The organism is Chryseobacterium rhizoplanae (assembly GCF_900182655.1).
In the GTDB taxonomy this organism is placed as follows: Bacteria; Bacteroidota; Bacteroidia; order Flavobacteriales; family Weeksellaceae; genus Chryseobacterium; species Chryseobacterium rhizoplanae.
Window position 1 is genome coordinate 1 of the sequence record NZ_FXTC01000001.1, and the last position, 461,373, is coordinate 461,373.

Here is a 461,373-nt window from a genome sequence, read left to right on the forward strand (position 1 = left end):
AAGACTTAATCTAAAAGGAAAGAGTCCGGTACAGTACCGAACTCTTTCATATAATAATATTGTTTAATTTTGTCTAAACTTTTGGGTGCAGTCTACACCCAGCGGAGTTTTTTATATTTTCAAAAAAATTATTCACCATCCCTTTCTCCCAAAGACTCTTTCAGCTTAATAAGCTCAGCTTTTACAAACTCAAGTCGGTCAATAAGGGTGATGGTTTCGGAGATTTTACTGTTTGTGGTCAGAGCAATACGGGCTCCGTCCAGCGTGTATCCTTTTTCTTTTACCAGATGGTAGATCATCTGAAGGTTTTTGATATCTTCAGGAGTGAAATATCGGTTGCCTTTTCTGTTTTTTTTAGGCTTGATAATAGGAAATTCCTGTTCCCAGTAGCGTATTAATGAAGTGTTTACATCGAATGCTTTTGCTACTTCTCCTATAGAATAATACAGTTTATCAGCTAAATTTATTTTCATTTTTCAACTCCTAAACTTCAAAGATAAAAATTTTTTAAAGTTTCATCCAAAATATATTACAAAAAGTGCGGTCAGACTTTATATAAAGGGAAAATATAAAGATAAAGCGGTCATGAAATAACTCTGTTTATTATAACAGATAGGAAGGGCTGCAGTATGCCAGTTCTTTTTTGTTTAAATTTGTGAATCCTTACCATACATATAAAATAAGTGATGAATCCTATCTCTGTTCTTCATATTGATCTTTTCCAGGCAGGTAAAAATACGTCAGATTTTTATTTTAATACGATGAAAGATCATTTGGTGGTAGGGCATCGTCACATAGAAAAGCCTCACAGACATGATTTCTATGCTGCTGTTCTTTTCACCAAAGGAGCAGGGGTACATGAAATTGATTTTCAGAAGTATGATGTTTCTGAGGGAAGTCTTTTCTTTCTGTCACCCGGGCAGATTCATAGTTGGGAGCTTTCAGAAGATATTGATGGTTATATTTTCTTTTGCTCTCAGGAATTTTATGAAATGCATTATGTAAATCAGAAACTGAGGAATTTTCCTTTTTTTGGATCTGTGTCTTTTCCTAGAAAACTTCAGCTGGATAGTTTGGAACTGAAGAAAAATATAACCTTATTTCAGGAACTCGGAGAAGAACATCATGCTAAAAATATAATGAAAGAAGGTCTTATTCTGTCATTGATGTCTCAGATCTTTATTAATTCCACCAGATTATTTTCAAAAGATTTTGATACACAGGCTTCTGCCGCCGGACTTTCCTATTTTAAGCATTATCAGGATTTTGAAAATTTGATTGAACAGCATTTTGCAGAACATAAATCGATTGCCCATTATGCCTCTTTATTGGGTATTTCATCAAAACATCTGAATAGAATTGTACAGACGGTTGTTCAAAAAACTGCTACAGATGTGATTACAGAAAGAGTGGTACTGGAAGCCAAAAGAATGTTGATGTATCTGGATGAAAGCCTGGTTGAAATTGCTTTCAGGTTGGGATACGAAGAATATTCCTACTTTGTAAGAGTATTCCGGAAAAGCTCCGGAATGACTCCCACGCAGTTTATGAGGAAATATAAGGCGTAATGAGTTCAAAGTTCAAGGCTTAAAGTTCAAAGTTGCTGGTTGTCATTTATTTGAAACATTTATCCATATTTCACAGCGTATTTTCCCTAATCCCTATTACCTGCAACCTAAAGAGCTAACTTAAAAGGTCCTTCAAAAGTTGTTTCAAATGAATCTACCAGTTTTCCTTTCTCATCAAACACTCCGATGACCATATTTTGTTTTGAAAACTTAATCTCATCTTCAGGGAAAGAAATGTTGATGTTTCCTTTCAGGATCTGGTCTCCTTTCAAGATGATTGTTTCAGAACCGAAATAAGTGATTTCTGCATTCGATGGAGTGATAACTTTGATGCTTAAAGTCTTTTTTTTATTAGATTTATTCAGAAGCGTATAAATAAAGGTATTGGTGATTTTACCATTTTTAACGAAAAATGTAGAGCCCGCTGGTTTGATGAACTTAGCCTCCATAGAACCCCGGTCATACATCAAGAATCCAAGGAACCCGATCAGCAATGCCAAAATGACGGTCGTTGCTTTCATTCTCGGAGTAAACCTGAACTTCTCGCTGTTTTCAATTTCTGATTCTGTAGCATAACGAACCAATCCTTTAGGTAAACCCACCTTTTCCATTACTTCATCACAGGCATCAATACAGGCTGTGCAATTCACGCACTCCAACTGCTGTCCGTTTCTGATGTCAATTCCCGTAGGACAGACAACAACGCATTGGTTACAATCTATACAATCTCCTTTGCCAGCCGCTTTTCTGTCTTCATTATTTCTCCATTTTGAACGGCCTTCCCCTCTTTTAAAATCGTAATATACGTTGATTGTCTGTTTATCAATTAAAACTCCTTGAAGCCTTCCGTAAGGACAAACCAGAGTACATACCTGCTCACGAAGCCATGCAAAAACAAAATAGAAAGTCATCGTGAAAAAGATCATCGTAATGAACTTTAAAGGATGTTCCGAAGGTCCTTCCTGCATAATCAGGAAAACCTGTTCATAGCCTACAATATACATAAACATGAAAGTAGAGCAGAGCAGGGAAATCAATATAAATACGGACCATTTTGTAAGTCTCTTTCTTATTTTTTCAGCATCCCATTCCTGTCTGTCGAGTTTCATCTGCTTATTTCGGTCTCCTTCTATCCAATATTCTATTTTACGGAAAACCATTTCCATAAAAAGAGTTTGGGGACAAAGCCAGCCGCAGAATATCCTTCCGAAAACTACGGTAAATAGCATTACAAAAATGACAGAGGTTACTGCGCCTAATGCAAGGATAAAAAAGTCCTGCAGGTAGAAAGGCTGTCCAAGGATAAAGAACTTCCTGTCGATGACATTGATGAGCAAAAAAGGATTATTGTTGATCTTTACAAAAGGCAGTCCAAAAAACAGGGCAAGAAGAAAATAGCTGGTATAATTCCTGTAGTTGGTGTATTTTCCTTTAGGCTTTCTGGGGAATATCCACTTCCTTTTTCCGGTTTCATCCATTGTTCCTACTGAATTTCTGAAATCTTCATTTTCAATTTCCAAAGACTTGATATTGTTGGACTCTGCGCTCATTGTTGTATGCTATAAAAGTATTTTAGTACTATTTTAAGCAGGATTCACCTTCTTTTTTGCATTGATTTTTTCATTGAAAAAAGCGATCGATCCTGTTACTGCAAAGCTCCGGATTATATCCTTTTACTACTAATATGATCTACTTCAAAAATAGGACAATTGGGACATTTTGTATTTATGATTTTTATTGTATCAAAACGGGAATATATTTTGAAACCTGAAGGCCATATTGTAAATTGCAGGTTTAAAAATGAAGCATGAAGAATATCTTTAAAATAAGCATGATTGGTTTGGTTTTCGCATTGGTAAACTGTCAATCAGTAAATTATAGTAAAATGTTTTATGAAGGAGTAAAGCCGGAAAGGGTTTCCGATACGTTCAGTTTCACAGAAGGACCATCAGCAGATAAAGAAGGGAATGTTTATTTTACCGATCAACCCAATGATAAGATCTATTATTGGGACTGGAAAAGTAATACAGTAACAGAATTCTTAGATAAGACGGGAAGGGCAAACGGAACGCACTTTGACAAAGATGGATATTTGATTACCTGCTCAGATGATCAGGGAGAAATCTGGAAAATTTCCAAAGACAAAAAAGTAGAAGTTCTGCTTAAAGGTTTTGAAGGGAAAAGGTTCAACGGTCCCAATGATGTATGGAATGATGAAGCTGGAGGAATGTACTTTACCGATCCATTATATGAAAGGGATTACTGGGTAGGATTTAAGCAGGAATTACCACACAAAAGTCTTTACTACAGGGATAAATCAGGGAAAGTAACCAAGCTGGATACATTTACCCAGCCGAATGGAATTGTAGGTAGTGAAAAACTGAAAAAATTATACCTTTCGGATATTGATGCCGGAAAAACCTATGTATATGACATATTGGGTGAAGGAAAACTGTCTGAAAAAAGACTTTTCTGCGAAATGGGCTCAGACGGAATGGAGCTGGATAAACATGGGAACCTTTACCTTACAGGAGATGGAGTACATATTTTTAACCGTTCAGGAAAGAAAATTTACCATATTCCTATCCCTGAAAAATGGACTTCCAATGTAACTTTTGGCGGAGAAAATAATGACATTCTTTTCATTACCGCTTCAAAATCTGTGTATACTTTTCCTACCAAAGTAAGGGGGATTAAATAATTTTTTTGTCATTGCGAGGAGCACAGCGACGAAGCAATCTCCTTTTCATTAAATATGAGATTGCTCACTTCGTTCGCAATGACAATAGAGTATCGAGTGGAGGGTTTAGTAGGCAACCTCCATTTTTACTTTCTTTCCTTTCAGTTTTTCGTTTTGCAGCTTTCTTAAAACAGCATTGACTTTACTTCTGGAAACAGCAACATAGGACGTGGTATCCTTTACTTCAATCAAACCGATATCTTCTTTCTGAAGTTCTCCTTTTTTGATAAGATATCCCACAACATCCACTTTGTTCACCTTATCTTTTTTTCCGGCACTGATATAAATAGTCTGAAAAGGTGTTTTTTCCGGAACTTTAGTAAATCCGGCAACATTTTCTTCAGGAGTATTATTTTTAATGAATGGGAAATTTTCGTCCTCTGTCATGATCAGATATACAAAACCTTTGGCATTCATCCTTGCAGTACGTCCGTTTCTGTGGATGAAAGCATCTTCTTTGGGAGGAAGCTGGTAATGTACAATAGATTCTACCTCCGGAACATCAAGTCCACGGGCAGCAAGATCCGTAGTAATAAGAATTCTTGCAGAATCATTCCTGAATTTCAGCAATGCACGTTCTCTTTCGTCTTGTTCCATACCGCCATGGAAGGTTTCTCTGTCGATTCCCATCTGATGAAGAAGTTCAGAAATTCTGTCAACAGCTTCACGGTGGTTACAGAAAATAAGAGTCCTTTTATTTCCTATTTTACAGATTAAATTAAACAAAGTATCCAGTTTTTCCTCAGAGATTGTCATTACTTTTCGCAATTGAATATCTGGTTTTACTTCACTTAGTTTTAAAAAGTCAATTGTTTTTTCATTTTTGAGACCAGTAAACGATGGAATTTCATCCATTGCAGTGGCTGATGTTAAAATTCTTTGCGAAAGCCCTTTTAATGAACCTGCAATAAACTCCATATCTTCATGGAAACCCAGCTCCAGCGCTTTATCGAATTCATCAAGAACGAGGGTTTTAATCGTTTTCGGATCGAAATTATTATTTCTCACATGGTAAGCAACCCTTCCCGGAGTTCCTATCAAAACTGCAGGAGCTTCAATTAAATTGTTAACCTCAATTTTTTTGTCATGACCACCGTAACATACAGATACTTTATAATCTGTTCCCATGGCTTTGAAAACCTGTTCAATCTGTAGAGCCAATTCTCTGGCCGGAACCAATATCAATGCCTGAACCCCCTGAGCATTTTTTTTCAGATTCCGAAGAACCGGGAATAAAAAAGCAAGAGTCTTTCCAGATCCTGTAGGGGAGAGTAAAACAATGTCTGTATTGTTTTCAGACGCATTATAAGTAGATTTCTGCATCTGATTCATATCCTGAATCTGCAGCTTCTGATAGATTGATTGTAGTTCCATGGTGCAAAGGTAGTGAATTTAAGCGGGTGCTGCGTGGGAGAGTTTGAGGGGTTGAGAGGGATAGGGGAAGTGCTGCTCTTCTTTAATTGTTATTGTTTTATTCTGGGGTACTGTCATTCTGAATGAAGCGTAGCGAAATGAAGAATCTCATTTTGTCCACCATTAGTTATAGGTGCTTCGTAACTACGTTTGTAAACTTTAAGCTTATGCTCAGCATGACAGCGAATATTGCTTCATTCTAAATTTAAAACAGTTAGTATTAGATATGTCTGCTGAGTGAAGCCGAAGCATTATTTAATCAAAATATTGATTTTTAAATATATAAGTTAAATATTAACGCGCTGAAACCTGTTGTTTATCTCAAATAAAATCCCTATCTTTGCACCCACTTTTGTGGCGAAAAGGTTTGATGGGTAAATTACTTACAATTAATTACTTCCGTATTTTTTAATCCGCATTTATTCAAACCATTAAAAAAGAAGGAATACAAATTTTTATTAGAAAATGTCAAAAGAGACAAATTCAGCAGAGGTTTTATTAAACCAAAACGTAGCACCAGAACAATTTGATTGGGATTCTTTCGAATCAGGTCTTGATGCAGATGCGAGAAAAGAAAAAAGCGATTTAGAAGAAATCTATAACGGATCTCTTAACAGCCTAAACGATAATGACGTTTTAGTTGGTAGAGTTGTAAGATTAACTGACAAAGAAGCTATCGTAGACATCAACTTCAAATCTGAAGGTGTTATTTCTCTTAACGAATTCCGTTACAACCAAGGCCTGAAAGTAGGTGACGAGGTAGAAGTAATGGTTGACAAGAGAGAAGACAAAACTGGTCAGTTACAATTATCTCACAGAAAAGCTAGAACGCTTAAAGCTTGGGATAAAGTAAACGAACTTCACGAAACTGGAGAAATCGTTAACGGTTTTGTTAAATCAAGAACTAAAGGTGGTATGATCGTTGACGTTCACGGAATCGAAGCATTCTTACCTGGTTCTCAAATTGACGTTAAGCCAATTAAAGATTACGATCAGTTCGTAGGAAAAACTATGGAGTTCAAAGTTGTGAAAATCAACCCTGAGTTCAAAAACGTAGTTGTATCTCACAAAGCATTGATCGAAGCAGATATCGAAGGTCAGAAAAAAGAAATCATCGCTCAGCTTGAAAAAGGTCAGGTTCTTGAAGGTACTGTTAAGAATATTACTTCTTACGGTGTATTCATTGACTTAGGAGGTGTTGATGGATTGATCCACATTACAGACCTTTCTTGGTCTAGAGTGAACCACCCATCTGAAATCCTAGAGGACGGACAGACTGTGAAAGTTGTAATCCTTGATTTCGATGATGAGAAAACAAGAATCCAGTTAGGTATGAAGCAATTAGAAGCTCATCCTTGGGATGCTCTTTCTGCTGACTTGAAAGTAGGTGATAAAGTAAAAGGAAAAGTAGTAGTTCTTGCTGACTATGGTGCATTCGTAGAAATCGCTCCAGGTGTAGAAGGATTAATCCACGTTTCTGAAATGTCTTGGTCTACTCACTTAAGATCTGCTGGAGATTTCGTAAAAGTAGGTGATGAAGTAGAAGCTGAAGTATTAACTTTAGATAGAGAAGAAAGAAAAATTTCTCTTGGTATCAAGCAATTGTCTAAAGATCCATGGGAAAACATCGAAGCTAAGTATCCGGTAGGATCTCAGCATGTAGGAACTGTAAGAAACTTCACTAACTTTGGTGTATTCGTAGAGTTAGAAGAAGGTATCGACGGATTAATCTACATCTCTGATCTTTCTTGGACTAAGAAAATCAAGCACCCATCTGAGTTCTGTGCAGTAGGTGATAAATTAGACGTTGTAGTTCTTGAATTAGATATCCAGGCTAGAAGATTATCTCTAGGTCACAAGCAATTGACTGAAAACCCATGGGATAAATTCGAAACTAAATATGCTGAAGGAACTATCCACGCTGGTAAAGCTGTAGAAGTTCACGATAAAGGAGCTTCTGTTCAATTCGAAGATGCTGAAGTAGAAGCATTCTGCCCTTCAAGATTATTAGAGAAAGAAGATGGATCTAAAATCAAAAAAGGTGAAGATGCTCAATTCAAAGTAATCGAATTCAACAAAGAATTCAAGAGAGTAGTAGTATCTCACACAGGTATCTTCAGAGACGAAGAAAAGAAAAACGTTAAAGAATCTTCTTCTAGAAACGTATCTTCTTCTTCAAACAACGAAGAAAGATCTACTCTTGGAGACATCGATGCATTAGCAGAGTTGAAAAGAAAAATGGAAGAAGGTAAATAATCTTTGAACCATTCATACATAAGGAGCCGCTCGTTTGAGCGGCTTTTTTTATCTCTATACCCTATTAAAAGTAAAAATATAATAATAGAAAAAATCAGATAATATAGCTTTTTCAAAAAATAATAATATAAGGTAAAATTAGATCATCATTGAAATATTACAATGATGTGTGATTTGGTTAATGAAATAATTACATCGTAAAGATCTAAAAATAGGTTAAATATAATGTGGTAGGCATAAATTTATGATGAGGTTCTCCTTATTGAGAAATATGTAAAGTAATATTAATCTGACAATTTTCAATGTATTCGTTTATATTTTTGTTTTTAATAAAAAAAATATTAAAGTTATGTGAATTATTTGTAGATTAGCGGCTTTAATAATGGATATGAAAAATAGAGCTTTACCCCTTTTATTTGCAGTATTTTCTGCATTTCCGACTGTATTGTTCGGACAGGATAATGAAAAACTGATTAAAGATTATATTTCTCAAAATAAAATAAGAGAATATAAAAAGTCTGATCTTAATAATATCATTGTTGATATTGTAGATCCTTCAAAATCCTTAAATGGTAATGTTGTGAAATTTTTACAGACTTATAATGGTTTACCAATTTACAGTTCTGTGGGAACAGCATTGATCAAGGACAATAAAATTGTTTATTATACGGACAATTTTGTAAAAGATTATACTGCATCTACTTCTGGTACAGCTGCTATTAATAAAAGCACAGCGCTTCAAAAAATTGCTGAAGACCTGAAAAATCCTGATATTGCAAATTTTACAATTCTTGAATATCTTGAAAAGACTCAAAAAAAAGCTACATCTGCCAATCAAAGACTTGTATATACCAACGACGAGAGCGGAAACTTACGCTTGGCTTATGAATATACCTTAACGGAACCAAAGACTCCGAATTACTGGAATATTTTAGTAGATGCCAACAATGGAAATATCCTGCTAAAAAATAACCTGACTTTATCTTGTAATTTCCATCATGATGCTTATAGCTCAGATGCTGAGTACGGCCATGCTGATCATTTTGAAAATACCCTAATGGGGCCTCAAAATAATGTAGCACAGAATAACATTCCGTTACTTTTACCGGATAATGCATCATATAACGTATTTCCATTGCCAATTGAAGCACCTACTTTTGGTTCAAGATCAATCATTACTAATCCTTGGATCCTGAGTGCTTCTCCTGAAGGATGGCATTCTGACGGAACCAATCATTATACGGTTACAAGAGGAAATAATGTTTTTGCCTATGAAGATGCTTCAGGAACAGCTTTAACAGCACCTGATTATCTTACAGGAGCTCCGGCAGATGGTGGGGCTACAAGAAATTTTGATTTCCCTTTTAATATCAATGAAACTCCTTTAAATAACAGGAATGCTGCCATTACGAATTTATTTTATCTGAATAATAGAATTCATGATGTTTTCTATAAGTTTGGATTTACAGAATCTGCCAGAAACTTCCAGCAGAACAATTTTGGTAATGGACCTGTAGGAGGAGATGATGATTCTGTATATGCAGAGGCGCAGGATGGCAGCGGATTAAATAATGCAAATTTCTCTTCAGGACAGGATGGCTACAATGGTAAAATGCAGATGTACCTTTGGTCTCCGGTAGGAAGAGTATTTTATTATAATGCACCAAGTACTGCTATTTCCCGTACACCGGGGGCAGGAACTGCACAATTTGGTAATCCATTACCTATGAGCGGTATTACAGGAGATGTAGCACTTTCATCAGTTTTGGATGGTTGTACAGCTTTGCCTGCAAGTTCATTGACTAATAAAATAGGACTGGTTGAAAGAGGAACATGTTCTTTTGCTGTTAAAGTGAAAAACCTTCAGGATGCCGGGGCTAAAGCAGCGATTGTTTATAACAACGCAGTGAATGGGGCTACTATAGGTAATATGGCAGGTAACGATCCGACAATTATAATTCCTTCGGTGCTTATTACCAATGCAGAAGGAGAATATATCAAAACTCAGATGGCAGCAAGTACAACAGTAAATGTTACCTTGAAAGGAAATATGACTCCTGATGGAAGTTTTGATAACGGAATCGTAACTCATGAATATGGTCACGGAATATCCAACAGAATGACAGGGACAGGATATAACTGTCTGAATGCAGGGGTAAGTAAAGAACAAATGGGAGAAGGATGGTCTGATTTCTTTGCTTTAATGTTGACTAATAAAGCTGGAGACAATGCTACTGTGGCAAGAGGTACAGGTACTTATGCATTAGGTCAGGCGATAACAGGTGCTGGTATCAGACCTGCCAAATATTCAACAAGTCTTGCAGTTAACGGATTTACATATGGAGATACCAATGGAATGGAATATAATAACGGATCAGCAGTTGTTCCGGATGTACACTCTATTGGTTTCGTTTGGGCTACTATGTTATGGGATCTTCATTGGAAATATGTTGAAAAATATGGGTATTCTTCGGATGTCTTATCTACAACGCCTAACGGAAGTACAAAAGTATTACAGCTGGTAACAGATGCTTTGAAACTTCAGGGATGTAACCCTAGCTTTATTGATGGAAGAAATGCAATATTAGCAGCAGAGTTAGCAACTACCGGAGGTGTTGATAAATGTATGATCTGGGGCGTTTTCGCAAGAAGAGGTTTAGGAGTGAGTGCATCTGCGGGAGTGAAGAATAATATTAATGATCAGGTGCAGGACTTTAATGTACCGGAACAGTGTTTATTAGCGACCAATGAAGTGAATGGTGATAAAAATAAAAATATTTCTATCTATCCAAACCCTGCTAAAGACGAGTTTTATATCAACTTCCCAAGCAATACTCTTGGAAAAGTAAGTGTAGAACTTTATGATATGTCTGGTAAACTGGTTTCTTCTGAAGATAAAATTTCACCGGACGCTAAGAAAGCAATTTCTACAAGCAACCTGGTAAATGGAACTTATATGGTGAAAATCAAAGGACTTGGTTTTGAAGCCGCTTCAAAAGTAATGGTTAAAAAATAATTTACTTATATTTAATTTCAAAATCGCCACAAGCTTTGCTTGTGGCGATTTTGTTTATCTATCATTATAACACTTAAGATAGGTTTAATTTATATGTCGTAACTTTGCAGGCTGTAAAAAAAATTATGAAGAAGAAAAATATACTAAAAGGTGTTTTATTTGTAGGGATTGGAGCTAGTATATACGGTATGTTGGCCACTTTTGTGAAAATGGCTTACCATGATGGTTTCACAACTTCGGAAGTAACTACTTCCCAGTTTGTATTAGGTTTGACAGGACTTTTGATCCTCAATTTTATTCAGACTCTAACCTCAAAACAAAAATTATCGCTGCCAAATTCTAAAGAAGTCAGAATGTTACTGCTTGCAGGAACTTCTTTAGGAGGAACAAGCTTATTCTATTATATTGCTGTACAGTATATCAATGTTTCAATTGCTATAGTACTTTTGATGCAGTCGGTATGGTTCAGTGTGGTGGTGGAAAGTATTCTTACAAAAAAACTACCCAATGCAAGAAAAGTAATTTCTGTAGTTATCGTATTGTTGGGAACAGTTTTAGCCACGAATCTTATCAATATGGAAATTGAGCTGGACTGGCATGGAGTCTTCTGGGGATTGATGGCCGCTGCTTCCTATACTTTGACAATGTTCACATCCAATACGCTGGCAACCCATCTTCCGGTTTTCAGGAAAAGTATTATTATGCTGGCGGGTGGTTCTGTAGTGGTTTTTGCATTTTTATTCTTTGCACAGATCGGGCCTATGTATTTTGATGGTTTAAAATCATTATACTTGAATTTTACAGATAATACAGAACATATCCATTCATTCAATTATTCAATATTCCTGACATACGGATTTATCCTGGCTCTTTTTGGAACCATTATTCCGCCAATTTTATTCAATATCGGATTTCCAAATGCGGGGTTAGGTCTGGGAAGTATTGTTTCCTCACTGGAACTTCCGGTTTCCGTGACAATGGCCTTTGTTTTATTAGGGGAGAAAGTATTTCTGATTCAATGGATAGGAATTGCTTTGATCCTTTTTGCTATTGTTCTGATGAATTTACCTTCAAAAAAAGTGAAAGAAGTTTCGGTAGCAGAATTATCTTAGAAAAATATTTAAATAAAAATAACAGTTGAAACCGTTCCTTTTGGAGCGGTTTTTTTTAATTTTAATCTTTAAATAAAAGTTTGATGAAACATTTCAGAAATATAACGGCTGCTTTTGCGTTGATCGTGTCCGGTTTTATGTTTTCACAGGTAAAACCTCTGGATGCAATGCTTTCCGACTATAAATATCCTTATGAAGTTCATTTTCTCAATTTTAAGTCTCAGGGAGAGGATTTGAAAATGGCTTATATGGATGTAAAGCCACAAAAATCCAATGGAAAAACAATAATGCTTCTTCATGGAAAGAATTTCAACGGAGCATATTGGGAGAGAACAGCAAAGGATTTGTCTGCGAAAGGATTCAGAGTAGTAATTCCTGATCAGATCGGGTTTGGTAAATCATCTAAACCTCATTCTTATCAGTTTTCTTTTTCACAATTAGCAGAGAATACGAAAGGAATTTTGGATGAACTGAAAATTGATAAAGCAATCGTTCTGGGACATTCAATGGGGGGAATGGTAGCAACCAGATTTACACTATTGTATCCTGAAAAAGTACAGAAGCTAATTCTTGAAAACCCAATCGGGTTGGAGGATTATAAGACTTTTGCAGCATATCAGACAATCGACCAGGCGTATCAGTCCGAACTGAAAAATACTGCGGAAACCTATAAAAATTATCAGCTCAAATTTTATTATGATAACAAATGGAAAGAAGAATATCAGCCCTGGCTTGATCTGATTGCAGGATGGACGCTTCATAAAGATTACCCTCAGGTAGCCTGGGATGCAGCACTCACCTCGGATATGATCTATAATCAGCCGGTATGTTATGAGTTTAAAAATATTAAAGTTCCCACGCTGCTTATTATTGGAACAAGAGACAGAACGGCAATAGGGAAAGATAGAGCGCCTAAAGAACTTCAGTCAAAAATGGGACAGTATCAGGAATTAGGAAAGAAAACCCAGCGTGAAATTGCAGGCTCAAAACTTATAGAGATTGAGAACGTAGGGCATCTTCCACATATTGAAGTATACCCTCAGTTCTTTGAAGCTCTGTATAACTTTATACAATAAAATACTTGAAACATTAAGTTTTTATATGAAACTGGGCCTTCTTCTTCTTCATTTTCATCTTTGATGAAGCTTAACGATTCTTATTTTCTTTATTAAACTTAATGTTTCAAAATTAATTTTTCCTGTATTCAAAGAATACTAAAGTGCAAACTCCAATTCCAGAAAACAAGACACAGGAAATTCCTAAATTCTGTATAAAACCAATGCTTATCAATCCTAAACCTATCAGGATATAATAAATAAGTCCCAGCAAAGCTCCTGCACTTCCGGTTTCGTTTTTATAATGGATAAGTGCGGTACTCAGAATATTCGGGATTGCAATGCTGAATGCCATCACAATGAAGAAGTATGGAATTAAAAAGTATATCCCTTTACTCACCAGAATCCATACGAAAATTGAGGCGATACATGCGGTAAATGTGCTTGCTTCAACTAAATATTTAGGTTGTATGTTTCTCAATAACAGAAATCTGTTAAGTTTTGCTCCGGCAAATGTTCCGCCAGCTAATATAACACTGCTGTATCCGAAAATATAAGAAGAATAATGGTGCTCTTTGAAGATAAACGGAGCCAGTGAGTAGTAAGAAAACAGCAAGACATTAAAACTCATAATCAGTAAACAACACTTTATAATCGCTGGGTCACAAAGCATCCTCTTTAATAAGTCAGTTAAAATACTTATGTTGATTTCTTTTACTGAATGTTGAGTTTCTGAAATTCTCTTACGGGAAAGAATATAAAACAGTCCTGCAAGCAAACATAGTGTTATAAAAACGCCTTGATGTCCAGCAGAAGAAGCTAACAGTGATCCTGTAATCATTCCTATGACAGGGCTTATGGACAAACCAATTCCGATCCATGAAAATACTTTGCTGATATTGTTTTGATCATAAGTATCCCTTAGAATTGTTTGTGTAACAATAGAGCCCACAGATATTCCAAATGCAGAAATAATTCTGGCACTAAGCAGAATCATGAAATTGGGTGCAAAAACAGCTGTCAGTGTTCCAATTCCATAGGTAATAAGTCCGTATTCAAGGGATTTTTTCCTTCCTATTCTATCACATTGTACTCCCCAAAATGCCACTCCAAGAGCGAATGCTATAAAATATAAGCTGATCGTCAGGGCAGTAGATTCTTCTTTCACTCCGAATCGCTCCTGAATCATTGGTAAAACCGGGCTGTAAATGGTTTCCACAAACTGAGGAAGCATTATAAGTACAGTCAGCAGCCAAATGGGATTTGTCTTTTTCATTTTTTTCTACAAAGTTTCCAAAATTTCAATGTATATTTATAATGATATAAAAACAAAAAATATCAAAAATAAGACATGGCTGTATTGAAACAGAATGAAGAGTTTGATGCGGATTCTATCCGGGAAAAAGTAATTGGAATAGCTTCTGATATGGTGATGCATGATTCCGGCTTTCATTTTCATACAACAAAGGCTCAGTTGTTATATGCGCCATCTGGCTGTATGACCGTTACTACTTCTGACAGACAACTTGTTCTGCCTCCATTCAGAATGCTCTGGATTCCTGTCAATGAGACTCATAGGGTGAATTTCAGAAATATTGTTGCTTACAGGTCAATTTATTTTGATGAATGTTATGCAGAAAAATATATGAGCACCAGTCTTAGAGTTTTGCACGTCAATCCATTATTAAAAGAAATTATTGAAAGGATTTGCTTTTGGGAATGGTCAGAGCTCAGAAATGATCAGGTCAATCTGCTTAATGTGTTCTGGGATGAAATAAACGGGGCTCCGGAAGAAAAGCTGGAACTTAAAATACCGCAAGATAGACGTTTTAAGAAGTTTTCAGAAGAGTGGACTCTGCGTTATGCTATGCCGCCGATGTTGAAAGATCTTGCTGAAAAAACCGGAGCAGTGGAGAAAACAATCAGCCGTATTTTTAAAAAAGAAACAGGGTTGTCTTACCAGGAATGGAGGCAGCAGTGGCGGTTGCAGCGATCCATTGAACTTTTGGTGGAAGGTAATTCAATAGGAGAGGTGTCTCATATTCTAGACTTCTCTTCAGACAGTGCTTTTATAGATTTTTTCAAAAAGCAGACAGGCTCGACTCCTTTGCAATATCTCATAAAACATAGTAATATCTTTACAGGTGATAAAAGAGATTGGATAGATGAACCCTTCCAAACCCTGTCAAGGTTCTAAACATTGACAGGGTTGAATAATATGGATAATCTAGAAACAGGAAAAGGAACTTCAAATAGAGAATTAAAAAGAGTTTTAAACAAAAAAAGAGACTGTTTACGTGTAAACAGCCTCTTTTTGTATGTATTGTTGTCTGAATTATTTCTTCTTGTAAGCAGCGTCTTTGATTCTTGCTTTTTTACCTCTAAGGTCTCTGAAGTAGTAAATTCTAGCTCTTCTAACTCTACCTTTTCTATCAAGCTCGATTTTTTGAAGCGCAGGCAGGTTAATAGGGAATACTCTTTCTACACCTACATCACCACTCATTTTTCTGATAGTGAAAGTTTTTGTAGAACCAGTACCTCTTAATTGGATAACTGTTCCTTTGAAGAACTGAGTTCTTGTCTTTTGTCCTTCTTTAATTTCGTAATACACAGTAATTGTATCACCTGCTTTGAATTCAGGGAATTCTTTTTTAGCAATGTACTTGTCTTGTACGTACTTTAATAAATCCATTATTAATAAAATAAAATGTTAAAGCTAAGCAACTTACACGTTCTTCGTCAGAGGTTGAATAACAGGTTGCAAATGTACAAAATAGTTTTTGAATATGCCAAATAATTAATGTACTAAAAACTATAATTTTTTCATTCGGTTTTTGCTAAAAAATTAACGGTTTCTTTAAAATACCATCAGACAGAGTTTATATGGGAATTCTACTTTTGCCCAAAATAAAAAATCTTAACACCGATTTTTAAATTCCTGATTCACAACTTAAAACTATATGTTTTTTTAAACTAAAGCTATTATGAAACATTATTTCTTCTTTTTTTGTTTCGCGGTCCAGATGGCTTTCGGGCAGGTTTTGTTTCCCTATTTACAAAATCCAACCCCGAATTCTATGATCGTCAATTGGAAAACTGCTTCCAATAATGAAACAACCGTTATCTACGGAGATTCCCCAACGAATTTGAACGTAACAGTAACAGGAACTACCAATATCTTTTCAGATACAGGGTACAACAACAACTATTATTATCATACGGCAAAGGTTACCAATCTGCAGCCGAATACGAAATACTATTATAAGATAAAAACAGGTACCAGCGAGTCTGCCGTCTACAATTTCAGAACGCTTCCTCTGCCGGGACAGGCTGTAACGGCTAATGGAAAGATCCGTTTCCTTATTATGGGGGACAACCAGATTAAAGCTGAGCCCAGATATGATACGCTTACTTTGAATGCCTATAAAAAATTAAAAGAAAAATTCGGAGCCACTTCAGATCCGTCTGATAATGTTGCTCTTACTTTTATGGTGGGAGATCAGGTGGATGTAGGAACATTGGACCATTATGAAAATGTTCACTTTAAAAAGAATATCAAATTATCACCGTATTTGCCAATCCAGACAACTGTAGGAAATCATGAAACCTATGGAACGATGGGAATGAATTCTTACTATGCCCATTTTTATATTGATGAGATTAGTTATAAAGGGATAAGCTCAGGAAATGAGAATTATTATGCTCAGCAGGCTGGTAACGTTTTGTTTGTGAGCTTAAGCTCAGAACATACAGGATCAGCACAGCAAACATGGCTTCAGCAGATCTTAACAGCGGCTAACAATGATACTACAGTAGACTGGATCATTTCTTTAAGCCACAGACCTTATCAGGCTGAACAATATGTGGGAGATATCTCTACATGGGTAAGAGAAAATGCCGTACCGCTTCTGGTAACTTCTGATAAATATTTAATGCACGTGGGGGCCCACCATCATTTATACCACAGAGGACAGCTTAAGAATACACCGAACTATCAGATTATTTCCGGTGGAACGGCTTGGGATCAGTATTGGGGAATGTCTAATGAAAAGGATTTTGATGATGTTCAGAAAACCTTGACAGACTGGACATACCAAATTGTGGAAGTAGATGTTCCAACCGGAAAAGTGGATATTGAATGTTATTCTATCGGTGGAGTTTACAACAAGAAAAATAATGTACTGGTAGATTCTTTCCACAGGTATAAAAATCAGCCTAAACCGGCAAAACCATCCATTACAAACAATTTTTCAGGGGCTATTACTTTACCTTTGACATTGAATGGAAGTGCATTTGCCTCTTCAAATAATGAACTTCTGAACACAACGCAGTTCCTGATCAGTAAGACATCCACTTTTTCTGTGATTGAAAAAGAATTTTACCGCGATTTTGAAAACTGGTTCGGAAAAGACGGAAACGGAACTCCGGATAAAACCAAAAACCTGAATGATGGAGTAGACATTACAAAAGCAACATTGGCTGCTAACTCTATTCCAAACGGAATCTATTACGTGAAAACGCGTTACAGAGACAGAAACCTGGAGTGGAGTGACTGGAGTGATGTAAAGCAATTTGAAATCACCGGAAGTGTTGTTTCAAATCCTACATTTACTTTAAATAAAACAGAATACGCCCAAAATGAAGCCATTACTGCTACTTTCACCGGAGGTCCGGGGAATCAGCAGGATTGGGTAGGAATTTATAAAAAAGGGCAAACGCCGGCCACTACTACTTCACAGGTATACAGTTATACTAACGGACAGGTAGCAGGAACAGTTACTTTTAATAATGGTATGGCTAATAAAGGTCAGTATTTTGCAGGATTTTTTGCAAATGGTGGTTATACAGAAATTACTCCAAGAAAAAATTTCTATGTAGGACCGAAAGTTCAGTTGCAGACAACTTCTGATACGTATCCGGTAGGAGGAACAGTTGTTCTTAATTTTACAGACGGACCCAACTTACAGAAAGACTGGATCGGGATTTATAAAATGGGACAGACTCCGGGAACTACAGCTTCTATCAAATGGAGCTATGTAACGACTGCATCAGGAACGCTTAATTTCACAGGACTTCCGAAAGGATATTATTACGCTCAGTATCTGCTGGAAGACGGATATAATGGAATCGGGGAGAAGGTATTCTTTAAAGTAGGGGATATCGTGACCGATCTTTGGATCAATAAACCGGTATATACTTTAGGTGAAAATATTACGGCTTCATGGACAGATTCTCCGGGAATTATCAAAGACTGGTTAGGAATTTATCCTCAAAGTGTTCAGACACCGGATGATAACTTCGTTTCTTATACCTATTTTGACGGAGTAACTCAGGGAACAAAAACCATCCAGGGAACAGCAGTTCCTGCCACACCAGGAAACTATTATATGGTCATGTTTACCAATGATTCTTATACGGAAGTTTCAAACAGAGTACAGTTCCAGGTAACTTCACCAACATTAGGAACTGAAGAAACCAGAAGTACAGAGAAAAATGTAGTGTTGTACCCAAATCCGACCAAACCGGGACAGCCTACTTTTATTAAGAGTGATTACCCGATTGAGAAAATCGAATTGGTTTCAGCTTCAGGAGAACTGCTTTATGTATCGAAAAATATCAATAACCAGCGTTTCTCTTTGGTGAATGAAAACCTTCCGGCAGGCGTTTATTTTGTAAAAGTACACGGAAGAAAACTATTTACTTTAAAGCTGATCATTCAGTAAGGTAAACTAAACACAATTATAACGGAGAGGCTGTCAGCAATGATAGCCTCTTTTTATTAATGCAAATAATCATAAAATTACCCATAATTATCTGTAAAAATCTTCCATCTGTGGTTAAATAAAAAAGCGATTCCAAAAAAATGAAACCGCTTTTGATATATAGTTGTGGTAATTAGTCAAATAGATGGTACAGGTTATCCTCGCTGATCAGTGTCTGGTTTTCAGCAGAAGCATTTTCCTCCTGAGCGTCGGCCAGCGTTTTAGTTTCCTGAATGAGCTTTCCATCCATATTATAAAGTTTTAACAAGATCCATTTCCCGCTGCGTTCAAGTTCTTTAGCCCCATCCCATGTTTTTATTCTGATTTTTCCGCTTTGAATAACACCTGCTTTTACAGAAGACTTATTGGCGGGCTTTCCTTTTACATACTGTGTGATTTGTGCTGTGAAGGAATAATCTTCCCCGTCTTCACTGATAGGTTGTGTAAATGTATATAAAATAGTGCCTTTTGGGTCATAAACAGTTGCATCATAGCCTGTTTGTTTAGCATTCAGCTTTTTTTCAAAACTCAGCTTTGTATTAGCACCTTCAAAAAAGTTTTTGATATTTACAATAATACCTTCCTTATAGATTGTTTCATTAAAGCCTTCATAAGTAGTACCATTATAAGGGATACCATCTTTATATGTCAATGTAGATTTCAGCTTTCCATCCGGTGAATAATATTTAATTTCCTGAATGACATCATCTTTTAAAAATTGCTCGGAGGATAACTTTTTGTCTTCATCAAAGTATTTACTGATTACCTTTGAGCCTTTTTCATAAGTATCAATTGAAGAAATCTGTGAATATTCATAGGCCAGATGATAATCATCCCCATCCATTGGATTATAAATATCATTTTCCTTATCATATTGGTATACCAGATGACCTATTTTTTTACCCGACTCATCATAAGTGGTTTTATAGCCATCTTTTTTATTCATTTTCTGTTCCTGTAAGATCTTTCCGCTTTTGCTATAGATAACGCCTTCCTTTACACTGCCGTCCTTTCTGTATTTTTCTATTTTAGAAATCCTCATTGGGCTGGAATAATAATCCACCACCATATTTTCACCCGATCCGGAGGTCGTATTGCTGCCAAGATATCTTCCTTTTTCACCGTAATATTTTGTTTCAGTGCTGCTGTCCTTATCAGTGATGGTTTCATTTCTGATCCCTTTAATGTCACCATCATAAACGGTTGTTTTTACAGGCGCTGAGTTTTCATATTCAATCAGAATATTAAAATCCATTCCATCCTCAGCGTCTTTATAGCTGAACATCTTTCCTGAAAAATTTCCATCAGCTTTATAGACCAAATCTTCTGTCAGCCTGCCATTCATATCATAAGTCTGGGCAGGGCCAACCTGCTGTCCGTTGGAATAGGTGGCGAAATTCAAAACCTTTCCTTCAGGAGTGTACCAGGTTACTTTTCCGTCAAAAACTTCACTGTTTGGAGTTGTGTCAGAAGCCAGACCTTCCATCTGTAGTTTGCCGTCTTTATAGTAATCCTTGATAAGGGTGAGCTTGCCTTTAGGAGTTGTTTCACGGTAATATTCCATGTTGTCCTGAGTGGTCTTTTCCCAGTTTTCATCGAAATAAGTTTTTTCCTGTGCATACACATTGATGCTGAGTACCAGGGCAAGTAATGCTGAGGTAAATAATTTTTTCATGTTTTTATTTAAAGTTTGATTTTGATATAATTAATGTGATGATACATATTGAAATGTTTCTCTGAAGAGATCAGAAGAAGTAAAGGGCAATCATGCTCTGCCGTAAAATAATTTTTATATTAAAGTTGTGTTTAAAATCAATGATATCCGAAATAAAATAGACTGTATTTCTGGATTTGAAGCCTCAAATATAAATCAATTAGATGAGAAATACCATAAAAAATGAACAGATCTGTTCATTTTTATTGATAAAATTCTGACTTTTAAAGTTTTAAATATTGAAAAAAAGGATTCAATTCAGGACTATTTCCGGTCGCAGGATATACCGGAAAATTTATTAAATTTAGCCAACAGAAAAATCTAATATTTCATGATAGATAAAAGAGTAAAAAATGCAAAGGAGGCCATCGAAGGAATTCAGGATGGAATGACATTGATGCTTGGCGGATTCGGACTTTGCGGAATTCCTGAAAACTCAATCAATGCTTTGGTAGAAAGTGATGTGAAAGATCTTACCTGTATTTCAAACAATGCAGGAGTAGATGATTTCGGATTAGGATTACTGCTTCACAAAAGACAGATCAAGAAGATGATTTCCTCTTATGTAGGAGAAAATGCTGAATTCGAAAGACAGATGCTTTCAGGTGAACTGGATGTAGAACTTACTCCACAAGGCACATTAGCTGAAAAATGCAGAGCTGCCCAGGCGGGAATTCCGGCTTTTTATACCCCTGCAGGATACGGAACTGAAGTAGCAGAAGGGAAAGAGGTAAAAGAATTCAAAGGAAAGCCTCACATTCTGGAGCATGCTTACGAAGCAGATTATTCTATCGTAAAAGCATGGAAAGGAGATCATGCCGGAAACCTTATCTTCAAAGGATCTGCAAGAAACTTCAACCATCCTATGGCGGGTGCTGCGAAGATCACCATTGCTGAAGTAGAAGAATTGGTAGAACCGGGACAATTGGATCCAAACGAAATTCATATTCCGGGAATCATGATTCAAAGAATTTTCCAGGGAGAAAAATTTGAAAAAAGAATTGAGCAGAGAACAGTAAGAACTAAAGAATAAGCTCAGATAATAAATAAAAAGCGCTGAAAATATTTTCAGCGCTTTTTTTATGCTTGAGGAACTTGTGTTTTCCTTTCTCCAATTTGTTGTCGCCACATAGCATAGTAAAGTCCTTTTTCGGCAATCAGATTACTGTGGGAGCCTGTTTCTACTACCTGCCCGCGTTCAAGAACATAGATCTTATCAGCATGCATAATCGTACTTAAACGGTGTGCAATAAGTACTGTAATCTGCTCTCTTTCTTTTGATATGTCTTTGATAGTCGTAGTAATTTCTTCTTCAGTAATACTGTCCAATGCAGAAGTAGCCTCGTCAAATATCAGAAGATGAGGCTTTCTTAAAAGAGCCCTTGCGATCGCTATTCTTTGTTTCTCACCACCACTCAGCTTCAGACCACCTTCACCAATAACCGTTTCAATTCCTTTCTCTGCCCTTTCCAGCAATGCAGTACAGCTCGATTTCTGTAAAGCAACAGCCAGTTCCTCTTCAGTAGCTGAAGGATTTACGAAAAGAAGGTTTTCTTTAATCGTTCCTGCAAATAATTGGGTATCCTGTGTTACAAAACCAATCTGATTTCTCAGTTCATCAAAATCAAATTCCTTTCCATTAATTCCATTGTAAAAAATATTCCCTTCCTGAGGCCTGTACAATCCAACCAGCAGTTTTACCAATGTACTTTTCCCGGAACCACTCGGTCCAACGAAAGCAATGGTTTCTCCATTTTTAAGATCAAAAGAGATGTTATTTAAAGCTTTATACTGGGCAGACTGATGTTTAAAAGAAACGTGTTTGAATTCCAGTTCTTCAATAGCACCAATTTGTTTCGGATGAAGAGGTTTTTCTTCTACTTCTTTTTTCATTAAACGGTCAAAATTCTGAAGAGATGCTTCAGCTTCACGGTAAGAAATAATAATATTTCCAATCTCCTGCATTGGTCCAAAAATAAAGAAACCATAAAACATCAGAGAAAGGTACTGCCCCGGAGTTACAATATTTTTAAAAATCAAATACAATAAAGTCAGGGTAATCATCTGCTGGAGAAAATTCACCATCGTTCCCTGGATAAAACTTAAAGAACGGATACTTTTCACCTTTCTTAATTCAAGACCAAGGATTTTATAAGTATTGTTATTCAAACGGATCACTTCCTGATTGGTTAATCCTAAACTTTTGACAATCTCAATATTTCTTAAACTTTCTGTAGTACTTCCCGCCAAAGCTGTGGTCTCGGTAACAATGTTTTTCTGAATTACTTTTATTCTTTTACTCAATAAATTTGTAACAATAGCAATAAAGAAAATTCCACAGATATACACCGGCATAATAGACCAGTGTAAACGGATCGCATATACTGAAACGAAGATAATGCTCACCAGGATCCCGAAAAATATATTGATAAAATTAGTAATGAATTTCACCGTATCTTCTCTTACTTTTGTTAAAATAGACAAGGTTTCACCACTTCTCTGATCTTCAAATTCCTGAAAAGGCAACGCCATAGAATGCTTTAACCCGTCTGTAAATATTTTCGCTCCAAATTTTTGGGTAATCACACTTACTACATAATCCTGAAAAGCTTTTGCAATTCTACTTATCATGGCCGTTCCGATAAGGAGTCCCAGAAAATAAAAGGCACCATGATATACAGAGCTTCCGTATAGGTATTCGTTAAGGTTTCTGGGCAGTAGTTTTTCTTTATCAAAAAAATTAGGATGAGTAACCAGCTGATCAAGGATGTTTCCTGTAATAGCCGGTGCAAATAAAGAGAAAACCTGGTTAATAGTAGCCAAAAATAATGAAATGAGAATCAGCCACTGATAAGGTTTAAGATATTTAAAAAGTATTTTCATTCTGTTAAAATAATGAGGCAAAATTACAGATATTATTTTAACTAACAGTGTTAATTATTGAATACAACAAAGCCCTTTTGTATTCAAGTGAAAATAATTAAATTGCAGTCTAAGTTTTTATTATGCTTACAAAAGAACAAATTGCCAAAAGAATTTCAAAAGAACTCAAAGATCGTTATTATGTAAACCTGGGAATTGGGATTCCTACTTTGGTTGCCAACTATGTTCCGGAAGGTATTTCCGTAGAATTTCAGAGTGAGAATGGAGTTTTGGGAATGGGGCCTTTCCCTTTTGAAGGAGAAGAAGATGCTGATATCATCAATGCCGGAAAACAGACTATTACTATTTTAGAAGGAGGTTCATTCTTCGATTCAGCATTCAGTTTCGGGATGATCCGTGGTCAGAAAGTAGACCTTACCATCCTTGGAGCAATGGAAGTTTCTGAAAACGGAGATATTGCCAACTGGAAAATTCCCGGAAAAATGGTGAAAGGAATGGGTGGTGCAATGGACCTTGTAGCTTCTGCTGAAAATATTATTGTTGCAATGATGCACGTAAACAAAGCGGGAGAAAGTAAAATCCTTAAGAAATGTACACTTCCTTTAACAGGAGTTAACTGTGTGAAAAAAGTAGTTACTGAATTAGCTGTTCTGGATGTAACTCCGGCTGGTTTCAAACTGGTGGAAAGAGCACCGGGAGTTTCAGTAGAAGATATTATTAAAGCTACAGAAGCAGATCTGATCATTGAAGGTGAAATTCCTGAAATGCAGTTCTAATATGTTTACAATTACAATATAAAAAAGTTTCGGCCTCACTTTGTGAGGCCGAAACTTTTTTTAATGACATAGGAGATCGTAGCGTCAAAAAAATAACTCCTGTGAACGTTAAGAAAATTCTCCTGTCCGAAGCGCGAGACAAATTTAGAACCGATTAAGAAATAATGAATTCGCGCAAGTTTAGAATTTTTAGAGAACAGGATTTATTTTTAGCGGAGAGATCCAGGTCTTGAATTTTTGTTTCTTTTGTTTCAAGACAAAAGAAATTAAAGCCAACAAAAAAATGTTTTGTCAATGAAACAACTTTTCATATTTAAAATTCTGAAAAGGGAAATATTTCTAATAATGATATTAAAGCGACATCGGAACTCGTAGCGTCAAAAAAATAACTCCTGTAAACGTTAAGAAAATTCTCCTGTCCGAAGCGCGAGACAAACTTGGAACCGATTAAGAAATACAGATTTCGCGCAAGTTTAGAATTTTTAGAGAACAGGATTTATTTTTAGCGAAGGGGTCCAGGTCTTGAATTTTTGTTTCTTTTGTTTCAAGACAAAAGAAATTAAAGCAATAAAAAAACGGTGCGTTTGTCATTTAGAATTAGGCAGATAGTTCTATGAATGACTTTAAAAACGACATCGGAACTCGTAGCGTTAAGAAAATAACTCCTGTGAACGTTAAAAAAATTCTCCTGTCCGAAGCGCGAGACGAATTCAGTACTGATTAAGAAATACAGATTTCGCGCAAGTTTAGAATTTTTTAGAGAACAGGATTTATTTTTAGCGGAGAGATCCAGGTCTTGAATTTTTGTTTCTTTTGTTTTAAGACAAAAGAAATTAAAGCAATAAAAAACGGTGCGTTTGTCATTTAGAATTAGGCAGATAGTTCTATGAATGACTTTAAAAACGACATAGGAGATCGTAGCGTCAAAAAAATAACTCTTGTGAACGTTAAGAAAATTCTACTGTCCGAAGCGCGAGCCAAACTTAGAACTGATTAAGAAATAATGAATTCGCGTAAGTTTAGAATTTTTAGAGAACAGGAATTATTTTTAGCGAAGAGGTCCAGGTCTTGAATTTTTGTTTCTTTTGTTTCAAGACAAAAGAAATTTAAAAACAAGAAAGCTGCTTCATCATGAAACAGCTTCTATATATTTAGTCTAATCTTATTTATTTCCCATCCTGCGCCCCAAACACCTTCTGCAAAATGCTTGTCGTTCTCATTGCCGGAGTATTTCTGATTCCGCTTTCTTTATCGGCAACCATTTTGAATACACCGTTGATGGTTTCTGTAGTAACATATTCGTTAAGATCTGTGGTTACAGATTGTCCTGTAAAAGTATTGTATTTTGAAATCAGGTTTTTCCAAAGCGTATCAGCACCAACTTTTCCTAATGATGCCTTTACTTTAGGCTGGAAAGCACTGAAGAGCTGGCTCTGGGTTTTCCCCTGAAGATAACTTGTTGCTGCATTATTACTGCCCAATAAAATATTTTTGGCATCTGTAATGGTCATAGAAGTAATAGCATTGGTGAAAATAGGAGCAGCTTCTGTTACGGCATCTTCAGCAGCTCTGTTTAATAATTTTACGCCTTCATCAGCAAGACTTCCCATACCGATGGAACGTAAAGTGGTATCAATCTTTCTTAATTTTTCAGGCATTAAAATTTTTACCGCTTCATTTTTGAAAAAACCATCTGTAATTGCCAGTTTTTTGACTCCGTCCGTTACTCCCAAGCTTAAGGCTTCTTTTAATCCTGAAGAAATCTGGGTAGAGGTAAGGTTTCCAAGATTGGCAGATGAATTATTAGTCTGACTGGAAGTGGTGGTTGTGGTAATGGTTTTAGTACCGTTATTTTTTACCGGAGCGTTCAGATCTACGCCTGTTTTATCTTTAACGGTAGATTTTATGATATCGAAAATCTGTGCCTGTGTTGACATTGAGAATAATAATCCGGCTGCCAGAAAAATATTTTTTTTCATCTTATTTTTTTACAAATTTAAATCTTTTAATTTTTTTAAGTCGTCAAAGTTGATCAAAAAGCAAACCATAATATGCGGAATAGATATAGAAGAATATCTAAGAAATATTTTAAACGGTAAATTGTCCACTCATAAGAATCTAAACAATTGAAAGATGCCTAAATTTTGTTTTTAAAAAGCCTCAAAGAGTTTTGAAAAATAATTATCTTAGCTCAAACCTTAACCACTTCCAATGATACGTACTTTTTTAGTGTTTTTTGTATTGATTTCAAATGTGATTTTAGCCCAAAATAAATTGAATCTAATTCCTTATCCTCAAAAAGTTGAATTTTCACAGGGTGAATTTATAATCCCTGAAACTCTGTTATTAAGCAGCAATTTACCTAAAGAAGAAACAGGGTTTTTCAAAAAAAGGTTAGGCTCTGGGTTTAAATTTCAAAACATTCAAAAAGATGGTGGAAGCCATTTGACCTATTCTATAATTCCTGTAGCTCCAACAGATGCAGAACAGAAAAAAGAACATTATTCAATAGAAATTTCTCCTAAGCAGATTCATATAAAATCTTATACTAAACAAGGTTATTTTCTGGCACTGCAAACATTGATTCAGGTTTTTGAGCAGTATAAAGAGGGTAAGAAAATTCCGGCTTTAAAAATTGAAGATCAGCCAAAATTTGCGTGGAGAGGAATGCACCTGGATGTCTGCCGCCATTTTTTCACGGAGGAAGAGGTGAAGCAGTATATAGACTATCTGGCGATGTATAAGCTGAATACTTTTCACTGGCATTTAACAGATGATCAGGGATGGAGAATTGAAATTAAGAAATATCCAAAACTGACTCAGATAGGTTCAAAACGTAAAGAATCCATGATCGGGGCTTATGTTGATAATACTTTTGACGGGAAACCTTACGGACCTTATTTTTATACTCAGGAACAAATAAAAGAGGTGGTAAAATATGCTCAGGACAGACACATCACAGTGGTTCCGGAGATAGAAATGCCGGGGCATGCTTTGGCTGCGTTATCTGCATATCCTGAACTGGCCTGCACAAAAGGCCCTTTTGAGCCTGCTACAAAATGGGGTGTTTTTGATGATGTTTTCTGCCCGAAGGATGAAACATTTACATTTTTGGAGAACGTTTTAGATGAAGTGATCAAAATATTCCCATCCCAATACATTCACATAGGCGGTGACGAATGTCCGAAAACACGATGGAAAGAATGTGCACACTGTCAGGAATTGATTAAGAAAAACAGCTTAAAAGATGAGCATGGCTTGCAAAGCTATTTTATTCAGAGAATTGAAAAATATGTCAACAGTAAAGGACGAAAAATCATTGGCTGGGACGAAATTTTAGAAGGAGGACTGGCGCCCAATGCTGCTGTGATGAGCTGGACTGGTGTAAACGGAGGTATTGAAGCTGCAAAATCAAAACATTTTGCCGTAATGACCCCTGGAGCATATTGTTATTTTGATCATTATCAGGGGGATCCGCAGTCAGAGCCTAATGCTTTTGGTGGTTTTACTCCTTTAGACAAAGTATATTCTTACAATCCTGTTCCTTCCGAACTGAATGCAGAACAGGCGAAATATATTATGGGAGTTCAGGCTAACTTATGGACAGAATATATTTTAGACTTTAAACAGGTTCAATATATGATCTTCCCAAGATTAATGGCACTTTCCGAAGTGGGCTGGGGAACATCAGACCCTAAAAATTATAAAGAGTTTGAAAACAGGGTGATCAACCAGTTTAAAGTTCTGGATAAAATGAAAGTGAACTATGCAAAAAGCATTTATAACATCACCGGAAAAGTAATTCCTTCAAATAACGGAATTGCTTATGAACTTTCTACTTCACAGAACTCAAACGGAATCAGATATACTTTGGACGGAACAGATCCTTCGATCAACTCTAAAACTTATGAGAAAGCGGTTCAGATTCCTAATTCTTTAACGATAAAATCAGCTTATTTTGAAGATGGCCAGCTGAAAAGTGCTGTTTCTACCCAACATTTTACCATTTCAAAAACTACTGGGAAAAGCATAAGTCTTGAACAGCAGCCCAGTGAAAATTATTCTTTCGGAGGTGCTTTTACTTTGGTAGATGGTATTATCGGAAATGTAAAACAGCTTGGTAAAACATGGCTTGGCTTCCAGGGTAAAGATGTTGTGGCAACCATAGATTTTGGTCAGAAAACAGTTTTTTCAGAAGTTTATTTCAATACCCTAGAAAATAAAGGAAGCTGGATCCACCTTGCAAAATCTGCAAAAATTTTCGTTTCTGATGATAATAAGAATTTTAAAATGATCAAGGAAATTGCGGCTGCAGAAATTCAAAATGCCAAAGGAAAAATCAGATTAAATGTAGGAACACAGAATGTAAAATACCTGAAAGTGAGTATAGAAAATGCAGGCATTATTCCAGCAGGAAATCCTGGAGCAGATTCAAAAGCATGGCTGTTTGTAGATGAAATTGGTGTAAATTAGCCTTATTAGAATTAAATTATGCAGAACGATACCATACTTTCTTCCGAATTTTCATCACCGGATCTGGTGGAAAAGCTGTATCAATATGGTACAACCAAAAACTACCAAGAAGGAGATATCATATTAGATGAAAATGCTTCCATCCGTTCCATTCCCATTGTAATGAAAGGAATGCTGAAAGTGGTCAGGACTGAAGAAGACGGACGTGAAATTTTACTGTACTACATCAAAGCGGGAGAAAGCTGTATTATGTCTTTTCTTGGCGGAATGCATAACGAAAAAAGCATCGTGAAAGCCGAAATCGAAGAAGATGCGGAAATCCTTTTTTTACCGGTAGACAAAGTCTCCTTATTCATTAAAGAGCATCCGGAATGGTTAGACTATATTTTCAGATTGTATCATAAAAGGTTTGAAGAACTACTGGATATCATCAATGCAATTGCTTTCAAAAAAGTAGATCAAAGACTGTTGAATCTGTTGCAGAAAAAATCAGAACTTACCCACTCTGAAACCATCAATACCACTCATGAACAGCTTGCAAATGAGCTGGGAACCGCAAGGGTAGTTGTTTCCAGACTCCTGAAACAGCTTGAAGAAGACGGAAAACTAAAGCTGGGCAGAAACAAAATCACCCTTCTGAAAACCCTCAATTCATAAACTAACCCTCATTTTAATAAAGGATACTCACATTCCTCTCCTTTGGGAGGGGTGGCAAAAATTCAGAGAATTTTTGACGGGGTGGTCAATGATCATCACAAACCAAAAGTAAAGCAATCTCAAAGTTGAAAGATTACCCTATCTCCCAACATAATCTCTTGTGCCCTTTGTAAACATATGAATGTTCATTCGTGTTAAATCTTCCTTATGTAACAAAAGTAGCTGTAGACCTCCTTTCACTTTCCCATTTTTGCATCAGAATATTTGAATAGTACAATGGAAATTATAGGATATGCAGCAGCAGTTTTAATCGGGGTTTCTCTTGGTCTGATCGGAGGTGGGGGAAGTATTCTCACCGTTCCGGTTCTTGTTTATCTCTTTGGTGTTGATGCTTTTCTGGCAACGGAATATTCCCTTTTTATAGTGGGAATAAGCAGTCTTGTTGGATCTGTTTCGTATTTTAAAAAAGGATGGGTCAATTTTAAGATGGCATTGATATTCGGAATTCCTTCTGTGATTTCTATTTTTCTGACCAGAGTATATCTTCTTCCTTTCATTCCGGAAGAGGTACTTAGAATACAAAACTTTATCATTACCAGAGACATTTTTTTATTATTGTTGTTTGCAGCACTGATGATTCTGGCTTCTTATAAAATGATAAAGGGCAATGTTTCAGAAAAATTGCCAGAAAGAGCCACAGATAAAAACAATACTTTTCTGGCAGCAGCGCAGGGTTCTGTTGTAGGTGTTCTCACCGGCCTGGTGGGAGCAGGAGGTGGTTTTATGATCATTCCGGCGTTAGTTAATCTTTTGAAAATTCCCATGAAGATTGCAATAGGAACGTCTTTAGTCATTATCTCCTTCAATTCTTTGATAGGCTTTTTTTCTTCTGTAAATCACGTAAAAATAGAGTGGGAACTATTGATTTCTGTCGCGACAATTGCTGTTGCAGGAATTATAATAGGTTCACAGCTATCAAAAAAGATAGACGGAAAAAAACTGAAACCGGCATTCGGATGGTTTATCCTGATCATGGGTATTTACATTATTACCAAAGAAATATTCCTTTAAATCTCTTATGTAACAAAAGTAGCTGTAGAGGAAAAAAGAAAGCAGGAGATTTGTATCAGATAACAACATCAAAAAATAGAGACAATGAAAATAGAACAGATTTATACAGGATGCCTGGCACAGGGAGCTTATTATATTACTTCAGCAGGAGAGGCGGCAATTATTGATCCTTTAAGAGAAACACAACCTTATATCAACAGATTGAAAGAAGATGGAGTAGAATTGAAATACATTTTTGAAACCCACTTTCACGCTGATTTTGTCAGTGGACATCTCGATTTAAGCAATAAAACCGGAGCTTCGATTGTGTATGGTCCGACCGCAAATCCTGAATTTGAGGCCATCATTGCAGAAGATCATCAGATATTTGAAATAGGAAATGTTAAAATAAAAGTCATTCATACACCAGGACATACCCTTGAGAGTTCATGCTATCTCTTGATAGATGAGAATGGAGATGAAAAAGCACTTTTCAGCGGTGACACTTTATTCCTGGGAGATGTAGGCCGTCCGGATCTTGCACAGAAAGGTGCGAATATGACCCAGGAGGAACTGGCAGGACTTTTATATGACAGTTTGTACCACAAAATTTTGCCTTTGGATGACGATATTACGGTATATCCTGCTCATGGAGCTGGCTCAGCCTGTGGTAAAAATATGCAGAAAGAAACGGTAGATACACTGGGAAACCAGAAAAAGACCAATTATGCTTTGAATCAAAAGGACAGACAGAGTTTTATAAAAGAAGTAACAGATGGACTTTTGCCTCCTCCTGCTTATTTTGGAATGAATGTTATGATGAATAAAAAAGGATACAACAGTTTTGATGAAGTTCTTTCACAAGGATTGCATGCACTGGCTCCGGAACAGTTTGAGGAAATTGCTGAAGCTTCAGGAGCTCTGATTTTAGACGTGAGAGACAATCATGAATTTGCCAAAGGTTTTATCCCGCAGTCGGTCAATATAGGACTGGACGGTGATTTTGCCCCTTGGGCAGGAGCTTTAATTGCTGATGTAAACCAACCTATTCTTCTGGTTACAGAAAAAGGAACTGAAGAAGAAGCGGTAACAAGATTAAGCAGAGTAGGATTCGATCATATTTTAGGATTTTTGGAAGGTGGTTTTAAAGCCTGGGAAATGAGTGGTAAAGAAACAGACTTTGTCAACCGAATTTCTGCAGAGCAGTTTGAAATCGAAATAAAAGAAAAAGAAGAAAAAATCATTGATATAAGAAGAGAAAGTGAATACAATGCGGAACATATTCATGAAGCCTACAGCATGCCTTTAGCGTATATTAATGAATGGATTAATAAAGTACGGACGGAAGAACATTTTTATATGCATTGTGGAAGCGGATACAGAAGTACAATGGCTGCAAGCATCCTTCAGGCAAGAGGATATAGGAATTTTACAGAAATTGAAGGAGGTTTTAAAGCCATTTCATTGACAAGTATTCCTAAAAGCGATTTTGTGTGTCAGACTAAAATTTTAAATACATTAGATTAAAAAAAATGTTGGAGATTATAAAAGAACCGTGGCCATGGTATATTGCAGGTCCATTGATTGGGCTTACCGTTCCTGCCTTATTATTGATGGGAAATAAATCCTTTGGAATCAGCTCTTCGCTGAGGCATATCTGCGCAGCTTGCATACCTGCCAATGTGAATTTTTTCAAATACGACTGGAAAAAAGAAGCCTGGAATTTATTTTTTGTAGCTGGAATTTTCTTCGGAGGAATAATAGCTGCCAATTTTTTGGTTAACCCCAATGAAATAACAGTAAATCCCAGCCTGAAAACGGAATTGGCAGGTTATGGAATTACAGATTACAGCAATCTGGTTCCGGGACAGCTCATGAACTTTGAAAGTTTGTTAACCTTGAGAGGATTTATCACAATGGTTGTTGGAGGTTTTTTAGTAGGTTTCGGAACAAGATACGCAGGAGGATGTACCAGCGGACATGCCATCATGGGACTTTCCAATTTGCAATGGCCATCTTTGGTGGCAACAGTCTGTTTTATGATCGGTGGTTTCTTAATGGCCAATTTTATTCTGCCAGTGATCCTTTCCCTGTAGGTATAATTTAAAAAAGAATTTAAGATGATAAAAGAAAAAGAACAGGATATACGTCATCAGGATGCTGTTTGTATAAACGAAAGTACACTTACTCACCGATGGTATCACAACCTGAAGTACCTTGCTGCGGGAATTATTTTTGGGATTATATTTGTGAAAGCAGAAGTGATCAGCTGGTTCAGAATACAGGAAATGTTCCGCCTGCAGTCTTTCCATATGTACGGAATCATTGGGAGTGCCGTATTGGTGGGAATGATTTCTGTGTGGCTGATCAAAAAATTCAAGATCAAGACAATATACGGTGAACCCATTACACTGGCTCCCAAGAAGTTCAATAAAGGTCAGGTTTATGGAGGATTGATATTCGGTTTTGGCTGGGCCATTACCGGAGCCTGCCCGGGACCTCTTTTTGCTCAGATCGGAACAGGAGCTTTGGCAGTATCTGTTACTTTGTTGAGTGCTGTTGCGGGAACATGGGTATATGGATATTTCAGAGATAAATTACCGCATTAAGAGGAAAATGATACTTTTTAAAACAAAATAATATGATCATTTTTTTTGGAGTAAAAATATAAAAGACTACGGATCATTTTTCTGTAGTCTTTTTGCTTTTCTACCAGCGGGAAAATTGTTAATTTGTAGGCCTAATAAACCTGATATGCAAAGCAGACGAAATTTTATAAAAAAAACCGCAGCCGCTTCTCTTGTACTCGCTGTAAATCCTTTAGATTTAATTGCTAAAGACTTCCCTGATAAAACTATAAACGTAAACAAACCGATTGTCCTTTCCACCTGGAATTTCGGATTAAAAGCCAATGAAGAAGCATGGACGGTTCTTGGTAAAGGAGGAAAGGCTTTGGATGCGGTTGAAAAAGGAGTTCGTCTTGTAGAATTAGATCCTAAAGAAAGAAGTGTTGGGTATGGAGGGCGTCCGGACAGAGATGGAAGAGTAACGCTGGATGCCTGCATCATGGATGAAAATTATAATATTGGTTCTGTTGCATGTCTGGAACATGTGAAAAACCCGATTTCTGTTGCCAGAGCGGTAATGGAAAAAACACCTCACGTAATGCTGGTAGGCGACGGAGCATTGCAGTTTGCCCTTTCACAGGGATTTAAAAAAGAAAATCTTCTTACTCCTGAATCCGAAAAAGAATGGAAAGAATGGTTAAAAACCAGTCAGTATAAACCCATTGCCAATATTGAAAACCACGATACCATTGGAATGATTGCATTGGATGCTCAGGGAAACCTTTCCGGTGCATGTACAACCAGTGGAATGGCTTTTAAAATGCACGGCAGAGTAGGAGATTCCCCGATTATCGGAGCAGGTCTGTTCGTAGATAATGAAGTAGGAGCAGCTACAGCAACAGGCCATGGCGAAGAAGTCATAAGAACGGTAGGAACCCATCTTGTAGTGGAACTGATGAGACAAGGCAGAAATCCGCAGGAAGCGTGCAAAGAAGCAGTGGAAAGAATTGTGAAAATCAATCAGAGGAGAAACAAAAACCTTAAAGATATTCAGGTAGGTTTTATCGCCATCAATAAAAAAGGAGAATATGGTTCTTACTGTATTCAGGACGGATTCAACTTTGCTGTGCATGATCAGAAAGGTAACCGCCTTGAAACTCCTGAATTTGCTTTGAAGTAATGAAAACTCAATAGGAATGGGCTTTAGCCCATTTGAACAAATCAAAGTCAATTATTGGCTTTAGCCAAAACATACAACAAATATGAAAAGAACGATTATCGCTTCTTTATGTCTGATTATTGCATGCAAAGAAGAAAAGAAGGAGATGAAAACAGCCATAGAACCACAGCAGACAGAAGAGAAAACAGGCTTGGAAAATGAGTCCAATGAAGCAGAAGATGCAAAAAAATGGTTGGAAAAAAGCATTGTCGATTATTTTAAAGCTGATATAGGAAGTGAAGAAAAGAGTATGCAGAAGATCACAACCAAAGACTATTTCGGGTATAAAACAGATGCAACAAATGTAGATATGGACGTAGATAGAAGTCTGACTGAAAAAGAATTTCAGGATAAATGGAAATCGAAATTTGATACCAATAAAGCAGGTGTCGGAGTTGGTTTCCTGATTACAGCACAGGACTGGGATAAAATTGAAGTGGAGAGCTGTGATTTAAAATCTACCTCAAAAGATGAATATATCTTTAATGTAGTGTTGACTGATAATAGTTTTAAAGCTAAATATCCGTCAGTAATAAAAGTAGTAAAACAAAACGGTTCCTTTCTGATTGCAGATGTATTGCAGGATGAACCAAAGTAGAATTAAAAAGATATATACAATGTCAAAAATAGAAATAGCGTGCTTTAATCCTGAATCAGCAATGATTGCTTTTGAAAATGGGGCTGACAGATTAGAATTATGTGACGGTCTCAGTGAAGGAGGAACCACTCCGGACTTCGAAACCATGAAAAAGCTTCGCGAAAAAATTAATATCCCGATTTTTGTGATGATCCGTCCCAGAGGAGGTGATTTTACCTATTCGGATTCAGAATTTGAACAGATGAAAAATGATCTGGTTCAGTTAAAATCTTTACAGGCAGACGGTTTCGTATTCGGTATTCTGAATGAAAATGATGAGGTTAATGTTGAACAGAATAAAGCTTTGGTTGAATTAGCTGCACCGTTTCCATGTACGTTTCACCGTGCCTTTGACCGTGCGGCAAATCTGGAAGAGTCCTTAGAAAAAGTAATTGAATGTGGTTTTACAACCATCCTTACTTCCGGCCAGAAACCCAATGTATCAGAAGGAAAAGAAAATTTGAAAAAATTGGTTGAACTCTCCGATGGAAGAATAGAAATCCTTGTTGGAGGCGGGCTTCGTTCATCCAATATTGAAGAAATAAGAGCTGTTACCAATGCAGGGTATTTCCATTCCTCAGCCATTACGGATGGTGGTGTTTTTGCGAACCCGGCTGAAGTGGTTGCGTTGAAGAGTAAGTAATGCATTATATACACTTATTTTGTTATTCCAGGCGCAGCAGGAATCTAAATTCTTATGGTAGAGATTCCTTCGTACCTCGGAATGACAAAATCAGTGGTATGGTAACAATACAAAACAAATTTATTGATGAATAGAACGATCCTTTTTGCTTTCCTTTTTATGCAGAATATCCTTTGTGCCCAGTTTTTCCAAAGAAATTTGTCTTCTGAGAACTGGCAGTTTAAAAATTCAAAAGATCAGAACTGGCTTCCTGCGAAAGTACCGGGAACCGTTCATTTGGATTTAATGGATAACAAGGTCATTCCTGATCCTTTTAAAGATGAAAATGAAAAGAAAGTACAATGGGTAGAAAATGAAGATTGGGAGTATCAGACTCAATTTTCGGTTTCATCTCAGGAATTGAAAAATGATAATATTGATTTGGTCTTTAATGGCCTGGATACATTTTCAGAAATTTATCTTAATGGTAAGCTTTTAAAGAAAACGGATAATATGTTCAGGAAATGGAATATTCCTGTGAAACAATATCTGAAACCGGGTAATAATGCATTGCAGATTAAGTTTCAATCTGCTGTTAATACCGGAAAAGATCTGGCTAAAAAAGTTCCGTTTACCATGCCGGAATCGCCAAGAAGTTTTGTAAGAAAAGCACAGTATCAGTTCGGATGGGACTGGGGACCAAGACTGGTTACTGCGGGAATCTGGAAAGATGTTACCTTAGAATTCTGGAATAATGCCAAAATTATTACCGTTAAAGATATTCAGAATAACTCTGAAAAAGCCTCTGATTTACATTTTGAAGTAGAAATTTATGCTCAAAATGCAGGGGACTACACCTTAGACCTTAATAAAATCCACCAAAAAATAGCTTTAAAAAAAGGGACTAATACAATATCAGTTCCTTATGACACAAAAGGAATGATGTTTTGGCAGCCTAACGGACGTGGTGAAGCTAATCTTTATGATTTTAAAATAAAACTTTCAAAAGACCTTAAAAATATTGATGTTAAAGACATCAGGATAGGATTAAGAACCGTAGAATTAATTCAGGAAAAAGACGAAAAAGGAAAGTCGTTCTATTTCAAAGTGAATGGAAATCCGTTGTATATCAAAGGAACCAACTGGATTCCGGGAGACAGTTTTTCACCCAGAATGAGCAAAGAAAAATATCAGAAACTGATCAAAGATACCAAAGACGCCAATATGAATATGATCCGTATCTGGGGTGGCGGTATTTATGAAGATGACGAATTTTACAAAGCCTGCGATGAAAACGGAATTTTAGTCTGGCAGGATTTTATGTTTGCAGGAAGTTTTTACCCTGCGGACGAAGCATTTTTAAACAATGTAAAAGAAGAAGTAAAAGATCAGGTCAACAGACTTCAGAATCACCCATCTATTGCTTTGTGGTGTGGGAATAATGAAATTGATGAAGCTATTGTCAACTGGGGATATCAGAAACAGTTCAACTATTCAAAAAATGATTCACTGCAGGTTTGGAAAGACTATAAAAAGTTATTTCATGATGTCATTCCCAATGCATTGGCAGAAAACCTGAAGTCAGATAAAAATATATATTGGCCAAGTTCGCCATCTATCGGCTGGGGACATAAAGAAAGCCTTACAGAAGGAGATTCTCACTATTGGGGCGTTTGGTGGGGAGAGCAGCCATTTGAAATTTACAATGAAAAAGTAGGACGTTTCATGTCTGAATACGGTTTTCAGGGAACACCAACCCTTGAAACTACCAAATCTATGTTTTCAGGTACTCCGGATTTAAATCTGCAAAATTCAACTATCAAAGCACATGAAAAACACGCCCGAGGCTGGGATATCATTAATGAATACCTGAAACGTGATTATAAAATTCCAACAGATTTTGTACAGTACAATTACGTTTCACAGCTGCTGCAGGCGAAAGGGATGCAGATTGCCATTGAAGCTCACCGCCGTGCAAAACCTTACAACATGGGAACGCTGTATTGGCAGCTCAACGACTGCTGGCCGGTAGTTTCATGGTCTTCCATTGATTATCTCGGAAACTGGAAAGCCTTCCATTATCAGGCAAAAAGAAGCTTTGAACCTGTTTTGGTATCAATCGCAGAAACCGATAAAAGCTATGACGTTTACCTGATAAGCGATCTCATGAAAGAATTGAAAGTGGATACGAAGTTTGAACTCATTGATTTTAAAGGAAAAACACTTTGGAAAGCCAATCAGTCAGATGTTGTAAATGCCGATGTAAGCAAGAAAATCAGAAGTATAAATAAATCAGAATTGGCACAGTTCAATCTATCTGAAGTCGTTTTAAAGATCAGCTCCGAAAAGGATGCAACATTTCAAAAACTGTTCTTTTTTAATAAACCTAAAGATATAAAACTCCTGAAGCCTGAGATTAAAATCAAAAAAATATCAGCCACGGAAATTGAAATAGCGACAGATATCCTGGCAAAAGACGTTTATCTGATCGGCGATACTCATTTTAGTGATAATTTCTTTGATCTGTTACCTGGAACTTCAAAAAGAATTACCCTTTCAAAACCTTTGGAAAAAATTGAAGTAATGAGTCTTTGGGATGTGATGAAGAATTAAAATTTTTCTAACGTTCTCAAGTAGTCAAACCATGTCAAGGTTCTAAACCTTGACATGGTTTATACCTAAAAAAATATAAATTTTACCCTTCCAACTCAAAAATCAGCCGTAAATTTGCATCATATTTCTTTACAGTTATGGTAAATTTTGTTCTCATTGCAGTGTGCATTATTGCAGGAATGATATTCAAAGCAACAAAATCTATCCACCCCGATGCTCACAAGGGTATCAATACCTGGATTCTTTATCTTGCTCTTCCGGCAGTTTCGTTTAAATATCTGCCTAAAGTAAAATGGACAACAGAAATGCTGTTTCCGATAGCGGCCACATTTTTAATTTCTGTGTTCTGCTTCTTCTTTATGATGTTTTATAGCAAGAGCAGGGGATATTCAAGGCGTTCCAGAAGTACTTTAGAACTGGCAAGTGGTTACAGCAATACATCATTCATAGGATTTCCCTTAATCAGTGCTTTTTATGGTGAAGGGCTTCTGAGTATTGCCATTATTTGTGATCAAACGATGTTCTTTGCCCTTTCTACCCTTGGAATTATTGCTGCTGTAAAAGGAGGAAGCAGATCAGGAAAAGTAAGCGCAGTATTTATTTTAAAAAGACTCATTACATTTCCTCCATTAATCGGTTGTATTTCTGCTCTGATATTATCGCAGTTCATTGATTTTACCGTTGCAGAACCATTTTTTGATAAGCTGGCGGCTACAGTAAGCCCGTTAGCTCTGTTTTCAGTTGGACTGCAGCTGAAATTTAACGGATGGAAAAAACTGATTCCACAGATGTCAATGTCAATGCTTTACAAGCTTATTCTGGCACCGGCAATTGTTTTGGGAATGGCTTTATTATTGGGAATAAAAGGAGATGTGGCTAAAATTACCGTATTTGAAGCCGCAATGCCTACACTGGTTACCTCCAGTATTATCGCAGAGCAGTTCAGACTCAATACAAAACTGACCAATCTGATCATCGGGGTCAGTATCATTGTAGGGTTTTTTACTTCCGCATTTTGGTATGAGATGACCGAATACTTTTTTTAACGATAAGATGGCTCTTTCTCAATACTGTCAATTGATATCGGTTTTATACGTGTTATTTGTCATTCCGTAGGAATATCTTAGCTAAGTGAAACGCCTTTGCGAACGAATTAAACCAATTAATAATACCTTTGCGAATATTGCGTTGTAATCTAGGTTTTGGCTAAAGCCAATTGAAATTTTAATTTTTATCAAACGGACTAAAGTCCGTTCCTATTGAATTATTATTGATTTTTTTTGCAAATTTCGTTGATTGGGTAGATTGTATTCCTAAAGTATATCTAATCTATTGTATTCGATAATTATTTTTAATAATACGGTTTTTACATACTGAAATCTTGAAATTCCTGTGGACATCTGAGAATGTAGGGTTAAATGTCTATTAAACGAACACGAAAGAATTTCTGTAAAGTTGCAGTTCTCTGAAGAAAAATCTAATTTTACACTTTAAATATTTCTCTTGCAATACGCTCAAATTGTTTTACCACTGAACCTCAAAGGATCTTTTACCTATAAAGTTCCCGAAGAAATGATGTCCGAAATTCAAGCCGGAATGCGTGTTCTGGTACCCTTTGGCGGGAAAAAAATCTATACCGGAATCGTATTTGAGCTTCACGACAATGCGCCGGAAAATTTTACTGCTAAAGAAATTATCAGCATGTTGGATGATAAGCCGATTGTTCCTGAAGAACAGATCCGTTTCTGGAACTGGCTTTCGGAGTATTATCTGTGCAGTCTTGGTGAAATTTACAGGTTTTCATTCCCTTCTTCTTTGAAGCTGGAAAGTGAAACTTATTTAAAATTAAAACCAGGAATAGTAGTTGATTTTGAAAACCTGGATGTCAATGAAATGTACCTGATTCAGGCACTTGAAGTCCGACAGCTGATCAACCTGACGGATATTGAGGCATTTATTCCTAAAAAAGATATTATCAAGACCATCAATTCATTGATCGATCTTCAGTATATTGAGATTGATGAAAAAATTGCTGAAAAATATAAAGCTAAAGAAGTAGCTTATGTGAGAATTAAAGATGAGGTTTTGGCCAATCAGAATCTTACGGAAATTCTTTTAAAACTAAACAGAGCCCAAAAACAGAAAGACCTGTTCCTTCTTATTTTGGAAAAACAGACAGAAAATCCTGATGCGCATATCAAAAAATCTGAGTTGTTTGAGGATGGTTATTTCGGAAGTTCTCATTTCAAACCTTTAGCAGATAAAGGTCTTGTGGAGGAGTACTACATGCAGAAAGACAGAATTGAAAGCTATGAAGGAGAAATTGAAGAGCTGGAAGAACTTTCTGAACAGCAGAAAATTGCTAAATCTGAAATTGATCAAGCTTTTGAAGAAGGAAAAAATGTGCTGCTTCATGGGGTAACTTCATCAGGAAAAACACATATTTATTTAGAAAAAATTGAGGAATGTATCAAAGAAGGGAAAAATGTTCTGTTTTTGCTTCCTGAAATTTCCCTTACCAAGCAAATTACGCAGAGATTAGAAAAAAAATATGGCAGGCAGTTAGGTTTTTACCATCAAAAGCTGACAGATTTTGAAAGAGTAGAAGTCTGGAGAAGAATCAGGCAGAATGATATCCGTATTCTGATAGGAACCCGTAATGCATTGTTTTTACCTTATCAGAACCTGGGACTTATTGTGGTGGATGAAGAGCATGATTCTGCTTACAGACCAAGGGAAGTGACGCCTTATTTCAATGCTAAAGATGCCTCATTGGTTTTAGGTGGATTTTATAATGCGGGAGTAATCCTGGGATCTGCAACACCTTCTGTTGAAAGTTACTACAGAGCTAGAAAAGATAAAATGAGGTATATTTTCCTGAATGAAAGATTTGGGAATGTGAATCTGCCGGAATATGAACTGATCAATTTCAAAGAAGCCCTGGATTCTAAAAAAGTTTCCGGAAATTTCTCTTTGAAACTTGTTGAAGAGATTAAAAAGACGGTGGATGAAAAGAATCAGGCGATTGTCCTGCACAACCGCCGCGGCTATTCCAATGTCATAGAATGTGAGAGTTGTGGCTATGTCAATTACTGCTCCAATTGTGATGTGGTGATGACTTATCACAAGGCAGCGAATGAAATGAAATGCCATTACTGCGGACAAAGAGCTTCAAAACCGAAGACCTGTCCGAAATGCAATTCTGAAAAGCTGAACGAAAGAGGTGTAGGTGTAGAGCAGATTCATGAAGAAGTTTCCAAGCTGTTTCCGGAAAATGAGGTAGACAGAATGGATGTGGATTCTATGCGTAAGAAATTTGCCTACGAAAAGCTGTATGAAAAGATTGAAGACGGAGAAACAGACATTATCGTAGGAACTCAGATGATTTCCAAAGGACTGGATTTTAATCATATTGAACTCGTTACTATTCCCAAAGCAGATTCCTTATTATATGTACAGGATTTCAGAGCAGAAGAAAGAGCTTATCAGCTGATCACTCAGGTTTCAGGAAGAGCCGGAAGGGTTTCCGGAAAAGGAAGAATTCTTATTCAGACCTTTAATCCTGATCATTCTGTATTCCAGCTGATCAAGATGAATAATCCTGCGAAGATCTATAAATATATCCTTACCGAACGCCAGAAATTCCATTATCCGCCCTTTACGAAGCTGATTATGATTGAAATGAAGCACAGAAAGGAAGATAAAGTGGACCGGGCGTCTCAGTTTTTAGGTTCCATTTTAAGAAAATATCTTCCGGAAGATTGCGTTTTAGGTCCTGAAAGAGCTCAGATTGCAAGGCTGAATAATCTGTACCAATTCCAGATTATGCTTAAGCTTCCCCGGGGGAAAAACTATGAGAAATTCAAAAACCTGGTTTTAATAAGTTTGAAAGAATTTGATGAAATCACTGCATATCAAAGCATTAAAAAAGATGTTTTTGTTGATTTTTAACAATTTTTAACAAACTTTACACTCTTTTATAACGGGTCAGTGGTCTGTTATATGACAATAATTTCTACTTTTGGACGTTGATTAAGTGTTTGGCTCTTTAATTGAATGATTTAACCTGTCATTTTTTATAGCGTCAAAACTATAGAACAAAAAGAAGATAGATGGTAAATTTCAGAAAATATATTTCAAGTGCGGCGGTGTTGGCTTCTGGTCTTTTCCTGGCTCAATCTACCGTTTCTACCGTTCTTTATTCTCAGAATTATGACAGTCAGAAAAGCAGTTTAAACCTGCCTTCACCCGTTAGTACGATGGTGGAGAAAACTGTTTTGTCAGCAAAAGAACTTGTAGATATTAATGTGAACACAATGATGGCGGATCCTGTGCTGAAAAATGCAAGCTGGGGATTCGTAGTGTACGATCCGAAAACGAAGAAAGTAATCTCTTCGTACAATGAAAATACTCCCCTGGTACCTGCTTCTACTACAAAGCTGCTTACAACAGAAACGGCATTAAACCTGCTGGGTGAAAACTACCGTTGGATGACTCAGCTGGAGTATTCAGGAACTATAGATGAAAATGGAGTTTTAAATGGAAATCTTTATGTCATAGGAAGCGGTGACCCTTCTCTGGGAACAAACAAAGCGGGTGCATCATCTTACAGAGACATTATTTCAGATTTCGTGGGTGGAGTTTCAAGAGAGGGAATCAAAAAGGTAAATGGTGATATTATCATTCAGACAGCGCTTTTCAAAGGCAATATTTCAGTGCTTCCGGAAAATGTTGTATGGCTGGAAAACAATAATTATTATCTGCCTGCAGGAAGTACCCGTGATATCAACCCGGCTAACGAAAAACTGATTGTTAAAAAAGGAAGTTTCTCTACGGATAAGAAATTTTTCTATGTTTCTCCTTACAATCATCAGATGGTATATGCTGATAAATATGAAGGAAACGGAGCTTTAACAACCAAAATTCCTGATGCTCCTGCATATCTTGCCAACTCGTTCAGAACAACATTGGTGAAAAGCGGAATCCCTGTTACCGGAAAAGTAAGTCCTAAAATGACAGATTCAGCTCCGGAAGGCAGAAAAATGCTTTCAGCTTATAAATCTCCAACTTTAAGTGACATTATTTATTATACCAATCAGCACAGTGATAATTCATTGGCAGAAGCTTTATTAAGAACCGTTGGTTATCAGAAAATGGGTGACCAGACTTCAGAATCAGGAAGAATTGTGGTGACAAATCACCTGAAGGATGCAGGTTTTGATATGAATGGTCTTAATTATATGGATGGAAGCGGGCTTTCAAGAAGCAATAATGTAACGCCTATTTCCCAGGCGAAATTTCTAACCTCTTTGATGGATCAGAAATATTACAGATCTTATTTAACTTCTCTTCCTATAGGAGGACAATCCGGAACTTTAAAAAGAATGTTCATTGGTGGAGGTAACGGACAGGTTTTTGCAAAAACAGGAACTTTGAATAAAGTAAAAACATTAGCAGGTTATCTGAAGACAAATTCCGGGAAGACATTAGTGTTTTCTTTAATGGTAAATAACTATTCCGGGTCGGTAGATATGGTGAAAAAGAGAATGGAAAAAATTCTTGAACCTGCACTGGATCTTTAAAAATTTTTTATTTTATATATTATAACAGCCTTTTAATCATTGATTAAAAGGTTTTTTTTATATTTGGTTAAATTTTTCTAAACATGACAAAATTGTACCTTTTGGTGTTGGGATTTTTATTTTCTCAGCAGTTCTATGGCCAGAAGCATGAGCAAAACATCGATATGAAAGGATTGATCGAAAAAGAGAAAAAATCCTTTACGCAAAAAATGAATATCGGGAATACGAATCCTAATACTTTGAATTACGATTTACAGTATCAAAGAATGGATGTTACGCTCAATCCGGCTTCCAATACTATTTCCGGATCGGTAACTTCTCATTTTAAGCCTACTCAGAGTATGGGAAGCATTTATTTTGATCTGACAACTTCTTTAACGGTTTCTCAGGTTAAATATCATGGTAACAACCTTGTTTTCCAGCAGCTTCCTTCCAACGAAGTGAAAATTGATTTTCAGACTCCGATAGCTGCGAATACGCTGGATTCTCTGACGATTCACTATTCAGGAATGCCGCCTAGTGCCAATGGTGCCTTTACAACAGCTACGCAGAGCGGAGTTCCGGTACTTTCTACTTTAAATGAACCTTATGGCGCACAGGACTGGTTTCCCACAAAACAAAGTCTGAATGATAAAATTGAAAGATTCGATTTCAAAATTACAACGCCATCCAATTACAGTGTTGCTGCCAATGGAAAACTAATGTCCGAAACTTTCCCTACAGGATCAACCAAGCTTACTTTCTGGAGAACGATGTATCCTACGCCGGCTTATCTTATTGCGCTGTCAATTACCAATTTTGTCAAGCTTACTGATACCATCGGAAACCCTCCGTTTCCTTTTGTCAACTATATTTATCCGTCTACGAATTCAAATGCAACCAGTATAGCCAATATTAACTGGACAAAGCAGGTGATGGATACTTTTGAAACCTATTTTGGTTCGTATCCTTTCCGTAATGAAAAATATGGCCACATGGAATTTATGTATGGTGGAGGAATGGAACATCAGACCATGTCTTCTATGGGAGGATGGAGCAAACAGTTGATTGCCCATGAGCTTACTCACCAGTGGTTTGGAGATAAAGTAACCTGCGGTGCATGGAATGATATCTGGCTGAATGAAGGTTTTGCCACTTTCGGGGAACACGTTGCCAATGAAAAGTTACTGATGACCAATACTGAGTTCCTTAATTATCTGCAAGGTCAATCCAATTATATTACAGCAAGTACAACAGGAACGGTATATGTACCAGACAGCGGACTTTCCAGCATCAATAGAATATTTGACAGCAGACTGTCTTATTCTAAAGGTGGATATGTACTGAGAATGCTGAAGTGGATTTTAGGGGATGCTGCATTTTATCAAGCCCTTAAAGATTATCATGCCAGACCGAATTTAGCCTACAGCTATGCGCGTACCGCAGATTTTAATGCTTCTCTGCTTCAGTCTACCGGAATAGATTTTACAGGATTTTTTAATGACTGGGTGTATGGGGAAGGATATCCTACCTATACTATAAAATGGATGCAGGGCGGTAATCAGGCTTTATTTAAGGTTTCTCAGACACAAAGCAGTTCTAACGTAAGCTTTTTCGAAATGCCTTTGCCTATAAAAGTAACCGGAACTTCAGGGCAGACTGCTTATCTGGTCCTTAACAATACTTCCAATAACCAAAGTTTTTTAGAATCTGTGACATTCCCTATTGCAAGTGTTCAGTTCAATTATGAGTATCAGATTCTGGAAAAAAACTCTACTGTTACTCAGGATAATACTTTAAGTGTTTCCTCTGTTGAAAAAGAAAGCTTTGGACTTTATCCAAATCCTGCTAAAAATGAAATTCATCTGAAAGGAATAACCAGATCCACAGACTTTACGATTCATGCTGTAGATGGGAAACTGGTAGGAAAAGGAACGTATCAGCCGGGTAAAGCGATCGGAATTTCAGAATTGGTTCCGGGAACTTATTTCATTACGATTGATGAAAAAAGCATCAAGTTCATCAAACATTAAAATTTAAGATTGTAAAATATCAATACATATTTTACTTATCATTAACGATAAAATAACAGGAAGCTTTCAGATCTGAAAGCTTCTTTGTTTTCTGGCAGCTTTAGCCCCTCTCTTCCGGGCTATTTTTACTTTATATCCAAACCATCTTTCTTTAAACAGTTTGCGCATGAGGTTGTCAAAATGTCTTGTGATGACCAGGTTCTTGAATCCTCTCCATTTTTCAAGAGGACTTGAAGGTAAGGCTCTCACCGAGATGGAATAACCTTCCGTATCATACTGAATATAGTGCCACCATCCTGAAGGAATATAAAGGGTTTCACCGGGATGAATCACTGCTTCATAGCCGTTTAAATAGAGTAGTGCAGGATATTTTCTGTAGTCTGGGTTTTTAATTTGGGCAAGATTGTGGAAGTTATATGGCAGCTTATACATAAAATCAGACTGTTCCCAGGGAAAAAGCCAGATTCTTTTGATTCCCTGAAACTGGGTAATGAAAACGTGTGACATATCAATGTCAATATGATTTCTGGTCACGGAACCTTCCCCTCCAAAAAACATAAAAGGAAGCCATTTTATTATTTTACCATCCGTAACATCATTGTAGATAAGATCATTTTTAAGTTCAGGTTTTATTTTTAATAAATTAAACAAAAAAAGGCGGTGTTCAGTAGGGGTGGACTGTATAAGATCGAGATATTCTGAAAATGTACTTTGTGCTATAGGATCACTTGCGACTCTGTCAAGGGAATCAAGCTCACTGCCGTAAATATTTACTTTATGATCTCCCGCAATTTCTTTGAAATATTCATAATTCCATTTTTTGAAGGCTGGGCTTTCCGGATGTATAAAATCTTCAATAATAATTGGAATTCTCGGCTTCATATGGTCCTTAATAAAGGTTTCTGAATGGATGGTCTTTATTTTTTGTACCGGCTTTAATCTCATGCTCTCAAATTTTAAACAAATATAAATATTATCCTACTAAATTTGTAGACTAATAATGTTAAAAGTGAAACCTGAATTGATTTTTTAGAATTAAACATATAAAAGGTTTTATTTTACTGCCTTTTTAGTAAATTAGCACATCTAAAAAATTACTAAAAATGATCTCTGAAAAATACCTTCAGCATTTACAGAACGAACTTCAGAATATTGAGAATGACGGACTTTACAAAAGAGAAAGAATCATCACTTCTCAGCAAAGTGCAGAAATAGAAGCCAACGGAAAAAAGCTTTTGAACTTCTGTGCGAATAATTATCTGGGATTATCCAACCACCCGGAAGTAATGAAAGCGTCTCAGGAAATGATTCAATCTCACGGATACGGGATGTCATCGGTACGTTTTATCTGTGGAACACAGGATATTCACAAGGATTTGGAGAAAAAAATCGCTGACTTTTTAGGTCTTGAAGATACCATTCTTTATGCAGCAGCATTTGATGCAAACGGTGGCGTTTTTGAACCATTGTTTACTGAAGAGGATGCTATTATTTCAGATGAACTGAATCATGCTTCTATTATTGACGGTGTTCGTCTTTGTAAAGCAGCGAGATACAGATATAAAAACAATAATATGGCGGATCTGGAAGCTCAATTGATTGCAGCTTCTGAAAAGAACCACCGTTTCAAAATTATCGTAACAGACGGAGTATTCTCAATGGACGGTATTGTTGCAGACCTGAAAGGAGTATGTGACCTTGCTGATAAATATGATGCTTTGGTAATGGTTGACGATTCCCACGCAACAGGTTTCATCGGGAAAACAGGACGTGGAACTCACGAAGCCAATGAAGTAATGGGTAGAGTAGATATCATCACTTCTACTTTAGGAAAAGCATTAGGAGGTGCTTTAGGAGGTTTTACTTCCGGTAAAAAAGAGATCATTGATATGCTGAGACAGCGTTCAAGACCTTATTTGTTCTCGAACTCTCTGGCGCCTGGAATTGTAGGAGCTGCTTTGAAAGTATTGGATATGATTTCTGATAATACTTCTCTTCGTGATCAGGTAATGGAAAATGCAGAATACTTCAGAACAGAAATGAAAGCGAAAGGTTTTGATATTCCTGACGGAGATGCTGCCATTGTTCCGGTAATGCTTTACGATGCGCCTCTTTCTCAGAAAATGGCTGAAAAGCTTATGGATGAAGGAATCTATGTAATCGGATTCTTCTATCCTGTAGTACCGAAAGGAAAAGCGAGAATCAGAGTACAGTTATCTGCTGCTCATACTAAAGAACATTTGGATAAAGCGATTGCTGCTTTTGAAAAAGTTGGAAAAGAATTAGGAGTGATTTCTTAATCATTGCGTTGATTAAAACAATAGAAATATAATGTTCGGCTCGGGCAGCTTTGCTGCCCCGAGCCGAACTATTTTTATATGAACCCGTTTTATCTATATTTTCCAAATCAAGGAAATTTATTCTTAAAAAATTATATAAAAACTTATCTTTGCGCATAATTTTCAATGAAATGTTTTTTAAATCCAAGTATATAGTTGAATTTTCAAAACCAAAAGAGGAAATTTTAAATGATATAGATAAAAATTTATCTAAAAAGTTCTTTGATTGGAACAAATTTTTCGTAGGAAGGGTATCTGAGAATAGTTTTGATATTAAGTTTAATTATGATAAAATATCTCCTTATTTTAAGGGAAAGTTTGTTGCAAAAGATGATAAACCGGAAACTATTGAATTAACCGTATACAATGGTGTTCTTTCCATTTTTGGAAATATTTTAGGAATAATAATTATGTTGATGTTTGCAATCGTATTTTTTCAGCAGGAAAATTATTTATGGATTGCTTTGATCTTCATTTCTATTTTAATTGTTTTATTTGAACATGTTCGGATTAATAACGCAAAAGATAATTTTTTTGAATATTTGAAAAAACTAGATACTTTTAGTAAGATTGTTCCTGTTAAAAAATAGAATTAAAAAATGCTTTACACAATAATAAAAGCACTACACATTATCTTTATGGTGAGCTACTTTGCGGGAATTTTTTATCTCGTGAGGATTTTCGTTTACTATAAAGATACCGATGAATTTCCTGAAGAGAAAAAGAAAATTCTGAGAGAGCAGTACACTTTTATGGCCAGAAGACTGTGGAATATTATTACCGTTCCAGCGGGAGTAATTATGGCAGTATGTGGATTGGTCATGATCTTTTTAAATCCGGGGCTGATGAAAATGCCGTGGTTTCATTTGAAATTGACCTTCCTTATCGGACTTGCCATTTACCATTACTGGTGCTGGAAAAAAGTCCTTCATTTAAAAGAATTACATGGAGATACACTGCCGATTGCCAATATCAAACTGAGACAGGCCAATGAAATTGCAACATTCATTCTGTTTCTGGTAGTATTTACCGTTATTTTAAAATCAATGGTGATTGAATACTGGTGGCAATTAATCACAGGATTTTTCGTTCTTGTATTTCTGATCATGATGACAGTGAAACTGGTTAATAAAAATAAAAAAAACAAATAATTGTAGAGTAGGACCTATGTCTTAAACATTCATCCTTTTTACATCTTACAAAAAAACTATGATTGCAATTTTAAAGAAAGAACTTTGGAGTTACTTTGGAAACTGGAGTGCATGGGTGATCATTGCCGCTTTCAGTTTGATCGCAACTCTTTTCCTGTTCTTTTTCGACAACGATTCTAATATTTTTGAGATCGGAATGGCCTCGCTTCAGAGTTATTTCGTATTGGTTCCATGGCTGCTGATGTTTATCATTCCGGCCCTTTCTATGAAAACTTTTGCGGAAGAACAGCAGACAGGAACGTTAAACTGGCTTTTTTCACAACCGTTAAAGGTTTCTGATCTCGTAACCGGAAAATTCCTTTCTGTATGGATTGTTGGGGTTTTATGCCTTATTCCTTCACTCATTTACCTTTATACAGTGTATGTGCTGGGAGTTCCTGCAGGAAATATCGATCTTGGAATGACCTTTGGGAGCTACTTTGGGCTGATTATTTTAATTGCGGCATTTGCTGCAGTAGGAATTTTGGCTTCTTCATTGTCACAGAATCAGATTATGGCTTATCTGTTGGGCGTTTTCATGTGCTTTATTATGTATTTCGGAATCGAGCAATTAGCAAGCTATAAACTTTTGGGAGGTGCAGATTTTATCCTTCAGAATATAGGTTTCTATCAGCATTTCTTAGGCTTTACAAGAGGGCTTATTGATTTTAAAGATGTAGCGTATTTTGTTCTTGTCATTGGGGCTTCATTAGTATTGTCCAATCATTTTATAAACAAAAAGAAGTAGAATTATGAAGAAGATCAATGCTAAATCTCCACTGGGAATTTTCTTAATTGCAATTGTTCCTTTGGTTATTATCCTGACGTATTCAGGAATCAGATTAGACTTAACAAAAGAAAAAAGATATACACTTTCAGATAACACCATCAAAGTACTGGAGTCCGTTAAAAAGCCTCTGACTGTTGATGTATATCTGGAAGGAGATTTTCCGGCAAGTTTCAAACAGCTTCAGAGCGAGACGAAATTCATGCTGGAAGAATTCAGAAAAATAAATCCAAAGATTGATTTTAAATTCATCGATCCGATTAAAACAAAAATGTCTCAGGACACGCTGATGGCCTTGGGAATGCAGCCGTCTATTCTTCCGGATGTAAAAGATGGAAAAATTTCACAGATCACCCTTTTCCCATATGCTGTAATCAAGCATGGAAATGACGGCGTTTCTATACCTTTGGTAGTACAACAGGCAGGAATTGATGCGGACCAGCAGTTAACAAGATCCATTGAAGGACTGGAGTATAATCTTATTTCCAACATTAAAAATATTGCAGCTGCAAAGAGAAAGAAAATCGGGATTCTGGTCAATCATGATGAATTGAACCCGGATGAATTCCAGGGATTTGTACAGCTGGCTATGGAAAACTATGATGCTGGACCTATTATTCCTAAAAACCAGACTGAACTTTCATTAGAAGATGTTCCTTTATTAAAGCAAATGAGTGCTTTGGTGATTGCAAAACCAAGAAAAGCTTTCACAGATAATGAAAAAGTAATTCTTGACCAATACATCATGAACGGTGGGAAAACCCTTTGGATGATTGATGCGGTAAATGCTGAGATGGATACCTTAACGAGATCTAAAAAAGTAATGCCTTTCCCTGTAGATATCAATATGACAGACTTTTTTTTCAATTATGGGTTAAGAATTAATCCGGCTTTGGTAAAAGACGTTAAAAAGTTTGCCCTGTTAAGATTGGTTACAGGAGAAGTAAGCGGAAATCCTCAGTACACAAGCTTACCATGGCCATATTATCCGCTTGGAATTGCTGAAAATAATAATCCGGTCACAAAGAATATTAACCCGGTAAAATTTGAATTCCCGACTTCTATTGATACTTTAGGGGGAAGAAAGAATATCAAAACAAAAGTTCTTTTTGAATCCAGTGAAAGAACATTACTGAAACAGGTTCCGAACTATGTGGACCTGAAAGAAATTGCAAGCGTAGACAGTCTTGGACAAATGGAAAAACCAAGTACACCGAAGATCTTCGCTGTAGCCTTGGAAGGAAAATTTAATTCTGCCTATGCATCCAGAATTGAAAGACAATCTTACCCCGGATTCAAAACTTCAAGCCCGGAAAACAAAATGATCGTTATTGCAGACGGTGATGTAGGAAGAAATAAGGTGATCAAAGGAAAACCGCTTCCACTAGGTGTAGACCTGCTGACCAACGAGCAATTTGGTAACGAACAGTTCCTTAGAAATGCTTTAGACTATCTGTTAGACGACAGCAACCTGATGGAACTGAGAAACAGAAACATTGAAGAAAGACTTCTGGACAGACAAAGAATCACTGAAGAGAAATCCACATGGCAGTGGCTGAACTTACTGCTTCCATTGGCCATTATCGGCCTTATCGGAGGACTGTTCTTCTGGCTGAGGAAAAAGAAATTTGGATAAAATATAAAAGTCCGGAAGATATTTTCTTCCGGACTTTTTATTGTAATATGGCTCAATCTTGCTTTAAAAAAAAGTTGAGTTCACATCTATATCAATAATTTTTGAGATTAGTACTAATACACTATAGATTATTGCTGAAAGGCTCCTTTTGGAAGTAAAGCGGCAGTTCTGTAATAACTGATATCAGTAGAGATCTGTGCCTGAAGATCCTGGAAGGTATCATAATCATAATGAACCCAGTTTTCTTCATTGTCCGGGTCTGGAGTCTTATCTACAGCCAGTTCAAGCTTTCCGTCTTCCTGGTAGCTGCATTCTATGGCAGCATATTTTTCACCGTTTTCGTCGTTGCTATACCAGCATTTTATGGTTCTTTCAAGCTGTGGTTCATGGGTTTCGTTATCGATCACCTGTGAACAGATAAAATTTTCTGGATCTTCTGTTTTGAAAACAGTTTTGGAAATTAAGGGCAGATCGTCTACGGATAAGGAATATAGTTTATTGGTAGAAATAATAAAACCGTCAGCAGTTTCTTTTTTTTCAATATCAAAAAAATCTGATTTTTCCTTAAGATACTCTACTACCTGTGCTTCGTCCTCTTCGTCACTTAAAAAATAATTGATGTTGTAAACACTGTCTTCGTTGATGAATTCAATTTCTTTTAGAAAATCAGAACCTTCCTCATAATAATACAGATGATATTCGCTTAGCTTCACAGCTTTACTTTTAGAGATAATTTCTCCAAAAATGTTTTTGTACACTTTTCTCATTTTTAATCACGTTATTTAGTTTCATCTATTAGTTTAAGTGGTATCACAAAGATAAGTTTTCTTTTTTATCTAAGCCTGAAGTGTAAAATAGTATTTATTTCGTAAGTATTTTATATATCCTTTATAAAATCCTCATATTCATAGTAAAACCTTTCGAAACCGTCCATTTTGTCCACAAAAAATTCAAAAATTTCTTGCCAGGTATTTTTATTGAAAATGGAAACCCCATGTTTTTCTATCCATATCCTGCTGATAATCTTTCCGTTCTCAAGGGTAAAGTGTTCTTCTTTATGAAAGTCTCCGGTGTAATCTTTTAAGATATCTTCCAGTGACCAGATCTTTTCGTAATAGGCGTTTCGAAAAATTTCGTCTTTCATTTCGATATCCAGAGAAACTTCTGCTTTTTTATTGTCGGCAGAAAATTTAAATGCCATATCCTTGATTTTGGTATCATAAAGAATCCATTTTCTGGGAAATGATCTTCCGAAAGCGGTCCAAAATTCCTTTTTTAACTGCTGTGCCTCTTGTTTACTGAACATATGGCAAACATAATGATTTAATAGGAGAAAGGCAAAAATGTGGTACTAAAAACCGTGAAATTACGGATAAGCCGGATGAGCAAAAATACCTAAAGGCAGAGCTGGAATTGAAGATTTATCTTTCTGCTTGCAGCTCTTTTTCAAATGTTAAACAATTTTCTTATTTTTGCTGTAATGCTTTCAAAAAAATCTCAATATGCGTTCAAGGCGCTTTCATATCTTGTAGAAAAAAGAAATGAAGGCCCGATTCTTATTTCCGAAATTGCGGAACACAAAAAGATTCCTTTAAAGTTTTTGGAAAATATTCTGCTTGAACTAAAAAAAGCGGAAATTCTTGACAGTAAAAAAGGAAAGGGTGGAGGATATTTTCTGAAGGAAAAACCTGAAAATGTGAAACTGGCGAAAATTATTCGTCTGGTAAACGGTCCTATTGCCATGCTTCCCTGCGTAAGTCTAAATTTTTACGAAAAATGTGATGACTGCAATGAAGATCACTGTGGACTGCATGATGTACTGATAGAAGTGCGGGATGCTTCGCTGAACATTCTGGAGAAAAAAACTTTAATGGATCTGGTCGACTGACCTGATCCTTTTTTTTGAATTAATAGTCTACTTTTTTTGTAGGATAAATATTTTATCAGATATTTGCAGTACTTCAAATGAATAAACTATGATTTCAAAAGAAGAGGCAAACCGATTACAAAAGCTTACACTCTCCATGACTGCCGTGCATTCTGCTGCAGTATATAGTATATCTGCAAATATTTCCTTACACAGAAGTGCAGAAAACATACGATCGTTAAATGTTTTTATTTTCGATGTGACGGATAATCAAAAACTACAGATTAAAACGATTTTTTAATATGGTGATTTCAAGAAAAATTCAGGTAAGGCTTAATGTCCTTTTTGTGACGGCTGTCATTATATCTATTGTTGTTTTTTCAATGTATGAACTGGGATATCTGGAAGAGCTGCAGACCATTCTGGCAAAAAATAATTATATTTTTTACTGGATGCTTCTGGTAGGGGTTTTTGCAGAAATTGTGGCGGGATCAATGGGAATGGGATATGGAGTCATTTGTACCACTACACTTATGATTCTGAATATTCCCCCTCATATTGTAAGTGCAAGTATCCATTCAGCAGAAAGTTTTACAACGGCAGCGGGAAGTATCAGCCATATCAGATTGAAAAATGTCAGTAAGAGTTTAGTAAAAAAACTTGCAGTGCCAGCAGTTATCGGGGCTGTTATTGGTGCGGTAAGTCTTACTTATCTTGGAGAGTATTATGCAAAAATTACAAAAACACTGATCGCTTTTTATACTTTATATCTCGGGATTCAGATTTTATCAAATGCTTTCAAAGAAAAACAAAGTAAAGCATTGAAAAGAAAAACCAATCTTACCAGACTGGGAGTGATAGGTGGTTTTATAGACTCTTTTGCCGGTGGAGGATGGGGACCTCTGGTAACCGGAACTCTGATTAAAAATGCATTTACCCCAAGATTTGCCGTAGGAAGTTCTACCGTAGCTAAATTTATCCTTACCCTAACGGCCGCCGTTACCTTTTTCTTTACCCTGGGAATTCAGCACTGGAATATCATTCTCGGGCTTTTAATCGGCGGAATTATTACCGCTCCTTTTTCAGCTATGCTTACTGCAAGGCTTCCTGTGAAGAAAATGTTTGTGATTATCGGAACATTGGTGATTGTGATGAGTTCTATAACTATTTATAAATCAGTTTTTAATTAAAAATTATGCTTTGTATTGAAAAATAAAGAGCTTAAAAAGATATTCGGTTTTGAAAATATTTTACTTTTACATCACTAAATATTAGAACATGAATTTACATATCATTGCACTTTTTAAGTTTAATGAAAATTATCTGATGGATGCGGTAGAGCTATTTCAGAACCTTGTGAAAGAAACAAGAAAAGAAGAAGGCTGCCTGCAGTATGACCTTATTGAGGATAAAGATAATAAAGGAACTTTCTTCCTGATCGAGCTTTGGGAAAGCGTAGAGCATCACAACAGACATAATGGACAGGATCACCTTTTGGATTTCCGTAAAGATGCTTCCAAAATCATGGAGAGCTCAGCAGAAGTTTATAAAGGATTTAAGATATATTAATTTTGAGGATGTAAAGAATTTCTCAATTACTTTACAGAATAAAAGGCGGTCTCAAACTATTGAAACCGCCTTTTTATTAGAAAAAATAGAAAGTATTAAAATAAAAAGTTTATTTCACGATAAGCTTTTTCGTCTCCGAATGGCCTCCGTAAGTTATTTTTACAAGGTAATTTCCTGATGTAAGTGTAGAAAGGTTCAGATCCTGCTTGTAGAATCCTGCCTGATTGGAAAGCTCAGCAGAATATACCTTTGTACCGGTAAGATCATACACCTCCACATTTCCTTTGTTGCTTGCTTTTTCTTTAACATCAAAAAGAACCGTTACTTTTTTATCTGCTGGTGCAGGGTTAGGATAAATACCAAAAGAAGCCTTTTTTCCAACTTCGGTAATTCCTAATGTTTCAGTAATTTTTTTGTATTTGAAATACATATTTCCTGTACTTGCCCCGCCATTAGTCGTGAAGTACATTCTGTAGTAGTCATTTCCTTTTTTAACATAGTATACCACATCACTTTTTACCGTTCCGATGCCTTTCCATGAGTGTCCCACAGTTGTAATAGCTGATGAGAAACTTGCATTGGCAGGGATTGTATAAGCTGTTGTAGCCTGTGTTTCCGGCTGTGTCATTGCTACTTTGATATTAGGGCTTTGGATGGCTCCGGAAAGCGGATACATCTGCACGCCCATATAGAATGTGTAATATTTTGTGAATACGAAATCCCATGCAGTTCTTGACGGTTCAAGACCAGGAACTTTTGCACCGGTATCAAATGAGAAATAGTTAAAATAAGAATCATCCGTTCCGTTAGCGATGGTTCTTGTTTCTGTAGCGCTCCATGAAGTGCCGTTCCATTTTGAATATTTAAAAGTGTACCCTGCAAAGGCATCTTCAATAGCAAATTTGATGTATGTTCCTGAAGGATATTTTAAAACAAAAATAGCTTTCCCCTGGATGTGGTGATTCATAGGATTGTAAACTCCCCATCCTGTTGAAGGAATATTGGGGTTTGGAGAAGTCACAGGCCCCTGTTCAAAAGCTCCCTGGCTCCAGTCAGTGGTCTGATCCGGGTTATAAAGAGGGGCTCCCCATGAAGCTTCATTGCTGATACTGATGTTATCCCAGTCTGCTAAATTGGTTGAAGCAGTGAATACTTCAATATCTTTTGCATCATTTATTCTTGATCCAAATGCATAGTTTGAATTTCTATAAAAAGCAACATCCCACGTATTGGCAGGCTGAGAAACCATATTACCATCTGCAAGGTTTACAAATACTCTGTTTTGATATCCGCTCCCCATTGTCATATTTACCTGTGAGTATCCCAATGCATCAGTTTGCGCAAAAACAGTCTGCTGAACAGACATTGCCAATACTGAAGCCAATAATAGTTTTGTTTTCATAATTTATTTTTTAAATCCTTATTTAGAATGATTCAACAAAAGTATATAATTATTTTTAATGAGTCTAAATAAAAACATGATTTTTATCGTGTTTTACTTTAATTATATATTGTTTATATAAAAATAAGAGCACAGAAAAGCCGGAAGGAATGATCCCGCCGGCTTTAAAAAGGCCAATAATAGTCTAATAAACCTTATTTTTTGATGAATTTTGTCTGAATCGTTTTTCCTTCAGCAGTTTCAATATTCATATAATAAACTCCGGTCTGAAGAGTGCTGATATCAAAATTTTGTCCGTTTGGTTTCCCTTCTGTTGCTTTTTGTCCGGCAGCAGAATAAATACTGATATTTTTAAGATCTTTTTTTGATTTAAACTCCAATGCCGTTTGATCAGAATTTAAGGCAAATCTGAAATTTTCTGTTACTTTATTATTGTCATTTACTCCTAAAGAAGCTGTCGTGTTATACACTACATTATCCACCTGGATTGCAACGTGCGTTGCTGTAGGAGTGAATTTAAATACAATATATGAACCTGTAGATGCCGGAATATTTACGCTGATATTCTGAACTGTACCAATAACCGATACATTGATAGGGATTCCGACAGGAACGAATGTTGACATATCCGCAGGATTGGATGCTACCCCAATCTGGATGCTTCCCGGACCGGGAGATGGGGATACTAAAGTCGTATCAAAAGTTAATGTCTTATTTCCGGTTGGAGTTTCAATTTGTGGAGCAATCAGATATGAAGACCCTGTCGCATTATTTCCTGCATAGGATTGAACGAACCTGTTAGAATCACCTGCTACAATCATTCTCGGAGGTACAGGAGGAAACTCTCCGGTAATTGGTGCAACAATGGCAGACCACCCAAATTGAGGGAAAGTGGTATTCCCGGCTGTAAAATTATTGAAATTTTCATTGATGTTAGATACCTGAGCATTCGCTGTTAAGGCTGTAAACATCAGAGTTCCTAAAAGTAATTTTAATTTCATGAGATTATTTTTATTTAGAATTATTCCACAAAAATATATATTTATTTTTAATGAGTCTAAATAAAGTTTTATATTTGTCGAAAATTTGTACCCTTATGAAGAAGAAAGTGCTTTCCGTTCTATCATTATCCGTGGCCTTATGGGTGAATGCACAAGAAAAGGATTCTCTTAATCAAAAGAAAATTGAAGAAGTTGTTATTACAGGACAGTACATGCAGCAGTCCATTAACAAATCGATATATAAGGTTGATGTAATTGATGCAGAACAGATTAAAAATATGGCAGCCACTAATGTTGCCGAGGTTTTAAATCAAAGTCTTAACATACAGATCACTCCGGATACCCGTTTAGGAAATTCCACCGCCAATATTATGGGGCTTAATGGTGATTATGTAAAAATCCTTATAGACAATATTCCGGTAGTAGGGGATACAGGATTGGGAAGTAATATTGACCTTACCAAAATTACCTTAAGCAATATTGAAAGAATTGAAATTGTAAAAGGAAGCATGGGTGTTGAATATGGAAATGGAGCTGTTGCCGGGGTAATCAACATTATTACAAAGAAAACCAGTACAAAAAAAGTAAGTGTAAGAGGTTCGGTACAGGAAGAAACCGTAAGAGATAATTACGATCTTAAGAAAAGAGGGAACGGAAGACATATTCAAAACCTGAATATAGATTATAACATCAGCAAAGAATGGTTTGCAAGTATCAATTTCAACCATAACCAGTTTATGGGATATGAAGGAGAAAGCAAAGGTTACAAATATTTCGGACAGGACAATCAAAGAGGCTATGAATGGAACCCGAAAGACCAGTACGATGCCTCTGCATTGTTAAGATATACCAAAAACAAAACAACATTTTTCTACAAACTGTCCTATCTTAATGAGAATTTTAACTTCTACAACCCTGAAGTAAGCAGGAATCCGCTTAATGATGGAGTAGGTGGAGTATCTTATGAGAGTAGAGACAGAAAGTACAATACTGACCGCTGGATTCACCAGTTTAATATTCAAACCAATCTGGGACATATCCGGTACATGGGGGATTTTTCTTATCAGAATCAGGACAGAAAATATTACGACTACAATTACGATATTCCAAACAGAGCAATAAAGAGCCGTCAGGACGAAAAATCATATTATAAAACAGATGTTATCTACTCAAGAGGGATGTTCAGTAACTTCCTGGATAGCAAAGTTTTTGATTTCCAGCTGGGTTATGAGTTAGATTATACCAACGGATATGCTGCATTAATTGCCGGAGATTTCTTTGGAGAAGCGGTAAAAAGAAAAATATTTACCTATTCCAATTTCCTTTCTGCAGAATGGAATGTTTCAGACAAACTTTCATTAAGACCGGGAGTAAGGCTTTCCCTTAGTGAGAACTTCAATGATCAATACAACTATTCCTTATCAGCAAGATATAAAACTTCTGAGAATTCAAATCTTAGAGCAATCTTAGGATCTGCAAACCGTTTCCCTAAATATGATGAACTGTACACGTATTTTGTAAATCTTAATCATGATGTACAGGGAAATCCGGATTTAAATCCTGAAAAAGGATTCTCTGCAGGGCTTTTCTGGAATCAGAACTTTTCAGTGGATAATGGCTGGAAAATCGCTTATGGAGTAGATGCATTATATCTGGATGTTCGTGACAGGATTGAAATGGTTGTGGTAAAACAACCTTCTACCTATAAATACATGAATCTGAACAGGTATAAAAATCTATTATTCTCAGCCAATGTAGATTTCAGAAAAGATCAGTTTGCCCTGTCTTTAAGGGGATCTGTAAACGGAACATCCGTATCAATGAATGAATTAACATCCTCTTCTCCTACAGATTTCCAGTATTTGGTACAGGCAGGCGCATCTGCAACGTACAAACTGAAAAATACCGATACCAATTTTGCCCTTTACTATAAATTCACAGGTCCTGACAGAATTTATGTGTCTGACGGAGCAAGTGGTTTCCGCCTTGGAAAAGTGGACAGTTTCCATATGATGGATTTTATCGTAAGCCAGCCTTTCTGGAATAAGCATTTTGAAATTTCTGCGGGGGTGAAAAATATATTTGATGTGACGAGATTAAACTCTACTGCAGTTGCTGGTTCAGCGCATACAGCAGCGAATGGTTTTGTTAATTTATACTATGGCAGAAGCTATTTTGCCAGATTAATGTTTCAATTTTAAATAATAAGTTACTGTTATGAAGTATTTAAAAATATTTTCTGTTCTTTCCATCATGGTGGCCACACAGTCTTGTCTCTCTGCAGATGAAGATCCGGTTCCGGTTCCTCCCATGACTGGATCAGAAGTTAATGTAAAAGTTGGTGGTCCTACAGAACCTAATCAGGTTTGGATTGATCTGAGTGATTACACCAATCCGGCTGTCAACAGCAGAACAGACTGGGATCTTGGTTTTTATACAGGAGATGAATTTCGTGTGATTATGAACGGATCTCTTGCTATGACAGTTATTAAAATACCTGATGCTACAGATATCAGTAAAATAAAAGATGCTGATGTTGAAAGTTTGAAAGAAATTGCTCAGGTGGGAACATTTGATGCTGCCAATATGAAATATATCGACAATCCTGATGGTAATTTTCTGACTCAGACTTCCGGGATTGATGCCATCAAAGAAAATGATTCTGATAATCCTGTTTATCTGATCAATCTGGGAAGAGAAATACCTTCCGCAGCCAATATCGGGGCAGGTTCCGTCTCATTGTCCGGTGATCCGAGAGGATGGAAAAAAATTCAGATCCTTAGAGCTCAGAATGGATATAAAATCCGCTATGCCGATCTGAATGCAACAGGAACAGATATCAAAGAATATATCATTACCAAAGATACAGAATACAACTTTTCGTTTTTCAACCTGAAAACAGGTACACCTGTAAAAATTCAGCCTAAGAAAAAAAGCTGGGATTTGGTATTCACAACGTTTACCAATGAGGTATTCATGGGACCTGCAACCAGTGCAGGAAGCTATTTCTATGCAGATTTTGTAACGACCAATACCTTGAATGGAGTAGGTGCCTATCAGGTAAGTGTTACAGGAAGTCTGGACCAGGCTTATACTGCATTTAAACTGAAAGATGTTGAACCTGCCAAATTTGTTTTTAATGATCATAGAGCCATCGGTGATAAGTGGAGAACAACAACGGGCACGGCATCGAATCCGGTTCCTTTTGTCTACTCAGATCGTTTCTTTGTGCTGAAAGATGCTGAAGGCTTCTACTTTAAACTGAGATTCAACAAAATGAAAGACGAAAACGGAAACCGCGGGTACACCAATTTTGAATTTGAACCTTTATAAATAATCAAATAATAGTATATCATGAAAAAATTCATCCTTGCAGCTTCTGTACTTGTAGCAGTGTATTCTTGCAAAAAGGCAGAAGCATCAACGAAAGAAAATACAACAGAAGCCACTTCTGAAGCACCAAAAACCAACAATAAAATAGTAACGTTAAACGGTGGAATTACTGAAATCGTGGCTGCTTTGGGCTACGAAAAAGAAATCGTAGGAACAGACGTTACAAGTACTTACCCGGCATCTTTAAAAGCTACAGCTAAAGATTTAGGGCATATGAGATCAATGACCATTGAGCCGATCATGGCAGTCTCTCCGACATTAATTTTAGCTTCCGATAAAGATATCAACCCTGAATTAATGAGGAAAATCAAATCTTCCGGGATTCAAACTGAAGTATTCAAACAGGAATATACAGTAGATGGAACTAAAAAGTTAATCGAATCTGTAGCAAAAGCGATTGGAAATACAGATTACCAGAAATTAAATGACAAGATTGACGCAGATCTTAAACAGGTACAGCCTATTGCTAAAAAGCCAAAAGTATTGTTCATCTACGCCAGAGGAAATATGCTGATGGTGAGTGGTAAAAATACACCAATGGCTTCATTGATCACTCTGGCAGGAGGTGAAAATGCTGTAACTGATTTTGAAGACTTCAAACCATTGACCCCTGAAGCCGTTGTAAAAGCTAATCCTGATGTTCTGTTCTTCTTTGAAACAGGTTTACAGGGAGCAGGAGGAAATGAAGGTGCTCTTAAAATGCCGGGTGTTTCCCAAACCAATGCAGGAAAGAATAAGAAGATCATCGCAATGGATGGAGGTTTAGTATCAGGTTTCGGACCGAGACTAGGAGAAGCAGCAGTAGGATTAAACAAACTTTTAATTGAAAACACAAAGTAAACTATACTTTTATCTTATTATAAGTGCAGTACTGCTGGTCATTATAGCAGTGCTGTCACTTAATACAGGAGTTTATGATTTCGGAGAGAATTCTCCGTTCAGGGCACTGTGGCAATTTATAAAAGGTGATCCGTCATTATCCTTAAGTGATAAATATGTGATTTGGGATGTAAGAGCAGCCAGAATTGTTATGGCAATTTTAATAGGAGGAATGCTTTCCGTCTCAGGAACCAGCCTTCAGGGACTTTTTAAAAATCCGCTGGCAACAGGTGATTTGATTGGCCTTACATCGGGAGCAACCCTGCTGGCAGCAATTGCGATTGTTTTAGGAGGACATTTCAAAGAATACCTTCCTGAGGCTGTACAGTTTTCATTGGTAGGAATCGCAGCTTTTGTAGGATCATTCTTATCTATGATGCTGGTATACAGGATTTCAACAAGCGGAGGGAAGACAAATGTAGTGATGATGCTGCTTACCGGCGTTGCAATAACCGCAATAGGTTTTTCAATTACCGGGTTCCTGATCTATATTTCAAAGGATGAACAGCTTAGAGATCTTACCTTTTGGAATCTGGGAAGTTTGGCAGCTGCTACATGGACAAAGAATATCATTCTGGCCGTTGTAATGACGATAGCTTACATCATTTTATTGCCTAAAGGAAAAGCTTTGAATGCCATGATGTTGGGAGAAAAAGATGCACAGCACCTGGGAATCAATGTGGAAAAACTGAAAAAACAGATCATCATCACCGTTGCTTTAATGGTGGGAACCTGTGTAGCATTTTCAGGGACAATTGGTTTTGTAGGTCTTATTGTACCTTATATTTTAAGACTTTTATTCAAATCCAACAATACCTTTATCCTGCCTTTATCAGCCATGTGCGGAAGTATTTTGCTGTTGACGGCAGATACATTCAGCAGAAGTATTGTAGCGCCGTCTGAACTTCCGATCGGAATTCTGACTGCACTGATGGGAGGACCTATCTTTATTGCTATTTTGGTTAAATTTAAAAAATCACTGTAATGATCAAGGCACACCAGATTAATTATAAACATAAAGAATTCCGTATTCTGGATGGGGTAGATGTCTCTCTGGAATATGGTGAATTTTTAGCCATTGTAGGTCCGAACGGAGCAGGAAAATCAAGCCTTATGAGTGTTTTGGCAGATGAAGTGAAATCCGGAAAACAAAAAGTATTATTTAAAGATAAGCTTATTCAGCATTGGAATGTAAAGGAGCTTTCCAGGCATAAAGCAAAATTTTCGCAGCATAACAGTAATGATATCCCGCTTGAAGTAAAAGATGTGGTCATGATGGGAAGGTATCCTTATTTTGATGCCCAGCCCGGTAAAGAAGATCTGGAAGCCATGAATACTATGATGTATGAAACCGATATTTTTCATCTGAAGGACAGAGATTACAATACCTTGTCCGGAGGAGAAAAGCAAAGGGTACATCTGTCAAGAGTAATGGCACAATTACAGAACGACATTACCCATAAACTGGTTTTTCTGGACGAACCTTTGAATAATTTGGATATAAAACATCAGTATAAGGCGTTGGAAATTATCAAAAACTTTACGAATAAAGCCAACAGTGCCATTGTTGTTTTACATGATCTGAACCTTGCTGCACAATTTGCAGACAAGATTTTATTGATGAAATCAGGAAAAGTTTCCGCCTATGGAACTCCACAGGAAGTTTTTACAGCAGAAAACATCAGCAAAGCCTATAATTTTCCCTGTACCATCTGCGGACACCCTATTACGAATAACCCAATGATCATTTTTGGATAACCATGGAAAAAGAAGAACTCAAAATCCTCGCACATAATCTTGCCAACCCTCAGGGAGAAAAAGGCATCGAGATTGGTGAAATGATGAATGCCACTAACATCAGTATGACGTTAGAAAGTATCAAAACACTGGTGATAGATGACAGTCAGCATATCCTAGAAATAGGGCACGGCAATGCCGGACACCTGAAAAGTATCATGAGCCTTGCCAAAAACCTCAGATATACAGGAATCGATATTTCTGAAACCATGCACAATGAAGCCAGAAAACTCAATAAAGAATTTGAAAACCAGGCAGACTTTGTTTTGTATGAAGGAAAGAAGCTTCCTTTTCAGGACAGAACTTTTGATAAAATATTTACAGTCAATACTGTGTACTTCTGGGAAAATCCGGTAGAATTTTTAAATGAGATCTACAGGGTCTTGAAAGATGACGGAACATTCGTTCTTACATTCGGGCAAAGAGATTTCATGGAAAAACTGCCGTTTACGGAATATGATTTCACACTCTACAACAACAATGAAATGGAAGAACTGGTTTCCAAAAGCCATTTTAAAAGAATGAAAACTTCCGAAAAAGAAGAGCAGATAAAAAGTAAAACAGGAAACGAAACAATACAAAGAATTTATACAATTTTAACCATAAAAAAGTAAAGTAATGAGCACATTAGTTAATGATTTAAAGGAAAAATGGGAAGCTCTGAAAGCAGAAAATCCACATATCAGAATAAGAAATGCCGCTGCACAGTTAGAAGTAAGTGAAGCAAAATTATTGGTAACAAGCATTGGAGAAGGAGTTACTGTCCTGAACCCGGATTTCCCGGAAATTCTTACAGAAGCTGAGAAGTTAGGAAAAGTAATGGCTCTTACCCGTAATGATGAGTGTGTTCACGAAAGAAAAGGAATCTATCAGAACGGGGATTTCAGCAGCCCGCACGCACAGCTTTTTGTGGGTGAAGATATTGACCTTAGAATTTTCCTTAATCACTGGAAGTTTGCTTTTGCCGTAGTAGAAGGAGATAAGAAAAGTCTTCAGTTTTTCGGAAAAGATGGTCTGGCATTGCACAAGATCTATCTGACAAAAGATAGTAACGAAGAAGCTTTCGATGCTATCGTTGAAAAATTCAAAGCAGAAGATCAGAATCAGGCTTTTGTATTTGAGGCAGTAGCTCCAAAACAGGCTGAAAAAGCAGATGCAGAAATTGATGTAGAAGGTTTCAAAAAAGCATGGACAGAATTGAAAGACACTCATGATTTCTTCATGATGACCAGAAAATATGGGGTAAGCAGAACACAGGCATTAAGATTGGCACCGGAAGGATTTGCTAAAAAAATCGATAATGCGAAAGTGGTCAACATCCTTGAAGATGCTTCTGAAAAGAATACTCCGATCATGGTTTTCGTTGGAAACAGAGGAATTATCCAGATTCACACCGGAAATGTGAAGAAAACACTTTGGCACCAGCAGTGGTTCAACGTGATGGACCCCGATTTTAATTTGCACCTTGATGTAACTAAAATTGCTGAAGCGTGGATCGTTAAAAAACCAACGGAAGACGGAGAAGTAACAGCTATTGAAGTATTCAACAAAGAAGGAGACTTTATCGTTCAGTTCTTTGGAAAAAGGAAGCCTGGAATTCCTGAGCTTCAGGAGTGGAAGGATCTTGTAGCAGCATTAGAAAAGTAATAATTAGATAATTTGAATGAGACCGTTTTGTTTGTAAACTTCAAAGCGGTCTTTTTATTTCAGGTTTTGGCGAAAATAATTTGAGATTTAAATAAAAAAGATGTGCTGTTACGGTGCAATAGCTGCCAAAATATTGTGTAATTTGTAGTTAAATATAAAATAAAATGAAAAATATTTTCATAGCGATATTGCTTGCGGGTTTCTGTTCTTTGAAGGCACAGGAGCTTAAAGCTTATCAGTTTTATGATAAAAAAGGAAAAGAAGTAAAGACTGAAAAACTGGTGAAAGAATTGGCGGATTATGATGTGGTCTTTTTTGGTGAAAACCATAACAGTTCCATCAATCACTGGCTTCAGCTTAAAATTACAGAAGCTTTGTTTGCTAAAAAGAAAGGACAGCTTATTTTAGGAGCTGAAATGTTTGAAAGAGACAATCAGCCTCAGCTGAACCAATATCTGAACGGAAAATTTGATGCCAAAATATTCAAAGACTCCGCACGTTTATGGAACAACTATGCAACGGATTACAAACCTTTGGTAGATTTTGCTAAAAATAAAAAACTGAATTTTATTGCCACCAATATCCCAAGGAAATATGCCTCTCAAACTGCTAAGGAAGGTCTGGAATCCCTGAACAAATTAAGTGAAAAAGAGAAAACATATATTGCTCAGTTACCGATAAAAGTTACATTAGATACTCCGGGATATCCTGAAATGAAAGCAATGATGGGAGATCATGCGGAAGGAACCAAAGTGATGAATTTTATTTCAGCCCAGGCAACGAAAGATGCTACAATGGCAGAATCTATCCTGAAAAACTTACAGGCCGGAAAAACATTTATCCATTACAACGGAAACTATCACAGCAAAGAATTTGGCGGAATCTATTGGTATATCAAACAGAAAAATCCCCACCTGAAAATGGCCGTCATTTCTGTTTTTGAATCAGAAGATCCTGAATTGAAAGTGCCGGCCAAAGACTATATCCCGACAGACTTCAATCTGATTATTCCGGGAGATATGACGAAGACTTTTTAATTTTTTTTACAAAAGTGTTATTGGCTACGCCGAATCTTCGATTTCTGACGAAGGAAGAATGTTACTATTAATTATGAGATTCTTCACTGCATTGCATTCCTTTCAGAATGACAAAAATCAAACTTACATTGAATTCAATAGGGTCGGGCTTTAGCCCGGCCATTTTATCAAAGCTTCAACGGCTTTAGCCAAAACATAAAAATCAGCGTTCCATAATCATTTTTATTCTACAATATTTACCTTTGTATCACATTTCAAAAAACATGAAGAAACTACCCATCCTGCTGATTTTTTTTATCGGGCTGTTGAACGCTCAAAAACTTACTTCCAATGAGATTTCAATTATTAATCAGGGAGATATAAATACGGCAATGCCAATCTATCAGACTACAGATTCCAATCAGCACAAAACATTGCTGAGCATTTCTTCAGAAGCAGATCCTCTTGATCCAAATACAGCTGTTTTGGTAAAAAGAATGAAAGAATCTCTTCTTTCTACAGATGGTGGAGTAGGAATTGCAGCGCCTCAGGTGGGAATTAACAGAAAGATCATCTGGGTACAGCGTTTTGATAAAGAAGGAACTCCTCTGGAATATTTTATCAATCCTGTCATTGTTTGGCATTCCGATCTGCAGAATCTTGGTCCTGAAGGAGATTTGTCAATTCCGGACTTCAGGGATCAGTTTTACAGAAGCAAAGTAATTCAACTGGAATATGTGGATTTGAAAGGACAGAAATATTCAGAAATTGTAGAAGGTTTTACAGCCGTAATTTTCCAGCATGAGATCGACCATCTTTTCGGCATTCTGATTTCCGATAAAAAAGAAAAAGAGAAAAATGATTCTTATAAAAAAGTAGATGCCTATCAGAAAAGTGATGTAATGAAAGACAGGAGGTAATGATGAGTTATAAATGATGAATGATGACACGCTGGTACTAAAATATCTTCAATCATCTGTGCTCATCTGCGAAATCTGTGGTTAAAAATAACATAAAAGGAGCTGTTTCCATGGAAACAGCTCCTTTCGTTATAACTATGCTTAAAAAAATTGGATTAATCGTTGTTGGTTACTGATAGTTTCACCTCCATATTATTTCTGGTTGCATTAGAATAAGGGCAGATTTGGTGTGCCTTTTCTGTCAGGGCCTGTGCTTCCTCAATAGAAACTCCGGGGATGTTGACATCAAGTTCTGCTGCCAAACCGAAACCTCCGTTCTCAAGTTGGCCAATGCTCACTTGTGCAGTAACAGTTGTTTCTCCGGTTTTCACTTTAGACAGACTGATTACTCTGTTCAGAGCACTGTCGAAACATGCAGAATATCCGGCTGCAAAAAGCATTTCAGGGTTGGCAAAATCATCATTGGCTCCTCCTAATGCTTTCGGCATTCTTACATCAAGATCCAATACTCCGTTTTCACTTTTTACATGTCCGTTTCTGCCTCCTTGAGCAGTTACTTTGGTGGTATATAATGTTTTCATTTATTTTCTATTTTATTTAATATTTTTAGAACTGTGTCTTTAAGGTGCAGCAGTTCTTCCGGCTGTATACCCAGTCTTTCCTGAATTTTTCCCGGAATTTCACATGCTTTTTTCTGAAGCTGTTGTCCGGCTTCGTCTAAAAATACTTCAACCACTCTTTCGTCTTCTTTTTTCCTTTTTCTGATGATAAATCCTTTGGCCTCCAGTCTTTTAAGAAGGGGTGTTAAAGTACCGCTGTCCAGGAACAGCTTTTCTCCGATGTGGGTTACGGTAAGTCCGTCACCTTCCCATAATACCATCATAACAAGGTACTGCGGATACGTTATGTCCAGCTCATCGAGGAAAGGACGGTAAAGTCCTGTGATCTCTTTGGCTATAACATATAACGGGAAGCAAATCTGGTTTTCTAGTTTGGGAGTTTTCGGATTTTCCATAAGTTTTGGTACGAAAGATTTGATGAAGGTATTACTTTTTTATGATAAATTCATCCATTGGAATTCTGACTTTTTTCATAGAAGACAGCCAGTCATTGGCTTCGTCACGGTATCCAAGGTATAAAAGGCTTACACTTTTTAATCCTAATTCTTTTAATCCCAATACTTCATCTACCACTTCATTACTGAATCCTTCTGCCGGAGTACTGTCGATTTTAAGTTCTGCAGCCTGAGCCAGGGCAATTCCTAACGCAATATAAGTCTGGCGGGCCGTGTGTGCAAAATGCTCTTCAGGAGTCTGTGCACCATAGATTTCTTTAATTTTATCGGTATAGCTTCCGAAACGTCCTCTTGGAAGGTCTCTTACATCCGTATGATAATCGTAAACTTTGTCAATTTTTTCATTAGAATAACTGTCCCATGCTGCAAAGACCAAAACGTGAGAAGAATCTCTCATTACTTCAGGGTTTAAAGCACCTGCTACCATTTTTTCTTTCAGTTCCTGATTTTCTACCACGATGATTCTGAATGGTTGTAATCCGGATGAAGTAGGAGCCAGCCTTGCTGATTCTAAAATAGTATTAAGGTCTTCCTGTGAAATTTTTTTGTTCGGGTCATAAGCTTTTACAGCATGTCTCCAGTTTAGGTTTTCTATTAATGACATTTTTTTTCTTTTGTTTTAAATTAAACTACTTGGTGGTTGTTGAACTTCCTGTTTTTTTAATTGAAGTAAAACAACAGCACAAATGTATAAACAATTTAATTGTGTGCAATTTAATTTTGAAAGATTTTATTGATGACGATTATTGATGAATTAAAATAAATAGTAATACAGTTTGCTTTTAACTCATTTTTCACATGATTCGGATTTTTTCAAAGCCTTTGTATTCCAATCTTTGCAGGAGAATTTTAAACTAAAAACAATGCAGAGATTTAAAAACAAAACGGCTTTAATTACCGGCGGAACAAATGGAATGGGGCTGGCTACCGCCCAGAAATTCATTGAAGAAGGAGGAGCAGTCATTATTACAGGAAGAAGTGAAGATACTGTGAATATAGCCCTGGAAAAACTGGGAGAAAAGGCTTTTGGAATTGTATCCGATGCCGGAAATATAAAAGACCTGTTGAACCTTCAGCAGGAAGTCAGAAAATATACAGAACAGATTGATCTGGTCTTTGCGAATGCTGGATACGGAAGATTTGCTCCCGTAGAATTTGTGGATGAAAATCAGTTTGACGAACTTTTTAATCTTCTGGTAAAAGGTCCTTTTTTTACAGTACAGCAGCTGTTGCCGTTGATGAATAGCGGAAGCTCCGTTATTTTTAATACTTCAGTAGCTACCGATATTGCGATGCATAATTTTTCCGTGTATTCTGCTGCTAAATCTGCTGTGCAGTCTTTCATTAAAACCTTTGCGGTAGAGCTTACAGAACGCGGGATTCGTGTCAACGGGGTGAGTCCCGGACATATTAAGACCAATATTTTTAATAATACAGGCTTAACCGGAGAACAGATTGAAAGTGCGATTGAAGATATTATTCCTACCATACCATTTAAAAGACAGGGGGAACCGTCAGAAATAGCCAATGTAGTTCTGTTTCTTGCTTCAGAAGAAGCTTCCTATATCCATGCGGCTGAAGTAAAAGTAGATGCCGGGATTTCTGTGATCAGATAATGGCAGACTATTTCAAAGCAATTAAAAGGTTATTTGACCTCTTTAATTTCTTTGATGATATTGGTTTTATTTTCAATACCAATATCATAGGTTTTACTTTTCTTAAGGCTCTGGGTTGCTTTTTCCATCAGAGTTTTGTACTCCGGTGATTTTTTTGAAATATAAAAAACCTGGGCACTGATTCCAATGGCAACACGTACTACTTCATTGGGTTTATCCGGATCTTCGGTGATATCTGAAATAGTAGCATTATTATACCAGGTTAAGTTCTGTGAACTGGAATTACCGGAACAGGATGTAATCATAATAAAAAATAATAGTAAATAGGACCAGGCTTTCATAGCAAAAAGTATTAAGTAAAAAGCTCCTGCAATGTATCAAAATAAATGCAGGAGCTCTATATAAATGAGTTAAAATCCACAACTTCCTACGCTAGGTGCAGGAGAAGGAGAACATCCTGAAAGGGATGAGAAGATATTCAGTACACAATTGGTATTTACATAATTGTTATCATACAGTAAGGATCCTGCCGGGCTTCTGTAATATACATTTCCAGCAGTATTGGCATAAGAAGATACAGAAGCAGATCCACAGCTTGTATTGGTACATGCCGCTCTCCATGCAGAATCAGTTACAGGTCCGCTGGAGAATAATGATGGATCAATGATTCTTTTCTCAACAATTCCTGAAGCATTTTTAAAGCTTATCAATATTGCTACGTGATATACCCATGATACGCAGCATGTTCCTGTAGAAGCTCTCAGGTTACCGTACACGAATTGTTTTTCACAATCGTATCCTGCATTCAATAGTATTTGTCTCATTTTATGGGCTCTTGCATAGCATCCGTCAACAGGATATCTGAAGGTGATGCATGGAGAAGAAGCTGTAGAAGTTCCGCAGGCCTGATTTTTTATCTGAGCAAACAGACTGTTTAAAGTGGCAAGATCAGGAATAACACTTACTGCTTTTCTGCTCTCTTCTTTTACTTCTTTAGTAAGGATAGATTTGAAATAACGGATATCTTCAGCGGTAGCTTTGTCTACTTTTGCGATTTCGCTGGTATTGGCCTTAAGGAAAATCTGAACAGGAGTTTCGTTTTCAACAGCCTGTCTGATCATGGAAATATAACCTGCATTTTCTTTAGTGTCCCTGATGTAATAGGGCTGGGCAGTAACCATAAATGAGATTTTAAATTTCCCATCTTCTTTATCAATCCCTACCGGGACAGTTTTGCCGAAATCTTTCATTGCAATTTCGTTTGACTCTTTGGCAACAAGATTGGGATCCTGATTGGCACCTGAATCTGAACAGGAATTAAATGACAGTACCGACACAAATACCATCATGGATAACAGAAATTTTTTCATAGTTTTTATATTTTGGTAGTTAATTTTAAGTGAACATTTTAATTTGTAATAGTTCACTTATTTGTGATATTAAAAGTAATAAAATTTAAAATATATGCAAGAGTTTTTTTTAATAAAATATATTAATTCTTTCATTTTATTGATTTTATGGTATTGAAAATGGTTAAAAAGTAATGATTATGATGGTAAATTGATAAAACTAAATTTTTTGATTTTATAGATTCTTACAGAATGGACAAAGTGAATAAAGATATGTACTGAAACACTAGTGTTTTAAGGATATATTATCCATCCATATTGTCTATTCCGCAGGAATCCAAACAATACAAAAATTACAATGGTATATTAAACTAAAAACCCAGTTTCAATAGGTGAAACTGGGTTTGTTATATTTTAAGTCAATTGACTATTTGTAAACGAGTTCTGCCTGAAAAACGTCAGCAAAATGTTTTCTGATCTTTGCTTTCAGTTCTTCCATTTCTTCGGGAGTAAGCTCTCTTTCAAGTTCTCTTTTCAGAGAAGTCACCTGCTTATCTTTGATCCCACATGGAATGATATATTCAAAATAACGCATATCCGTATTCACATTCAATGCAAAGCCATGAAGAGTAACCCATCTTGAAGCTTTCACACCCATTGCACACATTTTTCTGGCGTAAGGTTTCCCTACATCCAGCCATACTCCTGTTTCTCCCGGAGAACGTTCCCCCTTAATGCCATATTCTGCAATCGTTCTGATGATCACTTCTTCCAGATTTCTCATATATAAATGAATGTCTGTAAAAAAGTTCTCAAGATCCAGGATAGGGTAGCCTACAACCTGTCCGTAACCGTGATAAGTAATGTCTCCGCCACGGTTTACCTTTACGAAAGTAGCATCAATCTCTTTCAGTTTATCAATGCCGGCAAGCATATTTTCTTCGTGTCCGCTTTTTCCTAAAGTATACACATGAGGATGCTCTACAAAAAGAAGATGGTTGGAAGTAGTAGTATGCTGTTCTGCAGGAAGATCTCTGTTTTTTATCTTGGTATCAATGATGTTTTTCATCAGCTGCTCCTGATAATCCCAGGCTGGCTGATATTCTTTGACCCCTAAATCTTCAAATTCTACTGATTTATTTTGATTTGTATTCATTTCAATTTTTGATATACAAATTTAGTGAATTTTACCCTTTTATGGAATGGATAAAATCTATGGCACTTTTCTTCCAGTCTTTATCCTGGAGCAAAATATTCACAAAGGCTGTTCCTATGATGCCGCCATCTGCTTTTTCCGTTACATTTTCAAAATCCTCTTTCGATTTAATTCCGAATCCGATCATCACAGGATTTTTGAGTGGGAGGGAAGCTACCCTGGAAAGGTAATTTTCATTTTTTAAAACCGCATTTTCATTTCCCGTTGTAGAGGAAGAGCTTACTGCATACAGAAAACCTGAACTTAGAGAATCAAGATACATCATTCTTTCATCAGAAGTTTCCGGAGTCACCAGAAAGGTAAAATTAAGATTGTACTGCTTTAAAACAGATTGATAATTTTTCTCAAACTCAATAGGAGGAAGATCCGGAAGAATCAACCCTGAAACACCGCTTTCCGAACATGCTGCACAGAATCTCTCAAATCCAAAACTCAAAACCGGATTGATATATCCCATCAGGATAATGGGAATTCTGATTTCGTCTTTGATGGCTTTTAACTGAGATAATAACTTTTCAATCGTCATTCCGTTTTGTAAAGCCAGTTCATGAGCCTTTTGAATCACCGGGCCGTCTGCCACAGGATCAGAATAGGGCATTCCGATCTCGATCATATCTGCTCCGGAATCCTGAATCAGTTTTATAATATCAGCGGTATCTTCCAGTTGTGGAATTCCTGCGGTGAAGTATATATTTAGTTTTTTCATTTCTTTCTTTTTTTTGTATTGATGTAAAATGTATTTATGATCAGGTTTTATCTGTTAAAGTCATTTTACGTGAATACCTTTACCTTTTACAAATTCTTCAGATACGTTTCCATATCCTTATCTCCACGGCCGCTCAGACAAATAACAACAACATCATTTTCATTAAATTTCTTTTTGTCTAAAACAGCCAGCGCATGGGAACTTTCCAATGCCGGGATAATTCCTTCCAGTCTGGTCAGTTCGAAAGCACATTTCAAAGCTTCATTATCATTAATGCTAAAGAATTCAGCACGTTTTTCTTTAAATAAATGGGCATGAAAAGGTCCGATTCCAGGATAATCCAAGCCTGCGGATATAGAATGAGGTTCTATGACCTGGCCGTCTTCCGTCTGCATCACAAGGCTTTTACTTCCGTGAAGAACACCAAGGGTTCCAAGGAAAGTAGTAGCTGCAGATTTCCCGGAATTTACTCCCAGTCCTCCTGCTTCTGCAGCGATGATTTTTACTTCTTTTTCTTCTACAAAATGATAAAAAGTCCCTGCCGCATTACTTCCACCTCCTACACAGGCAATCACGTAATCTGGATTTTCTCTTCCAATTTTCTCTTTAAGTTGTTCTTTGATTTCTTTTGAAATAATACTTTGAAATCTTGCCACAAGATCCGGAAATGGGTGAGGACCTACCACGCTTCCAATCACATAATGAGTTGTCTGAGGATTGTTGATCCAGTCTCTTAATGCTTCATTCACTGCATCCTTAAGTGTTTTTGATCCTGAAGTGGCTGGCACAACTTCCGCACCCAGCATTTTCATTCTTGCAACATTCGGGGCCTGTCTCTGGATATCAATTTCTCCCATGTAAACAATGCATTCCAAACCAAGCAAAGCACACGCTGTAGCGGTGGCAACACCATGCTGTCCGGCTCCGGTTTCAGCAATAATTCTGTTTTTTCCAAGACGTTTTGCCAACAGAACCTGTCCCAGAGCATTATTGATCTTATGAGCTCCGGTATGGTTGAGGTCTTCCCGTTTTAAATAAATCTGAGTCTGGTATTTCTGACTTAGGTTTTTAGCAAAATATAAAGGGGTGGCGCGGCCTACATAATTTTTCAGCAAATCCTGATACTCAGCCTGAAAATCTTCAGATTCTATAATTTCAAGATAGTTTTTTTGTAATTCTTCTACATTAGGATAGAGCATTTCGGGGATAAAAGCACCTCCAAACTCTCCATAATATCCGTTTTCATCGGGGTTTTTATAATTCATTTTTTTATTCTTTAGTAATTAAATAAGCATTATTCTGGGCGCTTAGCTGATTAAGCAGTTCTTTGGTTTCCTTTGATGCATTAAAAATCAAAATATCATCGTCTTCAGAGTTAACCCATTCCGACCCGATACTTTCTTTGATCATTTTAGCTTTGTCATGAAGAATTTCAATTGAACACTTTTCATAAAAAGGACGGAGATCCGAATGGCAGAAACCAATAGTATCCAAATTTCTCTGAATGACATTTTCTTTGAAATGACGAACTAAAGCCGCTCCATACCCTTTCTTTTTATGAGCAGAAACAAGTCCTACAGCTTCCGCAAAGGAATAATCAGTACCGGCTATTTGTAATGTAAAATCAAAATTGACACGCATCAATGCCAGAATATTTTCATAAGTATCCATTATAAAATGAAATTCAGAATCTTTGAAAAAAGTCCGGAAATAAGCAGACTTCATGCTGTTCCAGGCAGAAATATCCCAAAGCTGTAGGATATGTTCTATCTCATTTTCCGTTAAATCTTTCGTTTCCTTTACTTGATATTTCATGAGTTTAAGCTATTAATAAATGTAAGATGATAATCGTATTGTTGTTTGGTAATCAGTTTTTTATAATGTAATAATTCTATTTTATGCATTAAATCAATTAACGTTGCTTTATCTATTTTAGATTGATACATGGTAATGGCAATTTCCAGATTGTCAATCATATAATAAGAATCAGAGTCTTCATACAGCAGAAATATTTTAGCATAAATCAATCCTAAGTCATATTTTATAACTGATCTTACATGGTTTTCCAGAAACTTATCTGAAATAATAACAAGATAATAGCTGTTCCACAAGCTGATTCTTTCAAAAAAATACTGGATATCGGTTTCCTGAAAATCTTTAATAATATCAATGAACTCAGACAATAATCCGCCAACTTCCCAATGCTCTATATTACTGTCGTTCTCAGCAACAAAATGGTACAGAGACTGTATTTTTTCATTCCCGAACTTGGGGGGAAATAAAGTTTTATAAAATGTCTTTTTTAGCAAATGTATGTTCATCATTGTGTTTTTTTAGTTGTTATATCTTTTACTGATATAGGTTTTTAAATTTGTTGATACGGCCAATATCTTTATATCCTGGTTCTGTTTCAAACTTTGAATTAATATCTAAAGCATATGGTTTTTGTTGTAATACTTCAATATTTCCAATGTTTTCTTCTGAAATACCTCCACTTAAAAAATAAGGCAAAGGAATAATAAGGTCATTCAATAAAGGCCAGTCAAACTGTTTTCCTGTTCCTCCGAATGCTTTTCCATCTGTATCGAAAAGGTAATAGGAGATAGGTTGTCGATTTGAGGTTGTTGATTGCAGGCTAAAAGTCTGCAGTATTTTATTTTTGGTTTCTGAATCATTTTCTCCTATCCTTATCACTTTAATGATTTTAACTTCAGGATCCAGTTTTTGTCCTAATTCAGCAATAAAACTATTACTTTCGTCGCCGTGAAGCTGAATAAAATTTAATCCTGCTTTTTGAACAATTTCCAAAATGGTTTCTGCGTCTTCATTCACAAAAACACCTGTTTTCCCGTGATGACCAATAGTAGAGATCTCTTCCAGGGTCAGATGATTCAAAACATATCTCGGTGATTTTGCATAGAAGATAAAGCCAAGGAAATCTACATTCATAGCGATCAGCTCCTGAATCTGGTTTAATTGCGTTAAACCACATACTTTGAGTTTTGGAGTGCTGGTAGGTTGCAGGTTCATGATAGGGTATGTTTTATCTATTAAATTTGTACTGAGAAATCTTCAAATGCTTTAGCCGGATTTGTATTTTTCATAAAATATTCTCCCATCAGGAAGCCGTCAAATCCTTTTTCTTTTAAAAACTGAAAATCTTCAAGATTGTAAATACCGCTTTCTGCCACAGATAAAACTTCTTTGGGAAGCTGGTTTTTCAACTGAACAGAATGTTGAAGATCTACTTTGAAATCCTTAAGATTTCTGTTGTTGATGCCCACAAGATCAATTTTTGAATTACAATGTTTCAGCTCATCTTCGGTATGAATTTCCAACAAAACTTCCATGTTCAGTTCATGAGAAAGATCTGTAAATTCTTCTACCTGAGCGGGTGAAAGACAGGATGCAATGAGTAAAATAACATCAGCTCCAATACTTTTAGCTTCATAGAACTGGTATTCATCAATCATAAAATCTTTTCTCAGAATCGGAATGTTAATATCATTTCTTACACTTACAATATCATTTAAATTTCCTCCAAAAAAATCATGATCAGTCAGGATAGAAATTCCGCTGGCTCCAAAATTTTCGTATGCTGAAACCACTTCTAACGGTTCCACGCTATTGTTGATGATTCCTTTTGAAGGCGATTGTCTTTTAAATTCAGCGATAATTCCGCTTTTATTTTTGATGGATTCTTTCAGAGAATGGGTTTTCCTTCCAAAAAAGGCTGTGTGTTTTAACCGGTCAAGAGATATGCGTGATTTTGCTCCGGCAACTTCCTCTTTTTTTCGTTCAATAATTTTATCCAGTATAGTCATTTGATACAGAATTTAATAAGATGATAAAAATGATAAACCATTAAGGGATATTAAGGTGATAAGATAAATTAAGTTCCATCAAAGATGGAGAATAAAGGATGTCGCTGAATAAATAGCTTTAGCTATGATCTTAACTATTCTTCATCACTTAAAAGTTCTTAACGGTTGAAAAAAATAATAACACTAATTAATTAAAAGATTAAAACTGTTCAGTGCTTTTCCGCTTTGCAGACTTTCTTTAGCCAGTAGAAGACAATCATCATATGTTCCGAAGCGGTGCGTGTTGTACAGCGCTACTGAAGCATTGGCCAGAATCACAGAATTTTGTTGTTCCGTACCGTTTCCTTCCAGGATATTCATAAATATTTTTGCCGTTTCCTTAACAGTGCTGCCAGCTTTAATATTTTCCAGCGTTACCGGATTAAACCCTAAATCTTCTGCAGAATAAATTTCTTCCCCGTTTTTTGTAATAATTTTGCTGTCGTCGGTAAGACTTATTTCATCGTATCCGTCAAGGCCATGTACCAGAATAAACTCACGTTCCTCTTTTTGAAGAAGGTACTGGTAAATTCTTGCAATTTCCAGGTTGTACACTCCAATCATTGAATACTTGGGTTTTGCAGGGTTAACTAATGGCCCCAAAAGGTTAAAAAATGTTCTTAATCCCAAAGATTTTCTCAATAATCCAACAGATTGAAGCGCGGGATGAAAATAAGGAGCATGTAAAAAACAGATATTGGCTCTTTCAAGGTCTTCATTCAATTGTTCCGAACTGTTTTTAAACTGATAGCCCAGTTCTTCAAGTACATTGGATGAGCCTGTGATAGTGGAGGCTCCGTAATTTCCATGTTTGGTTACCTTCTGTCCGGCTCCGGCCACCACAAAGCTGGCTAATGTTGAGATATTAATGGTGTCTTTTCCATCACCTCCCGTTCCCACAATGTCAATGGCGTCACTGGCATCTATGTCTGCTGGAACAGCCATCTGTAGCAAAGCCTCTCTGAAGCCTTCCACTTCCTTCAGAGTAATATTTCTCATCAGGAAAACACTGATAAATGCGGTAACTTCTGCGGCATTGAACTTATTCTGTGCAATCTCAATCATGGTAGCCTTAGCTTCTGATTTTGAAAGCGTATTATGGTTGAACAGGTATTGCAGTATTTCTTTCATTTGTGGCGTTTTTATTGTTGTTGATGGGATTCCTAGTGTTTTCACGATAAAAGAAAGTTTTTAATGATTACTTCTCCTTCGGGAGTTAAAATACTCTCAGGGTGAAACTGTACTCCGTGTACATCATAGGTTTTGTGCTGCAAAGCCATGATCATTCCGTCTTTGTCTACAGCTGTGATCTCCAGATCTTCCGGGAAACCTTCAGGATTTACTGCCCAGCTGTGGTATCTGCCTACTTCCAATCCGGAATGTAGATCTTTGAATAATTTAGTATTTTCTTTTACCAGTTCCGTAGTGGTTGCTACTCCGTGGAAAATTTCAGTCAGGTTAATAAGATTTCCTCCGAAAGCTTCAGCAATAGCCTGCTGTCCGAGGCATACACCCAGAATACTTTTCGTAGGGGCATATTCTTTAATAAGGTCTAATAAAATGCCTGCTTCTTCAGGAATTCCAGGACCTGGAGAAAGAATGATCTTGTCATACTTTCCGATTTCTTCCAGGGTAATCTCATCATTTCTTACCACATCCACTCTTTGATTCAGAATTCTTTCAATAATCTGGACCAGGTTATAAGTGAAGCTGTCATAGTTATCAAAAACAAGAACTTTAAGGGGCTGCTGAGTGTTTATACTGTTGTTCATTTCTTTTTTGTTAGGTTGGTTGTTGCTGTTTTTTTGCTAGTTGCTAGTTGCTAGTTGTTAGTTGATGAGGCTTATTTTATTTTTCAACTATTTTTTCTGCTTTTTCCACTGCTTTTTTCAGTGCATTCAGCTTGTTGTTGACTTCCTGCAGTTCATTTTCCGGAACCGATTTTGCCACAATACCCGCACCAGCCTGGTAAAAGAGTGTATTGTTTTTACTTAAGAAAGTTCTGATCATGATGGCCTGGTTGCAGGTTCCGTTCAATCCGATCATTCCTATACAACCTCCATAATATCCGCGGGAATCTTTTTCGTATTGATTAATAAGTTGAAGAGCTTTATGCTTCGGAGCGCCGCTCAGTGTTCCCTGAGGGAAAGTTGCAGATACCATTTCAAGAGGGTTGATATCAGCGGAAACATCGGCTGTTACTTCACTTACCATATGGATAACGTGAGAGAACAGCTGAATTTCTTTAAGCTTGGTCACTGTTACATTTTTTCCGAGTTTTCCAAGATCATTTCTTGCCAGGTCCACCAGCATGGTGTGTTCTGCATTTTCTTTAGGATCAGCTTTTAATTCTTCAATAGCCTGAAGATCAGTTTCAAAATTTCCCGTTCTTTTAGAGGTTCCGGCAATCGGGTGAATGATTGCTTTATTGTCTTTTATAATTAACTGGCTTTCAGGACTAGATCCGAATAATTTGTAATTTCCGTAATCAAAATAGAAAAGATATGGAGAAGGGTTGATGTTTCTTAAAGCACGGTATACATTGAATTCATCTCCCTTGAATTTCTGTTCAAATCTTCTGCTCAGAACCAGTTGGAAGACATCGCCACGCATACAGTGCTTCTGGGCTGTTTTTACCAGTTCTCTATAATCTTCATCAGTAATATTAGACGTTTCCTCATCTGTTTTTTCGAAAGGATAGACCGGAGTATTCTGATTTTTAATAAGGTTTTCCAACAGATGAAATTCAGATTTTACCCCGTCAATAGAATTTTCAATGATATACATTTCATCGTTGAAATGGTTGATCGCAATTACATATTGATATAATCTGTATCTCAGAACAGGAATTTCAACTTCCTTACTTTGTGCTTTAAGATTGATCTTTTCAAAAAATTGTACGGCTTCAAAGCTTGTATATCCAAAAAGGCTCTGAGCGGTTTGTTCTATAGGATCGTTGGTTTCTTCACATTTAAAAATTTTCCTGAATTCTTCAAATATATCTGTGATATTGCGTTCCATCATGAATTGTTTTACAGGAGCAGAAGCAGGAAGCTTGATTTCATATTCGTTGAGGTTTTTTACTTCAATTCCTGCAATGGCATTTACTGCGATGAAAGAAAAGTTATTATCAATGCTTTTTGAATCCGAGCTTTCCAGAAGAATAGTATCGCGGAATTTATCTCTTATTTTAAGATAAATATTCATGGGCGTGTGAAGATCTCCCAGCGTTTTTTTCGAAACAGTTTTTATTTTAATTGTGTCAGTATGCATTTTGTTTTTTTGTAAGATTAAAGAATAAAAAAAGGCTTCAACGGTATCCGTCAAAGCCTATATATTGTTTTTTGATTATTTCTGCTGTATGATTAGCAACATGACAATACCTTCAGACCCGACGAAGAGTTTGAAAGCCACCACCAAATATTGTTGCTCATTTTAAACATGGGACAAATGTAGAAAATTTTTTAATACAAAAACTAAAAAATAGTAAAAATTAAAAAAACTTAATATAAGAATCTCCTATTTAAGCTGTTTAAGCTCAAGTTGTAATTCTTTGATTTTCTCTTTGTAAGCTTCATCATCATAGTATTTTACATACTCTTCCAATGCTGCAATGTATTCTTCAATGAATTCCTTATTGGTTCTGTCTGCTTCATATTTGATTTTTGCTGAATTGACAGGGGCCAATTTTGAATACCTAAGATTTGCCTGTCCTTCATCAGACTTATTGTAGAGAATCACTATGTTTTTTTCATAGCCCGGAATGTATTTTACAGGAAAAGAAACCTCCGTTTGCGGGATTCTGATTGCATTTTCAATCGGATAAATAGAAGCTGTTGTTGTTGAGAAAAATGTTGAAATATATTTCCCGTCCTGTTTCTTTACAATAGCTTCATAGTCATGAATATACATATCGTTCAGGGTAGAATTGGTTTCTACATCAGAAGTGATGATGGCGGTGCTCTCCACTCCGTATTTGTTTAAAAACCATGCATTTAAAAACTGTCCTCCAAATCCGTTTAATATAGCAAGAGGAATAATGGGGATCAAAAACCATGCTTTTTTGGTCAGGTACGACAGTCCTCCAAAGAATACCAGCAACAGAATCACAGTATAAAAACCATGATGACTGGTAAAAAACAGAATTTTTGAAATTAAAACCATGGATTAAATATAACGATAATAATCTTTTATTAAACGTTGGGATTGCAAAAATGTTATTAAATTGACTGTTAAAACGGTCGCAAAGGCGTTTCACTTAGCAAAGTTCATTGTCATTAGCTAAACGGAGTGCCCTTGCGAACGAAAAAATAGAGTTACATAATTACTTTGTGAACGTAGCGGTTAAACTAGTCATTGTGCCCGGTTCATATAAAGGAATAGTTAAACGCTACGATCGCAAATATGCTATTAAATCACAGTTAAAGCGGTCGCAAAGGCGTTTCACTTAGCAAAGTCCGTTGTCATTAGCTAAACGAAGTGCCCTTGCGAACAAAAATAGTTTTATCGTAATTACTTTGCGAACGTAGCGGTTAAACTAGTTATTGTGCCGGTTCAGATAAAGGAATAGTTAAACGCTACGATCGCAAATATGCTATTAAATCACAGTTAAAGCGGTCGCAAAGGCGTTTCACTTAGCAAGGTCCGTTGTCATTAGCTAAACGAAGTGCCCTTGCGAACAAAAATAGTTTTATCGTAATTACTTTGCGAACGTAGCGGTTAAACTAGTTATTGTGCCGGTTCAGATAAAGGAATAGTTAAACGCTACGATCGCAAAGATGCTATTAAATCACAGTTAAAACGGTCGCAAAGGCGTTTCACTTAGCAAAGTTTACTGTCATTAGCTAAACGAAGTGCCCTTGCGAACGAAAAAATAGAGTTACATAATTACTTTGTGAACATAGCGTTTAAAACAACTATTTTACGGGTTCAGACAAAGGAATATCAGGAGTTCCGCTGTAGAAAACAATCAGCGTTGCTCCTTTATCTCCGGTTTTTCCTCTGTGGCCGGTATTAATCATTTCAGGAAGAACCTGGCCCTTTCTTATCCATTGTGTTTTGCCGTCTTCTTTTCTCTCGATCTGGATTTCTCCTTTTTCTACATACGCTGCATTAATGACAGGGTGCTTATGCCAGTCCAGAGCTTTGTTGGGAGGAACAGCAATTTTCAGAACCGAGATTTCAGGCTGTGTTGCGGGATAAGCCGGATACACAGTTCCATCCCAGGACTTTGTAGTTTTTAAAAGCGTTACAGATTCAATTTTATCAGAATATTCTGATTGTGGCTCGTTCGATGAATTATCACAGGAAAGAAGCAGGGAAGAGAGTAGAGCAAAGAAAGCTGTACCCGATTTACTTTTTTTAATCATAAACTTTTCAATTAATAGATTGATTTGGTTCGGATGATCCGTGATACAAAAATAGCAAGCTTGTTTAAATCTCCCTAATGTTTGAATTATTTTTTATTGATCTGATTACAATTCAGCCCTTAAAAAATATTTATCAAAGAAAACATTTGTCATAAGTTTAAAACTTTATTTTTTATATTTTTGCTACCAAATTAGAAAAAAATGAAAAAAGTATTAGCAATCGCATTTATCGGAGGTTTACTATTAGCAAGCTGCAAAAAAAAGCCAGATCATTCTTTACAGGATACTAACACAATGCTTGAAGAACCAGAAACAACTACTGTTGTAGATTCTACAGCTAAAACTGCTGCTCCTGCTGCTGCAACTCCTGCTACAACTGCTCCTGAAGCTGCTAAAACAGATTCTACAGCGAAGAAATAATGAAAAAAATACTTTTGGCAGGAACACTCAGTCTTCTGATCATTTCCTGTTCTAAAAAAGAAAATACAGCAGAAGTGGCTCCTTCCTCTGAGACAGCAGCTGTTTCAGAACCGGCTAAATCTAATCTTTCAGGTGATCAGATCATGGAAACATTGGATTGCTCAGGATGTCACTCTGTGAATGAGAGAATGATAGGACCTTCTTATAAGGAAATCGCAGGGAAGTACTCTGAAAAGGATACAGAATTGCTGGCTTCCAAAATTATAGAAGGCGGAAGTGGAGTATGGGGAAGTGTGCCTATGGCTGCCCATCCACAGGTATCTAAAGAAGATGCCAAAAAAATGGTGGAATATATTTTAAGTCAGAAGAAATAAAATATGTCCGCTGAAAAATCCAGTCTGCACACAAGAAATCTGCATCGTAATCCTTATGATTTTGATGCGCTTATTTCTTGTGTGCCGGAACTGAAACACTTCGTTTTCGTTAATGCTTATCAGACGGTAACCATTAATTTCAGCATTCCAAAGGCGGTGAAACTGCTCAATAAAGCCTTACTCTTACATTTTTACCATATTAAAGGCTGGGATATTCCCGACACCAATCTTTGTCCTCCCATTCCCGGAAGGGCAGATTATATACACTATATTGCTGATCTTTTAGCTGAACAGCTGGATGGAATTCCTACAGGAAATTCTATCAAAGGATTGGACATAGGAACAGGAGCCAATCTTGTGTATCCTTTAATCAGTCACAAATCTTATGGCTGGACGATGCTGGGAACAGATATCAATCAGGATTCTTTGACAAATGCTCAGTCTATTTTGGATCAAAACCCGGATCTTTCATCCGTAATTCAATTGAAAAGTCAGCCTGATGCTGATCATATCTTTACCAATATCATTAATCCTGATGACAGGTTTACCTTCACCATGTGTAATCCTCCTTTTCATGATTCCGAAGAATCTGCAATGAAAGGAAATATCAGGAAAACAAAAAATCTTAATAAATCAAAGAAAACCAAACCTGTTCTTAACTTTAGCGGCCAGCAGTCTGAGCTTTGGTGTGAAGGAGGTGAACTGGCTTTTATTACAAAGATGATTTATGAAAGTGCATTATTTTCATCACAGGTTCTTTGGTTCACGTGTCTGGTTTCTAAAAAAGACAACCTCAATAAGCTTAACAATCTTTTAAAGAAAGTAAACGCTGCAGAGGTGAAAACCATTGATATGGCTCAGGGACAAAAGGTAAGCAGAATGCTGGCCTGGACGTTTATTCCTCAAAAAGACAGAAAAACCTGGTTTATTTAAAAGTTCAAGATTCAAAGTTTAAGGTTTCTGGTTTCTGGTTTCTGGTTTTTTTGTTGCAAGTTTATTTCGTTGATGCTTAAAATTAAGGATAGACGTTCTAACTCTATTAAAAAATTCACCATTCACTTGCGAAGCAAAATTCACTATTGGCAGCATCCCGAATCTTATATCCCATTATCCCGAATCTCGTATCTCAACACCATTCCTCAACACATTTTAAAATTTCTGAAAAAAGCCATTGATGGTCATGTCAAAAATGCCTAAATTTGTACGCTTTTAGAAAAATAAGAAATGCAATTATCAGAACAAGAAATCATTAGAAGAGAAAAGCTGAATAAGCTTACTGAAATGGGGATTAATGCGTTCCCTGCGGATGAGTATACCATTACAGATACTACAGAATCTATAAAACAGGACTTTTCTGAAAGTAAACAGGTGAAGATCGCTGGTAGATTGATGTCCCGCAGAATTCAGGGGAAGGCTTCTTTCGCAGAATTGCAGGATTCTAAAGGAAAAATCCAGGTTTACTTCAACAGAGACGAGATCTGTCCGGGTGAAGATAAAGAACTATATAATGAAGTATACAAACATCTTTTGGATATCGGTGATATTATCGGTATCGAAGGAGAGTTGTTTACTACACAGGTAGGAGAGATGACGGTTTTAGTAAAGAATTTTACACTCCTTACAAAGGCTTTGCGCCCTCTTCCTCAGGCTAAAACTGACGAAAACGGTGTTGTACACGACGGCTTTACAGATCCGGAATTAAGATACAGACAACGTTATGTAGATTTGACGGTAAACCCACAGGTTAAAGAAATTTTCGTGAAGAGAACAAAACTGTTCAATGCCATGAGAACATTCTTCAACGATGCGGGATACTTTGAGGTAGAAACTCCTATCTTACAGTCAATTCCTGGTGGAGCAGCAGCAAAACCGTTTATCACGCATCACAATGCATTAGATATTCCATTATATTTAAGAATTGCCAACGAATTGTATCTGAAAAGATTGATCGTAGGTGGTTTTGACGGAGTATATGAGTTCTCTAAAAACTTCAGAAATGAAGGGATGGACAGAACGCATAACCCTGAGTTTACCGCTATGGAGATCTATGTAGCATACAAAGACTACAACTGGATGATGGATTTCACTGAGAAATTATTGGAATTCTGTGCCACTCAGGTGAATGGAAATGCAGAATCTACTTTCGGTGAACACACGATCAACTGGAAAGCTCCTTACCCAAGAGTTTCCATGACAGAAGCGATCCTGAAATATACAGGATTTGATATTACAGGAAAAACGGAGAAGGAATTATACGATTTTGCCAAGTCTATCGGTATTGAAGTAAACGAGACGATGGGGAAAGGAAAATTAATTGATGAGATCTTTGGCGAGAAATGTGAAGGAAACTTTATTCAGCCGACATTCATTACAGATTATCCGATCGAAATGTCTCCACTGACAAAGAAACACAGAAGCAAAGAAGGCTTAACAGAGCGTTTTGAATTAATGGTATGTGGTAAAGAAATTGCCAATGCGTATTCAGAGCTTAATGATCCTATCGATCAGAGAGAACGTTTTGAAGCACAGATGACTTTATCTGAAAGAGGAGACGACGAGGCAATGTTCATCGATCAGGACTTCTTAAGAGCATTGGAATATGGAATGCCGCCAACTTCAGGGTTAGGAATCGGTATGGACAGATTAATCATGTTTTTAACGAATAATGCATCCATCCAGGAAGTATTATTCTTCCCTCAAATGAGACCTGAAAAAGCAGTTCCACAGATTGAATTGGGAGAAGATGAAAAGGTAATCCTTGAAATCCTTAATTCTCAGGAAGAAGCAATGTCCTTAGCTGAAGTAAAAGAAAGAAGCCAGTTATCCGGTAAAAAATGGGATAAAGCTTCTAAAACTCTGACCAAGAACAATATTGTGAAAGTAGAGAAAATTGATGAAAATCTTTTGATGACATTGGTTTAGTCGAAATCATTTCTATAATATTATATAAAAGCGAGCATTTTGTTCGCTTTTGTATTTTTTCATTAATTTGCACCAGATAAAAACACATTTTAATGAGAAAATTAATTACTACAAGTATTGTATTGATCAGTTCTCTGATCAATGCACAAATTAACTTAATCCCAGATTCTAATTTTGGGAATAATAGTACAGTTGATTTAGGATCAGATGTTACTGCATTTCTTTCTTACCATTTTTTAAATGACAAAATAATGGTCCAAAATTATGATCTTGTAGATCCGGATCTTACTTACTCCAGAGTTACAATGCTCAATAATAATGGTAGCGTAGATGGTAGTTTTGGTACAGGTGGTTCTTTTCTTTTCCCAAAAAACTATAATGCTAACGAAGATGCAGATTTTGTGTATCATCTTACTTCATCGCATCTATTCATGTTTTCTGGTAGAAAATATTTGTATAATGGAACTTTAGATCAAACTTATGGAACGAACGGACAATCGCTAAGCTATCATCCGTCAGAAATTTATCGAAAAGTACTTCCTGATGGCAAATTAATTATCAGAACCATAAATAATTTTTATCAATACACACAGTCAGGGAATTTAGATACAACTTTTGGTACCAATGGAAGTCTTGCGAGTAATAATCTTTTAACAAATTATGGCTATCCAACTTTTGATTATCATCAGGAATTCGTTCCATTATTTTCGGACAATTCTGTTTTAGAATACGATGGTAATTATTCTCATTTTAGAAAGATGAATTACACAACCGGTTATTATGACACTAATTTCGGGGTGAACGGAGATGCGCAATTTTCTACAGGAACTTCTGGTACGATTATGAAATTTCGTGTTTTAAATGACAATTCTTTCATTAATTATTTATTTGATAATAATACTAACTTTTTAACAAAAACATTATCAACGGGAATGTTAGATAATTCTTTTGGAAATAATGGTAGAATTGATTTACCAAGTAACATAAGTGCTACAAATTTATTGTACAACCAGGATTTTGCTGTTGTCAATGATAATAATTATATTATTCCTGTTTTCGATGATAACTATCCGAAAAAGATGTATCTCGCCAATTTCAATAATAATGGATTAAGTACGATAAACAGTCAGAATCTTTTAGATACAGGAATTACCACTGCTATGGTAAATCCTGATGACAAAGTATTTATTTCTGTAAAAGATGGTTATCTCTATCTCTTTGTAAATCCTAGATTTATCAAAAGATATTTAATTTCAGAAAGTACTTTGAATACACGTGAAAATATAAACAAGACTGACGAAATTAGTTTTAACAATCCTTTCAGAGATGAATTACATTTTAAAACCACAGAAAAAATAAAATTTACAGAAATTTATGATCAAGCTGGGCAATTGGTCTTGAAAAATTCAGGACAAAAAGACAACAATACTTCTGCGCTTCCAAAAGGGATTTATATTATTAAAATAACCAAGGAAAATGGACAGATAATTTCTAAAAAAGCAATTAAGAATTAATAGTATCTATCTGCTGAAAGTAGAGAATATTGATGAAAATCTTTTGATGAAATTGGCTTAAGATTTTTCAGAAGATATAAATATAAAAGGTACAGAGCTATTCTGTACCTTTCTTTTTTCTATTTCCGAAGCTGTATCCTAAAATTTTTAAAAGGAGCTACGGTATTGATATGAATCCATTTCCAAACAGACCACTGAGCAGGTGTAGAAGCCTATTTTCTAAGTTTACTGAACGATGCCATCAGATAAAATAAAAAGGGAAGAATAAATAATGAACCCAGCATTAAAGCCCATCCCAATGCGGCAATGGTTTTTTCGGGAGCCATATGTTCCAGTAGGGAAAGATGCTGTCCGTTTCCTAATAAAATTATATTAGGATTATGCTGATAGGTTGCAGCTACTAAGATCATGACCATCTGAAATCCTGCCAACGCACGTACCGGAAGCAGTTTTTGTCGGTTCAGCGCTCTTAAAATAAGCAATAAAGCAATCGTTGCAAAGGCAATAGCCATAATCCCCAAAGGTTTGGAAAATACCCACATCAAAAGCGGAATATCTGAAATATAAGCTGTTAAAAATACCAGTATTCCGGTAATGACCACAAAAATCATCGTTTGCTTGGACTTTCTTATCATCAGCAAAAGATCTGCCTTATCACGGGTCTCCCTTAATGAAAAGATAGAAGCAAGATAAGCGCACAATGCAACAGTGAATAGACCTACCGAAACTCCAAACCAGTTCAGCCAGCTAAAAATATATAAATCCACAAAACTTACCGCGTCAGGATTGATAGAGTGAGAAACCGTTGCAGCAGCTATTAACCCTAAAAAGAAAGGTGTTAAAAGACTCGCGTAATAGAAAATCTGGGTATATAAAACCTGCCAGTTGTCTTTCACAGCATCATAGTGTCGGAAAGTAAATGCCGTTCCTCTTGCAATAATGCCTACCAGCATCAATACCAAAGGAATATGAAGATAGGTAGACATGGTGGTGTAGATTTCGGGAAACCCTACAAAAAGAATTACAATTGCGATGATCAGCCACATATGATTGGCTTCCCATACAGGAGCAATAGACTCATACATGATTTCCTGAGTCTTATGTCTGGCTTTTTTATTGGTGAAAAGCTCTACAATACCAGCTCCGAAATCGGCCCCTCCCAGGATAATATAAAGACAGATGGAAAGCCAGAGAAAACCTATAACAACGTAGATCATGATTTTTTGTTTTTATCGTTAAACTGAGGGTCGGTAGGATCGTAAAGTTTCGGTACCATTTGAATCTGTCTTCTTAAAAGGAAGATAAGAATCATCGATAATGATATGAAAATTGCAGTAAAGAAGTAGAAGGAATACTGTATTCCAGGCATTGGGGTAACAGCGTCTACTGTTCTCATAATTCCGTAAATAATCCAGGGTTGTCTTCCCACTTCCGTCACAGTCCATCCCGCTTCCAGTGCAATATATCCAAAAGGGGTTGCTATTAAAAAAGTTTTTAACAGCCAGTTTTTATTCAGCCATTCCTTTCTGAAGAAAAAAGAATATAAATAAATAACTCCAATACCAATCATGACCACTCCGAAAAAGATCATAATCTGAAAAGCATAATGAACAACTGCAACCGGAGGCCATTCATCTCTCGGAAAATCTTTAAGACCTTTTACTTCAGCATTGAAATCATTACTCACCAGAAAGCTTAATACCTTTGGAATCTTAACAGCATACTTCACCTCTTCTTTGTCTTCGTCAGGAATTCCCCCAACGATAAATGAAGCTCCTTTTTCAGTTTCAAAATGAGCTTCCATAGCAGCCAGTTTTATCGGTTGTCGTTCTGCTACCGATTTTGCAGCAACATCACCGCTTAAAGGCGCTCCGAATGCGCCAATAAGAGCAAAACCTACCGCAATTCTAAACGCTTTGGTGTGAAATTCGATATTTCTTTTTCGCATGATCATAAAAGCATGAACTCCGGCTACCGCAAATCCTGTGGCACAAAATGCAGCAACAGTCATGTGAAGAGCCTGTGGAAACCATGCATCATTGAACATCGCTTTAATAGGGTCTATGTTAAGGTATTGTCCATTTATATAATCAAAACCCGTTGGAGAATTCATCCATGAGTTGGCTGCTACTACCAGAATACCGGAAGCAAGCCCGCTTACCCCAACAAGAAATCCGCAGAACCAGTGAAACCATTTGTTGAATCTTTCCCAGCCATATAAAAAGAACCCGATGGCAATAGCCTCAATGAAAAAGGCTGTTCCCTCAAGAGAGAAAGGCATTCCGAAAATAGGACCGGCATGTTTCATAAAACCGGGCCATAAAAGTCCCAGCTCAAAAGAAAGCATTGTTCCCGAAACAGCTCCGGTAGCAAAAAGAATAGCTACTCCTTTGCTCCAAGCTTTTGTAAGCCCTTTATATACTTCATTATTGGTCTTTAGGTATTTCCAATGGGCAAAAGCCATGAGAAAAGGCATCACCATACCCACACAGGAGAATATAATATGAAAGCCCAGTGAAAGCGCCATCTGGGCACGGGCAGCTATAAAATCATCCATAATATCAACTTTTCAGTAAATAAATTTACGCATAAATTATTGATGTTGAATATGATTTACAACAGTTGGTATTTCACCAATACCTTTTAATTTTGAATCTTTTATTATCTTCTTGCTCCTTATGTTTTCAATAAGAAAACTCTACATTTTTTTGACACTTTTTAACTTTCATACCTCGAAAAAAATCACGATATTTGTGAGTCTTTGCATAGAGCAAGAATTTTAATATTTAATATGAGTCAAAAACAATATACAGCTAGTAGTATTCAGGCATTGGAAGGAATGGAGCACGTTCGTATGCGTCCTTCAATGTACATTGGTGATGTAGGAACAAGAGGTCTTCACCATTTGGTTTATGAAGTAGTAGATAACTCTATTGACGAGGCATTGGCAGGATACTGCGACACGATCTTCGTTAGCATCAAGGAAGGGAACGGAATTGAAGTAAGTGATAACGGTAGAGGTATCCCGGTTGATTTCCACGAAAAAGAGCAGAAATCAGCTCTTGAAGTTGTAATGACAAAAATTGGAGCCGGTGGTAAGTTTGATAAAGACTCTTACAAAGTTTCAGGAGGTCTTCACGGAGTTGGGGTATCGTGTGTGAATGCACTTTCCAACGAAATGGTAACTACTGTTTACAGAGACGGAAATGTTTATCAGCAGATTTATTCTAAAGGAAAAGCACAGACTCAGGTTGAAGAGATCGGACATAGTGATAAAAGAGGAACAAAGCAGTTTTTCCAGCCGGATGATACCATTTTTACGGAACTGATTTACAACTATGATACATTAGCAAGCCGTTTAAGAGAACTTTCTTACCTTAATAAAGGAATTACAATTACGCTTACCGATGAAAGAGAAAAATTGGAAGACGGTTCTTTCCGTTCTGAAATTTTTCATTCTGAAGGAGGGTTGAAAGAATTTGTTGCTTATATCGATGGTAACCGTGAATCTATTATGGAGCACGTGATTTTCATGGAAGGCGAAAGAGATGATATTCCTGTTGAGGTGGCGATGCGTTATAACACGTCATTCAACGAAAACCTTCACTCTTATGTTAATAATATTAATACCCATGAAGGAGGTACCCACCTTGCTGGTTTCAGAAGAGCTTTAACAAGAACTTTAAAGAAATATGCAGATGAATTGGGGCTTCCGGCAAAAGAAAAAGTAGAAATTACCGGTGATGACTTCCGTGAGGGATTAACAGCTGTGATTTCTGTAAAAGTAATGGAACCTCAGTTTGAAGGACAGACCAAAACAAAATTAGGAAACTCTGAAGTTTCTGGTGCTGTTGATAAAATTGTAGGGGAGATGCTTACAAACTTCCTGGAAGAGAATCCTAATGAAGCTAAGATAATCGTTCAAAAAGTTGTTTTAGCTGCTAAGGCAAGACAGGCTGCGAAAAAGGCCCGTGAAATGGTTCAGAGAAAATCTCCGATGGGAGGTTCTGGTCTTCCCGGGAAACTTTCTGACTGTTCATCCAAAGACCCGGCTGAATCTGAACTATTCCTTGTAGAGGGAGATTCCGCAGGTGGAACGGCTAAACAGGGAAGAGACAGACACTTCCAGGCTATTCTTCCGTTAAGAGGTAAAATTTTGAACGTAGAGAAATCTATGCTTCATAAAGTATATGACAACGAGGAAATCAGAAATATCTATACTGCCCTTGGAGTATCTGTAGGTACTGAAGAAGACAGCAAAGCGTTGAATATGGCCAAGCTTAGATATCATAAAATTGTGATTATGACCGATGCTGATATCGATGGTTCTCACATTTCTACTCTGATTCTTACTTTCTTTTTCAGATATATGAAGGAACTTATTGAGAACGGATATATCTATATTGCTCAACCGCCTTTATATCTATTAAAGAGAGGTAACAAAAAAGTATATGCGTACAATGAAAAAGAACGTGAAGAGTTTACTTTAGAAATGTCTCCGGACGGAAAAGGGGTAGAAGTACAACGTTACAAAGGTCTTGGGGAAATGAACCCTGAACAGCTTTGGGAAACAACCCTGAATCCTGAACACAGAATTCTGAAACAGGTAACCATTGATAATGCAGTGGAAGCAGACAGTGTTTTCTCAATGTTGATGGGAGATGAAGTTCCGCCAAGAAGAGAGTTTATCGAGAAAAATGCGAAATATGCAAAAATTGATGCATAAACCTTTTTAAAAATATAATAAAAAAAGCTTCTAATTATTTAGAAGCTTTTTTTATATTTGGATAAACCAAAAAAACAATAATATGTTAACTCTTTTACAAACAGACCCTTACAATGGGACAGATGCAGTGTCTGGAGCAGCCGCTGCAGGATTAGGGATCGGAACAATGTTCTTCGGCTTACTATGCTATATCTTCTATGGATACTGCATGTACAAGATCTTTCAGAAAGCAGGAAGACAAGATGCCTGGGCCGCTTTTATCCCGATTTATAATTCAATAGTATTGCTGGAAATCGTGAAGAAGCCCATATGGTGGATCATTCTGTTCTTTATCCCGTTGGTAAACATCTATGCGTGCTGGGTTGTATATGACAGACTGGCCAAAGGTTTTGCCAAAGAAACTCCTCTTTACACCATTCTGATTCTCCTTTTTGGATTTATCTTTATTCCTGTGTTGGGGCTTGGCAGTGATCGTTATGATAGTAAACTGGTTCCAAATGATTAAAAAGAAAATGAAAAACTTAAAGACTTCAGAAATGAGGTCTTTTTTTATGAATGGTTGTTAGGTTGTAGAATTAATTGTACTGCTGGTTATTATTAATTCTACAGATTTTGAATTATATGAATCATAATTTATTTTAAATTTGAAACGCAGACAATATGAAGTTTTATTACTTCATGCACAGAATAAATATTTGGAATGAGTATAAATATTCTGTTTTAACTTTTCAGAATTTTGATAATGAAAAGTTGATAATGTGTTCATATCCTTATAAGTACATCCAAAAAGTACTTTTTAAGTATTAGGTTTAAGGCTTCACTGTGTTGAAGCCTTTTATATTTTTTTTAACAGTTATTAAGATTTTCTTATTTTTGCTTAATTTTAATAACTATGATGAAAATATTAGTTCTTGGGGCGTTCTCTGTTGCCTCATTATATTTTGCACAAAGCTATCCTGCTTCTGCAATTCCTGAGAATTTAAAGAAAAATGCGAATGTTGTTATACGGAAAGATTTTACAACAGCTCAGATAAACAAAGTTGATCAGATAAAATATCAGTATAATACGGTTACTACCGTTTTAAACAAAGATGGTAATGATCAGGCTACAGCTTATATTCCTTATGATAAAGCAAGACGTATTTCAAATGTAAAAGTTACCATTTACGATGAAGCCGGAAAAAAGATTAAAAGTGTTTCAAAATCTGATTTTCAGGATGTAGCAAACAATCCCCAGGGAATTTTTTATTCTGATAACAGAGTCTTGGTATATTCTTATACACCGGCTCAATATCCTTATACCGTTGACTTTTTTTATGAAACTGATGATGAAAATACAGTTTTTATTCCTGACTTTGTACCCTTTACTTCTATCAAAACATCTCTGGAAGAAGCACAGTTTAAAGTCATTAATACTTCAGGAATTGAACTTCGTACTAAGATATATCCGTCAAAATACAACTATGCTTCTGTTATAGAAAGTGGCGGAGTAAATGATAAAACTTATTCATATAAAAACGTACCTGCAATTGATGATGCTTTTATGATACCGCAGCCCGTTAAAATTTTGCCTTCAGTAAACTTTGCACTGGCAAAATTCAGCTTAGCGGGAAAGCAGGGAACTTTAAATAGCTGGACAGATTTCGGAACCTGGATTTATAATGATCTTCTGATACCTGTTTCAGCTTCTACTCCTGCGATCAAGGCGGAAGTGGCATCTTTACAACTGAAGGGATCTGTGGAGGATAAGGTGAAGAAAATTTATCAGTACATGCAGAACAAAAGCCGATATATTGCTGTGGCCTTAGGAATAGGAGGCTGGCAGCCTATGATGCCGGATGAGGTTCAGAAAAAAGGCTATGGAGACTGCAAGGGACTTACGAATTATATGAAAGTTCTTCTGAATGAAGCAGGGATTCCTTCCAATTATTGTATCATCACCTCCGGCCGTTCGCAGGTTTCTTTTGACCCTGAATTTCCTTCTATGGGTGGAAACCACGTTATCCTGATGGTTCCGACTGAAAAGGGGAATATCTGGCTTGAAAATACTTCTCAGCAAATGGCTTTTAATCATTTAAGTTACAGTACAACCGATAGAAATGTACTGGCAGTGACCCCAAAGGGAATCGAACTTATCAATACACCGGTGTATAAAGCAGAACAAAATAAAGAGAAGCAGGTGTTGAAAATTAATCTTAACGAGGATAACAGTATCGCCGGAACAGGAAACTTTTACTATACAGGAAATCAGTATGATTATAATTTAAGGTTCGTAAATCTCAATCCAAAAGAGAAAAATGATGCGGTAAAAGCCAATTTTGACATTTTGAACTTTGAAAAAGTGGAAATGAAAAACTTTAACAATGACAGAGACAATGCTGTTATTACGTATGACCTTGATTTTAAAACCAATAATTTCTCTAAAAAAGCAGGAAACAGCCTTTTATTCAGATCTGTACCCATTTTTTCTGATGTTGTTTATAAGACAGATGAAAACCGTGAACTTCCTTTTGAAGTCAATATGTCTTTCGAAGATGAATACGAAATTGCTTTTATCCTTCCTTTGGGCTATAAAATTGATGAAACCCCGGATAATTCAAACATCACTTCTGAATTTGGATCATATAAGCTAAGCTTTGTTAAAAATGATAATCAGGTAAAAGTGATCAGAAAAATGCAGATCAATAAAGGATTGTATCCAAAAGAAAAATATAATGATTACATAAGCTTCAGAAAAAAAATTCTGAACATGGATAATTCAAAAATTTTAATAACAAAAATATAACCATGAAAAAACTAATAGTATTGGTCCTTTGCTCTGCCAATGCAATAATGATTAATGCTCAGAAGAAATATGAATTTCTGAATCCTCCGAAGTTCAACGATGCAGATTTATCAAAAGCAAAATCTTTATTGGATGAGAATGCCCCTGCTGAAATTTTGTATAAATCGGCTTATTTTATGGTGGATGCAAACACAGGGAATCTGCACAAAAGATATTATTACAGAGTTAAGATTTATGATAAGGATAAGGCGGAAGACTGGCTGAATCTTGAAATCCCTATTTATAATGTTGGAACCAACAGAGAATCGCTGGGTAAGTTCAAGGCTTTTACATACAATCTTGAAAACGGAATCACGGTTCCGGTAAAAGTGGAAAAAAGTTCACAATATAAAAGTAAGGAGAATAAATATGTTACGCTGACAAAATTTGCTTTTCCGAGCGTGAAAAACGGATCAGTTTTAGAATATCAGTATGAAATTATCTCTCCGTTCCGTTTTATGATTCCAGAAGTATTGATAGAATCTGATACTCCTTCACTGAACACAGAATATGTTTTTGATACGCCTATCAATATGTCATACAATGTGAACTATACTGGCGGACTTACACCTAAATACAGAGAAATGGAGGAAAGGAACCTGTATGGTGCCCAATACAAAACCTTCAGATTTGCTTATGAAAACCTAAAAGGCTTTAAAACTGAAAAGTTTGTAAGGAATGACAGAAATTTCAGAACGAAAATCAGTGCAGAGTTGAACTCTACTAACTTTGGTGAGCTTAAACTGTATTCATCCTCATGGGATCAGATCGGGAAAAGACTTTATGAAAGTGACGATTTTGGAGGAGAACTGAAAAGAACAAAGCTGGCAAAAGAAAACATGCCGGCAGGAGTTTCAGAAATGAAAACCGATCTTGAAAAGGCAAATGCTATTTTTTCATATGTTCAGAAGACTTTTACCTGGAATAAAGATAAAGGAATTTATACAGAAGACGGTATCAAAAAACTGTTGGAAACTAAAGTTGGAAATGCAGCAGAAATCAATCTTTTCCTTGTAATGATGCTTCGCGAAGCAGGTCTTAAAGCTGATCCGTTGGTGATTTCTACCGTGGAAAATGGGTTAATTAACCTGGTATCACCTAATATTTCCAACATGAATTTTGTATTGGCTTCTATCAATATTGATAATCAATTGCATATCTATGATGCTACCTCAAAGCAATCCTCTCTGGATGAAATACCTCTTAAAAACTGGAATCAATATGGGATTTTGGTCACTAAAGAAAAGACTCTGCAGATTCAAATGGCCAATATAAAATCAAGCAACACTTTCCTTACAGTCAATGGTAAGATCAATGATGACGGAAGTATTTCCGGAACCTATTCGGACAGAGATACAGGTGCCTATGCCATGTATGTGAAAGACAGCTATGATGACAACGCTGAGAAATATAAAAAGCAGTATAAGGAAAACTTTTCTATGGACTTTACGGATATCAATTCAAGAGTTTTGGAAAACGGAGATTTTGAAAGCAGCATGAAATTCTCTTCCATGAACCTTATTGATAGAGTAGGAAAGAAAATGATCATCAATCCGATGCTCTTTTTAAACAAAAGTTCCAACGAGTTTGATCAGACAGAAGTAAGACAATATCCCATCGATTTTGGTTCACCGATCACCAAAGTGAAAAAGGTTGTTCTTGAAATCCCTGAAGGATATGTTATTGAAGAAATGCCTAAAGAAAAAAGAATCGTTACTGAAGATAAAGAAATAGCCTATACCTATTCTGTGGAACAAAAAGGAAATAAACTGGAAGTGACTACCACCACGAAAGTGAGCAGTTCAGATTATCCGAAAGAATATTATCCTGCATTTAAACAAATCTGGGGAGTAGCATCTAAGTTTGAAAACCAGGTAATAAGCCTTGTTAAAAAGTAATATGTAAGAAAACTTAAGCAAGATTTATAAAAAAAATAAAGTTTTTTCAAAAACCATTCATCTTTTGAATGGTTTTTGTATTTGATATCAAAAATCAGAATTATGAAAAATACGATTGCTGTTATAGCATTATCTTCTTTCTTAGCAGTGACTGCCTGTAAAAAAAATGAAAAGGCAGAGCCAGTAGAAAAAACCGAAAATAAAACCACAGAAGGATTTGTGGTAGACTCTGTCAAAGTAAATGATTCTACAAAGATCACAGATTCTTTAAAAGTAAACTACACTTCAAAGCTATTGGTTTTTCCTTCATTAAAAGATAAAAAGTTATTAGACAGCATCTATTTCCAGAATGAAAAAATCAAAGACTTTTCCAAAGCAGGTCTTCAGGCTTACCTTGATAAAGAAAAGAATGATTATTTCAATTCTATAAAAAATGATAATAAAGATTGGGTTTCAGATGTTACCTATGCTCAGAATTGGTATTCAAGCTCACATATGAATTTGATGTCCAATACAAATGATTATATGCATATTCAGTATGTAGGAAGCGGGTATGAAGGGGGAGCTCATGATAATTATGGTTTTTCAGAAAGAGTTTTTGATCTTAAAAACAGTAAAAAATTAGAGCTGAAAGACATTACTTCAATGCCTAAAAATAAAATTGAAGCAATTCTGATGAAAAATATTGATAAAATCAACAGTGGAACGATGGATGGTGACGGAGAAGTGAAAAACTCAGAAATGCTGTTGGTTGAGAAAATTCCAGCATCCGATAACTTTTATTTTGATGATAAAAACCTGTATTTCCATTACAGCCCTTATGAAATTGCCGCTTTTGCAGCAGGTGATATCACAATTCCTGTTTCCTGGGAAGACCTGAAAGGCACATTAAATGCAGAATTTAAAGAAAGAATGAAAATTAAGTAAATTAATGCTTCCAGATCAGGAAGCATTTTTTAATTTTGCGTCAATGGAAAAAGTAGCTTTTATTATCAACCCTTTTTCGGCCAAAAAAAACTATCAGCCGTTTTTGAATGAACTTAAAACAAAGGTTAACAACCCGTTGTATTATGTATCAGAATCTATTCCCGGAACCGATGAGTTTATCCAGTCTCATTTTGAAGAAGTGGATATTTTTGTGGCCATAGGAGGGGACGGTACCATTTCTACCGTAGCCAAAAATCTGATTAATACAGAAAAGATTCTGGCTATTTTCCCGGCTGGTTCAGGAAACGGATTTTCCAATGAAACCCAGTTCAGTAAAAATCTGGATGAACTTTTAGAAAAAATAAAGGTCAAAAACTCCAGAAAGATTGATACTTTTACGGTGAACGACAGGCTTTCTATCAATGTTTCAGGAACAGGATTTGACGGTAAAGTTGTCAAAGAATTTGAAAAAACAACCCGCGGATTCAAAAACTATATCAAAGTTTCCTTAAAAACCTTCTTCAACTACAAGCCTATCAAGGTGAAGTTTTTTGATGAAGAATATCAACAGTACAACGGAAGGTATCTGATGATGAATATTGCCAATACCCGTCAGTTTGGTAACAACGCTTACATAGCTCCGAAAGCCAGCAAAAGTGATGGTTTGGTGGATATGGTTTTGGTGAAAAAGTTTCCTTTGACCTATTCTGCGCTGTTTGCTTTCAGAATGTTTACCAAAAGACTGAAAGATGATGACTATGTTACCTATCTTCCAGTCTCTGAAATATCATTTAAAGTCAATACCAAAAACTGGCACCTGGACGGTGAATTCAATAAAATCAAATCACCGATTCATGTTAAAGTACAGCCGTCAAGCTTAAGTATTTTGATTTAAAGTTGCTGGTTGCTTGTTGTTTTTTGTTGCTGGTTTATAGCTTGTGGTAATTAAAAAATTCACCATTCATTTGCGAAGCAAAATTCACTATTGAGCTTAATAAACCTCTGTCTCTACTTCACAGCTGTTTTCCTAAAACCTGCAACCTACGATCTGCCACCTGCTTATACTTCCAGCTTTTTCTCAACTGCAGCCGGATGATCCAGGCAAAATTGAAGCTGTTTTTTATCAAGCTGTTTTTCCCAGTTGGCAACCACTACCGTAGCTACAGAATTCCCGATTACATTCGTCAGTGCCCGGCATTCACTCATAAATTTATCGATCCCAAGGATTAATGTCATTCCGGCAATTGGAATTTCAGGAACTACTGCCAGGGTTGCTGCCAGGGTTACAAATCCGGCACCGGTAACACCTGCGGCTCCCTTTGAACTTAACATGGCCACCAGAAGAAGCATCAGTTGTTTTTCAATAGGAAGATGAATGTTTAATGCCTGTGCGATAAACAGAGAGGCCAGTGTCATATAAATATTGGTTCCGTCGAGATTGAAGGAATATCCTGTAGGCACTACAAGCCCTACAATAGCCCTGGAGCAGCCCGCTTTTTCAAGTTTTTCCATGATTCCCGGAAGGGCAGATTCTGAAGAGCTTGTTCCCAAGACAAGAAGGAGTTCTTCTTTAAGGTAAAAAAGAAGCTTGAAAATGTTAAATCCGTTATACCATGCCACGGCTCCTAATACCAACACCACAAAAAGAGCAGAAGTGATGTAAAATGTGCCGACCAAAAAAATAAGATTTATAACCGAGTGAAGCCCATATTTCCCGATAGTAAACGCCATAGCTCCAAAAGCTCCTATCGGGGCCAGTTTCATAAGCATGTGAACAATTTTAAATACCGGAGTTGACAGATCCTGTAAGAAATCAGTTACTTTCTGGCTTTTTTCTTTTGTTAAAACCAAAGCAACTCCCATTAAAATAGCTACCAAAAGAACCTGAAGAATATTATCACCCACCAAAGGACTGAATAAAGTCTCCGGAATAATATTCATAATAAATCCTGTAAGCGTTGATTCATGGGCTTTTGCCTGATATTGAGAAACATCGCCTGAAAGAGTAGCAGGATCAATATTTAAACCATGACCCGGCTGTAAAATATTTCCTACTATTAATCCGATGATAAGCGCAAGAGTTGAAAATGTGAAAAAATAGATCATTGCTTTTATGGCAATTCTGCCTACTTTTTTCAAATCGGTCATGTGGGCGATTCCCAGCGTGAGGGTAATAAAGATCACCGGGGCGATGATCATTTTTACTAATTTGATGAATCCATCTCCCAGAGGTTTCATTTTTTCTCCCAGTTCAGGATAAAATTTTCCAAGAAGAATACCGGCAACGATGGCAATAATCACCTGGAAATAAAGCTGATTGTATATTTTTTTTGCTTTCAAAGAACAGTCGTTTTGTTTTTTTAAGGGCGAAAATTAAGAAAATTTATCTGAAAACATGACAAAAGTCATTAAAAGATCTGGATAGAGGACTGATCAATAAAAAACTCCGGCTTCATTCGTAAAAAGGCAAAAGCCTTTTAGAATGAAGCCGGAGCTGTATTTAATTTTTTGAAAGATATTATTATTCCACTGCAACAGAGTCATCTCCACGGCCGTCTGCCACTGCATGGATGCTTCCGTTTTCATCAAGAACAATCATTTCTGTTTTTCCAATGTATTTGGTCTTTTCAATAACATAGTTTTTGCTTTTCAGATCCGAAATTGTGCTTTCAGGGAAGTTATTTTCTACCGTAATCGTTTCCGGAAGCCATTGGTGATGGAATTTTGGTGCATTCACTGACATATTGGCGTTCAGTTTAAAATCCACAACATTCACAATAGACTGGTATACTGAAGTAGGGATGGTAGTTCCTCCGGGAGTTCCCACCACCATATAAGGTTTTCCATTCTTAAGGAGGATAGTTGGGGTCATGGAAGACAGCATTCTCTTATTCGGCTGGATAGAATTGGCTTCTCCACCCACTGCACCGAACATGTTGGGTACACCTGGTTTGATAGAGAAATCATCCATTTCATTATTTAAGAAGAATCCGGCTCCTGAAACCAATACCTTACTTCCGTAATAACCGTTAAGAGTTGTGGTTACAGAAGCTGCATTTCCATCCTTATCCAAAACGGAAATATGAGTAGTCTGCATAGATTCTTTAGGTTGTTCTATGATTTTACCTACTTCTGCACTTGGTGTAGCTTTATCAAAACTGAAACTCTTCCATCTTCCTTTCAGATAATCGTCAGAGATGAGGTAAGAAGTTTTATCCTGAATAAAATCCGGATCACCCATATATTCTGCCCTGTCTGCAAAGGCTCTTCTTTCTGCTTCAGCCATGATCTGAACTGCTTTTGTAGAATTTTGCTGGTATTTTTCAAGGTTTTCAAAACTTGCCATTCTGAGCATCTGTGCCAGGAGAACTCCGCCGCTTGAAGGTAAAGGCATGGTTACTACATTGCTTCCTTTGTATTCAAATTCCAGGGCTTTTCTCTCTGCAACCTTATAATTCTTAAGATCTTCAAGGGTGATAATTCCGTTGCCTCTTTTCATTTCAGCAACTAAAAGATCAGCTGTTTTTCCCTCATAAAAACCTTTTGCTCCTAATTTTTGGATCAGTTTCAAGGTTTCAGCAAGGTCTTTTTGAATTAATAAATCTCCGGCTTTCCATGGAGTGTCCTTTACAAAAATGATAGAAGATTTGTTATGTTTCTGAAATTTTTCCCTTTGGTTATTCAGCATTTCTGCTTCTTTATCTGTAATGGCAAATCCTTTCTCCGCAAGATCAATGGCGGGTTGAATAATCTTTTCCATAGGGAGTTTGCAGTATTTAAGGGTAGCAAAAAAGCCGGCCACACTTCCGGGAATACCTACTGCCAGTCTTCCGTTTTGAGAAAGATCCGTATCTGCTTTTCCTTTTTTATCAATGTACATATCGCGGGAAGCTTTTTTCGGAGCCGTTTCCCTGTAATCCAATGTGAATTTTTCTCCATTGTTTTTTACGCCTACCAGAAATCCACCGCCTCCGATATTTCCTGCCTGTGGATAAACAACAGCAAGGGCATATTGCGTTGCAGTAACAGCGTCGTAGGCATTTCCGCCCATCTTTAAGATTTTGGCACCCGCTTCACTGGCTAATGGATGTGCAGAGACTACTACACCTTTCTTTTTTACCTGTACTTCCTTGACAATATTGATATCTGTGAACTGAGCCCAGCTGAGTTGAGCAGCTAACAGCATCGAAGCAATTAAAATCTTCTTCATATGATTGTTTTTTCTTGAAACAAAATTATTGAATTTTCACCGAACAGCAACCTGATGATCATTGCATTTGATTTTTTCTTTTATTGAAATTATCTGATTGAAAATACAGAGCATTATCGCGATACTATTTTAAATACACCTTTTTTATTATGGTTGGCATGTTTTTTTTACTTTTGTACAATTCTAAAAAAATCTGAAAAATGGAATCCTATACGGAAAGAATACTGATTACAGGTGCCTTGGGACAAATTGGTACCGAACTTACGAACAGACTTGTTGAAATCCACGGAGCGGAGAATGTGGTTGCTTCAGGATTAGACAGATGGCAGGAAGGAATTACTTCTGCCGGGCACTATGAAAGAATGGATGTTACCAATACCCAATTGGTAAGACAGGTGATTCATGATTATGAGATTACTACAGTATATCACTTGGCATCGCTTTTATCCGGAACTTCGGAAAAGCAGCCTATTTTCGCCTGGAAACTGAATCTTGAGCCACTGCTTCATTTTTGTGAAATGGCGAAGGAAGGGCTTCTTAAAAAGATCTTCTGGCCTAGTTCTATCGCTGTATTTGGAAAAGGAATTCCAAAGCATGATGTGGGACAGGATGTAGTGTTGAATCCGACAACCGTTTATGGAATCTCCAAAATGGCAGGGGAGAAGTGGTGTGAGTACTATTTCGATAAATATGGTGTAGATGTAAGAAGTATCAGATATCCTGGATTGATCTCATGGAAGACTCCGGCAGGAGGTGGAACTACTGACTATGCGGTTGAGATTTTCTATAAGGCCATTGAAGATGGAAAATATACAAGTTTCATTTCCGAAGATACAGGAATGCCGATGTTGTATATGGATGATGCCATCAATGCAACCCTGAAATTAATGGACGCTCCGAAAGAAAGTTTATCCGTTCGCTCTTCTTATAATTTAGGAGGAATGTCATTTACTCCAAAAGAACTGGCAGCAGAAATCAAGAAAGAAATTCCGGATTTTGCTATTGATTATAACCCGGATTTCAGACAGGCAATTGCAGATTCATGGCCGGCTTCTATTGATGATTCAGTCGCTAAAAAAGACTGGGGTCTGACTTATGATTTCGGAATTTCTGAAATGACAAAGGACATGATCAAGAATCTTAAAGTTAAATTAAGCAAGGATTAATAATGTAAAGTAATACTTTAATTAATTATCTTTTTAACGTCTGATTTTTAATATTTTATAGAATTTGTATAAACTTTAATTTAAATGGTATTATTGACTTTTAACATCACCTGTATTGAAGCTGAAGTAAAAAACGGCTCCCAAATTACTGATAATGAGCGATTGAAAATTATAGAAAATAATACCAGAGCAATTCTTAGAATTTTAGATATTCATGATGTCAAATCAAGTTTTTTCGTAGAGATTTCTCTTGTCGGAAAACTTCAAAATTTAATAAAAGCAATTTCATCCAAAGGGCATGAAATTGCTTTTTATAATAAAGACTCCAATCCTGAAGAAATTGAGAATGCCAAAAAAAATATTCAGGATCTTTTGGAAAAACAAATCAGAGGAATTCGTCAAAAAGATGTAAAGGTTTCACAGGAAATTTTGAAACTGATGGAATTTAATTATGTTTCCAATATTGACAATGCCAATATTCTTTTTCCTTTCAAAAGGCTTAAAAGAGATACGGAAATTACAGAAGAGGACGGACTGAGTATTGTCCCTGAAAGTATCTCTCCTTACAGCCAGCTTCCTTATAATGATTTCGTGTTTCAGATCCTGCCGATGAAATATTACCAGAATATGGTGCTGGAAACATTACAGAATGAAGAATTTGTACTGATTTACCTGAACACATGGCAGTTTACAGATTTTAAGAAATACCGTTTTGATATTCCTTTTTACAGAAGCTTATTTTCGGGCAAAAAAATGGAGGACAAACTAGATGCCCTCCTTACTTTTCTCAATGACAGGGAAATGGCTACTTCCCGTATGAAAGATTATGTATTTTAGATGGTAGGTTGCAGGGATTAGGGAGGATTCAAGGTTTAAGGTTTAAAGTTTAAGGTTGTGTGTAACTAGCAACTAGTAAACTCGCATCCCGAACCCCGCATCTCTAACTCAGCTCAAAAAGCGTAATCTCCGGCAATACTCCAACTCTTCCCGGATATCCCAATACTCCGAATCCTCTGTTTACATATAATAGTTTTCCTTCGCTTTCATATAAATCAGCCCATTTTGGATATTTATATTGCACCGGTGACCATTTTACATTTTTAAGATCCAGCCCAAACTGCATCCCATGCGTATGTCCTGAAAGGGTCAGGTGGATATTTGCGGGGTGTTTTTTCACCACATAATCGAAATGGGTAGGGTCATGGCTCATCAGGATCTTTGTAGCAGATTCCGGTACGTTTTTTAAAGCATCATCTATTTTTCCAAATTGAGGGAATGGTTTTAATCCCCAGTTTTCAACACCAAGAATGTAAAGTTGTTCTCCGTTTCTTTCGATGACTCTGTGCTCGTTTCTCAACATATCAAAACCAGCCTGCTTTTCATAACTAATCAGGGTGTCAAGGTTTTCTTTTTTGGCTGCAGGTGATTCCCAGGATACGTAATCGCCGTAATCATGGTTTCCTAATATTGCAAGCTTACCATCTTTAGCCTGGATTTTTGAAAACAATGGAATGAAAGGCTTGAACTCATCTGCAACGTTATTGACCATATCTCCGGTGAATAACACCAGGTCAGGTTTTTGCTCATTAATCAGATCTATAGCATGTTGTAATTTGCTGGGGTCAGAGAAACTTCCACTGTGAACATCAGAAATCTGGACGATTTTATATCCTTTGAAGCTTTTCGGAAGATTGTTGAACTTCACCCTTACTCTTCTTACGGTGTGGCGGTATTTACCAAAAGTAATCCCGTCTATGAAAAGCGCGGAAAGAATACCTCCCATTCCCAAGCCTACAATGCTCAAAAATTTCCTTCTTTCCGGGAAGAAATTTTCTGAAGATTGGGTAAAGCCGATCAGGTATCCTCCGGTTCTGAAGATATCATCAATTAGTAAAAACAGAACGACAAAAATTTTTGGTAGAATGAAAATTAAAAATAACGAGATCATAATCTGAGCTCTTACCGTACTTCTGTCTGATCTTTGGAAGTGAGTGACTTCATAAGCGAAAATTCCATACACGGCTAAAGAGAGTACCCAATATCCGGTTTTTATCCATGAGTTATCAGTAAGTGTTCTGATAGCCTGATAAATATAAACTTCCAAAAACAGGAAGATTCCAGCGATGATTAAAAAATTTTTTTGCATGTTCTGATCAAAAAAAGCACAAAGAATAACTTCCCTGTGCTTTATATTTTTTTGTTTATTAAATATTTTAAGGAAATCTGTAAACGAGCGCATTGATGTTCATTCCGGCACCTACCGAAGTCATCACAACGTTCCCTTTTTCTTTAAACGTTTGACCCTCCATTTTTCCTTTAATTATTAAATCATACATGGTAGGAATTGTTGCTACAGAAGTATTTCCAAGATCCTGAATCGTCATAGGAGAGATCGAGTGATCATATTCTTTAATGTCATACAGCCTGTGAAGTCTTTCAATCATCGCGTAATCCATTTTAGCATTTGCCTGGTGAATTAAGATTTTATCTATATCTTCAATAGAAAGACCTGCATCTGTAATGGTGTCTTTAATGGCAACGGGTACGTTTTTAAGCGCGTATTCGTATATTTTTCTTCCCAGCATTCTTACATAAAGGCGTTTTTGATCTACTTCTTTATTGATAGAAGGGGCGTTTTCAAGATAATTTAATTCCGGACCATTGTCACAGATTGTATTGTGAGAGATAATTCCAACATTTTCTTCGTCAGTTGCTTTTACTACTACTGCTCCGGCACCGTCAGCAAAAATCATTCTATTTCTGTCGTGTGGATCTGTTACTCTGCTTAAAGTTTCAGCTCCGATGACAAGAATTGTTTTGGCCACTTTGGCTTTAATCAAATTATCAGATAAAATCATTGCTTCTACCCATCCAGGACATCCGAAAATCATGTCATAGGTTACACATTTTCTGTTTTTAATGCCCAGCTTATTCTTCACTCTTGCTGCCATTGTTGGCATAAAATCAGCATATCCGTTTTCAGTCACTTCCCCGAAATTGCTTGCATAGATAATATAATCCAATTCTTCCCCATCTACTTTTGCATCCTCAAGAGCAATTTTTGCAGCTTCATAACCGATTTGAGAGTTGGAAAGATCATCCTCAATGAATCTCCTGTTTTCGATTTCTGTAATCTCTACAAATTTCGCAATGGTCTCTTCCACAGGCTTTTCAATCTTTACTCCGTCTTCAGTGTAGAACTCGGAATTCATGAAGTAATCTCTACCAATAACTCTGTTCGGAATATAAGATCCAGAGCCAATAATGATCGTATTCGGCATTCGTTTATATGATTTTTTTAAAGATGCAAAGTTAATAATTAATATTAATAACGGAGAATTAAAAATATTATTAAATTTGCAAAAATTGTACTTTACAATCTATGAAAAACAACTCGTCCTTAAAAGGCTTACTTATTGCAGCTGTGGCGTTTATCGTTGCCTTTGGGATCTACTTCCTTTTTTTAGCCAAGAAGAATTATTATGTTGTAGATAATCCTACCCCGAATACGTATTACTTTAAGATCAATAACGGATCTGAAGGAATCATCTCTGCCGGGCAGTATGTGCATGTGGATTTGAATAAAGGGAAAAACTCTATTCAGGTTTTTGATCAGAACAAAAAAATGCTTTATGATTCGGCATTTGAAGTGAATAAGCTTCGTGGTCTGATTAATATTACCCATCAGGATTACTATGTGAATGACCAGTATTACGGATACAATCTTAAAAAAGATTCGTTGCTGGCCAACCTTGATAAAACGGTCATTGACGGAAAGGATTATTACGGAGGAGCCAGACGCTTCAATAAGCTTTACACAGAAGATTTTTATTACAATGTGGATGAAGATTATGATAAAGTGATCAAGAATATCCAGAAAGTGGAATCCCGATCTAAAATCTTCAGAAAGCAGGATTACCTAAATTATTACAAAGAATATTACAAGTTTTAAGTTTTGACAAAAGATATCACCAAAGTTACTCCCTACAATTCAGAGGCTACAAAAAAAAGCCAGGTAGAGGATATGTTCGACAATATTGCACCGAAGTATGACCTTCTGAACCATGTTTTATCCATGAAAATTGATGTTTTGTGGAGGAATAAACTGGTAAGATGGATGAAAAATGATAATCCGCAGGAAGTGCTGGATGTGGCTACAGGAACGGGAGATCTGGCAATTACCATTGAAAAAGGAACCGGTTCTAAAGTAGTTGGATTAGATTTATCACAACAAATGCTGAATGTTGGCGTTATTAAAATAAAAAAACTTAAATTAGACGGCAAAATTTCCATGCAAAAAGGGGATGCAGAAAATTTACCTTTCGAGGACAATAGATTTGATGCTGTTTCCGTTGCATTTGGAGTAAGGAATTTTGAAAACCTTCCCAAAGGTTTAGCAGAGTTAAGAAGAGTAGTTAAAGATAACAAAAGTGTTTATATACTGGAGTTTTCAAAGGTTGAGGGTTTCATGGGGCCATTTTATATGTTTTATTTCAAAAATATATTGCCTGCCATCGGCAGATTGGTTTCTAAGGATAATAGGGCGTATACATACCTTCCGGATTCTGTAAATGCTTTTCCTTTCGGGGAGAAGATGAAGCAAATTCTTTTAGATACGGGATTTAAGAAAGTAGAATATAAAAAATTAAGTTTAGGTATAGCCACAATTTATAAAGCAACAAAGTAACCTATGAATAAATTTCTATTAAAAGCACTGGTTTTAGCCTCAGTAAATGTTGCCGTTTTTGCAAACGCGCAATTCAGAACCCGAAACAGAATGGATAAGTTGGAAGATTTCGACGAGCAGAAATTCAGTTGGGGGTTTTATTTGAACGGGAACAGACTGGATTACCGCATTGTTTTGCATCCGAAATACGGGATGAATGATAATGAAAACCTTGTTACCTCCAAGGAAAGTTATAGCTTCGGTGCCGGGCTTATTGCAAAATGGAGACTGAACGATTATCTTGATGTAAGGATAGAACCAGGTTTACAGTTTGCACAAAGACAGTTGACTTTTAATACTCAATCCAATGACATTTATGCAGGCGGTTCTTTGACCAATCCTCCTTTTATGCCATTCCCTTTACAGGAAAAGGATAAAGTAAGAGAAATTAAATCTACATTAATTGACGTTCCTGTAATGTTGGAACTTCACGGACAAAGATGGTACAATTCAAGACCTTACATTGCTGCGGGGGTGAACTATGTGGTAAACCTTCAGTCTAACTCAACTTCCACAGATGATAACATGCAGGGAATCTACAGATCAACTACCCACAACTTTGCGTGGTCTGCAGAAATGGGAATCCAGTTTTATTTCAACAAATTTAAACTGACTCCTGCCGTAAGAGGAACATTCTTCATGAACAATGAGAAAGTAGCTGATAACGCTACTACACCTCCTTACTGGGCTTCTGCAATTTCAACATTACAGACAAGAGCCGTAATGTTTGTTCTGAAATTTGAATAAAAAATATTCCATTGAAAATACATAGGAGGCGCATTTGCACCTCCTTTTTTATTGGTATATCAAAATATAGAGCGTTTTATTTTTGTTAGTGTTATTATTTTTTTATTTTTGCTTCTAGTTAGAATATACAAACCTGAAATGCTTCAAGATTTAGAAAACAATTTTTCAGAATTAGAGAGAAAGATTTCGACTCTGCAAAAGAACTATAAAAATCTTACGGAAAATTTAAAAGAATTAAATATTGAGCATGAAGAGTTGAAGAAGAAGTATGATGAGGAGAGAAGAAAGAATCAGGTATTAGCAGAAGAACAAAAAAATATAAAACTTTATTCAGCAATATCAGGAAATCCTGAACACAATAGATTAATGAAAAACCATATCAACAGATTGGTGAAAGAAATTGATTTCTGTATTGCTCAGCTTCAAAACAGTGGATTATAATGGAGATAAGGAGAATAACCGTCAACATTGCAGGAAGAGTGTATCCGCTGAACGTACCGGCAGCAGAGGAAGAAACTTTGCGTAAAGTAGGGAAGCAGATCGAGAATATGATTAAAGATTTTGAACAGAACTTCGATGTAAGAGATAAACAGGATGCTTTGGCTATGTGTGCCCTTAAACTGGGAACCAATGCAGAAGTAGTTTCTCTTAACTACGAAAAAAATATTAATTCTACCAACGAGAGATTAGCTCAGATTAATCAATCGTTGAATGAAATCGGGAAATAGATTTTTTTTCCTGAAAAATTACTGCCTACAATAATTCTAACACATTAAAGGTAAACTCAACGCTAAACAATTACCGAACAAATGTCCATCGAATGGCGTGCCGGATTTCCGGATTACAGACAATGGAAATCAGTTCAAATCGTGTTGATTAGGAGTTTACTCTCAATCTCTGGATTATTGTAGGCTTTTTTATTTGGATATGAAGACAATTAAAACTCAATATATATTATGACAACAGCCATTATAGCCGGCGTTATTTGCTTAGTTATTGGGGCAATCATAGGGATGTTTTTCTCTAAAAGCTCATTGAATACTAAGGCAAAATTTATCATAGATGATGCAACAAAAAATGCCGAAAACCTTATAGAAAAAGCTACCGTACAAGCTGAATCCATAAAGAAAGAAAAAAACCTTCAGGCAAAAGAAAAATTCCTGGAACTGAAATCTCAGCATGACGCAGACATTCAGTCCCGTGAAAAGAAAATGCAGGAAGTTGAAAAGAGAACGAAAGACAAAGAGCATAAGCTGAATGATGAACTTAGCAAGACCGGAAAACTTGAAAAAGATTTAGACAAGCAGATTGCAGACTACGCTAAGAAGAACGAAATCCTTGAAAGAAAACAGCAGGAATTAGATATAGCTACGGCTAAGAAAGTAGAAATACTTGAAAAAATATCTAATTATACGGCAGAGGAGGCTAAAGCAGAACTGGTAGAAACCATGAGAGCTGAAGCTAAAACAAGAGCACAGGCACACGTTCAGAGCATCATGGAAGAAGCTCAGCTGAATGCGAAAAACGAAGCAAGAAAAATTGTTATTCAGACTATTCAGAGAATTGGAACTGAGCAGGCTATTGAAAATTCAGTATCCGTTTTCAACATCGAGTCTGATGAAGTAAAAGGTAGAATTATCGGTAGAGAAGGTAGAAATATCCGTGCTTTGGAAGCTGTAACAGGAGTTGAGATCATCGTTGATGATACTCCGGAAGCGATTCTTCTTTCATGCTTTGATCCTGTGAGAAGAGAAATTGCAAGACTATCCCTTCACAGATTGGTTACCGATGGTAGAATTCACCCGGCAAGAATTGAAGAAGTCGTTGAAAAAACGAGAAAACAAATTGAGGAGGAAATCATTGAAGTAGGTAAAAGAACCATCATTGATTTAGGAATCCACGGATTACACCCTGAATTGATTAAAATCGTAGGTAGAATGAAATACCGTTCTTCTTACGGACAAAACTTACTACAGCACTCAAGAGAAGTAGCCAACATCGCTGCAACTATGGCTGCAGAATTAGGATTAAACGTAAAATTAGCCAAAAGAGCAGGTCTTTTACACGATATCGGTAAAGTTCCAGAACAGGAATCAGAATTACCACACGCCCTTTTAGGAATGCAGTGGGCTGAGAAATATGGTGAAAACCCTGAAGTAGTGAACGCTATCGGAGCTCACCACGACGAGATTGAAATGAAATCATTACTATCCCCGATCATTCAGGTTGCCGATGCAATCTCAGGAGCAAGACCGGGAGCAAGAAGACAGGTATTAGAATCGTATATCCAGAGATTGAAAGACCTTGAATCTGCAGCATTAAGCTTCGACGGAGTATCCAGCGCTTATGCAATCCAGGCTGGTAGAGAATTAAGAGTAATGGTAGAGAGCGGAAAAGTGAACGATGAAGTAGCTTCTCAACTTTCTTACGATATCTCTGAGAAAATTCAGAACGAACTTACTTATCCGGGACAGGTAAAAGTAACAGTAATCAGAGAAACGAGAGCTGTGAATATTGCCAGATAATAATCAGAAAAAGATATTTAATAAAAACCTTTCAAGAAATTGAGAGGTTTTTTATTTTTATCAAAACTTAAAAATGCAAGAACTGTCCATGTCTTCAAAACTGAAGTACATTTTTTCAATTCCCGTTATTATTTCCGCCTTAGGCTATTTTGTAGATATTTATGACCTTCTTTTATTCGGGATCGTCAGAATACCAAGTTTAAAAGCACTGGGGCTCAATCCTGATGCTGACGGAACCTTTATTCTGAACTGTCAGATGGTGGGCCTTCTTATCGGAGGCGTTTTCTGGGGGATTTTCGGAGATAAAAAAGGAAGGCTTTCCGTACTCTTCGGATCTATTTTAGTGTATTCCCTGGCTAATATTGCCTGCGGGTTTCTTCCTTACTTTCCAAAAGAGCATTTATTGTACCAATATGCCGGTTTAAGGTTTATTGCAGGTATTGGGCTTGCCGGAGAGCTTGGAGCGGGAATTACGCTGGTTTCTGAAAGCCTGCCGAAGAGTCTGAGGGCAATCGGAACCTCAGTGGTAGCAGGTTTTGGATTAATGGGAGCTGTGGTGGCTCAGCTTACCGTAGAACTGGCCGGTGGGTGGAATATCTCTTATATCATTGGCGGGATCATGGGAATTATGCTACTGGTACTGAGAATAAGTGTATCCGAATCCGGAATTTATAAGAATATTGAGCATAAAAATGTTTCAAAAGGTAATTTTCTATCCTTTTTTACCAATAAAGACAGATTGACAAGGTATTTAAAATGTATTGCTGTAGGATTGCCTACATGGTATTGTATAGGGATTCTTGCCGTTTTAGCCAACCAGTTTGCCCCTGAATTAGGGATAAAGGAGATTAACCCCGGAAAAGCAATTATGTGGGCTTATGTGGGGATTTCTGTCGGTGACTTATTAAGCGGTTTTATTTCTCATGCTTTAAAATCCCGTAAAATGGCCATTTTTTATATGCTGATCTTTACCCTGATTGGAGTAGCTATTATGTTATTTGGGAATACCAACACGGAAACAAAATATTACCTGTTTTGTGTATGGTTGGGCTTCGGGACAGGTTATTGGGCTATGTTTGTGACGTTGGCTGCGGAACAGTTTGGAACCAATATCAGAAATACGGCAACAACAACGGTTCCCAATATGGTAAGAGGACTTGTACCAGTGATGATATTTGCTTTTGATTCTCTGAAAGGACATTTCCCCGTTGTGGAAAGCGCCGCTATAGTGGGAGTGGTAGTATTTGGACTTGCGTTTTATTCCTCGCTTACCATTTCCGAAACTCATGACAGAGACCTTGAATTTACAGAATAATCTGAACTGTTTAATAAATAAGCCTGTGCTATTCCTTGTTTTCAATATAATAATTAGTTTAAAATCAATAATTTATTAATTTTATTCTGATTATTGTTGCGTGTAATTAATATTTGTTTAACTTTGGAAAGTAACTAAAACTATATTGTTTAATCAAACTAAATCTCATGAACATTATGAAAAACGCTAAAAAATTAAAAAAACAAGACCTTAAGAATATCGTAGGAGGAGTAAGCGGAAACCCGGATTTATCTCTTTGCGGATGCAGCTGCTCTGGTTCTGTAACAGGACCTTGGTATTGTGTACAATATATTGGTTGTCCACAGGTCTATACTTGTGGTGAAGCCGCAATCTAAAGAAAATTATTTCAATACGAAATAAACATTTCCACATTTAATATGCAGAACCCTTTTGATATCAAAAGGGTTCTGCTCATTTTAATGGATAATATACAGAAGGCTGCCCACACTTATGGTAATCCATAGAAGTACAGCGGTGAGTAAAGGCTTTAATCCTATTGATTTCAGCGTCTGAAGAGAAAGGGTAGAACCAATGAAAAACAAGGTCAGATTCAGTCCGGATTTTGCTAAAACAGTTATGGAAGTACTGAAGCGGTCAAGAAACGGGAAATACGTATTCAAAAGAATGGCTATAATAAAATAACCGATGAACCACGGGATTTTTATTTTTGAATCTTTACTTTTAAAAATGAACATTGTAATCAATGAAACCGGAATGATCCAAAGGGCACGTGCTAATTTAACAGTCGTTGCTATTTTCAGGGCTTCATCGCCATATTTGCTGGCTGCACCTACAACAGAACTTGTATCATGAATTCCCACTGCACACCAAAGCCCAAACTGTTCCTGTGAAAGATTCAGCAGATGTCCTATGGCAGGATAGACAAACAAAGCAATAGAATTTAAGGTAAAAACAATCGCTAAAGCAAGAGAAATCTGTTTGGTGTTAGGCTTAATGATCGGGGATACTGCGGCAATGGCACTCCCTCCACAAATAGCTGTTCCTGCGGAAATAAGGTAAGACAGAGGTCTTTCCAGCTTAAATATTTTTCCCAGAAAATAACCTAATACCATTACTGTAACAATACTCACAACCGTTAACATCAAGCCTGTTTTTCCGGCATGTAAAGCTTCATCCAGTTTCATCCCGAACCCAAGGCCCACAATTGAGATCTGTAAGAGTAAATGAATATAATGATGAAGATGTTTCTCAAAAGGATTTCCGATAAAAACAGCCAGTCCAAAACCTAAAACAAGGGCAATTGGCGAAGATACAAGCGGAGTAAGACACAGAACTGCCAATACAATAAAAAATACTTTTCGGGTCATTTCATTCTGGATGAAATCTTTCATAATGCGAACTTTTAAAATCTGCATCAAAATTCCGGAAAATAGTATTACGAAATAAATTGTATTTTGTTATATTGGATAACCAAAAGTTATATCTTTGCTTATTGCTTATTGCTTATTGCTTATTGCTTATTGCTTATTGCTTATTGCTTATTGCTTATTGCTTATTGCCTGTCATTCTGCAAACCTCAGAAAAAGCTTAATCAGTTCAGATTGCTCTCCTTTAGGCAGAATAAAATGGAAGTCTCTTTCAATGCTGAAGTTTTTAATATCAATGACAGTCAGGATATTATTTTTCAGTTCGTTCAGGATGGTACTGATCGAAAGAAATGCCATACATTCAGAATGGAGAAGATAGTTCTTGATACTTTCACTGCTTCCAAGCTGCATGACGGTATTCAGTTCATGGATATTAATTTCTTTTTCTTTAAGTCTGTTTTGTATAAACTCAAGAGTTCCGGAACCTTGTTCTCTGAAGATCAGATCCAGATGATAGAGATCTTTTAAGTTTAAGGTTTTATGAGCAAGAGGGTGATCTGATTTCGCTGCCAGAACAATTTCATCAGGTTTAAAAGTTTTATATTCAAAATAAGAAGACTGTGATTCTCCTTCAATAATACCCAGATCTATTTTTTCTTCTTTTAAAAGTGTTGAGATCGTTTCTGTATTGCCCGTAAGAAGCTCAATCTTAATATCTTTATAATACGTATTGAATTTCGCTAAAATTTCAGGTAAAATATATTGCGCAACAGTTGTACTGGCCCCGATAATCAACTTTCCCTTATGCTGCTGATTGATCTGGCTGATCTCAAATTCCATGTCGCGGTAGATATTTCTGATCTTTTCTGCATGCTCATACAGAATCTTTCCACTTTGAGTCAGCTGGATAGAAGTTCCTTTGCGGTCAAATAATTTGGCACCTATTTGGGTTTCAATTTCTTTAATGTGCTTGGTGACAGCAGGTTGTGAGATATGAAGCTCTTCTGAAGCCTTAGTGAAACTTAATCGGGAAGCTACGGTATGGAAAACTTTTAATCTGTAATCGAACATGGGGTAAAATTACGAATTATTGTTGGAAGTAGTGGTGGGGTGCGGGATGCGGGTTTTGAGGTTCGAGGTTTAACGTTTAAAGTTTTGGGTAACTAGGACAACCAAAAAACAATTTATAAAAAATCCGAAATTGAACGATCCTGCTGACTTTCAAATCTTCTGTTTTTCGCTTCTCCGATTTTCTGTTGGGTATAAATGCTGTTGTGCCCTGAAAGAAGATAAGATATCACACAGGCAATAGCGACATAAACTCCACATTCTGCTCCGAATAATTCAATTCCCATCAGCATACAGGCTAGAGGAGTATTCGTTGCTCCGGCAAATACTGCTACAAATCCCATTCCTGCCAATAATCCGAACGGTAAAGGAATAAAAAGAGACAAAGCACTGCCTAAAGTAGCTCCGATAAAGAACAACGGGGTAACTTCTCCACCTTTAAATCCGGCTGAAAGTGTAACAATGGTAAAAATCATTTTTAACGCAAAATCATATAAAGGAAGCTGTTTCTCAAAAGATTCCACAATCACAGGAACACCTAATCCGATATATCGGGTGGTACCCATTGCAAAAACTGCCAGGGCAATAATAACTCCACCGGCTACAGGACGAAGGGGTGGATATTTAATTTTTGATTTGAAAACAGAGCCTACCCAATGAATAATCTTACTGAAAGCTGCAGCACAGATCCCGAAGGCTATTCCTGCCAGAATGCTGTATAGAATGGGTAAAAACTCCAGCTTAGGAATAAAATCAATATGATAATGGGTATGTTTTACATTCCATAGATTGGTAGTCCAGTCTGCCAGAATAGCTGAAGCAAAAGCAGGGAATATCACATTATATCGTATTCTCCCGATCAGAAAAACTTCAAGACCAAATACTGCTCCCGCCAGTGGAGTGCCGAAAACAGAACCGAAACCGGCAGCAATAGCAGCAATAATCAATATTTTTCTTTCATTTCTGTCAAGCTTAAAAGGTCTTGTAAGCTGATCAGCAATAGCACCAGCCATCTGAAGAGCTGTTCCTTCACGGCCTGCAGATCCTCCGAAAAAATGGGTTGCCATCGTTCCGAGATACACAAGAGGAGCCATTTTAAACGGAATGATTCCTTTGGGCTCATGAATAGTGTCAATCAACAAGTTGTTTCCTGCCTCAACATCTTTTCCAAAATAATAATAAAGAAGTCCTATCAGAAATCCTGCCACGGGAAGCAAAGCAATCAGCCAGAGATGATTTTCCCTGAAATTCGTTGCCCATTCCAATGATTGCAGAAACCCAGCAGAAGCGGTTCCTACTAAAGCTCCAATAATGATACTGATGCACAGCCACTTTAAAATATAGGGCAGAGCCGGAAATTTTCTGAAGAAAAAATTTGTGTGGAAAATTGCTTTTTTGCCTAATGTTCTTTGACTTTTTGACATAATAATCCTGATTAGTTATTTGTTAATAATCTTTTAATCAGGCGTCATCAGCTTTTGTAAAGCGGTTGGGTAAGGAAGAACACCATTTCCTTTTGAGGGTACAAATATATGAATTATGGTAAAAAGATAAAAGATAAAAGATAAAAGATAAAAGATAAAAGATAAAAGATAAAAGATAAAAGATAAAAGATAAAAGATCTTGTCGTTAAAATTCAATAGAGGTGGACTTTAGTCCGCCCACATCTATTTAACATTTTGAACCGGCTTTAGCCCAAACTTAAAGATAAATCAGTGTTTTAATAGATTGGATAATGTATAGCCTTATCGATTTCGAGCGGGTTGTTGTATTTTCTTATCACTTCCTGCATACTTTTGGTCTGGGTATTCAGTTCATCCACATTATGGATTTCTTTTCCATTGATGTTAATTCTCAGATCGCTATTGGATTTGCTGAAATTATTTCTCTCGAAAGCAAATGGATCATTGTAAAACTCCATGACCAGCTTATGTTTCTGTTTTTCATTGATGGGGATAGCTTTATTTCCGAAATTGGATTCAAGAAAGTCATCAGTCGGGTATACTTCCGGCAGTTTCTGACTTTTGATAAGATGATAAATGAAATTTTTCTTTGTGTCAGATAGTTCAAATATTAAACCGGGAAGTCCTGAAAATTTAAAAGGACCTTCATTAAACGGAATATCTTTACAGAACCAGGCTGTCCAGTTTCTTCCGCCAAACTTAGTCGTTGCTTTTTGTAATGTATATTGCTGAATCTGTTTGGTTTCGTTGGAAATGTTCCACGCTATTTTATCATTAGTTTTAAAAGAGTAATATCCAAATTTTATATTGATGAAATTTTCATTTTCAGTAGTGTTTATCTTTCTTTTTACCACCTGTCCGGTCATGTCAACGTGTTTGTTGTCCATATTTCCGAATTTTTTATTCAAAGAATCCGCAATGAAAAGATTTCTTCCGTAAAATTTTGCCTCTTTCGGATTAATATCTAAATTCATATTGAATTTCTGATATTCAGATTCAGTAGAATCCATTTTTAATTGAAGCTCATAAATAAATCGGTGGGTTTGTGAGCTCAATGAAATAATAATCAATAAACAAAAGAGTTGTAAAATTTTTTTCATGATTAAATATTTTTAGATTCAGGTTCCTCTAAAAGTAGGAATGTTCAAGAATATACTTTTTACTGATCTTTATACTGTCAAAAATATCTTTATCACTGGAATCCTGTTCCAGAAACCAATGTTTCAATCCTGCTTTTTCTCTGGCTTCAAAAATTCTTTTAAAATCAATAGTTCCATTTCCGATTTCTGCAAAATCTTTTGTTCCTGCTTTCATATCTTTCACATGCCACAATGGGAATCTTTTCGGATATTTTTCAAAATAAGTTAATGGATCTAAACCTGCTTTTGAAATCCAATATAAATCCAGCTCCATTTTAACCGTATCTGATGAAGTATTTTCTAAGATGAAATCATAAAAAGTATTCTTTTCATCCATTTTTAGAAACTCAAAATCGTGATTATGATAAGCCAGCTGAATGCCGTTTTGTTTGGAGAGATTTCCTGCATTTTCAAGAATATCAGGAAGTTTTTTATAATTTTCAAGTGTTCTTTCCGCTTCAGGAAGGTAAGAGCAAACTGCATATGTTGAACCAATAATGCTTAGATCTTCCAACGTTGTATCCCAGTTTTTCAAAAGAGTTCCATCTTTAAGGTCTGTAATTCCGGTTTGGTGATGTGAACTGATCACTTTTAAACCATGAGCAGATAAAATCTGCTTAAATTCTTTTGCCGTTTTTCCGAAAAATTTTCCGTCATAACCATAGATTTCAAATGAGGTAAAACCAAGTTCTGCCAGTTTCTCAAAAGTCTTCTCGAGATTGTTGGAAATGGAATCACGAACAGTGTAGAGTTGAATAGCTAATGTTTTTTTATTCATATTGAAATTTGAAACTCCACAAGAATATAACCCCAAAAAGCCCAATGATGAAAGTCTAATGAAATCTTTTCTTTCCATTATAAAAACGGTTTCATTTCATCCTCAATCTGCGTTCTCAGCTCCATCAGACGTTTAGCATAAATTTCCTGTTGTTTTTCTTCCTCTGTTTCCGGAATCCATTTCGGTACAGGAAGTTTTTTACCATTTTCATCTACAGCAACAAAAACGATGATACAGTGGGTTTTTTTCTCAAAATTCGGCTGCTTCAGGTTTCTTGAAAAAACATTGATGGCGATATGCATGCTTGAGGTTCCGGTATAGATCACCTGGGCATCCACTTTTACCACTTCGCCAATTTTAATAGGGTCATAAAAACGGATTCCGCCTACATATACGGTGACGGAATAATTACCGCTCCAGGTTGTCGCACATGCATAACCGGCCTGGTCAATCCATTTCATAACACTTCCTCCATGTACATTTCCTCCGTAATTCACATCTGAAGGCTCCGAAATAAACTGAAAAGTAATAGGCTTGTTCTGCATCTTTATAAAATTTGAATAAAGTTATTTAATAATTTTCAAAGTTTTAGATTAAATCCTACTTTTGAATGACGAAATCCTAATGAAGAGATTTTTAATACATAATAGAAACTATAATGAAGAAAGTATTTCACCTTAATACATGTGATACCTGCAGAAAAATTTTAGCACAATTTGATCTTACCGGCTGGGAGCTTCGTGAGATTAAAAAAGAGCCGATTACTAAAGAAGAACTGGCGGAAATGTACAAGAAAACAAAGTCATACGAAGCATTGTTCAGTAAAAAATCTACTCAGATCAAATTGAGAGGGTTAGAGGTAAAGTCTTTAACTGAAAAGGATTTTAAAGAATTGATATTAGATCATTATACCTTTTTGAAAAGACCTGTCTTTCTTACTGATAAAGAAATTTTTGTAGGAAATGACAAGAATAATGTAGCTGCATTACAAGAGTTTTTCAGAGGGAATTAAATTAAAGTTCTAAATCAGTGTAATGTCTTGTGTGGCTCCGGAGGTGGAGTTATTTCTACAAGGCCGGGAATAGGCGATGCTTGTAATTCCGACAGGTCCGTCTGTTGTATTGCTATTAAATATAAAAAAGGTTGTAGAGATACAGCTTTTTTTTATACAATAAATGTAAAGATAATATAAGCTCCTTTGAACTCTGTTTAAAAAATTATCTATTTTTGATTTTTACATTGCTTTTTTATTTGTGTTTTATTAATTTATTAATGTTTATTTTATTTATTTCATTTATTTAATTGATAGAAGGGTGGTTTTTTATTGTTATTTGAATATTTTATTATAAAGTTTGTAAATTAGTGAGCGTGGGATATTTAAATTTATCTTCACTTTAAAAAACACATTTCATTCTTTTAAAATAGATATAATTAAAACAATTATGATGGAAAAGCAATTTAATCCTGTGATTAAAGCGGTACAAAGCTTAAGAAAACTTTCTTTGGATATCAAGACAACAAATAAGGAAATTCAATCAAGTGATACTGAAATAAGACAGAAAATTGAAGATTGTGGAAAGCTGATTGCTACTACAAATGACAGTACGATCATGAGTTTATGGATAAGAGAAAAAGCTAAGCTTATAGAAAACTCCAATGCATTACTTAAGGTCTTAGAAAAAATTGAAGAGAAGTTTAAAGAAAAAGATGCTTCAAATTTAGTAGGAATCTGGGAGACCCATGAAGAAGATAAAAATTTAGTATTAGATAATTTTGCTACAATGGAAAGAATGGGGACTGCCATTTTTATTGACAGCAATCTTGAAAAATGGGAAAATCTCTGGGAAGATATAAAGAACTCATTAAGCAAAATACTATCAATATCTGAAACCTATCATCTCAAACTAAAAATAATGGAGACACTGGAACCTGATGAGATTGATAGCCTAACAGAAGATATTCTTAATCATATTCCCTGGAACTATTCTGATGATGAAGCATTTCAATACGAACAGGAATACTTGGTTGCTTATAATGAAATAAAAGAATCCCAGTCTAAGAAAAAAAATCTTTGGGATAGAATTTTGAATGCATTAGCTGGAGGAATAGAAGAGACACCGGCACATAGAGTTCAGATGAGAAGGTGGATGGAAGGTTACGGAGATAATATATGATTTACTTATCTGAGAAATAGTAAAAATAAAAAACCGCAGATCAACTCTGCGGTTTTTATGTATTTTATACAAAAGGAGCTTTTACCACTTTTGCAGGAATGTTTTTGTTTCTTACCTGAATAAAGATCTCAGATCCTAATTTGAAATGAGGCTTGTCTACATATGCAAGACCTAACCCGATTTTCTTCATAGGAGACTGTGTTCCGGAAGTTACTTTCCCGATTACATTTCCTTCAGCATCTACTACAGGATAATCGTGTCTTGGAACTCCTTTGTCTGTAAGTTCGAAACCAACTAGTTTTCTTGTAACTCCTTCCTCTTTTTGTTTTGCAAAAACATCTTTAGAAACGAAGTCTTTGTCAAACTTAGTGATCCATCCTAAACCAGCTTCGATAGGAGAAGTCGTATCATCAATATCATTTCCGTATAGACAGAATCCTTTTTCTAATCTTAAAGTATCTCTGGCAGCCAATCCGCAAGGAATAATTCCTTCTTCTTTACCAGCTTCCATCACCGCGTCCCAAAGTTTTTCAGCACTTGCATTGTTGAAATAAATCTCAAAGCCACCGCTTCCAGTGTATCCTGTGTTTGAAATGATCACATTGTTTTCTCCGGCAACAGTTCCTACTGTGAAGTGGTAGTAAGGAATTTCTGAAAGGTTTACTTCAGTAAGTTTCTGAAGGATTTCAGTAGCTTTAGGTCCCTGAACTGCCAATAATGACATCTCATCAGAAGCATTGGTCATTTTGGCCCCGAAAGTATTGTATTTTGAAATATGATTCCAGTCTTTGTCAATGTTAGAAGCGTTCACAACCACGAAATATTTGTCATCTTCCATTTTGTAAACGATAAGGTCATCTACAATTCCGCCGTTTTCGTTAGGAAGACATGAGTATTGAGCTTTTCCGTTTTCAAGAGTATCTACATTATTGGTCGTTACATACTGCAAAAGGTCTTTTGAACCCGGCCCTTCGATGAAAAACTGTCCCATGTGGGAAACATCAAATAATCCTGCTTTTTCTCTTACTGCAAAGTGCTCTTCTGTAACCCCTGAATATTGAACAGGCATTTCAAAACCTGCGAAAGGTACGATCTTAGCTCCCAAAGAAACATGTTTGTCGTACAAGGCTGTTTTCTTCATATTTAATTTTTATTTCTTTATTTTAAAACTGTTAAAAGTCTCATTGAATTGGGTCATATAGTTTCCGTTCCAGAATTTCTGGCCACAGTTGATGGAAACTAAATATAAGTTTTTGTCTTTCTGAAAAACTTTTGTTATCCAGAACAGCTTCTCTTTTTCATCAAAGTGTTCATACAGATATTCTGTGTATCCTTTCTGTCCCTTTTTATCTTTCACTTTATTCTCTTGATCTTGTGACTGATAAAGTGCCAGGATGAATTTTTTTACTTCTTCTTTAGGAAGTGTCAGATCATGATATTCTGAAATTGTAATAGCTCCTATCTGGCTGGTAGGAAAAATATTGATGATCTCGCTGTCATTCGTAGATTTCCAGCCGTCAGGAACATTAATAGAGTAGTTGGGACTTTCATATACTTTTGCTTTTTGGGCAAAAAACAGACTTCCCGTTAACATTGCAGAAAAAAACAATATTTTCTTCATCATTTAAAAATGGTGTTTATATTCTTCGAGGATAATTTTGAACCATTCTGTAAAGTTTTCAGGATGTTCAGAGATTTCTTTGTCCAGATTTTCAGGGGAGATGAATCTGACATCTTCCACTTCTTCTTTATTCAGATTGAAATCAGCTTCATAGTTTCCCACAAATACGTGATCAAGCTCGTGCTCCCAAAGGCCGCTGCCAACATCTGCTTTATAAATAAAATTGAATTTTTCTGAAAGTTCTGTCTCTATTCCAAGCTCTTCCTTTAGTCTGCGCAGGGCTCCTTCCTTATAAGTTTCCCCATCTCTTGGGTGTGAGCACACGGCATTGGTCCATTGATTGGGAGAATGGTATTTTCCTGAAGCCCTTTTCTGAAGAAGCATTTCTCCTTTACTGTTAAACAGAAATACAGAAAAAGCACGGTGCAACAGGCCATTGATGTGAGCCTGCTGTTTTTCCATCAGCCCTAAAACCTCATCTTCAGGATTTACTAAAACGACAAATTCTTCCATTCCTACAAATGTAAGAGTAATAAATGTATTTTGGAAATTTTTAGATAAACATCATGCTTTTTGTAATAATCCTGAGAGAGTAGAGAATGCTTATATATAAATCTGCAAATTTACTTTTGCTTTTCTGGCTGCTCTTATATATTAATCATAAAAAGAAATATCAAAACGAAAAATTTTAACTATTTGAGATGAAATGGTTGATAAAATATTGATATTATTCTTTAAATACTACTTTTTGTAGTATATTTTTAACTTAAACTAAGATTAACGTGCCTGATAGTTGTAAAAACGCTAACTTTGTTACTTAATATTTAGTAATGGAATTAGAATACATTGAACACATTAGTCCTATTCTAAAGGATGGCGTAAAAAATTACTTAATAGATATCGACGGAACCATTACAGATGACGTTCCCAACGAAGAACCGGAAAGAATGGTTACCTGCGAACCTTATCCTGATGCACTGGAAACTGTCAACAGATGGTATGATGAAGGGCACCAGATCTGCTTTTTTACTTCAAGAACCGAAAATCTGAAACAAATCACTATTGACTGGCTGGATAAGCATGGTTTCAAATACCACAGCGTACTTTGCGGAAAACCAAGAGGAGGAAATTATCACTGGATAGACAATCACCTGGTAAGAGCTACAAGATACAAAGGAAGATTTACGGATTTGGTAGAAAAGCAAGTGACCATTGAAGTATTCAAAGAAGACGGCGAATAAAAATATAATTCAAAGATTTAAAGATTAAATGTGAACCCGGTTCCTTTAATTTTTAAATCTTTCATTTTTTAATATACTCGATATTTTATGAAAGTTTTAGCAAACGACGGCCTGGATCAATCTGGAATAGATGCATTGACAGAAAAAGGCTTTGAAGTGATTACTACAAAAGTTCCACAGGAGTTTTTGGTAGATTATATTAACGAGCACAAAATCCGTACTTTATTGGTGAGAAGTGCTACGCAGGTAAGAAAAGATATTATTGACGGATGCCCATCTATCGACATTATTGGAAGAGGTGGAGTAGGTATGGATAATATTGATGTAGACTATGCAAGAGAAAAAGGAATCCACGTGATCAATACTCCTTCTGCTTCTTCAGAATCGGTGGCTGAGCTTGTTTTTGCTCATTTATTTTCCGGAGCAAGATTTCTTCAGGATTCTAACAGAAAAATGCCTTTGGTAGGCGATACTGAATTTTCAGGTCTTAAAAAAGCATATGCTGCCGGTATTGAACTGAGAGGAAAGACAATTGGTATTGTTGGGATGGGAAGAATCGGGCAGGAAGTGGCAAGAATTGCTTTAGGGCTTGGGATGAGAGTGGTTGCTGCTGATAATAATGTAGGAAAAGCGAGTATCAAAGTAAAGTTTTATAACAACCAGTTTATCAATGTTGATATCGAAACTGAGCCATTGCAGGAGGTTTTAAAGCATTCAGACTTTATCACGCTGCATGTTCCGGCTCAGAAAGACGGCTATATGATTGGTCAGAATGAATTTGAGATCATGAAAGACGGAGTAGCTGTTGTGAACTGTTCCAGAGGAGGAGTTATTGATGAAGCAGCTTTAATTCAGGCGTTAGATTCCGGAAAAGTAAGATTTGCCGGATTGGATGTTTTCATTAACGAACCAACACCTTCTAAAGAAATTCTTAATCATTCTAAAATCTCTCTTACCCCTCACACAGGAGCTTCTACTCTTGAAGCACAGGATAGAATAGGACTTTCCCTGGCTGAGCAGATTTCAAGTATTTTACAGATTCAATAATTGAATGATATTATACAACAAAAGCACCTCAACTTGAGGTGCTTATTTATTTTGAATTATTGTTATCAGATTATATATTCTTGCTTTTCAATAAATCTCTGATCTCCATCAGTAATTTTTGATCTTCAGTAGGTCCTGCAGGTGCCGGAACCTCTTTTTTGTTGACTTTATTAGCAAATTTAATGATCCAGAAAAGAACCATGGCAATACAAAGGAAGCTGATTACGGCAGAAATAAAATTCCCATAAGCAACCCCGTTCCATGTAAGTTTTGCAATATTTTCTGCACCGGCTGCTTTTAATGCAGGATTCAGTATCAGAGGAGTGATTACATCTTCTACCAAAGACGAAACAATTTTACCAAATGCTGCACCAATGATCACACCGACAGCCAGATCGAGAACATTCCCCTTAAAGGCAAATTCTTTAAATTCTTTTACAAATCCCATAATTTATATTTTTTTAATTAGTATATACACAAAAATATAATTAAAAAATGTAAAAAACATTACTTTTTATAGTTTTTTATTCTCAAAACATTGAGTTTTATGATAAATTCATAGAATTGGATTTAATGAATATTTTAGCTTTATACAGATCCTTTATTTCATTCATGAGGTCTCCTTATTTTTATTATTGACGTGATACCATAATGAAAAATCTTTTGTAATTTGCTTAAAAGTTTGTTTCACCTATGAAGATTTTTACCGCAGAACAGATTCGCAGCTGGGATCATTTTACAATTTCCCATGAACCGGTTTCATCCATTCAGTTGATGGAAAGAGCTTCAATGGCAGCAGCCCACTGGATTTCGGAACATTGTAAAAATCATAAAAAGCTGGCCGTATTCTGTGGCAACGGAAACAATGGAGGAGATGGGTTGGCGGTAGCAAGAATACTGTACCTCAAAGGATTTGATGTTGATGTATTTGTAGGCGATTCCAAACGTAAATTTTCAGACGATGCTTTGGTTAATCTGAAAAGGCTCCGCGATTTATCAGGAATTTCAGTCAGAAAATTTGATCAGAGCGAACACTATAATTTTGATGATAAAACTATTATTATTGATGCTCTTTTCGGAACAGGTTTATCCAGACCTTTGGAAGGGGAGTTGAAAGGACTTGTGGAGCAGCTGAACTCCAAAAAGAATATTAAGATATCCATTGATGTTCCTTCCGGATTATCTTCAGATGAAATATTTGATAATGATCCCGTTATTCTGAAGTCTGATTACACACTGACTTTTCAATGCTGGAAAAGGACTTTCCTTCATCCCGAAACCGGAAAATATACCGGAAAAGTAGAAGTGTTGGATATTGATTTAAACAAAACCTATGCTGGTACCACGAATGCGGAATATTTTATCATTGATGATCTCTTGATAGAATCTATATTCAGGCCCAGACAGGAATTTTCCCATAAAGGAAGCTATGGTAAAGCTGCAATCATAGGAGGAAGCTATGGGAAAATAGGAGCTGCCGTTCTGGCCACACAATCCGCCTTAAAAACAGGAGCAGGCTTGACCTTTACGCTGGCACCGGAATGTGGTTATGAAATACTGCAGACTTCTTGTCCGGAAGCTATGTTTATAGCAGGAGGGGAACAGTTTGTAACAAAATTTGAGATAGACAAAGAGTTTACCTGTGGCATAGGACCTGGACTGGGAACTCATCCGGATACTGAGAAAAGTTTTCTGAGCTTTCTGAAAAACTGTACCAGCCCGCTGATTCTGGATGCCGATGCATTGAACATCATTTCTAAAAAAACAGGAAATCTGAAATTAATCCCCAAAAAATCAATCATTACGCCTCATCCAAAAGAGTTTGAAAGGCTTTTCGGAGGGACAGAAAATTCTTTTAAGAGACTTGAGCTGGCCAGAGAAAAGGCTAAGGAATATCATATTTATATTGTTTTGAAAGATCATCATACCCAAGTTATTACTCCGGAGGGAAATGTATTTTACAATATAACGGGAAATGCCGGACTTGCGAAAGGAGGTAGTGGGGATATCCTTACCGGAATTCTGACTTCACTTTTAGCACAAGGATATTCTGAAGAAGAAACCTGTATTTTAGGGATATGGCTTCACGGAAGATCCGCTGATCTTGCTTCGGAAAGACATTCAAAAGAATCTATGCTTCCTACGGATGTTATCGGTGAATTTGGAAGCGTTTTTGAGGAGCTGAACAGGAAAGTTGCCAGAAGTTTGTAACAGAAAATGAACTGAACGGCTTTTTAAATAGACTTGAAAAGAAAAAGGCAAATCTGTAGTAGTACAAATTTGCCTTTTTTATCTTAAACCCGGAGTCCTTTAAACTCCAGTAGTATTCTTGCCTTTTTCTATGTATTCAGGTTTCTCATTTTCTTCCGGAGTAATCTTAAATTTCTTAGATACGATCATGATAACAACTCCTGCAATCATAAACGGAATAGAAAGTACCTGACCTGTATTCAGACCTCCGATCTGGATGAATTCGTCACCTTGTGGCTCTTTAAGGAACTCAACAAAGAACCTGATAGCCCAGAGAATAATAAAGAACAGTCCGAATAACCATCCCTGCTGATATTTTTTATCGGTTTTTCTGTACAGTATCCATAACAAAATGAAAAGAAGAACGTATCCTACGGCTTCAAATAACTGGCTTGGATAACGAGGTACGGTAAGACCATATTCACTGCTTTGCTGTGGGAAAAGTAAGGCAAACGGAGAGTTGGGATCAGCTGGTTTACCAACGATTTCAGAATTGAAAAAGTTCCCCATTCTTACAAACGCTCCTCCTAAAGCTACTACAATACCTAATCTGTCATATACCCAGAACGGATTTTTTCTGATGATTTTAAAGGAATAATAAAGAGTTGTGAAGATCAAAGCGATAGTAGCGCCGTGACTTGCCAGTCCTGAAAATCCTGTGAATTTTAAACCATTTTTTGTACTTATGGGTAAAAATACACTCCAGAAATCCTCTTTAAACAATTCCGGCTGATAGAAAATAACATGTCCTAATCTTGCCCCAAGGATTGTTCCAATTAAAGTCCATGTGAAAAGGGGTTCAAGGTATCTTTGGTTAATATTGTCAATCTTAAAGATTCTCGTCATTAAAACATATCCGAAACCAAATGCAAATACAAACATCAAACTATAAAAGTGAAGGGTAAATGATCCGATATGAATTCCTTTCGATGGATCCCATATTTTGAATGGAGTTTTAAGTTCTACGGTATCAGAATCTGTAATAGGTTTTGCCGTTTTTACCGCATATTTAAACGTTGTAACATTTTCCTGAGTAGCAGCGGTATTGATCAGCTTAAAGTTTTTATCAAAAAACTGATAGTTGGCATCTTTGAATCTTGCTAATGCTGAAGCTGCATAATTATAATAAGAAGGTTCAAGGCTGGATCCGTTAAGGATCACAACAAAAGACTGACTCTTATCTGATTCTCTGTCCGGAAAAGCGGTAAGGTCTCCCATTTCTGTGGTAGAATAGATTTTTACCGGAACATTGCTTCCGTTGATATCTAAAGTTCCGTCAGATAAACCTCCAGGGTATTCCTGCGCAAAAAAAAGCTGCGTGGTGAACGCAAACAGCACAAGATAAATTCTGAAAAAAATAGTATTCATTTTCTATTGATTTAATAGTTTGATTATTGACATTTATGTTTGGGCGGAACGGGATCATAACCGCTGCCTCCCCACGGATGGCATCTCAAAATTCTTTTAAATCCCAGCCAGAATCCTTTAAAGATCCCATGAACCCGAAGAGACTCAATCATATAATGAGAACAGGTAGGTTCGTAACGGCAGTTTTTGGGAAGTAAGGGCGAGATGAACCATTGGTAAAATTTTATCAAAATTACCAGCGGAAATGTAATGATTTTATTGAATGTAAGTTTCAAAACAATGCAAAAATAGGGTAAAAAAATGAAAATTAGTTTAATTTTGTTATAAGTTTCGGTGATCAAAAATCCGGAACATTGATCTTAAAATAGAATTACTTTGAATCAAAATATTCCATTAGCTGAAAAATTAAGACCCAAAACCCTGAACGATGTATTGGGGCAGGAACACCTTACCGGCGATAAAGGAACAATCAGAAAAATGATTGAAAATAACGCGCTGAATTCGCTGATCCTTTGGGGGCCTCCCGGAACCGGAAAGACGACGCTGGCTGAAATCATTTCAGAACAGTCGGGAAGGAAGTTTTATAAACTTTCTGCTGTTTCTTCAGGTGTGAAGGATGTTCGTGATGTCATTGATGATGCTAAAAAACAGAATTTGTTTTCCGGGAAATCACCCATCTTATTTATTGATGAAATTCACCGTTTCAACAAATCTCAGCAGGATTCATTGCTTCATGCCGTAGAGAAAGGCTGGATTGTCCTGATAGGAGCGACTACTGAAAATCCAAGTTTTGAAGTGGTTTCAGCGTTGCTTTCGAGAAGCCAGGTTTATATTTTAAAAGCTTTGAGTTATGAAAAACTTGAAGAATTGATTGATATTGCTTCTGAAAGATATAATAAAGATGAAGGAACCGATTTTAAAATCCTTGAAAAAGAAGCTTTCATTCAATACTCGGGCGGTGATGCCAGAAAGTTGATCAATTCTGTAGAATTGGTTTTGAATCAATATAAAAATTCAGCCACAACAGAAATCATTAATACGGATGTCCTTGAAGTTCTTCAGGAAACAATGGCGCTGTATGATAAAAACGGCGAACAGCATTATGATATTATTTCCGCCTTTATCAAGTCAATGCGTGGTGGTGATCCAAATGGAGCCGTGTATTGGCTGGCAAGAATGATTGCCGGAGGTGAAGATATTAAGTTTATTGCCCGCAGAATGCTTATTCTGGCCGCTGAAGATGTAGGGCTGGCTAATCCCAATGCGCTGGTGGTTGCCAACAATTGCTTTCAGGCGATCAATGTGATTGGAAATCCTGAAGCAAGAATCATATTAAGCGAAACGGCTGTCTATCTTGCGGTTTCTCCTAAGAGTAATTCCGCTTATATGGCCATCAATGAAGCATTGGCTTTAGTAAAACGAACCGGGAATTTACCGGTACCACTTCATTTGAGAAATGCTCCTACAAAACTGATGAAAGATCTGGACTATGGAAAAGAATATAAATATGCACATTCCTATGAAGGAAATTTTGTGGAACAGGACTTTCTTCCTGAAGAAATAAGGGATGTGAAATTATATGAGCCCGGTAATAATTCTACCGAGAAGAAGATTTATGAAGAGCTTAAGAAAAAATGGAACAATAAATATTAAAACAAAAAAGGATGCTGAAACGGCATCCTTTTATATTATTCAAGTTATTCGGTAGTGTAGATAAACAATGCTTTCTTACCGTTGTGATCTTTTGTTTCAGCTCTTTTCTTGATCTCAGGATAGATCATTGTGCTGGTATCCGTAAATTCATAACCTTCAATAAATACCGGATTGTCTGCCGGAATATTATATTGTGCGTTGATGTTGGATAATGACATTCTGTCTAATGTATTTTCCCCGTTTTTGAATTTGTATTCAGTTACCCCTTTTGTAAAAACAGAACTGTATTTTTTTAAACCTTGGGGAAGACTTGCCGGAGTATTGTATACTTTAGAAACCTGTAATATGTTCTTTTTCGCATTGAACAATTCTACTGTTCCGATAGCGTTGTCAGCAACTGCAAACTTCACAGCAGGATTTTTTTGCTGTGCAAATAAAGTAGCCGAAGAGAGTATTAAAAAAGAATAGAGTAATTTTTTCATAATCAGAATATGTAACTGTTAAAAACGTGATAAATATAGTTATTTTTTATAAAATGTGAATGAAATCTCAGATTGTTTTACATTTTATTTATAATAAAAACTTTTATTTTGATTATCAGTCTGTAGTTTCTTCATTTTTATCTTTTTTGTCAACCATATTTCTGATGATATTTTTCAGCCGCTGAAAAGCGAAAGAACTTAATAATAAGATAATTCCGAGAGCAATAAAGGCGCTGATTCTTGAAATATTATCCATTTGCCATACATCATAACCATAGAGTTTTAAAACCATGAGCCCTATCAATGCAAAACCAACCTTGTTGTATTCCTGAATATCTTTTTTTAAGCCCATATAAATAAAAATGCTGGCAAGAATAGTCCATACAATAGGAAGATAAAGAATATTGAAGTGTGCACTTGCTTCATAAGAATGAGGAAGGTCATTAGAAGCCATTAAAACATAAGAATGATGAAGCTCACAGCTTAAGGAAATGATAAGTGTCAATGACAGGATCCAGTAAGAAATCCTGACTTTATGAAATTCTGATGATGGAATTATCCGGGAACATACATATATAAAAGGAATCCACTGAAGCAGATGCAGTAAATAGAAACTTAAATGGAGTTTTTTTGTTAATACAGCCGTTACGATTGGTAGTGTGGAAACTGAAGTATTAAGGATGATCAGAAATAAAAACAGATAAATCAGAGCGGTCTGAACATCACTTCTGATATTCAGCGGTTTTCTGAAAAGTAATAATATAAACAGATAATAAATGCTGAATAACAATCCTATGCCCACAATTGCGGACCAAGGCATCTCTGAAACATGATAGGTAAGCTCAAGAAGAAAACTGATATAAATAACTCCGTAGCTAATCACAGTCACAAGATCTTCAAAAAAGGTGTTGACTTTCTCCTGTGACTCTTTTCCGGTATCCCTTAATAAATATAAATTGATCACTAGGGAAAGGATCGTAAATGAACTGGTAATAAACGGAGGATTGAATATGATATTAAAATCTGTTGTTCCCAGATACTCTGTCCAGGTTACAACCTGAGCGATCATGACCAATGGAAAAAGGATGTAAAAGAAAATCCTGAAAATCTTATGACCAGTTTTTTTCCAGATGAAAAGCAGCAGGGTGGTTTCTATTGTCCAGATACTGGTGATAAGGTGGGTTTTAAACTGAATAGCTATGGCAATAGTGATAAGGCTGGTAACGAGTCCTGCAAATACAGAATAAGCAACTCCGAAATTTTTTCGACTATATTCTCTAAGGAGCAGAATAGAATTGACTGCAGCAAAAGCAAGTGGGAAAATAATGGGAGGTTCATATGCTAAAGTATCAAAAATATAAAGCAGTCCCAGAACACTCGAAAAATTAGCAAAAGCAAGTATTAAAATATCTGAAGTTGAAAGTATATTTTTTTTGATGTAGTCATGCAGAGCAAAAAGGTAGAAAATCACATAACTGATCATGTAAAAAGTAATGCTTAAAAGCTCCGTGCTCTCATTCGTCCAATAAAAAAGATAAGCGGTTGTAAAAATATAGGCAGTCCATCCCACGCTTTTCCAGTGTTGAAGAAAAGAGACTACCAGCATTCCAATATTTAAAAGAGTAAGATAAATAAAAAGGAAAGGGTAGTTGCTTTGCCCGGTACTGATCATCAAAGGAGCACTGAAACCTCCAATTAATGAAAAAATAATCAGGACTTCACTTTTATAATAATAGGATAAGATAATAGATGCTGCTGTAATCAGAGCGGTAATCACAAAAGCTGTATTCTGTGTAAAGAGATGATATTCCCGGAAAGCGATGGTGGCGGTGAAGTACAATACGGCAATTCCGCCTCCGGTTATAATAGAAGCAAATGCTGTATAGTTTTTTCTGAGGAAATGTCCTATAATGATGATTCCTGCTCCGGTACAAAAACCGATACCCGCTCGTGTACTTTCTCCGATCCAGTTTTTGTCAATAGCATACTTTACAAAGTAACCGATTCCGAGAACAAGAGTAAAAATACCAATGATGGTGAGGGCGTTTTGTTTTAAAAAATCAAAAACAGGAGTCAGCCAGTCTTTTTGAACCGGTATTGGAATTTCTTCATTTTCTTCCCTGTTTTTTATTTCATCAGGAACAATTTGATGAGACTGTACTTGCTGAGGAATAATAGTGTCTTCCGCTGAAACTTTTTTTTGGATCACTTCAGACTGAGCCGGGGCCTTACTGATTTTATGATTAAGGTCAGTGATTTCCTTTTCAAGCCTTCTGATTTTGGTATTCAGATTGTTGAAAATGATGAAGATTACTATAAGTATGATGACAGCAATAAGTTCATTCATTTCATTAGTTTTATCAAATATAAAGAAATGTTTGAAAAGCGATTTAAAAAATTAACCCATCACAGTATAAGTGATGGGTTAAATGGTATAGATAACTAACAATATGTTTTACTAGTTTGATACTTTGTAAATAGAGAATGATGCTGCACTGCTTGATAATAGTGCTAAGTTAATACCCGGATCCAAAAAGCCAAAGGCAACTCTGTCACCTGCTTGGAAAGAATATAAGGTACTAATAGAAGTATCTGCTATAGTCAAACTTGCCACTACAAGATTGACACCGCTGAACGTACGGGAGTCAATGAGTGTAGTAACTCCGGCTCCTGCTCCTCTTGTTCTGGTGATTCCAATACCAGTACCACTACTTAATAAAGAAGCTTGTAATCCGGTTCCAAAACGGAATGAATAGGATACCGCATACACACCGTCTGATGGTATCGTGTAAGCTGAAGTACTATCATCAAACAAAGCCGCACTTCCTATACTTCTGTCGGTTGCTACAAAATTAACAGGCTTGAAACTTCCAAAAACACCCACAGAAAGAAGGCTGATGCCAGAGGTTTTTTTGGCTGCATAAACAGTGGAGTTTGTTCCAGATGCTGCGATTAATAATGCCGGGTCCACGGTGTAAACCTGAGTACTTCCCTGATTAATTGCTAAAACCTGATAGCCAGGTAATGCTGTAGCTGCAGGTGTGTCTCTAACTTTCAGTGTCCCATTAACATCTAGAGTTGCGGATGGAGTAGCTGTATTGATACCTACTTGTGAAAACAAAGGTAAGGTTGCGCATGCTAATATTAAGCTGTAAAGTTTGGTTTTCATGATCAAGATTTTTAATTAGTTGCTTAGCAAATATACAAATAAAATTATACCCTTCATTGTGAAATTTGCAATTTTAATATTAATATGATGTAATGTATTTAAACATATGTTTATATTTTAGTTAAAATTATCTCATAATTAAATTACGAGTTATTATATTTATTTTTAAAATAATTGCCTGTTTATGAGGTTTTTAAATAAATTTATTTCTCCCTATTGTGTGGGTTATTTTTTTGGTGAAGGTAAGGTGTTAAAGGCCGGAAATTTTTTTGTAAAAATTATTTTTTTTTCCGTTTTTAATCGTTTTAAAAGCAAAAACACTGCTCAAATGGCAGTGTTTTTAATGTATTTATTTGCTTTTTTCTAGCTTTCCAGCAGGAATTCTTTATAGTTTCCAAGAAAATCAACATTAGCATTGATAGATTCTAGTTCTTTGAGTGCATTTCCATGTAAGACTTCTTCCCAAGGTCCTTCCACGTTGATGAAGAAAAAATAATTGCCCAGCCCGGTCTTTAATGTTCTGGATTCAATTTTGCTGAGGTTCATCTTTCGCCATGCAAAAACAGATAAAACCTGATGTAATCCACCGGGGTGATCTTCAGGAAGAGTGATCAGCATTCCCGCTTTTTCTCCCAAAGTTTCCAGCTTGTTATTTTGGTATGTACCCTGCTGCTTAGAGATGATGATGAAGCGGGTATGATTCTGTTCAAAATCCTGAATATTACGGTTGATAATTTTCAGCCCATACAAATTGGCAGCAAACTGGTTGGCAACAGCGGCAATGGCGGTTTCCTTGTTCTCTGAAACAAATTTTGCGGCAGCGGCTGTAGAGGAAAAATCCTGCTTTGGGATCTCTTTATAATGAGTGTCCAGAAAATGGAAACTCTGTGCGAGTGCCTGTGGATGTGAATATATTCTTTCAATATTCTCAATAGAATTGTCCGGGTGAATCATAAGGTGATGTGCAATAGGCATTACCGCTTCTGCTTCAATCTTAACAGACGGGGTCTTATATAAATAATCCAGCGTCATAGAAACTGTTCCCTCAATAGAGTTCTCCAAAGGTACAACGGCCTTTACTACTTCTCCGCTTTCAATAGCCTTAAAACAATCCAGAATACTGGCTTGTGGTAATAACTCTTCATCAGGAAAAAGCTGCGCCGCAGCAAGCTGGGTGAAACTGGCATGAGGTCCCAAAAATGCAATCTTCATAATATAATATATAAGGGATGATTAAAATAAAGGTACAAAGGTGCGAATTAATTCATAAATAGAGTTCAATGTTTGGAGGTAAAGTTGCGGGTTACGGGATGCAAGTTATGTGATGCGGGATGCTGGTTATTTTGGTGCTGTTTACTCATAACATTAAACTTGGGTCATTAACTTTAAAACTTCTAATCCCTGCGACTTGCTACCTAACTCCTGTCATCTGGTTACTTCTTCCAATTTTTTTCAATCATTTCCATTAGAAAATCCGGGCATTTAATAATCTTATTGGTTTTTGCATCCAGAAAAAAAAGAGTAGTGGAAGCTTCTGTTATTTTAATACGCTCTTCATTGTAAATTTCATATTCAAATTCGATCCTTACTCCCGGAATTTTTTTAACATAAGTATGAATTTCTAATTTTTGATCATACAAAGCTGGTCGGATATACTTAATTTTATAGTCAGAAACAGGCAGCCAAATTCCTTGGTTTTCAATTTCATCGTATGAAATTCCTATGCTTCTGAAGAGCTCAACTCTCCCCACTTCGAAGTATGTTGCATAGTTGCCGTAGTATACGTATTTCATTGGATCTGTTTCTGCGTAACGTACTCGTATTGAGTGTGTTGTGTGTATCATTTTAGGTGCTAAATTATACATACAAATATATTTTTAAATAATCAATACCTGCAATATTTTTTTTTGAAAAGAAAAAATTGGACCTTTGTCTTCCTTCTAAACACAGTACAAACAAAGAATAATCGGGGCATAAAAAATGGATGACAATTTAATGATGATTTGGCAGAAATGCCTTCAGTTTATGCGTGATAACCTGAACGCAGCTGAAGACAATTCTGACCTGAAAAAACTTGAAAAATCTTTCGATATGTTATTTGATAAGGTTCAGCCGCTTTCATTAGTAGCTAATAACCTTACACTTATCGTACCGAGCGATTTTTACAAGGAATATATAGAGGACAACTACCTGTCCTTACTTTCTGCTGCCCTGAAGAAAAATATTGGAAAAGGAGTGAAATTATGGTATTCTGTGATGGAAAACAGACCAAAAGGTGAAGAAAAACCAGTTACCATGAACATCAAGGGACAAAGTGTTCCTACTCCAAAAACACAGGAAACAATGCCACAAGGATTCTCTGCTAATATTGTAAATCCTTTTGTAGTTCCTGGAATTAGAAAAGTAAACATAGATTCTAACCTTAAGCCTGACTATTCTTTTGATAGTTATGTAGAAGGAGAAAGCAATAAATTTGCAGCTACTGTAGCCAGATCCATCGCAAAAAGACCTGGTGCAACTGCCTTCAACCCGTTATTCTTATATGGAGGTTACGGAGTTGGAAAAACCCACCTGGGACAAGCAGTGGGACTTGAAGTAAAAAACCAGTTTCCTGATAAAGTAGTTCTTTATCTGTCTTCTGAAAAATTTATCCAGCAATTTATCTCTGCTGCCAAAGCACACAAGCAGACTGAATTTGCGAATTTCTATCAAATGGTAGATGTACTGATTATTGATGATATTCAGTTCTTATCAGGAAAATCAGCTACCCAGGATAGCTTCTTCCATATTTTTGATCATTTGCATCAGAACGGAAAACAGATTATCCTTACTTCAGATAAAGCTCCTGCTGATATTATGGATATTCAGGACAGAATTGTTTCCCGTTTCAAATGGGGGCTTTCTGCAGAAATCAAATCTCCGGATCTGTCTACAAGAAGACAAATCATTGAAGATAAACTAAGCAGAGACGGAATTGTTCTTCCGGGAGATATGCTTGACTTCCTTGCTGTGGAAACGAAAACCAATGTAAGAGAACTTATTGGAGTAATCAACTCTGTGATCGCTTACTCTACAGTATATAAGAGAGACCTGAGTCTTGAATTGTTAAAAGAAACGATCAACAGAATTGCTGCTAATCAGAAAAAGATCATCAACATTCCTTACATCCAGGAAGTTGTATGTGATTATTTCGGAATCAAAAAAGAACAATTACTGTCAAAAACAAGAAAAAGAGAGATTGCATTACCAAGACAGCTTGCCATGTACTTCTCTAAAGAATTCACCAATTCTACATTTACTAAAATAGGTGAAGAAATGGGAGGGAAAGACCACTCTACAGTAATGTATGCTTGTGATACCATCAAGGATGTATCAAAAATTGATAAAGAAATCAAGAAGTACGTAAAAGACCTTACAGAAAGAATCAAACAATAACATTGTTGACCAGAAATAAATAAGAAATGAAGGATAGTTTTATTCTTCATTTTTTATTTAGTTTTGTTGTGACAAAAGACTCTTTTTAAATTAGATAGAATATGAAAATATTAATGGTTTGTCTGGGAAATATATGCAGAAGTCCTCTGGCAGAAGGAATTATGAAAACAAAGGTGCCGGAAAATTTTGTAGTAGACTCAGCCGGAACTATTTCAATGCATGAAGGAGAACATCCCGACAAAAGAGCCATTAAAACCGCCGCGAATCATAATATTGATATCTCAAAACAGAGATCAAGACCTATCACCAGAAAAGATTTTGAAACCTTTGATAAGATCTACTGCATGGATATTGATGTATTTGAAGATGTGGTTTCCAAAACCAGAAACGAAGAAGAACGTCAGAAAGTATCTTTGTTTTTAGAAGTATTGGGAGATCATGAAAATGCTGAGGTTCCGGACCCCTACTGGGGAGATATGAGTGATTTTGAAAAGGTCTTTCAGCTTTTGGATAGGGGATGTGACGCTATTAAAAACCAAATACTAAAATCATAATCATGAAAAAACTACTGTTACTGCTCTTGGTAAGTTTTAATTTCTCTTTTGCCCAGACTAAAGATGAAACAGAGATCCGTAAAGTAATGGATGACTTTATGGGATGTATTAAAACCAGAGATGAAGCCAGATATCTCTCTTTATTTCAGGAGCCTGTGCTTTGGACCGGAATTTACAAAGACAGGACACAGGCTAAACGTCTTGAGAAAAACCCTAAGGCAGATTATTACTTTGCAGATGACTATAAAGCTTTTATCAAAAGTTTTAAAGATGATAAATCTGAAGAGAAATTTGACAATATTAAGATCGTGGAAGATGGAGCAGTAGCTTCTGCCAATTTCGATTACAGTTTTTGGTACAACGGTAAAATGGAAAACTGGGGAAAGGAGATCTGGACACTGATGAAGATCAACGGAACCTGGAAGATCACTTCGGTTACCTTTTCTATGGACCTTACAAAATATTTCCCGCAACCTTCATTAAACGAAAGAACTAAAAAATAATACAATGCTTTTTTTACTCCCTGCTTACTTATCAGAAAATACTTCTATCAACCACTTTTCGCCTGTTCTGAAGGACTATATCATGCAGACAGACTATTTCTTCGTGGAAAATGAAAAAACGGCCCGAAAGGTTGTTAAATTTTTTGCTCCGGAAAAGAAGCAGGCTGATCTGAAGCTGTTTTTATTGGACAAATACACGGAAAATGCGGACATCAAAGAAGCTCAGGAGCTGATGCTGAAAGGGCAGGACTTCGGATTGTTATCAGAAGCGGGATTGCCTTGTATTGCTGACCCTGGAAACCTGATTGTTAAATGGTGTCATGAGAAAAACATTCGGGTGATCCCTGTTTCAGGACCTTCATCCATTATTTTAGCCTTGATTTCCAGTGGATTCAACGGACAGGAGTTCACCTTTAATGGTTATCTTCCGATCGATAAAGGAGAGAAAAAGAAACACATCCTGAACCTTGAAAGCCTTGTTCAGAAAACCGGATATTCACAGATTTTCATGGAAACACCTTACAGAAACAATCAGCTTTTTGAAGATCTGTGTAAGTTTTTATCACCCAATACCAAGCTGTGTATTGCGGCTAATATCAACGACCCGGAACATGAATTCATCAAGACCAAATCTATAAAAGACTGGCAGAAACAGAAGCCTGAACTTCATAAAATTCCTGCGGTATTTGTACTTGGAAAATAGTAACATATGGCAGAATTGCCGTGATATAGCTATTTCACTTAAAAATATTTAACAGCTCTTAACAAGACTATTGCATTATTCTTGTTTTTAAAACTATACTGGAAACAGTTTAAATGTTGATAATGCAGTGAAAACCCGGGCATCAAAGATGCCCGGGTTTTCATATTAATTCTTATTTTTCTTGCCAGATTTCCATTTCCTCCAAAAGAAAATAATAAACGGAATGAGTAAAAAGAACGGCCAAAGAGAAACTATTCCGAGCATAAAGCTTACAAAACTGTTCCAGCCTTCCGTTACCGAATCTACAAACCGGCTTCCAAATCCTATTTTAGAGGTTGCCGAACTTCTCACTTTTTCTTTATATAAATTTAAACTTAAGGTGCTGTAATTCACACGGTCATCTATAAAACGAAGCCGGCCTTCTGCCACATCAATTTCATCCTCAAGCTCGCGGATTTTTTCCTGAATTTCAAGCATGTCCTTTGTGGTAGCAGCACTTTTAAGCATATCCCGATACTTTTCGAGGTAGATTTTTTTGTTGGCCAGCTTTATCGATACATCAGTATACTCTTCCGTGACATCATTGGATGAAATATTTTTGGATAAAACAGAACCTATTCCATCAGAAAAAGAACTGATAAGAACATCGAAATTTTTATGAGGGACTCTGATGATCAAATTAAGATTATCATCCAGATCCGTATTTTGAAAATCCTCTTTCTGAATATAAGCATTGTTTTTCTTTAAGATATCATTCACTTGGCGCTGAGCTTTTTTAATATCACCTACCTGGATCTTCATATCACCGTTTTTGATGATTTTTCTGGAAATAGTGTCGGTTTTCTTTGGAGTATAAACATCTTTGTTGGTTCCGTTCTCATCAGAAGCCATTTTTTCGGAAATATAAGATGGTGGAGGTATAGGTGCCGCTGCAGAAGAAGGCGCTTTATCCTCGCTTATAACTTCCATCAGGTCTGCTTTCACTTCCTGTTTTTCACCATTTGATTTGCTGCAGTTGATCAGGATAAGACCTGATAATAGGAAAATAATTTTTTTCATGGGTTAATTAGTTTTTTATGGTTATGATCAAAAAGTGTGCTCAAAAATGAGCATTTGTAAAATTGATTACTATTTTAAAATATGAAAATGTTTAAAATAACTCAATCAATAAAAGAAATAGCTGTAAAACCTACCTTGAAAATTGCCGAGACTGGTAAATTATTTCTATTTTTAATTCATGAAAAAAAGTCTTTTAGCATTTGTGTTTTCTCCATTTCTGATGTATGCCCAGGAAGTTCCGAAACTTACAGACGAAATGGCGATGAAATTATCCGACAAACCACTTCATTGTATCAATCAGGAATATCCGAATAAAACAGCGCATATCATCAATAATGCAGGCGAAGTTCCTTTAACTCCAAAAGATCTTCACCCTAGTTTTTATGGATGTTTCGACTGGCATAGCTCTGTTCATGGACACTGGATGCTTACAAGGCTTTTAAAAACAAAACCCAATCTCTCCAATGCCAAAGAGATTGAAAAGATTCTGGATGAATCTTTTCAGAAAGATAAATTGAAGACAGAAGCCGACTATTTTACAAAATATCAGCTGACAGGAACTTTTGAGAGAACCTACGGCTGGGCATGGATCTTAAAACTGGATGAAGAACTTACCAAATGGGACCATCCGAAAGCTAAAATATGGCACGAAAATCTGAAACCGTTAACCGATCAGATTCTGAAGTCCTGGAAAACGTATCTTCCAAAGCAAACCTATCCAAACAGAACCGGAGTTCACCCTAATACTGCATTTGCAATGTCTTTTGCTATCGATTGGGCAAGGGCTAATAAAGATAAGGAGTTTGAAGACCAGCTTACAGAAAAGGCTAAATATTTCTTTTTAAAAGAACAGAAAACACCTGCTTATCTGGAACCGGACGGATCTGATTTCTTTTCACCAAGTCTTGAAATTGCTGATCTGATGCGCAGAGTTCTTCCTCAAAAAGAATTTGTGCAATGGCTGAATGCTTTCTACGAAAAAAGAAGTCTGGAAAATGTTGAAAAAATTCCGGTGGTAAGTGATCTTAGCGATTATCAGACCGTTCACCTTGTAGGATTATCATTTTCAAAAGCATGGTGTATGAAAGGAATCTCCAATGCACTTCCTGCCAATCATCCGCTGAAAAAGGACTTCAGGAAAACAGCAGATGTATTTCTTGCCAATGGACTGCCATTACTTTTCCAGGGGAATTACGGCGGGGATCACTGGCTGGCAAGTTTTGCAGTCTACGCTTTGGAAGATTAATATCTGATTCCTGTTTTTTTAAGAATAAAACCTAACAGCCAGATTGGGCCTATCAGCAGAAACTGAAGATCTTTGAGGAAAGACGGCTTTTGCCCTTCTATTTTATGACCTATCAACTGAAAAATCCAGGTAATAACGAATACAGAAAGGTAAACGATCCATGATTGCTTACCGAAACTGATATTGGTCAGATAAATAAAATGCTCCATAATGAGTATAATGACAGCCATTACAATAGCGATCAAAAGAGAAAGTCTGATATAGAAAAAAGTAATAAAAGCAATCACAATAAGGCTGATAATACTGACGCATCTGAAATAGGAAGCGCAGAAATGAGGCGAGGGAATGAGGGATGCAAAACCCAGAATTGTCCAAAAGATTAAAGGCACACAAATCCAGTGAATCAACTTATTGGTAGCGTTTCTATGGCTTTTACTGTATTCTGCAAATAATAGATCAACCTTTCTCATACTGACAGGAAATTGGATTGATGCTAAAATAATAAAATTTTGTAATCACTGGTAAGATTGCTTACATTTGTCTTATGTCTGCCTTAGAAAAGTTCGGAGTTGATATTTTTACGGAACATAATATTTTCGAGCGAATAGCTGTGGGTAAGCCTTTTCGTCCAGATAATCCTGCTTTTATCTTTATTAAATCTGGAACGATAAAACTCCGGCAGCACTTCAGTGATCTGGAAGTTTCTGCCAATATGTTTATGGTAACCGATCCCCAAACCATTTATGAAGTGGTGGGAGTAACCGATGATTTTCAGTCAAGAATGGTTTCCTATAAAAGAGAATTTATTTCTGCTTTATCCTTGAAATTTAACCGCTTGATTACCTATCGTTATTTCAGGCAACAGATGAATAAAGGAGTTCCTTTTCCGGAAGATGAAATGGAAGTTGTCTGGAAAAGTGTCAATTTTCTGAAATATATTCTGGATTCTGATACGGAAATGCTGTACAAGAAAGAAATGGTAGAGCATCTTTTCTCCGTTTTCTGCTATCAGATGGCCGGGATTATTTCCAAGGAAGACAATAGCTCTATGAATCAGATGTCAAGACAGGAAGAGATTGTATTTGTCTTTCTTACCGATCTTGCAGAGCATCACCTTACAGAAAAAACCGTTGAGTTTTATGCCGAGCGGCAGTCGATTACAACCAGACATCTTTCTTCTGTGGTGAAGACTATCACAGGTAAATCTGCGAGTCAGATTATTGCTTTAATTGTCATCAATGAGGCAAAAGTACTCTTAAACTCTTCCAATAAACCGGTTTCAGAGGTTTCTTCTATTCTCGGTTTCAGTGATCAATACTCGTTTTCTCACTTTTTCAAGAAACATCTGGAAGTAAGTCCCACACAGTACAGACATCAGTTCGAAAGTTAAAATCTTACATTTGAACATCTTTTTCCAAAAATCAAACATTTGATTGATTTTGTTGTTGCCCTAACTTTGCATCTGTAAAACAAGGTAAAATGACAAAGAAAATAAAAACAGCACTATCTGTACTGATAGCAGCTTTTCCTGCGCTGTTTTTTTCCCAACAGATCAAACAGATGACCGCAGGTGAGGTGGCGGAACTCGCTGTTCAGAATCATCAGCAACTTAAAGTGTCTGCTCAGAATATTGATATTGCAAAACAAAACACGAATGTTGTTAAACTTCAAAAACTTCCCACTATTACAGCTTCTACAAGCCAGTTCTATTTAGGGGATGCACTAGCAATTGATAAAGATTTTTCAAATTCTACAAATATTCCGATGCCGCATTACGGAAGTTCATACGCTGTACAGGCTACACAGCTGATCTTCAAAGGAGGGTTGGTGAATAAGTCTGTTGAAATGGCAGGACTTCGTGAGCAGCTTTCTGAACTGGATTTAGAGAAAAATAAGCAGGATGTAAAATTTTTGGTAATTTCCAATTATCTGGATATCTATAAAACGATGAACCAGGAAGAGGTATTTCAGAATAATAAAAAACTGGCACAGGAACGTCTTAAAAATATCCAGAAGTTCTATCAGCAAGGGATGGTAACACGAAATGAAGTGATTCGTGGAGAACTGGCCATTAAAAATCTGGATCAGGGAATTCTGACACTTTCCAACAATAAGAAAATCCTTAATTATAATTTAAATATTGCTTTAGGTTTATCCTCGGATACAGAAATTGTTCCTACAGAAAACTTGGAAAATAAAGAATCGGGGATAGGCATGGATTATTATACAGACCTTGCTCATGAGAAAAACCCATTGCTTAAATCTGCTCAAAAAAACATTGATGTTGCAGATAAAAACATTGAGATCATAAAAACCGATAATGCGCCTACCGTAGCCGGATTTGGAGGCTATACCCTGCAAAGACCTATTACCACCAGAAATCCTGTTTTGGATATGTATTCCGGAGGCTGGCAGACAGGAGTTTCTTTGAGCTATAATATCGATACACTCTTTAAAACGAAAGAAAAAGTAAAATTAGGTGAACTGCAAAAGAACCAGGCGAATGATGCCATGACTCTGGTGCAGCAGAATGTAGATATGGGAGTGAATGCAGCCTATACAAAATATCAGGAAGCAATCCAGCAGGCAGATATTCTGAATGATTCCAAAAGACTGGCAGAAGAAAACTACAAGATTACGGAAGCCAAATATCTGAACCAACTGGCTGTACAGGCAGAAATGATTGATGCCCAGAACCAGAAACTGCAGTCAGAGCTGGATTATGCCAATGCAGAAATTAATGTTTTGTATCAGTATTATAACCTTTTGAAATCTACAGGAACACTTTAATTTTTAAAACTGAAAATCAACAATGGAAAACAAGGAACAAACTTCTCAAAATACGACACCAACTCCTGCTGCACCAAGCGCAGAGAATAAAAAAAAGAAAAATAAAACCAATAAAATAAGAGCCATCATTTCCAATATCATCGTCTTTATGGTGATCGGTTTCGGATTATTCTGGTTAATTCGTGAATATTTCCACATCGGAAACAAAACCTATACGGAAGCAGCACAGGTAGAAGAATTTATCAATCCTGTTAATACAAGGGTTTCAGCATATATCAAAGAAATTAAGTTCATTGAACATCAGCATGTAAAAAAAGGAGATACACTGGTAGTCCTTGACGAACGTGAAATTCTTACACAATTGGGACAGGCAGAAGCCGCTTATCAGAATGCAATGGCTCAAAAGACAGCCACAAGCTCTTCTGTAAATACTGTTTCCAACAATGTCAACGTGATGCAGTCCAATATTGCAGGCGCAAAAGCTAGATTATGGAATGCGGAGCAGAATTTAAACCGATATAAAAATCTTTTATCAGCAGAAGCGGTTACAAGACAACAATATGATCAGGTAAAAACAGAATACGATGCACAAAAAGCAGCTTATGAAACTTTAGTGAATCAAAAACAATCAGCGAATCTTTCCACTACAGAAGTGAAAAGCAGACTGGGAATTAATGATGCTGAAATTAAAAGAACGAAATCTGCCTTGGATATGGCGAAAATCAATCTTTCATATACCGTTATTACGGCGCCATACGATGGAGTAATGGGAAGAAGAACCATCTCTGAAGGTCAATTGATTCAGCCGGGACAGCAGGTTGCAACCATCGTTCTGAATGGTCAGAAATGGGTAACAGCCAACTTCCTGGAAAGCCAGATGCCAAATATTAAAATTGGTGAGAAAATTTCCATGACAGCTGATGCTTTGGGAGGGAAAAAATTTGAAGGAGTGGTCACGGCTGTTTCAGCGGCTACCGGATCACGATATTCAAGTGTGCCTACAGATAACTCTACCGGAAACTTTATTAAAGTACAGCAGAGAATTCCTGTAAGAATAGAGTTTACAGCTTCCAACAAAAAAGAAGATCTGGATAAACTGAGTGCCGGAATGAATATGAATGTGAATATTGGCAGTAAGTAAAAGATTTAATAATCGAAAGATTAAAAGATTAGAAAATACAGAAGTTAAGCTGAAAACTTCCAGTCTCTATCTTCTAGTTTCTAACCTCTAATTTCTAATTTTATCATGTACAACAAAGGATTATATAGCGACTGGGTGCCGAAACCCGTACAGCTGCTGCTGATTGTATTACTGCTTGCCGTGGTAATGCCTATCGGTGGAGTGTATACGGGGAATATCAGTTCTCTGGTAGGCGGTACAGGTGCCATGACAGAATATTTTATGTGGGCCAACTATGCAACTACCATTGGCATGGGAGCCTGTATGCCTGTTGTTCTCAGAATTAAAATGAGATTCAAAGTAAGGGATAAGATGGTTTTACTTCTTGTTCTTTTAGGATTGCTCAGCTACGTGAACGGGACTACCTTACAGCCAATGATTTTTATATTTACTTCTTTACTCATTGGTTTTATGAAGATGATGGTAACCATAGAACTCTTTCTGCCACTCATGGTTATGATTGGAAACCGCGGAATATTTTATGGAGCTTTCTATACATTCGTTCTGGTAATGAATCAAGTGGCTACTTATTATGCGGCAGAGTTTACCCTTCTCTATAACTGGCAGCAATTTTATCTGTTTACGGCTGTTTTATGCTTTATTTTAGCTTTAATACACTGGATTTTTATGCATAATAAATATTTTGCGTTAAAAGTTCCCTTGCATTATATTGATTGGTTAAGTATTTTACTTTTCATCTCGACTTTTATGTTTTCGGCGTATGTTTATTCGTTTGGAAGACAGCAGGACTGGTTTAATTCGAAGAATATTATGAATGCAAGTATTGCCGCTTTTGTGAGCTTTGCGCTGCTTTCTATCCGTCAGTTAACTTTAAAACGGCCCTACCTTTCATTCAAGATTTTCACAAAAAATAATGTACAACACGGGTTGTTCATGCTTTTCTGGCTGGGAATGTTTTTAGGAACAGCTTCCATTCAGAATACTTTTGCGGTGGGTGTATTAGGGTATGATCAATTGACCAATACCGGACTGAGTTTATTGATGATTCCCGGAATTATTCTTGCAGGAGCAATTGCCATTTTCTGGTTCAAAAAAGAAAAGCCTTTGAAAATGTATATTTTTTCCGGTTTTTCAGCAATGGTTGGATACGCCATCATTATGTACTTTTCTATGGTATTGGAATTCAGTTATGACAACTGGTATCTGCCCATGTTTTTAAAAGGTTACGGAATGTGTTCACTGTTTATTTCCGTATGGTTTTATACGCTGGATAAGCTTGAAATGGATGAAATGCTGGCAGCCATCGGACTTGTATTGGTTTGGAGAACTTTCCTGGCGGTAGGGATTTTTTCAACACTCTATGCCTGGTTTCAATACCGTTTCCAGATTATGGCGATAGGGGATCTTGCCGTTTATATGGACGGAATGACTGTCACACCTCAGAATGTAGCAGCCAATATGAAACCGATTCAGCTTAACGCTATTATCATTGCCACCAAAAAGATATTCGGATATATTATCTTAGTCGGATTTGGAGTATTGATTTATGTTGCTACCCATCATTTTGGAGCAAAACGTTTTCAGTATTTCAGATTTGTGAGAGTGCTTGGTGGTAAATCAGTTATCGCAAGAAGAAGACTTCATGAAAGAAAAAAATTATTAGAAGAAATAAAAGATGCTGCAGGACCTGCGGTATAAAAGAAACCTTGTTTTTCACTAGTAGAATCCCGGTCCTTGGTTGGCTGGGATTTTACGTTTTTAAGAAGATGTCAAATTTTAAACTTTTTGAAACATTAATAAGGATTAAGGTGTTTAGAATATTAAGATGAGCTTCGCTTTAAGCTTAAAAATCAGAATGATTTATCTTAACTATACTTTATTCCTTAATCCTTCTTAATGGTTTTTATATATATCCAGATTTAAAAAACTTTTCTGTAAAAAGATATTTACCATCATAAAATAAGGGAAAATTTCATGTTTTGTTATTTTTATTCTTTCTAAATAAGAATTATATTTGTGAGATTATAAAACTTTGAAGTAGAAAGAATGAAAAAGCAGTATGCATTCATAGGTCTTTTGGTTTCGGGAGTGATGATTTCCCAGACAGTTAAAGATTCTATTGCCTCTAAAGGTATTGAAGACGTGGTAATCGTAGCCTCCAGAAAGCCTACAAAAATCTCTGAAGTTCCGGGAACCGTTTGGGTAGTACAGAAAGAAAAGATCCAGGAACAAGCTAAAAGCGGAGTTCCGATCAAAGAAATGTTATCGATTCTGATTCCTTCTATGGATATCGGGCCACAGGGAAGGACTAATTATGGACAAAATATGAGAGGACGTTCTGCGCTTGTAATGATCGACGGGGTTTCTCTGAACAGCATCCGTGCAATAAGCCGTCAGTTGGATGCCATTGATCCATTTAATATTGAAAGAATTGAGGTTCTCTCTGGAGCAAGCTCAATTTATGGGGGAAATGCTACCGGAGGGATTATCAATATCATTACAAAAACACCTTCCAAAAAAGGAATCAGTGGAGAAACAGAACTGGGAGTACGTACAGGTTTTATGGGGAAAGACGACCATGATTTCCGTGCCGCTCAATCCATTGCTGCCAAGGGTGATAAGTTCTTCGGAAGGCTTGGAGTTGCTTATCAGCAGAACGGAGGTGTGTATGGGGCAGATCAGAAACAGCTTTTTACAGATATTACACAAACCGACCTTCAATACAACCAGTCGATTGACATTTTGGCTACAGGAGGATACCAGTTTAACAATAAACATAAAATAACAGCTTCCCTTCAGTATTACAATTCTAAATTTAATGGAGACAGAAGCTTATTTTTAGGTGAAAATTTAAGTGCTTTCACCACCAAAAATGCTTCATTACTTGAAATGAGAGATGGTTTCTCTTCCGATAAAAACGTAGGTACAGAGCGTTATATGGCAACGGTAGCTTATAACGCAAACGGAATTTTGGGAGGGCAGGACCTTTATGTACAGCTGGCAACCCGTGGCGAAAAATTAGGATTCTATCCATTCCCTGGAAATGTTATGTTACAGACAGGAAGAATACCTTATATGTCCTCTTCACAGCAGGATACTTATTATTCCGGGATTAAAGCTTTGCTATCCAAATCATGGCGTGGATTAAACGTTACGTATGGAGCAGACTTCGATTTTGAAAAGTTTGAAGGAACCCAATCTGTTTATGATATTTCTAAAACAATGTCCAGCGGAGGTCTGATCAATGAGACAAAATACAGCCTGGGAAGATATCCTACCAACAACTCACAAAGCTATGCAGGATATGTTCAGGCAAAATATAATATTCTTCCAAAACTACAACTGAACGCAGGAATCCGTTATCAGCATATCAACGTAAAAATGGATGATTTTGTCGGTTCCGAACAACAGACACAGGTTGCAATGGGATACGGAAGTTCAGCATCTGTAATTCCGGGTGGTGAAAGTTCTTATAATGTGACCTTAGCCAATGCAGGATTGTTATATAAATTCAATGAGCAGCACCAGGTTTGGGGGACTTTTTCTCAAGGAGCAAGTTTAGCTGATCCTGCCAAATTTTATGGAATCGGGCAATATAAACTTGTGGGAACCAACTGGGATGTTGTATCCAGTATCAATGTAAAAGAACAGCCGCTGCAGGCGATCAAAACCAATCAGTTTGAAGTAGGATACCGAATAAACAGAGGAGGTTTAAGAGCTCAGATTGCCGGATTCCTCAGTACTTCTGATAAAACGGTTGCCGTAGATAAAAAGACCTTCCAGATTCTCGTGAATGATTTGAAATTAAGAAACATGGGAATTGAAGCTGAGGTTTCTTATTCCTTAAGCAATGGCGTTTATTTCGGAGCAAGCGGGCTGTTGATCAAATCTGAAGTAGATAATAAAGGAGAATGGCAGAAACAGGAGATTTACAATGCTTCTCCTTCAAAATTGGTGACCTATATCGGGTATAATATTAAAAACTGGTCATTCAGATTCCAGTCGTTACAGAATTTCAAGCAGAAAGACGAGCTTAATAATGTTGTGGAAGGCTACAATACTTCAGACCTGATGATGGCATACCGATTTAACTGGGGTAAATTCAATGTAGGAATCCAGAATTTATTTAATACAGATTATCAGACCATCTGGAGCAAGCGTTCCCAGGTTTTATATTCTACTTACGGACTTCCGGAACTGTTTAATTATAAAGGAAGAGGAAGAACATTCAACCTTTCCTACACTTTTGAGTTTTAAGAAATGATCGGATTTAAAATGCCCTGATCTGGAAATATATTGTATTTCAAATCCGGTTTCTGATACTATCGGAAACCGGATTTTAATTAAAAAAATCAGTTATGGCTAAAATTTCAACAAGGTAGGAATCAATGGTATAACGTAAATTTCTTTTAACGCTGGGAACGCAAAGTTTTTTAATCCGACCTGAAAATAATTTCGTTCGCAAAGGCATTTCATTTAGCTAAGATATTACTGTTTCATTGCTGAGTGAAATGCCTTTGCGATCTTAAAGAGTACGCGCATCTTTAAAAAAAGTGATCTATTGCGTTATAATAATGTGCCCAAATGCTATCATGAAAATTCTTTTAACGCTGGGACCGCAAAGTTTTTTAATCCGACCTGAAAATAATTTCGTTCGCAAAGACATTTCATTTAGCTAAGATATTTACTGTTTTATTGCTGAGTGAAACGCCTTAGCGATCTTAAAGAATACGTGCATCCTTAAAAAATCGCGATCTATTGCGTTATAATAATGTGCCCAAATGCTATCATGAAAATTCTTTTAACGCTGGGACCGCAAAATTTTTTAATCCGACCTGAAAATAATTTCGTTCGCAAAGGTATTTCATTTAGCTAAGATATTTACTGTTTTATTGCTGAGTGAAACGCCTTAGCGATCTTAAAGAATACGCGCATCTTTAAAAAAAGTGATCTATTGAGTTATAATAATGTGCCCAAATGCTATCATGAAAATTCTTTTAACGCTGAGACCGCAAAGTTTTTTAATCCGACCTGAAAATAATTTCGTTCGCAAAGGCATTTCATTTAGCTAAGATATTACTGTTTCATTGCTGAGTGAAACGCCTTTGCGATCTTAAAGAGTACGCGCATCTTAAAAAAAAAGTGATCTATTGAGTTGTAATAATGTGCCCAAATGCTATCATGAAAATTCTTTTAACGCTGGGACCGCAAAGTTTTTTTAATCCGACCTGAAAATAATTTCGTTTGCAAAGGCATTTCATTTAGCTAAGATATTTACTGTTTTATTGCTGAGTGAAACGCCTTTGCGATCTTAAAGAGTACGCGCATCCTTAAAAAATCGCGATCTATTGCGTTATAATTATGGCACCCAACCGCTATTATGAAAAACAACAAGAACCCGTAACTCGAAAACCTGAATCACAAACTTTGAACTTTAGTTTCTGAAGCTGTATCTTTGCACTTATGAAAGATTTAATGGGCAGAGCGATCTGGGATTATTACCACAATGAAAATCCGGAGGATCTGCAGACTGAAACATCAATTTCTGAGCTGGATGAACTTCCGGTAGAATATTTATTCAGAGATTTTGAAGACATGAATGATATTGAGCAGAAAGCACTGGAATTATCCGAAGGAAAAGTTCTGGATATCGGAGCTGGGGCAGGTTCTCATTCTTTGTATCTTCAGAATGAAAGAAATCTTGAGGTAACCGCATTGGATATTTCACCAAAATCTATTGAAGTCTGCCAGCTGAGAGGCATTAAAAAAGCAGTTTGTAAAAATATGCTTGATTTTTCAGATGAGACTTTTGATACGGTTTTATTACTGATGAACGGTACCGGTGTTTTTGAAAGCCTTGCAAAAATTGATACCTATCTTCAGAAATTATATTCTCTATTAAATAAAGGAGGACAAGTTCTGATCGACAGTACAGACATCCTTTATATGTTTGACCGCGATAAAGATGGAGGAGTGTATATTCCTGCGGGAGGATATTACGGAGAACTGGATTACGTAGTTCATTATAAAGGTGAATCTGAAGAACCGATTACGTGGCTGTATCTTGATTTCAACACGTTGAAAAATGCAGCTAAAAATAACGGCTTTAAAATAGAAAAAGTCCTGAAAGACGAAGATTCTTACTTAGCAAAACTGACTAAGAAATAATTAACGACCAGTCATTGCGAGCTGAAAGCGAAGCAATCTCAACAAATAATATATTGTCATTCTGTGAACAGGATGGCAATTTTGTTTTTTGTACTTCTCTCTAGCCCCGATAGGAACGGTTACCCCACAGCATGTAGTTGTAGCTCCCGGGTCAGGCGCGAGGAGTAAAAGTGGATAGCGGGAAACAGCTCCTTATTATTGTCTGAAAAGATGGATGGCTCTTGCCAATGGATAGAAAGAAAACCACTCCGGGGAATAGAAATACATCAGAACAGTAGTCCCGGCACATAAAATAACAGGAAGAATATAAGATTCTGCACGGTAAGGAAGTTTTTTTGGAGTTGCTAAAACACTGATGACAAGTAAACCCAAAGCTCCTACTGCAATGACTCCAATTTCGGGACTGTATCTGGAAGTGGTACCAAAGTCAAAATGGGAAAGCAGAACGTATCTTTGAAATATAAAAAACAGAAAGCCAAATGCCAGTGCTAAGAAGCTTGCAAGGTATTTTTTTAGTTTAACTAAATTAAGGAACAGTAAAATAGACCCCGGAATCGGAGAGAAAAAAACGGAGCTGACTAAAATAGTCATTCGAGAATAAAGTTTAACAGCCTCCGTATCTTCTGTGATATGGTCTTTCCAGACTTCTGCCTCTTCTGTACGTTTTGCTTCCTCTTCTTCTTTTTTATGCTGAATCAATTGCTGAACGGCTGTTTTTTCTATTTCACTGAAAACACGACCTCTTTCTTCCAGAATTTCAAAAGCTGCCTGAACGGCTTCCGGAACAAAGCGGTTGCCTTCTTTTAAATATCCCTCTAATTCCTGATTGGAAAGCTTTCTTAAAACATTTTTACTGACCATACGCTGTATATAAAAGAAAGGCTGCTTCTAGTGAAACAGCCTGTGATCTTTATAATTATAATAAGGTTAATTATCCGATCTCAATCCCGTTTTCAACATTGCTGTCGTCCGGTGTTACGAAAGATAATTTTCCGTCTGGTTTTGTTGTTAATAATAACATTCCCTGAGATTCAATTCCTCTGATTTTTCTTGGAGCAAGGTTCAGAAGAATCATTACCTGCTTACCGATTACTTCTTCAGGAGTAAAGCTCTCTGCAATCCCGGAAACAACAGTTCTTACATCTACTCCTGTATCTACAGTCAGTTTTAATAATTTATCTGCTTTTTCTACTTTTTCAGCTTCTGTAATGGTTGCTGTTCTAAGGTCTATTTTAGTAAAGTCATCAAACGTGATCTCTTCTTTCATAGGATTTGCGTTAGGGTTTGTTTTTTTATTGTTTTGTTTTGTGTTTTCTAATTTCTGGATCTGAGCTTCGATAACGTCATCCTCAATTTTTGAGAAAAGAAGGGATGATTCATTGATTTTATGACCTGTTTCAATTAATACTGATTGGTTTTCAATTGCATTCCAGTCTTTTTTCTCAACATTGAACATGTTCAATAGCTTTTCAGAACTGAAAGGCATGAAAGGCTCGCATAACTGAGCTAATGCAACAGCTATTTGAGCTCCAACGAATAACGATTGAGCCGCTTTTTCAGGATTATCTTTAATCGTTTTCCATGGCTCTTCAGTCTGAAGATACTGGTTTCCAAAACGGGCAAGATTCATTAATGCTGTTAATGAATTTCTGAACTCATAATTTTCAAGGAATCCGGAAATTTCTTTTGCAGACTTACTTATTTCCTGCAGTTCAGGGCTGTTCACATCTCCTTGTGGAACAACTCCATCGTAATATTTATGAATAAGAACCGCAACTCTGTTGATGAAGTTTCCGAAGATACCTACCAATTCAGAATTATTCTTAGTCTGGAAATCCTTCCATGTAAAGTTATTATCTTTTGTTTCCGGAGCAGATGAAAGAAGAGCATATCTTAATACATCCTGTTGTCCCGGGAAGTCTTCCACATATTCATGAGCCCATACCGCCCAGTTTCTTGAAGTGGAGATCTTATCGTTCTCAAGGTTCAAAAATTCAAAAGCAGGAACATTTTTAGGCATGATATAATCTCCGTGAGCCTTCATCATGGCAGGAAAAATAATACAGTGGAATACAATATTATCCTTTCCGATAAAGTGTACAAGGTCACTGTTTTCGCTCTGCCAGTAATCTTTCCAGTCTTTTCCGTTTTTCTCAGCCCATTCTTTAGTGAAAGAAATATAACCGATTGGAGCATCAAACCAAACATATAAAACTTTTCCTTCTGCATTCGGAAGGGGAACCGGAACACCCCAGTTCAGGTCTCTGGTCATCGCACGAGGCTTAAGGCCGTCATTCAGCCATGATTTTACCTGTCCGTATACGTTAGGTTTCCAGTCATCTTTATGGCCTTCAATGATCCACTCGTTTAAAAAGTCTTCATATTCGTTTAATGGCAGATACCAGTTTTTTGTTTCTTTAAGGATAGGAACATTTCCGCTAAGCATTGATTTCGGATTGATCAGCTCGGAAGGAGAAAGGGTAGAACCACATTTCTCACACTGGTCTCCGTAAGCATTTTCGTTACCACAATTAGGACATGTACCTACAATATAACGGTCAGCAAGGAATTCTCCTGCCTGCTCATCAAAATACTGCTCAGAAATTTCTTCTGTGAATTTTCCTTTCTCGTATAATACCTTAAAGAAATCCTGGCTGGTTTCATAATGCTTTTTAGACGTTGTTCTTGAATATTCATCAAATGAAATTCCCAAATCAGCAAAAGATTTTTTAATGATCCCGTGATATTTGTCAACGATATCCTGAGGAGTAACTCCTTCTTTTTTAGCTCTTATGGTAATAGGAATTCCGTGCTCATCTGAACCACAGATAAACGCTACATCTTTTCCTAATCTTCTCTGAAATCTTGCGTAAACATCCGCAGGAATATAAACACCTGCCAAATGTCCTATATGAACCGGCCCGTTTGCATAAGGCAAAGCTGCCGTAATCATCTTTCTGTTTGACATTTATAGTAAAGTTTTAACTGCAAAGATAAGGAATATCTGTTGAATACCGCTATTGATGGTGTTATTATGACGCAGAATGCAGTTTTTTCAGGATTGAATATGAATTTAAGTTAAACGTTTGTTTAACTAAATTTTAAATTAATATAAATATTATGCAATGCATAAGACGGTGCAAATTATTGAAATCTAAAAAACTAACTAAAATAGGTTTCGTAATATACATAATTTTAACTAAAATTATATTAAAATTATGATAATTCTATTTTTTTTTTAAATTGCAAGTCTGGCTACAAGCCAAATTAAGACTGAAAAAACGAAACTATAAAAAAATATGATTGTGAATAATTTTACAACAGTATTGAAAATTGCGCCTGCTTTTTTATTGGCCAGCACAATAATGCATGCGCAGACTAGAGACACTCTTTCTAAAGAAAAAAAAATAGATGAGGTGGTCTTGATTGGATACGGTAAGCAGAAGAAGACAGACCTTACAGGATCTATTTCTTCTATAACATCCAAAGATTTTAATGGGGGAGCAGCCACTGCTGATCAACTAATTGTTGGTAAAACTCCTGGGGTACAAATCACCGGCAACAGTGGTGCCCCTGGTTCAGGTTCTACAATTAGAGTAAGAGGTGGTTCTTCATTCATTAATAATGATCCGTTAATTGTTATCGATGGTGTACCTATTGATTTTAACAGTTTAAGTGGAGCAACGAATCCGTTATCATTGATTAATCCAAATGATATCGAAACATTTGATATCTTAAAGGATGCATCTTCTGCCGCTATTTACGGTAATAGAGCTTCGAACGGGGTTATATTAATTACAACGAAAAAAGGTACCGCAGGTAAATTTAAAGTTAATTTCAATACTAATTTTTCTGTCTCTACTAAAATGGGTAATGCGGATGTTTTGGATGCTGATCAGTTTAGAAGTTTTGTAAATACTTTTGGAACGAGTGCACAAAAATCTTATCTCGGCACTTCAAATACAAACTGGCAGGATAAAATTTATCAACAAGCTTGGGGAACAGACAATAATGTTGCGTTTTCAGGCGGTGTAAAAGGTTTGCCATATAGAGTATCTTTAGGATACAATGAGCAAAACGGAATTGTAAGGACAAATGAATTCAGAAGAACTTCATTAGGGTTAAATTTTTCCCCTAAATTTTTTGATAGCCATTTAACTGTTAATGGTAATTTTAAAGGAACTTTTTCTGAGAACAGATTTCCAGATGCTGGAGCTATTGGAGCTTCTATTTATTTTGATCCAACACAATCTGTATATTCAGGGAATTCTAAGTATGGAGGATATTACGAATGGTTAGATCCTGCCAACACTGCTACAGGTTTAAATGTAAATGGAACAAGAAACCCATTAGGTTTATTATATGGTAAAAGAGATATTTCATCTGTCTTTAGGATTATTCCAAGTTTACAACTAGATTATAAGTTTCATTTTTTACCTGAATTAAGGCTGAACATAACAGGATCTTATGATTATGCAAAAAGTGATGGTTCTGTTAATACATATAAAGAATACGCTCAGGGAATTGGAACTTTAGGATCTTATCGTTCATATTCTCAGGAGATTAAAAGTAAATTATTTGAGTCTTATCTGAATTATGTAAAAAAGATTAATGCGATTAATACAACTGTAGACATTATTGGTGGTTATTCTTACCAAGATACACGATCGATTACTCCAGAAGCTCCTACCTATTATGGAAATGGTCAAAAAACCGATTTTTCAACTGCAGGAGATACACAGAGAACTTTATTATCTTTTTATGCTAGAGGTATTTTTACTATAGCAGATAAGTATATTATCAATGGTTCTATCAGAAGAGACGGTTCTTCAACATTCTGGAATGGAGCAGATAAAAACCAGTTATGGGGTAATTTCCCAGCAGTATCAGTTGCATGGAAAATTAATGAAGAAAGTTTCTTAAAAAGCATTTCAGCGATTAGTTCATTAAAAATAAGAGCAGGTTGGGGTAAAACTGGTCAGCAAGAAACAGGTAATTTCTATCCTGCATTTGGTTCTTATTCTTATAGTAATAGCAGTACGGCGCAATATCAGTTTGGTAATAGTTTCTATACTTTACTTCGTCCAGATGTTTACAATCCAAATCTGGTTTGGGAAACAACAACTACTAAAAACTTAGGTTTAGACTTTGCAATTTTAAATAATAGAATTAGTGGTTCAATAGATTATTTTGATAAGAAATCTGAAAACCTTATTGCAAAAGTACCTACCTGGGCAGGTGATTTAAGTAACTTTAATATTAAAAATGTTGGAATTATTGCCAATAAAGGTTTTGAAGCTAACTTGAATTTGGTTCCTGTGAAAAATGGAATCGTAACTTGGGATGTAAATCTTAATGCTACTAGATTTAATCCTAGGGTTACAAGTTTATCCCAATATGTAGATTCATCATATAAAATTCAAGTGGGGACGCTTACTGGTATTAATAACTATATTCAGGCAATTACAGTCGGTCAGCCTCTTAATGCATTTTATGTGTATCAGCAAGTCTATGATAGCAATGGAAAACCTTTAGAAGGAGCTTATGTTGACAGAAATGGTGATGGAAAATCAACTGAAGATGATAAATATTTCTATAAATCGCCAAATCCTGATGTAATCTTAGGCTTTTCTACAAAGGTAAGTGTAAAAAAATGGGAATTTAGCACATCGCTTAGAGCTGTTTTAGGGAATTACGTTTATAATAATTCTGCTTCTAATAGCTCAATTGCAAATATTCAGGCAAATAATTTCTTGAGTAATACAAATTCAAGTGTTTTAACAACACAGTTTGCTGCAACACAACTTTTCTCGGATATGTTCATTGAAGATGCATCATTTCTTAGAATGGATAATTTCTCGATTGCTTATAACGCAGGAGAATTTATGGGAAAAGGAACAAATTTAAGAGTAAATGCAATGGCACAAAATGTTTTTGTAATTACAAAATATAAAGGTATAGATCCCGAGGTGTTTGGAGGAATTGACAATGGTTTCTATCAAAGACCGAAAGTGTATTCAGTAGGGTTTAACTTCCAATTTTAATCAACATGAAAAATAAATATTTATATAAAAAATTAATTATAGGGTCTATTACTCTAGGGACTCTATTTTTTGTAGGTTCTTGTACACAAGATCTTGAGAGAGAACCAAGTTTAGGATTGACAGCTACTGTTTTATACAAAGATTTTAATAATTATAAACCTGCTTTAGCTAAAATTTATGCTGGACTAGCAATTGGTGGGCAAGGAGATCAAAATAATGCAGACGGAAATACGGATATAGGTGGAATTGACGGAGGTTTCTCAAACTACCTTCGTCAAATGTACAGTATGCAGGTTTTAACAACAGATGAAGCTGTTATTGCTTGGGCTGATTCAGGTCTTCCAGATATGCATAATATGACTTGGAATGCTTCCAATCCTTTTGTTGCAGCAATATACTATAGAATATTCAATGTAATTGCTGTAAGTAATGAATTTATTAAAAATACAACTGACGAAAAACTTTCTACAAACGGAATTACTGGAAATAATCTTACAGAAGCAAAATACATGCGTGCAGAAGCTCGTTTTCTAAGAGCTCAATCGTATTATCATGCAATGGATTTATTTGGAAATGTACCAATGGTGACTGAGACTACTGATATTATTAATACACCTCCTCCAAGAATTGCCAGAGCAGAACTATTCAAATATATAGAGTCTGAGCTTTTAGCTTGTGCAAATGATCTTAAAGATGCAAGAAGTAATGAATATGGCAGAGCAGATAAAGCTGCTGCTTGGTCTCTATTAGCAAGATTATATTTAAATGCACAAGTTTATACAGGTACAGCAAGATATACGGATTGTATTACATACTGTAATAAAGTAATAAGCGCAGGATATTCATTAAAGTCAAACTATTCGTCATTATTTATGGCAGATAATAATGTAAATAATCCTGAAGTTATTTTATCTGTAAACTACGACGGTACAAGTACAAAAACTTACGGAGGTTCAACTTTTATGGTACATGCTGCAGTTGGAGGTTCGATGCCTGCTTCTCAATTCGGAATCAATGGAGGTTGGGGTGGTATAAGAACTACAAAATCTTTTGTTAATCTATTTGCTGGTTCCCCAAGTGACAAAAGAGGAAATTTCTATACAAATGGTCAAAATTTAGAAATAAATAATATATCAACATTTACAGATGGTTATGCATTTATTAAATATAAAAATATAAAGTTTTCTAATGGGGCCCCTGGATCAGATGTATCAGGTAATTTTGTTGACGCAGATATTCCTTTATACCGTTTAGCGGACATTTATCTTATGTATGGTGAAGCAGTTTCAAGAGGTGGATCAGGAGGAGATGCAACCACTGCATTAGGATATGTAAATGCCTTAAGGACAAGAGCAGGAGGAACTACTGTTGCCTCAATTAATACCGATTTTTTCTTAGACGAAAGATCTAGAGAAATGTCTTGGGAAGCAACGAGAAGAACAGACCTGATTCGTTATGGCAAATTTACGTCAGGCTCATATCTATGGCCTTGGAAAGGTGGTGTAAAGGAAGGTAAAGGTGTAGATGAGTATAGAAATCTTTTCCCGATACCAGCAAATGATATAGTAGCTAATCCTAATTTGGTTCAAAACCCTGGATATTAACTTTTAAACACAATCTAAAAATGAAAAGCTTTTTTAAAATTTTAGCAATAGCATTTATTGGAATTTTTGTTATTTCATGTGAAAAAGATGAAGACCAGGTAGTGATTACAGAAACTGTAAAAAGTAAGATTACACCAGATAAAACAGCTATTGTTTTAGATAAGGTTAATCCTGACAATGTAGCCTTAAATATCACTTGGAACAAATCAACCTTTAACATACCTGTAGTGTATACACAGCAGCTGCAATTTGCAATCAAAGGGAAGAATTTTAAGGATGCCTCTACTATGGAAGTGACAACTTCACCTCTAACCTTTACTAATAAACAGCTTAATAATATAGCATTAGGCTTAGGAGCTGCTACTAATGTAGCTGCTGAGATTGAAGTTCGGCTAAGAACGTTGGTGGGTGCTGCACCTTTCTATTCTGATGTGAATACTTTAACAGTAACGCCCTATCTTTTAGGGCCTATTTACAATTATAATGATTTCTATCTGATTGGAGATGCTACAGCTGCAGGATGGGATAATACTGATACAAATACGAAGTTTCTTCCATTACAAAAAACAGCTGCAGCAGGAATTTATTCTTATACGGGATATTTTGCACAAGGCGGTTTTAAAATGATTAAAACTCCAGGGTCCTGGAATACTCAATATGGAATGGGTAGTACTGCAGGTACACTAAGTACAGGTGGTTCTTCAGGAAATATTTCCGTGTCTGCTGCTGGATATTATAAATTGACAGTTGATACCAATACTTTAACATATACCTTTACTTCAATCGGAAGTCCAACGGTTACCTATAATACAATTTCAATGATTGGAACTGCATCAGGAGATTGGAGTACAGATTTGGATTTACAGAAGTCAGCTTTTGATGCTCACATTTGGGTTAAGAAAAATGTCACCCTGAATTCAGGTGAATTCAAATTCAGAGCAAATCATGATTGGGGAACAAACTGGGGTAAAGCTCAGGAATTTTTTGGTGTAGCTGAGCTCGGCGGAGGGAATATTCCGGTAAGTGAAACCTTTAAGTATGATGTATATTTCAATGATATTACTGCGGAATATTCGGCAATTCCAATATTTTAAAAACAATTAGAAATCAAACTCAACTAAAATAAAGCAAAGTGCTGCTTTCCCGCAGCACTTTATCTATTTTTAAAGTTAATAAATAGTCATTATGAAGAAAATTACAGTTGGAGCGCTTTTGCTCTCAATGATGTTTACAGGTGTGAAAGCCCAATCTTTAAAATCTCCGGATGGAAAATTTGAAATGAATTTCCAGTTGAAAGAAGGAGTACCTTACTATAACCTGAAGTACAATGGTCAAGTAGTAGTTGAAGATTCTAAATTGGGATTGCGATTATTTAAAGACACAGCTATAAAATTCGCTTCTGAGATAGCCAAACCAGAAGATGCAAAATACGACCTGAACAACGGTTTTGCAAAGACAGATGAAAAAAGAGACTCTAAAAATGAAACCTGGAAGCCGGTTTTAGGAGAAAAGAAAAACTATATCAATCATTACAACGAACTGGCAGTTACCCTGAATCAGGCTTCTACAGACAGAAGTATTGTGGTAAAATTCAGATTATTTAATGATGGTTTAGGATTCCGATATGAATTTCCTCAGCAGAAGAATCTGAATTATTTCGTGATCAGAGAAGAAGACTCTGAAATTGATTTCCCTACCGATATGAAGGCATGGTGGATGGTTGCAGATTATGACTCTCAGGAATATCAGTACCAGGAAACAAAAGTTTCTGAGATTCCGGCAAAATGGGATAAAGCATACGATGCAAACGCTTCCCAGTCATTGGTGAAAAATGCAGTTCAGTCTCCTTTAATGCTTAAAAAAGAAGGAAAAGAGCCATTGTATATCAACGTTGCTGAAGCTGCCGTATTAGATTATCCGGCTTCCCATCTGGAAGTAGATGCTCAGAACTATAAGTTCAAAACGCATTTGACAGCTGACAGACAAGGAGCGAAAGGATATATTCAGACACCGTCAGTAACGCCCTGGAGAACAATTATTGTAGCTCCGAAAGCAGAGCAGGTAATGGATTCTAAAATGATCTTTAACCTTAATGAACCTACAAAATATACTGATACTTCTTACATTCACCCTACAAAATATATGGGAGTCTGGTGGGAAATGATCATCGGGAAATCACAATGGGCGTATTCCACAGCGGAAAATGTACATTTAGGTAAAACCGATTTTGCCAAATTAACTCCAAACGGAAAACATGCAGCGAATAATACAAAAGTTAAAGAATATATTGACTTTGCTGCAGAAAACGGTTTCCAGGGATTATTGATTGAAGGCTGGAATATTGGTTGGGAAGACTGGTTCGGACACTCTAAAGAATTCGTTTTCGATTTCATCACACCTTATCCGGATTTTGATATCAAAATGTTGAATGAATATGCACATTCAAAAGGAATTAAACTGATCATGCACCATGAAACTTCAGGCTCTGCAACAAACTATGAAAGATGGGCGGATAAAGCATTCCAGACGATGAACAAATATGGATATGATGCTGTGAAAACCGGATATGTGGGAGATATCATACCTAGAGGAGAACACCATTATTCTCAATGGACAATTAACCACTTCTATAGAATTGCAGAAAAAGCAAATGACTATAAAATCATGGTTAATTCTCATGAATCTGTACGTCCTACAGGAGAAAGTCGTACTTATCCGAACTACATCTCTGCAGAAGCAGCCCGTGGAACAGAATACGAAGCATTCGGAGGAAATAAGCCTGATCACCAGACGGTTCTTCCGTTCACAAGATGGATGGGAGGTTCTATGGACTACACGCCGGGAATTTTCCAGACGAAGCTGGACTATTATTTCCCTGGAGATAATCGTTTTGTAAAAACTACGCTCGTGAAGCAGCTTGCCCTTTATGTGACGATGTACATGCCGCTTCAGATGGCAGCAGACCTTCCTGAAAACTACAAAAAACATATGGATGCATTCCAGTTTATAAAAGATGTAGCTGCAGATTGGGATGATACAAAGATTTTATCCGCTGAACCTGGTGATTATGTGATCACAGCAAGAAAAGCGAAAGGTACTGAAAACTGGTTTGTAGGTGGTATTACCGATGAAAACAAACGTGAGTATACCGTAGATTTCTCGTTCCTGGATAAAGGAAAAAAATATGAAGCAACGATCTATGAAGATGGAAAAGATGCTGATTATATTGATAATCCTCAAAGCTATAATATCTATAAGAAAGAGATCACAGGAAAATCAAAAATTAATTTTAAGATGGCAAGAAGCGGCGGTTTCGCAATTTCTATAAAGCCCGTAAAATAATTTAAAGATACACTAAGGTGCCCCGGTTCATTGATTTTTTAATGTTCCGGGGTATTTTTTTTAACAGATTATTTATCTCCTGCCTGTTGATTCAGTTGTGGATATTGATATTCAGTATTGGGAGTTTGTTCCTTTAAAGGTGTACTTTCATTTTTTAGCTTTTCCTTATGCTTGTACTCCTTTTGATACTGCTTTACCGTTTTTCCGGTACCGTCATGTCTCCAACCCGGTGAATAGAAAAGATACTTTATACGGTCTTTGAAAGAAAGTCCCGGCTGTCTGATATCTTTTCCTATTCTTCGCCATTCATAGAATAAAGTAGTTGCCGGATCTTTAGACTCCATCTTAGGATAGATTCCATATTTCACAGGAACCTCAGGATCTTCTTTTTCAAAAGTTCCAAAAATCTTATCCCAGATAATCAGTCCCATTCCCATGTTACGGTCCAGGTATTTGATGTTGCACGCATGATGTACTCTGTGGTGAGAAGGAGTAACCAGGATATATTCTAAAAATCCCATGCTTTTAATAGATTGTGTATGAACAAAAGTGCCATAAATCTGTATCGCAGAATACGCAACCAGAATATGCCATGGATGAAAGCCCATGAAAGCTAATGGAGAGAAAAACAAATACCTGTATAAAGGCTGAAATACAGGACTTCTGAATCCTGTACTGATGTTGAAATAATCAGAATTGTGATGCGTAATATGTACAGCCCAGAAGACACGTGAGTGATGATCTACATAATGATGAACATAATAAGCGAAATCCTGGGCAAGGAATACAGCAATCCAATACCAGATTCCCTCTTGCCAGTCGAAAATACGGTGATGATAAAAAAACATCATGACAAACAAAGAGAAACCTTTCATGATGATGTCTAACCCATAGTTGAGCAAAGCAAAAAGAACATTGGTTGCTACATCTTTAGTCTCATAAATCTTCTCTTTATTGAAGTGGCTGTAGGCCATTTCTGCAAAAATAATTACAGCAAACACAGGAATGGTCCATGTGTACACAACATCTGGCCCCTCAGCGTGGAACATACTACTGAAATCAAACATTTTTTCTGTAAAACTAAAGATAAAAAGGGGTATAAATTAACTTTTAGGATGAATTTTTTATGAAAAATTTAAGTTTTTTTATAAAAGTTAAAAAAATGAGTGCTACTTTTTGGAAAAGTATAAGGATCAGGATGGAAAAAAAGGGATATTCTACTATATTTTGAATGTCTATATGAAAATTAAATGCTAAATTGAACACTAATATGAAGACAATATTTGCAGCATTAGCCCTTTCAATAGCTTCTGCAGCCTTTTCCCAAAAAGTGTTGGAAAGGATAGAGCCGGCTTTCTGGTGGAAAGGTATGAAAAACCCCGAACTTCAGATTCTTGTGTACGGAAAAAACGTTGCCCATAACGAGATTGCACTTTCGGACGGAATACAGATCAAAGACATCCGGAAAGTTGATAATCCGAATTACGTTTTTATTACCGTAAATACCAATGAAATAAATGTTCCGAAGTTTACAATTACCATTAAAAAAGGAAACAAAAACCTGGGCTCCTATGCCTATGAACTGAAGCAAAGGAATCCCGGATCAGCCGACCGCGAATCTTTTACCTCGAAAGATGTCATATATCTGATCATGCCGGACCGCTTTGCCAATGGCAACGAAAAGAATGATTCAACACCTGAACTTACAGAAAAAGCAAATCGAAGTCTGCCTAATGGAAGGCATGGCGGAGATCTCAGCGGTATCATCAATAAACTTGACTATATTCAGGATCTGGGAGCTACGGCAGTCTGGCTGACCCCGGTAAATGAAGATAATGAAAAAGTATATTCTTATCACGGATATGCCCAGACTGATCTGTATAAAATTGATGGCCGATACGGAACGAACGAGGATTATAAAACTTTATCCAAAGAGCTGAACAAACGAAATATGATGCTGGTGATGGATTATGTCACCAATCATTGGGGCGGATCCCACTGGATGATCAAAGACCTTCCTTCAAAAGACTGGATACATTGGTTTGACGAAGGAGAGAAAGGATTTAAACGTTCCAATTATAAAACAACAACACAATTTGATACCAATGCTTCCGATATTGATAAAAAATATGCATTGGACGGATGGTTTGATACTACCATGCCGGATATTAACCAAAAAAATCCACTGGTTCTGAAATATCTGATTCAAAATGCGATCTGGTGGATAGAATATGCAGAATTAGGAGGATTCCGGGTGGATACTTATCCTTATAACGATAAAGATGCCATGGCAAAATGGGCGAAAGCCATTACCGATGAATATCCGAAATTCAATATCGTAGGAGAAACATGGCTTTATACGGCAGCACAGATTGCAGCGTGGCAGAAAAACTCCAGAATAGGAGCGATAGAAGGATACAATTCCCATTTACCCTCGGTGATGGATTTCATGCTGTTTGAAAATATGCCTAAAGCTCTTAAAGAAAAAGAAGGCTGGGATAAGGGTATGATCCGTATTTACGATTCCTTTACCAGTGATTTCCTTTATCCGGATATCAATAATCTTCTGGTTTTCTTTGAAAATCACGATACAGAAAGATGGAATGAAATCTTTAATGCAAATCCTGACGCTTACAAAATGGGACTTGCCCTGATCTCAACAGTAAGAGGAATTCCGCAGATCTATTACGGATCAGAAATAGGAATGAGAGGAGATAAGGCAAAAGGAGGTGATGCAGATATCCGAAGAGATTTTCCGGGAGGCTGGAAGTCTGATTCTCAGAATGCCTTCAATCCATCTGCTCAGACTCAGGAACAGAAAGAATTTTTCCGGTTTACTCAAAAATTATTAAACTGGAGAAAAGGCAAAGACGTGATTCATAATGGGAAAACTAAAAATTTCGTTCCTCAGGACGGTGTTTTTGTTTATTTCCGATATAATGAAAAAGAAAGTGTAATGGTCATCCTCAACAATAATGAAAAAGATCAGACGTTAGACCTGAAACGATTTGCCGAATCACTTAATGGATTTACAAAAGGAAAAGAAGTAATTTCAGGGAAAGAAATTTCATTACAAAACAGTATGAATATCCCTGCAAAAACGCCATTCATCATTGAACTTGAAAAATAATTAATACATATGAAAAAACTAACCACTGCTTATACCTTAATCCTTTTTGTACTGGGATTTTCTTTATTCAGCGCTCAGTCAAAAACTCCATTTGAAAAAGAAAAAACGGAAATCAGCGCGATGCTTGATGCATTCAATGTAGCAGCTGCAAAAGCGGATTACACTGGATATTTTAACTTCTTTGCGGATGAATCTACCTTCATTGGAACAGATGCTACCGAAATATGGAATAAAAAAGAATTCATGGTATGGGCAAAACCTTATTTTGACAAAAAGAAAACCTGGAACTTTAAAGCGCTTAAAAGAAATATTTACTTCAGTAAAGATGGAAAACTGGCGTGGTTTGATGAACTATTGGATACCCAGATGAAAATATGCAGAGGTTCCGGAGTGGTAGAAAAAATCAACGGAAGCTGGAAGGTAAAACAATACGTTCTTTCTGTAACAGTTCCCAATGAGGTGGTAGATAAAGTGGTGGTAGAAAAAGCACCTATTGAAGATGTATTAATTCAAAAACTGAAATCATAATGGCAGAAATGTTGGGGAGATATAATTCGGGACCATTTGGAAAAAGAAAAAAGCCAAATTTATCCATGCTCCAGATTATTAACATGAGTATGGGATTCCTTGGAATTCAAATGGCATTCGGATTACAAAATGGAAATGCAAGCCGTATTCTGGGTAATTTAGGAGCCGATGTTCACGAATTATCCTGGTTCTGGCTCGTTGCTCCCGTTACAGGGCTCATTGTTCAGCCTATCATCGGCCATATGGGAGACAATACCTGGAGCCCGTTGGGAAGAAGAAAACCTTACTTTTTAATTGGAGCCGTTTTGTGCGCTATAGGACTGGTCCTTCTTCCGAATGCTGCATCCGTTACCCAGATGTTTGCCGCCAATGCTCTTCTGTTAGCGGTAATATTTCTCGCGATGATGGATGCTTCGGTGAATATCGCAATGGAACCTTTTCGGGCTTTGGTAGGAGATATGCTTCCCAAACATCAGGGGACAATAGGATTTTCGGTGCAGACCATCCTGATTGGAATTGGAGCTGTATTGGGCTCTTATCTGCCGGATTGGTTAACGAAAATGGGAATCTCCAACGAAGCGCCGGCGGGTTTTGTAGCAGATAATGTGATTTACTCTTTTTATATAGGTGCTGGATTGCTTATCATCTCAATTTTGTATACCATAATGACAACCAGAGAATATTCTCCGAAGGAGTTCGCTGATTTTGAAGATGGAAAGGAAGTAGAAGAACAGGAATCTAGGTTTTCAGATATTTTCAAAGACTTTGCAGCAATTCCTACACAGATGAAGAAGCTGGGAATTGTTCAGTTCTTTTCATGGTTTGCCTTATTTACCATGTGGGTATTTACCACCAGTGCGCTGGCAACCCATCATTTTGGGCTTTCCCCGGAGGATACGCACTCCAAAGCTTTTAATGATGCGGGTGACCTTACCGGAAAACTTTTCGGAATGTACAATTTGTGGGCAATTCCGTTTGCCTTTCTGTTGACACCCATTGCTAAACTTATTGGTAAAAAACAAACTCATGCATTAGCTTTGCTGTGCGGAGGTTTGGGTCTTGTTTCAATGTATTTTATTAAAGATGTCAACAATTTATGGATCTCAATGATCGGCTTAGGATTTGCCTGGGCAAGTATCCTGGCAATGCCTTATGCTATGCTTATTGAGGTGATTCCACAGAGAAAAATGGGGGTCTATATGGGAATTTTCAATTTCTTTATTGTCATTCCGCAGATCATTAATGGTTTATTCGGAGGCCCTGTCGTGAGTGGTATTTTCGGAAAACAGGCTATGGATTATGTTGTTGTTGGAGGTGTTTGTATGCTGATAGGAGCTGTAGTAACCATGATTTTTGTTAAATCTGAAGATGAAACTCCTAAAGAAATTGAAGAGGAGATCAAACAGGTACACTTTTAAAAAATAAATAGTTTTATTGACCTATCTCTTTTAGTAATACTAGCTTTGACAAGCTCAGCCTGACACAGCTTAAAAATTTCGGTTGGTATTCGGGTTGTCACCCTGAGCCTGTCGAAGGGTTATCAATAAGAAAAACCTTTGTTATAATTAATCTCGAGTATTAATTAAAAGAGGTAAGTAAGGGTTTAATTCAAAATATCAATAGGAGCGGGCTTTAGCCCGTTTTCTTAGTGTTCATCAATGGGCTTTATCCGAAATTTATTATTTGTTAATAAGGGAAAATTAAAATTATTTATCATGAAGCTTAATTTTTTTAATAAGTTTTTTTCGACTGCAAAACAAAAGGATAAGCCTGAAAATAAAACCATTATTGAAAATTTAGAAGATATCGGCTTTACTGAAGAAGAATTACTTGAATACGATAAACATGTAGATTTTTATTATACAAATATCATCAACTCATTGATTCTTTATAGCTATAATGTAGATCAATTGGATGAAATGGCACCCATTTTAATAGATCCATTAGCGGAATTGTACGAAGAGCTTGATTATGCATTCATTCCTGTTTTATTTGAAACTATTTTTAGAAATAAACGGATTAATGAATCATTCAAAGAGGATTTACTACAATTTAAAAAGAATGTAGATGATATTCCTGTAGAAATATGGGATTGGGATTTCTTAGACCAGCATGAAACATGGAAAAATATAAGACTTGAAGCCGAAATGCTTTTAAATAAACTCAATATAGAAACAAGAACTTATAATACAGACTATACTACATTTCTTTTTAAAAAATAAGAAGTAATAAATAATTCAATAGGGAGCGGGCTTTAGCCCGTTTTTCCTTTGAGTATTCATCAATTGGCTTTAGCCAAAACTTAAAATCTTCATATACGACATTCAGAATGTAATAGGCTCTCACGGATTTTCACAGGTAACAAAGATGTTTACGCTTATTCATAGAATTGATTTAATCCGTCAATATTTGGAAGAAAATTCAGCATAAATTTTATCGCAGATAAAATCGCCGCGCCTTAAAACATATAGAATAAAACCCCTTGCGCCTTAGCGTTTTCCAACCTCTTTTGACCATAAATTTGCTTTCTTACCCTACATCAACTTTTTTAATCAACCTATCCCGTACATTTGTACCATAAATAATCACAGAAATGAAAACAGTATATCATAAAGCAGATTCAAGAGGCCATGCCAATCACGGATGGTTAAATTCTTACCATACATTCAGTTTTGCCAACTATCAAAACAGAGACAGAACAAACTTCGGTGTTCTTAGAGTGTTGAACGATGATACAGTTTCTCAGGGAATGGGCTTCGGAACACACCCACACAGGGATATGGAAATTATATCTATTCCTCTTGAAGGGGATCTGGAACACAAAGATTCAATGGGAACCACAGCGATAATCAAAAAAGGAGAAATCCAGGTGATGAGTGCAGGAACCGGCGTAATGCACAGTGAATACAATAAAAATAAAGACGAAGAAGTAAAATTCCTTCAGATCTGGATTTTTCCAAAAGAGCAGAATGTTGAACCAAGATACGATCAGAAAAGTATCAAAGAAGGTGAAAAAATCAATGGATTTCAACAGATTTTATCTCCTGATAAAAATGATGACGGAGTTTGGATCCACCAGGATGCATGGTTTAATTTGGCCAACTTTACAAAAGGAAACGGCAAAAATTATATGCTTAACAAAAAAGGAAACGGAGTCTATGCATTTGTTTTAAAAGGTAGTGCAAAAATTGGAGACCGTGTTTTGAATGAAAGAGACGGATTGGGAATCTGGGATACTCAGAGCTTTAATATAGAAGCTGTAGAAGACACTGAAATATTATTAATGGAAGTCCCAATGGAATTACCATCTTATCTTAAATAAAAAACTAAATTTGTAATCTTAAAAGATAAATCTCACCTATGAAAATTTTAGCAATAGCAGGAAGTAACTCAGAAGTTTCAATGAACAAACAGTTGGTTGCCTATGCATCAACATTATTTGAAAATGCAGAAGTAGAAGTAGTAGACCTGAATCCTTTCGAAATGCCAATCTATAAGCATGAAAGAGAATTGGCTGGTGGTGTTCCTCAGGAAGCCCATGATTTTGCTGCCAAAATTGACGGTGCCAATGTATTATTGGTGGCGTTGGCAGAACACAACGGAACCTATTCTACAGCATTCAAAAATGTGTTTGACTGGGTATCAAGAATCAAAGACAGAACAGTTTGGAACGAAGTACCAATGCTATTGATGTCTACATCTCCGGGAGGTAGAGGTGGAGCAGGTGTTTTAGAAGCTGCATCAAAGCGTTTTCCTTTCCATGGAGGAAATGTGGTGGAAACCTTTTCACTGCCTTTCTTTAATGATAATTTTGATAAAGGAACTCAAAAAATCTCTAATGAAGAGAAAAACAGTGAGTTAAAGGAGAAAATAAACAAGATTGCGGCTATTGAAAACATCCTTGAAAAATAGAATTTGAATTAGTTTTACATAAAAAACCACTCATATTGAGTGGTTTTTATTTATATAGTTATTTAATAATAAATTAAAATATATTAATTGTTCATTAGTCCAGCATCTCTTAATTTTTTTAAAAGATCATTAAAATTCGACACTAAAGTTGTTGTATCTATAGCTATTGAATCCACTTGGTTTTCCATTTTTTTATTGATTTTATCTACTTTAATTGGACGAACATTACCGTTTGTGACAATCCAACTTTGTCCAGTTTCTGAATATAAAATATCTCCTGTCATAGCTCCTGTTGTTCTGTTTTCTATAGGATTTTCTGGTGGTGTGGTTGTTATTTTATATCTGCCATTAGGAAGGTTCCTTGATATATAACTTGAAATACTCTCGCCCTTTTCAAAACTTAATATTTCGTTCAATGATATAAATTTAAAGTCAAATTCATTTTGATTTACATTATATTTACCTAATTCAATTTTTACATATTTTGTCTGAGGAGCATATTGTTCAAACTCCAAAATTGCAATTTGATTTGTGAAGCCTGTTGAGCCCTCAACAGATAAAGGAAAACGAAATGCACTGCCTACTATATTTTGAAACTGAGTGTCTACACCTGCTACTGGCTTTGTTATTGTAATTAATTGTTGGTTAGAATCATATAGTTCTATTCTGAAACATCTGGCGATGTTGCTTATTGTACCAAAGTAATTAGCATTGCCATTAAGCATAAACAGGTATTTAGAGGTGGCATTTACAGGTATCAATTTAGATTTTATAGTAGTAGAATGATTAGCAATATTCCTATTACCTATTTTTGTGTAATCTTTATTAACTCTATCTATCACAAGTGAAGTTGCTGTACCAAAAATCCATGACCGTACTGACTGGGAGTAATCAAAATCTATCAAATAGGGGTCAGGAATTAAATTAGGTCCAAATCTCAGATTCAGGTCTAAATTTCCCATAGGTATATTGACTACTTCCTGATTGGTTATTTTCTTTATCTGTGATCCAATTATTTCGCAATCTGCCCCATCATACATAAGCCAATCTATTTGACAGCCAATTATAGTCATATTTTGGACAGGATTTGCAGATAATGTATTTACTAATAAATTAATTCTTCGATAGGCACCACCTTGTAATTGAATATTTTGATTTATTTCTATCGAATTGGGTTCAATATTCAAATACATCCCATTATCAATACTATTTACAGGATTAACAATTTTGATATTATTACAGTTATCTACAATTGAAAAATCGGATTGACCATTATTACCGAAATAACAATTGTCAACTGTCAGATCATTTGTGTTTTTTGCATACAATCCCCATGAATTACCATTGGTTTGATTTTTAAAATTAAAAAAACCGCACCTTCTTAGATAAATACGATTTCTAGATTCTGTAGTGGCACGTTGAGAATCTAGCTCTGTTTCTAAAGAATAAAAGTTGATATTTTCAACGTAAGCGTCATCCCAGAACTGAACCATTGTAGGAGTACTATTCTTTTTAAGATAAAAATTAACAGTTCCTTTTCCTATAATATTGATTTTCATTTTATTAACAGCGTATCCGGTTCTGAAAATATTAACTGAATAGTTACCATTGTCAAAAACTAGATTTAAATTATGATCTATAGCATAATTTCTTACCTTGTCAAATAAAGCTTGTTGTGAATTAAAATTATTATAGTTTGGAGTTGTTGAGATTGGAAACAAAGAAAAATCCTTTGAATTGAATTGTTGATTTTCAAAAATAGCAATCCAACTTCCGCCTGTACCATTGATAATACTTCCACCATCATCAATTGCTGTACTAAATGTCCATTTATATATCAAATGTCCCTTATCGCCTGGAATATAGTAGCCTAGTAATAAAATAGATTCACCTTCAAATTGCCCATTAGTATTTCTCAATTCGGAAATATTGTCAACTGTTTTTAACATATACATATTTTGATAATTTAAGTTATTCAAAAATAAGATTTAGCTTATATAATCAGCTATTTTTATGTGCATATCTTAGTATGGCAGCTAGGATATAGTACAGTTGTGTTTGTTATCAGGTACTTAATTTTCTAAGAATGATTCTACGGTTCAACTTAATCCTAACCTTTCATTTTGAATATTTAATTTTCTTTAATGATAATTTTGATAAAGCAACTCAAAATATTTCTAATGAAGAGAAAGACAGTGAGTTAAGAGAAAAAATAAACAAGATTGCGGCTATTGAAAACATCCTTGAAAAATAGAATTTGAATATTCATTTAAAATTACTATTTTTGCAAAAAGAAAAGAGATGAAAATTCAGACCTCCTATAAACAATGTTTTTCTCATAAAGGGAAAGTTGTGGACTCTGAAATTCTGAGATAAAATAACGGCCGATAATCTGAAAAGATTGTCGGCTTTTTTGTTTTCTAAAATCGAGTATAAAAGTAATTGAAATATTAAAAGATAATAAGACTCCAGAAGCAGTTACTAAATAGTATGAAATCTGAAATCTGATATCTAAAAATCTAAGCAGACATGAGCAACACTTACAAATCAGCAGGAGTAGACAAAGAAGAAGGATACAAAACGGTTGACAAGATCAAAAAAGCGGTCGGTGAAACCCACAATTCCAATGTACTGAATCACTTGGGAAGTTTTGGAGCTTTCTATGAGATCGGTGGATACAAAAATCCGGTTCTTGTATCAGGAACAGATGGAGTAGGAACAAAGCTGAAAGTAGCTTTAGATACTAAAAAATATGATTCCATTGGTGTAGATTGTTTCGCAATGTGTGCCAATGATATCCTTTGCCACGGAGCAAAACCTTTATTTTTCCTTGATTATCTGGCTTGCGGAAAGCTTGATTCAGAAATCGCAGCAGAAATTGTTTTAGGAATGGTGGCTGCCTGTAAAGATAACAACTGTGCATTGATTGGTGGAGAGACTGCTGAAATGCCGGGAATGTACCAGCCTGGAGATTATGATGTTGCAGGATTCTGCGTAGGAATCGTAGAAAAAGATCAGATCATTGATGGTTCTACGATCAAAGCAGGTAACAAAATTATTGCATTACCAAGCTCAGGATTCCACTCAAACGGATTCTCTTTAGTAAGAAAAGTATTCCCGAATTTTGAAGAAGAGTTTGAAGGAAAACCATTATATGAAACCCTTTTAGTACCTACAAGACTATATTATAAAGATATTCATAAAGTACTGGAAGAAGTAAAAGTAAGCGGAATTGCTCACATTACAGGAGGCGGTCTTTACGAAAACGTTCCAAGAATCATTCCTGAAGGACTTTGTGCTTCTATTGACGAATCAAAAATCAGGATTCCTAGTGTGATGCTTGAGCTTGAAAAGAGAGGTGAGGTTGCCCGTGAGGAAATGTACGGAACATTCAATATGGGTGTTGGGATGGTAATCGTAGTAGATGCTGAACATGCTGAAAAAGTATTGCACCTTTTAGATGATGCTTACGAAATCGGAGAAATCACTGAAGGAGCAGAAAAAATCAATTTAAAATTTTAGAAGCTTAATCCCGCTTTCCGCTATATCTTTTTTCGCCAATGCTTTTTTACAAGGCCATTTCAAAAAAGGATGCCGCTTCAATCGGGGCTAGTTAATAACATTCAAAGCCTTGTCAAGGTTTAAAATCTTGACAAGGCTAACAAAATAAAAATGAAGAACATCGTTGTACTCGTATCCGGTTCAGGAACCAATCTGCAGAGAATCATTGATACCATTGACACTGGAGAAATCCAGAATGCAAAAGTATCTTTGGTAGTGGCAGACAGAGAATGTTTCGGATTGGAAAGAGCAAAGAATCACAGTATAGAAAACATACTTATTCCAAGAGGAAAGAATTTCAGCAGTGAATTGGCTAAAGTAATCCCGGAAAATACTGATCTTATCGTATTGGCAGGATTTTTATCCATTTTAAAATCTGAATTCTGTGAAAACTGGAATGGTAAAATAATCAATATTCATCCTGCTTTGCTTCCGAAATTCGGAGGAAAAGGAATGTGGGGAATGAACGTTCATAATGCAGTAATAGAAGCTAAAGAAGTAGAGAGTGGGGCCACTGTACATTTTGTAACGCCGGGCATTGATGAAGGAGAAGCCATACTTCAGAAATCTTTTGAAGTAACCGCTGAAGATACTCCGGAAACATTGGCTCAGAAAGTTCACCAGATTGAATATGAAATATTCCCGATAGCGATCAATAAGGTCCTGGGAAATAAATAATGTAACAATCTAACAATTTACCAGTTTACCAATGTTAAAGGTATTCTTACATTGCTAGACTGATACATTGTTACATTAATAAAAAGAAATCTAAGTAAATAAAAGTAAATCCGGAGGTGAAAGACCCGGATACAGTTTGAAATAGCTGTAAAAAGTAAAAAATTGAAAGTAAAATGAGTAAAAAGAGAGTTTTAATCAGTGTTTCTGACAAAAGTGGATTAGTAGAATTCGCACAGTTTTTGGAAGCTCAGAATTATGAGTTGATCTCCACAGGAGGAACGTTCAAACATTTGAAAGACGCTGGTTTAAATCCTATTCAGATTGATGAGGTAACCAATTTCCCTGAAATGCTGGACGGAAGAGTGAAAACTTTACACCCGAAAGTTCACGGAGGACTGCTGGCTGTTCGTAACAACGAAGAGCACATGAAAACCGTTCAGGAACACGGAATTGGTCTGATTGACATGGTAATCGTAAACCTTTACCCTTTCTTTGAAAATGTGAACAAAGACATTTCTTTACATGAAAAGGTAGAGTTTATCGATATCGGTGGTCCGTCAATGCTTCGTTCTGCAGCGAAAAACTTTGATTCTGTAACGGTAATCACTGATGTAGAAGATTATGCAGCAGTGAAAATTGAAATGGAGCAAAACGGAGACACGTACATTGAAACCCGTAAAAAGCTTGCAGGAAAGGTATTCAACCTTACCTCTGCTTATGATGCGGCTATTTCAAGAATGCTTTTAGATGAAGAATATCCTACCTACTTAAATGCTTCTTACAAAAAAGTTGCTGATTTAAGATACGGAGAAAACCCTCACCAGACAGCTGCTTACTATGTTTCTACTTTCGAGAATGGAGCAATGAAAGACTTTGAACAGCTTGGTGGTAAAGAACTTTCTTTCAACAATCTTCGTGATATGGACCTTTGCTGGAAAGTTGTTACTGAATTCAAAGAAGAAATGGCTTGTTGTGCTGTAAAACACTCTACCCCTTGTGGAGTTGCTATCGGAACTTCAGCATTGGAGACTTATCAGAAAACATTCGAATGTGACCCGGTTTCTATCTTTGGCGGAATTGTTGCAATGAACTATAAAATTGATGCAGCAACAGCGGAAGAATTAAACAAAACTTTCCTTGAGATCGTGATGGCTCCTGCATTCGATGAGGAAGCTCTTGAAATTTTAAGAAAAAAGAAGAACTTAAGAATCATCAAAATTGTAAACCCTGTTTCTGACAAACAGACCTGGGTGAAGGTAGACGGTGGTATTCTGGTTCAGGACAATGATACTTACTTCTCTGACGATATCAAAGTGGTTACAGAAGTACAGCCTACAGAAGAGCAGAAAAAAGCATTGCTTTTCTCTCAGAGAGTGGTAAAATATGTGAAATCAAATGCTATTGTAGTTTCTAACGGAATTCAGGCATTCGGTATCGGTGGCGGACAGGTAAACAGAATCTGGGCAACACAGCAGGCGATCGAAAGAGCAAAAGAAAAATTCTCCGGAGATTTAGTATTGGCTTCAGATGCGTTTTTCCCTTTCCGTGATGTGGTAGATTTCTGCGCTCAGGAAGGCATCAAGGCGATTATTCAGCCAGGTGGAAGTGTAAAAGACCAGGATAGCGTAGAAGCTGCAAATGAGCACGGTATTCCAATGATGTTTACAGGGGTTAGACACTTTTTCCACTAATTAAAATAGAATTAAAAAATAATTAGGGATTGTATTTTTAGCATTCAAAATTATATATTTGTAAATTAAGACTAGATAATAAATAAAGTATGAGAATATTAATCATAGGTGAAGGCGGTAGAGAATCTGCTTTAGCGGCAAAGCTTCAGAATGACTCAAGAATTTCTAAAATGTTTTTTGCCAACGGGAATGCTACTACCGATGTAATAGGGAAAAATGTTCATTTATCAGAAATCAAAGAACTTAGAGATTTCGCTATTAAAGAAAAGATTGATCTTACGATCGTAGGTCCGGAAGCTCCTCTTGTAGCGGGTATCAAGGACGAATTTAAAAAACACGATCTTAAAGTTTTCGGTCCAACTCAAAAGGTAGCAAGCCTTGAAGGAAGTAAAGCTTTCTCTAAGAAATTTATGCAGACCTATGATATCAAAACAGCTAAGGCGGTAGTATTTGATTCATACAATGATGCTAAAGAATATGTGCAGACACAGCAGTATCCTTTGGTAATTAAAGCCAGTGGTTTGGCAGGTGGAAAAGGGGTTGTTATTTGTGACAACATTGAAGAAGCTGAAGCTACCATCCACGACTTTATGATCAGAAGAATCTATGGAGATGCTGGTATCCGTTTAGTTATTGAAGAATTTTTACAAGGTTTTGAAGCGTCTATCATTGCTTTCTCTAATGGTGAAAAACTATTCCCATGCGTAGCGGCAAAAGACTATAAAAAAGCCGGAAACGGTGATACAGGACCTAATACAGGAGGTATGGGATCAGTAGCGCCAAGTCCGGAATTTACTCAGGAGCATTATGCGGATTTCGAGAAAAATATCTTAGAACCTACTGTTACAGGGCTTAAAGCTGAAGGTTTCGGATTCAAAGGAATCATTTTCTTCGGATTAATGGTTACGAAAAACGGAGCTTACCTTCTTGAATACAATATGAGATTCGGAGATCCTGAAACTCAGGTGTTAATGGCACTTATGGAAAACAATCTTTTAGATGTGATCCAGGACTGTATGGAAGGAAAAGACATTGAACTTAAATTTAAAGACGAAAAAGCTGTTTGTCTGGTAATGTGCTCAGGAGGTTATCCAAGAAACATCGAAACAGGTTTCGAAATTACAGGAGAAGATAAGCTGAAACATAGTAAACTTTTATATGCAGGAGCTGTCAGCAAAGGAGACAAAGTGGTTTCCAACGGTGGTAGAGTTCTGAACATTGTAGCTACAGGTGCTACTTTCGAAGATGCCCGCAAAAAGGTTTATGAAGACGCAAGTCATGTACATTTCGATTACGGTTTCTACAGAGACGACATCGGAAAGTTTTAATAAAAATCACGAGAAAAGATTTGGAGCTATTCCAAGTCTTTTTTTGTAAAGCAGTTAATAATTAGAAGTTAGAAGCTAGAGGTTAGAAATTAGTCGGCTTATGTATTGGGAAATAATTTCCAGGCCAAAAGCCATTAGCAAGAAGCCATTAGCTCTATCATTTATCAATCATCATTTATCAATTTCAACAATGAACAACGGTATTATTATTTTAGATTTCGGATCCCAGTACAACCAGCTTATCGGAAGAAGAATCCGTGAGATGGGAGTGTACTCTGAAATCTTACCTTACAATACACCATTACAAGATATTTTAGCAAAACAGCCAAAAGGAATCATCCTTTCCGGTGGACCAAGTTCTGTGAATGCAGAAAATGCCCACCTGGTTGAAAAAGAATTGTACGAGCAGGGAGTTCCTGTATTGGGAATCTGCTACGGAATGCAGATGACGGCTCACCTTTTAGGAGGAAAAGTAAACAAAGGAGAAAAAGGAGAGTATGGTAAAGCAAACCTTGAGATCGTTAAAGAAAGCTCTTTATTAAAAGGAGTTACTCAGAACTCTGTAGTTTGGATGAGCCACTTTGACGAAGTAGGAGAATTGCCTGCAGGTTTTGAATTAAATGCAAAATCAGGAGTAATTGCTTCTATCTCTAACGAAGAAAGTAAAATCTACTGTGTTCAGTTCCACCCGGAAGTATCTCATACGGAAGAAGGAGGAAAAATGCTTGAAAATTTCGTTTTCGGAATCTGTAACTCAGAGAAAAACTGGAAACTGACAAACTATATCGAGAAAACAGTTGAGGAAATCCGTGAGAAAGTAGGAGACAACAAAGTGATCCTTGGACTTTCAGGAGGAGTAGACTCTTCTGTGGCGGCTGTTTTGATCCATAAAGCAATCGGTGATCAGTTAACTTGTATCTTCGTAGATACGGGATTATTGAGAAAGGATGAAGGCAAAAAAGTAATGGATCAGTATGGAGAGCATTTCCATATGAACATTAAAATGGTGGATGCTCAGGAAAGATTCCTTTCAAAACTAGCTGGTGTTGACGATCCTGAAGCAAAAAGAAAAATCATCGGAAACGAATTTATCCATGTATTTGACGAAGAATCTCACAAAATTGAAGGCGCTAAATTCTTAGCTCAGGGAACTATTTACCCTGATGTTATCGAGAGCCAGTCTGTTAACGGACCATCTGCAGTGATCAAGTCTCACCACAATGTTGGAGGACTTCCTGAAGATATGGAATTCGAGTTGCTAGAACCACTAAGAGAGCTTTTCAAAGACGAAGTAAGAAGAGTAGGAGAAGAATTGGGAATTCCTCACCACATGGTATACAGACACCCTTTCCCAGGACCTGGATTAGGAATCAGAGTATTGGGAGCGGTAGATGCTGAAAAAGTAAGAATCCTTCAGGAAGCTGACGATATCTTCATCGAGGAATTATATAAAAATGACCTTTACGAAAAAGTATCTCAGGCATTCGTCGTACTTCTTCCGGTAAAATCTGTAGGAGTAATGGGAGATGAGAGAACTTACGAATATACTGCTGTAGTTCGTTCTGCCAACACCATCGACTTCATGACGGCAACTTGGAGCAGGCTTCCTTACGAGTTCTTAGATACTGTTTCCAGCAGAATTATCAACGAAGTAAGAGGAATCAACAGAGTAGCTTACGATATTTCAAGCAAACCACCTGCAACCATTGAGTGGGAATAATCTTTGACTTGAATTAATAATATAAATCCTGCCCGCTTTGGGTGGGATTTTTTTGTTAAAACTTTTTTAATGAAAAAATGATAAGTAATATATTCATGCTAATTAATAAACAATACACTAACTTGAAAAGTATATGCTTATGGAAAATAAGATAATTTACTATCATTGTGATCATTAAATAAAAGTAAATAAAACTTTTTGCTTCCTGAGTTTTTATTTCAGATACTGAAAACAAATTTAAATTATGGGAAACATTGATTGATGAGTCTGCGTAAAAAATTCTTAAAATAAAAATAATTGAGACACTTATGAGTAAGGTTACTGCGTATGGCTTCATCAGCTAATAAAAATTTAATATAATCATTACTCTCCGATAAAAAGTATAAATACATTGAGAATATCAATATTTACAGCATGAATTAACAGGCCGCTCCTCCGGAGCTATAATTTTAAAACAAATATGTCCTATTAACAGCTTAGCTCCCAGTGGAGCTGGATTTGATCCCGTTGGGATCTGCTGTTAGTAGAAAAAAAGAAGTTCCCAAAAATAAAGCTCCAGAGGAGCGGCCTGCTAATTATGCTTTAATTTAATCGGACAAGAATGATTTTTAATTTACATTGTAAAAGTAAAAATCTTCAGCGGAAAAAGCATTCAAGTTTTCCATAAAATCAAAATAAGCATTATAAATATCAGGATTTACAGACAGATATGGATTAGATAGAGTATTGACGATAATGTATTCTATATCATGAAATGAATGAAGAAGATTTTTTACTTGTAAAGCATATTGATTTTCTATAAAAATCAGAGGATAATTCAAACAGATATATCCGATGGTTTTATTTCCTAAGTACAGAGCCGTAATTTTTTCTGTATCCATTTCTATATTGATCTCATAATGAAATGAAAGTACCTCCATTACAGAGCTGAAATCAGAATGTTTCCAGTAATTATTTGAATGAACTGCTGTTCGTAAAGTTTCGGTAATATCCACTGTTAAATTTTATATAAATGGTTGGAAAGTACTTTTCTATAAGGATTTAAGTAAAATATTTTCACTAAATTTAAGTAAAATTACATCAAATGCAAATAGAAACAAGAAACCTGACCCTTCAGGATTATGATGAACTGGCGGAAACGATGAAAAGGGCCTACCCGCAAATGTCGGAATCCATTTGGTCCAAAAAAAGTATTGACAAGCTTACGAAAATGTTCCCCAATGGACAGATTTGTATTACGGTCGACGGTAAACTGGCTGCTGTAGCGCTTTCAATCATTGTCAATTATGATGAGTTTGGAGATGATCATACCTATAGTGATATTACAGGAAATTATACATTCAATACCCATACTTCCACGGGAAATGTTCTCTATGGAATTGAAGTTTTCGTAGATCCTGAATTTCGTGAGCTGCGTTTGGGAAGAAGACTATACGATGCCCGAAAAGAGCTTTGTGAATTATTAAATTTAAAATCTATTGTTCTGGGTGGTAGAATCCCCAATTATCACAAATACAGTCATGAGTTTTCTCCAAGAGAATATATCCGAAAAGTAAGAGATAAAGAGATCTATGATCCGGTATTGTCTTTCCAGCTTTCTAACAATTTTCTTCCGATAAGAATCCTGAAAAAATATCTTCCTGAAGATGAAGCTTCCAGAGAAAATGCGGTTCTTTTACAATGGAACAATATCTATTACAGCAGAAAACCAAATACCATGCAGGACAGCATTATCCGTCTTGGATTAGTGCAATGGCAGATGAGGCACTTCAAAGATATTGACGCTTTTTATGAACAGGTGGAATTTTTTGTGAATGTAATGGGAGATTATAAATCAGACTTTGTTCTTTTCCCCGAACTCTTTAACACTCCTTTGCTTGCTCCTTTCAACAATCTTTCCGAAAGGGACAGTATGATAGAGCTGGCAAAACTTACTGAGGAGATTAAAAATAAGATTTCAGAACTGGCAATCAGCTACAACGTAAATATTATTTCCGGAAGTATGCCTGTTTTTGAAAATAATGATCTATACAACGTCAGTTACCTTCTTCACCGTGACGGCCGCGTGGACGAATACCGGAAAATTCATATCACCCCGAACGAAAAGAGATATTACGGAATGAAAGGAGGAAATGAAATCAAAGTTTTTGATACCGACTGCGGAAAAATAGGTCTTGTGATCTGCTATGACGTAGAATTCCCGGAACTACCAAGGATTTTAGCTGATCAGGGCATGAAAATCCTGTTTGTCCCTTATCTGACAGATACCCAAAATGCCTACATGAGAGTACGTCACTGTGCTGCAGCCAGGGCTATAGAAAACGAATGCTATGTAGCGATTGCCGGTTGTGTGGGGAATCTTCCGAAGGTTAACAATATGGATATCCAGTTTGGGCAGGCTGCCGTATTTACCCCTTCAGATTTTGCCTTTCCGTCCAATGCGGTAAAAGGTGAAGCTACTCCCAACACAGAAATGACCCTGATTGTAGACGTAGACTTGAATTTATTGAAAGATCTTCATCATAACGGCTCTGTTCAGGTGATGAAAGACCGCAGGAAAGACCTGTATGAAACCTATCTTAAATAAAGATGAACTATCTCAAAAGGTAACTCAGATAGATTTTTATATCAATAGAAGCGGGCTTTAGCCCGCTTATTATGTATTTATCTGTAATAAAGGCTTTAGCCAAAGCTTATGGTCTCTTGCCGTTTGATATTGTTTAAAGTTGTAGCCATGCTATAAAAAAGACTGCCTGGAAAGACAGTCTCTTTTTATTTTACCTAAAATTTTCTTTGAGTGGCAGATTACATGTACTGAGGACATACTACAGCAGGGCAGATCAGTTTTGGACATCTTGGTCTACCGTCTGTAGGACAGCATTGGTTGGAACATCCGATAATGATTCCGTTTCCTGCAATCCCTTTTAATTGCTCTCTTGAAAGTTTGTTGTTACGTAAATTTTTCATGTTGTAATACTTTTGGTTTGTTTTATTTGTACGTTGTAAATATATTAATTTTTATGATAAATGAATGTTTTTGTAATTATTGATGTATTTATTTCTTTAAAACATTGATTATATGTTACAATTTTAATTCTTAGTCTCTGAACATTTGGCTTTAGAAATAACATCATCAATACCATTATTTCCCAACTGCTTGCTTTTTAAAAAACTTTTGCAGGCTTTTTCCTGCTGTCCTGCAGATAATAGAACTTCTCCTTGATAATAAAGAACAAGAGGATTATTTGGGTTGTACTCCAGTGCCTTTTCAAAATCCTGTAATGCTGCATCATTTTTTCTTAATAATGCATAGGCTGTCCCTCTGTGCTCATAACCCTTTTCTGATTTTTGTATACTTAATGAAACATTGAAGTCCTCAACCGCTTCTACATATTTGTCCATACGCATTTTGACATAGCCCCGGTTCAGATAGCCTCTGTAGTTATTGGGTTGTTTTTGTACAGAGATATCAGCATCCGCAAGAGCCTCACTATACATTCCCAGTTCAGCTTTGGCAGCTCCTCTTTCACCATACAGTCTATAATCATCAGGCATTCTTTCCAATGCAATGGTATAACTTTCTACCGCTTTGGCAAACTGGTTGGTTAGTGCATAATATTTACCATAAAAAGTATAAACCATCTTGTTTTTAGGGTCTAATTCAAGAACTTTATCAAAATCTGTTCTACATTTTTCAGCATCATATAAGTAGAGATAGGACATTCCTCTATACAGATAAGAATCAAGAATATTTTCCTTAGCACTGATCGCTTTATCAAAATAAAAAATAGCCTTTTTGAAATTTTGACTGTCGTACTCTTTGTGCGCCTGGTTGTAGCTTGATTGTCCTAAAACAATATGAAAAGCGAGAAGTGAGAATGATAGCAGTAAAGTTTTTTTCATAAGTATGGTATTATAGTTTCAACTTCCGAATTTAATAAAAAAATAGGAACAATTTTTGGAGTAAATTGCAACTACTATTATACACTATGTTTGATAAGCAGCAAAGAAAACTGAAAAGATCCGCAAGACTGATTTCCGTATTGAGTAAATATGGATTCAAAGATATGCTGGCAAGGATGAATGGAGGAAATAAGCAGGAAGAAATTCCCAGCTCAGACGAGATTATTTCAAAAGGAACCGTTTACGAAAGAATAAGACTGGCTCTTGAAGAGCTAGGGCCTACTTTTGTAAAATTGGGTCAGACATTCAGTAACAGAGAAGACTTATTACCGCCGGAATTAATTCAGGAGCTGCAGAAACTTCAGGACAAAGTGGAAACAGTAGATATGGACGTAGAAGAAGCGTTGGAAAGCGAATTCAATATTTCCGTAAAGGACTATTTCCGTGAAATCCAGAAACAACCTCTGGCTACAGCTTCTATAGCACAGGTGTATAAAGCAATTTTGCTGGATGGCAATCCCGTGATTTTAAAATTGAGAAAACCTGATGTACAGTCGGTTATTGAGGATGATTTATTGTTGATCAAAGATATTGAAAAGCTGATCTCTGCCTATTCTGAAATAGGAGAAAAACTGAATCTGAAACAAGCGATTTCTACCTTTGAAAAATCATTGCTTGAAGAGGTTTCTCTGACTAATGAAAGAAATAATATCCTGCAGTTCCGTCTGAACTTTAAGAATAATAAAGAAACCTATGTTCCTAAAGTCTACGAAGAATTTTCCAACAACAATATTCTTTGTATGGAATTTATCGATGGGATAAAGGTTACCGATAAATCAGTGCTGCTGGCAAATGATATTGACCCTGTAAAAGTTTCCGAAGCAGGATTAAGACTGTTTGTCTCACAGATTTTAGACTATGGATTCTTCCATGCAGATCCTCACGCTGGTAATATTTTAGTGAAAAAAGACGGTAAAATAGTCTTCATAGACTTTGGAGCTGTAGGAAAAATTCAACCTAATGATAAAGAAATTCTTGAAAACCTTATCGTAAGTTTTGTCGCCAAAAACTCCCATAAAATAGTCCGGTCACTCAAAAAAATGGCGATAAGCTATGAAATACCGGACGAAAGGAGGTTTGAAAATGATGTAGAAGATATTTTGAATTTTGTTCACAGCTCATCACTGCAGGATATTAATGTACAAGTGATCATCAACAAGATGAAGGATATTCTAAAGGATAACAGGCTTTATATGCCGGATTATTTCTATCTTTTATTCAAAGGAATCAGCTTGATAGAAGGTGTTGGAAGAAGCATTAACCCTGATCTGGATATCGTTAAAAGCCTTCATCCTTACACCAAAAAGATTTTCACCAAAAAAATAAATCCCAAGAACCTTTTAAAAACAGGGATGGATAGAATGATGAATTTCACGGATAATGTAGATGAAATCCCGAAAGAGCTCCGTTCTGTTCTTCAAAAACTGGATGAAAATAAATTCACCGTTTCCAGTGAAATCAAAAATATAGACAAAACCAACCAATTGATCAAATCCAGTGTGGTTAATCTGATTCTGGCCATGGTCTTAGGCGCAAATATCATTGCAACAGCCATCGTTTTTAGTTCAGAATCCGGTCCGAGAATAGGAGAGCTGTCGTTAGTAGCAGTCCTAGGTTTTGTATTTTCAATTATTCTGGTCCTGATACTTTTACTGAGAGTGACAAGAAAATGATAGGCGAATTAAAAATGAAACAATTCCAATAATTTTTCCATTCTGCACTATAACCCCGAATCCCGAATCTCGCAATCCGCAACCCCGCAACCCACATCTAAAAAACCAAAAATCCACCATGAAAACACTTATTATAACCACAATCACCTTATTCAGCTCATATGGTATGGCTCAGGAAACCAATGCAAAAAATATCCAGGGAGATTTTGACGGAAACGGAACCAAAGAATATGCCTATACAAAAGTCAGTGATTGTGGTGACGAATGTGAAGGAAAATGCGAAACAACGATTTACTTCAGTGATAAAAGCATAAAGCCTATTACGATTTCACCAGCCAATCAGGGAAGCCTGTATAATCTCGGAGATCTTAATGGCGACGGGAAAGAGGAGATCGGGTTTTATCCGAATTGGTGTACCAGCTGCTGGCATCCTTTTTATGTATATACTTTAAGTAAAACCGGCTGGAAGCCATTATTGCCATCTATTTCAACCCATTGCAACCAGTGGGAAGAAGATAAGTTTCCGATCAAAAAAGATCCCAAAAAGAAAGGATACGTTATCGTTACCTCCAGCAAATGGGAAGACGACGATATTAAAATTAAAAGCAGCAGTGTAAAGGTGAATTAGGAAATACTTTGTTGCTGGTTGGTTTTTTGTTACTGGTTTAATGTATTGTTATAAATGTTCCTTGGGTTAATTAAATATAATCAGTAAATCACTCTTAATTACGAGTTCCTGCAACCTGTTGCCTAATATCTGCAACCCCTAATTTTTAACTTGTAATTAAATACCTATCTTTGCAAAATGGAAAAACTCACTTTTGCAGATTTTGACCTGCCGGTTAAAATTCTTGATGTTTTAGCGGATTTGGAATTATTTGAACCTACACCCATTCAGGAGAAGAGCTTAAAACCTATTCTTTCAGGAAGAGATGTAATGGGAATTGCACAGACCGGAACCGGAAAAACATTGGCTTACCTTTTACCCGTTCTGAAAACATGGAAATACAGCAAGACAGGAAATCCAACTGTTTTGGTGCTTGTTCCTACAAGAGAATTGGTGGTACAGGTAACTGAAATCATTGAGAAACTGACAGAAAATATTACTGCAAGAGTAATCGGAATATACGGAGGAAAGAATATCAATACCCAAAAACTATTGTTTAACGATGGTTGCGATATTTTGGTAGGAACACCGGGAAGAGTGATGGATCTTTCCATAGACAATGCTATTTCTCTTAAAGAAGTTCAGAAATTAGTCATTGATGAATTTGATGAGATGCTTAACTTAGGTTTCAGGCCGCAGCTTACTCACATTTTTGAAATGATGAAACCAAAGAGACAGAACATCCTTTTCTCTGCAACCATGACGGAAGCGGTAGATGAAATGCTGGATGTGTACTTTGCAAGCCCGATTGAAATTTCATTGGCAAAATCCGGAACACCGCTTGAAAAAATTGAACAGACTGCTTATAAAGTAGAAAACTTCAATACCAAGATCAACTTACTTGAGTATTTGCTGAAGAACGAAACAGATATGTCTAAGGTATTGATTTTTAACAATAATAAAAGACATGCTGATCTGCTCTTTACTAAAATTGATGAGCTTTTCCCTGGACAGTTTGATGTGATTCACTCAAATAAATCTCAGAATTACAGACTTAAGGCGATGAAAAGCTTTGAGAATGAAGAGGTAAGAGGTTTGATTACCACGGATGTAATGGCAAGAGGTCTTGATATCTCAAATGTTACCCATGTTATCAACTTTGAAACACCGGATATTCCTGAGCAGTACATTCACAGAATCGGTAGAACAGGTAGAGCAGACAAAGAAGGAAAGGCGGTTACGTTTGTCACCAAAAAAGAAGAACCTTTGATTCTTGATATTGAGCTATTGATGGATAAAGAATTGAAATTTAATGAATTCCCGGAAGGCGTTAAAATCAATCCTAAGAAGATCGCAGCTGAAGAAGATCAGGTGGTGATGAAAAATCCTGCACAGGTAAAACTGAATGATGGAGGAGGAGCATTCCACGATAAGAAAGCTAAAAATACAAAAGAAAACTGGGGAGGTCCTTCCAAAAGAAAAGCACCTAAGAAGTTTGGAGCCAACAGAGCTCAACAGAAAGCAATATCAAAATCGAAAAGAAAGAAATAAAATAGAAAACGATTCCAGTATCAGGAATCGTTTTTTATTTTTAATCGAATTGAATGTTGTTGCTTTTTAAAATTTCTTTAAACTTATCTGCTTTGCCTTCATCTTTCATACTTTTGTAAATATATCCTATCATTTTTTCAGCATCAGATCGGTACGGTGATTTTTGCTCAGAATAAATTCTGTATGCTTTACAAATATTATCAAGACCTTTCTCATTATTCTTCAGATGGGTAAAGTAGACTTGTCCCATTCCATAATAAACTTCCGGATCACCTGGATATACTTTGTCAAAATCGTTGTATGCATCAATAGCTTTCTGATACTCCTTTTTATAAACGTACGTTATGGCTATATTCTGCAAAGGCATTTTACCTGTTGGATCAGCAGCCAGTGAGTGTTTATAAGCATTGAGAGCTTTATCATATTCTCCGACTCTTCTGTAACAGATTCCCAGATTGTCCCATGCATAAATAAATTTTGGATCAGCTTTTACAGCCTGTTCATAATTTTGAATAGCTTCTTTCCAGTTTTCCTGTTTGGATGCGTCAATGGCATTTTGATACAAATCAAGAGCAGTTTTATTTTTGGAGAACTTGTCATGATTGGTTTCTGAAGTTGTGGTAGCTCTTTTTACGCTTTCGCAGTTTTGCATCAGATAACGTTCAAGTTCATTATAGCTGTCTTTGTACTGCTGTGAATTTTTATTCGTATTAAAAGTCAGGTTAATCTCTTTTTTTTCATTTCCCTTAGATGCTTTTTCTGCTCCTTGCAAAAGAGTAGATATTTGAAGCGCTCCGGTGTATTTGTCAATACATTCATGAACATCTTTGATGATATCTTCCTTTTTTCTGTTTGATAGAGCAATAGAATCAGTACATTTACAAGCATTATCTGAAAGCTCCTGAAGAACTTTTTCATTAGGCTTCTCCTGAGAAAAAGAAAGAGAATACAATAAAACGGAAAATAGAATGGTTATTGTTTTTTTTATCATGGGTTGTAGTTTATTTCAGGTAAGGTGTGATCACTTTGGTCCAGATTTTATATCCCTCCGGCTTAAAATGAAGCATGTCTTCCACAAAAATATCTTTTCTTACATTTCCATTAGCATCTTCCATTGCTTTAGTCACATCAATGAATTCTGCATTGGGTTCCTTTTTCATAAATGCGGCGATCTTTTTGTTGGCAATTTTCATCTGCGGCCAGATCACTTCTCTGCTTGGCGAGTATTTGATAGAGATATAATCCACTTCAATATTGGGAAATCTTTCACGTATTTTTTTATAAAAAGCTTTATATCTGTCAACAACTACTTTTGCTTTTAGCTGATGATTGTCTGCAAAATCATTTTCACCACAGTAAATAATAATCTGTTTAGGCTGATAAGGCGCTAAAAGATCCTCCGAAAAATCATTAAGGTCTGTAAGTCTGGATCCTCCGAATCCTCTGTTAATGATTTTTTTATCAGGAAAATAATCTGCGATATCAGTCCATTTTGTGAATGATGAACTTCCCAGAAATAAAATAGCATCCTTTGGCGGCGGGTTTTGCTGATCCTTTTTTTTGAATTCCTGGATGTCCTGCCAGAACATCGGTTTTTTTTCCTGAGAAAAGGCAATAGCAAAATACAGCAATAGAAATGCTGATAGAATCTTCTTCATTATATTCAGTTTTAAATTTAGCTATAAAAGTAATAAAAAACTCCCGATTAGCGGGAGTTTTATGATTTATCTTTTGTAAGTAACATAAGTAACTTCAGGGATTTTGTCTCCATCCAGATCAAAATTTCCGAACTGTTGAGCTAGCCTAAGTTCTTTGTTTGTCAGGACATCTACTCTGTAGTTTGCCGATGCTTCTTCGTCACCAAGCTTGATTCCCAAAACTTTTGAGTCAGCATCATACGTATACCTTCCCTCACTTTTTTGATCCATTTGACAGTCAGCACCTGTTCCTGTAAATGCTGTATAACTCACGTAATAATCTGTTCTGAAGAAAAGAGTATTTTTAGCTGCACATCCGGTGTTTGGATAAGATTGAAGCACTGTTTTATTATCTTTTCCGGAAATTATTTCCCTTTTAACTTCCTTCCAATCTCCCTTCATGATATCCATTTCGTAAGCTTCAAGATTGTCATCTTTACAAGAAGTAAGCGCCAGGGCAGAAAAGGTAAATAAAAGTAGCTGTTTTTTCATTTTCACAAAATTTAAGAATATGCTAAAATATAAATAAATTTGAAATATCTATAATGAAATAATGATTTTTTAAACGAATGTTTGTAAATTGAATAATTTCGGTAGTGTAATCAGTATTTCAAGGGTATAAAGCCGTTAAACATAAAAATTGCTTTAAAAAGTTTATAACAGATTGGTTGATACTATGTAAAATCAAAAGAAGCGGGCCAAAACCCGCTTCCGTATAAATAAATTGCCACTCTTGCCTCAGCCAAAACTTAGAAGGTTCAGCATACTCTTAAACCTTAAATTTTGAACTCTGAATGATTAGTAGCTCATCTCTACAATCTTATAAGCATCCTGCGGAGTTAGCTTTTTATACTCACCGAGGCCTAGCCATTTTCTGTCTGTAAAGGCTTTTTCAACCTTTTCAGCAGTTCCTTTAAAGTCTTCTGTATACTCAGAAAGTTTCGTTTTGATGTGAAGACTGTGGAAGAATTCTTCCATTTTTCTGATACCCAGTTCTGCTTTTTCTTCTACACTTCCGTCTTTTATTCCCCAGACTCTTTCTGCATATTGTGCCAGTTTTCCTTTTTTATCATCAAAGTTATAACGGTAGTGGGATGGAGCGATAATAGCCAGCGTTCTTGCGTGATCAATACCGAAATAAGCCGTCAGCTCATGCCCCATAGCATGTACTGCCCAGTCTGTAATCACTCCTTTCTGGATCAGTCCGTTCAGAGCCATTGTACAGCACCACATAAAGTTTCCGGCGGCATCATAGTTGAAATCATCGGCCAATACTTTAGGAGCGGTTTCCTGAAGACTGATCAGGATGCTTTCTGCAATTCTTTCCTGAAGATCAGCAGAAGAAGGAGCCGTCATGTATTGTTCCAGCACGTGAGTGTAGGCATCTGTAATTCCGTTCACAATCTGGTTTTTTGGAATTGATCTGACTACTTCCGGATCCAAAACAGAAAACTGTGGGAAAAGTCCGGGTCCTCCTGAAGATAACTTCTCATTGGTTTCCCTTCTTGAAATAACATAGCCTGAATTCATTTCAGAACCGGTTGCTGGAAGCGTTAAAATACTTCCGAACGGCATTCCCTGTCCTTCAAAAGTTCTTACCGAATTTCTAAGGATATCCCATGGCTCACCATCATAATTAGCTGCTGCAGAGATAAATTTTGTTCCGTCAATTACAGATCCGCCACCAACAGCAAGAAGAAAAGTGATGTTTTTTTCTTTAATAAAGCTTAAGGCATTGATCAAGACCTCATATTCAGGATTGGCTGGAACTCCGCCAAATTCGTATACTTCATGATCTTTTAAAGCCTCTTTTACCTGATCGTAAACACCATTGTTTTTGATGCTTCCGCCTCCGTAAATCATTAATATCTTGGCGTCTTTAGGAATTTCTTTGGAAATTTTAGCAATTTCACCTTTCCCGAAAAGTATTTTTGTTGGATTTTTAAACTCGAAATTAAGCATTGTTCTAAATTTATTTTACCCAAATTTACGGAATGGAAAAGGAAAATTGAGTTAACGAAATTTTAAAATTGCTATTATTATATTTTATGAAAGCTATGGCTTTATGTAGCGTGTTAAACTTCAGATGAAAGATAGGCCTTAGCTTTTCTGATAAAACCTTCTTTATCCTTTTTAATCTCTTCCAGTAGTTTTTTCCGGTCATCGGGAATCGTGAGGTATTGGTCTCCCCAAAGATTGATTTCAACGATTACCGGAATAAGATCAATGCCTTTCTGAGTCAGGAAATAGAGAATTTTCAACTTGCTGTCCGGATGGTCTTTTTTATCAATAATTCCATTGTCCAGAAGATTTTGAAGTCTGGAAGCCAGAATGTTGGTAGCTATTTTTTCATCAGCCTTCAGAAAGTCTCCATAAGTACATTCCTTTTTCAGCATAAGGTCTCTTATGATGAGCAGGGACCATTTATCACCCCACATTTCCAGTGAACAGCTGATCGGACAGTCTGATCTTTTTTTGTTCATATTGTTAATTTTAAAATAATACTTGCGAAATGAAAGTGTTTGTTTTAATTTTGCTTTTGTTTTGCAAGTAAATTTAATCATAAAAAATTAATAAATCAAATGGATTATTATGACATTGCCGTAATCGGCTCAGGACCCGGCGGATATGTAGCTGCAATAAGAAGTGCACAGCTGGGGTATAAAACTGTAATTATAGAAAAGTATGATACGTTAGGAGGTACATGCACCAATGTAGGATGTATCCCAACTAAAGCTTTACTGGACAGTACCCATCATTATGCAGAGGCCCATCATCAATTCAGTGAACACGGAATAAAACTGGACAAGATTGAGCTTGATTTCCCGCAAATGTACAGGAGAAAAGCTGAGGTTGTCTCCAAAAATACCGGTGGCCTCGATTTTTTAATGAATAAAAATAAAATTACCCGCCTGAAAGGAACAGCAGGTTTTGTTAATAATTCTACGGTGAAAATTGTAAACGGATCTGAGACAAAAGAAATTACAGCACAGCATTATATTATCGCGACAGGATCAAAACCATCAAGTATTCCGGGAGTGGAAATTGATAAGAAGAGGATTATTACTTCTACGGAAGCATTGTCTTTACAGGAAAAACCGGAATCCATGGTGATTATTGGCGGTGGGGTAATTGGGGTAGAAATGGCTTCTATTTTTAACCGTATCGGAACAAAAGTCACCATTCTGGAATATGCTGATCATCTGATTGCCGCGATGGATCACGAACTGGGAAAAACTCTTCAGAAAATCCTGAAAAAAGAAGGAATTGATATCCGTCTTAGCCAGGCTGTTTATAGAACTGAGAATTCGGGCTCTGGAGCTAAAGTGTTTTTTAAAGATAAAAACGGGGCAGAAGGAGAGTTGGATGCTGACTATATTTTGGTTGCGGTAGGAAGAAGTCCTTATGTAAAAGGTCTCGGTCTTGAAAATACAGATGTACAGCTTGATGAGAGAGGATTTATTAAAGTGGATGAAAATAACCGGACATCAGCTTCCAATATCTATGCGATTGGCGATGTTATCGGTGGGGCAATGCTGGCTCATAAAGCGGAAGAAGAAGGTGTCTTTGTAGCAGAAACCATTAACGGGCAAAAACGCCACATTCATTATAACCGAATTCCTTCTGTGGTGTATACGTGGCCTGAAGTAGCTTCAGTAGGCTATACCGAAGAATATCTGAAAAAAAATAACATCGCTTACAACGTTGGAAAATTTCCGTTTTCTGCCAGCGCAAGGGCCCGGGCTTCAATGGATATGGAAGGTTTCGCAAAAGTCTTAGTAGATCCGAAATACGGAGAAGTGCTGGGAGTGCACATCATTGGGGCCAGGGCTGCAGATTTGATCGCTCAGGGTGTTATCGCTCAGGAATATGAAGTAACGGCTGAAGATATGTTCCGGATTTCCTATGCCCATCCAACGTATTCCGAAACTCTGAAGGAAGCTTACCTGATTGCATCCGGACAGGGAGCTATTAATATATAAGAAGTTAAACCATTAAGATTAATGAAGACAATAAGAATAATTAAGACCATCTGTGATGGAAAAATGAAGTACATCGCTAAAAAATAGCTTCAGCTATTTCCCTTAACTACTCTTATCAGCTTTAAAAATCTTAATGGTTTAAAATATGAGATTATCAATTTTATCGCAGATGAAATCCCTGCGCCTTAAACATGAAGTATATAAAGCTGTTTTGCGCCTTAGCGTTTTCCAAAAAAAATTACGAAGAAGTGCAGTTTTCATCCTTTGCATAGATTCCATTGCTTTTCGCTTCCAACTTCCCGGTTTTTCTGTTGATTTTAACCAAAAAAGACTCTTTCACAACCGGACAGCCCTTAGACTGCATCAGGTACATAGAGATATGGCGGTCCTCAATTTTATAAGCGCCGGTAAAACGGTTACTCGTATCCACTGAATACCCATATGTTTTTGCCAGCAGAATAGCTTCCGGAAGATTGTCCACAGTTCCGATAAAATCTCTTAACTGCTGTTCATTGGAAAAATAAACAGACCTTTCATTTTTGCATGCAAGGATATATGAAAAGCAGCTATTGCCCATGCATTTCTGGAAAAAACCTCTTTCCGGAACAGGCTCATTGATCGTCATAAAATCGGGAGCCTGGCTTTCATAGATTACTGCTTTTTCGTAATCGGTATCATTGCTGAGCACACGCCAGTAGGCATAGTCTTTATCAGGAACAATGAAAGGATAGAGATAATCTACCGTATCAAGAATATCAGGAATTTTTTTATAATCATCAGGAACCTTGATCTGGCCAAAAAGCAGATTGGAAAAGATCAGGGAAAAAGTGATGATGAGTTTCATAGAGAAAGTGTTTTCGTACAAATGTAAAGAGAATTATTCCAATACAATTTTATAATATCCTTTTTCATCAGTTACATCAATATCTATTCCTGTAAAAGTCAGTTTATTGATTTGATACCCATCACAAGCTCCTTTAAACTCCGATGACTGTATTGCAAAATCAAGGTTTTTAATATTAGAATAAAATTTATACTTTTTTGTTCCGTTATAGGCCCCTACATTTTCTACAATAACCTTGTTGTCTGATGTTTTGGTTAATTGTACATTAGCATTGTTTTCATCCTGAACCGAATAGGTGGTCAATGTTCCATTGGCAATAAGATTTTCATTATTGGAATTTACGAACTCAAAAATGATGGGTAACGGTGGATTGTAACAATCTTTTTCACAAGACATGAACAGAATTGCTATGAGTAAGAAAGTAAATATTTTTTTCATGGATTATGGATGTTGTACGAGTAAAATTAATGAAAATTATATTAAGCATGAATTTAAGTAGATTAGTTTATCAAATATTTTATGAAAGGTATGGCCGGATTATAAAGGAAGCGAAAACTAATCAAATTTTCTGAACGAAAATTAATATAAATTTCATTTTTATGACTGCATTTTTTGTCATTTGTCAACCCAACTCATTCCAAAATCACTTACATTTGTTATTATGATACACGACCAACGCGCAGAAAAATTCAGGCAGATCGTGGAAAATAAATTCCAGATCTACAATTCATTATTTATGAGCCTGCCCTATGATAAAATGACGAATATCGGAATGCTGCTTCCGTTTCTTTATGAGGAAAGCAGAACCGGCTATGAAGCAGGAAAAACCCCCGAAAATATCGTCGAAGAATTTTTTAAAAACCATACCGATCTTCAGACCGAGGAGCAGAAACTCGAACTGCTTTTTAAGATCATTCAGTATATAGAAAGACAGGTAGTTTTGTTTGACAGTATTGAAGATGCTGCTTTTCCCAATCTTCACTCTGAGAGTGACAGCGGGACCGTAACCAATCTCTTTGAACGTTCTTTTCAGGATCATAAAATTGAAAAAGTACGCGAAAAATTAAAAGATTTTAGTGTAAAAGTCGTGTTTACGGCGCATCCCACTCAGTTTTATCCAAGCTCAGTACAAAGGATTATCCAGGACTTAAGAGGAGCTATTACCAGTGATTCCATTACTCAGATTGATATGCTTCTGCAGCAGCTGGGAAAAACACCTTTTGTCAACAAAGAAAAGCCTACTCCTATAGATGAAGCTTTGAGTATCATTTCATACCTGAGATACGTATATTACGATACCATTGGCGAATTGTTTACGAAGATCAAAAAGACATTCGGAAACGGGCATTTTCATCTTCATGAAGATATTATCCAGCTTGGATTCTGGCCTGGAGGAGACAGGGATGGGAATCCGTTTGTAACAGCAGAGGTAACGAAAAGAGTAGCAGAAGAACTTCGTTCAGCCATTCTGAAGTCCTATTACAGCCATTTGAAATTCATCAGAAGAAGATTGAGTTTCAGAGGAGTTTCTGAAGTTTTAACCCAATTAAGTGAAGCGTTGTACGCTGCCATTTTTGATGGAAAAACTATTACAGCTGAAGATATTTTAAAGAAAGCTGCGGAAGCGGAAAAAATATTGGTCAATGAACATAACGCTCTGTTTTTAGATCTTCTGGCCAATTTCATAGATCGCGTGATGATCTTCGGGACTCACTTTGCAACGTTGGATATCCGCCAGGACAGCAGGATTCATCAGAAAGTGATTGATGAGGTTTTTGCAAAAGTATCCGGGAATGAAGATGCTGATTACGAACAAAAATTCAATACACTGATTCAGATTTCGGAAACGGTAAATGCCGAAGATTTTGAAGATATTGTAAAAGATACATTGTTAACCGTTTCACAGGTTACAGATATTCAGAATCTGAACGGGCTGAGAGGAATGAACCGTTATATCATTTCCAATTCCGATGCAGTGAAAGATGTGATGAATGTCTATGCATTCTTTAAGATTTGCGGGTACAAAGACGAAGATATCAATATGGATATCGTTCCGCTTTTTGAAACGATGGAAGGTCTTGCCAACGCAGAAAATGTGATGAATGAACTGTATCATAATCCTGTCTACAAAAAACATCTGGAAAAAAGAGGAAACCAGCAGACCATTATGCTTGGATTTTCTGATGGAACCAAAGATGGTGGATATTTAAAAGCCAACTGGGAAATTTATAAAGCAAAAGAAGAATTGACCAAGCTTTCCGAGCAGAACAATATCAAAGTTGTATTCTTCGATGGAAGAGGAGGACCGCCAGCCAGAGGAGGAGGAAAAACCCACGATTTCTACGCTTCTCAGGGAAAAACTATTGCCAATAATAAGATTGAACTTACCATTCAGGGGCAGACCATAACCAGTATTTTCGGAAATAAAGAACAGGCAAAATACAATTTCGAACAGCTTCTGACCGCAGGTGTGGAAAATGATGTATTCAAAAATGCCAAAAAAGAACTTACGGAAAAAGAAAGAGCCTTGATCATCGAATTGGCGGATATCAGCTATGGAAAATATTCAGATTTAAAGGCTCATCCAATGTTTGTTCCATACCTTCAGGAGATGAGTACCCTTGAATATTACGGAAAAACAAATATCGGAAGCCGTCCTTCAAAAAGAGGAAACGGAAGCGAATTGAAATTTGAAGATCTGAGAGCGATTCCGTTTGTAGGTTCATGGTCACAACTGAAACAGAATGTTCCAGGGTTCTTTGGTTTTGGATATGCCATGCAAAAGATGAAAGAACAGGGAAGATTTGAAGAAGTAAGAGAACTGTATAAGGGTTCGGATTTCTTTAAAACGTTAGTATTGAACTCCATGATGAGTATGAACAAATCCTATTTCCCACTAACTTATTATATTAAAAATAACCCTAAGTTTGGTGCATTCTGGAATGTTCTTTTTGAGGAATACGAACTTTCAAGAGATATTATGCTGGAACTGACCGGTTTCAAAATGCTTCAGGAAGAAGATCCTTTGTCAAGAAAATCTGTGAAGATCCGTGAAAAGATCGTACTTCCGTTATTGAGCATTCAACAATATGCATTGATGAAAATACAGAAAGGAGAGGGCAATAAAGAAGCTTATGAAAAGCTGGTAACACGTTCTTTATTCGGGAATATTAATGCGAGTAGAAATTCAGCGTAAGTTATTTTAAATAAATATTTTGTATACATTGTACAATGGTATATCAATAGAAACGGGCTTAAGCCCGTTTTTTTATTATCAACAATCCATGAGCTTTAGCTCAAACTTATATTTTAAGTTATAAGATCATTTATCTCCCGCAGATTATCCGGACCAAGCAGATAGCTGAATTAAATCTGTTGAGCCTGTATAAACTGCGGGAAAATAAAAATTATTCCTTTAAGAATTTCTCATAGTAAACTTTATCCTTCATCTGAATTTTCAGATAATAAGTTCCTTTTGCAAAATCCTCCACTTGTATAGATTTCTGATGACTGCTTTTTCGGATCAGCCTTCCCAGATTGTCATAGATTTCTAAGGATTGAACTTCTTGTTCCGATGCTATATTCAGAATGTTTTTAGCAGGATTCGGGAATAGAGAAAACTTTTCCTTTTTTACCATTTCAGAAGTGTTGAGAACCATATTGTACAGACTTCCGAAGTTGAGAATACCATATCCAATCTGATCTGAATGGCCGGGATAAAGCGAAGCTGTTTGTCTTAGTTTTGTTCTCATCTGCTCCCTGTTCATCGTTGGAAATGCCTGGATAAGACATGCCACACCTCCGGCAGCAATAGGAGTTGCAATGGATGTTCCGTTCACAACTGTAGTCGCATTGTCATACACTGTAGTGGTAGCAGTTCCTTGAGTACTTCCATCAGGTTTTACGACTCCAAGAGAGTTCGGTCCGAAAGAAGAAAATCCGGAGGCATTCCCGGCCGAATCTACAGATCCGATGGAGAATACTTTAGCATTGTCAGACGGTGTCATCAGATAATGCCATGGCTGCAGCCCGGAATTTCCGGCAGCAGCAAGAACAAAGATTCCTTTTTCAGCAGCAATACCTGCTCCACGGGCAATGAAAGAAGTACTTCCGTTCATATCTGCATAGGTGTAATTGTAACGGCTCTCATCAAAAACATTGTATCCCAGTGATGAGGTGATGATTTCTACCCCTTTTCTGTCTGCTTCCTCAGCAGCTTCAATCCAGTATAGCTCTTCTTCAGGAACTTCTACATTGGCATTTTCACTCCTGTAGAGATAGAAATCAGCATCAGGAGCCGCGCCGACAAATATGTTTTCAATATATCCGCCGATAGCACCTAACACAACAGAACCATGCGGACTGAGTGCTGTATTGTAAATGTTTCCGGTTTTAGTGACAAAATCATAGGCCGCTTTTATATGATTACCGCTCCATAATCTGGAAAAAGCAGTTCCCGTATTCACTGTTGGGAATCCGGCATCAATGACTGCTATAGAAATTCCTGTTCCGGTATAACCCGCCAGGTGAAGAGGGCGGATATTGACCTGATCAATTTGGCCGGCACCGGAACCATAATTAAAGGTGGTGAGTATTTTATTGAGACTTGCATCATCTTTCCATTTAGCGGGTGCAGTTTTTACAGTGGTTGAGCTGTTTCTGGCAAAACTTTCAACAGATAAAACAAAAGACTGAGCCTGCAGCAGTGTTTTCTGGGCAGGAGTAGCATTCACTGCCGCTCCGTTAAGCCATTTTGAATAATCGGTAACGGTAAATCCTAAATTTTGAAGATTCTGAAGGTAAGACTGTTCAATAGGCGCATCCTGATCGTTAAGAGGAATTCCCAGCATCGTACGTCTGCTGAGCGATTTCTGACTGAGTTCAGAAAGAGGATTTGCATAAAATGCAGCTTTATTGGGCTTATCTGTAAAGAAAACAAAAACAAGTTCTGTTTGGGCAGATACATGAAGATAACCCGTTAGGAAACAAAAGAGTAAAAGTTTTTTCATAACATTATTTTGTATAAAGATAAAAACAAAATCAATAAAATTTTTGATAGGATATTAAATTCCTTATTTTTACAGAAATATTTATTATATGAAAAAAATTCAGATGGTTGACTTGCAAAGTCAGTATTACAAAATAAAGAATGATGTAGACAATGCTGTTTTGAATGTAATGGACTCTGCAGCGTTTATTAACGGACCTGAAGTAAAGTCTTTCCAGAATGAATTGGAGTCTTATTTAGAAGTAAAACATGTGATTCCATGTGCCAATGGTACAGATGCATTACAGATTGCCTTAATGGCCCTGGATCTGAAAGAAGGAGATGAGATCATTACCGCTGATTTTACTTTTGCTGCAACGGTAGAAGTAATTCACCTGCTTAAGCTAAAATCTGTATTGGTAGATGTAGATTATGATACATTCACCATTTCTACAGAACAGATTAAAAAAGCCATTACGCCAAGAACAAAAGCGATTATTCCGGTACACATTTTCGGACAGTGTGCGAATATGGAAGAAATTTTGAAAATTGCTGAAGAGCACAATCTATATGTTATTGAAGACAATGCTCAGGCAATTGGTTCAGAATATACATTCTCTGACGGAACTGTAAAACAGGCAGGAACAATGTCTACAGTAGGGACAACTTCTTTCTTCCCTTCAAAAAACCTTGGATGCTACGGAGATGGTGGCGCGATTTTTACCAACAACGATGAATTAGCACACCGTTTAAGAGGGATTGTAAACCACGGAATGTACGAAAGATACTATCATGATGAGGTAGGAGTAAACTCCCGTCTGGACAGTATTCAGGCTGCAGTTTTAAGAAAAAAACTTCCTCACCTTGATTCTTACAACGAAGCAAGAAAAAGAGCCGCAGATTTTTATGATGAAGCATTTGAAGCAAACCCGAATATCCTGACTCCCAAAAGAGCTGAAAATTCTACTCACGTATTCCACCAGTATACTTTAAGAATCCTGAATGGAAAGCGTAATGAACTTCAGAAGTTTTTAACGGAAAAAGAAATCCCTGCAATGATCTATTATCCGGTAGCCTTAAGAAAGCAGAAAGCATACTTCCAGGAAAGTAATGATGCAGACTTTGTGAATACAGATAAGCTGTTGGATCAGGTAATTTCTTTACCAATGCATACAGAATTAGATGAAGAGCAACTGAAGTATATTACAGATGCTGTTCTTGAGTTTATGGGATAAAAACAACTATGACGGAATTTTTTTTAAAAGGAAGGAAATATAAATTCTTTTTAGGGTTTCATCTTTTTATCGTAGGATTATATTCAATCTATGTAATAAATACATTGAATTCCTATAATTCCTCATCTTACTCAGAATACTATAAAGAGAGTATTTTTGAAAATATTTTGAAATACTCTTTTTACATTATTGTAAATTTAATTTCAGGAGGGATTATTTATTTTAAAATTAAGTATACAAAGATTATTCTCAATTTTATTGCAGTAATGATCTTTATTTTAGTTTGTTATGCGGAATATACCCTCATTAAAACTTATATCAATAATTCATATTACAACTTTGTAATTGCTTTTAATACAATAGTTATAGGTTTTATTATTTTTTATCTTCTTTATCTGAACAATATCGATAAAGAGGTAAAGAAAAACGAAATAGAAAATATAGGAAAACACAAAGATTAAAAAATAAAAATGGCAATACTTGTTACGGGAGGACTTGGATATATTGGTTCTCATACGGTGGTAGAACTTATCAATAGCGGCTTTGAAGTAGTTATTGTAGACGATTTGTCCAATACGGAAAGGTTTATTTTAAAAAATATAGAAGAAATTACAGGTAAAAAGCCGGCTTTTTATCCATTTGATCTAAGAAGGAAAGAACTTCTTACTCAGGTTTTTGATGCCCATCAGATTGATGGCTGTATCAATTTTGCCGCTTCTAAAGCAGTAGGAGAGAGCCAGATAAAACCTGTGGACTATTATGAGAATAATTTATTCTCACTGATAAATATTCTTCAGGAATTTAAAGCAAGAGAAATTTCCAACTTTATTTTCAGTTCATCCTGTACAGTATACGGGCAGGCAGATGTAATGCCGATTGATGAAAATACTCCATTAAAAGTACCGGAAAGTGTGTATGGGAAAACAAAACAAATGGGCGAACAGATCCTGATTGATTTTGCAAATGCCTATCAACGTAAAATTTCGTTATTGAGATATTTCAACCCAATCGGAGCTCATCCTTCTGCAAAACTTGGAGAACTGCCGATAGGAGTTCCTAATAATCTTGTACCTTATGTGATGCAGACCGCTTCAGGAGTACGCGAGAAACTGAATGTTTGGGGAGATGATTATGCTACAGAGGACGGGACAGCCGTTCGTGATTATATTTATGTTGTTGACCTGGCGAAAGCACACGTTGCAGCATTAAAAAAACTTATGGAAGACTCTTCACCTGAAGCTGTGATTGATACCTACAACTTAGGAACAGGAAAAGGCTCATCTGTGCTGGAAGTAGTAAAAGCGTTTGAAAAGGCCAATAATGTAGAGGTGCCGTATCAGATCTGTGCCAGAAGAGAAGGAGATATTACTATTGCGTATGCCAATGCTGAAAAGGCCGAAAAAGAGCTCAACTGGAAGTCTGAAACCTCTCTGGAAGAAGCTTTAAGAACGGTTTGGGAATGGCAGAAATATTTGAATACAAGGAATGTATAGTTTCAATGGTTATGAAATTTTCCTGACCATATGAAGAACAATTAAAGAACGAATTATATAAACAAATTACAAAACACCTTCCCTGAATCTTTTGTTTTATCTTTTTATAAGAACATTTCATTCAGTGAAGTTTTTAATTCAAAATTAATATGAAGACACAGAGAATAGGGATTACATTTTCCTCATTTGACTTATTACACGCTGGCCACATCAAAATGCTTGAAGAAGCTAAAACGGTATGTGACTATTTAATCGTTGGACTTCAGATCGATCCTTCCCACGATCGTCCCAACAAAAATAAGCCAAGCCAGACTATCGTTGAAAGATATATCCAGCTGAAAGCAGTAAATGCTGTGGATGAGATCATTCCTTATTATACAGAAGAAGATCTGTTGGATATTTTAAAATCATTTGTGATTGATGTAAGAATCATTGGGGATGATTATATGGACAAAGACTTTACAGGTAAGAAATACTGTGAAGAAAAAGGAATTGAGATCTTTTATAACAAAAGAGACCATAGGTTTTCCACCAGTGATCTGAGAAGAAGAATCTATGAAGCTGAAAAAGAAAAAGATTCCAAAGCTGAACCTGTAAAATAAATTTTCAGCAAAACATATCAGAAATTATAAATAACAAACAGTTGTAAACAAGAGCTTTACAGCTGTTTTTTTATTTTACCGGAAGCAGCTGGAAATTACGTTTTAAGAATATGAAATTACTTCTTTAAGCATATTTTCTATTTAAAGTCCTTGTCAATGAGATCCAGGAAGTCAAAAAACATTTCTTTCCAATGGCTTATTTTGGTTCCGTTTTCTTTTATTTCTTCAAAATTATGATTGCAGTTCAGATACACTTTGCTTTTCAGATTCGTTTTTCTGTGACGGATAAATTCTGCGGTAATTAAGTCACTGGCTTCTATAGGTACTTTATCATCATGGCTTCCAATAGTGACAAATATGGGAATTTTTATCTTCAGAAGATTTTCTATAGGAGGTTCGTTTATTGCAACATTCCATTTGTAGGTATCGCCATTAAAATAATCTTTTACCGAGTCAGGATCTTGATAAACCTGATTATACCCTTTCATCAATTCATCAATTTTATCCTGAGCCTGGATGGCACTTAATTTTCCTTCCTGCATTTGTCTTCTGGTAAAAAGTATATCATTAAATATCTGAGGTGTTGCATTCCCTGCTGAAAAGCAAATATGGGTGATATTTTTGTTGAGAGTGGCTAATTTTGCGACCACGTCACTACCTTCAGAATGTCCAAGCACAGCGATTGTTTTAGCATTGGGGTAGATTCTTTTCTTTATGAAATTAACAACTTTATCGGCAACTTCAGCCCTGTCTAGCACATTATTCCTTCGTGTGAATGTTGGTGAAGGCGTATAGTTATTTAATGTTTTTAAGTAATAGGGCAGTCCAACTTTCTGTATATAAACGAATGCATAATCTTTTGGAAACTCTGCCATTAATTTTTTGGGATAGTTATTGTAACAGCAAGGTTCTGTATCATCACCATTTACCATAGGTAAATCACCGCTTCCATGCAGATAGATGAACACTTTTTCCTTTGGTAAATTATCTGCAGTATAGATATAAAAACGTACTGTGTCACCTTTATCAGGAATGATGTATTCTTTTAATTTTTGTTTTTCAGGAGTCTGTGCCAATAGAAAGATTGGAAAAAAGAGTAGGATCAACAGGATTTTTTGAAATAGATTCATAGGTTATTTTTGTTTTAGAAAATAGATCTGTATTTTTCTTGAGTACTCTCTTTTTATTTTTATGGGATAAATATAAATCTTTTAACTTTATTGTCAGATGTTTATCTTCATATTTCACAAATTTATAATTAAACAAACAAGTAAGCATTCATAAAAAATCCCGAAAGTACTTTTCGGGATTTTATTTTTGTTGTATTACATCGGGCCGCCTTGTTGGTCGTCTCCGGCTGCATTGGAATTGATATCCTTTTTCTTTTTAGGCTGATCTACTTTTTCACCCTGTTTGAATCTATAGGTTAAAGAAATAGAAAACTGTCTTGGCTGCCACTGCATATAGTTTCTTCTTGTGTAATCCTCATTGAAACTAAGTACTTCTCTGCTTCTCGTATTGAAGATATCCTGAATATTAAAGGAAATTGTTCCGTCTCCTTTCCAGATCGTTTTGGAAGCACCAAGGTTCAGCGCATACATATCCTGAGTATTCTGGTTGGCAGATTTCTGCGCACCTCTATAGAATCCCTGCAACTGTACACTTAGCGTTTTATCAAGTTTAAAGGTTGTATTAAGACGTGCTCTGGTAGAAAAACCATTTCCTGTAAAATCCATATTTCGGGTTTGCTGCAACTTATTTTTATCAAGAGCATCATAATAAGCAATTCCGGTGGTTTTATATCCGAACATGTCTAAGCTACCCATTATTTTTAACCACGCAAATGGGTCGTAAGTAAAGTTCAGATCTAAACCATAACGTTCGTCATTTCCAAGGTTGATAGGTTTTGTATAGAATACTCCCAGACTTTCATCAGGTCTGTACACTAGCATTTTAGTATCATCAGTGGCGTGTCTGTAGTATAAGGTAGGATTAATCGTAAACTTTTTTCTTGTAATATTATATCCTACTTCAAATGAATCTACATATGACGGGTTAAGATCTATGTTTCCTTCAAAAATATTCTGGCTGTTGCTGTAATTCGGGAAAGGAACCATGAAGAAAGATCTTGGTCTGTCTATTCTACGGGAGTAATTAACCAAAATCTGATTGTTCTTAGATACATCATAGCTTAAGAATACACTCGGAAATAAATTGTTGTAGTTCTTTGTTTTATTTAATTGCGGATCATTAGGATTTTGATTGATGTAATTGATCTTTACATTGGAAAGTTCATCTCTTAAACCAAGCTGATAAGCAAATTTTTCTCCGATTTTACTTTTAAACTGTAAATAAAAAGCATTGAAGATTTCTCTGTAATCCGTATCGTTATTATAGTTCGGGATATAAGGATTATTGGACGTACTGCTTACAAAATTATTATAAGTATTATCATTCACATCTAATCTGTATCCTGCCTCAATTTTAGACTGTTCTCCTATTGGTAATTCGTAGTCTGCTTTCCCGATAATTGTTTTGCTTACAGAATGTCTTCTGGTAATATCCTGTGTATCCGGAAGCAGGTCATTGGTTTCAAGAATATCTGCATTATTATTGCTTCTGTTTCTCTGTAAACTTAATGATACTGATAAATTCTGACCGTTATCATCAAATTTGTGATCTACCCCTACATCTCCCTGGAAAGCAAGGTTATTAAATATCGTTTTAGATTCTCTTTGTCCGTAAGGGTTTAATAATTGCCATGTTCCCGCAGTTCCATTCGGATCTGACGGATCTTTGAAAAATCTGTGGAAACTGTCATACGTCTGAAGAAGCTCATTTCCGTCTCCTTCAAAAGTTCTTACCAATCCTGTTACATTGATCGATGTTTTCTCAGAAAGATCATACACAAAACCCGCACTTACATTATAATTTTTGTTATATGTTTTACTGGTCGAGTTTTGCAATTGATGTACAAGAACATCATTAGGCTGCTGATTAGGAAGGATCTTAGGAAAAGTAATATTGTGATATGTAGTTTCCGAATTATTTTTCGTTTTGTTTTCTGTGTAGCCGCCGCCGCCGTTTACAAACCATGTCCAGTTATTTTTTCTCCAGCTCAGGTTGGTATTAAGCGAGGTTCTCGGGAAATATCCTAAAGATCCCACAACACTACCATTAAACCCGATTTTCTTGTTCTTTTTAAGGATAATGTTCAGAATACCGGAAGTTCCGCTTGCTTCAAATTTAGAAGAAGGGTTGGTAATAACTTCAATTCTTTCAATCTGATCAGCCGGGATACTTTGCAGAGCATTGGCACCATCATCTATTCCCAGAAGGGCAGAAGGCTTTCCGTTGATCAGAAATTTTACGTTGGTACTTCCTCTCATAGAAACCGTTCCGTCTGTATCTACAGAAACTGAAGGAACATTGGTCAGAACATCCTGAAGATTTCCTCCTTTACTCACGATATCCTGTGAAGGATCATATGTTTTCTTGTCAAGTTCTACTTTATAGGGTTTCGCTGCTGAAGCGGTGATCACAACACCCTGGATTTCTTTTGTTTTTCCATCAACAGTAGAAGAAGGCTCTGCTTCAATAGATAATGCACCAATATTACCTGCTGCTGTAATATTTTTGCTGATTACGCTTTTTTTGTAATCAATAGCCTCTACTGTGATATCATAATCTCCTGGTATAAGCTCAAGTTTATACTGTCCCTTTTCATCTGTCAGTACAGCATCACTTAAAGTTTTGTTGGTCTTATTGCTGAAAGTTACGGAAGCGTAGGGAACCGGTTGATTTTTTTTGTTGACAATGATTCCTGAAACTCCAGCCTTCTCCTGTGCAAAAGCCATCGCCGCCGCTGAAAGTACTAACGTAAGTCCTAAAGTTTTTCTGGTGAAAATATTGACAATTTCTGTCTTATTCTTCATAGGTTATTTTTTTGTATAAAATCGTGAAAGGATAACCCATAACATTTTGAATACCGATATTGGTTTGATTTTCAAAACATTATGATTGTTTATTGTTTTTCTAACTGTATAAATTTTAGGTGCTTTCTAAACTTATTTTATATTTTTTGAGTTGAGCCAGTCCTGGTAAGCCTTTGCATTTACAGCATGTTCTTCAGCACTTGCCGTAAACTTATGGTATCCAAACCTTGCCGGATCAGCACACATAAATATATAATTGTTGTTTTCAGCATTTAAAACAGCATCAATTGAATTCTTATCCACTACACAGATCGGTCCCGGAGGAATACCTGCATTTGCATAAGTGTTGTAAGGTGATGGTGTAGACAAATGCTTATATAATACTCTTTTAATAGATTCTTTAAAATTCGTCTGCTTATTGATCGCATAGATCACCGTAGGGTCAGACTGAAGTTTCATCCCTTTTCTGTAACGGTTTAAATACAATCCGGCAATCGTTTTCATTTCATCTTTTTTTCCTCCGGATTCCTTATAAACAATAGAAGCCAGTGCATAGATCTGATCTCTTGTAAGGCCAGACTGCTGTTCTTTGTTTTTTCTTTCACTCGTCCAGAAATCATTGTACTGATTTTCAAACTTTGAAAAAAATTCTCTTGGGCTTACAGTCCAGAAGAAATTATAAGTATCAATGAAGAAATATTTTTTTAGATCTTCAACATTTTTATAGCCTTTCTCCTGTGCCACAGCATCCAGATCATTTATAAAATGTAACGAATCAATTTCCGTTTTTTTGGTCACCTTACCAATCATCTGATACATATCTCCAAAATCCCCGATTCTGTAAGAGTTTGCTGTCTGGTTCCCTGCTTTGATCATATTAACAAGGTTCTTGTTTCCTGTTCCGCTCTGGATATGATAACGTCCTGCTTTGAAATTGGTATCAAGACCTTTTTCTTTAGCCACAGCTTCAAAAGATTCCCTGTCTTTAATATAAGGAGCAATAGAATCGAGGATCTGTTTAAAACCTGCTCTGTGAGGAATCAGAACATATCCGTCTTTTTCTACGTTATTTCCTAAATATTTATTATAAAATCTCAAACCAAAAAATCCTGCGGCTGCAAAAACCAGCAGAATGATAATGAGAATAGCTTTTTTCATTCTTATAAATGTTGATTAAAAGTTTTTGTTTTTAAAGAAGATCTGTTTTACCTCTAAAAACTTGCTTTGCAGGACCTTCCAGCCAAATATTCTGGAATGTATCTCCGCTTTTTTCAGCATATACTTTAAGGTTTCCGCCTAAAGTTTTAACTTTTACAGAGGTTAGATTATGTTTTTGAAGAAAAGTTAAAGCAGAAGCTGTAACTCCTGTTCCACAACTGTAAGTTTCGTCCTCAACGCCTCGTTCATAGGTTCTTACAAAAATTTCATCATCAGAAATTTTTTCTACAAAGTTTACATTGATACCCTTTTCTTTATAATTTTCAGAATTTCTGATACCATATCCTTCGTCATAAACGTGGTAATCTTTCAGATTTTCTACGTATTTTACATAGTGGGGAGATCCTGTATTCAGAACAAAGTCATTTCCGTCCTGTGAAATAGAGTCTACATTAATCATTTTCAATTTGATGATCCCGTTATGGATTTCTGCTTCATGTTCGCCATCTGTTGCAATGAATTTGCATTTATCTTCAAAGATGTCAAGGAAAAAAGCAAAAGCTACAAGACATCTTCCTCCGTTTCCGCACATAGTACTTTCTCCTCCGTCAGAATTGTAATAAACCATTTTGAAATCATAGTTAGAATCGTTTTCCAAGAGAATAAGGCCGTCAGCACCTATTCCGAAACGTCTGTCACATAATTTTTCAATACTGTTTTTATCTTTGGTGAATTGCAGATCACGGTTGTCTACCATTACGAAATCATTTCCTGTTCCCTGATATTTATAAAATTCCATATTTTTTTGTCTAAATGAAGAAGCAAAATTAATATATTTAAAATGAAAAACGAACAGTGTTAGCTGTTCGTTTTCTTATTTATAATCGTTTTATCTAAAGCCGCCTCCGCCGCTCTGTTGTCTGCCTGAACTAGTGCTTTGGCCGCTGGAGCTGTTTCTGAATCCACCGCCGGAAGATTCTGATCTGCCACTGTTTTGGCTGCCGCTGTTCTGGTTTCTGAATCCACTGTTATTTTGGTTCCCCTGATTATTCTGGTTACCGCTGTTTTGGTTTCTGAACCCGCCATTAGAATTTCTGAATCCGCTGTTGTTTTGGTTCCCCTGATTGTTCTGATTACCATTATTCTGGTTTCTGAACCCACTGTTACTATTGGAATTTCTATTATTATTGAATCCTCCGTTATTATTGTATGAACCGTTACCGTTCGTTGTACGTGTGTTCTGGAATCCGTTTTGAGGTCTTGATGAAGAATTAGATCTTCTTTCTACATAGACTTTTCTTCTGGAATTGTTATAACTGTCATAGTAATAAGGAATTCCATTATCATAGTAGTAATTAACGTTGTTTCTGTAATAATAGCCGTCATTGCCCCAATATCCGCCGCTTCCGTAATATCCGGAAGGTGCATAGTAATACCCGTTGTTATAATAAGGATCTCCATATCCATAATTTCCGTTACTTCCGTATCCGTCGGTATATGCTAAACAAGAGGTTAAACTGGTAATAGCAAAAATACTGAATGCTATTTTAAATAAATTTTTCATGACTTTATTGTACTTTTTTTTCTTTAAAACTTTTTTTCCAATTGACATATCCTAAGATAGCCATTATAGTAAATACCAAATATTGAACCGAAGTGATTCCAAGTCCCTTAAAAATCATCATAGGGATGCAGATAATATCTCCGATAATCCAGAAAATCCAGTTATCAATGCGCTGTTTGGCCATCAACCACATTCCTACTAAAAATATTGAAGTGGTGAAAACATCCATCCAATTTGCCCAGTCCAGATGATACAATCCTAAACTGGTTCCTTCCATAGAAAACTGATTGTCAATATAAGGTTTATAATAATAAATAAAAGTCACCAGTGCCAGACTCAGTATAAAAAGCAGGGCTGCATAGATCCATTCTTTTTGGGTAGCCCACGTAACTTCTACATGAACATGATCTTCAGAATTTTTTGCCCATAGAATCCAGCCGTAAATACTCATGACAGTATAATAGACGTTAATCATGCAGTCTCCCAACAGCCCGGCATTGAAAAGAAGGTATACGTAGATCAGGGTTGAAATAATGCCGGTAGGGTACACCCATATATTTTTCTTAATGGAAAAAAATACGCTCAGTATTCCGAAAATTGCACCTGATGCTTCCAGCATAATCTGTAAAGAATCATAGCTTTCATAAGGCTTTACAAAAAGATCATATAAATTCATGCAATCAAAAATAAGCAAAAATATGGACTTTTTAAAATGGATTTTATAATGTGTTGTTCAGGTTTTAAATACTTTAATGTAAAATAATTAAGGAAAGTTTAACGATAAACGTGGGAGTTCCTAAATTTTTTATATTTTCGTAAATCCTTAATAAATAAAAAAACATGTCGAAAATTTGGGTTAAAAAGCCACTAAGTGCCTATGAGGCAGATATGAAGAAAAGTGAGCTGAAAAAAGTCCTTGGAAAATGGAGTTTAACAGCAATTGGAGTGGGTGCTATCATTGGAGGTGGAATCTTTGTTCTTACCGGAACAGGAGCCTATTATCACGCAGGACCAGCGCTTGCCATTTCCTTTATCATAGCAGGTATTGCCTGCGTTTTTGCTGCATTGTGCTATGCAGAGTTTGCATCCATTATTCCTGTAGAGGGTTCAGCTTATGCTTATGCCTATGGAACGGTGGGAGAAATTTTTGCATGGGCCATGGGGTGGTGCCTCATCCTCGAATATGCCATGGCGAGTATGGCTGTTTCCGTGAGTTGGTCCGGATACTTTAACAAATTTTTGAAAATCTTTAATATTCATTTACCGGCTTATCTTACATCAGATCCCGCCAGTTATACAGGAGAGGGCTTTTCAATGAACCTGCCGGCATTCATTCTTGTTCTTTTAATTACTGCATTATTGGTAAAAGGAACTAAAGAAGCAGCTGGAGCTAATAACCTGATTGTTTTGATGAAAACTTCTGCCGTTATCTTTGTAATTATTGCAGGAGTCTATATTATTTTTTCTAATACTGATCTTTACAACGCTGTAGATGGTGTTAAAAACTGGAAACCTTTTATTCCGGATCAGGTACAGATCAAGAATTCTGAAGGAGATCTGGTCTCTGCCTATGGTATTAAAGGAATTATTTCCGGAGCAGCCGCTATTTTCTTTGCATATATTGGTTTTGATGCCGTTTCTACACAGGCAGGAGAGGCCATTAATCCTAAAAAAGATGTTCCTTTCGCTATTATTGCATCACTATTGGTGTGTACAGCGCTTTACATTTGCGTATCGCTTGTACTGACAGGAATGATGCATTATACAGACTTTAACCCGGAAGGAAAATATCCTGATGCTATTAAAGCACCTGTAGCCTATGCATTTGAAATTGCAGGAAAGCACTGGGCAAGTAATATAGTAACTATCGCTGCAACAGTAGGATTGATCTCTGTAGTAATGGTAATGATGATGGGACAGTCAAGAATTTTCATTGGTATGGCAAAAGACGGGTTGATTCCCGGATTCTTCGGTCAGCTTCATCCAAAAACAAAAACACCTTACAAAGGAATCATTTTGTTAGGCGTTGTAGTGGCATTGATCGCAGCATTTACTCCAATTTCAACATTGGCAGATATGACGAGTTTCGGAACCCTGTTTGCATTTACACTGGTTTGTATTGCCGTTTGGGTGATGAGAAAAAAAGAACCTAATCTGATCAGACCATTCAAAGTTCCGGCTTATAAAATAGTTGTAGCATTAGGAGTGTTTATCAATATTTATTTGATATTTAACTTAAGTGCTCATGCATTGGAACTTTCTGCTGTATGGTTGTTCTTAGGAGGTTTGGTATATTTCCTTTACGGAAAATCAAACAGTAAATTGAACAATCCTGAAAAATATCAGAACCAAGAGTAATCATAATATAAACCGCTTCGGCGGTTTTTTTTGTCCCAAAATTATATATATGAAAAAGATTTTTTCCATTTTACTTCTGTCCGCAGGACTTATGGCATTTTCCCAACAGGTAGAAAGCCTTGAAACTATTCTCAACGATAAAATCAGCATCAGAGCGCTGGAATTATATGACAACAAGGTCTGGTATAGCGGTACGGATTCCAAGTTTGGGTTTGTAGATCTTAAAGATTATAAAAATCAGAAGCAGATTGAGCTGTCTGAAGAAAAACTTCAATTCAGAACATTAGCACAGAATAAAACTGCTTTCTACGCAATCAATATTGAGAGTCCCGGCCGTTTCTTTGCCATCGATAAAAAAACGCTGAAATCACAGGTTGTTTTTAAAGATACCGCAAAAACTGCTTTTTATGATGCTTTACACTTTGTGAATGATAAGCTTGCCTTTACCTTCAGCGATGCAGATAAAGATCTCCTTTTGAAACTGGCTGTCTATAAAAATGGAAGATGGAGCATGTTTAAGAATAATGTAAAATTAAACGAGGGCGAGGCCGCATTTGCCGCCAGTAATACCAATATTTCATCATCTGAAAAATACCTTTGGATTGCGACGGGAGGAAAAGCTTCAAGAATCTTAAGAATGAATTTTAAAGATGAAAAATTTGAAATCTTCAACACACCAGTTGTACAGGGAGAATCCTCACAAGGTATCTATTCCATTGATTTTTTTGAAGACCGTTTCGGGATTGCAGCAGGAGGTGATTATACAAAACAGGATGCTAATGTCAATAATATTGCAACCACTTATGATGGTGGGGAAACCTGGCAGATTCAGGCTTCCGGACAGAATGCAGGATATACAACCTGTGTGAAAATTAAGCCCGGATCAAAAGGAAAAGAAGTCATTGCAGTTGGAGACAAACACATCAGCTATTCCTCAGATTTCGGAAAGACCTGGAAGAAAATTTCTGATGAAAAAGGCTTTTTCGTCTGCCAATGGATAGATGGTGATCATGTAGCTCTTGCAGGAAATAGCAGAATTGCAGTGATGAAATTAAAATTTTAAATATAAGGTATAGAATTTATCACTATTTGCCAAAAGCCTGACCATACGTATTTAGACTCATTATAAAATACAACCTAATATAATTCATAGGTTAAAATTCATAACTAATGGTTAATTTTGTAAGATGAAATTTTAATGATGTTAAATTTCATGCCCTTATAAATTTTAAATTTCAAAATGAACTCTTTAATAGATAAGTATAATATTCCCGGACCGCGTTACACTTCTTATCCTACCGTTCCATATTGGGATGAATCAACATTTTCACCGGAAAAATGGAAGGAAACGGTAATCAGGTCTTTTCATGAAAGTAATGCAGAGGAGGGGATTTCTATTTATATCCATTTGCCTTTCTGTGAGGCTTTGTGTACGTTCTGTGCATGTCATAAGCGTATTACCAAGCAACACAGTGTTGAAGTGCCTTATCTGGAAAGCGTTTTGAAAGAGTGGAAACTTTATCTTGACCTTTTCAACGAAAAACCTAAACTGAAAGAATTACACTTAGGGGGAGGAACTCCTACGTTTTTCTCTCCTGAGAATTTAAAGACATTGCTGGAAGGGATTTTTTCAACCGTAGATATTGCAGAACATCCGGAATTCTCTTTTGAAGGGCATCCTAACAATACCACGAAAGAACATCTTCAGACTTTATATGATCTTGGTTTCAGAAGAGTGAGCTTTGGAGTTCAGGATTATGATCCTAAAGTTCAGAAAGCGATCAATAGAATCCAGCCTTTTGAAAATGTAAAAAATGTTACAGAATGGGCGAAGGAAATTGGTTACAGGGGAATCAGCCATGATCTTGTATTCGGACTTCCGCATCAGAATTGGGAGGCGATGGAACACACGATCAGAAAAACAATGGAGCTGAAGCCGGACAGACTTGCCTTCTACTCTTATGCACACGTTCCATGGGTAAAAGGAGTGGGACAGAGAGGTTTTGATGAAAATGACCTGCCAAGCGGAGAAGAAAAACGCCGTTTGTATGAAGATGGTAAAAGACTGCTTCAGGATTTAGGATATATTGAAGTAGGGATGGATCACTTTTCTCTTGAACATGATGATCTGTATCAGTCTTTGATTCATAAAAAACTTCACAGAAATTTCATGGGGTATACTTCAAGCAAAACCCAGCTGATGGTAGGGCTTGGTATGTCTGCCATTTCAGATTCATGGTATGCTTTTGCCCAGAATGTAAAAACGGTTGAGGAATATCAGAAAATGGTTGAAGAAGGTGAGATTCCTGTTGTAAAAGGACATGTTCTTAGCGAAGAAGATCTGATTGTAAGAAGACATATTCTGAACCTGATGTGCCAGCTTGAAACTACTTTTGATGTCAACAATTCTTTCCCGGAGCTTGAAAACGCCTTGGAAATGTTGAAAGAAATGGAAAATGACGGATTGGTTGAGATTAATGGAACTGAAGTTAAAATTACAGAAGCCGGACGAGCTTTCACAAGAAATGTAGCCATGGTTTTTGACCTGAGAATGATGAGAAATAAGCCTGAAACAAGGATTTTCTCAATGACAATATAAAGAAAAGCGGTTCAGATCTGAACCGCTTTTTTATTGCGTTAAAATTGATCTTATCATTAAGCGCTATGTTCACAAAGATTTTACAATACTTATCTGTCTTTTTTGTTCGCAAGGCCACTGCGTTTAGCAAACTTCTTCTGCTTAGTGAAACGCCTTTGCGACCCTCTTCTTAGAATTTAAAAAATCTTAGCGTTTCGTCTGCGTTTATAACAAAATAGTATTATTTGATAATCAACTTCTGACTGTAAGACTTCAATTCTCCGGATTTCAGGTTAATGTAATAAACTCCGGCGGGTATTCCTGAAATATTGATTCCTTTTCCATTAGAGATTTTACCTGCTTCCAACACTTTTCTACCTTCTGCACTGATGATTTCCAGGGTTGCTTTCTTATCTTTCACCCCATCAATAAAAATTTCTTTGGAAGCAGGATTAGGATACACTTTTACGGTAGCTAAAGTATTTTCCTGAGTTCCTAAAGTCCCTGTGGATATTTTAAAAATTTTCCCACTGTTCACAGCGGCTACGTACAGCCCTTTCTGATAATCTTCTCCGAAAGTAGAAAAATTATTTCCGGAATAAGGAGTCGTCCATGTGATAGTGTTATTGCTATCCAGAATTCCGATTTGGGTAGAGCAGTAATCTGCAAAAAAATATTTCCCCTGAAGTGACGGATATTGAGCTCCTCTGTAAACATAACCACCGGTGATAGAGCATTTTCCACCTGAATGGTCATATACGGCAACAGGGAAGGTCATTGTAGACTGTGCAGCACATCCTGCTGTATTATAGGCATTATTTCCTTCATAACAGCGCCAGCCATAGTTTAAAACGGCTTGTGTTATAGGCATTTTATTGATTTCTTCTATAGCTCCCTGGCCCACATCTGCAATCATCGCATTTCCTGTAGTCAGGTCAAAGGAAAACTTCCAGGCATTTCTGAGGCCATAAGCCCATATTTCATCAGCACCAGCTACGGTTCCTGCGAAAGGATTATCCGGAGGGATATTATAAGGACCTGTAGCATCCACGTCTATTCTCAGCATTTTTCCAAGCAATACATTTTTATTTTGGGCATTATTATTCGGATCCCCGCCGCTTCCTCCATCTCCGGTGATGATCCAGAGTTTTCCGTCTGGAGCAAAATGAATGCTTCCTCCATTGTGATTGTCGAATGGTTTGGGAATGTTGAGCAGGATTTTTTCAGAAGCAGGATCAGCCACGTTAGGATCAGTTGAACTGACGCTGTATCTTGCAACGATGATATTGCCTGCGGGGTTGTTATAATATACAAAAAAATACCCGTTGGTGGCGTATTGTGGGTGAAAAGCAAGTCCCAGAAGACCTCTTTCACCACCAAAAATTATTTTTGAACTGATATTCAAAAAATTAGTGGTATTAATTGTCCCGTTGGGTTGAATAATTTTAATAATTCCGTTCTGCTGAACAACAAAAAGCCGGCTGTCATTGGCGTTTGTAATCTCTACCGGGCTGGTAAGTCCCGTGGCAAATTCTTCCAAATTAATGCTTTGAGAATTAGCAATTAAAGAAGAAAAAATACTAATGGTAAAAAGTAGTTTTTTCATAATATTTTGAGAGTTAGTGTGTTGGGGAAGTGAATGAAAATTTTGTACCAATCAAATTTTGAAGACTTCATTATGATAGCATGAAAAAATTGTTAAATCTTAAATAGAACTCAGAATACCAATATATCTGAAAATAAACCATTTCTGTTGTTAAAAATTCATAAAATACAAGAAAATCATTATATTTGCCGACTTAATTTAACGTAGTTATAACAAAATGCAAGGAAAAGGACTTATTACAATTGTCGCTATTGTACTAGGGTTGATTTGCTTAAACGAGCTATTACCAACATGGTACGCCAGCAAAATTGAAAAGCAGGCGACTGCTATTGCAGGAGACAATCCGGAGAAGTATCAGAAAGAAATTGCTAGACTTTCTAAGGATACTTTGAATCTAGGATTCACAAAACTTTATTACACTAAAGCCAAAGACAAGGAAATGAAACTTGGTCTTGACTTGAAAGGAGGGATCAACGTTCTTTTGGAGATCAACCAGAGAGACCTTGTGAATGATTTAACAAATTATTCTACAAACCCTGTTCTTATTGAGGCTTTAAACAAAACTGATGAAGCACAGAAGAATTCTACAAAAGCTTACATCGATAACTTTTTCGAGCAATTCGATCTGGTTAACAAAGCTAAAGGAACAAACCTTAAGTTGGCAGATCCGGAAATTTTCGGAAATACGACACTTACTGAAGTGAAGTACAACACTCCTGATGAGCAGGTAAAAAGCATTGTTAAAAGAAAAATTGATGCATCTGTAGGAACAGCTTTTGAGGTAATCAGAACGAGAATTGATAAAATGGGTGCGGTGCAGCCAAACGTTCAGAGAGTACCTGGAACAGCTAGAATTTCTGTGGAAATGCCTGGTATGAAGGACATCGATAAAGTGAAGAAAATGCTTCAGACTTCTGCAAAACTTCAGTTCTGGGAAGTACAGCAGGTTCCTGAAATTGCACCTTATTTCCAGACTTTGACAACTATGGTTGCTGCAAAAGGAGATTCTATGGGAGTGGCAAAGAATGTGAACTTCATGAAACTTTTACAGCTTGACAAATTAAGAACGAACGGTGTTGCCAACGTAAAATTATCCGATACAGCTGTTGTAAATAAAATTTTAAACAGTAAAGTAGGTCAGTCTTTACGTCCGGCTAACATTAAATATACACAGTTCATGTGGGGTTACAAACCTGAAGCTACAGATACTGAAAGCTTGGTATTGTATGCAATCAGAGGTAACATCAACCAAAAAGCTCCTGTAGATGGTGCTGTTGAAACTGCAAACATCAGCTATGATGAGCTGAGCAGAGTAGTAGTAGACATGCAGATGGATTCCAAAGGAGCAAAAGACTGGAAAACATTAACTGAGAAAAACGTTGGTAAGCCGGTTGCTGTAACGCTTGACGGTAGAGTGTATACTGCACCAAACGTTGTCAATGCAATTCCGAACGGTAGAACCCAGATTTCTGGTAACTTCTCTCAGGAAGAAGCTAAAGAACTGGTAGACGTCTTAGGAGCAGGTAAATTACCAGCGGGTGCAAAAGTAGTTCAGGCTACAGTTGTAGGTCCTTCATTAGGGCAAGAATCTATTGATGCGGGTGTTTTATCATTTGGTATCGCATTCTTATTAATTATTGCTTATATCATTTTCTACTACGGTGGAGCTGGGGTTTATGCAGTAATTGCAATGATCATCAACCTATTCTACATTTTCGGAATTATGGATTCCGTAGATGCTACCCTTACGCTTCCTGGTATCGCAGGTATTGTACTTACAATGGCCATGGCGGTAGATACGAACGTAATTATCTATGAAAGAACCAAAGAAGAACTTTTCGCAGGAAAAAGTATTCTTGAAGCATATAAGGACGGTTTCAAACATGCATTAAGTGCAATTGTTGACGGTCACTTAACGACATTATTAACGGCAGGTGTACTATTCCTTTTCGGAACAGGACCTATCAAAGGTTTTGCATTAACATTAGGAATCGGTATCCTGATGACATTCTTTACTTCGGTATTGATTTCAAGAGTAATGATCTTCTCCAGATTGAATAAAGGAAAACACCTTTCAGTTTGGACAGGTGCTACAAAAAATCTTTTCAGAAATACCTGGATCGATTTTATTGGAAAAAGAAAATACGCTTACATCATTTCCGGTGTTTTAACTATTGTTTGTATCGCATCTATTGCCATCCACGGATTCAAATATGGTATTGACTTTACAGGAGGTAGAAACTATGTGGTAAGATTTGATAAGGCTGTAAATGCTGAAGATGTTGAAGCTAATTTAGTGAAGATGTTCCAGACTGAGGATGGTAAAAACTCATCCGTAGAAGCTAAAACTTTCGGTAATGACAAGCAGTTGAAAATTTCTACAGATTACCTTATCGAAGATGAATCTTTGAAAGCTGACCAGACTGTTGAGCAGAAATTATATGAAGGATTAAAATCCAGCTTACCTGCAAACATGACGTTAAAAGATTTCAAATCTGCAGATAAAGATCATTCAGGAATCATTTCTTCTGAGAAAGTAGGACCTACGGTTGCAGATGATATCAAGACTCACGGTATTCTTGCTGTAGTTGCAGCATTAGCAGGTATTTTCATTTATATCTTGGTGAGATTCAGAAAATGGCAGTTCTCTCTTGGTGCTGTTGCAGCGTTATTCCACGATGCGGTGATCATTTTGGGAGCTTATTCATTGCTTCATAAGTTTATGCCATTCAACATGGAGATCAATCAGGATTTCGTTGCTGCAATTCTTACTGTATTGGGTTACTCAATCAATGATACAGTAATTATCTTCGACAGAATTAGAGAATACTTGAGAGAGAAAAAATCTTTAACATTAGCGGGTCTGTTTGATGACTCTATCTCAAGTACATTGGGTAGAACATTCAACACCTCATTTACTACGATTCTGGTTATCCTTGCGATCTTCATTTTCGGTGGTGATAACCTGAGAGGATTCATGTTTGCTATGTTAATTGGTATTGGATTCGGCACGTATTCATCTATCTTTATTGCGTCTGCAATTGCTTATGACTTCCTTAAAACAGGAAAAGAAGAAGAGGTACATGGAAAAACCACTTCTACAAAAGAAGAGATTGCTTCAAAGTAATACAAACTACAATAAATTAATAAAGACCGTTTCGAAAGAAGCGGTCTTTTTTTATATGCTTTACGGTTTTATAAGTTTATATTCAGTTTAATAGCTGGTAACATATATTTTCAGAGAGGTTAATATCTTTTCATAATTAACAGTTGAATTTTCAAGCAATTATTGATTATTTTATTCATTTTTTATAGGTAATTATTTATTAATTGTTTTCATTCTTATTTTACTGTTTATTTTTCAATAAATTTTATTTTTTGAAATTGTGTTAAAGTAGACTTATGTTTAATAACTCAAATTTTATAGAGTAAAATTTTTTTGTATAATTGTTGAATAACAAAGGGTTTTTGCGAGTTTATATTGAAATAGTTGTTTTGTTTTAAAATTATTAAAAAATAAGAGTTTTATGTAATTAATTATTTTATATTTACTGTAAACAAAACAAAAATGAAAGTCGAAAAATTATTCGTTGCTGCGGCATTATGTGCTGCCAGTTTCCTTTACGCACAGGTTGGGATTAGTACTCCAAACCCTGACAAAAGTTCTGCATTAGATGTTACCGGCACCAATAAAGGCGTATTGATTCCCAGAATTTCCGATCTCACAACAATAGCTGCTCCAGCTAATGGTTTATTGGTTTATGATCTCAAAAGACAGGCACTGGCTCAGAATATCGGAACACCTTCCAGTCCAAACTGGATCCCGATCAGTGGGAATGTCGTCAAGTTCTTCTATATGCCTTCTATCAGTATTGATACTTCTACGTTAGGTACAGGAAGGACAAAAGACTTATTCCAGCTTTATAAAACTCAGTTTTCTACCCCAAAAGTTTCAAGTACCGGAGCTCCGGGAGCGATTCCTTTTTTTGTCAATGCAACAGATCTGTATTATTATGTGACTGATTTTGACACTGCAGTTTTAAGTAATGTAAGTATTGATGCTAATGGAATTCTTCGCTATGATGTGATAGGATCGGCTACTGCCTGCTCTTTCGTGAATATTGTATTTGTAATCAAATAATTTTAAGAGGCATACAGTCATTATGATCATCCTTGTTCAGGGGTGAGTTTCCCGTGTATAAATAACTTTAAAATTATTGATGATGAAAACAAATTCAATATTACGATATATGCTTATAACAGTTTGTCTTTTGGTATCAGGCAAAATGACATCTCAGGAGATGGTAACACTTCCCAATGGCGGATGTGGGAGATTATTGGATACTAATACATCAAGTTCAAGTGATGGTGGGTTTCTTTGTTTCAGATTGGGAAAAGAAGCTGTTAATCCGGGGAATATGACTGATACGGATGTTAATTCATACGCCTCTTTAAAGCCGGGTACAGGTGCCGGCCTTTTCTGCAGTATGTATGTAGGAATAGGAACCAACGGAGCTGATTTTCTGGCTAATAAACCTGTGTATATTGACTTTGCTTCAGATGGTTTTAATTTTAATCCCAGTTTTAATGGGGGAAATTTTGTTTTCTACAACAACGGGCAGGAAGTCTACCGTACAGGTGTTAACGGACATTTCTTCTTTGATTTTGGTGATAATCAAGGGCGCAGGATCATTAAAGTAATTCCCACAGCAGCATGGGATGAAGTACGGCTGGATTTTGGAGAAGCTATAGGGATTGGTTTCTCATTCAGTCAGATGAGAGTGTATAACATTCTTTCAGAGTATTATCTGGCTCCTATGACTTATCTGTCTCAGCCTTCTGATAAAACTGTGGCTGCAGGCGGATCAACAACAATGACTGCTGTGATCAATAATACGCCTACAGATGAAACTCCGGATAATATTACTTACCAATGGCAGGTTCTCAATGGAGGTACATGGACTAATTTGGCGAATGGTACCAACTACAGCAATGTTACTTCATCCACTCTTGCGATCAGCAATGTACCTGCAGGGTTTAATAATAATCAATACCGTGTAGTGGCCAACTCCAGCTTTCACACCTGTTCCTTCCAGGCAATTTCTACTGTAGGCAGACTTTTTGTAAACTCTGTAAATAACCCCGGAACCATTTCGGCAGACCAGACGTTATGTATGGATATCAGTAATGATCCGGCTGCCTTTAATCAGACTACAGCAGCACAGGTAAGCGGTTCTGCGGAGTATCAATGGCAAAGTTCAGCAGATAATGTAACATTTGTGAATATTGTCAATGCAACATCTGTTACTTATGATGCCCCACCAGTTACCCAGACTACTTATTATCGCAGGGGTGTGAGGTCTGTACTCAATGGAAATACTACCGGCTATCAATACAGTAATGTGGTAAAAGTGACTTTAAAACAAAGCTGCCTGATCAAATGTATCATAACGAACAGAATGATATATACAAAGTTGAATTCCAATTAAATAGAATGATTTCTGATTGATTATACAAGCCTGTTTCAAATTTTTCTTTTGAAACAGGCTTTTTTCTTGTTGAATAGCTTATTCTTTTATTCCTTATAAATACTGAATGAAATTGAGTGTATTATTAATATTATACTTCTTTAATACAATGAAATTTAGAACCATTATTTTTAAGATTTGATTAATTTTGCACCATCATGGAAAATTCAAAGAAAAAAGCGGCTATAGGCTTCATATTTATTACTTTACTGATAGATATTACGGGATGGGGAATCATCATTCCTGTTGTTCCCAAATTAATTGAGGAACTTATTCACGCAGATATTAGTGAAGCCGCGAAATATGGTGGCTGGCTTGGATTTGCCTATGCATTTACCCAATTTATATTTTCTCCGCTTGTCGGAAACCTGAGTGATAAATATGGACGCAGACCTGTGATCCTGATTTCTCTTTTCGGATTTGCCGTGGATTATATTTTCCTTGCCCTGGCACCCACAATCTGGTGGCTGTTCCTGGGAAGAATTATTGCCGGAATAACGGGCGCAAGTGTTACTACTGCCAGCGCCTACATTGCAGATATTTCCACTGATGAAGACAGAGCCAAGAATTTTGGACTGATAGGGGCAGCTTTTGGGCTCGGATTTATTATAGGTCCGGTTCTGGGTGGAGTGCTTGGTCATTATGGAGCCAGAGTTCCTTTCTATGCTGCTGCAGGCCTATGTCTGCTTAACTTCCTGTATGGGTATTTCATCCTTCCTGAAAGTTTGGATAAAGATAAAAGAAGAGAGTTTGACTGGAAACGTGCCAACCCTATAGGTTCATTTAAATTTTTAGGTAAACATCCTGAAATTTCAGGGCTTATTCTTTCTTTAATATTGATTTATATTGCAGGTCATGCTGTACAGAGCAACTGGAGCTTCTTTACGATGTATAAATTCAACTGGACAGAAAGAATGGTGGGAATTTCATTAGGAGTCGTAGGTTTATTGGTCGGTCTTGTACAGGGCGGGCTTATCAGATGGACTACTCCAAGGCTTGGAGAGCAGAAAAGTATTTACTACGGATTGGCTTTTTACGCTGTAGGAATGCTGCTGTTTGCTTTTGCTTCTGAAGGATGGATGATGTTTGTCTTTTTGGTTCCTTACTGCTTAGGAGGAATCTGTGGACCGGCTTTACAGTCTGTCATCACAAAAAGCGTTCCTTCCAATGAGCAGGGTGAACTTCAGGGAGCATTGACGAGTTTAATGAGTGCAACTTCTATTATCGGGCCTCCGATGATGACCAATCTGTTTTACTTTTTCACGCATGATGAAGCACCCTTCAAATTTTCCGGTGCGCCTTTCTTTTTAGCATTTATTTTAATGGCGATCAGCGTTGTGATCACTTATTCTGCATTTCAGAAAAAAGGAAAAGAAAAAATAAAGGATTTTTAGAAAACAATAGATTTGTTCTATTCCGAGCATATATATGGCTCCGGGTTCAATCTATTCAATAATTTTACAGGAGTAGTTTTTCTGCTTTTTTAAACACAAAATAAATTATGGATACATTAAACCTGGAAAAGTATTTCGAAAGAATTCATTTCTCAGGAACTCCGGAAACGAGTATGGAGGTCTTGAAAACAATACACCAGCTTCATCCTAAACACATTCCCTTTGAGAATATTGACCCTTACACAGGAACAGTTCCTTCTCTGGATATGGATGATATTTTCAAAAAACTGGTTACAGAATCGAGAGGCGGATATTGCTATGAACAAAACCTGCTTTTAAGCGAAGTTTTAAAACATTTAGGCTTCAATGTAAAATTACAATTGGGAAGAGTAGTATGGGGTAGACAGGAAGACAGCGTTGCGGCACAGACTCATTTATTACTGATCGTTGATTTTGGAGGTAAAAAATATATTGTAGACTGTGGATTTGGGACAGCTACCCTTACATCACCGATCCTTTTAAATGAAGAAGAACCACAGCAAACACCCAACGGAATATTTAAAGTTTCCCATAAAGAAGAAACCTATACCCTCTGGATGCTGAAAGAACAATGGTCCCCGGTGTACCGCTTCATACCTGAACATGTAGAGCCTATTGATCTTACTATCTCAAATTGGTATTTGTCTACTCATCCGGATTCTCATTTTAAAAACAAACTGATCCTTTCAAAAGTAGATGAGAATGCCCGTTATACCTATACAGACCATGTCCTGAATATCCGGTCTGATCATGGTGAAAAAGAATCTATATCTATAGAAAATGATATGCAGTTGTATGAAATACTGATGAATACTTTTGGACTCAAAGAAAATGCAGTAGAAGCGTTAAAATCAAAAACCGAAGTTTGACGGGAGATAAAAATGCAATCTTTGTATATAACAAAAACGGGAAGCTATCCAGCTTCCCGTTTCTTTGAAATCTGATTTTTATGAAAATTATGGATAAAGGGATTTTGTCCCGTTACTTACAATATTACTGCCCAATCCTGAGAATGACACAGAAAAGTTAGTGGTATTAAAGCTTAAAGAACCTGTAGGTGTACAAAGTCCCAATGCATAACGGCACTGTCCGTAAGCACCTGTTCTCTTTATAATCTTACTCTCACTTTTTGCTTTTCCTAAACTGATATATCCCCAGTCGCTTACATCTGCATTGGAAACTGTAGAACCAGAATAATAAATCGTAATCTGATATCCGGTTTCACCTCTTTTTGAACCCCACAGCCAGCTTGCTGTCCACCATTGTTTATACCAGGTAGAAACTACTTTTGCTGCCTGATTGTTGTCGGAAGCTTCCGAATTTCCACGCGGATCCATCATGATAAGACCTCCGAAAATGTTGTCCCAGATAATCCCTGAATCTTTGTAAAAACATAGGGTGGTAAACTTTCCGTTTTTTCCATTCCATGTTATCTCCATAACGTTGGTGCCGGCTTTTACTTCTTCAGTGACAGCTTCTTTCAACCCCTGCTGAGCTGTTGTCAGATCATCTCCATTGTATAGATCTCCAATTTTTCCAATCTTTACTGAAGAGGGATCCATAATGTTTCCCGATGCAATAAACTGGTCTTTGTCTGTGATCAGGCTATTGGAAAGATCAATGCCTTTTTGAGTTGAAATTTTTCCCAATACTTTCACTTCTGCAATCTGCAGATCATTTTTCAGATAAGTTTCAAGGTTTTTTCCGGATTCATTCAGTTGAAGCTGTACCGTTTCAGGAACAATTTGAGAGGAAAGAGGGGTGATCTCTTTTTTCAGGTCTGCGACGGTTGTTTTGGCCTGAACTGTTTCCTGTTGATTGATTTCGTTGTTTTCATTCTGGCAGCTATTGAATGCCAATGCCGATAATACGGCGAAAACTTTAAAAGTAGTCACTAGTTTTTTCATACTATATATTTGTTTGGTTGTGCATTATAAATATACAGAATTGTTGCGTAATTCTCATTGTTTTGAATTAAATGTTTGCTAATTTATAATTTTTAGGGATTAGGTAGCAGGTGGTAGGTGGTAGGTAGCAGGGAATGGGAGTTAGAGAATAGAGGAGGGAGAAGAGTTTCAGATAATGACCCATATTCAATTTTTTAACTTGAACCTAGAACTTAAGACTCTGAACTCTGAAATTTTACAAAATCTTAAAATTTGTTTAAATTTTTAGTTTACCATTCATAAATGCAATAATCTTTCGTAATTTTACCGGATGGAATTAAGCATTGGAGAAATGGCACTCATTGCCATTGCAATCGTTGTGTTATTCGGACCGGATAAACTGCCTCAGATTGCGCGTGACTTAGGTGCAGGCGTTAGAAAAATGCGTGGAGCAGTAGAAGATATCAAGACTGAAATCATGAAAGAAACAGATAATCCTGTTTCTGAAATAAAGCGTGAGATTGAAAAGGTGAAAGATGCTGCCAAAGATTTCAACCCGATGAAGGATATCGAAAAAGATATTCTGACGGAACCTGGTACTCTTGCTTCTAACGAACCTCCAAAGCCGAAGCCGGCTGATGATGAGACTTATGAAGGACCTGTAAGCAGATAATCATGGAGGAAATCATTCAGGAAGATAAAAAGGTATTTCTTTACCTCAATAATCTGGGAGATTCATCTTTCGACCAGTTTTGGATGCTGATTTCAAGTACCTGGATTTGGGTACCTCTTTATATTATTTTTCTTTATTTTTTATACAAAAATTATCAACTAAGAACTTTAGTTTTTATTCTTATATTTATTGGGCTTGGAGCTGTAGTTTCTGATCAGCTGGCCAATGTTTTCAAATATGGGGTAGCGAGGTTGAGACCATGCCATGACCCTACTTTGGAGCATCATATGAGGATTGTGAAATGTGGCGGACAGTTTGGGTTTTATTCAGCTCATGCTTCCAATACCTTCTTTTTGGCAACTTATTTAGGTATTTTACTGAAAAAGAAGATTAAATGGTTTCCTTATGCTATATTTGTATGGGCTCTGGTTGTTTCGTACAGCCGGATCTATTTAGGAGTGCATTTCCCAATTGATATTTTGGTGGGGGCGTTTGTTGGATCTTTATTGGGAGTGATATTTGGTGCACTCGCCAAAAAAGTGATCAATAAACAAACTATAACCTCATGAAAAAAACTTTATTATTAGTAACTTCCCTTTGTTTTTCCCTTAATTTCTATGCCCAGGATAAAAAACTGGCCGCAGACTGTTTTAATAAAGCTGATTATAAGTGTGCTGAAGAGCAATACTTAAAACTGGCTGAGAAAGAGCAGATTCAAAAATTTCAGTCAGAATATTATGATTATCTCGGGACAGCTCAGAGAAGGCTTGGGAAGACCACTCAGGCTTTTAAATCTTATGATTCTGCCTTAAAAGCAAATCCTATGTCGGTTTCCGTGTATGTTAACCTTTCATCGCTTTACAGCCAGAAAGGAAACAAGGTAAAAGCACTGGAATATGTAGAAAAAGGACTGAAAGTGAATCCTGAAACTCCGGATTTATATCTTACCCGTTCCAAAATCTACGACAGCCAGGGAAAAAAGGAGCTTGCCATCAAAGATCTTAATCAGATTCTGACGTTTGCACCCGATAATATTTTTGCAAAAACAGGGCTGGCCAATCTGAAAAAAAATAGTGGTGACCTGGATGGCGCTTTAAAAGATTACAATACACTTATTTCTGAAAAACCCGAATCATTATTGTACAATGGCCGCGCTGATGTGTATTTTAAAATGAAAAAATATAAAGAAGCACTTACTGATGTGAATAAAGCTATTTCCATAGATCCGAAATTCGCGCAATCTTATGTGAGCAAAGCTATGATTCTGATGGATAGTTCCAAACTTAAGGAAGCATGTACAAATCTGGATAAAGCGGTTGCTTTGGGTTATGAAAAAGCGATGCTGACGGATTCCTATGCTAAATGTGGGAAGAAATAAACTGACCTGATTATTTAATTAAATCCAAATTAAAATACCAAAATCTGGTTTAACTGTTTTAAAAACGAATAAAGAAAAAGAGAGATGCTGAATATTGTTCTTGTAGAACCTGAAATACCGAATAACACAGGAAATATCGGAAGATTATGTGTGGGAACCGAAAGCAGATTACACCTGGTTCATCCATTTGGATTTGTAATTAATGACAAAAATCTGAAACGTTCCGGACTGGATTATTGGGTACATCTCGATGTTTCTGAATATGAAAATATTGAAGAATGGATTCAGCAGATCCCTGATCAGTCCCGCGTTTTTTTAATGAGTTCACATGCTGAAAAATCATATCTGGAAACCGATTTTCAGGATGGAGATTGGCTGGTGTTTGGAAAAGAGAGTGTGGGCCTTAGTGAAGAGGTTCTGGACCGCTTTGAAAATCATCTGACCATTCCTATGTCTAAACTGATCAGAAGTTTTAATATCGCCAATTCCGTTGCTTTTGTAGTGGGTGAGGCGAAAAGACAGATCGGACTGAAATAAATTCAATACATAAAATGAGGCTGTCTCAAAAGTGTCATTCTGAACACAGACTAAAAGTCTGCGAACGCAGTTCAGAAATGTAGTGAAGAATCTCATGTGTAAAATCTCAAGAAGATTCTTCCTTCGTCAGAATGACAAAAGTCAAAGCTATTTGATTTTTGAGACAGTTTTTTGTATTAATCGTTATGATAGGGCTTGCCCTGTAAAATCTGATCAGCACGGTAAAGCTGTTCAACAATAAACAGGCGGATCATCTGGTGGGTAAAGGTCATTTTAGATAAAGACATTTTTTCATTCGCTCTGCTGTACATTTCTTCAGAAAAGCCATAAGCGCCTCCAATCAGGATGTGTACTTTTTTCACAGAAGAATTCATCCAGGTATCAATTTTCTGTGAAAATTCACGGCTGGTAAACTGTTTTCCTTTTTCATCAAGAATTACTACCAGATCGTTTTTGTCAATATGATTTAAAAACAATTTGGCTTCTTCCTTTTTAAGAAGGTCGGGAGAGAGGTTTTTGGCATTTTTAACATCCGGAATTTCAGTGATTTCAAAATTCCAGTGTTTAGGTAAACGGTTAAGATAATAATTGATTAAAGACGTAATTTCCTTATCGTCTGTTTTACCGATACAAAGTAAACTGATTCGCATTATAAGAAGTTTCAGAGGGCAAAGATAGGGCTTCGGGGAGAAAAGTTCAAAGTTTTGGGTTGAATGTTTCTGGTTGAAGGATGTTGGTTATTAGTTGCTGGTTTCTAGTTATTTGTTCTCGGTTCTTGAATCTCATTCAAAAAATTCACTTGCGAAGCAAAATTCACTATTGACTTGAATAAACCTTCATTACTATTTCACAGAATATTTTTCCCTAATCCCTGCTGCCTTCTATCTAACACCTGCCACCTAATTCCTGCCACCTATCACCTCTATCTCTTCCCTATTTAATTTAATTCCCCTACATTTGTATAAAGACAAACAGATCGATGAGTGTAAAGGTTCCCAGATTTATTTTGAAGATTCAAGAGTTTTTTGACAGCATCCATATTCCTGTTTTGGGAATATCGCTTTGGCAGATGTTTCAGATCTATATCTCGGGAATTTTCAAAGGAAAAATTGGTAGAAAAGCAGCGGCTATTTCCTGGAGCTTTACCATAAGTCTTTTTCCATTTATTCTGTTTCTGCTTTCTGTTTTACCTTATATGCCGCATTATGATAAACTGCAGTTCTATATTTTTGATGTACTGATGCATAATGTGTTCCCTTCGAATATGGAAGGTGACGTAAGAGGATATATAGAAAGCAATATCATCCCAAATATGAGAGGAATCAGTAACCTGACCATTGTTCTTGCGCTTGTTTTTGCTACAAATGGTACATTTTCTCTGATTAATGGTTTTAATGAAAATACGGATGAAAAACTGAGTGATGTAAAGGAGTTTATTCTTTCATTCTTTATCACAATAGGCTTTATTACCATTGTTTTTTTAGCTCTTTTCGGGGTGTATTATGTAGAGGTCGTAATGAAGCTGTTTACCCCTGCTTATGATATTACCTGGCTTGTAGATAATCTCTCCAGTATTATTGGATTCGTTTCTTTTCCTCTTTTTTACTTTATTCTTCTGACCTTATTTTATTGGTTGGGAACCGTAAAAATTACAAGATTCAGACAGGCGGTTCCTGGTGCTATTTTAACCACAATACTATTCGTTGTTACTACTTATATTTTTGCGATTTATGTAAAGGATATTGCGAGGTACAACGTTCTTTACGGATCCATCGGAAGTATGATCCTGCTGATGGTTTGGGTGAATGTGAATGTATACCTGCTTTTATTCGGAAATGAGCTGAATATGGCGATCAGAAAACTTAGAATAGAAAAGCTGCTGTCTGATGAAATTCAGAGAGAAACCATACACTATCACAGCCAGATTACAGAACCTGACTTTGATGGTGACGAAGAACATAAGAGAAAACTGGAAACCCGAAAAAAAGATTAATTCTCTTCCAGTTCGGGATTTTCTTTTGAACTTATACTTAGTATGGTAAATCCTGCAATAGCAGCTATAAATGACGCAATCAAAATAGCAAATTTCGCTTCATCCTGAATGGGGATCTCTCCTTTAAAAGAAAGCAATGCAATAAAGATGGACATGGTAAATCCAATTCCGGCCAACAGACCTACACCAATCATCTGAAGCCAGTTGCTGTTTTGAGGCAGAGAACTAAGCTTTAATTTGATCGCAATGAGTGAAAACAGATTGATACCGATCAGCTTACCCAATACCAAACCGCAAATAATTCCCAATCCTAATGTACTTGTAACACCGGCAACCATTTCACTGGAAAAAGTGATATTGGTGTTCGTTAAAGCGAATATGGGCATGATCAGAAAGCTTACCGGAATGTGAAGCTGATGCTCCAGTTTTTCCAATGGCGATATTTCTACATGGGAAGCGTTGGTAGGTATTGAAAAGGCAAGTAAAACACCTGCTATAGTGGCGTGAATTCCGGAGTGATGAAGGAAATACCATAAAAACAGTCCGGGAATAATATAAAATATAGTTTTGGTTACTTTTAAGAAATTTAAAATAAACAGCAGGGCAGTCACTCCAAAAGATAACAGGAGATAACTCCAGTGGATTTGTTCAGTATAGAAAATTGCAATCACAAGAATCGCTCCCAGGTCATCTACAATAGCCAATGCTGCTAAAAATATCTTGATAGAATTGGGAATCTTTTTACCCAGCATTGAAATAATCGCCAGAGAAAAAGCAATATCTGTGGCCATAGGAATTCCCCAGCCATTGCTGTATTCCGTTCCGGTATTGAAAATGCTGTAGATTACAGCAGGAACAAGCATTCCGCCTACCGCTGCAAAAATGGGAAGCGAAGCATTTTTAAAAGATGAAAGTTCACCTTCTACCAGTTCCCGCTTTATTTCAAGGCCTACCAGAAGGAAGAATACGGCCATCAATCCGTCATTGATCCAGATGCTGACAGGATATTCCAATCCAAAAAGATGGGTGCCCACTTCTTTGTCTAAAAAATGCTGAAAGTTCTCTGCAGCAGATGAATTGGCAATAAGCAATGAAACAAGTACACAGAAAATAAGAATAATTCCTGAAGACTGACTGTTGTTGAAAAATTTTTTAAAATATAGAGATAAATTCATGTTTATGATTGTAGTCGTCTCACTCTTGAAACACCATTAATATTTTTAAGCTTTTTGAAAGTTTCTTCCAGCTGGCCTTTGTTTTTAACTTCGAGAATGATATTTCCAGTGAAAACCCCATTGTTGGATTCAATAGAAAGACTTTTCATATCCATTCCCATACTTGCACTGATGACCGTGGTGATATCATTGATCATCCCCATTCTGTCAAGTCCCTCAATTTCAATTTTTACTCTGTTTTTGAAGCTTTCTGCATTGACCCATTTGGCAGGAATGACACGGTAGTCATACTGCGCTCTGAGGTTGATGGCATTCGGGCAGCTGTCACTGTGAACTTTAATTCCGTCTGAAATGGTGATGAATCCGAAAATTTTGTCCCCTGGAATTACCGTACAACATTTTGCATAGGTATAGTTAAGCTTCTCTTCGTCTTTCCCAAAGACAATCATGTCAAGGTTTTCCTCTTTCGGCTCCTCGAAATGCTGACTTTTATTAGGTGATTTTCTGAATCTTGAAAGTAAGTTGTTGAATACGTTTTTACTTTCAATGTATTTTCTCAAGCTACTGACATCCAGTTCATTGCTTTGGAATTTAAGAAACAGTTCCTGAGAAGATTTTAAATTAAAGAACTTTTGAAGTTTATTAATTTCTTCATCATTGAAATTGATTTTCGCATGACGAAGTTTTCTTTGCAGGATTTCTTTTCCTTCCTCTACCAGTTGGTTTTTCTGAGAGTTCAGATAACTTTTGATCTTTGATTTGGCCTTAGAAGTCACTACGAATTCCAGCCAGTCAGATTTTGGTTTCTGATTTTGTGATGAAAGAATATCCACCTGATCCCCGTTTTGAAGGATATAGGAAATAGGAACCAGCTTTCCATTGATTTTAGCTCCCAGACATTTCATTCCTAAGTCAGAATGGACTGAAAAGGCAAAATCCAGAGCAGTAGCATTGGTAGGAAGAATTTTAATTTCTCCTTTCGGGGTAAATACAAATACCTCTTTGGAGTATAAATTAAGCTTAATATTATCCAAAAGCTCCGAAGTAGAAAGGTTCTGCTGCTGTTCCAGAACTTCACGGATTTCGGTTACCCATTTTTCAAAGTTTCTGTCATCAGAACTCTGTTTGTAGCCTTCTTTGTATTTGTAGTGAGCGGCAACACCTTTTTCAGCAATTTCATCCATTCGCTCAGAGCGGATCTGAACTTCAATCCATTTTCTGTCCGGACCTAAAACGGTTAAGTGTAAACTTTCATATCCCGTAGAACGAGGCTGGGTAATCCAGTCACGCATTCTTGATGGGTTACTGTGGTAGACATCCGTAACGATAGAATAGATCTTCCAGGCAAGAAATTTTTCATTTTTAGCATCCGATTTGTAAATAATCCTGATGGCGTAGTTATCAAAAACTTCCTCAAAGGAAACTCCCTGCTTCAGCATCTTTCTGTAAATAGAGGAAATTGCTTTTGCACGGCCTTTAATTTTAAAGTTTAAGCCTTCTTCACGAAGTCTTTCAGATACTTCTTTGGTAAATTCTTCTATATACCTTTCACGGCTTTCTTTGGCAAGCTCCAATTTCTCCGTGATCTCGTTGTATACTTCGGGGCTGTTATATTTTAGTGAAAGGTCTTCCAGCTCAGATTTGATGTTGTACAATCCAAGACGGTGGGCCATAGGAGCATAGATATAAACCGTTTCTGAAGCGATTTTTTTCTGCTTATCCGGAGCCATACTTTCCAGTGTCCTCATGTTATGAAGACGGTCTGCAATTTTAATCAGAATAACTCTGAAATCCTCAGATAAAGTCAACAACAGCTTTCTGTAATTTTCAGATTGTACAGAGATATTCTGGTGGTTCATGATGGAGATCTTAGTCAGTCCATTCACGATACTGGCGATTTTTTCTCCAAAGATTTTTTTCAGATCTTCGTAAGTATAATCAGAATCTTCAATCACATCATGCAAAAGTGCACAGGCAATGGAAGTAGCTCCCAAGCCAATCTCTGTTGCTACAATTTTAGCAACAGCAATAGGGTGGTAGATGTAAGGCTCTCCGGTTTTTCTCCTTTGGTCCTTGTGGGCATCCAAAGCGATATCGAATGCCTTACGGATGAGTTTATTATTTTCCTCATCCAACGTTCTGTATGTGTTAGAAATCAGGTCCTTATATCTCGCAAGGATCTCTTTATTCTCTTGTTCTAAATCGTAACTCATTTGTGCACATGCCTATAATAAGACGAAAATACGAAATTTTTTAGTTTTTTCAAACATAAAAGATCCGCAGCATACACTACGGATCTCCGGCTATTAGATTTTATATCGTTTAGAATTTTACTTCAGAATTCATACCGTCACTTGACGTTTTGATTTTAATATCAGGGCTGTTGTGGATTTCAGCTCTGTTTCTTGCGTCAATATACTTTTTAATGGTATCATAATTCGCTTCATTGATATTCATGTTTTCAAATAAGTATGATTTCAATGCTGCATTCTGAATAAATGCATTCCGTGCAAGGTCAATCTGATTGATATCATTTACGGTAACACTTGCCAGATATTGGGAATTATGAGAACCATTGTTAAGGTACACAATGTAATCTGAGTTTTCAAATCCTGAATTTTCAAGATCACTTTCCAGTTTTTTGTAGTCGCTGTGATGATCAAATAGTCCAGCTAATATATGTGACATAGTTAATTGGTTTTAAAGTTATGACTAAAGTTAGTAATAATTTTCTGATTTTCATTGTGTTTAAGGCAATATAATTTGTTAATTAACATTCTGTTTTCAATAGACTGGAGCAATATTTGAGAATAATTGTTGAACGGATGTTTAATTTTAGTAATTGGATAATGTAGGTTTTTGAAAAATAAATTCTTCCTGTGTTTAGGAAAGATGTACACATTGATTAAATATTAAAACAAAATAAAAAAAAGCCCCTAAAATAACTTCCAGGGCTTTCATTGGTTAAAAAATTGAATACATTTAGATTCTTTCGTTTTTGATTTCTTCTACAATTTCAGGATTTAAAAGCGTGCTGATGTCTCCGAAATTACTGAAGTCACCTTCAGCAATTTTTCTCAGGATTCTACGCATAATCTTTCCGGAACGCGTTTTTGGAAGTCCGGAAACAAACTGTATTTTATCCAGCTTGGCAATAGGTCCGATCTGATCTGAAATCAACTGGTTGATCTCCTTTTTCAGGTTTTCCTTATCACGTCCTTCTCCGGATTCTTTAAGCATTACATAGCCGTATAGTGCATTTCCTTTGATGTCATGAGGATAGCCTACAATAGCAGATTCTGCAACGGCCGGGTGCTGGTTGATACTGTCTTCAATAGGAGCGGTTCCAAGATTGTGTCCGGAAACGATGATCACATCATCTACACGTCCTGTAATTCTATAATAACCCACTTCATCCCTCAATGCACCGTCACCTGTAAAGTATTTCCCAGGGAAAGCGGTGAAATACGTTTCTTTATACCTTTGATGGTCACCCCAGATCGTTCTGGCGATTCCCGGCCATGGAAAACGGATACAAAGATTTCCGGTCACCTGATTCCCCGTAATTTCATTTCGTTTATCGTCCATCAAAACAGGCTGTACACCTGGAAGTGGGAGAGTAGCGTAAGTAGGTTTCGTTGGGGTAACAAAAGGAAGCGGTGAAATCATGATTCCTCCTGTTTCGGTTTGCCACCACGTATCTACGATCGGACATTTTTTCTTTCCAACATGGTCATTGAACCAATGCCACGCCTCGTCATTAATAGGTTCACCTACAGAACCGATGACTTTCAGAGAGCTCAGGTCATGTTTATCTACCCATTCCGCACTTTCTTTCGCTAAAGAACGGATTGCCGTAGGAGCGGTATAAAACTGAGTGATCTTATGTTTTTCAATCACTTCCCAGAAGCGGTCCGGTTCAGGATAGGTAGGAACGCCTTCAAAAATAACAGTGGTAGCTCCATTTAATAAAGGTCCGTAAAGGATATAAGAATGTCCCGTGATCCATCCGATATCTGCAGTACACCAATAAATATCATTTTCTTTATAATTGAATACATTTTTGAATGTATAAGCCGTATACACCATATATCCGGCACAGGTATGAAGCATTCCTTTTGGTTTTCCGGTAGATCCTGAAGTATATAAAATGAAAAGAGGATCTTCAGAATCCATAATTACCGTAACGAAATCAGCAGAAGCTTTCTCATAAAGATCGGCCATCCAGTGATCTCTTCCTTCTTTCATTTTAATCTCATTGTGGGTTCTCTTAACAACAAGAACGTTTTCAACCGTTGGTGTTTTTTCCAAAGCATCATCAACAATACTTTTCAGGTCAAGAACTTTATTTCCTCTGTAACTTCCATCTGAGGTGATCACCATTTTTGCTTCACAATCATTTACCCTTGAAGCAACTGCCGAAGCTGAGAATCCTGCAAAGATCACAGAATGTACTGCTCCCAGCTTTGCACAGGCAAGCATGGTAATAGCCAATTCAGGAATCATGGGAAGATAAATACACACCCTGTCTCCCTTTTTAATGCCCATATCATGTAAAACATTAGCTGTTTTATTCACACGGGTATATAATTCCTGGTAGGAAATATGCTGTGCTTCTTCCTTTGGATCATTGGGTTCCCAGATGATGGCTGTTTTATCTCCTCTTACGGCAAGATGTCTGTCGATACAGTTTTTGGTAATATTCAGTTTCGCGTTTTTAAACCAGGTGATTTTAGCTTCATTCATATCGTACTTAACAACCTTGCTCCATCTTTGGTACCACACGAAATTTTGATCTGCTACCTTATCCCAGAATTTTTTAGGATTTTTGATAGACTTTTTATAATCTTCAAAATACTGTGGTAAATCTTCTATTAAGTAATTTCTCATATCCCTTTCGTTTTTTTGATTATTTATTGATAAATATTTTTATGTTTTAAATTTTTGAACAATAAACCATTAAGTTTCTTTAAGTAGTTTAGAATAATTAAGAGTATAGCTGAAGCTATTTATTTAGGTATTTCTTATCCATCTTTGATGGAACTTAATTTTTCTTAATACCTTTATTTCTCTTAATGGTTCAAATATTTTTTAATAGTTTAAATAAGTATTTAAATTTATGTTTAATTTCTGGCTTAAGCCCTGTATTCCTTGATTTTTTCCTGAATTTCATCAATGATTTTCTCATCATCAATCGTTGAAGGAATCTGAAAATCTTTTCCGTCAAGTAAAGTCCGGATCAGTTTCCTTAAAATCTTTCCGGATCGTGTTTTGGGTAAACGTTTGACAACCATGGTGTTTTTCAGAAAAGCCACAGCTCCGATTTTATTGCGGACCATCTGAATGATATCCTTTTCAACATCTTCTTCAGAAATGGTTGAGCCATTCTTTAAAACTACTGTAGCAAAAGGAACCTGTCCTTTTAAATCATCATCAATACCTACCACAGCGCATTCTGCAACATCCGGATGTGAAGAAACAATTTCCTCCATTTCAGAAGTCGAAAGCCTGTGTCCCGCAACATTGATCACATCATCCACTCTTCCTGTGATGAAAATATAACCGTCTTCATCTTGTATTGCACCATCTCCTGAAAAATAGTAGCCTTTGTACTGAGACAGATAGCTGTTTTCAAAACGTGTATAATCTTTCCATATTCCAAGCATAGCACCGGGGGGAAGGGGAAGTTTGATCACCAGATAGCCTTCATGATGAGGATCGAGTTCCAGTCCGTTTTCATCAAAAATTTTAATGTCATATCCCGGAACAGGTTTTCCTGCCGAAGCTCTTTTGATCTGATAACTTTCATCATAAGTCAGCAATCCAAGCATAGGCCATCCGGATTCTGTCTGCCACCAATGGTCTATAGCCGGAACTCCGATATGTTCTGCAAACCAATCCAGAGTAGCCACATCACATCTTTCACCTGCCAGAAACTGCTTTTTGAAATGGGTTAAATCATATTTTTTTACCAGCTCTCCGTTCGGATCTTCTTTTTTGATTGCTCTGATAGCAGTAGGGGCAGTAAACATTACTGAAACTTTATATTCTGAAATGATTCTCCAAAATGTTCCTGCATCCGGAGTCACGATAGGTTTTCCTTCAAAAATAATCGTTGTATTTTTGTTGATGAGTGGTCCATACACTGAAAAACTATGGCCAACTGCCCATCCGAAATCTGAAGCAGCCCAATAAGTTTCTCCCGGTTCCACTCCGTAGACATACGTCATGGAAAATTTTAAGGCAGTCGCATAACCTCCGGTATCACGAACAATACCTTTGGGTTTGCCTGTGGTTCCTGATGTGTAAAGAAGATAAAGAGGATGGGTAGATTCCACAGAAATGCAGTCTGCCGGAGCTGATTTTTCAACCAGTTCTTCATAATCAATCAGTCCTTCGAACATTTCATCCTGATTATCTACTAATCTTCTGTTGTACACAACAATATGATCTACTTTATCCTGTGCCAGTTCAATTGCTTTTTCAACCAGCGGGAGGTAAGGAATTCTTTTGGCAATTTCTACTCCTGCAGTTGCCGTGATTAAAACTTTAGGTTTGCAGTCGTCAATCCTTACCACAAGTTCGTGGGGGGCAAAACCTCCGAAAACCACATTATGAATAACCCCAATTCTCGCGCATGCCAGCATCGCAAAAAGAGTTTGCGGAATCATTGGCATATAAATAACCGCTGTATCTCCTTTTTTTAATCCTAAAGAAGCCAGCCCTCCTGCAAATTTTGAAATTTCTTCTTTTGCCTGATGGAAAGTGTAGGTTTTCTTCTGATTGGTGACAGGAGAATCATAAATTATTGCCATCTGATTCCCGAATCCGTCTTCAATATGTTTGTCGATACATAAGTAACACATATTGAGCTTTCCATCAGAAAACCACTGCGGGTAGTCATTTTCGTCTTTAGAGAGAATTTGTGAGGGAAAATCAAACCATTTGATTTCTTCTGCCTGTTTTTTCCAGAAGTCTTCTTTATGTTCTATGCTTTGTTTAAATAATGTATCAGTATCCATGTCAATAGTCGTGTGTTTGTTTTTTTTTATGTATTTTGTTATCCTTGTCAAGGTTTTAAACCTTGACAAGGATATGAACTGCAAGCCGGGGCGAAGCAATTTTTTAATACTCTTAATCCCTTTATGATATGAATCTTAATGGTTTAATTTTACACGTTAAAACATCTCTTCAATCTGCTGCATCAGCTTCTTGATTGAATAGGGTTTTGTAACGTAAGCATCAGCACCCATTTCCAGGCCTTTCTCAATATCTCTGGGATTATTTTTGGCACTCAGAAAGATGACTTTGGTGTCTTTCAGTTTTTCGTCCTGTTTGATGAGGTCCAAAGTGCTGTATCCGTCAAGATTCGGCATCATAATGTCGAGAAGAATCACATCCGGGACCATTGTTTTCAAAAAGTCGAGGACTTCCGTACCGTCACGGGCAATATAAACGTCATAGCCATTTTTCTTGAAGCTGTATTCCAGCGACATTAGTATTTTGTGTTCGTCATCCGCAATAATTATCTTTTTCATACAAGGGTTTTAATGGTATTCAACTTCATTTGTAATCTCTTTTTTAGTTTTTTCGGGAATGTTTATGGTGAAAGTTACACCCAGTCCACTGTTTTCAGCTTTTATACTTCCTCCGTGTGCCTGGACTATTTTTTTTGAAATGGCGAGTCCCAGTCCGCTTCCTGTCGGCTTTATAATGTTTTGGTTTTTAGATTGATAAAACTTGTCAAAAATCATTTCAAGATCTTCTTCCGGAATATGTTTGCCGGTATTGAAAATACTGATGGTAAGCTGTTGGTCTTTTTCAAATAATTTGGTCTGGATGGTTCCCTGTTCATCTGTAAATTTTAAAGCATTGCCCCATATATTCTGAAACAGCTGAATCATTCTCGCTTCGTCATATTCAAATATAAACTGATTCAGAAGATTAACTTCACTTAAATGAATATTTTTTTGTTGTATCAGATGAAGAAGCGGATTTAATGCTTTTTTATACGTTTCAATAATATTATTTTCCTGAATGTGTAGAGAGATTTCGCCATGCTGTAGTTTGTCCAGATACAAAATATCATTGATGATTTCACTTAATCTGTCAGATTCTGTAATGATGTTGTTTAAAAATTCCTGTTTGATATCGAGAGGAATATCATCATCGTCAGCCAGGATTTCTCCTGCAGAACGGATAGCGGTGATTGGAGTTCTCAGTTCATGGGCAACAGAGTCCAGGAAGTCATCTTTTTGGCGGTCTTTGATAATCAGGCTTTCATTGGCGGTTCGCAGATCATCAGAAAGTTTTTGCAGTTCTTCAGACTGTTCGGTAAGCTTTTTATTTAAGCTGATGTTTTCTTTGGATTCTTCGAGGATATTTAAAACCTCTTTTAAAGATATTTTATCTTCTTTGGTAACGCCTTCAATTAATATTTTTGCCGAAGCCGTACCAATTCTTCCAGCCAAAAGATTTTCTGAAAATTTTATAAATCTTGAGTCGGCGGTTTCCGTGTTGGAATCAATATTATATTTTAAATTAAAAATACGGAGTGCCTGCTCTGTCTTATTTTTACCTAAAAAACGTTCAAGAATATTCTGAATATCCGAAATATAAGCTGTTCCACGCCAGATAAAAGCATTTTCATGATTTTGAATGTATTTGTCAATATCTACATACAATTCAGCAAAGTTTCTTTCACGGTAATTCCCTTTGGAACTTACGGAAACAATGGTAAACAGGCTTGTATTGACCAGTATTGACCAGAAGAAAATCTGTGGAATTCTTCCAAGATAAGGAATGGTGAAAAATCCGAAAGCATCATATAGGTCTCTCAGTGCCCCTTTGAACTCCTGGTTATATGAAAAATAGTATTGTGGAATAATCAATCCGAAATAACAGATCACCAATCCTGCTATAAGCCCTGTAACAGCGCCTTTGTAACTTCCTCTTCTCCAGAATAAAGCTCCGAAAAAGGCAGGTGCCAGCTGTGCAATAATAACAAATGAGATCAATCCTACAGAATCCAGGGATGTTTTCAGAATGAAATATTTATAAAAGACAAAAGCCATAATGATCAGTCCGAAAATGCTGATTTTCCTGATATTGGTAATGATTCTTGTGTTTTGTTCCTCACTTTCGGATTTTAGTTTTCCAAGCAGTCCATAGGGAATGATGAGGTTATTGGAAAGCATAATGGATAAGGTTATGGCGGAAATAATGATCATGGAAATACATGAGCTCAATCCTCCCAGAAAAACAAGTACAGTGATCAAAGTATTATCAAAATTCTGCGGAATCAGAATAGAATAGAACTCCGGGTTTACATTCTGGCCATCAAAAATCAGCCTTCCACCCCAGGCAATCGGGAAAATAAATACAGTGAAGATTAAAAGATAAAGAGGGAAGAACCAGATCGCTGTTTTAATATGTTTTTCCTGTCTGTTTTCGACAATAGCGGTGTGGAACTGCCTTGGCAAAATACAGATTGCTGTTGCGGAAATCATACATAAAATCATCCAGTTCATAGCGCCTTCAATGCCATTGAATGTATTTTTTTCTTTAAAATCTTTAAACTTACTGGCTTTCTCATAAATATCCGAAAATCCGTCAAAGGCAAAATAAATAACGAAAAGCCCGAGAATGATAATGAAGAATAGTTTTAAAAAGCTTTCCAGAGCAATAGCTGAGATAATTCCCAGACGTTTTTCCGAAGCATCCACATATCGTGTTCCGTAATAAGATGAAAATAAGGCGATTAAAACTACTACAAAAGTAGCGTTATCAGTCATAATATCTTTCGACATCGGCGTTTCAGTTACCAAATGAAAGGTTTCAGAAATGGCTTTGATCTGCAACCCGATGTAAGGTACAACTGCCAGAAGACAGACTACCGTGATAATGGCACTCAGACTTCTGCTGTTCCCATATCTCAGTGAAATAAAATCGGCAAGACTGCTTATCTTATTGACTCTTGAAATTCTTACAATCCGTGTGTTGATGTAGATCCAGGCCGGAATAATCATAATAGGACCAATGTAAATCGGGAGATAGTTTAATCCGCTTGTAGCTGCAACGCCAATGCTTCCATAATACGTCCAGGCAGTACAGTATACCGCAAGAGACAGTGCATAGATGTAAGGATTGTTGATCCACAGCTTACTCTTTTTCTTCTCTGCCAGGTGGGCAACTAAGAAAAGAAGTGCCAGGTAGAACAGGACTACAAAAAATAATGCGAAACTACTCATCATGTCTTTTTACAATTACAAAAGAAATCACAATGGAAATCATCCAGACCACGAACAGGTAGATAAGGATCATTGGATAGCCTAAAACCTCCCTTTCACTGTTGAAAAGCAATGAAATAGGAATGCTGAAAGCGATCATAAGCCCCACGCTCAGTATGATAAGTTTTTGCTCGTGTCTCTTTTTCATAAATGATTATTGATAAAAGATAATTGATGGATAGCACATCCATCAATTATCAGTTTTGTTTTTAAATTTTATCGTCAGAATATTCTCCTTTCAGGGCGTAATAGCCGAAAATTGCCATTCCGCCTGAAATAATCGGCATCAGTACAAAAAGGATAATGATGCCGAAAACCAGATCTTCCTGCTTCCCGGATGTAATTTTTGGGATTCCCAATACCGTAATTCCGAAATACCCCACAATCACCGCGATTGCGATCCAGAGAATACCTAATATTTTTTTTAGTCCGCTCATTTTAGTAGTTTTAAAATTAATAAAAATTTGAATGATTCAGTACTTAATCGTGAAGATTATTGTTCTTATTTTTAAGATAAAACAATCCGATGATCAGACATACTGTAGCGACTCCAATCGGGTACCAGAGTCCCTCAAGATACCATGTCGCATGTCCTGCTTCTTTCCCGGTAGTGACCAGATAAGTTGCTACTGCAGGAAGAAGTCCTCCAAAGACCCCGTTTCCGATGTGATAAGGCAGAGACATTGATGTATAACGGATTCTCACAGGGAACATTTCTACAAGAAAGGCGGCAATAGGTCCGTACACCATGGTTACAAATATTACCTGGATAAATACAAGGAAGACCAGGTACCATTTGGTGTCATCACTCAGTTTTACAGAAGTGGAGATTTTTGGTTCTTCCGCTTTTCCGTCTTTTATAACAGGTCCTGCAGGCGACCAGTGAATAATGCTGTCTTTTTTGATCAGAGTGCCGTCTGTGTAAAGAGTTTCTTTATGGAAAGTAACCAGGCTGTCTGTAGCAATATCACTGTGGATTTTGGCCGTTCTTTTTTCTGTGATTCCATTGGCGGCAATGGTTTTACTTTCAAGATTTACACTCTTGAACATACTGTCGTAAATGGGTCTGTAAGCTAAAATAGCGACCAGCATTCCGGTCATCATTACTGCTTTTCTTCCGATTTTATCAGACAGCCATCCGAAGAAAACAAAGAAGGGTGTTCCTAAAAATAATGCAGTAGCCATGAGTGAATCCACCTGTGCGGATTCTACATTCATTACCTTTTGAAGGAAACTCATCGCATAGAACTGGCCTGTATACCAAATTACGCCTTGTCCCATTGCCGCTCCGAATAAAGCCAATAATACAAACTTGAAATTGTATCTGTTCCCGAAACTCTCTTTCAAAGGGTTTTTAGACGTTTTTCCCTCACTTTTAGCCTTAGCAAAAAGCGGAGATTCTTTCATGTTCTTTCTGATGACATAAGAAACGGCAACCATCAGAATCGAGATCCAGAAAGGAACTCTCCATCCCCAGTTGTCAAACTCTTCTGCCGAAAGGGTTGATTTTGTAATGAGAATAACAATCAGTGAAATGAAAAGTCCAGCCGTTGCAGTAGTCTGAATCCATGAAGTCCAGTAACCTCTTCGGTGAGGCTGGGCATATTCTGCAACATAAGTAGCGGCACCTCCGTATTCACCACCAAGGGCAAGTCCCTGAAGCAATCTTAAAATTAAAACTAAAACCGGCGCCATAAATCCAATCGTTTTATAACTTGGAATACAGCCGATCAGGAAAGTTGAAAATCCCATGATCAGTAAAGTAACAAGAAAAGTATATTTTCTTCCGATGATATCACCCAGTCTTCCGAAAAATAAAGCTCCGAAAGGTCTTACTACAAATCCGGCAGCAAAAGTTGCCAGGGTAGATAAAAATGCAGCGGTAGGGTTATCTGCGGGGAAAAATTTAGTAGCTAAAACAATGGCTAAACTTCCGAAGATATAGAAGTCATACCATTCTATCAAGGTACCGAGTGAAGAGGCAGTGATCACACTCCATATCGTGCGGTTTTTCTGCCTGTCGGTCATATTTTCGTAGCTTTCGTGATGATTTTCGCTCATATTGATTAGTTTTTGATGTTAATGGAATAGGATTTTACATTGAATTTTTTTAAACCATTAAGGACTTTTAAGGGGGTAAGAATAATTAAGATTATATCTAAGACTATTTTATTCAGCGGTATTCCTTTTATCCATCTTTGATGGAGCTTAACTTATCTTAGATACTTTACTGTTCTTAATGGTTCAAATTTTAAAGATAGATTTGAAATTGCACAATAAATTCCCCTTTTGAAGAAGGGCTTTCGGTAGGACTTGTATAAACAGGTCGTGTTGAATATTGTGTTGTAATTTTTGCATGATGTCCGTCTATGAACCAATTGGCTCCCACATCAAACTGAGAGGAAGATTTATCGAAAGCCTCAAAGCTTTTATGAGTATACGCTGCAAAAGGCTGTATTCTGATTTTGGGTTTTTCTGCCTGGCTTGGTAATAGTAAGCCAGCCTGTGCGTAGATAATATTACCTGTCCCGATGGTCGGTTGCAGGTTTCCTGGTCCTGCGATGGCTTTATTTCCGATAAAATTAGGATCTGAAGCCGCAATATTCATGGTTCCCAGATTTCTTACATAGTTAGGACCAAAATTGTAGTTATAATATCCGGCATACGCGGAAACGGCCATTTTGTTTTTCGCTTCTCCCAAAGGAATATCTGCAAAAGCATCCACGGCAAAAAGAGTAATGTCGTGCTTTTCAATGTTGGAGTTTACGGAAGTTCTTGTTCCATCTGCCTGATGATAGAACCCGGCTCCTACATTGAAGACTTTCTTTGTTCCCAGATAAGATCCCACTTTGTATGGAAGTGTATTCGACTCCTCATCAAGGAACTGATATTCCACATACCCTGCTTTTGAAAAACTGGGATTTCCGTTGTTGTCTACCGCAACAGCTTTTGATGGATCTGTTACATTTACTGGAACAAGATCTGTGGCGAAAGGTTTATTTAAACTGAAACGGTATTCCAGTTTTCCGTATTTACCTTTTGCAAACATTCCCAGCTGTCTTGCGAATTGGTCAGAGTTGTCAATTAGTGGCCATGAAAAAACGGGAGAATCTAAGGTGAGGAAATTGAGTGTAGAAGCCATCGTCATACGGGAAAGTCCCATGTAGTAATGAAGACCTGCGCCTAAAGATAAACTGAATTTTCCCGCTTCTCCAGGTAAAATAACTGCATATTCGTTCCAGGCATCATGGAAAAATAACTGGGTTTTCTTTCCGTTTCCATAACCTCCTGTGCCTGATGTGCCTGTAGCTCCTCCATTGATGAAGGTCTGATTGTTGATCCCAAAATGAAGGAGAATCATGTATCTTTTAGAGACCTGTGCATATGCTAAAGCACGTAATCGTCTGTTTCCTATGCTCCAGGAGTTGTCTGTAGGCTCGCCACCTACCATACTTCCGGGATTCATAGAGGTATTTCTCAGCCAAAGCTGGTCCCATAAAATAAAACGGACGAATTTATCCCCATCCGGGTTGAGGTTTATTTTTAGGCCATTGCCGTAATCAGGAGAACCTTGAGAGTACACAGAACCGCTGATTAAAGCTACTCCAATAAATGTAAGTAATTTCTTCATAAATTATCAATTTTTGGCGTTGTTTTTTGTGAATGCCAAATTGTAATTAATAATTTGTTTATGAAAATTTAATATATATTAGTGGTAATAGTATAGTCATGGAGTGTTTAATGTCATACGTTTCGGGTTTCGAGATCCGGGGTTTTAATCTAATCGGTTTTTAAGTATTTGATATTTAGAGATATAATTAAATGTGGTGGCTTGTACCTCGTAACTCGCATCCCGTAACTCGAATCTCGTAACTCGCACCTCGCATCCCGCACTATTTCTTAAACCTTTCCCACTTGATCAGCATATACTTGTCAGCAAACTGAGTAATGATAATTCCTGAGTTTTTAATGTTTTCTTCCTGTGCAATATAATCAATCAATTCATTTTGTTTCAGTATCCTATAAACAGGATGAAATTCAGAATGTGGAGGTCTTGTGATGTTGTATTTTTTAATCCAGGAACTTATGGTAACATGTGAAACTCCGATAATTCTTTCGATTTCACGGTAGCTTAAGCCTTCCAGATACAGTTGAAGCGCTTTGGTGACATAATAATCATCAATCTGTTTTCCCAGTTTTTTAACGGTGAAATAATAGTTGCAGTCTTTGCAGTGGAAGCGTTGCTTTTCATTGATAATGCCACTTTTTACTACCTTGGTACTGTTGCATTTAGGACAGATATTTTCCATAGCTATATTATTTTAGCAAATATATAATAAATTAGCAAATGTATATTTTCTAATAAAGATAATTTTACCTGTTTAAAATTTTAAAACAAAAAAAATATCTTTTTTATTTGGATTTAAAAGAAAATATATTTTAAATTTGCCAAAAAAATTAGATAAATAAATGGAAATAGAAATTTCCTCATGCGAACATCTCATGTATGTGAGTGAAATACAGCAGGAAATGTATGATTCTGCACAGCGCAGAGGAACGGGGATCGCAAAACGTTCCATAGAATATTTGAGTAAGAAGATTTCAGAAGGCAATGCTGTGGTTGCTACTGAAAACGGTGAGTGGGTAGGTTTCTGTTATATAGAGACCTGGTCGCACGGAAAGTTTGTGGCCAATTCGGGATTGATTGTATCACCGAAGTTCAGGAACGGGGGCGTAGCAACTCAAATCAAACAGAAGGTTTTCCAATTATCTAGAGATAAATATCCGGATGCGAAAGTATTCGGATTGACAACAGGTTTGGCAGTAATGAAAATCAACAGTGATTTAGGATATAAACCAGTGATCTATTCTGAACTGACTCAGGATGAGGAATTCTGGAACGGCTGCAAGAACTGTGTGAACTATGAAATTTTAATGATGAAGGAACGTAAGAACTGTCTGTGTACAGCCATGTTATTTGTTCCTGAAAATATAGAAAAAAAAGAGGTTGCAAATGATCAGCCTGAAAATAAATATAATGGAGCGAGCCAAAATGATTTTGTGTATTCTGCACAAAACTCTGCAAGCGAATTCCATGTGACCATTAATAAAAATAAAAAAAGTCCAGATGAAAAAGAAAGTCATCTTAGCGTTTAGCGGAGGTTTAGATACTTCCTACTGTGCAAAATATCTTAGTGAAACACTAAGGTATGATGTGTATGCAGTTACTGTAAATACCGGAGGTTTTTCAAAAGAAGAGGAAAAAGAATTGGAGAGAAAAGCTTTAAACCTTGGAGTAAAAGAATACAGGTGCGTAGACGCTCAGGAAGATTACTATAATTCATGTGTGAAATATTTGATTTTCGGGAATGTGTTGAAAAACAATACGTATCCTCTTTCTGTAAGTGCTGAGCGTACCATTCAGGCTCAGGAAATTGCAAAATATGCCATTGAAGTAAATGCAGATGCCATTGCTCACGGAAGTACAGGAGCTGGAAATGATCAGGTTCGTTTTGACCTAATCTTTCAAGTAATGTGCCCGAATATTGAGATTATTACGCCCATCCGTGATATGGCATTATCCCGTGAAGAAGAGATTGAATTTTTGAAGGAGCATGGCTATGAAATGGAATTCCATAAAGCACAATATTCTGTGAATAAAGGACTTTGGGGAACTTCTGTGGGAGGAAAAGAAACTTTGACTTCCAGAAATTATCTTCCGGAAGAAGCTTTTCCATCTCAAATCAAAGAAACTCAGCCTTCAGAACTTGAAATTGAGTTTAAAAACGGAGAGGTTATAGGAGTGAATGGAGAAAACTTTGAACATTCTGTATATGCGATTCAAAAAATAGAAGAATTGGCTTCAGCGTACGGAATTGGCCGCGATATTCACGTAGGGGATACCATTGTAGGGATTAAAGGACGAGTAGGATTTGAAGCGGCAGCAGCATCGGTGATTATCAAAGCGCATCATTTATTAGAGAAACATACGCTTTCAAAATACCAGCAAATGATGAAGTCTCAGTTATCCGACTGGTACGGAAACTGGCTTCATGAAGCACTGTTCTTAGATCCTGTCATGAGAAATATTGAATCTTTCCTGACTGATTCTCAGAAAACAGTGACTGGAAAAGTATTTGTAACTCTTCATCCTTACAGATTTATTCTTAACGGAATTGAATCTGATCATGACCTGATGTCTGATAAATTCGGAAGCTATGGCGAAGCAAACAGAGCATGGACAGGTGATGATGTGAAAGGTTATACAAAAATTGTAAGCAATTCCTTAAATATATACCACCAGATTAACCAAAATATCAATTAGTTCCGAAGGGACGGTTTAATGAAAGACAGAACAAAATGCTGTCAGAATCAAAATGAAGAAAACAGTAGGAATCATTGGTGCCAACGGTTATACAGGAAGTGAGCTGATACGCTTACTGGCTTTTCATCCCCATGTGACATTGAGTTTTTTATATAGTCGTTCGAATTCGGGAACACGAATTTCAGATCTGTACCCGGATTTAACGACGGTTTGTGAAATGGTTTTGACGGACAAACCTGAAGACGTAGATATTCTTTTTCTGTGTCTTCCTCATAAAGAAAGTCAAAACTGGTTAACTCAAAACCCTGTTAAAGATGAAACGCTGGTGATTGATCTCGGAAACGATTTCCGTTTAGAAGGAAACTTTGGAAACAGAGATTTTATCTACGGATTACCTGAAATTAATAAAAAACAACTGTCAGGGGCAAAAAGTATTGCCAACCCGGGGTGTTTTGCTACGGCTATTCAATTGGCTTTGCTGCCATTGGCAGAAAAAGGAGTGTTGAATGAAGTTTTTACTACAGGGATTACTGGTTCTACAGGAGCCGGACAATCTCTGCAGGCAACTACTCATTTTACCTGGAGAAATGATAATGTTTCAGCCTATAAAACTCTAACGCATCAGCATGCGGATGAGATTTTACAGCAGCTGATTGCATTCAATAATAAAGAAGTAACCCTGAATTTTGTTCCCTGGAGAGGAGATTTTGCAAGAGGAATTTTTACAAGTTCCACGATGAAGACGGATTTGGAGCTGGAGAAGATAGAACAATTATATCAGGATTTTTATGCGGAGGAGCCTTTCGTTACGGTAAGTAGAAAGGCAGTGGATTTAAAGCAGGTTGTCAATACCAATCGCTGTGTGATTCAGATCGAAAAGAGTGGAAATGTTGTCGTTATTCACTCAGCGATTGACAATTTGTTAAAAGGTGCGTCGGGACAGGCAGTCCAGAATATGAATCTGGCCATGAACTGGGAAGAAAATGCAGGCCTGAATTTGAAACCAATAGCATTTTAAATCGACAATAAATAATTGAGAACTTTAAACAAAAAGTAAATCCGACTTAGGAAAATGGAGCGTTAAGAAAATTAATTCTATGAACGTTAAGAAAATTCTACTGTTTGAAGTGCGAGGCAAATATTTAGCCGAAGAACTAATCTCGGATTCGCACAAGTTTTAGAATTTTTAGAGAATAGAACTAATTTTTAGCGGAAGTTTCCAGGTCTTGAACTTTTGTTTCTTTTGTTTTAAGACAAAAGAAAAATAAAAAATAAAAAAATGAATTTATTCAACGTATATCCATTATTCAACATAAATCCGGTTAAAGCTCAGGGATCTTTTCTTTGGGATGACAAAGGCGAAAAATACCTTGATTTCTACGGAGGTCATGCTGTAATTTCTATTGGCCATAATCATCCGCATTATCAGAATAAGCTGAAAGATCAACTGGGAAAAATTTCTTTTTATTCCAATTCCGTTCAGAATGAATTGCAGACTGAGCTGGCAGAAAAACTAGGGGAACTTTCCGGATATGAAGAGTATAACCTTTTTTTATGCAATTCGGGAGCAGAAGCCAATGAAAATGCATTGAAGCTGGCTTCATTTCATAATGGAAAAAGCAAAGTGCTCTATTTTTCAGGTTCATTCCACGGAAGAACTTCAGCAGCGGTTTCAGTGACTGATAATCCGAAGATTGTTGCTCCTGTTAACTTTTCAGAAAGATTTATCAAATCCGAATGGAATGATGTGCAGCAGCTTGAAGAGACTTTTGAGAAGTTTGGAAATGAAATTTCTTCTGTGATCATCGAGGGAATTCAGGGTGTAGGAGGTATTATGATTCCGACGCCGGAATTTTTATCTAAAATTAAAGAACTGTGTGAAAAATATAATGCTGTTCTTATTTTGGATGAAGTGCAATCCGGATACGGAAGAAGCGGATATTTCTTTGCGCATCAGGAGTTTGGACTTGAAGCAGATATTATTACAACGGCAAAAGGAATGGGAAATGGTTTTCCTGTGGGCGGAGTTTTAATCCATCCTAAATTCCAGGCAAGCAACGGTTTGCTGGGAACGACATTCGGAGGAAATCATCTTGCCTGCGCCGCTTCAATTGCTGTGCTGGATGTGATGAAAGATGAAAATCTTATCGAAAACGCTCAGAAAATGGGCGAATATATTGAAAATGAAATTAAAGATTTACCACATATTAAATCAATCCGAAGGAAAGGATTGATGATCGGAATAGAACTCGACAGAGACTGTTCAGAAATAAGGAAAAGCTTATTGTTCGATCATCATATTTTCACAGGAAACTCTAATGATAAAAGTGTCTTAAGGATTCTTCCGGCACTGAATATCAAAAAAGAGGAAACAGATCTTTTCATCAATGCTTTGAAAGCAGTATTGGGAAGTATTTAAGATGTAAAAGACAAATAGTAAAAAGGTATTGCGTTTGTCATTCTGAATGTAACGAAGTGGAGTGAAGAATCTCGTAAAATATAACAATGCAAGATTCTTTCTTCGTCATAATGTCAAAAACAATTGTCAATTGCTGAGTGAAACGCCTTTGCGAACGAAAAAAGCATCAGTGAAAAGCTTTGCGTCCTTGCGTTAAAATTCTCAAAATATGTAAATACAATCTTTAAAATTAATTCAAAATGAAAAAATTCACCTCTGTAAGTGATGTAGAAAACTTACAGGAAATCATAAAAAAAGCTTTAGAAATAAAAGCAGACCCCCTTACCGAAACAGAAAAAGGAAAAGGAAAAACAATAGGACTTGTATTTTTAAATTCAAGCCTGAGAACCCGTTTGAGCAGCCAGATTGCAGCACAAAACCTTGGTTTAAATGTATTGACGTTAAATGCCGCACAGGAAGCCTGGAATCTTGAATTTGCAGATGGAGCGGTAATGAATGGAGATACGGTAGAACATATCAAAGATGCTATTGAAGTTTTAAACCAATATTGTGATATCATCGCAGTACGTTGTTTTGCAGGAATGAAGAGCAAGGAAGATGATGTGAATGAAAGCATCTTAAGCCAGTTTGAAAAACATGCAAAAGTTCCTGTGATCTCTCTGGAATCGGCTACCCGTCATCCCTTACAAAGTCTTGCAGACTGTATTACCATTACAGAAAACTGGAAAAAAGACCACAAACCGAAAGTAGTGTTGACATGGGCACCACACATCAAGCCTATTGCACATGCGGTTGGAAACTCTTTCGCAGAATGGATGCAGGAAATGGATGTGGAATTGGTAATTGCCAATCCTGAAGGATATGATCTGGATAAAAACTTTACAAAAGATATAAAAGTAATTCATGATCAGGACGAAGCTTTAAAAGATGCAGATTTTATCTATGTGAAAAACTGGTCTTCTTTTGATGATTATGCAGCAATGCCTGAAGTAAAAGGTGACTGGATGCTTACCAATGAAAAATTAGCCCATACCAATGATGCAAAAGTAATGCATTGTCTTCCGGTTCGCCGTAATGTAGAATTGAGCGATGAGGTAATGGATGGAGATCATTCTATCATCTATCAGCAGGCAAAAAACCGGATTTTCTCTGCGCAGGCCGTGTTCAGTGAAATTTTAGATGAATTAAAAGCCGAATAATGATCCTTGTCAAGGTTTTAAACCTTGACAAGGATCAAGGATAAAAAAGAAAGGATCACAAAACGTTTACAAATGAAAGAAAAGTTATACATCATAAAAATTGGCGGAGCTTTAATTGATGATGAGGAATTGTTAGTTCAATTCTTAGAACAGTTTTCTGAAATTCAGGAAAAGAAGATCCTTGTTCATGGCGGAGGAAAATTAGCCACCACATTGGCTGATAAACTTGGCATAGAACAGAAAATGATCAACGGAAGGAGGATTACAGATAAAGAGACATTGGATATTGTAACGATGGTATATGCAGGGGGAATCAATAAAAATATTGTTGAAAAGCTGCAGCAGAAAAAATGCAATGCGATAGGATTTTCCGGGGCAGACGGAAATTTAATTAAAGCGAAGAAAAGAGAACATCCTGAAATTGACTTTGGATTTGTGGGGGATATTACCAAGAAAAGTGTGAACAGGAAGCTGGTTTCAAAACTCATGAAGCTGAATCTTGTTCCTGTATTTTCAGCAATTACTCACGATAGAAAAGGAAATCTTTTCAATACCAATGCAGATACCATTGCTTCTGTAATGGCACAGGCTCTTTCAGAGAAATATGAAGTTGAATTGCTGTATTGCTTTGATAAAGAAGGTGTTTTAGAAGATGTAAACAATCCTGAATCTGTGATCAAAAGTGTAAATGAAGAAGAATTTGAAGCATTAAAAGAAGAAGGGAAACTTCACAAAGGGATTTTACCCAAGCTTGAAAATGCTCTTGGAGCTATAAAAAATAATGTAGACAAAGTGTTTCTGATCAAAGAGACAGAATTGAAAAACCATATAGAAAATCATCATGCAGGAACTGAAATCTGTTTATAATAAAGAAGAGCTGTTAAATAATGCGATCGGATTGCTTAAAAATTTGATTGAGATTCCTTCATTCAGCAAAGATGAGTTTAATACGTCGGTAGAAATTGAGAATTTTTTCGAAAAGCATCAGATTCCTACGAAACGTTTTAAAAATAACATCTGGGCAGTGAATAAACATTTTGATGTTTTTAAACCTTCCGTTTTGCTGAATACGCATCATGATACCGTAAAGCCTAATAAAGCGTACACGCTGGATCCGTTTGTTCCTGTTGAAAAAGACGGCAAACTGTTCGGGTTGGGAAGCAATGATGCCGGAGCTTCTTTGGTTTCTATGGCGCAGGTTTTTTTACATTTTTATGATAAAGAAGATTTAAAATATAATTTAGTTATTGCTTTGACGGCAGAGGAGGAGATTTCAGGATTTGATGGAATCGAAGCCTTATTTCCGCAGCTACCCAACGTAGAACTCGCCATTGTAGGAGAACCCACGCAGATGAATCTGGCGATTGCAGAAAAAGGACTTCTTGTGATTGATGGTGAAATGAAAGGTACTCCTTCTCATGCCGCTCATCCTAATGATGATAACTCAATTGTTAAATGCATGCAGGATCTGCAGAATATTTTAGCCTTTAAATTTCCAAAAGTTTCAGAATATCTTGGAGAAGTTAAAGTGACTTTATCAGGAATTCATGCAGGAGTACAGCACAATGTCGTTCCTGAATCGTGCAATTTCACACTGGATGTAAGGGTGACAGATGAATATTCTAATCAGGAAGCGTTTGATATCATTCAATCTCAGATGGAATCTACATTAACAGCAAGATCATTCAGACTGAATTCTTCAAAGATCGAAATGGATCATCCGTTTGTAAAAGCAGGAATTGAAATCGGAAGGACCACTTATGGTTCACCTACTTCCTCAGATCAGGCGATTATTCCATGTACATCAGTGAAAATGGGTCCTGGAGACAGTAGGCGCTCTCACACCGCAGATGAATTTATCTATATCCGGGAAATAGAAGAAGGAATAGAAATCTACATCAGTATTTTAGAAAAAGTGTTATAATAATGGGAGAGTGAAGCGGAAAGATGGAAGTGGTTATAGTTTGTAATTTCACTTCCGGCAGCAGGCTTCCGGCTCAATATATGTTTTGACTCCGTCCGGCAGGCATGAAGTTTAGTTTTTAAAAAGATTTATGCAAAAAGAAAATTAGAAATGAAAGCTTCAGATAAGGAAATGTTTTTTTATAGTTAATAGTAATAAGGATTGCCTTGCCGGGCATGTCAAAACCAATCAGTATTTTAAATCAGATATTATGAAAAAAATATGGCAGAAGGATAACCTTGCCACCAATATATTAGTCAATAATTTTACCGTTGGGAAAGATCTTGACTTCGATGAGCGTTTGGCAAAATATGATGTCAAAGGGTCTATGGCACATTGCAAAATGTTAGCAGAAACCGGGATTATTTCCCAGGAAGAATCAGAGCAGATGTTATCTGTTTTGAATGCTATTTTAAATCAAATTGAGGATGGGACTTTTGAAATTGATAAAGAAGCTGAGGATATCCATTCTCAGGTAGAAGCAATCCTGATTGAAGAATTAGGAGATACAGGAAAGAAAATTCATACCGCAAGATCAAGAAATGATCAGGTTTTATTGGATATTAAGCTGTATTTATTGGATGAGATCCGTGAGATCACTGCCCTTACAGATGAGTTTTTCCAGATTTTAATTCAGTTGGCAGATCAGCATAAAAATGTTCTGCTTCCGGGATATACTCACTTGCAGATTGCAATGCCTTCCTCATTCGGATTGTGGTTTGGAGCGTATGCGGAAGCGCTTTTGGATGACGTGGAAATGCTGTTTTCAGTGAAGAATATCATTAATAAAAATCCATTGGGATCAGCGGCAGGGTATGGTTCATCTTTCCCGATTAACCGTGAAAGTACAACCTATAACTTAGGATTTCAGTCGATGAATTACAATTCGGTGTACGCTCAGATGACCCGTGGAAAGTCAGAAAAACTACTGGCGATGTCTATGGCAACTTTAGCGGGAACACTCGGAAAATTCGCTTATGATGTATGCTTGTATTTGAACCAAAACTTTGATTTTATCAGTTTCCCAAAGGAATTCACCACAGGAAGCAGTATTATGCCTCATAAAAAGAATCCGGATATCTTTGAACTGGTTCGTGCACGATGCAATAGAATTCAATCACTTCCGAATGAACTTATTTTATTGACCAATAATCTTCCTTCAGGATATCACAGAGATGTACAGCTGACCAAAGAAATTCTTTTCCCGGCTATTGATTCGCTGAAAGAGTGTCTGGAAATCCTAAGCTATACTTTGCCCAATATTAAGGTAAAAGACGGGATTCTGGAGGATGAGAAATACAAATACCTTTTCAGTGTAGAGAAGATCAATGAAGAAGTGAAAAACGGCAGCTCTTTCCGTGATGCTTATGTGAAAGTAGGGCAGGAGATTGAAAACAATGCATTTGAATTTGAACCTGGAAACCTTGAACATACCCATCAGGGAAGTATCGGGAATCTTTGTCTGGATAAAATAGAATATCAGTTCAATAAACTGAAAAATAAATTATTGGGTTAGAATCTAAGCCATTAAGGTCATCAGAAACTTAAGCAAAAATCAGTGGAATTTCTAAATTATTTTAGCCTGCTGTCTTTTCGTTGTGGAAGCCTTAATCTTATAAATCTTATCTGCTTAAGTGATCTTAATGGTTAGATTTTACTCCGCTCTTTGAATTTGATGATTGATAACTTGAACCATTAAGATAGATGAAGGGTTTAAGATAAGTTAAGAAAATCTGCGATTTTTTAGCCGTATTGTTTTAAAATTCGCTTGCGAATTTCTTAATAATTCTTTACCTCTTAAAAGCTCTTAATGGTTTAAAAAGAGAAGATTTATTCCAGATCAATTTTAAACTTGGTAGACTTTTTCACCTCGTGAAGCACAATGGAGCTGTGGTATTGCCCGATATTAGGAATGTTTGAGATCACATTCACAGCAAATTCATTATACGAATTGATGTCCTTGGCAATGATCTTCAACATATAGTCATACTCTCCGGAAAGACTGATGATTTCCTGTACTTCATCATATTTACCGATATGGTTCTCAAAAGTTTCCAATACTTTCTTGGATTGTTCTTTGAGACGGACATTACAATAGACTACAATATTTAAACCCAATTTTTCACGGTTTAAAAGACCCACATACTTCTGAATGATCCCTTGTTTCTCCAGTTGTTTGATTCGCTCATACGTAGGAGTGAAGGTAAGACCAATCTTTTCGGAAATTTCTTTAACCGATAATGTGGAGTCTTCCTGAATAATGCTGAGAATCATTTTGTCTTTTAAATCCATAAAATAATTTGAATTGTAACAAAAATATTAATTTTAAATGAGAATAAGGAAATACTGAGGTTTTTAATTTATTTTAAACTTTGTTTTTGTAGGTTCATAAAATTGTTGTATCTTTGCACCTAATGAATAAAAAAGCATTTATATCATTAGATTTACCGGGCGAAAGCGCCCTTTACGATATTTATTGTTATTAGCGAAGATTGTTGTCTTCGCTTTTTTTATGCCCAAAAATAAGAATTATGTTTACGATTACAGAACTAAGCACCGAGAGAATCAACAGTATACTGACAGAAGCGCTGGCTTTTGCAAACGGTAAAACTGCTAAAATTGAAGGAGAAGTTTTTTGCTCAAACCTTTTCTTCGAAGACAGTACAAGAACGAAAACAAGTTTTGATCTTGCAGAAAGAAAACTGGGACTTCAGGTAGTTCCGTTTGATGCATCACACAGTTCGGTAAACAAAGGCGAAAGTCTTTATGATACAGTAAAGACCATTGAAAGTATAGGAGTAAACCTGGTGGTAATCCGCGATAAGAAAGACAGATACTTCGAGGAATTAAAGAATATCAGCATTCCTGTGATCAACGGCGGAGACGGAACAGGAAATCACCCTTCACAATGTATGCTGGATTTACTGACCATTTATCAGGAATTCGGAAAGTTTGAAGGATTGAAAGTAGGAATTGTAGGCGATGTAAAACACAGCCGTGTTGCCAATTCAAATGCAGAGGCATTAAGAAGATTAGGGGCTAAAGTATACTTCTCAGGACCGGAACAATGGTTTGATGAAGGAGCTTTAATCAACGGAACTTATATGTCAGTAGATGAGTTGATCGGAGAAGTGGATGTTTTAATGCTGTTAAGAATCCAACACGAAAGACACGATTCTGCCATGAGTTTTACTGCTTCAGAATACCATAAAAGATATGGTTTGACTAAAGAAAGAGAACAGTCGATGAAAAAAGAAGCAATTATCATGCACCCGGCTCCCATCAACAGAGGAGTGGAAATAGATTCAGACCTTGTAGAATGCAAGAGATCAAGAATCTTTAAACAAATGCAAAACGGAGTGTTCGCAAGAATGGCCATTTTGAAAGAAGCGTTGGAAAGTAAAGGGTATACCTTTAAATAAGAGCCAAGTTAAAGAGCCAGGGTAAAAGTAAGAAGTTAAAAGTAAGTTAAGCCCCGTAGGGGCGGCCTGTTAATAGCAATGGGAGAAGCCCATGGAAATAAAAAGGATTTAGATAATCCAAGCCCTGTAGGGGCGACCTGTTAATGACATATAAATAAATAATAAGAGATAAAAGTTTAAAATGAAGAAAAAATTAATACTGGAGTCCGGTGAAGTGTTTCATGGAGAAGGTTTCGGAGCAGAATTGGAAACTGCAGGAGAAGTAGTTTTCAATACCGGAATGACAGGGTATCAGGAATTGATTTCTGACCCGTCGTATTGCGGTCAGATTGTTTGTATGACCTATCCGCTTATCGGAAATTATGGTATTAACCGTGATGATTATGAAAGTATTGAGCCGGCAATCAAAGGGCTTATCGTAAAAGAATTATGCGATCTTCCTTCCAATTTCCGTACTCAGATTACTTTAGATGAACTATTTAAAAAGAAAAACCTTTCAGGAATTTCAGGAATTGATACAAGAAGACTGACAAGAATTCTTCGTAACTCCGGAGTAGTAAAAGGAAAAATTGTAAATGCTGAGGCTGATGAAGCTGCTGTAGCTTCTGAATTGAAATCAACAAACTTCCCAACCAATCAGGTAGAAGAGGTTTCAACAAAAACACCTTATGCTAACCCGAACAGAGGTTTCAAAGTAGTATTAGTAGACTTCGGAGCAAAACTGGGAATTATCAGAGAGCTGTCTCAAAGAAACTGTGATATCATCGTAGTTTCTCAGGATACGACAGCAGAAGAAATCTTATTGATGGATCCGGACGGAATCATGCTTTCAAACGGTCCTGGTGACCCTGAAGATGTACCACATGCTTTAGATATGATCAGAGGATTATTAGGAAAGGTTCCCATCTTCGGAATCTGTTTAGGACACCAATTGATCGGTCTTGCCTGCGGAGCAAAAACTTTCAAACTGAAATTCGGACACAGAGGAGGAAACCACCCGGTATTGGATTTAGAGAAAAATACAGTAGCCATTACTTCTCAAAACCACGGATATGCGGTAGATCAGGAAAGTTTAAAAGGAACAGACCTTATCGAAACGCACATCGCATTGAACGACAGGACCAACGAAGGATTAAAACACAAAATCCACCCTTGCTTCTCAGTTCAGTATCACCCTGAAGCAAGCCCGGGCCCTGAAGATGCAAACTACCTGTTTGATGAGTTCATTGATTTAATGTACCAATTTAAAAATGTACCAGTTTAACAATAATTAAAATGATCAATTTCGAAAACAATCCTTTAATTGAAAAGACCGTTAAGTTCTCATTAGATATTATAGAGTTCTGTGAATTATTGGAAAGTAAAAAGAAATTTGTTATTGCTAAACAGTTATTGCGTTCGGGAACAAGTATTGGAGCAAATTCTTTTGAAGCACAAAACCCATACAGTAAAAAAGATTTTGTGAATAAAATTAAAATTGCTGCTAAAGAGCTTGAAGAAACAAAATATTGGTTATATCTGTGTAAACATTCTCAAAGTTATCCATTTGATGAAAAATTGGAAGCACAGATTATAGAAATTGGAAAGATTATTTATAAAATTTTAAGCACGAGTTTATCAAATGAAAACGGTTAGTAACATTGTTACACTGTTAGACTGATAAATTGTTACATTTTAAACCCCTATGAAAAGAAACGATATAAAAACAATTTTAGTAATCGGTTCAGGACCTATCATCATTGGTCAGGCAGCTGAATTTGATTACGCAGGAACGCAGGCTTGTCTGTCTCTGAAAGAAGAAGGCTACAAGGTAATTTTGATCAACTCAAACCCTGCAACAATTATGACGGATGTAGAAATCGCAGATAAAGTATATATCGAACCGATTTCATTACAGTTTGTAAGCCACATCATCAGAAAAGAACGTCCGGATGCTTTATTACCAACATTGGGAGGTCAGACAGGACTGAACATGGCGGTAGAACTGGAAAAGTCAGGAATTCTTGAAGAATGCAAAGTGGAAGTACTGGGAACAAAGCTTTCTGCCATCAACAGAGCAGAAGACAGAGATCTTTTCCGTGAGCTTATGAGAGAATTGAACGAGCCGGTTCCGGAATCTGATATCGTAAATACGGTAGAAGGAGCCCTTGCTTTCGCAGATGAAATCGGATATCCTGTAATTGTTCGTCCTGCCTTTACAATGGGAGGAACAGGAGGAGGTATTGCTTCCAACGAGGTAGAATTGAAAGAAATTGCCGAATTGGGATTAAAGCACAGCCCGGTTACACAATGTTTGATTGAAAAATCAATCGCTGGTTTCAAAGAAATAGAATACGAAGTAATGCGTGATGCAAACGACAACGCCATTGTGGTTTGTAACATGGAAAATATTGACCCGGTAGGAGTTCACACAGGAGACTCTATCGTAGTAGCGCCTTCTCAGACCCTTTCAGACAGAGAGTATCAGTTATTGAGAAATGCTTCTTTAAAAATCATCAGAGCGTTAGGTATCGAAGGAGGGTGTAACGTACAGTTAGCTTTAGATCCACATTCATTCGAATATTATATCATCGAGGTAAACCCGAGAGTTTCCCGTTCATCAGCCTTAGCAAGTAAAGCAACGGGGTACCCGATTGCAAAAATCGCGGCAAAAATTGCTGTAGGATTGACACTTGATGAAATCATGAACCCGGTAACTGGAAAAACATACGCATGTTTTGAACCGGCGCTTGACTATGTGGTAACAAAATTCCCAAGATTCCCATTCGATAAATTTGAAACGGCAGACAGAAGACTTTCCACTCAGATGAAAGCAACTGGTGAAGTAATGGCGATCGGAAGAAACCTTGAAGAATCTTTACAGAAAGCGATCCGTTCATTAGAAACAGGAATCAAGCATTTAGGATTAAAAACGAAACAGGCTGAGGCACTTACTGCTGAAGAAATCGAAAGAAGAATCAGAGTGTGTGATGATGAGAGACTATTCATCATCGGAGATGCATTAAGAAGAGGATACGACTGGGAACAGATTGTAGAATGGAGTAAAATTGATAAATTCTTCATCTGGAAACTGAAAAAGCTGGTTGATTTCGAAAAAGTAATCGCTGCCAACAAATTTGATAAAGAAACATTAGTTGAAGCTAAGAAATTAGGTTTTGCAGATATCAATATCGCCGTTCTTTGGGATGTAAAAGAACGTGAAATTTTCAACTTCAGAAAAGAAAACGGAATAATGCCGGTTTACAAAATGGTAGACACCTGTGCTGCTGAGTTTGAAAGTGAAACGCCTTATTTCTACGGAACTTACGAAGAAGAGAACGAAAGTGTTGTTTCAGACAAAGAAAAAATCATTGTATTAGGTTCCGGCCCTATCAGAATCGGACAGGGAGTTGAGTTTGACTACGCTACCGTTCACTCAGTATGGGCAATCAAGGAAATGGGTTACGAAGCAATTATCATCAACAACAATCCTGAAACAGTTTCTACAGACTTTTCCATCTCTGATAAACTATACTTCGAGCCGCTTACAGAAGAAGATGTAATGAACATCATCGAGCTTGAAAAGCCAAAAGGAGTAGTGGTACAGTTCGGAGGACAAACTGCGATCAACCTTGCAGATAAATTAGCCTCTCACGGAGTGCAGATCCTGGGAACTTCACTGGAAGATCTTGACAGAGCTGAAAACAGAGATAAATTTGAGAAAGCACTTCAGGAGCTTGGCATTCCTCAGCCAAAAGGAAGAACTTCAACTTCTAAAGAAGAAGCTATAAAAATTGCTAACGAAATCGGTTACCCGGTATTAGTACGTCCAAGCTACGTTCTTGGAGGTAGAGCAATGGAAATTGTATACGCTGAAGCAGAATTGGCCTACTACATGGAAAATGCGGTAGAGGCGAGCCCTGAACACCCTGTTTTGGTTGACAAATACATGGTAGGAAAAGAAATCGAGGTTGATGCCATCTGCGACGGTGAAACAGTAGTGATTCCTGGAATTATGGAGCACATTGAAAGAGCAGGAGTTCACTCCGGAGACTCTATCGCGGTATATCCACCACAGAATATCTCTCAGAGTGAAATTGATACTTTGGTAGACTATACACAGAGACTGGCAAAAGGATTGAAAGTTATTGGATTAATGAACATCCAATACGTTCTTTTCGAAGGAAATGTATATGTAATCGAAGTAAACCCTCGTTCTTCAAGAACAGTTCCTTTCTTATCTAAGATCACAGAAGTTCCGATGGCTAACCTTGCAACAAAAGCAATCTTAGGACAAAAACTTAAAGATTTAGGTTATAAAAACGGATTGGTTCCAAACAAAGAAGGCGTATTTGTGAAAGTACCGGTATTCTCTTTCTCTAAACTAACGAAGGTTGACATCTCTCTAGGCCCTGAAATGAAGTCTACAGGAGAGGTTATGGGGAAAGATACAACCCTTGAAAAAGCACTTTACAAAGGATTGGTTGCAGCAGGAAGAAAAGTTCCTATGCACGGATCTATCCTTTTCACAGTAGCAGATAAACACAAAGATGAAGCAGCGGCTCTTGCAGCAAGATTCCATGAAGTAGGATTCAGAATCTGGGCTACAGAAGGGACTGCAAAATTCTTCGGAGAAAAAGGAATCCCTTGTAAAATCGGATACAAAATCGGAGAAGAAAGTGTAAACCTTATCGATCTGATTCAGAAAGGAAAAGTTCAGTATGTTGTGAATACCACTACAAAAGGTAAGCAGGCAGAAAGAGACGGATTCCAGATCAGAAGAATGAGTGTGGAAAACGGTGTTCCTTGTTTAACTTCAATGGATACAGTAGAAGCAATCCTAAAAGTAATCGAAAGTATGAGCTTCAAAATGGAGACGATGTAATTTCGAAAAATAAATATTCAAAATCCCACAAGTTTTCTTGTGGGATTTTTTTATCTGAAAAACTCATCTATTAAAGTAATCTGATTATTTTTACAAAAACCATCTAAACTTCAATACAATGAGTAGAAAATCAATTACAATAGGATTCTTAAGCTTTATTTTCGTAATGGTACTTTCGGGATGTTCATGGTTGACTGATTTTTATATTCAAAATATGACCGGGACCAAAAAAATAATAAAGATCAATTATAGTTATCCTATCTCAAAATCGATTGATAATGGATCCGGCAGCTTTGGATTTAATTATGAGAATGGAATACTATCACCGCGGTCTTTTTATAAAATCAAAAATCCCAAGTCTCTCGAAAAAATAGAAATAAGAGATTCTTCCATCGTTGTTGAACTTTATCCAAATTCAACAACAAAAATTTACAACAGCCACAATGGAAGTTGGAGATATAAGATTAAAAGTGTTGAGATTGATGGAAAAATATTTTATCCTGCGGAACTGCAGAATAAAAGCCGGTATATTCGTAATGATTATGTTTATAAAATTGAATAAAGAAAAAAGCAAGATTCTAGCAGTTAGGAAAAATGTGATGGTGTTATAAGCAATTTTATGAAAAACTTGATTGAAAAAGCATTTCTTTGGTTAATTATCAATTGTTTTTTATCGGTTCAGCTTAAAGTTACATGATGTTTGCCGAATTATTTATAAATTAGAGCGTTAAAATTCAAGCTGTTATTATTATTATTTAAAAACTAATAAGAATTCCACCAAATCAAAATATAACCATGGCAGAATATTACGCAAAATCAAGCAATTCTTTATCTTTTGAAATCACAAAAGAAGAAAAATTAATTGGAAAGCTTACTTATGCAAGCTGGTTTAAATTTAATGCTGTTATTGAAATTGCAACTGGTCAGAGCTATCAGGTGGAACCAAAAGGCTTCTGGGGAACCACCATTGAGCTGAAAGATCACGAAAGAGTCCTTTTAAAATTCAGGATGAACTGGAATGGTGAAATTGTAGTGCAGACTTATTTTGATGGCGTGAAAAACGGTTATCTCTTTAAACACAGAGGCATCTTTAAAGAATCATTTGTCCTTACAGATCAGGAAGGAGTTGAGCTTATGATCCTTAAACCACATTTAAAATGGACCTCCATGAATTATGAATACCAGATCACCACATCTGATTCCTTTGAAATGTTCCCGGATAAAGAGATTGTCTTAATTAATGCTTTGCATTGTGCTAATTATTACATGTCGATGATGATGGCTATGTAAGGTTAATCCTATTTTTTACAGTATTTATGATCAAAATTTATCGCTTTATTAGCATTTTAAGTTTATTCTTATTCTTTAACTGCAATAAATTTACTGATAAAAATTTTACAAAAGAATTCGCAAAATTTGTTTCTGACTCAGATCAGGTTTTATTTGAAGGTGATATTTTACATCCTGTTTATGCCTATCTTAAAAATGGCAAATTAAAAGGTCTTGAAGTTAATAACCACCCTGAATGTGGAGATTACACTAAAAGGTATTTTTTTTCTGACGATGAAAAGTTAATGAAGATTGTCATCGAAAAAAATTATGATAACGAAAGCTGTGGTAAAACTTTTGACTCAATATTTGTCATTGATCCTGTTTTAAGAAAAACGATCATATATACAAAAGATACTTATGGAAAAGAAATAAGTAGTAATTTGATACAAAACGAGGAAATCAATATTGATCAGTATAAAGAAAAGATTAAGTATTGGAAAAATAAATCATAATAGTATTGTCTATTGATAAAATAAAGGGTTCCCGAATTTTTTAGAACCCTTTATTTACTATTGTTTCCTAATGCCTGTTATCACAATTTATCGGAAAATCCTTCTCCGTTTTATCTAAAAAACTAATGGAAGGACAGCCAAAAGACTGCGCAAGGAATCCAAAAATCACCGGAGGTTTTCCTTTGAAAAGATAACCGGTATATTGGAAAATGTTAGCTTCATCAGCATCTATTCCGTACAGAGGAAGAAATTCTCCGCCATCACTTGCTGCAAGACTGAATATTTTTTCTGCAATCTTTTCCTTGCGATCATTAATAGCTACAAGCTTACGTTCTGTGATGTTTCCTTCCTCAAGATAATCCTGAAGATAATAGGTCATATTTTCATATTGGGCCTGATAGGTTTTTCCTTGAGCTAATTTTGAATGGCCAAAATATTTTGAAATATCGGTATTCACTTTTTGCCATTTTACCGCTTTCATTTTATTTTCTATGAAAGGGTTTTTATTCCCAAAATAAGCGATGGCATTATTGTATCGGTCGTAGTCTGTCGTTTTTTGGTGAGTGGCTACCTGAAACCCCATCATGTAAGAATCCGGATTTAAATCTTCATCATCTGAATAAGGACTTAAATAAGCCACTGCTTTTAATTGACTAACAGGCATTCTTTGAAGTTTATTAGTCCCATACTCATAGATATATAGCGAATCTTTTTCTGTAAGATGAATCCCATCAAGCAATTTTTTTCTGCTGGGAGTATCCAGCTCAAAATGCTGGCGTTCCTCATAGGTCATCTGCTTCTGATTTTTCATAATATCCGCAGGAATAGGCTGTTCTCCTTTATAAACATCTGAAACAGAAATGAAAATATCCATATCAGAATCTTTTTCAGCGGATGAAATGATGGACAGACTGTAAATATTAAAATCGGTATAATCTATTTTCTCTTCAGTTTTTACTATTTTTAGAGAATCATTCGCTGGTTGTATTTCTGTGGCAACTGTTTTTTTCTCTTCTTTCTTACAGCTTACAATAGCCAATGGCAAAAATAAAAGAGTAGCGACCATTTGGGGTTTTATAATCTTCTGTAGCATTAAAGTGTTTATCATATTCTAATTCATTTTGTAATAAGGCTCTGAAAAATATTTGCTGGGTTTTATATAAGCTATTTTCCTGTCGGCATCAAAGATCCAGATAAACCTGCGGAGCATATCGGCACCCAGATAACTTACATTTTGTGTTTTAAGTTCTCCTGAGAAAAATCCAGCCGGGATATCTTTGAAAACACTCTTTCCCAGTTTGAAATAAGGAAGAATGGCCTGTTTGGTGGTTAAAGTTTTTCCTTCAGAATTTTTCAGCGTTTTTTCTCCGATTACTTTTAGCCTTTTGTCAAGATGCTTTTCTTCGGCAAACTCATTACTGTACAGAATCGCTCCGGAAAATCCTGATTGCAGTACAAAATAAGCTTCCTGCTGTTGATCTCTATTAATAATATTATCTCCGGCAAGATAGAATCCCTCATGATCTAAGATGATATTTAAAGGCTGGTAGCCATTCAGGTCCGGCATTTTATCAAAGATCACAAATTGGTTGTTATCATAATCAATTTTAAATGCTTTACCGTCAAAAATTCCGGTTCCTATCTTTCCGTCAGCTTCATGTCCTGTTAATTGATTGTCAAAGAAGCGCACATTTTTCTGCGTAATTTTTCCAATATCTACGGTATTATGATCACTGATTTCTTCTTTACTGAAAATAATATGATCTGCTTTCCGCTTTCGTTCAGGAGAAAGCGAATAATCTTTCATTGCAATCTGGAACATCAGATCCAGAGAATCCTTTTTGTTGACAAGGGTTTTGACAATAATATTATTGTGTTTGGTGATCCGGAAAGGGATAGTCTGCTGGGCTTTCATCCCGGAAAATCCAATAGAAAGCAGCATGAAAAGGGCTGTTTTTTTGAGCATTATCAGTGATTAGTGTTTTAAAACATTAAAATTACCTATTATCTTTGGAAAATCAAATAATAAAATAAAATGGTTGAAAAATTGCTTCAAAGCGGAATCCATTGGGAAAAGAAAGAATTCAAACGGAATGAGTTTCTTAAGATTTCGGGCAGTACGGATACTAATATTTATTTTATTGAAAACGGCAGTGTCCGGATCTTCATGATGGATGAAAATGAAGAGAGAATTATCCGTTTCGGATATACCGGAAATATTATTGTCAGTCTTGACTCTTTTTTATCAGGAAAACCCTCTGATCTATATATTCAGGCCATTAAAAAAACAACTGTGAAAATTGCTTCAAAAAAAGATTTTTATGAGTTTGTACAATCTGATGAAAGGCATATGGAATTTTGGATGAATATTCTTGAAGATCTTGTATTGCAACAATTGGAAAGAGAAAAAGATTTGCTGATCAATGCTCCGGGAGAACGCTTTGATAGAGTTTTAAAACGAAGTCCGAAGCTATTTCAGGAAGTTCCCAATAAATATATTGCCAATTACTTGAGAATGTCACCGGAAACGTTGTCCAGACTTAAAAAATCTTGAGTTCAGTCAATATTTAAGAATGATCTGTTCAGGATATTTGCATAAAAAAACGTAATGAAAATTTTAACTTCAGCACTATTAGATGAATTAAAAGAAATAACCCGCCAGCATTTAGAATATGCGCAGACTCTCACCCTAAAAACAGAAGAAGAGCTGAACTTCAGAATCTCACAGGATAGCTGGAGTACATTGGAATGTCTGGAGCATCTCAATCGCTATGGAGATTTTTATATTCCTGAAATCAACCGCAATATTTCTTCTGCCGGGAAGTCTTCCCAACCTTATTTTAGACCTGGGATTCTAGGAAATTATTTTGCTGAAAGTATGATTCCTAAAGAGAAAATGAATAAGATGAAAACGCTTAAAGCAATGAATCCTATCCACAGTCAGATACATAAAAGTGTAATAGATACCTTCATAAAACAGCAGGAAAAATTACTTGAATTATTGGAAGATGCCCGACACACGGATCTGGAAAAGGTAAAGACTAATATAAGCATTTCAAAGCTGATCAAACTGAGGTTGGGAGATACATTCCGGTTTGTTATTTATCACAACACGAGACATATTGAACAGATAAAAAGAATTTTACCTCATTAAAAAGAAGTTATAATTCCCAAAAAGCTTAATTTTAAACTAATGGAAATTATACACCAAAAAAACATAACAACCCCACTGGGAGAAATGGTTGCCTGCGCCATAGACCGGGGAATCTGTCTGCTTGAGTTTACAGACCGGAAGAATATGGAAAAACAGCTGAAGGCTTTGTCAAAAGCTTTGAAGGCAGAGATCGTAGAAAAAGAACATCTTCATTTTCACCAGTTAGAAGAAGAATTAACAGAATATTTTGAAGGAAAAAGGAGCCGTTTTGAAGTTCCGCTGTTTACCACAGGCACTGAATTTCAGGAAAAAGTCTGGCAGCTTCTCCGTGAAATTCCAATGGGAGAAATCAGAACCTATAAGCAGCAGTCAGAAAGGTTAGGAAATCCAAAGGCAATACGTGCCGTAGGAACAGCTAATGGAATTAATAAAATTGCCATTTTAATCCCTTGTCACCGTGTAATGGGCTCCAACGGAGAATTGGTGGGGTATGCCGGAGGTATCTGGAGAAAACAAAAGCTGCTGGAGCTTGAAAAAGCGATTCTATTTTAAAACTGAATTTCGAATTCAGAGAAATATTGAAAAAATAGATGTTCATTTTTCGGTTGTATACAACTTCATCATCTTTCTACTTTTGAATAAAAAAATTATGATAAGTTTTGAACAGTTACATCATCGTGAAGAACCACTACTTTTGGGTAATGTATGGAATATAGAAATCTACGGAGAGCTTGAAAAAGCAAGTCAGAAGGTTACAAATGGAAGAAATTTTTCACCTCTTTTTATTTAATCATGAAGCTTACAGAAAAAATAATGTATGAGGCATCTTATACTAAAGATGTTTCATTTGAAGGAATATTTTGGATGGGCGTAAAAACTACGGGAATATTCTGCAGACCAACCTGTACAGCAAGGAAGCCAAAATTTGAAAATGTAGAATTTTTTTTCAATACCAAAGATGCGATGCTAAAGGGATATCGCCCGTGTAAAGTATGCAGACCTTTGGAAAACCTTAATGCAACGCCACCATCTATTAAAGAATTGCTGAAAGAAATTGCAGATGATCCGACATTAAAACTCAAAGACTATGATCTTGTTAAAAGAGGATTGGAGCCTGCAACAGTCCGCAGGTGGTTTCTGAAACACCATGGAATAACTTTTCATGCCTTTCAGAGAATGTCAAAGCTCAATACAGCATTTAAAAAACTTCAACAGGGAGAATCGGTTACAGAGGTAGCATTTGATACGGGATATGAAAGTCTGAGTGGTTTTAATGAAAGTTTTAAAAATATTTTTGGGGTGTCTCCTAAAAATAATACGACGGAAAAGATTATTGATTTGAAGAGAATTGAAACCGCGCTGGGAACCATGATAGCCTGTGCTGATGAAAATGGGATCTGCCTTTTGGAATTTTCAGACAGAAAAGCACTTCCTACAGAGCTGAAAAGTATTTCAGAACACTGTAAAGCTAATATTGTTCAGGGAGAAAATCCTCATTTTGATACCTTGGAAAAAGAACTGAAAGAGTACTTTGAAGGAAATAGAAGCCAATTTACCGTTCCTCTTTCTCCGGTGGGAACCGCTTTCCAGAAAGAAGTCTGGAATATTCTACAGAATATACCTTACGGAGCAACAAGAAGCTATCAGGAACAGGCCGATATCCTGGGAAATCCTAAATCTGTGAGAGCAGTGGCCAATGCAAACGGTTTGAATAAAATATCTATTATAATACCATGTCATCGTGTAATTGGGAGTAACGGACAGTTAACGGGATACGGTGGAGGAATCTGGAGAAAACAAAAATTACTGGAACTGGAAAAGGCTATTTTGTTTTAGAAACCTTTTTATCACTCAGAATAAAAGCGAAGATAAATTCATTTTTAAAAGACATTGGCTTAAAAGAATATAACCATAGAAAAATATCGGTAAAACAAAATTTAACGAAGTTTGTGAAAGCTATTTTGTTTTGATTTTTGTAATTTTAAACAAAAATTTACACGTGAAAAAGTTATTAGCAGCAGTTTGCATTTCAGTTTCAGCATTAAGTTTTGCTCAGGATTATTCTGTGCCGGCAGCAAGCCCGCGTCAGAAGGTTGAGCAGCAGTTTTCAATGTCTAAGATTTCCATCGATTACGGAAGACCAGGAGTGAAGGGACGTAAAATTTTCGGAGAATTGGTTCCTTATGGTCAGGTTTGGAGAGCAGGTGCTAATTCGTCTACGAAAATTACTTTCGGACAGGCCGTTAATTTCGGTGGGAAAACAGTTCCTGCAGGAACTTACGGATTGTTCATCGTTCCTACAGAAAAAGAATGGAAAGTGATTCTGAATAAAGATTTCCAACAGTGGGGAGCTTACACTTACGATCCTAAACAGGATGTTGTAGATGTTACCGTACCGGTTAATAAATTAGCAGACAAGCAAGAATGGTTTGAAATTACCTTGAATCCTACAGATGAAAACACAGGAAACTTAGTGATCAAATGGGATATGGCTCAGGCAGAAGTTCCTTTGAAACCATCAAAATTAGACACTGTGATCAAGATTTCTGACAAATTGAAAGAAATCAAAAAAATAGAATCAGATTCTACTAAAAAGAGCTAAGCAATGAATTTTTCTGTTCAGCCTGTTTTAGAGAATGAAGAATTTCAATTGATCCCCTTACAGCAAGGGGATTTTGAATCTTTATATGAAGTAGCCTCCGATCCCAAAGTCTGGGAACAACACCCCAACAAAGACCGTTATAAGAAAGATGTTTTTGAAAACTTTTTTACAGGAGCTATGGAGAGTAAAGGGGCTTTCAAAATTATTGAGAAAGCAACCGGAGATGTATTGGGAAGCAGCCGTTATTATGACTTTGATGAAGAAGACAATCATATTTTCATCGGATATACTTTCTATGGAACAAAATCCTGGGGTAAAGGTATTAACCCACAGGTTAAAAAGCTGATGCTGGATTATATCTTCCAGTTTGTAGATAAGGTTCATTTTCATATTGGAAAAGAAAATTTCCGTTCGCAGACAGCTTTGGAAAGACTTGGAGGGCAAAAGATTGCTGAAGAAGAAGTTGCCTATTTTGCTGAGCCTGCAAGAACCAATTTTGTATATGAAATCACAAAAGAAGCCTGGGTATGAAAAAATATAAAATTCAACACTCACCATTTATAGTTCCCACCAATGATGGGAAACTGATAGAAGAGCATTGGGGAAATTCCACCGGAAACTCTAATGTTTCTATTGCACATATGGTAGCACCTCCGGACTGGAGTGAGCCTCATCAGACCCCTGAATTTGATGAATTTACTTATATCATTTCAGGAAAAAAACAGTTCGAAATTGATGGAGAAACTGTTACTCTGGAAAAGGGACAGAGTATCCTTATTGAAAAAGGAGCGAGAATCCGATACAGTAACCCGTTTTCAGAACCTTGCGAATACCTTGCCATCTGTCTGCCTGCATTTTCTATGGAGTTGGTCAACAGGGAAGAGGAAGGAGTAGATTAAGAAAATTTTTAAAATATAAAAGGCAAATCTCGAATTTGCCTTTTGCTTTTTTTAATGTTTATTTCAAAATCTCTTTCAGGAACATCAGGGTGTGGTTCCATGCTCTTTTCGCCATGGTTTCATTATAATCCGGTGATTTCGGATCTGTGAAAGTATGTTTGGAGTGAGCGTATGTGATAATCTGCCAGTCGGCATTTCCTTCATTCATCTCTTTGATGAGGTTATTGTAATCATCAGGAGTTACACTTTTATCATCAGCGGGATTTTCCACCAGAATTTTAGCAGTTAAAGCTTCATTCTTTCTGCTCTGATCCCTTGCAAGACTTCCATGGATAGAAACTACTCCGGCAACAGGTAGATGACCTCTGGCTGATTCTAACGCCCCGGTACCGCAAAACAATAACCGATGACAGCTGTTTTGTCAGAAATGGCCCCGTTTTTCTTCAGCTGCTCCAAAGCCAGCGAAATTCTTTTCTGGTATTCGTTATAATTCTGTTTGTAATACCCTGAACTTTTAGCCGCAGATTCATTGTCTGCAGGAATTTTTCCTTCGCCATAAATATCAGCGATAAAAGCAATATAACCTTGTTTTTCAAGTTCAAGAGCCGCTGTTTTAGCTTCTTCGTCAATCCCTTTCCAGGCTGGGAGAATCAAAACTCCCGGAAGTTTTTTTCCTGCGTTGGAAGTGACAAGACCATTTAGTTTCTGTGCACCGTCCTGATAGGAAACAGGTTTAAGTTTCTGACTGAAAAGAGTTCCTGAAGCCATAATCATTGTGGTTAATAAGATCGAACGTATCATAATTAATTATTTGTGAATTAGTGAATTGTAAAACAGATTAAAATTAAGAAAATATTTAAAAGAGTTAAACGTCAATTCCAATTTTCTTCAACTTTTTGGTTAAATTGGTATCAGGAAAATCGGAACGGTAATGAAATCCAGTGACTATGATAGTATGGTTTCCTAATCTCTGTCTTTCCTTACTCTGGTCTGTAAAACTGATATTGCCCGTCTTTATAAAAAGCATTGATATGCTGAAGTCCATTGGTCAGAATAATTTCTTTGGCTCCGATAATGGAATTATACCTTGCGGTCTGTTCAAATGTTTTCTCCGTTAATTTGATCTGTGGCGCTTTACATTCGATCAGAATAACAGGCTCTGTTTTCTCGGTAATCAGAAGGTCTACACGTTTGGTCAGCCCATTCAGGACAATCTTTTTTTCGGTGATCAGGGCTGATGTAGAATAGGATTTTACAGTAAGGTAATAATGTATCCAGTGCTGTCTTACCCATTCCTCAGGAGTGAGCAGAAGATAAGTTTTACGAACCAAATCATAAATAAAAAACTTATCTTTGTCTTTCTTGAATTTAAAATCAAAAGTTTCCTGAAAATTCAGTTTTGGAAGTTCCATTTATAAGATGAAAGAATTAGATTTAATCCTCAAAAATATTAAAAATAAAGAAGTTTTACCTATTTATTTTTTTCACGGAGAAGAAGCTTACTTTATTGATGTCGCTGTGAAAGCCCTTGAACATAACTTTTTGGAAGAAGACGAAAAAGCTTTCAACCAGACGGTTACTTATGGAAAAGATACTTCTTACCAGGAGGTTCTTTCTCTGGCCAGACAGTTTCCGATGATGGGAGACAAGCAGGTGATTATCGTGAAAGAAGCTCAGGATCTACGATTCAATGAAGAGGAAAACAGAATTTTAGAATCTTATGTAGAAAACCCTGTTCCTTCTACAGTATTGGTTTTTGCGCACAAACATAAGAAACTGGACAGCCGGAAAAAGGCAGCCAAAGCTTTAGATAAAGCCAAAGCTCTTTTTCTGAGTGAATCTGTAAAGGAAAGTAATCTTCCTAAATGGATTTCAGATGAATGTGCGAAACTGAAAATCAATATAGCTCCCAATATTTCCCATCTTCTGGCAGAATATCTTGGGAATGACCTGTCGAGAATTGTCAATGAGCTCAACAAATTAAAAATTATTCTTAAAGAAGGAGAAATTCTTGACGGAACCATTGTTGAAAATCATATCGGGATCAGTAAAGAATATAATATTTTTGAGCTTCAAAAAGCGTTGGGGACCAAAAATGCCAATACTGCTTTTAAAATTGCCCATTTTATGGGAAAGAACCCGAAGAATAACCCCTTTGTAATGATGCTGGCAAGCCTTTACAATTACTTTTCAAACGTTATTATCTATCAGACGATGGCTGGACAGTCTCCACAGACCATTGCATCCCAGATGGGTGTAAATCCTTATTTCATTAAAGATTATGCGGAAAGTGCAAGACTTTATCCTTTAAAACATGCCACGAGAGTCATTTCTATTCTCCGTGAGTTTGATATGAAAGGAAAAGGACTTGGAGCAGTGAATATGGGAGAAGCAGAACTGATCAGAGAACTGGTGTATAAGATTATCAATGTGGATAAAATTAAAATGAAAGTGTGATAGGAATGCGAGATACGGGGTAACGAGTTGCGAGGTAATATCATATGAGATACGAGAGGCTGTAAAAGTATTAAATTTCCTGCCCAAATTGCTCCCGAATCCCAATAACTCAACCCTCAAACCCGAGCAATGTAACCCGAATCCCGAACCTCACAACAATTACTATCGAAATTCAACATATCAGATATTGACAAGTATCATTAAAATAACTTTAAGGAGAAATTAAAAATTCCGAAATTAGCAGTCTTAATTCAAATTAAATCTTTTCGAACAAAGTAAATTATGGAGCAAAACATTTTAGATTGTGTGATCGTTGGATCTGGGCCTTCTGGCTTCACCGCTGCTATCTATGCAGCAAGAGCAGACCTTAAACCTGAATTGTATACAGGTTTGGAGCCAGGCGGACAATTAACTACCACCACAGAAGTGGATAACTTTCCAGGGTATCCAGCTGGGATTACAGGTCCTGAAATGATGATGGATCTGCAAAAACAGGCAGAAAGATTTGATACCAAAGTTCATTATGAAATGATCACTAAAGCTGAATTCTCTAAGGAAGTTGGCGGTGTTCACAAATTATATGCAGGAAACAAAGAGATCCTTGCCAAAACAGTAATTATCTCTACAGGAGCTACAGCAAAATATTTAGGTCTTGATGATGAAAAAAAATATGCAGGAGGTGGAGTTTCTGCTTGTGCTACGTGTGACGGATTTTTCTACAGAGGAAAAGATGTTGTGGTAGTAGGAGCGGGAGATACAGCTGCTGAAGAAGCTACTTATCTTGCCAAGTTGTGTAAAAAAGTAACATTGTTGGTAAGAAAAGACGTTTTCAGAGCATCAAAAGCAATGGTTCACCGAGTAGAAAATACTCCGAATATCGAAGTTAAATTCCACCATGAATTAATCGGGATTGAAGGTGAAAACAGTCTGGTAGAAAGAGCAGTGATTATCAACAATCAGACTCAGGAGAAATCTACAGTAGATGTTGAAGGAATCTTTATCGCAATCGGTCACAAGCCGAATACTGATATTTTTGCAGGTCAGATAGATCTTGATGAAAACGGATATATCTTAACAGAAAAAGGTTCTACAAGAACAAATCTTCCGGGAGTATTTGCTGCTGGAGATGTTCAGGATCATATCTACAGACAGGCTATTACAGCTGCAGGAAGCGGGTGTATGTCTGCTATGGATGCTGAAAAATATTTAGCTGAATTACACTAATAATATTCAGTTTAGACAATACAAAGCGTGCCTGATGGGTGCGCTTTTTCGTTATAATTTTTCCAGAAATAATATGATGTTTTCAAATTTTTTGAACCATTAAGGAAATGAAGCTGTAAAGGAAAGTTAAGGAAACATCAAAGATGCTTTAAGAGCACACTGTTTCACCTTAATATTCTTAAACATTTAATTTTTCTTAATGATTTAAGATACTATGTGTTTCAATTTCGAACATGGCTCTCATCAAATATTCAATGAAAATTCATTAAATATCTAATGAAAACATTAATATATTTGTGAAACTGCAAAACGATCACGAATTGCATGTAAGAAACTATAAACTGAACAAAAAACGAATAAAAAATGAAAAGAGTAACCGCTATCGGAGGCATCTTCTTTAAGTGTAAAGACCCTGAACAAGTAAATGAATGGTATAAAACCCACCTTGGATTACCCACCAGCCCATACGGAGCCAAATTCGACTGGAAAGAGGCCGATTCTGATAAGAAAGGATATACATTGTGGAGTCCTTTTAAAGACTCTACCCAGTATTTTGAACCTTCATCAAAAGAATTCATGATCAATTACCATGTAGAGAATATTGAAGCTTTGGTAGAGGAATTAAAGAAAGAAGGTGTAACTGTCCTGGATGAGGTAGCTACCTATGAATATGGAAAGTTTGTACACATCCTTGATCCGGAAGGAAACAAGATAGAATTGTTTGAACCGGCAGGGGAGTAAAAGATTGTGATTGAGAAACTGGTGCTAATAAATATACGTAAAGCTTGTTATTCGGAGCGGAATAAAAGCGGAGTGTGGAATCTAAAATGTTTTAATAAGTTTAGATTTCTGCGGAATGACAAACATTACAACCTAAGACATGATCATTCCCCTCCCTTGGAGGGGTGGCGAAAATTCAAAGAATTTTTGACGGGGTGGTTTTCCCCACACTGTCATTCTGACGAAGGAAGAATCTCAAACTTTAAGATTCTCTTTTGTCAGAACGACAGTTATACAACATTTCTATAATGTCTAATCCAAAATATAAATCTTTTTCTCCTTAAGATTGAATCCCAGTTTTTTACCCAGCCAGTTGATACTTGTTTTTCCTTCATAAATAAGACCTTCCACAAAAGAGACTTTAGGTTTTTCAACAGTAGCAAAAGGAGTAGAAATAGTGCCAATATCACCTATATAAAACTTGGTCGTCAGATCGGGATTGAATTCACTTTTCTTTTCCATCACCTGAAGTGTTTCTTTTTTTATGCCCAGTGTATTCATTAGCTTTTCACTTAGCCAGAAAGAGTCTTTTCCGGAACCAGAATCCAGAAGAACATTAATCTTATATTTATTGTTCAGGAGCACGTAAGTAGTAATATCCATGGTTTGGTCGGCATTCGTAGACAGCTGGATATCCATTACTTTCTTACTGGCCAGTTTTTCTTTTGGAAAGACAAGTTCATTCGTAGTATAATCAATGATAAACTCTGTGTCATAAAGCATTGGAAGGGAAATTAAACCGTCAATTCCTTTGATCTCCATCTCATGAGTGGAATACCAAGTATCCTTAAATTTCTTACCATTAAAAATAATCTCTTTCGACTTGAAAAGAGGAATAATCATCTTTTCACCGGTAGCCCGGAAAGCCGTCAGATAATTATAAGTCTCTTTTGGACCAAGTTGTTTGGAAAAATTTCCCAGAAAAAGATTGATTCCTCCGCCGGTATCAAAAATAAAATTTCCCTTTTTACCATCTATTTCAGCTCCTACAATCAGGTGGCCGGAGGGAAGAACAGACATAGGCATTTTCTGAGCAAAAGCCATAGAGGCAAAAGCTAGTGAGGCAGTAACAATCGTGTTTTTGATAAAAGATTGAGTAAGCATTTGAAAGATATTGTTATTAGTTTTTAATATTCTGATGAAGCCTTACAAATATAAATTATAAAATGTAAAATTGAGTACAGGATATCGGATAGTTTTATGATTCATGATCTTTTACAATATTTTTGAATCATTTGTAAAAGTCTTTCTGTTCATGGTAATAAATGTCTTCATACTTGAAGTAAAATTCCTACATTTAGCAACTAATCAAAAAGAATATGGAAACAAAAGTCATAAAAATAACACACGTTACCGGAACCTATATTATTGAAGCTCCCCATGGAAAACTTAATGATCTGAAAAGCCAGCTGGACAAGTGCCTAAACGATGAGCAAGGGGCTATTGTGATAAAGGGAGAGGATGGTGATCAGTTTGTATATCCTTCCGGTCTTTTAAAAAATAGCTTCATTGCAATAGTAGATAAGGAATAGCCGATGTTTTGGGAAAAATAATTCCCTTGATTTCTAGTCTATTATTAATTTTTGTTAAAATTTGTGTATCAAAAGTTTTGCAGAAATTAAAAATCGTTCTATATTTGCACCACTGAAAACAACGGTATAGCCGGGGTTTAAGGAGAGTTGGCAGAGTGGTCGATTGCGGCAGTCTTGAAAACTGTTGACTGTAACAGGTCCGGGGGTTCGAATCCCTCACTCTCCGCTGAGAGGGTCTTTTAATAAAGGACCCTCTTTTTTTTGTATATGAGTGAGCCTTTTTCTTTCATTTTCAAGTAATTATGTGATAGGATATTCAGTATTGTGGGGGTTCGATAGATTCGGTTTTTGTAATAAAATTACTTCAGATTGATTTATCAGAGGGCTTTTGCAGCAATACAACATCGCTTTAAATATCTGCATCCCCTTTCCAGCGAGCAGTTTTATTTCTTTTTAAGGATAAATTTCCAGAATTTACCCGAAGAGTTCCCCAACACATACTTGCATCATACTTCAATATGTCCCCGGAATATTTGAGTGAAATAAAGGCAAAAAGACGTTCTTAAACCAATATAATCTTATTGGCTTAAGAACAAACTTATTAAGCATTTTTTAATTAAGTGTAATGCAAGATTCTTTGACTACCTGCCATCTTCCGGATGAGAATTTCCAGATCAGTGTAAAGAATTTAGGATCTGACTTCCCATTTAATTCCAGATCGCGGGTCATTACAACCATTCCCATATTTTCGTCACAAACTGCGTAATGAAAATCAGCTTTAGTAGAAAATGGTGCCGCTTTAGTATCGCTGTTTCCCTGAACAAAACTAACAAGCTGTTGTTTGTTCATTGTATCTACGGTTCCACTTTTATCAACCTTGACAATAAGTAAGTTATCCGCATAAATTTGCATTACATAGGGTACATTAAAATGTGTTGCCTCGTAAATAAGCTGTTTTGTCAGTTCAATTAATTTTTTACTGTCCATCTTTAAAATTTTAGAATGATTTAAATAGCCTCGATGACTATTATTATGCAAAGATGGATATAGTGATTTTTTTTAAACTTAAACCAGTTTAAGTTTTAATGTGTTTTTTATTTTCAATTTTGTTCCATTAACAACAATAAACAAAAATCATAATGAAAATTGTAATCATTGGAGGCACCGGACTTATCGGAAGCCAGGTAGTAAACATCTTAAAGGATAAGCATGAAGTAATAGCGGCATCACCTAATACGGGCGTAAATACTCTGACAGGAGAGGGGCTTGAAGACGCTCTTAAAAATGCGAGTGTTGTTATTGATGTTTCCAACTCACCATCATTTGACGATGAACCTGTAATGAATTTTTTCAAAACCTCAAATCAAAATTTGCTTCCGGCGGAAAAGAAAGCCGGTGTGCAGCATCACATTGCCCTGTCAGTTGTTGGAACTGATAAATTACAGGAAAGCGGATATTTTCGAGCCAAGCAGGTTCAGGAAAATTTAATTAAAGAATCCGGCGTCCCATTTACAATTGTACATGCTACTCAATTTTTTGAGTTTGCAGGCGGAATTGTAGCCACAAGTACATCGGAAGGAAAGGTAAAACTTTCGGATGCCTTTATTCAACCTATTGCGAGTGCTGATGTTGCAGCATTTATAGCCAAAATAGCCACAGAACAACCCGTCAATAAAATTCTTGAAATAGGGGGACCTGAACGATTTCAAATAGATGAGTGGATCAAACAATATATCCTGTCAACTAAAAAATCTTTGGAAGTTGAAACCGATGTCAATGCACCTTATTCAGGGGCAATACTGCAAAAGACAACCCTTACTCCTGAGAATCCCGTGTATTTAGGAACCACAGAATATATGACCTGGATTGCTAAACCTGAAAATCAACGTTGATAGAGTGTAAAGCTAAAAATGTCTTTTGTATCAATTTATAATGTAACAATTAAAATCGTAGGTTTAAATAACCTGCGATTTTAACAAATAGTATAGAAATGTATATAGGTAAATCATACCATCTTTTTGAATTTGTGATATGGACTAAAGGAAAAATTTATACACTGCTCCTGCTAGGTCTCATCCCTATATGCCTGTATCATATATTGGGAATAAAATGGGTTGCAGTTCCCTGGTCTGTCATTGCGATGCTAGGAACGGCTACTGCGTTTATTTTAGGATTTAAAAATAACCTTAGCTATAACCGGTCTACAGAAGCTCAGGATATATGGACTTCTATTGTATCAAACAGCCGCGCATGGGGTTTGGTAAGCAAAGATTATCTGCAGAATAACAATGAAACGTCAAAGATTCTTATTTATACACATATGGCTTGGATAACCGCCTTGCGCTACAGTATGAGAGAACCCAGAAGTTGGGAATCAACGGATAAAAGGCATAATGTAAAATACCGTAAACATTTTATAATTCCTGAACAACAAACAACTCTTGAAGAAGAGCTGTCCAAATACCTGGAATCTTCAGAACTGGAGAAGATTCTAAAAGTAAAAAATATTTCAACTTATATTTTGAGCCTGCAAAGCAAAACTTTGAAATCTCTATACGAAAAACAGGAAATTACGATAGCACAGTTTATTGATATGGAAAAATCCATTAAAGAGTTTTATTATTTGCAGGGAAAAAGTGAACATATAAAAGATTCACCATTTCCCAGACAGTATAATATTATTAATAATCTTCTCATTCAATCATTTTCATTTCTTCTTCCATATGGATTGCTGGCAGATTTTAACAGGCTCAATGAAAGTGTTGACGGATTTATGAAAGGAAATATGATCTGGCTGATCCTTCCCTTCAGTTGCTTAATTTCCTGGTTATATGCTTCTATAGCACAAGTAGGGGAGAATACAGAGAATCCGTTTGAAGGAGGAGCCAATGATGTTCCAATCTCCAGAATGAGTTTTCAATTGGAAGCTGAACTGAGAGAGATGTTAGGGGAAATAAATTTCAGGAATTTGGATACAGGCCAAAACACTACTATAATACTATAATGTATCACCATGGTAAAAGATTTATTTAAAAGTTCAATTGGCAGGAAAATCCTAATGGCGTCCAGCGGTTTATTCCTGATTAGTTTTCTCATTGTACACGCTTCTGTAAATGCATTGATTTTCTGTAATGATAAAGGAAAAACATTTACTGTTGGAGCACATTTTATGGCCACAAACCCTATAATCCGGACTATTGAAATTATTCTCATTTTTGGTTTTATCATTCATATCATTCAAGGACTTATTCTTTGGAAAAAAAACAAAAAAGCCAGATCAGTTCAGTATTTTTATAAGGATAATACACCGGGTGTTACATGGTATAGCAAAAGTATGACCTTACTGGGTACTTTGATTCTGCTGTTTTACGGGTCTTGCCTATATCGATATTAAGAATTTGACAAAACATAAAATTACCAGAGGAATTGATGGGGGATTATGGATAAAAATCAAAAGAGGCAAAACAAAAGTTGAGGCAAGTATTCCGATACTAACTGATGCACAGGAATTTTTAAGCAGATATGAAAATCATCCTAAATGTGTCAACGAAAATGCTGTCTTACCTGTATTAAGCAATCAAAAGATCAATGAATATTTAAAAGAAATAGGTGCTTTATGTGAAATTGATTTTGATATTACCTTCCATACAGCAAGACATACATTTGCTACTACAGTTACTTTAAATAATGGAGTTCCATTAGAGGTAGTGAGTAAGATGCTTGGACATATCAATATCAGAATGATCCAGCATTATGTCAAAATTCAAGATAAAAAGATTGGAGAAGATATGTCGGTACTCAAAAACAGACTAACAAAAGATAAAAAAATGAGAAAAGAGATCGGTTAGAAGTTAGGTACACAAAGCCCTCTGTAACCAAATTAGCAGGGCTTTACTTTAAGAACGTGAATTTTAATTTTCAGTCTATATTATTCTCAGTTTTTGTGATATATTTACAGCAACAAAATGTTTTTTTTCATCATTTGTGTTTTTTAGCCTCCTTTTGTTGGGAGGCTTTTTAATAGGTAAAAATGTTATGTTTAAAAAATTTTAGTTAAAAGTTCCATAACAGCTAAAAATATAATAAGCATAAAATCAATCATAATATTTAAGTTTTAATAGTCTAATCGAGTACTTTGTTTTTCCCACATAGATTTATAAACAGAATCTGTATTAAGGAGCTCTGAGTGGCTCCCTTGTTCAATAATCTGCCCGTCCTTCATCACCAAAATAGTATCAGCATTTGCAATAGTACTCAATCGGTGAGCAATAACAATCATTGTTTTGCCTTGATTTCTAAATTCCTGTAATGTATTTTGGATCACCAATTCCGATTCTGTATCGAGTGAAGAAGTAGCTTCATCTAAGATTAATATCTCAGGATTTTTGTACAATGCCCTTGCAATGGCAATTCTTTGTTTCTGACCACCAGAAAGCAAAGCCCCGTTTTCGCCTAAATATGTTTGAAATCCGCTGGGTAGTTTCTCCACGAAACTCAATATTCCAAGCTTTTTGGTAATATCTAAAATCTTTTGTATATTGGGGGAATCCTCACCCAAAGCAATATTTTCAATAACGTTTCCTGAAAAAAGATCGATCTGCTGCGGAACAACAGATACTAAATTTCTTAAAGAATAATTGGAAATATAATTAACAGCATAATCTCCGATCATAATTTTACCCGTTTTAAGCGAGTATAAATTTTGGATTAAAGAGGCTAATGTCGTTTTACCACTACCACTTTCTCCAACAATAGCTGTAGTTTTTCCTTTTTTTATAAGACAATTAAAATTCGTGAAAACTTCAGTTCTGCTCCCATAGCTAAAGCTTATGTCTTTAAACTGTATATCTCCAACATTTTCTTTTGTGAGATCTAGCTTTTCGATATTTTCCTCACGTTCCAAGTCCATGATTTCAAAAAGGCGGTCAGCTGCAATTAAAGCATTTTGAATGGTTTTATTCATTCCAATTAATTGTGATACAGGACCTGTAAAATACCCGATCAAAGCATAAAAAGACAGCAATTCTCCGGGAGTAATCACTCTATCAATAACATAACCTGAACCCACCCAAAGTAAAACAATCGTAAAAATTCGTGATAAAAATTCAGAGGAATTTCCGGAAAACAAAGCATTTATTACCGAAGCATAGATGGTTTTCAGGAGTTTTGAAAAAGCATTATCAGTTTTATTATTTGCAAATGTTTCTACACCGAATTGTTTGATTGTCTTTACAGAAGTGATAGATTCTACCAAATGAGATTCCAACTCAGCACTTTCTTCCATTAATTGTCTTTCTGCTTTTTTATTCAATTTATTGGTAATCCAATATACTAAAAAATAAAAAGGAATTACTAAGGCTGTAATTAATGCCAATTTCCAGTAATAAGTGAACATTAAAGCGAAGGAAAATATGATAATGAAAATATTAACAAAAATTTGTATCGAAACATCATTGATAAATGTTCGGATTTTTACGGCATCATTTACCCTAGATATGATTTCTCCAACCTTCATGGTGTCGAAAAAACGTTGAGGTAATTTTAATAAATGTTTGTAATACCCGAGAATAAGGTGCTTATCCATTTTTTGCCCTGTCTGCAAGACCAAAACACTTTTCATAGCACCAATAAAAATCTGAAACAGTAGTATTACAATCATTCCTACAGAAAGAAGGTTTAAAAGCCTTTTGTTTCCGTCTATCAGAACATAATCTGTAATTTTTTCAATATAAATAGAGGCTGATAATCCCAAAATAGTATACACCAGCGCTCCCAATAAAGCTTGTATTAAGATACTTTTGTGTGGCTGGACCAAGTTCCAGAATCTTTTATACAGGCTTGTCTTTTCGTTTCTCTGCTCAAAATATTCATTGGGCTCTGAAAGAATTAACACACCCGTCCAGATCTTTGAAAACTCATCTATTGTGTAATCCTCTAATTTTCCTCTTGCAGGATCCATCACTGTGACTTTGTCTTTAGTAACTTTATAAATGACTACATAGTGATGCATTTGTCCGTTAATAATAACATGGGCAATAGCTGGCAATGGAAGTTCAGGCAAAGCATCAATACCTCCCTTTACCCCTTTTGCATTGAAACCCATTTGTTCCAATCCCTGTATTAGCCCTAAAACATTCGTTCCCCTTGTATCAGTATGGCAGACCTGCCTGATCTTGGCAATGGGCATTTTAAGTCCGTAATGAATCGCTACGGAAGCAAGACAAGCAGCACCACAATCTTTAATATCATGCTGCTTTATCAATATATTTTTTTTCATCTGTTCATGTTTATTTTTTTATTGGCCAGATGGAATCTTTGATTTCATCATTTCAATTTTGGATTAAACCAATCATCTACGCGGTCAAATAATAATTGCCATAACGTGCGGTCAATTAAATGGAAGCGTGCTGTAAAAGTCATTCCTTTATCAACCTGTCCTTTGTAGCCGTTTTTCAATTGTAAATAGTTTTTATCCATTTGGCAGATAACTCTAAAGAAAGCTTCTCCGGTTTGTTCGTTAATTTTAATATTCTGATCGATTTCATAAACTTTGCCTTCCAATAACCCCCATTGATTATAGTTATAAGTATCTATTTGGTATTTTACGTTCTGATCTTTATGAATAAAACCTATATCTTTTGGTGAAACCAGACACTCAGCAATTAAGGAAACTTCTGGGGAAATTTCTCCTATATCTTGTCCTAGCGTCAGAAAATTATTTTTCTGTATTCCGGAGAAATTAACAAGTCTTCCCGAAACGGGAGCTGTAATGATATAGTTTTTTTGTTCCTGATTAATGCGTTGCACTTCTGAACCTAAAGAACGGATTTGCCTTTCTACTTCTCTTTTCTGTGTTTGCCATTGGGCAATTTGTTGTTCTCTTATTCCGGCAATCTGATTTTTAAGTCCTTGAAGATTATAGAAAAACTTATCATACTCTGCCTTTGGAATTACCCCTTGATTGTAAAGAGTTGCTGCTCTGTCAAAATCTTTTTGAGCTAAAGACAATTGTGTTTGTACCTGAGCAATTTTTTCCTGCATGGCAGATAATTCTCTTTGGTATTGCCCGGTTTGTAAGCCTGAGATTTGTCCTCTTGTAAGTCTATTTAAATCCTGCAATTGTGCTGAATAATCTGAACTCTGGTTGTTTTGTAAATTCTTTTGAGTATCCAGCTGCTCTGCTGTTACGATGAGCAACGTATCCCCTTCTTTGAGTTCCTGATTATTCTTTTTTAGTTTACTATAAATAATTCTCCCTGAAACAATAGCAGAAATTTTAGTGTTCTCCTGAACAGATCGTATCACTCCTCTTGATGAAGAGGAAATGGGGACTTTTATTATTGGTAAAATGCATAGGAAGGTAACTACAAGAATTAATATTCCTATATAAATTAATTTTTTGAACATTGAAAAAAGTGATTTTTACATTATAAATAGATAACCGTAAAGATTAAATAACGCATGGAAGAGAACAGTTAAAATAAAACAGTACTTATTGTTGTGCTTATAATAATAGAGATAAAGATTATTTAGAATTAATCCTCCGAAAAATGTCATCACCATGTAAAGCCAATTGTAATAGTGCATTGAGGAAAAGATTATACTCATGATAACTATACATAATATATCGTTTTGGATTTTAATTTTTTTAAGAACTAGATAAAGAATATGCTGAAAAATTAAAGTTTCTAAAATAGGAGCAATCATCAGTATGATAATTATTTTTTCAATTTGAGAAAAATTTTCTGTATTGTTGCTTTCTATTTGAAAATAAGCATTATTAATGTAATTAAAAAAATAACCGTTTAGTAATGCGGCTGCAAACGAAACTATAAAAATAATTATTTTTTTCATGAATTGTTAAATTAGGCTATTCCCAAGTGAAATAGCCTAAATAATTATATTAGTGTGGCATTGCTGAAGCCGCAAGAGCTGTTTGAGTAGTATACCATCTAACTGCACCTCCAACTGTATACATAACCCAATACCAACCGGATTCTCCACCTGAAATATTTCTCATTTGAGCTTCATTTAGCTCAAGGAATTTTCTATTGTCTAAATTCATTTTTCTTTATTTTAATTGATTAATTAAAAACTTAATAATTGCGGGAGAATATTTCATTATCGAAACAGTTAATATGAAAATAAGTAGAAATATCATGACCCTTTTTTTATTAATATTGTTGTTTCCTTTTAACATTCTCCTTTTTTATTAGTTATTGATTAGTGTCTTGGCTTTACACCGTTATAGCCATCGCTAAACCCTTCTCTGATGTCCCCAACATTTTCCCAAGCAGACCATGCTAATGCAGTTAAAACTGCTTGCCACCATCCGCCTTCAATTTCTTTTACTTCTTTAGCATCAAGCTCTATTACGTTTAAATTTTTTAAATTCATTTTGTTAAGATTTTAAATTTAGTAAATTATTTTGCCATATAATCCCTGACATGGGCTTTTTTGCTGATCAGCTCTATTTATACTTTTCATACTGCGCATTATGAAAAGAAAAATATTTGTTTTTTCCTGAGACAAACTTAGGCAAGAGTTGAACATGAAAAAAGTAATAGATATCAGGATTTATAAATCTAGTGTATGGATTTATAAATTTTAAAAATTAAAATCAATTGAAATTCAATAAAATAAATGATAAGTTAAACTGTAGTTGAGTTCTCGATTTCTTTAATGTAAATTGAAGGGGTAGTTCCGGTTTTCTTCTTGAATGCAACCGCAAATGCCTGCACATTATTATAACCAATTTCTTCCGCAATAGCCGGTAATTTATAAGAACGGAATTTTTTATCTTTTACAAGTCTTTCCAAAACATAATCAATACGCAGATCATTAAGATAAGAAGTGAAATTCTTTCCTTTATGATTATTGATCGTTTCAGACAAATAAGATGTATTGGTTTTTATATTTTTTGCCAGATTGACTAATGTAATCCCATTTTTTAAAAACAATTGTTTATTTTCAAAAGTTTCCAATTCATTTAGAATAAATAGAGTAACCTCTTCCGGAACAGTTTTAGTTATTATATTTTCTGTTTCAGCATGTTCAGGAATTTGATACAGCTCAGGAATTTCTTTTTTAATATCTATAGTAGATTCAGAATTTCTTTTTTCAATACTATGAATCAGTTCCTGGGCAATTTTCCGGTGTTCTTTTGCTGTTTTCTTTGCTTTATAATAAAGATATACAACCAATAAAAGAATTAATAATAAAAAAACAATAGAAGCATATAAAATTATTTTCTTGTTTTTTAGATCGTTGATAATCTCTTCTTTTTCTTGTAAAAGATTAGGGGTGTCATATTTCTTGGGCAGTTCTGTGGACAAATATTGAAACTGCTCATCAAGTTTTTTGTCTACTTTTAAAAAACGATCAATATAATACAATTGTTTTTCTTTATCATTCTTTTCTTTGTAATAATCTATAAGATACGTGTATACTTCCCGGAGTTCAGGAAAGGTAATATTAGTCTTTTGTACGTTAGAATCTAACTTAGTGTATGTTTCTACAACTTTTTCTTTGTTTTTTAAACCATCATAAGCTTTTCCTAAATTATAAAGTGCATTATTAGCATTGTTTGGATTGATTCTTACTATATCGTCATACACTTTGGATAGTTTTGTAATAGCAGTCTTATATTTTCTCTGTTTTAGGTCATATTTTGCTGATAAAAAAGAGTACAAATTAATATCATAATTATTTTTACTGATACTGGCAGATATTTGCCCCTCCCGAATCAGAATATTTGCAGAATCCAATTTATTAATATCAAGATAGCAGCTTATGAGTGCTATACGCATTTGGTTGTGCTGATAATCATCAGTTATGTCATTTCTATTATATAGATAACGTCTGAATATTTTTGCAGCTTCTGCATTTTTGCCTATATAACTGTTAATGTAAGCAATATTTATGTCTGCATAGGCAATTTGTCTTTCATCATTTTGTTCTTTTGCATATTTAAGCCCTAAAATATAACTATCTAACGCTGCTTTTAAATTATCATTCTTATAATATAAATTCCCTTTTATCAACAAAGTTCTGGCAGGATAGAAGCTTCCTTTTATATCCTTTGTTATTGCAGCTATGCTATCAATATACTTTAAAGCAACGGGAAAATCTTTATTAAAATGTATAAGGTTATAGCCCTCTGCTATTTCGAGTGCATTTTTTTCCTTTTTAGCTTTTTGGAGGTAATATTTTGCTATTTGCTCAGACTGCGGAAATTGATTATGATCGTAATAATCATAAAATTTATTTTTCAGCTGGGAATATTTAAATTCAGATAAACTATCAATATTATGGTTTTGAGCATCTGCCAAATTATTAAACAATAATATTATAATTGGAAATATATACTTCATCATTTTGTAAATACACTGCAAATTTACATTTTATTCATTAAATTAGGAATCCATGAAAAATCTCAAATAAATGTATTTAAATTTTTGATAATTAGTATTTTAAATTGTTTTTGAAATGATGGATTTATAAATCCATATTGTATTTTTATTGTAACATTGGAAAATATTCTTTTATTTGCGTTTGATTTTTAAATATTATTATCGATGAAAAAAAAGACAATTAAATCAGAAAAAAAATTATCATTAAAGAAAATGCAAATAATGAAAATTAGTGAAATGAAAACAATTAACGGAGGAAATAATCAATTAGATAATGCTAATGATGAACCAGGAACTTTAATTCCTCAAAATCCTGTATCAATAAGAAGATAAAAAATGAGACAATTAATATTTATCATTATTAGTACTTTGTGTACCCTTCCTTTAAATGCTCAAAAAAGAAATCTTGCTCCATCTGTTCCTACAACAGATGAATATTTTGAGACTAAAATCGTAGATGAGTACAGAAATTTAGAAAATTTAGAGAGCCCTTCAACAAAGAAATGGATGAAGACTCAAACGGATTATACTAATTTAATTCTTAGTCAAATTCCTAAAAGAAAATTTTATTTAGATAAAAGGTTGGAGTTTGATAAAAGACAGGGATATTCTGTTTCAAATTTAAATATAACTAATAATGATAAATATTTTTATTTAAAAAAAGATGGTAATGAAAAAGCAGCAAAGCTTTATTATCGGGAAGGGTTTTTAGGAAAGGAGGAATTACTTTATGATCCTGCTAATTATAAAAGTAATGAACAGAATCATGAGTTTGTAATTAACCACATTAGCCCTGACTTAATTGGAAGTAAGGTAGCTATTGCAATGGCTGAAAAAGGGAAGGAGCTTGCAGAGGTTATTATTATGGATGTGAAAAACAGATACATCCATCCCGAAGTAATTACTAATACAATGCCCGCAAATGTAGGAGGGATTAAGTGGTTGAATGATAATTCAGGATTTTTCTATACATATTTTCCAATCGATGATTCCAAATCTCAGAATTTCTATAAACACACACAAGCTATTTTATACAAAATAGGGACAAATCCAAAAGAATTGGCAGATATTTTTTCTGCTAAAAATAATCCTGAGCTAAAAATAGATGAAAAAAGAGCCCCTATTATTTTAGATTCTAATGATAAATATTACGTAGGAATGTTACTTGACAATAATTATTACAGACAAACATTTATAATTCCTAAACAAGATTTATTAGAAAATAAAAAAACGTGGAAAACTCTTTATACGAAAGAAGATAAAGTTAGATCTTTACAGGTAGTAGATAATGATTTGTATTTTTTATCTCAGTATAACGCTCAAAATTACACACTTTGTAAAACTAATATAATAGCTCCAAATTATAAAAATCCTGAAATTCTTATTCCAGAAAGAAATGATGAAGTGATAGGACAATATAGATTCACTAAGGATGGTATTTATTACACAACTACAAAAAACGGAGTTGAAGCAAAATTATACTTGTATAAAGAGGGAAAAAGCATTCCTATCAAACTACCTTTCCCTTCAGGAAATATCAATTTGCAAGCAAAAGGAAAAGATTTTTCAGACATTTGGGTAAGCTGCTCTGGTTGGGCGAATGAAGAGCAGCGCTTTAGATATGATATAAAAATAAATTCTTTTTCTCCTGAAAATATGTCTCCTATTGCAGAATATCCTGAGTTTAAAGAAATATTAGTTAAGGAAATCACCATAAAAGCAAGGGACGGTGAAGAAATACCATTATCTCTCATATACAATAAAAATATTATTTTAAATAGTAATAATCCGGTTCTATTTGATTCGTATGGTGCTTACGGATATTCTCAGAGACCGTTCTTTGCTCTGACCTATTTATTGTGGGTAAATCAAGGAGGAGTAATGGCTATTGCTCATGTGCGAGGAGGAGGAGAAAGAGGAGAAAAATGGCGCTTAGGAGGGTATAAAGAAACAAAACCAAATACCTGGAGAGATTTAATTGATTGTACAGAATATTTAATTAATGAAAAATATACCTCAAAAGATAAAGTTGCCATTTGGGGGGCCAGTGCGGGAGGAATTACAGTAGGACGAGCCATGACAGAAAGACCTGATTTATTCAAAGCTGTAATTCTGGAAGTGCCAACAACAAATACATTAAGGGATGTGCTTACTATTGGTAGCAATGTAGATGAATATGGAACATTACAAGATTCTAAAGAGTTTAAAGCTTTACTGGAAATGGATGCTTATTACCATATCAAAAGAGGAGTGAAATATCCTGCAACATTCATTACCGGAGGGATAAATGATCCTAGAGTTCCGGTTTGGGAACCTACAAAATTTGCTGCTAAACTACAGTCGAATAATACTTCAAAAAATCCTGTATTACTTCAAATAGATTATGAAGGAGGACATGGCGGCAATACAACTACTCTTCATGGACATTCAAACCTTTCAGACATTTTTGCCTTTGCATTCTGGCAATTAGGACATCCAGATTACCAGCCAAAAGAAAACACCAAAAAATAAATGTCACGTTTTCCGTATCAATTTTTTGATGAATATGTAATGCGTACTCCTTCATTTTCTTGCAAAAACTTTCAACAGACAATAAATAGTAAAGATGAAATTACGGATGCAGAACTGAAAGAAATCTGTGCCAATTCAATATTTCAGGAAGCCATTTACTTGGCTTCACCTAATCTGTATGAAGAATTAACTAAATGGATTAGTTCAGAAAAACAGCTTTTGCCAAAAGAACATCAAAAACTAAAACAAACCATACTAAAATATTATAGCCGAATAAGTACACGCTGTACTCCATTCGGCTTATTTTCAGCAGTTGGGTTGGGATCCTTCGACAAGCTCAGGATGACAATTCCAATTTCAGAAAAAATTAGAGATACCAAATTGGATATGCACTTTCTTGTTTCCTTAGCTCAACATTTTGTGAAACAACCGGAGATAAGAAGGAAGCTTTTATTTTCTCCCAACAACAGTATTTATAGAGTAGGTCATAAAATTCGTTACGTTGAATATGAATATAATAGTGGGAAAAGAGATTATATTATTTCATCTGCGCCACTTTCAAACGAATTACAACAAATATTAGATTTTTCAAAACAAGGGAAAACTATACGACAAATTGCAGAAATTTTGATTGATGAAGAAATCACAGAAGAAGAAGCCGTAGAATTTGTGGAAGAACTCATCAATAATCAGGTGTTGGTAAGTGAGTTAGAACCTAATGTTTCAGGAAACGATTTCTTGGATACCATCATTACTATTTTAGGCAGAAGAGAAATAAAAGACGAAGCCGAAGTTTTAATTTCGATAAAAAATAAGCTGAATGAATTAGACCAAAACACTGGTAATCCGATCTCCAGGTATACTGAAATTGAAGAATTAATAAAATCATTTGCTATAGAATATGAACCAAAATATCTTTTCCAAACCGACCTTTATCATAAAGCTTTGTTTCATTTGTCTTTTGAATGGAAAAAGCAATTAAAAAAAGGAATAAGCTTTTTAAACAAAATCACTTTGAGTCAAAGGGAAAGTGAATTTTCAAAATTTAAAAAAGCTTTTAACGAAAGATTTGAAACACAGGAATTACCATTGCTGTATGTTTTGGATAATGAAGTAGGTATTGGCTACAAACAAAATACTTTCGCAAAAGGTATCCATCCTTATTTAGAAGACCTTATATTTCCGGTTCCACAGAAAAACCAAAACAAGAATATTGAGCTTAATTCAGTTCATGAGATTCTTAATGAAAAGGTGCAGGAAGCTTTATTGGAGAATCAATACAGTATTGAATTATATGACGAAGATTTTAAAGGTTTTGAACAGAGATGGGATGATTTACCAGATACGATTTCCATCATGACAGAACTCATTTCGGATAATAATCAGGAAAAATTAGTTTTTAGCAGCAGTACCGGAAGTAGTGCAGCTAACCTTCTGGGGCGATTTTGTTCAGAAAAATCGCAAGTTCAGAATCTGACAAAAATCATTGCCCAAAAAGAGCAAGAGCTTAATTCTGATGAGATTTTAGCAGAAATAATCCATTTGCCGGAAGCAAGAATCGGAAATGTAATAAGAAGGCCAACTTTAAGGCAATATGAAATTCCTTATTTAGCCCAATCTCTTTTGCCTACCGAAAATCAAATACCTGTAAAGGATTTGTATATTTCCTTGAAAAATGATGAAATTGTTTTACGCTCAAAGAAATTAAATAAAAAGATCATTCCTTATTTAACAAACGCTCATAATTATTATACAAATACTCTTCCTGTCTATCACTTTTTATCTGATTTATATTCCCAAAATATTAGATCGGGGCTTCATTTCAGTTGGGGAGGATTAGAACATATTTATAAATTTTTACCAAGAGTAGAATATGATAATATTATTCTTTCAAAAGCCAGATGGAAAATTACTGAAAAAGATATTTCTTCTTTAGATTTATTGAATTCAGACAAAGAGGATTTTTTACTGAAACTAAGAAATTGGAGAAACAAAAGAAAAATTCCTGTGTGGATTCAATGGAGAAAATTTGACAATACTTTAACTATGAATTTGGAAAATTATGATATGGCAAAACTTTTTATACAAACTGTAAAAAGTGAAAAATCAATTATCATTGAAGAGTTTCTGTATAACGAAAATGATGATTTTAAACGAGAGTTCATCTTTCCAATGTACAAAGTAAAATAAAAGCACATACATCATGATGAAAAGGAAATTTCCTCCGGGAAGCGAATGGCTTTATCTTAAAATTTATACCGGGGTGAAAACAGCAGATCTAATTTTAGAAGAAACAGTTCAGCCCTTCATAGAATATTTTCAGAAAAACAACTACATTTCAAAATGGTTTTTCATCCGGTATTATGATTCGAAGCCGCATTTAAGGGTAAGGTTTAGGCTGAATAATACTAATGATTACAGTAAAATACTTGATAGAATTAACAATAAATTTCAACAATATATAGAAAGTGGGGAAATTTCGAGTATTGTGATTGATACTTATAACCGGGAAATTGAACGTTATGGGGAAAACACCATTGAAGGTTCTGAAACCTTGTTTTGTAAAAACAGTGAGTTCATCTTACAATACCTACATTACGATGATGAGGAAAAAATCATTGTTTCTCTTTTTTATATTGATGAAGTTTTGACTCAGCTCAATCTTTCAGTCCAAGAAAAACTGGATTGGATCAAAGATTTCAACATTGCTTTTAAACAAGAATTTAATGCAGATAAAAGACTTAACTCACAATTAGACAAAAAATATCGGGAGTTTAAGCCAAAATATGTAGATTTTACTCAATCAGAAGAATTTTTGGAAGAGCGGAATATTATTATTTCTAATATTGAAGAAAGTAATTCGGCTTTACAAGATATTATCTACCATAATGAAAACCAATCTTTAGGAATGTCTTTGCAAAGCTTTTTCAGTAGTATATTCCATATGAATATTAACAGGCTTTTCATCTCCAATCAGCGCTTGTTTGAGATGATAATTTATGATTATTTATTGAGGTATTATAAAATGAAATTATTTCAATAATCAAATCAATTCTTTTTGAAGTCTTAGTTACAACATTGATATTAAGAATTTTTTATGTCATAAAAACTTATTCATCAACTTGATACTTTTTAATATCAAAGTCAAAATTAAATAACTCTTGGGGATGTATTCTTAAAGCTAAGGCAAATTTTGTAAGAGTCTTTAATGTTAAATTTCTTTTTCCTGTTTCATACTTACTAATTTCAGCCACATCTATATTGGTAAGAAACTCTATATCTTGTTGATTTTGTTTATTTTTCAGCCTTATTTCAGAAATTTTTTTGCCTATTAGAAATTGTAAATCTTTATTAATATCCATCTTTACCTAGTTTGCTAGCAAAATGCATTATTTCTTAAAAAAGCATATTGGGATATATGCCAATATTGAAACATATTACCTATATTTGTAAAATAAGTTACAAAAAATGTAACTTTGCGATACTTCAACGAAAAATAGAAGCTATTCCTTAGAATCTTGTATTAGAAAAGCTGGCACTTTTCAATAGGAACAAGATGATAAGTACTTCAGCAGCAACTCCAAAAGCTAATGAAAGTACTAAAGAAAATTCCAGTCTTCATCAACTTTTTGTGTTAGCACTTAAAGATATCTATTATGTTGAGGGTGCAATTATAAAAGCTTTGGATAAAATGCAGGAAGCAGCCACTACCGAAGAGCTGAAAGATGCATTTGAGGATCATCAGCTTCAGACAAAGAAACATATAAGCCGATTGGAAAAAGTATTTAAACTCCTTGGCAAAACACCTGAAAAGAAGGAATGTAAAGCCATCAAAGGAATTATAGAAGAAGGTGAGGAGGTTATTAAGTATACTGAAGATGGCTCTATGACACACGATGCTGCATTATTAATGTTCATAACTATAAGCCATATACCTTCATAAGTATATGGCTTATTTTAATTTATGAGTGTCATTGTCTTACGTTTTTCAAAAAAAGAGACTTTCGGTTTTAGCTTTTTGGATTAGATTGAATGATCTTATCAAATATTTCGTTTAATGCTTCCTCCATTACTGAAGCGGTATTATTTCCACTTTGATTTGTGATAATAAAAATACCCAGTTCATATTTGGGAATGATATAAATATAGCATTGCGAACGCGGTACACCACCATGATGCAAATAATAGGTTCCTAATTTTTTGTCTGTAATAATATTCCAGAAATATCCAATACTAAACTCAGGATCAAATTTTACAAGAGGTCGGAATGATTCTTGGATAATCTCGTTTTTTTGCAATAAAAACCGTATGTATTTTACCATATCAGGCAAAGTAGATTTTATATTGCCGGATGCACCCCAGGGTAATATCGGCATTGGGGATGTAATTACAGGATTGTCACTATGATAACCACTGGCAAGTCTTTTTAATTCCTGGTTGGAAAGTGTGATCTTAGTATGTTCTGCTCCCATGTTTTCAGATAGATAATCTGTCAGAAGTTTTTCAAAATCAGTTTTGTAAACCTTCTCTAAAATGGCAGCCATAAGCTGAGTACCAGCACTGGAATAAGAGTATTTATAACCTGAAATCGTATCGATTCTCACCTGATGCAGATCTGTTAAAAAATCCTTTTTGTTGTAATTTCGATATAATGTATTGAGTTTGGCTGGCGTGTCATGATCTGTGAAGTTCTGTAGGATCGTATTTGCTTCAGGGGGAAGCATGCCGGGAATACCGCTGGTGTGTGACAGAAGATCCTTGATTTTAACAGGACGATTCTTAAATTTTAAGTTTGGATAGCTTTCTGCTAAATACTTTTGTACGTCATCATCAATATGCAGTTTCTTATCTTGTACGGCTTTTACTGTCAATATTCCCGTAAGTGTTTTGCTCAATGAACCGATCTCATAAATTGTTTCATTATTTGGAATATTCTTCTTCCCTTCTTCTAATTCACCATAATGTCCTATATATTCCTTTCCATGGTAAACCACACCAATCGAAGCAGAATGAATCAGTGGCTTTGTAATCATTTTATGTAAAGCACTGTCAACTATATTCTTGACATTGTCAGTCTTTGTTATGGTAATGCTTTTAGTTTCTCTGTTGATTGATTGCTGTGATAAAAGCAGATTCGATAATAATAAAATAAAAAGGGGAAAGGTTTTCATGGTTTTGCGATAAGTAGCGCCAATGTAACTATAATGTTTTTAATAAATTCAATACTCAATATTGAAACTGAAATTTGGATTTATAAATCTTTTCATAGAAATATTTTGCCGGGCAGGCTTTATTCATCTATCTTTATTTAAACATATTCGAGTACAAAAAGTATACTGCCAGGCTATATGAAACAACCACTATTATTTTTCTCAACCGGATACTTTATCTATATTGGGCGTGCTATTGACACTGTTGTTCACGAGCATCATGCTATACAGATTGCTATAAGCCTTGAGGACGAAATAGAAGTGATTTCATCCGGTTCCGTTCTTAAAAATAAAGCGGTTATCATCAATTCTGATGAACCTCATGAATGCAGAACTTACAACAATGAATTCCTGCTGATCAATATTGATCCTGAATGTAAAATAGGTGCCGGACTTAAGAAAAATTATCTGTCCGGGAAAAAAATAACAATATTACCGGAAACCATTATAGATGAACTATTGATAGGTATAAAGCCTTTGCTGGAGGAGAATACATCTGCTGACTCTATTTTTAATATAATACTTCAATTCCTTCAGAAACTGTCGGATACCGATGGAAACAAGAGAATGGATGAAAGGATCGTCAGAGTTCTGGAGGTTCTTAAGCAACCCGGGCATGAACCATTAAAGATTGAAAGTTTATCAGCTTTAGCTTATCTTTCTCCAAGCAGACTCATTCATTTGTTTACAGAACAGGTTGGCATTCCTGTGAGAAAATATATTCTTTGGACACGACTTTTAACCGCATTACAGTATATCATAGACGGCTGTAATATCACAGATGCAGCCCTGGAAGCAGGGTTTTCAGATACTCCACATTTCAACCGAACGTTCAAGAGGATGTTCGGGCAGGCTCCCACACTGTTGTTGCAGAATAGCCGAATCATACAAGCTTATATAAAATAGGTGCAGCATCTTTGCCTATATAATTTAAATCTGATATTATGTATGCCATTAACCATGCTGCAACAGCTTTGTTGATTAAAAAAAACAATCCCAAACTTCCATTGTTCCCACTGTTGGTTTCCGTACAGCTTGTAGAAGTATTCTGGGTATTTTTCAACTATCTGGGTTGGGAACACTTTTCAATCTCGGGGGGTAGGGTACATCTTGACTTTCTGCCATATTCACATTCTGTTTTTTCAGGAATTGCTGCTGCGGTACTTTCATTTTGTGTGATCAACTGGGGGTATAAAAACAGGAAATTAGCGTTGGCATTTGCCATTGGCGTCCTGTCTCATGTTGTCATTGATGTGATTTTTCATGAGAAAGATATTCAGCTGTCGCCATTCTCTGCCAAACCGGTTTTAGGGCTGGGAATTCTGGATTATCCCATTCTGAATTTCATTATTGAGTTTGCTTATGGGATATTTTGCTGGTGGTATTTTAAAGGCAATAAAGCATTGCTCTGGGTAATTATTATATTCAATATTATAGACCTGCCGATTATGCTGGCACACGGTGATGCACTGAATCCTTTTGTCCGTTATCCTTTCCTTCTGCCATCGGTTATATTATTCCAGATCCTTATTACATGGTATTTTGTTTACCGATATGCCCATTCAAAAGATGACAAGAATGAATCTGTTATGAATGAAATATAAGCATAGATGACATGTAGAAAACCTCAATATACATATTATATTGAGGTTTTTGACTTTATCAGCTATTTGGGCTGATTGAACATATACCGCGAAATTTTCCAACTTCCGTTTTCATTTTTCATCAGGAAAAATTCCCTGTTTAATTCATCTGTTTTCTGATTGTTGGCATGTATAAGCTGTGTTCCATTTGACTGTGTACGGACAAACGCAATACTATCTGATAATATAATTTCTTCAACCCTGAACGTTACATTAAGCTGGATGGCCTTAAACACATTTTCGTAGGCCGTTGTAAGTTCTGATGTTCCGGCTGCTGTTGGCAGTCCGGTTGGCATAAAAATACCATCAGATGTATATTGGTGAACGGCCTGTTCTACATTTGACTTGTTAAGGGCATCAAAGTAAATACCTAATGATTTTTCTATTTCAGTTTTTGCTGTTTTATTTTCCATTGTTGTCGAATTAAGAGTTGTGGAATTAACTTGTTTCTTATTTTTGTCGCTTTGACAGGCTGTTAAAGTGAATAGCAGTACTGCTAATGAGATGATTACTTTCATAAAGCAAAAGTGTTATTCTTTGGATTGGTTAAGTGCATTTTTGGCTTCCTCAAGAGTTACCGGTTTGCCTAATCCACCATATTCATGCAGGTCACCGAATACTTCAATGCGGATAGACTGACTGATACTTCCTATATGCAGAGGTTCAAAACCGCTGTCAGTAATCAGTTCTTCAATATACTTATTGCTGTTGATGCTGTCTGAAGCATAAAAAAGTACTTTTCTTTCAGGCTCTGAAAATGCAGATCCGGATAAAGAAGCGGCTCCCAATGTTCCAAATGCTTTGATAAAGCTGGCATCTTTTGGAACTAAAGATAAAAGAGTCTGGCCGGCAGAAGTATCTTTATCGATAATCTTTTTAAATCCTCCGTTTTCATCCGGGGCAATAGGATTCGAGACATCTACGATAATTTTTCCTTTCAGTTCTTCAGCGTATTGTTTTAGAAACTCTTTAATTTTATCAAAATAAATTGCAGGAATAATCACATCTGCATGATCAATTGCCTTGGAAATTTCTTCCGCACTGGCAAGATCGCCCAGTTCTCTGGCAAAATTTTCCGCCTTTTCAATCTCCCTTGAAGATACAATAACCGGATGGCTGCCTTTTACAAGATTGGCGGCAATAGCTTTGCCAATGTTTCCTAAGCCTATAATGGCAATTTTTGTTTTTGGATTTTTTGTGTTCATTACTTTGTTTTAAAAAATTGGTTGTCAATATTGACTCCACAAAGTTGCAATGAACTCTTATTTGCTGCCTATAAGATAGGATAAGAAATACCCTTAATGTAGATTAAGGGTACAGCTATTTTTTAAATCGTCCGTTCTTTATTTTACTCAGAAATTCGGCAGTTACACCCAGATAGGAAGCGATTTGTGTATTAGGTAATCTCTTCGCTAAATGAGGATATTGACTGATAAAACTTTCATACCGGTCCAGAGCAGTAGTACTAAATGTTTGCAATAAACGGTCCTGAAGTTCAATATATTTGTTTTCAATGATTACACGGAAGTTTCTGTCAAATTTTGGATAATGGGTATATAAAAACCATAAATCCCCTTTGGAAATCTGTAACACGACCGATGGCTCAATCGCTTCAATAAACAGTTTTGAAGGTATTTCCTTGTGAAGACTGCCAATATCTGAAATCCAGTCATCTTCTGTTGCAAAAACAAGATTGTGTTCTACACCTTTATCATCCACACCATACATTTTGAAGCAGCCGCTTTGTACATAGGTAAAATATTTGCATACATCTCCTTCCTGCAAAAGAAACTGTCTGCGTTTAATTTTCCTTTCAGTTACACGGTCTTTTAAAGCCTGTATTTCTTCATTGTTTAGAGGAAGATACTTTTTAAAATGATTGATGATATTTTCCAAATGATAGACGTTATTACCATTCAAATATACAAAATGAGAACAGTATAGCTGTGATAATGTATTTACTTTAGTGATACCATTTCTTTTTCATGAGCAAACCTGCTTTCACCAGTAATATGAGTACAGGGACTTCTACAAGAGGGCCAATTACTCCTACAAAAGCCTGTGGAGAATGAATACCAAAGACTGAAATGGCAACCGCTATGGCCAGTTCAAAATTATTTCCTGTAGCTGTAAAGGCTATAGAAGCATTTTTATCATATGGAATTTTTAACGCCTTATTTATTATAAAGCTCACAAAAAACATGAGAATAAAATAGATGATTAATGGGATTGCCACTTTTACCACATCCATGGGTAGCTCCACTATTTTAGACCCTTTTAAGCTGAACATCAATATGATGGTAAATAACAGCGCAAATAAGGTAACGGGAGATATCTGAGGGATAAATTTTGTGTTGTACCATACTGTACCTTTTGATTTTATCAATAAATGACGGGTAAGAAAACCTGCTAAAAAAGGAATCCCCAGGTAAATAAGTACACTTTCTATGGTATCTTTCATAGAGACATTTACATTAAAACTGGTGAGACCCAGCTGATGAGGCAGTATTGTAATAAACAGCCAGATCATAAAGCTATAAGTAAACATCTGAAAAATACTGTTTAAAGCAACCAGTAAGGCTGCGTATTCTCGATTCCCTTTGGCCAGATCATTCCAGACGATGACCATCGCGATACACCTTGCCAGTCCGATAAGAATCAGACCTGCCATATAATCAGGTTCATTCCTTAAAAAGAGGATTGCTAGACCAAACATCAGAACGGGACCGATGATCCAGTTGAGAAATAAAGAAATACCTATGATTTTTTTATCTTTAAATGCCAAAGGTAAAAGAGAGTAATCAACCTTAGCCAGAGGTGGATACATCATCAGAATAAGCCCTGCTGCCAGGGGAATATTTGTAGTCCCTACGGATAATGAGTTGATCATATCGGGAATGACAGGGAAAATATGTCCCAGACCAATACCTGTGGCCATCGCCAGAAATATCCATAAAGTAAGATAGTGATCAAGAAATTTCAATCGTGGCCTCATAGTTACTTCCTGATTTTTGAAAAAACATAAAACATTTCTGTGGCAATCTGTAAGCTTCTTTCAGCATATACGGCGGTTTGTGCGGGAGTATTGTCTGAGAGCTTAGGATCTTCAAACGTAATCGGAATTCTTTTCTCAGCTCCAGGAATAAACGGACATCCATCATCTGCCTGTGAGCATGTCATAATTGCAGCAAATCCGGAAACAGGATTGAAGTGGCTATCGTATTTTTTGGAAAAGCCAATGACAGGCATAGTATTGTCATCATATTTTACGGCATACACAGGATTGTTTGTCTCTGCCAGGCTGAAAATCATAAAACCCTGTTCATCCAAAGTTTCCACAATCTTAGGGAATAAGGCTGTTGTTTCCGTTCCTCCGGAATAACACTGAACTCCGGGAATTGTAAAATAAGAAGCAGCGGCCTGGGCCCATATCTGAGCTAAATGGCTTCGACGTGAATTGTGGGTACAGATAAAGTTCAGATTGATTTCTTTTCCCTCAGTCACTTTTTGCTGGATAAAATCCATTAGTGGTTGCAGTACTTTTTTTCGGTCCGTGGTTATTTCTTCCCAATGTAAAGATTGGATTGTGTTTAATAATTTTTGAATCATAATTTTCTGTTTTATGAGCAGCAACCTGAAGCCGGTGTGCAGCAAGATGATTGATTTCCCGTTAGTTCAGATAGATTTTTCTTTTGTTTGTCAGGAATTCCACAAGCTTCCCGGGCAAGGCAGGCTGTAGTCTTGTTTTTTAAAACAAAGGTTTTACCATTAAAATCCAGATCATATTTACCGATTGTTTCATTTTGATACTCAACCTCAATGTCTGAATCTTCTATTCCTAATTTTTCCTCTGAAAGCTGGATAATATGCAGCAATTTACCGGGCTTCAACCGATGTTCGTAGTCATCAGCATTCCACAGCTGGAAGTTGACAGCTTTTTCATTGCGGATTACACCCCCACAATCAATAAAGCTTTTTATTATCTGACCTATTTCTGTCACATGGAAATGCTCAGGAACAAAAGAGCCGTTTTCTAATTGAAATTCCACATTTTCAAGGGTAAGCAGAATTTCTTTGATTTCGGATAATTTCATAATAAGATAAAATTTCAGATGTTAAATTTATTAATGTTATATTGCAATATTACGATGATTTATTGTTAAAAAAAATGCTTTAACAGCATTGTTTTATATTGACATCCTGATTAAAAAACAGGTTGAATTCACTTTGAACCTGCTTCCACATACTTTCATTAATGCAGTAGCAGACAGATTTTCCTTCAATTGAGCCTTTGATGAGATCAATATTTTTCAGTTCTTTTAAATGTTGAGAAATGGTAGCCTGCGCTAAACCAAGTTCTTCAACCAGATCGTTGCAGATGCATGCCTTTTGGTTGATGATATACTGTAAAATAGCTATTCTGGCAGGATGCCCCAAAACTTTAAGAAGAGAAGCCAACCTGTTCTGCTCTTCGGTATAGATTTCTGTTTTAGTAACTCCCATTTTTTTAATTTTAATATTGCAATATTACGATATTAAATTGATGAAACAAAAAAATCATTGTTTTTTTATGAAGAGAATTCAATCAGTTGAAATAGGAGACAAAAAAAGATGAAGCAGAAATAAGCTTCATCTTTTGATCTGTTGTTATGGTAAATTAATCTTTTTACCTTGTTCCGGGAAAATATAATTTACTTTTAAAGGATTGTTTTTCAATAGCTCTTTTTTGATAAGTTCCGGATTATCACCCGTTGGTTTTCTATGTGTAACTACAATGTTGAGTCCTTCAAGATTGTTTTGTCCGGTTTTTTCTTTCAGCTTGCTTAGTTCTTCAATCAGAAGATTAGGGGTAAGGTGTCCGAACAGCAGATGTTCAGGCTGGCTGTTTGGGAAAGAAACTTCAATTAATATAGTATTTAACTGTCTTTTTTTAACAAGTGGAGCGATAGTGTTCCAAAGATGATCAAGACGGTCAGACTTTTCTATTCGGTCAGCACCTGTATCGCCCAGATAAAGAAGGTAATGATCATCTCTTCTTACCAGTGCTGCACTGCTTTTATATGGGTTTACATGGCTCAGTTCATAGCCTGTTATAAAAAACGGAGTTTTAGGAGCCGGGATTTCAGTTCCTTCCTGAAGTTCGTTATAATGGTATTTTCCAAGAATTGGTTTTTGGCCCTGATCGGCAAAATTAATCCAGGTATCCGTGATAAAATAATGATTTTGCAAAATCTGAATCACTGGCGCTATAGCGAAAATATCCTTTTTAGAATCTGCCGGAGAGTTGATGATCAACCCTGATAAATGATCCAAATGCCCATGAGATACGAAATATCCTTTTATCTGATCTTTCAGAACCGTTTCTGCAGAACCGTCAAGACTTTTCATTTGAATCGCCTTTCGTATCCCTGCATTTACAGTACCTGCATCAAGGCACAGAAATGCATTGTCTTTCGGAGCGCCTACCAGATAGGCTGATAAATTATCTTCCTGCTCTCCACCATAGATTCCTAAGGGAATAACATCAAAATTCTGTGCGTGGCAAACAATATTCAGAAGAAGAGCCAATAAAGAAACTGCTGTTTTTTTCATAATACGTAAACTGGAAACCATCCTTTACTTGATGGACAGAGCAAATTTACGCTATTTTTTGACGACTGCCTTTCTGTTGTAGTAACAAATAGGATATAATGAGGTTAAGTATTTAAAAATCCAACTAAACAACACTTGTATATCAATATATAAAAGCCCGCTGAACAATCAGCAGGCTTTATCTATTGGGAAATTTGTTTTTATTGAGGCTGCTGCTGTGTTACACAATGTACCATTCCGCCATTGGCAAATAAATTACGGCAGTCTATTCCAACAACCTGTTTACCGGGGTACAGCTGTTGAATGATATTATTGGCAACAGCATCATTCGGATCATTATAATTAGGGACCAATACACGGTTGTTCGCAATATAATAATTGATGTAAGAAGCACGCCCTACATTTTTTCCGTAAGTGGTTATCACGTCATTTCTGGTTAACGGAACTTTTACGAACTGATAAGGAGAACCGTTTTTTGTGGTAGCATCATATAACTGATCAATGTCGCTATCAGGAACCTGCCAGTAATTAAGATCATCAGGATTCATTGTGATAATAGTAGATGAATTTGCAAATCGGGCAAAACCGTCAATATGCATATCAGTGATATCAAGACCCGCTTTTCCATTCAGCCAGATAAATTTAGTGACTCCTAAATTTTTGGTAAATATCGCTTCTGCCTGCTGTTGGGTCATTCCCGGGTTTCTGTTGTTATTAAGGATGGAGCTTTTACAGGCCATCAATACTCCGTTTCCGTCAATTTCCACACTTCCGCCTTCATTGATCATCACAGAATTGAGATTGATCTTAGGGACATTGGTGTCTGCAGCTATTTTTGAAGGAATTGCATTACATCTGCTGTAATCGGCTTTATTACCCCAGCCGTTAAATCCCCAGTCCTGAATGAAAAGCTGGCCATTCTGATCCTTTACATAAATAGGCCCGTTATCTCTTACCCAGAAATCATCTGTCTGATAAAGTTTGAAATTGATATTGGTAAGGGGAATGCCGGCATTGTTTAATAACTCTGTAATACGAGCTTTTTCTACGCCATCATAAGCAATGATATGAACTTTTTCACTCTGTACCAGTTCTTTGGTCATTGCTACCCAGGTTGCATCCAATCGGTTACGGTAAGTTGTTCCATACTGATAATGATGGGGCCATTGAAGCCACGTTCCTTCGTGTGGAGCAGATTCTTCCGGCATTTTGTAAACAGCAGCACCGGAATTTGTTGTATCTGGTGGTTCTGGTAATTCTGTCTGAGAGCAGGAAAATAAAATAGCTGGTAATAACAGGGGCATGATTTTCTTTTTTTGCATAATTGGTTGATTTTTAACAGGGCAAAATTAGATCGATGAAAATGTGAAAACTTGTCCCAAATTGACAACTTATTTCAAAGGCAGTAAAATATAAGTCAGCTGTTCTTCCTGATTGTCTTCCTGTTCAATATGCTTTTCGTATTTTTCTATGATAGGAGAGTGTGAAAACTCAAGACCAGAATTAAAAATCCAGCGGGAATAGATTTTGGTGTACGTTTCGTCTATCGTTTCATAGCTGCCGGTATGGGTAAAGCGGGCATATTTACCACCGAATATTGTTTTTGAAGGCAGCTTTTTGTTAGCGGATTGTGTTGAAGAGCATGCATCGTACCGGCAGTTGATTTCCATTTTAATCAATGGTTCGTCTGCTATAATTCCAAAATATTCTGTTCCGGAACCAGGAAAATCATTTTGCATGAAGTTTTCCCACAATACTTCAATTTCATCATTGTTATAATAGGTTTTAACGCTTTGATAATATACCTGCATTGGCTTAATAAAGACAATTTCCGGTTCCAGCAATACATCGGATGTTAACGGAACAATCTCATCTTCACAAAGAAGCAGTTCCTTACCTAATCTTGCTGCTTTTGGAGAAATCCCGAAATGTTGCTTAAAAGCCTTAGAAAAAGAGGCAATATTGGCAAACCCTACTTCAATAGCAATTGTGGTGAGGTTTTCCTGCGTATAAAGAATTCTCTTATAAGCATTTTCTACCTTCAGTCTTTGCTGAAAAGCGCCTATGGTTTCTCCGCAGCTGTACTTAAAAATACGTTGAATATTCCGGTAAGAATAATTCGAAATTTCTTCCAGTTCCTTTACAGAGACGGGCTGATCATAATTTTTTTCCATGAAATTGATGACTCTGTAAATACAGTTCAGGTTCTCTTCCATAAGCTTGAAGTTTTCAGAAAAATAAAGTCTGAAATTCATTACAAATAAAAGAAATAAAAAAATATCTCAGCAAAATTGTATTTTAGCTTTCAGTAAAAATAGATCCGGAAACCATAATTTTTACTATTTTAAAGACAAAAAAACAACTAAAAAACTTGAAATATACCATGGAAAAAGAATTATCACAATTAACCGACCAGGAATTATTGATAAAGAAAAAAGAAGCTAAATCCGGCAATATTCTCAATGCTGTACTTCTGGGAGTAATGGTAGGTATTTCGATTTACAGCACCATAACTGATGGTTTCGGGTTTCTGACTGTCTTGCCATTATTTTTTATAGGTTCTATTGCCAGCCGCTGGAATAAAAATAAAAAACAGTTAGACGAAGAATTAAACTCCAGAAATCTGAAATAAAATGCAGGAGTTTAACAGGCAAACAAAAGAGGGTGCAGTAGCCTATTTCCGTCACTGTATAAAAAACGGAGATGCTGCAGGAGCATTAAGCTGTTTTCATCCTGAAGCAGTCTACATTGATAGAGATGGGAAAGAGCTGAGAGGACTTGAACAGATAAGTCTGGCAATGAATGAGATCTGCAGATTAAAGTTGGATATCCAAGGAGAAGTTCCCCACGTGACGGTTGTGAATGATGTTGCGATGTGGCTTGATCAGTGGGAAATGACGGGAATTGCTCCGGATGGACATGCTATACACATGACTGGTCATACTTCGTGCATTATGAAAAAAAACGAAGATGGGGAATGGCTGTGGCTGGTTGACAATCCTTTTGGAACTGCTATACTTAAAAATGATAACATGGTATGAAATCTACAATCATCTTTTGATAATCAAATGGATGTGGTCTTTTGATTCCTGATTTCTAACCCTTGTCAAGGTTTTAAACCTTGACAAGGGTAGGGATAAAGCCTTTCAGAAACAAAATAAAAAACCTTCAGATCAGTTCTGAAGGTTTTTATTTAATCGGTCGGATATTGATTTTAATTACGCAAAAACTGACCAATTCCCGGAGAATCAAAAGTAAAAGCATTTTGACTTTCCGACTTATCAATTTTATTACTGATAGTCAATGCCCATAATACTAATTCTTTACAGAAATTTTGATCTTCAGAACTTAGATCAGAAGCATTTTCTTCTACTACAGCTGTAAGAGGAGCTATCCCATCGAGTTTAGCATAAAACTCTTCATCCGTATCATTATAATTAAGTTCCAGATGATTTTTATTGAACCATCTGATCAGGTCGGTATAAGGAGTTTTGATACCTTCTTTTTCAAGTTTGGGGATGCGTGGGAACAGGCTTTCAAATTGGGTCATAACCGCTTTGTCAATCAGTATTTTGGCAACATAATCAGCACCTTCCTGCTCTCCTTCATATACCAGTTCAATTTTCCCTGTGATAGAAGGAATTATGGACATGAAATCAAGCAGGCGGACAGTAGTTCGCTCCGCTCCGGATTCAATCAAACGTAATTTGGCTGCGGCAATTAAATTCTCCATAGCGCTGATGGTCAGACGGGCGCTCACACCACTTTTTGCATCTACATATTCACTGATACGTGCTGCAAAAGCTACTTCCTCTAAAAGATCTTTCGCCAGGTCAGGAATCTGTATCTGTGCTTTATCTTCAGCAGAAATCAATGCCTCCTGTTCTGTGATCTGTCTGGCAAGAGCAATTGTTTTTGGATAATGGGTGAAAATCTGGGACCCGATTCTGTCTTTCAATGGAGTTACAATACTTCCTCTGTTGGTATAATCCTCCGGATTGGCCGTGAAAACAAACTGAATATCAAGCGGCATTCTCAGCTGGAAACCACGGATCTGAATGTCTCCTTCCTGCAAAATATTAAACAGGGAAACCTGGATGCGGGCCTGTAAATCCGGCAATTCATTTAAAACAAAAATAGAACGGTTCGCACGCGGAATCATTCCGTAATGTAAAACACGCTCATCGGAATAGGGAAGTTTTAAAGTAGCTGCTTTGATGGGGTCTATATCACCAATTAAATCCGCAACATTAACATCGGGAGTAGCCAGTTTTTCATAGAAACGGTGAGAACGGTGTACCCATGAAATCGGAGTGTCATCACCCAGTTCATCAATCAGATCTTTGGCATATTTTGAAATTGGCTGGAATGGACTGTCATTGATTTCCGATCCTTTTACGATGGGCATATACTCATCAAGCAGGTTGACCATACTTCTTGCAATTCTTGTTTTTGCCTGTCCGCGCAGCCCAAGTAAATTGATGTGGTGGCCAGCAAGAATGGCTTTTTTCAATTGGGGAACCACGGTGTCTTCATAACCCCAAAGTCCTTCAAATACAGGTTCTTTAGCTTTGATCCTGGCAATTAAGTTTGCCTGGATTTCTTCATTAATCGTTTTATGGGTATAACCGGATTCTTTTAATTCTTTGAATGTAATATCGTTTTTCATTTTTGTAATACTATTTATCTGATCAGATTTTTAGGTCAAATGATTTAAAATCTGATATTTATATTCTTCTTATTCTGTTTTTTTCGTAATCCTCGAAGATCATTTGCCCTAAACCTGACAGCCCTGTCAGAAACGCTTTTCCTTTGTTCTGAGCTGTAAATTCTTCTACAAACTGTCGCAGGTAAGGATCTTGGGCAATCATAAAAGTAGTGATCGGAATTTTAAGCTTTCTCGCCTGTGCAGCTCTGTTAAGGCATTGGTTCACAATCTTTTCATCCAATCCGAAGCTGTTCATATAAAATTCACCGCTCGGCAGTTGAATACAACTTGGTTTTCCATCGGTGATCATGAAGATCTGCTTGTTGGTATTTCTTTTTCTGCGAAGAATGTCCATGGCCAGCTCCAGGCCGGCTACCGTATTGGTATGATAAGGCCCTACTTTTAAATAGGGAAGGTCTTTGATTTTGATGGGCCACGCTTCATTTCCAAAAACAATGATATCAATGGAATCTTTGGGGTATTTCCGTTTAATCAGTTCCACAAGTGCCATGGCAACCTTTTTCGCCGGAGTAATACGGTCTTCACCGTATAAGATCATGGAGTGGCTGATGTCTATCATCAGGACGGTACTCATCTGTGCCTTATGTTTGGTTTCCTCTACAATGAGATCGTCTTCCGTAAGGCGCAGGTCCGAGATTCCGTTGTTGATTTGTGCATTCTTTAAACTTTCAGTCATGTTTACGGCTGCTAAGTCGTCTCCATATTGGAAGGAACGGTTTTCACCATCGCATTCGTCCCCAATTCCAGTTTTGCTGGTACGGTGATTTCCTGCTCCGTTTTTCTTCAGTTTTCCGAATATCTGATCTAAAGCATACTCGCGAAGGGCGGCTTCCAGTTTTGGGGTTAATATATTTTTGCCTTTTCCACTGCCGGTATTGCCTTCTTCAGGGTCTTCTTCTTTGATATAGCCACGTTTTTTCAAGTCATCTTCAAAATCCTGAAGAGTATATTCATCACTGAAAATATCATATTCCTTATCAAGCATATCAAGCCATTCAAAGGCTTCCTCAAGATCTCCGGAAGTATGGGTGAGCAAATCTTTGAAAACATCAAAGACCCGGTCAAAATGAGATAATTCCTCCGGCACATGTTTACTGAATACAAAGCCTTTCTGAGGATTAAAATTTTTATCTGTCATAAGATGATAAATCTGTTTTTGCTGTTATTATCTTTTGAATATTTCAGAGAATATAATGAATTGTCTGAAGCATTCTTTAATTCGTTTCAATCTGAAAAGTTAGGAAAATATCATCTCAAGATTTCCTTAGAGAAATAGAAAATACTAATGATTATGATATGAAATTAGAATATTAGATCTTATGTTTTGCAAGTATTGAATAGTATATGATAAAAAATGCACAATATAAGGGTTGTGCATTTTTAGTATTATAAGAAATTGACCTTTAATAAGGCTTTTATTCATGATATTTTAGCCCGTCTAAAGCTTTATCAACCTTTTTATTTTCGCCATATACAATTATACCAACCAGATCCAGATGGTCTGCAGTATGTTTTGCTATTTCAAGAACATTTTCTTCACCTGACCTTGTATCAAAAAGCTGTCGGGTATAGATTCCTATTGCCAGCTCACGGTCTTTTGCCCGGCGGAATGCTCTCTGAAGCTTTTCTGCATTATCTGCTTTATAGATAAGGGTAGGGTGTTTGATAAAAGCTAAATATTCTTCATGATCTGCAGTAATGAACTTTTCACCATGGGTTTCAGGAAATTCAATTGCAATACTTCCGGCCAAAAAAGAAACAACATTAAGTTTTTGCCATGGCAACAGATCGTCTTTGATAACGATGGATACTTTTTTATCGTACATATTTTAATTTTTTACATTTAATTCCATTTGAATATTACAGCGCTGATAAGGAGTTGAACGTCCGGATACTTTCTGGAAACCCAGTTTGTAATACAGATTAATGGCAGGTTTCAGGATGGTATTGCTTTCAAGGTATATTTTTGATGCTCCGGATTCTTTTGCCTTGCTGATGATGGCCTGTCCCAGAAGCCAGCCTATATTCTTTCCCTGTGCTTTGGGAGATACAGCCATTTTTGCCAATTCAAAATCATAACCAGGGTCATCCATTTTGATAAGCGCGCAGACCCCGAGCGGTTCTTCATTGTATAAGGCAACAAGTATTTTTCCGCCTTTATTTAAGATGTATTCATCAGGGTTGTCCAATGCTTTATAATCGGCATCTTCCATTTCAAAGTAGGTAGAAATCCATTCTTCATTAAGTGCTTTAAATGCGGATTGGTATTTCGGATTATAATCAACGATTTTTACATTTTTACTTTCGCGTGCCTTTTTCTGTTCTCTTACTCTTGAAAGCAAAGATTTCTGTTCAAAAAGGTGTTCCCATTCTGCAAGTGCTTCCCAGAGATTATGAGTTGCTTCGTCAATCATTTCATCGATGGCATGGTCAACATCTATGCACTGGATTTTTATATTTTCAGAAAGTTCTTTTCCTTTTTCCGTAAGTATGGCAATATTTCTCCTCTTATCATTGGACTGCTGATTGTCCTTAACCAATCCTGCCGTGGTCATTTCTTTGATAATTTTGGTCACTGAAGGTTGAGAATGTCCTATTTCTTCAGCGATTTCTGTAATGGTCTTTGAGCCACCTTCGGAGAGAACGAAGAATACCGGGAACCATTTTGGTGAAAAGTCAGCACCATAAAGTTCATAAATCTTTGCTGCTTCTTCTGTAATATTTGAAGCCATAAACCGCAACCGGCTCCCCAATGCAATTTTTCCTGTTTTTTCAAATAAATCCATACGTATAATTAATTATATAACTAGTTATGCAAATGTAATGAATTAATAAATACTGCAATAAATATTTTGATTAAAAAAGCACGGAATGAATTTAATTATTTTAAAATGTGCGTGTTAAGGTTTTTTTGGTTTGTAGATTAAAGACAAGAGTGTAGGACTGCTTTTTTTATGCTCTGTTGATCAAATATTATTCAGTAGATATAATAAAATAGGCAGATACAGAATATTTTAAAGAACCCAACTTTTGCAATTGATATAAAAAAATGGATTTACGTAACTAAAACTGAATATTTATATGGCATTTTGATATAGAAAAAAAATAAATTCTGTGAGTTTTATCAAATATTCATTATTATAAGAAGACAAAAATTACTTTAACTTTGCGAATAAGATGATATACTGCTATTATGAAATTGTTGAAAATAATAGTATATTGTTGAAGGCTAATATCTAATGGACTTATGTGGTCAGGAAATTAATTTAACTGATAAACAAATATGAAATATAAATTCTTAAATTTTAAATTGAGAAAACTTGTTCATTACTCATTGATCCTTTGTATTTTACTGATACAGGTCATTATCGCCATATTTTTTTATAATGAATTTGTCAACGGAAAGAAGCTGAAGTTTATTAAAGACCAGCTGGAAGAGAGCCGTGCATTAGGAGGATTGACGGATAACTCCAGGAAAGATTTTCTGGATGCCCAGGAACATCTGCAGAAATATATGGCTACTCAGGATAATAATGAGCTGCAGCTCTATTTTCAGTCGTTGAGAAAACTTAAAATCAATTTTGATAAGATTGGTGAATATGAAAATACAAGCCCAAGGCTAAAAAAGAATCTTGCCGCTCACAGACAGGATACCCTGAAGACCGCAAAACTGAAAACATTGATAGATTCAGTATATCAGACATCTCTGAATCCGCCGGCAAAGATAGAAGAGAAGCAATATGAACCTGCAAAGTATAAAAATGACTTTGAAGATCTGAAAATTCAAACCCGCACTTATGCAGACACTGTTAAAAAGAAAGGTTTTTTCGGTCGTTTAAAAGATGCTGTAACAGGGAAAGTGGATGTTCAGAAAGAAAGTACGGTGATCACGATGACCAACAACAAAACGCTGGATCTTTCTCAGGTTAAATCTAAAATGGACAACACGATAAAGTCTATGGATAAGCATTATGCTGCTGAAGTAAAAAAAGTACAGATGCTTGCTGCCCAAAAACAGAAGAATAACCTGCAGTTTTACAGCAATTTCAGTAAACTGCTGGTGTATAGCAACGGCTTAATAGAAGTGTACGAAAATGCCATCAAAGATTTTAAAACTGAACTGGAAAAAGAATATAACGAGCAGAGCTCTAATAATAACAAGATCAGGACGTATCTGGTATTGGGATTGATGATTCTTATGTTTATTGTATCCATTCTGATCATGTATTTTACAAGAATGGCGTTTATTTATGAACAAAAACTGGATGCTGCCAATAAAGAGATTAAGAAGAACCTTAATTTTAAAAACAGAATTCTGGGAATGCTGAGCCACGATCTGAGATCTCCGTTAAAAATCATTAATATTTTTATAGATAAGATCCACAGAACCACAGAGGACGAAACGATAAAGGATTATCTAAAATCCATCAAGTTTACCAACAGTACCCTGCTTCTGCAATCTAACCAGATCCTGGAATACACTAAAAATGAGAATGCTGAAAAAGAACTTATAAAATCGGTTTTCAATCTTAAAGATGAAATCAGTTCTATTGTGAAGGTAATTACTCCTTATCTGGAAACCAGAAACAACAGGTTTGTGGTAACAGACAGAATTCCTGAAGAGGTAGAGGTCTATTCGGATAATATAAGAATCAATCAGATTTTCATGAATATCCTGGGGAATGCCAATAAATTTACAGAAAACGGGCAGATTGATCTCGTTATGGCTATAGAACCCATAGAAGAAAATAAAATTTCCCTGATTACAACGGTAGGAGATACCGGAGTGGGGATATCAGAATCTGATCTTGGTAAAATTTTTGATCCTTATTATCAGGGAATGGTATCTGATGAGGTAGATAATCTGGGAGCCGGACTTGGTCTTAACCTGGTAAAAGAAATTGTAGAGCTTTTCGACGGCGATATATCAGTGGAAAGCAAATTGCACAAAGGAACGAAAGTGACATTCAGGATCAATTTAAATCGTAATAATAATGGAAACACCAATTCAAAATAAAGAGATTATTTTCCTGCTGGCAGACGATCACAGCATTGTACGCCAGGGAATGGAAATTGTTATCAGTGATATTGTTCCCAACGCTAAAGTCTATCAGACATCATCCTTACATCAGGTATTGGAGCTGATAGAATCCAAAGGGGTTGAGATGGCCATCATTGATGCGCATTTCCCGGACGGAAACAGTCTGCATATTCTGCCTCAGATGAAAAGTGTAAATCCTGATCTTAAAGTTTTGATTTTTACAGGACTTGAAGAGGATCTGCATGGCCTTAAATTTATCAAAGCGGGTGCTAACGGCTACCTGAGCAAACTGAGTGAGGAGGAAGAGGTAAGGGAAGCCATCACAACTTTTATAGAGAAAGGAGAATATTTTTCTGATCTTTTGAGGAATCTATTGGTACAGCTTGTTTACAATCCGGATCTGATAAACCCTCTCAACAGTCTTACCAAACGGGAACTGCAGATTGCAGAACTCTATGCCGAAGGATATGGAAACCTGGAAATTTCAAACAGCTTGAATATCAAACAGAATACAGTAAGCACAATCAAAAAAAATATCTTTGAAAAACTAAAGATAGAAAATATGGTTGAGCTGGTGGACCTCATTAAAACACATCATAAACTATAGCAGTCAGTAGGATATTTTTCACTTCTTTTTTGTCAGAGAATTTATTTATCGATAAATATCTATAAGTGAATCGAGATGTATCGATGGGGTTTATAGAGGATTTTATTGTGTAATGTTGTTCCTTTGTACTGTAAAATTTAAGCAATGAAAAAAGTAAATCAAAAATGCTTATTCAGGTTTTAAATTTTATACACAAAACAACAAATGATTATAACTATACAATTAATAAACAATAGTTATAGAAACACAAATGATGGAATTAATAAAACAATGATGAAATTAAACGTGGTGATGAGTAACCTTAGATGAGCTTCTTAAAAAGCCAGATGAAAAAAACACAAATATATATAAAGAGGTTCAGTTGACAGGTTACAATTACAAAACAAAAAAGGAGGCATACAGCCTCCTTTTTTGTTTTTTATCATTTGATAAACAGATGCTGTAATCTATATCTTAGTTTTGTACTCAAAAAGATGACAGGAGAAAAAGATTTGGCCGTTCTGCTTCAGAACATGGAACCGGTATTGAATGCCGGAGAATATGTGTTTTGTACTGTTAAAAACCTCAGTGAGATACCGGATATAGAAAAGGTTTTGTTTTTCTTTCGGGAAACTGAAGCGGTTACCATTGTTTTAAAAAAAGAAATGGCAGATAAATGGAATATGACTTACAGTTATATTGCTTCATGGATTACTCTGAATATTCATTCTTCCTTGGAAGCTGTAGGGCTCACTGCTGCCTTCGCAAATGCCCTGAAACAGGAAAATATCAGCTGTAATGTAGTTGCCGCTTACTTTCATGATCATATTTTTATTTCAAAAGAAGATGCTGAAAAAGCCATGAAAACCCTCAACGCATTGAAAAAGGCTTAAGAAATTTCAAAAAATCATCTTCACATTTTCCACTTGTCATTTTCACCTTCAAAAATGTCTAATTGAATTCCTAAAATGTCCTGTTGATAATGCTTTTGCGTGTTCTGCCTGTTTTTGTGTTTTATGTTTGCACCATAATCAAACAAAAATAAACTACAATGAAAACAATCAGAAAAATCTCAGCTGTTAGCCTGTTATGTTTAACTCTTTTTACCGTAGCCACAGTTTCCTGCACTGAAGAAAATGAACCTCCCACGGTACAGGAGGTACAAAACAGAAACCACCAAACTGCCAAAACCCAATTCATAAACGTTAAAGGAAATGCCATTGCATACCGTGTGTTAGGAAAAGAAGATGGAACTCCATTGGTGCTTCTGCCTGGATTAGGCGGGTCTATGGATGACTGGGATCCTGCAGTGACAGACGGACTGGCAAAAAAATACAAAGTAATTATCTTTGATAATAAAGGAGTAGCTTCTTCAAAAGGAACGACTCCCAACACCGTTCAGGCAATGGCCGATGATGCGGTCGATTTTATCAATGCATTGAATTTGAACAAAGTAAATATCATGGGATTTTCCATGGGTGGATTCATTGCCCAGAGAATAGTGCTGACTCATCCTTCACTGATTAATAAAGTGATTTTAACCGGAACAGGTCCGCAGGGAGCCATCGGATTGTCTAATCTACCTAATATTATTGCAGGAACAGCCGGATTAAGCCCGGAAGCTTCCTATCTAAAATTTGGGTTTACAGAATCGGCTCAGAGTATTATGGAAGGAAAAGCATCTTATGCAAGAGTTCAGCTTCGTACCACAGACAGAGATCTTCCGTTAAATGATGCTGCTTCAAATTCGCAGTTTACGGCTGTACTGGCCTGGGCTCAACCCGATGCTGATGCTCTTACAGAAATAAAAAAGATCAAAAACCCTGTACTGATTGTTCATGGTGAAAATGATCTTCCTGTATCTGTTCAGAATGCTAAAAATATGGCTCAGAATTTAGATCAGGCAGAATTGGTGATTTTCCCGGATTCAGGTCATGCTTCTTTCTATCAATATCATGATACCTTTGTAGCAAAAGCAATTGAGTTCCTTGGGAAATAGATTAATTTTTTAATTATAACAAAAAGAGGCTGTTTCAAAAAGTGTCATTCTGAATGAAATGAAATGGAGTGAAGAATCTCATATGTTCGGTTACTAATAAGATTCTTCCTTCGTCAGAATGACAAAAGCCAATTTATTTGACTTTTGAGACAACCTCTTTTTATTTTTTATTGATGGGGTGACTTAGCTGAACTTTTGCATAGCTTCTACACTCACCGGAGTGAAAAAGTTAATCATGTTTCCATCCGGATCACAGAACAGAAGTGATCTGTTTCCCCAAGGCATTGTTGTCGGTTCCTGAATGATTTCCGATGCTATCTCTTTAATTCTTTCATATTCTTGATCTACATTTTTAACCATAAATTCAATAATGATTGATTTTGTTCCTGTAAATTCTGTAAGACCTTCCGAAAACATTTGCATCGTCCGGGTACTTCCGATCGCAATGGTGATGGAATCAGCGGAGAGTTCTGCAAAATCTTCGGTATACCATCGAGCAGTTGCTCCCATGATTTGTTCATAGAATTCTACTGTCGTTTTGATGTCTTTGCTGATGAGTCTTAATGAGGTAAGTTTCATAAGATATTTTTTTATTTAACTAATTTTAAACAAAGGTAACAGGTAGTTATGACAACAGTTTGTCAGTAGATATTAATGGGTTTTATATTTTTGCCGAACATAAGACTGTTGTAATAAAAAAATCCCGATTTAATCGGGATTTATAGTATCTAAGGAGTTACAGGCTGGATCACAAAAGTCTCCGTATCTGTTGTATGGGCGGAAAAATAACCCAAAGCTCCGTTATTGATATTACTGGGTGGATTGGCTGGAGTAGCACCTCCGCCATTACCACCGGAAATCTGAAGCAGAGCACTGTAGTAAATGAATATATTATTGTCTATAGACTGCATCTCTACATGGATTTTATCTCCTACAATCACTTCATGGTCTCTGCCTTTGTTATCGTCATTAGGCAGAATCAGTGGTTGTTGGTTCAGCATTCCGTTATTTACATTGTCTGAAAAGGTATTCATGTATTTTTTAGGAAGATCATTGATCGTAAAACTAAAAAGATAGCGGTTGCCAAGCGGCATCGGATCGGTAAAGATCGGTAAAAGGGTATAAGTGGTTTTGTCACCGAATTTAAATGAACTCTGTTCAAGCCCGTCAAAATGAACAATTTCAGGCATGCTGCTCTGAGCGGTATACTGCTTTCCTTCTGCCTGTATCTTCAAAGTATAGGTTCTTCCGGGCTGCCCCACAAAAGTGGTTGTCTGATACATTCCGTTTCCTGTGTACTGCAATGTTTCGGTTTGGCCCGTATTATCACTTAAAATAACCTGGGCGCCGGTTACAGCCGGATACTGATTAGGTTCTGAGAAACTAACTGATTTTGTAATTCGTACAGTATAAGGTCCTGGTTCATTGGTTACGTTTCCTTCGATGACAATATTTCCGCCCTGATTATTCAGATCCAGATCGATCTCTTTTTCACAAGAGGTTAATGCAAAGAGAGATAGTATGATATAAAAAGTATTTTTCATGATTTAGAATTTGAAGTTATAAGTGATGTTGGGTACCCAGCGGAACAGAGAAGTCTGCATCGCACGTGTTGTTCCGGGACGGTCAGGATTGTCTTCAAAATTGATTGTGTAGGCATTTTCTCTGCCATACAGGTTATAAATACCGAAGGTCCATGAACCGCGGAACCGTTTATTGGATGTCGGCTCATAAGTCGCACTCAGATCCATTCTGTGATAGGCAGGCATCCTGTCAGCATTCCTGTTGCTGTACTGGAATATGGTTTGTCCGTTCAGCTCATATTTTCCGGTAGGAAAGGTAACGGCATTTCCTGTGCTGTAAACGAATAATCCTGAAAAGCTCCATTTCGGATTAAGCTGGTAAGTGGCAACGATAGACAGGTCGTGGGTTTTATCCATTCTGGCGTTGTACCATTCATTATTATTAATTCCGTTGATCTTTCTTTCCGTTTTAGAAAGAGTATAGGAAATCCATCCTGTAAGTTTTCCGCTTTTCTTTTTGGCAATAAGTTCCAGACCGTAAGCTCTTCCTTTTCCGAATAACAGTTCACTTTCTACATCAGATCCGGCATCAAATCCAATCTGAGCCCCGTTTTTGAAGTCGATCTGATTTTTCATGGATTTATAGTAAACTTCAGCATTCAATTCATAATTATTGTTGTTGAAATTTCTGCTGTAGCCCACACTGATCTGGTCTGCAATTTCAGGTTTTACCGTATAGCTGCTTCCTATCCACTGGTCAGTGGGATTTCCGCTGTTGCTGTTGCTTAGAAGGTGAAGATTCTGCGTGTTTCGGGAATAGCCTCCTTTTACACTGCTTACTTCATTGATTCGGTAGTTTGCACTGATTCTCGGTTCAGGATTCACATACGTTTTCCCGAATTTCCCTTTCTCTAAGAATTTACTGTCGGTAAGTACCCCGTTTTCATACGTATTGAAAGTATCTCCTCCCAATACACTGAACATTGCAAGTCTTACTCCATAATTGATGGTTAACTTTTCAGTTGCTTTAAAATCATCATTGATGTACACCGCGTTTTCCCATGAGTATCTCGGATTTCTTGGAAAGCTGCTCACCGTAGTACCGGAAGCACTGCTTGGGGTAAGAGTATGATAAATAGACTGAAGACCGAAACGTACAGAATGCTTATTCCCGGCAAACCAGGTAAAATCCTGCTTAAGGTTCCAGTCACGTATTTTTGAATTTAAATCAAATACCGTATCATCATTTTTCAGACTGATTTTGTAATCATAATTGCTGTAGATGAAAGATGTGTTGGAAAATAATTTACTGCTGATAATGCTGTTCCATCTTAAAGTTGCCGTAGTATTTCCCCAGTCTGTATTGAAGGTGTCTCCCAATCCCAGAACATCTCTTCCAAAATACCCGGAAAGGTAAATACGGTTGTTTTCGTTGATCTGATAATTGGCTTTCAGGTTCAGATCATAGAAGTATAACTTATTGTCCTTATAATCTTTGTTGGTTTTAAGAAACAAATCCGCATACGTTCTTCTTCCCGAAACAATGAATGATGATTTTTCCTTCTGAATAGGTCCTTCCACACTTAGTCTGCTGCTGATCAGACCGATTCCTCCATTCAGGTTGTAGTCCTTATTATTTCCGTCTTTCATTTTGACATCCAGTACAGACGAAAGTCGGCCTCCGTACTGTGCAGGACTGTTTCCTTTGATGATGCTGGCATCTTTCAGGGCATCACTGTTGAATGTACTGAAAAACCCAAGAAGGTGAGACGCGTTATAAACCGGAGCTTCATCCAGCAAGATCAGGTTCTGGTCGGTAGCACCGCCTCTTACACTGAATCCGCTGCTTCCTTCACCGTTGCTTTTGATACCCGGTAAAAGCTGTATGGTTTTCATCACATCCTTTTCCCCAAAAAGAACAGGGAGTTTTTCTATACTTTTTATATTTAACGTTTCTGCTCCCATTTGAGCGGAGGTTAAATTTTTATCCTTTTTAACGGCAGTTACCACTACTTCGTCAATAGACTTTGTTGTCTCTTCCTGAGGCTGAAGAGGAAGATCAAGTTTCATATTCTGATCTACTTTGATCTGCTGTTCAAAATCTTTATATCCCGAACTGGAAATAACGATTGTATAAGTACCTGCAGGCAGTGAAAGAGAGTAAAATCCATATTCATTGGCTGTAACGTTGATGGTGGGATCTTCACTTACTTTTACCGATACTCCGATTAACAACTCACCGTTTTTTTTGTCTTTCACAGTTCCGCTTACAGAATAGGTTTGCTGGGCCATTGCTAGGGTACTGAAACAGAGCGCTGCGGTGGCAGCGGTAATTTTTAAAAAGGATGTTTGCATTAGTTTATTTTAAAGTAGTAGATCTCTTGTATAGGAATTAATGTTTTGTTGACGTACGATTAGTTGGATGAACAGGGAATTTGTTACATGTAACAAATTAATTATGAATTAAATCCATTGAAAATGGGTGTTTTTGAAAATGGTAAAAGCAAGAATAAGGTGAGACTGTTACATAAAAAATAATATTATGCATTGTATATTGATTTATTAATGGTTTTTTAGTTAATTATGTTAAAAAATAAATTATTAATGGCGTTGTATAAACTTTATTACTGTTTATCGTGAAAATTATACATGTGAACACTTAAACGACTTTTATTTCTGATGAAAAGACTTTCAGCTTAAAAACGATCTTCAGAACTTTTGATCCGAATTTTAGTCTTATCTTGGCTAAGAATTAAGAGGAAAGAATATGGAAAATGTAAAAATGTGGATCAGGAAAAATGGCTCCACAGCAATACTGATAATATTATTTATTATTGTATTGGTGAATAAAGATGCAAAAGCATGGCTGATGAGACAGGTTGCTTCCACGGGAATCCTTAATTCCAGTATATCGGAAACAAAAGAGGATCAGAATACCTCAGCACGATTTTCCTACGCCGGTTTTTCGCTTAAAAACGAAGATGGAACCGTCATTAATACTTCTGATTTACAAAATAAAGTAGTCTTCATTAGTTTTTGGGCCTCATGGTGTCCTCCCTGCAGGGCGGAGTTTCCCTCAGTTCAAAAGCTGTATGATCAATATAAAAATAATCCGGATATGGTATTCCTTACCGTAAATCTTGATGATAACACTGCTCTTGGAAAATCATATTTAAAAGAAAAAGGCTTTACCATTCCTTTTCTGGTACCGGCTGGCAATATTCCCGGAGTACTTTACAGTGGATCATTACCAACAACCGTTGTGCTGGATAAAAAAGGCGAAATCCGTCTGCATCATAAAGGGTTGGCAGATTATAGTAAAGATTCTTTTTACAGACAGATTGATGAGCTATTAAAACAAAAGCCTTAATTTTTATATTTATCATGCATTCTTTTACCTTATTGTCTCTTGATGCCATAGAATCTGAAATTCTGCAGGAAAAAAGAACCGTACAGAATTTTTCAAAAACAATACCATTTCCTTTCTCTGACAGCTATAAAACTCTGGTAACCCAAATAAAAACAACAGAAATTTCTTCTGAAACGATCCTGTATAATTCGGTTGAGGCTGTCAATGAGAATAAAGAATTTGATCTTCCTGATTATTGGTGTTTTGCAGGTAACGGGCAAGGTGATCGATGGTTCCTGAATACTGATGACCAGGTTTTTTTCTATAATCATGATTATGATGAAAAGCTGGAACCCATGAATATTAATTTTGAAGAATGGTTGCAAATGGCTTATGTTATCCACCAGTTGGATATGTATTTCGATGAATACGACAACATCCCGGAACCTGTTCGACAAGAGTTTTATAAAACCCTGAATAGGCTTCATCCAACATTAAGTGATATTTATCCGTTTACATTTTAATACTGTTTATATCATCAAGACGATGAATTTAAATGTCTTGATGAAAAAAGAGTACTTTTATACGACAAGAAATAGAACATGCTGCATCAGCTAAGATCTCACATTGAAAAAATAATCCCCCTGAGTGATGATGAATTTGAATTCATATCATCCTGTTTTACCTATAAAAAATACAGGAAACATCAGTTTTTAGTACAGGAAGGAGAAACGGTGCCTTATAATTATTTTGTTCTGAAAGGTCTTCTGAAACTTGTTTACACTGATGAAACGGGGAAAGAACACATTATTGGATTTGCGATGGAAGACTGGTGGGAAACAGACTTTCCGGCTTACTATCAGCAAACTTTGGCAACGATGTCATTAGAATGTCTTGAAGATACGGAAGTATTGTGTCTTCAGTTAGATGACTATAAAAAACTCTGTGCCCATCTGCCAAAACTTGAACATTTTTTTCTTGAAAAAGCATATATGGGATTTATTACCGCTCAGCAGCGCACCATTTCCATGATGACAACCGGGATAAAAGAACGGTATGACCAGCTTTTGAAAAAATATCCCTCTCTTGTTCAACGTGTCCCTAAATCTCTTTTAGCCGCTTATTTAGGTGTTTCCAGGGAAACTTTAAGCCGTCTGCCATTGTAAAAAAGTGATCGGACTCACATCATAATCGTGATCCGGATCACAGGGATTTGCTGTATTTGTTCTGCAATTTTGTACCGTAACATATAACAGATTTATACAATGGAAAAAAGAACGGTTAACCCATGGAAATGGCAGGAAGAGAGAAGCTATTCTCAGGCTGTGGAGGTAAAAAATGTTGAAAGTACTTTATACTGCTCAGGACAGGCGGCTATTGATCCTGATGGAACATCCAGTGATAAAGATATGAAATCACAGCTGGAACAGGCTATTGCCAACCTGGAAGAAGTGATCAGCACGGCAGGATATGAATGTAGCGGTATAGTAAGATTAAATATTTATACAACTTCTACTGAAGAACTCTGGCCCTATTTTTCCATTCTTCAGGAATGGATTGCCCAACATAAAATACAGCAGGCGGTAACGATGCTTGAAGTAAAGGGGTTGTTTGAAACTTTAAAAGTGGAACTTGAAGCTACAGTTGTCAAATAAATGAGAAATTGAGCTTAGAAAATCAAACCTTCAAAATGTAATTTGGAGGTTTTTTCTTACATTTATCTTATACCAATTAACATTGATCAGGACATTATGAATATTCAACTTTTTTCAAAAAACGCTTTAGTGGGAGGGGCAACTCAGGGAATAGGTGCAGGAATTGCTCTGGAGCTGGCAAAATGTGGCGCTAATGTTACCGTTATGGCCCGCAATGAAACAAAACTTAAAAATTTCGTTTCTTCACTGCCGGTCATCAATCCGGAACAGAAACATGAATATCTGGTGGCTGATTTCTCGGACTTTGAAAATTATAAAAAAATTATAACAGGATATTTTAATGACCATTCTGTTGATATTCTGGTGAACAATACAAACGGTCCGGAGCCAGGTTTAGCACTCGATAAAACTCCGGATGATTATCAGAAAGCGTTTGATCTTCTTTTCAAAACGGTTTGCGAAACAACCTTATTGGCTCTGCCTCATATGATCCAACAGAAAAACGGCCGTATTATCAATGTCTCTTCTTTATCCGTTAAAGAACCAATCGGAAGCCTGGCGCTGTCAAACTCTATCCGTTCAGCAGTCATTGCGTGGGCAAAAACCCTTTCAAATGAAATTGCACAACATAATATCACTGTGAATAATATTCTTACAGGATATTTTGATACCGAACGGATTCAAAAGCTGGTTACTCATGAAGCTCAGCAAAGTGGTGATTCAGCGGAAGAAATAAAAAAAGCGAGAGAAAATAAAATTCCGATGAAAAGATTCGGGCAGCCGGAAGAATATGGCCATCTGGTAGCTTTTCTGGCTTCAGAATATTCAAATTATCTTACCGGAACAAGCATTCCTTTGGATGGAGGATTGAATAATGCGTATTAAAAAATGGTAATTCCATACAATTTTACACTAATCCTGTTATTTTATGCCTCTGTCATTCTGAATGTAACGAAGTGAAGTGAAGAATCTAAGCAGCATATGAGATTCTTCCTTCGTCAGAATGACAATGGTGTAAGGCTATTATAGTCACCTTTATAATTAATAAAGTATATTTAAGTTTTTTTAATCTTTATTTTCTTCTTATATGAACTTTTTTATACAGGTTCATTTTAAACTAATTGAATTGAAATTAACACTTTTATGACTTTTGTGGTTAGAAATAAAAATATGTAAATAAATTTTCTTTCATGTAATAAACCCTTTTCCCCGGTTGTCATATACATATTGAAAAATAGTATATGAAAAACTGGTCTTTTAAAAAATGGAACACCATACTGGGATGGTTCCTTTTCGTCATTGCACTGATCACATATCTTTCAACAATGGAGCATTCTCTGAGCTTTTGGGACTGCGGAGAGTATATTTCTTCTGCAGTAAAACTTGAGGTGACCCATGCTCCGGGGGCTGCTTTATTTCAGATTGTAGGAGCGGTGGCGAGTATTTTTGCGTTGGGAAATGCTGAAAATTATTCTATTGTGATCAATGCCATGTCAGCGTTGTTCAGTGCATTTACCATCCTGTTTCTGTTCTGGACAATTACCCATTTTTCAAGACGGCTTCTGAATAAAGATTTTGACGATATTACCAGATCTCAGGAGATTTCAATTCTTTTGGCTGGAGTCATCGGAGCTTTATGTTTTACTTTTTCAGATACCTTCTGGTTTTCAGCAGTAGAAGGAGAGGTCTATGCAATGGCTTCTCTATTTATCGCGCTGCTGGTCTGGCTGATCACCAAATGGGAAAATGAATCTAAAGCAGCTGACAGTGAGAGATGGATCATTCTTATTTTCTTTGCAATAGGTCTTTCTGTGGGAGTGCATATGATGTGTATGCTGGCTATTCCTGCCATATGTCTTGTATATTACGCCCGAAAATATACTTTTTCCTGGAAGAGCTTCATGGTTGCTAACCTGGTAACGCTGGGAATTCTTGCTTTTGTATTCAAGATTATTTTCCCTTTTGTAATGACGATATTTGGAAAACTTGAGATTTTCTTTGTGAACGGGCTGGGACTTCCTTTCCATTCAGGGACGATTGTAGCATTTGTTCTTATGATTGCTATGAGTTATTTCCTGATTAAATATGCTAGAAAAACAAAAAGAAAAGTTGATCAGACCATCGTTTTATCGCTGGTATATATGATGATTGGTTTCTCTTGCTGGCTGGTGATTCCTATCAGGGCAAATGCCAATCCGCCGATGAACCTTAATGATCCGGATACCGCAATAGGAATGAGGGATTATTACAACAGGGTACAGTATGGTGACTGGCCCACAATTTATGGACAGAACTACACCGCATTTCTAGACAGAAACGGTTTGGAAAAAGAGGAAGACGGAAGCTACAAAAGAGATGTAACAGGAGATATTTACGAAAAAGATGAAAAAACCGGAACCTACAGAAAAACCGGGGAACGATTCAATTATGTATTTAATAAATCACACATCAGCTTCATGCCGAGGATGTTCAATGAAGATAAAGAGGTTACCGCCAATTATATTGCCTTGTATGGCGCACCTGATTTTACTTTCAATTATGATAATGAAGAAGTAGCAGACAATCCGGAGGCTAAAAGGATTTTTGATGATCTGAGAGCAAAATATGAAGGAGATTCCATCACCGCAGAAGATTATCTGAAAGTAAAACCTTATGATCTTATTAAGGTGCAACGCCCTTCCTTTGCTCAGAATATGGATTATTTCATCTCTTTCCAGAACGGTTACTATTTTGTCCGATATCTGATGTGGAATTTCGTAGGAAGACAGAATGATCTTGAAGGACATATGGAAAATACCAATGGTAACTGGATCTCAGGATTTTCTTTTATTGATAATGCGTTGCTGGGTGATCAGGATCATATGCCGGCTAAATTTAAAAATGAAAGTACCGTAAAGTTTTTCTTTCTGCCATTGATTCTAGGACTTATCGGTTTCTTTTTTCAGCTGAACAGGGATTTCGGGAGATTTTATGCAATTCTTTCACTGTTTGTTCTTACAAGTATGGGAATTGTTTTTTATACCGGGGTAAAACCTTTTGAAGTAAGGGAAAGAGATTATGCGATGGTAGGTTCTTTCTATGCCTTCGCCATCTGGATCGGACTCGGAGCAGGAGCTGTACTTTGGCTGATTCAGTCTAAACTTAAATCTAATGCAGCTAATAGTATCCTGGGAGTTGTATTGCTGGGAATTCCTTTTATGATGGGGTTCCAGAATTATACTTCGCATGACCGTAGTAAAAAGACTGCAGCCCGTGATTATGCCTATTCATTTTTACGATCGCTGCCTAAAGATGATATTATTTTTATTTATGGTGATAATGATACCTTTCCGGTTTGGGCAATCCAGGAAACGGAAAGATTCAGGGATGATGTGAAAACAGTCAACTTTACCCTTTTAGCCACACCATGGAATATAGATCAGGTAAAAAGAAAAACATATAATGCAAAGGGAATTCCGGGAGAGCTCACTCACGAAGAGTACAGGGATGGGGTCAACGATCAGGTTTATCTGATGAAAAAAGAAGATTGGGAAGGCCTTTTCCAAATGTTGAAAGAACAGGGAGCACCGGACACAGCATTCCAGGAATTCAGAAAATATATGACTCAGGATTCAATGACGGTGAAAGATGCTATCAAATTCCTTAAACTTAAATCTTCCGAAAAAGATGAATTGCTGAAGATGTATTTCGGGGAAAAACAATATGAGAAATACAATATTCTGCCGGTAAGTAAATTTATCCTTCCGGTAAATAAAGAAAATGCTGTAAAATCGGGAATCATTAATCAGGCTGATCTTTCTAAAGCAGTAGATCAGATTATGATCAATTATGAAGCGAATACCCTTTACAAAAGCAATCTGATGATACTTGATATGCTGGCTAATTTCGACTGGAAACGTCCCATTAATTTCTCATCGGGCGGAATGTATGACAGTGAAAATATTTTTTATCTTGACGAATACCTGCAGTTTGACGGTTTCAGCTACAGATTGGTTCCTATTCACACGCCTCAGAGTCCGGATGGAGATAAAGGAAGGGTAGATGCCAATTCTCTTTACCAGGTGGTGAAAAACTTCAGATGGGGGAATTTTAAAAACCTCAGTGTTTATTATAATGAAACGGCAACTTCCAATATTTTAGGTTACAGAATGTCCGTAAGCAGGGCTGTATCGGCACTTGTGGTAAGCGGACAGAAAGCGAAGGCACTAGAACTGCTGGACCTTGCCGCGAAAGAAATTCCTGTTGAGAAATACAATGATCCACGGTCATTAAGTTCAATGGTAACCGGATATATTGTTGCAGGGCAGGAGCAGAAAGGTCTTCAGCTGGCGGAAACCCTTAAGAAAGGAATATTTGAAGAATATGATTACTATCAGAATCTTTCGCCGGCATTTAAAGCAGCTGTCAGAAAACAGATGAGGTCAAAACCAATGGAATATGCATTAGTTGTTTCAGCAGTTACAGAAGCTTACAAAACATTAGGGCAGAATGAAAAAGCACATGTCTATCTTCTAAAGTCAATGGAGCCGATTGATAAAAAATTCAGTGTTTTTATAAAAGGCTTGCAGCAAATGGGTAAAGAAAAGGCGATTAAAGAATCCGAAAATGTACGGCAGATCACACCTTTTTACCAATATTTATTTAATGTAATGGAGCCTTTTGATTCTGCATATTCCAGAAAAAAGGAAATTGAAATTACCAATGCTATGATGAAAGCAACACAGTAGATCATCAATGAAAAAAACTTTAAACTTACGGTTTAAAGTTTCTTTCATTGATTCAGGATAAGTTTAATCTGTGAGATTTTGAATAGCTTTATTGCTCTTTCTTAAATCAGAAGGTCTGGATTGGGTAAATTCGCGGAATGTATCACTAAAGGCGCTGATAGAGCTGTAACCCACATCATCAGCAATTTCATTGATGGGCTTGTCTGTATTTAAAAGTAATTCAATGGCTTTGATGATCCTTAGCGTTTTCAGGTATTGAAGAAATGAAATATCCATATCTGCTTTGAAAAGGCGGGACATGGAACGTTCACTCAGCCCGAATCTGCCGCTTACATTGGCCAAAGTAAGTTTTTCCCCGATATTCCATTCCAGATAAGATACAATTTTCATCATCTGTTTGTTGTGAGTAGCAGGTAGAATAATAGGTAAAGGCTGCTGATGGGTTTTGGGCAGGATTTTTTTTAAAGCGACCAGAAATTCAAAATTTTCGTCTTTTGAAGTAACATGTTTTTCATCCCATATTTCAGTATACTTGATCATCTGGATCAGCAGTTCTGATGCCGGATATATTCCCAGCCTGCTGTAGAAAGGATCTGAGAGATCATCATGGGCATAAAAATAAAGAGAGCGCAGAACAGTGGCGGTGTGCCCGATCTCTAAAATATGTTCCATCCCCTGCGGAATCCAGAAGAAATGCCGGGCCGGAACCACATACGTTCTGTTGTTGATTGTAATATAAGCAATACCGCCTTCTACATAGCTCAGCTGCCCTTTGGTATGCTTGTGGAAAGGAATCAGTTTTTCTGATTTTTCGTGCATAACAAATACACTTTTGTCGTCTTTATCAATATCAGGAAGTGCAGCAATTAATCCCATAAAAAATTTAAAATACCAGTGAAAATGCAAATATAATCATTTGGCCGGAATCATGTAAAAGTTGACTATTTTAGATAAATATAATTTCTGGATTGAGGATAAATTTGCAGTGCAATAATTCAAAAATTCAAATGAAAATTTATGTCGCCGGATTGCTGATGCTGGGAGTTTCCTGCACAATATCAGCTCAGAAAGGCAGTCCAACTAAGGATACTATACGACTTTCCTTAAAAGATGCGTGGCAGAAAGCTGAAGAAAACAGCCGCCATATCAGAATCAATACCATCAATGTAGACATTGCGGAAGCTGAAGTAAAAGATGCGAAAAGAGAACGGCTTCCTGAAATAGAAGTTAAAGGCTCTGCAGAAAAAGCATCCAACATTCCTATCTATGAAAATGGAATCTTTTCCAAACCGACCCAGCATGAAGTTATTCACACTCTTTACCGGGCAGGAGCAGATTTTTATCTGAATATTTATAACGGAAACAAGCTGAATCTTAAGATTAAGGAAAACCAGACCCTTCAGAAAATTAAGGATATTCAGAAAGAACAGTCTGTATCTGATATTCATTACAAAACAGCAGCTCTATACCTTGAACTCCAGAAAACTTTAATTTTCAGAAACCTTATTCAGCAGGATATTGCCGATCAGAAAACACAGCTTAAAGAAATTCAGTCCCTTTATAAAAACGGGGTCGTTTTAAAAAGTGATGTTTTAAGGATTGAACTTGAACTTTCAAAGCGGAAAATGGCATTGGTAACCATAGAAAATGATATTCTCATTGCAACTCAAAAATTGAATATTATCCTTGGTATTCCTGATGAGCAGACTGTTATTCCTGAAGCACCATTTAATCAATGGGATGAAAATACCTCTTACAGCGATTATTTGAAGCTGGCACTGGATCACTCTTTCAGTTACCATGTTTCTGAACAGCAGACAGAGCTGAGTAAACTCAAACTAAAGCAGGTAAAAGCCAATGTAAGACCTAAAATCGGGATGTACGGTGAATTTTATTATGCCAATCCGCAGATTTTTCTCTATCCCTACAATCCTTATTGGTATTCATTGGGAATCGTGGGAATTAAAGCATCTTTTTCCATCTCATCTCTTTACCATAATACTCATAAAGTAAAAGCAGCACAGCTGGAATTTGAAAAAGAAGAAGAAGCACACAAGGATACAGAGGATAAAGTAAGGCAACAAGTGAAAGAAGCCTATCTGAGGTATCAGGAAGCACTTGAGCAGATAAAGGTAGCGGAAGCCAATGTTATCCAGGCCAAAGAGAATGCGCGCATTATTAAGAATACTTATTTCAGCCAGACTTCTCTTATTACAGAACTGCTGGATGCAGATATACAGCTTCTTCAAACAAAATTTGAACTGGAAGCGGCAAAGATTATGGCACAAAACAATTATTATTTACTACAAAACATTACAGGCGTTTTATAATACAATGAAAAAAAAATATACTCCCACCGACAGGCTGATCACAAAGATCACAGGATGGATTTCAGTTTTAATTGTTGCAGCACTTGCTGTTTGGGGTGGTTTTACCCTAAAGAACTACTATGCATATGAGCAGACCAATGATGCACAGGTTCAGGAATATGTAAACCCTATTATTTCAAGAGCCGGAGGATTCATTGTAGCGGTGAAATTTGAAGAAAACCAGGAAGTTAAAAAAGGAGATACACTTCTGATCATCGATAACCGTGAATATATCCTTCAGCAGAAACAGACGCAGGCAGCCCTTCAGAAAGCCCGTGCCCAGCTTAGAGTATTGGAAAGCAACACCGGTACCACAGAAAAAGAAGCTGCAGCAGCAATGGCTCAGATAGATGCCAATAAAGCAAAAGTATGGAAGCAGAAACTTGATTATGACAGATACAAAAAGCTATATGATGAAGAATCTGCCACAAAACAAAGGCTTGAAGATGTAAAAGCAACTTTAGACGTCAATGAAAGTGATTACAAATCTTCACAGGATAATTATGCTGCTTCACGATCAAAAATAAATGATATTCAGGCAGAAAAAACAGTTGTTCTGGCAGAGATTGCAAGACTGGAAGCATTATTGGACCGCCATAAACTGGATGTAAGCTATACGGCAGTCACTGCAGCTTATGACGGAAGAATGGGAAGAAGAACCGTTGAAGTAGGGCAGATGATTGATGCAGGAGAAACGCTGGCATTTATTGTCAATAATGAAACGGATAAATGGGTGGTTGCCAATTATAAAGAAACACAGATCAGGGATATGCATATTGGTGATCATGTGAAAATTGTAGCAGATTCTTATCCTGACAGGGAATTTAAAGGAACGATTATTTCACTTTCTCCCGCAACAGGTTCTAGTTTTTCATTACTTCCTCCGGATAATTCTACCGGGAACTATGTGAAGATTGTTCAGCGTATTCCTGTGAGAATAAAAGTAGATGGAATAAGAAAAGAGATTGAGGTCCTGAAAGTAGGAATGAACGTGAATGTATATGCCGACAAAAAACATTCTAATGGCTAAAAGACCAATGCCCTTTTTTAAAAGATGGGCACCGGAATGGCTGATCAAGATCATTCTCTTTTCGATGACTCTTCCGGGAATTATCATCTTCTTTCTGCCATTGTCTAATGTGAATGCAGCAGCAGGATATTATGGCTGTGAACCTGCGGATATTCAGTTTTCTGTAGCTTTATTCTATGCAGGATATGTAGGATTTTACAGTCTGGAAAGAAGGTTTTTCAGTTTTCTGGCAGCAAAGGAATACTTCCTTCTGTTTACCACACTGCAGATTTTAGCTTGTCTCGTATGTTATTTTACCAACGAGATTTATATCCTGTTTCCAGTGCGTTTCATGCAGGGAATGTTATTTGCAGGAAACGTGAACCTGTCACTGACTCTTATTTTTACGAGACTTAGCAGTGAAAGAGCAAGGGAGATCAGTTTTTCAGTATTCTTCGGAATTCTGATCTGTGCGTTGCCGTTTAATAATCTGACCACTGCTGATCTTATCGATTCCTATAATTTTAATATTGTCTATAAAACAGCCATATTCTCTTATCTGCCGGGACTTATTTTTCTCACTCTTACCATGAGCAATTACAGAACTCATGCGAGATTTCATCTGTATAAACTCGATTGGCAGAGCTTTGGACTTTTCAGCACTATTTTGGTGCTGGTGGGATATATTACCATTTTTGGCCAGGAATATTACTGGCTGGAAGATAACCGGATTCTGGGAAGTGTCATAGGAATTGTTGTTTTGGGAGGAATATCCATTTTCCGTCAGCAGGCGATTAAAAGACCCTATATTGACCTGCGGATTTTTAAATACAGAAACTTTAAAGTAGGATTGCTAATCCTTTTTGTAATGTATATCTGCCGGTTTGCATCAGGAATTGTCAACAATTATTTTGCTTCAGAACTGCATTTGGATCCGTTTCATATTTCCTATATCAATATTTTTAATCTTGCAGGGTTGATTGTGGGAGTTATTATTGCCTGCTGTATGGTGTTGCAAAAGAAAAATATACGGTACATCTGGGGCTCCGGATTTTTAATGCTGTTGATCTTTCATGGATTGATGTATTATTCTTTTGATGTTCAGGCCGATGAGTTTAATTATTATATTCCCTTGTTTCTTCAGGGATTGGGGGTAGGATTGATTATGGTTCCGACGATTATTTTTATCATTTCGTCAGTTCCGGCTGTTATTGGTCCATCAGCTGCCGCAACAGCTTTGGCAGTCCGATACCTGGGTTTTTGTATCAGTATAGCGCTGATCAATTTTTTTGAATTGTTTGAAAAAAGCTGCCATTATAATGCTTTTCAGGATCATTTAAGTGCTGTGGATCCGGCAGTCAAAAATTTTCTTCATCAGCAGACGGCTAAACTTATTTCCAGGGGAATGCCTGAAGATAAGGCGGTAAAAGCAGCCAATAAATTATTGGTAGGAAGAATGAATGTGCAGGATCATGTGCGTTTTGCTATGGATTATTATGAAATGATGGTGTGGCTTCTTGCGGCTTCACTGTTATTGATTTTTCTTTTCCCTTATCTGAACCGCACAGCTCTTTATTTGAAATCCAGAAGACTCTCACCGGCTTAGGTAAAATTTTAATATTTGAAAGTATAGCTTGTTAAGCTAATTTTATAGTAGAGTGCTGAGACTGTCTGATATGGCAGTCTCTTTTGTTATGATCGAAAAAATGAAAATATTTTGGCCGGAAATGTATGTTTTTTGTCATTGCAGACAAGGAGCTTTCTCTCTACATTTGTACTCATACAGAACGAGATATGAAGAAAGAAGTACAACATACCGGGAAGAAAAACATAGTTCTTTTGGCACTACCACAGGTACAGCTGCTTGATATTGCCGGACCTTGGGATGTTTTTACAGCAGCTAACCGTTTTTTGAACAGCGAAAGACAGGATTCTGGTTATCATGTTCATCTGGTATCCGGAACATCAGAGAAAGTAATTTATTCCGGGTCTGGAATGCCGCTATCGTGTAGTCATACCATTTATGATATTGATTTTTCTGTAGATACTTTACTCGTGGCTGGTACCACTTTGAGTGTGCTGGATGAGATCAGTCCCGATGTTTATCATTATCTTCAAAATATAACACCACAAGTAAGGCGGATGGGATCAATATGTGTAGGAGCATTTGTTCTTGCTAAAGCTGGTCTGTTGGATGGCAGGCAAGTAACTACCCATTGGAAATTTGCAGATGAACTGCAGAAATCTTACCCAAAGCTGGAGGTCAATGTCAATCCATTTTTTATTTGTGACAAACCCATCTATACTTCGGGAGGTGTTTCTTCAGGAATGGATCTGGCATTGGCACTCTTGGAAGAGGATTTTGGTAAAGCTTTGGCAGCAGAAGTCGCCTGTCACCTTGTTCTGCATTTAAAAAGACCCGGAATGCAGTCTCAGTTTGGAAGCGCATTGCCGGAATATGAAACCATGTCTCCTTTTACAAAGCAGGTTCGGGATCTGTTGAAAGACAAGCTAGGGGAGACTGTAACAGTAGAATATATTGCTGAATCTCTGAACATGAGTGTCCGCAATTTTTCGAGGATATTTGTAAAAGAATCAGGAATAACACCTGGCAGATTTATTGAAAAAATGAGGCTGGATCAGGCCAGAAATATGCTTGAATATACCAATATGAGTATAGAGATAATAGCTGATAAATGCGGCTTTGGCAGTGTTATTTCGCTGCGTCGTTTATTCCTTAAAAATATTTCTCTTAGTCCGGCGCAATACCGGAAAACATTTAAGCGCACAGAATAATCTTTTTTTCTTTCTTTTTTACTATAAAACTGATGACCATCAATTGTCGGTAAGGAAGAGCTATGCCTTTATTTCCAAAATAATCAACTTAAAATAACAAAATTATGAAACACGAACAAAACAGTAAAACAATGAATGTAGCATTTTTAGTCTATGATCAGGTGGAAGTACTTGATTTAAACGGTCCTTTGGATGTCTTTGTTAAAGCAAATGTCATACAGCCCGACAGTTATGATTGCTTTACGGTCGGCAAAACAAAAGAAGCCATATACACAGAAGCAAATACGATGGCTGTTATTCCCACCTATGACTTGCAGACCTGCCCAAAGCCGGATATGATCGTCATTCCCGGAGCAAACCCTGATTACATTATGAAATATATTCAGGATAAAGATTTTGAAGAAACGGTTCTGAAATGGATTAAAAATCATTATGATGCCGGAACTGTTGTATTTACAGTATGTACAGGAAGCATGCTGTTATCCGGGACGGGTATACTTGATGGTCACGATATCACAACTCATAGTATGTTGCTGGATGTTTTAGAACAATATAATCCGGAAGCCAATATATTCCGGGAAGTACGTTATATTGATCAGGAACAGTTGATTACTACTGCGGGAATTACTGCCGGAATTGATGCTGCCCTCTATCTTATTGGAAAACATCTGGGACAGGAAACCGTGGATACTATCGTTAAACTTTTTGAATATCAGAATAACAAAGCTGATGTTTCAAATTAAAATAGTTTGATTTAATAATTTTCGCCAACTGTAAAAGCCGGCGAAAATTATTTTTAGAATAATAATTACTGACGGAAGCTGAACAGCTTAATACAAAGAGGAATAAAGCCAATGGAAAGAATAATATAAATAGCCACCCGCACATAATTAAGAGTTTTCCAAAGTGATATCCTGGATATTATTTCTTCTGAAATGGGAGAGGATGATGCCAAATTTTGAAACTGTATAATATTAGGTGCAAAAAAGGCCAGCGTCCAGACTCTTACTGCTGCATGAATAATGAATAAAACCAAAAGCCAGTTTCTTACAGGATCAATTTTCCAGCAAAAAATAATGGCAAGAATAAAAGCGATCTCGTGAAGGGAATGAAGGATGATCCAAAAAAACTTCAGACTTGCTCCTTTTCCATCCTGAAGCAGTTTGAATGTTTCGGGTGGGGAAGAAGCCCATTTAGGTACAAATACAAGAGTTTCGAAAATCTGCGCGCCATTCATAAGGAAATAAAGCAGTGTTGTAATGCAAAGCCATATTTCTGCACGGGTAATTGAGATGGGTAAACTTTCCATGGTTTTATTTTTTTATGGGTTGTTTAAATGCTCTGCTGTTTCTTTCATAAGAAGAGTTGCCTCTCTGAAATATCTCTCAATGGATTCTATTTCCTTTTGAGAAAATGTAGCAATGAGTTCAAGCGTTTTTTTCTGTAGTTCATCGAAAATAGGACCCAATAATTTCATGCTGTTCTCAACATTTGGAATGATGATTACCTTTCTTCGGTCTTCCTGGATAAACTGTCTCTTAAGAAGTTCCTTTTTCTCCAGCCTGTCTATCAATCCTGTCACAGCACCGGTCGTAAGGCCTGTTAACTTTGAAATTTCACCGGCTGTTATAGATTCATACTTCAGAATAAGTCCCAGATACTTATGGTCAGCACTGGAAAGACCTACTTTTCTGGCAATAGCTTCGTGCATAAAAATTGAAGCATCAGAATATGATCTGCTGGCTTCGCGAAAATCCTGTATAATGTTTTTAGCCATTTGGTTAATTTAATTACTAATTATCTTAGTAGCTAAGATATATTATATTTTTGATTCAGCAAAATATTTTTATGTCTAAAAACTGGTTCATTTGTCCATTCCCATTATTCATTGATTTTTATCGGGAAAAAATAATTAACGTAATTAATTTATAAACAGGTGTTTGACTTTTTGACTGTGAATTTTATTGTAAAAAGGCCTGGAAAAGTTTGGAATTTAAGACTGTTTTTCTATCTTTGCAGTCCCTTAAACAAAGGGGTTTACTTGAAAAAGTAAGTGGCCGACTCGGTAGCTCAGCTGGTAGAGCAATACACTTTTAATGTATGGGTCCTGGGTTCGAATCCCAGCCGGGTCACTATCTTTAAGATGTTTTCAAAAAAGCATCAGAAAAATGTAAAAACCCCCGCAAATCAATAGTTTTGCAGGGTTTTTTGTTTATAGCAGCTGCTATAGTTTTAAAAATATTCTAAAATTTTGACAAATTAGTTGTAGATTCTGATTAACTGATCCGTTTGAATGGGTTGTTATGATCAGATTTTCAATATTTTACGCTTTTAATCTTCTTTATTCTTCATTTTTCGGTTTAAAGTTTCTTCCAGCTCCTTGCCGCAGGAATGTTATTTTTCCTTGTACTTTTTTCGCTTGTTCAAGTACTTCCAATGCTTTTGTCCGCTCGTTCATTTTACCAGCGTGTGTTATATTGTCTTGACGTTCATTTTTTTTCATACTATCAATATAGTAAATTTATTTGAGAAAAACAAATGCTTATTGTTAAATTAATAAGAAATTAATATAAAAAGCATTGAGAAGAACCAGTATGACTAGGTTTCTTCAGATTCGATGCTATCACAATTTTTTGTTGACATAAGAATTTTCAGAAAGAATTTCTCTGTAATGCCTAAACTATTGTTAAATGGATGTCCAATACAAACAGACTTTTTTTGATTGTATAATAATTACTAGTTTTGGATGCTGGATTTGATGTATAATCCGTAGATGGTTAAAAAAGAAAATAAAAGAACAAAAAGATTGTGAAATGACTGACGCATTTAAAAATTACTTATCCTCAACAGGAGCATTATTAGCTGATGAAATCAACTTTTCTGCACAGTTCTTCAAACCGATCAACTTGAAAAAAGGCGATTTTTTTATTCGTGAGGATGAAATCTGCCGTCATATTGGATTTATCGCCAGTGGTGCTGTAAAAGCATATGCTACTGATAAAGAAGGAAAGGAAAATATAACCTGCTTTAAGTTTGAAAATGAATTTGTCACCTCATTTCCCGAGTTTATGGCGCAGGAAAAATCCAAAAGGAGTATCAGGACTGTAGAAGATAGCATAATCTATAGGATAAGCTATCCGGACTATCAGCTCCTTCTTGCTAAGGTAGCCGCTTTGAATGGAATTATAAAATCGGTGATGGAGCAGGAGTACAACCAAAAGGAACGTTATATGCTGAATTATAATAATAAGTCGGCTGTAGAAAAATACCGTCATGTCTTATCCAGTGAGCCGATGCTCATCCTTCGCATAGCAACACAGGACCTGGCATCGTACCTGGGCATCACGCAGCGATCTCTTACAAGGGCCAAGGGACAGCTCCACAGACCCGGCGTATTATAGGACAAATGTCCTTATGCAGTCCTGACCAGCAATGTAGATTTGCAAAAAAAAAATAATATGTTACGTCAAATTGCTCCCGAGGTATTCCAGATTCCACTAATGCCAAGAAACAGTATCAACTGCTATATTATCGAAGGTGTATTGGTAGATTCCGGAATACGGAGCTCATATGCAACGATAAAGAAAACTCTTCAGAAAATTCCCGTTTATCAACATGTACTGACACATGCCCATGCAGATCATCAGGGATGTAGCGATCAGATATGCGCTGAGTTTGAGATATCATTACTCTGTCACCCCAATGAAGTTTTCAGGACTGAAACAGGTATGGTAACAAGCGACTATCCAACTCCGCAGCATTGGATAGCAAAGCTTCAACAAAAATATTGGGCAGGCCAGGGGCATCAAGTTGAGCAGACAATTGTTGAAAACGATAAGATCGGAAATTTTCGGGTAATAGAAACCCCGGGACATTCGGCAGGTCATATCTCTTTATTCCGTGAGCAGGATGGTGTACTGATCATCGGGGATGCGGCGACAAATATGAACCTGCTTACGACAGTGCCCGGGTTGCGGCTTCCGCCAAATATATTCACCTCGGATCAGCAGCGCAATATCAAATCGCTCCAGAAATTGGCAGAATTGAATCCGGCCATTATCTGCTTTGGCCACGGACCTGCCCTTCGAAATACAGATCGGAGGTTTGAGCAATTTGTGGCTAAATGCAGTGCGGCTGTTTAAAGATAGTTTGTGTTAGAAAAAGCATAAAAATGTTCAGTATTTTTAAATAAATGAGTATCAATATTAATCTGCATCAGGAAAATATCTGTTTTTAGTAATGGCAGAATGTAAAAACATTTGAAAAACTAAAGTAACTTTGTTAGTATATTGTTTTTTTATGGTCAGAAAGCATTATCTTTTTAATCAGATAAAAATGTTTTACATCTTTCTTTTATGCAGTTAATGTTATGAATAAATTGGCTCAGTTAAAACTGGTATTAAGTATATTTTTAATTTCAATTGTAATTTTCAGTTGCAGAAAAAAACATTCAGACAGTAAGAACAGCCTTGATGGTTCTGTAATTTCTGTTGCGGCTGCAGCCAATCTCAGAGGTGTTTTAGAAGAATTGAAGAATGCTTACATAAAAGAAAACTCCGGTAGAAAAGTTGAAATTAGCTACGCTTCTTCAGGATTGCTGGTTCAGCAAATAATAAATGGAGCCCCTTTCGATCTGTTTCTTTCGGCGGACTCTTCATTTCCTGAAAAGCTTAAAAATACTCATAAAGGATTCGGTAATTCTTCCGTTTACACCTACGGAAGAATTGCTCTGTGGAGCTCAAATTTAGACGTTTCTGAAGGTTTGAAAGTTGTATTAAATCCAAAAGTTAAAAAAATAGCCATTGCCAACCCGAATTTGGCTCCTTATGGGAAAAATGCTGTCGAAGCATTGAAAAAATCGGGTTTATTTACGATCATTGAACACAAAATTGTCTGGGCAGAAAATATCAATCAGGCAACACAATTTGCCTCTTCCGGCAATGCTGATATTGCTTTTGTAGCACTATCCAATGCGATGAGCAAAGAAATGACAGGAAAAGGGAAATTTTATGAGCTTTCAGCACAGGAATCATCTCCAATTCCACAAAGCGGGATTGTTGTGAAAGGAAAAAAAACAACGGAAGCACAGCTTTTTTTCGATTTTATTAAAAGTGAAAAATCAAAAAAAATCTGGAAAAAATACGGTTACCAATCTGAAATTGAATTCTAATGCTGGATCAGGATTTTGTTTATACCTTACTTCTTACCGGAAAATTGGCATTGGTGACCACTACTATTCTGGTCATTATTGGAATTCCTGTAGCTTACTGGATTACCTATACACGATTTAAACTGAAATTTATCGTAGAAGCGCTCATTTGTATGCCTATGGTTCTGCCGCCAACGGTGATGGGGTATTACCTTTTGGTGGCTTTCAGTCCGGATAATGCTTTTGGACAATTTTTAGAGCAATATTTTGATGCCCGGCTTGCTTTTTCATTTAACGGAATTGTTATTGCAAGTATTATCGCTAACTTACCTTTTATGATTCAGCCTCTTCAGAACGGTTTCTCCTCATTGCCAGACGAGTTGAGGCAGGCTTCCTATACAATGGGCAAATCCAGAATAGTTACCCTGATTAAAGTTCTTCTTCCCAACATAAAAACTTCTGTGATTACCGGAATTGCTCTTACATTTGCACACTGTATCGGGGAATTTGGTATCGTCATTATGGTGGGTGGAAACATTCCTAAGGAAACCAGAATTGCATCCGTTGCAATATATGACCAGGTTCAGGCTCTCAATTTTGAAGCGGCTAACCGATATGCATTTGTACTTTTTATTCTTTCATTTCTTACTTTAATGTTGATTTATAGTATCAACCGTAAGGTTAATTTGACAACATTCCGATGATTGAGATTAATATAAAACACCAGATTTTTACCTCCTCGGGAAATCAGTTTCTTGAGATCAATGAACACTTTGAAGAGGGGAGTATTGTTCATGTTTCCGGAGATTCGGGCATTGGAAAAACTACCTTTTTTAAAATTATATCAGGTTTAACAGCTCCGGATTGCGGGTTCATTAAAATAAATAATACAGTTCTATCGGATACTGAAAATAGAATCTTTTTATCACCTCAAAAACGTGATATCTCATTGATGTTTCAACAGTATGCTTTGTTTCCCAACATGACTGTGAAAAAAAATATTGAATTTGCCCAGAAAAAGAGGAACGCTGAGAACATTAATCACCTTTTAAAAATATTTAATCTTGAAAATCTGAAAAATGCAGTTCCTTCCAAGCTTTCCGGCGGTCAGCAGCAAAGGGTTGCACTGGCAAGAACATTGGTTCAGAATGCCACGGTTGCTCTCTTAGATGAACCCTTTTCAGCCGTTGATCCTGCAATGAGAAAGGTAATGAAAGAGGAGATTGTGAAAACCGCTATCAATCAGGGATTAACTTTTTTTGTGATCAGTCATAACGAAAATGAGTTTGAAGATTATACTCATAAAAAGTTGGTTATCGGATAAATTTTTTAGTCCGCGAGCTTAACTGGGATATTCCATCATCTTCATTACGCTTCCAAGATCTTTTAAATCTTTAATTTATATGCAGAAATTATTCTAACCTTTTCTTTTACTGCTACAGCCATATCATGGAGAGGGCAAAGGGTTAATTGTTAGAAAGCTATTTCATCAAATTTCGAGTTGAGTAATTCACTTGAATGAATCTCTATTATAATCATCCTGATGATCTGAAGTGTTAATTTTAAAGAAAACTATTTAATTTACTGACTACATTCTCCCAAAGCTTATCTTTCATATTTCTTTTGAAAAAACCAAAGTGATCAATCTTTTTCAACCCCAATTCTAATGGAACCAATTTTGTGAAAGATATTTCTTTTTTACTCTTAATATGTTGCCAGTAAGATTCAGTATTTTTCTCGCTTGATATTGTATCATCTACAGTCCAGTATAGATGAATAGGGAATGTGTAATTCTTGAAATGTCCAACGGGGACGGTCTTACCATAGAATTTCGGATCGAAAAAGTAATCTTTCTTCTCGAGCCAGTTACCCCATTCACATACCACATTTTTAGGGAGATTTTCCATTAATCCAAAGGTTTTAGCTTTTACATATCCGGTCATTAAAACACTGATGGGAGCAAAAATGTAAAAATAAAAGTAGGCTTTCATTCTGTAAGAAAATGGCATATTGTGGTAGTAGCCGGCTGATACTGCAAAATTGATCATTCCTTTTACATTATCCAGATTTTTCATAAATCCAATTTGTTGTCCTCCGGCACTGTGTCCCACAATCATAAATGGAAGATCAGGGAACTCTTTGTTCAGAAAATTTTTGATAGCAGGCATGTCTTTTACTCCATAATCTGAAAATGTAAATTCACATGTTTTTAAATTTCCAGAAGAGGAATCTCCACTTCCTCTGTAATCCCAAAGGCAGCACAGGAAGTCATTTTCGGCGAGATAGGTAAGAAAAGATAAATAAATTTCCTTTTTCGTTGCAGTGCCGCAATTAAATTGAATGACCGCTTTAGGAGTATCCGGGATGAAAAGGATTCCCTTGAGTTTTACACCGTCTTCACATATTGTTTCAAAGCTTTCCGTTTTCATATTTTAATTATACTTAAAAAAATTAATCGTTCTATTACAAAAGGTTCTTTTAATATTCTGAAGTGACCATGTTTTCGAGTTTTTCCAGATTGCCATTGATCTAATTTACAATTTTTGCCTGCCGTATACATTCTCTGTTAAATTTAATGAATAGCTGAATTTATTTGTAATATTTAACTATGTAAGACTATGTTTTTGTGATAGAAGTTTAGCCTTGTAAATACTTTATTAAAACATCGGATGTGAATTTGCTGAATTTTGTGGTACATTTCATGGACATCCCAATGCTCCATGATTTCCATATTATATTTCATTATTTTTATAATATTTGAAATTAAAATAACACGATCCGTAACAGAGCATTAAATTTTTGTATCTGATATTGTAAAGGTTAGCAGGATTTGGTTCGTAAAATCGCTGGGAAGTATTGTGAATAAAGAAAAAGTTTCTATCTTTGCAGTCCCTTAAACAAAGGGATTTACTTGAAAAAGTAGGTGACCGACTCGGTAGCTCAGCTGGTAGAGCAATACACTTTTAATGTATGGGTCCTGGGTTCGAATCCCAGCCGGGTCACCAAAAACCCGAACAGGTTTTAATCAGTTAAAAGGCGCATTTTTATGCGCCTTTTCTATTTAATATCAGTTTTTGATTTCTGAAACAAATGGCTCAAGAATATTAAAACAAATCAGTTTTAAGCCATCATCTCCTATGATCCGGTTTTAACAAACGTACGATGCCGAAAAATTCTTGTTGTGCGAGATCTCCAAATACAAGCCTTTCCGGTGTTTGAATTTCAATAATTATATTAAAACTTTCAAATTAGCCGATCTGTTTGTAACAAATTTCATTTCAGATAGTCTTATTATAAAGAAAAACAGACTTTTTGATCGGAAATAGTTTACATAAACCGTTTAAAAAACTTAAGATATCTGTTTAAGGGGGAAAATTTTAATACTTTATTAAATGTTACATTTTTGCAAAATTAACTGCTTATTTCATAATAAGCATGATAATTTATGTATATTTATAACACTTATTGGGGAATAATAATAGAATAACAGTAGAAATTATCAACATATTTCAATGGAATATGTATAGGTAGATATAGGGAAAAGTGAAGCTGATGGAAAGAATTAGTTTGATCATTCTTACGAATAAAAAAATACATTCAAAGGATATAAAAAAAATAATAGCCTGTACAATTTGCATAGGGTTATTTTTATGTATGCTTTCGTGCAGCGGTGATTCTCGGGATAAAGAAAGAGAAAATTTTGATACTTCTTTGTTAAACCAGACTTCGGACCTCCAGCTGTCAGGGGAATATGAAGCGCTTATCCGGCTGAATATAAAATACCTGAAAAAAGCTGCAAAAATGAAATATAAAGCTGGAAAAGGCCTGTGCTACCTGAATATGGCAGGGGTGAATGTCTCAGCAGGAAATTATGATAATGCCCGTTTTTTTTTCAACAAAGCGGAGAAAGATTTAAAAAATTCTGAGAATAGCTATCATAAAGCAGCATTCTATAATGACTACAGTCTGTATTATTCTCATCTTAAAATAAATGACAAGGCCATTGAATGCAATAATAAAGCATTCTACTATCTAAAACAGGCAGAAAAAACAAGTCTCACTCAAAAATTACTTCCGAGACTGTATGTAAACAAAGGAATTTACTATGCCTGGAAAGGGTGGTTCGGAACTTCTCTAAAATGTTTTACCAAAGCGAATGTACTGGAAAACTCGGCCTATAGCAATTGTATGGTTGCCCAATACTACTTATTTGTTCATAAACCAGATTCTGCCGGAATATATATTGAGCGTGCAGATGAGAAGATGCTAAGCCAAAAGACAACTGACGTAGAATCTCTTTGGGTTTACTATACCATGGGCTATTACTATAACGAAGTGAATAACAGCGAGGAGGCCGAGAAAGCACTCAGGAAAGCTTTGGACATCAATATTAAAACAAGGCGTACGTATTCTTCACATATCAAAGAGGTTTACAAGTCACTGGCAGAACTGTATAAGAAAAAGAATGACGGAGGAAAGGCTTATTTTTATCTGAAGAAGTATATGGAAGAAGAACGGAGGTTTGACGCTGCACGATTTACCACGATGAATAAGGCAACCGAAGATTTTATTTCTGAAGTAAAGCAGGAGTCGGACTGGCATAAGAATGATCTTCCGTTGTTTATTGCCTTATCTATCAGTGTTCTTACCTTTTCAGGAGTATATGTACGGAAGATAATTAACAATTTAAAGCTAAAGAAAAACTCCCTGAAAGAAGAAACGGATGAGCTGAAAAATCATGTGGAAACCAAACAGCTGGAAGAAGTAATAGAACTTGCCAAGAGGAATGATTCTTCTTTTTTATTAAAATTCAAAGAACTGTATCCTGATTTTATACAAGCGCTGTTGAAAATAAATCCTGACCTTGAAAATTCAGAACTAACTTTCTGTGCCATGTTAAAACTACGCTTCTCATCCAAAGAAATTGCAGACTATACTTTTGTACAGCACAAATCTGTACAACAGAAAAAATACAGAATCAGAAAAAGACTGAATATCCCCGGAGAAACAGATATTTATGATTTTTTTGAAAACTTAACTGAATAAAGAATTTCATCACAATAAAAAATACCGGATTCTGTTTTATAAAAGAATTTATTATTGATCTCAGCAGGAACACCAGTAAAGAATTTAAAAAAATAGAATACAATTTTATTCTGAGAGATTATTTTAATCCTAATTTATACAGGAATTTAGCTTAAATAGAGAAACATATGACACGTATTTTTCTTGTTGTTTTACTTATTATTTTGGTTTCATGCCATTCTCATTCAAAGAAAGAGGCTGAAAAGAAATTTGATGTTTCCCTGCTGAAACAGAATGAGCAATTCAGAGTGGCCGGAGAATATGACTCTCTGATCAATCTCAACAAAAAGTATTACAAACTGGCTGATAAAATAAATTATGCAGACGGAAAAGCGTTGTGCTATATCAATCTGGCAGAACTTAATATTTCTTTAGAAAACTTTCAAAAGTCCCAGATTCTTTTCGATAATGCAAAAGAAATCCTGGATCAATCGGAAGATGATCTGCATAAAGCCAGATTTTATAATGTCTATGGCCGTTTCAATTTAGAGCTCCGAAGAGTTGACAAAGCTTTTCAATATAATAATGAAGCAATGAGCCTGATCCAGAAAAGCGGTCAGTCTGAGCTTAAAAATGATCTTCTTTTCAGTATTTATTTCAGGCAGGCTATCTATTTTATCCAAAAAAAGAATTACGAAAAAGCACTTGAATATTTTCACAAAGCCAAAAAGCTGGATAACTCAGGTCTTACGGATTGTGCTATTGGTGATTATGTTTATATGAATAAAAATAAAGACTCTGCATACAAATATGTAAGTACTGCTTACAAGAAAGCCAATATAAGAGGGAAGGATGATGGGATAGCCTTGTATGCCAATACTATTATGGGAGAATATTTTCTTACCAACAAACAATATGACAAGGCAGAAGAAACGCTTACAAAAGCTCTGAAGATCAATGAGAAGACTAAACGCATCTATGCCTACTACGGAAAGTATATCTATAACGATCTCAGAGTGTTGTATGAACGTACAGGAGATAAGGAAAAAGCATATTTCTATTTGAAAGGTTATACAGATGCTTATTATAAAACCAATACATCTTTACTGGCTGCAATTAATCAGGATATGGAATCTTTTATTACGGGAGCCCAGAAGGATGCTGAACATCATAAAAGTAAGATACACTGGATTATCTTTCTGTCACTTGCCGGCCTTTCTCTGCTGGGATTATATGCCTGGAGAATTATCAGGGCTTTAGGGAAAAGAAAAGAGGTGCTTGCTATGGAAGCTGAAAATCTTAAAACCAGAATGAATGATAATAAACAGGAAGAGGTCTTAGAACTTGGTAAGAAGAATGATCCTGAATTTCTAAACCGTTTTAAGGAAGTTTATCCTGAATTTATAGATCAGCTTTTAACAATTAATCCTAATCTTGAAAGTTCTGAATTGATTTTTTGTGCAATGCTGAAACTGCATTTTACATCCAAAGAAATTGCAAGCTATACTTTAGTTCAACACAGAAGTGTCCAGCAGAAAAAATACAGAATAAGAAAGAAACTGAATATTCCGGGAGAAACAGATATTTATCATTTCTTTGATACCTTGAAATAATTACAAAAAAAAACTGTCTGATTTATCAGGTCAGACAGTACTCGAAAATATTCTCTTTTCACCACTTGGATTTTTTTGTGGTCTCTGGGTCAAATATGAAAATTTTTATCGAAAACAGAAAAAAACACTCTACTACACGGGTACTACATTGTGTGTTTGTGTTTTTAAATCGCTGATATATAGCGAGTTGTTTTTATTGGTTGTTTTGGAGGTTTATTTATGAAAAAAAGACCGATGATTCCAAACTGCCTCATTTTTTTAGCCCATATTTTTATAATTTATCTTTTTTGATTGTTGCTTAAGTAGCATTTAAGTATCACTTTCTTTCTGATTTTCAATTTCTTTTTTCAGTTACCTTTTGATCAGAATATTCAAAATATTTTATCTTTTAAAACTCTGCTGATTGATGAATATAAAAGAAGTGAAATATAAATTATTGATAATTAATAATTTATAATAGAAGTGTATCTGTGTAGTATCATCTTTTTTTGTTTTTTATTAAAAATAGATAAGTTTTGCAAAGAGTTTTATTGTGAATATTGTATGATATGTTTGGTTTTGTTGAATTTATGATAATGATATCTTGTGTTAAGATAACTAAAGAATAGAAACTGCAACAGTCTTTGAATAAATATTTTCAATGAACTTTCCAAAATAACTTTAAATAAATCTATGAAAAAAAGAATTTTATTCGTTTGCGCACTAGCGTCTTGTTTTACGGTTTTCAATGCTCAGAGATGGGAATCTGTTTCTCAAAAATCTTCGGGTATCAGAGAAGGAGTAGAAGTGCAGCATTCTTACAGAGTTGATTTGAAGTCTCTGAGAGAAATGTTGAAAAATGCTGAAGAGACGGGAAAAAATGCACGTCCTGTTATTATTTCTTTACCAACAGCAGAAGGAAAAATTGAAAAATTTGCGGTCTATAGCAATCCTGTAATGGATCAATCGCTTGCAGACAGATATCAGCTGGGATCTTATGTAGGAATTGGTGTGGATGATTCTTCTAAGTATTTAAGATTCAGTACATCTCCTACAGATATGCAGTCTATGATCATTAAAGACGGTATATTTCAGTTTATAGAACCTATAAGTGCAGATAAACAGACTTATGGCGTTTTTTATAAAACAAAGGAAAAAGGAGACATGCATGGGTTTGAATGTGATACGGAGCATGATCTTAAAGAGATTGGTAAACTGGTGGAAAACGGGAAAAAGATGCTTTCCAATGTAGGAATTACCAACAGACCTACTAATACGAAATACAGAACTTTCAGATTGGCTATGGCTGCTACCGGTGAATATACACAATTTCACGGGGGCACAGTTGCCGGGGCTGTCGCTGCGATCAATAATACAATGACAAGGATCAATGGGGTTTTTGAGAGAGATTTTGGAGCTCACTTTAATGTGTTGGATCTTCCGGGAATTATTTATACAGATCCTGCTACCGATTTTTATACACCTCAGGCAGCAGCAGGGGATCCGTCATTAAACTTGCAGCTGCAACAAAAACTAACGGCAGATGTTGGAAATGCCAATTATGATATTGGACACGTATTTCATCGCAATGTAGGACAAAGCAGAAATGGAAATGCCGGAGGAATAGGAATTGTTTGTACTAATCCTGCCACTAATACTTCTTTAGGAAAAGGTGCCGCTTTTTCAATGAGCCCTGACCCTATAGGAGAAGTATTTGACTTAATGGCAGCTCACGAAATGGGACACCAGCTGGGAGCCAACCATACCTTCTCTATGAGAACCGAAGCTTCAGGTGCCAATGTAGAGCCTTGGGGAGGAACAACGATTATGGGATATCCGGGAATTACTCAGGATAATATTCAGGCCAATATGGATGGATATTTCCATTATAAATCTATTTCTCAGGTATTGAATAACCTTGAATCTAAAGTAGGATGCGGTGTTGCTGTTGATATCATAAACAATACCGCACCAGTAATTACGCCATTGGCTAATTATTCTATTCCTAAAGGAACTGCCTATTATCTGGATGCGGTAGCAGTAGATGCAGAAAGTGATCTTGTTACCTATACATGGGAACAATACAACAGTGTAGGAGACAGGAATACCATTTCCGGAGATAGCGGATGGGGCTATAATGCAGAAGGAGCTATCGCGAGATCTTTACCGGGAACAGCTAACAGCAGAAGATATTTTCCTAAACTGGAAACTGTATTGAATGGTGTACTGACAGACAAACAGGTATGGGAAACCGTTTCCTATATCCCAAGAACATTGAACTATGCAGTAACTGTAAGGGATCAGAATGCATTAAGACCAATGACTTCCACTGCTGAAACAGTTGTAACGGTAGGTAATGACGGACCTTTCAAATTCAGCGGACTTACCACAACATCTGTTTTATATAATGATGCATCCAATACCATCACATGGGATGCTGCAAACACCAATAACGCTCCTTATAATGTAGCTGCTGTAAAAATAGATTATACAACCAATAACGGGGCTACATGGACAGATCTGGTAGCTTCTACACCTAATACAGGAAGCTATGCTGTACAAATGCCGGCTAATGTAACAGGGACTGTTAAATTAAGAATATCAGCAGTAGGCAATATTTTCTATGCTGTATCTCCGGCTGTAACAGTAGGAACGGCTCCTACTTCTACTGCCGTTGCTCCAACAGGAGTTTCTGCAATAGAGACAGAAGTTTTAAAAACAACAGCGAGAATATCGTGGAATAAAGTACCGGGAGCCACTTATTCTGTCAATTACAGAAAAGTAGGGGCTGCAAGCTGGTCAAATACAACAAGTGCTGCCAACTCTGTATTGCTGTCAAATCTTGAAGATGAAACCAATTATGAAGTACAGGTAGCTGCCGTTGTGAATAGTGTTCCAGGAGCATTCTCTACTAATTATGCCTTTAAAACGAAAGGATTGAGAACGGGTTCAGATTATTGTTTAATGACTACAGGGGGAAATGGCGGAAGCTTTAATAGTGGTCTTGTAAAATTGACATTATCTAACCTGGCTTATGTATATACTGGATTGGATGTTTATAAGACATATCTTGACTTTAGTGAAGACGCAACCAAAGTTGTTAATTTAACAAAAGGAACCCAATATACAGCAAGCTTTAGAAACCTTGCGGGAGGAAACTATAACGACTGGCTTGAAATCTGGATAGATTATAACAGAAACGGGATCTTTGAAAACTCCGAAAAAGTAGTGACCAGTGGAGCTCTTCCTTTCTTTGCTGCTGCTGCTCAGGCTTACCTTCGTGACGGTAATGTGACATTTACAGTGCCTGATACGGCGTACTCTGGTGAAAAATTGTTGAGAATGAGAGTGGCAAGTACTTTCTTTAATGCAGCCAGTGGACCTTGTGGAAGCCCTACTGTACCTGTAAATGGTGGTGGAATCGTTTCTGTAGGATCTTTCAGAGATTTTTCTGTGAAGATTTCGGAAAATGCTAACCTTGCTGTGAGAGATATCGCAGACACAAAATCATCCGAAGTATCTATTTATCCTAACCCTGCAGATACATTTGTAGAAGTGAAAAACCTTAAAGGTAAAGCAGATTACAAAATCTACAGTGCAGACGGAAGACTAGTTCAGGAAGGTAAAATTGAAGGAAAGATCAATGTCGCTTCTTTAGTTAAAGGAATGTATGTGATCACTATAAAAGATGATAAAAATACTTATAATACTAAGTTAATCAAGAAATAACACAAATGAGTCTCCGCATCAGGATCTAAAACGCGGAGAGAAAAAAGATTTATTTAACTGAAAAAGGCTGTCTCTGGTTGAGGCAGCCTTTTGTTTATGATGAAGTAAGATGACCATTAAAAAAGTCCAGCATGGTTGCCAATGACTTTTCAGAATGCATCCGTTCGCCGTTCTCCAGGGATTCTTGTGTGGCAATGGCAGCTCTCTCACGCATCTTCTGTTCATAGCTGGAGATAGCTTCCTGTAAAGTACTGTAAGTATCATTTGTTAAATATTCACTCAGTTCAAGTGCGTCCAGCATAGCCATATTGGCACCTTCTCCTGCAAATGGAGGCATTACGTGCGCTGCATCGCCTATCAGAGTCAGATTGGATTGTGCTTCCCAGTTCTGATCTGCAGGCATAGAGTAGATCAGGCGCGGAATAAATGGAGTAGTAGTATTTTCAAACAATTCATTCCAGATGGGGCTCCATTCAGAATATTCTGTTTTGAACCATTTTAGCATCTGTGCATGATCAGAAAAATCAAGACTGCTATCTGCAGGCCAGTTTTCATCAGCTTTAAAACTTGCATAAAATCCCAGATCCCCATTGCCTTTCTGACCCATCAGAATATTTTTGGTATTTCCGAATGCCATTATTTTCCCTCCTTTAATCATGGCATCAATCTGAGGAGAAGCCTCTTTTGAAACATTTCCTTCCAGCATAATGATTCCGGAATAAACAGGTTTAATATCGGTAAGATAAGGCCGTATTTTAGAATTGGCTCCATCACCTGCAATCACAAGATCTGCATATTCTGAAGTTCCGTTTTTAAAATGCAGAAGCCATCCTTCATTCTGAGGTTCCATCTTTAGAAAATGACTGTCCCAGACCACAGTTTCAGGATGTAGTGACTCTAAAAGCATATTCCTTAAAGGTCCGCGGTCTATTTCTGGACGGAAATGCTCATCACCAAAATCTTCTTCGGGTTTCAACTCATGATCATTGAAAAATATTTCTGCCTTTTCATTCATGATCAGTGTTCTGTCTGCTCCGGGGCGGAAAGTCTTTTTGAATTCCTCCAGCAGTTCTGCTTTACGGATAGCCTCTAATCCGGAATCTTCATGCATATCGAGAGGAGAGCCTTGTACCCGTGCATTTTTATTGAAATCTCTTTCATATACTTTTACGTTGGCTCCTTTCAACTGTAAAAGTCTTGCCAGTGTAAGCCCTGCGGGACCGCCACCAACGATTGCTATTGATTTGTTTTCTATCAGCATTGTTAATTTAAATTTTACAATGCAAATTTATTTTCCTTTCAATACGGATAATAGTACAAATCGGTCGTTTTTATTTTTGGATAATTCTTTAGGAGGAACTCCCGAAAACTTCTTCACTTCTTTGATGAAATGGTTTTGATCAGTATAATTAAGCTCGGGGAATAGCCTTCCCTGCGCGATGTGCTCCAGAGATGCTCTGAAACGTAAAATAGTGGAGTAGGCTTTTAATGATAAGCCAAGCTGTTTGGTAAAATACCGGTTGATCTGCCTGCTGCCCCAGCCTGTTTTTTCAGAAAGTTCCTTTACACTCATTTCTCCTTTTGAAGCATAGACCAACTCGAAAAGCCTGTGTTTTCTTTCATCTGTTTTTTGGGGAAGCAGCTCTTTAATTTTTTGGGTTGCTTTTAAACAACAAAGATCAAAGTTTTGTAAATCATCAGCTTTAAAATCCCAGAACCCGGGAGAAAGCTCTTTTCCTATATTTAATAGATCAGTGATAGAAGTATTTAAGATATATTCAACAGCAATAGGTTTGAAACTGACAACAAAAGCAGTCATATGCGGAGCAATATACCTTTGCTCCGGATAAGTTTCCAACCCGAGAAGGGTTACATGAAAAGGCTCTGAATCCGACTGTGAGAAGAATAAATCAACTCTTCCATCAGGAATAATCACAACTTCTTTAGCTTCACCTGAAAGGTTTTGGAACGTTCCCAGATTTTCAACAAAATCAGCAATCTCTTTGTCGGGTTCGATGAAGTTATAATAGAAATCGTTGTCCATAGTTATGCCTGCAGAATGTTGCTTTTAAAGAAGAAAATTACAAAAATTGGAATAGACTTACAAAATATTCCTCATTGTACATAAATTAAAGCAAACGCTAAGATTTTAAATACTATTTTTGTTTTGGAGAGATTTCAAAAATAAATGTATCATAGTTCTTATTCTCATGGACAAATCATCACTTAACACTTACTTTCATTCCCTTTTCAGTATCAAAACGGAAGTGGTTGAAAAGATCACAGAAAAATTTATCCATTTTGAATTAAAAGGCAATACTATTTTGTTGGATAAGGATGCCATCAGTACTAAAACATACTTTCTGGAAAAAGGGTATGTACGTTCCTATATACTGAATGAAGATAATGAGGAGATTACAACCAATATCTATACAGCACCTTGTTTTGTGAATGATTTTCTGTCTTTCTTCAGGCAGCAGCCAACCAAAGAAATATACCAGACGGTAACTGACTGTATTTTCTGGGAAACAGGATTGGAGAATGTACAGGACAATTTTCACAATATTCCTGAATTCAGGGAGTTCAGCCGGCTTCTTTTTGTGCTTAATTACTACAGTATTCATGACAGACTGATAGAAATGGCAAGTCAGAAAGCTTCCACAAGATATTTTAACCTGATGAAGAAAGATCCGGATATTTTTCAGCATGTTCCTTTGAAGATAATTGCTTCTTACCTGGGAATCAAAGACAGTTCCCTGAGCCGGATCAGAAGGGATATTCATAAAATTTAATTTCTTTTCATTTGTCAAGTGATATTTCAGAGATCATCACTGATCTTTGCTAAAAATAATTTCATGAACAAAAAACATATTGTCGTTGTAGGATTAGGGGGAGTAGGCGGTTACTTTGGTTTTAAAATAAATCAGACCAATGAAACTTCCGGAAAATATACTGTTTCTTTTGTTGCCCGGGGAGAAACCTATAAAAAAGTAAAAGAAAACGGATTGACTCTGCTGTCTCCCGAACATTCCAATACTCAGACATATCCCAATGCTGTTGAAGAGAATATCAGTGATATTCAAAATCCTGATCTCGTGCTGATCTGTGTAAAGGAATATGATCTTGAAAATGTATGTAAGCAACTGCTGCCAGTCATTCATAAAGAAACCATTTTGCTTCCGATGATGAACGGAGCAGATATCTATGACAGAATACGTAAAATAATTCCTGAGCATACGGTTCTTCCAACCTGTATCTATGTGGCTTCCCATATTAAAGAAAGAGGAATTGTAGAGCATAAAGGAAAAGCCGGGAAAATGATTGTGGGAAGAGATCCTGAGCATTTTTCTGCTCCTGTAGAATGGATTACAGAGTTATTGGATGAAAGTAAAATTGATTTTGACTTTAAAGACAATTCTTTAACGGATATCTGGACGAAATTCATATTCATTGCCAGTTTCGGACTGGTAACTGCTAAACATAATTCTTCAATAGGAGCTGTCTGTACTGATGAACAGCAGAAGAATGAAGCAACTGAAATTATGAAAGAAATAAAGCAGATTGCAGATAAAAAAGGAATTTATCTTCAGGAAGATATCATTGATAAAACCTTTGAAAAAGCGTCTACATTTCCTTTTGAAACCCCCACTTCTTTACAGCTTGACATTCATTCCGGAAAGAAAGATAATGAGCTGGAATTATTTGCAGGAGCCGTTTTAAAATATGGAGCAGAACTCGGTATTGAAACTCCGTTTACACAAAAAATCTATACCGAAATCAAAGAAAAATAAGTTTTGGCTGAAGCCGAAGAAGAATAAAAATATAAAAGGGCGGGTTAAAACCCGCCTCTATTGAAATTAAATATAAAAGATAGAAATTTCTTAAGAATTCCCGGATTCCATTCCATAGTTAAGCATAGTGCATAGGTCTAAATAAAAATGAATTGAATACATTGTTGTGTCGACTTTTAGGCGCTGTGCATGAATTTCTGCCGATCCAGTAATATTTCATCCGTTTCCCGATGATCAGGATCATCAATACAACAGTCTACGGGGCATACCGCCTTACACTGAGGTTCCTCATGAAAGCCTTTACATTCCGTACATTTTCCGGATACGATATAATAAACCTCGTCAGATATAGCTTCATTATAAGTATCGGCATCAGCTTCCGTCCCGTTCGGGAAGGTTATATGACCGGAAAGTTTTGTTTTGTCTTTCCAGCGCCAGTCGATGGCTCCTTCGTAAATGGCGGAGTTGGGACACTCAGGTTCGCAGGCCCCACAATTGATACAGGCATCCGTTATTTTTATAGCCATATTGTGTATGTTTAGAGGGTTTTAAAAAGGGATTTCTTCAACGTTGAGCGGTTCAGAAATCCCTGCTAAACTTAATTACAGCAGTTCAACACTGTTCTTTGAAAATAAGCAGCATAAAGTGTGCTATTTTTTATTTTTACATCATTAATCTGCAGCAATTTCTGTGAGAAGTCCCTGCATCTGCTTTATAAAAGGTATCACGAGACTAATCTTTTGACTTTATGAATGTTGAAGATTTCAGACTTTCTATTTTTTTAGTTGTTGCAAGGCTGATGAGTTTATCAAACTTACCGGAATAGAGTTCCGAAATTTCAGTTGAATGTTCAGGATCAAATAATGCTGATCTCACAATAGGCACACTGAATGGCAGTGGCCATGCTCTTAATGACTTGGCAATAGAATCCATGGCGTTGATTCCCTGCATCGCCTGAAGACCATCTGCCCAGCATACAAGTCCGACAGTTTTATCCGTAAGATAAGGTTCGTACCTGTTGGCCGTCACTTCAAGCCAGTCCAGGCAGTTTTTCATCACTCCCGGAATGCTTCCGTGATAAAGCGGAGCCAGCCAGATGTGGAGGTCAGCATCGGTAAACATCTGGGTCATGCGTTCTACTGCCAAAGGAGTTTTGGAAAGTGTGACATCGAATAAAGGAATGCCGGAATCGGCAAGGGTAAAAATATCAGTCTGGATTCCCAGCATTTTCAGACGCTCTGAAAAATAGTTAGAAATCAGTCCGGAAGTAGATTGTGTTCTTCTTTCCAGAGATCCGTTGAATATGATAGCTTTCATTTTTTATTGTTTAAAAATTACTTTGGGTAATCCTATCTCACCATACATCAGTGTTTTAACCAAAGGCTTCAGAAGTCCTGCAGCTAATAAATAAAGGGCGGGATCATGATGGGTGCTCGCCCGGACTACTACTTTCTGATTTCTGTAATGTTTCAGGTCTGCATAGATGAGACGGCGTTTCCAGAGATCAAGCAGAACCGTTTCTGCATTGTTTAAATCTACATAAGCAGCATAAGGAGATAGTTTTTCCATGATCAGCATATAGGCCCATGGCGGGATTATGGCATCCGTAGAGCAGATGATTGCTACTGCTTTTTCGTTATAGACAGAAAAATCCACCTTAGCAATTGATTCTTTAAACTCTTTTTCCTTGACAATCATTTCCATGAAGAGATGATCTTTGATATCCAGTTCTACAATTTCCGTTTTCGGTTTGTAATCTGAAAGATCAAGGGCAATAATGCCTGAAGCTTTTGCTTTATTGATAAAATTTTCCTCAGTCATAGTTTGTTTACTTTCAGTGTTACTTATCTTACTTTTGACAAAGCTTCTTCATATTTTCTTTCCACAGAAGACCAATTCAGTACCGACCAGAAAGCATCCAGATAATCTGCTCTTTTATTCTGATAGTTCAGATAATAAGCATGTTCCCAGATATCTATCCCAAGAATAGGGAAGCCTCTGTTCATCGAAAGAACATCCATCATCGGATTATCCTGATTAGGGGTTGAACTAATGGAAAGAGATCCGTTGAATTTTACAAAAAGCCATCCCCATCCGGACCCAAACTGTGACAAACCTGTTTTTTTCATTTCTGCTTTAAGATTCTGAAGGCTTCCAAAAGTTGAAATGATAGCATCGTTAAGTGCTCCTTCGGGGGTAATTTTGGGCTGGGGTGAAAGAATTTCCCAGAATAAAGAGTGATTATAGTGTCCTCCGCCGTTATTTCTTACCGCAGGGCTGTATTCACTTATCCTTTGCAGTAAAGAATCAAGATCAGGATTGACTTCATTGGTTTGTGCAAGGGCAATATTAAGATTATCAACATAAGCCTGGTGGTGACGCTGATGGTGAATTGTCATTGTTTCTTTATCTATAAAAGGTTCCAAAGCATCGTAAGCATAAGGTAACTGAGGTAATGTAAATGGGTCCATCGTATTTATTTTTTTGATTATTGTTAGACAAAGGTAAAAATATATTTAAATAAAACAACTTTTTAGTTGTTTTATTGGTTTTGGATTTTGAAATGATAAAATATTGTAAGTCTTGTGTTTACATGATATTTTTGGAGGTTATAGAAAATGACTATATTTGTTGTTGAAAAATAAAACAACCTAAATATTGCCAAATGAAGAAGCCGGCTGCTGATCGTATTCTGATGTTTTTAAAGATGAGAGGTGAAGTTACATCACTTCATATCGCTGAAGAATTGTCGATTACCAAAGAAGGGGCAAGAAAACACTTACTGAATCTTGCTCAGGAAGGATTGATCCGGTCTTCGGTGAAGAGTGAAGGAGTAGGGCGTCCCTCTACTTACTATGCCCTTACGGAAAAAGGATTGGCTCAGTTTCCTGATACCCACGCAGATGTAACCGTCCAGATCCTGAAATCAGTGAAAAATCTTTTAGGTGAAAATGCCCTGAATTTATTAATCAGCGACCGTGAGAAGAATACTCATGAACGATATGAAAAACTACTTTCTAAAGCAAAATCTCTTGAGCAGCGCCTTGAATCTCTTGCAAAAGTACGTAGCGAAGAAGGATATATGGCAGAATGGAAAAAAGAAGGAACAGATTATTTTCTGATTGAAAACCATTGTCCGATATGTGCTGCAGCAACAGAATGTCAGGGATTCTGCCGTGCTGAATTATCCAATTTCCAGTCGCTGATAGGAAAAGAATATACGGTTGAAAGAATAGACCATATTATTTCCGGCGGACAGCGTTGTGTTTATAAAATCAGTCAATAATTCATCATTCATAATTTATCATTCAGAAGATGGCTTTAAAAGCAGTAATATTTGACATGGATGGCGTCCTTATAGATTCAGAAAAATTCTGGACTCAGGCAGAGCTTGATGTATTTTCATCCTATGGAGTACAGGTTACGGAAGAGCTTGCAGCACAAACCAAATATATGACTACCCAGGAAGTGACAGAATTCTGGTATGAAAGATTTCCGTGGGAAAACCGGGATGCATCTGATCTGGAAAATAAAGTCGTCTCAAAAGTGATCGATCTGATAGAAACCCAGGACTGTACCATGTCCGGTGTACAGGAGTTTATCAGACATCTTAAGAATAGAGAATATAAAATAGGATTGGCAACTAATGCGCCTTTGCGTGTGGCACATGTAGTTCTGGAAAAACTTCAGGTTCGCGATTTGTTTGATACCGTTCATTCATCCGAATTTGAAACCCATGGCAAACCTCATCCTGCTGTATATCTTACTTCTGCAAAAAATCTAGGTGTCTCTCCTGAATCCTGCATTGCTATTGAAGACAGCCATTCAGGATTAAAAGCAGCAAAAGAAGCAGGAATGCAGACCATTGTTTTTACCAATGATGATGAAAGCATTGATTCTGATCTTGCCGACTTTAAAATATTGAACTTTACAAATGTTTTACTGCCTGTGTTTGGGGAATAGTGAATGGGTGAATAGTGAATCCGCTTCGCTGTGAATTTTAATACATGTTGCAAAAATCGACGATTGATTGCGCAGCAAATTGACTATTGACGTAACCCCGAACCCCGAATCACCAACCCCGCAACCCGCTCTCAATACCTCATCAAAATCTCCATCAGTAACAGAATAGAAACCAGTTTTTTTGACGACTGATACTCAGGACTCAACTGTTCACGGATTTCACCCAAAGCTTTGCTTAATTTATTGCTTACCGTCTTATTGCTGAGTCCCAATGCTTCTGCGGTTTCATTAACGGACATATTTTTCCGGATTCTCATATCATATACCTGCTGTTCTGTTGAAGGAAGCTGGGCAACCACTTGATCAATCATTGATAATAAAGTATTGATCTCATTCTCCTCAAGAATTTCAAAATAATCTGTATCTGATATCTCCAGTTCATTGGGGATGTCAAACTCGTCAATACTCAGCGTAGGAGGAGCTTTTTTATAGCTGTTATAAAAGTCAAGGATACGGTAATGAAGATGGCGGAGAAGATAGCCTTTGGCACTTTCGGCGGCGTCAGTTTGTATCGTATCTGTATTCTCAAGAATCTTTATCCATAGGTTTTGAAGGATTTCTTCAGCAATTTCTTTATCCCGGGTCCGTACAAAAACAAAGCTATATAGACTATCCCAGTATCGGTCATACAGCAGCATAAATGCAGGGCGGTCGCCTGATTTTATTTTCTTTAATAATGTATAGTCTGTTGGGTTCATATTGTTGATGCAAAATTACCTAAAGGAAAATTAACTTTTTGTGAACTTTGGGGATGGTAAGATTAAATATTTCTGAAAAACGGGGTCAAAATAGCGGGTTAATGTTGGCTAAATGTGAAAAATGGTGAAAATTATTAACAATTTGCTCATAATATGAATATAACGTTAAGAATGCCCTGGGGAAGTTTTTCATTTTCACTGTCTTATAGATAGAAGTATCTGTGAATACCATGAAAGACTTTATGAAAAATCGTTTAACATATAAAAATATTGAAGCCTTTGTTTTCAGACTTTGGGAACGGGAAGTTTCTGAAGAATCAATTTCTGAAAAGGAAAAAGAACTTTTAACAAAATGGAGAATCCGGACTGAAAAAGATCTGGACGCTGTTCATAGAAAAGAATCCAGAGAAAGGGTATTGTCCGGACTGGAACATTATTTTCCGCAAACAGATAGTATTGCTATGCATTCTGCAAAAAGGTTTAAAACAAATCTGTATAAAATTGCAGCGGTTATTATTCTGCTTTTGTCGTTAGGAGGTATTTTCACTTATACCATGTTCATTAAGCCTGATGTTTATCTTGCAAAATCGGAAAACCGTATTGTTCATCTTGAAGACGGTTCTGTGGTTACCCTTTTGCCGGGCGCTGAACTTACCGTTGAAAAATCATTTCCTGCTTCTACCAGAGTGGTGGATTTAAAGGGAGATGCCATCTTCTCCGTAGCCAAATCAAAAGTACATCCTTTTGTAGTGCATGCAGATGGTTTCAGTACTAAAGTGTTGGGAACGGTATTCAAAATCTCACAATCAGGGAAGAAGAAAGCAGTTGATCTTTATGAAGGTAAGGTAGCTGTATCTTCTCCGGGAGTTCCGGTTTCTTTCCTTAAACCGAATCAGAAATGGACGAATTTCGGGATTGCGCATACTACAGCGGTCATTTCAATAAGCCCGGTGAAAAATTCAGCAAAGAAAGTTTCTGCAATCCTGTCTTTAAGCTTTAATGATGTTCCTTTAAAAGAGGTAGTAACGGTTCTGGAGAGCAACTATAACACAAAAGTATTATATCCTAAAGACGCGGAAGACAAGAAAATCACGGCTGACTTTACCGGTGGAACAGTTGGAGAAAATATTGAATCCCTGGCTTTCATCCTCGGATTGGAAGTACAGAAAAAAGAAAACACCTATATCCTGAAAAAATAAACATTACTCAAAAAATTAAATAATCATAATCAAGAGAACACTTTAAGTATGAAAAGTTTGAAATGTGGGATTACCATAGCAGCCTTATTTTTTACTGTAGCCGCAGAAGCACAGGAGCTGGTTCAGAAAGTAACATTTTCTGTACCTGCCAACAGACCGTTGATTGAAGTTTTGGAGGAATTTGCCGGAAAAACAGGAATGAGACTGGCTTATTCCAAGGTAGATATTAAAGAGCTGAAGGTAAAAGGAGTAAAATGTGAAAATACTTCTGTCAACAACTGCCTGAAGGATATTACCAATGGACTTCCGGTTGTCTACCGCCTGCATGGTGATCTTATTTCGATAAAATATGAAAATTCTGATATCTCAGTATTGGGAAACGGGCGTATTTCCGGTAAAATAGTGGATGAGGTAGGAAATCCCATTACCGGAGCAGAAATTAATATAGCCCGGAAAACCGTAGTCACAGATAATAACGGAGATTTTACAGTAGATCTTCCCTCAGGAACTTATAATCTGACAGTAAAAGCACCTAAATATAATACGCTGAGAGTTGAAAAACTATCTGTCACCAATAAAGAAACAAGTTCCGTATCATTTGCATTGAACAAAGCTTCTGATAAAATTACAGACATTAAAGAAGTCGTGATTACTGCAGCCCGTAAAGCAGATACACAGGCAGGACTTCTCGCTCAACAGAAAAAAGCGGCACAGATGAGCGACGGTATTTCAGCAGAACAGATCTCCAAAACTCCGGACAGCGATGTGGGGGGAACTTTGAAAAGGGTAACGGGAATTACCACCATTGATAATAAATATGTAGTCGTAAGATCTATGGGTGAACGATGGAATACGGCAGCCATGGACGGAATTAATCTTCCAAGTACAGAAGCCTATAATCAGAATTTCTCATTTGATATTATTCCTACTGCCATGGTGGAAAGCGTAGTGGTGAGTAAATCTGCAACACCGGATATGAATGCCAGCTTTGCGGGAGGCTATGTAGAAGTGAGAACCAAAGATATTCCCAACGAAAACTTTACAACAGTAACCATGGGAACTTCTTATAATGACCAGTCGGCGTTCAAAGAATTCCTGACACGCAAGCGGGGAAAGTATGATTATTTCGGATATGACGACGGAACCAGGGATTTTCCCAAAGGACTGGAAGCTGTGAACTGGACGGATCCGAAATTTTTTGAACAGTCCAAGCAATTTACCAATGATAATTTCAGCACCTATAAAACCAGAGGTGACATGGGATCCAACATTCAATTGGCATTGGGAAGAACATATGCACTTAAAAATAATAATAAATGGGGATTTGCCGGAGCATTTGTCATCAGAAACGAACAGAATAAACTGGATATAGACCATACGGGAAGAGGAAACTGGCTGGATACCACAGGAATGCCGGATGCCAATGGCAAGATTCCGTTTTACAACTTCAAAAACAGTGGAGCTTCCTACAACTATAATTCTACACTGGCAGGGATGTTGAATTTCGGGTTACAGCTGGGAAAAAACAGGATTTCATTCCGTAATTCATATACCCATATTTTTGATAATACTTTAACAAGAGTAACCGGATGGAATGAATACTCAACCGGAAGCGGAATGGCTGCCAATGCTGAATTGGCCTATAATTATTTTTATAACGGGGTTATTCCCAATAATGATCCGGCTCAGATAAAAACGTTAGATAGACCTTATACCGATAATACAAACTATCCGATTTTTCAGACCCTTTTGCAAAATAAAATGGAAGGAAGTCATAAAATAGGAAATACGGAGATCAGCTGGTTTGGAGCCCGCACAGGTGTTTCTTCCGATACCAAAGATTATACACAATATATCACCCGGTATGATTTTATCGGAAATGAAATTTTAACCTTTCACAAGATTTACAATTCCGGGGCAGATTTCTACAGAGGGTATATTGAAAACAAAGAAACAGACTACAACTATGGAGCTTCCGTGAAATGGGATATGGATGCAGGAAGTTTTAAAAATACCATTAAAACGGGTTATGCGGGGGCTATAAAAAACAATACCAACCAACAGCAGAAGTTTTTTCTTCGTGTTGATGAAAACCGGGACGTTCCGAATAGCGAGAAGAACTATTTGACGATGTATGGTTCGCTTGCTGACTGGTTTAATGGCTCTCATTATGTTCCGGGTGGTATTGGTTGGGAAACCAGAGGGCTTTATAAAAATGATAAATATGAAGGAGAAGTTAATCAGCATGCCGTATATGTTATGTTTGATAACCGTTGGAAGAAGTTAAGATTGGTATGGGGGCTTCGTGCAGAATATTTTAAGTATAATATGATTTCTCAACAGCTGGATCCTTCAGATTCCAAGTATATCATGAGAGCTGCAATAGAAGATAAACCATGGCAATGGATGCCTTCTGTGAATTTCACATACAGTCCTACCAATAAAATCAACCTGAGACTTGCTTATAATAAATCAGTAATTCGTCCTCAGTTTAATGAAAGAACTGGTCTTCCCTATTTTGATCCAATTGCCAATGGATTGATTTACAATACGGAAATGAGTTCTTCGGTCATTAATAATTATGATTTCAAATTTGAATGGTTTCCAGGACTGGGTGAGATATTTTCCGCAGGATTGTACTACAAAAATATAGACCGGCCCATCGAACGTGAAGGTCATATTTCCAGTGAAGGAAATCTTTTCTTATACAATGGAAATTCAAAAAATGCAAAGCTGATAGGAGTGGAAGCCGAAGTGAGAAAAAGTTTAGGCTTTATTGCAGACGGAACTTTTCTGGAAAAACTTTTCATAAGCGGAAACTTTACCTATAACCATACAAAAGTAGTGGCTTTTAAAGATCTGTATAAAACAGGGGATAATGATGAAACCTATGAAGTGAAACGACCGCTTTACGGACAGACTCCATACGCCTACAATCTTGGACTGATCTATGACGGAAACCGATTAGGAATGAGTTTTTTGTATAACGCAAAAGGAGACCAGTACATCACAGTAGGATATGCTTATAAAGGAGAGGAAATCCAGCGTCCTTATGCTGTAGCCGATGCCCAGATCTCTTATAAATTCCTTCGTAACAGAAACTTTGAAGTGAAATTTAATGTAAGAAACCTCTTCAACAGGGTAAAAGAATATTATAATAATTTCAATTCTTATCTCGCGGCGAAAGACGGAGGAGGAAGTAATGTGGGAACAGAAAGAGAAGGATGGGAACTTCTTCCGGGAGCAACAGATAAGTATGATAAAAATATTGATAAGATCATGTTCCGGGCGTACAGCGGAAGAATGTTCAGCCTAAGTATAAATTATACTTTTTAAAAAAGAAGACACCAAATGTAAATATAAAAAGAGCTCAGGATAGCAGCGTACAGGTTTCGGTAACCTGATCAAAAACTGGAAGAATACTGATGAGGCGCACAGCAGTACCGGTTCAGAAAAAAACCGAGCGTTAATGGCTTTTCCCAGGTATTAACGGTTTCTATGGGAACTTCCCCAATGCAGCTCCTCCTGCAGTGATGGATGAATTCTAAAAACCAAATCGAAGGAATAGAGAGGCAGATATTCCTGAATATTAAAAAACTGATCTGGTATAAAATAACACGACCGGATTTATTAAAAATTATAACAATGAAAAGACTAACTCTAATTGCAGTGGCAGCATTATCTCTTACAGCTTGTCAAAACGATCAACTGGCGGATTCATCATCTCCATTCGAAATGAAATCTACTTCTGCTGAGTACCTTACAGCTTCGGCTCTTCCGGTAACCAGCGTAAGTGGTGCTATTACTACAAATACTACATGGAGCGGTGTAGTTGAATTAGATGGAGTTGTAACCGTAAAAAATGGTGCTACACTAACAATCCAGCCGGGTACATTCATTAAAGCTAAACCAAACACAAGCAATACTGCTACAGGAGTTTTGGTAATTGCTAAAACAGGAAAAATCAACGCAGCAGGTACTGAAGCGCAACCAATCATCTTCACAAGCTACAAATTGTTAGATGGAAATGAAGATACTACTGCTGCTCCTGGTGATTTCGGAGGTGTTATCATATTAGGAGATGCTCCTACCAACACGCCATTCACAAAAACAATTGAAGGATTATCTGGTCCTGATTTCTATTACGGAGGTACCAATGCTTCTCACAACGGGGGAACATTGAAGTATGTACGTATTGAGTTTGCAGGATATGATCTTTTGGCTCCTAACTCAGGAAACGAAATCAATGGTCTTACTTTAGGAGGAGTAGGAAACGGAACCACTTTGGATCATATTCAGGTATCTTTCGGGAAAGATGACTCTTTTGAATTCTTCGGTGGTACTGTAAACGCTTCAAACCTTGTTTCTTTCGCAGCGGATGATGATAATTTCGATTTTGATAACGGATATACAGGAACTATTACTTGTGCTCTTGCTTTGGCAGATTACAACTCTACGCACAGTCTTAGCGGAGCAAGCCCGGATTCTAACGGTATCGAGCTTGATAACAACGCAGACGGTTCTTCTACAACATTGTTGACTCACCCGGTGATCAACAACCTTACTATTGTAGGTCCTAAGAACTCTGCTAAAGGTGCTTTGTATGAAAACGGTATCCACATCAGAAGACACGGAAGATTAACATTAAATAATGCCGTAGTTACAGGTTACCCTGTGGGTATCAAAGTAGAAGGTACAGGTTCTGAACTTTCTTCAGCTTCAGCATACAACACCATCCAGATCCACGGATTTACGACTTCAGTTACAGGGACAGGAACAGCAGGAATTCCTGCAGCTAACTTAGCGACTGGTACTCCTGCATCTCTATGGGGTATGAGCCAGCCTTTCTTCAACGAAGGGGGTTGGAATGTATCTCCAAGAAACTGTGGAAACTTCCAGGGACTTTGGACAAAATACAATTTCTCCATTGTAGAATAATAAAAAACTTTAAAAAGCAGGGAACAGCGTATGCTGATTCCTTGCTTTTATTTCAAAAATTTTAATCATCAGTATTATGAAAAAAATAATTTTATCATCTGTTCTGTTTTTATCTCACCTGGCTGCAGCACAGTCTCTGGTATGGGGAAATTCTTTTGATACTCCTGCCGACCTGCAGGGATGGACCTTTCATGACCTTAATAACAATGGAAACGGATGGGTACAGGGGGAAAATATTTATCACAACGGAACCACTTTAACTTACGGTACTGCCGGCGTTCTTCGTCATTCTATCAATTTGGTTCCAAGTGGAAATGCTAACGGATTTACCGTGGAAAATGACTGGATTATTTCTCCTCAGATTGATCTTACCAATACTGCAGGAACCGTTACGCTGGCCGCTTATATCGGAAGACAGAGATCCACGCATACCATTGTTGCCAGAGATCTTTTTATCTATGTAAGCACACCACAGAAAGAAGTTCCTGCATTATCAGACTTCCAGGCAATGACAATAGATGCCAATGGAAATGATGTTCAGAGTATTTATAAAATACAGGTAGGTGATTCAGCCAATCCTTTTCCGGCTGATCTTACCCAGTTTGTAGAATCCCTTGTAGATCTTTCTGCTTTTGCCGGGAAAAAGATCTATATCGGAATGTGGTCAAACAGAAAAACAAGCGGAAATAATGTCCAGAACATTAATATTGATGAAATGGGAATCTACGCTACTTCATTTTTGGGAACTAAGGATGTAAAAAGAAACAAAATTGTAACACAAATAGCAGAAAATCCGGTAAAAGAGTCTCTGCAGCTGCAGCTTAATCCGGCATTGAAAGAAAATATGACGGTAGTAACCATTTACAGCGCAGCAGGACAGAAAGTGCTTACCGCTCAGTATTCTAAAGCGATCAACACAGCAGGTTTTACATCTGGAGCTTATATAGCAGAAATTACAGATGGAAAGACTACAGAAAGGTTGAAGTTTATTAAAAAATAACTCTTCTTCCCTTAGAAACTGATTCCAGAAACACCATGAATTTTTAATATAAGATAATGGATAGTATTTGATAAAGGCTATCCAGAACATATCCAACTAGTTTTTTTATAATTATATATTGCCCTGCTCCCGGGTAGGGCAATATTTTTTAAGTTTTACAATGAAATAATTGACGAAAGATGAACAGAATCTTTGCATTACTGCTATTATTTACTGCACTTTTTTCATGCACAGACAGCAACACGATGGAGCTGTATGATAAAGTACAGAAACCCGGAGAGATTAATATCAAAGGATTTTCCAAGCCTGATGTCCTTCAGCTGAGGTTCAATGGAGCACCTGTATCCATTGACGGAAAAACATCCTATACCAATAAAATAGAAACCCAGCTTCAGTTTGTCCTGGATCAGGGAGAAACCAATAAGCTGTCTGTATATAATAATGAAACAGGAACCGAAATTGCAAAATACAATATTACCTATGACAACATACATGATTATAAAAACTTATACTTTTTCAATCTTCCGGGGATTTACCTGCAGACGTATGCTGTAAAACCTCAGGTTAATCTTGGAAAAGTAGGGTTTGAATTTATTTTCCCCAATCTTGGCGAACTTTCCGGAACCACACTGAAAGAGGTGAAAGGCGTTCTTAAAAGAGAAAATGGAGTGGTACTGGCAGAATTTGAAACCATTGGAAAAGACAACTTTACCGCAGTGAAAATCTATAGTTTTTTCAGTTCTACAGCTCCGGTATATCTGGAATTGTACAAACCGGGAACTACAGAACCTTATTCCGGATCTAAAATGATTCAGGTAAAACTGAAACAGCACACAGGGGCAAATATGATTGTTCTTCAGGAAAAAATAGAGAATGGGGAATGGGTGGTAAAAGGAGATATTGATGTCGCAGAATATCTGTAATTGCGTATGAAAAACTTTTTAAAACTTCAATGCATTGCGATCGTAGTCTTTCTCATTTCGTGTACGAATAATAATGACGAAAGCGCACCCGTTTTTCCGGAAGGAAGTACAGAATCTGTCAATCTCTGGGTTCAGGACAGCATGAAACGGTATTACTATTGGGCAGATCAGATGCCTGCAAAACCAGATTACCGTCTTCCCGTTAAAGATTTTTTTAAAAGTCTCCTGTCTTCCCAGGACCGGTTTTCTTTCATGGTCAATACTGAAGATTCTTCTACCTATCCACGTTCCATAAGGAATATGTACGGTTTTGATTATACCGTTGCCAAGCTTGCCAACAACCAGGTTGTTACAATCATTAAGCTGGTTCTTCAAAATTCTCCAGCCTTCAATGCAGGGCTGGAACGGGGGATGATTATTACCAAAATCAATGGAAAAGTTATTACAGCAGCCAATGCAGAATCAATGGCTTCATCCATTAAAGACCAGACCGTTGTAGACCTCACTGTAGGAAAATGGCAGAATGGAGCGGTTGCTGATGAAAAAAATATTACCGTTTATTATGGCTTCTCTTTTGAACAGCCCATTTTATCTAAAATTTTTGAGAAAAATGGTAAAAAAGCAGGGTACTTATATATCTATGATTTTCCAGACGGAATGGCACAAACCCTGAACCAGAAGTTTGCAGAATTTAAGGCTGCCGGAGTACAGGAACTGATTCTTGATCTCCGTTACAATTATGGAGGTTCGGTATCATCTGCAGCAGCTCTTTGCTCATTGATTCCTTCAGGGCTGTCGTCTGCTTCGCCATTCATTATTTTTAAAGGAAATAAAAACGGAGGAGAAGTGAAAAGAACATTTGCCCAGCAGATCGCTTATGATCCCAAAGCTCTTGATTTTAATACTCTACGTGCCAATGCACTGGGATTACAGAAAGTATTCATCCTTACCTCCAACAGTACAGCATCTGCAGCGGAAATTGTCATCAACAATCTGAAGCCGTATATGCAGGTTATTCAGATCGGAGATACTACTTTAGGTAAAGATATGGCCGGATTTGTAGTAGAAGACAAACGGAAGCCGAGAAAAATTTCCTGGCAGATTCATCCGGTAATTTATAAAGTATTTAATGCCAGTGGAGCCGGAGAATACAGCAATGGAATTTCTCCACAGATCATGGTCAATGAATACGCCGGGTTGCCACTATTGCCTTTGGGTGATCCTAATGAAACCCTTATTTCTTCTGCCCTTAACGGAGGTTATTTCAAATCTGCAGGTCAGGAAAAGAACGGAAGCGTTACAATTCTCTATCAGAGTGATGTGCCTCCGGTGATGATGGAAAAATAGAATTCGGATAGAGAAATGTAGTAATATTTTTAAACCATTAAGAAGTTTAAAGAATTAAAGTATAGTTAAGACCAATCATTCTGATTAAGTTAAAGCGAAGTTTAATCTTAACACCTTAATACCATCTTAATGGTTCAAGAAAAAATTAAAAAGTTTATTTAATAATAAAAAAAATAATATCGAACAGGTAAAGGTTAAAACTCTTTTACCTATTCAGGAACACCATAAAATCACAAAATCATGCAGGGAATAGAACCGAAACTTCACATGAACCTGACCAGCCGTATTGAATATTACCGTCTGCTGATAGAAGCTGCAGAAGATCCTGAAAGCCAGCCTTCGGATGTGGTTACACAGATCTCAGAACTGAGGCATCTGTATGAAGAATATCTCCTTAATAAAAAGAATCTGGAGAACAGCATCAAAAACTACCGGCAGTATCATAATGATTTACGGAAAAACCTTACCGTAAGGCTTCGGGAGCTCAGAAGAAAAGCAAGACAGAAATAATACCTGAAATTTACTTTATGAGCTGATTTTGCTGTGAAATTCATACCTTTATAACATCAAGCTGAAGGATGAAGGAATTATGAATTTTACTCAGGCAGAGTTTTCCGGTTATTTACAGATATTTTGGCAGTTTTCCTGGCCGCAATGGATGATATTCAGTCTTATCATTAACAGCTTTCTATACCTGTTTTCTATAGGTTTATATGTTTTTATTGAAAAGACATGCCGTAAAAGTCAGCTGCAGGAAAAAAATCATCCTGTTACAAGATCCGATTTCTATCTCAGCCTTTTTACCATCATCTGTAACAGCTTTGTCATGCTGCTGGGAGCATTCTTATGGAAAAACGGGTGGATTGTGCTTGGAGAAAATCAATCGGTTGCTGGGATAGCAGTAGAAATCATTGCTTTGCTTCTTCTGATGGACTTTCTGATGTATTTCTTTCATTACGGGGCACACTCGCCTCTGATCTACAAAATTCTGCATAGAAAACACCACGAGCATGTAAGTACCAATTTTCTGAGTCTTTTTGTTCTGCATCCTTTTGAAACAATAGGGTTTGGATTCATGATGCTCGTTTTACTCATCGGTTATGATTTCTCCGTAATTTCTATTTCCATTTATCTATTGCTCAATCTTATCTGGGGAACCATAGGACATCTTAACAGGGAATTTTTTCAGGCCTCATTTGACCGTTTATTCGTAGGAACAACAAGATTTCATAATCAGCATCATCTGGATGAAAGCAAAAACTTTGGATTTTATACTTCTATCTGGGATAGGATATTTGGGACCTATAAGTAAGAGAAGGATATTACAATTTTACATGATTCAGTACTTTGCTTAGCAGGTAATTAAAATTTTCCAATTCTTTAGAAGTCAATATAGAAGCCGTTTGTCCGGTAATATTTTTACGGAAAGTCTCTGAGTTTTCTATGATAAATCTTCCCTTATCCGTTACTGAAAGGTTATATTTTCTATGATCTGTTTCCTCCTGTTTCTTAATGATCAGATCATTGCTGATCAGAAATTTCAGCTGTTTCGAGATGGCTGCCTGGCTGATGTTAAATGCTGCTGAGATTTCCCTTCCTGTGGCTGTTTCTTTTCTTAAAATAAATTCAATAATATTATAATGGGCAGCAGTAACTCCATTGATATTTCCCCGGTTCATATGTGCCAGAATAAGACATTGGAAATTTGTGAATGTGTTAAAAAACTCTTTTTCAATGGGTTTCATGATAAATATACTTAACTTAGTTAATTATTAACAAAGTTAAGCAATTTAAATATGGAAAATATAGAAATTACGAACGCCCGGCAAAATAATCTCAGAAATATTTCCATAAAAATTCCAAAATACAAGATTGTGGTTTTTACGGGAGTATCAGGATCCGGGAAATCTTCACTGGTTTTTGAAACCATTGGAGCAGAAGCTCAAAGACAGATTAATGAAACCCAGAACAGTTTTATCAGAAACCGTCTGCAGCATTATGGCCTTCCTGATGTGGATAAAATTGAAAATCTGAATGTTCCTATCATCATCAATCAGAAACGGCTAGGAGGAAATGCCAGATCTACAGTGGGGACGGCTGCTGATGTGTCTGCTTCCTTAAGGCTGCTATTTTCGAGAATGGGAAAACCTTTTGTAGGATATTCCAACGTTTTTTCATTTAATCATCCGCAGGGAATGTGCCCGGAATGTGAAGGATTGGGTTTTGTTCAGACTCTGGATGTGAATGCTTTAATTGACCGTGAAAAATCTTTACATGAAGGGGCCATCCGGTTTCCGACCTTCCAGCCGGGTGGATGGCGTTTAACAAGATATACGTTGTCCGGCTATTTTGATAATGATAAAAAGCTGAAAGATTTTACCGATAAAGAATGGGAAATGTTGTTGTATGCACCGGAACATAAGCCCAGGCATCCAAATAAAGAATGGGGAAAAACTGTAAAATATGAAGGCATTGTTCCAAGAATAGAAAAAGCTTTCCTGAAAAAAGATTCCAAAGAAAACATTACAAGAAAAGATGCCCTGAAGAATATTGTGATCACAAAAACCTGTCCGTTATGTGAGGGAAAACGGTTGAATGAAAAAATACTGTCCTGCAAGATCGAAGGTAAGAGTATTGCAGACTGTATGGCCCTTTCCGTGGATGAACTGCTTGAGTTTATTACTTCGTTGGATTCAAAGCAATATGAAGTCGTCATCAAAGAACTTTCGGCAAAACTGCAGAATATGATGACCATCGGACTGCAGTATCTGACTCTTGACAGGAGTACCAACACCCTTTCCGGAGGAGAGTCTCAGCGTATAAAAATGGTGCGGAGTCTGGGAAACAGTCTCATAGATCTTTTATATATTTTTGATGAACCAAGTATCGGACTCCATCCAAAAGATCTGCAAAATATTATCACGATCATACAACAGATCAGGAATAAGGGGAATTCTGTCTTAATTGTAGAGCACGATCCGGATCTGATAAAAATGGCAGACCATATTATTGATATAGGTCCGGGCTCAGGAAGAAACGGAGGAGAAGTGGTATATGAGGGAACATTTAAAAACTTAAAGACTTCAACCGGCAAAACAGGATCTTATTTTGCTAGGAAACCGTTTATAAAACAAAAATTCAGAAAGCCGGATGGTTATCTGGAAATTAAAAATGCCAACAAATATAATCTTAACAATGTGACGGTGAATATCCCAACCGGAATAATGACCGTCGTAACGGGAGTTGCAGGATCTGGTAAAAGTACTTTGATTAACCGTATTCTGCCGGAGCTTTATCCTGATGTGACTATTATTGATCAATCTTTGTTCGCCGCAAGTGCCCGTTCTAATTTGCTTACGTATCTGGGGATATCAGATATTGTACGCAAGCTTTTTGCACAATCTAATCATGTTTCAGATAAGCTGTTCAGCAGAAATAGCGAAGGAGCCTGTAAAAACTGTAAAGGATTGGGGATAGAAAAGATTGATCTTGCTTTTATGGATGATATTGAGCAGCCTTGTGAAGTTTGTGGAGGCTCGGGATTTGATCCTGATGTGCTCCAATATACATACAGCGGAAAAACGATTGTGGAAGTAATGAATATGACCGTTTCCGAAGCAGTTTCTTTCTTTAAAGAAGAATCAGTTCTCAAAAATTTTGACCTCCTGATACAGTTGGGGCTTGATTATCTGACTCTTGGACAAAGACTGGATAGCTTTTCCGGAGGTGAAAGACAGCGCCTGAAACTGACGAGAGAGCTGAAAAACACCAATCAGATCATTATTCTGGACGAACCAAGTACAGGGCTGCATCCAAGTGATACCCAAAAACTGCTGACTTTTTTTAATGGCCTTGTAGAACAGAATAATACACTGATTGTCATAGAACACAATCTGGATATTATTTCACAGGCAGACTGGATTATTGATATGGGGCCCGGTGCCGGAAAATTTGGCGGAAAAGTATTGTTTGAAGGGACTCCGCCGGAGTTATTGAAAAATAAAACATCATTCACTGCAGAGTTTCTGAAGAAGCATATTCAGTAAAAGGAATGCAAAATGAAGAGTATTAGGATCAGCTTTACTTTATAAGAATTGAATTAAATTTTAAACACAAAGTCTAAGAATAATTTTTTTACTTTTAAGGTAGCAAAGAGCTGCAGCAAGCTGCTTAAAAAGCTTATGGATAAACACCAGCTTCATCACTCGATTGCAAATCGACTTTTTCTTAGCTCCCTTAAAATAGTATGTATTGCGAAATAACCCTTGCGTTGAAGAATTCTGAATTTGTATTAAGTTATTAAGAACAATGAAGAATATTAAGTTGAATCACACTGTCATTGCGAACCAAAGGTGAAGCAATCTCATGAGTTTAATTCAACTTAATATTCTTAAAACCTTATCAATCTTAATGGTTGAAAGGTTAATTTTTATTTAGTGGATTTCACAGCAGATTTAATAGCTTTCTCAACCATTCTCCAATCGTAAAAATGAAATACCCTGCCATTGCTCATCGCAACGAATACTCCTTTAGGAAATTTTGGACCTAAATTAACATTCGTTACCTCAGAACCGTCACTTTCCAGTGTAGAAACAGGAATTTCGGCAATTCTTCCTTTAGACTGATCTTCTCTCAGATAGACATTGAAGGTATCATTCTGCTGATTGGAAACCAGAATATATCCTTTTCCTTTAGAAGCAGGGTAGATGGAAATTCCTTCCACATCAGATTTAAAATCACCTTTCCCGAAAACTGATAATTCTTCATTTCCTTTGTCCGGATCTGCATAATATTTGTGAACGCCGAATTGCTCATCAGAATAATAGATATAGCCCATTTCATCATCTACAGCGATACTTTCAATCTCTTTCAGTCCGCTGTATTTCCCGAATTTACGAACAACTTCTCCTGTAATGGGACCATCCTTTTCAATCAGTTTATATTGCCAAAGGTATCCTTCAGCAGGTCCTGATTTTCTTCCCACAATGACAAATATCTCTTCTGTCTGCGGATTTTTATAGAGGGAAATTCCCATAGGGCCACGTTCAGATTCTCTATCAAATACAGAGATTTCTCCAATTTCTTTCAGCTCAGGAAGCGTATATAATTTTACTTTGTTGGTTTCCCTTTCCGTTACGGCAGCGATATCTGTTTTTTTGCCATTCAGCATAAAACCATATTCCAGATCAACATTGTTGGGACGTTTCAATCCCAGAACCTTATTGATGATTTTTCCGTTAAGGTCAAAAGCGTACAAACCTCCATCAGTATCTTTATCCGTTCCTATGATAATACTTTTTGAGGCATCCTGTGGATTGATCCATATGGCGGGATCATCCGTATCATGAACTACTGTTTCTGTGATAACAGCCGGTTTTAATTTTTCTGCTAAATCTTTCTGCCCTGTACAGTTGATCACGAAAGGAAGAACCGAAAGAGCCAGTATATAATGTATGTTTTTCATGTGTATTTAAAAATCAAATTTTACCCCCATTGTAAACCTTGGCCTGTAATATTCAGCCTGAGCGGTTCTGCTCTGGATTCCCTGGTAATATCTTAACGGCTGATTCGTCAGATTATTGGCTTCTGCAAAAACTCTGAGCTGGCTTGTAATCTTATAGGAAGCATTGGCATCAAGGAAAAACTGTTTGTCATAATAACGGTCGTCAAACGCTTTTCCTCCCAGTTCATCAATATAATGAGATGCATAGTTCATAGAAATTCTGGCTGAAAAACGCTTGTTTTCCCATGAAAGAGATCCGTTGAACATATGAGGAGCTGCTCCGGGGAACCCTACATCTGTTCTTTCAATGCCTTCTTCATTGGTGATTCCTTTTGCTTTGGATTTGGTATAAGTATAATTTACATACACTCCAAGACCCTTCCAGAAAGCTCCGGGGATGAAATCAAGCTGTCTTTGTAAAGCTACTTCAAAACCGTAAATATCTACATTATCACCATTACGCTGCTGGGTAAATTTCCAGTTGCTTTCCCCTGCAGGAATTGGGTTGGATTGCCCTGCAAAATCATTCGCGAAATCATTTGCCGTATAATTTCTTTGGGAATACGTGTAAATAAAGTTATTCAGATTTTTATAAAAAATACCTCCGGAAAGTATTCCTACAGACTTAAAGTACTTTTCTGCCATAAAATCAAAATTATATGCATAGGTTGCTTTTAAGTTTGGATTTCCGGCAGCTACAATCTCATCTTCTGAAATAACATTAAGATAAGGAACCAATGAATAATAATTTGGACGGGCAAGAGCTGTAGTAAATGCTGCACGAAGCACAAGATCCTGGATCGGAACATATTTGAAGGAAATATTCGGAAGTACGTTCGTATACGTATTCGTATTATTGATTTGTCCTACAAGATTCTTTTCATTCATTACATAGTTTCCGGTGTAATCAATGTTGGTAGTTTCAATACGTGCTCCAACGATCATGGATAATTGATCATTGAAATCCTGATCCCAACGGATATAACCTGCATAAATCTGCTCCTTCGCATTGTAATTGCTTGAAAGATATTTCTCAGGCTTTAATTTTCCATTAAACAAAGCAGGATTGAATAAATCCAGCCCTCCAAGGAAAGCAGGATCAATGAATGTTCCCGGAACGTAATTTCCCGGCTGGAAATTCTGACCGTCAAGATGTATCGTTGGCACCGATAAAAGGCTTCCCATAGTGTTCACAGGCGTAAAAGCATAGAAATCATTTTCTCTTTCTTTCTTCTTCAGACGCATACGGAAACCGGTACGAAGACGCCCTTTCTGGCCATCAATTACAGAAAAAGGAAAACGTACATTCACTTTTGCTCCCAGTTCCTTTTCCTGTGTAAAGTTATTGGCATCCGAAAGATCACTCAACTTGTAGCTTCCTAAATTATCTGCAGCAAGGAGATTGAACATCGGTTTTTCAGGATTACTAAGGTCAGGAGCGAAATTCATTTTGCTGTTTTCAAACTCTATATAACGCTGATGAGGCTTATCTTCGCTTGCAATAGCATAGTTGACTGACCAGTCCAGGTCTACTTTAGAACCTAATAAATGTTCCCCTCTCAATGCATAGTTCTGAACTTTTTGTTTCTCAAGACGGGTATTGTCATTATCAGCATCACCGCCTTTATTTTGTCTTGTGATGCTTCCTTTCCAGTCTGTAATCTCGGTTTCATCAGCATTGTAGACCGGTTTTATTTTATAGCCTAATGCAAATCTGGTTTCTTTATCATTTCTGAAATTATACATGGCAGAAGCATAGATCTTATTTTTGGAATTGAATTCATAATCCATATTAAGATCAAAACTATGTCTGATACGGTGTTCATTGTAATAACGAACTCCCATTTTACTTACATAAACGGTCTGTGCAAGATCGTTCGCCTGGCTCCATACCGGCTCTATATTATCCGAACCAAAATTATTGTTGTTATAGGAAAAACTGAATACAGCCCCTAATTTTTTATCTAAAAACCGGTTTCCATATACAAATCCTGCGGTATAATTTCCTTTTTCACGAATCGGATTGTATCCTCCGGCAACGGTTGCAGAAATCCTTTGTCCGTTCGGGGAAGCCCTGGTAATAAGGTTTACGGAACCTCCTATCGCATCAGCATCCATATCCGGGGTCAAGGTTTTATTAACCTCAATCGTGGAGATCATATCAGAAGGGATCAGGTCCATCTGTACATTACGGTTATCTCCTTCAGCAGAAGGAATTCTGTCACCATTCAGGGTAACAGAGTTAAGGTTGGGAGCTAGTCCTCTGATAATAAGATTTCTGGCTTCCCCCTGATCATTCTGTATGGTAACTCCCGGAACACGCTTCAAAGCATCCCCGATATTGGCATCAGGAAAACGTCCGATCTGATCAGAAGAAATGACATTGGTAATATTGGCGTTGTTTTTTTGCTTGTTTAAAGCTCTTGCCTGATTTTTTAAAGTAGCTCCTGATACTACAATCGCAGCAATAGACGTTTCTTTTTTGTCGAAAATAATATTCTGGCGGGTATTTTTCTCAGATTCAACGGTTACGTTGTATTCATGAACACCATACCCAAGATAATCAATTTTCATGGTGTAACTTCCCGGAGGAACATTCAGGAAAACAAAGTTTCCGTGTTCATCTGAGGTTGTATAAATGTTTCCCGGGCTCAGAGAGATCTTAGCTCCCGGAAGGGCAATTTTCGAGTCGTCATTGATGTTTCCGGAAAGAGATCCGGTTTGTGCATAGAAAAAAATAGAGGCACAAAATAAAACAGATGTAAAAATTTTCTTCACTTTTCCTTTTTTAGATAAAAATCACAACAAAATTAAACGACTGTTTGGGGAAAGTGTTGAAGAGAAAATTAAGTGTTTCTTAAGAATTGTTAATATAGAAAGATAAAAGATAAAAGATGAAAGATGAAAGATGAAAGATCTTGTCGTTAAAATTCAATAGGGGTGGTGGGCTTTAGCCCGCCTTACAAATTGTAAATAATTCTATTGGCTTTAGCCAAAACTTAAAATTATTGCTTAATGTGAAGATTTGAGTATCTCCTGCACGATAATTTTAGACTTTTCGATTAATTCATTAGATCTGTAGAGCTGGCTGGTGAGTATTGAACTCTCAAAAAGAAGGTAGATATGAGCTGCTGCAATATCGTTTTGAATGTCTTCATTGAAACATGCTCTCAGCTTACTTTTATGATACCGGATTACTTTGTGAATCTCTTCCTTATCAGCAGGAATTTCAGATAAAATATTCAGAAAGCTGCATCCTCTGAAGTCTTCCCTTTCATTCATATCAATCAGAAAATCAAATGATTTCAGGGTTTTTTCCTGTACTGTTTTTGCTTCTGATGTAAACTGTTCAAGCTCAGAAGCCCAGTAGTCGTATCTTTTATTAAGAAATTCAATACAAAGCTCATCTTTGGATCTGAAATGCTGGTAGAAACTTGCTTTGGATACTTTCGCTTCGTCAATAACCTGATTGATGCCCGTATTGTTATAACCTTGTCTATGGAATAAAACCATGGCAGTGTTTAGTATTCTTTCTCGAGGTCGGGGCATAATTAAAGATTTTCACAAATGTAAACAAATATGAACAGACGTGTACGTTTTGCAGGATAGATTTTAGACAAACCCTCTGGCATAATAAAGCTGAACGGCAAAAAAGAGTACGGTGAAAAACCATACAACATAAGGATGATAACTGAAATTATTTTTCAGGATATAGTGCAGTGCTTTGAAAAGTTTAAAGGTTCCGATAAGCCCAATAATCACAAAAACGAGAAAGGCCATAAAAAAGAGATAATCCCGGGTTCCATACTCGTTTACTTTGCCAAGATGATCCAGATAAGACTCAACATTCAGGGTTTGTCCCAAAAACATAGCTGAAATGATTAATATAAAAAAAGGAGTAGAAGTATATACGGTGGTATAAATGAAAGAAAACAACAGCGTCCGGAAAGTAACGGTATTTACTTTTTCCTTTTTGTACCATAATAAAGCAACACTGAAAATAACGGCAGTAACATTATTCATCAGAAATATAAACAGGGCTTTCTCTACCATGCTTAATCCCTTGATCTTTGAAATAATATTGTGCTCACCGCTGTAATCCATCAGAAGTACAGAGATGATAACGGATGTGTAAACAGACAACTTAATAGGTGAGAGGTGGTCCTGAAAACGTTCGGTCTCATCTTTTTCCATCTCGTGTACAGAAAGATCATAGCATCGGCGGGGATCCTGAAACAATTTGAAAATGGTGACCGGAACCAGCAATATTTCAATAATAATCTGCAGACATAGCTTCTCAAAACTATCGATTAACTTTTCAAACATAGGCACAGGGATTAGGGAACGTACTATGCAATTTAATTAAATTTTACACGATATCTTAAAAAATTAAAGTCTCTAAACAAAAAAGAGGATAGTTGTAATAAACCATCCTCTTTTATCAGTATAAAATCCTTCCTTTTATTTAGGAAGTCCTCTTTTTAATGCATTATTGGCGATCTCTACCGCCTTTCTTTCTTTCCAGTCCATATACCTTTTTTTGTATCGTCCTTTCATGAAATTATCAAAATTACGCTGAACAGCAAGATTCCAAAGAGAATGTGCCTTTACAGCCCAGCTTTTGTCCCATGCACGCAGGGAAATAGAGAAAGATCCATCCAGATATTTCATCCAGTGCCACCAGCCGGTAGGCATGAATAAAGTATCACCATGTTCCAGGTAGCATTCAATTCCTTCAATACCATCCAGTGCCGGGAATTTTTCAAAATCAGGATTGGCAATATCATAATCCTCCAGTGCATAAGTAGCATAAGGAAGCTTATAAAGTCTTGATTTCCATTTGTATTCAAATAGAAGGACATGTTTTCTTCCGTTGAAGTGGGTGTGGAAAATATGAGGCATGTCTATATCATAATGAAGGAAGGTCACAGAACCTTTGCCTCCGAAAAACATACTCGGATATTTATCTAAAAATCCACCCATCAGATTCTTTGGCGGAACATAGTCGTCCAAAAGTTTTGGAGCAAATTTTATAGGATCAAAGAAAAAGATTCTTAGATCAGTAGGTTCCCGTTGAATAAGATCAACATAGTCACGAAAAGGCATTTTCGTAGTCGGAGTATTGATAGGAGCGGCAGGATCTGCTTTGGAACTGTCGTAAAGGGGAACTTCAACGTCGCCAACCACTTCTTTCATATACTCCATTGTCCACTTTTGGTAGGCTGGCCATTTTCTTGCCATATTTCTGATTACCACTGGCTTACATGGCTTTAGATATTTTTCACGGAAATCTTCTTGTGAAATATCATCTACAATATCAATTGGTTTAAGGATTATTCCCATTCGTTCAAATTATTAAGCTAAAGTATTAAATATTTACGAAAATAAAATAGAAAGAAATAAAATTATTTGGAATTAATATAAATAAATAATAAAATAGATATTCCACTTCATTTTTTTAGAGTTATTGTGATACATTTTTAGCTTCTCTAGCTTTAAAATGTTCAGTGTTTATGCAGTAAAATGATAGTTGTGAAATATAATAATTGTATGTATCATTGTGGTAGTAAAAACAACCATGAAAACTTTCACTACAATTATTTTTTCGCTTGTTTTTGCAAGTGCTTTTTCACAGAAATCAGCTAAAATTTTTACTTCAGATATTGATAATTTTTGGGTGGCCTATGACAGCATCCAAAAAACAAACGATCATACCCAAAAACTGGCTCTGATTAAAAAACTCTATACAGACAAAGGAACACCAGGTCTATCTTTGAAAAAGATTTTGGGTAACTGTTGATGTATTTGCCGTGTATGAAGAAAAATATTTTAAAAGCATTTATCTATGAAAAGGAAGAATTCAGCCAATTTAATGCATTAAAATTCTATACAGAATTTTAATTTAATACTCTTTAACATTCATAAGTAAGTATTTTCAATGATTTTTTTATTAAATTACCATTCACAAACTAATAACTTATTTATTATGAAAAATTTAAAGAAAATCGAAAGAAAGAGTTTAAAATCAATCACCGGAGGTCGTCCGCCTGCAGAAAGTGAATGTATCGCATGTGGCTGCCCTACATCAACATGTTATTATAAAAACGGAAACGGCGGAGGCGGAGGCTGTGCTGATATCAGATGTGCATAAAAATTTTTATAAACAACCTTCCGCTATTCGGGAGGTTTATTTTTTGCAGTATTAAAGCTTAGTCTCTGTATATTTTCTTTTGATAAGCAATATGATGAGAGCCAGAATTAAACCTATGATGCTTGACCATACTATATTTTCTATACCAAAACGGGCAATCCAGAATCCTCCAAATAAAGTACCAGCTGTTACAGCGAAATTCCCGCAAGAAGTAAAAATACTGTTGATGAACTCCGAAGAATCTGAAGAAGAGGTCACATTGATATTGCTGATCAGAAACCCTCCGGAATGAACCAGTCCCCAGCATCCAACAATCCAGATCATAGGTGCAAAATGGTTTCCGTAATACCAGATCAACAGATGGATAGCGGATAATAACATCAAAAATAAAAGGGTCGTCTGAAACGGAAATCTGCTCATATATTTTCCTGCAATTTTATTCCCGATAATTCCTACCGTTCCAAATAAGAAAAGCATCAGACTGACCTGTTTTCCATTCATCTGCGTTATATTCTTTAAAAAATCAGCCATATAACCATACGTGGAATACATGGCAGCAATAGTGAAAAATGCAAGAAAAAGACCGATCCACAAGTGTTTATTGTAAAAAATGTGACCGGGAAAACCTTTTGAAGTTTCGGTTTTATTCTGAATAGGCGGTAAATAAATCCAAACACCTGCTAAAGCGACTGCATTGATAAAAGCGGTAAGCAAAAAAGAAGACTTCCAGGAAAACAGATCAGCCATAAAAGCAGCCAGAGGCACCCCCAACACAGTGGCCAGAGTAAGTCCCGAAAAAATAATGCTTACCGCTCTTGACTTTTCTTTAGGATCTGACGTTTTTCCGGCAGCAGATAAAGCTATCGACCAGTAAACCGGATGGAAAAATGCAGGAATCATTCTGACAGCAAGCAGCAGATAAAAATCGGTGACATATGCAGAAAGAACATTTGCTGTCACAAAAATAAGCAACGAAAAAATGAGCAGACTTTTTCTTTTGAAAGAGGATAGTGCCATCAGCATAAAAGGGCCGAAAACAGCAACGATCAACGCAAAAGCACTCAGCAGCCATCCCGCTTTTTCAATGGAAACCCGGAACGCTGAAGCGAGTTCAGGTAATACACCAATAACTCCAAATTCTGTGGTTGTAATTCCGAAAACACCAAGTGCCAGTACATAAAGATTTCTGTTCATTTTCATTATTTTTTTTGCAAATTTGCACAATAGACTATCAGAAAACTATATACTTACCCTTTAGTTCTATACTTACCTTTTTGAAAGTGTACATAAAAAAACGATTATTATGCCTCAATTTTTCCACGATAAAAGATTGTATTATACTCCGATTGAATTTGCTTTGAGTCATATTGGAGGAACCTGGAAAATGCCTATTCTATGGAGATTACAGGAAAAACCTCTCCGTTTCAGTGAGCTTAAAAAGGATATTCCTCATATCACAGACAAAATGCTGACCAGCCAGCTGCGTGAACTGGAAGCTAAAGAAATGATTCATCGTGAGGTATTCCCCGTAGTACCGCCAAAAGTAGAGTATAGTCTTACAGAAAAAGGCAAAAAAGCCATTCCGGTTATTGAAACCATTATGCAGTTTGGCTACGACCTGATCAAAGATGAAGGGATTGTTTTTCCGCCTAAAGAATAAAATGGTATATCGTCTTTTTTCATACCTTCACCTAAAATCTATTCTATAGTATGAAGCTGAAATTAGGGATCTTAGACCAGTCACCTGTAACAATGGGCGGAAGTGCAGCCTCTGCATTGGAAAACAGTATCAACCTTGCTTTACTGGCCGAAGAAACAGGCTTTCATAGCATCATGTATTCCGAACATCATGGAGTAGAAGCGTATGGCAGCTCCAGTCCTGAACTTTTATCAGCAATTATACTCAGTAAAACCAGCCGGATCAAAATAGGAACCGCCGGAATTATGATGCGAAACTATTCCGCCTATAAAATTGCAGAATGGTCCAAAATGCTATCCACTCTATATCCAGAACGTTTTATTCTCGGATTGGGAAAGGCTCCCGGAGGATTGAAGGATGCTGTTATGGCACTCAATAATCATAAGCCGGTAGTTTTATCAACTATGGAAACGAAGCTGGAAGAGATCATTCAACTGATCAGGGATGAAGAAGGAATTTATGACGGACTGATTGCGCAGCCCACGCATGTACAGCATATTCCTGAAATTATGTGGCTGGGATCAGGAATGACTTCCGCAAAAGAAGCTGCTAAACATGGGACAGGGTATTCCTTTGCTGCTTTTATGAACAGTGAGAACGGTATGGAAAATACAGAAGCTTATCTCAGAGAATTTGACGGCACCCAATATTTTTCCCAGCCTTCTTTGCAGGTTGCCGTTGCCGTATCGGTAGCTGATACTATTGAAGAAGCCAGACGGAACGCTTATGGAATGGCCTATCAGTTTTTACAATCCCGTCAATTAGTCAGTCCTAATGCGGTTCTATCTCCTGAAGCTGTAGAACAAAAGGTTTTGGGAACTAAAGATGAAGATGAGTTTTTCACCTTTTTAAATAGAATTATCATAGAGACACCACAGTCTGTAAAGCAGAGATTAGAACAGGTTTCAGAAAAATACAATACGGATAATCTTTTGATATTGTGTAATATGCATCAGGAAGAAGATCGTATTCATACCTATAAAAGTATCATTAAAAATAATAACTAAGCCCGCAGGAAACCAAAAATTTCTGTTTTACATGGGCTGTATTAAAAAATAATTCAAACTCATGAAGCGGGATATTTCAAAATTATATATTATTACAGGCGGTCCGGGAGCCGGAAAAACAACGCTGTTGGATGAATTAAACAAATATGGATTGACAACAGTTCCTGAAGAAGGCAGGAGAATTATTAAAGAACAAATGGAGTCCGGAGAAGAAGGGCTTCCCTGGCTGAACAAAGAACTTTTTGCTAAACTGATGTTTGAAGAATCTGTCAAAACTTACCAGAAACTCAATCAATCGATCCACTTGAAACCCGTTTTCTTCGACCGTGGAATATGGGATACGCTGGGCTATATGAGGCTTGAAAATATTCCTGTTCCGGAAGTAATGATAACAAAAGCCAGAGAAATGGTTTATAATAACAATGTTTTTATTCTTCCCCCATGGAAAGGAATTTATGAAAATGACCCGGAAAGAAAACAAAGCATTGAAAAAGCCACCCTTACTTTTGAATGTATGAAAGAGATGTATCAGGAATATGGTTTCAATATCATTGAAGTACCGAAAGTTACTGTAGAAAAGAGAGCTGCGTTTATCCTTGACCGAGTTTTGATATAAAACTGAAATAGAGGGCTATGCTTTATCAACAATCAATTATCATTTATTATAATATGGACAATTTCCCTTTTGAAAAAGAACTTATCGAACTCGCCGACAAAGATCTGACTGTAAGAGAAGGACTGCTCGCAGCAGGAAAACTTTCCGGAGGTTACCATCCTGAAATGGAGAAAGTTCATAAAGCGAATGCACAGCGGCTTCGGGAAATTATAGCTGAAATCGGATTTCCAACCCTCTCAAAAGTCGGTGAAAAAGGAAGTAATGCTGCATGGCTGATTATCCAGCACGCTATTGGTGAGCCAGAGTTTATGAAAAAATGCAGTACCATGATGGAAGAAAATAGCAGTGATATTAATCCCATCCATAAAGCCTATTTACACGACCGGATTCAGTTCTTTCAAAGCAAACCTCAAAAATATGGAACACAGCTTACCACTGATGGAAAGATTTATCCCGTAGAAAACAAAGAAAATTTAAACAAAGAGCGGGAAAAAGTAAATCTTCCGGTGCTGTCTGAGGCAGAAATCAACAAAATTCCGGAACCTGAAGACATTCCGGAAATAGATGATAAAAATGTTGAATATACGGTTTGGAGAAAAAAAGTAGGCTGGATTTAAAAAATGTTAAATGAAGAAGAAGCTTTTATACTTAAACTTCAATAACTTCCAACTCCCATCTTCCTGCTTCCATCTTAATTATTCACTTTCAAAACTTCACGAACCTCAATATTTCCACCCATTTTAAAGATAGGATTTCCTTTAGCCATTTCTACAGCTTCTTCAATGGATTCTGCCCGTACAATAATATATCCGCTGATGAATTCCTTGATTTCGGTATAAGGACCATCCGTTACAATATGATCCGGTCTTACCGTTTTTGCAGCTCCCGGTGCGGGCAAGAGAGTATTTCCTTTATCTACAAGTTTGTTTTGTGCAGCAATGCTTCCCAGCCAGTTCAGGCGCTCCTGGATCTGTTCCGGGGAAGGCTTAAAATCAGAAACGTCTTTCAGTCTGAAGATTAACGCAAATTCTTTCATAATCAGATTCTTTATTTAAATGACGATTAAGACCTAAGAATGGGGACAGTGTTTTAATTTTATTTTTAATCTGTCTTTGGTTTTTGCTCAAATGTAATATAATCAGATGCCGTATTTCCCGGATTTTCAACATTTTTTACTTATCCAGTAAAGGTCTGGGATCAAACAGTACTTTTAAGGTATGAATCTTTCCATCTTTAATCTGATACCATCCGGAAGCTTCTATCGATTTTTCTCCCATATCAATAATATACCAGAAACAGACATCTTCACCGGATGTAAAAGCTTTCAGAATTTCATACTTAAACTTCATCTGCTTCATATCTTTGATGTAAACAGATGCGCCTTCTCTTTTTCCTAATACGCCTATAAATTTAAAATCAGGAGCAAGACAGCTTTCCGCTTTGTCAAAATTTTCCTCATTTAAATATTGAATAAACTGCTCCGCTGTATTTTGCTTTGTATTGTCCATAATATTTGTTTTATTGTTGAGTACAAAATTAGCAGTTCACTGAGTCTTTCACTTGTGACTATAATCACAAAATGACTCTATTTTATGCTATTTTAAAACAGTAATTCTTCCTTTTGCATAGGCAATCTGTTCTTTTTCCTTTTCCTGATCCGGATGGTTTTTAAGGTACATCTGATAGTAGGTGGCCGCATTCTTAGGCTGTTTCAGATTCAGATCATACAAAAGGCCTAAGCGGTAATAAATAATATTACTGGTCCCAAAAGTCAATCCTTTTTTATAAGCTGTCACCGCATCATTGTATTGGTTTTTGGCTTCATAGATGCCTGCCAATGCGGCATAATATAGAGTGGTGTGATCTGAAATGGCTTCATCAATAGTCTTTTGGGCATAGATCACAGCGTTATTATAATCTTTCAGTTCACGATAGCTTAAGGCCATGAAATATAAAGTGCCTTCGTTTTGTACTCCCATATCTTCCAGCATTTTATAAAGGCTAACACATTTTTGATAATCTTTTATATAAAAATAAGCCTGTCCCATATCATTTATTACATTCACATCCGCATGGTTTTTAAGAAGTTTTTTACCAATTTCAATTACTTCCGGATATTTGGTGAGTTGATTGGAAACGGGTAATAACGCCTGTTGTAAAGTGAAATTTTCAGGGTCAGAAGCAATAGCTGTGTTCAAAACATCATACGCAGGCTGATATTGTTTCAGACCACTGTAGGTCAAGGAAAGATCATAAGCTACATCAGGATCCGCAGCGTTAAGAGAGTTGGCTTTTTTGAGGTAGCTCAGTTTGGTTTCAGGAGTATCTGCATAAGTGGCAAGCTGCTTATAAGCATTGAAATTAACACTATCCAGTTGAACAATCTGTTGGAGGTAGATTTTAGCATTAGCAGCATTTCCTCGCCTGGAGTTGATACTGGCCAGACTAAATAAAGTGGGAAGATTATTGGGTTGGATGGTGTTGATTTTCAGATAATTTTTTTCTGCTTCCGGTAGCTTTCCGGCCATCATATTACAGTAGGCTATTTGCGAAAGAGCTTTTATATCATCTGTATCTCCGGGATATATACTTTGGAGATATTTTGCAGCATCGGCATAACGCTGTGTTTCATAATATTCAAGAAGCTTTTCAGTGTCAATTTTTGCAGACTGAGCAGTGAGACTGTTAAAGCCCAATAGAATAATGCACAAGCAAATTCTTTTTCTCATCATGGTTATTTTTAACTAAAATATTGGATATTTAGTAAGCTGCCAAATTTACTATCACTTATTGGGGATTTTTTTTAATTTTTATGAATAATTTATAATAAAACCAAAAACTTCTGTCATTAGATTCCTTATATTCATCCTGCAAAAACAGATCAGACAAAGCAATAGATATGGAAATAAAAACGGTACAATCATTCATTGATTATTATGAAAAAATAAGGGAAAGAACCAACCGCATTATTGCAGTAGTTCCGCCTGAACACATAGATTTTACCTATAAACCCGGAAAGTTTACCATTGGCGATCAGATAAGACATATTGCCACTATAGAAAGGTATATGTATGGAGAAACCATTATGGGAAAGAAAAGCGCTTATCCGGGATGCGGAAAAGAACTGGCTGACGGCTATGAAAATACCGTAAAATTTTTCAATGATATGCACATACAAACGCTTGAAATTGTCAATAACCTTTCTGATGAAGATCTTACCCGTAAATGCCTGACTCCGGCCAATAGTGAAATCTCTGTCTGGAAATGGCTCCGCGCAATGATAGAGCATGAGATTCATCACAGGGCAGAATTATACATTTATCTCAATCTTCTGGATGTAAAAACACCACAGATTTACGGATTTTCTGCAGAAGAAGTTCAGGAACTGAGTGTAAAGCTATAGAATGAAAGGAAGTTTCGAAGAATTTCAATCCGTTTGGGTTAATTTGTATATTAGCCCATTCAAAAAATAATAATGGCCAGAACTTTTATCATTCCTCTTTTCCTATTTTTAAACAGTGCCTATGCACAAACCCATTCAGATCTGAAACCCGGAGACACCTTAAAATACGCTCCCCAATCTCATAAACCTTCCTGGATCTCGGTACAATCTGATGATGCCAATCTGGGAGTAGCCCTGTTTATGGATGGGAAAAAAGTAAAAGAACAGGATGATTCCAGAGGTATAAAGAGTGTTGAACGCTTCTACTTTACACCGGAAAAAGGAAAAAAATATGAATTTAAAATCTGGGCCAAGTCTTATGTTGAAAAAAGTAAAACGGCCAGAGTTTTCATTACAGAATCCAAAAATGTACCTGTCCTGAATGGTCAGTTCGCCTCTGATCAATTCATAGAAGACCTTCATACATTCCGCTCTATAAGAGAAAAAGCAAACTCCGGGCTGTATTTGTACAGAACAAGAAAGCAAATTGACAGTATTTATCAGCAGGCTGAAGAAGAAGCCAGAAACAGCAGGAATATTTTTGATTTTTATAAAATAATTGCAAAAGTGACCGGATTTGAAGGAAGCTGCCATAACTATACAGATCTTCCCAACCACGCTTCTTATTATCTCACCCAGAAACCGGAATATTTACCTATTACGTTAAAAAATATTGATGGTCGTCTGCTTCAGGATTCAAAAGATAATGTATTGCCTCTCGGTGCTGAAATCCTTTCTATCAATGGAATTCCTGCAAAAGAGATGATCAGCCGCTTTTCCCAGTATTATTTTTCTGACGGATTTTCAGCTCCTTACAAAGAAACAACAGGTTTTGAAAGAGGAATGCTGGATAAATTTTATATCGAATTCGGAACCCATAAAAACTATGTCATCAGCTACAAATGGAACGGAACTGTAAAAGAAGTTTCACTGCCGGGAATATCGTTGGAAAACTTTAAAAAAATTCAGGATTCAAGATATTCGCTTGCCTTTGACAAAAAACTGTTGTCTGAAAAATACAGCCTGAATAAAGAAACAGATGGCATCTATCGCTTATCTTTGAGAGGATTTGATTTTGCAACCGGGAAAGACGATCCTGCCTATAAAAAATTCAGTACTTTTCTTGACCAGATGATGGACACTCTGGAACGCGAAAAAATAGAAAACCTGATCATCGATCTCAGAGGAAATACCGGAGGTACAGGTGCTCTTTATGAAAAAGTATTCTCTTATCTCACCCAAAGACCTTTCCGTGACAGTCAATATGCCTATACCAACTTTAATGAAGTGCCTATGGAAGAAAAACTGGTCATAACTTCTCTTTTTCTGTCGAATGGAGTAACAGATAAAACCGGTTTGAATGCTTACCTTAAATCATTATATCCTAAAGCCGTTCAGGGGAAATATTATTGGGCAGATGACAAGAATCCTTCAATTATGCCTAATGAAAGAACTTTTAAGGGGCAACTTTATTTGTTGGCAGATCAGCGCGTTGCCTCGGCAGCTTCCCACCTCGCTTCTCTGATTAAGTCCTATACCAATGCCATTGTGATCGGAAAAGAAACAGTAGGAGGGTACTATGAACATAACGGTCATCTTCCGCTGGTATATGAACTTCCCAATACCAGGATCCAAACCGGCTTCTCTATTGTGCATGTCATTCAGGATGCACAGAATCTTCCCGATCAGAAAAAAGGTCAGGGGATCATTCCTCACATTCAGATACAGCAGACTGATCAGGAATTTCTGGATCAGACTGATGTCTATCTGAAAAAAGTTTCAGAACTTAGAAAACAGTAAAACGATTTCATTTTTAATAAAAAAACAGCCGTACATTCATTATTTACAGCTGGTTTTTTTGTTGCTGAATTTCAAAGTTATTTTAGTTTATTTCTATTTTAAGTGATAAATTTTTTGTTTTTATTTATTAAAAATTGTTAAATATTTATTTGATAAAGAGCTATTTATTTCTATTTTTTAATCATTTGTTTTGGAATTATTAATAGAAAGTCGTAGAACTACTACAAAATTTCAGATTACTCACTGAAAATTTTTTGAATACAGAATAGCGTTTTATCTTTGTAATACCACCAATCCAATTACAAAAGAAATAATAATGATTAAAATTTGCCAGTCATCACGATAAACACAGGAGAAATCCTGAATTTCAACAGGGAGTAAAGTAATACAAAAACTGCTTTACCTTTTTACTCATGATTCTATGCCCTGTTTTGATCCCAATATCCGGATTTTATTCTTAGAATAGAACACGGATAACGAAAATATATCTGATCTTTTTGATCCAGGTAGATTTTAGCCTTAAAAAATTTGACACTCCAATCAATCAAAATATTACAACTATGTTTCAGGACGATCATTCACCCAAAAGGCCTGTTTCCAAAGATAAAGTTCCAGCAGTAGATAATCTGAAAGAGAGTCTGAAAGATCAGGCAGTAACCAGAACTACTCAGAAAGTACAGGAAAAATCAAGCGGAACTGTTAAGAAAGCTACAGAAAAAATGGTTCAGGCTCAGGCTTACACCGGAATGGTTCAAAGCGGTTCCCAAATGTTTATGAACCAGGTTAAACAGCCTAATCCACCTACATTGGTAGAGGATAAAGTATGGTCAAAACAGCCTACTTCCGGAATTTATAACGCCAATACAATTCCTGGCAATCAGGTAGCAGGAATCAACCGTGTGATAAAGCTTGAAATTGTAATTGACGGAAAAGTAATCAAACATTTCAAACATTTTCAGCTAAAACAAAGTGCTGTAAAGCATCATGAATTCGATCTTATGTTGGCTCATGATACTCTGGGAAGCTCAGAAAATCATAATCTGGAAGAAGCCCAGAACTTTTTGGGGAAAAGAATTACCGTGATTTTCAGATACAAAGATGTAGAAGACGGTCCTGAAAGAAATTTTGTAGGAGTTATCACTGAAGTAGGTTTCAGTCAGGAAAAAGGAAGCCTGGGAAATATTGTTCTTACAGGGGCAAGCCCCACTGTCCTTTTAGATGCAGCTCCTCACATTCAGAGTTTTGGCGGGGCACAGGAGATCAGTCTGAACAGTATTGCAGATCAGGTGATCAAAGAAGGTCTTGGACAAAATTCCTTTGATTTCAGAGTAGATGCTGCACATGGTAACGTTTCGTACAGCTCACAATATGAAGAAACCCATTACAACTATCTGGCAAGAATAGCAGAAGCGTATGGAGAACAGTTTTATTATGATGGTGAAGTCCTGCATTTCGGAAAACTTCCACCTCAGGAAAAGCCTGTGAAACTTACTTACGGAAGCAGCGTAAGTGATGTAAAAATCAAAATGAAAGCCCAGCACGTGAATCCTTCATTTTATGGATATAACAGCAGCAAAAATGAAAAATTAACGACAGGCAATTCTAAGATTACCCATACTTCAGATATAGCCAAAAGAGCTTATGAAATATCAGAAAAAACCTTTACAACTCCTTCATTGAGAGTCGCTCCGATAAAAGCGGTGTCTTTTATGGATGTGGAAAACTCTCAGAAAGGAACGGCCGGAAGTAAAGCCTCAGAAGTATTTGTTATTTCAGGTGTTACTACAGTGCCATTCCTGTATCCGGGCTGTATTGCGGATATTGAAATGCGAAAGGCAGAAAGCAGTGAAACGACCTATTTCACCAAACTGATGATTATAGAGATGTATCACGAGGTGGATGCAAGAGGATATTATACCGGAACATTTGAGGCAATAGCTTCTGACACAGGATTTATTCCACGACCGGAGTTTCATACGCCGAAAGCAGATGCACAATTTGCCAAAGTAATTTCCAATGCAGACCCTTTAAATCAGGGAAGAGTTAAAGTTCAGTTTGACTGGCAGAATGGCTCTACCACTACAGAATATATCCGGGTAATGACCCCTGATGGTGGCGGAAGTGAAAAAGTAAGCAAAAACCGAGGCTTTATGGCCATTCCCGAAGAAGGCGACCAGGTTGTGGTGAACTTTGCCCATCAGCATCCTGACCGTCCTTTCGTGATGGGAGGAATGTTCCATGGTGGAGTTGGCGGTGGTGGCGGAGCCGGGAATAATATTAAAAGCTTAAGCAGTAAAAGCGGACATACCATGAGTCTGGATGATGGAGGTGGAATTACCGTAAGAGATAAAGACCAGAATTCCGTTTTTCTGGATGGAGCAGGAAATATAACCATAGACAGTAAGATTTCAATTACCCTCAACTGTGGAAGCAGCTCTATTTATATGGATAAAGACGGAAATATTCAGATCAAAGGAAAAGAAATATTTGTACAGGGAGTCAATATCGGAGTGGGAGGAACAACAAGTATCGGCGTTGGAGTAGGTCCTGAAGACGGTGATCCTACTTCCGGAGTCGGAATCAAGTCAGATACTCTGGATATCGGAACCAAAACCCTTTCCATGAGAGGAGATACCGAAGCTAATCTCAGCAGTGGAGGAAAAATAAATGTAGGTGGCGGAAGTGAAACAAATATTGTAAGTGGAACTGTAAAACTGAATTAAAAGCAGATGAATCCAGTAGATTTGGAGTTGGTAAAATTAAAAAGACAATGGCAGAAAGTCGTTTCAAAGAACGAAGAAAAACCTATGCTGATCTGTATAGGAGAAAAACATGAAACCGATCTTTTTGATGGATTTATCAAATCAAAGCTTTCCGAAGATGAAGAAGGAGATGATATTTTTTTACTCCATTATCAGGAATTTAACGGAATGAAATCTTTCGGACAGACTTTACTGGATGAATGGACCGAATTCTACGAAATGCTGAAAAAAAGTGAAGAAAATATTCCGCAATGGGAACTCAAAGATCCGGAACAGGTTTTTAAAACAGATGCCTACAAAGCATTTTATCCTTTACTGGAATTAAAGAAAAACTTTCCCAATATTAAGGATTCAAAGATTTACCTCTATATAGCTCCGCTCAGGATCAGTGATACAGAAGAGCTGTCCCTCTGGGTGAAAGAATGGTGCAGGATCTGTGAAATTTCAGAAAATAAAGATCTTAAACTGGTTTGGGCAGAACATCATACCCATAGAACACTATCTCAGATTCCTTCAGCACACACTTTCAGGGTAGAAGTGGATATCCATCAGTTAATGCAGAATACTGCAGCGCATACTAACCGGAAGAAAAACAGTCCGGATACGGATTTTCAGCAGCAGATTCTTATAGCGAGTAACCATTTAAGTAAAGAAAGATTCAAAGAAGCGGAACATGCCTTAAAAACAGCAGTGAAGCTCGCTAAAGAACAGAAAAATAAACAGGGAGAGATTTCTGCCTATTTTATGCTTACCCAGGCGTATACAGCAGACAGGAAAAAAGACAGGGCAGAAGATACTTACCGGATCATATTTGAAGAAGTAGAGTCCGACTCGCCTTTGGAAGTTCAGATGTATATGAATTACGGAAGCCATCTGTTAGGAAATTCCAAAAAATCCAAAGCAGAAAAAATATTTGAAAAAGCTGCAGAAACAGCACAAAAGATAGGAGAATATGCGATGGCTATTGAATGTTACAGAATCATTGGTACATTAAATGATACGCTGCTGACAAAAGATAAAATGATAAGGTATTTTGAAAAATGCCTCGACATAGCAAAATTAATGGATTCTTCAGTACGGGAACAGAGCAGCCTGCGGTTTGTAGCCTCAATGCTGATTCTCAAATACGAAGGTGACCATTCTAAAAAAGCAATACTGGACAATGAAATGAAGACTTATTTTGGTGATGACTGGCGAGTGAGTGTAGAAAGACCAAAAGCAGGGTAATCTCAAATTAAAAAAATTATGGCAGATCTGAATAAAAAGACAGTAAAACCCATAAAGGTTGCAAAACCGGATATGAACCCCGACCGTTCTTTGAAGGTGAACGCAGACGTTACTTCAGTGAGCTGGGACAAAACCAAACAGGGTTGGAAGAATGGGATGAAAAATAACGTTGACTCTCTGAATCCTGTATCTATGGTTAAATCCTTAGCTGGAGGAGATAGCGCTCAATCTGGGAAAAGTAGTGGCGGAGGTGGCGGAGGCAGTGCTGTAACTGTAGAAAAAGCCGCTCCGGAAAGTAAAGTAAAGCTGATCAAAGTGAATACTCCGGCTATGCCTTCCACTGCCATTCAGCATACGAGCAAGCATTTTGATATCGTGCTGGCCATTGATATCCACTGGACACTGATTCCACCACCACCATCATTTATGCTGATTCCACTGCCGTTGCCACATCCTTTTATCGGGATTGTTTTTGATATCATGGATTATATCACCATCACCATTCCGATTCCACAGTTTGCAAGAAATCTGATGCCATCACTGCCGGAAAGTATTCCGATGGGAGGCTCCATATACGTTCACGGAAGACATAAAGCAACTACCACTACCAGTGTAATGGGAGTGGTGATTCCTTTCAGGCATATTACTTCCTTGATTCCTGTATATATCATTCCTTTTCCTCAGGAAGCTCCGCATGAAGGAGAAGTGTATTACGGCTCGCAGACCGTTTTGGCTCAGGGAAGTAAAATGAGCGGAAACCAGCCACAGCAGGTGCTTACCTGTATGGGATTTCCTTTCGGGATGACCATGCTGCCCGCCATGCCGGATAAACCAAAGAAAAATCCACTGGCTTATTTTGCTTTCTATAATAATTTTTCAAGCATGTATATCCAGATCAATACGGGAGGTCCTGTATTGGTGGGTGGAGCTTTTGTTCCGCATGTCTATACACCCGGAGAAATGCTGATGCGTCTTGCAGGGATGTTTTTAATGAGAAGTTTAACCAAGAAAATAGGAAAACTGGGAGCGAATGGATTAAAGAAATTCAATAACAGTGTCCTTAAAAAAGCGCCTTTCAGTAAATTCAAATTTGCCAATGCTTTATCTAAAAAATTGTGTAAATGGGGGTTTGAGCCGGTTAATCTTGTAACTGGAGCCATGGTTTTTGAATGGGATGATTTTGAAATTCAGGGAAGCACTCCTTTACAATGGAGAAATGTATGGCACAGTGACAGACCTTATGATTTTGGGCCATTAGGGAATGGAGTCTTTAATAATCATGATTTATTTATTCTTCCTGAAGAAGACAATAAGTTTGCTGGCTGGATGCATCCGGATGAAAACATAGCGATGTTGATTCCCGCACCTGAAATTGGGGAAGAGATGACTTATTTCAGGGATCAGAAAATATGGCAGTACAGACCAAGCAGCAGTATCTGGGTCATCCGTAAAGGAACTGATATTTATACCTATAAACGTTTCTATCATGTTACAGAAGGAACAATTTATAAGGTGATTCGTATTGAATATGGAGATGGCACGATCAGAGAATATGAGTATGAAGACCGGAATATTATCCTTAAAAGCATAAAAGATGTAAAGAGTGGATTCAGCATAGAAACTGTTATTCATCCAGAGTATAAAAAAGTAACAGAAGTATATTACTGTTATAAAAAACAGAGAGACCTGCAGGTTCGCTACGATTATGATGAGCGGGGAAATCTTACCCATGTCTGGGATATTCATAAAAAAGCAATTGCCTATGAATATGATGGAAAAAATCAGGTGGTGAAAAGAACCAACCGAAACGGAATGAGTTATCATTGGGAATATGATAAAGAAGGAAGGGTAATTCATACAAAAGGAGCAGATGGATATATGGAAGGAAAACTTCAGTATCATGATGAAGAAGGGTTCACGCAAGTTATTTATCCAAAACAAAACAACAAAACAGAAGAATATCATTATGATGAAAATTTTCTGGTTTATAAAATGGTTGATGGAGAAGGAGGGGAGACCTGGTACGATTACACAGCTCACAACGAGCTGAAAATGATAGGATCTCCGGAGGGTAGAGTGGAAGGATATACCTATGATGAAATGGGAAATATCAAGATTTTCCATAGCCTGGATGGGGAAGAGTATCATTATCAGCACAATGAATTCGGACAGGTGATTGCCCGTCTCTCACCTTCAGGGACTTCTGAAACATGGAGTTATGATGAAGACGGAAAATTGCTGAGCTATACCGATCCCACAGAAGAAAGCGTATATTACGAATATGTCGATGGGGAAAGACTTCCTGAAACCAGTAGAAGGGCAGATGTTATCACTCATTATGAGTATAATCAGAGAGGGCAGATTATCCATTTGACCAATAGCGCAGGGGCCGAGCAATATCTGAAATATGACGAATACGGAAGAATGTTGGTTTTCAGTCCAAAACCATTAAACAGAACCCTTCTGAATAGGGACAGAATGGGAAGAGTAATAGAAGTAAATGAAGAGGGACAATTACCTTTGAAACTTCGTTATGATGCTTATGACCTTCCGGTATATGCTACAGACGGCCGTGCAGAATGGCTGCTGAGCTATACCCCATTGGGAAGCCTGAAACGTAAGGTGAGAAGAAATGCAATTACCAATAAAAAAGAAGAGACCTTGATTTTTGGATATGATGCTTATGAAAACTTAGTAAGCATTACCAATGAAAAAGGAGAAATCTATTCTTTTGAAAGAAATAATAATAACGAAATCATAGGAGAAACAGGTTTTGACGGTCAGAAGAAGTTCTTTATTAGAGACAAAGACGGGCTCATTACCCAAAAAAGAACTCCGCAGGGAAGCAATACATTTTATGAATATGATTTAGGACGAAGAATAACACAGACTCATTACCCTGACGGCACCTGGGAGGCATTTCAATATGATACTTCAGGATTACTGATTAAAGCTGATAATGAAGACAGCAGTATCAGTTTCCAGAGAAATAAATTAGGACAGATCACCACTGAAAAACAAGGCGAACACTCTATCCAGTATGAATATGACGATCAGGGAAATCTTATAGGTCTGCAAAGCAGTTTGGGTGCAGAAATAGAATATTCTTACAATGATCTCAGACATCTTAAAACCGTTAGAGCGGCTACTCCGGATCTTCAGTTGCCATGGCAGATGAACCTCAATATCAGCCAAAACGAACAACTGCTTTCCCGCGAAATGACGGGTGGGATAGAAAGCACTTTTGAGTTTGATCATATCGGAATGCCGGTAAGCCAGAAAGTGACAGTCAATAAAACAGATACTGCCTTCCATAAAGATTATGACTGGGCAGCAGGAAGCCGTTTGCTTCATATTCTGGACAGGGTGACAGGTGGACGGACAAAATTTGATTATGATGCCTTTGGAAGCCTTGTCGCAGCAGAAAATTCCAGTGGAGAAGTTCAGTATAAAAACCCTGACGCAACTGGCTGCCTGTATGAAAGTGCAAGAAGAACCGATCGTGTATATGATAAAGGCGGAAAACTGATGCGTGACAAAAACTGGTTCTATCATTATGATGATGAAGGAAACTTACTGTTAAAAAGTAAACGGCCTATTAATAATGTGAAGCCGGAAAATAGAGAAGAGGAGAGTATTGCTCATCCTTACTATAAACCCATTGCTTCAGACTGGCTGAATACTCCTAAGCTGCCGAACGGTATTGATCTACCGGATGTAAATTCCGTGCCTTCAGAAGAAGTACAAAGCCCGGAATGGAATCCTGGTGACTGGGCTTATTTCTGGCATGCCAACGGTATGCTTACCAAAGTAAAACGTCCGGATGGAAAAGAGGTGAGCTTTGGATATGATGCACTAGGAAGAAGAATATCTAAAATTGGAGCAAAGAAAATAACTCGTTATATTTGGGATGGCAATGTTCTTTTACATGAATGGAGTTATGATATTGATGAAGAACCTGTAAACACAGTAGATGATGACGGAAACATCATTTCAGGAAAAGAACCTGTGCAAGATGTGGTTACATGGGTATATGAGCGAAATTCATATGTGCCATGTGCCAAAATTATCAACGGAGAAAGCTATAGTATTGTTTCTGATTATTTAGGAAGACCTGTTCAGGCTTTTGATGGAAAAAGTGAAGTAGTCTGGAGTACAGAATATGATATTTATGGAAACCTTAAAAATGTGAAAGGTGACCGATATTTTATTCCGTTCAGGCAGCTTGGGCAATATGAGGATATAGAAACAGATGGTCTGTATTATAACCGATTCAGATATTATGATAATGATAGTGGAATTTATATTTCTAAAGACCCGATAGGTTTAGAAGGAAGAAATCCTAATTTATATGCATTTGTATTTGATAGTAATATTTGGGTTGATGTTTTTGGATTAGACGCATTTTATCAATTGTTTAGTAATGGTGTAATGGTATATGAAGGAATAACAGAAAGGCCTGTTCAGGAACGTTTTATGGAGCACGCAAGAGACGGGAAAGTCTTTGACGAAGTCAAGTATGTTGATAATTTAAATGGAAGAATTGCCTCCAGAAATATTGAAGGTTCTGCGTTATTTCATCATAAGAGTCAAGCCTTACTAAATAAAAGAAGACTTGATGGTGGTTTCTATCATTCTTATGATCCTGCTAAGTTGAAACAAGGAAGAAAATTCTATACACTTGCTGAAATAGACGATATTATGAGTAAAGCCGAGACCAAATCTGTAGAAAGTAACGGTAAATTTAAAGTTGAATGTAAATAAAAGAAAAATAGATAAATGAGTAACATACCTCAAAAGATCCAGAAAAATATTGATAACATTGAGTCATTAAAAAAACAAATCTCAGGATGGAAAAAGTTAAGTGATGAAGAACTTTTTCAGGCTGTTAAGGAATTTGAAAAAACTCCAAGACTGGAAGTTTCAATATATTATAATGATCTCTTTAATGATGCAGAATTTACAGGTATCCTGTTAGATATTTATAAAAATAATGCTGACAATACCAAGTTAGTTGTTCTTCTCATTTCTGCAATAGGAAATATGCTTCAAAGATATAATCTTCCGGAAACAAAGGAAATCTATGAGGTGATGCTTGAAAATGCTTACAAAAAAAATGTAGGTCCTTATGTGGCGATATTTCTTCCAAGAATGGAACATTTTAAAAATTACAGTAAAAAGTGGCAATACTTTATGGAGGTGAAAAATATGTCTCCGAAGAAGGTAGCAGAAAGCTCTTTTGAAGTAATTATGGATTTATTTGGTAGTAAAATTCCTGAGGAAAATAAAAAAGAGGCCGCTAATTATTTCAACAAAAAAGCAGAAGAATCCAATAATGAATATGGGAAACAATATTATTTAGATTTAGCAAATAAGTTTAAATAATTTATGGAATACTTTGAAAAAAAAGAAGGTAATATCTTTTTCATAACCCTATTTTTACCTGGTGGGGTAAAGGAAAATATTAAAAATTATAAATCTTTTAAATTTTCTGAAAATGAGACCTATGCTTATGGAAGATTAATTGAAAAAAATGATTCAACAGGAGATCTTATTGAAATATTTAAATATACAGGTGAAATCCCAAAGGATAAAAGTATAATTCTTAATTCTGGAAGGTTAACAGATCCTATTTATACTACGCTGGCTTTTGACAGAAGTAGATGGAGATTTATTTTTGAAACAGATAATTATGATAAAAATAAGGATTCCAATTATTCCGAAATAACTTTTATTCTGGGTACAGAAAATAGCTTTGACTTATGGAAAGGTGGAACAAAGCAGAGAATAAGTAATGACGAAGCTAAAAAATATAACCTTTGGACTATATTCAATCCAACAAGAGTTGAAGATGCCATAAAAACTAATAACTTGGCTCAGCTCCAGCAATAGAAACGTTAAGATTATGGAAATTAATGAATTAAAAGAAGTTATCAAGCCCTTTTTTTGGGTAGAACATGCAAACAGCTTTTCGGTGTGCTTAGACGTGGGAGCGTATAAACAGGAAATATTTGATACCCGTGCTGATGAAGGGTTTGAAGGAAATGGGTACGATTGGGCATCATTGGCAGATGTTTTTATTAGAGAAAAAAGAGCAGATCTGATGGATATCATTCATTTTGATCCTGAAGCAGGAATGTTTTGTGCTTACTCTTCCGATTCAGAAAAGTTGAAAGATTTTATTTTAAGCTTTAAAAAAACATGTGAAGATGAAACTTTAATCAAAGATTTGTTTTCACGGGCTGAACTTGACTAATCAAATATTAAAACAGTTTAAACAGGTTTACATGAGATAAAACTTAATCCAAATCCAATCCAAATATATATGAAGAAAATATTCTCAGAACTTAAAGGTTTTGTGGTGTTTAGTCCGCAGCTTTTAGCAAACTACCTGCAGGAAAATCATCTTCCGGGTACTAATATTTTAAAATATTTCGTAGAAAATGAACATGGAGACGAAATAACAAAATCAGGAATCGCTATTCCAATAATAGGTGTAGAAGAAGATTATTATGCATTCAGAGTCTCTGTGAATGACGAAAAGATTTTGAATGATGATGAAGTAGAGGTGGAGTCACGAGGCTGGATATTTCAAACCGCTAATAATGAAGTGAAAATTGTTGGCATTGGCTATTTAAAAGATATTGCTGCTATCAGCGAAGAAAATAGTGTCACGCTATCTCTGGAAAACGGATGGTATTCTTTAAAAATACGGGGAGGGAATAAAGACGGTGAAAGATTATTTGAGCTGAATATGCAGAAACAGGACATGTTTCCGGCCTTTAGCGGAGATGTGACTACCGAATATTATTACGGGTAAAAATAGGCATTAAAAAATAGTAATGAATGCACAATGCCTTTATTAAAGGGTAAATAACTGAAGTTGAGCTATTAATAAAATTGATTTAACGGTTTGAAAAGATAGAATTTTCTTCAAAAACAGAGAAATGTAAATTTTCTTCAAAAAATATTTTGCCAGTAATAAAAAACGTTCTATATTTGCACCACTGAAAACAACGGTGTAACCGGAGTTAAAGGAGAGTTGGCAGAGTGGTCGATTGCGGCAGTCTTGAAAACTGTTGACTGTAACAGGTCCGGGGGTTCGAATCCCTCACTCTCCGCAATTATTCAAACAAAATAGTACAAAAAGCTGTAAAATATTTACAGCTTTTTTTGTGCTTTGTTGATATGTAGAATCTTTAAAATAATTCTTAATCTTTGTGGCAGAATCTTGGAAGTTTGAAAGGTCTACCGGTACAAAGGAAGATCCAAGATCCAATATTTACAAATTGAAAATAACTTCCATCTTTTTATGTATGATATAAAAATTTAATTCTTTAGTTTTATCAACAATCTGAAAAAATTAATTGATTAATTTTATGAACAGATGTAATGCTGTTTTATTTGAATCTTTAGGCTGAAGCTTCCCCCTATTTAACAAAGCCAGCGATTCTAAGTTAATACTTTACAAACCTTAATTTACTATGGAAGATAATAAACTAAATTTCAGAAAAGTAAAGATTCAGGCTTTTACAAAAGTATTGTTATTTTATGTCTGCACTATAATAATACTGATTTCAACATCAGAATTAACAAAAGAATTATCAAAACCAAAAGGTGATTTATTGTCTGTTTTTATAGCAATGCTGGCAACATTTCTTCTTACCGTTTTATTTGTAAAATGGGATAAGATTACACTTTCTGAAATTGGAGTAAGACCAGGCAGAGTAACGCTCAAAAGGCTTTTTTATGGATTTATAATAGGCTTGTTATTGGCAATCCTCCAGGCTTTAATTGTTATGGCTTTCGGGCATCTGAAATTAATAATGTCTCCTGGCTTCAAGTGGGGAACAATTGTTTTTTATCTATTCTTTTATGTGCTTATAGCCGTTCGGGAAGAATTGGTTTTCCGATGTTATTTATTGAGAACATTAGACTCTAAATTTAAAGCAGTATTCGCATTATCCGTAATGATTATACTGTTTATTTTTGAACATATTTTATCCGGTATGAGCTGGAAAATGTCAATCATTGGTTCCGGTTTAGGAGGCTTGTTATTTGGCATTGCTGCATTAAAAACAAAAGGAATTGCTTTGTCCGTTGCCCTTCATGCATCATGGAATTTTGGACAATGGGTAACAGGTTTTAAAAATCAATCCGGTATATGGAATGCAGTTGTTGATAAAGGATATGAAATTCAGACAGAAAATATAGGATTAGCAGCTTTTGTCTTGGTAATGGTTTCGGCTGTGTACATTTTATCTTCCGGAAGAATAACTATTTAAATGGATAAGAAAGAATAAAGAACTGGTTAATTCAAAATTAATTCAAAATTGAACTACCAGTTTCCAAAAGATTTTATCGTGGAAGTATTTGGGAATTATAACTCAGCAGCCAGGAATATTCAGGGTAAAAACCCACAATCGATTACGTACAGCATTGCAGCCAGAAAACAATTCTGGAACAAAAAAGCAAGCATAGGTATCACAACAACCAATCCTTTCAATAAATACATCAAGCAGGTAACAACGGTTGATACCAATGACTATAATTCCTATTCCGTACGTCAGTTGCCGCTTCGTTCTTTTGGGATCAGCTTCAGTTATAAGTTTGGAAAAGATTTTAAAAAGGACAAAGATATCAGTAATGATTATTTAAATGAGGCTTCACAAGGGAGTTAAAAGATCTGGTGGTCCTTTTTTGGAAGAAACGAAATACCAAAGTTTTCCGAGCGGTCATGTTTTATTTTATACGGTTTTTTTCGGGACATTGATATTGATTATTCTTCGTTTAAAAAAGATAAAATATAAAGTGAAAATTTTTCTTATAACGGTTTGTCTTTCCATTATTTTTTTCGGCGCAGTTTCACGGGTTTATTTGGGTGTGCATTGGTTTAAAGATGTTCTGGGCGGGTTTATTCCTGGTGTTTTCTGTGTCTTGATGATGGGATATTTTTATGTTAAAAATGATACGAAAGTTTCTGGAAATATAAATTAACAATTTGAAATTCAAAATTTCTACAAAATCGTTTCTGAATATTGTGTAGAAAATTCAAAATTTAATTAAAATGAAAAAAGTAGCAATTCTATTAACAATGATTACAGCTGTAGTTTTCGTTAATGCACAAAAAGTTCAGCAAAAAAATGTTCCTGGACCGGTTCTGAAAGGTTTTCAAAAACAATTTCCAACGGTTAAAGATGCAAAATGGGAAAAAGAAGACGGTAATTATGAAGCAGGGTTTACAATAAATGGAACGGAAGCATCCGTTGTGATCAATCCTTCAGGCAGCATTCTTGAAACGGAAACAGAAATGAGCAGCAATTCTCTTTCTACTTCTATCAAAGCATATATAGTTAAAAATTATCCTAACCAGAAAATAAAAGAGGCGGCGAAGATTACTGATTCAGAGGGTATTGTTACTTATGAAGCAGAAGTAAACGGGAAAGATCTGATTTTTGATAATAAAGGAAAGTTTTTAAAGGAAAAAAAAGATTGATATTTTTTTTAAGCCATGGTTTTAATTGATCATCAACAAACCTCAAAAATGCCTGAGTCATCAATATTACGATGAAAAGAAAATAGTAAGATTAGGATGTGCTTATAAATTTTAATAAAAACTCAACAGAGATCATGGATAATTTACTAGAAGCTGTTAGCAGGTATGTGATATTATTTCTTTCAGAAAATCTTTCGGAGCATCTTTCTTTTCACTGTATGAGTCATACCTATGATGTAGTAGCTGCGGCAAGGGAAATTGGCGTACAAAGTAACCTGTCGGAAGACGAAATGTCGGTCTTATTGGTGGCAGCATGGTTTCATGACAGCGGATATGCAAATCTTTATATCGGTCATGAAGAAGAAAGTCAAAAAATAGCAAAGAATTTCTTAGAAAATTGGGGATGTGAAAAAAGTTTTATTGATGCGGTTTTAAGTTGTATTGATTCTACAAAATATCCCCCAAACCCTTCTTCTTTATTAGACAAAGTATTGTGTGACGCAGATTTATATCATTTGACACAACCAAATTATTCAAAGTACGCAAATGCAATCAGACAAGAATTTGAAAAATATCTCGGCCTTATTTATACTGATGAAGAATGGCTGGTAAAGAACTGTAACTTCTTAGAAGATCATAAATATTACACAGATTATGGTCAGAATGTTCTTACAAAGTTTAAAGAAGTGAATATTCAATTAATAAAGTGTTCCGAATAAATCTTAAAATCAATGAATTACCAAGATGTCAAAGTTTACTAAAAAAATAGCATTTCGACTCTTCATATTAGTTTTTGCTTGTGGAAAAATAGCTGGACAAACAAACAATGATACCATTCGGGTTGAAGAACCAAAGAAAGATAGTATCATTGCGTTAAATACCGAAAAAAATCATCTGAACTATAAAAGCTTAATTATTCCTACAGCACTTATTGGTTATGGTGTTGCCAGTTTGTCTGTGAATGGCCTCAAGAAATTAAACTTCTCCACCAGGGATGAAATTAATGAGCACCAACCGGATCATATCAAACTTGATAATTATACTCAATTTGCACCTGCAGTTTTAGTATACGGGTTAAATGCAATAGGTGTGCAGGGAAAGCATGATTTTAAAGAAAGAAGTATCATTTACGGAACTTCCATGCTAATAACATCGGCCATCACGATTCCTTTAAAACACATTGTTAAAGAAGAGAGGCCGGATGGTTCTAATAATCTATCGTTTCCTTCAGGGCATACGGCAGTAGCATTTGCTTCTGCTCAATTTATGTTCAGGGAATATAAGGACACCAACTTCTGGCTGGGAGTTTCAGGATATTCATTTGCTGTTTTTACAGGAGTTTACAGAATGTTGAATGATAAACATTGGGTAGGGGATGTTATTGCAGGTGCTGGTTTTGGAGTCCTTTCCACAGAATTAGCCTATTGGTTATATCCAAAAATTAATCATTTTCTGGGTGGAAAAAACAAAAATATGGCTACGATGGTAATGCCGTTTTATCAGGATAAAAGTGTGGGAATTGGCTTGGTTAAAACTTTTTAAATTGATCATTAAAAACAAAAATATGTGGTTCTATTATGCTTTATTGTCGGCTTTGTTTGCCGCATTTACTGCTATTTTTGCCAAAATTGGAGTTTCCAACATCAACTCTAATCTTGCAACAGGTATCAGAACGGTGATTATTCTTGTTTTGGTCTGGAGTATTGTATTTATCAATGGTGAAGCGAAAGAAATGGGTTCTTTATCAAAAATGAACATTCTATTTCTGGTTCTTTCGGGAGTTGCAACGGGATTATCCTGGCTGTTTTATTTTAAAGCACTACAAATTGGAAAAGTTTCCCAGGTAGCCGCTGTAGATAAATTGAGTGTGGCTATTGCCATCATTTTATCCGTATTATTTTTTAAAGAAACGGTAACATTGAAAACAGTAATCGGAGCTTTGTTAATCATTAGTGGAACAATATTGTTTGCTTTGAAATGATGTATTGATTTTCAATTTTAATTAAAAATAATTTTTATTGAATCCAATTATTTTATCTGTATTATACAGTTTTTTTATGCTTTATGAGTATGTAGAATTTTTAAGAAAGTGCAGAAGTCTATCAATTATAAAGATTAAGAGATTTTAAGATGAAAGTTGTTATTTTTGTAATATTATGCATGATCAGCTATACCAACTTATTTCAGAAAATGTAAAGCTCTCAGATTCAGACAGAGCATTATGTACTCAATATTTTGAACCTGTCTTGTATCCAAAAAACAGAATAATTGAGGAAGAAGAAAAAATACCACAGTACTTGTATTTTGTGGTTTCCGGTTTTGTCCGGTTGTTCCATTATAATGATAAAGGAGATGAGATAACCACCCATATCAACTGTCCTCCCGGCTTCATTACTTCCTATTCCAACTTTACCAGTCAGAGTAAATCTGATGAAAACCTGGAGTGTATTACGGAATGTGAGCTTTTACGCATTACAAAGCCTGATCTTGATCTGCTTATGCAGCAAAGCCCTGTATTTAAAGATTTCAGTTTTTTGATATTTCAACAATCGTTATCCTATAATGAACAACGCGCAAAGGAACTGGCAACGCTTACTGCTGAAAAACGCTATTTGAAGCTGATGGCTCAAAATCCTGAAATTCTGCACAATGTCCCTATGCAGTATATTGCTTCTTTTTTAGGAATGAACCCTAAAAGTTTGAGCCGGATCCGGAAACAGATTGTTAAGTAACATTTGTGAAGTGATTTTGAATGAACAACACTGAACTTTGCAGTATCATTTAAAATCAAAAGATATGACAAACAGAAACTTGGTGTTGGTTTCAGGAGCAAATGGACATTTAGGTAACAATCTCGTAAGGTTACTCATCAAAAAAGGAATTAAGGTCCGGGCATCCGTTCGCAACATCAAAAACAAAGAATGTTTCAATGACTTGGACTGCGAAGTAGTACAGGCCGATATTACGGACAAAGCTTCATTCATTAAGGCTCTTCAGGGTGTTCATACATTTTATGCTGTAGGAGCTTCATTTAAATTGTGGGCTAAAGATCCTAAAAAGGAAATCTACGACGTAAACATGAACGGGACCCGTAATACTATTGAAGCCGCCGCCGAAGCGGGTGTTAAAAGAATTATCTACGTAAGCTCTATTGCAGCTTTGGATTATACCGATCTTCCCGCGAAAGAAAGTAATGGCTATAATCCTGACCGTCGGGATATGTATTATAATTCCAAAAACGATGGCGAAAAACTCGCTTTTCAACTGGCTGAAGAACTGGGAATAGAGCTGGTATCCGTACTGCCGGGTGCCATGATAGGAAGTGAGGCATTTCTTCCCCTGAATGTTTCTTACGGTGTATTGAGGCTGATTTTAAATAAGCAGATTCCCATGGATACCAAAATAACACTTAACTGGGTAGACGTAAAAGATGTTGCAGAAGGATGTTATCTCGCTGCGCAAAAAGGGCGTTCAGGAGAAAGGTATATTTTAGCTAATGAAAAATGTATGACCATTACCGACACTACCAAACTGGCTCAAAAGTTTTATCCGGAATTGAAAATCAAAGTACCGGGTGCTGTTCCTAAGTTTGTACTCTATGCAATTGCAGGATTAATGGAATTAACAGCTAAAATTAATGGAAAACCTCCGGTGTTAACGACAAAAGACATTGCAATGTTTTCAGGATTACAACAGAACTTTGATTTGTCTAAATCCAGGAACGAACTTGGTTTTCATCCAAAAAATCCCGAACAAGCAGTGAAAGAAGCTTTCTCCTTCCTGATGGAAAATAAGAATTTGCTGTAAATGAAATCCTGTAAAATTAAAAGTTTGCAGGATTTTTTTTTGCCCGTATTTCCGAATAAATTTATCGCTTATACTTTGAATTTTCATGTTTGTATTATTATATCATATTGTTGTTTAAGTTGATTGTTTCGTAATTATTTGTGACTAGAGTATGAAAAATGGTAATTATAAATAGTGGTTTACTTCTTTTTTAATAATAAAAAGTGTGCTTTTTACATTTTTTTTTCACCCAAAACGAAAAAAAAAATCATTCTTCTTATCATAATATTTATTCAGAAAAAAATAATTATTTTTTGGGTATTGTCGTATTGCAATTAATTGTGAATTCATGTCTTATGAAATAAGTAAGTGTAAATTTAATGATAACCTTATCATATTTTTTATACAATTGATATCATAAAAATTCGATATGTAATGCATTGATAAGCAGTAGATAGTGGTAGTTTTATTTTTTTTATTCAGATGAATTTTTATATTTGTAATGTTACCAAAATGTTAACGAACTAATGAATCAGAACTTTATCCATACCTATGTCTCTGTAGATTGTGTTGTCTTTGGATTTGACCATGAAAACCGGTTGAATATATTATTAGTACAACGCCATGTTGATGATGTACCGTTGGAAAAACAGATCAAACTTCCTGGAAGTTTGATTTTCAGTGACGAAGATGTAGATGATGCTGCACAAAGAGTACTTCATGAACTTACAGGAATTAAAAAAATGGTTCTTAAGCAGTTCAGATGCTTTGCAGATCCTATGAGAGCAAGCAATGTGCATGATATCAAATGGATGGATCAGGAATACAAACATCATATAGACAGGATCATTACAGTAGCCTATCTTTCTCTTTGCAAAATAGATCATAAGATCAACAGCACAAAATATGATACCGTAGACTGGTATCCTATTGATGAGGTTCCGGTACTGCCGTTTGACCATAATAAAATTATCAGTGAATCTTTGATGGAGATCAGAAAATGGATTGAATCCGATTTTTCCATTATTTTTGAGCTGCTGCCTAAAAGATTCACCATAAGACAGCTCTATCAGCTCTACAGCGCTTTGAATGAAAAAAATATTGATATTAAGAATTTTCATAAAAAAATATCTTCATTCCCCTATATCGTTCCTCTGGACGAAATTCAAAAAGATGTATCTCACCGCGCAGCAAGATATTACAGATTTGATGCTAAGATTTACAAGAAAAACAATACAAAACTTATAAAATAACCCTTTTTAAAAATTATGTACTTACTAGGCTATGACATTGGCAGTTCTTCTGTGAAAGTGTGTCTCATTGAGGCGTCCAGCGGAAAAGTGATTGCTTCTGAATTTTCTCCCAAAAAAGAGATGAAAATCACTGCAATAAATCCGGGATGGGCAGAGCAAAATCCGGTAGACTGGTGGACCAATCTGAAGTTGGCACATGAAGCTGTTATGCATGAATCTGGTGTACATGCTGAAGATATTAAAGGAATCGGAATTACCTGGCAGATGCATGGTTTAATTCTGGTAGACAAAGACCAGAATCTTTTAAGACCGTCAATTATCTGGTGTGACAGCCGTGCTGTACCTTATGGTGAAAAAGCTTTCAAAACCATAGGAGAAGAGAAATGTCTTTCACATCTTTTAAACTCACCGGGAAATTTTACCGCGTCAAAGCTTGCCTGGGTAAAAGAAAACGAGCCTGAAATTTTTGAAAAGATAGATAAAATAATGCTTCCGGGAGACTATATTGCCATGAGGCTCTCCGGACAGATAGGAATAACAATTGAGGGATTATCAGAAGGAATCTTCTGGGATTTTAAAAACAACTGTATTTCGGAAGATATTATCAACCACTATGAGATCCCGAAAAGCTTTTTCCCGGAAATTGTATCCACTTTTGGCATCCAGGCAACAGTTTCAAGGGCGGCAGCTGAAGAATTAGGTCTGAAAGAAGGTACCCCTATTTCATACAGAGCAGGAGATCAGCCCAACAATGCGCTTTCCCTGAATGTTTTTAATCCCGGAGAAATCGCCTCTACAGCAGGAACTTCAGGAGTGGTGTATGGAGTTCTGGACCAGCTGGAATATGATAAATTATCAAGAGTAAATACATTTGCCCATGTCAATTACACACCGGAACAGATCAGACTGGGAGTTTTACTTTGTATCAACGGAACAGGAATTTTAAATTCATGGTTGAAACATAATTTTGCAACCTCACTTTCCTCTTACGGCGATATGAACGATATGGCTTCACTTTCACCTATCGGCTCAAAAGGGTTAAGCATTATTCCTTTTGGAAACGGTGCAGAAAGAGTGTTAGAAAATAAAGATACAAGCTGTTCCATTCACGGAATTAATTTCAATATCCATTCAAAAGGTGATATTCTGCGTGCAGCACAGGAAGGTATTGTATTCTCTTACGAATACGGAATGGATATTATGAGAAATATCGGAATGGATATCCAGGTGATCCGGGCAGGAAATGCCAATATGTTTTTAAGTTCAATCTTTCGCCAGTCACTGTCCAGTGTCAGCAATGCGGTCATTGAACTTTATGATACCGATGGAGCGGTAGGAGCGGCAAGAGCTGCCGGCATGGGAATAGGATTTTATGCAGATTCCAGAGAAGCATTTTCTTCACTTGAACAGATAGCGGTAATAGAACCTGAACACGAAAAACAAGAACAATATTTAGAAGCCTATGGCAGATGGAAACATCATCTTAACGAAATAATCTAGGACAAATTCAACAGTATTTTTGATCCTCTTACTGACTTTTTAGAATCAGTGAGAAGGGAGTCTCTACGCAAAAATTAAAAAAACAAATTAAAAATAATCAAATAAATATGAACACTTTAACAGGTACAAAAGAGTTTTTTACGGGTATTGAAAAAATTAAGTTTGAAGGGAAGGAAAGCAAGAACCCGTTGGCATTCCGCTATTATGATGCGGAAAAGATCGTGATGGGAAAACCTATGAAAGACTGGACCAGATTTGCAATGGCATGGTGGCACACCCTATGTGCAAACGGAAGCGATCCGTTCGGAGGACCTACCATCCACCATCCGTGGGATATCGGAAACGATGCAGTAACCAGAGCAATGCATAAAATGGATGCAGGTTTCGAATTCATGTCTAAAATGGGCTTCAGCTATTACTGCTTCCATGACATCGATCTTGTAGACCCTGCCGGTAACTGGAAAGACTACGAGAAAAATATGCAGGCTATTGTAGAATATGCAAAACAAAAGCAGCAGGAAACCGGAATTAAGCTTTTATGGGGAACAGCGAATGTTTTCACGCATGAAAGATACATGAACGGAGCCTCTACCAACCCAAATTTTGATGTTGTTGCCTGTGCAGGAACTCAGGTGAAAAACTCTATAGATGCTACTATCGCACTTGGAGGTGAAAACTATGTTTTCTGGGGTGGAAGAGAAGGATATATGAGCCTTCTAAATACCGATATGAAGCGTGAAAAAGATCACCTTGCGCGCTTCCTTTCCATGTCAAGAGACTATGCACGCCAGCAAGGTTTTAAAGGAACTTTCCTGATCGAACCAAAACCAATGGAGCCTACCAAGCATCAGTATGATTATGATTCTGAAACAGTAATCGGATTCCTGAGACATTACGGATTAGATAAAGACTTTAAGCTGAATATCGAAGTAAACCACGCTACATTGGCAGGTCATACCTTCGAGCATGAGCTTCAGGTTGCTGTTGATGCCGGGCTTTTAGGAAGTATTGATGCCAACAGAGGGGATTATCAGAACGGGTGGGATACGGATCAGTTCCCGATTGATTATTATGATATGGTTCAGGCATGGCTTGTACTGCTTCCGGCAGGAGGCCTGGGAACAGGAGGAGTAAATTTTGATGCCAAAATCAGAAGAAATTCTATTGATGCTGAAGATCTGTTCATTTCCCACATTTCAGGGATGGACGTTTTCGCCAAAGGTCTTCTTGCAGCAGCTGATATTCTTGAAAATTCTGACTACAAAAAGCTGAGAACAAACCGCTATGCTTCTTTTGATAACGGAAACGGAAAAGCATTTGAGGAAGGTTCACTTACATTGGAAGATCTTCAGAGAATTGCTCACGAAATCGGCGAACCACAGCCAAAAAGCGGAAAACAGGAATTGTTTGAGGCCATCGTGAATATGTATATATAATAAAAAAATAAAAGGCTTATAAACACTAAGGATTTTTATACACTATAATTATTAAACAGCCTTTTATTCAACAACTAATACTAAAATAATAATTATGAACCGATTTTATTTCAATAAAAGCAATAGAGCGGCATTATTTTTTGCAATGACTTTATTGCCTTCCGGCATAGCATATTCACAGGTTAAGAAAGATACAGTAGCTAAAGAAAATAAAATAGATGAAGTTGTTGTGATAGGATATGGAACCCAGAGAAAAGAAGCTGTGACAGGTTCTGTAGCCACTGTAAAAGGAGATGCCCTGCGTGAAGTACCTTCTGCCAATATTACTCAGGCATTGCAGGGAAGAACGGCAGGGGTAGATATCTCACAAACGTCCACCAAACCGGGTGCTGCCATGCAGATCCGTATCAGGGGAACACGATCTCTGACAGGAGATAATAACCCGTTGATTGTATTGGATGGTATTCCTTTTGTGGGATCACTGGCAGATATAAGCTCAAGTGATATCAAAAGTATTGATATCCTGAAAGATGCTTCTGCTACAGCCATCTACGGGTCAAGAGGAGCAAACGGTGTTATTCTCGTTACAACCAACAGAGGAGCAAAAGGGCAGAGACCTAAATTTACTTATAACACCTTTACAGGAGTTCAGACTTTGTTTTCAAAATATCCGATGATGGATGGGCCTCAGTTTGCAAAGTTGCGTTCTTATGCCATTCCTGCAGGAAATACAACCCCTTTGTATTCAAACGGGGCTGATGAAAACAACGGTGTCAATACAGACTGGCAAAGCCTGTTTTACAAGCCGGCGATGATGACCAGCCATGACGTAGGGGTTTCAGGAGGAACAGAAGGTGGAAATTATAATGTAGGGTTATCCTATTTTAAACAAAATGCTTTAATCCCTATTCAAAGTTATGAAAGATTTGCCCTGAGAATGGCCATTGACCAGCAGGTAGGATCCGTTTTTAAATTCGGTTTTACAACCAATACAAACTATTCCGTTTCGGAAGGAAACGGAGTAAATCCAGGTGCGGTTCTGGGATATTCTCCCATTGCCAATCCTTACAATGCGGACGGAAGCCCGAAGAGAGTAATGAGCACAGCAGGCGGTATAGATCAGACATGGATTTATACCAGAAGAAGCTTGGAAAGCCTGGCAGACAAATATATTGACGAAACCAAATCTTTTGCATCCTATAACAACCTTTACGGAGAGTTAAGCCTTCCAGTCAAAGGATTGAAATACAGATTAAATGTAGGGCTGGATTTCCGTACTTCAAACAGTGGAAATTACAGCGGCGTAGGAGTCTTTAATACAAACCCTCTGGGGCCGTCATCTGCAGGAAAAGGGAATAACCAGACCTACCATTGGGTATTGGAAAACCTTTTGACGTATGACCGTACATTTGGTAAGCATAAGGTAAATGCGGTGGCATTATATTCCGCAGAACAGAATAAGTACACAAGCTCATACATGAGTGCAAAGAATGTTCCTGCAGACTTTTTCCAGTATTATAACCTGGGACAGTCACCTCAGGCAGATATTACAGTAAGACCTGAAGACCAGGCTTACTCGAAAACCGGTCTGCTTTCTGCCATGGGAAGAATCATGTATACCTATGATAACAAGTATATGTTTACAGCAACACTTCGTGCCGACGGATCTTCCAGACTGGCTCCGGGTAACAAATGGCATACGTATCCCGCATTATCATTAGGATGGAATGTTACCAACGAATCTTTCATGCAGAATATCAAAGCGATTAATCTCCTTAAATTCAGAGCAGGATGGGGGCAGACTTCCAATCAGGCAGTAGATCCATACACTACGATGGGAAGATTTAATGTTGCTCCTTATAATTATGGAAGTGCAGGAAGTACAGGGATTTACGGAAGCCAGCCGCCAAACCCGAATTTAGGATGGGAATATTCAAAAACACAAAACTACGGGGTAGATTTCGGAATACTGAACAACCGCCTTACAGGAAGCGTGGAATATTACAAGACCCACACCTATGACCTGTTGACACAGAAAAGTCTTCCGGCGACAAGCGGATGGTCATCCATTGTTTCCAATGTAGCCGAAACAGAAAATAAAGGACTGGAAGTTTCCTTAAACGGGGTCATTTTTGATAACCCGGATGGTTTTACATGGGAGGCAGGAGTTAATTTCTATACCAATAAAAACAAAATTTTATCGCTTGCATCCGGAACAGAACGTGACGTCAATAACTTATGGTTTGTAGGTCATAATATTAATTCATTGTATGATTATCAATATATTGGTCTTTGGCAGGCTGGCGATCCTTATCAGAATATTCTGGAACCGGGTACCGCTGCAGACGTTGTAGGATCTATCAAAGTTCTTTACACCGGAGGCTATAATGCTGACGGAACTCCTGTAAGAGCAATTGGACCGGATGACAGACAGATTTTTGATACGGCCCCGAAATTCCAGGGAGGATTTAATATGCGCTTTGCCTACAAGAATTTTGAACTGAGTACAGTAGGAGCTTTCCAGCAAGGAGGCATTCTGGTGAGTACTATTTATGGATCTGCAAGTTATCTTAACAGATTAACGGGAAGAGGGAATAACGTAGACGTAGATTACTGGACAGAAGATAATACCGGTGCCTATTTTCCGCGTCCGGGACGCCATTTGAGTGGTGATAATCCGAAGTATTCTTCTACTTTAGCGATGTTTGATGCTTCTTATCTTAAGCTTCGTACCATTACATTAGGTTATAATGTCAATAAAGACTTTTTAAAGGATTTAAAAATTACAAGCTTAAGAATTTACTTTACGGTAACCAATCCTGTTGTGCTATTCTCACCTTATCATAAGTTCTCAGGAATGGATCCGGAACCGAACTCTTTCGGAAACGAAAACCAGGCAGTAAGCGGATATCCAAACCGCCAGCTTGTTATAGGAACCAACAACCCTTCCACAAGAAATTACTTAATGGGACTTAACTTAACCTTTTAAAACTGTACTGTCATGATAAATTTTAACAAAAAACTGCTATTAGGAGCAATCTTTTTATCCTTAACATTTACAGGTTGTAGTGAAATTCTTGATGAGCAGCCAAGAGCAATATATACAGCTGACTACTTCAATACACCGGACGGGGTGAACCAGGGATTTACAGCTTTATACAGACAGATGAGATTACTGTATGGTAATGGCTACTTTATGAGCAATTGTCAGAACGGAACTGATGAATCTACCTGGGCGCAAAGTGCGGATGGTAACTTTAAAGAATTGGATATGTCCGGAAACGGTATCATCAATTCCAATACTTTTCCTACAAGTATGGTTTGGAACTCTGTGTTTCCATATATCAATACTGCCAACGGAATTATTGAAAAAGGACCAGGATTCGGAATTGCAGAATCTATGATTTCTGAAGCCCGTTTCTTTCGTGGATTTTACTACTTCATGCTCGTTCAGACCTATGGAGGTGTTCCTTTGGATTTAGGGGCAGGAGAATTGAAATACAATACCCAGCCATCTACAACTTCTGCAAGAAATACCGTTCCGGAAGTATACACAAAAACTGTTTTTGCTGACCTTAAAAAAGCAATAGAAAATCTACCTGCCTCACCAAGGGTAACCGGAGGCGTGACTAAAAATGTAGCAAGATTGATGCTTGCCAAAGCCTATCTTACTTATGGATGGTGGCTGCAGAATCCAAACGGCATTCCAACTTATCCTGAAGTGACGAGAACAGATCCTGACGGACACAATGCCCAATGGTATTTCCAGCAGGCTTATGATATTGCCTTGGAAGGGATCAATAATCCAGGACCTTATGCCCTTCAGCCTACCTTCTATGATGTCAATGCAGGTTCAAATGACAGGAATACCGAATCTATGCTGTATGCAGACCATACACAGTCAAGTACATATTATAATGAAAGTGATCCTGTAGGATTTGGTTCAGGCTGGGCTCCGGATAATTTTGCAGCATGGATGCAGACCTGGAATTATACTGCCATCAAAAGCAGTAAAACCACAGCATGGGTGGGAGCAGATGTAGTAAGTGGTGTACAGCGTGAAGCCGCTCAGTCTCTGGGACGTCCGTGGGTTCGTATGTGTCCTACTCTGGGAGTTATTAAAAATACTTTTGCAGATAAAACCAACGATTCCCGTTATGATGGTACTTTTGTAACCACTTACAGAGGAAACTGGAACAAAAACGGAACGGGTCTTACAACAGTTCCTGTACTTTATAATGCCAATAATTTACCTGTACAGCCGGGTGGAGCTATCTTAAGCTTCCTGAATGATGACAGCCAGACTCCTTCTTATCCTACAGGAGCAGGACAAAGCGGCGTGGGAGCAGGGACTCTGTCGGGAAGAGCAGACTGGGTAATTGCACCGAACGGGATCAGCAGAATTGTATACCCTGGCTTATGGAAAATCGGAACTTACCGTACTGATGATCCAAACGGTTTAGGATATCCGAATGCAGGATTAACCCGTCCTTTCAGCGTTGCCAAATTCTCAGAATTCTATTTTATTGCCGCGGAAGCAGCCGTAAAAGGAGCTTCTGGAGCTATGACAGCCAGAGACCTTATCAATGTTATCCGTGCCCGTGCCGGAAAATGGAAGTTTAATAATGCTCAGAATGCAGCTTATGTAGCAGATAACAGCGCTACAATGACTGCTGCCACACCAGCCGTAATTACCATTGATTATATTCTTGCAGAAAGATCCCGTGAATATTACGGAGAATTCTACAGATGGTATGATCTGGTACGTACTCAGAAGTGGGGAGATTATGCAGCTACTTATCAGATCGGAGGAGCTTCCTATGGAGATCACGCTCCGCAAACAGTTACTAGAACGATAAAACCATTTCACTATCTGAGACCAATTCCTCAGAACCAGATTGATGCAATGGAAGTATCGGCAGATATTAAAGCAAAATATCAGAATCCAGGATACAATTAATTTCATTCTACATTCATATCAGCAACAGAGTAGGTGTGAAAGCACCTGCTTTGTTTATCTGAATTAAAATTTTAAAACTATGGAAAAAACCTGGCGTTGGTTTGGCAAAAAAGACAAAATAGCATTGAGCACACTTCGTCAAATAGGAGTAGAAGGAATTGTTTCTGCTCTACATGATATCCCAAACGGAGAAATCTGGAATTCAAAGGCCATTATTGATTATAAAAACTATATAGAAAGCCACGGACTTCGCTGGTCTGTTGTAGAAAGTCTTCCCGTAAGCGAAGCCATCAAATACGGAGGTGAAGACCGTGACTCTTTAATAGAAAATTATATCACAAGCCTTGAAAATCTGGGTAAAGCAGGGGTTACAACAGTTTGCTACAACTTTATGCCTGTTCTCGACTGGGCAAGGACCGATCTTTTTCACGAATGGGAAGACGGCTCATCATCACTTTATTTTGACAAAGCCAAGTTTGCCTACTTCGAAATTCATATTCTTAAACGAGAAGGAGCAGAAAACGATTACAGTCCGGAAATCCTTCAAAAAGTAGAAGAATTAAAAAATACCTTAACGGAAAAAGATAATCATGATCTGATAGACTCAGTCATTGTAAAAACACAGGGATTCGTGAACGGAAATATCAAAGAAGGCGAATTGAATCCCATAGAAAAGTTCAAAAGTTTATTGGCATTGTATGATGGTATAGATAAACATCAGCTTCGTCAGAACATGAAATATTTCCTCGAAAAAATAATGCCAGCCTGTGAAAAATGGAATATCCAGATGTGTGTACATCCTGATGATCCGCCTTTTTCATTACTGGGCTTACCAAGAATAGTAACCAATGAAGAGGATATTGACTGGCTTCTGAAAGCTGTTGATAACCCTCACAACGGGTTAACATTCTGTGCAGGATCTCTAAGTGCCAACCTTCAGAATGATGTTCCAAAACTGGCACAGAAATTTGCCCACAGAACCAAATTCGTTCACCTGAGAAGTACCAATGTCTTTGAAAACGGTGATTTTATCGAGGCTCATCACCTGGGAGGAAGAGGAAAGCTTATTGAAGTGATCCGTGTATTCGAAAAAGAAAATCCTGATCTTCCGATGAGAATAGACCACGGTAGACTTTTAACAGAAGATGTTGACAAAGGTTATAATCCCGGCTATTCATTTTTAGGAAGAATGCTGGCATTAGGTCAGATCGAAGGAGTAACGGCTGCCATTCAGTCAGAATTACAGAAAAATTAATCTGCGTTTGTAATAAATAGTAAAAAGTAAAATGAAAGACCTGTTTAGTATTAAAAACAAAGTAGCAGTCATCACAGGGGCTTCAGGCGTTTTGGGAGGCAGCCTTGCCAAAAGTTTTATAGAAGCCGGCGCCAAAGTTGTGGCTCTGGGAAGAAACCAGGAAACACTGGATGCCCGTGTAAAAGAGCTTACAGATTTGGGTGGAGATGCACTTGCTGTAGAAGCCAATGTGATGGATATTGAAAGTCTTGAAGCTGCTTCTGTGAAAATAAAAGAAAAGTATGGCAGCATTGATATTCTGCTCAATATAGCCGGTGGAAATATTCCGGCAGCCACTTTATCTCCCGAACAGTCATTTTTTGATATGGATATGAAGGGATGGGCTGAGGTTACCGATCTCAATATCAACGGAACCGTTTATCCCAGCTATGTTTTCGGAAAAGCAATGGCTGAGCAGGGGAGCGGCAACATTATTAATATTTCTTCAATGGCTGCCTATTCAGCGATTACGAGAGTAGCCGGATATTCTGCAGCCAAATCGGCAATTACCAATTTTACCCAATGGCTGGCCTCTGATCTGGCATTGAAATTCGGAGATAAGATACGGGTAAATGCAGTGGCGCCAGGATTTTTCATTGGTGATCAGAACCGTGCTATTCTGTTGAATCCGGACGGAAGCTTAACGGAGAGAAGCAAAAAAGTAATGGCTAAAACACCCATGCAGAGATTTGGAGAAGTAGAAGAACTGAATGGTGTTGTACAGTTTCTATGTTCTGATGCAGCAAGCTTTATCACTGGAGCATTGATTCCTGTTGACGGAGGTTTCAGCGCATTCAGTGGAGTATAAAAAACTAATTTCTTCATATATAAATTGGAACAGGACCTTAATGGTTTCATTCAAGGTCTTGTTTTTAAAAAGTAGACACCTAAGTGTTGTGAAAATCTTTGATTTTCATCTTATGTAAACTTTTCTGCAGAATTATTTTAAACTTTCTTAGGTGAGCTAAAGTGTTTTAAAATAAAGCTTTTGTGACTTTTGTGGTTTTGCAGAGTTTAAACAAGTTAATTAAAATTCAGGGTTGTAAAAATAAATCATGAGTAATTCCATTAAAAATAAAGATGTTTTCGGAGAATTGTTTCTGCTGGAATCAGCAAAGGCAGAGAATCTCTATTTCGGATATGCCAAAGATATGCCTGTGATCGATTATCACAATCATCTTGAGCCGGATGTTATTGCTGCCAATCAAAACTTCCGTTCTCCAACCGCTATCTGGCTGGATGGTGACCATTACAAATGGAGAGCCATGAGAAATTTTGGAGTTCACGAGCAATTCATTTCCGGAGAAGCTTCCGACCACGAAAAATTCATGAAATGGGCAGAAGTGGTGCCTTATACCCTTCGTAACCCGTTGTTTCACTGGACGCATCTGGAGCTCAAAAATCCTTTTGGAATCAGTGAATATTTATCACCTAATAATGCAGATACTGTATATCATCAGATGAATGAAAGTCTGCAGACAGACGGCTTTTTACCACAATCCATCATTCAGAATTTTAAGGTAGAAGCGTTGTGCACTACAGACGATCCTGCTGATGATCTGGTTCATCACAAGGCTTTAAAAAACAGTGGATTTAGCACAGCTGTTCTTCCGGCTTTCCGCCCTGATTCCTATATTAATATTATTAATTCTGAACAATATATTTCGGGAATTAAAAAGCTCGAAAAAGTCTGCGGATTTTCAATCACATCAGCCTCGGACCTCTTGAACGCTCTTCAGTCCAGAATCAACTATTTTGTGGATGCAGGAGCAAAAGTAGCCGACCACGGCTTTGAATATTTTCCAGATACAACAAAATGGAATCATAGCCTTGAAAAAGAGTTTTCCGAGTTTCTGAAGGGCAATCTCTCAACATTTTCCGATCCGGATGCATTATGCGGATATATGCTGAAAGAGCTTTGCAAAATGTATGCAGAAAAAGGCTGGGTACAGCAGTTTCATGTGGGGGCAACCCGAAACAACAATTCAGATATGTTCAGAAAAATGGGTGCCAATGCAGGATATGATGCCATTGGAGAACCCTACTATGCACAAAGATTGAGCGTTTTGCTGGATGCACTGAATACAGAAGGAAAACTGGCTAAAACTATTATATACAATCTGAACCCGGCATTTAACGAGGTTTTGGCAACTCTTGCCGGAAACTTCAATGAAGAAGGCATCAAATCCAAGGTACAATTTGGAGCAGCCTGGTGGTTTCTTGATCAGCTTGACGGGATGACCAAGCAGATGAATACGCTTTCCAATATCGGTCTGATCAGCACTTTTGTGGGAATGTTGACCGATTCCCGAAGCCTGCTGTCATTCTCAAGACACGATTATTTCAGAAGACTTTTGTGCAACATGTTTGGAAGTGAAATGGAAAGAGGTCTGCTGCCCGATGATGAAAAATGGGTAGGAAAGATCATTCAGGATATCTGTTATCACAATACAAAAAATTATTTTGAAATTTAATACTATGCAGGACTCAACGAAAATACTATGTTTTGGGGAACTGCTTCTCCACTTTGCCCCGGATTCCGAAGGAAACTGGCTTAATGAACAGTCTCTGAAGATGTATGTTGGAGGCGCTGAATACAATGTAGCAGCAGCACTTTCCCAGTGGAAGAATTCTGTGAAACTGTTATCAGCATTACCGGAGAATTTTGTAGGAAATCACCTCGAACTACAGCTTAACAATAAAGGAATAGAAATCCTTGCAGAAAAAACTCAGGGAAGAATAGGAACATTTTACCTTTCTTCCGATGGAGATATGCAGAATGCTTCAGTGGTGTACGATCGCTTTCCGTCTGTTTTTACCCAGTCGGATTTTGAAACTTTCAGTGATGATGAGATATTTTCAGAGGTAAAATGGCTGCATATCAGTACCATCACACCGGCTTTGAGTGACCAGGCATTCCACAAATGTCTGCAAATCATGAAGGAAGCCAGAACAAAAAATATTACGGTTTCTCTTGACCTGAATTACAGGGCGTTGCTTTGGCAAAACCAGAATCCTCACAAAATTAAAGAGCTGATGCCTTTTGTGAATGTTCTTATGGGAAATATCTGGTCTGTGGAACAGTTTCTCAATATTCCTGTTGAATATGAGCTTAACGGAAATTTCGATGATGAAAACCTTCTTAAACAGGCCGAAAAAACAGCATTGGAAATCAGAAGACAATTCCCTGAGGTGGAAAAAATTGCGAATACCTTCCGTTTTACAAACGGAGAACAGGTGAATTACTTTGCCACCTTATTTGCTGGTGAACAGCTTTTAATTTCAGAAAAATATAATTCAGATACCATTAAAGAAAGGGTAGGAAGCGGTGATTCTTTCATGGCCGCTTTGATTCATGGAATTTTAAAAGGAAATCCTGAACAGCAGATTCTGGAAGATGCTACAAAAGTTGCTTTTAAAAAGCTTTTTGTAAAGGGAGATACCATTGATGAAAGCATTAATATCGAAACATTATGAGTGAAATAGTACAAAAAATAAAAGACCAGAAAATCGTTCCGTTGTTTTATAACGAATCGTTTGAAGTCTCAAAAAATATCATAAAAGCTTTATACGAAGCAGGAATCCGTGTGATAGAATATACCAACCGCGGTCATCAGGCACTGGAAAACTTCACTAAGCTGAAAGAAATTTCCCATATTGAATTTCCAAGCCTTCTGTTAGGAATCGGAACAGTAAAAAATGTACAGGAAATGGATGATTATGCTCATGCAAAAGCAGATTTCATCATTACACCTGTTATCAATGAGGCATTGGTGAAACATGCACTTGAAAGAAATATCCTTCTGATTCCTGGTTGCTTTACCCCTTCCGATATCAATATCGCGCATCAGAATGGGCTAACACTGGTTAAAATATTTCCGGCTGATGCTTTAGGAAAGAACTACATCAAATCTGTGAAACCTGTTTTTCCGGGAATGAATTTTATGCCAACCGGAGGAATTCATGCTGAAACTGAAGATATCAGAGAATGGCTCAATGGAGGTGCCATAGCAGCAGGGTTGGGAAGCTCTCTCATCGGAAAAGATATTAATGAAGAAGAACTGACTCTGAAAACAAAAAAATTACTACAACAACTTAATCATAACTAAATGCAGGCTCCTCAAAACCGCAATATAAGATGGTGGATGCTGTCCCTTGTCTTTCTAGCCACTACGATCAATTACCTTGACCGGCAGGTAATGGGCTTGCTGAAACCTGTACTGGAAAAGGAATTCAGCTGGGACGAAAAAGATTACAGCTATATCGTCATGGCCTTTACCACGACGTATGCCATCGGTTATATGGCGATGGGAAGGTTTATAGACAAGGTGGGAACCAAAATCGGGTATGCCGTTTCCCTTATTGTATGGAGCTTGGCCTCTATAGGACATGGTTTTGTGAAAAGTACCATCGGGTTTATCATTGCGAGAAGTACTTTGGGAATCAGTGAAGCAGGAAATTTTCCTGCTGCCATCAAATCTGTGGCTGAATGGTTTCCTAAAAAAGAAAGAGCGCTGGCAACCGGAATTTTTAATTCAGGAGCAACGGTGGGAGCTATTTTGGCACCGCTGCTGGTTCCGTTCATTCTTGGACATTACGGCTGGAGACAGACTTTTGTATGGATCGGGGCTTTGGGTATGGTTTGGATTGTCCTTTGGTGGAAATTTTATGCCGTACCGGAAAAAACAAAAAATCTCAGCAAGGAAGAACTGCAGTATATAAAAAGCGATCAGGCTGAAAAAGCAGAAGAGAAAACGAAAATTCCTTTATCTGAATTACTCAAATATAAAGTAACATGGTCATTTGCCATCGGTAAGATATTAACCGATCCTATCTGGTATTTCTTCATGTTCTGGCTGCCGGCCTATTTCTCAGATGTCTTCAAAATGGATTTAACAAAACCATCGCTTCCATTGATTATTATTTACAGCGGAACTACGATCGGTAGTATTGGCGGAGGGTATCTTTCATCATTTCTGATTAAAAAAGGCTGGGCCATCGGAAGAGCCAGAAGCATTACGATGTTATTGTTTGCTTTGATGGTAGTTCCGGTAATGTTCTCAAAATATGTAGACAATATGTGGATGATCACAATCATCATTGCCTTTGCAACAGCTGCGCATCAAGGTTGGGGGGCCAATCTTATGACCACAGTCGGAGATCAGTTACCCAACAGCTATGTCAGTTCTGTCATTGGTTTTGGAGGAATGCTCGGTTCAGCGGCAGGAATTATTTTTCCTTTGTTCATCGGAATTGTTTTAGATACATTCAAAAAGGCAGGAAACGTGAATGGCGGTTACAATATCATTTTCTTTATCGCAGGAATTTCATATGTTGCTGCCTGGGGACTCATTTCGTTGATTAACAGAAAGAAAACAGCTTAGTATAACAATAATACAGTTTGAAATTTAAAAAGTAAAAATGAAATCCGGGGTTTACATGACCATAAGTCTTCTGATCAGTATATTTTCCTTCGCCCAGAAAGGAGGAAAGTATAAGCTGTGGTATGACAGGCCCGCAAAACAATGGGTGGAAGCTTTACCGGTAGGAAACGGAAACATGGCAGCTATGGTGTATGGAGACCCTTATCAGGAAAAGCTTCAGCTGAATGAAGGAACATTCTGGTCCGGAGGTCCTTCCCGGAATGATAATCCGGATGCACCAAAAGTCCTGGATTCCATCCGGTATTATTTATTTAATGGAAATTACAAAAGAGCACAAGTTCTTGCAGACCAGGGATTAACAGCGAAAACAGTTCACGGCTCAGCATTCCAGAATATTGGTGATTTTACGCTGGATCTCAATAACCTCAAGGATATCAAAAATTATTACAGAGAACTGGACATTGAAAAAGCAATCGCAACCACTACATTTACTTCAGGTGGCGTTAACTTTAAAAGAGAAGTTTTTGCCTCAATTCCTGATCATGTAATCGTTATTAAATTAAGCTCAGATCATAAAAATGCTCTGAACTTTACAGCGAAATTCAATAGCGAGCTTAAAAAGAATGCCAGGGCTATTGATGCCAATACGTTACAAATGGATGGAATTTCTTCCACACTGGACGGCATCCAGGGTCAGGTGAAATTCAATGCGCTGGCAAAATTTATGACCAAAGGCGGGAAAACTCAAACCTCAGAAGGTGGAATTTCAGTAAGCAATGCTCATGAGGTCACGATTCTTATTTCCATAGCCACTAATTTTACAGACTACAAAAATTTAAATACAGACGAATTTGCAAAAGCCGGAAAGTATATTGAAGCAGCAGCAAATAAAAGTTTCAAAACTTTAGTTCAAAACCATCTGAATGCTTACCAGAAATATTTTAAAAGAGTAGATCTGGATTTAGGAACTTCTGAAGCTTCGAAAGATCCAACAGATATCAGAATTAAAAATTTTGCTAATGGTTATGATCCAGAACTCATTTCATTGTATTATCAGTTTGGACGCTATCTCCTGATTTCCTCCTCTCAGCCGGGTGGTCAGCCTGCCAATTTGCAGGGGATCTGGAATAATTCCAACAAACCAGCCTGGGACAGCAAGTATACCATCAACATTAATACGGAAATGAATTACTGGCCGGCGGAAAAGACCAATCTTACTGAAATGCATGAACCATTGATTCGGATGATAAAAGATTTGAGCGAAACAGGAAAAGAAACGGCAAAAACAATGTACAACAGCCGTGGCTGGGTAGCGCATCATAACACCGATATCTGGAGAATAACAGGAGTGATCGATTTTGCAAACGCCGGAATGTGGCCTATGGGTGGAGCCTGGCTTTCACAGCATTTATGGGAAAAATATTTATACAGCGGAGACAAAAACTACCTGATAACAATTTATCCTGTTTTGAAATCTGCAGCACAGTTTTACGAAGATTTCCTGATTGAAGAACCTGCACATCATTGGCTGGCAGCAAGCCCGTCAATGTCTCCCGAAAATATTCCGCAGGGACACCAGGGGAGTGCTCTGGCAGCGGGAAATACAATGGATAATCAATTGATGTTCGACCTTTTCACCAAGACAAAAAAGGCAGCACAGATTCTCAATACAGATTCAGATAAAATTCAGGTCTGGAACACGATTATTTCAAAATTACCACCGATGAAAATCGGAAGTTACGGACAATTGCAGGAGTGGATAGAAGACCTGGACGATCCTAAAGATAACCACAGACATGTTTCTCATTTGTATGGATTATTTCCTTCCAACCAGATCAGTCCGTTTACCACACCGGAATTGCTGGACGCCTCCAGAACCGTACTAGTTCACCGTGGTGATGTATCCACAGGCTGGTCAATGGGCTGGAAAGTCAATCTCTGGGCTAAATTATTAGACGGAAATCAGGCCAATAAATTAATCAAAGATCAGTTAACGCTGGTAGAAAAAGACGGTTGGGGCAGCAAAGGTGGAACGTATCCGAATCTTTTCGATGCACATCCGCCATTCCAGATTGATGGAAATTTCGGTTGCACTTCCGGGATTACCGAAATGCTTCTGCAGACTCAAAACGGTTTTATAGACATCCTTCCCGCACTTCCTGAAGAGTGGAAAAAAGGCAGTATTTCCGGACTGAAAGCCTATGGAGGATTCGAAGTCAGCGTGATCTGGGAAAATAATAAAGCTAAAGAAATCACTATAAAATCCGGATTGGGAGGAAACTGCAGAGTCAGACTTCCGAATGAAATGCAGCTTTCCGGAAACACAACACTGAAAAAAGCAGAAGGTAAAAACCCGAACTCCTTTTTTGAAATTCCGGAAATTCCTAAACCGTTGATATCTGACAAGGTAAAATTGAATCCTGTTGAAATTAAAACTGATCTTATCTATGATTTCCCGACTGAAGCAGGGAAGGTGTATACATTACAATGGAGTGATAAAAGCTCTGAAAGACAATCTGAAACTAAATCTATTTACAATAAAAACTAAAAAATCTATATATGAAAAAGAGTCTAATGAATCCTGTTTTTTTAAGAAATAAAACCCATGTTATTGCAGTGGCAGCCTTACTTTCCATCAGTAACATCTCTGCACAGACTTTTTCTGACTTCAATTACCGTGGAAACGATAAAATATATAATGACAACCCTCTTAAACCGGACGAGTTCTATTCCCCGATTTTACAGGGCTGTTACCCGGACCCCAGCATTACCAGAAAAGGAGAAGATTATTACCTGGTAAACTCTTCATTTTCAATGTTTCCGGGAGTTCCTATTTTTACTTCTAAAGATCTTGTAAACTGGAAACAGGTAGGGCACGTTCTGGACAGACCTTCACAGCTTAAAGTTGAAAAATCAGGTGTTTCCCATGGAATTTATGCACCGGATATCAAATACAATAAGCACAACGATACTTTTTATATGATCACTACCCAGTTTGCAGGCGGTATCGGAAATATGGTCGTAAAAACAAAAGATCCGGCAAAAGGATGGAGCGAAGTTCAGAAACTGAATTTTGAAGGTATTGATCCTTCTATTTTCTTTGATGATGACGGAAAGGCATATATTGTTCACAATGATGCTCCACCGAAAGGTACTGAGCAGTACAATGGCCACCGTGTTATTAAGATGTGGGACTATGATCTCGAAAAAGACCAGATAGTTGCGGGTTCGGATAAGATTATTGTAAACGGCGGCGTGGATCTTTCCCAAAAGCCTATCTGGATTGAAGGCCCCCATATTTATAAAAAGAATGGTAAATACTATTTGATGTGTGCTGAAGGAGGAACTGGCGGTAATCACAGTGAAGTTATTTTTATGTCCGATTCTCCTAAAGGACCTTACCTTCCGGCTGGAAACAACCCGATTCTGACACAGCGCTATTTTCCAAAAGACAGAAAAGAAAAAGTAGACTGGGCAGGCCATGCAGATCTGGTAGAAACGCCGGATGGCCAATATTACGGAGTATTTCTGGCGATACGCCCGAACGAGAAAAACAGAGTCAATAAAGGCCGTGAAACATTTATCCTTCCGGTTGATTGGAGCGGAACTTATCCTGTTTTCCAAAACGGACTGGTTCCAATGAAACCAAAATTGAAAATGCCACAAGGTGTTCAGAATCAAACCGGGCAAAACGGATTTTTCCCGAACGGAAACTTTACATACAACGATAAACTAACCGATAAAAATCTTGACTTCCGATGGATTGCCATGCGTGGACCTCGTGAAAGCTTTATTACGGTTACAAAAAACGGCGTAAAAGTAAACCCTTTTGCAACCAATATCAAGGCATTGGCTCCGGTTTCGGCACTGTTCCATAGATTACAGCATGAATCATTTGAAACTTCTGTAACCCTGGATTTTAGGCCCAAAACAGAAAAAGAGCTGGCAGGAATTACCTGTTATCAAAGCGAAACATTCAATTATGTTTTCGGAATCACGAAAAAAGATAAAGATTTCTACATCGTATTGGAAAGAACAGAAAAAGGACAATCAAAGCTGATCGCAAGCGAGAAGATTTCATTATCCAAACCGGTTAAATTACAGGTGGTAGCAGATAAAGATGAGCATAGCTTTAATTATTCGCTGGATGGCAAGAGCTATAAAAACCTGGGAGGACCGGTTTCAGGAGATATACTTTCTACGGACGTTGCAGGAGGTTTTACAGGAAGCCTTATCGGTCTGTACAGTACTTTTTCCAATGATATTATCCCGAATTAAGTTAGTATTAGCAATGTCACACTGAGCTCGTCGAAGTGTTTCCGTTTAAGATTGAAAAAGAATCAAATCAAACCAAAATATTAAAACCGTGACAATCAAAAAATCTTATATAGTTTCTTTATTGGGATTTATCGGGCTGAATCTTCTTTCAGCCCAGGTAAATCCTTCCGGAAAACAAAGTACGGCATTTACAAACCCAATCATATGGGCAGATGCACCGGATTTATCCATTACCAGAAACGGAAATGATTTTTACCTGATCAGTACCACCATGCATCTGATGCCGGGAGCTCCGGTGATGCATTCCAGGGATCTGGTTCATTGGGAAATGTCCGGGTATGTTTTCGATACTTTGAATGACAACCCGAAATATGATTTATTGAACGGTACCGTTTACGGCAGAGGCCAATGGGCTTCCTCAATCCGTTATCATAAAGGGAAATATTACGTTTTATTCTCTCCGAATGATGAGCCTTTCAAATCTTATTTCTATGTGACCGATAATCCCAAAAAAGGAAAATGGAAACTCATCACAAGAACAAGACATTTTCACGATGCATCACTGTTTTTCGATGATGATGACAAAGTATATGTTTTCACCTCCAACAAAGTTTTTGAACTGAGCCCTGATTTTAAAGAAGTGATCGGAAATCCGGATGGAACTGAGGTATTTCAGAAAGATGCTTCGGAAACCGGGCTTCTGGAAGGAAATCAGATCATCAAAAGAAACGGGAAATATTATATGATGATGATATCCTGGCCAAGAAATGGAAAACGCTGTCAGGTAGTTTACAGGGCAGATAAAGTGGCAGGTCCTTACGAGAAAAAAGTAGTTCTGGAAGACAATTTTTTAGGATTTTCCTATGCAGGGCAAGGCGCTTTGATTGATGATAAAAACGGAAACTGGTATTCCCTTATTTTCCAGGACAGAAACGGAGTAGGACGTGTTCCGCTGCTGCTTCCCGTACAATGGGAAAACGACTGGCCGGTATTGGGAGATAACGGAAAAGTTCCTTTGAAAGGAGAAGTTCCGCTTCCGCCATTCAAACCCAAAAATCATTTGGTGGAAAGCGATGAGTTCTCTGATAAAACAATGAAAATTCAGTGGCAATGGAATCATAATCCGGTGAATGAAGCCTGGTCTTTATCCGAAAGAAAAGGCTTCCTGAGGCTGAAAACCAGCAGAGTCGTAGACAATCTGTACGCAGCACCCAATACTTTGACCCAGAGAATGGAAGGCCCGACTTCTTCAGCAATTGTTGCAATGGATCTCAAAGGAATGAAAGATGGAGACCTTGCAGGTTTCAGCGCCTTCAACGGGGATTCCGGGATTTTATCAATAGTAATGGAAGGTAAAGAAAAATTCATTGTTTTTTCAACCAATGAAGTAAGCCTGGATAGTAAAACCAAAGCGATTACCGGAGTGAAAAAAGAAGAGAAAAAACGGATTCCTCTCAATTCGGATAAAATTTTCCTCCGTATCGATGCCGATTTTAATCTCGGAAAAGATCTTGCAGACTTTTATTACAGTACGGATCAGAAGAACTGGATGGAAATGGCAAGAGATTACAAAATGATCTTTGATTACCGTAGATTTTTTATGGGATCAAAATTCGCAGTTTTTAATTATGCTACTAAAAATGCAGGAGGTTTCGTAGACGTGGATTTTTTCAGAGTCAATAAAGCCGAGAATGAAAATAACAAAATTAGCAGGGAAAAGTTTGCTGTAAACAGATAAATAAAATAAGTATTCAGATGTTTAAACTTTATTAACCACAAAAGTCACAAAGGTTTTCATTCTAAAATGCTTGAATTCACTTAAGTAAGTTTAAAATGATATCGCAGAAAAGTGCACATAAGATGAAAATCAAAGATTTTCCCAAAACTTAGGTGTGCTTATTACGCATAAGGTTTGGCTCTGAAAACTTAAGTATTTAAAACTTTTGTGACTTTTGTGGTTAAAATAATCAATATAAAACTTTAAACAGTTTGTTATTATTTTTTTATCCAAAATAATAAGTGTTAAAACTACAAATAAAAAAATCATGAATAAATCAGTTGTATTAACATTAGGTTTCATGCTGTCAGGAGTTTTTATTTCTGCACAGGCTTTTGATAAAAAAGTACCCCAGGCTTTCGATATAGAAAAAAAAGAAATTCCACACGGAAAAATAGACACAATACAGTATTCTTCGGCAACGGTTGGAACTACACGTAAAGCTTTAGTATATACGCCTCCCGGATATAAAAAAGGCACTCAATATCCTGTTTTATATCTGCTACACGGTATTGGAGGAGATGAAAAAGAGTGGTTTAAAAATGGAACTCCGCAAATTATTTTAGATAATCTGTATGCTAAAGGAAAACTTTCTCCCATGATCGTTGTACTTCCCAACGGCCGGGCGATGAAGGACGACAGGGCAACCGGAGACATCATGGCAAAGGATAAAGTAGAAGCTTTTGCAACCTTTGAAAAAGACCTCCTGAATGATTTGATTCCCTTTGTAGAAAAAAAATACCCGGTTAAAAAAGACCGAAATAACAGAGCTATTGCCGGACTTTCCATGGGAGGCGGACAAACCTTGAATTTCGGACTTGGAAATATCGACTGGTTCGCATGGGTGGGAGCCTTTTCCGCAGCTCCAAATACTAAAGAACCTCAACTTCTTCTTCCGGACCCATCCAAAGCTAAAGAATTAAAACTTCTTTGGATTTCATGCGGAGATCAGGACAGACTGATGCCTTTCAGCAAAAGAACAAGCGACTATCTTACAGACAATAAAATTCCCCATATTTTTTATGTAGAACCGGGTGGTCACGATTTCAAAGTGTGGAAGAATGATTTGTACCTTTTCTCGCAACTGCTTTTCAAACCCGTCAATCAGGAAGAAGTTAATCTTATTCTGAAGTCACAATAAATACAGGATTAAAGTTTTAAATCCAAATTTCTATGAATATCCGTACAATACATATAAGTTTCATTGCGCTGACAGGTTTATTTTCGATGGGAGCTGCGCAGAACCCCATTATTCAGACTAATTACACTGCAGACCCTGCACCAATGGTCTACAATGACAGGCTGTATGTGTACACCACACACGATGAAGATGATTCTACCTGGTTTACCATGAACGACTGGAAAGTATATTCCACTAATGATATGGTGAACTGGACAGATCACGGAACAATTCTCTCGTATAAAGACTTCAACTGGGCAAAACGCGATGCCTGGGCCGCACAATGTGTAGAAATAAACGGAAAGTTTTTTATCTATGTCCCGATGTGGTCCAAAACCAATAACAAAGGAGCTATTGGTGTTGCCGTTGGCGATAGTCCGTTTGGGCCTTTTCATGATCCGCTGGGAAAACCTCTCGTTCAGAGCGAATGGGGAGATATTGATCCCACGGTTTTTGTGGATGATGACGGACAGGCACATATGTATTGGGGAAATCCCAAGCTTAAATATGTAAAGCTGAATGAGGATATGATTTCTTATTCCGGGAATATTGTAGAAGTCCCGATGACGGAAGAATCATTTGGCAAAAGGGACGGAAAACCCAATCCGGAAAGACCTTCAAAATACGAGGAAGGGCCATGGCTGTACAAAAGGAAAAACCTATATTATCTTTTCTGGCCGGGTGGTCCGCTTCCTGAATTCATAGGGTATTCTACAGGTAAAACAGCACAGGGACCATGGAAATATGGAGGAATTGTGATGCCTACGGAAGGGAAATCATTCACCAATCATCCCGGTGTTATTGATTTCCGGGGGAAAACCTATTTCTTTTATCACAATGGTGCATTGCCGGGAGGAAGCGGTTTTACAAGATCGGTAAGTCTGGAAGAACTTACCTTCAATAAAGACGGCTCCATTTCACCATTTAAAATGACCAACGGAATTACAAAAGCTATCGCAACAGTTAATCCTTATTCGTTCAATCAGGCAGAAATGATTGCCTGGTCGGAAAATGTAAAATCCTATCAGAATAAAGAGGCCGGTGTTTTCATTAAAGCCAAGAAAAATGGGGCTTATACCAGTGTAAAGAATGTAGATTTCCGGAAAAAAGGAGCTAGTTCTTTTTCTGCAAGAGTAGGAACTACTCATAACAGTGACGTAACAATGAGCGTTCATCTGGATGCTGTGAACGGCCCGGTTGCTGCAACGGTAAAGGTTCCGCTGACGGGTGGGGATGACCGCTGGGAAACCGTAAAAGTTCAGCTTACTGAAAAAATTACCGGCATTCATGATCTGTATTTTGTATTCAATGGCAAAGCCTCAACAGATATTATGTATTTCGATTACTGGACCTTTCTTGAAAATAATTAATTATGAGAAAAAAAGTTTTATATATCGTATTCAGCCTGTTTCTGATCAGCAAAAGCTTTGCACAGGTAGCAGAAATTTCAAGTCCGGACGGAGATCTGAAGCTTCATGTCTTTTCAGAAGACGGAAAAGCCTTATATGATGTTATCCTTCAGGGAAAAACAATGCTTGAAAAATCCCCGTTAGGCCTGGTAACCAATGAGTCCGATTTTTCAAAGAACCTGAAATTTGTGGACAGCAAAAAAGATATCATTTCTAAGAAATATACGAACGGAAAAATCAAAAAATCTGAGGTTAATTATAATGCCAATACTTTAACCGTTAATTTCACCAATGCAGACCAGCATCAGATCAGCATCGAGTTTCAGGTGAGTAATAACAATATTGCTTTCCGGTACAATATTCCACCGATGAAAGAACGGCTGAGTGTTGTGATACAGTCAGAAAATACAGGGTACAGATTCCCTTCACAGACCAGTACTTTTCTTTCACCTATGATGAAGCCGATGACAGGTTTTGCACGCACGGCACCAAGTTATGAAAGTGGCTATAAAGCCGATGCAGAGTTGGGAATACCGTCAGATTACGGCTATGTTTTCCCTGGTCTTTTCCATATTGGAAATGAAGGCTGGATATTGCTTTCCGAAACAGGAGTAAACAGTACATATTGTGCTTCTCATCTTGAAACCACAGCAGAAAAAAGCCTTTACAAAGTAGCTTATCCGGATATTGCTGAAAATAATAGTTTCGGAAGTACCGGAGCAGCCGTTTCACTTCCCGGAAAGACGCCGTGGAGAACAATTACAATGGGCAGTTCTTTGAAACCTATCGTGGAAACTACCATTCCTTTTGATGTCGTAGATCCGATGTATGAGCCTTCACAGGAGTATCAGTTTGGGAAATCTACCTGGAGCTGGATTCTGTGGCAGGACAAAAGCATGAACTATGATGATCAGGTGAAATTCATAGACCTTGCTGCTGCATTGAAATATCAGTTTATTCTTATGGATGCGCTTTGGGATAAAAATATAGGCAAAGACCGCATGAAAGAGCTTATTCAATATGCAAAATCGAAAAATGTTGAGGTATTGCTTTGGTACAACTCCAACGGAGCAGCTAATGACGCACCGATGGGGCCTAGAAACAAGATGAGCTCATCCGTTGAACGTAAAAAAGAAATGAAATGGCTGAAAGATGTTGGTGTAAAAGGCCTCAAAGTGGATTTCTTCGGAGGGGACAAACAGGAAACCATGCGTCTTTACGAAGACATTCTCTCCGATGCCAATGATTATGGATTAACTATTATTTTTCACGGAGCCACGGTACCAAGAGGCTGGGAAGTGATGTATCCGAATTATGCAGGAAGCGAGGCCGTTCTTGCCTCAGAAATGCTCTATTTCTCAGAAGATGTACGCAGACAGGAAGCTTTTTTTGCCACACTTCATCCTTTTATCAGAAATACAGTGGGAAGTATGGAATTCGGAGGAACTTTTCTCAATACATATTTAACGGAATCCAACAGGGATAAAAATAAAAGACATACCACAGATAGCTTTCAGCTGGCTACAGCAGTCCTGTTTCAGAACCCTGTTCAGATGTTTGGTATTATGCCGAACAATCTTACCGATGCTCCGAAGTTTCAGCTGGATTTTATGAAAGAAATCCCGACCCTTTGGGATGAAACAGTTTTTATAGACGGTTATCCCGGAAAATATGCCGTGGTGGCCAGAAGACATCAGAATCGTTGGTATGTGGCTGGTGTAAATGCTGAAAAACAATCCCGGAAATTGAAAATAAAGCTTCCGATGTTTGCCGGGAAAGCCGTAAAGCTTATCAATGATGATGCTCAGGGAAACTCCTCAGAAAAAGAAATAAAAGTGAATGCAAAAGGTGATTTTTCTATTGAAATTCAGCCTAACGGAGGATTTGTACTAAGAAATTAAAGGTTGATAAAACGAAAAACAGAAAAAATGCGCTTCAAAAACTTATACATCTTTATCATTTCGGGATTTTTGGTTTCCTGCTCTTCCTCACGAAGTCTGGAAAAACATCCATCCAAAGGCCAATGGCTTACCACCTGGGCAACGGCTCCTCAATTGGTAGAACCTAAAAACCTTCCGCCGGAACCGGGGCTTTCAGGGAACACCCTGCGTCAGATTGTGCGTGTATCTGTGGGTGGGGAAAAAGTGCGGCTACGTTTCTCCAACAAATATTCCATGGATAGTCTGGCGGTAAAAGCGGTTTCTATTGCCGTGCCGTCCGATAGCAGCAATGTGGATGCAGCCACCATCAGATCATTAACGTTTGAGAAGAAAAATAATTTTAAAATTACTCCCGGATCTGATATTTATTCTGATGAAGTAAACTTTAACCTGAAGCCTAATTCGCTGCTGGCTATTACAATTTCCTACGCAAAAGTAACCCAATCTGTCACCGGGCATCCGGCTTCAAGAACAACTTCTTTCATTGTTAAAGGTGAGCAGACAAGCGTTGCGGTATTTAAAAATCTAGTAAAGACAGATCACTGGTATTCGCTTTTTAACATTGATGTAAAGACTGATGAACCCTCATATGCTGTTGCAATCATGGGAAATTCCATTACCGACGGAAGAGGATCAGGAACCAACAGACAGAATCGCTGGCCGGATATTTTTTCTCAGCGCTTATTGGCGAATCCTTCTACCAGGAATATAAGTGTCCTTAATTTCGGGATCGGGGGGAATTGTGTGGTGCGTGGTGGCTTAGGTCCTACGGCATTAGACCGTTTTGATTATAACATCCTCAATCAGCAGGGTGTAAAATGGCTTATTATTCTGGAAGGAGTGAATGATCTGGGAGGAACAAGAGATCCTGATGACGCTTCCAAAAGAGCAGAAGAGCTGATTGCTGCTTATCAGGTGATGATTGATAAGGCACATGCTAACGGAATTAAAGTATACGGAGCAACGATTCTGCCTTTCGCAAAATCGTTTTATGACAAACCTTTCCGTATCGAGGCCTGGAAAAGAGTAAATGACTGGATCAGGAACAGCGGGAAGTTTGATGCCGTCATTGATTTTGCCAAACATATGCAGAGTGAAAATCCGGAGGTCATTTTAAACGATATGCACGATCACGATTTCCTTCATCCCAATGAGGCCGGCTACAGAAGAATGGGAGAATTTGTTGATCTGAACCTATTTAAAAATTAAAATCAAAAAGATATAGTATGAATTTTACAAAAAGCATTTCGTTGTTTCTTACATTGTTGTTTATATTTTTTGTAAAAGCAGCCGAACCTTTTATTTCTTTTGCTAAGACAGAAAATTCGGTGGTATTGAAAGAGCGCAATTCAGGTTTGACATTGTTTTCAGACAGCGATTCGGACAAAGGAATTCTGCGTGCCGTTGCGAATCTTCAATCCGATTTTCAAAAAGTAACCGGTGTTCAGCCGCATCTTATTTCCCAAAATTCCGGTGTGAACGGAATGCTCATTATTATTGGTGAAGCAGGTAAAAGCAAGACCATTGATGGTTTAATCAGGCAAAAAAAGCTGGATGGAAAGGCATTGGCAGGGAAAAGGGAAAAATATATCATTCAGAATGTCAGCAATCCTTTTCCGGGCGTTTCTGAAGCCATCGTGATTGCAGGAAGCGATAAAAGAGGTACGATTTACGGGATCTATGAAATGTCTCAGCAAATCGGAGTTTCACCATGGTATTATTGGGCAGATGTTCCGGTTCCGGTAAAAGAAAATTTATATTTCAAAAAAGGAATCTATACCGATGGTGAGCCTGCGGTAGAATATCGTGGTATTTTCCTTAATGATGAAGAGCCTTCACTCGGAGGCTGGGCAAGAGCGACTTTTGGTGGAATAAACAGCAAGTTCTACGAAAAAGTTTTTGAACTGATTCTGCGTCTTAAAGGAAACTATATCTGGCCGGCAATGTGGGGGAAAGCATTCTATGACGATGAAGCTCTGAGCGGGCCGTTAGCGAATGAAATGGGTATTGTTATGGGAACTTCACACCATGAACCTATGGCTTTGGCACAAACCGACTGGCACAGGTATATCAAAAAAAATAACCTCCCGAATGTCTGGGATTATACTAAAAATGCAGAAGTTTTACAGGAATTCTGGAAATCCGGAATGGAAAGAAGCAAAAACTGGGAAAAGCTCGTTACAGTGGGAATGCGGGGTGACGGCGATGAAGCGATGGGAGAGGGAACCAATATTTCCCTGCTCGAGAAAATTGTAAAAGATCAGCGTAAAATCATTGCTGATGTTACGGGGAAAAAAGCAGAGAAAACACCTCAGGTCTGGGCATTGTATAAAGAGGTTCAGGACTATTATGATAAAGGAATGCGGGTTCCGGATGATGTGATCCTGCTGTTCTGTGATGATAACTGGGGGAATGTAAGAAAGCTTCCGGATCTTTCAAAACCCTTGCATAAGGGAGGCTATGGAATCTATTACCACTTCGATTATGTCGGAGGCCCGAGAAACTCCAAATGGATCAACATAAGCCCCATCCAGAGAGTATGGGAACAGATGAATCTTTCTTATGAACATAAGGTAGATAAGCTTTGGGTGGTTAATGTAGGAGATTTAAAACCCATGGAATTCCCGATCAGTTTTTTCCTGGAAATGGCCTGGAATCCAAAACAGTTTAACGCTAAAAACCTTTTGGAATATACTGAAAAATGGGCTGCCCAGCAGTTTGGTGAAAAACACGCCAAAGAAATTGCGGGAATGATTAATCTGTACGCCAAATACAACAGAAGAGTAACCCCGGAAACCCTTGACAGCAAAACGTACAGCCTAGAAAATTATCATGAATTTGAAACGGTTTTAAATGATTACAGGGCTCTGGCAGTAGAAGCCTTACGCTTAAAAGAGCAGATTCCGGCAGAATACCAGGATGCGTATTATCAGCTGGTTTTGTATCCCATTGATGCCTGCAGTAATTTATACGAAATGTACTATGCGGTAGCAAAAAACAGGGAACTGGCAGCGAAAAAAGATCCGGAAGCCAATTTCTATGCAGATAAAGTGAAGGCATGTTTTGAAAGAAACGCTTATCTGGACAATCAATATAATAATGCGATTGCCGATGGAAAATGGAAGCATATGATGGACCAGATGAGAATAGGATATAAAAGCTGGGCAGACGGAAAAGAAAATATAATGCCTGAAGTGACCTATATTTCAGACGCTGAGGTTCCCAAAGAAAAAATATTTCAGGAGAAAAACGGGTATGTTTCCATTGAAGCGGAAAATTTTGCAAGAATGAATAATTCTGACCGGATCCATTGGGAAGTGATTCCTGATTTCGGAAAAACAAAATCCGGGATAACAACCTTTCCGCAGAATGCATATCCAAAAAGCGATGAAAATATCTGGCTTGAATACGATATAAACTTTGAATCACAAGGTGAGTTTGAAGTCCAACTATTATTAGCTCCGACTTTAAATTTTAACCACAATAAAGGTCTCCGTTATGAAATTTCGTTTGATGGCCAGCCTGCACAGGTTGTAAATTTCAATGGCCATTACAAAGGAGAATTGGGAAGATGGCAGTCCGAACATATTATTAAATCCATTACAAAACATTTGGTTCAGCAGGCAGGAAAACATACTTTACGTTTCAGAGTACTGGAACCCGGAATTGTCCTTGAAAAACTCCTGATCAATACCGGAGGGTTGAAACCCTCTTACCTGGGCGCTCCCGAAAGCGAAATGCTTCAATGAATGACCCAATAATCATCACAAACAACACTTTAATTATGAAACACTAATTCTTAATTCATTTTCCAATCTGAAATACAGTTCCCTGACAGAGAATGAAGAGAAAAAACAGCGGATGATTTTGTAAACAGCTTTATTTAACAGATCGCTGCCTGATAGTATTCAGGGTATTTTCCTGACGGTTTTTGAAAATCAACTGTCTTGATAGGGAATCTATTGCCCTTACATTAATTGTTTTCAATCAAACTCACGAATATTTAAAACTAAACCATTATGAAAAAACTTTTAAATTTTGTCAGCATTCATTCCATATTGTTTTTCAGTTGTCTGGCACATGGACAGCTTACCACTGTAAAAATTGATAAGAATATATCTTATCAAAAAATAAAAGGGTTCGGGGGATTTGTATGCAGTCCCCAGTTTGCCTATAACCATATGTCTACCTCAGAAATTCAGACACTTTGGGGCGCTTCCAGTGAAGGCGGATATAATATTATGAGATTGTATATTCCCGAGAACAGCAGCAACTGGAGTTCTGTACTGGCAACAGCACAGCTTGCCAAATCTATGGGGCTTACCATTTTTGCTTCACCGTGGACTATGCCGGCAGCCTGGAAAACCAATAACCATGTCAATGCTGTTTACACTGACGCTAACGGAGTACAGCAGATCGGATATTTAAAACCGGAAAATTATCAGGATTATGCGCTTTATCTTAACAGTTTTGTTACCTATCTTCAGAACAACGGAGTTGATCTTGATTATATCTCCATTCAAAATGAACCGGATGAGATGGCCCAGTATCAGGGATGCATCTGGACTCCTGCACAGATTACCAATTTTATCAAAAATTATGGGCAGCTTATCAATTGTAAAGTGATTGCCCCGGAAAGTGTGGGATTTACGGATAATTTTGCCAGTGCTTTGCTTGACCCTTCGGCAATGGCTAATTTTGAAGTGTATGGCGGGCATCAATATGGGCTTATGCAGTCCACCTACAAACAATTTCAGAATTATAACAAAGAAATCTGGCAGACAGAATATCTGATCAACTGGAACTCTTCATCCACCCAGCCGGCCCGTGATTTCAGCTGGAATACGGATGCTTTTACTTTCGCCGGCAGTGTCAACAATGCATTATTGGGTAATGTCAATGCCTGGATCCATTACTCTGCAAAACGTTATTATGGTTTAATGGGCGATGGAACTTACGGAACCCCTGCAGGCGTAATGACCAAAAGAGGCTATATTCTTTCACATTATGCCAAGTATACAACAGGAAAGACGAGAATAGAAGCCAAATGGGATGACAAAACCGGAGTTTTACAAGGCTCTTCCTATATTTCCCAGGATGGAAATCAGGTCGTTCTTATGGTCATCAATCCTTCTCAGAATACGTATAGTTTGAAAGTTGACCTGCCTTTTTATACGACTTCAGGAACAAAAGTCCTGACCAATACACAATCCAATATGGTGAGTACACCTATTTCTTTGAATACGGCAACATTCCGGCCTACTGCTGATATCAGCCCTTCCAGTGTCATGACTTTTGTTTTTAATAAAAGTGGCGACAGACCTGCTTCTCTGATGACAGGCGGTGATATTCATTATAATAAAATGGAAACACAAACAGCTACCAGTACATCTTTTGGGACAGGATTCAATATCAGCAATACAACGGTGACGTTCTCCAATCCAAGTCCTCTTATCAGCAATAATATGACTGCTGCTAACGGATATCTTCAGCTTAATGACAGGTATAATAAACTGATCCTGCATGTAAACAGCTATACAACGGCGGGACAAAGCTATTCGGACAATACTACTTTGTACTATATCAATAGTCAGGGCATAACGAAATCATATAATTACGGAAAGATTAATTTTCCGCAGGGAGGAAATTTCGATATCACATTCGATATTTCAAGACAGATTCTTACAGACGGATGCAAAGGAATTTTAGGACTGAGAAATTCCAATTACAGTTCTGTACTAACCCTTAATCTGGGTGATGTTTATTTCAATGTAGGAAATGAAATTGCTTCTAAATTCGCAGGTACCTATTCTGCAAGCGACAGCTATCTGATGGATGCCATGGAAAATAGCTACTACACTTCTGTAGACTTCAGAAATGCAGCAGGAGTTACTTCCTCCAATACCTGGCAGCCTATGAGTGCTAACTCTAACAGCATTTATTATGTGAATTCAAACGTAAGTTCATCTGCCAATAATGTGATTTCAGGGACAGCTTGTTCAAATCTTGTCCTTTCCGGTCAGGGTATGGATTTTCAGGTTCCGTTTAACTTTACAGCCAATACCGCTTCTTACAGCCGTACCTTTAATGGTTATGACGTCCTTATCTTGCCATTTCAGGCTAATATACCTTCCGGAGTTACTGCTTATATGATGTCACCGGATGCAAACAATATCAACTGTACCGCAATTTCAAACGGGATCATTCCTGCAAATACTCCGGTAATCATCAATGCTACAGGAAATATTACTTTCAACGGTTCAGGAAATGTTTCCACACCCAAAGCAATCACGGTCAATCAAATGAATGGAGTTTATCAGAGCATTAAAGTTCCTGCCAATGCTTATGTGCTGAAAACAGAAAATGGAGTAACAGGCTTCTATAAAGTAACTGCCGGAAGTGAGCCTGCAATAGGATCTTTCAAAGCATATCTTACAGAAGAAAATACCTATTCTGCCAATGTTCTTCCTTTAAATTTTGGATCATTAGGCGCCAGAAATATTCTTGCTGAATCCAAAAAACAAGAAGTGAAAATATATCCTAATCCGGTAAAAGCAGATCTTTTCATTGATTCTGATCTTTCAGAAGCTGCTGCCACCATTTTTGACGGAAGAGGAAGTGTCATCAGAGCCGGATTGAAAATAAATTCGGGGAAAAATCAAATCAATGTGTCTGATATGCCTGCCGGTATTTACTTTATTGAGGTTACTCAAAAAAATAATACGGTAGTGAAACAAAAATTTGTCAAAGAATAAATTGAATCCGAAGCCATCATGAGCGTTGCTTATGGTGGCTTTATTTCGACAATTGGGAAGATGAAAACCAAAAGTAAGTAGGATTTATCCTTAATTTAAGTGTATTATTTACATTTATTTAAAATAGAACGTTATATTTGCTTTTTAGTGCATTGCTGCTCAATGATACGAGCAATTTGTATAAAATAAGAATGAAAACATAATTATCCGTGAAGATCTGTGAAATCCGTGGTTAAAATCATTATTTGCAGAATCCACAAATGTTTTAAGACTTTATTGAAACCATACTACCTATGAAAAGATTTGTATCAATCCTATGTGCAACGCTGGCGACCCCTTTATTTTTTGCCCAGAGCCATTATAAATATCCATTCAGAAATCCGGATCTTCCGGTAAATGAAAGAATAGAGAACCTTCTTTCTTTACTGACAACAGAAGAAAAGATAGGAATGATGATGGATAATTCCCAGGCAGTTCCCCGCTTGGAAATTCCAGCCTATGGATGGTGGAATGAAGCACTCCATGGGGTGGCAAGAGCAGGAACAGCGACAGTTTTCCCTCAGGCAATCGGTATGGCAGCCACATGGGATGTTCCGGAACATTTTAAAACCTTCGAAATGATTTCTGATGAAGCACGGGCCAAATACAACAGGTCTTTTGATGAAGCTCAAAAAACAGGACGGTATGAAGGACTGACCTTCTGGACCCCCAATATCAATATTTTCCGTGATCCAAGATGGGGAAGAGGTCAGGAAACCTATGGTGAAGACCCTTATCTTACCTCTGTTCTGGGTATTGCTGCAGTAAAAGGCTTGCAGGGAAACGATCCCAAATATTTTAAGACCCATGCCTGTGCCAAACATTTTGCGGTACACAGCGGACCGGAATGGAACCGCCATTCTTACAATGCAGAAATCTCAAAAAGAGATCTGTATGAAACGTACCTTCCCGCCTTCAAAGCGTTGGTTCAGGAAGGAAATGTGAGAGAAGTAATGTGTGCTTACAATGCTTTTGACGGGCAGCCATGTTGTGCAAACAATACTTTGCTTACTGAAATTCTCCGTGGAAAATGGAAGTATGACGGAATGGTGGTCTCAGACTGCTGGGCTCTGGCCGATTTCTTTCAGAAAAAATACCATGGCACCCATCCCGATGAAAAAACAACCGCAGCAGATGCCTTGAAACATTCCACAGATCTGGAATGTGGAGATACCTATAACAATCTGAATAAATCTCTTGCAAGCGGACTGATTACCGAAAAAGATATCGATGCATCAATGCGCAGAATCCTGAAAGGCTGGTTTGAGCTGGGAATGCTTGATCCGAAATCTTCCGTTCACTGGAATACCATTCCATATTCTGTGGTCAATTCTGAAGAGCATAAAAAACAGGCACTGAAAATGGCACAAAAATCAATTGTGCTGATGAAAAACGAAAAGAATATTCTGCCTCTCAACAGAAGTATTAAAAAAATTGCAGTCGTAGGTCCGAATGCTGATGACGGATTGATGCAGTTGGGAAATTATAACGGAACTCCTTCTTCCATTGTAACGATTTTAGACGGAATCAAAACCAAATTCCCGAATGCTGAAATCATCTACGAAAAAGGAAGTGAAGTCACAGATCCTTCGTCCAGAACGTCACTCTATCAGAATTTCATCAGTCAGAAAAACGGCGCGAAAGGAATGAAAGTAGAGTTCTTCAATAACAATGAATTCAAGGGTCAACCGGCCAATACTTCCGTAAATTCCACCGCCATCAGCTACAACAGCTTTGGAGGAACCCAGCTTGCACCCAATGTAGGAAGAGAAAACACCTCAGGGATCATTTCAGGGGTTTTCAAAAGTACTTATACAGGAGATGTTATATTTTCTGCGTCTACCTCTGATATCTATACCCTTTTCGTGGACGGAAAAGAAATCGCCATTAGAAAAGGACCGGATGCAAGACATCCTTCAGAGTTTCCTGTAAAAATGGAAAAAGGAAAAGAATACCAGATAGAACTGCGTCATACACAAAAAGGGAAATATGTGAGTATCACTTTTGAAGTGTACAGAAAAGACCCTGTTAATTTTGCTTCGGTAAGAGAAAAGGTGAAAAATGCAGACGTCATTATCTTTGCAGGCGGACTTTCTCCAAGCCTGGAAGGTGAAGAGATGATGGTGAATGCAGAAGGCTTCAAAGGAGGTGACAAAACTTCCATTGCCCTTCCTAAAGTCCAGCGGGACCTGTTGGCGGAGCTTAGAAAAACAGGAAAACCTGTTGTTTTTGTTCTTTGCACCGGAAGTGCTCTGGGATTGGAACAGGATGAGAAAAATTACGATGCTTTATTAAATGCCTGGTATGGTGGACAATCCGGAGGAACGGCTGTAGCAGATGTTTTGGCAGGGGATTATAACCCTTCCGGAAAATTACCCATTACTTTTTATAAAAACCTGGAACAGCTGGACAACGCTCTTTCAAAGACAAGCAAACATGAAGGATTTGAAAATTATGATATGCAGGGGAGAACGTACCGTTATATGGCAGAAAAGCCTCTTTACGCATTCGGACATGGACTGAGCTATTCCAAATTTGTTTATGGGGATTCAAAACTGAGCAAGAATAGTATTAGTGTTAATGAAAATGTGACAATCACAATTCCGGTAACCAATGTTTCAGAAAAGGATGGTGAAGAAGTGGTTCAGGTCTATATCAAAAGAAATAATGATGCCCAGGCACCGGTAAAAACGTTAAGAGCTTTTGAAAGGACTTTAATCAGATCTAAAGAAACAAAAAATATTCAGCTGACCCTTTCCAAAGACTCATTTGCCTTCTATGATGAAAAAGCTGATGATCTGGTTTCGAAACCCGGCGACTATACCATTTTTTATGGCGGAACTTCTGATGATGCCGGCCTAAAAACTATTCCGTTAAAAGTAAAATAAAAAACTGATCCGGAACAATTGAGACCCATTGCAACCCTATTGTAGCTTTCAAAACATACGATCTATGACAACAAAAAATAAAATATTTTCCATTGCTATTTCCCTCAGTGCTGCTTTTTTTTCGGCTCAGAATAATACGGTCCGTACCTTTAATCTGGATCTGAAAGAGAGCCCAGTACCTGTTAAAATACAGCCTACCATGTACGGGATTTTCTTTGAAGACATCAATTTTGCAGCAGATGGCGGATTATATGCGGAACTGATTAAAAACCGCAGTTTTGAATTTGATGAACCATTTACAGGATGGAAACAGCCTAATACAAAAACGCTTTCCCCCAATCTTGATTCCGGGTTTCTGACCATTTATTCCGACCCTGCCAAAACCAATAAAAATTACGCAAGAATTACCGTTCTGAACAATAAAAATTATATTCTCGAAAATGAAGGATTCAGAGGAATAGGCCTTCATCAGGGAGAACAATATGATTTCAGTTTTGATCTGGAGAATGTTTCAGGAAATATTGCTGCGGTAAATGCAAGTCTTGTTGATGAAAACGGGAAGGAAATTTCTTCAGTTTCCACACTTATAAAAGGAAAGGGATGGCAGAAGTATACAGCAGTTTTCAAAGCACCGAAAACCGTTGAAAAAGCAAAACTGCGGATCACATTTACCGGAAACGGTATTGTGAACATGGATATGATCTCCCTCTTCCCTCAGGATACCTGGAAAGGCAGAAAAGGAGGATTACGAAAAGATCTTGTTCAGAAATTATATGATTTACAGCCCGGATTTTTGAGGTTTCCGGGAGGCTGTATTGTCGAAGGAAGAACGTTGGCAGAGCGATACCAGTGGAAAAAAACAATAGGAAATGTGGCAGACCGTGAATACCTCATCAATAAATGGAGTACAGGGTTTCCGCATCGTCTTACCCCGGATTACGGGCAGTCTTTCGGATTGGGATTTTTTGAATATTTCCAGCTTTCCGAAGATCTCGGCGCAGAACCTGTTCCTATTCTGAGCTGTGGAATTGCATGTCAGTTCAATACCGCCGAGCTGGTGAAAATGGAAAATCTCGATCCTTATGTTCAGGATGCTCTGGACCTTATTGAATTTGCCAACGGAGATTCCGGAACAAAATGGGGGAGAATCCGAACTGAAATGGGACATCCAACGCCTTTTAATTTAAAATTTATCGGAGTAGGAAATGAGCAGTGGGGTGCAGATTATATTGAACATTATAAAGTATTTGAAAAAGCCATTCACGCAAAATATCCGGACATTAAGATTATTTCAGGAAGCGGACCATCACCCGATGGCGAATTCTTTGAATATGGCTGGAAAGAATTGAAGCAGCTTAATGCACAGATTGTAGATGAACATTATTACAACTCACCCGAATGGTTTATGAAAAATGCCGGAAGATATGACCATTATGATCGTTCCGGACCAAAAGTTTTTGCCGGGGAATATGCCGCTCAGTCTGTAGGTGTGGTAAAACCCGATAATAAAAATAACTGGCTGACCGCCCTTTCGGAAGCCGCTTTTATGACCGGTCTTGAAAGAAATGCAGATGTGGTGTATATGACTTCCTATGCACCGCTTTTTGCCCATGCTGATGGCTGGCAGTGGACACCTGACCTTATCTGGTTCAATAATCTGAAATCCTATGCAACCCCGAACTATTATGTTCAGAAATTATTCTCCAACAATAAAGGAACAGATGTATTGAAAATAGAAAGCAACGGAAAAGCAGTATCCGGCCAGGAAAAATTATACGCTACAGCAGTAAAAGATGCTAAAAATAAGGAGATTATTATTAAAATCGTCAATGCTGATACTCAAGCCAAAACGGTTAATATCAAACCCGGAACTCTGAAAATGGGTGAAAAAATAACCAAAATCCTTCTGTCTGCACCACAGCTTTCTACTGAAAATAGTTTCGATGCTGAACCCATAAAACCAAAAGAGGAGAATTCCGAAACCAAAAATGGTGAAATTTCAACGGAAATCCCGGCTAATTCTTTAGTGGTTTTAAAGGTGAAAGTAATTTAATAAACTGTAATACATGTACTTATAAAAAATAAGTGTGTTTTTTACATTTATTTAAAATAGAATCTTATATTTGTTTTTATCTCATCAGGAGAAATTAAAATCTCAACAATCAAAAACGTTTCACCACCATGAAAAAATATGTTATCGGGCTGGACTATGGTACAGATTCCGTACGGGCCGTCCTTATTGATACTGAAAACGGTTCTGAAATAACTTCTTCAGTCAGCTACTACCAGAGATGGAAAGAAGGTAAATTTTGTAATCCCTCAGCCAATAATTTCAGACAACATCCTTCAGATCATATCGAAGGACTGGAAAAGACTATTTCTGAAGTAGTAAGAGAAAGCGGGATACCGGCAGAACAGATTGTCAGTATTTGTATTGATACTACAGGATCTTCACCGCTTCCTGTAACCAATGATGGAACAGCCCTTGCCCTGGTTCCGGGATTTGAAGAAAATCCCAATGCTATGATGGTTTTATGGAAAGACCATACCGCGATTCGGGAAGCCGAAGAAATCAATGCCCTTGCGAGAACCTGGGGTGGTGAAGATTATACAAAATATGAAGGCGGTATTTATTCTTCAGAATGGTTCTGGGCTAAAATACTGCATATCAGCAGAGCAGATGCAGAAGTAAAAAATGCAGCTTATAGCTGGATGGAACACTGTGATTATCTGACTTTCCTTTTATCAGATCATAAAGACCTGGCCACCTTTAAAAGAAGCCGTTGTGCAGCAGGGCACAAAGCCATGTGGCATGAGTCATGGGACGGTCTGCCTTCCGAAGAATTTCTCAATAGGCTAGATCCTTCTCTGGGGGCACTCAGAGCAAGATTATACAGAGAAACCTATACTTCAGATGAAATTGCCGGCTACCTGAATGAAGAATGGGCTGCAAAAACAGGTCTTACCACCAAAACTATCATTACCGTAGGAACTTTTGATGCCCACTCAGGAGCTGTGGGAGCCAGAGTGGAAGAAAATACACTGATCAGGATCATGGGGACTTCTACCTGTGATATTATGGTAGCCTCACAGGAAGCTATCGGAGATACAACCGTAAAAGGAATATGCGGACAAGTTGACGGCTCTGTAATTCCCGGATTGGTAGGGCTTGAAGCAGGGCAGTCTGCCTTTGGAGATGTGCTGGCATGGTATAAAGATATTCTGATGTGGCCGGTTCAACAGGTTATGATGCACTCCGAAAGTATTTCAGATGAACAGAAAACAAAGCTTGCAGAAGAAATGGAGACAGGACTTATCAGAAAATTAACCCTTGAAGCAGAAAAAATTCCTCTTTCAGATACCGTTCCGATTGCATTGGACTGGGTAAACGGAAGAAGAACACCGGATGCAGACCAGGAACTTAAGGCAGCCATCAGTCAGCTTTCTCTGGGAACAAAAGCGCCCCATATTTTCAAAGCTTTGGTGAATGCCATTTGCTTTGGAGCTAAAAAGATCGTTGACCGTTTTGAAGACGAAGGAGTGAAGATCAACAAAGTGATCGGAATTGGAGGAGTAGCAAGGAAATCGCCGTTTATCATGCAGACCCTTGCTAATGTTCTGGATATGCCGATTGTTGTCGCTGCTTCAGATCAAACTCCTGCTTTGGGAGCTGCTGTTTATGCAGCTGTATCAGCAGGAATTTATCCTACCGTTCAGGAAGCAAGCATGAAAATGGGCTCCGGATTTGAAGCGGAATACCAGCCGAAAGCGGAAGAAGTACAGCACTACAGAGAATTAATGCAGCAATACCAGAAGCTCGCTGATTTTGTAGAATACAATACCCAGCTGAAAAACAACAGGAAAGAACTTCAGGACTCCTGAATATTAACCTTTTGAATGATACTCAAAATGAATACTTATAAAGAACTCCAGAGAGAATGTTATGAAGCCAATATGCAGCTGGATGCGCTGAAGCTGGTGGTCTATACTTTCGGGAATGTGAGTGCTGTAGACCGTGATAAAGGAATTTTTGCCATTAAACCAAGCGGTGTCCCTTACGACATTTTAAAGCCTGAAGATATGGTGATTTTAGACTTTGATGCCAATGTCATTGAAGGCAGGCTCAGACCTTCTTCAGATACCAAGACCCATGCTTATCTGTATAAAAACTGGGAAAATATCGGTGGAATTTCCCACACTCATGCGATCTATTCCGTGGCGTGGGCACAGGCACAAATGGATATTCCTGTTTTCGGGACCACCCATGCAGACCATCTTACGACAGATATTCCCTGCGCTCCGCCTATGCGGGATGAACTGATCGAGGGAAACTACGAATACAATACAGGAATCCAGATTCTGGAATGCTTTAAAGAAAAACAGCTCTCTCCGGAAGAGGTAGAAATGGTTCTGATCGGCAATCACGGTCCGTTTACCTGGGGGAAAAATGCTGAAAAAGCAGTCTACAACAGCAAAGTTCTGGAAACCATTGCCGAAATGGCTTATCTCACCAGACAGATCAATCCTGATGCAGAACGTCTGAAAGATTCACTCATCAAAAAACACTATGAACGTAAGCACGGCAAAAATGCCTACTACGGACAGGAATTTAAACACTAAATACTTCAACATCAACAACTATTAACGATCAACAAAATTATGTTAACACCCCTCAATACCAAAGAAGTCTGGTTCATCACAGGAAGTCAGCATTTATACGGATCTGAAACACTGGCGCAGGTAGCAGACCACTCACAAAAAATTGTGGCAGAACTTGAAAAATCTTCTTTCATCCCGGTAAAAGTTATTGTAAAGCCAACGGTAAAAACTACCGAAGAGATATTTGAAACCATTGCAGCAGCCAATCAGGCAGAAAACTGTATAGGAATCATCACATGGATGCATACTTTTTCACCCGCCAAAATGTGGATCAGAGGATTAAAAATTTTACAGAAACCTCTTCTGCATCTGCATACCCAGTTCAACAGAGATATTCCGTGGTCTACCATGGATATGGATTTTATGAATCTTAACCAGGCAGCTCACGGAGACCGTGAATTCGGTTTTATGGTAAGCAGACTCCGAAAGAGCAGGAAAGTAGTGGTAGGACACTGGTCAGAAGAAAGGGTTCAGAAGCAGATTGGCGACTGGAGCCGTGTTGCTGCAGGCTGGGACGACTGGCAGGGAGCTAAATTTGCCCGTTTCGGAGATAATATGAGATTTGTAGCCGTTACAGATGGTGACAAAGTGGAAGCTGAAACCCAATTCGGCTTTTCGGTCAATACCTGGGGAATCGGTGATCTTGTAGGGGTTATTAACTCAGTAGGTGAAGGAGAAATAAAAAGCCTTATGGAAGAATATGAGTCTTCTTATCACATGGCAGCATCTCTTTTGGCAGGAGGATCCAACAGAAGTTCACTTCATACCGCTGCAAAAATTGAATTGGGACTTGAAAAATTTTTAAAAGACGGAGGATTTAAAGGATTTTCAGATACCTTTGAAGACCTTCACGGACTGGAGCAGCTGCCGGGAATTGCCGTACAGCGACTGATGCAGAAAGGTTACGGATTTGCAGGCGAAGGAGACTGGAAAACAGCAGCACTCGTACGTGCCATGAAAACAATGGGGCAGGGCCTTGAAGGAGGAAATGCCTTTATGGAAGATTATACGTATCATCTGGATCCTTCCAATCCTTCCATTTTAGGTTCTCATATGCTTGAAGTAGATCCTGTGCTGGCAGCCGGAAAACCTTCATGTGAGATCCATCCGCTGGGAATCGGAGGAAAAGCAGATCCCGTTCGTCTCGTTTTTAACTCCAGAGGAAACATTGATTCTCTGAACGCTGCACTGATGGACTTTGGAAACCATTTCAGGCTGCTGATCAACAAAACCAGAGCATTGGAAATTACAGAAGAGCTGCCAAAACTTCCGGTAGCAAGGGTTTTATGGAAACCTCTTCCTGATTTATATACCGCCGCAGAAGCCTGGATACTGGCTGGAGGCGCACACCATACATGTTACAGTGAAAATATTTCAGCAGAACAGCTGGAGGATTTTGCTGAGATAGCAGGGATTGAATCATTAGTCATTGATGAAGATACCAGAATGCGTGATTTTAAAAATACACTTCGTTGGAATGAAATGTATTATCGTTAATTAATTTTAAAAAATATGTAAATAATTATGAAAAAAGCAACACATAATGGCATTTTTATTTTATTATTTTTAATTATTTTCGGCTGTAGAAAAGAAAATAACAAACAGGATATTTCAGGAAAAATGGAGAATGTACATACTTCAGACTATGGAGTGACGCCAAAAGGCGATTCTATTAAAAAATACACGCTGACCAATAAAAACGGGATGAAAGTTGAGGTCATCAACTTCGGAGGAATTATCACTTCCTTAACCGCTCCGGACAGAACCGGAAAATACGAGGATGTAGTCCTTGGCTTTACAAAACCTGAAGGGTATTTCGATGGCAATCCGTATTATTTCGGGGCTTTGATCGGAAGATATGGCAACAGAATTGCCAACGCAAAATTCTCACTGGAAGGTAAAGCATACGAAATCGATAAAAATGATGGCCCCAACAGCCTTCATGGAGGCAAAGAGGGATTTCATACCAGATTCTGGAATATTGAAGAGATAAAGGATGCAAAATTTCCGACATTGAAATTGTCTTACACCAGTGCAGACGGTGAAGAGGGATATCCGGGAAAATTAACAACAACTGTTTTTTACACGCTTACAGACGATAATGCCTTGGAAATTTCCTATGAAGCAGAAACCGATAAGCCTACAGTGGTAAATCTTACTCAGCATTCTTATTTTAACCTGTCAGGAAATTTTACTAAAACGATTACCGACCATGAGTTGCAAATTAACGCAGATCAATTCCTTCCGGTCAATGAAACTTTGATTCCTACCGGCGAACAGAAAGCTGTAAAAGGGACTCCTTTTGATTTCACGGTTTCAAAATCGATCGGAAAAGATATCAGTGCAGAAGACGATCAGCTGAAAAAAGGAAAAGGGTATGACCATAACTGGATCCTGAACGGAAAAGGTCTGAGGAGCATCGCCAAAGTGTATCACCAGGGAACAGGAAGACTGATGGAAGTCTTCACAGATGAACCCGGAGTACAGTTTTATTCCGGAAATTTTCTTGACGGAAAGTTTGATACTAAAACCGGTGGTAAAAATGAATTCAGAACAGGATTCTGCTTAGAGACACAGCATTTCCCGGATTCACCGAACCAGCCTTCTTTTCCTTCTACAGAACTGAAGCCGGGGCAGAAATACCAGTCGAAAACCATCTATAAATTCTCCGTTAAAAACTAAACCATGGGAAAATTAGCAACTATTGATATTATCATATTCCTGATCTATTTCGTAGTGGTAGCTTCCTACGGACTATGGATCTATAAAAAGAAAAAATCTGAATCTACAGGAAGTAAAGATTATTTCCTGGCGGAAGGATCTTTGACCTGGTGGGCGATCGGAGCCAGCTTAATTGCTTCCAATATTTCTGCTGAACAGTTTATCGGGATGAGTGGCGAAGGTTTCTTTGTCGGAATTGCTGTTGCCGCTTACGAATGGATCGCTGCCCTTGCGCTGATCATTATTGCGGTCTGGTTTATTCCGATTTATCTTAAAAATAAGATCTATACCATGCCCCAGTTTCTGGAAAGAAGGTATAACAAATCGGTTTCATTGATTATGGCAGTCTTCTGGCTGTTTCTGTATGTTATCGTGAATCTTACTTCCATTCTTTACCTTGGAGCTCTTGCCATCGATACTTTATTGGGAGGAGAACATCTTCACGGGATTATGATCGCTCTTCTGCTTATGGCACTATTGATCGGTCTTGGAGGAATGAAAGTGATAGGATATACAGACGTTATACAAGTGGCAGTTCTTATCATTGGTGGTTTTGCAACGGTGTATATGGCGCTACAGATTGTAGACCAGAGAATCAACGGAGCGGCTGTAGGAAATGCGCTGGCAGGCTTCAATACCCTGATCAATGAAGCTCCGCAGCACTTTAAGCTTATTCTTCAAAAACCTACAACTACCAGTACTACTTTAGCAATGCCTCAGAATCTGGATGTACAGAAGTATGTGGTGTTACCAGGTCTGGCCATGTATTTTGCTGGTCAGTGGATTGTTAACCTGAACTATTGGGGCTGTAATCAGTACATCACCCAGAGAGCTTTGGGTGCAGATCTGAAAACGGCAAGAACAGGAATTCTGTTTGCAGGTTTTCTGAAATTATTCATGCCTGTGATCGTAATGCTTCCGGGAATCGCGGCTTACGTTTTATATTCCAAAGGACATCTTCCGGGATTCAACGGAGTGAAAGACGGGGCATACTCTGCAATTCTGGGGTTCTTGCCTGTAGGATTGAAAGGATTGGCCATTGCAGCGTTAACGGCAGCGATTGTAGCTTCGCTGGCAGGAAAAGTGAACAGTATCTCAACCATTTTTACATTGGATATCTATAAGAAATACCTTAAAACAGATGCTACCGAAATCCAGATGGTGAGAACAGGCCGCTGGGTAATTATTATCGCGATGATGACTGCATTGGCCTTCACCTGGACAGACGTTTTAGGAATTGGTGGTGAAGGAGGTTTTACATTTATTCAGAAATATACAGGCTTTATTAGTCCTGGAGTTTTTGCCATGTTCCTTCTGGGCATGTTCTGGAAAAGAACTACCGGTACGGCGGCTCTGGTAGGAGTTATCTTAGGCTTTGTCCTTGCGATCTTCTTCAATAGCTTTGCGGTAGAAATTTTCGGAAAAGAGACGTGGATGTATACTGCTTTCACTTATGAAAAACTGGAAAATGGAGTGGTGCATACCATTACCGAGATTCCTTTCCTCATCAATATGGGATGGTCATTCTTTATCACGATAATCGCCATGATCCTGATCAGTCTTGCAGGTCCGAAAATTAATCCTAAAGCTTTTGCCATTGATGCTACGATGTTTAAAGTAGACAACAGAACTTTAGTTTTGATTGTGATGACACTGCTTTTACTGACAGCTTTGTATGTAAGGTTTTGGTAAATGAATATGAAAAAGTGAATGGTCAATAGTGAATTCGTTTCATTGTCAATTTTTAAAAATTCACCATTGACTGGCGAAGCAAAATTGACTTTTCACATAAAAAAGGATGCTTTTTCAGCATCCTTTTTTATATATTATATCTTAAACATAAATCCCCGCGAGATTTTTTTATTATATTTTTTTTCGTCAAAGCGATAAAGAAAAGATCCTTTTCTGGACGAGGTCATGTCCTTTTTGTTGGTATTCACAAGGATATCCATACTGTTGATCTTGCTGGTAAAATTCCGTTTGTCAAATTTTTCATCAAAAATAGCTTCATAAAGATTCTGAAGATCCTTCATCGTAAATTTTTCAGGAAGAAGCTCAAACCCGATAGGTCCAGTGGAAGCTCTTCTCCTCAGCCTGGCTACAGCATCCTTTACCATTTCATTATGATCAAAAATAAGGTCAGGCGCTTTCTGCAGTTCAACCCATTTTGCACTGTACTGCTCATTGATCTGAATATCTTTCTCAATATTGATCAGTGCGTAATAGGAAATAGACATGATTCTGGCTGTTGGCTCACGGTTAATTTCAGTATAACACTTCAGCTGTTCAAGATAAATATTTTCAAGACCGGTCAATGTACACAGAACCCTGTTAGCTGCCTCATCCGAGGTTTCCTCACTGCCAACGAAACCACCCATCAGGGACCATTCGCCCATCTGCGGTTCAAAATTTCTTTTTACCAAAAGGATTTTTAGATTTTCGCCATCAAAACCGAAAATGATACAGTCAACGGCAACAAGGTGTTTGGGATATTGAGAGTAATCCTCAGTCATCTTTTATATTTTACTACAAAGGTAAAGCTTTTATAGATACGATATTATATAAATGTGATTCTTACACTTTTAAATCCGGGTGATTTATTTCATTAAAATTATTCCTAAAGGATATTTTGGGAGGTAAAACCGTCATCAAAACCGGAAAATATCACTGAAATCAGGTTAATCATACATGAATGCAATGTTAAAATTGTGTTAAAATTAAAATGAATATTGATAATAATCAAGAAAAGGGACTTAACGTTAAAAATACGATAAGGTATTTGCTATATCGTTGAAATTTTTGCCAAAACATATCCTGAGTTCATTTTCATAGGGAATCATATGATTTTAAGGTTTTGTTTTTCTGTCAATTAATTATCTTATTTTTTATGATAAGGTAGTGTGTTTTTTGTTATTTTCAGGGCTTTATAGAAAGTTTTAAATGAAAAAATAAGTCAGATAGGCTCAGGAAATGTTTCGTATATTGAATCTTTCCTTTATTTTAGAAATGTTGAATTAACATTTATAATGGCCCCGAAACTTTCAGTTATTTTATTATGTTTTGCCTCATTTACCTCAGCTCAGGTGAAGGAAAAAATCCATTATTTCCCTTTGGAAAATGTCAGATTATCAGAGAGCATTTTCAGCAAGGCTATGGTGGCGGATCATAAATACCTGATGGCCTTGGAACCGGATAGATTATTGGCACCTTATCTTAAAGAAGCCGGATTGAAACCCAAAGCAAATAATTATCCCAATTGGGAAAATACAGGGTTGGACGGTCATATAGGAGGACATTATATTTCCGCATTATCTCTGATGTACGCCTCTACAGGAGATAAGACAATACAGCAGAGAATTGATTATATGATCAGTGAATTGGCACGCTGCCAGAATACCTCTCCGGATGGATATATATCAGGAATTCCTGATGGAAAAAAAATTTGGAAAGAAATTAAACAGGGAAATATTCGCGCTTCAGGCTTCGGTTTGAATGACCGGTGGGTGCCTTTATATAATATTCATAAGCTGTATTCAGGATTACGCGATGCCTATTGGTATGCGAAAAGTGAAAAAGCAAAAACAATGCTGATCAGACTCACAGATTGGATGATGAATGAAGTATCAGGCCTTTCTGATGAACAGATACAGGATATGCTGCGCAGTGAACATGGAGGACTCAATGAAGTTTTTGCAGATGTTTATGAGATCACTCATGACCGGAAATATCTGAAACTGGCTCACCGCTTCTCCCATCAGACAATTCTGACTCCTCTTTTATCAGGAGAAGATAAGCTTACAGGACTTCATGCCAATACACAGATTCCAAAAGTAATCGGATACAAACGGATTGCCGATCTTGAAAATAATCCGTCCTGGAGTAATGCCGCTGATTTTTTCTGGCATACCGTTACCGAGAAAAGATCTTCAGTTATTGGGGGTAACAGTGTCAGTGAGCATTTTAATCCAGTCAATGATTTCAGCAGCATGATCAAAAGTATTGAAGGTCCGGAAACCTGTAATACCTATAATATGCTCAAACTCACTAAAGAGCTTTATGCAACCCTTCCTGAATCTTACTATATTGATTATTATGAAAAAGCACTATACAATCATATCCTTTCCACGGAAAATCATGAACAGGGAGGCTTCGTGTACTTTACGCCAATGCGTCCCGGGCACTACCGTGTGTATTCACAGCTTCAGACCAGCTTCTGGTGCTGTGTAGGATCCGGAATGGAAAATCACGCCAAATATGGGGAAATGATTTATGCCCGGTCGGATAAGGATTTATATGTAAACCTGTTTATCCCTTCCACATTGACATGGAAACAGCAAAAAGTAGTGCTCCGCCAGGTCAATAAATTCCCGGAAGTCCCTGAAACAACTTTGATCTTTGATGCTGCAGGGAAGTCAGAATTTGATTTAAAACTGAGATGCCCGGAATGGACTACACCTTCAGAAGTAAAGATTCTGATCAACGGAAAACAGGAAAAAGTACAGCGTGGTTCTGACGGTTATTTTACCCTGACTAAAAAATGGAAAAAAGGAGATGTTGTAAAAATGATTCTACCGATGCATCTTTCTGCAGAACAGCTGCCTGACCATTCCAATTATTATGCATTTAAATACGGGCCTGTAGTGCTTGCCGCAACATACGGAACCGAAAACCAACAGGGACTTCTCGCGGACGATAGCAGAGGAGGCCATATTGCTCATGGTCCGCAGATCCCTTTAAACGAAATTCCAGTTATCCTTGGGAATTCTTCCGAGGTTGTCAATCATGTTAAGCCTTCGAACAATGGACCGCTCAACTTTGCCGTTACAGGGCTTTATCCGTCAGAAAAATTCGGGAAAGGTTTAGATCTTGTGCCGTTTTACAGTATTCAGGCAGAAAGATATATTCTGTACTGGCCACAGGCTGATAAAAACGAAATAGAAAATACATTGAAGCAAAGAGCAAAAGAAGAAGCTGAAACCAGAAAGCTGGATATGATCACCGCAGATAAGATCCAGCTGGGCGAACAGCAGCCGGAATCCGATCATTTTATAGAAAGCAAAGATTCCGGTACAGGATATATGGAAGATCGTCATTTTCGTGATGCCAAAGGCTGGTTCAGTTACCAGATGAAAAATACCGGAAAAAATGCTTCATTCCTTTACCTGCTGTATTTTGATGCCAATAACAGCCGTACGTTGAATATTGAGATCAACGGTAAAAAAATAATGACTCAAAATCTGGAAGGAAAGTCTGGAACTTTACCTCAATATCTGGTCATTCCAATACCGGATTCGGAAAAGAATAAAGAAAATCTTACGGTGAAATTCCTGACAGAAGAAAAACTAATGACCGCTAAAGTCATTGAATTGCGTTTACTGACAGATAATTACGAAAAGAAATAAAGCTGAAACCAAATTTAAAAACAGATGTTTCCCATGAAAAACAGAATTCTATACTTATTATTTTTTCTTGCAGCCACTTGCAGTTTTCATGCAAAAGTAAGGCTGCCTGCTTTGGTTTCAGATGGAATGATTCTCCAGAGAAATCAGGACCTGAAGATCTGGGGATATGCAGATGCAGGAGAAAAAATTAAGGTTAATTTTATCAATAAAGCTTATCATACAACAGCAGACCAAAATGGAAAATGGTCTCTTATGCTTCCAAAGCTTAATGCCGGCGGCCCATATACCATGTCAATTAATGAGATCACTCTTAAAGATATTCTTATTGGTGATGTGTGGGTAGCTTCAGGACAATCCAATATGGAACTTCCGATGCGAAGGCTGGTACCTCTGTATGGAGATGAAATTAAAAATGCCAATAATCAGAATATAAGATTCTTCACGGTTCCTCAGAAATACAATTTTAAAACTCCGCAAAATGATCTTGACGGTGGGAAGTGGGAAAGTACAAATCCTCAGACGATACTTGATTTTTCTGGGGTTGCCTATTTCTTTGCCAAAGAACTGAATGAAAAAAATAAAGTCCCTGTAGGAATCATTCATACCAGTCTTGGAGGTTCTCCGGTTCAGGCCTGGATGGATGAAAAAACATTGAAAAAATATCCGGAATACCTGGCTGAAGCAGAAAAATGGAAAAACGATGATTTGATACAATCTACAGAATCCCAGGAAAGATCATTAAGCAAAGCATGGTATGCAGAGCTGGATCAGAGTGATATTGGCTTCAATCAGCATTGGGAAAAAGATAACGCTAATGATTCCGGATGGAAAACCCTGATGGTTCCGGGATCATGGGAAGATCAGGAAGGTCCGTTTGATGGTTCGGTATGGTTGCGTAAAGAAATTATTCTTCCTAAAGGTGCAGACCAGAAAACAGCATTTTTAAATCTGGGAAGAATAAAAGATGCTGATGTTACTTACATTAACGGAATTAAAGTAGGAAATGTAACCTATGAATATCCGCCACGCTGGTATGACATTCCGAAGGGTGTTTTAAAAGAAGGAAAAAATATCATTACAGTAAGAGTCATTAATGGCAGCGGAAAAGGACAGTTTATTGCTGATAAACCGTATTATTTTGAAATCGACGGACAAAAAACAGACCTTAAAGGTGAGTGGAAATATAAAATAGGAGCAAAAATGGAAAAAATGGCTCCCGGACAAACATTTATCCGCTGGAAACCGGTAGGGCTTTACAATGCGATGATTAATCCGCTGATCAATTATAAAATCAAAGGATTTATCTGGTATCAGGGTGAAAGCAATACAGGAGTTCCAAAAGAATACGGAGATTTGTTGTCGACAATGATCTCAGACTGGCGTTCAAAATGGAACAAAAAAGATATGCCATTCCTGATTGTACAGCTGGCTAATTTTATGGAGAAAAAAGATGAACCTCTGGATAGTGGTTGGGCAGAATTGAGAGAGCAGCAGAGACAGGTTTCCCTCAATGTTCCTTATACGGGACTTGCTGTAGCCATTGATTTGGGTGAATGGAATGACATTCATCCCTTAAATAAAAAAACAGTGGGTGACAGGCTTGCTTTACAGGCCCTGAAAGTTGGTGAAGGCAAAAAAATCATTGCTGACGGACCCGTTTATCAGTCGATGAAAACAGAAGGAAATACCATTATCCTATATTTTAAACCCGGAACGGATGATCTGGTACAGGGAAGCCTTACAGGTTTTGCTATACAGCAGAAAAATGGCAGCTACCAGTGGGCAAAAGCAGAAGCAAAAGGAAATAAAGTGATGGTATGGAATGATCAGGTTACAAGCCCTGTCAATGTACGCTACGATTGGGCAGATAACCCGGACGGCAATCTTAAAAACAAAAGCGGGCTTCCTGCTTCACCTTTTACAACAGAAAAAAAATAATTTAACATAGAAAACCTTATCAAAATCAATGGATAAACAGCCACAAAAAATATCGGTAGTAGAGAAAGTAGGGTATAGCCTGGGAGATCTGGCGGCCAACCTTGTTTTTCAGACCTTGGTAACCTACCTTACTTATTTTTATACAGATATTTACGGACTCAAAGCAGAAGATGCTTCTGTCATTACCCTTACTGTAGGTTTAATTGCCGGGTTTAGCTTTAATCCGCTTATCGGAGCACTGGCAGACCGTACAAGTTCACGATGGGGGAAATTCCGTCCATGGATTTTATTTACTGCTGTACCGCTTGGTATTGCAGCACTTTTGGCCTTCAGCACGCCTCACTTTTCCTATCAGGGTAAAATGATCTATGCTGCGGTTACCTATTCATTATTACTGTTATTGTATGCATCCAATAACTTACCATATGCTGCTTTGAGCGGTGTTATTACAGGGGATATGGGGGAAAGAAACAGTATTTCTTCGTACCGTTTTGTAGCTGTGATGTTCGCACAGTTCTTTGTACAGGTATTTATGTTGCCTATCATTCTATATGTAGGACACGGAGATAAAGCACAGGGAATCGAGACCGTTATGACATGGCTGGCGGTGATCGGATCCATCATGCTCCTGATTACCTTTTTTACAACTAAAGAAAGAATCATTCCCAAGCCGGAGCAGAAATCAAGTCTGAAAGAAGATTTAAAAGATTTATTCCAAAACAGGCCATGGATCATTATGCTGACAGTAACAGCATTTATATTTATCACACTGGCTATGAAAGGGGGATCTTATGTATATTATTTTAACAACTATGTGGATGAGCGTGCACTCAAAAGTTTTATTTCACCCATTACAGCATTTTTTAATTCTGCAGGGATGAATTTCTTTGGGGAAGACCCAAAGTCTGCAGGTTTCGGATTGTTTAATGCAGGAGGAATTGTGATGATGATCGTAGGGATTACCTTCTCTAAAAAACTGGCAGACCGCTTTGGAAAGCGTGACACTTTTATAGCGTCATTATTCATTTCTACCTTGTTTGTCCTTGCTTTTATATTCTATCCTCCGAAAGCAGTGGGGATTATGTTTTTATCACAGGTTTTACATGGCTTCTTTTACGGAATCAGCACACCGCTTTTGTGGGCTATGATTGCTGATGTGGCTGACTATTCGGAGTGGAAAAACAACCGCAGGGCAACCGCTATTATCTTTTCTGCCATGATGGTAGGATTGAAAGTTGGTCTCAGCATCGGAAGCTCTCTGGTCGCTTTGATCATCGGAAAATATGGATACATTTCTGTACATGGAAATGAACAGGTGATTCAGCCTGAAACAGTGGCAGCAGGAGCTAAAATGCTGGTGAGTATTTTCCCGTCCATACCGTTTTTCATTGCATGCGGACTGCTTTTATTTTATAAAATCAACAAAAAAATGGAAGTTCAGATTGAAAAAGATCTGGCTGAAAGAAGAAAATAAAACGATTACTATGAAACGTATTTTAATTGGTTTGGCGGCTATTACCGTTTCCGGGCTGTCGGCGCAGAAATCCGACGTTACTTTAAAAAAAGCATTTCAGGACAAATTCTATATCGGGACCGCTATGAATCTTCCTCAGATTGCCGGAACAGATCAGAAAGCAGCAGCTATTATCAAAAAACAATTCAGCTCTATTGTGGCCGAAAACTGCATGAAATCGATGTTTCTGCAGCCTCAGGAAGGGAAGTTCTTTTTTGATGATGCTGATAAATTTGTTGATTTCGGGATGAAAAACAATATGTTCATCATCGGACATACATTAATCTGGCATTCCCAGCTTCCAAAATGGTTTTTTACAGACAGCAACGGAAAGGATGTTTCTGCGGAAGTATTGAAACAGCGCATGAAAAACCACATTACAACCGTAGTTTCCCGTTACAAGGGAAAAGTAAAAGGATGGGATGTGGTGAATGAGGCCATCCTTGAAGACGGATCCTATAGAAAAAGTAAATTTTACGAAATCCTGGGTGAAGATTTTATTCCTTTGGCATTTCAGTATGCGCAGGAAGCCGATCCCAATGCTGAATTATATTACAACGATTATAATGAATGGTATCCGGAAAAGGTAAAAACCGTTATTAAAATGGTTGAGAAACTTAAATCAAAAGGAATTCGTATTGATGGGGTAGGAATGCAGGCTCATGTCGGGATGGATAACCCTTCTATAGATGAATATGAAAAAGCAATTCTGGCGTATTCCAGTGCAGGAGTTAAGGTCAATATTACAGAGCTGGAAATTAGTGCACTGCCTTCTCCTTGGGGAAGCTCTGCCAATGTTTCGGACACTGTTGCCTATCAGAAAGAAATGAATCCTTACACCACAGGACTTCCCAAAGAAGTAGAAATGAAGTGGGAAAAACGTTACCTTGATTTCTTTGGCCTGTTTTTGAAACAAAAAGACAAAATAAGAAGGGTAACCTTATGGGGTGTTACCGATAAGCAGTCCTGGAAAAATGATTTCCCGGTGAAAGGGAGAACAGATTATCCGTTACTGTTTGACAGGAAAGACAAGGAAAAACCTGTAGTACAAAAAATAATAAAGCTGGCAGAGAAAAATTAAAATCAATAGAATTTTTACTTAATGAAAAAATCAAAATATTTATTTCCGGAAGATTATATGGCAGATCCTTCCGTTCACGTTTTTGAAGATAAAATCTATATCTATCCTTCTCACGACCGCGAAAGCGGAATTGAAGAAAATGATAACGGAGATCATTTTGATATGAATGATTACCATGTCTTCTCAATGGATGATGTGGACGGCGGTGAAATAAAAGACCATGGTGTAGTCCTTTCAGTAAAAGATATTCCATGGGCAGGAAGACAGCTGTGGGACTGCGATGTAGCCTTCAAAGACGGGAAATATTATATGTACTTTCCTTTGAAGGATCAGAATGATATCTTCAGAATAGGTGTTGCTGTGAGTGACAAACCTTACGGGCCTTTCATTCCTGAGAAACATCCGATGATGGGCAGTTACAGCATCGATCCCTGCATTTTTGAAGATAAAGGAAAATATTATATGTATTTCGGAGGAATCTGGGGCGGACAATTACAACGCTACAGAGATAATAAAGCACTTGAATCTGCTGTAATTCCTGAAAATAATGAACCTGCAATCCATTCAAAGGTAGCTTTGCTAAGCGATGATATGCTTGAATTTGCGGAAACTCCTAAAGATGTTGTGATCCTCGATGAAAACGGAAAGCCACTGCTTCATGGGGATAAGCACCGCTTTTTTGAAGCATCATGGATGCATCAGTACAACGGTACATATTATTTCTCTTATTCTACAGGAGATACCCACCTGATTTGCTATGCAACCGGAGATAATCCTTACGGGCCGTTTACTTTTCAGGGTGAAATTCTAACTCCGGTGGTAGGATGGACAACCCATCACAGCATCGTGGAGTTCAAAGGAAAATGGTATCTGTTTTTTCATGATTCAGTTCCGAGTGGCGGTAAAACATGGCTGAGAAGTATGAAAGTAATTGAACTGGAATACGATCAGGAAGGCAAAATCAAGACGATTGAAGGTCTGGAAGGCCAGTCATAGTCATCTTTAATAACTTAAAATTTTTCAATGCGATATCTGAGACTCAACATTCTATTTTTTCTGATCATTCCGTTACTGGTTTTTGCGGAGGACGGAAGTCAGCTTTGGCTTCGGTTTCCTGCAAAAAACGGAATATCGGCAGATAAAATCATTTCCAAAGGCAGCAGTCCTACCCTGAATATTGCCAGAAAAGAGCTGAGCAGCCACTGGCAGGGACAAGCGGTGGAACTTCGTACAGAAAACAAAGACAAAAACCTGAAAGACGGGTACAGGATTATTTCCAACTCTGAAAAAATTGTTATTTCCGCAGGCAAAGAAATAGGATTGTTGTATGGAGTCTATCATATCTTACGATTGCAGCAGACAAAGGCAGATCTGTCTCATTTAAATACTGTTGAAAAACCATCATACGATGTAAGAGTTCTGGACCATTGGGATAACCTGGATGGAAGTATTGAAAGAGGATACGCAGGAAGATCACTTTGGAAATGGGAAGATCTGCCAGGGAAAATTTCTCCGCGCTATGAAGAATACGCAAGAGCAAATGCTTCTATAGGAATCAATTCCGTTGTTTTAAATAACGTCAATGCATCTCCGAATATGCTTAGGGAAGACTATCTTAAAAAAGTCAAGGTTCTGGCTGATATTTTCAGACCTTATGGCATCAAGGTATATCTTTCAGTGAATTTTGCTTCACCTAAAGTGCTGGGCGGATTACAAAATTCAGATCCATTGAATAAAGATGTACAAAAATGGTGGAAAGATAAAACTGCTGAAATTTACAAGTTGATTCCCGATTTCGGCGGATTTCTGGTGAAAGCCAATTCCGAAGGACAGCCGGGACCTCAGGATTATGGAAGAACCCATGCAGACGGAGCCAATATGATGGCCGATGCCTTAAAACCTTACAGTGGGATCGTCATGTGGAGAGCTTTTGTCTATAGCCCGAGCAAAGACGACAGAGCCAAACAGGCTTATCTTGAGTTTGTTCCTCTGGACGGTAAATTCAGGGATAATGTGATTATTCAGATCAAGAACGGCCCGGTTGATTTTCAGCCCCGTGAAGCGTTTAATCCTCTTTTCGGAGCATTAAGAAAAACTTCCGAAATGGTAGAATTTCAGATCACCCAGGAATATCTGGGTTTTTCAAATCATCTCGTTTTTCTGGCTCCTTTATTCAAGGAAACACTGGATAGCGATACCTATTCTGACGGCCAGGGCTCTACAATTGCTAAAATTACAGACGGTACCTTAAGACCTGCAAAAATTACTGCTATTTCAGCCGTTGCCAATATCGGGGAAGATACCAACTGGACGGGACATCATTTTGCTCAGGCCAACTGGTATGCATTCGGGAGATTGGCATGGAATCATCAGCTGAGTTCAGAGCAGATTGCCGATGAATGGATTAAAATGACCTTCACAGACGATCAGAACTTCCTGAATCCGGTAAAAGAAATCATGCTTTCTTCCAGAGAAACCGCTGTGGATTACATGATGCCTTTAGGATTGCACCATATCTTTGCGGGAGGACATCATTATGGCCCTGAACCGTGGGGAGATTATAAAGGCGGAAGACCAGACTGGTCACCAGTCTATTACCATCAGGCTGATGCTCAGGGATTGGGTTTCAACAGAACAAAAACAGGAAGTAATGCTGTTTCACAGTATTTTCCACCGCTTAATGAAAGATATGGAAACATTTCAACCTGCCCGGAAAATCTTATCCTGTGGTTTCATCATGTTCCATGGGATTATACAATGAAAGATGGGAAAACCCTATGGGATGAGCTGTGTTATACCTATGATTCAGGAGTGAAAAAAGTAAGGGAATATCAGAAAATTTGGGATAGAATGGAACCTTACTTAGACAAAGAGCGATTTTCTGATGTTCAGTCAAAGCTCAGAATTCAGTCAAAAGATGCGGTATGGTGGAAAGATGCCTGCCTGCTGTATTTCCAGACTTTTTCCAAAAAACCGATTCCTTACGATATAGAACGTCCTGTTCATAAGCTGGAAGATCTGAAAAAGATCAAATTGGACATGGGGCATCACAATTAAAAATGAGGCAGCTCTTTTTCCTGATCGGAACGGAGCTGCCTCAAAACAATAAACTGTAAGTAAAATTTTAATCCAAAATAATTTGGAATGATCGATATGTCAATCTATCTGTATATATTCCTGTTTATCGGAGAGAAATTATTTTATTAAAAACATTTCCGTTTTCTTCAACCTGGATGATATATTGATCTGCTGTTTTCGGGTCAAGATCAAAAGTGATATCCACTTTGCCGTCAGCATATTTTTTGTTTGAAGTATAATATGTTGTATTGGAAAGATCATATACTGAAATGCTTACAGGCCCTTTCGCATCAGACATGTGAAGTTTTGCCATATGCCCGGAAATAGTATATTCAGGCTTATGCACAGCACTTACAGGTGTTTTTTCCACCTCCATTACATTATCAGCATTGATTTTGATTTTGTATTTCTCTATCTTCATTTCTGATTCTGCTACCAGATAATAGGTTCCTGGCGTAAAGCTCTGAAAATCGTAAGACTTTATCAGATGATCTCCATCTGCAAGATTTTCGAAAAACAGCTCGTCATGTGCAGTGTTATAAACAAAAACAGAAACACTTTTAGCATTTGAAAGCTCAAAGTTCAATGTTTTGTCTTGTACGTTTCCAAAGGAAAGGGAAAAATCTCTGTCCTTACTCATTACATTTGCTGAAACCAATAAGGCTCCTGCAAAAAATACGGCTTTTAATAATGTGCTCATGGGTTAACGCTTTTAGGATTACTATTGCAAAGCTATGGCAGCAATAGTTCTCAGGCTATAATTAAATTTTCATATTTGTGTACTATATTAACCTTGTTTAATGATATTGATGTATTATTTGTTAATTTTGCATATGAAATTATTTGTTTTTGCTCTATGAAACATGTAAATCCTTCTTTTGAGGCGATAAGGCCAACCATAGGAAGCAGTTTTACCAGCCTGAAATTTCTCACCAATGAGAATATAAAATCCCATGTCTGGCATTATCATCCTGAGATTGAGCTGATTTTTGTATGCAAAGGTTCCGGGAAAAGACAGATCGGAAGTAGTATCTCTTATTTCTCGGAGGGTGATCTTGTCCTGATAGGAAGCAACCTTCCACATTGCGGACTGACCAATGAAAGTACGCATAATGAGTATGAAATGGTCATTCAGTTTAAACCCGATTTTTTAGGAGAGCCTATCTGGGACCTGCCGGAGATGCAAAGGATTTCAGCGCTGCTTGAAAAATCAAAAGCAGGAATCGTATTCGGGGAAGAGGTGAAGAAAATAATCGGGAAAGAGATTACTGAGATGCATGAAGCTTCATCTCTGGACAAGCTGTGTAGATTTCTGAAAATATTGGACGAGCTTTCTGTGACTCAGGATTACAGGATTTTAAATGCAGGAAAATATTACCTTCAGACACAGGTTGAAGACAATGAAAGAATCAATCTTATATTCAATTACGTTAAAGATCACTTCAAAGAAGCCATAACCCTTGAAGAAGTGGCTGATCTTGCCAATATGAAAGTCCCGTCTTTTTGCCGGTATTTTAAAAAAATCACCAATAAAACCTTTACGCAGTTTGTTAACGAATACAGAATTACCCATGCCCTTAAGCTTCTGGCAGAACAGCCTTTGAGTATCACAGAAGTTTGCTTTGAATCAGGGTTTAATAACTTCAGCTACTTTAACAGGACTTTTAAAGACTATATCCAAAAAAGTCCTTCTCAGTACCGGAAAGAATTTAATTACTTTATGGAGTAATTTTTATGAAAATCTGAAAATTAGCCTCCGGATTATGATTTATTAAAATATAAGTGTAAATTTAACACTTATAAATAACAGTCATATCTATGAAATTTTTTATTGACACTGCCAATCTGGCGATGATAGAGGAAGCCAGCACCCTTGGAGTTCTGGATGGAGTAACCACCAATCCTTCGCTGATGGCGAAAGAAGGTATTTCGGGAAAGCATAATATCCATAATCACTATTTGGATATTTGTAAAATTGCTGATGGAGATATAAGTGCGGAAGTACTCGGAATTACTTTTGAAGAAATGATTAGAGAAGGGGAAGAGCTTGCTGCATTACATCCACGGATTGTTGTAAAAGTTCCTGTAACCAAGGACGGAATTAAAGCGATCAGGTATTTTTCTGAAAAGGGAATAAAAACCAATTGCACTCTTGTTTTCTCAGCCGGTCAGGCTTTATTGGCAGCCAAAGCTGGGGCTACTTATGTTTCTCCGTTTCTGGGAAGACTCGATGATGTTTCTACAGACGGTCTTCATCTCATCTCAGAAATCAGAGAGATTTATGACAATTATGCTTTTACTACTCAGATATTAGCTGCTTCAGTCCGACACAGTATGCATATTATCAATTGTGCAAAACTCGGTGCTGATGTGGTGACCTGTCCGCTGGCTCCGATACTATCTTTACTCAAACATCCGCTGACAGATTCAGGATTAGACCAGTTTATTAAAGATTCACAAAAAATGAAATAAGATTGGGCAGAAAAAGTATAATTTCTCTGTTATAAATTCAGTAGTTTTATACTTTAGAGCACCCAGATATTGATATGCATGAACAGTTAATTAACCCAACCCTACAAAAGTTTAAGGCCGAATTCAAAGCAGAGCCAGAACACATCTTCCTTTCTCCCGGGAGAATTAATATTATCGGTGAGCATGTAGACTATAGCGACGGTTTTGTATTGCCCGCTGCCATAGATAAATACATTTGTTTTGCTGTCCGTAAACTGCCACAGTCTAATTTTTGTACCATTATAGCCAAAGACCTAGGAGAAGAATATACATTTGATGTCACAATAGAAGTAAAACCTGTACAGCAAATGTGGATGAATTATATTCTGGGTGTTTTCAGCCAGTTGCAGAAGTCGGAAAACCAATTTTGCGGAATGGAAATTGTCTTCAGCAGTACCATTCCGATGGGATCCGGACTTTCTTCTTCGGCAGCCCTTGAATGTGGTTTTGCCTATATCCTCAATGAACTTTTTGATCTTCATCTCACCAAAAAAGAAATCGCGGTAATCGGGCAAAAATCAGAACATACTTTTGCAGGAGTTCAGTGCGGAATTATGGATCAGTTTGCCTCCGTTTTCGGAAAGGAAAATAAGGTAATTATGCTCGACTGTAATTCCCTGGAGCATCAATATTTTGATGCTGACCTTAAAGGATACAGCCTGCTGCTTTTTGACAGCTGTGTAAAGCATAGTCATCTGACATCCGGCTATAACGAAAGACGCAGAGATGTAGAACATGGTAAAAAAGTCTTATGGAAAAATTTCCCTGAAATTGAAAAATTCCGGGATTTTACATTGTCTATGCTTGATCATACAAAGGAAGAAATGGGAGATATTTCATATAAAAGATGTCTCTATCTGTTGAAAGAAATCCAAAGAGTAGAAATGGCGGCCAAAGCAATTTCGGAAGGAAATATTGAATATCTGGGAACACTTCTCACGGAAACCCACGCCGGATTGTCCACTGAATTTGAAGTCAGCTGTAATGAGCTTGATTTTTTGGTAGAAAACACATTGCAACAGGAAGGGGTGCTGGGAGCAAGAATCATGGGAGGTGGCTTTGGAGGCTGCAGCATCAACCTGATTCAGGAAAACAGAGCTGAAGAAGTGATTAAAACCATCAGTGAAAAATATCTTGAACATTTTAATATTCAGATGAAAGTTTACCAGGTTAAAATTTCAGACGGGATAAAAGAATACACCAATGAATACATCATTTGACCCTAAAAAACATCCCCACAGAAGATACAATCCTCTTTTGGATGAATGGTTGCTGGTTTCTCCGCAGCGGGCAAACCGTCCATGGCAGGGGCAGAGAGAAGAAACAGCAGAAGAAAACCGTCCCGAGTACGATCCGGACTGCTATCTCTGTTCAGGAAATATTCGTGCTAACGGAGACCGAAACCCTGCGTACCAGGGAACCTATGTCTTTAACAATGACTTTGGAGCCTTGTTGAATGAAGAAGTTGAATTTTCTGAGGAACAGTCAGGATTTTTTACCCTTCTTCCGGAACGGGGAATCAACAGGGTGGTTTGTTTTTCCGAAAATCATAGTCTTACCTTACCGGAAATGTCTGTGGAACATATTAAAAATGTGGTGGATGTATGGCAGGAGCAGTTCAATGAGCTGGCGGCTCTGGATCATATCAATTATATTCAGATTTTTGAAAATAAAGGAAGCATCATGGGCTGCAGCAACCCTCATCCGCACGGCCAGATATGGGCACAGTCGTCCGTTCCGGCAATGGTTCAGAAAACCCAGGATCAGTTGAAGTCTTATTTTGAAAAAAATAAAAAAACATTACTGGAAGACTATCTTGAGCAGGAAATGGCGGCTGGTGAGCGCATTGTCACAGAAAATGAACACTTTGCCGCATTGGTGCCGTTTTGGGCGTCGTGGCCTTACGAAACAATGATTATCAGTAAACAGAAAAGAGAAAATATTGCGGAATTTTCTGAAGAAGAAAAAGAATCTTTTGCCGCTGTGCTCAAGGATTTGACCACGATCTATGACAACCTTTTTGAAACCTCATTTCCTTATTCTGCGGGGATTCACCAATCGCCTACAGATGGCAAAGAACATCCGGAATGGCATTTTCATATGCACTTTTATCCGCCGTTACTCAGAAGTGCGGAAGTTAAAAAATTTATGGTAGGATACGAAATGCTGGCTGAGGCTCAGCGGGACATTACCCCGGAACAAAGTGCCGCAATATTAAGAAACCTTTCTACTATTCATTACAAGAGAAAATAATAAATCAATATCCGGAATATATTTTTTTACCCGGGAGAATTAATATGATCGGCAAGCATGTAGACTACAAATAAAAAAGGTCTGAAGATTACTCAGACCAAAATTATTAAATGTTAAGTACAC

Annotated in this window: 403 protein-coding genes, 4 tRNA genes and 1 riboswitch; of the genes, 258 read left to right on the forward strand and 149 right to left on the reverse strand. The window is 36.9% G+C overall.

The window, feature by feature from the left end:
* Nucleotides 1-128: 128 nt before the first annotated feature.
* Nucleotides 129-473 (reverse strand): MerR family transcriptional regulator, encoded by a 345-nt coding sequence (locus tag FN817_RS00005; RefSeq protein WP_047423629.1) that lies wholly within the window; start codon nt 471-473, stop codon nt 129-131.
* A gap of 213 nt (nt 474-686) precedes the next feature.
* Between FN817_RS00005 and FN817_RS00010 the strand changes: the two genes are divergently transcribed.
* Nucleotides 687-1,568: an AraC family transcriptional regulator gene (locus FN817_RS00010; RefSeq protein ID WP_142716162.1), complete on the forward strand. Its 882-nt coding sequence runs from the start codon at nt 687-689 to the stop codon at nt 1,566-1,568.
* Nucleotides 1,569-1,675: 107 nt separating this feature from the next.
* Here FN817_RS00010 and ccoG read toward each other — a convergent pair whose 3' ends face one another.
* Nucleotides 1,676-3,118 carry a cytochrome c oxidase accessory protein CcoG gene (gene ccoG, locus FN817_RS00015; RefSeq protein ID WP_142716163.1) on the reverse strand — a complete coding sequence of 481 codons (1,443 nt, stop codon included), beginning with the start codon at nt 3,116-3,118 and terminating at the stop codon, nt 1,676-1,678.
* 257 nt (nt 3,119-3,375) lie between these two features.
* On the opposite strand from ccoG, the gene FN817_RS00020 reads away from it, so the two are divergent.
* Nucleotides 3,376-4,269, forward strand: coding sequence for an SMP-30/gluconolactonase/LRE family protein (locus FN817_RS00020; protein WP_142716164.1), 894 nt, complete (start codon nt 3,376-3,378; stop codon nt 4,267-4,269).
* A 105-nt stretch (nt 4,270-4,374) separates the two neighbouring features.
* Here the strand turns inward: FN817_RS00020 and FN817_RS00025 are convergent, their stop codons facing one another.
* Nucleotides 4,375-5,682 carry a DEAD/DEAH box helicase gene (locus tag FN817_RS00025; protein WP_142716165.1) on the reverse strand — a complete coding sequence of 436 codons (1,308 nt, stop codon included), beginning with the start codon at nt 5,680-5,682 and terminating at the stop codon, nt 4,375-4,377.
* A 504-nt stretch (nt 5,683-6,186) separates the two neighbouring features.
* Between FN817_RS00025 and rpsA the strand changes: the two genes are divergently transcribed.
* From rpsA to FN817_RS00045, 4 genes are all read left to right on the forward strand, one after another.
* Nucleotides 6,187-7,977 (forward strand): 30S ribosomal protein S1, encoded by a 1,791-nt coding sequence (gene rpsA / locus FN817_RS00030; RefSeq protein ID WP_047376953.1) that lies wholly within the window; start codon nt 6,187-6,189, stop codon nt 7,975-7,977.
* 388 nt (nt 7,978-8,365) lie between these two features.
* Nucleotides 8,366-10,993, forward strand: coding sequence for a T9SS-dependent M36 family metallopeptidase (locus tag FN817_RS00035; protein ID WP_228451428.1), 2,628 nt, complete (start codon nt 8,366-8,368; stop codon nt 10,991-10,993).
* Nucleotides 10,994-11,118: 125 nt separating this feature from the next.
* Entirely contained in the window at nt 11,119-12,105 is a 987-nt protein-coding gene (locus FN817_RS00040; protein ID WP_142716167.1) for an EamA family transporter, read from the forward strand.
* 83 nt (nt 12,106-12,188) lie between these two features.
* Nucleotides 12,189-13,181: an alpha/beta fold hydrolase gene (locus tag FN817_RS00045; RefSeq protein ID WP_142716168.1), complete on the forward strand. Its 993-nt coding sequence runs from the start codon at nt 12,189-12,191 to the stop codon at nt 13,179-13,181.
* 112 nt (nt 13,182-13,293) lie between these two features.
* Here the strand turns inward: FN817_RS00045 and FN817_RS00050 are convergent, their stop codons facing one another.
* The gene (locus tag FN817_RS00050; RefSeq protein WP_142716169.1) at nt 13,294-14,436 is read right to left on the reverse strand and encodes an MFS transporter; all 1,143 of its coding nucleotides are present in this window, start codon (nt 14,434-14,436) and stop codon (nt 13,294-13,296) included.
* Nucleotides 14,437-14,511: 75 nt separating this feature from the next.
* Between FN817_RS00050 and FN817_RS00055 the strand changes: the two genes are divergently transcribed.
* Nucleotides 14,512-15,357, forward strand: a complete 846-nt coding sequence (locus tag FN817_RS00055) for an AraC family transcriptional regulator (protein ID WP_142716170.1) — start codon at nt 14,512-14,514, stop codon at nt 15,355-15,357.
* 138 nt (nt 15,358-15,495) lie between these two features.
* Here the strand turns inward: FN817_RS00055 and rplS are convergent, their stop codons facing one another.
* The gene (rplS, locus tag FN817_RS00060) at nt 15,496-15,852 is read right to left on the reverse strand and encodes a 50S ribosomal protein L19 (protein ID WP_047376947.1); all 357 of its coding nucleotides are present in this window, start codon (nt 15,850-15,852) and stop codon (nt 15,496-15,498) included.
* Nucleotides 15,853-16,144: 292 nt separating this feature from the next.
* Here rplS and FN817_RS00065 point away from each other — a divergent pair, with 292 nt between their 5' ends.
* Nucleotides 16,145-18,883: a fibronectin type III domain-containing protein gene (locus FN817_RS00065; RefSeq protein WP_142716171.1), complete on the forward strand. Its 2,739-nt coding sequence runs from the start codon at nt 16,145-16,147 to the stop codon at nt 18,881-18,883.
* A 172-nt stretch (nt 18,884-19,055) separates the two neighbouring features.
* On the opposite strand, the gene FN817_RS00070 is transcribed toward FN817_RS00065, so the two are convergent.
* Nucleotides 19,056-20,597: a toxin-antitoxin system YwqK family antitoxin gene (locus FN817_RS00070; RefSeq protein ID WP_142716172.1), complete on the reverse strand. Its 1,542-nt coding sequence runs from the start codon at nt 20,595-20,597 to the stop codon at nt 19,056-19,058.
* A gap of 370 nt (nt 20,598-20,967) precedes the next feature.
* Between FN817_RS00070 and FN817_RS00075 the strand changes: the two genes are divergently transcribed.
* Nucleotides 20,968-21,669 carry a CoA transferase subunit A gene (locus FN817_RS00075; RefSeq protein ID WP_047423619.1) on the forward strand — a complete coding sequence of 234 codons (702 nt, stop codon included), beginning with the start codon at nt 20,968-20,970 and terminating at the stop codon, nt 21,667-21,669.
* Between the two features lie 47 nt (nt 21,670-21,716).
* On the opposite strand, the gene FN817_RS00080 is transcribed toward FN817_RS00075, so the two are convergent.
* The gene (locus FN817_RS00080) at nt 21,717-23,519 is read right to left on the reverse strand and encodes an ABC transporter ATP-binding protein (RefSeq protein ID WP_142716173.1); all 1,803 of its coding nucleotides are present in this window, start codon (nt 23,517-23,519) and stop codon (nt 21,717-21,719) included.
* A gap of 122 nt (nt 23,520-23,641) precedes the next feature.
* Here FN817_RS00080 and FN817_RS00085 point away from each other — a divergent pair, with 122 nt between their 5' ends.
* Nucleotides 23,642-24,295, forward strand: a complete 654-nt coding sequence (locus FN817_RS00085; protein ID WP_002980639.1) for a CoA transferase subunit B — start codon at nt 23,642-23,644, stop codon at nt 24,293-24,295.
* Between the two features lie 1,166 nt (nt 24,296-25,461).
* On the opposite strand, the gene FN817_RS00090 is transcribed toward FN817_RS00085, so the two are convergent.
* A complete protein-coding gene (locus FN817_RS00090; protein WP_142716174.1) occupies nt 25,462-26,274 on the reverse strand; it encodes a DUF4197 domain-containing protein in 813 nt (270 codons plus the stop codon).
* 232 nt (nt 26,275-26,506) lie between these two features.
* Here FN817_RS00090 and FN817_RS00095 point away from each other — a divergent pair, with 232 nt between their 5' ends.
* The 14 genes from FN817_RS00095 (at nt 26,507) to FN817_RS00160 (ending at nt 45,727) form a co-directional block, all read left to right on the forward strand.
* Entirely contained in the window at nt 26,507-28,768 is a 2,262-nt protein-coding gene (locus FN817_RS00095; protein ID WP_142716175.1) for a glycoside hydrolase family 20 protein, read from the forward strand.
* A gap of 18 nt (nt 28,769-28,786) precedes the next feature.
* Nucleotides 28,787-29,425, forward strand: a complete 639-nt coding sequence (locus FN817_RS00100; RefSeq protein WP_142716176.1) for a Crp/Fnr family transcriptional regulator — start codon at nt 28,787-28,789, stop codon at nt 29,423-29,425.
* Between the two features lie 276 nt (nt 29,426-29,701).
* Nucleotides 29,702-30,496, forward strand: a complete 795-nt coding sequence (locus tag FN817_RS00105) for a sulfite exporter TauE/SafE family protein (protein WP_142716177.1) — start codon at nt 29,702-29,704, stop codon at nt 30,494-30,496.
* 84 nt (nt 30,497-30,580) lie between these two features.
* Complete coding sequence (locus tag FN817_RS00110; protein ID WP_142716178.1) at nt 30,581-32,002, forward strand: MBL fold metallo-hydrolase; 1,422 nt, start codon at nt 30,581-30,583, stop codon at nt 32,000-32,002.
* 5 nt (nt 32,003-32,007) lie between these two features.
* On the forward strand, nt 32,008-32,571 hold the full coding sequence (locus FN817_RS00115; protein ID WP_142716179.1) for a YeeE/YedE family protein: 564 nt from the start codon (nt 32,008-32,010) through the stop codon (nt 32,569-32,571).
* Between the two features lie 24 nt (nt 32,572-32,595).
* On the forward strand, nt 32,596-33,084 hold the full coding sequence (locus tag FN817_RS00120) for a DUF6691 family protein (RefSeq protein WP_142716180.1): 489 nt from the start codon (nt 32,596-32,598) through the stop codon (nt 33,082-33,084).
* Between the two features lie 145 nt (nt 33,085-33,229).
* A complete protein-coding gene (locus FN817_RS00125; RefSeq protein ID WP_142716181.1) occupies nt 33,230-34,222 on the forward strand; it encodes an isoaspartyl peptidase/L-asparaginase family protein in 993 nt (330 codons plus the stop codon).
* 82 nt (nt 34,223-34,304) lie between these two features.
* Nucleotides 34,305-34,859: a hypothetical protein gene (locus FN817_RS00130; protein WP_142716182.1), complete on the forward strand. Its 555-nt coding sequence runs from the start codon at nt 34,305-34,307 to the stop codon at nt 34,857-34,859.
* Between the two features lie 19 nt (nt 34,860-34,878).
* Nucleotides 34,879-35,541, forward strand: coding sequence for a copper homeostasis protein CutC (locus tag FN817_RS00135; protein ID WP_142716183.1), 663 nt, complete (start codon nt 34,879-34,881; stop codon nt 35,539-35,541).
* Between the two features lie 126 nt (nt 35,542-35,667).
* A complete protein-coding gene (locus FN817_RS00140; RefSeq protein WP_142716184.1) occupies nt 35,668-38,133 on the forward strand; it encodes a beta-mannosidase in 2,466 nt (821 codons plus the stop codon).
* 137 nt (nt 38,134-38,270) lie between these two features.
* Nucleotides 38,271-39,179 carry an AEC family transporter gene (locus tag FN817_RS00145; RefSeq protein WP_142716185.1) on the forward strand — a complete coding sequence of 303 codons (909 nt, stop codon included), beginning with the start codon at nt 38,271-38,273 and terminating at the stop codon, nt 39,177-39,179.
* A gap of 457 nt (nt 39,180-39,636) precedes the next feature.
* On the forward strand, nt 39,637-42,084 hold the full coding sequence (gene priA / locus FN817_RS00150) for a replication restart helicase PriA (RefSeq protein WP_142716186.1): 2,448 nt from the start codon (nt 39,637-39,639) through the stop codon (nt 42,082-42,084).
* A 161-nt stretch (nt 42,085-42,245) separates the two neighbouring features.
* Complete coding sequence (dacB, locus tag FN817_RS00155; RefSeq protein WP_047423591.1) at nt 42,246-43,715, forward strand: D-alanyl-D-alanine carboxypeptidase/D-alanyl-D-alanine endopeptidase; 1,470 nt, start codon at nt 42,246-42,248, stop codon at nt 43,713-43,715.
* 83 nt (nt 43,716-43,798) lie between these two features.
* Nucleotides 43,799-45,727, forward strand: a complete 1,929-nt coding sequence (locus tag FN817_RS00160; protein WP_142716187.1) for a M1 family aminopeptidase — start codon at nt 43,799-43,801, stop codon at nt 45,725-45,727.
* Between the two features lie 66 nt (nt 45,728-45,793).
* Here FN817_RS00160 and FN817_RS00165 read toward each other — a convergent pair whose 3' ends face one another.
* Nucleotides 45,794-46,672, reverse strand: coding sequence for a cupin-like domain-containing protein (locus tag FN817_RS00165; protein WP_142716188.1), 879 nt, complete (start codon nt 46,670-46,672; stop codon nt 45,794-45,796).
* Nucleotides 46,673-46,830: 158 nt separating this feature from the next.
* Between FN817_RS00165 and kbl the strand changes: the two genes are divergently transcribed.
* From kbl to gldG, 5 genes are all read left to right on the forward strand, one after another.
* Nucleotides 46,831-48,027: a glycine C-acetyltransferase gene (kbl, locus tag FN817_RS00170; RefSeq protein ID WP_047383271.1), complete on the forward strand. Its 1,197-nt coding sequence runs from the start codon at nt 46,831-46,833 to the stop codon at nt 48,025-48,027.
* A gap of 170 nt (nt 48,028-48,197) precedes the next feature.
* Nucleotides 48,198-48,656: a hypothetical protein gene (locus FN817_RS00175; RefSeq protein WP_142716189.1), complete on the forward strand. Its 459-nt coding sequence runs from the start codon at nt 48,198-48,200 to the stop codon at nt 48,654-48,656.
* A 9-nt stretch (nt 48,657-48,665) separates the two neighbouring features.
* Nucleotides 48,666-49,217 (forward strand): CopD family protein, encoded by a 552-nt coding sequence (locus FN817_RS00180; protein ID WP_142716190.1) that lies wholly within the window; start codon nt 48,666-48,668, stop codon nt 49,215-49,217.
* Between the two features lie 58 nt (nt 49,218-49,275).
* Entirely contained in the window at nt 49,276-50,004 is a 729-nt protein-coding gene (locus tag FN817_RS00185) for an ABC transporter permease subunit (RefSeq protein ID WP_047423584.1), read from the forward strand.
* Nucleotides 50,005-50,008: 4 nt separating this feature from the next.
* Nucleotides 50,009-51,679 carry a gliding motility-associated ABC transporter substrate-binding protein GldG gene (gene gldG / locus FN817_RS00190; RefSeq protein ID WP_142716191.1) on the forward strand — a complete coding sequence of 557 codons (1,671 nt, stop codon included), beginning with the start codon at nt 50,009-50,011 and terminating at the stop codon, nt 51,677-51,679.
* A 128-nt stretch (nt 51,680-51,807) separates the two neighbouring features.
* Here the strand turns inward: gldG and FN817_RS00195 are convergent, their stop codons facing one another.
* Together FN817_RS00195 and FN817_RS00200 are read right to left on the reverse strand one after the other, a co-directional pair.
* Nucleotides 51,808-52,437 (reverse strand): hypothetical protein, encoded by a 630-nt coding sequence (locus FN817_RS00195; RefSeq protein ID WP_142716192.1) that lies wholly within the window; start codon nt 52,435-52,437, stop codon nt 51,808-51,810.
* Between the two features lie 119 nt (nt 52,438-52,556).
* Nucleotides 52,557-52,985 carry a DUF4268 domain-containing protein gene (locus FN817_RS00200; protein ID WP_047423581.1) on the reverse strand — a complete coding sequence of 143 codons (429 nt, stop codon included), beginning with the start codon at nt 52,983-52,985 and terminating at the stop codon, nt 52,557-52,559.
* 174 nt (nt 52,986-53,159) lie between these two features.
* On the opposite strand from FN817_RS00200, the gene FN817_RS00205 reads away from it, so the two are divergent.
* The 4 genes from FN817_RS00205 to FN817_RS00215 all read left to right on the forward strand — a co-directional run bounded on the left by FN817_RS00205 (nt 53,160) and on the right by FN817_RS00215 (nt 55,115).
* A complete protein-coding gene (locus FN817_RS00205) occupies nt 53,160-53,567 on the forward strand; it encodes an RrF2 family transcriptional regulator (RefSeq protein ID WP_047376986.1) in 408 nt (135 codons plus the stop codon).
* An 88-nt stretch (nt 53,568-53,655) separates the two neighbouring features.
* Nucleotides 53,656-53,847 carry a hypothetical protein gene (locus FN817_RS22985; protein ID WP_167498791.1) on the forward strand — a complete coding sequence of 64 codons (192 nt, stop codon included), beginning with the start codon at nt 53,656-53,658 and terminating at the stop codon, nt 53,845-53,847.
* 1 nt (nt 53,848) lies between these two features.
* Nucleotides 53,849-54,736: a sulfite exporter TauE/SafE family protein gene (locus tag FN817_RS00210; RefSeq protein WP_142716193.1), complete on the forward strand. Its 888-nt coding sequence runs from the start codon at nt 53,849-53,851 to the stop codon at nt 54,734-54,736.
* Between the two features lie 88 nt (nt 54,737-54,824).
* Nucleotides 54,825-55,115 carry a putative quinol monooxygenase gene (locus FN817_RS00215; RefSeq protein WP_047376912.1) on the forward strand — a complete coding sequence of 97 codons (291 nt, stop codon included), beginning with the start codon at nt 54,825-54,827 and terminating at the stop codon, nt 55,113-55,115.
* Nucleotides 55,116-55,224: 109 nt separating this feature from the next.
* On the opposite strand, the gene FN817_RS00220 is transcribed toward FN817_RS00215, so the two are convergent.
* Together FN817_RS00220 and FN817_RS00225 are read right to left on the reverse strand one after the other, a co-directional pair.
* Complete coding sequence (locus FN817_RS00220) at nt 55,225-56,517, reverse strand: T9SS type A sorting domain-containing protein (RefSeq protein ID WP_142716194.1); 1,293 nt, start codon at nt 56,515-56,517, stop codon at nt 55,225-55,227.
* A gap of 194 nt (nt 56,518-56,711) precedes the next feature.
* Entirely contained in the window at nt 56,712-57,518 is an 807-nt protein-coding gene (locus FN817_RS00225; RefSeq protein ID WP_142716195.1) for a T9SS type A sorting domain-containing protein, read from the reverse strand.
* 95 nt (nt 57,519-57,613) lie between these two features.
* Between FN817_RS00225 and FN817_RS00230 the strand changes: the two genes are divergently transcribed.
* The 9 genes from FN817_RS00230 to FN817_RS00270 all read left to right on the forward strand — a co-directional run bounded on the left by FN817_RS00230 (nt 57,614) and on the right by FN817_RS00270 (nt 67,170).
* Entirely contained in the window at nt 57,614-59,719 is a 2,106-nt protein-coding gene (locus tag FN817_RS00230) for a TonB-dependent receptor plug domain-containing protein (RefSeq protein WP_142716196.1), read from the forward strand.
* Nucleotides 59,720-59,735: 16 nt separating this feature from the next.
* Nucleotides 59,736-60,851 (forward strand): HmuY family protein, encoded by a 1,116-nt coding sequence (locus FN817_RS00235; protein ID WP_142716197.1) that lies wholly within the window; start codon nt 59,736-59,738, stop codon nt 60,849-60,851.
* A 21-nt stretch (nt 60,852-60,872) separates the two neighbouring features.
* Entirely contained in the window at nt 60,873-61,751 is an 879-nt protein-coding gene (locus FN817_RS00240) for a heme/hemin ABC transporter substrate-binding protein (protein WP_142716198.1), read from the forward strand.
* Nucleotides 61,735-62,775 (forward strand): FecCD family ABC transporter permease, encoded by a 1,041-nt coding sequence (locus tag FN817_RS00245; RefSeq protein ID WP_142716199.1) that lies wholly within the window; start codon nt 61,735-61,737, stop codon nt 62,773-62,775. The genes FN817_RS00240 and FN817_RS00245 overlap by 17 nt, the downstream gene beginning before the upstream one ends.
* Nucleotides 62,775-63,548 (forward strand): heme ABC transporter ATP-binding protein, encoded by a 774-nt coding sequence (locus FN817_RS00250; RefSeq protein ID WP_142716200.1) that lies wholly within the window; start codon nt 62,775-62,777, stop codon nt 63,546-63,548. Before FN817_RS00245 ends, FN817_RS00250 begins: the two co-directional genes overlap by 1 nt.
* Before the next feature lie 2 nt (nt 63,549-63,550).
* Nucleotides 63,551-64,201, forward strand: a complete 651-nt coding sequence (locus FN817_RS00255) for a class I SAM-dependent methyltransferase (RefSeq protein ID WP_142716201.1) — start codon at nt 63,551-63,553, stop codon at nt 64,199-64,201.
* 4 nt (nt 64,202-64,205) lie between these two features.
* Nucleotides 64,206-65,234, forward strand: coding sequence for a hemin-degrading factor (locus tag FN817_RS00260; protein WP_142716202.1), 1,029 nt, complete (start codon nt 64,206-64,208; stop codon nt 65,232-65,234).
* 164 nt (nt 65,235-65,398) lie between these two features.
* On the forward strand, nt 65,399-66,271 hold the full coding sequence (locus FN817_RS00265) for a ChaN family lipoprotein (RefSeq protein ID WP_142716203.1): 873 nt from the start codon (nt 65,399-65,401) through the stop codon (nt 66,269-66,271).
* Between the two features lie 263 nt (nt 66,272-66,534).
* A complete protein-coding gene (locus FN817_RS00270; protein ID WP_142716204.1) occupies nt 66,535-67,170 on the forward strand; it encodes a peptide deformylase in 636 nt (211 codons plus the stop codon).
* 155 nt (nt 67,171-67,325) lie between these two features.
* Here the strand turns inward: FN817_RS00270 and FN817_RS00275 are convergent, their stop codons facing one another.
* From FN817_RS00275 to FN817_RS00285, 3 genes are read right to left on the reverse strand one after another with little or no spacing between them, the layout of a single operon-like run.
* Nucleotides 67,326-67,751, reverse strand: coding sequence for an organic hydroperoxide resistance protein (locus tag FN817_RS00275; protein ID WP_142716205.1), 426 nt, complete (start codon nt 67,749-67,751; stop codon nt 67,326-67,328).
* Nucleotides 67,748-68,185, reverse strand: a complete 438-nt coding sequence (locus FN817_RS00280) for a MarR family winged helix-turn-helix transcriptional regulator (RefSeq protein ID WP_142716206.1) — start codon at nt 68,183-68,185, stop codon at nt 67,748-67,750. The genes FN817_RS00275 and FN817_RS00280 overlap by 4 nt, the downstream gene beginning before the upstream one ends.
* Before the next feature lie 31 nt (nt 68,186-68,216).
* Nucleotides 68,217-68,849 (reverse strand): NAD(P)H-dependent oxidoreductase, encoded by a 633-nt coding sequence (locus FN817_RS00285; RefSeq protein WP_047423564.1) that lies wholly within the window; start codon nt 68,847-68,849, stop codon nt 68,217-68,219.
* A gap of 259 nt (nt 68,850-69,108) precedes the next feature.
* Between FN817_RS00285 and FN817_RS00290 the strand changes: the two genes are divergently transcribed.
* A complete protein-coding gene (locus FN817_RS00290; RefSeq protein WP_142716207.1) occupies nt 69,109-69,861 on the forward strand; it encodes an SDR family oxidoreductase in 753 nt (250 codons plus the stop codon).
* Nucleotides 69,862-69,890: 29 nt separating this feature from the next.
* Here FN817_RS00290 and FN817_RS00295 read toward each other — a convergent pair whose 3' ends face one another.
* The 14 genes from FN817_RS00295 to FN817_RS00360 form a co-directional block, all read right to left on the reverse strand.
* Nucleotides 69,891-70,202, reverse strand: a complete 312-nt coding sequence (locus FN817_RS00295; protein ID WP_142716208.1) for a hypothetical protein — start codon at nt 70,200-70,202, stop codon at nt 69,891-69,893.
* 69 nt (nt 70,203-70,271) lie between these two features.
* Nucleotides 70,272-71,231 (reverse strand): protein-glutamine glutaminase, encoded by a 960-nt coding sequence (locus FN817_RS00300; RefSeq protein ID WP_142716209.1) that lies wholly within the window; start codon nt 71,229-71,231, stop codon nt 70,272-70,274.
* A 406-nt stretch (nt 71,232-71,637) separates the two neighbouring features.
* The gene (gene lipB, locus FN817_RS00305; protein ID WP_142716210.1) at nt 71,638-72,366 is read right to left on the reverse strand and encodes a lipoyl(octanoyl) transferase LipB; all 729 of its coding nucleotides are present in this window, start codon (nt 72,364-72,366) and stop codon (nt 71,638-71,640) included.
* A gap of 31 nt (nt 72,367-72,397) precedes the next feature.
* Nucleotides 72,398-73,132 carry a tryptophan synthase subunit alpha gene (gene trpA, locus FN817_RS00310; protein WP_142716211.1) on the reverse strand — a complete coding sequence of 245 codons (735 nt, stop codon included), beginning with the start codon at nt 73,130-73,132 and terminating at the stop codon, nt 72,398-72,400.
* 86 nt (nt 73,133-73,218) lie between these two features.
* Nucleotides 73,219-74,397 carry a tryptophan synthase subunit beta gene (gene trpB / locus FN817_RS00315; RefSeq protein WP_142716212.1) on the reverse strand — a complete coding sequence of 393 codons (1,179 nt, stop codon included), beginning with the start codon at nt 74,395-74,397 and terminating at the stop codon, nt 73,219-73,221.
* A 4-nt stretch (nt 74,398-74,401) separates the two neighbouring features.
* On the reverse strand, nt 74,402-74,947 hold the full coding sequence (locus FN817_RS00320; protein ID WP_142716213.1) for a GNAT family N-acetyltransferase: 546 nt from the start codon (nt 74,945-74,947) through the stop codon (nt 74,402-74,404).
* The gene (locus FN817_RS00325; RefSeq protein ID WP_142716214.1) at nt 74,944-75,456 is read right to left on the reverse strand and encodes a hypothetical protein; all 513 of its coding nucleotides are present in this window, start codon (nt 75,454-75,456) and stop codon (nt 74,944-74,946) included. Before FN817_RS00325 ends, FN817_RS00320 begins: the two co-directional genes overlap by 4 nt.
* Nucleotides 75,457-75,481: 25 nt before the next feature.
* Nucleotides 75,482-76,162, reverse strand: a complete 681-nt coding sequence (locus tag FN817_RS00330) for a phosphoribosylanthranilate isomerase (RefSeq protein ID WP_185149881.1) — start codon at nt 76,160-76,162, stop codon at nt 75,482-75,484.
* Between the two features lie 20 nt (nt 76,163-76,182).
* Complete coding sequence (gene trpC, locus FN817_RS00335) at nt 76,183-76,956, reverse strand: indole-3-glycerol phosphate synthase TrpC (protein WP_142716215.1); 774 nt, start codon at nt 76,954-76,956, stop codon at nt 76,183-76,185.
* A gap of 183 nt (nt 76,957-77,139) precedes the next feature.
* Nucleotides 77,140-78,126 (reverse strand): anthranilate phosphoribosyltransferase, encoded by a 987-nt coding sequence (gene trpD / locus FN817_RS00340; RefSeq protein WP_142716216.1) that lies wholly within the window; start codon nt 78,124-78,126, stop codon nt 77,140-77,142.
* A 41-nt stretch (nt 78,127-78,167) separates the two neighbouring features.
* Complete coding sequence (locus FN817_RS00345) at nt 78,168-78,767, reverse strand: anthranilate synthase component II (protein ID WP_142716217.1); 600 nt, start codon at nt 78,765-78,767, stop codon at nt 78,168-78,170.
* 76 nt (nt 78,768-78,843) lie between these two features.
* On the reverse strand, nt 78,844-80,268 hold the full coding sequence (locus FN817_RS00350) for an anthranilate synthase component I family protein (protein ID WP_142716218.1): 1,425 nt from the start codon (nt 80,266-80,268) through the stop codon (nt 78,844-78,846).
* Between the two features lie 246 nt (nt 80,269-80,514).
* Complete coding sequence (locus FN817_RS00355) at nt 80,515-81,159, reverse strand: hypothetical protein (RefSeq protein ID WP_142716219.1); 645 nt, start codon at nt 81,157-81,159, stop codon at nt 80,515-80,517.
* A gap of 752 nt (nt 81,160-81,911) precedes the next feature.
* Nucleotides 81,912-82,364, reverse strand: a complete 453-nt coding sequence (locus FN817_RS00360; protein WP_142716220.1) for a cupin domain-containing protein — start codon at nt 82,362-82,364, stop codon at nt 81,912-81,914.
* 201 nt (nt 82,365-82,565) lie between these two features.
* On the opposite strand from FN817_RS00360, the gene FN817_RS00365 reads away from it, so the two are divergent.
* The 5 genes from FN817_RS00365 to FN817_RS00385 all read left to right on the forward strand — a co-directional run bounded on the left by FN817_RS00365 (nt 82,566) and on the right by FN817_RS00385 (nt 87,594).
* Nucleotides 82,566-82,784, forward strand: coding sequence for a hypothetical protein (locus FN817_RS00365; protein ID WP_142716221.1), 219 nt, complete (start codon nt 82,566-82,568; stop codon nt 82,782-82,784).
* Complete coding sequence (locus tag FN817_RS00370) at nt 82,784-83,158, forward strand: c-type cytochrome (RefSeq protein ID WP_142716222.1); 375 nt, start codon at nt 82,784-82,786, stop codon at nt 83,156-83,158. Before FN817_RS00365 ends, FN817_RS00370 begins: the two co-directional genes overlap by 1 nt.
* 3 nt (nt 83,159-83,161) lie before the next feature.
* Complete coding sequence (gene rlmF / locus FN817_RS00375) at nt 83,162-84,091, forward strand: 23S rRNA (adenine(1618)-N(6))-methyltransferase RlmF (protein WP_142716223.1); 930 nt, start codon at nt 83,162-83,164, stop codon at nt 84,089-84,091.
* 291 nt (nt 84,092-84,382) lie between these two features.
* Nucleotides 84,383-86,080, forward strand: a complete 1,698-nt coding sequence (gene lysS / locus FN817_RS00380; protein ID WP_142716224.1) for a lysine--tRNA ligase — start codon at nt 84,383-84,385, stop codon at nt 86,078-86,080.
* A gap of 92 nt (nt 86,081-86,172) precedes the next feature.
* Nucleotides 86,173-87,594 (forward strand): T9SS type A sorting domain-containing protein, encoded by a 1,422-nt coding sequence (locus tag FN817_RS00385; RefSeq protein ID WP_142716225.1) that lies wholly within the window; start codon nt 86,173-86,175, stop codon nt 87,592-87,594.
* Between the two features lie 119 nt (nt 87,595-87,713).
* On the opposite strand, the gene FN817_RS23545 is transcribed toward FN817_RS00385, so the two are convergent.
* From FN817_RS23545 to FN817_RS00400, 3 genes are read right to left on the reverse strand one after another with little or no spacing between them, the layout of a single operon-like run.
* Nucleotides 87,714-87,770, reverse strand: coding sequence for a hypothetical protein (locus FN817_RS23545; protein ID WP_394345027.1), 57 nt, complete (start codon nt 87,768-87,770; stop codon nt 87,714-87,716).
* 36 nt (nt 87,771-87,806) lie between these two features.
* Nucleotides 87,807-88,811 (reverse strand): cytochrome d ubiquinol oxidase subunit II, encoded by a 1,005-nt coding sequence (locus tag FN817_RS00395; protein WP_047423542.1) that lies wholly within the window; start codon nt 88,809-88,811, stop codon nt 87,807-87,809.
* On the reverse strand, nt 88,808-90,151 hold the full coding sequence (locus tag FN817_RS00400) for a cytochrome ubiquinol oxidase subunit I (protein ID WP_142716226.1): 1,344 nt from the start codon (nt 90,149-90,151) through the stop codon (nt 88,808-88,810). The genes FN817_RS00395 and FN817_RS00400 overlap by 4 nt, the downstream gene beginning before the upstream one ends.
* Nucleotides 90,152-90,385: 234 nt before the next feature.
* Between FN817_RS00400 and gyrB the strand changes: the two genes are divergently transcribed.
* The 6 genes from gyrB to FN817_RS00430 all read left to right on the forward strand — a co-directional run bounded on the left by gyrB (nt 90,386) and on the right by FN817_RS00430 (nt 98,864).
* Nucleotides 90,386-92,320 carry a DNA topoisomerase (ATP-hydrolyzing) subunit B gene (gyrB, locus tag FN817_RS00405; protein ID WP_142716227.1) on the forward strand — a complete coding sequence of 645 codons (1,935 nt, stop codon included), beginning with the start codon at nt 90,386-90,388 and terminating at the stop codon, nt 92,318-92,320.
* A gap of 82 nt (nt 92,321-92,402) precedes the next feature.
* Nucleotides 92,403-92,825 (forward strand): DUF5684 domain-containing protein, encoded by a 423-nt coding sequence (locus FN817_RS00410; RefSeq protein ID WP_142716228.1) that lies wholly within the window; start codon nt 92,403-92,405, stop codon nt 92,823-92,825.
* A 387-nt stretch (nt 92,826-93,212) separates the two neighbouring features.
* A complete protein-coding gene (locus tag FN817_RS00415) occupies nt 93,213-95,105 on the forward strand; it encodes a DUF3857 domain-containing protein (protein ID WP_142716229.1) in 1,893 nt (630 codons plus the stop codon).
* A gap of 2 nt (nt 95,106-95,107) precedes the next feature.
* Nucleotides 95,108-97,042: a transglutaminase-like domain-containing protein gene (locus tag FN817_RS00420; protein ID WP_142716230.1), complete on the forward strand. Its 1,935-nt coding sequence runs from the start codon at nt 95,108-95,110 to the stop codon at nt 97,040-97,042.
* 102 nt (nt 97,043-97,144) lie between these two features.
* Nucleotides 97,145-97,969 carry an RsiV family protein gene (locus FN817_RS00425; protein WP_142716231.1) on the forward strand — a complete coding sequence of 275 codons (825 nt, stop codon included), beginning with the start codon at nt 97,145-97,147 and terminating at the stop codon, nt 97,967-97,969.
* A 43-nt stretch (nt 97,970-98,012) separates the two neighbouring features.
* A complete protein-coding gene (locus tag FN817_RS00430; RefSeq protein WP_142716232.1) occupies nt 98,013-98,864 on the forward strand; it encodes a diacylglycerol/lipid kinase family protein in 852 nt (283 codons plus the stop codon).
* 164 nt (nt 98,865-99,028) lie between these two features.
* Here the strand turns inward: FN817_RS00430 and FN817_RS00435 are convergent, their stop codons facing one another.
* Entirely contained in the window at nt 99,029-100,309 is a 1,281-nt protein-coding gene (locus tag FN817_RS00435; protein ID WP_142716234.1) for a dicarboxylate/amino acid:cation symporter, read from the reverse strand.
* 181 nt (nt 100,310-100,490) lie between these two features.
* Nucleotides 100,491-102,179: a gamma-glutamyltransferase gene (ggt, locus tag FN817_RS00440; protein ID WP_142716235.1), complete on the reverse strand. Its 1,689-nt coding sequence runs from the start codon at nt 102,177-102,179 to the stop codon at nt 100,491-100,493.
* 200 nt (nt 102,180-102,379) lie between these two features.
* Between ggt and FN817_RS00445 the strand changes: the two genes are divergently transcribed.
* Together FN817_RS00445 and FN817_RS00450 are read left to right on the forward strand one after the other, a co-directional pair.
* Nucleotides 102,380-103,345, forward strand: coding sequence for an NAD-dependent epimerase/dehydratase family protein (locus FN817_RS00445; RefSeq protein ID WP_047376869.1), 966 nt, complete (start codon nt 102,380-102,382; stop codon nt 103,343-103,345).
* A gap of 84 nt (nt 103,346-103,429) precedes the next feature.
* Nucleotides 103,430-104,182 (forward strand): polysaccharide deacetylase family protein, encoded by a 753-nt coding sequence (locus FN817_RS00450; RefSeq protein WP_142716236.1) that lies wholly within the window; start codon nt 103,430-103,432, stop codon nt 104,180-104,182.
* Between the two features lie 103 nt (nt 104,183-104,285).
* Here FN817_RS00450 and FN817_RS00455 read toward each other — a convergent pair whose 3' ends face one another.
* Nucleotides 104,286-105,491 carry a metallophosphoesterase gene (locus FN817_RS00455; RefSeq protein ID WP_142716237.1) on the reverse strand — a complete coding sequence of 402 codons (1,206 nt, stop codon included), beginning with the start codon at nt 105,489-105,491 and terminating at the stop codon, nt 104,286-104,288.
* A 67-nt stretch (nt 105,492-105,558) separates the two neighbouring features.
* Nucleotides 105,559-106,626: a 3-oxoacyl-ACP synthase III family protein gene (locus tag FN817_RS00460; RefSeq protein WP_142716238.1), complete on the reverse strand. Its 1,068-nt coding sequence runs from the start codon at nt 106,624-106,626 to the stop codon at nt 105,559-105,561.
* Between the two features lie 101 nt (nt 106,627-106,727).
* Here FN817_RS00460 and FN817_RS00465 point away from each other — a divergent pair, with 101 nt between their 5' ends.
* From FN817_RS00465 to FN817_RS00500, 8 genes are all read left to right on the forward strand, one after another.
* Nucleotides 106,728-107,297, forward strand: coding sequence for a hypothetical protein (locus tag FN817_RS00465; RefSeq protein WP_034695976.1), 570 nt, complete (start codon nt 106,728-106,730; stop codon nt 107,295-107,297).
* 3 nt (nt 107,298-107,300) lie between these two features.
* The gene (gene ubiE / locus FN817_RS00470; protein WP_047423526.1) at nt 107,301-108,032 is read left to right on the forward strand and encodes a bifunctional demethylmenaquinone methyltransferase/2-methoxy-6-polyprenyl-1,4-benzoquinol methylase UbiE; all 732 of its coding nucleotides are present in this window, start codon (nt 107,301-107,303) and stop codon (nt 108,030-108,032) included.
* 3 nt (nt 108,033-108,035) lie between these two features.
* The gene (gene porT / locus FN817_RS00475; RefSeq protein WP_142716239.1) at nt 108,036-108,818 is read left to right on the forward strand and encodes a type IX secretion/gliding motility protein PorT/SprT; all 783 of its coding nucleotides are present in this window, start codon (nt 108,036-108,038) and stop codon (nt 108,816-108,818) included.
* Between the two features lie 138 nt (nt 108,819-108,956).
* Nucleotides 108,957-109,259, forward strand: coding sequence for a hypothetical protein (locus tag FN817_RS00480; protein WP_047376863.1), 303 nt, complete (start codon nt 108,957-108,959; stop codon nt 109,257-109,259).
* Nucleotides 109,259-109,546 (forward strand): cell division protein ZapA, encoded by a 288-nt coding sequence (locus FN817_RS00485; RefSeq protein WP_002980525.1) that lies wholly within the window; start codon nt 109,259-109,261, stop codon nt 109,544-109,546. The genes FN817_RS00480 and FN817_RS00485 overlap by 1 nt, the downstream gene beginning before the upstream one ends.
* A gap of 228 nt (nt 109,547-109,774) precedes the next feature.
* A complete protein-coding gene (gene rny / locus FN817_RS00490; protein ID WP_047423520.1) occupies nt 109,775-111,343 on the forward strand; it encodes a ribonuclease Y in 1,569 nt (522 codons plus the stop codon).
* A gap of 73 nt (nt 111,344-111,416) precedes the next feature.
* Nucleotides 111,417-112,658, forward strand: a complete 1,242-nt coding sequence (locus FN817_RS00495; protein WP_047423518.1) for an MFS transporter — start codon at nt 111,417-111,419, stop codon at nt 112,656-112,658.
* A 176-nt stretch (nt 112,659-112,834) separates the two neighbouring features.
* A complete protein-coding gene (locus FN817_RS00500; RefSeq protein ID WP_228451429.1) occupies nt 112,835-113,014 on the forward strand; it encodes a hypothetical protein in 180 nt (59 codons plus the stop codon).
* An 81-nt stretch (nt 113,015-113,095) separates the two neighbouring features.
* On the opposite strand, the gene FN817_RS00505 is transcribed toward FN817_RS00500, so the two are convergent.
* The 6 genes from FN817_RS00505 to FN817_RS00530 form a co-directional block, all read right to left on the reverse strand.
* Entirely contained in the window at nt 113,096-114,031 is a 936-nt protein-coding gene (locus tag FN817_RS00505; RefSeq protein WP_142716241.1) for a YeiH family protein, read from the reverse strand.
* A gap of 171 nt (nt 114,032-114,202) precedes the next feature.
* Nucleotides 114,203-115,078 carry a LysR family transcriptional regulator gene (locus tag FN817_RS00510; protein WP_142716242.1) on the reverse strand — a complete coding sequence of 292 codons (876 nt, stop codon included), beginning with the start codon at nt 115,076-115,078 and terminating at the stop codon, nt 114,203-114,205.
* 113 nt (nt 115,079-115,191) lie between these two features.
* Entirely contained in the window at nt 115,192-116,499 is a 1,308-nt protein-coding gene (locus FN817_RS00515; RefSeq protein WP_185149882.1) for a voltage-gated chloride channel family protein, read from the reverse strand.
* Nucleotides 116,500-116,530: 31 nt separating this feature from the next.
* Nucleotides 116,531-116,598, reverse strand: a riboswitch (Fluoride riboswitch).
* A gap of 197 nt (nt 116,599-116,795) precedes the next feature.
* Nucleotides 116,796-117,638 carry a GLPGLI family protein gene (locus FN817_RS00520; RefSeq protein WP_142716243.1) on the reverse strand — a complete coding sequence of 281 codons (843 nt, stop codon included), beginning with the start codon at nt 117,636-117,638 and terminating at the stop codon, nt 116,796-116,798.
* A 28-nt stretch (nt 117,639-117,666) separates the two neighbouring features.
* Nucleotides 117,667-118,455, reverse strand: coding sequence for a sugar phosphate isomerase/epimerase family protein (locus tag FN817_RS00525; RefSeq protein ID WP_228451430.1), 789 nt, complete (start codon nt 118,453-118,455; stop codon nt 117,667-117,669).
* Nucleotides 118,456-118,532: 77 nt separating this feature from the next.
* Complete coding sequence (locus FN817_RS00530) at nt 118,533-119,000, reverse strand: acyl-CoA thioesterase (RefSeq protein WP_047432118.1); 468 nt, start codon at nt 118,998-119,000, stop codon at nt 118,533-118,535.
* A 113-nt stretch (nt 119,001-119,113) separates the two neighbouring features.
* On the opposite strand from FN817_RS00530, the gene FN817_RS00535 reads away from it, so the two are divergent.
* Together FN817_RS00535 and FN817_RS00540 are read left to right on the forward strand one after the other, a co-directional pair.
* Nucleotides 119,114-119,467 carry an arsenate reductase family protein gene (locus FN817_RS00535; RefSeq protein WP_142716245.1) on the forward strand — a complete coding sequence of 118 codons (354 nt, stop codon included), beginning with the start codon at nt 119,114-119,116 and terminating at the stop codon, nt 119,465-119,467.
* A 433-nt stretch (nt 119,468-119,900) separates the two neighbouring features.
* Entirely contained in the window at nt 119,901-120,629 is a 729-nt protein-coding gene (locus tag FN817_RS00540; protein ID WP_142716246.1) for a hypothetical protein, read from the forward strand.
* 64 nt (nt 120,630-120,693) lie between these two features.
* On the opposite strand, the gene gcvT is transcribed toward FN817_RS00540, so the two are convergent.
* From gcvT to idi, 3 genes are read right to left on the reverse strand one after another with little or no spacing between them, the layout of a single operon-like run.
* On the reverse strand, nt 120,694-121,770 hold the full coding sequence (gene gcvT, locus FN817_RS00545; RefSeq protein WP_142716247.1) for a glycine cleavage system aminomethyltransferase GcvT: 1,077 nt from the start codon (nt 121,768-121,770) through the stop codon (nt 120,694-120,696).
* A 9-nt stretch (nt 121,771-121,779) separates the two neighbouring features.
* Complete coding sequence (locus tag FN817_RS00550; RefSeq protein ID WP_142716248.1) at nt 121,780-122,253, reverse strand: hypothetical protein; 474 nt, start codon at nt 122,251-122,253, stop codon at nt 121,780-121,782.
* Nucleotides 122,254-122,763 carry an isopentenyl-diphosphate Delta-isomerase gene (idi, locus tag FN817_RS00555; RefSeq protein WP_142716249.1) on the reverse strand — a complete coding sequence of 170 codons (510 nt, stop codon included), beginning with the start codon at nt 122,761-122,763 and terminating at the stop codon, nt 122,254-122,256.
* 317 nt (nt 122,764-123,080) lie between these two features.
* Between idi and FN817_RS00560 the strand changes: the two genes are divergently transcribed.
* Nucleotides 123,081-123,491 (forward strand): LNS2 domain-containing protein, encoded by a 411-nt coding sequence (locus FN817_RS00560; RefSeq protein WP_047376850.1) that lies wholly within the window; start codon nt 123,081-123,083, stop codon nt 123,489-123,491.
* Nucleotides 123,492-123,578: 87 nt separating this feature from the next.
* The gene (locus FN817_RS00565) at nt 123,579-124,538 is read left to right on the forward strand and encodes a D-2-hydroxyacid dehydrogenase (RefSeq protein ID WP_142716250.1); all 960 of its coding nucleotides are present in this window, start codon (nt 123,579-123,581) and stop codon (nt 124,536-124,538) included.
* A gap of 70 nt (nt 124,539-124,608) precedes the next feature.
* Here FN817_RS00565 and mscL read toward each other — a convergent pair whose 3' ends face one another.
* Complete coding sequence (gene mscL, locus FN817_RS00570) at nt 124,609-124,986, reverse strand: large conductance mechanosensitive channel protein MscL (RefSeq protein ID WP_142716251.1); 378 nt, start codon at nt 124,984-124,986, stop codon at nt 124,609-124,611.
* Between the two features lie 245 nt (nt 124,987-125,231).
* Between mscL and FN817_RS00575 the strand changes: the two genes are divergently transcribed.
* The gene (locus FN817_RS00575) at nt 125,232-126,749 is read left to right on the forward strand and encodes an NAD(P)H-hydrate dehydratase (RefSeq protein WP_142716252.1); all 1,518 of its coding nucleotides are present in this window, start codon (nt 125,232-125,234) and stop codon (nt 126,747-126,749) included.
* Nucleotides 126,750-126,848: 99 nt separating this feature from the next.
* On the opposite strand, the gene lgt is transcribed toward FN817_RS00575, so the two are convergent.
* Both lgt and yidD read right to left on the reverse strand, forming a co-directional pair.
* A complete protein-coding gene (gene lgt / locus FN817_RS00580; RefSeq protein ID WP_142717029.1) occupies nt 126,849-127,730 on the reverse strand; it encodes a prolipoprotein diacylglyceryl transferase in 882 nt (293 codons plus the stop codon).
* Nucleotides 127,731-128,179: 449 nt separating this feature from the next.
* Nucleotides 128,180-128,431, reverse strand: coding sequence for a membrane protein insertion efficiency factor YidD (yidD, locus tag FN817_RS00585; RefSeq protein ID WP_047423501.1), 252 nt, complete (start codon nt 128,429-128,431; stop codon nt 128,180-128,182).
* A 100-nt stretch (nt 128,432-128,531) separates the two neighbouring features.
* Between yidD and FN817_RS00590 the strand changes: the two genes are divergently transcribed.
* The gene (locus FN817_RS00590; RefSeq protein WP_142716253.1) at nt 128,532-129,809 is read left to right on the forward strand and encodes a replication-associated recombination protein A; all 1,278 of its coding nucleotides are present in this window, start codon (nt 128,532-128,534) and stop codon (nt 129,807-129,809) included.
* 44 nt (nt 129,810-129,853) lie between these two features.
* On the opposite strand, the gene FN817_RS00595 is transcribed toward FN817_RS00590, so the two are convergent.
* The 5 genes from FN817_RS00595 to FN817_RS00615 form a co-directional block, all read right to left on the reverse strand.
* Complete coding sequence (locus tag FN817_RS00595; protein ID WP_142716254.1) at nt 129,854-130,291, reverse strand: hypothetical protein; 438 nt, start codon at nt 130,289-130,291, stop codon at nt 129,854-129,856.
* Between the two features lie 115 nt (nt 130,292-130,406).
* Nucleotides 130,407-132,638: a DUF2339 domain-containing protein gene (locus FN817_RS00600; protein ID WP_142716255.1), complete on the reverse strand. Its 2,232-nt coding sequence runs from the start codon at nt 132,636-132,638 to the stop codon at nt 130,407-130,409.
* A gap of 111 nt (nt 132,639-132,749) precedes the next feature.
* Nucleotides 132,750-133,460 (reverse strand): hypothetical protein, encoded by a 711-nt coding sequence (locus FN817_RS00605; protein ID WP_142716256.1) that lies wholly within the window; start codon nt 133,458-133,460, stop codon nt 132,750-132,752.
* Between the two features lie 363 nt (nt 133,461-133,823).
* Nucleotides 133,824-134,672, reverse strand: coding sequence for a prephenate dehydratase (gene pheA, locus FN817_RS00610; protein WP_142716257.1), 849 nt, complete (start codon nt 134,670-134,672; stop codon nt 133,824-133,826).
* A gap of 221 nt (nt 134,673-134,893) precedes the next feature.
* Nucleotides 134,894-135,304, reverse strand: a complete 411-nt coding sequence (locus tag FN817_RS00615) for an acyl-CoA thioesterase (protein ID WP_142717030.1) — start codon at nt 135,302-135,304, stop codon at nt 134,894-134,896.
* A gap of 136 nt (nt 135,305-135,440) precedes the next feature.
* On the opposite strand from FN817_RS00615, the gene dnaA reads away from it, so the two are divergent.
* The 4 genes from dnaA to FN817_RS00635 all read left to right on the forward strand — a co-directional run bounded on the left by dnaA (nt 135,441) and on the right by FN817_RS00635 (nt 138,655).
* Nucleotides 135,441-136,895 carry a chromosomal replication initiator protein DnaA gene (gene dnaA, locus FN817_RS00620; RefSeq protein WP_047376841.1) on the forward strand — a complete coding sequence of 485 codons (1,455 nt, stop codon included), beginning with the start codon at nt 135,441-135,443 and terminating at the stop codon, nt 136,893-136,895.
* A gap of 101 nt (nt 136,896-136,996) precedes the next feature.
* Nucleotides 136,997-137,449, forward strand: a complete 453-nt coding sequence (locus FN817_RS00625) for a low molecular weight protein-tyrosine-phosphatase (RefSeq protein ID WP_142716258.1) — start codon at nt 136,997-136,999, stop codon at nt 137,447-137,449.
* A 2-nt stretch (nt 137,450-137,451) separates the two neighbouring features.
* The gene (locus FN817_RS00630) at nt 137,452-137,952 is read left to right on the forward strand and encodes a Cif family virulence factor (protein WP_142716259.1); all 501 of its coding nucleotides are present in this window, start codon (nt 137,452-137,454) and stop codon (nt 137,950-137,952) included.
* A gap of 4 nt (nt 137,953-137,956) precedes the next feature.
* Nucleotides 137,957-138,655 (forward strand): SAM-dependent methyltransferase, encoded by a 699-nt coding sequence (locus FN817_RS00635; RefSeq protein WP_142716260.1) that lies wholly within the window; start codon nt 137,957-137,959, stop codon nt 138,653-138,655.
* 165 nt (nt 138,656-138,820) lie between these two features.
* Here the strand turns inward: FN817_RS00635 and FN817_RS00640 are convergent, their stop codons facing one another.
* Nucleotides 138,821-139,714: a DUF4349 domain-containing protein gene (locus FN817_RS00640; protein WP_142716261.1), complete on the reverse strand. Its 894-nt coding sequence runs from the start codon at nt 139,712-139,714 to the stop codon at nt 138,821-138,823.
* Between the two features lie 178 nt (nt 139,715-139,892).
* On the opposite strand from FN817_RS00640, the gene FN817_RS00645 reads away from it, so the two are divergent.
* On the forward strand, nt 139,893-140,960 hold the full coding sequence (locus FN817_RS00645; protein ID WP_142716262.1) for a DUF2891 domain-containing protein: 1,068 nt from the start codon (nt 139,893-139,895) through the stop codon (nt 140,958-140,960).
* Here the strand turns inward: FN817_RS00645 and FN817_RS00650 are convergent.
* On the reverse strand, nt 140,957-141,430 hold the full coding sequence (locus tag FN817_RS00650; RefSeq protein WP_142716263.1) for an Mpo1 family 2-hydroxy fatty acid dioxygenase: 474 nt from the start codon (nt 141,428-141,430) through the stop codon (nt 140,957-140,959). The genes FN817_RS00645 and FN817_RS00650 overlap by 4 nt on opposite strands.
* A 74-nt stretch (nt 141,431-141,504) precedes the next feature.
* Between FN817_RS00650 and FN817_RS00655 the strand changes: the two genes are divergently transcribed.
* The 6 genes from FN817_RS00655 to FN817_RS00680 all read left to right on the forward strand — a co-directional run bounded on the left by FN817_RS00655 (nt 141,505) and on the right by FN817_RS00680 (nt 151,059).
* Nucleotides 141,505-142,350 carry a helix-turn-helix domain-containing protein gene (locus FN817_RS00655; RefSeq protein ID WP_142716264.1) on the forward strand — a complete coding sequence of 282 codons (846 nt, stop codon included), beginning with the start codon at nt 141,505-141,507 and terminating at the stop codon, nt 142,348-142,350.
* 89 nt (nt 142,351-142,439) lie between these two features.
* Nucleotides 142,440-143,750 (forward strand): TolC family protein, encoded by a 1,311-nt coding sequence (locus tag FN817_RS00660; protein WP_142716265.1) that lies wholly within the window; start codon nt 142,440-142,442, stop codon nt 143,748-143,750.
* Between the two features lie 22 nt (nt 143,751-143,772).
* Nucleotides 143,773-144,891, forward strand: coding sequence for an HlyD family secretion protein (locus tag FN817_RS00665; protein WP_142716266.1), 1,119 nt, complete (start codon nt 143,773-143,775; stop codon nt 144,889-144,891).
* Nucleotides 144,892-144,996: 105 nt separating this feature from the next.
* Entirely contained in the window at nt 144,997-146,589 is a 1,593-nt protein-coding gene (locus FN817_RS00670; RefSeq protein ID WP_142716267.1) for an MFS transporter, read from the forward strand.
* Between the two features lie 348 nt (nt 146,590-146,937).
* Nucleotides 146,938-149,148 carry a TonB-dependent receptor gene (locus FN817_RS00675; RefSeq protein WP_142716268.1) on the forward strand — a complete coding sequence of 737 codons (2,211 nt, stop codon included), beginning with the start codon at nt 146,938-146,940 and terminating at the stop codon, nt 149,146-149,148.
* Between the two features lie 1,206 nt (nt 149,149-150,354).
* Nucleotides 150,355-151,059, forward strand: coding sequence for a class I SAM-dependent methyltransferase (locus FN817_RS00680; RefSeq protein ID WP_142716269.1), 705 nt, complete (start codon nt 150,355-150,357; stop codon nt 151,057-151,059).
* A gap of 195 nt (nt 151,060-151,254) precedes the next feature.
* On the opposite strand, the gene FN817_RS00685 is transcribed toward FN817_RS00680, so the two are convergent.
* Together FN817_RS00685 and metG are read right to left on the reverse strand one after the other, a co-directional pair.
* Nucleotides 151,255-151,920 carry a hypothetical protein gene (locus tag FN817_RS00685; protein WP_142716270.1) on the reverse strand — a complete coding sequence of 222 codons (666 nt, stop codon included), beginning with the start codon at nt 151,918-151,920 and terminating at the stop codon, nt 151,255-151,257.
* 70 nt (nt 151,921-151,990) lie between these two features.
* On the reverse strand, nt 151,991-154,027 hold the full coding sequence (metG, locus tag FN817_RS00690) for a methionine--tRNA ligase (RefSeq protein WP_142716271.1): 2,037 nt from the start codon (nt 154,025-154,027) through the stop codon (nt 151,991-151,993).
* Between the two features lie 337 nt (nt 154,028-154,364).
* On the opposite strand from metG, the gene FN817_RS00695 reads away from it, so the two are divergent.
* From FN817_RS00695 to FN817_RS00710, 4 genes are all read left to right on the forward strand, one after another.
* Nucleotides 154,365-157,103: a SusC/RagA family TonB-linked outer membrane protein gene (locus tag FN817_RS00695; protein WP_142716272.1), complete on the forward strand. Its 2,739-nt coding sequence runs from the start codon at nt 154,365-154,367 to the stop codon at nt 157,101-157,103.
* 5 nt (nt 157,104-157,108) lie between these two features.
* Complete coding sequence (locus FN817_RS00700) at nt 157,109-158,707, forward strand: RagB/SusD family nutrient uptake outer membrane protein (protein ID WP_142716273.1); 1,599 nt, start codon at nt 157,109-157,111, stop codon at nt 158,705-158,707.
* Nucleotides 158,708-158,727: 20 nt separating this feature from the next.
* A complete protein-coding gene (locus tag FN817_RS00705) occupies nt 158,728-159,801 on the forward strand; it encodes a SusE domain-containing protein (protein WP_142716274.1) in 1,074 nt (357 codons plus the stop codon).
* 91 nt (nt 159,802-159,892) lie between these two features.
* Nucleotides 159,893-162,049, forward strand: a complete 2,157-nt coding sequence (locus tag FN817_RS00710) for a glycoside hydrolase family 97 protein (protein ID WP_142716275.1) — start codon at nt 159,893-159,895, stop codon at nt 162,047-162,049.
* Between the two features lie 68 nt (nt 162,050-162,117).
* Here the strand turns inward: FN817_RS00710 and FN817_RS00715 are convergent, their stop codons facing one another.
* Nucleotides 162,118-163,116 (reverse strand): sterol desaturase family protein, encoded by a 999-nt coding sequence (locus FN817_RS00715; protein ID WP_142716276.1) that lies wholly within the window; start codon nt 163,114-163,116, stop codon nt 162,118-162,120.
* 203 nt (nt 163,117-163,319) lie between these two features.
* Here FN817_RS00715 and FN817_RS00720 point away from each other — a divergent pair, with 203 nt between their 5' ends.
* The 6 genes from FN817_RS00720 (at nt 163,320) to FN817_RS00750 (ending at nt 169,619) form a co-directional block, all read left to right on the forward strand.
* Nucleotides 163,320-165,179 (forward strand): glycoside hydrolase family 13 protein, encoded by a 1,860-nt coding sequence (locus tag FN817_RS00720; RefSeq protein ID WP_142716277.1) that lies wholly within the window; start codon nt 163,320-163,322, stop codon nt 165,177-165,179.
* 9 nt (nt 165,180-165,188) lie between these two features.
* Nucleotides 165,189-165,707: a nuclear transport factor 2 family protein gene (locus FN817_RS00725; protein WP_142716278.1), complete on the forward strand. Its 519-nt coding sequence runs from the start codon at nt 165,189-165,191 to the stop codon at nt 165,705-165,707.
* Nucleotides 165,707-167,125 carry an MFS transporter gene (locus FN817_RS00730; RefSeq protein WP_142716279.1) on the forward strand — a complete coding sequence of 473 codons (1,419 nt, stop codon included), beginning with the start codon at nt 165,707-165,709 and terminating at the stop codon, nt 167,123-167,125. Before FN817_RS00725 ends, FN817_RS00730 begins: the two co-directional genes overlap by 1 nt.
* 297 nt (nt 167,126-167,422) lie before the next feature.
* Complete coding sequence (locus FN817_RS00740; RefSeq protein ID WP_142716280.1) at nt 167,423-167,929, forward strand: hypothetical protein; 507 nt, start codon at nt 167,423-167,425, stop codon at nt 167,927-167,929.
* A 371-nt stretch (nt 167,930-168,300) separates the two neighbouring features.
* Nucleotides 168,301-169,029, forward strand: coding sequence for a pirin family protein (locus tag FN817_RS00745; RefSeq protein ID WP_142716281.1), 729 nt, complete (start codon nt 168,301-168,303; stop codon nt 169,027-169,029).
* Between the two features lie 38 nt (nt 169,030-169,067).
* A complete protein-coding gene (locus FN817_RS00750; RefSeq protein WP_142716282.1) occupies nt 169,068-169,619 on the forward strand; it encodes an NADPH-dependent FMN reductase in 552 nt (183 codons plus the stop codon).
* 83 nt (nt 169,620-169,702) lie between these two features.
* Here FN817_RS00750 and FN817_RS00755 read toward each other — a convergent pair whose 3' ends face one another.
* A complete protein-coding gene (locus tag FN817_RS00755; protein ID WP_142716283.1) occupies nt 169,703-171,568 on the reverse strand; it encodes a hypothetical protein in 1,866 nt (621 codons plus the stop codon).
* A gap of 580 nt (nt 171,569-172,148) precedes the next feature.
* Between FN817_RS00755 and purM the strand changes: the two genes are divergently transcribed.
* From purM to guaA, 5 genes are all read left to right on the forward strand, one after another.
* On the forward strand, nt 172,149-173,141 hold the full coding sequence (purM, locus tag FN817_RS00765; protein ID WP_142716284.1) for a phosphoribosylformylglycinamidine cyclo-ligase: 993 nt from the start codon (nt 172,149-172,151) through the stop codon (nt 173,139-173,141).
* A gap of 150 nt (nt 173,142-173,291) precedes the next feature.
* On the forward strand, nt 173,292-173,858 hold the full coding sequence (purN, locus tag FN817_RS00770) for a phosphoribosylglycinamide formyltransferase (protein ID WP_142716285.1): 567 nt from the start codon (nt 173,292-173,294) through the stop codon (nt 173,856-173,858).
* Between the two features lie 173 nt (nt 173,859-174,031).
* The gene (gene purH, locus FN817_RS00775; protein ID WP_142716286.1) at nt 174,032-175,549 is read left to right on the forward strand and encodes a bifunctional phosphoribosylaminoimidazolecarboxamide formyltransferase/IMP cyclohydrolase; all 1,518 of its coding nucleotides are present in this window, start codon (nt 174,032-174,034) and stop codon (nt 175,547-175,549) included.
* Nucleotides 175,550-175,638: 89 nt separating this feature from the next.
* A complete protein-coding gene (purD, locus tag FN817_RS00780) occupies nt 175,639-176,877 on the forward strand; it encodes a phosphoribosylamine--glycine ligase (RefSeq protein WP_142716287.1) in 1,239 nt (412 codons plus the stop codon).
* Between the two features lie 190 nt (nt 176,878-177,067).
* The gene (gene guaA, locus FN817_RS00785) at nt 177,068-178,597 is read left to right on the forward strand and encodes a glutamine-hydrolyzing GMP synthase (protein WP_142717031.1); all 1,530 of its coding nucleotides are present in this window, start codon (nt 177,068-177,070) and stop codon (nt 178,595-178,597) included.
* A gap of 608 nt (nt 178,598-179,205) precedes the next feature.
* Here guaA and FN817_RS00790 read toward each other — a convergent pair.
* Nucleotides 179,206-179,592 (reverse strand): hypothetical protein, encoded by a 387-nt coding sequence (locus tag FN817_RS00790; RefSeq protein ID WP_142716288.1) that lies wholly within the window; start codon nt 179,590-179,592, stop codon nt 179,206-179,208.
* An 89-nt stretch (nt 179,593-179,681) separates the two neighbouring features.
* Between FN817_RS00790 and FN817_RS00795 the strand changes: the two genes are divergently transcribed.
* A complete protein-coding gene (locus FN817_RS00795) occupies nt 179,682-181,184 on the forward strand; it encodes a carbon-nitrogen hydrolase family protein (RefSeq protein ID WP_142716289.1) in 1,503 nt (500 codons plus the stop codon).
* Nucleotides 181,185-181,402: 218 nt separating this feature from the next.
* On the opposite strand, the gene FN817_RS22990 is transcribed toward FN817_RS00795, so the two are convergent.
* Together FN817_RS22990 and FN817_RS00800 are read right to left on the reverse strand one after the other, a co-directional pair.
* Nucleotides 181,403-181,564, reverse strand: coding sequence for a hypothetical protein (locus tag FN817_RS22990; protein ID WP_167498792.1), 162 nt, complete (start codon nt 181,562-181,564; stop codon nt 181,403-181,405).
* A 123-nt stretch (nt 181,565-181,687) separates the two neighbouring features.
* Entirely contained in the window at nt 181,688-182,500 is an 813-nt protein-coding gene (locus FN817_RS00800) for a tetratricopeptide repeat protein (protein WP_142716290.1), read from the reverse strand.
* An 86-nt stretch (nt 182,501-182,586) separates the two neighbouring features.
* Here FN817_RS00800 and FN817_RS00805 point away from each other — a divergent pair, with 86 nt between their 5' ends.
* The 3 genes from FN817_RS00805 (at nt 182,587) to FN817_RS00815 (ending at nt 186,391) form a co-directional block, all read left to right on the forward strand.
* Nucleotides 182,587-184,233 carry an ABC1 kinase family protein gene (locus FN817_RS00805; RefSeq protein WP_142716291.1) on the forward strand — a complete coding sequence of 549 codons (1,647 nt, stop codon included), beginning with the start codon at nt 182,587-182,589 and terminating at the stop codon, nt 184,231-184,233.
* Between the two features lie 118 nt (nt 184,234-184,351).
* Nucleotides 184,352-184,861, forward strand: a complete 510-nt coding sequence (locus FN817_RS00810) for a hypothetical protein (RefSeq protein ID WP_228451431.1) — start codon at nt 184,352-184,354, stop codon at nt 184,859-184,861.
* Nucleotides 184,862-185,038: 177 nt separating this feature from the next.
* Complete coding sequence (locus FN817_RS00815; protein ID WP_142716292.1) at nt 185,039-186,391, forward strand: DEAD/DEAH box helicase; 1,353 nt, start codon at nt 185,039-185,041, stop codon at nt 186,389-186,391.
* 40 nt (nt 186,392-186,431) lie between these two features.
* Here the strand turns inward: FN817_RS00815 and FN817_RS00820 are convergent, their stop codons facing one another.
* The 5 genes from FN817_RS00820 to FN817_RS00840 form a co-directional block, all read right to left on the reverse strand.
* The gene (locus FN817_RS00820; RefSeq protein WP_142716293.1) at nt 186,432-187,382 is read right to left on the reverse strand and encodes a tetratricopeptide repeat protein; all 951 of its coding nucleotides are present in this window, start codon (nt 187,380-187,382) and stop codon (nt 186,432-186,434) included.
* A gap of 10 nt (nt 187,383-187,392) precedes the next feature.
* Nucleotides 187,393-188,049 (reverse strand): GDSL-type esterase/lipase family protein, encoded by a 657-nt coding sequence (locus tag FN817_RS00825; protein WP_142716294.1) that lies wholly within the window; start codon nt 188,047-188,049, stop codon nt 187,393-187,395.
* 66 nt (nt 188,050-188,115) lie between these two features.
* Nucleotides 188,116-188,580, reverse strand: coding sequence for a lipocalin-like domain-containing protein (locus FN817_RS00830; RefSeq protein ID WP_142716295.1), 465 nt, complete (start codon nt 188,578-188,580; stop codon nt 188,116-188,118).
* Nucleotides 188,581-188,886: 306 nt separating this feature from the next.
* On the reverse strand, nt 188,887-190,050 hold the full coding sequence (locus FN817_RS00835; RefSeq protein ID WP_142716296.1) for an iron-containing alcohol dehydrogenase: 1,164 nt from the start codon (nt 190,048-190,050) through the stop codon (nt 188,887-188,889).
* A 113-nt stretch (nt 190,051-190,163) separates the two neighbouring features.
* The gene (locus FN817_RS00840) at nt 190,164-190,571 is read right to left on the reverse strand and encodes a winged helix-turn-helix transcriptional regulator (RefSeq protein WP_142716297.1); all 408 of its coding nucleotides are present in this window, start codon (nt 190,569-190,571) and stop codon (nt 190,164-190,166) included.
* 99 nt (nt 190,572-190,670) lie between these two features.
* Here FN817_RS00840 and lpdA point away from each other — a divergent pair, with 99 nt between their 5' ends.
* A complete protein-coding gene (gene lpdA / locus FN817_RS00845) occupies nt 190,671-192,071 on the forward strand; it encodes a dihydrolipoyl dehydrogenase (protein ID WP_142716298.1) in 1,401 nt (466 codons plus the stop codon).
* A 238-nt stretch (nt 192,072-192,309) separates the two neighbouring features.
* Here lpdA and FN817_RS00850 read toward each other — a convergent pair whose 3' ends face one another.
* Together FN817_RS00850 and FN817_RS00855 are read right to left on the reverse strand one after the other, a co-directional pair.
* On the reverse strand, nt 192,310-192,915 hold the full coding sequence (locus FN817_RS00850) for a hypothetical protein (RefSeq protein ID WP_142716299.1): 606 nt from the start codon (nt 192,913-192,915) through the stop codon (nt 192,310-192,312).
* A gap of 33 nt (nt 192,916-192,948) precedes the next feature.
* Nucleotides 192,949-193,353: a hypothetical protein gene (locus FN817_RS00855; protein WP_142716300.1), complete on the reverse strand. Its 405-nt coding sequence runs from the start codon at nt 193,351-193,353 to the stop codon at nt 192,949-192,951.
* 223 nt (nt 193,354-193,576) lie between these two features.
* Between FN817_RS00855 and FN817_RS00860 the strand changes: the two genes are divergently transcribed.
* Nucleotides 193,577-196,111 (forward strand): phosphoenolpyruvate carboxylase, encoded by a 2,535-nt coding sequence (locus tag FN817_RS00860; protein WP_142716301.1) that lies wholly within the window; start codon nt 193,577-193,579, stop codon nt 196,109-196,111.
* A gap of 211 nt (nt 196,112-196,322) precedes the next feature.
* Here FN817_RS00860 and FN817_RS00865 read toward each other — a convergent pair whose 3' ends face one another.
* Nucleotides 196,323-197,924 (reverse strand): S8/S53 family peptidase, encoded by a 1,602-nt coding sequence (locus FN817_RS00865; RefSeq protein ID WP_142716302.1) that lies wholly within the window; start codon nt 197,922-197,924, stop codon nt 196,323-196,325.
* 88 nt (nt 197,925-198,012) lie between these two features.
* Between FN817_RS00865 and FN817_RS00870 the strand changes: the two genes are divergently transcribed.
* The 3 genes from FN817_RS00870 (at nt 198,013) to FN817_RS00880 (ending at nt 201,232) form a co-directional block, all read left to right on the forward strand.
* Complete coding sequence (locus tag FN817_RS00870; RefSeq protein WP_142716303.1) at nt 198,013-199,137, forward strand: DegT/DnrJ/EryC1/StrS family aminotransferase; 1,125 nt, start codon at nt 198,013-198,015, stop codon at nt 199,135-199,137.
* Nucleotides 199,138-199,607: 470 nt separating this feature from the next.
* On the forward strand, nt 199,608-200,630 hold the full coding sequence (gene galE, locus FN817_RS00875; RefSeq protein ID WP_142716304.1) for a UDP-glucose 4-epimerase GalE: 1,023 nt from the start codon (nt 199,608-199,610) through the stop codon (nt 200,628-200,630).
* A gap of 149 nt (nt 200,631-200,779) precedes the next feature.
* Nucleotides 200,780-201,232 carry an adenylyltransferase/cytidyltransferase family protein gene (locus tag FN817_RS00880; protein WP_047423355.1) on the forward strand — a complete coding sequence of 151 codons (453 nt, stop codon included), beginning with the start codon at nt 200,780-200,782 and terminating at the stop codon, nt 201,230-201,232.
* 137 nt (nt 201,233-201,369) lie between these two features.
* On the opposite strand, the gene FN817_RS00885 is transcribed toward FN817_RS00880, so the two are convergent.
* From FN817_RS00885 to pnuC, 6 genes are all read right to left on the reverse strand, one after another.
* Nucleotides 201,370-202,362 carry an acyl-CoA thioester hydrolase/BAAT C-terminal domain-containing protein gene (locus FN817_RS00885; protein ID WP_142716305.1) on the reverse strand — a complete coding sequence of 331 codons (993 nt, stop codon included), beginning with the start codon at nt 202,360-202,362 and terminating at the stop codon, nt 201,370-201,372.
* A 195-nt stretch (nt 202,363-202,557) separates the two neighbouring features.
* Nucleotides 202,558-205,167, reverse strand: a complete 2,610-nt coding sequence (locus FN817_RS00890) for a TonB-dependent receptor domain-containing protein (protein WP_142716306.1) — start codon at nt 205,165-205,167, stop codon at nt 202,558-202,560.
* 132 nt (nt 205,168-205,299) lie between these two features.
* Nucleotides 205,300-206,325 carry an endolytic transglycosylase MltG gene (gene mltG, locus FN817_RS00895; protein ID WP_047423349.1) on the reverse strand — a complete coding sequence of 342 codons (1,026 nt, stop codon included), beginning with the start codon at nt 206,323-206,325 and terminating at the stop codon, nt 205,300-205,302.
* 31 nt (nt 206,326-206,356) lie between these two features.
* Complete coding sequence (gene dapF, locus FN817_RS00900) at nt 206,357-207,124, reverse strand: diaminopimelate epimerase (protein WP_047423348.1); 768 nt, start codon at nt 207,122-207,124, stop codon at nt 206,357-206,359.
* 90 nt (nt 207,125-207,214) lie between these two features.
* Nucleotides 207,215-207,889: a hypothetical protein gene (locus FN817_RS00905; RefSeq protein ID WP_142716307.1), complete on the reverse strand. Its 675-nt coding sequence runs from the start codon at nt 207,887-207,889 to the stop codon at nt 207,215-207,217.
* Nucleotides 207,890-207,893: 4 nt separating this feature from the next.
* Nucleotides 207,894-208,565 (reverse strand): nicotinamide riboside transporter PnuC, encoded by a 672-nt coding sequence (pnuC, locus tag FN817_RS00910; protein ID WP_142716308.1) that lies wholly within the window; start codon nt 208,563-208,565, stop codon nt 207,894-207,896.
* A 164-nt stretch (nt 208,566-208,729) separates the two neighbouring features.
* Between pnuC and FN817_RS00915 the strand changes: the two genes are divergently transcribed.
* The 3 genes from FN817_RS00915 (at nt 208,730) to hemN (ending at nt 212,846) form a co-directional block, all read left to right on the forward strand.
* Nucleotides 208,730-210,247, forward strand: coding sequence for an amino acid permease (locus FN817_RS00915; RefSeq protein WP_142716309.1), 1,518 nt, complete (start codon nt 208,730-208,732; stop codon nt 210,245-210,247).
* Between the two features lie 49 nt (nt 210,248-210,296).
* The gene (locus FN817_RS00920) at nt 210,297-211,310 is read left to right on the forward strand and encodes a WD40/YVTN/BNR-like repeat-containing protein (protein WP_142716310.1); all 1,014 of its coding nucleotides are present in this window, start codon (nt 210,297-210,299) and stop codon (nt 211,308-211,310) included.
* A 177-nt stretch (nt 211,311-211,487) separates the two neighbouring features.
* Nucleotides 211,488-212,846 (forward strand): oxygen-independent coproporphyrinogen III oxidase, encoded by a 1,359-nt coding sequence (gene hemN, locus FN817_RS00925; protein WP_142716311.1) that lies wholly within the window; start codon nt 211,488-211,490, stop codon nt 212,844-212,846.
* 220 nt (nt 212,847-213,066) lie between these two features.
* Here the strand turns inward: hemN and FN817_RS00930 are convergent, their stop codons facing one another.
* Nucleotides 213,067-214,431 (reverse strand): PQQ-dependent sugar dehydrogenase, encoded by a 1,365-nt coding sequence (locus FN817_RS00930; RefSeq protein WP_142716312.1) that lies wholly within the window; start codon nt 214,429-214,431, stop codon nt 213,067-213,069.
* 217 nt (nt 214,432-214,648) lie between these two features.
* Here FN817_RS00930 and secD point away from each other — a divergent pair, with 217 nt between their 5' ends.
* The 5 genes from secD to FN817_RS00955 all read left to right on the forward strand — a co-directional run bounded on the left by secD (nt 214,649) and on the right by FN817_RS00955 (nt 222,261).
* Nucleotides 214,649-217,558: a protein translocase subunit SecD gene (gene secD, locus FN817_RS00935; RefSeq protein WP_142716313.1), complete on the forward strand. Its 2,910-nt coding sequence runs from the start codon at nt 214,649-214,651 to the stop codon at nt 217,556-217,558.
* A 441-nt stretch (nt 217,559-217,999) separates the two neighbouring features.
* Nucleotides 218,000-218,572 (forward strand): hypothetical protein, encoded by a 573-nt coding sequence (locus tag FN817_RS00940; protein WP_142716314.1) that lies wholly within the window; start codon nt 218,000-218,002, stop codon nt 218,570-218,572.
* A 109-nt stretch (nt 218,573-218,681) separates the two neighbouring features.
* The gene (locus tag FN817_RS00945; protein WP_142716315.1) at nt 218,682-219,920 is read left to right on the forward strand and encodes a hypothetical protein; all 1,239 of its coding nucleotides are present in this window, start codon (nt 218,682-218,684) and stop codon (nt 219,918-219,920) included.
* A 197-nt stretch (nt 219,921-220,117) separates the two neighbouring features.
* A complete protein-coding gene (locus FN817_RS00950; protein WP_142716316.1) occupies nt 220,118-221,353 on the forward strand; it encodes a TCR/Tet family MFS transporter in 1,236 nt (411 codons plus the stop codon).
* Between the two features lie 107 nt (nt 221,354-221,460).
* On the forward strand, nt 221,461-222,261 hold the full coding sequence (locus tag FN817_RS00955) for an arylamine N-acetyltransferase family protein (protein WP_142716317.1): 801 nt from the start codon (nt 221,461-221,463) through the stop codon (nt 222,259-222,261).
* 87 nt (nt 222,262-222,348) lie between these two features.
* On the opposite strand, the gene FN817_RS00960 is transcribed toward FN817_RS00955, so the two are convergent.
* Complete coding sequence (locus FN817_RS00960) at nt 222,349-223,299, reverse strand: hypothetical protein (protein WP_142716318.1); 951 nt, start codon at nt 223,297-223,299, stop codon at nt 222,349-222,351.
* A gap of 310 nt (nt 223,300-223,609) precedes the next feature.
* Here FN817_RS00960 and FN817_RS00965 point away from each other — a divergent pair, with 310 nt between their 5' ends.
* From FN817_RS00965 to FN817_RS00980, 4 genes are all read left to right on the forward strand, one after another.
* On the forward strand, nt 223,610-223,951 hold the full coding sequence (locus FN817_RS00965; RefSeq protein ID WP_047376773.1) for a Sec-independent protein translocase subunit TatA/TatB: 342 nt from the start codon (nt 223,610-223,612) through the stop codon (nt 223,949-223,951).
* 2 nt (nt 223,952-223,953) lie between these two features.
* A complete protein-coding gene (locus FN817_RS00970) occupies nt 223,954-224,520 on the forward strand; it encodes a phosphatase PAP2 family protein (RefSeq protein ID WP_047423334.1) in 567 nt (188 codons plus the stop codon).
* The gene (locus FN817_RS00975) at nt 224,517-225,329 is read left to right on the forward strand and encodes a tetratricopeptide repeat protein (RefSeq protein ID WP_142716319.1); all 813 of its coding nucleotides are present in this window, start codon (nt 224,517-224,519) and stop codon (nt 225,327-225,329) included. Before FN817_RS00970 ends, FN817_RS00975 begins: the two co-directional genes overlap by 4 nt.
* Before the next feature lie 84 nt (nt 225,330-225,413).
* Nucleotides 225,414-225,866, forward strand: coding sequence for a tRNA (cytidine(34)-2'-O)-methyltransferase (locus FN817_RS00980; RefSeq protein WP_142716320.1), 453 nt, complete (start codon nt 225,414-225,416; stop codon nt 225,864-225,866).
* Nucleotides 225,867-226,042: 176 nt separating this feature from the next.
* Here FN817_RS00980 and FN817_RS00985 read toward each other — a convergent pair whose 3' ends face one another.
* Nucleotides 226,043-226,516 (reverse strand): 23S rRNA (pseudouridine(1915)-N(3))-methyltransferase RlmH, encoded by a 474-nt coding sequence (locus FN817_RS00985; RefSeq protein WP_047423331.1) that lies wholly within the window; start codon nt 226,514-226,516, stop codon nt 226,043-226,045.
* A 329-nt stretch (nt 226,517-226,845) separates the two neighbouring features.
* Between FN817_RS00985 and FN817_RS00990 the strand changes: the two genes are divergently transcribed.
* The gene (locus tag FN817_RS00990) at nt 226,846-227,859 is read left to right on the forward strand and encodes a YihY/virulence factor BrkB family protein (protein ID WP_142716321.1); all 1,014 of its coding nucleotides are present in this window, start codon (nt 226,846-226,848) and stop codon (nt 227,857-227,859) included.
* Here FN817_RS00990 and nhaA read toward each other — a convergent pair.
* The 12 genes from nhaA to FN817_RS01050 form a co-directional block, all read right to left on the reverse strand.
* Nucleotides 227,856-229,034: a Na+/H+ antiporter NhaA gene (nhaA, locus tag FN817_RS00995; protein ID WP_142716322.1), complete on the reverse strand. Its 1,179-nt coding sequence runs from the start codon at nt 229,032-229,034 to the stop codon at nt 227,856-227,858. The two genes, FN817_RS00990 and nhaA, sit on opposite strands and share 4 nt — an antisense overlap.
* A 2-nt stretch (nt 229,035-229,036) precedes the next feature.
* Complete coding sequence (locus FN817_RS01000) at nt 229,037-231,247, reverse strand: RelA/SpoT family protein (RefSeq protein ID WP_047423327.1); 2,211 nt, start codon at nt 231,245-231,247, stop codon at nt 229,037-229,039.
* 109 nt (nt 231,248-231,356) lie between these two features.
* Entirely contained in the window at nt 231,357-231,722 is a 366-nt protein-coding gene (locus FN817_RS01005) for a hypothetical protein (protein WP_142716323.1), read from the reverse strand.
* A gap of 294 nt (nt 231,723-232,016) precedes the next feature.
* The gene (gene acs / locus FN817_RS01010; RefSeq protein WP_142716324.1) at nt 232,017-233,924 is read right to left on the reverse strand and encodes an acetate--CoA ligase; all 1,908 of its coding nucleotides are present in this window, start codon (nt 233,922-233,924) and stop codon (nt 232,017-232,019) included.
* Between the two features lie 245 nt (nt 233,925-234,169).
* Nucleotides 234,170-236,056: an AMP-binding protein gene (locus FN817_RS01015; RefSeq protein WP_142716325.1), complete on the reverse strand. Its 1,887-nt coding sequence runs from the start codon at nt 236,054-236,056 to the stop codon at nt 234,170-234,172.
* A gap of 156 nt (nt 236,057-236,212) precedes the next feature.
* Nucleotides 236,213-236,572: a response regulator transcription factor gene (locus FN817_RS01020; RefSeq protein WP_142716326.1), complete on the reverse strand. Its 360-nt coding sequence runs from the start codon at nt 236,570-236,572 to the stop codon at nt 236,213-236,215.
* Between the two features lie 9 nt (nt 236,573-236,581).
* On the reverse strand, nt 236,582-239,284 hold the full coding sequence (locus tag FN817_RS01025; RefSeq protein ID WP_394345028.1) for an ATP-binding protein: 2,703 nt from the start codon (nt 239,282-239,284) through the stop codon (nt 236,582-236,584).
* Entirely contained in the window at nt 239,277-239,471 is a 195-nt protein-coding gene (locus FN817_RS01030; RefSeq protein WP_047423800.1) for a hypothetical protein, read from the reverse strand. Before FN817_RS01030 ends, FN817_RS01025 begins: the two co-directional genes overlap by 8 nt.
* 61 nt (nt 239,472-239,532) lie before the next feature.
* Nucleotides 239,533-239,760, reverse strand: a complete 228-nt coding sequence (locus tag FN817_RS01035) for a DUF6814 family protein (RefSeq protein ID WP_142716328.1) — start codon at nt 239,758-239,760, stop codon at nt 239,533-239,535.
* Between the two features lie 43 nt (nt 239,761-239,803).
* Nucleotides 239,804-241,384 carry an MFS transporter gene (locus tag FN817_RS01040; protein WP_142716329.1) on the reverse strand — a complete coding sequence of 527 codons (1,581 nt, stop codon included), beginning with the start codon at nt 241,382-241,384 and terminating at the stop codon, nt 239,804-239,806.
* A 190-nt stretch (nt 241,385-241,574) separates the two neighbouring features.
* Nucleotides 241,575-242,954, reverse strand: a complete 1,380-nt coding sequence (locus FN817_RS01045; RefSeq protein ID WP_142716330.1) for a porin — start codon at nt 242,952-242,954, stop codon at nt 241,575-241,577.
* A 262-nt stretch (nt 242,955-243,216) separates the two neighbouring features.
* A complete protein-coding gene (locus FN817_RS01050; RefSeq protein WP_142716331.1) occupies nt 243,217-243,633 on the reverse strand; it encodes an IS1/IS1595 family N-terminal zinc-binding domain-containing protein in 417 nt (138 codons plus the stop codon).
* Between the two features lie 160 nt (nt 243,634-243,793).
* On the opposite strand from FN817_RS01050, the gene FN817_RS01055 reads away from it, so the two are divergent.
* The 8 genes from FN817_RS01055 (at nt 243,794) to argH (ending at nt 252,745) form a co-directional block, all read left to right on the forward strand.
* Nucleotides 243,794-244,480, forward strand: coding sequence for a GNAT family N-acetyltransferase (locus tag FN817_RS01055; RefSeq protein ID WP_142716332.1), 687 nt, complete (start codon nt 243,794-243,796; stop codon nt 244,478-244,480).
* Entirely contained in the window at nt 244,452-245,648 is a 1,197-nt protein-coding gene (locus FN817_RS01060) for an argininosuccinate synthase (protein WP_142716333.1), read from the forward strand. Before FN817_RS01055 ends, FN817_RS01060 begins: the two co-directional genes overlap by 29 nt.
* 52 nt (nt 245,649-245,700) lie before the next feature.
* Nucleotides 245,701-246,666 carry an N-acetyl-gamma-glutamyl-phosphate reductase gene (argC, locus tag FN817_RS01065; protein WP_142716334.1) on the forward strand — a complete coding sequence of 322 codons (966 nt, stop codon included), beginning with the start codon at nt 245,701-245,703 and terminating at the stop codon, nt 246,664-246,666.
* A gap of 261 nt (nt 246,667-246,927) precedes the next feature.
* The gene (locus FN817_RS01070; RefSeq protein ID WP_142716335.1) at nt 246,928-248,067 is read left to right on the forward strand and encodes an aspartate aminotransferase family protein; all 1,140 of its coding nucleotides are present in this window, start codon (nt 246,928-246,930) and stop codon (nt 248,065-248,067) included.
* Nucleotides 248,068-248,306: 239 nt separating this feature from the next.
* On the forward strand, nt 248,307-249,266 hold the full coding sequence (locus tag FN817_RS01075) for an N-acetylornithine carbamoyltransferase (RefSeq protein WP_142716336.1): 960 nt from the start codon (nt 248,307-248,309) through the stop codon (nt 249,264-249,266).
* 72 nt (nt 249,267-249,338) lie between these two features.
* A complete protein-coding gene (gene argB, locus FN817_RS01080) occupies nt 249,339-250,133 on the forward strand; it encodes an acetylglutamate kinase (protein ID WP_142716337.1) in 795 nt (264 codons plus the stop codon).
* On the forward strand, nt 250,108-251,190 hold the full coding sequence (locus tag FN817_RS01085) for a M20 family metallo-hydrolase (protein WP_142716338.1): 1,083 nt from the start codon (nt 250,108-250,110) through the stop codon (nt 251,188-251,190). Before argB ends, FN817_RS01085 begins: the two co-directional genes overlap by 26 nt.
* Nucleotides 251,191-251,440: 250 nt before the next feature.
* Nucleotides 251,441-252,745, forward strand: coding sequence for an argininosuccinate lyase (gene argH, locus FN817_RS01090; RefSeq protein WP_142716339.1), 1,305 nt, complete (start codon nt 251,441-251,443; stop codon nt 252,743-252,745).
* A 314-nt stretch (nt 252,746-253,059) separates the two neighbouring features.
* Here the strand turns inward: argH and FN817_RS01095 are convergent, their stop codons facing one another.
* The gene (locus FN817_RS01095; protein ID WP_002980286.1) at nt 253,060-253,521 is read right to left on the reverse strand and encodes an Lrp/AsnC family transcriptional regulator; all 462 of its coding nucleotides are present in this window, start codon (nt 253,519-253,521) and stop codon (nt 253,060-253,062) included.
* Between the two features lie 239 nt (nt 253,522-253,760).
* Between FN817_RS01095 and FN817_RS01100 the strand changes: the two genes are divergently transcribed.
* The 7 genes from FN817_RS01100 to FN817_RS01130 all read left to right on the forward strand — a co-directional run bounded on the left by FN817_RS01100 (nt 253,761) and on the right by FN817_RS01130 (nt 261,299).
* Nucleotides 253,761-254,651, forward strand: a complete 891-nt coding sequence (locus FN817_RS01100) for an aspartate carbamoyltransferase catalytic subunit (protein WP_142716340.1) — start codon at nt 253,761-253,763, stop codon at nt 254,649-254,651.
* A gap of 181 nt (nt 254,652-254,832) precedes the next feature.
* A complete protein-coding gene (locus tag FN817_RS01105; RefSeq protein ID WP_142716341.1) occupies nt 254,833-255,915 on the forward strand; it encodes a carbamoyl phosphate synthase small subunit in 1,083 nt (360 codons plus the stop codon).
* An 11-nt stretch (nt 255,916-255,926) separates the two neighbouring features.
* A complete protein-coding gene (locus tag FN817_RS01110; RefSeq protein WP_142716342.1) occupies nt 255,927-256,286 on the forward strand; it encodes a four helix bundle protein in 360 nt (119 codons plus the stop codon).
* A gap of 49 nt (nt 256,287-256,335) precedes the next feature.
* A complete protein-coding gene (gene carB / locus FN817_RS01115; RefSeq protein WP_142716343.1) occupies nt 256,336-259,515 on the forward strand; it encodes a carbamoyl-phosphate synthase large subunit in 3,180 nt (1,059 codons plus the stop codon).
* A gap of 118 nt (nt 259,516-259,633) precedes the next feature.
* Nucleotides 259,634-260,077: a hypothetical protein gene (locus FN817_RS01120; RefSeq protein ID WP_142716344.1), complete on the forward strand. Its 444-nt coding sequence runs from the start codon at nt 259,634-259,636 to the stop codon at nt 260,075-260,077.
* A gap of 233 nt (nt 260,078-260,310) precedes the next feature.
* Nucleotides 260,311-260,805 (forward strand): hypothetical protein, encoded by a 495-nt coding sequence (locus tag FN817_RS01125; RefSeq protein WP_142716345.1) that lies wholly within the window; start codon nt 260,311-260,313, stop codon nt 260,803-260,805.
* A gap of 26 nt (nt 260,806-260,831) precedes the next feature.
* Nucleotides 260,832-261,299: a hypothetical protein gene (locus FN817_RS01130; protein WP_142716346.1), complete on the forward strand. Its 468-nt coding sequence runs from the start codon at nt 260,832-260,834 to the stop codon at nt 261,297-261,299.
* Nucleotides 261,300-261,366: 67 nt separating this feature from the next.
* On the opposite strand, the gene FN817_RS01135 is transcribed toward FN817_RS01130, so the two are convergent.
* Nucleotides 261,367-262,407 (reverse strand): hypothetical protein, encoded by a 1,041-nt coding sequence (locus tag FN817_RS01135; protein ID WP_142716347.1) that lies wholly within the window; start codon nt 262,405-262,407, stop codon nt 261,367-261,369.
* Between the two features lie 3 nt (nt 262,408-262,410).
* Nucleotides 262,411-263,265, reverse strand: coding sequence for a hypothetical protein (locus FN817_RS01140; protein WP_142716348.1), 855 nt, complete (start codon nt 263,263-263,265; stop codon nt 262,411-262,413).
* A gap of 69 nt (nt 263,266-263,334) precedes the next feature.
* On the opposite strand from FN817_RS01140, the gene FN817_RS01145 reads away from it, so the two are divergent.
* The 7 genes from FN817_RS01145 to FN817_RS01175 all read left to right on the forward strand — a co-directional run bounded on the left by FN817_RS01145 (nt 263,335) and on the right by FN817_RS01175 (nt 267,954).
* Nucleotides 263,335-263,853: a Crp/Fnr family transcriptional regulator gene (locus FN817_RS01145; protein ID WP_142716349.1), complete on the forward strand. Its 519-nt coding sequence runs from the start codon at nt 263,335-263,337 to the stop codon at nt 263,851-263,853.
* A gap of 54 nt (nt 263,854-263,907) precedes the next feature.
* Nucleotides 263,908-264,453: a DinB family protein gene (locus FN817_RS01150; protein ID WP_142716350.1), complete on the forward strand. Its 546-nt coding sequence runs from the start codon at nt 263,908-263,910 to the stop codon at nt 264,451-264,453.
* Between the two features lie 39 nt (nt 264,454-264,492).
* Nucleotides 264,493-265,005 (forward strand): methylated-DNA--[protein]-cysteine S-methyltransferase, encoded by a 513-nt coding sequence (locus tag FN817_RS01155; protein WP_142716351.1) that lies wholly within the window; start codon nt 264,493-264,495, stop codon nt 265,003-265,005.
* Between the two features lie 240 nt (nt 265,006-265,245).
* Entirely contained in the window at nt 265,246-266,289 is a 1,044-nt protein-coding gene (locus tag FN817_RS23505; RefSeq protein WP_142716352.1) for a bifunctional transcriptional activator/DNA repair enzyme AdaA, read from the forward strand.
* A gap of 163 nt (nt 266,290-266,452) precedes the next feature.
* Entirely contained in the window at nt 266,453-267,055 is a 603-nt protein-coding gene (locus tag FN817_RS01165; RefSeq protein WP_142716353.1) for a DUF2911 domain-containing protein, read from the forward strand.
* A gap of 3 nt (nt 267,056-267,058) precedes the next feature.
* Entirely contained in the window at nt 267,059-267,586 is a 528-nt protein-coding gene (locus tag FN817_RS01170) for a GNAT family N-acetyltransferase (RefSeq protein ID WP_142716354.1), read from the forward strand.
* Nucleotides 267,583-267,954 carry a cupin domain-containing protein gene (locus tag FN817_RS01175; protein ID WP_047423296.1) on the forward strand — a complete coding sequence of 124 codons (372 nt, stop codon included), beginning with the start codon at nt 267,583-267,585 and terminating at the stop codon, nt 267,952-267,954. Before FN817_RS01170 ends, FN817_RS01175 begins: the two co-directional genes overlap by 4 nt.
* A 58-nt stretch (nt 267,955-268,012) precedes the next feature.
* On the opposite strand, the gene FN817_RS23510 is transcribed toward FN817_RS01175, so the two are convergent.
* The 3 genes from FN817_RS23510 to FN817_RS01185 form a co-directional block, all read right to left on the reverse strand.
* Nucleotides 268,013-268,354 carry a dienelactone hydrolase family protein gene (locus tag FN817_RS23510; RefSeq protein WP_317129963.1) on the reverse strand — a complete coding sequence of 114 codons (342 nt, stop codon included), beginning with the start codon at nt 268,352-268,354 and terminating at the stop codon, nt 268,013-268,015.
* Complete coding sequence (locus FN817_RS23515; protein WP_317129964.1) at nt 268,330-268,755, reverse strand: dienelactone hydrolase family protein; 426 nt, start codon at nt 268,753-268,755, stop codon at nt 268,330-268,332. The genes FN817_RS23510 and FN817_RS23515 overlap by 25 nt, the downstream gene beginning before the upstream one ends.
* 179 nt (nt 268,756-268,934) lie before the next feature.
* Nucleotides 268,935-269,366 carry a type I restriction enzyme HsdR N-terminal domain-containing protein gene (locus tag FN817_RS01185; RefSeq protein WP_142716355.1) on the reverse strand — a complete coding sequence of 144 codons (432 nt, stop codon included), beginning with the start codon at nt 269,364-269,366 and terminating at the stop codon, nt 268,935-268,937.
* Nucleotides 269,367-269,373: 7 nt separating this feature from the next.
* On the opposite strand from FN817_RS01185, the gene holA reads away from it, so the two are divergent.
* The 3 genes from holA (at nt 269,374) to FN817_RS01200 (ending at nt 272,376) form a co-directional block, all read left to right on the forward strand.
* Nucleotides 269,374-270,411, forward strand: coding sequence for a DNA polymerase III subunit delta (gene holA / locus FN817_RS01190; protein ID WP_142716356.1), 1,038 nt, complete (start codon nt 269,374-269,376; stop codon nt 270,409-270,411).
* A 282-nt stretch (nt 270,412-270,693) separates the two neighbouring features.
* Nucleotides 270,694-271,635 carry a thioredoxin-disulfide reductase gene (gene trxB, locus FN817_RS01195; RefSeq protein ID WP_047423291.1) on the forward strand — a complete coding sequence of 314 codons (942 nt, stop codon included), beginning with the start codon at nt 270,694-270,696 and terminating at the stop codon, nt 271,633-271,635.
* Between the two features lie 363 nt (nt 271,636-271,998).
* A complete protein-coding gene (locus FN817_RS01200) occupies nt 271,999-272,376 on the forward strand; it encodes a VOC family protein (protein ID WP_142716357.1) in 378 nt (125 codons plus the stop codon).
* A gap of 291 nt (nt 272,377-272,667) precedes the next feature.
* On the opposite strand, the gene FN817_RS01205 is transcribed toward FN817_RS01200, so the two are convergent.
* Nucleotides 272,668-273,519, reverse strand: coding sequence for a pepsin/retropepsin-like aspartic protease family protein (locus FN817_RS01205; RefSeq protein WP_142716358.1), 852 nt, complete (start codon nt 273,517-273,519; stop codon nt 272,668-272,670).
* A 215-nt stretch (nt 273,520-273,734) separates the two neighbouring features.
* Between FN817_RS01205 and FN817_RS01210 the strand changes: the two genes are divergently transcribed.
* Both FN817_RS01210 and FN817_RS01215 read left to right on the forward strand, forming a co-directional pair.
* Nucleotides 273,735-273,947 (forward strand): glyceraldehyde-3-phosphate dehydrogenase, encoded by a 213-nt coding sequence (locus FN817_RS01210; protein ID WP_142716359.1) that lies wholly within the window; start codon nt 273,735-273,737, stop codon nt 273,945-273,947.
* A gap of 141 nt (nt 273,948-274,088) precedes the next feature.
* A tRNA-Ser gene (locus FN817_RS01215) sits at nt 274,089-274,173 on the forward strand.
* Nucleotides 274,174-274,559: 386 nt separating this feature from the next.
* Here FN817_RS01215 and FN817_RS01220 read toward each other — a convergent pair.
* The gene (locus FN817_RS01220) at nt 274,560-274,934 is read right to left on the reverse strand and encodes a hypothetical protein (protein WP_142716360.1); all 375 of its coding nucleotides are present in this window, start codon (nt 274,932-274,934) and stop codon (nt 274,560-274,562) included.
* 152 nt (nt 274,935-275,086) lie between these two features.
* Here FN817_RS01220 and FN817_RS01225 point away from each other — a divergent pair, with 152 nt between their 5' ends.
* The 4 genes from FN817_RS01225 (at nt 275,087) to FN817_RS01240 (ending at nt 277,795) form a co-directional block, all read left to right on the forward strand.
* Nucleotides 275,087-275,839 carry an SDR family oxidoreductase gene (locus tag FN817_RS01225; protein ID WP_142716361.1) on the forward strand — a complete coding sequence of 251 codons (753 nt, stop codon included), beginning with the start codon at nt 275,087-275,089 and terminating at the stop codon, nt 275,837-275,839.
* Nucleotides 275,840-275,937: 98 nt separating this feature from the next.
* Nucleotides 275,938-276,951, forward strand: a complete 1,014-nt coding sequence (locus tag FN817_RS01230; protein ID WP_142716362.1) for a bestrophin family protein — start codon at nt 275,938-275,940, stop codon at nt 276,949-276,951.
* Nucleotides 276,952-276,960: 9 nt separating this feature from the next.
* Nucleotides 276,961-277,341 carry a hypothetical protein gene (locus FN817_RS01235; RefSeq protein ID WP_142716363.1) on the forward strand — a complete coding sequence of 127 codons (381 nt, stop codon included), beginning with the start codon at nt 276,961-276,963 and terminating at the stop codon, nt 277,339-277,341.
* 4 nt (nt 277,342-277,345) lie between these two features.
* Nucleotides 277,346-277,795, forward strand: coding sequence for a site-specific integrase (locus tag FN817_RS01240; protein WP_228451432.1), 450 nt, complete (start codon nt 277,346-277,348; stop codon nt 277,793-277,795).
* 266 nt (nt 277,796-278,061) lie between these two features.
* Here FN817_RS01240 and FN817_RS01245 read toward each other — a convergent pair whose 3' ends face one another.
* The 6 genes from FN817_RS01245 to FN817_RS01265 all read right to left on the reverse strand — a co-directional run bounded on the left by FN817_RS01245 (nt 278,062) and on the right by FN817_RS01265 (nt 284,323).
* The gene (locus tag FN817_RS01245) at nt 278,062-280,224 is read right to left on the reverse strand and encodes a peptidase domain-containing ABC transporter (protein ID WP_142716365.1); all 2,163 of its coding nucleotides are present in this window, start codon (nt 280,222-280,224) and stop codon (nt 278,062-278,064) included.
* 47 nt (nt 280,225-280,271) lie between these two features.
* The gene (locus tag FN817_RS01250) at nt 280,272-281,354 is read right to left on the reverse strand and encodes an HlyD family secretion protein (RefSeq protein WP_142716366.1); all 1,083 of its coding nucleotides are present in this window, start codon (nt 281,352-281,354) and stop codon (nt 280,272-280,274) included.
* 15 nt (nt 281,355-281,369) lie between these two features.
* On the reverse strand, nt 281,370-281,801 hold the full coding sequence (locus FN817_RS23550) for a CPBP family glutamic-type intramembrane protease (RefSeq protein ID WP_142716367.1): 432 nt from the start codon (nt 281,799-281,801) through the stop codon (nt 281,370-281,372).
* 49 nt (nt 281,802-281,850) lie between these two features.
* On the reverse strand, nt 281,851-282,012 hold the full coding sequence (locus FN817_RS22995; RefSeq protein ID WP_167498793.1) for a hypothetical protein: 162 nt from the start codon (nt 282,010-282,012) through the stop codon (nt 281,851-281,853).
* Nucleotides 282,013-282,170: 158 nt separating this feature from the next.
* Complete coding sequence (locus FN817_RS23315; protein ID WP_185149884.1) at nt 282,171-282,344, reverse strand: hypothetical protein; 174 nt, start codon at nt 282,342-282,344, stop codon at nt 282,171-282,173.
* A 254-nt stretch (nt 282,345-282,598) separates the two neighbouring features.
* Nucleotides 282,599-284,323, reverse strand: a complete 1,725-nt coding sequence (locus FN817_RS01265; protein WP_142716368.1) for a helix-turn-helix domain-containing protein — start codon at nt 284,321-284,323, stop codon at nt 282,599-282,601.
* Nucleotides 284,324-284,524: 201 nt separating this feature from the next.
* Between FN817_RS01265 and FN817_RS23000 the strand changes: the two genes are divergently transcribed.
* Genes FN817_RS23000 through FN817_RS01280 form a run of 4 tightly spaced genes read left to right on the forward strand, consistent with a single transcriptional unit; the run spans nt 284,525 to nt 289,913 of the window.
* A complete protein-coding gene (locus tag FN817_RS23000; protein WP_165790577.1) occupies nt 284,525-284,692 on the forward strand; it encodes a hypothetical protein in 168 nt (55 codons plus the stop codon).
* 3 nt (nt 284,693-284,695) lie between these two features.
* Nucleotides 284,696-286,870: a prolyl oligopeptidase family serine peptidase gene (locus FN817_RS01270; RefSeq protein WP_142716369.1), complete on the forward strand. Its 2,175-nt coding sequence runs from the start codon at nt 284,696-284,698 to the stop codon at nt 286,868-286,870.
* Nucleotides 286,871-286,909: 39 nt separating this feature from the next.
* The gene (locus tag FN817_RS01275) at nt 286,910-289,060 is read left to right on the forward strand and encodes a lantibiotic dehydratase family protein (RefSeq protein WP_228451433.1); all 2,151 of its coding nucleotides are present in this window, start codon (nt 286,910-286,912) and stop codon (nt 289,058-289,060) included.
* A gap of 16 nt (nt 289,061-289,076) precedes the next feature.
* Entirely contained in the window at nt 289,077-289,913 is an 837-nt protein-coding gene (locus tag FN817_RS01280; RefSeq protein ID WP_228451483.1) for a thiopeptide-type bacteriocin biosynthesis protein, read from the forward strand.
* Between the two features lie 67 nt (nt 289,914-289,980).
* Here the strand turns inward: FN817_RS01280 and FN817_RS01285 are convergent, their stop codons facing one another.
* Nucleotides 289,981-290,232 carry a helix-turn-helix domain-containing protein gene (locus FN817_RS01285; protein WP_142716372.1) on the reverse strand — a complete coding sequence of 84 codons (252 nt, stop codon included), beginning with the start codon at nt 290,230-290,232 and terminating at the stop codon, nt 289,981-289,983.
* 194 nt (nt 290,233-290,426) lie between these two features.
* On the opposite strand from FN817_RS01285, the gene FN817_RS01290 reads away from it, so the two are divergent.
* Nucleotides 290,427-290,813, forward strand: coding sequence for a DUF892 family protein (locus tag FN817_RS01290; RefSeq protein ID WP_142716373.1), 387 nt, complete (start codon nt 290,427-290,429; stop codon nt 290,811-290,813).
* A 67-nt stretch (nt 290,814-290,880) separates the two neighbouring features.
* Here FN817_RS01290 and FN817_RS01295 read toward each other — a convergent pair whose 3' ends face one another.
* On the reverse strand, nt 290,881-291,903 hold the full coding sequence (locus FN817_RS01295) for a serine hydrolase domain-containing protein (protein WP_142717033.1): 1,023 nt from the start codon (nt 291,901-291,903) through the stop codon (nt 290,881-290,883).
* Nucleotides 291,904-292,218: 315 nt separating this feature from the next.
* On the opposite strand from FN817_RS01295, the gene FN817_RS01300 reads away from it, so the two are divergent.
* Together FN817_RS01300 and FN817_RS01305 are read left to right on the forward strand one after the other, a co-directional pair.
* Complete coding sequence (locus FN817_RS01300) at nt 292,219-292,986, forward strand: helix-turn-helix transcriptional regulator (protein ID WP_142716374.1); 768 nt, start codon at nt 292,219-292,221, stop codon at nt 292,984-292,986.
* Between the two features lie 38 nt (nt 292,987-293,024).
* The gene (locus tag FN817_RS01305; RefSeq protein ID WP_142716375.1) at nt 293,025-293,684 is read left to right on the forward strand and encodes a hypothetical protein; all 660 of its coding nucleotides are present in this window, start codon (nt 293,025-293,027) and stop codon (nt 293,682-293,684) included.
* Between the two features lie 62 nt (nt 293,685-293,746).
* On the opposite strand, the gene FN817_RS01310 is transcribed toward FN817_RS01305, so the two are convergent.
* The 10 genes from FN817_RS01310 to FN817_RS01355 all read right to left on the reverse strand — a co-directional run bounded on the left by FN817_RS01310 (nt 293,747) and on the right by FN817_RS01355 (nt 301,531).
* A complete protein-coding gene (locus FN817_RS01310; protein WP_142716376.1) occupies nt 293,747-294,241 on the reverse strand; it encodes a YybH family protein in 495 nt (164 codons plus the stop codon).
* A gap of 12 nt (nt 294,242-294,253) precedes the next feature.
* Nucleotides 294,254-294,928, reverse strand: a complete 675-nt coding sequence (locus tag FN817_RS01315) for an NADPH-dependent F420 reductase (protein WP_142716377.1) — start codon at nt 294,926-294,928, stop codon at nt 294,254-294,256.
* Nucleotides 294,929-295,043: 115 nt separating this feature from the next.
* Nucleotides 295,044-295,619, reverse strand: coding sequence for a Crp/Fnr family transcriptional regulator (locus FN817_RS01320; protein WP_142716378.1), 576 nt, complete (start codon nt 295,617-295,619; stop codon nt 295,044-295,046).
* 67 nt (nt 295,620-295,686) lie between these two features.
* Nucleotides 295,687-296,718: an ACR3 family arsenite efflux transporter gene (gene arsB, locus FN817_RS01325; protein ID WP_142716379.1), complete on the reverse strand. Its 1,032-nt coding sequence runs from the start codon at nt 296,716-296,718 to the stop codon at nt 295,687-295,689.
* A gap of 2 nt (nt 296,719-296,720) precedes the next feature.
* Complete coding sequence (locus FN817_RS01330) at nt 296,721-297,332, reverse strand: arsenate-mycothiol transferase ArsC (protein WP_142716380.1); 612 nt, start codon at nt 297,330-297,332, stop codon at nt 296,721-296,723.
* 11 nt (nt 297,333-297,343) lie between these two features.
* Nucleotides 297,344-297,817, reverse strand: a complete 474-nt coding sequence (locus FN817_RS01335) for a DUF6428 family protein (protein WP_142716381.1) — start codon at nt 297,815-297,817, stop codon at nt 297,344-297,346.
* 79 nt (nt 297,818-297,896) lie between these two features.
* The gene (locus tag FN817_RS01340; RefSeq protein ID WP_142716382.1) at nt 297,897-298,226 is read right to left on the reverse strand and encodes an ArsR/SmtB family transcription factor; all 330 of its coding nucleotides are present in this window, start codon (nt 298,224-298,226) and stop codon (nt 297,897-297,899) included.
* A gap of 144 nt (nt 298,227-298,370) precedes the next feature.
* Nucleotides 298,371-299,315: an MBL fold metallo-hydrolase gene (locus tag FN817_RS01345; protein WP_142716383.1), complete on the reverse strand. Its 945-nt coding sequence runs from the start codon at nt 299,313-299,315 to the stop codon at nt 298,371-298,373.
* Between the two features lie 200 nt (nt 299,316-299,515).
* The gene (locus tag FN817_RS01350; protein WP_142716384.1) at nt 299,516-300,637 is read right to left on the reverse strand and encodes an agmatine deiminase family protein; all 1,122 of its coding nucleotides are present in this window, start codon (nt 300,635-300,637) and stop codon (nt 299,516-299,518) included.
* Nucleotides 300,638-300,706: 69 nt separating this feature from the next.
* On the reverse strand, nt 300,707-301,531 hold the full coding sequence (locus tag FN817_RS01355) for an AraC family transcriptional regulator (RefSeq protein WP_142716385.1): 825 nt from the start codon (nt 301,529-301,531) through the stop codon (nt 300,707-300,709).
* Between the two features lie 167 nt (nt 301,532-301,698).
* On the opposite strand from FN817_RS01355, the gene FN817_RS01360 reads away from it, so the two are divergent.
* Both FN817_RS01360 and FN817_RS01365 read left to right on the forward strand, forming a co-directional pair.
* Nucleotides 301,699-301,947 (forward strand): DUF92 domain-containing protein, encoded by a 249-nt coding sequence (locus tag FN817_RS01360; RefSeq protein WP_142716386.1) that lies wholly within the window; start codon nt 301,699-301,701, stop codon nt 301,945-301,947.
* A gap of 1 nt (nt 301,948) precedes the next feature.
* Nucleotides 301,949-302,356 carry a YybH family protein gene (locus tag FN817_RS01365; protein ID WP_142716387.1) on the forward strand — a complete coding sequence of 136 codons (408 nt, stop codon included), beginning with the start codon at nt 301,949-301,951 and terminating at the stop codon, nt 302,354-302,356.
* Nucleotides 302,357-302,529: 173 nt separating this feature from the next.
* On the opposite strand, the gene FN817_RS01370 is transcribed toward FN817_RS01365, so the two are convergent.
* The 4 genes from FN817_RS01370 to FN817_RS01385 all read right to left on the reverse strand — a co-directional run bounded on the left by FN817_RS01370 (nt 302,530) and on the right by FN817_RS01385 (nt 306,830).
* Nucleotides 302,530-303,984 carry a sigma 54-interacting transcriptional regulator gene (locus tag FN817_RS01370; RefSeq protein ID WP_142716388.1) on the reverse strand — a complete coding sequence of 485 codons (1,455 nt, stop codon included), beginning with the start codon at nt 303,982-303,984 and terminating at the stop codon, nt 302,530-302,532.
* Between the two features lie 58 nt (nt 303,985-304,042).
* Nucleotides 304,043-305,182: a vWA domain-containing protein gene (locus FN817_RS01375; protein WP_142716389.1), complete on the reverse strand. Its 1,140-nt coding sequence runs from the start codon at nt 305,180-305,182 to the stop codon at nt 304,043-304,045.
* A gap of 277 nt (nt 305,183-305,459) precedes the next feature.
* Nucleotides 305,460-305,870: a DUF2000 domain-containing protein gene (locus tag FN817_RS01380; RefSeq protein WP_142716390.1), complete on the reverse strand. Its 411-nt coding sequence runs from the start codon at nt 305,868-305,870 to the stop codon at nt 305,460-305,462.
* Between the two features lie 3 nt (nt 305,871-305,873).
* Nucleotides 305,874-306,830 (reverse strand): bifunctional helix-turn-helix transcriptional regulator/GNAT family N-acetyltransferase, encoded by a 957-nt coding sequence (locus FN817_RS01385; protein ID WP_142716391.1) that lies wholly within the window; start codon nt 306,828-306,830, stop codon nt 305,874-305,876.
* 524 nt (nt 306,831-307,354) lie between these two features.
* Here FN817_RS01385 and FN817_RS01390 point away from each other — a divergent pair.
* From FN817_RS01390 to FN817_RS01405, 4 genes are all read left to right on the forward strand, one after another.
* Nucleotides 307,355-309,061 carry a sensor histidine kinase gene (locus tag FN817_RS01390; RefSeq protein ID WP_228451434.1) on the forward strand — a complete coding sequence of 569 codons (1,707 nt, stop codon included), beginning with the start codon at nt 307,355-307,357 and terminating at the stop codon, nt 309,059-309,061.
* On the forward strand, nt 309,039-309,692 hold the full coding sequence (locus FN817_RS01395; RefSeq protein ID WP_185149885.1) for a response regulator: 654 nt from the start codon (nt 309,039-309,041) through the stop codon (nt 309,690-309,692). The genes FN817_RS01390 and FN817_RS01395 overlap by 23 nt, the downstream gene beginning before the upstream one ends.
* A 473-nt stretch (nt 309,693-310,165) precedes the next feature.
* Nucleotides 310,166-310,564 carry an ACT domain-containing protein gene (locus FN817_RS01400; protein WP_142716393.1) on the forward strand — a complete coding sequence of 133 codons (399 nt, stop codon included), beginning with the start codon at nt 310,166-310,168 and terminating at the stop codon, nt 310,562-310,564.
* A 158-nt stretch (nt 310,565-310,722) separates the two neighbouring features.
* On the forward strand, nt 310,723-311,670 hold the full coding sequence (locus tag FN817_RS01405; RefSeq protein WP_142716394.1) for an alpha/beta fold hydrolase: 948 nt from the start codon (nt 310,723-310,725) through the stop codon (nt 311,668-311,670).
* A gap of 183 nt (nt 311,671-311,853) precedes the next feature.
* On the opposite strand, the gene FN817_RS01410 is transcribed toward FN817_RS01405, so the two are convergent.
* The 3 genes from FN817_RS01410 to FN817_RS01420 all read right to left on the reverse strand — a co-directional run bounded on the left by FN817_RS01410 (nt 311,854) and on the right by FN817_RS01420 (nt 315,548).
* Nucleotides 311,854-312,249 (reverse strand): VOC family protein, encoded by a 396-nt coding sequence (locus tag FN817_RS01410; RefSeq protein WP_142716395.1) that lies wholly within the window; start codon nt 312,247-312,249, stop codon nt 311,854-311,856.
* 149 nt (nt 312,250-312,398) lie between these two features.
* Nucleotides 312,399-313,214: a DUF4249 domain-containing protein gene (locus tag FN817_RS01415; protein ID WP_142716396.1), complete on the reverse strand. Its 816-nt coding sequence runs from the start codon at nt 313,212-313,214 to the stop codon at nt 312,399-312,401.
* A gap of 3 nt (nt 313,215-313,217) precedes the next feature.
* A complete protein-coding gene (locus tag FN817_RS01420) occupies nt 313,218-315,548 on the reverse strand; it encodes a TonB-dependent receptor (protein WP_142716397.1) in 2,331 nt (776 codons plus the stop codon).
* 412 nt (nt 315,549-315,960) lie between these two features.
* Between FN817_RS01420 and FN817_RS01425 the strand changes: the two genes are divergently transcribed.
* The 6 genes from FN817_RS01425 (at nt 315,961) to FN817_RS01450 (ending at nt 322,924) form a co-directional block, all read left to right on the forward strand.
* The gene (locus tag FN817_RS01425; protein ID WP_142716398.1) at nt 315,961-316,563 is read left to right on the forward strand and encodes a TlpA family protein disulfide reductase; all 603 of its coding nucleotides are present in this window, start codon (nt 315,961-315,963) and stop codon (nt 316,561-316,563) included.
* Between the two features lie 14 nt (nt 316,564-316,577).
* Nucleotides 316,578-317,066, forward strand: coding sequence for an SMI1/KNR4 family protein (locus tag FN817_RS01430; protein ID WP_142716399.1), 489 nt, complete (start codon nt 316,578-316,580; stop codon nt 317,064-317,066).
* A gap of 78 nt (nt 317,067-317,144) precedes the next feature.
* The gene (locus FN817_RS01435) at nt 317,145-317,708 is read left to right on the forward strand and encodes a Crp/Fnr family transcriptional regulator (protein WP_047423259.1); all 564 of its coding nucleotides are present in this window, start codon (nt 317,145-317,147) and stop codon (nt 317,706-317,708) included.
* A 99-nt stretch (nt 317,709-317,807) separates the two neighbouring features.
* Nucleotides 317,808-318,197 (forward strand): RidA family protein, encoded by a 390-nt coding sequence (locus tag FN817_RS01440; protein WP_142716400.1) that lies wholly within the window; start codon nt 317,808-317,810, stop codon nt 318,195-318,197.
* A gap of 96 nt (nt 318,198-318,293) precedes the next feature.
* Complete coding sequence (locus tag FN817_RS01445) at nt 318,294-319,082, forward strand: SDR family oxidoreductase (protein WP_142716401.1); 789 nt, start codon at nt 318,294-318,296, stop codon at nt 319,080-319,082.
* 356 nt (nt 319,083-319,438) lie between these two features.
* A complete protein-coding gene (locus FN817_RS01450; protein WP_142716402.1) occupies nt 319,439-322,924 on the forward strand; it encodes a glycosyltransferase family 117 protein in 3,486 nt (1,161 codons plus the stop codon).
* Nucleotides 322,925-322,987: 63 nt separating this feature from the next.
* Here the strand turns inward: FN817_RS01450 and FN817_RS01455 are convergent, their stop codons facing one another.
* Entirely contained in the window at nt 322,988-323,800 is an 813-nt protein-coding gene (locus FN817_RS01455; RefSeq protein ID WP_047423254.1) for a helix-turn-helix domain-containing protein, read from the reverse strand.
* Between the two features lie 131 nt (nt 323,801-323,931).
* On the opposite strand from FN817_RS01455, the gene FN817_RS01460 reads away from it, so the two are divergent.
* The 5 genes from FN817_RS01460 to FN817_RS01480 all read left to right on the forward strand — a co-directional run bounded on the left by FN817_RS01460 (nt 323,932) and on the right by FN817_RS01480 (nt 329,841).
* Nucleotides 323,932-325,254, forward strand: coding sequence for a TolC family protein (locus FN817_RS01460; protein ID WP_142716403.1), 1,323 nt, complete (start codon nt 323,932-323,934; stop codon nt 325,252-325,254).
* Between the two features lie 4 nt (nt 325,255-325,258).
* Entirely contained in the window at nt 325,259-326,323 is a 1,065-nt protein-coding gene (locus FN817_RS01465; protein WP_142716404.1) for an HlyD family secretion protein, read from the forward strand.
* Nucleotides 326,316-327,908, forward strand: a complete 1,593-nt coding sequence (locus FN817_RS01470) for an efflux MFS transporter permease (protein ID WP_142716405.1) — start codon at nt 326,316-326,318, stop codon at nt 327,906-327,908. The genes FN817_RS01465 and FN817_RS01470 overlap by 8 nt, the downstream gene beginning before the upstream one ends.
* A gap of 188 nt (nt 327,909-328,096) precedes the next feature.
* Entirely contained in the window at nt 328,097-329,098 is a 1,002-nt protein-coding gene (locus tag FN817_RS01475; protein WP_167498794.1) for a GlxA family transcriptional regulator, read from the forward strand.
* Between the two features lie 104 nt (nt 329,099-329,202).
* Nucleotides 329,203-329,841, forward strand: coding sequence for a DJ-1/PfpI family protein (locus FN817_RS01480; protein ID WP_142716407.1), 639 nt, complete (start codon nt 329,203-329,205; stop codon nt 329,839-329,841).
* Between the two features lie 65 nt (nt 329,842-329,906).
* Here FN817_RS01480 and FN817_RS01485 read toward each other — a convergent pair whose 3' ends face one another.
* Both FN817_RS01485 and FN817_RS01490 read right to left on the reverse strand, forming a co-directional pair.
* Nucleotides 329,907-330,407: a transposase gene (locus tag FN817_RS01485; RefSeq protein ID WP_142716408.1), complete on the reverse strand. Its 501-nt coding sequence runs from the start codon at nt 330,405-330,407 to the stop codon at nt 329,907-329,909.
* Between the two features lie 12 nt (nt 330,408-330,419).
* The gene (locus FN817_RS01490; RefSeq protein WP_142716409.1) at nt 330,420-330,875 is read right to left on the reverse strand and encodes a MarR family winged helix-turn-helix transcriptional regulator; all 456 of its coding nucleotides are present in this window, start codon (nt 330,873-330,875) and stop codon (nt 330,420-330,422) included.
* 282 nt (nt 330,876-331,157) lie between these two features.
* Between FN817_RS01490 and FN817_RS01495 the strand changes: the two genes are divergently transcribed.
* A tRNA-Lys gene (locus FN817_RS01495) sits at nt 331,158-331,230 on the forward strand.
* Nucleotides 331,231-331,439: 209 nt separating this feature from the next.
* On the opposite strand, the gene FN817_RS23005 is transcribed toward FN817_RS01495, so the two are convergent.
* Entirely contained in the window at nt 331,440-331,601 is a 162-nt protein-coding gene (locus tag FN817_RS23005; protein WP_156121035.1) for a hypothetical protein, read from the reverse strand.
* Between the two features lie 310 nt (nt 331,602-331,911).
* Between FN817_RS23005 and FN817_RS01500 the strand changes: the two genes are divergently transcribed.
* The 5 genes from FN817_RS01500 to FN817_RS01520 all read left to right on the forward strand — a co-directional run bounded on the left by FN817_RS01500 (nt 331,912) and on the right by FN817_RS01520 (nt 335,571).
* Nucleotides 331,912-332,499, forward strand: a complete 588-nt coding sequence (locus FN817_RS01500; protein WP_142716410.1) for a Crp/Fnr family transcriptional regulator — start codon at nt 331,912-331,914, stop codon at nt 332,497-332,499.
* A 57-nt stretch (nt 332,500-332,556) separates the two neighbouring features.
* Nucleotides 332,557-333,240 carry an MBL fold metallo-hydrolase gene (locus FN817_RS01505; protein ID WP_142716411.1) on the forward strand — a complete coding sequence of 228 codons (684 nt, stop codon included), beginning with the start codon at nt 332,557-332,559 and terminating at the stop codon, nt 333,238-333,240.
* 227 nt (nt 333,241-333,467) lie between these two features.
* Nucleotides 333,468-334,268: a molybdate ABC transporter substrate-binding protein gene (modA, locus tag FN817_RS01510; protein WP_228451435.1), complete on the forward strand. Its 801-nt coding sequence runs from the start codon at nt 333,468-333,470 to the stop codon at nt 334,266-334,268.
* Nucleotides 334,268-334,951, forward strand: a complete 684-nt coding sequence (gene modB / locus FN817_RS01515; protein ID WP_142716412.1) for a molybdate ABC transporter permease subunit — start codon at nt 334,268-334,270, stop codon at nt 334,949-334,951. Before modA ends, modB begins: the two co-directional genes overlap by 1 nt.
* On the forward strand, nt 334,948-335,571 hold the full coding sequence (locus FN817_RS01520) for an ATP-binding cassette domain-containing protein (RefSeq protein WP_142716413.1): 624 nt from the start codon (nt 334,948-334,950) through the stop codon (nt 335,569-335,571). The genes modB and FN817_RS01520 overlap by 4 nt, the downstream gene beginning before the upstream one ends.
* A gap of 238 nt (nt 335,572-335,809) precedes the next feature.
* Here the strand turns inward: FN817_RS01520 and FN817_RS01525 are convergent, their stop codons facing one another.
* A complete protein-coding gene (locus tag FN817_RS01525) occupies nt 335,810-336,676 on the reverse strand; it encodes an alpha/beta hydrolase family protein (RefSeq protein ID WP_142716414.1) in 867 nt (288 codons plus the stop codon).
* A gap of 500 nt (nt 336,677-337,176) precedes the next feature.
* Between FN817_RS01525 and FN817_RS01530 the strand changes: the two genes are divergently transcribed.
* The 4 genes from FN817_RS01530 (at nt 337,177) to FN817_RS01545 (ending at nt 344,593) form a co-directional block, all read left to right on the forward strand.
* Nucleotides 337,177-337,252, forward strand: a tRNA-Lys gene (locus FN817_RS01530).
* Nucleotides 337,253-338,048: 796 nt separating this feature from the next.
* Nucleotides 338,049-339,293 carry a tetratricopeptide repeat protein gene (locus FN817_RS01535; protein ID WP_142716415.1) on the forward strand — a complete coding sequence of 415 codons (1,245 nt, stop codon included), beginning with the start codon at nt 338,049-338,051 and terminating at the stop codon, nt 339,291-339,293.
* Between the two features lie 167 nt (nt 339,294-339,460).
* Nucleotides 339,461-340,885: a hypothetical protein gene (locus FN817_RS01540; protein ID WP_142716416.1), complete on the forward strand. Its 1,425-nt coding sequence runs from the start codon at nt 339,461-339,463 to the stop codon at nt 340,883-340,885.
* Between the two features lie 672 nt (nt 340,886-341,557).
* Nucleotides 341,558-344,593, forward strand: a complete 3,036-nt coding sequence (locus FN817_RS01545) for a reprolysin-like metallopeptidase (RefSeq protein WP_142716417.1) — start codon at nt 341,558-341,560, stop codon at nt 344,591-344,593.
* 94 nt (nt 344,594-344,687) lie between these two features.
* Here the strand turns inward: FN817_RS01545 and FN817_RS01550 are convergent, their stop codons facing one another.
* Together FN817_RS01550 and FN817_RS01555 are read right to left on the reverse strand one after the other, a co-directional pair.
* Nucleotides 344,688-345,854 carry an FAD-dependent oxidoreductase gene (locus tag FN817_RS01550; protein ID WP_142716418.1) on the reverse strand — a complete coding sequence of 389 codons (1,167 nt, stop codon included), beginning with the start codon at nt 345,852-345,854 and terminating at the stop codon, nt 344,688-344,690.
* Nucleotides 345,855-345,881: 27 nt separating this feature from the next.
* Nucleotides 345,882-346,637 (reverse strand): helix-turn-helix domain-containing protein, encoded by a 756-nt coding sequence (locus FN817_RS01555; RefSeq protein WP_142716419.1) that lies wholly within the window; start codon nt 346,635-346,637, stop codon nt 345,882-345,884.
* 166 nt (nt 346,638-346,803) lie between these two features.
* Between FN817_RS01555 and FN817_RS01560 the strand changes: the two genes are divergently transcribed.
* Both FN817_RS01560 and FN817_RS01565 read left to right on the forward strand, forming a co-directional pair.
* Entirely contained in the window at nt 346,804-347,385 is a 582-nt protein-coding gene (locus tag FN817_RS01560; protein ID WP_142716420.1) for a Crp/Fnr family transcriptional regulator, read from the forward strand.
* A 63-nt stretch (nt 347,386-347,448) separates the two neighbouring features.
* Entirely contained in the window at nt 347,449-348,384 is a 936-nt protein-coding gene (locus tag FN817_RS01565) for a ketopantoate reductase family protein (RefSeq protein ID WP_142716421.1), read from the forward strand.
* A 176-nt stretch (nt 348,385-348,560) separates the two neighbouring features.
* Here FN817_RS01565 and FN817_RS01570 read toward each other — a convergent pair whose 3' ends face one another.
* From FN817_RS01570 to FN817_RS01585, 4 genes are all read right to left on the reverse strand, one after another.
* On the reverse strand, nt 348,561-348,911 hold the full coding sequence (locus FN817_RS01570; protein ID WP_142716422.1) for a 4Fe-4S dicluster domain-containing protein: 351 nt from the start codon (nt 348,909-348,911) through the stop codon (nt 348,561-348,563).
* Nucleotides 348,912-349,116: 205 nt separating this feature from the next.
* Nucleotides 349,117-349,701, reverse strand: coding sequence for an NADPH-dependent FMN reductase (locus FN817_RS01575; protein ID WP_142716423.1), 585 nt, complete (start codon nt 349,699-349,701; stop codon nt 349,117-349,119).
* Nucleotides 349,702-349,704: 3 nt separating this feature from the next.
* Nucleotides 349,705-350,205 (reverse strand): DUF2480 family protein, encoded by a 501-nt coding sequence (locus FN817_RS01580; protein ID WP_142716424.1) that lies wholly within the window; start codon nt 350,203-350,205, stop codon nt 349,705-349,707.
* Between the two features lie 23 nt (nt 350,206-350,228).
* Entirely contained in the window at nt 350,229-350,855 is a 627-nt protein-coding gene (locus tag FN817_RS01585; RefSeq protein ID WP_142716425.1) for a superoxide dismutase, read from the reverse strand.
* Nucleotides 350,856-351,049: 194 nt separating this feature from the next.
* On the opposite strand from FN817_RS01585, the gene FN817_RS01590 reads away from it, so the two are divergent.
* Nucleotides 351,050-351,670, forward strand: a complete 621-nt coding sequence (locus tag FN817_RS01590; RefSeq protein ID WP_142716426.1) for a helix-turn-helix transcriptional regulator — start codon at nt 351,050-351,052, stop codon at nt 351,668-351,670.
* A 29-nt stretch (nt 351,671-351,699) separates the two neighbouring features.
* Nucleotides 351,700-352,347, forward strand: coding sequence for a hexitol phosphatase HxpB (hxpB, locus tag FN817_RS01595; protein WP_142716427.1), 648 nt, complete (start codon nt 351,700-351,702; stop codon nt 352,345-352,347).
* A 131-nt stretch (nt 352,348-352,478) separates the two neighbouring features.
* On the opposite strand, the gene FN817_RS01600 is transcribed toward hxpB, so the two are convergent.
* Nucleotides 352,479-353,105 (reverse strand): RNA polymerase sigma factor, encoded by a 627-nt coding sequence (locus FN817_RS01600; protein ID WP_142716428.1) that lies wholly within the window; start codon nt 353,103-353,105, stop codon nt 352,479-352,481.
* A 242-nt stretch (nt 353,106-353,347) separates the two neighbouring features.
* Here FN817_RS01600 and FN817_RS01605 point away from each other — a divergent pair, with 242 nt between their 5' ends.
* The 8 genes from FN817_RS01605 to FN817_RS01640 all read left to right on the forward strand — a co-directional run bounded on the left by FN817_RS01605 (nt 353,348) and on the right by FN817_RS01640 (nt 363,824).
* The gene (locus FN817_RS01605) at nt 353,348-354,304 is read left to right on the forward strand and encodes a FecR family protein (protein ID WP_228451436.1); all 957 of its coding nucleotides are present in this window, start codon (nt 353,348-353,350) and stop codon (nt 354,302-354,304) included.
* A gap of 48 nt (nt 354,305-354,352) precedes the next feature.
* Nucleotides 354,353-357,640, forward strand: a complete 3,288-nt coding sequence (locus FN817_RS01610; protein WP_142716430.1) for a TonB-dependent receptor — start codon at nt 354,353-354,355, stop codon at nt 357,638-357,640.
* A gap of 309 nt (nt 357,641-357,949) precedes the next feature.
* Nucleotides 357,950-359,242 (forward strand): hypothetical protein, encoded by a 1,293-nt coding sequence (locus FN817_RS01615; RefSeq protein ID WP_047423165.1) that lies wholly within the window; start codon nt 357,950-357,952, stop codon nt 359,240-359,242.
* 76 nt (nt 359,243-359,318) lie between these two features.
* Nucleotides 359,319-360,242: a T9SS-dependent choice-of-anchor J family protein gene (locus FN817_RS01620; RefSeq protein ID WP_142716431.1), complete on the forward strand. Its 924-nt coding sequence runs from the start codon at nt 359,319-359,321 to the stop codon at nt 360,240-360,242.
* A 179-nt stretch (nt 360,243-360,421) separates the two neighbouring features.
* On the forward strand, nt 360,422-361,165 hold the full coding sequence (locus FN817_RS01625) for a hypothetical protein (protein WP_228451437.1): 744 nt from the start codon (nt 360,422-360,424) through the stop codon (nt 361,163-361,165).
* Nucleotides 361,166-361,171: 6 nt separating this feature from the next.
* Nucleotides 361,172-362,512 (forward strand): S41 family peptidase, encoded by a 1,341-nt coding sequence (locus FN817_RS01630; RefSeq protein ID WP_142716432.1) that lies wholly within the window; start codon nt 361,172-361,174, stop codon nt 362,510-362,512.
* A 240-nt stretch (nt 362,513-362,752) separates the two neighbouring features.
* On the forward strand, nt 362,753-363,022 hold the full coding sequence (locus tag FN817_RS01635; protein WP_142716433.1) for a hypothetical protein: 270 nt from the start codon (nt 362,753-362,755) through the stop codon (nt 363,020-363,022).
* A gap of 79 nt (nt 363,023-363,101) precedes the next feature.
* Nucleotides 363,102-363,824: a sterol desaturase family protein gene (locus FN817_RS01640; protein WP_142716434.1), complete on the forward strand. Its 723-nt coding sequence runs from the start codon at nt 363,102-363,104 to the stop codon at nt 363,822-363,824.
* 10 nt (nt 363,825-363,834) lie between these two features.
* Here the strand turns inward: FN817_RS01640 and FN817_RS01645 are convergent, their stop codons facing one another.
* On the reverse strand, nt 363,835-364,257 hold the full coding sequence (locus FN817_RS01645; RefSeq protein WP_142716435.1) for a MarR family winged helix-turn-helix transcriptional regulator: 423 nt from the start codon (nt 364,255-364,257) through the stop codon (nt 363,835-363,837).
* A 51-nt stretch (nt 364,258-364,308) separates the two neighbouring features.
* On the opposite strand from FN817_RS01645, the gene FN817_RS01650 reads away from it, so the two are divergent.
* The gene (locus tag FN817_RS01650) at nt 364,309-366,558 is read left to right on the forward strand and encodes an ATP-binding cassette domain-containing protein (protein ID WP_142716436.1); all 2,250 of its coding nucleotides are present in this window, start codon (nt 364,309-364,311) and stop codon (nt 366,556-366,558) included.
* 383 nt (nt 366,559-366,941) lie between these two features.
* Here the strand turns inward: FN817_RS01650 and FN817_RS01655 are convergent, their stop codons facing one another.
* The 5 genes from FN817_RS01655 to FN817_RS01675 form a co-directional block, all read right to left on the reverse strand.
* Nucleotides 366,942-367,976 (reverse strand): phytase, encoded by a 1,035-nt coding sequence (locus tag FN817_RS01655; RefSeq protein WP_142716437.1) that lies wholly within the window; start codon nt 367,974-367,976, stop codon nt 366,942-366,944.
* 6 nt (nt 367,977-367,982) lie between these two features.
* On the reverse strand, nt 367,983-370,793 hold the full coding sequence (locus FN817_RS01660; protein WP_142716438.1) for a TonB-dependent receptor: 2,811 nt from the start codon (nt 370,791-370,793) through the stop codon (nt 367,983-367,985).
* Between the two features lie 234 nt (nt 370,794-371,027).
* The gene (locus FN817_RS01665; RefSeq protein ID WP_142716439.1) at nt 371,028-371,564 is read right to left on the reverse strand and encodes a TetR/AcrR family transcriptional regulator; all 537 of its coding nucleotides are present in this window, start codon (nt 371,562-371,564) and stop codon (nt 371,028-371,030) included.
* 63 nt (nt 371,565-371,627) lie between these two features.
* Nucleotides 371,628-372,341: a hypothetical protein gene (locus FN817_RS01670; protein WP_142716440.1), complete on the reverse strand. Its 714-nt coding sequence runs from the start codon at nt 372,339-372,341 to the stop codon at nt 371,628-371,630.
* 135 nt (nt 372,342-372,476) lie between these two features.
* Nucleotides 372,477-373,358 (reverse strand): cupin-like domain-containing protein, encoded by an 882-nt coding sequence (locus FN817_RS01675; RefSeq protein WP_047422575.1) that lies wholly within the window; start codon nt 373,356-373,358, stop codon nt 372,477-372,479.
* 235 nt (nt 373,359-373,593) lie between these two features.
* Here FN817_RS01675 and FN817_RS01680 point away from each other — a divergent pair, with 235 nt between their 5' ends.
* Both FN817_RS01680 and FN817_RS23010 read left to right on the forward strand, forming a co-directional pair.
* Nucleotides 373,594-373,815: a hypothetical protein gene (locus FN817_RS01680; RefSeq protein WP_142716441.1), complete on the forward strand. Its 222-nt coding sequence runs from the start codon at nt 373,594-373,596 to the stop codon at nt 373,813-373,815.
* Between the two features lie 186 nt (nt 373,816-374,001).
* Nucleotides 374,002-374,166 (forward strand): bacteriocin-like protein, encoded by a 165-nt coding sequence (locus FN817_RS23010; protein WP_167498795.1) that lies wholly within the window; start codon nt 374,002-374,004, stop codon nt 374,164-374,166.
* 51 nt (nt 374,167-374,217) lie between these two features.
* On the opposite strand, the gene FN817_RS01685 is transcribed toward FN817_RS23010, so the two are convergent.
* The gene (locus FN817_RS01685; RefSeq protein WP_228451438.1) at nt 374,218-375,360 is read right to left on the reverse strand and encodes an MFS transporter; all 1,143 of its coding nucleotides are present in this window, start codon (nt 375,358-375,360) and stop codon (nt 374,218-374,220) included.
* Between the two features lie 109 nt (nt 375,361-375,469).
* Here FN817_RS01685 and FN817_RS01690 point away from each other — a divergent pair, with 109 nt between their 5' ends.
* From FN817_RS01690 to FN817_RS01705, 4 genes are all read left to right on the forward strand, one after another.
* Entirely contained in the window at nt 375,470-375,826 is a 357-nt protein-coding gene (locus tag FN817_RS01690) for a winged helix-turn-helix transcriptional regulator (protein WP_047422578.1), read from the forward strand.
* A gap of 50 nt (nt 375,827-375,876) precedes the next feature.
* A complete protein-coding gene (locus tag FN817_RS01695; RefSeq protein ID WP_142716443.1) occupies nt 375,877-376,872 on the forward strand; it encodes an MsnO8 family LLM class oxidoreductase in 996 nt (331 codons plus the stop codon).
* 61 nt (nt 376,873-376,933) lie between these two features.
* A complete protein-coding gene (locus FN817_RS01700) occupies nt 376,934-377,488 on the forward strand; it encodes an AAA family ATPase (RefSeq protein ID WP_142716444.1) in 555 nt (184 codons plus the stop codon).
* 17 nt (nt 377,489-377,505) lie between these two features.
* Entirely contained in the window at nt 377,506-378,105 is a 600-nt protein-coding gene (locus FN817_RS01705) for a DUF6624 domain-containing protein (RefSeq protein ID WP_228451439.1), read from the forward strand.
* A gap of 74 nt (nt 378,106-378,179) precedes the next feature.
* On the opposite strand, the gene FN817_RS01710 is transcribed toward FN817_RS01705, so the two are convergent.
* The 3 genes from FN817_RS01710 to FN817_RS01720 form a co-directional block, all read right to left on the reverse strand.
* Nucleotides 378,180-378,524 (reverse strand): YciI family protein, encoded by a 345-nt coding sequence (locus FN817_RS01710; protein ID WP_142716445.1) that lies wholly within the window; start codon nt 378,522-378,524, stop codon nt 378,180-378,182.
* Nucleotides 378,525-378,660: 136 nt separating this feature from the next.
* Entirely contained in the window at nt 378,661-378,996 is a 336-nt protein-coding gene (locus FN817_RS01715; protein ID WP_142716446.1) for a nuclear transport factor 2 family protein, read from the reverse strand.
* Nucleotides 378,997-379,083: 87 nt separating this feature from the next.
* Nucleotides 379,084-380,217 (reverse strand): tetratricopeptide repeat protein, encoded by a 1,134-nt coding sequence (locus tag FN817_RS01720; protein ID WP_167498796.1) that lies wholly within the window; start codon nt 380,215-380,217, stop codon nt 379,084-379,086.
* A gap of 170 nt (nt 380,218-380,387) precedes the next feature.
* On the opposite strand from FN817_RS01720, the gene FN817_RS01725 reads away from it, so the two are divergent.
* From FN817_RS01725 to FN817_RS01950, 46 genes are all read left to right on the forward strand, one after another.
* On the forward strand, nt 380,388-380,891 hold the full coding sequence (locus FN817_RS01725; RefSeq protein WP_142716448.1) for a DinB family protein: 504 nt from the start codon (nt 380,388-380,390) through the stop codon (nt 380,889-380,891).
* 72 nt (nt 380,892-380,963) lie between these two features.
* A complete protein-coding gene (locus FN817_RS01730; RefSeq protein WP_142716449.1) occupies nt 380,964-382,730 on the forward strand; it encodes a S41 family peptidase in 1,767 nt (588 codons plus the stop codon).
* A gap of 560 nt (nt 382,731-383,290) precedes the next feature.
* Nucleotides 383,291-385,453: a type VI secretion system Vgr family protein gene (locus FN817_RS01735; RefSeq protein ID WP_142716450.1), complete on the forward strand. Its 2,163-nt coding sequence runs from the start codon at nt 383,291-383,293 to the stop codon at nt 385,451-385,453.
* A gap of 6 nt (nt 385,454-385,459) precedes the next feature.
* A complete protein-coding gene (locus FN817_RS01740) occupies nt 385,460-386,719 on the forward strand; it encodes a tetratricopeptide repeat protein (protein WP_142716451.1) in 1,260 nt (419 codons plus the stop codon).
* An 18-nt stretch (nt 386,720-386,737) separates the two neighbouring features.
* Entirely contained in the window at nt 386,738-391,483 is a 4,746-nt protein-coding gene (locus FN817_RS01745) for an RHS repeat-associated core domain-containing protein (RefSeq protein ID WP_228451440.1), read from the forward strand.
* Nucleotides 391,484-391,498: 15 nt separating this feature from the next.
* Entirely contained in the window at nt 391,499-392,104 is a 606-nt protein-coding gene (locus FN817_RS01750; protein ID WP_142716452.1) for a hypothetical protein, read from the forward strand.
* A 3-nt stretch (nt 392,105-392,107) separates the two neighbouring features.
* The gene (locus tag FN817_RS01755; RefSeq protein WP_142716453.1) at nt 392,108-392,611 is read left to right on the forward strand and encodes an Imm26 family immunity protein; all 504 of its coding nucleotides are present in this window, start codon (nt 392,108-392,110) and stop codon (nt 392,609-392,611) included.
* Between the two features lie 13 nt (nt 392,612-392,624).
* Entirely contained in the window at nt 392,625-392,975 is a 351-nt protein-coding gene (locus tag FN817_RS01760; RefSeq protein ID WP_142716454.1) for an immunity 51 family protein, read from the forward strand.
* 69 nt (nt 392,976-393,044) lie between these two features.
* Entirely contained in the window at nt 393,045-393,539 is a 495-nt protein-coding gene (locus FN817_RS01765; RefSeq protein WP_142716455.1) for a hypothetical protein, read from the forward strand.
* Nucleotides 393,540-393,755: 216 nt separating this feature from the next.
* Nucleotides 393,756-393,840: transfer RNA gene (locus FN817_RS01770), tRNA-Ser, on the forward strand.
* A gap of 363 nt (nt 393,841-394,203) precedes the next feature.
* Nucleotides 394,204-395,004 carry a CPBP family intramembrane glutamic endopeptidase gene (locus FN817_RS01775; RefSeq protein ID WP_142716456.1) on the forward strand — a complete coding sequence of 267 codons (801 nt, stop codon included), beginning with the start codon at nt 394,204-394,206 and terminating at the stop codon, nt 395,002-395,004.
* Between the two features lie 48 nt (nt 395,005-395,052).
* On the forward strand, nt 395,053-395,400 hold the full coding sequence (locus FN817_RS01780; protein WP_167498797.1) for an outer membrane beta-barrel protein: 348 nt from the start codon (nt 395,053-395,055) through the stop codon (nt 395,398-395,400).
* Nucleotides 395,378-395,716 carry a phosphatase PAP2 family protein gene (locus FN817_RS23555; protein WP_142716458.1) on the forward strand — a complete coding sequence of 113 codons (339 nt, stop codon included), beginning with the start codon at nt 395,378-395,380 and terminating at the stop codon, nt 395,714-395,716. The genes FN817_RS01780 and FN817_RS23555 overlap by 23 nt, the downstream gene beginning before the upstream one ends.
* Before the next feature lie 70 nt (nt 395,717-395,786).
* Entirely contained in the window at nt 395,787-396,215 is a 429-nt protein-coding gene (locus FN817_RS01790) for a PepSY-like domain-containing protein (RefSeq protein ID WP_142716459.1), read from the forward strand.
* Nucleotides 396,216-396,349: 134 nt separating this feature from the next.
* Nucleotides 396,350-396,934 carry an HD domain-containing protein gene (locus tag FN817_RS01795; protein ID WP_142716460.1) on the forward strand — a complete coding sequence of 195 codons (585 nt, stop codon included), beginning with the start codon at nt 396,350-396,352 and terminating at the stop codon, nt 396,932-396,934.
* A gap of 25 nt (nt 396,935-396,959) precedes the next feature.
* Entirely contained in the window at nt 396,960-397,757 is a 798-nt protein-coding gene (locus tag FN817_RS01800; RefSeq protein ID WP_142716461.1) for a phosphatase PAP2 family protein, read from the forward strand.
* Nucleotides 397,758-397,779: 22 nt separating this feature from the next.
* Entirely contained in the window at nt 397,780-398,196 is a 417-nt protein-coding gene (locus FN817_RS01805) for an EamA family transporter (protein WP_142716462.1), read from the forward strand.
* Between the two features lie 175 nt (nt 398,197-398,371).
* Nucleotides 398,372-398,947, forward strand: coding sequence for a Crp/Fnr family transcriptional regulator (locus FN817_RS01810; RefSeq protein WP_142716463.1), 576 nt, complete (start codon nt 398,372-398,374; stop codon nt 398,945-398,947).
* A gap of 64 nt (nt 398,948-399,011) precedes the next feature.
* Complete coding sequence (locus FN817_RS01815; RefSeq protein ID WP_142716464.1) at nt 399,012-400,022, forward strand: NAD-dependent epimerase/dehydratase family protein; 1,011 nt, start codon at nt 399,012-399,014, stop codon at nt 400,020-400,022.
* A 506-nt stretch (nt 400,023-400,528) separates the two neighbouring features.
* Nucleotides 400,529-401,254, forward strand: a complete 726-nt coding sequence (locus FN817_RS01820) for an NUDIX hydrolase (RefSeq protein WP_047422594.1) — start codon at nt 400,529-400,531, stop codon at nt 401,252-401,254.
* Nucleotides 401,255-401,269: 15 nt separating this feature from the next.
* A complete protein-coding gene (locus FN817_RS01825; protein ID WP_142716465.1) occupies nt 401,270-402,754 on the forward strand; it encodes a xylulokinase in 1,485 nt (494 codons plus the stop codon).
* 107 nt (nt 402,755-402,861) lie between these two features.
* Nucleotides 402,862-404,190 carry a xylose isomerase gene (xylA, locus tag FN817_RS01830; protein WP_142716466.1) on the forward strand — a complete coding sequence of 443 codons (1,329 nt, stop codon included), beginning with the start codon at nt 402,862-402,864 and terminating at the stop codon, nt 404,188-404,190.
* A gap of 94 nt (nt 404,191-404,284) precedes the next feature.
* Nucleotides 404,285-407,179 (forward strand): SusC/RagA family TonB-linked outer membrane protein, encoded by a 2,895-nt coding sequence (locus FN817_RS01835; RefSeq protein WP_142716467.1) that lies wholly within the window; start codon nt 404,285-404,287, stop codon nt 407,177-407,179.
* Nucleotides 407,180-407,191: 12 nt separating this feature from the next.
* Nucleotides 407,192-409,150 carry a RagB/SusD family nutrient uptake outer membrane protein gene (locus tag FN817_RS01840; RefSeq protein WP_142716468.1) on the forward strand — a complete coding sequence of 653 codons (1,959 nt, stop codon included), beginning with the start codon at nt 407,192-407,194 and terminating at the stop codon, nt 409,148-409,150.
* A gap of 79 nt (nt 409,151-409,229) precedes the next feature.
* Nucleotides 409,230-410,405: a mannonate dehydratase gene (gene uxuA / locus FN817_RS01845; RefSeq protein WP_142716469.1), complete on the forward strand. Its 1,176-nt coding sequence runs from the start codon at nt 409,230-409,232 to the stop codon at nt 410,403-410,405.
* Between the two features lie 31 nt (nt 410,406-410,436).
* A complete protein-coding gene (locus tag FN817_RS01850; RefSeq protein ID WP_142716470.1) occupies nt 410,437-411,252 on the forward strand; it encodes an SDR family oxidoreductase in 816 nt (271 codons plus the stop codon).
* Nucleotides 411,253-411,499: 247 nt separating this feature from the next.
* Nucleotides 411,500-412,918, forward strand: coding sequence for a glucuronate isomerase (uxaC, locus tag FN817_RS01855; protein ID WP_142716471.1), 1,419 nt, complete (start codon nt 411,500-411,502; stop codon nt 412,916-412,918).
* A gap of 4 nt (nt 412,919-412,922) precedes the next feature.
* Nucleotides 412,923-413,921 carry a sugar kinase gene (locus FN817_RS01860; RefSeq protein ID WP_142716472.1) on the forward strand — a complete coding sequence of 333 codons (999 nt, stop codon included), beginning with the start codon at nt 412,923-412,925 and terminating at the stop codon, nt 413,919-413,921.
* Nucleotides 413,918-414,553, forward strand: a complete 636-nt coding sequence (locus tag FN817_RS01865) for a bifunctional 4-hydroxy-2-oxoglutarate aldolase/2-dehydro-3-deoxy-phosphogluconate aldolase (RefSeq protein ID WP_142716473.1) — start codon at nt 413,918-413,920, stop codon at nt 414,551-414,553. Before FN817_RS01860 ends, FN817_RS01865 begins: the two co-directional genes overlap by 4 nt.
* On the forward strand, nt 414,554-415,828 hold the full coding sequence (locus FN817_RS01870) for an MFS transporter (RefSeq protein WP_142716474.1): 1,275 nt from the start codon (nt 414,554-414,556) through the stop codon (nt 415,826-415,828).
* Between the two features lie 37 nt (nt 415,829-415,865).
* Entirely contained in the window at nt 415,866-418,376 is a 2,511-nt protein-coding gene (locus FN817_RS01875) for a glycoside hydrolase family 95 protein (protein ID WP_142716475.1), read from the forward strand.
* Nucleotides 418,377-418,387: 11 nt separating this feature from the next.
* Nucleotides 418,388-420,106 (forward strand): glycoside hydrolase family 43 protein, encoded by a 1,719-nt coding sequence (locus tag FN817_RS01880; RefSeq protein WP_142716476.1) that lies wholly within the window; start codon nt 418,388-418,390, stop codon nt 420,104-420,106.
* An 88-nt stretch (nt 420,107-420,194) separates the two neighbouring features.
* Nucleotides 420,195-421,844 (forward strand): glycoside hydrolase family 43 protein, encoded by a 1,650-nt coding sequence (locus FN817_RS01885; RefSeq protein ID WP_185149887.1) that lies wholly within the window; start codon nt 420,195-420,197, stop codon nt 421,842-421,844.
* A 307-nt stretch (nt 421,845-422,151) separates the two neighbouring features.
* Nucleotides 422,152-423,024 (forward strand): alpha/beta hydrolase, encoded by an 873-nt coding sequence (locus tag FN817_RS01890; protein WP_142716477.1) that lies wholly within the window; start codon nt 422,152-422,154, stop codon nt 423,022-423,024.
* Nucleotides 423,025-423,056: 32 nt separating this feature from the next.
* Entirely contained in the window at nt 423,057-424,433 is a 1,377-nt protein-coding gene (locus FN817_RS01895) for a glycoside hydrolase family 43 protein (protein ID WP_228451441.1), read from the forward strand.
* 2 nt (nt 424,434-424,435) lie between these two features.
* A complete protein-coding gene (locus FN817_RS01900) occupies nt 424,436-426,373 on the forward strand; it encodes a glycoside hydrolase family 97 protein (RefSeq protein WP_142716478.1) in 1,938 nt (645 codons plus the stop codon).
* A gap of 27 nt (nt 426,374-426,400) precedes the next feature.
* Nucleotides 426,401-427,621: an SGNH/GDSL hydrolase family protein gene (locus FN817_RS01905; RefSeq protein ID WP_142716479.1), complete on the forward strand. Its 1,221-nt coding sequence runs from the start codon at nt 426,401-426,403 to the stop codon at nt 427,619-427,621.
* 17 nt (nt 427,622-427,638) lie between these two features.
* Nucleotides 427,639-430,161, forward strand: a complete 2,523-nt coding sequence (locus tag FN817_RS01910; RefSeq protein ID WP_142716480.1) for a glycosyl hydrolase 115 family protein — start codon at nt 427,639-427,641, stop codon at nt 430,159-430,161.
* 270 nt (nt 430,162-430,431) lie between these two features.
* Nucleotides 430,432-433,167 carry a T9SS type A sorting domain-containing protein gene (locus FN817_RS01915; protein WP_142716481.1) on the forward strand — a complete coding sequence of 912 codons (2,736 nt, stop codon included), beginning with the start codon at nt 430,432-430,434 and terminating at the stop codon, nt 433,165-433,167.
* A gap of 293 nt (nt 433,168-433,460) precedes the next feature.
* Nucleotides 433,461-436,094, forward strand: coding sequence for a glycoside hydrolase family 3 C-terminal domain-containing protein (locus tag FN817_RS01920; RefSeq protein ID WP_142716482.1), 2,634 nt, complete (start codon nt 433,461-433,463; stop codon nt 436,092-436,094).
* 64 nt (nt 436,095-436,158) lie between these two features.
* Nucleotides 436,159-438,147 (forward strand): alpha-L-arabinofuranosidase C-terminal domain-containing protein, encoded by a 1,989-nt coding sequence (locus FN817_RS01925; RefSeq protein ID WP_142716483.1) that lies wholly within the window; start codon nt 436,159-436,161, stop codon nt 438,145-438,147.
* 128 nt (nt 438,148-438,275) lie between these two features.
* Nucleotides 438,276-439,976, forward strand: a complete 1,701-nt coding sequence (locus FN817_RS01930; RefSeq protein ID WP_142716484.1) for a ribulokinase — start codon at nt 438,276-438,278, stop codon at nt 439,974-439,976.
* Between the two features lie 27 nt (nt 439,977-440,003).
* The gene (locus tag FN817_RS01935) at nt 440,004-440,714 is read left to right on the forward strand and encodes an L-ribulose-5-phosphate 4-epimerase (protein WP_002978734.1); all 711 of its coding nucleotides are present in this window, start codon (nt 440,004-440,006) and stop codon (nt 440,712-440,714) included.
* Between the two features lie 39 nt (nt 440,715-440,753).
* Nucleotides 440,754-442,250, forward strand: coding sequence for an L-arabinose isomerase (gene araA / locus FN817_RS01940; protein WP_142716485.1), 1,497 nt, complete (start codon nt 440,754-440,756; stop codon nt 442,248-442,250).
* 27 nt (nt 442,251-442,277) lie between these two features.
* Nucleotides 442,278-443,435 (forward strand): aldose epimerase family protein, encoded by a 1,158-nt coding sequence (locus tag FN817_RS01945; RefSeq protein ID WP_142716486.1) that lies wholly within the window; start codon nt 442,278-442,280, stop codon nt 443,433-443,435.
* 3 nt (nt 443,436-443,438) lie between these two features.
* Nucleotides 443,439-445,166, forward strand: a complete 1,728-nt coding sequence (locus FN817_RS01950; RefSeq protein ID WP_142716487.1) for a sodium:solute symporter family transporter — start codon at nt 443,439-443,441, stop codon at nt 445,164-445,166.
* Between the two features lie 134 nt (nt 445,167-445,300).
* Here FN817_RS01950 and FN817_RS01955 read toward each other — a convergent pair whose 3' ends face one another.
* Nucleotides 445,301-445,987: an NUDIX hydrolase gene (locus FN817_RS01955; protein ID WP_047422617.1), complete on the reverse strand. Its 687-nt coding sequence runs from the start codon at nt 445,985-445,987 to the stop codon at nt 445,301-445,303.
* 513 nt (nt 445,988-446,500) lie between these two features.
* Between FN817_RS01955 and FN817_RS01960 the strand changes: the two genes are divergently transcribed.
* The 6 genes from FN817_RS01960 to FN817_RS01985 are packed head-to-tail and all read left to right on the forward strand — an operon-like array spanning nt 446,501 to nt 456,465.
* Nucleotides 446,501-448,876 carry a glycoside hydrolase family 127 protein gene (locus FN817_RS01960; protein WP_142716488.1) on the forward strand — a complete coding sequence of 792 codons (2,376 nt, stop codon included), beginning with the start codon at nt 446,501-446,503 and terminating at the stop codon, nt 448,874-448,876.
* Nucleotides 448,877-448,909: 33 nt separating this feature from the next.
* Nucleotides 448,910-450,814 carry a sialate O-acetylesterase gene (locus FN817_RS01965; protein WP_142716489.1) on the forward strand — a complete coding sequence of 635 codons (1,905 nt, stop codon included), beginning with the start codon at nt 448,910-448,912 and terminating at the stop codon, nt 450,812-450,814.
* 28 nt (nt 450,815-450,842) lie between these two features.
* The gene (locus FN817_RS01970; RefSeq protein WP_142716490.1) at nt 450,843-452,288 is read left to right on the forward strand and encodes an MFS transporter; all 1,446 of its coding nucleotides are present in this window, start codon (nt 450,843-450,845) and stop codon (nt 452,286-452,288) included.
* A 10-nt stretch (nt 452,289-452,298) separates the two neighbouring features.
* Nucleotides 452,299-453,408, forward strand: coding sequence for an endo-1,4-beta-xylanase (locus FN817_RS01975; RefSeq protein ID WP_142716491.1), 1,110 nt, complete (start codon nt 452,299-452,301; stop codon nt 453,406-453,408).
* Between the two features lie 21 nt (nt 453,409-453,429).
* On the forward strand, nt 453,430-454,404 hold the full coding sequence (locus FN817_RS01980; RefSeq protein WP_142716492.1) for a glycoside hydrolase family 43 protein: 975 nt from the start codon (nt 453,430-453,432) through the stop codon (nt 454,402-454,404).
* 27 nt (nt 454,405-454,431) lie between these two features.
* Nucleotides 454,432-456,465, forward strand: coding sequence for an alpha-glucuronidase (locus FN817_RS01985; protein WP_142716493.1), 2,034 nt, complete (start codon nt 454,432-454,434; stop codon nt 456,463-456,465).
* 124 nt (nt 456,466-456,589) lie between these two features.
* On the opposite strand, the gene FN817_RS01990 is transcribed toward FN817_RS01985, so the two are convergent.
* Nucleotides 456,590-457,186, reverse strand: a complete 597-nt coding sequence (locus FN817_RS01990; RefSeq protein ID WP_142716494.1) for a hypothetical protein — start codon at nt 457,184-457,186, stop codon at nt 456,590-456,592.
* Nucleotides 457,187-457,342: 156 nt separating this feature from the next.
* On the opposite strand from FN817_RS01990, the gene FN817_RS01995 reads away from it, so the two are divergent.
* The 4 genes from FN817_RS01995 to FN817_RS02010 all read left to right on the forward strand — a co-directional run bounded on the left by FN817_RS01995 (nt 457,343) and on the right by FN817_RS02010 (nt 461,250).
* Nucleotides 457,343-458,215 (forward strand): AraC family transcriptional regulator, encoded by an 873-nt coding sequence (locus FN817_RS01995; protein WP_142716495.1) that lies wholly within the window; start codon nt 457,343-457,345, stop codon nt 458,213-458,215.
* A gap of 89 nt (nt 458,216-458,304) precedes the next feature.
* Nucleotides 458,305-458,958 (forward strand): fructose-6-phosphate aldolase, encoded by a 654-nt coding sequence (fsa, locus tag FN817_RS02000; RefSeq protein WP_142716496.1) that lies wholly within the window; start codon nt 458,305-458,307, stop codon nt 458,956-458,958.
* 74 nt (nt 458,959-459,032) lie between these two features.
* A complete protein-coding gene (gene galK / locus FN817_RS02005; protein WP_142716497.1) occupies nt 459,033-460,217 on the forward strand; it encodes a galactokinase in 1,185 nt (394 codons plus the stop codon).
* Nucleotides 460,201-461,250 (forward strand): UDP-glucose--hexose-1-phosphate uridylyltransferase, encoded by a 1,050-nt coding sequence (locus tag FN817_RS02010; RefSeq protein WP_142716498.1) that lies wholly within the window; start codon nt 460,201-460,203, stop codon nt 461,248-461,250. Before galK ends, FN817_RS02010 begins: the two co-directional genes overlap by 17 nt.
* The last annotated feature ends 123 nt before the right edge of the window (nt 461,251-461,373 follow it).

Coding starts and splice junctions, on each gene's coding strand:
- FN817_RS00005 (WP_047423629.1), bottom strand. CDS start 473: ATGAAAATAAATTTAGCTGATAAACTGTATTATTCTATAGGAGAAGTA.
- FN817_RS00010 (WP_142716162.1), top strand. CDS start 687: ATGAATCCTATCTCTGTTCTTCATATTGATCTTTTCCAGGCAGGTAAA.
- ccoG (WP_142716163.1), bottom strand. CDS start 3,118: ATGAGCGCAGAGTCCAACAATATCAAGTCTTTGGAAATTGAAAATGAA.
- FN817_RS00020 (WP_142716164.1), top strand. CDS start 3,376: ATGAAGAATATCTTTAAAATAAGCATGATTGGTTTGGTTTTCGCATTG.
- FN817_RS00025 (WP_142716165.1), bottom strand. CDS start 5,682: ATGGAACTACAATCAATCTATCAGAAGCTGCAGATTCAGGATATGAAT.
- rpsA (WP_047376953.1), top strand. CDS start 6,187: ATGTCAAAAGAGACAAATTCAGCAGAGGTTTTATTAAACCAAAACGTA.
- FN817_RS00035 (WP_228451428.1), top strand. CDS start 8,366: ATGAAAAATAGAGCTTTACCCCTTTTATTTGCAGTATTTTCTGCATTT.
- FN817_RS00040 (WP_142716167.1), top strand. CDS start 11,119: ATGAAGAAGAAAAATATACTAAAAGGTGTTTTATTTGTAGGGATTGGA.
- FN817_RS00045 (WP_142716168.1), top strand. CDS start 12,189: ATGAAACATTTCAGAAATATAACGGCTGCTTTTGCGTTGATCGTGTCC.
- FN817_RS00050 (WP_142716169.1), bottom strand. CDS start 14,436: ATGAAAAAGACAAATCCCATTTGGCTGCTGACTGTACTTATAATGCTT.
- FN817_RS00055 (WP_142716170.1), top strand. CDS start 14,512: ATGGCTGTATTGAAACAGAATGAAGAGTTTGATGCGGATTCTATCCGG.
- rplS (WP_047376947.1), bottom strand. CDS start 15,852: ATGGATTTATTAAAGTACGTACAAGACAAGTACATTGCTAAAAAAGAA.
- FN817_RS00065 (WP_142716171.1), top strand. CDS start 16,145: ATGAAACATTATTTCTTCTTTTTTTGTTTCGCGGTCCAGATGGCTTTC.
- FN817_RS00070 (WP_142716172.1), bottom strand. CDS start 20,597: ATGAAAAAATTATTTACCTCAGCATTACTTGCCCTGGTACTCAGCATC.
- FN817_RS00075 (WP_047423619.1), top strand. CDS start 20,968: ATGATAGATAAAAGAGTAAAAAATGCAAAGGAGGCCATCGAAGGAATT.
- FN817_RS00080 (WP_142716173.1), bottom strand. CDS start 23,519: ATGAAAATACTTTTTAAATATCTTAAACCTTATCAGTGGCTGATTCTC.
- FN817_RS00085 (WP_002980639.1), top strand. CDS start 23,642: ATGCTTACAAAAGAACAAATTGCCAAAAGAATTTCAAAAGAACTCAAA.
- FN817_RS00090 (WP_142716174.1), bottom strand. CDS start 26,274: ATGAAAAAAAATATTTTTCTGGCAGCCGGATTATTATTCTCAATGTCA.
- FN817_RS00095 (WP_142716175.1), top strand. CDS start 26,507: ATGATACGTACTTTTTTAGTGTTTTTTGTATTGATTTCAAATGTGATT.
- FN817_RS00100 (WP_142716176.1), top strand. CDS start 28,787: ATGCAGAACGATACCATACTTTCTTCCGAATTTTCATCACCGGATCTG.
- FN817_RS00105 (WP_142716177.1), top strand. CDS start 29,702: ATGGAAATTATAGGATATGCAGCAGCAGTTTTAATCGGGGTTTCTCTT.
- FN817_RS00110 (WP_142716178.1), top strand. CDS start 30,581: ATGAAAATAGAACAGATTTATACAGGATGCCTGGCACAGGGAGCTTAT.
- FN817_RS00115 (WP_142716179.1), top strand. CDS start 32,008: ATGTTGGAGATTATAAAAGAACCGTGGCCATGGTATATTGCAGGTCCA.
- FN817_RS00120 (WP_142716180.1), top strand. CDS start 32,596: ATGATAAAAGAAAAAGAACAGGATATACGTCATCAGGATGCTGTTTGT.
- FN817_RS00125 (WP_142716181.1), top strand. CDS start 33,230: ATGCAAAGCAGACGAAATTTTATAAAAAAAACCGCAGCCGCTTCTCTT.
- FN817_RS00130 (WP_142716182.1), top strand. CDS start 34,305: ATGAAAAGAACGATTATCGCTTCTTTATGTCTGATTATTGCATGCAAA.
- FN817_RS00135 (WP_142716183.1), top strand. CDS start 34,879: ATGTCAAAAATAGAAATAGCGTGCTTTAATCCTGAATCAGCAATGATT.
- FN817_RS00140 (WP_142716184.1), top strand. CDS start 35,668: ATGAATAGAACGATCCTTTTTGCTTTCCTTTTTATGCAGAATATCCTT.
- FN817_RS00145 (WP_142716185.1), top strand. CDS start 38,271: ATGGTAAATTTTGTTCTCATTGCAGTGTGCATTATTGCAGGAATGATA.
- dacB (WP_047423591.1), top strand. CDS start 42,246: ATGGTAAATTTCAGAAAATATATTTCAAGTGCGGCGGTGTTGGCTTCT.
- FN817_RS00160 (WP_142716187.1), top strand. CDS start 43,799: ATGACAAAATTGTACCTTTTGGTGTTGGGATTTTTATTTTCTCAGCAG.
- FN817_RS00165 (WP_142716188.1), bottom strand. CDS start 46,672: ATGAGATTAAAGCCGGTACAAAAAATAAAGACCATCCATTCAGAAACC.
- kbl (WP_047383271.1), top strand. CDS start 46,831: ATGATCTCTGAAAAATACCTTCAGCATTTACAGAACGAACTTCAGAAT.
- FN817_RS00175 (WP_142716189.1), top strand. CDS start 48,198: ATGTTTTTTAAATCCAAGTATATAGTTGAATTTTCAAAACCAAAAGAG.
- FN817_RS00180 (WP_142716190.1), top strand. CDS start 48,666: ATGCTTTACACAATAATAAAAGCACTACACATTATCTTTATGGTGAGC.
- FN817_RS00185 (WP_047423584.1), top strand. CDS start 49,276: ATGATTGCAATTTTAAAGAAAGAACTTTGGAGTTACTTTGGAAACTGG.
- gldG (WP_142716191.1), top strand. CDS start 50,009: ATGAAGAAGATCAATGCTAAATCTCCACTGGGAATTTTCTTAATTGCA.
- FN817_RS00200 (WP_047423581.1), bottom strand. CDS start 52,985: ATGTTCAGTAAACAAGAGGCACAGCAGTTAAAAAAGGAATTTTGGACC.
- FN817_RS00205 (WP_047376986.1), top strand. CDS start 53,160: ATGCTTTCAAAAAAATCTCAATATGCGTTCAAGGCGCTTTCATATCTT.
- FN817_RS22985 (WP_167498791.1), top strand. CDS start 53,656: ATGATTTCAAAAGAAGAGGCAAACCGATTACAAAAGCTTACACTCTCC.
- FN817_RS00210 (WP_142716193.1), top strand. CDS start 53,849: ATGGTGATTTCAAGAAAAATTCAGGTAAGGCTTAATGTCCTTTTTGTG.
- FN817_RS00215 (WP_047376912.1), top strand. CDS start 54,825: ATGAATTTACATATCATTGCACTTTTTAAGTTTAATGAAAATTATCTG.
- FN817_RS00220 (WP_142716194.1), bottom strand. CDS start 56,517: ATGAAAACAAAACTATTATTGGCTTCAGTATTGGCAATGTCTGTTCAG.
- FN817_RS00225 (WP_142716195.1), bottom strand. CDS start 57,518: ATGAAATTAAAATTACTTTTAGGAACTCTGATGTTTACAGCCTTAACA.
- FN817_RS00230 (WP_142716196.1), top strand. CDS start 57,614: ATGAAGAAGAAAGTGCTTTCCGTTCTATCATTATCCGTGGCCTTATGG.
- FN817_RS00235 (WP_142716197.1), top strand. CDS start 59,736: ATGAAGTATTTAAAAATATTTTCTGTTCTTTCCATCATGGTGGCCACA.
- FN817_RS00240 (WP_142716198.1), top strand. CDS start 60,873: ATGAAAAAATTCATCCTTGCAGCTTCTGTACTTGTAGCAGTGTATTCT.
- FN817_RS00250 (WP_142716200.1), top strand. CDS start 62,775: ATGATCAAGGCACACCAGATTAATTATAAACATAAAGAATTCCGTATT.
- FN817_RS00255 (WP_142716201.1), top strand. CDS start 63,551: ATGGAAAAAGAAGAACTCAAAATCCTCGCACATAATCTTGCCAACCCT.
- FN817_RS00260 (WP_142716202.1), top strand. CDS start 64,206: ATGAGCACATTAGTTAATGATTTAAAGGAAAAATGGGAAGCTCTGAAA.
- FN817_RS00265 (WP_142716203.1), top strand. CDS start 65,399: ATGAAAAATATTTTCATAGCGATATTGCTTGCGGGTTTCTGTTCTTTG.
- FN817_RS00270 (WP_142716204.1), top strand. CDS start 66,535: ATGAAGAAACTACCCATCCTGCTGATTTTTTTTATCGGGCTGTTGAAC.
- FN817_RS00275 (WP_142716205.1), bottom strand. CDS start 67,751: ATGAAAACATTATATACCACCAAAGTAACTGCTCAAGGAGGCAGAAAC.
- FN817_RS00280 (WP_142716206.1), bottom strand. CDS start 68,185: ATGGAAAATCCGAAAACTCCCAAACTAGAAAACCAGATTTGCTTCCCG.
- FN817_RS00285 (WP_047423564.1), bottom strand. CDS start 68,849: ATGTCATTAATAGAAAACCTAAACTGGAGACATGCTGTAAAAGCTTAT.
- FN817_RS00290 (WP_142716207.1), top strand. CDS start 69,109: ATGCAGAGATTTAAAAACAAAACGGCTTTAATTACCGGCGGAACAAAT.
- FN817_RS00295 (WP_142716208.1), bottom strand. CDS start 70,202: ATGAAAGCCTGGTCCTATTTACTATTATTTTTTATTATGATTACATCC.
- FN817_RS00300 (WP_142716209.1), bottom strand. CDS start 71,231: ATGAAAAAATTTCTGTTATCCATGATGGTATTTGTGTCGGTACTGTCA.
- lipB (WP_142716210.1), bottom strand. CDS start 72,366: ATGAATACAAATCAAAATAAATCAGTAGAATTTGAAGATTTAGGGGTC.
- trpA (WP_142716211.1), bottom strand. CDS start 73,132: ATGAAAAAACTAAATATATACTTCACCGCAGGAATTCCACAACTGGAA.
- trpB (WP_142716212.1), bottom strand. CDS start 74,397: ATGAATTATAAAAACCCCGATGAAAACGGATATTATGGAGAGTTTGGA.
- FN817_RS00320 (WP_142716213.1), bottom strand. CDS start 74,947: ATGAAATATCAAGTAAAGGAAACGAAAGATTTAACGGAAAATGAGATA.
- FN817_RS00325 (WP_142716214.1), bottom strand. CDS start 75,456: ATGATGAACATACATTTGCTAAAAAAGACATTTTATAAAACTTTATTT.
- FN817_RS00330 (WP_185149881.1), bottom strand. CDS start 76,162: ATGAACCTGCAACCTACCAGCACTCCAAAACTCAAAGTATGTGGTTTA.
- trpC (WP_142716215.1), bottom strand. CDS start 76,956: ATGACTATACTGGATAAAATTATTGAACGAAAAAAAGAGGAAGTTGCC.
- trpD (WP_142716216.1), bottom strand. CDS start 78,126: ATGAAAGAAATACTGCAATACCTGTTCAACCATAATACGCTTTCAAAA.
- FN817_RS00345 (WP_142716217.1), bottom strand. CDS start 78,767: ATGAACAACAGTATAAACACTCAGCAGCCCCTTAAAGTTCTTGTTTTT.
- FN817_RS00350 (WP_142716218.1), bottom strand. CDS start 80,268: ATGCATACTGACACAATTAAAATAAAAACTGTTTCGAAAAAAACGCTG.
- FN817_RS00355 (WP_142716219.1), bottom strand. CDS start 81,159: ATGGTTTTAATTTCAAAAATTCTGTTTTTTACCAGTCATCATGGTTTT.
- FN817_RS00360 (WP_142716220.1), bottom strand. CDS start 82,364: ATGATTAAAAAAAGTAAATCGGGTACAGCTTTCTTTGCTCTACTCTCT.
- FN817_RS00365 (WP_142716221.1), top strand. CDS start 82,566: ATGAAAAAAGTATTAGCAATCGCATTTATCGGAGGTTTACTATTAGCA.
- FN817_RS00370 (WP_142716222.1), top strand. CDS start 82,784: ATGAAAAAAATACTTTTGGCAGGAACACTCAGTCTTCTGATCATTTCC.
- rlmF (WP_142716223.1), top strand. CDS start 83,162: ATGTCCGCTGAAAAATCCAGTCTGCACACAAGAAATCTGCATCGTAAT.
- lysS (WP_142716224.1), top strand. CDS start 84,383: ATGCAATTATCAGAACAAGAAATCATTAGAAGAGAAAAGCTGAATAAG.
- FN817_RS00385 (WP_142716225.1), top strand. CDS start 86,173: ATGAGAAAATTAATTACTACAAGTATTGTATTGATCAGTTCTCTGATC.
- FN817_RS00395 (WP_047423542.1), bottom strand. CDS start 88,811: ATGATCTACGTTGTTATAGGTTTTCTCTGGCTTTCCATCTGTCTTTAT.
- FN817_RS00400 (WP_142716226.1), bottom strand. CDS start 90,151: ATGGATGATTTTATAGCTGCCCGTGCCCAGATGGCGCTTTCACTGGGC.
- gyrB (WP_142716227.1), top strand. CDS start 90,386: ATGAGTCAAAAACAATATACAGCTAGTAGTATTCAGGCATTGGAAGGA.
- FN817_RS00410 (WP_142716228.1), top strand. CDS start 92,403: ATGTTAACTCTTTTACAAACAGACCCTTACAATGGGACAGATGCAGTG.
- FN817_RS00415 (WP_142716229.1), top strand. CDS start 93,213: ATGATGAAAATATTAGTTCTTGGGGCGTTCTCTGTTGCCTCATTATAT.
- FN817_RS00420 (WP_142716230.1), top strand. CDS start 95,108: ATGAAAAAACTAATAGTATTGGTCCTTTGCTCTGCCAATGCAATAATG.
- FN817_RS00425 (WP_142716231.1), top strand. CDS start 97,145: ATGAAAAATACGATTGCTGTTATAGCATTATCTTCTTTCTTAGCAGTG.
- FN817_RS00430 (WP_142716232.1), top strand. CDS start 98,013: ATGGAAAAAGTAGCTTTTATTATCAACCCTTTTTCGGCCAAAAAAAAC.
- ggt (WP_142716235.1), bottom strand. CDS start 102,179: ATGAAGAAGATTTTAATTGCTTCGATGCTGTTAGCTGCTCAACTCAGC.
- FN817_RS00445 (WP_047376869.1), top strand. CDS start 102,380: ATGGAATCCTATACGGAAAGAATACTGATTACAGGTGCCTTGGGACAA.
- FN817_RS00450 (WP_142716236.1), top strand. CDS start 103,430: ATGGTATTATTGACTTTTAACATCACCTGTATTGAAGCTGAAGTAAAA.
- FN817_RS00455 (WP_142716237.1), bottom strand. CDS start 105,491: ATGCAAAAAAATTTTTTAATCATCGCTGGAATCTTCCTGTTTTTGGAA.
- FN817_RS00460 (WP_142716238.1), bottom strand. CDS start 106,626: ATGCCGAATACGATCATTATTGGCTCTGGATCTTATATTCCGAACAGA.
- FN817_RS00465 (WP_034695976.1), top strand. CDS start 106,728: ATGAAAAACAACTCGTCCTTAAAAGGCTTACTTATTGCAGCTGTGGCG.
- porT (WP_142716239.1), top strand. CDS start 108,036: ATGAATAAATTTCTATTAAAAGCACTGGTTTTAGCCTCAGTAAATGTT.
- FN817_RS00480 (WP_047376863.1), top strand. CDS start 108,957: ATGCTTCAAGATTTAGAAAACAATTTTTCAGAATTAGAGAGAAAGATT.
- FN817_RS00485 (WP_002980525.1), top strand. CDS start 109,259: ATGGAGATAAGGAGAATAACCGTCAACATTGCAGGAAGAGTGTATCCG.
- rny (WP_047423520.1), top strand. CDS start 109,775: ATGACAACAGCCATTATAGCCGGCGTTATTTGCTTAGTTATTGGGGCA.
- FN817_RS00495 (WP_047423518.1), top strand. CDS start 111,417: ATGCAAGAACTGTCCATGTCTTCAAAACTGAAGTACATTTTTTCAATT.
- FN817_RS00500 (WP_228451429.1), top strand. CDS start 112,835: ATGAAAAACGCTAAAAAATTAAAAAAACAAGACCTTAAGAATATCGTA.
- FN817_RS00505 (WP_142716241.1), bottom strand. CDS start 114,031: ATGAAAGATTTCATCCAGAATGAAATGACCCGAAAAGTATTTTTTATT.
- FN817_RS00510 (WP_142716242.1), bottom strand. CDS start 115,078: ATGTTCGATTACAGATTAAAAGTTTTCCATACCGTAGCTTCCCGATTA.
- FN817_RS00515 (WP_185149882.1), bottom strand. CDS start 116,499: ATGTCAAAAAGTCAAAGAACATTAGGCAAAAAAGCAATTTTCCACACA.
- FN817_RS00520 (WP_142716243.1), bottom strand. CDS start 117,638: ATGAAAAAAATTTTACAACTCTTTTGTTTATTGATTATTATTTCATTG.
- FN817_RS00525 (WP_228451430.1), bottom strand. CDS start 118,455: ATGAATAAAAAAACATTAGCTATTCAACTCTACACTGTTCGTGATTCC.
- FN817_RS00530 (WP_047432118.1), bottom strand. CDS start 119,000: ATGCAGAACAAGCCTATTACTTTTCAGTTTATTTCGGAGCCTTCAGAT.
- FN817_RS00535 (WP_142716245.1), top strand. CDS start 119,114: ATGAAGAAAGTATTTCACCTTAATACATGTGATACCTGCAGAAAAATT.
- FN817_RS00540 (WP_142716246.1), top strand. CDS start 119,901: ATGGAAAAGCAATTTAATCCTGTGATTAAAGCGGTACAAAGCTTAAGA.
- gcvT (WP_142716247.1), bottom strand. CDS start 121,770: ATGAAGAAAACAGCCTTGTACGACAAACATGTTTCTTTGGGAGCTAAG.
- FN817_RS00550 (WP_142716248.1), bottom strand. CDS start 122,253: ATGATGAAGAAAATATTGTTTTTTTCTGCAATGTTAACGGGAAGTCTG.
- idi (WP_142716249.1), bottom strand. CDS start 122,763: ATGGAAGAATTTGTCGTTTTAGTAAATCCTGAAGATGAGGTTTTAGGG.
- FN817_RS00560 (WP_047376850.1), top strand. CDS start 123,081: ATGGAATTAGAATACATTGAACACATTAGTCCTATTCTAAAGGATGGC.
- FN817_RS00565 (WP_142716250.1), top strand. CDS start 123,579: ATGAAAGTTTTAGCAAACGACGGCCTGGATCAATCTGGAATAGATGCA.
- mscL (WP_142716251.1), bottom strand. CDS start 124,986: ATGGGATTTGTAAAAGAATTTAAAGAATTTGCCTTTAAGGGGAATGTT.
- FN817_RS00575 (WP_142716252.1), top strand. CDS start 125,232: ATGAAGATTTTTACCGCAGAACAGATTCGCAGCTGGGATCATTTTACA.
- FN817_RS00595 (WP_142716254.1), bottom strand. CDS start 130,291: ATGAAAAAATTACTCTATTCTTTTTTAATACTCTCTTCGGCTACTTTA.
- FN817_RS00600 (WP_142716255.1), bottom strand. CDS start 132,638: ATGAATGAACTTATTGCTGTCATCATACTTATAGTAATCTTCATCATT.
- FN817_RS00605 (WP_142716256.1), bottom strand. CDS start 133,460: ATGAAAACCAAACTTTACAGCTTAATATTAGCATGCGCAACCTTACCT.
- pheA (WP_142716257.1), bottom strand. CDS start 134,672: ATGAAGATTGCATTTTTGGGACCTCATGCCAGTTTCACCCAGCTTGCT.
- FN817_RS00615 (WP_142717030.1), bottom strand. CDS start 135,304: ATGATACACACAACACACTCAATACGAGTACGTTACGCAGAAACAGAT.
- dnaA (WP_047376841.1), top strand. CDS start 135,441: ATGGATGACAATTTAATGATGATTTGGCAGAAATGCCTTCAGTTTATG.
- FN817_RS00625 (WP_142716258.1), top strand. CDS start 136,997: ATGAAAATATTAATGGTTTGTCTGGGAAATATATGCAGAAGTCCTCTG.
- FN817_RS00630 (WP_142716259.1), top strand. CDS start 137,452: ATGAAAAAACTACTGTTACTGCTCTTGGTAAGTTTTAATTTCTCTTTT.
- FN817_RS00635 (WP_142716260.1), top strand. CDS start 137,957: ATGCTTTTTTTACTCCCTGCTTACTTATCAGAAAATACTTCTATCAAC.
- FN817_RS00640 (WP_142716261.1), bottom strand. CDS start 139,714: ATGAAAAAAATTATTTTCCTATTATCAGGTCTTATCCTGATCAACTGC.
- FN817_RS00645 (WP_142716262.1), top strand. CDS start 139,893: ATGAAAAAAAGTCTTTTAGCATTTGTGTTTTCTCCATTTCTGATGTAT.
- FN817_RS00650 (WP_142716263.1), bottom strand. CDS start 141,430: ATGAGAAAGGTTGATCTATTATTTGCAGAATACAGTAAAAGCCATAGA.
- FN817_RS00655 (WP_142716264.1), top strand. CDS start 141,505: ATGTCTGCCTTAGAAAAGTTCGGAGTTGATATTTTTACGGAACATAAT.
- FN817_RS00660 (WP_142716265.1), top strand. CDS start 142,440: ATGACAAAGAAAATAAAAACAGCACTATCTGTACTGATAGCAGCTTTT.
- FN817_RS00665 (WP_142716266.1), top strand. CDS start 143,773: ATGGAAAACAAGGAACAAACTTCTCAAAATACGACACCAACTCCTGCT.
- FN817_RS00670 (WP_142716267.1), top strand. CDS start 144,997: ATGTACAACAAAGGATTATATAGCGACTGGGTGCCGAAACCCGTACAG.
- FN817_RS00675 (WP_142716268.1), top strand. CDS start 146,938: ATGAAAAAGCAGTATGCATTCATAGGTCTTTTGGTTTCGGGAGTGATG.
- FN817_RS00680 (WP_142716269.1), top strand. CDS start 150,355: ATGAAAGATTTAATGGGCAGAGCGATCTGGGATTATTACCACAATGAA.
- FN817_RS00685 (WP_142716270.1), bottom strand. CDS start 151,920: ATGGTCAGTAAAAATGTTTTAAGAAAGCTTTCCAATCAGGAATTAGAG.
- metG (WP_142716271.1), bottom strand. CDS start 154,027: ATGTCAAACAGAAAGATGATTACGGCAGCTTTGCCTTATGCAAACGGG.
- FN817_RS00700 (WP_142716273.1), top strand. CDS start 157,109: ATGAAAAATAAATATTTATATAAAAAATTAATTATAGGGTCTATTACT.
- FN817_RS00705 (WP_142716274.1), top strand. CDS start 158,728: ATGAAAAGCTTTTTTAAAATTTTAGCAATAGCATTTATTGGAATTTTT.
- FN817_RS00710 (WP_142716275.1), top strand. CDS start 159,893: ATGAAGAAAATTACAGTTGGAGCGCTTTTGCTCTCAATGATGTTTACA.
- FN817_RS00715 (WP_142716276.1), bottom strand. CDS start 163,116: ATGTTTGATTTCAGTAGTATGTTCCACGCTGAGGGGCCAGATGTTGTG.
- FN817_RS00720 (WP_142716277.1), top strand. CDS start 163,320: ATGAAGACAATATTTGCAGCATTAGCCCTTTCAATAGCTTCTGCAGCC.
- FN817_RS00725 (WP_142716278.1), top strand. CDS start 165,189: ATGAAAAAACTAACCACTGCTTATACCTTAATCCTTTTTGTACTGGGA.
- FN817_RS00730 (WP_142716279.1), top strand. CDS start 165,707: ATGGCAGAAATGTTGGGGAGATATAATTCGGGACCATTTGGAAAAAGA.
- FN817_RS00740 (WP_142716280.1), top strand. CDS start 167,423: ATGAAGCTTAATTTTTTTAATAAGTTTTTTTCGACTGCAAAACAAAAG.
- FN817_RS00745 (WP_142716281.1), top strand. CDS start 168,301: ATGAAAACAGTATATCATAAAGCAGATTCAAGAGGCCATGCCAATCAC.
- FN817_RS00750 (WP_142716282.1), top strand. CDS start 169,068: ATGAAAATTTTAGCAATAGCAGGAAGTAACTCAGAAGTTTCAATGAAC.
- FN817_RS00755 (WP_142716283.1), bottom strand. CDS start 171,568: ATGTTAAAAACAGTTGACAATATTTCCGAATTGAGAAATACTAATGGG.
- purM (WP_142716284.1), top strand. CDS start 172,149: ATGAGCAACACTTACAAATCAGCAGGAGTAGACAAAGAAGAAGGATAC.
- purN (WP_142716285.1), top strand. CDS start 173,292: ATGAAGAACATCGTTGTACTCGTATCCGGTTCAGGAACCAATCTGCAG.
- purH (WP_142716286.1), top strand. CDS start 174,032: ATGAGTAAAAAGAGAGTTTTAATCAGTGTTTCTGACAAAAGTGGATTA.
- purD (WP_142716287.1), top strand. CDS start 175,639: ATGAGAATATTAATCATAGGTGAAGGCGGTAGAGAATCTGCTTTAGCG.
- guaA (WP_142717031.1), top strand. CDS start 177,068: ATGAACAACGGTATTATTATTTTAGATTTCGGATCCCAGTACAACCAG.
- FN817_RS00795 (WP_142716289.1), top strand. CDS start 179,682: ATGCAAATAGAAACAAGAAACCTGACCCTTCAGGATTATGATGAACTG.
- FN817_RS22990 (WP_167498792.1), bottom strand. CDS start 181,564: ATGAAAAATTTACGTAACAACAAACTTTCAAGAGAGCAATTAAAAGGG.
- FN817_RS00800 (WP_142716290.1), bottom strand. CDS start 182,500: ATGAAAAAAACTTTACTGCTATCATTCTCACTTCTCGCTTTTCATATT.
- FN817_RS00805 (WP_142716291.1), top strand. CDS start 182,587: ATGTTTGATAAGCAGCAAAGAAAACTGAAAAGATCCGCAAGACTGATT.
- FN817_RS00810 (WP_228451431.1), top strand. CDS start 184,352: ATGAAAACACTTATTATAACCACAATCACCTTATTCAGCTCATATGGT.
- FN817_RS00815 (WP_142716292.1), top strand. CDS start 185,039: ATGGAAAAACTCACTTTTGCAGATTTTGACCTGCCGGTTAAAATTCTT.
- FN817_RS00820 (WP_142716293.1), bottom strand. CDS start 187,382: ATGATAAAAAAAACAATAACCATTCTATTTTCCGTTTTATTGTATTCT.
- FN817_RS00825 (WP_142716294.1), bottom strand. CDS start 188,049: ATGAAGAAGATTCTATCAGCATTTCTATTGCTGTATTTTGCTATTGCC.
- FN817_RS00830 (WP_142716295.1), bottom strand. CDS start 188,580: ATGAAAAAACAGCTACTTTTATTTACCTTTTCTGCCCTGGCGCTTACT.
- FN817_RS00835 (WP_142716296.1), bottom strand. CDS start 190,050: ATGCTTAATTTCGAGTTTAAAAATCCAACAAAAATACTTTTCGGGAAA.
- FN817_RS00840 (WP_142716297.1), bottom strand. CDS start 190,571: ATGAACAAAAAAAGATCAGACTGTCCGATCAGCTGTTCACTGGAAATG.
- lpdA (WP_142716298.1), top strand. CDS start 190,671: ATGGATTATTATGACATTGCCGTAATCGGCTCAGGACCCGGCGGATAT.
- FN817_RS00850 (WP_142716299.1), bottom strand. CDS start 192,915: ATGAAACTCATCATCACTTTTTCCCTGATCTTTTCCAATCTGCTTTTT.
- FN817_RS00855 (WP_142716300.1), bottom strand. CDS start 193,353: ATGAAAAAAATATTTACTTTCTTACTCATAGCAATTCTGTTCATGTCT.
- FN817_RS00860 (WP_142716301.1), top strand. CDS start 193,577: ATGATACACGACCAACGCGCAGAAAAATTCAGGCAGATCGTGGAAAAT.
- FN817_RS00865 (WP_142716302.1), bottom strand. CDS start 197,924: ATGAAAAAACTTTTACTCTTTTGTTTCCTAACGGGTTATCTTCATGTA.
- FN817_RS00870 (WP_142716303.1), top strand. CDS start 198,013: ATGAAAAAAATTCAGATGGTTGACTTGCAAAGTCAGTATTACAAAATA.
- galE (WP_142716304.1), top strand. CDS start 199,608: ATGGCAATACTTGTTACGGGAGGACTTGGATATATTGGTTCTCATACG.
- FN817_RS00880 (WP_047423355.1), top strand. CDS start 200,780: ATGAAGACACAGAGAATAGGGATTACATTTTCCTCATTTGACTTATTA.
- FN817_RS00885 (WP_142716305.1), bottom strand. CDS start 202,362: ATGAATCTATTTCAAAAAATCCTGTTGATCCTACTCTTTTTTCCAATC.
- FN817_RS00890 (WP_142716306.1), bottom strand. CDS start 205,167: ATGAAGAATAAGACAGAAATTGTCAATATTTTCACCAGAAAAACTTTA.
- mltG (WP_047423349.1), bottom strand. CDS start 206,325: ATGAAAAAAGCTATTCTCATTATCATTCTGCTGGTTTTTGCAGCCGCA.
- dapF (WP_047423348.1), bottom strand. CDS start 207,124: ATGGAATTTTATAAATATCAGGGAACAGGAAATGATTTCGTAATGGTA.
- FN817_RS00905 (WP_142716307.1), bottom strand. CDS start 207,889: ATGAAAAATTTATTTAAAATAGCATTCAGTATTTTTGCTATTACCAGT.
- pnuC (WP_142716308.1), bottom strand. CDS start 208,565: ATGAATTTATATGATCTTTTTGTAAAGCCTTATGAAAGCTATGATTCT.
- FN817_RS00915 (WP_142716309.1), top strand. CDS start 208,730: ATGTCGAAAATTTGGGTTAAAAAGCCACTAAGTGCCTATGAGGCAGAT.
- FN817_RS00920 (WP_142716310.1), top strand. CDS start 210,297: ATGAAAAAGATTTTTTCCATTTTACTTCTGTCCGCAGGACTTATGGCA.
- hemN (WP_142716311.1), top strand. CDS start 211,488: ATGAACTCTTTAATAGATAAGTATAATATTCCCGGACCGCGTTACACT.
- FN817_RS00930 (WP_142716312.1), bottom strand. CDS start 214,431: ATGAAAAAACTACTTTTTACCATTAGTATTTTTTCTTCTTTAATTGCT.
- secD (WP_142716313.1), top strand. CDS start 214,649: ATGCAAGGAAAAGGACTTATTACAATTGTCGCTATTGTACTAGGGTTG.
- FN817_RS00940 (WP_142716314.1), top strand. CDS start 218,000: ATGAAAGTCGAAAAATTATTCGTTGCTGCGGCATTATGTGCTGCCAGT.
- FN817_RS00945 (WP_142716315.1), top strand. CDS start 218,682: ATGCTTATAACAGTTTGTCTTTTGGTATCAGGCAAAATGACATCTCAG.
- FN817_RS00950 (WP_142716316.1), top strand. CDS start 220,118: ATGGAAAATTCAAAGAAAAAAGCGGCTATAGGCTTCATATTTATTACT.
- FN817_RS00955 (WP_142716317.1), top strand. CDS start 221,461: ATGGATACATTAAACCTGGAAAAGTATTTCGAAAGAATTCATTTCTCA.
- FN817_RS00960 (WP_142716318.1), bottom strand. CDS start 223,299: ATGAAAAAACTAGTGACTACTTTTAAAGTTTTCGCCGTATTATCGGCA.
- FN817_RS00965 (WP_047376773.1), top strand. CDS start 223,610: ATGGAATTAAGCATTGGAGAAATGGCACTCATTGCCATTGCAATCGTT.
- FN817_RS00970 (WP_047423334.1), top strand. CDS start 223,954: ATGGAGGAAATCATTCAGGAAGATAAAAAGGTATTTCTTTACCTCAAT.
- FN817_RS00975 (WP_142716319.1), top strand. CDS start 224,517: ATGAAAAAAACTTTATTATTAGTAACTTCCCTTTGTTTTTCCCTTAAT.
- FN817_RS00980 (WP_142716320.1), top strand. CDS start 225,414: ATGCTGAATATTGTTCTTGTAGAACCTGAAATACCGAATAACACAGGA.
- FN817_RS00985 (WP_047423331.1), bottom strand. CDS start 226,516: ATGCGAATCAGTTTACTTTGTATCGGTAAAACAGACGATAAGGAAATT.
- FN817_RS00990 (WP_142716321.1), top strand. CDS start 226,846: ATGAGTGTAAAGGTTCCCAGATTTATTTTGAAGATTCAAGAGTTTTTT.
- nhaA (WP_142716322.1), bottom strand. CDS start 229,034: ATGAATTTATCTCTATATTTTAAAAAATTTTTCAACAACAGTCAGTCT.
- FN817_RS01000 (WP_047423327.1), bottom strand. CDS start 231,247: ATGAGTTACGATTTAGAACAAGAGAATAAAGAGATCCTTGCGAGATAT.
- FN817_RS01005 (WP_142716323.1), bottom strand. CDS start 231,722: ATGTCACATATATTAGCTGGACTATTTGATCATCACAGCGACTACAAA.
- acs (WP_142716324.1), bottom strand. CDS start 233,924: ATGAGAAATTACTTAATAGAAGATTTACCACAGTATTTTGAAGATTAT.
- FN817_RS01015 (WP_142716325.1), bottom strand. CDS start 236,056: ATGGATACTGATACATTATTTAAACAAAGCATAGAACATAAAGAAGAC.
- FN817_RS01020 (WP_142716326.1), bottom strand. CDS start 236,572: ATGAAAAAGATAATTATTGCGGATGACGAACACAAAATACTAATGTCG.
- FN817_RS01025 (WP_394345028.1), bottom strand. CDS start 239,284: ATGAGTAGTTTCGCATTATTTTTTGTAGTCCTGTTCTACCTGGCACTT.
- FN817_RS01030 (WP_047423800.1), bottom strand. CDS start 239,471: ATGAAAAAGAGACACGAGCAAAAACTTATCATACTGAGCGTGGGGCTT.
- FN817_RS01035 (WP_142716328.1), bottom strand. CDS start 239,760: ATGAGCGGACTAAAAAAAATATTAGGTATTCTCTGGATCGCAATCGCG.
- FN817_RS01040 (WP_142716329.1), bottom strand. CDS start 241,384: ATGAGCGAAAATCATCACGAAAGCTACGAAAATATGACCGACAGGCAG.
- FN817_RS01045 (WP_142716330.1), bottom strand. CDS start 242,954: ATGAAGAAATTACTTACATTTATTGGAGTAGCTTTAATCAGCGGTTCT.
- FN817_RS01050 (WP_142716331.1), bottom strand. CDS start 243,633: ATGGAAAATATCTGTCCTAAATGCAACAGTACCAAGGTAGTAAAAAGT.
- FN817_RS01055 (WP_142716332.1), top strand. CDS start 243,794: ATGGAAATAGAAATTTCCTCATGCGAACATCTCATGTATGTGAGTGAA.
- FN817_RS01060 (WP_142716333.1), top strand. CDS start 244,452: ATGAAAAAGAAAGTCATCTTAGCGTTTAGCGGAGGTTTAGATACTTCC.
- argC (WP_142716334.1), top strand. CDS start 245,701: ATGAAGAAAACAGTAGGAATCATTGGTGCCAACGGTTATACAGGAAGT.
- FN817_RS01070 (WP_142716335.1), top strand. CDS start 246,928: ATGAATTTATTCAACGTATATCCATTATTCAACATAAATCCGGTTAAA.
- FN817_RS01075 (WP_142716336.1), top strand. CDS start 248,307: ATGAAAAAATTCACCTCTGTAAGTGATGTAGAAAACTTACAGGAAATC.
- argB (WP_142716337.1), top strand. CDS start 249,339: ATGAAAGAAAAGTTATACATCATAAAAATTGGCGGAGCTTTAATTGAT.
- FN817_RS01085 (WP_142716338.1), top strand. CDS start 250,108: ATGCAGGAACTGAAATCTGTTTATAATAAAGAAGAGCTGTTAAATAAT.
- argH (WP_142716339.1), top strand. CDS start 251,441: ATGAAAAAAATATGGCAGAAGGATAACCTTGCCACCAATATATTAGTC.
- FN817_RS01095 (WP_002980286.1), bottom strand. CDS start 253,521: ATGGATTTAAAAGACAAAATGATTCTCAGCATTATTCAGGAAGACTCC.
- FN817_RS01100 (WP_142716340.1), top strand. CDS start 253,761: ATGTTTACGATTACAGAACTAAGCACCGAGAGAATCAACAGTATACTG.
- FN817_RS01105 (WP_142716341.1), top strand. CDS start 254,833: ATGAAGAAAAAATTAATACTGGAGTCCGGTGAAGTGTTTCATGGAGAA.
- FN817_RS01110 (WP_142716342.1), top strand. CDS start 255,927: ATGATCAATTTCGAAAACAATCCTTTAATTGAAAAGACCGTTAAGTTC.
- carB (WP_142716343.1), top strand. CDS start 256,336: ATGAAAAGAAACGATATAAAAACAATTTTAGTAATCGGTTCAGGACCT.
- FN817_RS01120 (WP_142716344.1), top strand. CDS start 259,634: ATGAGTAGAAAATCAATTACAATAGGATTCTTAAGCTTTATTTTCGTA.
- FN817_RS01125 (WP_142716345.1), top strand. CDS start 260,311: ATGGCAGAATATTACGCAAAATCAAGCAATTCTTTATCTTTTGAAATC.
- FN817_RS01130 (WP_142716346.1), top strand. CDS start 260,832: ATGATCAAAATTTATCGCTTTATTAGCATTTTAAGTTTATTCTTATTC.
- FN817_RS01135 (WP_142716347.1), bottom strand. CDS start 262,407: ATGATAAACACTTTAATGCTACAGAAGATTATAAAACCCCAAATGGTC.
- FN817_RS01140 (WP_142716348.1), bottom strand. CDS start 263,265: ATGCTCAAAAAAACAGCCCTTTTCATGCTGCTTTCTATTGGATTTTCC.
- FN817_RS01145 (WP_142716349.1), top strand. CDS start 263,335: ATGGTTGAAAAATTGCTTCAAAGCGGAATCCATTGGGAAAAGAAAGAA.
- FN817_RS01150 (WP_142716350.1), top strand. CDS start 263,908: ATGAAAATTTTAACTTCAGCACTATTAGATGAATTAAAAGAAATAACC.
- FN817_RS01155 (WP_142716351.1), top strand. CDS start 264,493: ATGGAAATTATACACCAAAAAAACATAACAACCCCACTGGGAGAAATG.
- FN817_RS23505 (WP_142716352.1), top strand. CDS start 265,246: ATGAAGCTTACAGAAAAAATAATGTATGAGGCATCTTATACTAAAGAT.
- FN817_RS01170 (WP_142716354.1), top strand. CDS start 267,059: ATGAATTTTTCTGTTCAGCCTGTTTTAGAGAATGAAGAATTTCAATTG.
- FN817_RS01175 (WP_047423296.1), top strand. CDS start 267,583: ATGAAAAAATATAAAATTCAACACTCACCATTTATAGTTCCCACCAAT.
- FN817_RS23515 (WP_317129964.1), bottom strand. CDS start 268,755: ATGATACGTTCGATCTTATTAACCACAATGATTATGGCTTCAGGAACT.
- FN817_RS01185 (WP_142716355.1), bottom strand. CDS start 269,366: ATGGAACTTCCAAAACTGAATTTTCAGGAAACTTTTGATTTTAAATTC.
- holA (WP_142716356.1), top strand. CDS start 269,374: ATGAAAGAATTAGATTTAATCCTCAAAAATATTAAAAATAAAGAAGTT.
- trxB (WP_047423291.1), top strand. CDS start 270,694: ATGGAGCAAAACATTTTAGATTGTGTGATCGTTGGATCTGGGCCTTCT.
- FN817_RS01200 (WP_142716357.1), top strand. CDS start 271,999: ATGAAAAGAGTAACCGCTATCGGAGGCATCTTCTTTAAGTGTAAAGAC.
- FN817_RS01205 (WP_142716358.1), bottom strand. CDS start 273,519: ATGCTTACTCAATCTTTTATCAAAAACACGATTGTTACTGCCTCACTA.
- FN817_RS01210 (WP_142716359.1), top strand. CDS start 273,735: ATGGAAACAAAAGTCATAAAAATAACACACGTTACCGGAACCTATATT.
- FN817_RS01220 (WP_142716360.1), bottom strand. CDS start 274,934: ATGGACAGTAAAAAATTAATTGAACTGACAAAACAGCTTATTTACGAG.
- FN817_RS01225 (WP_142716361.1), top strand. CDS start 275,087: ATGAAAATTGTAATCATTGGAGGCACCGGACTTATCGGAAGCCAGGTA.
- FN817_RS01230 (WP_142716362.1), top strand. CDS start 275,938: ATGTATATAGGTAAATCATACCATCTTTTTGAATTTGTGATATGGACT.
- FN817_RS01235 (WP_142716363.1), top strand. CDS start 276,961: ATGGTAAAAGATTTATTTAAAAGTTCAATTGGCAGGAAAATCCTAATG.
- FN817_RS01245 (WP_142716365.1), bottom strand. CDS start 280,224: ATGAAAAAAAATATATTGATAAAGCAGCATGATATTAAAGATTGTGGT.
- FN817_RS01250 (WP_142716366.1), bottom strand. CDS start 281,354: ATGTTCAAAAAATTAATTTATATAGGAATATTAATTCTTGTAGTTACC.
- FN817_RS23550 (WP_142716367.1), bottom strand. CDS start 281,801: ATGAAAAAAATAATTATTTTTATAGTTTCGTTTGCAGCCGCATTACTA.
- FN817_RS22995 (WP_167498793.1), bottom strand. CDS start 282,012: ATGAATTTAGACAATAGAAAATTCCTTGAGCTAAATGAAGCTCAAATG.
- FN817_RS23315 (WP_185149884.1), bottom strand. CDS start 282,344: ATGAATTTAAAAAATTTAAACGTAATAGAGCTTGATGCTAAAGAAGTA.
- FN817_RS01265 (WP_142716368.1), bottom strand. CDS start 284,323: ATGATGAAGTATATATTTCCAATTATAATATTATTGTTTAATAATTTG.
- FN817_RS23000 (WP_165790577.1), top strand. CDS start 284,525: ATGAAAAAAAAGACAATTAAATCAGAAAAAAAATTATCATTAAAGAAA.
- FN817_RS01270 (WP_142716369.1), top strand. CDS start 284,696: ATGAGACAATTAATATTTATCATTATTAGTACTTTGTGTACCCTTCCT.
- FN817_RS01275 (WP_228451433.1), top strand. CDS start 286,910: ATGCGTACTCCTTCATTTTCTTGCAAAAACTTTCAACAGACAATAAAT.
- FN817_RS01280 (WP_228451483.1), top strand. CDS start 289,077: ATGAAAAGGAAATTTCCTCCGGGAAGCGAATGGCTTTATCTTAAAATT.
- FN817_RS01285 (WP_142716372.1), bottom strand. CDS start 290,232: ATGGATATTAATAAAGATTTACAATTTCTAATAGGCAAAAAAATTTCT.
- FN817_RS01290 (WP_142716373.1), top strand. CDS start 290,427: ATGATAAGTACTTCAGCAGCAACTCCAAAAGCTAATGAAAGTACTAAA.
- FN817_RS01295 (WP_142717033.1), bottom strand. CDS start 291,903: ATGATTACAAAGCCACTGATTCATTCTGCTTCGATTGGTGTGGTTTAC.
- FN817_RS01300 (WP_142716374.1), top strand. CDS start 292,219: ATGAAACAACCACTATTATTTTTCTCAACCGGATACTTTATCTATATT.
- FN817_RS01305 (WP_142716375.1), top strand. CDS start 293,025: ATGTATGCCATTAACCATGCTGCAACAGCTTTGTTGATTAAAAAAAAC.
- FN817_RS01310 (WP_142716376.1), bottom strand. CDS start 294,241: ATGAAAGTAATCATCTCATTAGCAGTACTGCTATTCACTTTAACAGCC.
- FN817_RS01315 (WP_142716377.1), bottom strand. CDS start 294,928: ATGAACACAAAAAATCCAAAAACAAAAATTGCCATTATAGGCTTAGGA.
- arsB (WP_142716379.1), bottom strand. CDS start 296,718: ATGAGGCCACGATTGAAATTTCTTGATCACTATCTTACTTTATGGATA.
- FN817_RS01330 (WP_142716380.1), bottom strand. CDS start 297,332: ATGATTCAAAAATTATTAAACACAATCCAATCTTTACATTGGGAAGAA.
- FN817_RS01335 (WP_142716381.1), bottom strand. CDS start 297,817: ATGAAATTATCCGAAATCAAAGAAATTCTGCTTACCCTTGAAAATGTG.
- FN817_RS01340 (WP_142716382.1), bottom strand. CDS start 298,226: ATGGGAGTTACTAAAACAGAAATCTATACCGAAGAGCAGAACAGGTTG.
- FN817_RS01345 (WP_142716383.1), bottom strand. CDS start 299,315: ATGAAAAAAACAGCAGTTTCTTTATTGGCTCTTCTTCTGAATATTGTT.
- FN817_RS01350 (WP_142716384.1), bottom strand. CDS start 300,637: ATGCAAAAAAAGAAAATCATGCCCCTGTTATTACCAGCTATTTTATTT.
- FN817_RS01355 (WP_142716385.1), bottom strand. CDS start 301,531: ATGGAAGAGAACCTGAACTGTATTTACAGAGTCATCAATTTCATGGAA.
- FN817_RS01360 (WP_142716386.1), top strand. CDS start 301,699: ATGGAAAAAGAATTATCACAATTAACCGACCAGGAATTATTGATAAAG.
- FN817_RS01365 (WP_142716387.1), top strand. CDS start 301,949: ATGCAGGAGTTTAACAGGCAAACAAAAGAGGGTGCAGTAGCCTATTTC.
- FN817_RS01370 (WP_142716388.1), bottom strand. CDS start 303,984: ATGAAAAACGATATTACATTCAAAGAATTAAAAGAATCCGGTTATACC.
- FN817_RS01375 (WP_142716389.1), bottom strand. CDS start 305,182: ATGACAGATAAAAATTTTAATCCTCAGAAAGGCTTTGTATTCAGTAAA.
- FN817_RS01380 (WP_142716390.1), bottom strand. CDS start 305,870: ATGTACGATAAAAAAGTATCCATCGTTATCAAAGACGATCTGTTGCCA.
- FN817_RS01385 (WP_142716391.1), bottom strand. CDS start 306,830: ATGGATTTATTTGAAAAAACAGGAAAAATTGCATTGGGGAGCCGGTTG.
- FN817_RS01395 (WP_185149885.1), top strand. CDS start 309,039: ATGGAAACACCAATTCAAAATAAAGAGATTATTTTCCTGCTGGCAGAC.
- FN817_RS01400 (WP_142716393.1), top strand. CDS start 310,166: ATGACAGGAGAAAAAGATTTGGCCGTTCTGCTTCAGAACATGGAACCG.
- FN817_RS01405 (WP_142716394.1), top strand. CDS start 310,723: ATGAAAACAATCAGAAAAATCTCAGCTGTTAGCCTGTTATGTTTAACT.
- FN817_RS01410 (WP_142716395.1), bottom strand. CDS start 312,249: ATGAAACTTACCTCATTAAGACTCATCAGCAAAGACATCAAAACGACA.
- FN817_RS01415 (WP_142716396.1), bottom strand. CDS start 313,214: ATGAAAAATACTTTTTATATCATACTATCTCTCTTTGCATTAACCTCT.
- FN817_RS01420 (WP_142716397.1), bottom strand. CDS start 315,548: ATGCAAACATCCTTTTTAAAAATTACCGCTGCCACCGCAGCGCTCTGT.
- FN817_RS01425 (WP_142716398.1), top strand. CDS start 315,961: ATGGAAAATGTAAAAATGTGGATCAGGAAAAATGGCTCCACAGCAATA.
- FN817_RS01430 (WP_142716399.1), top strand. CDS start 316,578: ATGCATTCTTTTACCTTATTGTCTCTTGATGCCATAGAATCTGAAATT.
- FN817_RS01435 (WP_047423259.1), top strand. CDS start 317,145: ATGCTGCATCAGCTAAGATCTCACATTGAAAAAATAATCCCCCTGAGT.
- FN817_RS01440 (WP_142716400.1), top strand. CDS start 317,808: ATGGAAAAAAGAACGGTTAACCCATGGAAATGGCAGGAAGAGAGAAGC.
- FN817_RS01445 (WP_142716401.1), top strand. CDS start 318,294: ATGAATATTCAACTTTTTTCAAAAAACGCTTTAGTGGGAGGGGCAACT.
- FN817_RS01450 (WP_142716402.1), top strand. CDS start 319,439: ATGAAAAACTGGTCTTTTAAAAAATGGAACACCATACTGGGATGGTTC.
- FN817_RS01455 (WP_047423254.1), bottom strand. CDS start 323,800: ATGGGATTAATTGCTGCACTTCCTGATATTGATAAAGACGACAAAAGT.
- FN817_RS01460 (WP_142716403.1), top strand. CDS start 323,932: ATGAAAATTTATGTCGCCGGATTGCTGATGCTGGGAGTTTCCTGCACA.
- FN817_RS01465 (WP_142716404.1), top strand. CDS start 325,259: ATGAAAAAAAAATATACTCCCACCGACAGGCTGATCACAAAGATCACA.
- FN817_RS01470 (WP_142716405.1), top strand. CDS start 326,316: ATGGCTAAAAGACCAATGCCCTTTTTTAAAAGATGGGCACCGGAATGG.
- FN817_RS01475 (WP_167498794.1), top strand. CDS start 328,097: ATGAAGAAAGAAGTACAACATACCGGGAAGAAAAACATAGTTCTTTTG.
- FN817_RS01480 (WP_142716407.1), top strand. CDS start 329,203: ATGAAACACGAACAAAACAGTAAAACAATGAATGTAGCATTTTTAGTC.
- FN817_RS01485 (WP_142716408.1), bottom strand. CDS start 330,407: ATGGAAAGTTTACCCATCTCAATTACCCGTGCAGAAATATGGCTTTGC.
- FN817_RS01490 (WP_142716409.1), bottom strand. CDS start 330,875: ATGGCTAAAAACATTATACAGGATTTTCGCGAAGCCAGCAGATCATAT.
- FN817_RS23005 (WP_156121035.1), bottom strand. CDS start 331,601: ATGAAAAAAAATGAACGTCAAGACAATATAACACACGCTGGTAAAATG.
- FN817_RS01500 (WP_142716410.1), top strand. CDS start 331,912: ATGACTGACGCATTTAAAAATTACTTATCCTCAACAGGAGCATTATTA.
- FN817_RS01505 (WP_142716411.1), top strand. CDS start 332,557: ATGTTACGTCAAATTGCTCCCGAGGTATTCCAGATTCCACTAATGCCA.
- modA (WP_228451435.1), top strand. CDS start 333,468: ATGAATAAATTGGCTCAGTTAAAACTGGTATTAAGTATATTTTTAATT.
- modB (WP_142716412.1), top strand. CDS start 334,268: ATGCTGGATCAGGATTTTGTTTATACCTTACTTCTTACCGGAAAATTG.
- FN817_RS01520 (WP_142716413.1), top strand. CDS start 334,948: ATGATTGAGATTAATATAAAACACCAGATTTTTACCTCCTCGGGAAAT.
- FN817_RS01525 (WP_142716414.1), bottom strand. CDS start 336,676: ATGAAAACGGAAAGCTTTGAAACAATATGTGAAGACGGTGTAAAACTC.
- FN817_RS01535 (WP_142716415.1), top strand. CDS start 338,049: ATGAAATATAAAGCTGGAAAAGGCCTGTGCTACCTGAATATGGCAGGG.
- FN817_RS01540 (WP_142716416.1), top strand. CDS start 339,461: ATGACACGTATTTTTCTTGTTGTTTTACTTATTATTTTGGTTTCATGC.
- FN817_RS01545 (WP_142716417.1), top strand. CDS start 341,558: ATGAAAAAAAGAATTTTATTCGTTTGCGCACTAGCGTCTTGTTTTACG.
- FN817_RS01550 (WP_142716418.1), bottom strand. CDS start 345,854: ATGCTGATAGAAAACAAATCAATAGCAATCGTTGGTGGCGGTCCCGCA.
- FN817_RS01555 (WP_142716419.1), bottom strand. CDS start 346,637: ATGGACAACGATTTCTATTATAACTTCATCGAACCCGACAAAGAGATT.
- FN817_RS01560 (WP_142716420.1), top strand. CDS start 346,804: ATGGACAAATCATCACTTAACACTTACTTTCATTCCCTTTTCAGTATC.
- FN817_RS01565 (WP_142716421.1), top strand. CDS start 347,449: ATGAACAAAAAACATATTGTCGTTGTAGGATTAGGGGGAGTAGGCGGT.
- FN817_RS01570 (WP_142716422.1), bottom strand. CDS start 348,911: ATGGCTATAAAAATAACGGATGCCTGTATCAATTGTGGGGCCTGCGAA.
- FN817_RS01575 (WP_142716423.1), bottom strand. CDS start 349,701: ATGAAAGCTATCATATTCAACGGATCTCTGGAAAGAAGAACACAATCT.
- FN817_RS01580 (WP_142716424.1), bottom strand. CDS start 350,205: ATGACTGAGGAAAATTTTATCAATAAAGCAAAAGCTTCAGGCATTATT.
- FN817_RS01585 (WP_142716425.1), bottom strand. CDS start 350,855: ATGGACCCATTTACATTACCTCAGTTACCTTATGCTTACGATGCTTTG.
- FN817_RS01590 (WP_142716426.1), top strand. CDS start 351,050: ATGAAGAAGCCGGCTGCTGATCGTATTCTGATGTTTTTAAAGATGAGA.
- hxpB (WP_142716427.1), top strand. CDS start 351,700: ATGGCTTTAAAAGCAGTAATATTTGACATGGATGGCGTCCTTATAGAT.
- FN817_RS01600 (WP_142716428.1), bottom strand. CDS start 353,105: ATGAACCCAACAGACTATACATTATTAAAGAAAATAAAATCAGGCGAC.
- FN817_RS01605 (WP_228451436.1), top strand. CDS start 353,348: ATGAAAAATCGTTTAACATATAAAAATATTGAAGCCTTTGTTTTCAGA.
- FN817_RS01610 (WP_142716430.1), top strand. CDS start 354,353: ATGAAAAGTTTGAAATGTGGGATTACCATAGCAGCCTTATTTTTTACT.
- FN817_RS01615 (WP_047423165.1), top strand. CDS start 357,950: ATGAAAAGACTAACTCTAATTGCAGTGGCAGCATTATCTCTTACAGCT.
- FN817_RS01620 (WP_142716431.1), top strand. CDS start 359,319: ATGAAAAAAATAATTTTATCATCTGTTCTGTTTTTATCTCACCTGGCT.
- FN817_RS01625 (WP_228451437.1), top strand. CDS start 360,422: ATGAACAGAATCTTTGCATTACTGCTATTATTTACTGCACTTTTTTCA.
- FN817_RS01630 (WP_142716432.1), top strand. CDS start 361,172: ATGAAAAACTTTTTAAAACTTCAATGCATTGCGATCGTAGTCTTTCTC.
- FN817_RS01635 (WP_142716433.1), top strand. CDS start 362,753: ATGCAGGGAATAGAACCGAAACTTCACATGAACCTGACCAGCCGTATT.
- FN817_RS01640 (WP_142716434.1), top strand. CDS start 363,102: ATGAATTTTACTCAGGCAGAGTTTTCCGGTTATTTACAGATATTTTGG.
- FN817_RS01645 (WP_142716435.1), bottom strand. CDS start 364,257: ATGAAACCCATTGAAAAAGAGTTTTTTAACACATTCACAAATTTCCAA.
- FN817_RS01650 (WP_142716436.1), top strand. CDS start 364,309: ATGGAAAATATAGAAATTACGAACGCCCGGCAAAATAATCTCAGAAAT.
- FN817_RS01655 (WP_142716437.1), bottom strand. CDS start 367,976: ATGAAAAACATACATTATATACTGGCTCTTTCGGTTCTTCCTTTCGTG.
- FN817_RS01665 (WP_142716439.1), bottom strand. CDS start 371,564: ATGCCCCGACCTCGAGAAAGAATACTAAACACTGCCATGGTTTTATTC.
- FN817_RS01670 (WP_142716440.1), bottom strand. CDS start 372,341: ATGTTTGAAAAGTTAATCGATAGTTTTGAGAAGCTATGTCTGCAGATT.
- FN817_RS01675 (WP_047422575.1), bottom strand. CDS start 373,358: ATGGGAATAATCCTTAAACCAATTGATATTGTAGATGATATTTCACAA.
- FN817_RS01680 (WP_142716441.1), top strand. CDS start 373,594: ATGAAAACTTTCACTACAATTATTTTTTCGCTTGTTTTTGCAAGTGCT.
- FN817_RS23010 (WP_167498795.1), top strand. CDS start 374,002: ATGAAAAATTTAAAGAAAATCGAAAGAAAGAGTTTAAAATCAATCACC.
- FN817_RS01685 (WP_228451438.1), bottom strand. CDS start 375,360: ATGAACAGAAATCTTTATGTACTGGCACTTGGTGTTTTCGGAATTACA.
- FN817_RS01690 (WP_047422578.1), top strand. CDS start 375,470: ATGCCTCAATTTTTCCACGATAAAAGATTGTATTATACTCCGATTGAA.
- FN817_RS01695 (WP_142716443.1), top strand. CDS start 375,877: ATGAAGCTGAAATTAGGGATCTTAGACCAGTCACCTGTAACAATGGGC.
- FN817_RS01700 (WP_142716444.1), top strand. CDS start 376,934: ATGAAGCGGGATATTTCAAAATTATATATTATTACAGGCGGTCCGGGA.
- FN817_RS01705 (WP_228451439.1), top strand. CDS start 377,506: ATGCTTTATCAACAATCAATTATCATTTATTATAATATGGACAATTTC.
- FN817_RS01710 (WP_142716445.1), bottom strand. CDS start 378,524: ATGAAAGAATTTGCGTTAATCTTCAGACTGAAAGACGTTTCTGATTTT.
- FN817_RS01715 (WP_142716446.1), bottom strand. CDS start 378,996: ATGGACAATACAAAGCAAAATACAGCGGAGCAGTTTATTCAATATTTA.
- FN817_RS01720 (WP_167498796.1), bottom strand. CDS start 380,217: ATGAGAAAAAGAATTTGCTTGTGCATTATTCTATTGGGCTTTAACAGT.
- FN817_RS01725 (WP_142716448.1), top strand. CDS start 380,388: ATGGAAATAAAAACGGTACAATCATTCATTGATTATTATGAAAAAATA.
- FN817_RS01730 (WP_142716449.1), top strand. CDS start 380,964: ATGGCCAGAACTTTTATCATTCCTCTTTTCCTATTTTTAAACAGTGCC.
- FN817_RS01735 (WP_142716450.1), top strand. CDS start 383,291: ATGTTTCAGGACGATCATTCACCCAAAAGGCCTGTTTCCAAAGATAAA.
- FN817_RS01740 (WP_142716451.1), top strand. CDS start 385,460: ATGAATCCAGTAGATTTGGAGTTGGTAAAATTAAAAAGACAATGGCAG.
- FN817_RS01745 (WP_228451440.1), top strand. CDS start 386,738: ATGGCAGATCTGAATAAAAAGACAGTAAAACCCATAAAGGTTGCAAAA.
- FN817_RS01750 (WP_142716452.1), top strand. CDS start 391,499: ATGAGTAACATACCTCAAAAGATCCAGAAAAATATTGATAACATTGAG.
- FN817_RS01755 (WP_142716453.1), top strand. CDS start 392,108: ATGGAATACTTTGAAAAAAAAGAAGGTAATATCTTTTTCATAACCCTA.
- FN817_RS01760 (WP_142716454.1), top strand. CDS start 392,625: ATGGAAATTAATGAATTAAAAGAAGTTATCAAGCCCTTTTTTTGGGTA.
- FN817_RS01765 (WP_142716455.1), top strand. CDS start 393,045: ATGAAGAAAATATTCTCAGAACTTAAAGGTTTTGTGGTGTTTAGTCCG.
- FN817_RS01775 (WP_142716456.1), top strand. CDS start 394,204: ATGGAAGATAATAAACTAAATTTCAGAAAAGTAAAGATTCAGGCTTTT.
- FN817_RS23555 (WP_142716458.1), top strand. CDS start 395,378: ATGAGGCTTCACAAGGGAGTTAAAAGATCTGGTGGTCCTTTTTTGGAA.
- FN817_RS01790 (WP_142716459.1), top strand. CDS start 395,787: ATGAAAAAAGTAGCAATTCTATTAACAATGATTACAGCTGTAGTTTTC.
- FN817_RS01795 (WP_142716460.1), top strand. CDS start 396,350: ATGGATAATTTACTAGAAGCTGTTAGCAGGTATGTGATATTATTTCTT.
- FN817_RS01800 (WP_142716461.1), top strand. CDS start 396,960: ATGTCAAAGTTTACTAAAAAAATAGCATTTCGACTCTTCATATTAGTT.
- FN817_RS01805 (WP_142716462.1), top strand. CDS start 397,780: ATGTGGTTCTATTATGCTTTATTGTCGGCTTTGTTTGCCGCATTTACT.
- FN817_RS01810 (WP_142716463.1), top strand. CDS start 398,372: ATGCATGATCAGCTATACCAACTTATTTCAGAAAATGTAAAGCTCTCA.
- FN817_RS01815 (WP_142716464.1), top strand. CDS start 399,012: ATGACAAACAGAAACTTGGTGTTGGTTTCAGGAGCAAATGGACATTTA.
- FN817_RS01820 (WP_047422594.1), top strand. CDS start 400,529: ATGAATCAGAACTTTATCCATACCTATGTCTCTGTAGATTGTGTTGTC.
- FN817_RS01825 (WP_142716465.1), top strand. CDS start 401,270: ATGTACTTACTAGGCTATGACATTGGCAGTTCTTCTGTGAAAGTGTGT.
- xylA (WP_142716466.1), top strand. CDS start 402,862: ATGAACACTTTAACAGGTACAAAAGAGTTTTTTACGGGTATTGAAAAA.
- FN817_RS01835 (WP_142716467.1), top strand. CDS start 404,285: ATGAACCGATTTTATTTCAATAAAAGCAATAGAGCGGCATTATTTTTT.
- FN817_RS01840 (WP_142716468.1), top strand. CDS start 407,192: ATGATAAATTTTAACAAAAAACTGCTATTAGGAGCAATCTTTTTATCC.
- uxuA (WP_142716469.1), top strand. CDS start 409,230: ATGGAAAAAACCTGGCGTTGGTTTGGCAAAAAAGACAAAATAGCATTG.
- FN817_RS01850 (WP_142716470.1), top strand. CDS start 410,437: ATGAAAGACCTGTTTAGTATTAAAAACAAAGTAGCAGTCATCACAGGG.
- uxaC (WP_142716471.1), top strand. CDS start 411,500: ATGAGTAATTCCATTAAAAATAAAGATGTTTTCGGAGAATTGTTTCTG.
- FN817_RS01860 (WP_142716472.1), top strand. CDS start 412,923: ATGCAGGACTCAACGAAAATACTATGTTTTGGGGAACTGCTTCTCCAC.
- FN817_RS01865 (WP_142716473.1), top strand. CDS start 413,918: ATGAGTGAAATAGTACAAAAAATAAAAGACCAGAAAATCGTTCCGTTG.
- FN817_RS01870 (WP_142716474.1), top strand. CDS start 414,554: ATGCAGGCTCCTCAAAACCGCAATATAAGATGGTGGATGCTGTCCCTT.
- FN817_RS01875 (WP_142716475.1), top strand. CDS start 415,866: ATGAAATCCGGGGTTTACATGACCATAAGTCTTCTGATCAGTATATTT.
- FN817_RS01880 (WP_142716476.1), top strand. CDS start 418,388: ATGAAAAAGAGTCTAATGAATCCTGTTTTTTTAAGAAATAAAACCCAT.
- FN817_RS01890 (WP_142716477.1), top strand. CDS start 422,152: ATGAATAAATCAGTTGTATTAACATTAGGTTTCATGCTGTCAGGAGTT.
- FN817_RS01895 (WP_228451441.1), top strand. CDS start 423,057: ATGAATATCCGTACAATACATATAAGTTTCATTGCGCTGACAGGTTTA.
- FN817_RS01900 (WP_142716478.1), top strand. CDS start 424,436: ATGAGAAAAAAAGTTTTATATATCGTATTCAGCCTGTTTCTGATCAGC.
- FN817_RS01905 (WP_142716479.1), top strand. CDS start 426,401: ATGCGCTTCAAAAACTTATACATCTTTATCATTTCGGGATTTTTGGTT.
- FN817_RS01910 (WP_142716480.1), top strand. CDS start 427,639: ATGAATTTTACAAAAAGCATTTCGTTGTTTCTTACATTGTTGTTTATA.
- FN817_RS01915 (WP_142716481.1), top strand. CDS start 430,432: ATGAAAAAACTTTTAAATTTTGTCAGCATTCATTCCATATTGTTTTTC.
- FN817_RS01920 (WP_142716482.1), top strand. CDS start 433,461: ATGAAAAGATTTGTATCAATCCTATGTGCAACGCTGGCGACCCCTTTA.
- FN817_RS01925 (WP_142716483.1), top strand. CDS start 436,159: ATGACAACAAAAAATAAAATATTTTCCATTGCTATTTCCCTCAGTGCT.
- FN817_RS01930 (WP_142716484.1), top strand. CDS start 438,276: ATGAAAAAATATGTTATCGGGCTGGACTATGGTACAGATTCCGTACGG.
- FN817_RS01935 (WP_002978734.1), top strand. CDS start 440,004: ATGAATACTTATAAAGAACTCCAGAGAGAATGTTATGAAGCCAATATG.
- araA (WP_142716485.1), top strand. CDS start 440,754: ATGTTAACACCCCTCAATACCAAAGAAGTCTGGTTCATCACAGGAAGT.
- FN817_RS01945 (WP_142716486.1), top strand. CDS start 442,278: ATGAAAAAAGCAACACATAATGGCATTTTTATTTTATTATTTTTAATT.
- FN817_RS01950 (WP_142716487.1), top strand. CDS start 443,439: ATGGGAAAATTAGCAACTATTGATATTATCATATTCCTGATCTATTTC.
- FN817_RS01955 (WP_047422617.1), bottom strand. CDS start 445,987: ATGACTGAGGATTACTCTCAATATCCCAAACACCTTGTTGCCGTTGAC.
- FN817_RS01960 (WP_142716488.1), top strand. CDS start 446,501: ATGGCCCCGAAACTTTCAGTTATTTTATTATGTTTTGCCTCATTTACC.
- FN817_RS01965 (WP_142716489.1), top strand. CDS start 448,910: ATGAAAAACAGAATTCTATACTTATTATTTTTTCTTGCAGCCACTTGC.
- FN817_RS01970 (WP_142716490.1), top strand. CDS start 450,843: ATGGATAAACAGCCACAAAAAATATCGGTAGTAGAGAAAGTAGGGTAT.
- FN817_RS01975 (WP_142716491.1), top strand. CDS start 452,299: ATGAAACGTATTTTAATTGGTTTGGCGGCTATTACCGTTTCCGGGCTG.
- FN817_RS01980 (WP_142716492.1), top strand. CDS start 453,430: ATGAAAAAATCAAAATATTTATTTCCGGAAGATTATATGGCAGATCCT.
- FN817_RS01985 (WP_142716493.1), top strand. CDS start 454,432: ATGCGATATCTGAGACTCAACATTCTATTTTTTCTGATCATTCCGTTA.
- FN817_RS01990 (WP_142716494.1), bottom strand. CDS start 457,186: ATGAGCACATTATTAAAAGCCGTATTTTTTGCAGGAGCCTTATTGGTT.
- FN817_RS01995 (WP_142716495.1), top strand. CDS start 457,343: ATGAAACATGTAAATCCTTCTTTTGAGGCGATAAGGCCAACCATAGGA.
- fsa (WP_142716496.1), top strand. CDS start 458,305: ATGAAATTTTTTATTGACACTGCCAATCTGGCGATGATAGAGGAAGCC.
- galK (WP_142716497.1), top strand. CDS start 459,033: ATGCATGAACAGTTAATTAACCCAACCCTACAAAAGTTTAAGGCCGAA.
- FN817_RS02010 (WP_142716498.1), top strand. CDS start 460,201: ATGAATACATCATTTGACCCTAAAAAACATCCCCACAGAAGATACAAT.